Source organism: Kribbella sp. CCNWLW201, assembly GCF_037203805.1.
In the GTDB taxonomy this organism is placed as follows: domain Bacteria; phylum Actinomycetota; class Actinomycetes; order Propionibacteriales; family Kribbellaceae; genus Kribbella.
This window is the reverse complement of sequence record NZ_JBBCBQ010000001.1, coordinates 682,506-1,131,137: the sequence shown is the minus strand read 5'-3', so window position 1 is coordinate 1,131,137 and position 448,632 is coordinate 682,506. Positions and strand designations below refer to the sequence as shown.

447 protein-coding genes, 6 tRNA genes, 1 pseudogene and 2 riboswitches (2 of these 456 running past the window's edge) are annotated in these 448,632 nt (G+C 68.0%); of the genes and pseudogenes, 238 read left to right on the top strand and 216 right to left on the bottom strand.

What is annotated here, in order from left to right; genetic code table 11:
• Positions 1 to 145: the beginning of an NAD-dependent epimerase/dehydratase family protein gene (locus tag V9K99_RS05365; RefSeq protein WP_337000493.1), read on the bottom strand. The gene continues 755 nt to the left of window position 1, outside the view; the window shows 145 of its 900 coding nt (coding positions 1-145); its start codon is at positions 143 to 145; the stop codon falls past the left edge of the window.
• Positions 146 to 490: 345 nt separating this feature from the next.
• Here V9K99_RS05365 and V9K99_RS05360 point away from each other — a divergent pair, with 345 nt between their 5' ends.
• Entirely contained in the window at positions 491 to 4,387 is a 3,897-nt protein-coding gene (locus V9K99_RS05360; RefSeq protein ID WP_337000495.1) for a GH92 family glycosyl hydrolase, read from the top strand.
• Between the two features lie 198 nt (positions 4,388 to 4,585).
• Here the strand turns inward: V9K99_RS05360 and V9K99_RS05355 are convergent, their stop codons facing one another.
• The 4 genes from V9K99_RS05355 to V9K99_RS05340 form a co-directional block, all read right to left on the bottom strand.
• Entirely contained in the window at positions 4,586 to 4,882 is a 297-nt protein-coding gene (locus V9K99_RS05355) for a hypothetical protein (protein ID WP_337000497.1), read from the bottom strand.
• 47 nt (positions 4,883 to 4,929) lie between these two features.
• Positions 4,930 to 6,132 (bottom strand): mannosyltransferase family protein, encoded by a 1,203-nt coding sequence (locus V9K99_RS05350; RefSeq protein ID WP_337000499.1) that lies wholly within the window; start codon positions 6,130 to 6,132, stop codon positions 4,930 to 4,932.
• Between the two features lie 106 nt (positions 6,133 to 6,238).
• The gene (locus V9K99_RS05345; protein ID WP_337000501.1) at positions 6,239 to 8,458 is read right to left on the bottom strand and encodes a transglycosylase domain-containing protein; all 2,220 of its coding nucleotides are present in this window, start codon (positions 8,456 to 8,458) and stop codon (positions 6,239 to 6,241) included.
• A 160-nt stretch (positions 8,459 to 8,618) separates the two neighbouring features.
• The gene (locus V9K99_RS05340; protein ID WP_337000503.1) at positions 8,619 to 10,106 is read right to left on the bottom strand and encodes a short-chain fatty acid transporter; all 1,488 of its coding nucleotides are present in this window, start codon (positions 10,104 to 10,106) and stop codon (positions 8,619 to 8,621) included.
• 334 nt (positions 10,107 to 10,440) lie between these two features.
• On the opposite strand from V9K99_RS05340, the gene V9K99_RS05335 reads away from it, so the two are divergent.
• The 5 genes from V9K99_RS05335 (at position 10,441) to V9K99_RS05315 (ending at position 14,666) form a co-directional block, all read left to right on the top strand.
• Entirely contained in the window at positions 10,441 to 11,025 is a 585-nt protein-coding gene (locus tag V9K99_RS05335; protein ID WP_132211483.1) for a PadR family transcriptional regulator, read from the top strand.
• Positions 11,022 to 12,101, top strand: a complete 1,080-nt coding sequence (locus V9K99_RS05330; protein ID WP_337000505.1) for an inositol-3-phosphate synthase — start codon at positions 11,022 to 11,024, stop codon at positions 12,099 to 12,101. The genes V9K99_RS05335 and V9K99_RS05330 overlap by 4 nt, the downstream gene beginning before the upstream one ends.
• A 65-nt stretch (positions 12,102 to 12,166) precedes the next feature.
• Positions 12,167 to 12,997: a DUF72 domain-containing protein gene (locus V9K99_RS05325; RefSeq protein ID WP_337000507.1), complete on the top strand. Its 831-nt coding sequence runs from the start codon at positions 12,167 to 12,169 to the stop codon at positions 12,995 to 12,997.
• A 488-nt stretch (positions 12,998 to 13,485) separates the two neighbouring features.
• Positions 13,486 to 13,674: a hypothetical protein gene (locus V9K99_RS05320; protein ID WP_337000509.1), complete on the top strand. Its 189-nt coding sequence runs from the start codon at positions 13,486 to 13,488 to the stop codon at positions 13,672 to 13,674.
• On the top strand, positions 13,671 to 14,666 hold the full coding sequence (locus V9K99_RS05315) for a hypothetical protein (protein ID WP_337000511.1): 996 nt from the start codon (positions 13,671 to 13,673) through the stop codon (positions 14,664 to 14,666). The genes V9K99_RS05320 and V9K99_RS05315 overlap by 4 nt, the downstream gene beginning before the upstream one ends.
• A gap of 90 nt (positions 14,667 to 14,756) precedes the next feature.
• Here the strand turns inward: V9K99_RS05315 and V9K99_RS05310 are convergent, their stop codons facing one another.
• The 3 genes from V9K99_RS05310 to V9K99_RS05300 all read right to left on the bottom strand — a co-directional run bounded on the left by V9K99_RS05310 (position 14,757) and on the right by V9K99_RS05300 (position 16,341).
• Positions 14,757 to 15,221 (bottom strand): hypothetical protein, encoded by a 465-nt coding sequence (locus V9K99_RS05310; protein WP_337000513.1) that lies wholly within the window; start codon positions 15,219 to 15,221, stop codon positions 14,757 to 14,759.
• 64 nt (positions 15,222 to 15,285) lie between these two features.
• On the bottom strand, positions 15,286 to 15,846 hold the full coding sequence (locus tag V9K99_RS05305; protein WP_337000515.1) for a hypothetical protein: 561 nt from the start codon (positions 15,844 to 15,846) through the stop codon (positions 15,286 to 15,288).
• Positions 15,847 to 15,984: 138 nt separating this feature from the next.
• Entirely contained in the window at positions 15,985 to 16,341 is a 357-nt protein-coding gene (locus V9K99_RS05300; protein WP_337322881.1) for a hypothetical protein, read from the bottom strand.
• On the opposite strand from V9K99_RS05300, the gene V9K99_RS42710 reads away from it, so the two are divergent.
• Together V9K99_RS42710 and V9K99_RS05295 are read left to right on the top strand one after the other, a co-directional pair.
• On the top strand, positions 16,234 to 16,578 hold the full coding sequence (locus tag V9K99_RS42710) for a sensor histidine kinase (RefSeq protein WP_443137096.1): 345 nt from the start codon (positions 16,234 to 16,236) through the stop codon (positions 16,576 to 16,578). The two genes, V9K99_RS05300 and V9K99_RS42710, sit on opposite strands and share 108 nt — an antisense overlap.
• On the top strand, positions 16,575 to 17,228 hold the full coding sequence (locus V9K99_RS05295) for a response regulator transcription factor (RefSeq protein WP_337000519.1): 654 nt from the start codon (positions 16,575 to 16,577) through the stop codon (positions 17,226 to 17,228). The genes V9K99_RS42710 and V9K99_RS05295 overlap by 4 nt, the downstream gene beginning before the upstream one ends.
• 244 nt (positions 17,229 to 17,472) lie before the next feature.
• Here V9K99_RS05295 and V9K99_RS05290 read toward each other — a convergent pair whose 3' ends face one another.
• Positions 17,473 to 22,863 (bottom strand): AAA domain-containing protein, encoded by a 5,391-nt coding sequence (locus tag V9K99_RS05290; RefSeq protein ID WP_337000521.1) that lies wholly within the window; start codon positions 22,861 to 22,863, stop codon positions 17,473 to 17,475.
• A gap of 99 nt (positions 22,864 to 22,962) precedes the next feature.
• Positions 22,963 to 24,141: a M48 family metalloprotease gene (locus V9K99_RS05285; RefSeq protein ID WP_337000523.1), complete on the bottom strand. Its 1,179-nt coding sequence runs from the start codon at positions 24,139 to 24,141 to the stop codon at positions 22,963 to 22,965.
• Between the two features lie 70 nt (positions 24,142 to 24,211).
• Between V9K99_RS05285 and V9K99_RS05280 the strand changes: the two genes are divergently transcribed.
• Positions 24,212 to 24,631 carry a hypothetical protein gene (locus V9K99_RS05280; protein WP_337000525.1) on the top strand — a complete coding sequence of 140 codons (420 nt, stop codon included), beginning with the start codon at positions 24,212 to 24,214 and terminating at the stop codon, positions 24,629 to 24,631.
• Here V9K99_RS05280 and V9K99_RS05275 read toward each other — a convergent pair.
• On the bottom strand, positions 24,599 to 25,651 hold the full coding sequence (locus V9K99_RS05275) for an Lrp/AsnC family transcriptional regulator (protein WP_337000527.1): 1,053 nt from the start codon (positions 25,649 to 25,651) through the stop codon (positions 24,599 to 24,601). The genes V9K99_RS05280 and V9K99_RS05275 overlap by 33 nt on opposite strands.
• 175 nt (positions 25,652 to 25,826) lie before the next feature.
• Between V9K99_RS05275 and V9K99_RS05270 the strand changes: the two genes are divergently transcribed.
• Genes V9K99_RS05270 through V9K99_RS05245 form a run of 6 tightly spaced genes read left to right on the top strand, consistent with a single transcriptional unit; the run spans position 25,827 to position 32,474 of the window.
• Entirely contained in the window at positions 25,827 to 26,846 is a 1,020-nt protein-coding gene (locus V9K99_RS05270) for an ABC transporter ATP-binding protein (RefSeq protein WP_337000529.1), read from the top strand.
• Positions 26,843 to 27,838, top strand: coding sequence for an ABC transporter ATP-binding protein (locus V9K99_RS05265; RefSeq protein WP_337000531.1), 996 nt, complete (start codon positions 26,843 to 26,845; stop codon positions 27,836 to 27,838). Before V9K99_RS05270 ends, V9K99_RS05265 begins: the two co-directional genes overlap by 4 nt.
• The gene (locus tag V9K99_RS05260) at positions 27,838 to 28,788 is read left to right on the top strand and encodes an ABC transporter permease (protein ID WP_337000533.1); all 951 of its coding nucleotides are present in this window, start codon (positions 27,838 to 27,840) and stop codon (positions 28,786 to 28,788) included. The genes V9K99_RS05265 and V9K99_RS05260 overlap by 1 nt, the downstream gene beginning before the upstream one ends.
• Positions 28,781 to 29,653: an oligopeptide ABC transporter permease gene (opp4C, locus tag V9K99_RS05255; RefSeq protein ID WP_337000535.1), complete on the top strand. Its 873-nt coding sequence runs from the start codon at positions 28,781 to 28,783 to the stop codon at positions 29,651 to 29,653. The genes V9K99_RS05260 and opp4C overlap by 8 nt, the downstream gene beginning before the upstream one ends.
• 20 nt (positions 29,654 to 29,673) lie before the next feature.
• The gene (locus tag V9K99_RS05250; protein WP_337000537.1) at positions 29,674 to 31,290 is read left to right on the top strand and encodes an ABC transporter substrate-binding protein; all 1,617 of its coding nucleotides are present in this window, start codon (positions 29,674 to 29,676) and stop codon (positions 31,288 to 31,290) included.
• A complete protein-coding gene (locus tag V9K99_RS05245) occupies positions 31,290 to 32,474 on the top strand; it encodes a M20 metallopeptidase family protein (RefSeq protein ID WP_337000539.1) in 1,185 nt (394 codons plus the stop codon). Before V9K99_RS05250 ends, V9K99_RS05245 begins: the two co-directional genes overlap by 1 nt.
• 253 nt (positions 32,475 to 32,727) lie before the next feature.
• Here the strand turns inward: V9K99_RS05245 and V9K99_RS05240 are convergent, their stop codons facing one another.
• Entirely contained in the window at positions 32,728 to 34,158 is a 1,431-nt protein-coding gene (locus V9K99_RS05240) for a M12 family metallo-peptidase (RefSeq protein ID WP_337000541.1), read from the bottom strand.
• Between the two features lie 194 nt (positions 34,159 to 34,352).
• Here V9K99_RS05240 and V9K99_RS05235 point away from each other — a divergent pair, with 194 nt between their 5' ends.
• On the top strand, positions 34,353 to 34,799 hold the full coding sequence (locus tag V9K99_RS05235) for a YciI family protein (RefSeq protein WP_337000543.1): 447 nt from the start codon (positions 34,353 to 34,355) through the stop codon (positions 34,797 to 34,799).
• Here V9K99_RS05235 and V9K99_RS05230 read toward each other — a convergent pair.
• Positions 34,781 to 35,887, bottom strand: a complete 1,107-nt coding sequence (locus tag V9K99_RS05230; RefSeq protein WP_337000545.1) for a zinc-dependent alcohol dehydrogenase family protein — start codon at positions 35,885 to 35,887, stop codon at positions 34,781 to 34,783. The genes V9K99_RS05235 and V9K99_RS05230 overlap by 19 nt on opposite strands.
• Entirely contained in the window at positions 35,884 to 36,300 is a 417-nt protein-coding gene (locus tag V9K99_RS05225; protein ID WP_337000547.1) for an acyl-CoA thioesterase, read from the bottom strand. Before V9K99_RS05225 ends, V9K99_RS05230 begins: the two co-directional genes overlap by 4 nt.
• 59 nt (positions 36,301 to 36,359) lie before the next feature.
• Here V9K99_RS05225 and V9K99_RS05220 point away from each other — a divergent pair, with 59 nt between their 5' ends.
• From V9K99_RS05220 to V9K99_RS05210, 3 genes are all read left to right on the top strand, one after another.
• A complete protein-coding gene (locus V9K99_RS05220) occupies positions 36,360 to 36,842 on the top strand; it encodes a DUF4188 domain-containing protein (protein ID WP_337000549.1) in 483 nt (160 codons plus the stop codon).
• 77 nt (positions 36,843 to 36,919) lie between these two features.
• On the top strand, positions 36,920 to 37,852 hold the full coding sequence (locus tag V9K99_RS05215; protein ID WP_337000551.1) for an acyl-ACP desaturase: 933 nt from the start codon (positions 36,920 to 36,922) through the stop codon (positions 37,850 to 37,852).
• 41 nt (positions 37,853 to 37,893) lie between these two features.
• Positions 37,894 to 39,252, top strand: coding sequence for an MFS transporter (locus tag V9K99_RS05210; protein ID WP_337000553.1), 1,359 nt, complete (start codon positions 37,894 to 37,896; stop codon positions 39,250 to 39,252).
• Here the strand turns inward: V9K99_RS05210 and V9K99_RS05205 are convergent.
• From V9K99_RS05205 to V9K99_RS05190, 4 genes are all read right to left on the bottom strand, one after another.
• Complete coding sequence (locus V9K99_RS05205) at positions 39,154 to 40,311, bottom strand: ABC transporter permease (protein WP_337000555.1); 1,158 nt, start codon at positions 40,309 to 40,311, stop codon at positions 39,154 to 39,156. The two genes, V9K99_RS05210 and V9K99_RS05205, sit on opposite strands and share 99 nt — an antisense overlap.
• Before the next feature lie 116 nt (positions 40,312 to 40,427).
• A complete protein-coding gene (locus V9K99_RS05200; protein ID WP_337000557.1) occupies positions 40,428 to 41,120 on the bottom strand; it encodes an ABC transporter ATP-binding protein in 693 nt (230 codons plus the stop codon).
• Complete coding sequence (locus V9K99_RS05195) at positions 41,117 to 42,412, bottom strand: peptidoglycan-binding protein (protein ID WP_337000559.1); 1,296 nt, start codon at positions 42,410 to 42,412, stop codon at positions 41,117 to 41,119. The genes V9K99_RS05200 and V9K99_RS05195 overlap by 4 nt, the downstream gene beginning before the upstream one ends.
• The gene (locus tag V9K99_RS05190) at positions 42,409 to 43,467 is read right to left on the bottom strand and encodes a hypothetical protein (protein ID WP_337000561.1); all 1,059 of its coding nucleotides are present in this window, start codon (positions 43,465 to 43,467) and stop codon (positions 42,409 to 42,411) included. Before V9K99_RS05190 ends, V9K99_RS05195 begins: the two co-directional genes overlap by 4 nt.
• Positions 43,468 to 43,579: 112 nt before the next feature.
• On the opposite strand from V9K99_RS05190, the gene V9K99_RS05185 reads away from it, so the two are divergent.
• From V9K99_RS05185 to V9K99_RS05165, 5 genes are read left to right on the top strand one after another with little or no spacing between them, the layout of a single operon-like run.
• Positions 43,580 to 44,281 carry a response regulator transcription factor gene (locus V9K99_RS05185; RefSeq protein ID WP_337000563.1) on the top strand — a complete coding sequence of 234 codons (702 nt, stop codon included), beginning with the start codon at positions 43,580 to 43,582 and terminating at the stop codon, positions 44,279 to 44,281.
• Entirely contained in the window at positions 44,271 to 46,133 is a 1,863-nt protein-coding gene (locus V9K99_RS05180) for a sensor histidine kinase (protein WP_337000565.1), read from the top strand. The genes V9K99_RS05185 and V9K99_RS05180 overlap by 11 nt, the downstream gene beginning before the upstream one ends.
• Before the next feature lie 9 nt (positions 46,134 to 46,142).
• Positions 46,143 to 46,556: an MmcQ/YjbR family DNA-binding protein gene (locus tag V9K99_RS05175; RefSeq protein WP_337000567.1), complete on the top strand. Its 414-nt coding sequence runs from the start codon at positions 46,143 to 46,145 to the stop codon at positions 46,554 to 46,556.
• Positions 46,557 to 46,576: 20 nt separating this feature from the next.
• Positions 46,577 to 47,071, top strand: coding sequence for a hypothetical protein (locus V9K99_RS05170; protein WP_337000569.1), 495 nt, complete (start codon positions 46,577 to 46,579; stop codon positions 47,069 to 47,071).
• 49 nt (positions 47,072 to 47,120) lie between these two features.
• A complete protein-coding gene (locus tag V9K99_RS05165; protein ID WP_337000571.1) occupies positions 47,121 to 47,747 on the top strand; it encodes a hypothetical protein in 627 nt (208 codons plus the stop codon).
• Here the strand turns inward: V9K99_RS05165 and V9K99_RS05160 are convergent.
• The 6 genes from V9K99_RS05160 to V9K99_RS05135 are packed head-to-tail and all read right to left on the bottom strand — an operon-like array spanning position 47,734 to position 53,158.
• Positions 47,734 to 48,681 (bottom strand): LLM class F420-dependent oxidoreductase, encoded by a 948-nt coding sequence (locus tag V9K99_RS05160; protein ID WP_337000573.1) that lies wholly within the window; start codon positions 48,679 to 48,681, stop codon positions 47,734 to 47,736. The two genes, V9K99_RS05165 and V9K99_RS05160, sit on opposite strands and share 14 nt — an antisense overlap.
• Complete coding sequence (locus V9K99_RS05155) at positions 48,681 to 49,424, bottom strand: SDR family oxidoreductase (RefSeq protein WP_337000575.1); 744 nt, start codon at positions 49,422 to 49,424, stop codon at positions 48,681 to 48,683. The genes V9K99_RS05160 and V9K99_RS05155 overlap by 1 nt, the downstream gene beginning before the upstream one ends.
• Before the next feature lie 8 nt (positions 49,425 to 49,432).
• Positions 49,433 to 50,095 (bottom strand): histidine phosphatase family protein, encoded by a 663-nt coding sequence (locus tag V9K99_RS05150; RefSeq protein ID WP_337000577.1) that lies wholly within the window; start codon positions 50,093 to 50,095, stop codon positions 49,433 to 49,435.
• Positions 50,096 to 51,142 (bottom strand): phosphotransferase family protein, encoded by a 1,047-nt coding sequence (locus tag V9K99_RS05145; protein ID WP_337000579.1) that lies wholly within the window; start codon positions 51,140 to 51,142, stop codon positions 50,096 to 50,098. It lies immediately after the preceding gene.
• Positions 51,135 to 51,920 carry an SDR family NAD(P)-dependent oxidoreductase gene (locus V9K99_RS05140; protein WP_337000581.1) on the bottom strand — a complete coding sequence of 262 codons (786 nt, stop codon included), beginning with the start codon at positions 51,918 to 51,920 and terminating at the stop codon, positions 51,135 to 51,137. The genes V9K99_RS05145 and V9K99_RS05140 overlap by 8 nt, the downstream gene beginning before the upstream one ends.
• Positions 51,917 to 53,158, bottom strand: coding sequence for an acyl-CoA dehydrogenase family protein (locus V9K99_RS05135; RefSeq protein ID WP_337000583.1), 1,242 nt, complete (start codon positions 53,156 to 53,158; stop codon positions 51,917 to 51,919). The genes V9K99_RS05140 and V9K99_RS05135 overlap by 4 nt, the downstream gene beginning before the upstream one ends.
• 56 nt (positions 53,159 to 53,214) lie before the next feature.
• Here V9K99_RS05135 and V9K99_RS05130 point away from each other — a divergent pair, with 56 nt between their 5' ends.
• Positions 53,215 to 53,802: a TetR/AcrR family transcriptional regulator gene (locus tag V9K99_RS05130; RefSeq protein WP_337000585.1), complete on the top strand. Its 588-nt coding sequence runs from the start codon at positions 53,215 to 53,217 to the stop codon at positions 53,800 to 53,802.
• A 218-nt stretch (positions 53,803 to 54,020) separates the two neighbouring features.
• Here V9K99_RS05130 and V9K99_RS05125 read toward each other — a convergent pair whose 3' ends face one another.
• Entirely contained in the window at positions 54,021 to 55,034 is a 1,014-nt protein-coding gene (locus tag V9K99_RS05125) for a LacI family DNA-binding transcriptional regulator (protein WP_337000587.1), read from the bottom strand.
• 133 nt (positions 55,035 to 55,167) lie between these two features.
• Here V9K99_RS05125 and V9K99_RS05120 point away from each other — a divergent pair, with 133 nt between their 5' ends.
• The gene (locus V9K99_RS05120) at positions 55,168 to 57,066 is read left to right on the top strand and encodes a glycoside hydrolase family 30 beta sandwich domain-containing protein (RefSeq protein WP_337000589.1); all 1,899 of its coding nucleotides are present in this window, start codon (positions 55,168 to 55,170) and stop codon (positions 57,064 to 57,066) included.
• 1 nt (position 57,067) lies between these two features.
• On the opposite strand, the gene V9K99_RS05115 is transcribed toward V9K99_RS05120, so the two are convergent.
• Positions 57,068 to 58,633, bottom strand: a complete 1,566-nt coding sequence (locus V9K99_RS05115; RefSeq protein WP_337000591.1) for an alkaline phosphatase D family protein — start codon at positions 58,631 to 58,633, stop codon at positions 57,068 to 57,070.
• Between the two features lie 145 nt (positions 58,634 to 58,778).
• Between V9K99_RS05115 and V9K99_RS05110 the strand changes: the two genes are divergently transcribed.
• Positions 58,779 to 59,240: a GNAT family N-acetyltransferase gene (locus tag V9K99_RS05110; RefSeq protein ID WP_337000593.1), complete on the top strand. Its 462-nt coding sequence runs from the start codon at positions 58,779 to 58,781 to the stop codon at positions 59,238 to 59,240.
• On the opposite strand, the gene V9K99_RS05105 is transcribed toward V9K99_RS05110, so the two are convergent.
• Both V9K99_RS05105 and V9K99_RS05100 read right to left on the bottom strand, forming a co-directional pair.
• Positions 59,237 to 60,673 (bottom strand): AAA family ATPase, encoded by a 1,437-nt coding sequence (locus V9K99_RS05105; RefSeq protein WP_337000595.1) that lies wholly within the window; start codon positions 60,671 to 60,673, stop codon positions 59,237 to 59,239. The two genes, V9K99_RS05110 and V9K99_RS05105, sit on opposite strands and share 4 nt — an antisense overlap.
• 45 nt (positions 60,674 to 60,718) lie before the next feature.
• A complete protein-coding gene (locus V9K99_RS05100) occupies positions 60,719 to 61,339 on the bottom strand; it encodes a hypothetical protein (protein WP_442914700.1) in 621 nt (206 codons plus the stop codon).
• A 53-nt stretch (positions 61,340 to 61,392) separates the two neighbouring features.
• Here V9K99_RS05100 and V9K99_RS05095 point away from each other — a divergent pair, with 53 nt between their 5' ends.
• Positions 61,393 to 62,172 carry an aminotransferase class IV gene (locus V9K99_RS05095; RefSeq protein WP_337000599.1) on the top strand — a complete coding sequence of 260 codons (780 nt, stop codon included), beginning with the start codon at positions 61,393 to 61,395 and terminating at the stop codon, positions 62,170 to 62,172.
• A 78-nt stretch (positions 62,173 to 62,250) separates the two neighbouring features.
• On the opposite strand, the gene V9K99_RS05090 is transcribed toward V9K99_RS05095, so the two are convergent.
• On the bottom strand, positions 62,251 to 63,672 hold the full coding sequence (locus V9K99_RS05090) for a CCA tRNA nucleotidyltransferase (RefSeq protein WP_337001349.1): 1,422 nt from the start codon (positions 63,670 to 63,672) through the stop codon (positions 62,251 to 62,253).
• A gap of 63 nt (positions 63,673 to 63,735) precedes the next feature.
• Here V9K99_RS05090 and V9K99_RS05085 point away from each other — a divergent pair, with 63 nt between their 5' ends.
• The 8 genes from V9K99_RS05085 to V9K99_RS05050 all read left to right on the top strand — a co-directional run bounded on the left by V9K99_RS05085 (position 63,736) and on the right by V9K99_RS05050 (position 73,753).
• Positions 63,736 to 66,060 (top strand): DUF6049 family protein, encoded by a 2,325-nt coding sequence (locus tag V9K99_RS05085; protein ID WP_337000601.1) that lies wholly within the window; start codon positions 63,736 to 63,738, stop codon positions 66,058 to 66,060.
• Entirely contained in the window at positions 66,053 to 67,699 is a 1,647-nt protein-coding gene (murJ, locus tag V9K99_RS05080; protein ID WP_337000603.1) for a murein biosynthesis integral membrane protein MurJ, read from the top strand. The genes V9K99_RS05085 and murJ overlap by 8 nt, the downstream gene beginning before the upstream one ends.
• A 159-nt stretch (positions 67,700 to 67,858) precedes the next feature.
• Positions 67,859 to 69,520: a protein kinase family protein gene (locus V9K99_RS05075; protein ID WP_337000605.1), complete on the top strand. Its 1,662-nt coding sequence runs from the start codon at positions 67,859 to 67,861 to the stop codon at positions 69,518 to 69,520.
• An 80-nt stretch (positions 69,521 to 69,600) separates the two neighbouring features.
• Positions 69,601 to 70,227: an RNA polymerase sigma factor SigM gene (gene sigM, locus V9K99_RS05070; RefSeq protein WP_337000607.1), complete on the top strand. Its 627-nt coding sequence runs from the start codon at positions 69,601 to 69,603 to the stop codon at positions 70,225 to 70,227.
• 123 nt (positions 70,228 to 70,350) lie between these two features.
• On the top strand, positions 70,351 to 71,112 hold the full coding sequence (locus tag V9K99_RS05065; protein ID WP_337000609.1) for an anti-sigma factor family protein: 762 nt from the start codon (positions 70,351 to 70,353) through the stop codon (positions 71,110 to 71,112).
• 110 nt (positions 71,113 to 71,222) lie between these two features.
• Positions 71,223 to 72,209: a thioredoxin-disulfide reductase gene (gene trxB, locus V9K99_RS05060; RefSeq protein WP_337000611.1), complete on the top strand. Its 987-nt coding sequence runs from the start codon at positions 71,223 to 71,225 to the stop codon at positions 72,207 to 72,209.
• Positions 72,210 to 72,250: 41 nt separating this feature from the next.
• Entirely contained in the window at positions 72,251 to 72,568 is a 318-nt protein-coding gene (gene trxA, locus V9K99_RS05055) for a thioredoxin (protein ID WP_442914708.1), read from the top strand.
• Between the two features lie 45 nt (positions 72,569 to 72,613).
• Entirely contained in the window at positions 72,614 to 73,753 is a 1,140-nt protein-coding gene (locus V9K99_RS05050) for an N-acetylmuramoyl-L-alanine amidase (protein ID WP_337000615.1), read from the top strand.
• Between the two features lie 42 nt (positions 73,754 to 73,795).
• Here the strand turns inward: V9K99_RS05050 and V9K99_RS05045 are convergent, their stop codons facing one another.
• On the bottom strand, positions 73,796 to 75,931 hold the full coding sequence (locus tag V9K99_RS05045; RefSeq protein ID WP_337000617.1) for an MMPL family transporter: 2,136 nt from the start codon (positions 75,929 to 75,931) through the stop codon (positions 73,796 to 73,798).
• A 78-nt stretch (positions 75,932 to 76,009) separates the two neighbouring features.
• On the opposite strand from V9K99_RS05045, the gene V9K99_RS05040 reads away from it, so the two are divergent.
• Positions 76,010 to 76,336, top strand: coding sequence for a PadR family transcriptional regulator (locus V9K99_RS05040; RefSeq protein ID WP_337000619.1), 327 nt, complete (start codon positions 76,010 to 76,012; stop codon positions 76,334 to 76,336).
• Here V9K99_RS05040 and V9K99_RS05035 read toward each other — a convergent pair.
• From V9K99_RS05035 to V9K99_RS05020, 4 genes are all read right to left on the bottom strand, one after another.
• A complete protein-coding gene (locus V9K99_RS05035; RefSeq protein WP_337000621.1) occupies positions 76,316 to 76,978 on the bottom strand; it encodes a permease prefix domain 1-containing protein in 663 nt (220 codons plus the stop codon). The two genes, V9K99_RS05040 and V9K99_RS05035, sit on opposite strands and share 21 nt — an antisense overlap.
• A gap of 30 nt (positions 76,979 to 77,008) precedes the next feature.
• The gene (locus V9K99_RS05030) at positions 77,009 to 77,416 is read right to left on the bottom strand and encodes a DUF2784 domain-containing protein (protein WP_337000623.1); all 408 of its coding nucleotides are present in this window, start codon (positions 77,414 to 77,416) and stop codon (positions 77,009 to 77,011) included.
• Between the two features lie 5 nt (positions 77,417 to 77,421).
• On the bottom strand, positions 77,422 to 78,078 hold the full coding sequence (locus V9K99_RS05025) for a GNAT family N-acetyltransferase (protein WP_337000625.1): 657 nt from the start codon (positions 78,076 to 78,078) through the stop codon (positions 77,422 to 77,424).
• Positions 78,079 to 78,151: 73 nt separating this feature from the next.
• The gene (locus V9K99_RS05020; protein WP_337000627.1) at positions 78,152 to 78,340 is read right to left on the bottom strand and encodes a hypothetical protein; all 189 of its coding nucleotides are present in this window, start codon (positions 78,338 to 78,340) and stop codon (positions 78,152 to 78,154) included.
• A 195-nt stretch (positions 78,341 to 78,535) separates the two neighbouring features.
• Between V9K99_RS05020 and V9K99_RS05015 the strand changes: the two genes are divergently transcribed.
• The 6 genes from V9K99_RS05015 to V9K99_RS04990 all read left to right on the top strand — a co-directional run bounded on the left by V9K99_RS05015 (position 78,536) and on the right by V9K99_RS04990 (position 83,840).
• A complete protein-coding gene (locus tag V9K99_RS05015; RefSeq protein ID WP_337000629.1) occupies positions 78,536 to 79,846 on the top strand; it encodes an aminotransferase-like domain-containing protein in 1,311 nt (436 codons plus the stop codon).
• 133 nt (positions 79,847 to 79,979) lie between these two features.
• Complete coding sequence (locus V9K99_RS05010) at positions 79,980 to 80,927, top strand: D-alanine--D-alanine ligase family protein (protein ID WP_337000631.1); 948 nt, start codon at positions 79,980 to 79,982, stop codon at positions 80,925 to 80,927.
• Positions 80,928 to 80,934: 7 nt separating this feature from the next.
• Complete coding sequence (locus V9K99_RS05005; protein WP_337000633.1) at positions 80,935 to 81,885, top strand: SURF1 family protein; 951 nt, start codon at positions 80,935 to 80,937, stop codon at positions 81,883 to 81,885.
• Positions 81,882 to 82,235 carry a DUF3817 domain-containing protein gene (locus V9K99_RS05000; RefSeq protein ID WP_337000635.1) on the top strand — a complete coding sequence of 118 codons (354 nt, stop codon included), beginning with the start codon at positions 81,882 to 81,884 and terminating at the stop codon, positions 82,233 to 82,235. The genes V9K99_RS05005 and V9K99_RS05000 overlap by 4 nt, the downstream gene beginning before the upstream one ends.
• Positions 82,236 to 82,294: 59 nt before the next feature.
• Complete coding sequence (locus V9K99_RS04995) at positions 82,295 to 83,095, top strand: class I SAM-dependent methyltransferase (RefSeq protein WP_337000637.1); 801 nt, start codon at positions 82,295 to 82,297, stop codon at positions 83,093 to 83,095.
• Positions 83,096 to 83,276: 181 nt separating this feature from the next.
• A complete protein-coding gene (locus tag V9K99_RS04990; protein WP_337000639.1) occupies positions 83,277 to 83,840 on the top strand; it encodes a HEAT repeat domain-containing protein in 564 nt (187 codons plus the stop codon).
• Between the two features lie 1,133 nt (positions 83,841 to 84,973).
• On the opposite strand, the gene V9K99_RS04985 is transcribed toward V9K99_RS04990, so the two are convergent.
• From V9K99_RS04985 to rpmH, 8 genes and pseudogenes are all read right to left on the bottom strand, one after another.
• On the bottom strand, positions 84,974 to 85,930 hold the full coding sequence (locus V9K99_RS04985) for a ParB/RepB/Spo0J family partition protein (protein WP_337000641.1): 957 nt from the start codon (positions 85,928 to 85,930) through the stop codon (positions 84,974 to 84,976).
• 306 nt (positions 85,931 to 86,236) lie between these two features.
• Positions 86,237 to 87,172 (bottom strand): ParA family protein, encoded by a 936-nt coding sequence (locus V9K99_RS04980; protein WP_337000643.1) that lies wholly within the window; start codon positions 87,170 to 87,172, stop codon positions 86,237 to 86,239.
• Positions 87,173 to 88,005: 833 nt separating this feature from the next.
• Entirely contained in the window at positions 88,006 to 88,641 is a 636-nt protein-coding gene (gene rsmG / locus V9K99_RS04975) for a 16S rRNA (guanine(527)-N(7))-methyltransferase RsmG (RefSeq protein ID WP_337000645.1), read from the bottom strand.
• Between the two features lie 93 nt (positions 88,642 to 88,734).
• On the bottom strand, positions 88,735 to 89,262 hold the full coding sequence (locus tag V9K99_RS04970) for a Jag family protein (protein ID WP_442914701.1): 528 nt from the start codon (positions 89,260 to 89,262) through the stop codon (positions 88,735 to 88,737).
• 322 nt (positions 89,263 to 89,584) lie between these two features.
• Positions 89,585 to 90,559 (bottom strand): annotated as a pseudogene (yidC, locus tag V9K99_RS04965) (membrane protein insertase YidC); the annotation flags it as partial.
• A gap of 9 nt (positions 90,560 to 90,568) precedes the next feature.
• On the bottom strand, positions 90,569 to 90,865 hold the full coding sequence (gene yidD / locus V9K99_RS04960; RefSeq protein WP_337000647.1) for a membrane protein insertion efficiency factor YidD: 297 nt from the start codon (positions 90,863 to 90,865) through the stop codon (positions 90,569 to 90,571).
• An 11-nt stretch (positions 90,866 to 90,876) separates the two neighbouring features.
• Positions 90,877 to 91,224 (bottom strand): ribonuclease P protein component, encoded by a 348-nt coding sequence (gene rnpA / locus V9K99_RS04955; protein WP_337000649.1) that lies wholly within the window; start codon positions 91,222 to 91,224, stop codon positions 90,877 to 90,879.
• 25 nt (positions 91,225 to 91,249) lie between these two features.
• Positions 91,250 to 91,387 carry a 50S ribosomal protein L34 gene (gene rpmH, locus V9K99_RS04950; RefSeq protein WP_130386492.1) on the bottom strand — a complete coding sequence of 46 codons (138 nt, stop codon included), beginning with the start codon at positions 91,385 to 91,387 and terminating at the stop codon, positions 91,250 to 91,252.
• A 1,431-nt stretch (positions 91,388 to 92,818) separates the two neighbouring features.
• On the opposite strand from rpmH, the gene dnaA reads away from it, so the two are divergent.
• The 6 genes from dnaA to V9K99_RS04920 all read left to right on the top strand — a co-directional run bounded on the left by dnaA (position 92,819) and on the right by V9K99_RS04920 (position 100,105).
• The gene (dnaA, locus tag V9K99_RS04945) at positions 92,819 to 94,414 is read left to right on the top strand and encodes a chromosomal replication initiator protein DnaA (protein WP_337001353.1); all 1,596 of its coding nucleotides are present in this window, start codon (positions 92,819 to 92,821) and stop codon (positions 94,412 to 94,414) included.
• 521 nt (positions 94,415 to 94,935) lie between these two features.
• Positions 94,936 to 96,081 carry a DNA polymerase III subunit beta gene (gene dnaN, locus V9K99_RS04940; RefSeq protein WP_337000662.1) on the top strand — a complete coding sequence of 382 codons (1,146 nt, stop codon included), beginning with the start codon at positions 94,936 to 94,938 and terminating at the stop codon, positions 96,079 to 96,081.
• A gap of 27 nt (positions 96,082 to 96,108) precedes the next feature.
• Positions 96,109 to 97,026 carry a phosphogluconate dehydrogenase (NAD(+)-dependent, decarboxylating) gene (gene gnd, locus V9K99_RS04935; protein ID WP_337000664.1) on the top strand — a complete coding sequence of 306 codons (918 nt, stop codon included), beginning with the start codon at positions 96,109 to 96,111 and terminating at the stop codon, positions 97,024 to 97,026.
• Position 97,027: 1 nt separating this feature from the next.
• Positions 97,028 to 98,167, top strand: coding sequence for a DNA replication/repair protein RecF (gene recF, locus V9K99_RS04930; RefSeq protein WP_337000667.1), 1,140 nt, complete (start codon positions 97,028 to 97,030; stop codon positions 98,165 to 98,167).
• Positions 98,160 to 98,729 carry a DUF721 domain-containing protein gene (locus V9K99_RS04925; RefSeq protein ID WP_337000669.1) on the top strand — a complete coding sequence of 190 codons (570 nt, stop codon included), beginning with the start codon at positions 98,160 to 98,162 and terminating at the stop codon, positions 98,727 to 98,729. The genes recF and V9K99_RS04925 overlap by 8 nt, the downstream gene beginning before the upstream one ends.
• Positions 98,730 to 98,869: 140 nt before the next feature.
• Positions 98,870 to 100,105, top strand: a complete 1,236-nt coding sequence (locus tag V9K99_RS04920; protein WP_337000671.1) for a hypothetical protein — start codon at positions 98,870 to 98,872, stop codon at positions 100,103 to 100,105.
• A gap of 18 nt (positions 100,106 to 100,123) precedes the next feature.
• Here V9K99_RS04920 and V9K99_RS04915 read toward each other — a convergent pair whose 3' ends face one another.
• Genes V9K99_RS04915 through V9K99_RS04905 form a run of 3 tightly spaced genes read right to left on the bottom strand, consistent with a single transcriptional unit; the run spans position 100,124 to position 101,921 of the window.
• Complete coding sequence (locus V9K99_RS04915) at positions 100,124 to 100,690, bottom strand: hypothetical protein (protein WP_337000673.1); 567 nt, start codon at positions 100,688 to 100,690, stop codon at positions 100,124 to 100,126.
• Positions 100,687 to 101,289, bottom strand: coding sequence for a hypothetical protein (locus V9K99_RS04910; RefSeq protein WP_337000675.1), 603 nt, complete (start codon positions 101,287 to 101,289; stop codon positions 100,687 to 100,689). The genes V9K99_RS04915 and V9K99_RS04910 overlap by 4 nt, the downstream gene beginning before the upstream one ends.
• The gene (locus V9K99_RS04905; protein WP_337000677.1) at positions 101,286 to 101,921 is read right to left on the bottom strand and encodes a hypothetical protein; all 636 of its coding nucleotides are present in this window, start codon (positions 101,919 to 101,921) and stop codon (positions 101,286 to 101,288) included. The genes V9K99_RS04910 and V9K99_RS04905 overlap by 4 nt, the downstream gene beginning before the upstream one ends.
• 353 nt (positions 101,922 to 102,274) lie before the next feature.
• Here V9K99_RS04905 and gyrB point away from each other — a divergent pair, with 353 nt between their 5' ends.
• From gyrB to V9K99_RS04870, 7 genes are all read left to right on the top strand, one after another.
• A complete protein-coding gene (gene gyrB / locus V9K99_RS04900; RefSeq protein WP_442914702.1) occupies positions 102,275 to 104,314 on the top strand; it encodes a DNA topoisomerase (ATP-hydrolyzing) subunit B in 2,040 nt (679 codons plus the stop codon).
• Positions 104,315 to 104,399: 85 nt separating this feature from the next.
• Entirely contained in the window at positions 104,400 to 107,066 is a 2,667-nt protein-coding gene (gene gyrA / locus V9K99_RS04895) for a DNA gyrase subunit A (protein WP_337000679.1), read from the top strand.
• Positions 107,066 to 108,052, top strand: a complete 987-nt coding sequence (locus tag V9K99_RS04890; RefSeq protein WP_337000681.1) for a DUF3566 domain-containing protein — start codon at positions 107,066 to 107,068, stop codon at positions 108,050 to 108,052. Before gyrA ends, V9K99_RS04890 begins: the two co-directional genes overlap by 1 nt.
• Before the next feature lie 105 nt (positions 108,053 to 108,157).
• Positions 108,158 to 108,234: transfer RNA gene (locus tag V9K99_RS04885), tRNA-Ile, on the top strand.
• 33 nt (positions 108,235 to 108,267) lie between these two features.
• Entirely contained in the window at positions 108,268 to 108,399 is a 132-nt protein-coding gene (locus V9K99_RS04880; protein WP_442914703.1) for a DLW-39 family protein, read from the top strand.
• 12 nt (positions 108,400 to 108,411) lie between these two features.
• Positions 108,412 to 108,484 (top strand) — tRNA-Ala (locus V9K99_RS04875).
• Positions 108,485 to 108,849: 365 nt separating this feature from the next.
• Entirely contained in the window at positions 108,850 to 109,167 is a 318-nt protein-coding gene (locus V9K99_RS04870) for a hypothetical protein (protein WP_337000683.1), read from the top strand.
• Between the two features lie 76 nt (positions 109,168 to 109,243).
• On the opposite strand, the gene V9K99_RS04865 is transcribed toward V9K99_RS04870, so the two are convergent.
• Positions 109,244 to 109,774 (bottom strand): hypothetical protein, encoded by a 531-nt coding sequence (locus V9K99_RS04865; protein ID WP_337000685.1) that lies wholly within the window; start codon positions 109,772 to 109,774, stop codon positions 109,244 to 109,246.
• 66 nt (positions 109,775 to 109,840) lie between these two features.
• On the opposite strand from V9K99_RS04865, the gene V9K99_RS04860 reads away from it, so the two are divergent.
• Positions 109,841 to 110,170, top strand: coding sequence for a hypothetical protein (locus tag V9K99_RS04860; RefSeq protein ID WP_337000687.1), 330 nt, complete (start codon positions 109,841 to 109,843; stop codon positions 110,168 to 110,170).
• A gap of 351 nt (positions 110,171 to 110,521) precedes the next feature.
• Here V9K99_RS04860 and V9K99_RS04855 read toward each other — a convergent pair whose 3' ends face one another.
• Both V9K99_RS04855 and V9K99_RS04850 read right to left on the bottom strand, forming a co-directional pair.
• Complete coding sequence (locus V9K99_RS04855; protein ID WP_337000689.1) at positions 110,522 to 110,851, bottom strand: hypothetical protein; 330 nt, start codon at positions 110,849 to 110,851, stop codon at positions 110,522 to 110,524.
• 38 nt (positions 110,852 to 110,889) lie between these two features.
• Positions 110,890 to 111,255 (bottom strand): TraR/DksA family transcriptional regulator, encoded by a 366-nt coding sequence (locus V9K99_RS04850; RefSeq protein WP_337000691.1) that lies wholly within the window; start codon positions 111,253 to 111,255, stop codon positions 110,890 to 110,892.
• Positions 111,256 to 111,389: 134 nt separating this feature from the next.
• On the opposite strand from V9K99_RS04850, the gene V9K99_RS04845 reads away from it, so the two are divergent.
• A complete protein-coding gene (locus V9K99_RS04845) occupies positions 111,390 to 112,364 on the top strand; it encodes a helix-turn-helix transcriptional regulator (RefSeq protein WP_337000693.1) in 975 nt (324 codons plus the stop codon).
• Positions 112,365 to 112,393: 29 nt separating this feature from the next.
• Here V9K99_RS04845 and V9K99_RS04840 read toward each other — a convergent pair whose 3' ends face one another.
• Positions 112,394 to 112,939: a DinB family protein gene (locus tag V9K99_RS04840; protein WP_337000695.1), complete on the bottom strand. Its 546-nt coding sequence runs from the start codon at positions 112,937 to 112,939 to the stop codon at positions 112,394 to 112,396.
• Positions 112,940 to 113,044: 105 nt separating this feature from the next.
• Between V9K99_RS04840 and V9K99_RS04835 the strand changes: the two genes are divergently transcribed.
• A complete protein-coding gene (locus V9K99_RS04835) occupies positions 113,045 to 114,004 on the top strand; it encodes an Lrp/AsnC family transcriptional regulator (protein ID WP_337000697.1) in 960 nt (319 codons plus the stop codon).
• Between the two features lie 9 nt (positions 114,005 to 114,013).
• Complete coding sequence (locus tag V9K99_RS04830; protein WP_337000699.1) at positions 114,014 to 114,667, top strand: class I SAM-dependent methyltransferase; 654 nt, start codon at positions 114,014 to 114,016, stop codon at positions 114,665 to 114,667.
• A gap of 42 nt (positions 114,668 to 114,709) precedes the next feature.
• Here the strand turns inward: V9K99_RS04830 and V9K99_RS04825 are convergent, their stop codons facing one another.
• Positions 114,710 to 115,132: a VOC family protein gene (locus tag V9K99_RS04825; RefSeq protein ID WP_337000701.1), complete on the bottom strand. Its 423-nt coding sequence runs from the start codon at positions 115,130 to 115,132 to the stop codon at positions 114,710 to 114,712.
• Positions 115,133 to 115,182: 50 nt separating this feature from the next.
• Here V9K99_RS04825 and V9K99_RS04820 point away from each other — a divergent pair, with 50 nt between their 5' ends.
• Positions 115,183 to 115,656: a hypothetical protein gene (locus V9K99_RS04820; protein WP_337000703.1), complete on the top strand. Its 474-nt coding sequence runs from the start codon at positions 115,183 to 115,185 to the stop codon at positions 115,654 to 115,656.
• Here the strand turns inward: V9K99_RS04820 and V9K99_RS04815 are convergent.
• Together V9K99_RS04815 and V9K99_RS04810 are read right to left on the bottom strand one after the other, a co-directional pair.
• Positions 115,540 to 116,634 carry a winged helix DNA-binding domain-containing protein gene (locus V9K99_RS04815; RefSeq protein WP_337000705.1) on the bottom strand — a complete coding sequence of 365 codons (1,095 nt, stop codon included), beginning with the start codon at positions 116,632 to 116,634 and terminating at the stop codon, positions 115,540 to 115,542. The genes V9K99_RS04820 and V9K99_RS04815 overlap by 117 nt on opposite strands.
• Positions 116,635 to 116,673: 39 nt before the next feature.
• Positions 116,674 to 117,432, bottom strand: a complete 759-nt coding sequence (locus V9K99_RS04810) for an AfsR/SARP family transcriptional regulator (RefSeq protein WP_337000707.1) — start codon at positions 117,430 to 117,432, stop codon at positions 116,674 to 116,676.
• A 47-nt stretch (positions 117,433 to 117,479) separates the two neighbouring features.
• Here V9K99_RS04810 and V9K99_RS04805 point away from each other — a divergent pair, with 47 nt between their 5' ends.
• On the top strand, positions 117,480 to 117,638 hold the full coding sequence (locus V9K99_RS04805; protein WP_337000709.1) for a DUF1059 domain-containing protein: 159 nt from the start codon (positions 117,480 to 117,482) through the stop codon (positions 117,636 to 117,638).
• Positions 117,639 to 117,689: 51 nt separating this feature from the next.
• On the opposite strand, the gene V9K99_RS04800 is transcribed toward V9K99_RS04805, so the two are convergent.
• Positions 117,690 to 117,848 carry a hypothetical protein gene (locus V9K99_RS04800; protein ID WP_337000711.1) on the bottom strand — a complete coding sequence of 53 codons (159 nt, stop codon included), beginning with the start codon at positions 117,846 to 117,848 and terminating at the stop codon, positions 117,690 to 117,692.
• A gap of 157 nt (positions 117,849 to 118,005) precedes the next feature.
• Here V9K99_RS04800 and V9K99_RS04795 point away from each other — a divergent pair, with 157 nt between their 5' ends.
• The 3 genes from V9K99_RS04795 to V9K99_RS04785 all read left to right on the top strand — a co-directional run bounded on the left by V9K99_RS04795 (position 118,006) and on the right by V9K99_RS04785 (position 120,322).
• Positions 118,006 to 118,794 carry an LLM class flavin-dependent oxidoreductase gene (locus V9K99_RS04795; RefSeq protein WP_337000713.1) on the top strand — a complete coding sequence of 263 codons (789 nt, stop codon included), beginning with the start codon at positions 118,006 to 118,008 and terminating at the stop codon, positions 118,792 to 118,794.
• A gap of 68 nt (positions 118,795 to 118,862) precedes the next feature.
• Positions 118,863 to 119,474: an FMN-binding negative transcriptional regulator gene (locus tag V9K99_RS04790; RefSeq protein ID WP_337000715.1), complete on the top strand. Its 612-nt coding sequence runs from the start codon at positions 118,863 to 118,865 to the stop codon at positions 119,472 to 119,474.
• A gap of 62 nt (positions 119,475 to 119,536) precedes the next feature.
• Positions 119,537 to 120,322, top strand: a complete 786-nt coding sequence (locus tag V9K99_RS04785) for a putative hydro-lyase (RefSeq protein WP_337000717.1) — start codon at positions 119,537 to 119,539, stop codon at positions 120,320 to 120,322.
• A 1-nt stretch (position 120,323) separates the two neighbouring features.
• Here V9K99_RS04785 and V9K99_RS04780 read toward each other — a convergent pair whose 3' ends face one another.
• The 3 genes from V9K99_RS04780 to V9K99_RS04770 are packed head-to-tail and all read right to left on the bottom strand — an operon-like array spanning position 120,324 to position 122,603.
• Positions 120,324 to 120,956 carry a response regulator transcription factor gene (locus V9K99_RS04780; protein ID WP_337000719.1) on the bottom strand — a complete coding sequence of 211 codons (633 nt, stop codon included), beginning with the start codon at positions 120,954 to 120,956 and terminating at the stop codon, positions 120,324 to 120,326.
• On the bottom strand, positions 120,953 to 122,170 hold the full coding sequence (locus tag V9K99_RS04775; RefSeq protein ID WP_337000721.1) for a sensor histidine kinase: 1,218 nt from the start codon (positions 122,168 to 122,170) through the stop codon (positions 120,953 to 120,955). Before V9K99_RS04775 ends, V9K99_RS04780 begins: the two co-directional genes overlap by 4 nt.
• A gap of 16 nt (positions 122,171 to 122,186) precedes the next feature.
• Positions 122,187 to 122,603 (bottom strand): hypothetical protein, encoded by a 417-nt coding sequence (locus V9K99_RS04770; RefSeq protein WP_337000723.1) that lies wholly within the window; start codon positions 122,601 to 122,603, stop codon positions 122,187 to 122,189.
• Positions 122,604 to 122,931: 328 nt separating this feature from the next.
• Between V9K99_RS04770 and V9K99_RS04765 the strand changes: the two genes are divergently transcribed.
• Positions 122,932 to 123,567 carry a VanZ family protein gene (locus V9K99_RS04765; RefSeq protein ID WP_337000725.1) on the top strand — a complete coding sequence of 212 codons (636 nt, stop codon included), beginning with the start codon at positions 122,932 to 122,934 and terminating at the stop codon, positions 123,565 to 123,567.
• A 98-nt stretch (positions 123,568 to 123,665) separates the two neighbouring features.
• On the opposite strand, the gene V9K99_RS04760 is transcribed toward V9K99_RS04765, so the two are convergent.
• Positions 123,666 to 124,268, bottom strand: a complete 603-nt coding sequence (locus tag V9K99_RS04760) for a pentapeptide repeat-containing protein (protein WP_337000726.1) — start codon at positions 124,266 to 124,268, stop codon at positions 123,666 to 123,668.
• 134 nt (positions 124,269 to 124,402) lie between these two features.
• On the opposite strand from V9K99_RS04760, the gene V9K99_RS04755 reads away from it, so the two are divergent.
• Entirely contained in the window at positions 124,403 to 125,293 is an 891-nt protein-coding gene (locus V9K99_RS04755) for an NAD-dependent epimerase/dehydratase family protein (RefSeq protein WP_337000728.1), read from the top strand.
• 12 nt (positions 125,294 to 125,305) lie between these two features.
• On the top strand, positions 125,306 to 126,064 hold the full coding sequence (locus V9K99_RS04750; protein WP_337000730.1) for a protein phosphatase 2C domain-containing protein: 759 nt from the start codon (positions 125,306 to 125,308) through the stop codon (positions 126,062 to 126,064).
• On the opposite strand, the gene V9K99_RS04745 is transcribed toward V9K99_RS04750, so the two are convergent.
• The 3 genes from V9K99_RS04745 to V9K99_RS04735 all read right to left on the bottom strand — a co-directional run bounded on the left by V9K99_RS04745 (position 126,055) and on the right by V9K99_RS04735 (position 129,267).
• Positions 126,055 to 127,029, bottom strand: a complete 975-nt coding sequence (locus V9K99_RS04745; protein WP_337000731.1) for a DUF4328 domain-containing protein — start codon at positions 127,027 to 127,029, stop codon at positions 126,055 to 126,057. The two genes, V9K99_RS04750 and V9K99_RS04745, sit on opposite strands and share 10 nt — an antisense overlap.
• A gap of 79 nt (positions 127,030 to 127,108) precedes the next feature.
• Entirely contained in the window at positions 127,109 to 128,650 is a 1,542-nt protein-coding gene (locus tag V9K99_RS04740; RefSeq protein WP_337000733.1) for a glycerol-3-phosphate dehydrogenase/oxidase, read from the bottom strand.
• Entirely contained in the window at positions 128,647 to 129,267 is a 621-nt protein-coding gene (locus tag V9K99_RS04735; RefSeq protein WP_337000735.1) for a TetR/AcrR family transcriptional regulator, read from the bottom strand. The genes V9K99_RS04740 and V9K99_RS04735 overlap by 4 nt, the downstream gene beginning before the upstream one ends.
• A 118-nt stretch (positions 129,268 to 129,385) precedes the next feature.
• On the opposite strand from V9K99_RS04735, the gene V9K99_RS04730 reads away from it, so the two are divergent.
• On the top strand, positions 129,386 to 130,960 hold the full coding sequence (locus tag V9K99_RS04730; RefSeq protein ID WP_337000737.1) for an FAD-binding oxidoreductase: 1,575 nt from the start codon (positions 129,386 to 129,388) through the stop codon (positions 130,958 to 130,960).
• Between the two features lie 147 nt (positions 130,961 to 131,107).
• On the opposite strand, the gene V9K99_RS04725 is transcribed toward V9K99_RS04730, so the two are convergent.
• Complete coding sequence (locus V9K99_RS04725) at positions 131,108 to 132,049, bottom strand: type IV toxin-antitoxin system AbiEi family antitoxin domain-containing protein (protein WP_337000738.1); 942 nt, start codon at positions 132,047 to 132,049, stop codon at positions 131,108 to 131,110.
• Between the two features lie 248 nt (positions 132,050 to 132,297).
• On the opposite strand from V9K99_RS04725, the gene V9K99_RS04720 reads away from it, so the two are divergent.
• From V9K99_RS04720 to V9K99_RS04710, 3 genes are read left to right on the top strand one after another with little or no spacing between them, the layout of a single operon-like run.
• Complete coding sequence (locus V9K99_RS04720) at positions 132,298 to 133,017, top strand: SDR family NAD(P)-dependent oxidoreductase (RefSeq protein WP_337000740.1); 720 nt, start codon at positions 132,298 to 132,300, stop codon at positions 133,015 to 133,017.
• On the top strand, positions 133,014 to 134,045 hold the full coding sequence (locus tag V9K99_RS04715; protein WP_337000742.1) for an S-adenosylmethionine:tRNA ribosyltransferase-isomerase: 1,032 nt from the start codon (positions 133,014 to 133,016) through the stop codon (positions 134,043 to 134,045). The genes V9K99_RS04720 and V9K99_RS04715 overlap by 4 nt, the downstream gene beginning before the upstream one ends.
• 52 nt (positions 134,046 to 134,097) lie before the next feature.
• Positions 134,098 to 134,667, top strand: coding sequence for a TetR family transcriptional regulator (locus V9K99_RS04710; RefSeq protein ID WP_337000744.1), 570 nt, complete (start codon positions 134,098 to 134,100; stop codon positions 134,665 to 134,667).
• A 22-nt stretch (positions 134,668 to 134,689) separates the two neighbouring features.
• Here V9K99_RS04710 and V9K99_RS04705 read toward each other — a convergent pair whose 3' ends face one another.
• The 3 genes from V9K99_RS04705 to V9K99_RS04695 all read right to left on the bottom strand — a co-directional run bounded on the left by V9K99_RS04705 (position 134,690) and on the right by V9K99_RS04695 (position 136,542).
• On the bottom strand, positions 134,690 to 134,845 hold the full coding sequence (locus V9K99_RS04705; protein WP_337000746.1) for a hypothetical protein: 156 nt from the start codon (positions 134,843 to 134,845) through the stop codon (positions 134,690 to 134,692).
• 153 nt (positions 134,846 to 134,998) lie between these two features.
• Positions 134,999 to 135,940, bottom strand: a complete 942-nt coding sequence (locus V9K99_RS04700; RefSeq protein ID WP_337000748.1) for an aldo/keto reductase — start codon at positions 135,938 to 135,940, stop codon at positions 134,999 to 135,001.
• Positions 135,940 to 136,542, bottom strand: a complete 603-nt coding sequence (locus V9K99_RS04695) for a TetR/AcrR family transcriptional regulator (RefSeq protein ID WP_337000750.1) — start codon at positions 136,540 to 136,542, stop codon at positions 135,940 to 135,942. The genes V9K99_RS04700 and V9K99_RS04695 overlap by 1 nt, the downstream gene beginning before the upstream one ends.
• Positions 136,543 to 136,589: 47 nt before the next feature.
• Between V9K99_RS04695 and V9K99_RS04690 the strand changes: the two genes are divergently transcribed.
• A complete protein-coding gene (locus tag V9K99_RS04690) occupies positions 136,590 to 137,003 on the top strand; it encodes a PPOX class F420-dependent oxidoreductase (protein WP_337000752.1) in 414 nt (137 codons plus the stop codon).
• A 1-nt stretch (position 137,004) separates the two neighbouring features.
• Here V9K99_RS04690 and V9K99_RS04685 read toward each other — a convergent pair whose 3' ends face one another.
• Both V9K99_RS04685 and V9K99_RS04680 read right to left on the bottom strand, forming a co-directional pair.
• The gene (locus V9K99_RS04685) at positions 137,005 to 137,745 is read right to left on the bottom strand and encodes a rhomboid family intramembrane serine protease (RefSeq protein ID WP_337000754.1); all 741 of its coding nucleotides are present in this window, start codon (positions 137,743 to 137,745) and stop codon (positions 137,005 to 137,007) included.
• Positions 137,746 to 137,812: 67 nt separating this feature from the next.
• Entirely contained in the window at positions 137,813 to 138,355 is a 543-nt protein-coding gene (locus V9K99_RS04680) for a peptidylprolyl isomerase (protein WP_442914704.1), read from the bottom strand.
• 375 nt (positions 138,356 to 138,730) lie between these two features.
• On the opposite strand from V9K99_RS04680, the gene V9K99_RS04675 reads away from it, so the two are divergent.
• The gene (locus V9K99_RS04675; protein WP_337000756.1) at positions 138,731 to 139,513 is read left to right on the top strand and encodes a hypothetical protein; all 783 of its coding nucleotides are present in this window, start codon (positions 138,731 to 138,733) and stop codon (positions 139,511 to 139,513) included.
• 108 nt (positions 139,514 to 139,621) lie between these two features.
• Here the strand turns inward: V9K99_RS04675 and V9K99_RS04670 are convergent, their stop codons facing one another.
• Positions 139,622 to 139,960 carry a hypothetical protein gene (locus V9K99_RS04670; protein ID WP_337000758.1) on the bottom strand — a complete coding sequence of 113 codons (339 nt, stop codon included), beginning with the start codon at positions 139,958 to 139,960 and terminating at the stop codon, positions 139,622 to 139,624.
• A 228-nt stretch (positions 139,961 to 140,188) separates the two neighbouring features.
• Positions 140,189 to 140,662 (bottom strand): methylated-DNA--[protein]-cysteine S-methyltransferase, encoded by a 474-nt coding sequence (locus V9K99_RS04665; protein ID WP_337000760.1) that lies wholly within the window; start codon positions 140,660 to 140,662, stop codon positions 140,189 to 140,191.
• Positions 140,663 to 140,788: 126 nt separating this feature from the next.
• Here V9K99_RS04665 and V9K99_RS04660 point away from each other — a divergent pair, with 126 nt between their 5' ends.
• The 3 genes from V9K99_RS04660 to V9K99_RS04650 all read left to right on the top strand — a co-directional run bounded on the left by V9K99_RS04660 (position 140,789) and on the right by V9K99_RS04650 (position 144,775).
• Positions 140,789 to 141,505 (top strand): DUF4328 domain-containing protein, encoded by a 717-nt coding sequence (locus V9K99_RS04660; RefSeq protein WP_337000762.1) that lies wholly within the window; start codon positions 140,789 to 140,791, stop codon positions 141,503 to 141,505.
• Positions 141,506 to 141,710: 205 nt separating this feature from the next.
• Positions 141,711 to 143,966 (top strand): DUF4328 domain-containing protein, encoded by a 2,256-nt coding sequence (locus V9K99_RS04655; RefSeq protein ID WP_337000764.1) that lies wholly within the window; start codon positions 141,711 to 141,713, stop codon positions 143,964 to 143,966.
• 29 nt (positions 143,967 to 143,995) lie between these two features.
• Positions 143,996 to 144,775, top strand: coding sequence for a sugar phosphate isomerase/epimerase family protein (locus V9K99_RS04650; RefSeq protein WP_337000766.1), 780 nt, complete (start codon positions 143,996 to 143,998; stop codon positions 144,773 to 144,775).
• Here the strand turns inward: V9K99_RS04650 and V9K99_RS04645 are convergent.
• Positions 144,742 to 145,302 carry a TetR/AcrR family transcriptional regulator gene (locus V9K99_RS04645; RefSeq protein WP_337000768.1) on the bottom strand — a complete coding sequence of 187 codons (561 nt, stop codon included), beginning with the start codon at positions 145,300 to 145,302 and terminating at the stop codon, positions 144,742 to 144,744. The two genes, V9K99_RS04650 and V9K99_RS04645, sit on opposite strands and share 34 nt — an antisense overlap.
• A 94-nt stretch (positions 145,303 to 145,396) precedes the next feature.
• Between V9K99_RS04645 and V9K99_RS04640 the strand changes: the two genes are divergently transcribed.
• Positions 145,397 to 146,530, top strand: coding sequence for an FAD-dependent oxidoreductase (locus V9K99_RS04640; protein WP_337000770.1), 1,134 nt, complete (start codon positions 145,397 to 145,399; stop codon positions 146,528 to 146,530).
• A gap of 118 nt (positions 146,531 to 146,648) precedes the next feature.
• Positions 146,649 to 148,313: a M14 family zinc carboxypeptidase gene (locus tag V9K99_RS04635; RefSeq protein WP_337000772.1), complete on the top strand. Its 1,665-nt coding sequence runs from the start codon at positions 146,649 to 146,651 to the stop codon at positions 148,311 to 148,313.
• Here the strand turns inward: V9K99_RS04635 and V9K99_RS04630 are convergent.
• Positions 148,310 to 149,311 (bottom strand): LacI family DNA-binding transcriptional regulator, encoded by a 1,002-nt coding sequence (locus V9K99_RS04630; RefSeq protein WP_337000774.1) that lies wholly within the window; start codon positions 149,309 to 149,311, stop codon positions 148,310 to 148,312. The genes V9K99_RS04635 and V9K99_RS04630 overlap by 4 nt on opposite strands.
• A 171-nt stretch (positions 149,312 to 149,482) precedes the next feature.
• Positions 149,483 to 149,863 (bottom strand): VOC family protein, encoded by a 381-nt coding sequence (locus V9K99_RS04625; protein ID WP_337000775.1) that lies wholly within the window; start codon positions 149,861 to 149,863, stop codon positions 149,483 to 149,485.
• A gap of 93 nt (positions 149,864 to 149,956) precedes the next feature.
• Between V9K99_RS04625 and arfA the strand changes: the two genes are divergently transcribed.
• The 10 genes from arfA to V9K99_RS04575 all read left to right on the top strand — a co-directional run bounded on the left by arfA (position 149,957) and on the right by V9K99_RS04575 (position 160,753).
• A complete protein-coding gene (arfA, locus tag V9K99_RS04620; RefSeq protein WP_337000778.1) occupies positions 149,957 to 151,459 on the top strand; it encodes an arabinosylfuranosidase ArfA in 1,503 nt (500 codons plus the stop codon).
• Positions 151,456 to 152,784 (top strand): ABC transporter substrate-binding protein, encoded by a 1,329-nt coding sequence (locus V9K99_RS04615; RefSeq protein WP_337000780.1) that lies wholly within the window; start codon positions 151,456 to 151,458, stop codon positions 152,782 to 152,784. Before arfA ends, V9K99_RS04615 begins: the two co-directional genes overlap by 4 nt.
• A gap of 1 nt (position 152,785) precedes the next feature.
• Complete coding sequence (locus V9K99_RS04610; protein WP_337000783.1) at positions 152,786 to 153,724, top strand: carbohydrate ABC transporter permease; 939 nt, start codon at positions 152,786 to 152,788, stop codon at positions 153,722 to 153,724.
• The gene (locus V9K99_RS04605) at positions 153,721 to 154,548 is read left to right on the top strand and encodes a carbohydrate ABC transporter permease (RefSeq protein WP_337000785.1); all 828 of its coding nucleotides are present in this window, start codon (positions 153,721 to 153,723) and stop codon (positions 154,546 to 154,548) included. Before V9K99_RS04610 ends, V9K99_RS04605 begins: the two co-directional genes overlap by 4 nt.
• Positions 154,549 to 154,654: 106 nt before the next feature.
• Positions 154,655 to 156,784: a family 43 glycosylhydrolase gene (locus tag V9K99_RS04600; protein WP_337000787.1), complete on the top strand. Its 2,130-nt coding sequence runs from the start codon at positions 154,655 to 154,657 to the stop codon at positions 156,782 to 156,784.
• An 88-nt stretch (positions 156,785 to 156,872) separates the two neighbouring features.
• On the top strand, positions 156,873 to 157,775 hold the full coding sequence (locus V9K99_RS04595) for a glycoside hydrolase family 43 protein (RefSeq protein ID WP_337000789.1): 903 nt from the start codon (positions 156,873 to 156,875) through the stop codon (positions 157,773 to 157,775).
• A gap of 246 nt (positions 157,776 to 158,021) precedes the next feature.
• Positions 158,022 to 158,426, top strand: a complete 405-nt coding sequence (locus tag V9K99_RS04590; protein WP_337000791.1) for a hypothetical protein — start codon at positions 158,022 to 158,024, stop codon at positions 158,424 to 158,426.
• Complete coding sequence (locus tag V9K99_RS04585; protein ID WP_337000793.1) at positions 158,423 to 158,797, top strand: helix-turn-helix domain-containing protein; 375 nt, start codon at positions 158,423 to 158,425, stop codon at positions 158,795 to 158,797. Before V9K99_RS04590 ends, V9K99_RS04585 begins: the two co-directional genes overlap by 4 nt.
• Before the next feature lie 285 nt (positions 158,798 to 159,082).
• Positions 159,083 to 159,772, top strand: a complete 690-nt coding sequence (locus V9K99_RS04580) for a hypothetical protein (RefSeq protein WP_337000795.1) — start codon at positions 159,083 to 159,085, stop codon at positions 159,770 to 159,772.
• Between the two features lie 69 nt (positions 159,773 to 159,841).
• Entirely contained in the window at positions 159,842 to 160,753 is a 912-nt protein-coding gene (locus V9K99_RS04575; RefSeq protein WP_337000797.1) for a hypothetical protein, read from the top strand.
• Here V9K99_RS04575 and pdxR read toward each other — a convergent pair.
• Positions 160,726 to 162,111: a MocR-like pyridoxine biosynthesis transcription factor PdxR gene (pdxR, locus tag V9K99_RS04570; protein ID WP_337000799.1), complete on the bottom strand. Its 1,386-nt coding sequence runs from the start codon at positions 162,109 to 162,111 to the stop codon at positions 160,726 to 160,728. The two genes, V9K99_RS04575 and pdxR, sit on opposite strands and share 28 nt — an antisense overlap.
• A gap of 68 nt (positions 162,112 to 162,179) precedes the next feature.
• On the opposite strand from pdxR, the gene V9K99_RS04565 reads away from it, so the two are divergent.
• Positions 162,180 to 162,863 (top strand): pyridoxamine 5'-phosphate oxidase family protein, encoded by a 684-nt coding sequence (locus tag V9K99_RS04565; RefSeq protein WP_337322880.1) that lies wholly within the window; start codon positions 162,180 to 162,182, stop codon positions 162,861 to 162,863.
• Here the strand turns inward: V9K99_RS04565 and V9K99_RS04560 are convergent.
• The 5 genes from V9K99_RS04560 to V9K99_RS04540 form a co-directional block, all read right to left on the bottom strand.
• Positions 162,860 to 163,651 carry an ABC transporter permease gene (locus V9K99_RS04560; RefSeq protein ID WP_337000802.1) on the bottom strand — a complete coding sequence of 264 codons (792 nt, stop codon included), beginning with the start codon at positions 163,649 to 163,651 and terminating at the stop codon, positions 162,860 to 162,862. The two genes, V9K99_RS04565 and V9K99_RS04560, sit on opposite strands and share 4 nt — an antisense overlap.
• On the bottom strand, positions 163,648 to 164,601 hold the full coding sequence (locus V9K99_RS04555) for an ATP-binding cassette domain-containing protein (RefSeq protein ID WP_337000803.1): 954 nt from the start codon (positions 164,599 to 164,601) through the stop codon (positions 163,648 to 163,650). Before V9K99_RS04555 ends, V9K99_RS04560 begins: the two co-directional genes overlap by 4 nt.
• 146 nt (positions 164,602 to 164,747) lie before the next feature.
• Entirely contained in the window at positions 164,748 to 165,272 is a 525-nt protein-coding gene (locus V9K99_RS04550; protein WP_337000804.1) for an EXLDI protein, read from the bottom strand.
• A 62-nt stretch (positions 165,273 to 165,334) separates the two neighbouring features.
• Entirely contained in the window at positions 165,335 to 165,949 is a 615-nt protein-coding gene (locus tag V9K99_RS04545) for a hypothetical protein (protein ID WP_337000805.1), read from the bottom strand.
• Between the two features lie 47 nt (positions 165,950 to 165,996).
• Positions 165,997 to 166,602 carry a hypothetical protein gene (locus V9K99_RS04540; RefSeq protein ID WP_337000807.1) on the bottom strand — a complete coding sequence of 202 codons (606 nt, stop codon included), beginning with the start codon at positions 166,600 to 166,602 and terminating at the stop codon, positions 165,997 to 165,999.
• A gap of 81 nt (positions 166,603 to 166,683) precedes the next feature.
• Between V9K99_RS04540 and V9K99_RS04535 the strand changes: the two genes are divergently transcribed.
• On the top strand, positions 166,684 to 167,130 hold the full coding sequence (locus V9K99_RS04535) for an Lrp/AsnC family transcriptional regulator (protein WP_337000809.1): 447 nt from the start codon (positions 166,684 to 166,686) through the stop codon (positions 167,128 to 167,130).
• Between the two features lie 260 nt (positions 167,131 to 167,390).
• Here the strand turns inward: V9K99_RS04535 and V9K99_RS04530 are convergent, their stop codons facing one another.
• A complete protein-coding gene (locus tag V9K99_RS04530; RefSeq protein ID WP_337000811.1) occupies positions 167,391 to 167,651 on the bottom strand; it encodes a cell division protein CrgA in 261 nt (86 codons plus the stop codon).
• A gap of 109 nt (positions 167,652 to 167,760) precedes the next feature.
• Between V9K99_RS04530 and V9K99_RS04525 the strand changes: the two genes are divergently transcribed.
• The gene (locus tag V9K99_RS04525) at positions 167,761 to 168,531 is read left to right on the top strand and encodes a DUF881 domain-containing protein (protein ID WP_337000812.1); all 771 of its coding nucleotides are present in this window, start codon (positions 167,761 to 167,763) and stop codon (positions 168,529 to 168,531) included.
• Positions 168,532 to 168,548: 17 nt separating this feature from the next.
• Positions 168,549 to 169,166, top strand: coding sequence for an aminodeoxychorismate/anthranilate synthase component II (locus V9K99_RS04520; protein ID WP_337000814.1), 618 nt, complete (start codon positions 168,549 to 168,551; stop codon positions 169,164 to 169,166).
• Between the two features lie 47 nt (positions 169,167 to 169,213).
• Here the strand turns inward: V9K99_RS04520 and pknB are convergent, their stop codons facing one another.
• The 6 genes from pknB to V9K99_RS04490 all read right to left on the bottom strand — a co-directional run bounded on the left by pknB (position 169,214) and on the right by V9K99_RS04490 (position 176,693).
• Positions 169,214 to 171,043 (bottom strand): Stk1 family PASTA domain-containing Ser/Thr kinase, encoded by a 1,830-nt coding sequence (gene pknB / locus V9K99_RS04515; RefSeq protein WP_337000816.1) that lies wholly within the window; start codon positions 171,041 to 171,043, stop codon positions 169,214 to 169,216.
• Between the two features lie 112 nt (positions 171,044 to 171,155).
• Positions 171,156 to 172,607: a peptidoglycan D,D-transpeptidase FtsI family protein gene (locus V9K99_RS04510; protein WP_337000818.1), complete on the bottom strand. Its 1,452-nt coding sequence runs from the start codon at positions 172,605 to 172,607 to the stop codon at positions 171,156 to 171,158.
• Entirely contained in the window at positions 172,604 to 174,004 is a 1,401-nt protein-coding gene (locus tag V9K99_RS04505) for an FtsW/RodA/SpoVE family cell cycle protein (RefSeq protein ID WP_337000820.1), read from the bottom strand. Before V9K99_RS04505 ends, V9K99_RS04510 begins: the two co-directional genes overlap by 4 nt.
• Entirely contained in the window at positions 174,001 to 175,365 is a 1,365-nt protein-coding gene (locus V9K99_RS04500) for a PP2C family protein-serine/threonine phosphatase (RefSeq protein ID WP_337000822.1), read from the bottom strand. The genes V9K99_RS04505 and V9K99_RS04500 overlap by 4 nt, the downstream gene beginning before the upstream one ends.
• A gap of 10 nt (positions 175,366 to 175,375) precedes the next feature.
• The gene (locus V9K99_RS04495) at positions 175,376 to 175,858 is read right to left on the bottom strand and encodes an FHA domain-containing protein FhaB/FipA (protein WP_337000824.1); all 483 of its coding nucleotides are present in this window, start codon (positions 175,856 to 175,858) and stop codon (positions 175,376 to 175,378) included.
• 10 nt (positions 175,859 to 175,868) lie between these two features.
• The gene (locus V9K99_RS04490) at positions 175,869 to 176,693 is read right to left on the bottom strand and encodes a DUF3662 and FHA domain-containing protein (protein WP_337000827.1); all 825 of its coding nucleotides are present in this window, start codon (positions 176,691 to 176,693) and stop codon (positions 175,869 to 175,871) included.
• A gap of 227 nt (positions 176,694 to 176,920) precedes the next feature.
• Here V9K99_RS04490 and V9K99_RS04485 point away from each other — a divergent pair.
• The 5 genes from V9K99_RS04485 to V9K99_RS04465 all read left to right on the top strand — a co-directional run bounded on the left by V9K99_RS04485 (position 176,921) and on the right by V9K99_RS04465 (position 183,474).
• Positions 176,921 to 177,004 (top strand) — tRNA-Leu (locus tag V9K99_RS04485).
• 130 nt (positions 177,005 to 177,134) lie between these two features.
• Entirely contained in the window at positions 177,135 to 177,965 is an 831-nt protein-coding gene (locus tag V9K99_RS04480) for a carbon-nitrogen hydrolase family protein (protein ID WP_337000829.1), read from the top strand.
• 104 nt (positions 177,966 to 178,069) lie between these two features.
• Positions 178,070 to 180,808, top strand: a complete 2,739-nt coding sequence (locus V9K99_RS04475; RefSeq protein ID WP_337000831.1) for a heparinase II/III family protein — start codon at positions 178,070 to 178,072, stop codon at positions 180,806 to 180,808.
• 102 nt (positions 180,809 to 180,910) lie between these two features.
• The gene (locus V9K99_RS04470) at positions 180,911 to 181,669 is read left to right on the top strand and encodes an ABC transporter ATP-binding protein (protein ID WP_337000833.1); all 759 of its coding nucleotides are present in this window, start codon (positions 180,911 to 180,913) and stop codon (positions 181,667 to 181,669) included.
• Positions 181,654 to 183,474: a hypothetical protein gene (locus V9K99_RS04465; RefSeq protein ID WP_337000835.1), complete on the top strand. Its 1,821-nt coding sequence runs from the start codon at positions 181,654 to 181,656 to the stop codon at positions 183,472 to 183,474. Before V9K99_RS04470 ends, V9K99_RS04465 begins: the two co-directional genes overlap by 16 nt.
• On the opposite strand, the gene V9K99_RS04460 is transcribed toward V9K99_RS04465, so the two are convergent.
• Complete coding sequence (locus V9K99_RS04460; protein ID WP_337000837.1) at positions 183,464 to 184,249, bottom strand: PrsW family intramembrane metalloprotease; 786 nt, start codon at positions 184,247 to 184,249, stop codon at positions 183,464 to 183,466. The genes V9K99_RS04465 and V9K99_RS04460 overlap by 11 nt on opposite strands.
• A 178-nt stretch (positions 184,250 to 184,427) precedes the next feature.
• Between V9K99_RS04460 and V9K99_RS04455 the strand changes: the two genes are divergently transcribed.
• Positions 184,428 to 188,066 (top strand): S8 family serine peptidase, encoded by a 3,639-nt coding sequence (locus V9K99_RS04455; protein ID WP_337000839.1) that lies wholly within the window; start codon positions 184,428 to 184,430, stop codon positions 188,064 to 188,066.
• Between the two features lie 69 nt (positions 188,067 to 188,135).
• On the opposite strand, the gene V9K99_RS04450 is transcribed toward V9K99_RS04455, so the two are convergent.
• Complete coding sequence (locus tag V9K99_RS04450) at positions 188,136 to 189,113, bottom strand: helix-turn-helix domain-containing protein (protein ID WP_337000841.1); 978 nt, start codon at positions 189,111 to 189,113, stop codon at positions 188,136 to 188,138.
• Positions 189,114 to 189,304: 191 nt separating this feature from the next.
• On the opposite strand from V9K99_RS04450, the gene V9K99_RS04445 reads away from it, so the two are divergent.
• From V9K99_RS04445 to V9K99_RS04425, 5 genes are all read left to right on the top strand, one after another.
• The gene (locus V9K99_RS04445; RefSeq protein ID WP_337000843.1) at positions 189,305 to 189,472 is read left to right on the top strand and encodes a hypothetical protein; all 168 of its coding nucleotides are present in this window, start codon (positions 189,305 to 189,307) and stop codon (positions 189,470 to 189,472) included.
• A 34-nt stretch (positions 189,473 to 189,506) separates the two neighbouring features.
• The gene (locus tag V9K99_RS04440) at positions 189,507 to 190,130 is read left to right on the top strand and encodes a helix-turn-helix transcriptional regulator (RefSeq protein ID WP_337000845.1); all 624 of its coding nucleotides are present in this window, start codon (positions 189,507 to 189,509) and stop codon (positions 190,128 to 190,130) included.
• Positions 190,114 to 191,244, top strand: coding sequence for a pyridoxal phosphate-dependent aminotransferase (locus tag V9K99_RS04435; RefSeq protein ID WP_337000847.1), 1,131 nt, complete (start codon positions 190,114 to 190,116; stop codon positions 191,242 to 191,244). The genes V9K99_RS04440 and V9K99_RS04435 overlap by 17 nt, the downstream gene beginning before the upstream one ends.
• Complete coding sequence (locus tag V9K99_RS04430) at positions 191,241 to 192,143, top strand: ornithine cyclodeaminase family protein (RefSeq protein WP_337000849.1); 903 nt, start codon at positions 191,241 to 191,243, stop codon at positions 192,141 to 192,143. Before V9K99_RS04435 ends, V9K99_RS04430 begins: the two co-directional genes overlap by 4 nt.
• Before the next feature lie 378 nt (positions 192,144 to 192,521).
• A complete protein-coding gene (locus V9K99_RS04425) occupies positions 192,522 to 193,646 on the top strand; it encodes an endonuclease (RefSeq protein ID WP_337000851.1) in 1,125 nt (374 codons plus the stop codon).
• Between the two features lie 6 nt (positions 193,647 to 193,652).
• Here V9K99_RS04425 and V9K99_RS04420 read toward each other — a convergent pair whose 3' ends face one another.
• Complete coding sequence (locus V9K99_RS04420; RefSeq protein ID WP_337000853.1) at positions 193,653 to 196,238, bottom strand: ATP-binding protein; 2,586 nt, start codon at positions 196,236 to 196,238, stop codon at positions 193,653 to 193,655.
• 184 nt (positions 196,239 to 196,422) lie between these two features.
• Here V9K99_RS04420 and V9K99_RS04415 point away from each other — a divergent pair, with 184 nt between their 5' ends.
• The 3 genes from V9K99_RS04415 to V9K99_RS04405 all read left to right on the top strand — a co-directional run bounded on the left by V9K99_RS04415 (position 196,423) and on the right by V9K99_RS04405 (position 199,147).
• Positions 196,423 to 197,478, top strand: coding sequence for a hypothetical protein (locus V9K99_RS04415; RefSeq protein WP_337000855.1), 1,056 nt, complete (start codon positions 196,423 to 196,425; stop codon positions 197,476 to 197,478).
• Between the two features lie 105 nt (positions 197,479 to 197,583).
• On the top strand, positions 197,584 to 198,411 hold the full coding sequence (locus V9K99_RS04410) for a siderophore-interacting protein (RefSeq protein WP_337000857.1): 828 nt from the start codon (positions 197,584 to 197,586) through the stop codon (positions 198,409 to 198,411).
• 118 nt (positions 198,412 to 198,529) lie between these two features.
• Positions 198,530 to 199,147: a class I SAM-dependent methyltransferase gene (locus V9K99_RS04405; RefSeq protein WP_337000859.1), complete on the top strand. Its 618-nt coding sequence runs from the start codon at positions 198,530 to 198,532 to the stop codon at positions 199,145 to 199,147.
• On the opposite strand, the gene V9K99_RS04400 is transcribed toward V9K99_RS04405, so the two are convergent.
• Complete coding sequence (locus V9K99_RS04400; protein WP_337000861.1) at positions 199,122 to 199,853, bottom strand: hypothetical protein; 732 nt, start codon at positions 199,851 to 199,853, stop codon at positions 199,122 to 199,124. The two genes, V9K99_RS04405 and V9K99_RS04400, sit on opposite strands and share 26 nt — an antisense overlap.
• Positions 199,854 to 199,979: 126 nt before the next feature.
• On the opposite strand from V9K99_RS04400, the gene V9K99_RS04395 reads away from it, so the two are divergent.
• From V9K99_RS04395 to V9K99_RS04375, 5 genes are all read left to right on the top strand, one after another.
• Positions 199,980 to 200,870 carry an aminoglycoside phosphotransferase family protein gene (locus V9K99_RS04395; protein WP_337000863.1) on the top strand — a complete coding sequence of 297 codons (891 nt, stop codon included), beginning with the start codon at positions 199,980 to 199,982 and terminating at the stop codon, positions 200,868 to 200,870.
• Positions 200,871 to 200,882: 12 nt separating this feature from the next.
• The gene (locus V9K99_RS04390) at positions 200,883 to 201,341 is read left to right on the top strand and encodes a group II truncated hemoglobin (RefSeq protein WP_337000865.1); all 459 of its coding nucleotides are present in this window, start codon (positions 200,883 to 200,885) and stop codon (positions 201,339 to 201,341) included.
• 111 nt (positions 201,342 to 201,452) lie between these two features.
• Positions 201,453 to 202,508 carry a quaternary amine ABC transporter ATP-binding protein gene (locus V9K99_RS04385; RefSeq protein ID WP_337000867.1) on the top strand — a complete coding sequence of 352 codons (1,056 nt, stop codon included), beginning with the start codon at positions 201,453 to 201,455 and terminating at the stop codon, positions 202,506 to 202,508.
• Positions 202,508 to 204,460 carry an ABC transporter permease gene (locus V9K99_RS04380; RefSeq protein WP_337000869.1) on the top strand — a complete coding sequence of 651 codons (1,953 nt, stop codon included), beginning with the start codon at positions 202,508 to 202,510 and terminating at the stop codon, positions 204,458 to 204,460. The genes V9K99_RS04385 and V9K99_RS04380 overlap by 1 nt, the downstream gene beginning before the upstream one ends.
• The gene (locus V9K99_RS04375; RefSeq protein ID WP_337000872.1) at positions 204,457 to 205,416 is read left to right on the top strand and encodes an ABC transporter substrate-binding protein; all 960 of its coding nucleotides are present in this window, start codon (positions 204,457 to 204,459) and stop codon (positions 205,414 to 205,416) included. Before V9K99_RS04380 ends, V9K99_RS04375 begins: the two co-directional genes overlap by 4 nt.
• On the opposite strand, the gene V9K99_RS04370 is transcribed toward V9K99_RS04375, so the two are convergent.
• Positions 205,373 to 208,234 carry a BTAD domain-containing putative transcriptional regulator gene (locus V9K99_RS04370; RefSeq protein WP_337000874.1) on the bottom strand — a complete coding sequence of 954 codons (2,862 nt, stop codon included), beginning with the start codon at positions 208,232 to 208,234 and terminating at the stop codon, positions 205,373 to 205,375. The two genes, V9K99_RS04375 and V9K99_RS04370, sit on opposite strands and share 44 nt — an antisense overlap.
• Before the next feature lie 41 nt (positions 208,235 to 208,275).
• Between V9K99_RS04370 and V9K99_RS04365 the strand changes: the two genes are divergently transcribed.
• The gene (locus V9K99_RS04365; RefSeq protein ID WP_337000876.1) at positions 208,276 to 209,157 is read left to right on the top strand and encodes an NAD(P)-dependent oxidoreductase; all 882 of its coding nucleotides are present in this window, start codon (positions 208,276 to 208,278) and stop codon (positions 209,155 to 209,157) included.
• Positions 209,158 to 209,162: 5 nt separating this feature from the next.
• On the opposite strand, the gene V9K99_RS04360 is transcribed toward V9K99_RS04365, so the two are convergent.
• Both V9K99_RS04360 and V9K99_RS04355 read right to left on the bottom strand, forming a co-directional pair.
• Complete coding sequence (locus V9K99_RS04360) at positions 209,163 to 209,429, bottom strand: hypothetical protein (protein ID WP_337000878.1); 267 nt, start codon at positions 209,427 to 209,429, stop codon at positions 209,163 to 209,165.
• Entirely contained in the window at positions 209,426 to 209,968 is a 543-nt protein-coding gene (locus tag V9K99_RS04355; protein ID WP_337000879.1) for an RNA polymerase sigma factor, read from the bottom strand. The genes V9K99_RS04360 and V9K99_RS04355 overlap by 4 nt, the downstream gene beginning before the upstream one ends.
• 274 nt (positions 209,969 to 210,242) lie before the next feature.
• Here V9K99_RS04355 and V9K99_RS04350 point away from each other — a divergent pair, with 274 nt between their 5' ends.
• Positions 210,243 to 210,839 carry a ParA family protein gene (locus tag V9K99_RS04350; protein ID WP_337000881.1) on the top strand — a complete coding sequence of 199 codons (597 nt, stop codon included), beginning with the start codon at positions 210,243 to 210,245 and terminating at the stop codon, positions 210,837 to 210,839.
• A gap of 47 nt (positions 210,840 to 210,886) precedes the next feature.
• On the opposite strand, the gene V9K99_RS04345 is transcribed toward V9K99_RS04350, so the two are convergent.
• The 5 genes from V9K99_RS04345 to V9K99_RS04325 all read right to left on the bottom strand — a co-directional run bounded on the left by V9K99_RS04345 (position 210,887) and on the right by V9K99_RS04325 (position 216,586).
• Positions 210,887 to 212,026, bottom strand: a complete 1,140-nt coding sequence (locus V9K99_RS04345) for an ROK family transcriptional regulator (RefSeq protein WP_337322879.1) — start codon at positions 212,024 to 212,026, stop codon at positions 210,887 to 210,889.
• 81 nt (positions 212,027 to 212,107) lie between these two features.
• The gene (locus V9K99_RS04340) at positions 212,108 to 212,992 is read right to left on the bottom strand and encodes an oxygenase MpaB family protein (protein ID WP_337000885.1); all 885 of its coding nucleotides are present in this window, start codon (positions 212,990 to 212,992) and stop codon (positions 212,108 to 212,110) included.
• A 23-nt stretch (positions 212,993 to 213,015) separates the two neighbouring features.
• Complete coding sequence (locus V9K99_RS04335) at positions 213,016 to 214,674, bottom strand: PHP domain-containing protein (RefSeq protein WP_337000887.1); 1,659 nt, start codon at positions 214,672 to 214,674, stop codon at positions 213,016 to 213,018.
• A 70-nt stretch (positions 214,675 to 214,744) separates the two neighbouring features.
• Positions 214,745 to 215,281, bottom strand: coding sequence for a GNAT family N-acetyltransferase (locus V9K99_RS04330; protein WP_337000889.1), 537 nt, complete (start codon positions 215,279 to 215,281; stop codon positions 214,745 to 214,747).
• 9 nt (positions 215,282 to 215,290) lie between these two features.
• Positions 215,291 to 216,586, bottom strand: coding sequence for an XRE family transcriptional regulator (locus tag V9K99_RS04325; protein ID WP_337000891.1), 1,296 nt, complete (start codon positions 216,584 to 216,586; stop codon positions 215,291 to 215,293).
• Between the two features lie 229 nt (positions 216,587 to 216,815).
• Here V9K99_RS04325 and V9K99_RS04320 point away from each other — a divergent pair, with 229 nt between their 5' ends.
• Entirely contained in the window at positions 216,816 to 216,989 is a 174-nt protein-coding gene (locus V9K99_RS04320; RefSeq protein ID WP_337000893.1) for a hypothetical protein, read from the top strand.
• Between the two features lie 352 nt (positions 216,990 to 217,341).
• Here the strand turns inward: V9K99_RS04320 and V9K99_RS04315 are convergent, their stop codons facing one another.
• Positions 217,342 to 217,764, bottom strand: a complete 423-nt coding sequence (locus V9K99_RS04315) for a MarR family winged helix-turn-helix transcriptional regulator (RefSeq protein ID WP_337000895.1) — start codon at positions 217,762 to 217,764, stop codon at positions 217,342 to 217,344.
• A gap of 47 nt (positions 217,765 to 217,811) precedes the next feature.
• Here V9K99_RS04315 and V9K99_RS04310 point away from each other — a divergent pair, with 47 nt between their 5' ends.
• On the top strand, positions 217,812 to 218,243 hold the full coding sequence (locus V9K99_RS04310) for a MarR family winged helix-turn-helix transcriptional regulator (protein ID WP_337000897.1): 432 nt from the start codon (positions 217,812 to 217,814) through the stop codon (positions 218,241 to 218,243).
• A 26-nt stretch (positions 218,244 to 218,269) separates the two neighbouring features.
• On the opposite strand, the gene V9K99_RS04305 is transcribed toward V9K99_RS04310, so the two are convergent.
• The gene (locus V9K99_RS04305) at positions 218,270 to 219,286 is read right to left on the bottom strand and encodes a GNAT family N-acetyltransferase (protein WP_337000899.1); all 1,017 of its coding nucleotides are present in this window, start codon (positions 219,284 to 219,286) and stop codon (positions 218,270 to 218,272) included.
• 40 nt (positions 219,287 to 219,326) lie between these two features.
• Between V9K99_RS04305 and V9K99_RS04300 the strand changes: the two genes are divergently transcribed.
• Together V9K99_RS04300 and V9K99_RS04295 are read left to right on the top strand one after the other, a co-directional pair.
• Entirely contained in the window at positions 219,327 to 219,893 is a 567-nt protein-coding gene (locus tag V9K99_RS04300) for a hypothetical protein (RefSeq protein ID WP_337000901.1), read from the top strand.
• 41 nt (positions 219,894 to 219,934) lie between these two features.
• Entirely contained in the window at positions 219,935 to 220,804 is an 870-nt protein-coding gene (locus tag V9K99_RS04295; RefSeq protein ID WP_337000903.1) for a proline dehydrogenase family protein, read from the top strand.
• A gap of 5 nt (positions 220,805 to 220,809) precedes the next feature.
• Here the strand turns inward: V9K99_RS04295 and V9K99_RS04290 are convergent, their stop codons facing one another.
• A complete protein-coding gene (locus V9K99_RS04290; RefSeq protein WP_337000905.1) occupies positions 220,810 to 222,276 on the bottom strand; it encodes an MDR family MFS transporter in 1,467 nt (488 codons plus the stop codon).
• 129 nt (positions 222,277 to 222,405) lie between these two features.
• Between V9K99_RS04290 and V9K99_RS04285 the strand changes: the two genes are divergently transcribed.
• Positions 222,406 to 224,643: an NACHT domain-containing protein gene (locus V9K99_RS04285; protein ID WP_337001361.1), complete on the top strand. Its 2,238-nt coding sequence runs from the start codon at positions 222,406 to 222,408 to the stop codon at positions 224,641 to 224,643.
• Here the strand turns inward: V9K99_RS04285 and V9K99_RS04280 are convergent.
• Positions 224,624 to 225,754: an MFS transporter gene (locus V9K99_RS04280; RefSeq protein WP_337000907.1), complete on the bottom strand. Its 1,131-nt coding sequence runs from the start codon at positions 225,752 to 225,754 to the stop codon at positions 224,624 to 224,626. The two genes, V9K99_RS04285 and V9K99_RS04280, sit on opposite strands and share 20 nt — an antisense overlap.
• Positions 225,755 to 225,809: 55 nt before the next feature.
• Here V9K99_RS04280 and V9K99_RS04275 point away from each other — a divergent pair, with 55 nt between their 5' ends.
• A complete protein-coding gene (locus V9K99_RS04275) occupies positions 225,810 to 226,577 on the top strand; it encodes an AraC family transcriptional regulator (protein WP_337000909.1) in 768 nt (255 codons plus the stop codon).
• Here V9K99_RS04275 and V9K99_RS04270 read toward each other — a convergent pair.
• The 9 genes from V9K99_RS04270 to V9K99_RS04230 all read right to left on the bottom strand — a co-directional run bounded on the left by V9K99_RS04270 (position 226,550) and on the right by V9K99_RS04230 (position 238,457).
• Positions 226,550 to 227,161, bottom strand: a complete 612-nt coding sequence (locus tag V9K99_RS04270; protein WP_337000911.1) for a TetR/AcrR family transcriptional regulator — start codon at positions 227,159 to 227,161, stop codon at positions 226,550 to 226,552. The genes V9K99_RS04275 and V9K99_RS04270 overlap by 28 nt on opposite strands.
• On the bottom strand, positions 227,154 to 228,710 hold the full coding sequence (locus V9K99_RS04265) for an AMP-binding protein (protein ID WP_337000914.1): 1,557 nt from the start codon (positions 228,708 to 228,710) through the stop codon (positions 227,154 to 227,156). Before V9K99_RS04265 ends, V9K99_RS04270 begins: the two co-directional genes overlap by 8 nt.
• 72 nt (positions 228,711 to 228,782) lie before the next feature.
• Positions 228,783 to 229,940 (bottom strand): acyl-CoA dehydrogenase family protein, encoded by a 1,158-nt coding sequence (locus V9K99_RS04260; RefSeq protein WP_337000916.1) that lies wholly within the window; start codon positions 229,938 to 229,940, stop codon positions 228,783 to 228,785.
• A gap of 76 nt (positions 229,941 to 230,016) precedes the next feature.
• A complete protein-coding gene (locus V9K99_RS04255; protein WP_337000918.1) occupies positions 230,017 to 232,005 on the bottom strand; it encodes an ATP-binding protein in 1,989 nt (662 codons plus the stop codon).
• Positions 232,006 to 232,010: 5 nt separating this feature from the next.
• A complete protein-coding gene (locus tag V9K99_RS04250; RefSeq protein WP_442914705.1) occupies positions 232,011 to 233,636 on the bottom strand; it encodes an acyl-CoA carboxylase subunit beta in 1,626 nt (541 codons plus the stop codon).
• The gene (locus V9K99_RS04245) at positions 233,633 to 234,754 is read right to left on the bottom strand and encodes an acyl-CoA dehydrogenase family protein (RefSeq protein ID WP_337000920.1); all 1,122 of its coding nucleotides are present in this window, start codon (positions 234,752 to 234,754) and stop codon (positions 233,633 to 233,635) included. The genes V9K99_RS04250 and V9K99_RS04245 overlap by 4 nt, the downstream gene beginning before the upstream one ends.
• Entirely contained in the window at positions 234,751 to 236,463 is a 1,713-nt protein-coding gene (locus V9K99_RS04240) for an acyclic terpene utilization AtuA family protein (RefSeq protein WP_337000922.1), read from the bottom strand. The genes V9K99_RS04245 and V9K99_RS04240 overlap by 4 nt, the downstream gene beginning before the upstream one ends.
• Positions 236,460 to 237,248: a TIGR03084 family metal-binding protein gene (locus tag V9K99_RS04235; protein ID WP_337000924.1), complete on the bottom strand. Its 789-nt coding sequence runs from the start codon at positions 237,246 to 237,248 to the stop codon at positions 236,460 to 236,462. The genes V9K99_RS04240 and V9K99_RS04235 overlap by 4 nt, the downstream gene beginning before the upstream one ends.
• A 66-nt stretch (positions 237,249 to 237,314) precedes the next feature.
• Positions 237,315 to 238,457, bottom strand: coding sequence for an FAD-dependent monooxygenase (locus tag V9K99_RS04230; RefSeq protein WP_337000926.1), 1,143 nt, complete (start codon positions 238,455 to 238,457; stop codon positions 237,315 to 237,317).
• A gap of 128 nt (positions 238,458 to 238,585) precedes the next feature.
• Here V9K99_RS04230 and V9K99_RS04225 point away from each other — a divergent pair, with 128 nt between their 5' ends.
• Both V9K99_RS04225 and V9K99_RS04220 read left to right on the top strand, forming a co-directional pair.
• Positions 238,586 to 239,326 (top strand): GntR family transcriptional regulator, encoded by a 741-nt coding sequence (locus V9K99_RS04225; protein ID WP_337000928.1) that lies wholly within the window; start codon positions 238,586 to 238,588, stop codon positions 239,324 to 239,326.
• A gap of 84 nt (positions 239,327 to 239,410) precedes the next feature.
• Positions 239,411 to 240,064, top strand: a complete 654-nt coding sequence (locus V9K99_RS04220) for a hypothetical protein (RefSeq protein ID WP_337000930.1) — start codon at positions 239,411 to 239,413, stop codon at positions 240,062 to 240,064.
• On the opposite strand, the gene V9K99_RS04215 is transcribed toward V9K99_RS04220, so the two are convergent.
• On the bottom strand, positions 240,050 to 241,252 hold the full coding sequence (locus V9K99_RS04215; protein ID WP_337000932.1) for an aminotransferase class I/II-fold pyridoxal phosphate-dependent enzyme: 1,203 nt from the start codon (positions 241,250 to 241,252) through the stop codon (positions 240,050 to 240,052). The genes V9K99_RS04220 and V9K99_RS04215 overlap by 15 nt on opposite strands.
• Before the next feature lie 159 nt (positions 241,253 to 241,411).
• Here V9K99_RS04215 and V9K99_RS04210 point away from each other — a divergent pair, with 159 nt between their 5' ends.
• The 3 genes from V9K99_RS04210 (at position 241,412) to V9K99_RS04200 (ending at position 244,337) form a co-directional block, all read left to right on the top strand.
• Positions 241,412 to 242,302: an N-acetylglucosamine kinase gene (locus tag V9K99_RS04210; protein WP_337000934.1), complete on the top strand. Its 891-nt coding sequence runs from the start codon at positions 241,412 to 241,414 to the stop codon at positions 242,300 to 242,302.
• The gene (locus tag V9K99_RS04205) at positions 242,299 to 242,988 is read left to right on the top strand and encodes an N-acetylmannosamine-6-phosphate 2-epimerase (RefSeq protein ID WP_442914706.1); all 690 of its coding nucleotides are present in this window, start codon (positions 242,299 to 242,301) and stop codon (positions 242,986 to 242,988) included. Before V9K99_RS04210 ends, V9K99_RS04205 begins: the two co-directional genes overlap by 4 nt.
• 104 nt (positions 242,989 to 243,092) lie before the next feature.
• Complete coding sequence (locus V9K99_RS04200) at positions 243,093 to 244,337, top strand: hypothetical protein (RefSeq protein WP_337000936.1); 1,245 nt, start codon at positions 243,093 to 243,095, stop codon at positions 244,335 to 244,337.
• A 296-nt stretch (positions 244,338 to 244,633) separates the two neighbouring features.
• Here the strand turns inward: V9K99_RS04200 and V9K99_RS04195 are convergent, their stop codons facing one another.
• Positions 244,634 to 245,152: an ImmA/IrrE family metallo-endopeptidase gene (locus tag V9K99_RS04195; protein ID WP_337000938.1), complete on the bottom strand. Its 519-nt coding sequence runs from the start codon at positions 245,150 to 245,152 to the stop codon at positions 244,634 to 244,636.
• Positions 245,149 to 245,499 carry a helix-turn-helix transcriptional regulator gene (locus V9K99_RS42705; RefSeq protein WP_442914707.1) on the bottom strand — a complete coding sequence of 117 codons (351 nt, stop codon included), beginning with the start codon at positions 245,497 to 245,499 and terminating at the stop codon, positions 245,149 to 245,151. Before V9K99_RS42705 ends, V9K99_RS04195 begins: the two co-directional genes overlap by 4 nt.
• Before the next feature lie 172 nt (positions 245,500 to 245,671).
• Here V9K99_RS42705 and V9K99_RS04190 point away from each other — a divergent pair, with 172 nt between their 5' ends.
• On the top strand, positions 245,672 to 245,836 hold the full coding sequence (locus V9K99_RS04190) for a hypothetical protein (RefSeq protein WP_337000939.1): 165 nt from the start codon (positions 245,672 to 245,674) through the stop codon (positions 245,834 to 245,836).
• A gap of 2 nt (positions 245,837 to 245,838) precedes the next feature.
• Positions 245,839 to 246,060 carry a DUF2188 domain-containing protein gene (locus V9K99_RS04185; RefSeq protein WP_337000940.1) on the top strand — a complete coding sequence of 74 codons (222 nt, stop codon included), beginning with the start codon at positions 245,839 to 245,841 and terminating at the stop codon, positions 246,058 to 246,060.
• A gap of 113 nt (positions 246,061 to 246,173) precedes the next feature.
• Here V9K99_RS04185 and V9K99_RS04180 read toward each other — a convergent pair whose 3' ends face one another.
• Both V9K99_RS04180 and V9K99_RS04175 read right to left on the bottom strand, forming a co-directional pair.
• Positions 246,174 to 248,237: a YhgE/Pip domain-containing protein gene (locus tag V9K99_RS04180; RefSeq protein ID WP_337000942.1), complete on the bottom strand. Its 2,064-nt coding sequence runs from the start codon at positions 248,235 to 248,237 to the stop codon at positions 246,174 to 246,176.
• Positions 248,234 to 248,926 (bottom strand): hypothetical protein, encoded by a 693-nt coding sequence (locus V9K99_RS04175; RefSeq protein ID WP_337000944.1) that lies wholly within the window; start codon positions 248,924 to 248,926, stop codon positions 248,234 to 248,236. Before V9K99_RS04175 ends, V9K99_RS04180 begins: the two co-directional genes overlap by 4 nt.
• Positions 248,927 to 248,981: 55 nt before the next feature.
• Between V9K99_RS04175 and V9K99_RS04170 the strand changes: the two genes are divergently transcribed.
• The gene (locus V9K99_RS04170) at positions 248,982 to 249,584 is read left to right on the top strand and encodes a TetR/AcrR family transcriptional regulator (RefSeq protein ID WP_337000946.1); all 603 of its coding nucleotides are present in this window, start codon (positions 248,982 to 248,984) and stop codon (positions 249,582 to 249,584) included.
• Here V9K99_RS04170 and V9K99_RS04165 read toward each other — a convergent pair.
• Complete coding sequence (locus tag V9K99_RS04165; protein WP_337000947.1) at positions 249,581 to 251,212, bottom strand: molybdopterin-dependent oxidoreductase; 1,632 nt, start codon at positions 251,210 to 251,212, stop codon at positions 249,581 to 249,583. The two genes, V9K99_RS04170 and V9K99_RS04165, sit on opposite strands and share 4 nt — an antisense overlap.
• Positions 251,213 to 251,304: 92 nt before the next feature.
• Entirely contained in the window at positions 251,305 to 251,856 is a 552-nt protein-coding gene (locus tag V9K99_RS04160; protein ID WP_337000949.1) for a MarR family winged helix-turn-helix transcriptional regulator, read from the bottom strand.
• 205 nt (positions 251,857 to 252,061) lie between these two features.
• Between V9K99_RS04160 and V9K99_RS04155 the strand changes: the two genes are divergently transcribed.
• The 3 genes from V9K99_RS04155 to V9K99_RS04145 all read left to right on the top strand — a co-directional run bounded on the left by V9K99_RS04155 (position 252,062) and on the right by V9K99_RS04145 (position 255,118).
• A complete protein-coding gene (locus V9K99_RS04155; RefSeq protein WP_337000951.1) occupies positions 252,062 to 252,871 on the top strand; it encodes a hypothetical protein in 810 nt (269 codons plus the stop codon).
• 11 nt (positions 252,872 to 252,882) lie between these two features.
• Positions 252,883 to 254,211, top strand: coding sequence for a type IV secretion system protein (locus tag V9K99_RS04150; RefSeq protein ID WP_337000953.1), 1,329 nt, complete (start codon positions 252,883 to 252,885; stop codon positions 254,209 to 254,211).
• Positions 254,212 to 254,320: 109 nt separating this feature from the next.
• The gene (locus V9K99_RS04145) at positions 254,321 to 255,118 is read left to right on the top strand and encodes a metallophosphoesterase family protein (RefSeq protein WP_337000955.1); all 798 of its coding nucleotides are present in this window, start codon (positions 254,321 to 254,323) and stop codon (positions 255,116 to 255,118) included.
• 125 nt (positions 255,119 to 255,243) lie between these two features.
• Here the strand turns inward: V9K99_RS04145 and V9K99_RS04140 are convergent, their stop codons facing one another.
• On the bottom strand, positions 255,244 to 255,900 hold the full coding sequence (locus V9K99_RS04140) for a GNAT family N-acetyltransferase (RefSeq protein WP_337000957.1): 657 nt from the start codon (positions 255,898 to 255,900) through the stop codon (positions 255,244 to 255,246).
• A gap of 61 nt (positions 255,901 to 255,961) precedes the next feature.
• On the opposite strand from V9K99_RS04140, the gene V9K99_RS04135 reads away from it, so the two are divergent.
• Positions 255,962 to 256,888, top strand: coding sequence for a hydroxymethylglutaryl-CoA lyase (locus tag V9K99_RS04135; RefSeq protein ID WP_337000959.1), 927 nt, complete (start codon positions 255,962 to 255,964; stop codon positions 256,886 to 256,888).
• A gap of 4 nt (positions 256,889 to 256,892) precedes the next feature.
• Here the strand turns inward: V9K99_RS04135 and V9K99_RS04130 are convergent, their stop codons facing one another.
• From V9K99_RS04130 to V9K99_RS04115, 4 genes are read right to left on the bottom strand one after another with little or no spacing between them, the layout of a single operon-like run.
• Entirely contained in the window at positions 256,893 to 257,480 is a 588-nt protein-coding gene (locus tag V9K99_RS04130) for a hypothetical protein (RefSeq protein WP_337000960.1), read from the bottom strand.
• A 51-nt stretch (positions 257,481 to 257,531) separates the two neighbouring features.
• Complete coding sequence (locus V9K99_RS04125; protein ID WP_337000962.1) at positions 257,532 to 258,371, bottom strand: helix-turn-helix transcriptional regulator; 840 nt, start codon at positions 258,369 to 258,371, stop codon at positions 257,532 to 257,534.
• Positions 258,372 to 258,406: 35 nt separating this feature from the next.
• Positions 258,407 to 258,793 carry a VOC family protein gene (locus V9K99_RS04120; RefSeq protein ID WP_337000964.1) on the bottom strand — a complete coding sequence of 129 codons (387 nt, stop codon included), beginning with the start codon at positions 258,791 to 258,793 and terminating at the stop codon, positions 258,407 to 258,409.
• Positions 258,794 to 258,848: 55 nt separating this feature from the next.
• On the bottom strand, positions 258,849 to 259,544 hold the full coding sequence (locus tag V9K99_RS04115) for an EcsC family protein (RefSeq protein WP_337000966.1): 696 nt from the start codon (positions 259,542 to 259,544) through the stop codon (positions 258,849 to 258,851).
• 199 nt (positions 259,545 to 259,743) lie between these two features.
• Between V9K99_RS04115 and aat the strand changes: the two genes are divergently transcribed.
• A complete protein-coding gene (gene aat, locus V9K99_RS04110; RefSeq protein WP_337000968.1) occupies positions 259,744 to 260,409 on the top strand; it encodes a leucyl/phenylalanyl-tRNA--protein transferase in 666 nt (221 codons plus the stop codon).
• On the opposite strand, the gene V9K99_RS04105 is transcribed toward aat, so the two are convergent.
• On the bottom strand, positions 260,406 to 261,122 hold the full coding sequence (locus V9K99_RS04105; protein ID WP_337000970.1) for a TetR/AcrR family transcriptional regulator: 717 nt from the start codon (positions 261,120 to 261,122) through the stop codon (positions 260,406 to 260,408). The genes aat and V9K99_RS04105 overlap by 4 nt on opposite strands.
• Before the next feature lie 112 nt (positions 261,123 to 261,234).
• Between V9K99_RS04105 and V9K99_RS04100 the strand changes: the two genes are divergently transcribed.
• Positions 261,235 to 261,708, top strand: a complete 474-nt coding sequence (locus tag V9K99_RS04100; protein ID WP_337000972.1) for a nitroreductase family deazaflavin-dependent oxidoreductase — start codon at positions 261,235 to 261,237, stop codon at positions 261,706 to 261,708.
• A 168-nt stretch (positions 261,709 to 261,876) separates the two neighbouring features.
• Here the strand turns inward: V9K99_RS04100 and V9K99_RS04095 are convergent, their stop codons facing one another.
• On the bottom strand, positions 261,877 to 263,670 hold the full coding sequence (locus V9K99_RS04095; protein ID WP_337000974.1) for an ABC transporter ATP-binding protein: 1,794 nt from the start codon (positions 263,668 to 263,670) through the stop codon (positions 261,877 to 261,879).
• On the bottom strand, positions 263,657 to 265,588 hold the full coding sequence (locus tag V9K99_RS04090) for an ABC transporter ATP-binding protein (protein WP_337000976.1): 1,932 nt from the start codon (positions 265,586 to 265,588) through the stop codon (positions 263,657 to 263,659). Before V9K99_RS04090 ends, V9K99_RS04095 begins: the two co-directional genes overlap by 14 nt.
• A gap of 81 nt (positions 265,589 to 265,669) precedes the next feature.
• Here V9K99_RS04090 and V9K99_RS04085 point away from each other — a divergent pair, with 81 nt between their 5' ends.
• Complete coding sequence (locus tag V9K99_RS04085) at positions 265,670 to 266,743, top strand: adenosine deaminase (protein WP_337000978.1); 1,074 nt, start codon at positions 265,670 to 265,672, stop codon at positions 266,741 to 266,743.
• 80 nt (positions 266,744 to 266,823) lie between these two features.
• On the opposite strand, the gene V9K99_RS04080 is transcribed toward V9K99_RS04085, so the two are convergent.
• The 6 genes from V9K99_RS04080 to V9K99_RS04055 form a co-directional block, all read right to left on the bottom strand.
• The gene (locus V9K99_RS04080; protein WP_337000980.1) at positions 266,824 to 267,627 is read right to left on the bottom strand and encodes an ABC transporter permease; all 804 of its coding nucleotides are present in this window, start codon (positions 267,625 to 267,627) and stop codon (positions 266,824 to 266,826) included.
• Entirely contained in the window at positions 267,627 to 268,610 is a 984-nt protein-coding gene (locus V9K99_RS04075; protein ID WP_337000982.1) for an ATP-binding cassette domain-containing protein, read from the bottom strand. The genes V9K99_RS04080 and V9K99_RS04075 overlap by 1 nt, the downstream gene beginning before the upstream one ends.
• A gap of 148 nt (positions 268,611 to 268,758) precedes the next feature.
• A complete protein-coding gene (locus V9K99_RS04070; protein ID WP_337000984.1) occupies positions 268,759 to 269,454 on the bottom strand; it encodes a PadR family transcriptional regulator in 696 nt (231 codons plus the stop codon).
• A 58-nt stretch (positions 269,455 to 269,512) separates the two neighbouring features.
• On the bottom strand, positions 269,513 to 270,598 hold the full coding sequence (locus V9K99_RS04065; RefSeq protein ID WP_337000986.1) for an acyltransferase family protein: 1,086 nt from the start codon (positions 270,596 to 270,598) through the stop codon (positions 269,513 to 269,515).
• 134 nt (positions 270,599 to 270,732) lie between these two features.
• A complete protein-coding gene (locus V9K99_RS04060) occupies positions 270,733 to 271,149 on the bottom strand; it encodes a GNAT family N-acetyltransferase (protein ID WP_337000988.1) in 417 nt (138 codons plus the stop codon).
• Positions 271,149 to 272,102, bottom strand: a complete 954-nt coding sequence (locus V9K99_RS04055) for a GlxA family transcriptional regulator (protein WP_337000990.1) — start codon at positions 272,100 to 272,102, stop codon at positions 271,149 to 271,151. The genes V9K99_RS04060 and V9K99_RS04055 overlap by 1 nt, the downstream gene beginning before the upstream one ends.
• 83 nt (positions 272,103 to 272,185) lie before the next feature.
• Between V9K99_RS04055 and V9K99_RS04050 the strand changes: the two genes are divergently transcribed.
• On the top strand, positions 272,186 to 272,455 hold the full coding sequence (locus V9K99_RS04050; protein ID WP_337000992.1) for a hypothetical protein: 270 nt from the start codon (positions 272,186 to 272,188) through the stop codon (positions 272,453 to 272,455).
• A gap of 23 nt (positions 272,456 to 272,478) precedes the next feature.
• On the opposite strand, the gene V9K99_RS04045 is transcribed toward V9K99_RS04050, so the two are convergent.
• A complete protein-coding gene (locus V9K99_RS04045; RefSeq protein WP_337000994.1) occupies positions 272,479 to 273,654 on the bottom strand; it encodes a DUF418 domain-containing protein in 1,176 nt (391 codons plus the stop codon).
• Positions 273,655 to 273,839: 185 nt separating this feature from the next.
• Here V9K99_RS04045 and V9K99_RS04040 point away from each other — a divergent pair, with 185 nt between their 5' ends.
• Entirely contained in the window at positions 273,840 to 274,661 is an 822-nt protein-coding gene (locus V9K99_RS04040) for a class I SAM-dependent methyltransferase (protein ID WP_337000996.1), read from the top strand.
• Between the two features lie 125 nt (positions 274,662 to 274,786).
• Here V9K99_RS04040 and V9K99_RS04035 read toward each other — a convergent pair whose 3' ends face one another.
• Positions 274,787 to 274,933: a hypothetical protein gene (locus tag V9K99_RS04035; RefSeq protein WP_337010944.1), complete on the bottom strand. Its 147-nt coding sequence runs from the start codon at positions 274,931 to 274,933 to the stop codon at positions 274,787 to 274,789.
• A gap of 143 nt (positions 274,934 to 275,076) precedes the next feature.
• Between V9K99_RS04035 and V9K99_RS04030 the strand changes: the two genes are divergently transcribed.
• Entirely contained in the window at positions 275,077 to 275,934 is an 858-nt protein-coding gene (locus tag V9K99_RS04030; RefSeq protein WP_337010942.1) for a DNA-formamidopyrimidine glycosylase family protein, read from the top strand.
• Here the strand turns inward: V9K99_RS04030 and V9K99_RS04025 are convergent, their stop codons facing one another.
• Positions 275,935 to 276,396: a hypothetical protein gene (locus tag V9K99_RS04025; protein ID WP_337010940.1), complete on the bottom strand. Its 462-nt coding sequence runs from the start codon at positions 276,394 to 276,396 to the stop codon at positions 275,935 to 275,937.
• Positions 276,397 to 276,876: 480 nt separating this feature from the next.
• Here V9K99_RS04025 and V9K99_RS04020 point away from each other — a divergent pair, with 480 nt between their 5' ends.
• The 3 genes from V9K99_RS04020 (at position 276,877) to V9K99_RS04010 (ending at position 281,652) form a co-directional block, all read left to right on the top strand.
• Positions 276,877 to 277,200 (top strand): rhodanese-like domain-containing protein, encoded by a 324-nt coding sequence (locus tag V9K99_RS04020; protein ID WP_337010938.1) that lies wholly within the window; start codon positions 276,877 to 276,879, stop codon positions 277,198 to 277,200.
• A 170-nt stretch (positions 277,201 to 277,370) separates the two neighbouring features.
• A complete protein-coding gene (locus V9K99_RS04015) occupies positions 277,371 to 280,742 on the top strand; it encodes a phosphodiester glycosidase family protein (protein WP_337010936.1) in 3,372 nt (1,123 codons plus the stop codon).
• A gap of 13 nt (positions 280,743 to 280,755) precedes the next feature.
• Positions 280,756 to 281,652, top strand: coding sequence for a S66 peptidase family protein (locus V9K99_RS04010; protein WP_337010948.1), 897 nt, complete (start codon positions 280,756 to 280,758; stop codon positions 281,650 to 281,652).
• Here the strand turns inward: V9K99_RS04010 and V9K99_RS04005 are convergent.
• The 3 genes from V9K99_RS04005 to V9K99_RS03995 form a co-directional block, all read right to left on the bottom strand.
• The gene (locus tag V9K99_RS04005; protein WP_337010934.1) at positions 281,645 to 283,429 is read right to left on the bottom strand and encodes a S9 family peptidase; all 1,785 of its coding nucleotides are present in this window, start codon (positions 283,427 to 283,429) and stop codon (positions 281,645 to 281,647) included. The two genes, V9K99_RS04010 and V9K99_RS04005, sit on opposite strands and share 8 nt — an antisense overlap.
• A gap of 139 nt (positions 283,430 to 283,568) precedes the next feature.
• Complete coding sequence (locus tag V9K99_RS04000; protein ID WP_337010932.1) at positions 283,569 to 285,347, bottom strand: ABC transporter ATP-binding protein; 1,779 nt, start codon at positions 285,345 to 285,347, stop codon at positions 283,569 to 283,571.
• Entirely contained in the window at positions 285,344 to 287,107 is a 1,764-nt protein-coding gene (locus V9K99_RS03995; protein ID WP_337010930.1) for an ABC transporter ATP-binding protein, read from the bottom strand. Before V9K99_RS03995 ends, V9K99_RS04000 begins: the two co-directional genes overlap by 4 nt.
• A 163-nt stretch (positions 287,108 to 287,270) precedes the next feature.
• Between V9K99_RS03995 and V9K99_RS03990 the strand changes: the two genes are divergently transcribed.
• Positions 287,271 to 288,692: an MFS transporter gene (locus V9K99_RS03990; RefSeq protein WP_337010927.1), complete on the top strand. Its 1,422-nt coding sequence runs from the start codon at positions 287,271 to 287,273 to the stop codon at positions 288,690 to 288,692.
• On the opposite strand, the gene V9K99_RS03985 is transcribed toward V9K99_RS03990, so the two are convergent.
• On the bottom strand, positions 288,679 to 289,695 hold the full coding sequence (locus tag V9K99_RS03985; protein ID WP_337010925.1) for a GTP pyrophosphokinase: 1,017 nt from the start codon (positions 289,693 to 289,695) through the stop codon (positions 288,679 to 288,681). The genes V9K99_RS03990 and V9K99_RS03985 overlap by 14 nt on opposite strands.
• Before the next feature lie 149 nt (positions 289,696 to 289,844).
• On the opposite strand from V9K99_RS03985, the gene V9K99_RS03980 reads away from it, so the two are divergent.
• From V9K99_RS03980 to V9K99_RS03955, 6 genes are all read left to right on the top strand, one after another.
• Positions 289,845 to 291,038, top strand: a complete 1,194-nt coding sequence (locus V9K99_RS03980) for an ATP-binding protein (RefSeq protein WP_337010923.1) — start codon at positions 289,845 to 289,847, stop codon at positions 291,036 to 291,038.
• Positions 291,039 to 291,240: 202 nt separating this feature from the next.
• Positions 291,241 to 292,098 (top strand): DUF3152 domain-containing protein, encoded by an 858-nt coding sequence (locus tag V9K99_RS03975; protein WP_337010921.1) that lies wholly within the window; start codon positions 291,241 to 291,243, stop codon positions 292,096 to 292,098.
• 48 nt (positions 292,099 to 292,146) lie between these two features.
• A complete protein-coding gene (locus tag V9K99_RS03970; protein WP_337010918.1) occupies positions 292,147 to 292,953 on the top strand; it encodes a hypothetical protein in 807 nt (268 codons plus the stop codon).
• Positions 292,950 to 293,612 carry an alpha/beta fold hydrolase gene (locus V9K99_RS03965; RefSeq protein WP_337010916.1) on the top strand — a complete coding sequence of 221 codons (663 nt, stop codon included), beginning with the start codon at positions 292,950 to 292,952 and terminating at the stop codon, positions 293,610 to 293,612. Before V9K99_RS03970 ends, V9K99_RS03965 begins: the two co-directional genes overlap by 4 nt.
• A gap of 20 nt (positions 293,613 to 293,632) precedes the next feature.
• Positions 293,633 to 293,745: riboswitch (TPP riboswitch) on the top strand.
• Positions 293,739 to 295,067, top strand: a complete 1,329-nt coding sequence (locus tag V9K99_RS03960; RefSeq protein WP_337010914.1) for a purine-cytosine permease family protein — start codon at positions 293,739 to 293,741, stop codon at positions 295,065 to 295,067. (Overlaps the previous riboswitch by 7 nt.)
• Before the next feature lie 26 nt (positions 295,068 to 295,093).
• Positions 295,094 to 295,774: a class I SAM-dependent methyltransferase gene (locus V9K99_RS03955; RefSeq protein ID WP_337010912.1), complete on the top strand. Its 681-nt coding sequence runs from the start codon at positions 295,094 to 295,096 to the stop codon at positions 295,772 to 295,774.
• A gap of 157 nt (positions 295,775 to 295,931) precedes the next feature.
• On the opposite strand, the gene V9K99_RS03950 is transcribed toward V9K99_RS03955, so the two are convergent.
• Both V9K99_RS03950 and V9K99_RS03945 read right to left on the bottom strand, forming a co-directional pair.
• Positions 295,932 to 296,498: a methylated-DNA--[protein]-cysteine S-methyltransferase gene (locus V9K99_RS03950; RefSeq protein WP_337010910.1), complete on the bottom strand. Its 567-nt coding sequence runs from the start codon at positions 296,496 to 296,498 to the stop codon at positions 295,932 to 295,934.
• Positions 296,495 to 296,986, bottom strand: a complete 492-nt coding sequence (locus tag V9K99_RS03945; protein ID WP_337010908.1) for an RNA polymerase sigma factor — start codon at positions 296,984 to 296,986, stop codon at positions 296,495 to 296,497. The genes V9K99_RS03950 and V9K99_RS03945 overlap by 4 nt, the downstream gene beginning before the upstream one ends.
• A gap of 353 nt (positions 296,987 to 297,339) precedes the next feature.
• Between V9K99_RS03945 and V9K99_RS03940 the strand changes: the two genes are divergently transcribed.
• From V9K99_RS03940 to V9K99_RS03920, 5 genes are read left to right on the top strand one after another with little or no spacing between them, the layout of a single operon-like run.
• Positions 297,340 to 297,921: a flavin reductase family protein gene (locus tag V9K99_RS03940; protein WP_337010906.1), complete on the top strand. Its 582-nt coding sequence runs from the start codon at positions 297,340 to 297,342 to the stop codon at positions 297,919 to 297,921.
• Positions 297,914 to 298,975: an ABC transporter substrate-binding protein gene (locus tag V9K99_RS03935; RefSeq protein WP_337010904.1), complete on the top strand. Its 1,062-nt coding sequence runs from the start codon at positions 297,914 to 297,916 to the stop codon at positions 298,973 to 298,975. Before V9K99_RS03940 ends, V9K99_RS03935 begins: the two co-directional genes overlap by 8 nt.
• On the top strand, positions 298,972 to 299,811 hold the full coding sequence (locus V9K99_RS03930) for an ABC transporter permease (RefSeq protein ID WP_337010902.1): 840 nt from the start codon (positions 298,972 to 298,974) through the stop codon (positions 299,809 to 299,811). The genes V9K99_RS03935 and V9K99_RS03930 overlap by 4 nt, the downstream gene beginning before the upstream one ends.
• The gene (locus tag V9K99_RS03925) at positions 299,787 to 300,503 is read left to right on the top strand and encodes an ABC transporter ATP-binding protein (protein WP_337010900.1); all 717 of its coding nucleotides are present in this window, start codon (positions 299,787 to 299,789) and stop codon (positions 300,501 to 300,503) included. Before V9K99_RS03930 ends, V9K99_RS03925 begins: the two co-directional genes overlap by 25 nt.
• Entirely contained in the window at positions 300,500 to 301,840 is a 1,341-nt protein-coding gene (locus V9K99_RS03920; protein ID WP_337010898.1) for an LLM class flavin-dependent oxidoreductase, read from the top strand. The genes V9K99_RS03925 and V9K99_RS03920 overlap by 4 nt, the downstream gene beginning before the upstream one ends.
• 49 nt (positions 301,841 to 301,889) lie before the next feature.
• On the opposite strand, the gene V9K99_RS03915 is transcribed toward V9K99_RS03920, so the two are convergent.
• Positions 301,890 to 302,867 (bottom strand): zinc-binding alcohol dehydrogenase family protein, encoded by a 978-nt coding sequence (locus tag V9K99_RS03915; protein WP_337010896.1) that lies wholly within the window; start codon positions 302,865 to 302,867, stop codon positions 301,890 to 301,892.
• 260 nt (positions 302,868 to 303,127) lie between these two features.
• Here V9K99_RS03915 and V9K99_RS03910 point away from each other — a divergent pair, with 260 nt between their 5' ends.
• From V9K99_RS03910 to V9K99_RS03900, 3 genes are all read left to right on the top strand, one after another.
• Positions 303,128 to 303,988 carry a glycerophosphodiester phosphodiesterase gene (locus V9K99_RS03910; protein ID WP_337010894.1) on the top strand — a complete coding sequence of 287 codons (861 nt, stop codon included), beginning with the start codon at positions 303,128 to 303,130 and terminating at the stop codon, positions 303,986 to 303,988.
• Positions 303,989 to 304,263: 275 nt separating this feature from the next.
• Entirely contained in the window at positions 304,264 to 304,653 is a 390-nt protein-coding gene (locus V9K99_RS03905) for an ATP-binding protein (protein ID WP_337010892.1), read from the top strand.
• Positions 304,654 to 304,807: 154 nt separating this feature from the next.
• Entirely contained in the window at positions 304,808 to 305,776 is a 969-nt protein-coding gene (locus V9K99_RS03900) for a DUF5926 family protein (RefSeq protein WP_337010890.1), read from the top strand.
• A 393-nt stretch (positions 305,777 to 306,169) separates the two neighbouring features.
• Here V9K99_RS03900 and V9K99_RS03895 read toward each other — a convergent pair whose 3' ends face one another.
• On the bottom strand, positions 306,170 to 307,387 hold the full coding sequence (locus V9K99_RS03895; protein WP_337010888.1) for an arginine deiminase: 1,218 nt from the start codon (positions 307,385 to 307,387) through the stop codon (positions 306,170 to 306,172).
• Positions 307,388 to 307,681: 294 nt separating this feature from the next.
• Here V9K99_RS03895 and V9K99_RS03890 point away from each other — a divergent pair, with 294 nt between their 5' ends.
• From V9K99_RS03890 to V9K99_RS03875, 4 genes are all read left to right on the top strand, one after another.
• Positions 307,682 to 308,272 carry a dihydrofolate reductase family protein gene (locus V9K99_RS03890; protein ID WP_337010887.1) on the top strand — a complete coding sequence of 197 codons (591 nt, stop codon included), beginning with the start codon at positions 307,682 to 307,684 and terminating at the stop codon, positions 308,270 to 308,272.
• A 214-nt stretch (positions 308,273 to 308,486) separates the two neighbouring features.
• A complete protein-coding gene (locus tag V9K99_RS03885) occupies positions 308,487 to 309,275 on the top strand; it encodes a glycosyltransferase (RefSeq protein WP_337010885.1) in 789 nt (262 codons plus the stop codon).
• Positions 309,272 to 310,846 carry a glycosyltransferase 87 family protein gene (locus tag V9K99_RS03880; RefSeq protein ID WP_337010883.1) on the top strand — a complete coding sequence of 525 codons (1,575 nt, stop codon included), beginning with the start codon at positions 309,272 to 309,274 and terminating at the stop codon, positions 310,844 to 310,846. The genes V9K99_RS03885 and V9K99_RS03880 overlap by 4 nt, the downstream gene beginning before the upstream one ends.
• 9 nt (positions 310,847 to 310,855) lie before the next feature.
• Positions 310,856 to 311,173, top strand: coding sequence for a cupin domain-containing protein (locus V9K99_RS03875; protein WP_337010881.1), 318 nt, complete (start codon positions 310,856 to 310,858; stop codon positions 311,171 to 311,173).
• Here V9K99_RS03875 and larC read toward each other — a convergent pair.
• Together larC and larB are read right to left on the bottom strand one after the other, a co-directional pair.
• Positions 311,170 to 312,435, bottom strand: coding sequence for a nickel pincer cofactor biosynthesis protein LarC (gene larC, locus V9K99_RS03870; protein ID WP_337010879.1), 1,266 nt, complete (start codon positions 312,433 to 312,435; stop codon positions 311,170 to 311,172). The two genes, V9K99_RS03875 and larC, sit on opposite strands and share 4 nt — an antisense overlap.
• Positions 312,432 to 313,151, bottom strand: coding sequence for a nickel pincer cofactor biosynthesis protein LarB (gene larB, locus V9K99_RS03865; RefSeq protein WP_337010877.1), 720 nt, complete (start codon positions 313,149 to 313,151; stop codon positions 312,432 to 312,434). Before larB ends, larC begins: the two co-directional genes overlap by 4 nt.
• A 124-nt stretch (positions 313,152 to 313,275) precedes the next feature.
• Here larB and V9K99_RS03860 point away from each other — a divergent pair, with 124 nt between their 5' ends.
• Positions 313,276 to 313,770, top strand: coding sequence for a DUF4446 family protein (locus tag V9K99_RS03860; protein WP_337010875.1), 495 nt, complete (start codon positions 313,276 to 313,278; stop codon positions 313,768 to 313,770).
• Here V9K99_RS03860 and V9K99_RS03855 read toward each other — a convergent pair.
• Positions 313,767 to 315,359: a diacylglycerol kinase family protein gene (locus V9K99_RS03855; protein ID WP_337010873.1), complete on the bottom strand. Its 1,593-nt coding sequence runs from the start codon at positions 315,357 to 315,359 to the stop codon at positions 313,767 to 313,769. The genes V9K99_RS03860 and V9K99_RS03855 overlap by 4 nt on opposite strands.
• Before the next feature lie 253 nt (positions 315,360 to 315,612).
• Here V9K99_RS03855 and serS point away from each other — a divergent pair, with 253 nt between their 5' ends.
• Both serS and V9K99_RS03845 read left to right on the top strand, forming a co-directional pair.
• On the top strand, positions 315,613 to 316,887 hold the full coding sequence (gene serS / locus V9K99_RS03850) for a serine--tRNA ligase (RefSeq protein ID WP_337010871.1): 1,275 nt from the start codon (positions 315,613 to 315,615) through the stop codon (positions 316,885 to 316,887).
• A complete protein-coding gene (locus tag V9K99_RS03845; RefSeq protein WP_337010869.1) occupies positions 316,884 to 317,669 on the top strand; it encodes an HAD family hydrolase in 786 nt (261 codons plus the stop codon). The genes serS and V9K99_RS03845 overlap by 4 nt, the downstream gene beginning before the upstream one ends.
• 172 nt (positions 317,670 to 317,841) lie before the next feature.
• On the opposite strand, the gene V9K99_RS03840 is transcribed toward V9K99_RS03845, so the two are convergent.
• Positions 317,842 to 318,396 carry a WhiB family transcriptional regulator gene (locus V9K99_RS03840; protein WP_337010867.1) on the bottom strand — a complete coding sequence of 185 codons (555 nt, stop codon included), beginning with the start codon at positions 318,394 to 318,396 and terminating at the stop codon, positions 317,842 to 317,844.
• A 538-nt stretch (positions 318,397 to 318,934) separates the two neighbouring features.
• On the opposite strand from V9K99_RS03840, the gene V9K99_RS03835 reads away from it, so the two are divergent.
• The gene (locus V9K99_RS03835) at positions 318,935 to 319,789 is read left to right on the top strand and encodes an HAD family hydrolase (RefSeq protein WP_337010865.1); all 855 of its coding nucleotides are present in this window, start codon (positions 318,935 to 318,937) and stop codon (positions 319,787 to 319,789) included.
• Positions 319,790 to 319,793: 4 nt separating this feature from the next.
• Here V9K99_RS03835 and V9K99_RS03830 read toward each other — a convergent pair whose 3' ends face one another.
• From V9K99_RS03830 to V9K99_RS03805, 6 genes are all read right to left on the bottom strand, one after another.
• Entirely contained in the window at positions 319,794 to 320,402 is a 609-nt protein-coding gene (locus V9K99_RS03830) for a bacterial proteasome activator family protein (RefSeq protein WP_337010863.1), read from the bottom strand.
• A gap of 52 nt (positions 320,403 to 320,454) precedes the next feature.
• On the bottom strand, positions 320,455 to 320,985 hold the full coding sequence (locus V9K99_RS03825; protein ID WP_337010861.1) for a CGNR zinc finger domain-containing protein: 531 nt from the start codon (positions 320,983 to 320,985) through the stop codon (positions 320,455 to 320,457).
• Between the two features lie 178 nt (positions 320,986 to 321,163).
• Positions 321,164 to 323,800: an FtsX-like permease family protein gene (locus V9K99_RS03820; protein ID WP_337010859.1), complete on the bottom strand. Its 2,637-nt coding sequence runs from the start codon at positions 323,798 to 323,800 to the stop codon at positions 321,164 to 321,166.
• Entirely contained in the window at positions 323,800 to 324,522 is a 723-nt protein-coding gene (locus V9K99_RS03815; protein WP_337010857.1) for an ABC transporter ATP-binding protein, read from the bottom strand. The genes V9K99_RS03820 and V9K99_RS03815 overlap by 1 nt, the downstream gene beginning before the upstream one ends.
• On the bottom strand, positions 324,519 to 325,103 hold the full coding sequence (locus tag V9K99_RS03810; protein WP_337010855.1) for a PadR family transcriptional regulator: 585 nt from the start codon (positions 325,101 to 325,103) through the stop codon (positions 324,519 to 324,521). Before V9K99_RS03810 ends, V9K99_RS03815 begins: the two co-directional genes overlap by 4 nt.
• An 86-nt stretch (positions 325,104 to 325,189) precedes the next feature.
• Positions 325,190 to 325,762, bottom strand: coding sequence for a TetR/AcrR family transcriptional regulator (locus V9K99_RS03805; RefSeq protein WP_337010853.1), 573 nt, complete (start codon positions 325,760 to 325,762; stop codon positions 325,190 to 325,192).
• A 72-nt stretch (positions 325,763 to 325,834) separates the two neighbouring features.
• Here V9K99_RS03805 and V9K99_RS03800 point away from each other — a divergent pair, with 72 nt between their 5' ends.
• Complete coding sequence (locus V9K99_RS03800) at positions 325,835 to 326,251, top strand: VOC family protein (protein WP_337010851.1); 417 nt, start codon at positions 325,835 to 325,837, stop codon at positions 326,249 to 326,251.
• 105 nt (positions 326,252 to 326,356) lie between these two features.
• Here V9K99_RS03800 and V9K99_RS03795 read toward each other — a convergent pair whose 3' ends face one another.
• From V9K99_RS03795 to mobA, 3 genes are read right to left on the bottom strand one after another with little or no spacing between them, the layout of a single operon-like run.
• The gene (locus V9K99_RS03795) at positions 326,357 to 327,334 is read right to left on the bottom strand and encodes an NAD(P)H-quinone oxidoreductase (protein ID WP_337010849.1); all 978 of its coding nucleotides are present in this window, start codon (positions 327,332 to 327,334) and stop codon (positions 326,357 to 326,359) included.
• 17 nt (positions 327,335 to 327,351) lie between these two features.
• Positions 327,352 to 328,221, bottom strand: a complete 870-nt coding sequence (locus tag V9K99_RS03790; RefSeq protein WP_337010847.1) for a phosphotransferase family protein — start codon at positions 328,219 to 328,221, stop codon at positions 327,352 to 327,354.
• Positions 328,214 to 328,759: a molybdenum cofactor guanylyltransferase gene (mobA, locus tag V9K99_RS03785; protein ID WP_337010845.1), complete on the bottom strand. Its 546-nt coding sequence runs from the start codon at positions 328,757 to 328,759 to the stop codon at positions 328,214 to 328,216. The genes V9K99_RS03790 and mobA overlap by 8 nt, the downstream gene beginning before the upstream one ends.
• A gap of 43 nt (positions 328,760 to 328,802) precedes the next feature.
• Between mobA and V9K99_RS03780 the strand changes: the two genes are divergently transcribed.
• The 5 genes from V9K99_RS03780 to V9K99_RS03760 all read left to right on the top strand — a co-directional run bounded on the left by V9K99_RS03780 (position 328,803) and on the right by V9K99_RS03760 (position 334,144).
• On the top strand, positions 328,803 to 329,594 hold the full coding sequence (locus tag V9K99_RS03780; RefSeq protein ID WP_337010843.1) for a carbon-nitrogen hydrolase family protein: 792 nt from the start codon (positions 328,803 to 328,805) through the stop codon (positions 329,592 to 329,594).
• A gap of 37 nt (positions 329,595 to 329,631) precedes the next feature.
• The gene (gene cobC, locus V9K99_RS03775; protein WP_337010841.1) at positions 329,632 to 330,654 is read left to right on the top strand and encodes an Rv2231c family pyridoxal phosphate-dependent protein CobC; all 1,023 of its coding nucleotides are present in this window, start codon (positions 329,632 to 329,634) and stop codon (positions 330,652 to 330,654) included.
• Positions 330,655 to 330,777: 123 nt separating this feature from the next.
• Positions 330,778 to 331,305: a BatC protein gene (locus tag V9K99_RS03770; protein ID WP_337010839.1), complete on the top strand. Its 528-nt coding sequence runs from the start codon at positions 330,778 to 330,780 to the stop codon at positions 331,303 to 331,305.
• A 5-nt stretch (positions 331,306 to 331,310) separates the two neighbouring features.
• Positions 331,311 to 332,549: a cupin domain-containing protein gene (locus tag V9K99_RS03765; protein ID WP_337010837.1), complete on the top strand. Its 1,239-nt coding sequence runs from the start codon at positions 331,311 to 331,313 to the stop codon at positions 332,547 to 332,549.
• A 731-nt stretch (positions 332,550 to 333,280) separates the two neighbouring features.
• Positions 333,281 to 334,144, top strand: a complete 864-nt coding sequence (locus V9K99_RS03760; RefSeq protein WP_337010835.1) for a sucrase ferredoxin — start codon at positions 333,281 to 333,283, stop codon at positions 334,142 to 334,144.
• Between the two features lie 3 nt (positions 334,145 to 334,147).
• Here the strand turns inward: V9K99_RS03760 and V9K99_RS03755 are convergent, their stop codons facing one another.
• Together V9K99_RS03755 and V9K99_RS03750 are read right to left on the bottom strand one after the other, a co-directional pair.
• The gene (locus V9K99_RS03755; protein WP_337336369.1) at positions 334,148 to 334,750 is read right to left on the bottom strand and encodes a gamma carbonic anhydrase family protein; all 603 of its coding nucleotides are present in this window, start codon (positions 334,748 to 334,750) and stop codon (positions 334,148 to 334,150) included.
• A 538-nt stretch (positions 334,751 to 335,288) separates the two neighbouring features.
• A complete protein-coding gene (locus V9K99_RS03750) occupies positions 335,289 to 335,768 on the bottom strand; it encodes a winged helix-turn-helix transcriptional regulator (protein WP_337010831.1) in 480 nt (159 codons plus the stop codon).
• 151 nt (positions 335,769 to 335,919) lie between these two features.
• On the opposite strand from V9K99_RS03750, the gene V9K99_RS03745 reads away from it, so the two are divergent.
• Together V9K99_RS03745 and V9K99_RS03740 are read left to right on the top strand one after the other, a co-directional pair.
• Positions 335,920 to 336,924 (top strand): helix-turn-helix domain-containing protein, encoded by a 1,005-nt coding sequence (locus V9K99_RS03745; protein ID WP_337010828.1) that lies wholly within the window; start codon positions 335,920 to 335,922, stop codon positions 336,922 to 336,924.
• Between the two features lie 258 nt (positions 336,925 to 337,182).
• Positions 337,183 to 338,025, top strand: coding sequence for an alpha/beta fold hydrolase (locus V9K99_RS03740; protein WP_337010826.1), 843 nt, complete (start codon positions 337,183 to 337,185; stop codon positions 338,023 to 338,025).
• Between the two features lie 341 nt (positions 338,026 to 338,366).
• On the opposite strand, the gene V9K99_RS03735 is transcribed toward V9K99_RS03740, so the two are convergent.
• Together V9K99_RS03735 and V9K99_RS03730 are read right to left on the bottom strand one after the other, a co-directional pair.
• Complete coding sequence (locus tag V9K99_RS03735) at positions 338,367 to 339,584, bottom strand: MFS transporter (protein ID WP_337010824.1); 1,218 nt, start codon at positions 339,582 to 339,584, stop codon at positions 338,367 to 338,369.
• A gap of 141 nt (positions 339,585 to 339,725) precedes the next feature.
• Entirely contained in the window at positions 339,726 to 340,961 is a 1,236-nt protein-coding gene (locus tag V9K99_RS03730) for an MFS transporter (protein ID WP_337010822.1), read from the bottom strand.
• Between the two features lie 272 nt (positions 340,962 to 341,233).
• Here V9K99_RS03730 and V9K99_RS03725 point away from each other — a divergent pair.
• Positions 341,234 to 341,322 (top strand) — tRNA-Ser (locus tag V9K99_RS03725).
• Between the two features lie 203 nt (positions 341,323 to 341,525).
• Here V9K99_RS03725 and V9K99_RS03720 read toward each other — a convergent pair.
• Complete coding sequence (locus tag V9K99_RS03720; protein WP_337010820.1) at positions 341,526 to 342,110, bottom strand: hypothetical protein; 585 nt, start codon at positions 342,108 to 342,110, stop codon at positions 341,526 to 341,528.
• 405 nt (positions 342,111 to 342,515) lie between these two features.
• Between V9K99_RS03720 and V9K99_RS03715 the strand changes: the two genes are divergently transcribed.
• A complete protein-coding gene (locus tag V9K99_RS03715) occupies positions 342,516 to 342,758 on the top strand; it encodes a hypothetical protein (RefSeq protein ID WP_337010818.1) in 243 nt (80 codons plus the stop codon).
• Positions 342,759 to 343,147: 389 nt separating this feature from the next.
• A complete protein-coding gene (locus V9K99_RS03710; RefSeq protein WP_337010816.1) occupies positions 343,148 to 343,711 on the top strand; it encodes a dihydrofolate reductase family protein in 564 nt (187 codons plus the stop codon).
• 58 nt (positions 343,712 to 343,769) lie between these two features.
• Here V9K99_RS03710 and V9K99_RS03705 read toward each other — a convergent pair whose 3' ends face one another.
• From V9K99_RS03705 to V9K99_RS03695, 3 genes are read right to left on the bottom strand one after another with little or no spacing between them, the layout of a single operon-like run.
• Positions 343,770 to 344,657, bottom strand: coding sequence for an aminoglycoside phosphotransferase family protein (locus V9K99_RS03705; RefSeq protein WP_337010814.1), 888 nt, complete (start codon positions 344,655 to 344,657; stop codon positions 343,770 to 343,772).
• Positions 344,658 to 344,717: 60 nt separating this feature from the next.
• Entirely contained in the window at positions 344,718 to 345,629 is a 912-nt protein-coding gene (locus tag V9K99_RS03700; protein WP_337010811.1) for a hypothetical protein, read from the bottom strand.
• Positions 345,626 to 346,180, bottom strand: coding sequence for an RNA polymerase sigma factor (locus V9K99_RS03695; RefSeq protein WP_337010809.1), 555 nt, complete (start codon positions 346,178 to 346,180; stop codon positions 345,626 to 345,628). Before V9K99_RS03695 ends, V9K99_RS03700 begins: the two co-directional genes overlap by 4 nt.
• A 164-nt stretch (positions 346,181 to 346,344) precedes the next feature.
• On the opposite strand from V9K99_RS03695, the gene V9K99_RS03690 reads away from it, so the two are divergent.
• A complete protein-coding gene (locus V9K99_RS03690; protein ID WP_337010807.1) occupies positions 346,345 to 346,971 on the top strand; it encodes an alpha/beta fold hydrolase in 627 nt (208 codons plus the stop codon).
• On the opposite strand, the gene V9K99_RS03685 is transcribed toward V9K99_RS03690, so the two are convergent.
• The 4 genes from V9K99_RS03685 to V9K99_RS03670 all read right to left on the bottom strand — a co-directional run bounded on the left by V9K99_RS03685 (position 346,968) and on the right by V9K99_RS03670 (position 350,376).
• Positions 346,968 to 347,363, bottom strand: a complete 396-nt coding sequence (locus V9K99_RS03685) for a YybH family protein (protein WP_337010805.1) — start codon at positions 347,361 to 347,363, stop codon at positions 346,968 to 346,970. The genes V9K99_RS03690 and V9K99_RS03685 overlap by 4 nt on opposite strands.
• A gap of 70 nt (positions 347,364 to 347,433) precedes the next feature.
• On the bottom strand, positions 347,434 to 348,387 hold the full coding sequence (locus V9K99_RS03680; RefSeq protein ID WP_337010803.1) for a sigma-70 family RNA polymerase sigma factor: 954 nt from the start codon (positions 348,385 to 348,387) through the stop codon (positions 347,434 to 347,436).
• Positions 348,387 to 349,433: an anthranilate phosphoribosyltransferase gene (gene trpD, locus V9K99_RS03675; RefSeq protein ID WP_337010801.1), complete on the bottom strand. Its 1,047-nt coding sequence runs from the start codon at positions 349,431 to 349,433 to the stop codon at positions 348,387 to 348,389. The genes V9K99_RS03680 and trpD overlap by 1 nt, the downstream gene beginning before the upstream one ends.
• A 148-nt stretch (positions 349,434 to 349,581) precedes the next feature.
• Complete coding sequence (locus V9K99_RS03670) at positions 349,582 to 350,376, bottom strand: glycoside hydrolase family 16 protein (RefSeq protein WP_337010799.1); 795 nt, start codon at positions 350,374 to 350,376, stop codon at positions 349,582 to 349,584.
• Between the two features lie 92 nt (positions 350,377 to 350,468).
• On the opposite strand from V9K99_RS03670, the gene V9K99_RS03665 reads away from it, so the two are divergent.
• Both V9K99_RS03665 and V9K99_RS03660 read left to right on the top strand, forming a co-directional pair.
• Positions 350,469 to 351,344 (top strand): sigma-70 family RNA polymerase sigma factor, encoded by an 876-nt coding sequence (locus V9K99_RS03665; RefSeq protein ID WP_337010797.1) that lies wholly within the window; start codon positions 350,469 to 350,471, stop codon positions 351,342 to 351,344.
• Positions 351,345 to 351,554: 210 nt separating this feature from the next.
• Positions 351,555 to 352,829, top strand: coding sequence for an FAD-binding oxidoreductase (locus V9K99_RS03660; RefSeq protein WP_337010795.1), 1,275 nt, complete (start codon positions 351,555 to 351,557; stop codon positions 352,827 to 352,829).
• A gap of 59 nt (positions 352,830 to 352,888) precedes the next feature.
• On the opposite strand, the gene V9K99_RS03655 is transcribed toward V9K99_RS03660, so the two are convergent.
• A complete protein-coding gene (locus tag V9K99_RS03655; protein WP_337010793.1) occupies positions 352,889 to 353,839 on the bottom strand; it encodes an SH3 domain-containing protein in 951 nt (316 codons plus the stop codon).
• Between the two features lie 193 nt (positions 353,840 to 354,032).
• The gene (locus tag V9K99_RS03650; RefSeq protein WP_337010791.1) at positions 354,033 to 354,668 is read right to left on the bottom strand and encodes a TetR/AcrR family transcriptional regulator; all 636 of its coding nucleotides are present in this window, start codon (positions 354,666 to 354,668) and stop codon (positions 354,033 to 354,035) included.
• Between the two features lie 55 nt (positions 354,669 to 354,723).
• Between V9K99_RS03650 and V9K99_RS03645 the strand changes: the two genes are divergently transcribed.
• Positions 354,724 to 355,242 carry an ester cyclase gene (locus tag V9K99_RS03645; protein WP_337010789.1) on the top strand — a complete coding sequence of 173 codons (519 nt, stop codon included), beginning with the start codon at positions 354,724 to 354,726 and terminating at the stop codon, positions 355,240 to 355,242.
• 145 nt (positions 355,243 to 355,387) lie between these two features.
• Complete coding sequence (locus tag V9K99_RS03640; RefSeq protein WP_337010787.1) at positions 355,388 to 356,170, top strand: enoyl-CoA hydratase/isomerase family protein; 783 nt, start codon at positions 355,388 to 355,390, stop codon at positions 356,168 to 356,170.
• Here V9K99_RS03640 and V9K99_RS03635 read toward each other — a convergent pair.
• From V9K99_RS03635 to V9K99_RS03620, 4 genes are all read right to left on the bottom strand, one after another.
• Complete coding sequence (locus tag V9K99_RS03635) at positions 356,156 to 356,467, bottom strand: YciI family protein (RefSeq protein ID WP_337010785.1); 312 nt, start codon at positions 356,465 to 356,467, stop codon at positions 356,156 to 356,158. The genes V9K99_RS03640 and V9K99_RS03635 overlap by 15 nt on opposite strands.
• 76 nt (positions 356,468 to 356,543) lie before the next feature.
• A complete protein-coding gene (locus tag V9K99_RS03630; RefSeq protein WP_337010783.1) occupies positions 356,544 to 356,699 on the bottom strand; it encodes a DUF6131 family protein in 156 nt (51 codons plus the stop codon).
• A gap of 92 nt (positions 356,700 to 356,791) precedes the next feature.
• On the bottom strand, positions 356,792 to 358,195 hold the full coding sequence (locus V9K99_RS03625) for an MFS transporter (RefSeq protein WP_337010780.1): 1,404 nt from the start codon (positions 358,193 to 358,195) through the stop codon (positions 356,792 to 356,794).
• Positions 358,185 to 358,328: a hypothetical protein gene (locus V9K99_RS03620; protein WP_337010778.1), complete on the bottom strand. Its 144-nt coding sequence runs from the start codon at positions 358,326 to 358,328 to the stop codon at positions 358,185 to 358,187. The genes V9K99_RS03625 and V9K99_RS03620 overlap by 11 nt, the downstream gene beginning before the upstream one ends.
• A 31-nt stretch (positions 358,329 to 358,359) precedes the next feature.
• Here V9K99_RS03620 and V9K99_RS03615 point away from each other — a divergent pair, with 31 nt between their 5' ends.
• From V9K99_RS03615 to V9K99_RS03605, 3 genes are read left to right on the top strand one after another with little or no spacing between them, the layout of a single operon-like run.
• The gene (locus V9K99_RS03615) at positions 358,360 to 358,722 is read left to right on the top strand and encodes a YciI family protein (protein ID WP_337010776.1); all 363 of its coding nucleotides are present in this window, start codon (positions 358,360 to 358,362) and stop codon (positions 358,720 to 358,722) included.
• A complete protein-coding gene (locus tag V9K99_RS03610) occupies positions 358,719 to 359,951 on the top strand; it encodes an RNA polymerase sigma factor (protein ID WP_337010774.1) in 1,233 nt (410 codons plus the stop codon). Before V9K99_RS03615 ends, V9K99_RS03610 begins: the two co-directional genes overlap by 4 nt.
• Before the next feature lie 36 nt (positions 359,952 to 359,987).
• On the top strand, positions 359,988 to 360,659 hold the full coding sequence (locus tag V9K99_RS03605) for a hypothetical protein (protein WP_337010772.1): 672 nt from the start codon (positions 359,988 to 359,990) through the stop codon (positions 360,657 to 360,659).
• A gap of 9 nt (positions 360,660 to 360,668) precedes the next feature.
• On the opposite strand, the gene V9K99_RS03600 is transcribed toward V9K99_RS03605, so the two are convergent.
• Genes V9K99_RS03600 through V9K99_RS03585 form a run of 4 tightly spaced genes read right to left on the bottom strand, consistent with a single transcriptional unit; the run spans position 360,669 to position 363,600 of the window.
• Complete coding sequence (locus V9K99_RS03600; protein ID WP_337010770.1) at positions 360,669 to 361,220, bottom strand: DUF4240 domain-containing protein; 552 nt, start codon at positions 361,218 to 361,220, stop codon at positions 360,669 to 360,671.
• A gap of 30 nt (positions 361,221 to 361,250) precedes the next feature.
• Positions 361,251 to 362,195 carry an aldo/keto reductase gene (locus V9K99_RS03595; protein ID WP_337010768.1) on the bottom strand — a complete coding sequence of 315 codons (945 nt, stop codon included), beginning with the start codon at positions 362,193 to 362,195 and terminating at the stop codon, positions 361,251 to 361,253.
• A gap of 34 nt (positions 362,196 to 362,229) precedes the next feature.
• Entirely contained in the window at positions 362,230 to 362,790 is a 561-nt protein-coding gene (locus tag V9K99_RS03590) for a dihydrofolate reductase family protein (protein ID WP_337010766.1), read from the bottom strand.
• Positions 362,791 to 362,796: 6 nt separating this feature from the next.
• Complete coding sequence (locus V9K99_RS03585) at positions 362,797 to 363,600, bottom strand: alpha/beta fold hydrolase (protein WP_337010764.1); 804 nt, start codon at positions 363,598 to 363,600, stop codon at positions 362,797 to 362,799.
• A gap of 103 nt (positions 363,601 to 363,703) precedes the next feature.
• Here V9K99_RS03585 and V9K99_RS03580 point away from each other — a divergent pair, with 103 nt between their 5' ends.
• On the top strand, positions 363,704 to 364,402 hold the full coding sequence (locus tag V9K99_RS03580; protein WP_337010762.1) for a TetR/AcrR family transcriptional regulator: 699 nt from the start codon (positions 363,704 to 363,706) through the stop codon (positions 364,400 to 364,402).
• Positions 364,403 to 364,514: 112 nt separating this feature from the next.
• Here the strand turns inward: V9K99_RS03580 and V9K99_RS03575 are convergent, their stop codons facing one another.
• Positions 364,515 to 365,627, bottom strand: a complete 1,113-nt coding sequence (locus V9K99_RS03575; RefSeq protein WP_337010760.1) for a LacI family DNA-binding transcriptional regulator — start codon at positions 365,625 to 365,627, stop codon at positions 364,515 to 364,517.
• Positions 365,628 to 365,841: 214 nt separating this feature from the next.
• Here V9K99_RS03575 and V9K99_RS03570 point away from each other — a divergent pair, with 214 nt between their 5' ends.
• The 9 genes from V9K99_RS03570 to V9K99_RS03530 all read left to right on the top strand — a co-directional run bounded on the left by V9K99_RS03570 (position 365,842) and on the right by V9K99_RS03530 (position 374,197).
• Positions 365,842 to 366,411 (top strand): ATP-binding cassette domain-containing protein, encoded by a 570-nt coding sequence (locus tag V9K99_RS03570; protein WP_337010758.1) that lies wholly within the window; start codon positions 365,842 to 365,844, stop codon positions 366,409 to 366,411.
• Positions 366,412 to 366,418: 7 nt separating this feature from the next.
• Positions 366,419 to 366,760: an L-rhamnose mutarotase gene (locus tag V9K99_RS03565; RefSeq protein ID WP_337010756.1), complete on the top strand. Its 342-nt coding sequence runs from the start codon at positions 366,419 to 366,421 to the stop codon at positions 366,758 to 366,760.
• Positions 366,761 to 366,765: 5 nt separating this feature from the next.
• Positions 366,766 to 367,929, top strand: a complete 1,164-nt coding sequence (gene rhaI, locus V9K99_RS03560) for an L-rhamnose isomerase (protein WP_337010754.1) — start codon at positions 366,766 to 366,768, stop codon at positions 367,927 to 367,929.
• The gene (locus V9K99_RS03555) at positions 367,926 to 369,965 is read left to right on the top strand and encodes a bifunctional aldolase/short-chain dehydrogenase (protein WP_337010752.1); all 2,040 of its coding nucleotides are present in this window, start codon (positions 367,926 to 367,928) and stop codon (positions 369,963 to 369,965) included. Before rhaI ends, V9K99_RS03555 begins: the two co-directional genes overlap by 4 nt.
• A gap of 8 nt (positions 369,966 to 369,973) precedes the next feature.
• Positions 369,974 to 371,416, top strand: a complete 1,443-nt coding sequence (locus V9K99_RS03550) for an L-fucose/L-arabinose isomerase family protein (protein WP_337010750.1) — start codon at positions 369,974 to 369,976, stop codon at positions 371,414 to 371,416.
• Positions 371,413 to 372,846 (top strand): rhamnulokinase, encoded by a 1,434-nt coding sequence (locus V9K99_RS03545; RefSeq protein ID WP_337010748.1) that lies wholly within the window; start codon positions 371,413 to 371,415, stop codon positions 372,844 to 372,846. Before V9K99_RS03550 ends, V9K99_RS03545 begins: the two co-directional genes overlap by 4 nt.
• Positions 372,847 to 372,851: 5 nt before the next feature.
• The gene (locus V9K99_RS03540; RefSeq protein WP_132213325.1) at positions 372,852 to 373,094 is read left to right on the top strand and encodes a LuxR C-terminal-related transcriptional regulator; all 243 of its coding nucleotides are present in this window, start codon (positions 372,852 to 372,854) and stop codon (positions 373,092 to 373,094) included.
• Positions 373,095 to 373,329: 235 nt separating this feature from the next.
• Positions 373,330 to 373,539, top strand: coding sequence for an alpha-L-rhamnosidase C-terminal domain-containing protein (locus tag V9K99_RS03535; RefSeq protein ID WP_337010744.1), 210 nt, complete (start codon positions 373,330 to 373,332; stop codon positions 373,537 to 373,539).
• Between the two features lie 112 nt (positions 373,540 to 373,651).
• The gene (locus V9K99_RS03530) at positions 373,652 to 374,197 is read left to right on the top strand and encodes a hypothetical protein (RefSeq protein WP_337010742.1); all 546 of its coding nucleotides are present in this window, start codon (positions 373,652 to 373,654) and stop codon (positions 374,195 to 374,197) included.
• A gap of 97 nt (positions 374,198 to 374,294) precedes the next feature.
• Here V9K99_RS03530 and ilvA read toward each other — a convergent pair whose 3' ends face one another.
• Positions 374,295 to 375,587, bottom strand: coding sequence for a threonine ammonia-lyase IlvA (gene ilvA / locus V9K99_RS03525; protein WP_337010740.1), 1,293 nt, complete (start codon positions 375,585 to 375,587; stop codon positions 374,295 to 374,297).
• A 231-nt stretch (positions 375,588 to 375,818) separates the two neighbouring features.
• Here ilvA and V9K99_RS03520 point away from each other — a divergent pair, with 231 nt between their 5' ends.
• From V9K99_RS03520 to V9K99_RS03510, 3 genes are all read left to right on the top strand, one after another.
• On the top strand, positions 375,819 to 376,685 hold the full coding sequence (locus V9K99_RS03520) for an HIRAN domain-containing protein (RefSeq protein ID WP_337010738.1): 867 nt from the start codon (positions 375,819 to 375,821) through the stop codon (positions 376,683 to 376,685).
• A gap of 72 nt (positions 376,686 to 376,757) precedes the next feature.
• Positions 376,758 to 377,108, top strand: coding sequence for a hypothetical protein (locus tag V9K99_RS03515; protein ID WP_337010736.1), 351 nt, complete (start codon positions 376,758 to 376,760; stop codon positions 377,106 to 377,108).
• Between the two features lie 72 nt (positions 377,109 to 377,180).
• Complete coding sequence (locus V9K99_RS03510) at positions 377,181 to 377,711, top strand: GNAT family N-acetyltransferase (RefSeq protein WP_337010734.1); 531 nt, start codon at positions 377,181 to 377,183, stop codon at positions 377,709 to 377,711.
• A gap of 104 nt (positions 377,712 to 377,815) precedes the next feature.
• Here V9K99_RS03510 and V9K99_RS03505 read toward each other — a convergent pair whose 3' ends face one another.
• Positions 377,816 to 378,526, bottom strand: a complete 711-nt coding sequence (locus V9K99_RS03505) for a class I SAM-dependent methyltransferase (RefSeq protein ID WP_337010732.1) — start codon at positions 378,524 to 378,526, stop codon at positions 377,816 to 377,818.
• 51 nt (positions 378,527 to 378,577) lie between these two features.
• Positions 378,578 to 379,123: a GNAT family N-acetyltransferase gene (locus V9K99_RS03500; RefSeq protein WP_337010730.1), complete on the bottom strand. Its 546-nt coding sequence runs from the start codon at positions 379,121 to 379,123 to the stop codon at positions 378,578 to 378,580.
• 11 nt (positions 379,124 to 379,134) lie between these two features.
• Positions 379,135 to 379,249, bottom strand: a riboswitch (SAM riboswitch).
• A 168-nt stretch (positions 379,250 to 379,417) separates the two neighbouring features.
• Here V9K99_RS03500 and V9K99_RS03495 point away from each other — a divergent pair.
• Positions 379,418 to 379,792, top strand: a complete 375-nt coding sequence (locus V9K99_RS03495) for a hypothetical protein (RefSeq protein ID WP_337010728.1) — start codon at positions 379,418 to 379,420, stop codon at positions 379,790 to 379,792.
• A gap of 105 nt (positions 379,793 to 379,897) precedes the next feature.
• Here the strand turns inward: V9K99_RS03495 and V9K99_RS03490 are convergent, their stop codons facing one another.
• From V9K99_RS03490 to V9K99_RS03475, 4 genes are all read right to left on the bottom strand, one after another.
• The gene (locus tag V9K99_RS03490; RefSeq protein WP_337010725.1) at positions 379,898 to 380,236 is read right to left on the bottom strand and encodes a hypothetical protein; all 339 of its coding nucleotides are present in this window, start codon (positions 380,234 to 380,236) and stop codon (positions 379,898 to 379,900) included.
• A gap of 17 nt (positions 380,237 to 380,253) precedes the next feature.
• On the bottom strand, positions 380,254 to 380,427 hold the full coding sequence (locus V9K99_RS03485; protein WP_337010723.1) for a hypothetical protein: 174 nt from the start codon (positions 380,425 to 380,427) through the stop codon (positions 380,254 to 380,256).
• Positions 380,428 to 380,494: 67 nt separating this feature from the next.
• Entirely contained in the window at positions 380,495 to 381,241 is a 747-nt protein-coding gene (locus tag V9K99_RS03480) for a cation diffusion facilitator family transporter (RefSeq protein WP_337010721.1), read from the bottom strand.
• Positions 381,238 to 381,615 carry an ArsR/SmtB family transcription factor gene (locus V9K99_RS03475; protein ID WP_442914767.1) on the bottom strand — a complete coding sequence of 126 codons (378 nt, stop codon included), beginning with the start codon at positions 381,613 to 381,615 and terminating at the stop codon, positions 381,238 to 381,240. The genes V9K99_RS03480 and V9K99_RS03475 overlap by 4 nt, the downstream gene beginning before the upstream one ends.
• Before the next feature lie 239 nt (positions 381,616 to 381,854).
• On the opposite strand from V9K99_RS03475, the gene V9K99_RS03470 reads away from it, so the two are divergent.
• Entirely contained in the window at positions 381,855 to 382,526 is a 672-nt protein-coding gene (locus tag V9K99_RS03470; RefSeq protein WP_337010719.1) for a Pr6Pr family membrane protein, read from the top strand.
• Between the two features lie 56 nt (positions 382,527 to 382,582).
• Here V9K99_RS03470 and V9K99_RS03465 read toward each other — a convergent pair whose 3' ends face one another.
• Positions 382,583 to 383,341, bottom strand: a complete 759-nt coding sequence (locus V9K99_RS03465; protein ID WP_337010717.1) for a DinB family protein — start codon at positions 383,339 to 383,341, stop codon at positions 382,583 to 382,585.
• A gap of 104 nt (positions 383,342 to 383,445) precedes the next feature.
• Positions 383,446 to 383,985 (bottom strand): histidine phosphatase family protein, encoded by a 540-nt coding sequence (locus tag V9K99_RS03460; protein ID WP_337010715.1) that lies wholly within the window; start codon positions 383,983 to 383,985, stop codon positions 383,446 to 383,448.
• Between the two features lie 229 nt (positions 383,986 to 384,214).
• Between V9K99_RS03460 and V9K99_RS03455 the strand changes: the two genes are divergently transcribed.
• The 3 genes from V9K99_RS03455 (at position 384,215) to V9K99_RS03445 (ending at position 386,890) form a co-directional block, all read left to right on the top strand.
• Positions 384,215 to 385,741 carry a pentapeptide repeat-containing protein gene (locus tag V9K99_RS03455; RefSeq protein WP_337010713.1) on the top strand — a complete coding sequence of 509 codons (1,527 nt, stop codon included), beginning with the start codon at positions 384,215 to 384,217 and terminating at the stop codon, positions 385,739 to 385,741.
• A 462-nt stretch (positions 385,742 to 386,203) separates the two neighbouring features.
• On the top strand, positions 386,204 to 386,365 hold the full coding sequence (locus V9K99_RS03450) for a hypothetical protein (protein WP_337010711.1): 162 nt from the start codon (positions 386,204 to 386,206) through the stop codon (positions 386,363 to 386,365).
• A 201-nt stretch (positions 386,366 to 386,566) separates the two neighbouring features.
• A complete protein-coding gene (locus tag V9K99_RS03445) occupies positions 386,567 to 386,890 on the top strand; it encodes a hypothetical protein (protein WP_337010709.1) in 324 nt (107 codons plus the stop codon).
• Positions 386,891 to 387,131: 241 nt separating this feature from the next.
• On the opposite strand, the gene V9K99_RS03440 is transcribed toward V9K99_RS03445, so the two are convergent.
• From V9K99_RS03440 to V9K99_RS03425, 4 genes are all read right to left on the bottom strand, one after another.
• Positions 387,132 to 387,623, bottom strand: coding sequence for a hypothetical protein (locus tag V9K99_RS03440; RefSeq protein WP_337010707.1), 492 nt, complete (start codon positions 387,621 to 387,623; stop codon positions 387,132 to 387,134).
• 122 nt (positions 387,624 to 387,745) lie between these two features.
• Entirely contained in the window at positions 387,746 to 388,111 is a 366-nt protein-coding gene (locus V9K99_RS03435) for a hypothetical protein (protein ID WP_337010705.1), read from the bottom strand.
• A 324-nt stretch (positions 388,112 to 388,435) separates the two neighbouring features.
• Positions 388,436 to 388,924 carry a GNAT family N-acetyltransferase gene (locus tag V9K99_RS03430; protein WP_337010703.1) on the bottom strand — a complete coding sequence of 163 codons (489 nt, stop codon included), beginning with the start codon at positions 388,922 to 388,924 and terminating at the stop codon, positions 388,436 to 388,438.
• Between the two features lie 160 nt (positions 388,925 to 389,084).
• Positions 389,085 to 389,450 carry a nuclear transport factor 2 family protein gene (locus V9K99_RS03425; RefSeq protein WP_337010701.1) on the bottom strand — a complete coding sequence of 122 codons (366 nt, stop codon included), beginning with the start codon at positions 389,448 to 389,450 and terminating at the stop codon, positions 389,085 to 389,087.
• Between the two features lie 343 nt (positions 389,451 to 389,793).
• On the opposite strand from V9K99_RS03425, the gene V9K99_RS03420 reads away from it, so the two are divergent.
• Together V9K99_RS03420 and V9K99_RS03415 are read left to right on the top strand one after the other, a co-directional pair.
• Entirely contained in the window at positions 389,794 to 390,168 is a 375-nt protein-coding gene (locus V9K99_RS03420; protein ID WP_337010699.1) for a YciI family protein, read from the top strand.
• A 251-nt stretch (positions 390,169 to 390,419) separates the two neighbouring features.
• Positions 390,420 to 391,010: a DUF1990 family protein gene (locus V9K99_RS03415; RefSeq protein WP_337336368.1), complete on the top strand. Its 591-nt coding sequence runs from the start codon at positions 390,420 to 390,422 to the stop codon at positions 391,008 to 391,010.
• A 76-nt stretch (positions 391,011 to 391,086) separates the two neighbouring features.
• Here the strand turns inward: V9K99_RS03415 and V9K99_RS03410 are convergent, their stop codons facing one another.
• Entirely contained in the window at positions 391,087 to 391,953 is an 867-nt protein-coding gene (locus V9K99_RS03410) for a GNAT family N-acetyltransferase (RefSeq protein WP_337010695.1), read from the bottom strand.
• 362 nt (positions 391,954 to 392,315) lie between these two features.
• The gene (locus V9K99_RS03405) at positions 392,316 to 392,738 is read right to left on the bottom strand and encodes an ankyrin repeat domain-containing protein (RefSeq protein ID WP_337010693.1); all 423 of its coding nucleotides are present in this window, start codon (positions 392,736 to 392,738) and stop codon (positions 392,316 to 392,318) included.
• A 74-nt stretch (positions 392,739 to 392,812) separates the two neighbouring features.
• Here V9K99_RS03405 and V9K99_RS03400 point away from each other — a divergent pair, with 74 nt between their 5' ends.
• Positions 392,813 to 393,160, top strand: a complete 348-nt coding sequence (locus V9K99_RS03400; RefSeq protein WP_337010691.1) for a hypothetical protein — start codon at positions 392,813 to 392,815, stop codon at positions 393,158 to 393,160.
• 129 nt (positions 393,161 to 393,289) lie between these two features.
• On the opposite strand, the gene V9K99_RS03395 is transcribed toward V9K99_RS03400, so the two are convergent.
• On the bottom strand, positions 393,290 to 393,499 hold the full coding sequence (locus tag V9K99_RS03395) for a hypothetical protein (RefSeq protein WP_337010689.1): 210 nt from the start codon (positions 393,497 to 393,499) through the stop codon (positions 393,290 to 393,292).
• A gap of 219 nt (positions 393,500 to 393,718) precedes the next feature.
• Here V9K99_RS03395 and V9K99_RS03390 point away from each other — a divergent pair, with 219 nt between their 5' ends.
• Both V9K99_RS03390 and V9K99_RS03385 read left to right on the top strand, forming a co-directional pair.
• Complete coding sequence (locus tag V9K99_RS03390) at positions 393,719 to 394,120, top strand: NUDIX hydrolase (RefSeq protein ID WP_337010687.1); 402 nt, start codon at positions 393,719 to 393,721, stop codon at positions 394,118 to 394,120.
• Positions 394,121 to 394,656: 536 nt separating this feature from the next.
• Positions 394,657 to 395,286 (top strand): glyoxalase superfamily protein, encoded by a 630-nt coding sequence (locus V9K99_RS03385; protein ID WP_337010685.1) that lies wholly within the window; start codon positions 394,657 to 394,659, stop codon positions 395,284 to 395,286.
• A 479-nt stretch (positions 395,287 to 395,765) separates the two neighbouring features.
• Here the strand turns inward: V9K99_RS03385 and V9K99_RS03380 are convergent.
• Positions 395,766 to 395,841: transfer RNA gene (locus V9K99_RS03380), tRNA-Arg, on the bottom strand.
• Positions 395,842 to 395,949: 108 nt separating this feature from the next.
• Between V9K99_RS03380 and V9K99_RS03375 the strand changes: the two genes are divergently transcribed.
• From V9K99_RS03375 to V9K99_RS03360, 4 genes are all read left to right on the top strand, one after another.
• Positions 395,950 to 396,504: a hypothetical protein gene (locus V9K99_RS03375; protein ID WP_337010684.1), complete on the top strand. Its 555-nt coding sequence runs from the start codon at positions 395,950 to 395,952 to the stop codon at positions 396,502 to 396,504.
• Positions 396,505 to 396,589: 85 nt separating this feature from the next.
• Positions 396,590 to 397,180: a hypothetical protein gene (locus V9K99_RS03370; protein ID WP_337010682.1), complete on the top strand. Its 591-nt coding sequence runs from the start codon at positions 396,590 to 396,592 to the stop codon at positions 397,178 to 397,180.
• The gene (locus tag V9K99_RS03365) at positions 397,177 to 398,343 is read left to right on the top strand and encodes a hypothetical protein (RefSeq protein WP_337010680.1); all 1,167 of its coding nucleotides are present in this window, start codon (positions 397,177 to 397,179) and stop codon (positions 398,341 to 398,343) included. The genes V9K99_RS03370 and V9K99_RS03365 overlap by 4 nt, the downstream gene beginning before the upstream one ends.
• Before the next feature lie 326 nt (positions 398,344 to 398,669).
• Positions 398,670 to 400,556: a phosphoenolpyruvate carboxykinase (GTP) gene (locus V9K99_RS03360; protein ID WP_337010678.1), complete on the top strand. Its 1,887-nt coding sequence runs from the start codon at positions 398,670 to 398,672 to the stop codon at positions 400,554 to 400,556.
• Between the two features lie 86 nt (positions 400,557 to 400,642).
• Here the strand turns inward: V9K99_RS03360 and V9K99_RS03355 are convergent, their stop codons facing one another.
• Positions 400,643 to 401,287: a phosphoribosyltransferase gene (locus V9K99_RS03355; RefSeq protein ID WP_337007707.1), complete on the bottom strand. Its 645-nt coding sequence runs from the start codon at positions 401,285 to 401,287 to the stop codon at positions 400,643 to 400,645.
• 202 nt (positions 401,288 to 401,489) lie between these two features.
• Here V9K99_RS03355 and V9K99_RS03350 point away from each other — a divergent pair, with 202 nt between their 5' ends.
• The gene (locus tag V9K99_RS03350) at positions 401,490 to 401,906 is read left to right on the top strand and encodes a PPOX class F420-dependent oxidoreductase (RefSeq protein WP_337007706.1); all 417 of its coding nucleotides are present in this window, start codon (positions 401,490 to 401,492) and stop codon (positions 401,904 to 401,906) included.
• Here V9K99_RS03350 and V9K99_RS03345 read toward each other — a convergent pair.
• Positions 401,878 to 402,120, bottom strand: a complete 243-nt coding sequence (locus V9K99_RS03345) for a hypothetical protein (protein WP_337007705.1) — start codon at positions 402,118 to 402,120, stop codon at positions 401,878 to 401,880. The two genes, V9K99_RS03350 and V9K99_RS03345, sit on opposite strands and share 29 nt — an antisense overlap.
• A 163-nt stretch (positions 402,121 to 402,283) precedes the next feature.
• Here V9K99_RS03345 and V9K99_RS03340 point away from each other — a divergent pair, with 163 nt between their 5' ends.
• Positions 402,284 to 403,177 (top strand): LLM class flavin-dependent oxidoreductase, encoded by an 894-nt coding sequence (locus V9K99_RS03340; RefSeq protein WP_337007704.1) that lies wholly within the window; start codon positions 402,284 to 402,286, stop codon positions 403,175 to 403,177.
• 37 nt (positions 403,178 to 403,214) lie between these two features.
• On the opposite strand, the gene V9K99_RS03335 is transcribed toward V9K99_RS03340, so the two are convergent.
• Positions 403,215 to 403,304 (bottom strand) — tRNA-Ser (locus V9K99_RS03335).
• A 263-nt stretch (positions 403,305 to 403,567) separates the two neighbouring features.
• On the opposite strand from V9K99_RS03335, the gene V9K99_RS03330 reads away from it, so the two are divergent.
• The 5 genes from V9K99_RS03330 to V9K99_RS03310 all read left to right on the top strand — a co-directional run bounded on the left by V9K99_RS03330 (position 403,568) and on the right by V9K99_RS03310 (position 408,388).
• Positions 403,568 to 405,145 (top strand): LCP family protein, encoded by a 1,578-nt coding sequence (locus V9K99_RS03330; RefSeq protein WP_337007703.1) that lies wholly within the window; start codon positions 403,568 to 403,570, stop codon positions 405,143 to 405,145.
• Positions 405,146 to 405,219: 74 nt separating this feature from the next.
• Positions 405,220 to 406,194, top strand: a complete 975-nt coding sequence (locus V9K99_RS03325; RefSeq protein WP_337007702.1) for a hypothetical protein — start codon at positions 405,220 to 405,222, stop codon at positions 406,192 to 406,194.
• A gap of 19 nt (positions 406,195 to 406,213) precedes the next feature.
• A complete protein-coding gene (locus V9K99_RS03320; protein WP_337007701.1) occupies positions 406,214 to 406,672 on the top strand; it encodes a hypothetical protein in 459 nt (152 codons plus the stop codon).
• Positions 406,673 to 406,697: 25 nt separating this feature from the next.
• Positions 406,698 to 407,657 (top strand): acetylxylan esterase, encoded by a 960-nt coding sequence (locus V9K99_RS03315; RefSeq protein ID WP_337007700.1) that lies wholly within the window; start codon positions 406,698 to 406,700, stop codon positions 407,655 to 407,657.
• Positions 407,654 to 408,388 carry an MBL fold metallo-hydrolase gene (locus V9K99_RS03310; protein WP_337007715.1) on the top strand — a complete coding sequence of 245 codons (735 nt, stop codon included), beginning with the start codon at positions 407,654 to 407,656 and terminating at the stop codon, positions 408,386 to 408,388. Before V9K99_RS03315 ends, V9K99_RS03310 begins: the two co-directional genes overlap by 4 nt.
• Before the next feature lie 39 nt (positions 408,389 to 408,427).
• Here the strand turns inward: V9K99_RS03310 and V9K99_RS03305 are convergent, their stop codons facing one another.
• Positions 408,428 to 409,153, bottom strand: a complete 726-nt coding sequence (locus tag V9K99_RS03305; protein ID WP_337007699.1) for a hypothetical protein — start codon at positions 409,151 to 409,153, stop codon at positions 408,428 to 408,430.
• Between the two features lie 174 nt (positions 409,154 to 409,327).
• On the opposite strand from V9K99_RS03305, the gene V9K99_RS03300 reads away from it, so the two are divergent.
• Both V9K99_RS03300 and V9K99_RS03295 read left to right on the top strand, forming a co-directional pair.
• Positions 409,328 to 410,377 (top strand): hypothetical protein, encoded by a 1,050-nt coding sequence (locus V9K99_RS03300; RefSeq protein WP_337007698.1) that lies wholly within the window; start codon positions 409,328 to 409,330, stop codon positions 410,375 to 410,377.
• Between the two features lie 359 nt (positions 410,378 to 410,736).
• The gene (locus V9K99_RS03295) at positions 410,737 to 411,261 is read left to right on the top strand and encodes a YciI family protein (protein ID WP_337007697.1); all 525 of its coding nucleotides are present in this window, start codon (positions 410,737 to 410,739) and stop codon (positions 411,259 to 411,261) included.
• 84 nt (positions 411,262 to 411,345) lie between these two features.
• Here the strand turns inward: V9K99_RS03295 and V9K99_RS03290 are convergent, their stop codons facing one another.
• The 3 genes from V9K99_RS03290 to V9K99_RS03280 are packed head-to-tail and all read right to left on the bottom strand — an operon-like array spanning position 411,346 to position 413,711.
• Positions 411,346 to 411,909 carry a dihydrofolate reductase family protein gene (locus tag V9K99_RS03290; RefSeq protein ID WP_337007696.1) on the bottom strand — a complete coding sequence of 188 codons (564 nt, stop codon included), beginning with the start codon at positions 411,907 to 411,909 and terminating at the stop codon, positions 411,346 to 411,348.
• Between the two features lie 37 nt (positions 411,910 to 411,946).
• Entirely contained in the window at positions 411,947 to 412,321 is a 375-nt protein-coding gene (locus V9K99_RS03285; RefSeq protein ID WP_337007695.1) for a hypothetical protein, read from the bottom strand.
• Positions 412,322 to 412,358: 37 nt separating this feature from the next.
• Complete coding sequence (locus tag V9K99_RS03280) at positions 412,359 to 413,711, bottom strand: glutamine synthetase family protein (RefSeq protein WP_337007694.1); 1,353 nt, start codon at positions 413,709 to 413,711, stop codon at positions 412,359 to 412,361.
• Between the two features lie 141 nt (positions 413,712 to 413,852).
• On the opposite strand from V9K99_RS03280, the gene V9K99_RS03275 reads away from it, so the two are divergent.
• Positions 413,853 to 414,884, top strand: coding sequence for a hypothetical protein (locus V9K99_RS03275; RefSeq protein ID WP_337007693.1), 1,032 nt, complete (start codon positions 413,853 to 413,855; stop codon positions 414,882 to 414,884).
• A gap of 116 nt (positions 414,885 to 415,000) precedes the next feature.
• Here V9K99_RS03275 and V9K99_RS03270 read toward each other — a convergent pair whose 3' ends face one another.
• Complete coding sequence (locus tag V9K99_RS03270; protein WP_337007692.1) at positions 415,001 to 415,609, bottom strand: TetR/AcrR family transcriptional regulator; 609 nt, start codon at positions 415,607 to 415,609, stop codon at positions 415,001 to 415,003.
• Positions 415,610 to 415,662: 53 nt separating this feature from the next.
• Here V9K99_RS03270 and V9K99_RS03265 point away from each other — a divergent pair, with 53 nt between their 5' ends.
• Complete coding sequence (locus tag V9K99_RS03265; RefSeq protein WP_337007691.1) at positions 415,663 to 416,277, top strand: alpha/beta fold hydrolase; 615 nt, start codon at positions 415,663 to 415,665, stop codon at positions 416,275 to 416,277.
• Here V9K99_RS03265 and V9K99_RS03260 read toward each other — a convergent pair.
• Entirely contained in the window at positions 416,233 to 416,643 is a 411-nt protein-coding gene (locus V9K99_RS03260) for a YkvA family protein (RefSeq protein ID WP_337007690.1), read from the bottom strand. The two genes, V9K99_RS03265 and V9K99_RS03260, sit on opposite strands and share 45 nt — an antisense overlap.
• Positions 416,644 to 416,663: 20 nt before the next feature.
• Here V9K99_RS03260 and V9K99_RS03255 point away from each other — a divergent pair, with 20 nt between their 5' ends.
• Complete coding sequence (locus tag V9K99_RS03255; protein ID WP_337007689.1) at positions 416,664 to 417,494, top strand: DUF72 domain-containing protein; 831 nt, start codon at positions 416,664 to 416,666, stop codon at positions 417,492 to 417,494.
• A gap of 31 nt (positions 417,495 to 417,525) precedes the next feature.
• A complete protein-coding gene (locus tag V9K99_RS03250; protein ID WP_337007688.1) occupies positions 417,526 to 417,990 on the top strand; it encodes a hypothetical protein in 465 nt (154 codons plus the stop codon).
• Here V9K99_RS03250 and V9K99_RS03245 read toward each other — a convergent pair.
• The gene (locus tag V9K99_RS03245) at positions 417,968 to 418,468 is read right to left on the bottom strand and encodes a methylated-DNA--[protein]-cysteine S-methyltransferase (RefSeq protein WP_337007687.1); all 501 of its coding nucleotides are present in this window, start codon (positions 418,466 to 418,468) and stop codon (positions 417,968 to 417,970) included. The genes V9K99_RS03250 and V9K99_RS03245 overlap by 23 nt on opposite strands.
• A gap of 37 nt (positions 418,469 to 418,505) precedes the next feature.
• Positions 418,506 to 419,342 (bottom strand): carbon-nitrogen hydrolase family protein, encoded by an 837-nt coding sequence (locus V9K99_RS03240; protein WP_337007686.1) that lies wholly within the window; start codon positions 419,340 to 419,342, stop codon positions 418,506 to 418,508.
• 490 nt (positions 419,343 to 419,832) lie between these two features.
• On the opposite strand from V9K99_RS03240, the gene fgd reads away from it, so the two are divergent.
• Positions 419,833 to 420,837, top strand: a complete 1,005-nt coding sequence (gene fgd / locus V9K99_RS03235; protein WP_337007685.1) for a glucose-6-phosphate dehydrogenase (coenzyme-F420) — start codon at positions 419,833 to 419,835, stop codon at positions 420,835 to 420,837.
• 3 nt (positions 420,838 to 420,840) lie between these two features.
• On the opposite strand, the gene V9K99_RS03230 is transcribed toward fgd, so the two are convergent.
• Entirely contained in the window at positions 420,841 to 421,605 is a 765-nt protein-coding gene (locus V9K99_RS03230) for an IclR family transcriptional regulator (protein WP_337007684.1), read from the bottom strand.
• A gap of 124 nt (positions 421,606 to 421,729) precedes the next feature.
• Between V9K99_RS03230 and V9K99_RS03225 the strand changes: the two genes are divergently transcribed.
• From V9K99_RS03225 to V9K99_RS03200, 6 genes are all read left to right on the top strand, one after another.
• Positions 421,730 to 422,971 carry a DUF6986 family protein gene (locus tag V9K99_RS03225; protein WP_337007683.1) on the top strand — a complete coding sequence of 414 codons (1,242 nt, stop codon included), beginning with the start codon at positions 421,730 to 421,732 and terminating at the stop codon, positions 422,969 to 422,971.
• Positions 422,972 to 422,994: 23 nt separating this feature from the next.
• Entirely contained in the window at positions 422,995 to 423,462 is a 468-nt protein-coding gene (locus V9K99_RS03220; protein ID WP_337007682.1) for a helix-turn-helix domain-containing protein, read from the top strand.
• Positions 423,463 to 423,551: 89 nt separating this feature from the next.
• Positions 423,552 to 424,043 (top strand): 2-oxo-4-hydroxy-4-carboxy-5-ureidoimidazoline decarboxylase, encoded by a 492-nt coding sequence (uraD, locus tag V9K99_RS03215; RefSeq protein WP_337007681.1) that lies wholly within the window; start codon positions 423,552 to 423,554, stop codon positions 424,041 to 424,043.
• Positions 424,040 to 424,372 (top strand): hydroxyisourate hydrolase, encoded by a 333-nt coding sequence (uraH, locus tag V9K99_RS03210; protein ID WP_337007680.1) that lies wholly within the window; start codon positions 424,040 to 424,042, stop codon positions 424,370 to 424,372. The genes uraD (V9K99_RS03215) and uraH overlap by 4 nt, the downstream gene beginning before the upstream one ends.
• Before the next feature lie 3 nt (positions 424,373 to 424,375).
• Positions 424,376 to 425,281, top strand: coding sequence for a factor-independent urate hydroxylase (gene pucL / locus V9K99_RS03205; protein WP_337007679.1), 906 nt, complete (start codon positions 424,376 to 424,378; stop codon positions 425,279 to 425,281).
• Between the two features lie 88 nt (positions 425,282 to 425,369).
• Positions 425,370 to 426,731 carry an 8-oxoguanine deaminase gene (locus V9K99_RS03200; protein ID WP_337007678.1) on the top strand — a complete coding sequence of 454 codons (1,362 nt, stop codon included), beginning with the start codon at positions 425,370 to 425,372 and terminating at the stop codon, positions 426,729 to 426,731.
• 13 nt (positions 426,732 to 426,744) lie between these two features.
• On the opposite strand, the gene V9K99_RS03195 is transcribed toward V9K99_RS03200, so the two are convergent.
• Positions 426,745 to 426,906 (bottom strand): hypothetical protein, encoded by a 162-nt coding sequence (locus V9K99_RS03195; protein WP_337007677.1) that lies wholly within the window; start codon positions 426,904 to 426,906, stop codon positions 426,745 to 426,747.
• 84 nt (positions 426,907 to 426,990) lie between these two features.
• Positions 426,991 to 427,581, bottom strand: coding sequence for an AAA family ATPase (locus V9K99_RS03190; protein WP_337007676.1), 591 nt, complete (start codon positions 427,579 to 427,581; stop codon positions 426,991 to 426,993).
• A gap of 420 nt (positions 427,582 to 428,001) precedes the next feature.
• Here V9K99_RS03190 and V9K99_RS03185 point away from each other — a divergent pair, with 420 nt between their 5' ends.
• A complete protein-coding gene (locus tag V9K99_RS03185; protein WP_337007675.1) occupies positions 428,002 to 429,120 on the top strand; it encodes a phosphotransferase enzyme family protein in 1,119 nt (372 codons plus the stop codon).
• Between the two features lie 206 nt (positions 429,121 to 429,326).
• Here the strand turns inward: V9K99_RS03185 and V9K99_RS03180 are convergent, their stop codons facing one another.
• Together V9K99_RS03180 and V9K99_RS03175 are read right to left on the bottom strand one after the other, a co-directional pair.
• On the bottom strand, positions 429,327 to 429,662 hold the full coding sequence (locus V9K99_RS03180) for a hypothetical protein (RefSeq protein WP_337007674.1): 336 nt from the start codon (positions 429,660 to 429,662) through the stop codon (positions 429,327 to 429,329).
• Between the two features lie 648 nt (positions 429,663 to 430,310).
• Entirely contained in the window at positions 430,311 to 430,631 is a 321-nt protein-coding gene (locus V9K99_RS03175) for a hypothetical protein (protein WP_337322876.1), read from the bottom strand.
• A 175-nt stretch (positions 430,632 to 430,806) separates the two neighbouring features.
• On the opposite strand from V9K99_RS03175, the gene V9K99_RS03170 reads away from it, so the two are divergent.
• A complete protein-coding gene (locus tag V9K99_RS03170) occupies positions 430,807 to 432,135 on the top strand; it encodes an MFS transporter (protein WP_337007672.1) in 1,329 nt (442 codons plus the stop codon).
• 390 nt (positions 432,136 to 432,525) lie between these two features.
• Here the strand turns inward: V9K99_RS03170 and guaD are convergent, their stop codons facing one another.
• The 6 genes from guaD to V9K99_RS03140 all read right to left on the bottom strand — a co-directional run bounded on the left by guaD (position 432,526) and on the right by V9K99_RS03140 (position 442,044).
• Entirely contained in the window at positions 432,526 to 433,806 is a 1,281-nt protein-coding gene (guaD, locus tag V9K99_RS03165; RefSeq protein WP_337007671.1) for a guanine deaminase, read from the bottom strand.
• Entirely contained in the window at positions 433,803 to 434,645 is an 843-nt protein-coding gene (gene xdhC / locus V9K99_RS03160) for a xanthine dehydrogenase accessory protein XdhC (RefSeq protein WP_337007670.1), read from the bottom strand. The genes guaD and xdhC overlap by 4 nt, the downstream gene beginning before the upstream one ends.
• Positions 434,642 to 436,999: a xanthine dehydrogenase molybdopterin binding subunit gene (xdhB, locus tag V9K99_RS03155; RefSeq protein ID WP_337007669.1), complete on the bottom strand. Its 2,358-nt coding sequence runs from the start codon at positions 436,997 to 436,999 to the stop codon at positions 434,642 to 434,644. Before xdhB ends, xdhC begins: the two co-directional genes overlap by 4 nt.
• Positions 436,996 to 438,438 carry a xanthine dehydrogenase small subunit gene (locus V9K99_RS03150; protein WP_337007668.1) on the bottom strand — a complete coding sequence of 481 codons (1,443 nt, stop codon included), beginning with the start codon at positions 438,436 to 438,438 and terminating at the stop codon, positions 436,996 to 436,998. Before V9K99_RS03150 ends, xdhB begins: the two co-directional genes overlap by 4 nt.
• Complete coding sequence (gene uraD, locus V9K99_RS03145; protein WP_337007667.1) at positions 438,435 to 440,360, bottom strand: 2-oxo-4-hydroxy-4-carboxy-5-ureidoimidazoline decarboxylase; 1,926 nt, start codon at positions 440,358 to 440,360, stop codon at positions 438,435 to 438,437. The genes V9K99_RS03150 and uraD (V9K99_RS03145) overlap by 4 nt, the downstream gene beginning before the upstream one ends.
• A 151-nt stretch (positions 440,361 to 440,511) precedes the next feature.
• Positions 440,512 to 442,044, bottom strand: coding sequence for a PucR family transcriptional regulator (locus tag V9K99_RS03140; protein ID WP_337007666.1), 1,533 nt, complete (start codon positions 442,042 to 442,044; stop codon positions 440,512 to 440,514).
• Positions 442,045 to 442,235: 191 nt separating this feature from the next.
• On the opposite strand from V9K99_RS03140, the gene V9K99_RS03135 reads away from it, so the two are divergent.
• The 6 genes in view from V9K99_RS03135 to V9K99_RS03110 are tightly spaced (at most 23 nt apart) and all read left to right on the top strand, a layout consistent with a single transcriptional unit that may run on beyond the window.
• Entirely contained in the window at positions 442,236 to 443,048 is an 813-nt protein-coding gene (locus V9K99_RS03135) for a hydroxypyruvate isomerase family protein (RefSeq protein ID WP_337007665.1), read from the top strand.
• A gap of 23 nt (positions 443,049 to 443,071) precedes the next feature.
• The gene (locus tag V9K99_RS03130; RefSeq protein ID WP_337007664.1) at positions 443,072 to 443,956 is read left to right on the top strand and encodes a 2-hydroxy-3-oxopropionate reductase; all 885 of its coding nucleotides are present in this window, start codon (positions 443,072 to 443,074) and stop codon (positions 443,954 to 443,956) included.
• A complete protein-coding gene (gene gcl / locus V9K99_RS03125; protein WP_337007663.1) occupies positions 443,956 to 445,731 on the top strand; it encodes a glyoxylate carboligase in 1,776 nt (591 codons plus the stop codon). Before V9K99_RS03130 ends, gcl begins: the two co-directional genes overlap by 1 nt.
• The gene (locus tag V9K99_RS03120) at positions 445,728 to 446,987 is read left to right on the top strand and encodes a glycerate kinase (protein ID WP_337007662.1); all 1,260 of its coding nucleotides are present in this window, start codon (positions 445,728 to 445,730) and stop codon (positions 446,985 to 446,987) included. Before gcl ends, V9K99_RS03120 begins: the two co-directional genes overlap by 4 nt.
• Positions 446,984 to 448,315, top strand: a complete 1,332-nt coding sequence (gene allB, locus V9K99_RS03115; protein ID WP_337007661.1) for an allantoinase AllB — start codon at positions 446,984 to 446,986, stop codon at positions 448,313 to 448,315. The genes V9K99_RS03120 and allB overlap by 4 nt, the downstream gene beginning before the upstream one ends.
• Positions 448,312 to 448,632 carry the 5' portion of a bifunctional allantoicase/(S)-ureidoglycine aminohydrolase gene (locus V9K99_RS03110; protein WP_337007660.1) on the top strand. 504 nt of this gene lie beyond the right edge of the window, so only the first 321 of its 825 coding nucleotides appear in the window; its start codon is at positions 448,312 to 448,314; its stop codon lies beyond the right edge, outside the window. The genes allB and V9K99_RS03110 overlap by 4 nt, the downstream gene beginning before the upstream one ends.

Below are 448,632 nucleotides of genomic sequence, written 5' to 3'. Positions count from 1 at the left end.
TCACTACATGCACGCTCTCGTCCCAGGACGGGTCGGGCGGCTCACGGTCCACCGCGGTCACCGGGACACCCCGCTGCCGCAGGGCGGCCACCAAGGCCCGCCCGATGAATCCGGCCGCCCCGGTCACCAGCACTCGTTCGTCCATGCCCTTCAACCTACCGCCGGCCGGCCAATGTCAGGACACGGGCGAACGGACAGCGACGAACCCTTGACCGCAGGTGATCATGATGGGCAGGATCGCCTCGGACGCGGGCTGACAACCTTGTCATCGGGGCCGCGTAGAACCCACTGGCGGGCGGCTGGTGTCGCAGGGGGCTGTGTGGTTCCCGCGGCGGCGGCTGTCTGCCGGTCCGGCTTGCTAGGAGCGTGGATGAATCTCCGCCGCCCACTGGGGCTCGTCGCGTCTCTCGGACTGGTTATGACAATGTCCTCTGCTATGACGCCAGCGAATGCCGTCCCACCCTCCACCACGGCGCAAGAGCAGCCTGTGGTGACCGGTTCTTCGTTCTTCACCTCGTTCGAGCCGGGCCAGCCGCAGCCCGGGTACACCGATGCCGTCGAGACCGGCCCGGACGGGAAGCCGCGCACCGACGGAGTCCGCGGCCCGACGCCGACCGGGATCGGCGGCAGCGAGATGGACAAGGTCACCAAGGTGACCGCGAACGGCGAGAACACCGGTGGCGGCGAGATCGCCACCAACGCGGCCGACGGTGACAAGTTCACCAAGTGGCTGGTGTTCCAGCCGACCGGCTGGCTGGTCTACGAGACCTCGGCCCCGGTCGTGATCCGCAAGTACGCGCTGACCTCGGCCAACGACGCCGACGGCCGCGACCCGCAGAACTGGACCGTGGCCGGATCGAACGACGGGACCACCTGGACCACGCTGGACACCCGGACCGGCGAGAGCTTCGAGAACCGGTTCCAGACCAAGGAGTACAGCTTCACCAACGAGACGCCGTACAAGTTCTTCAAGCTGGACGTCACGCTGAACCACGGTGAGAACATCGTCCAGCTCGCCGACTGGTACCTGTCCAACGGCGCCCCGCTGCCGCCGCCCGGCCCGACCGTCGAGTCGCGGCTCGACTCCGGCCCGACCAGCGCGTACAACGCCCGCGCCCGGGTCGGCTTCACCGGCGTCAAGTCGTTCCGGTACGCCGGTCATCAGACTGCCGAGGGCCGTGGCTACAGCTGGAACAAGATCGCCGACGTCGATCTGAAGGTCGGCAAGGACACCCGGCTGTCGTACAAGATCTTCCCCGAGCACACCGAGGGCGATCTCAGCTACCCGAGCACGTACGCCGCGCTCGACCTCGCGTTCACCGACGGCACGTACCTGAGCGACCTGAAGGCTCGCGATCATCACGGCTTCGAGCTGAGTCCACGCGGCCAGGGCGACGCCAAGGGTCTGTCCACGAACCAGTGGAACAACATCGAGGCGGACCTCGGCACGGTTGCCGCCGGCAAGACCGTGGCCCGGATCCTGATCGGCTACGACAAACCGTCCGGTCCGGCCGAGTTCCGCGGCTGGGTCGACGACATCCGGATCGCGGCCGCGATCAACCCCGACCGCGCCGCCCAGAAGACCGCGGCCAAGCACCCGTCGGACCTGGCGATCACCACCCGCGGCACGAACTCGACCGGTGGGTTCTCCCGTGGCAACAACTTCCCGGCGACCGCCGTACCGCACGGCTTCAACTTCTGGACCCCGGTGACGAACGCCGGCTCGACGTCCTGGCTCTACGACTACGCCAAGGGCAACAACGAGGCCAACAAGCCGACGATGCAGGCGCTGTCGATCAGTCACGAGCCGAGCCCGTGGATGGGTGACCGGCAGACGTTCCAGGTGATGCCGTCGACCGCGGCGACGCCGACCGCGGATCGGAAGGCCCGCGCCTGGTCGTTCAGCCACGACAACGAGACCGCCCGCCCGTACTACTACGGCGTCACCTTCGACAACGGCAACGCGGCCGAGATCGCACCGACCGACCACGCCGCGATCCTGCGGTTCTCGTTCCCGGCCGGCAACCCGTCGCTGGTGTTCGACAACGTCAACAACAACGGCGGCCTGACGCTGGACCCGGCGACCGGTGTCGTCACCGGCTTCAGCGACGTCAAGAGCGGCCTGTCCACCGGCGCCGGCCGGCTCTTCGTGTACGGCGTGGTCGACCAGAAGGTGGTTGCCTCTGGCAAGCTGTCCAACGGAGGCGGTGCAAACGTCGGCGGCTACTTCTCGTTCGACCCGACGGTGACCCAGGTCGAGCTGCGGATGGCGACCTCGCTGATCGGCACCGCGCAGGCCAAGCAGAACCTCGAGCTCGAGCTGACCGGCAAGAGCTTCGGCAAGGTGAAGACGGCCGCTCAGGACCAGTGGGACGCGAAGCTGCGCACCATCGAGGTCGAGGGCGCGACGGCCGACCAGCTGACCACGCTCTACTCGAACCTCTACCGGCTGTTCCTCTACCCGAACAACGGCTCGGAGAACACCGGGACGGCCAAGGACCCGGTGATCAAGTACGCGTCGCCGACCTCACCGAAGGTCGGGACCGACACCCCGACCACGACCGGCTCGAAGATCGTGGCCGGCCAGACGTACGTGAACAACGGTTTCTGGGACACCTATCGGACCGTGTGGCCGGCGTACTCGCTGTTCGCCCAGGACTCGGCCGCCGACCTGGTGAACGGGTTCGTCCAGCAGTACAAGGACGGCGGCTGGATCTCCCGCTGGTCGTCACCGGGTTACGCGAACCTGATGGTCGGCACCAGCTCCGACGTCGCCTTCGCCGACGCCTACCTGAAGGGCGTCAAGGGGATCGACGTCCAGGCGATGTACGACGCCGCCCTCAAGAACGCGGCCGTCGTACCGCCGTCGCAGAACGTCGGCCGCAAGGGTCTCGACCTGTCCACCTTCAACGGCTACACGGCCAACACCACCGGTGAGGGCTTCAGTTGGTCGATGGACGGCTACATCAACGACTTCGGCATCGCCAACATGTCGAAGCAGTTGTACGACGCCGCGAAGAAGAACGACCCGCGCAAGCAGGAGTACCTGGACAACTACAAGTACTACCTGAACCGGGCCCGCAACTACGTGACCCTGTTCGACCCGGCGATCGGCTTCTTCCAGGGCAAGGGACCGGACGGCGTCTGGGGCAACTCGCCGAGCACGTTCGACCCGCGCGACTGGGGTCACGACTACACCGAGACGAACGCGTGGAACATGGCGTTCTCCACCCCGCAGGACGGCGCCGGCCTGGCCGCCATCTACGGCGGTCGCGACGGCCTGGCCAAGAAGCTCGACGAGTTCTTCAGTACGCCGGAGGACGCGCTGCACACCGGCGGGTACGGCGGCACGATCCACGAGATGCTCGAGGCACGCGACGTACGGATGGGTCAGTACGGCCACAGCAACCAGCCGTCGCACCACATCACGTACATGTACGACTTCGCGGGTCAGCCGTGGAAGACGCAGGCACTCGTGCGTGAGGCGCTGTCGCGGCTCTACCTGGGTTCGGAGATCGGGCAGGGGTACCCGGGTGACGAGGACAACGGTGAGATGTCCGCGTGGTACCTGTTCAGCATGCTCGGGTTCTACCCGCTGCAGATGGGCTCGCCGACGTACGCGATCGGGTCGCCACTGTTCACCAAGGCGACGGTCCGGCTGCCCGGAGGTAAGAAGCTGGTGGTCAGCGCGCCGGGCAACAACGCACAGAACGTCTACGTCAAGGGCGTTCGGGTGAACGGGAAGAAGTGGACCTCGACCGCGTTGCCGCACTCGCTGATCGCCGACGGGGGCAAGATCGAGTTCGAGATGACGGACAAGCCGTCGGCCTGGGGCGGTGGCCGGAACGACGCGCCGCCGTCGATCACCACCCCGGGCGAGGACCCGAAGACGTGGCAGGACTCGACCTCGGACGTCGGCGCGGTGGTCGGTGCCGGCGGTCAGGACGTGACCGCGCTGACCGACGACGACGCGAAGACCCAGGTCACGCTGACCGGCGCCAACCCGACGATCACGGTGGCCCTGCCGCAGGGCCGGCCGGTCGGGATGTACACGCTGACCAGCGGCGCCACCGGTACTGCACCGTCGGCCTGGGTGCTCGAAGGGTCGAACGACGGTACGACGTGGTCGCCGGTGGACCGTCGTACCGGGGAGAAGTGGGCGTGGGCGTCGTACACCAGGTCCTTCAGCATCGCCTCGCCGAAGGCCTACACGCAGTACCGGCTGGTGCTCACCCCAGCGGGCGCGGACGGTGTCACGCTGTCCGAGATCGAGCTGCTCGGGACCCTGAAGGGGGTCGAGCCGGGGACGCACCCGACTGACAAACGGGTGGCCGAGACCAAGCCCAGCCCGACGCCGTCGCAGTCGATCGACCGGAACTACGGGTAGACGCGAGCGGGGGCGGTGGCCTCAGGCCACCGCCCCCGCTGGACGCTTCTCCGGCGGAGCCTGCCCCTGAAAGGTTCCGCCGGACGATTGAGGAGGGGTGGCGGTCCCCGCCCGGACTGCCACCCCTTCACCCTTATCGACGCCCGAATCGGCCGGGACGTTGCCTGGGGTGCCAAAGAGTCCACATGCCGGACACGATCAGCGGGTGACAGCCGCGAACCAGGCGAGATTGAGCGCCACCAGGGTCGCGCCCGCCGCCACGGTGGGGATCCAGCCGAGACCGGCCCGCCGGGCGAACACGGGCAGCGCGAGCGCCATCGCCAGACCGAAGATCTGCACGGTGAACAGCGCGCCCAACAGGTCGACCACGCAATGATTCGCCGACGGCGCGCACAGCGGGGCGCCGGTCCGCACCATCACCTCGAACGCCAGCGCCGCCAGCAGGCCGGTCAACACCGCCTGCAGCAGACTCCTACCGAACAATCGGGTGTCCATACGATCACGCTAAGCGTGCGACTGCCGCCGTACCTGAGCAGAACTACTCAGCCGGTCCAGCGGCCGGTGAAGAATCCTGCCGCCCAGATCGCGGCCAAGGGGATGGCCAAGGCGAGGTAGAGGCGGCCGAGCCAGGGTTTTCGCTGGGCCAGGACCGCGAGACCGATCCAGAGCGGCCACCACAGCAACGTCGCGCGAGTGAGTGAGTAGATCCAGAACGACGTACAGAACGCGCCGATCGTGGCGGCCACCCAGGCCGCCTCACCCCAGGAGCGGCGCCAGAACAGCCAGGCGAGCAGGAGGATGCCGATCACCAGCGTGACCAGCTCGGCCCGGAACATCCAGGTCCAGTCACTGCGGTCGGCGGCGAAATGGCCCTTGGTCGCGGCCTCGATCGTGTGCTGGATCGAGATCCACGGCCAGGTGAACTCGCGCGCCCAGCCCTTCTCCTGCGCCTCCTGCCAGGCGAACCAGGAGCCGTGGATCTTCTTCAGGTAGGCCATGAAGCCGAGCACCGGGACGGCCGGCAACGCCAGCCACGGCAGCGACAGCCAGTCCCGCTTCTTCGAGGTGACGAACTCCACCAGCAGCGCGAACGCGAGGAAGATCCCGGACACCCGCACGGTCGACGCCAGCGCGACCAGCATCGCGGCCCGCGCCCAGCGGCCCTGCCGCGCGGCCAGCCAGGCCGGGAACGCGAACGCGCAGAACAGCGCCTCGGTGTAGCCGGCGGCAAGGAAGACCCCGACCGGCGCGGTGAACCAGACGATCGCGGCATTGGGGCCGAGGTTCTTCAACTGCGGGAATTCGTACTGCGCCAGTCGCGCGAGGTACACGCCTGCAACAGCACTGGCGACCGCCGACACGACGATGCCCGCGGCAACGTATCCGATCCCGGTCCAGCTGACGACTCGGACGAGCGCGGGGAACCCCGGGAAGAACGCGGCCAGCGGTGCCCCGGACGGCTCACCGTTGGCGTAGCCGAACTCCGCGACGGCCTTCAGGTGCCAGACGTCCCACTGCAGCCAGGCCCGCCAGACGTTCGGGTAGTCGCTGCCCCGGTTGAACAGCAACGGCGCCGAGATCGACAACAGGAACAACCCGGCCCGGGTGACCAGCCACCACCCGAGCACCTCGCGCGCCATCGCCGTCGGCATCCAGCGCTGCAGGCGCACCCCGTCGACCCGGGCCCGGCGCGCTCTCTGAGGTCGCTCAGGCTTGGGTTCCTCGGCCGCTGTCCGCTCAAACACAGACGCACCCACCCAGCATCGAACCCACCCGAGGCCAACTCACGCCCCCATGGTGCCCCATCCCAAAAGCAACCGGCGGCACCCGGGTGGGTGCCGCCGGTCGGAGCTAATGCCCGGTGGCGGGTGTCTCCGGCGTCTGACTCGGGTCAGTCGTCGTCGGTGCCCCGGTCGGCAACGGCGGCCAGGCGGGCGTCCTGGTCGGCTTGCCCTTCGTCGGTTCCTTGGTCGGAGTGTTCGTCGGCTTCTGCGTCGGCGTGTTCGTCGGCTGCGTCGGGGTCGGCGTGTTCGTCGGCTTCTGCGTCGGCGTGAACGTCGGAGTCGGGCTGTCCTTGATCGCGTCCTCGTCCGGCTCGGCGAATTCCGCGTCGGGCACACCCTCGAGGGCCGGCTTCATGAACGCCAGCCAGGTCTTCAGCGGCCAGCCGCCACCGAAGAAGGCCGCCTCGTCGGAGTACGGGTCGAGGTCGGACTCACCGGTCTTGCCGGCGCGATAGAGCACCGAGGTCGATAGCTGCGGCGTATAGCCCGTCCACCAGGAGGTCAGCGTGTCGTCGCCCTCCTTGCAGCCGTCGCACTCCGCGTTCTCCTTCCGGTGCTCGACCGCGACGCCACCCGCCGTACCGGTCTTGCCGGCGACCGCACGCTCCAGCTCCTTGGCGTCGGAACCGGTGCCCTTCTTGACCACGTCCTGCAGGACGTAGTTGACCATCTTGGCGAGCTCCGGGTCGAAGGCTTGCTTGGCCTGCTTGTCCAGCAGGTCCTTCTTCTCCGACCAGAGCACCTTGCCATCCGGTCCGGTCACGCTCTTGATCGTGTGCAGCGGTGCGTACTTGCCGTCGGCAGCGAAGGTCGCGTACGCGTTGGCCATGTCGACCGGCGACGCGTACGGGTCCGGACCGAGCACGGTGGACGGGTTGTCCCGGCCGACTTCCAACGCCTTGGTCTTCGGGATGCCGGCCGCCTCGGCCGCATCGACGACCTTGGCCGGGCCGTCCTCCATCTGGTTGTCGACCAGGTCGTAGAACGCGGTGTTGACCGACTGCTCGGTTGCGTACAGCAGGTCGACGTCGCCGTAGTCCCGGTTGAACTCGTTGTTGAGTTTCTTGCCCTGGATCTCGATCGGACTGTCACCCTGGAACGTGTCGTAGATGGTCTTGCCGTCCTGCAGCGCGGCGGCGACCGCGAACGGCTTGAACGACGACCCGGGCCGGGCCTTGAGCGTTGCCCAGTTCAACTGACTCTTCAGGTAATCCGGGCCGCCGTACATCGCGAGGAGCGCACCGGTGCCCGGTTGGACCGTGGCCATCCCGACATGCAGGTTGTCGCGCTTCTTCGGCAGCTCGTTCTGGGCCGCGGCAATGATCTTCTTCTGCTGGCCGTAGTTGAAGGTCGTGACGACCTTGAGACCGCCGCCGCTGATCTGGTCCTCGTCGAAGCCGAGCCGCAGCAGCTCCTTGCGCGCCATGTCGAGCAGGAAGCCGTTCGGTCCCTTGTAGCGGTTGTTCTTCTGCTTCTTCTTGCTGAGGTCGGGCAACTTGTTGGCGTACTTGGCTGCCTGAACATCGTTGATCGTGCCCATCTGGCGCATCCCGTCGATGACGTAGCGGTACCGCTCGACGATCCGCTTCTGGGTCCGCGGATCCTTGTCGTCGATGTCGAACATCGTCGGGTTGTTCAGCACCGTCGCGAGGAACGCGGCCTGCGGAACGCTCAGCTTGCGCGGATCCGAGACACCGAAATAGGCGTCACCCGCGGCGGAGATGCCGTAGGCACCCTCACCGAAGTAGATCGTGTTCAGGTACCCCTCGAGCGTCTTGCTCTTGTCCTGCTGCCGGCTCAGCTTCGTCGCGATGAACAGTTCCTGGAACTTTCGCGAGACCGTCCGCTCCTGGGTCAGGTACATGATCTTGACGTACTGCTGCGTGATCGTCGAACCACCCTGCAGTTGCTCGCCGCGCGCGATGTTCCACGCCGCGCGGGCCATACCCGACGGCGAGATGCCGGGGTTGGTCCAGAACGTGCGGTCCTCGGCCGCGATCACCGAGTCCTGGACGTGCTTCGGAATCTGCGACAGCGGGACCGTGTGCCGGTTCTGCTCGTAGAACGAGCCCAGCGGGTTCGTCTGGTCCGCGAACGTCACCGTGGTGGTGTTCGTGGTGAACTCTTTGTTGATGTCGGGGATCTCCGTCGTCTGGTAGACGATGAAGAACGCGGCGACGCCACCGATGATGCCGAGGAAGAAGAGTGCGGCCAGCCAGCCGAGTACCCGGAGCGCCCAATGTTTCTTGCGGCGGGCCGGAGCGGCCTTTCTACGAGCTTCACTCACAGTGCAATCCTCGACGATCTCGCGGAAGTCATTGCCCCACAGACTACGGTGGGTGTGGTAACGGCCCCGAATCCGCTCCGGAGCCTAACAAGCCGGCCGGTCACTCGCGATCCGCCCGGAACTAGCCTTACCGAGATCTATCCCACCGGTCGGCAAGCGATTACCCCGTGACATGCGGTGCGAGCAAGGTCACGCCGATCAGGGCGGCCGGGAAGCAGGCCAGGAACACGGTGAACGTGTAACCCATGATGTCGCGCGCCTTCAGCCCGAGGATGGCCAGCGTCGGCAGCATCCAGAACGGCTGCAACAGGTTCGCGCTCGCCTCGCCCAGATCGTAGACGACCACCATCCACCCCGCGTCCACTTTGAGCTCGTTCGCGGCCTCCAGCACGTACGGCGCCTCGATCACCCACTTGCTGCCACCACTGGGCACGAAGATGCCGAGAATGCAGGAGTAGATCGCCACCAGCGGCGGGAACAGGAACTGGTTGCTTGCCTGCACCAACCAGCCGGCCAGCCGGGCGGAGATACCGGTGTACGCGATCATCCCGAAGATGCCGCCGTACAACGGGAACTGCAGCAGTACGCCGGCCGCCGCCGGTGCACCGTCGCGCACTGCCCGGGCCATCCGCCACGGTCGCCAGTGCAGCAGCAGAGCGAGCAAGAACAGGATCAGGTTGACCGTGTTCAGGTCGAGTGCGTTGAAGAAGCTCTTCCCGCTGAAGTAGCGGACCAGGTACACCACGCCGAGCAGGACGATCAGCAGGCTGAACAGCGGCGAGTGCTCGAGCCAGTCCCCCGGACGGCGCTTCTGACTCTCGTCACGCTGACCGTTGTACGCCGAGCCGCGGCCGATGAGTGGCCGGAGTTCGATGCCGAGGTGCTCGGCGGTCCGCGAGTTGTCCTCGCCGGGTGCGACGAACCACGCCATCGCTACGCCAACGACGTACACGAAGAGCGTTGCGACGAGTGCCTGCCAAGTGAAGATGGTGTCGCTCAGTGGGATCAGTCCACTGGCGCGACCGCCGGCCTTGATGACCTCCTGCACTGGTGCCGGGCTGCTGCTCGCGCTGGCGACCTGCAACGCGGCAGAGCCCGAAAGACCCTGCGCCCACACAGTGCCGAGGCCGAGGAACGCCATGGCGCCCAGCGCGCGGTAGTCCGCCTTCGGCACGTTGCGGGCCACCTCACGCGCCAGGATCGCGGCGAAGATCAGACTGAAGGCCCAGTTCAGGTACGACGCCAGCATCGCGACCGCGGCCACGAAGGCGACGGCGGACCGCGGCGTCTTGGGGACGCGCGCCAACCGGGCGATCAACCGGGCGACCGGTCCACTCGTGGCGACGGCGTACCCGCCGATGATGATCATCGCCATCTGCAGGGTGAAGGTGATCAGGGACCAGAAACCGATGCCCCAGGCATCGACCATGCCGAAGCCCTTGGTCGCGGCCGGGTCGTCCGGGCGTTTCAGCAACGGTTCACCGGTGACGAGACCGAAGAGCAGCACCACGAAGGTGCCGACCAGGACGAACCCGAAGGCGTCGGGCAACCACTTCTCGGTGAAGGCGGTGAAACGCAGCGCGACCCGGGCCAATGGGCCCTCACCCTCGGCGCCAGTCTTCACATGCTTCCCATGGCTGTCGGTCATGGGGCCTCCCGGCCTGGACTGAGGAGTGTAGGGAGCGCAGCGACCGGAGTGACGAGGGAAGGCCGGGAGCAAAAGCCCCATGACCCGCCGTGCCGGAGGCGCGGCATGAGTACTGCCATGACCCTCCGCTCTTCGACCACGACGCTGTGTGTCGATTGATTAACGGTGATCGACGGCTGACGTAACAGGTTTCTCGGTGCGCGTCCGTGAGCAAGGTGACAAAGGGCGACTTTGTCAGGTCTTGTCCACAGCTCCCTCATCTGCTTACAGTGGCGGCACGATGTATCGAATCGATACATCACGTCATGACAAACTAGACCGAGGGAGGTGGGTCATGGGAAACCGCAGTGGGGTCCTGGAGCTCGCCGTACTCGGTCTGCTGCATGAAGCGCCGATGCACGGCTACGAGCTCCGCAAGCGCGTCAACGCCCAGTTCGGCTGGGGACGCGTGCTGTCGTTCGGTTCGCTCTACCCGTGTTTGAAGGCGATGCTCCGCAACGGCCTGATCACGGCCGACTCCGGTACGCCGGAGTCCGGTCGCAGGCCCAAGATCGTCTACACGATCACCGCCGACGGCAAGGACTTCTTCGCGCACGCGATGCACGACGCAGGTCCGTCGGCGTGGGAGGACGACACGTTCGGCGTCCGGTTCTCGTTCTTCGGCCGGACCGATCCGGCCACCCGGTTGCGCATCCTCGAGGGCCGACGGGCCCGGATGGAGGAGCGGCTGGCCAACTTCCGGGCAGCGATGAGCCGGACCGCGGAGCGGATGGACGCCTACACCCTCGAGCTGCAACGGCACGGCCTGGAGTCGGCCGAGCGCGAGGTCCGCTGGCTGAACGAACTGATCGACGGCGAGCGGCGGCAACAGCGGCCCCCTGACCAGCACCAACCGCCTACCCAAGGAGATCCCAGATGACCTCGATCCGCGTAGCGATCGTCGGCGTCGGCAACTGCGCCAGCTCGCTCGTCCAGGGCGTGCACTACTACCGGGACGCGAAGCCCGACGAGCGCGTACCCGGCCTGATGCACGTCGTGTTCGGCGACTACCACGTCAAGGACGTGCAGTTCGTCGCGGCCTTCGACGTCGACGGCAAGAAGGTCGGCCTGGACCTCGCCGACGCGATCGGCGCCAGCGAGAACAACACGATCAAGATCTGCGACGTGCCGCCGACCGGCATCACGGTGCAGCGCGGTCACACCCTCGACGGCCTCGGCAAGTACTACCGCGAGACCATCACCGAGTCCGACGCCGAGCCGGTCGACGTGGTCGCCACGCTCCGCGAGGCGCAGGTCGACGTACTGGTCTGCTACTTGCCGGTGGGTTCGGAGCAGGCGGCGAAGTTCTACGCCCAGTGCGCGATCGACGCGGGTGTCGCGTTCGTCAACGCGCTGCCGGTGTTCATCGCCGGCACCAAGGAGTGGGCGGACAAGTTCACCGCGGCCGGCGTCCCGATCGTCGGTGACGACATCAAGTCGCAGATCGGCGCGACCATCACGCACCGGGTGCTGACCAAGCTGTTCGAGGACCGCGGCGTCACCGTCGACCGGACCTACCAGCTGAACGTCGGCGGCAACATGGACTTCAAGAACATGCTCGAGCGGGAGCGGCTGGAGTCCAAGAAGATCAGCAAGACCCAGTCCGTCACCTCGCAGCTGCGGGACGAGATCGACGAGCGCAACGTGCACATCGGCCCGTCCGACTACGTGGCCTGGCTGGACGACCGCAAGTGGGCGTTCATCCGGCTCGAGGGCCGCAACTTCGGCGACGTCCCGCTGTCGCTGGAGTACAAGCTCGAGGTCTGGGACTCGCCGAACTCGGCCGGCATCATCATCGACGCCATCCGGGCCGCGAAGATCGCCAAGGACCGCGGGGTCGGCGGCCCGATCCTGTCGGCCTCGTCGTACTTCATGAAGTCGCCGCCGGAGCAGTACGCCGACGACGTCTGCCGCGACCTGGTGGAGAAGTTCATCCGCGGCGAGGTCGAGCGCTGACCTCGTCCTGACGGCCCTGCAGCCGGTTTCGGCCGGCTGCAGGGCTGTTTTGTAGGTTGGTCGTCATGCGGCTGCATGTGGGGTGTGCGCAATGGACGCATCCCGGCTGGCCGCAACCCTCCGGCTCGAAGCTCCAGGCCTACGCGTCCTGGTGCAACGCGGTCGAGAGCAACACCACCTTCTACGCAACTCCGTCGCCCGCGACGGTTCAGAACTGGGCCGCTCAGACTCCGCCGGACTTCCGCTTCGTGGTCAAGCTCCCCCAACTGATCACGCACGAACGCCGGCTGACCAACGTGGAGTCCGAACTCCGCGCCTTTCTCACCGCGATCGAGCCGCTCGGCCCTCGCAATCACACGCTTTGGATCCAGCTCCCGGCCGCGTTCTCCCCCACCGACCTCGGTACCCTCGCCGCTTTCCTCCACCAGGCACCCCACGGTTATAGGTACGCCGTTGAAGTCCGCCACCCAGCGTTCTTCGACGATCCGCGGACTGCCGGTCTGCTGGAGCGGGTCCTTGCCCGCGTCGACGCGGAGTGGATCCCGTTCGACACCGTCACGCTTTTCTCCCAGCAGCCCACCAGCTACGCCGAACGCGACGCTTGGATGAAGAAGCCTCGCGTCTCCCGCCGTACTCGCGCGCTGACGGCTCATCCGATCGTGCGCTACATCGGCCGGGACGACGTGACGCAGACCGTGGACGGGTGGGGTTACCTCGTGGACCTTGTGGTGAGCTGGCTTGGCGAGGGTCGCTCGCCGACCGTCTTCCTGCACACGCCGGACAACGTCGAGGCCCTCGGGTTGGCGCGCCGGTTCCACTCAGACGTCCGGTCGCGGGTGCCTGCGTTGGAGCCGCTCCCCGAGCCCGTCGAGGTCGACCCTCCCACGCTGTTCTAGCGCCGCGTCACACACGGTTGGGCACGTAATCCGGGTCGGCAGATCGTCTGGTGGACGGCACGCGTCGTGTCGCGGGTCGGCCCGAGCGCGTCATCGACTGTGACCACCGTGCTGCCAGCAATCGCTTGCCAGCAGCAATCTCCCCACAGTCGATCCGGCTGCGCTCCACCGGCCGCGACTGAAGCCACCGTGCCGCCAACAGGCCGGCCGGGGTACCGCGCGGTGGGCCTCGAGATTCGCCTGCCATCGGATCTGCGCGCGAACTGAACAGCGTTGGGGTCAGCCCAGCGAGGCCGTGGGGTGGCTGACGGGCCAGAGGGGGCTGTGCCACGGATCCGGCGGCGGGCCGGGATCCACGTGTTTGCGACCCCAACCGTCCTTGGCGCGGCACTAGCCCGTCTGGTTTTCCACAGCTCTGAACTTCGCCGTCTGGATGAGGGCGAATCTCCATATGTTCTCCGCCGAGATCACACCTCGGGAGGACAGACATGGAGCACGAAACCCTGGCACAGCAGGCCGGAGTCCGCGCCACCGCTGCGGAGCGGCAGGCGCGAGCGGAGTGGCTGGTCGCAGAGCTCCGCCGACGGGCGGCCGCCTGCGACGATCCCCGCGAACAAGCGAACCTGCTCCGATCCGCGGACTCACTCATCCGCCTGGCCACGGCGTACCGGCCGTGACCGCCACTCTGGTCGCCTCGCTGGAAGACCTGCTGACCCAGAGCGGACCGGAGGCGGTCGAGCTGTCGGGCGCGGCGCAGTCCGCCTGGAACGGTCAGGTCGTCGAGGTCACCGGCGAGGTGCTCGGCCTCGCCCACTGGGACGGCACGCTGTACCTCGGCGACGCGATTCTCGATCCACTGCGGCAGATGTACGAACGCGCCGGCTCGCGACAACCGGTCGCGGACCTGGTGCGGTACCGCGAGTCCCTGGCCACGATCCTGCACGAGCAAGCACACTTCCTCGGTCCCGCCGGTGCTACTCAGGAGGCGGCCCAGGCTGCCTTCATCCAACCCGGCGGCCGCCAACTCGAGGAGGGCGTCGCCGAAGCATGGGCCCACGACCACCTGAACGATTTCCTGACCCGCCTCGGCGTCGACGAAGTTGCCCCCGGCATCAAAGACGTCAAGGTCAGCGGCTACTACCCGTCCTTCGTCCCCGCTGTCCGCATCCTCACCACCGACCTGGACAACCGCACCGGCCTCCACCGCGGCGAGGTCCTCAACGAGCTCAACCGCCAAACCGCCGAAGGCCAACTCCCACTCCTGGTGACGCTCCTCTACGACTCCTCCCAGCTCCCCGACCTGGACACACCAGCCGAAGCTGTCGAAGTTCGGGGACGCCTCGAACACCTCCTCCGCGAGGGCCTCACCCAACTCGACGCCTACGAATTCCACCCACCCGGCTTCGCCGCCGCCCGCTCCCGATCCACCACCAGCGCCCTACTAGACCGCCTCAACACCCAACTAAAAGCCGCCGAATCCCACCACCACCCCCACCCCACCGCCTGCGCCCTCCCCGCCCCGACCACCACGTCCCGCCTGAACCCAAGCCCCCACGACGCAGCCTTCTCCGGCCTAGCTCCCCCAACCCACCACCCGCCCTCACCCACCCCCACCACCGCCAGATCCCCCAACCGCAGCCCCACACCGCCCAAACCCCTAACCCGCTGACCAGGCCGACCCGGCTGACCGGCTCAAGCCGGACAACCACCGACAGCGATGGACCTCCTCGGTCGCCACGCCAACGAGCCTTCGAGCCGTTCAGTCGTGGAACATGCCGAACCAGTCCGGTTCAGCGGTTGGCAGGTACGGCCAGTCAGACTTACGCGACAGAGCACGTCGCGCGCGTTCGGCCTGGGTGTGGGTCATGAAGATGCCGATCAGGTCGTTGCCGTCGTTGATCGCGTACAACGCGAGCCTATGCCCCGCCAGTTGCCGGTTCACGATGTCGAACAGGGCAAACGTCGCCAGTCCCCAGGAATGCGAGGCGGGGACCGACGGGCCATAGATCCGGTAGTCAGTTCCGGCAGATTGCACGGTGTACGTGCCGGCGTCGGCATCAACGTCCTCGCTGACCGCCGCCGGCGCGATTCCGAGCTCACTGAGCTCCGTCGACAACCCCGCGTAGGCCGCCGCGACCCCCTGCTCTGCCAGTTCCTCGGCATCCAGCATGAACGCGGCGTCATAGTCGATCGCACCGGTGCGTTCGTCCACGGGACCGTTCATGGCGACAAGCTAGTCTGCTGTGCGGGTCGCCGCAGAACCGCGACAAGTCAGGCGTCGCGAGCCGCTACGTGTCGTACCCAAGCCCGTCCCAGGGTTCGTAGTAAGCGATGAAGTCCCCCGGCTCGATGTTGATGGAATACTCGCCGTCGAACTGCTTGACCATCCAGCCAAAGGCCACCCCCTCGACCTCCTTGGCGAACGGCTCAACCTCGATCGGCTCCAGGACGTACTTGCCGAGCTCGGCCAGCCGGGAGGCGACGAGCGCGTCCGCATCGGCCGATCCCGCCTGACCTGGCGGAAGCCCTGCAGGACGAGCAACCTTGTCGACTCTGACCTCGTCGAACGTGCCGTCAGCCTTCCACAGAAACAGCCCGACATAGGCAGACCTTGAATCGAACAGTTCGTCGCTCAGGAAGAACTTCCGTCCGTCCTCGGCGGTTCCGGCGTAGGGAACGTGATAGTCGTCAGGGACGATCGTGAAACGCGCGGGTGCCTGGTTCATTGCGACTCCTTCATCCGGGTCTGCCGGAATCGACGCACACCCGGCCAATGAGGCGAACAGAGGAAGCGCAAGCGCGGCCGCCCACGGCATGAAGCGATGGAATGCCAACCGCGGCGCGAACATCGACTGACTCACCGCACACAACCTATGGCCCACGCCATCCCCTGAACCCTGTATCGGACCACCGTTACCAGACCGTCTCCTTCCCTGACCGGGAATGAACCCAAACAATGTGCGCTCTCTGCAGCCAACGAATGCCCCTCACTCGCCGGCCTCGGACTCACCGCCACCGCGCTTCACCACGTGCTGAGCGGTGACCCGGCCGGCATTGATCTCCCGGCCGTTCGCCGTCTGGCCGAGGAGCTGACGACCGGCATCGCTGACGCGTCCGTTCTGGTACGCCGAGTCGTCTACGGGCTGCAGCCGCTCGGGCTGGAGGGTCATCGACTGCTGCCCGACCTGGTCGACCGGCTCGCTCGCGCAGAGAGCCAGAACGGGTATGGCGGCGGCATGCGGGTCGTGGTCGATGCTGACCTGGGCGCCGAGGAACTGCCGGCAGCCGTCGAGGTCGCGGCGGCACGCATTGTCACCGAAGCCGTCACGAATGCCCGCCGCCACGCCGAGGCCAGTACGTGCAGTGTCACCCTGACCCGGACTGAGGACGCGCTCGCGATTCTCGTCCGCGATGACGGTCGCGGGATCAGGCCGGGCCTTCCGCTCGGCGTCGGATTGAGATCGATCGAGGAACGCGCTGACGAACTCGGAGGCACCAGCGAACTCCTCAGCGATCGCAGCGGGACGACTGTCCGCGTCACCCTTCCCCTGCCCGGCTTCACGGCTTCGGGGCGGTCATGAGAACCGTGCTGATCGTGGATGACCATCCCGTCTTTCGCCGCGGGCTGGCGGCCCTGCTGACCGCCGACGGGATGCAGATCGTCGGGGAAACCGCCTCCGGCGTGGAAGCGGTGCAGCTTGCCACGCAACTGCGACCAGACCTTGTCGTCATGGATCTCGCGCTGCCCGACACCGACGGGCTGGTAGCCACCACCCGCCAACTGCTGCAGCAGACCCCGGAGACCCACGTCATCGTGGTCTCGATGTATCACGACGACACCGCCCTCGCCCGAGCGCTCGAGGCCGGTGCGCAGGGCTACGTTCCCAAGGACGCCCCGCCTGAGCACCTCATCGCCGCGATCCGCCTCGTCGTCGCCGGTGGAGTGGCGGTCAGCCCACAGCTGGCGCCGCAGGTCCCTCGCCTCATCGCGGGCGGCGCCGTGCGCAGGGCCAGCCTGGCCGAGGACCAGTTTCCACAGTTGAGCCCCCGGGAACGGCAAGTGCTGGCCATGCTCTCCGACAACCTCACCAACACCGTGATCGCCGAGCGTCTCGGCGTGTCCCCGAAGACAGTCGCCAACTACGTTTCCCTGATCTGCATGCGCCTGGGCGTACCGGACCGACGAGCCGCGGCCCGCGTCGCAAACGACACCTTGCGAGGCCGACACTGACACCTTCTCCCGCGCGTCCTTCGGACGGGAGCAGATGTGGGTCACCGCGCCATGTGGTGAGGGATGCGCGTGCCGCGGGCGTCGACGCACATACTCGCGGCCATCGCGACGACGCACAGGCGACCCTCGCGGCGTGACAGCACATATCGTCCGGAGCGCATCCGACAGGTGCCGCTCACAGTCATGCTCCGCGCAGACCACTGCCGTTCGTCTCCGTCGTGGGTGCTGAAAGGGGCGGCGGGTGTCAGCTGTCTACCGGGCGGTGGAGGGTTTCTACGAGGTGGTTGATGACGGTGTCTGGAGTGCGGGTCCAGTCGGTGGTGAGGACGTGGTGGACGCGCCAACCGGTGGTGGTGAGGGCGCGAGGATGTGTGGTCAGGCGCTCGAGCAGTGAGTCGGCGGCGAGGCGTTCGGGGGTGTCGACCAGGACGGCGAGCCGATGCCCGGGGTCGCCGGGCAGTTTCAGCGCCAGGTCACACCGGAAAACCGACTCGCCCACACCGATCTCCACCTCGACCCCACGAGCCTCCAGCGCCACCCGCAACTGCTCAACCACAGCAGCGCTCGTCTGGTCGGCCGATCCCGCGTACGTCGTTGGTACGGCGAGCCAACGGCCATCCGGTCGTGCACCGGCGGAGCCAACCTGCCGGCTCACCTCCTGCTGCTCACTCGCCTGCTGTGGCGCGTCGCGGGTGACCTGAGCTTCACCTGGCCTGTCGGCCTCGGACTGCCCAGCACCACTCGGCAATCCGCTCGTGTTGGGGTCGTCAAGGCTGCCGCGGGTGACGTGTGACAGGCCACCGGCCAGGGCTTGTTGCCGTCGGCCGAGTGAGTACGGGGCCAGGGCGGCTTTGGCGGCGGGGGTGTTGCCTTGCGAGATGGCGGTGGCGTAGGTGAGGAAGCGGCGGAGGGTGTTGGCTCCGTCGTTGTAGGTGTTGGTGATGGCGTCGGGTTCGATGCTGCTGACGACGACCATGTGCTGGCGGGCGCGGCTGAAGATGACGTTCAGGCGCTTCTCGCCGCCGGAGGTGTTGATCGGGCCGAAGTTCATCAGCATCCGGCCGTCCGGGCCGGCGGCGTAGCAGACGCTCATCAGCACGATGTCGCGTTCGTCGCCCTGGACGTTCTCGAGGTTCTTCACGAACAGCCCGATGTCCTGCTCGCCCTGCGTGCGGACCTGCTCGGCCTCGTACTGCGCCGCGAACGACGGATCCGCCTCGGCCAGTTCGTCCAGTGCTCGTTCGATCTCGCCCTGCTGGGCTTCGGAGAACGCGACGATGCCGAGGCTCTTCCCGGTGCGCCGGGCGAGCAACTCGCGCACCAGGCCGGCGATCCATCGTGCCTCGGCGGGGTTGGTACGGCGTATGTACGTACCGTCGACCAGCCGTACGGCGGTGATGCTGCCGGCCAGCAGGCTGTCGCAGACCTCGGCCAGGGCTGGCGCATCCGATCGCAAGGTCCACGGTGGCGCGGTGTGCGCGGGAAGCCGGTCCGGCACGGTTGCCAACCGGCCCTGGTAGAACGCCGCGTTGCTGAACGAGATCAACGCCTCGGAGCGGCTCCGGTAGTGCCAGGTCAACATCGTCGAGGCAAGCCGAAGCGCACTGATCGACAGGAAGCTGTCCTCCGTCAGCGCAATCCCCACCTGCTCCGCAGCCCCATCGTCCTCGAACCCATTCCCGAGACTCCCGAAGGCCTCAGCGGAGACCGCAGCAGTTGCACCGGGTGCGGTGGCACGTGGGTTGGGGGTGGGGAGAGTGGTGGGGTCGTGGCGGGGTTGGAAGTATTGGGTTGGGGGGAGTTGCATTTGGTCGCCTACGACGATTACTTGGGGTGCTCGGTGGAGGGCGGGGATGGCCTCCTCGACGGGGATTTGGCTGGCCTCGTCGTAGATGACGACGTCGAAGTTGGAGGTCAGCGGCAGGGTGTCGGAGACCGAGGAGGGGCTCATCAGCCAGACGGGGCGGAGGAGCGAGACGACCGTGCCGGGGGCGCCGGAGGCGAGGTCTCGGATGGAGCGGTAGCGCATCACCTTGCCGAACTCGTGTTCCAGTTCGCGGCGCCCGGTGGCGAAGGTCTTCTTGCGGGCACGGTCGTCGGGCGACATGCCGCTGACGCTCAGCTCCGAGTGAGCCAGTTCAGTCAGGAAGCGGCGCTGGACCCCGGAGACGACGAGGTCGGCGTTGAGTGTGGTGAGCTCGTCGTACGCCAGGCTCAGCTCGCCGACGATCGAGTCCACCCGGGACGACGAGAGTTGCAACGCGGCGGCGGCTCGGGATCGCTCCCATTCGGCCGCGCAGACGGCGTACTCGAGTTGGTCCGGCGTCGCGGCGAGCCGGCGGACCGCGGTCTGGACGGATTCGGGTGTCGTCGCCAGATCCCGCAGCGCTGGACCGACTGCACGGACGACGGGTTCAGCTGACGCCAGCCTGTCGGCAAGTTCACGTACGGCGGCCACGGTCAGGTCCTCGTAGTGCGCGGACAGGAGGTCGACAGTGGATGCTTCGGCTCGCTCGAGGGCGTCGGCGATTCGGACGAGGCCGGCGGGAACTCCGTCGTCTTGCTGGGCGATCCGCCAGTCGTCGAGGTGCGGGTCGTTGCGGAGCGCGGTGAGTCGGGAGCTCAGTTGGCGGGGATCGTCGGTGCCCCACTCGCGGAGGGTTTGTTCGGTGTGCTGCTTCACTGCGGCGGTCGCGTCGTATGCGGCGATCAAGTCGGTGAGGAGCTCCACGACGGACGGTCGTACGGCTCGCGTCGTACTGTCGAAGCGGGTGTTGACCAGAGTCTTCACCCGGCGCCAGTCTCCGCTGAGGAAGGAGAACAGGCCTCCTTCCTTGCTCTGGGCAACCTTGAGTGCGGACCTGGCGTCCGGGGGTGCCAGTGGCTCAGTCCAGCCGGATGCTTCGTTCCAGGCTGAACGTTCTGCGGCGGCGAGTCGGTCTCGCTCGTCGGCCAGTGCCGACAGCCGTTGCGCGGCGGCTGAGCGCGGGTCGATGGCGTCGACGAGGTCGCGATCGGCCAGTGGGGTGAGCACCCGGCCCAGCTCGCCAAGGGCTCTGGCCTGATTGACCGACCAGGCCTGCTGGTGTTCGGGAACGCCTGATGTCGTGAGGGCGGTCGCGACGGCGGTCCAGGTGGTCTGGAGTTCGCGGGCGCGATCGGGTACGTCGAGGTCGTCCCAGCGCGACGGGATGACGAAGGCGAGCGGGCTGTGGGCGAGGACTCCGCCTGAGGCTGGATCGGCGGCGGCCAGTTCCCGGGCGACGGTGCGAACGATCGCCCGGGCCGGCCACCAATCAGCCGGCGAGGGAACCAGTCGCCAAGCGTCGAGGTTCGGGTTGGTCGGGTCGTTGGGAGAGTTGATGGGGTTGGGGGGCCAGGGGTGGGGGTGGAGTTGGGCTAGGCGGTTGATGATGTCGCGTAGTGGGGGGTTGCCGGTTGCCAGGTTGTGTTCGAACTGGGCGACGGTGGCTAGGAGGCGGTCGACTCGGGCGATCAGGTCGTTGCGGCGGGCGGTTAGGGCGTCGAAGTTGTCTTCGGCGGTGAGCCAGGTCTCGTAGGTGTCGCGCAAGCCGTGGACGAAGGCCTTCTTGTCTGCCTGCGAGTCGTGGATCAGCGTGCACAGCCCGTCCAGCCGCCGGCTCGCCAGCCGGGCGTGGACGACGTCGAGCGCTGCTCGCTTCTGGCAGACGAACAGCACCCGCTGACCCCGGGCGACGAAGTCCGCGATCATGTTGGTGATCGTCTGCGACTTGCCGGTGCCGGGCGGGCCCTGGATCACGAAGCTCTCGCCGCGCTGGGCCCGCGCGATCGCCGCGACCTGGGAACCGTCGGCGGGAACCACCAGCTGCCGCTCGGCGACCGGCAACTCCGGCGGCGCGCTGCTGATCGGCCGCGGGCGATCGGAGAACAGCTGGTCGAACGATGGGCAGGTCTGCCCGGTAGCGAGAAGTTCGTCGTAGTCCTGGACCAGGCCGAGCGTCCGGTAGTTGAAGTTCGCCAGCGTTACCGCGCACAGGTCGACGTCCCACGAGTACGGACCGCCGCCCTCGGTGTCGAGGGTGTACGTGTCGGTCTCGATCACGCGCGGTCGCCGCGGTTCGCTGCCGAGGGCGATGCCGAGCGGGAGCTCCGGCACGGCCAGCTGGGCGCGGAAGATCTGCACGCCGAGCGGTTCGTAGTCGGTCCGCCGGTAGGAGTACGCGTACTGCCGGCCGCCGAACTCGTGCGCCGCGTTGCCGTGCTGCCGGCGGCGATAGTTCCGCAGCTTCAGCATCGCGCGCTGCCGGACCAGGTCGATCCGGGGTTTCTCCCGCAGATGCAGTTGCAGCCCCGGCTCGGTCGCGTGGATCTCCCGGACGAGGTGCGCGTGGAGCGTCGCGATCGCGCCCGGCTCGGCGAGGTCGACGTACTCCGGCAGATTGATCCCGTAGAGCTGGTGCAAGTGGTGCCGCAAAGTCGGGTTGACCTCGGCGATCGGATCCGTGATGCGCAGCGTGTGCGAGTCCCGTACGCCGCGCTTCTTCACCAGCTCCACCTTCGCCAGCACGAGCGGGGAGGCGAGCCTGGTCTGCGGGTCGTTCTTCAGGTCGTGCCAGCGCAGGAACGCCGGCACCAGCCGCAACTGGTCCTGACCGTACTCCGCCCGGTCGCGCCGGGCCGTCGCGATCAGCTTATCCAGAGCGTTCGCGGCGTACGGCGCTTCGTCGTACCGGATCCACTTGCCCAGCGGCTGGGGCTTGTCGAGCAGGGGTTTGCCGAGCTCGTCGCGCCAGGTGAACAGCTGGCCGGGACTGATCGTGCGGACGTCGAGCATCAGCGGGACGGACACCTCGGTCAGGTTCAGCGTCTGCGCGGTCGGCCGGAAGTTGACCAGGCGGTTGCGGCGGGACAGGTCGAAGAGCCGGTCCCGCAGCGCCCGGAGTACGGCGGTACGTCGGTCCGCAGCGCCCCGGGTGATTGCCTCGACGTCGAAGTCGAGCGGCTGATCGCGGTAGTTCTCCAACTGCTCGATCAAGGAGTGGAGATCCTGCGCACGGCGGTGCCGGTCCGGCTCGGCCATCTGGGCGGCGACCGAGACGATCACCGGGTGCAGGCCCGGATCGAGGGCATACAGGTTGCCTCTGGCCTCGATCAGCCGGGCGACGTCCTCGGTCCGGGACAGGTCGAGACCGCAGCCGAGTCCGATCAGCAGTTGGCCGAGGCTGAAGATGTCGGTGAGTGGATCGTGGTGACCGACCACGTGCTCCCAGCTCTGCCAGCCGGCCACCAGCACCGGCGCGGTGATCGCCGCCGGAACTGGCTCGACCACTGTGGTCCGGGGCCTGCCACCGCTCTCGCCGAGGTCGATGTCGGACTGCCGGTGTGCGACCACGTCGACCGCGGCCGCACGCGGGATCGAGCGGGCTGCGAGCGCCGACTCGTCGATCACCGGCCGGCCGGCGTCCGAAGGGTCGAAGCCAAGCCGGGTCTGCTCGTCGACGGTGATCCGGTCGAGCCCGCGCAGTGGCGCGATCAACCCTCGCTCGTGCACCGCGGCGGTCGCGTGGAACAGCGGCAGCACCGCGGCCAGCAGCGCGTCATTGCCGAGCCCGCCCTGCGAGACCGCCAGCGCGACCAGATCCTCGGCGCTCATCCGACGACCTCGCTCGGTTCCGGCGCGAACGCCACCGCTGCCCTACCCATTGCCCGCGACTCCACCTCGCCGGCGCCCGGTTCCGGCGCGAACGCTGCCCTACCCATTGCTCGCTCGCTCACTGAGCACCTCGTTGGCGGCGTCGGCCAGTTTTGCTCGGCGTTTGTCGCTCCAGCCGAGTTCGTCGTCGGCCAGATCGTCGTACGCCGTGAGGCCCGCGCGCCGGGCGATCACCATCGACGCGACCAGCCCGGCGTCACCGGTGTCCGGGTCGGCGGTGGCCAGATCCAGCAGCAGGTAGCAGAGGTACCGCTTGGTTGCCTCCACCAACTGTCTCGGTCGCGGCAACGGCGCCCCGTCGACCGGCCGCACCGGCAGTGGCTCATCGAAGCGCGGAACCTTCAAAACGGGTACGACGGGCGCATCCGAGAATCCGGCGGCGAACGTGGCAACCGCATCCGTACGCAGGCCGTCCGTGTGTGCGATCGAGGCGGCGAACTCGCTGCTCAGATCCCGCAGCAGGACCGCGTCGAGGAGATCCGGCGCGTCGATGTCGACCGGACCGGTGATCAGCGACTCCACGTCTTCCCCGGCAAGCCAGTTCTTCAGTGCCCAGGCACGGGCCACGCCCTCGGGGTGAGTGGTCCCCCGACTCCCCGAGCTCAGGTCGAGCTCGTCGGCCTGCCGCAGATAAGCGTCGGGATCCGCCGTGCTCAGGCCAGTCTCGAGCTTGAGCAGCGCGCGAAGAGTGGTGCTGAGGTCGCCGCAGGCCGTCAACGCCCCGCGGTCGGCGTACAGCTCTGTTGCCAGGCCCCACCGCCGATGCGTCTCCAGATACTGCTGTGGTGTCCGGGCATCCCCGGCCGCAGCGTCTAGCAATCGGTCCACCGCGAGGTACGCGCCGTCCTCCGCGTCCCACAGCAGCCGATGCGCCAGCTCATGACCCATCACGGCGGTCAACTCGTCCTGGTCCAGCTTCTCCAGCAGCGATCCCTCGAAGACGACAACCGCCGTACCGGCTTGGTGGACGTAGCAGGCGTTGGCCTGACCGTGCACCTGGTAGAACTCGAGCTCCGCGTCCATCCCCAGAGCCTCGGCGGCTCGGCGCCCCGCTTGATGCACGGCCGGATGCGCTGCTTCCTCCAGCCGGTAGGCGTTCCGGAGCAGTACGTCGCCCACACCGCCGACCGGGCCACCTCGCAACGCCGTCCACGCACGCTCGTCCACCCGGCGTACGTACGCCAGCACAGCGCGGTGGTACCCCAACGGCGACAACATCCAGCCACAGTAACCACGCCCACCGACGAAACCGATGGGTGGCCGACACGCGACAGGGGTACCGAGGGCCATGGACTACGACGGGTTCGATGCGGAGTACGGGCGGGTGCTGGAGGCGGCAGGTTCGCTCGACCTGGTGGCGCTGGCGCTCGAGGTCGAGCGGTTGCGGACGCTGGTGGAGACCGTTCACCCGGTGGCGGACCAGGAAGCCGCCCGGATGCTGATGATCTCGTTGGACAGTGCCCTCAGCTCTGAGCAACCACCACTGTCCGACGCGATGTCGGAAGCCCTCAGAGTCCACCGGCAGGCGCGGACCGCGCAGGGCAGTGCGGACGAGCGGATGGAGGGGCTCCACGCCGCCATCGCCGAGATCGGCCGGATCGCCGACACCGCCGAGCCGGCCGAACACGGTCGCATCCTCGATCTGAACGAATCCCTCTCGATGCTCCTGGAGTCCCTACAGATCACCGCGGACCGCGTCAACCGATGAGCCGACGAAGGCGGCGTGGTGGCCGGTGGGGGTGAGGGTGTGGCCCAGGCGCTTGGGGAAGCGTGGGAGGAGCCAGCGGTCTTCGGTGCGGGCGGTGGGGAAGGCGCGGGCGATCTTGGTTTCGATGGCGTCCAGGTCGCGGAGGTCGCGGAGCCAGAAGACGACGACGAGGTTGGCGCGGTTGACGACCGAGCAGCACATCCGGGTCTCCGGCATCAGGGCCAGCCCGGCGCCGACCATCTCCACCTGGTGATGCGGGACGCTGAACCAGACCATCACCGACGCGTTGTAGCCGACCAGGTTGTGCGCGAGGTCGACGCGGGTGCGGGACCACGGTGCGTGCAGGATCTGGCCGATCGCGCGGGTGACGGTGGCGACGCTCTTGCCGAGTTCGTCGGCGATCGAGGTGGCCGATCGGCGGATGTCGCCCGCGAGGCCGTTGATGACGCGTTCGTGCAGTCGCGTCGGCACGGCGGGGGCGTCGATCCCGGTGACCGGCAACACGTGCAACGCCCGGACCTGCCGCTGGTTGAGTACGCCGGGACGCCAGCTCGTGCCCTCCTTGAAGAAGGTACGGGTGAAGTGGGTCCTGGTGCTCAGTACGCCGGGATCCGCGGCGAGCTCGGTGGCGACGTACGCGTCGACCTCGGCGACGGACGGGCCGGAGACGGTGAGGATCAGTTCGGGCCCGCCGGAGGTGCATTCGATGGTCAGCACCGACGGGGTCCGCGCGACGTGGTCGATGACGCTCTCGCGCAGGCCGGCGACGCAGTACACCTCGACCAGCGCGAGTACGCCGGTCAACGGGTGAGCCGCGGCGTCGAAGCGGCCGTCCTGGCGGTCCGGCTCGGCCGGGCTGACCGCGAAGCACGAGCTCCACACCAGGCCGCTCTCGACCAGCCGGGTCCAGCGGCGCGACAGGGTCGACGCGTCGACGCCGAGAACGGCCTCGAGCTGCGACCAACTTGCCCGCGGGGCGTGCTGTAAAGCGTTAACCAGCGCGAAATCTACTTCGTCCACAACTCAAAATCCCCGCACGCGCCTCAGCCTGCACGCAAGTTCCCTGCGATGTCATGACAAGGATTTGATCGAATCCGCGAACAGCGGACCATCCTCGAAGGACCAGACACCCGGCGGCCGTTTGTTGCCCACCGCCCCCAAGCTGGTCCGGCCTCGACGCCCCATGGAGGATCGGTTGTCCGACAGTTCCCGCGCGAACGTGCCCGGCGATGTGCTGCTCCGGGTCCAGGGTCTGCGAACGGAGTTCAGCACCGACCAGGGGCCGGTCACGTCGGTGGACGGGGTCGGCTTCGAGCTGGCGGCCGGCGAGACGCTGTGTCTGGTCGGCGAGTCCGGGAGCGGGAAGTCGGTCACCGCGCTGTCGATCATGGGGCTGCTGGCCGGCAACGGACGGGTCACCGATGGGTCGGTGGTGTTCGAGGGACAGGATCTCGCCAGGCTGCCGGAGGAGGAGTTGCGCCGGATCCGCGGACACGCGATCGCGATGATCTTCCAGGAGCCGATGACGTCGCTGAACCCGGTGCTGACCATCGGCGACCAGCTGGCCGAGACGATGATCCTGCATCTCGGCCTGACCAAGGCCGAGGCCCGGGCGCGCGCGATCGAGTTGCTGGACAAGGTCGGCATCCCGCGGGCCAAGGAGGTGGTCGACGACCATCCGCACCGGTTGTCGGGTGGGATGCGGCAGCGGGCGATGATCGCGATGGCGTTGAGCTGCGCACCGAAGCTGATCATCGCGGACGAGCCGACGACGGCGCTGGACGTCACGATCCAGGCGCAGATCCTGCGGTTGATGCGGGAGCTCAGCGCCGAGACCGGTACGGCGATGATCTTCATCACCCACGACCTCGGAGTCGTCGCGGAGATGGCCGATCGGGTCGCGGTCATGTACGCCGGCCAGATCGTCGAGGAAACCGACGTCTACACCCTGTTCGACGAGCCGAAGCACCCGTACACGAGCGCGCTGCTCCGATCGATCCCGCACATCACCACACCGGCCGGCGACCGCCTGACCCCGATCTCGGGTTCGGTGCCGAACCTCTCGCAGATGCCTTCCGGCTGCCGCTTCCACGAGCGCTGCCCGCAGGCGATGGACCGCTGCGCCACCGAGCCGCCCGCACTTGTCCCGGTCGCCGGCAAGAGCCCTCACAGGGTCCGCTGCTGGCTGTACGACGAAATCGGGGTGCCGGCATGACGGAGCCACTGCTGCAGGTGCGCAACCTCAAGCGCTACTACCCGATTCGCAAGGGAGTCGTCGCGCGAACGGTCGGACACGTACGGGCCGTCGACGACGTGAGCTTCGACGTGTATCCGGGTGAGACGGTCGGGATCGTCGGCGAGTCCGGCTGTGGCAAGTCGACCACCGGGCGGGCCGTCGTACGACTGGAGGTGCCGACGGCGGGATCGGTGGTGTTCGACGGCACCGACATCGCCACGCTGCAAGGCGCGAAGATGCGCCGGCTGCGGACCGAACTGCAGATGGTGTTCCAGGATCCGTACTCGTCGCTGAACCCGCAGATCCGGATCGGCGATCTGCTGGCCGAGCCACTGATCGCTCACAAACGACTCGATCGCGCCGGCGCACAGGCGAAGGCCGCCGAGATGCTCACGACGGTCGGACTGCCGGCGATCTATCTCGACCGGTATCCGCACGAGCTGTCTGGTGGCCAACGGCAACGAGTGGGTATCGCGCGGGCACTGATGCTCGAGCCGAAGCTGATCGTGTGCGACGAGCCGGTGTCGGCGCTGGACGTCTCGATCCAGGCCCAGGTGCTCAACCTGCTCAAGGATCTGCAGGCCGAGTTCGGCCTGACCTATGTGTTCATCTCCCACGGGCTGGGCGCGATCAAGTACATCAGCGACCGGATCGTGGTGATGTACCTCGGCAAGGTGATGGAGACCGCGAGTACGGCGGACATCTTCGCGCAACCCCGACACCCGTACACGGAGATCCTGCTCGACGCCTATCCCGAGCCGGATCCACGCCTGCGTGATCGGCCGCGGATCATCGTCGAGGGCGACGTCCCCAGCCCGGCGAACCCACCCGCCGGCTGCGTCTTCCACACCCGCTGCCCGTACGCACAAGACGTCTGCCGCACCGACGCTCCACCGCTGAGCACGGCGGGAGGTGGCGGGCGTCAGGTGGCCTGCCACTTCCCGCTGTCCGACGAGACAAGGGCAAGCTGATGGTCAGCTACCTCATCCGCCGGCTATTGATCGGTATCCCGGTCCTGCTCGGTGTCACCGTGATCAACTTCTTCATCATCAACCTGGCCCCGGGCAGTCCGGCCGACCTGTTCCTCTCCCCGACCGCGACCCCCGAGGACGTCGCCCGGACCGAGGCCGAACTCGGGCTCGACCAGCCCGTGTTCACGCAGTACCTGCACTGGCTCGGCCGCCTGTTCCAGGGCGACCTCGGCGTCTCGTTCCAGAACCGCGAGCCGGTCACCCAGCTGATCGGCGACCGGATCGGCCCGACCCTGTTGCTGATGGGTACGTCGCTCGTCGTCGCCTACCTGGTCGCCATCCCGATCGGGATCTACGCGGCCCGGCGGCGCAACACGATCGCCGACTACGGCGTCGTCGGGGCGTCGTTCCTCGGTATCTCGGTGCCGCACTTCTTCCTCGGCCTGGCGATGATCTACGTGTTCGCGCTGACGCTGGGCTGGTTCCCGACCGGCGGCATGCTCACGCTCGGCCGCGGCGGCGGGTTCGCCGACCGGGTGTCACATCTGGTCCTGCCGGTCGTCGTCCTGGCCACCGCGATCGCGGCCAACATGGTCCGGTACGTCCGGTCGAGCATGATCGACGCGTTCGGCCAGGACTACATCCGGACGGCGAAGGCCAAGGGCCTGGGTACGTCGGTGATCACCAACAAGCACGCGCTGCGCAACGCACTGATCCCGGTCGTCACGGTCATCGGCATCGACCTGTCCGCGCTGATCGGCGGTGCGATCGTCACCGAGCAGATCTTCCAGTGGCCCGGCATCGGCCTGCTGACGATCCAGTCGATCGGCTCCCGGGACTACGCCGTACTGATGGGCATCAATCTGATCGCGGCGGTCGCGGTGTTCGCGGCCAACCTGCTCACCGACATCGCCTACGCGGTGGTGGACCCGAGGGTTGCTTATGCATAAGAGGGTTGAGCCGGAGACCGGGCGGTCGGCCGCGCGGCTGATGATCAGGCGGTTCCGCAAGCACCGGATGGCGGTTGCCGGGCTGGTGGTCGTCGTACTGATGGTGCTGATGGCGGCGCTCGCACCTCTGCTGGCGCCACACGATCCGAACCAGATCTTCGGCAAGTTCGAGTCGTCGCCGTCCGGTGAGCATCTGCTCGGCACGGACTCGGTCGGACGGGATGTGCTGAGCCGGCTGATCTACGGCGCCCGGGTGTCGATGAGCGTGGGCGTCGGAGCGGTCGTCGTGTACGTCGTCATCGGTGTACTGCTCGGACTGCTGGCCGGGTACTACGGACGCTGGGTGGACCAGGTGATCATGCGGATCACCGACGTGTTCATGTCGTTCCCGTACTTCATGGTCATCCTGATCCTGGTCAGCGTGCTCGGCCCGAGCCTGTTCACCATCATCTGCGTGATCGGCGTGCTGGCCTGGCCGATGATCTGCCGGCTGGTCCGCGGCAGCGTGCTGTCGATCAAGCAGAGCGACTACGTCCAGGCCGCGGTGGCCCTCGGGTACCGGACGCCGCGGATCCTGTTCCGGCACATCCTGCCGAACGCGCTGTCGCCGATCATCGTGAACGCGACCTTCGGTGTCGCACAGGCGATCATCCTCGAGTCCGGGCTGAGCTTCCTCGGGATGGGCGTCCGGCCGCCGGCCGCCAGCTGGGGAAACATGCTCAGCGAGGCGCAGTCGATCACCGTGCTGTCCAGTCAGCCGTGGATCTGGATCCCGCCCGGCCTGATGATCCTGCTCGCCGTGCTGTCGATCAACTTCGTCGGCGACGGCCTCCGCGACTCGATGGAGTCCCGCTCCCAGACCTGACGCCCACCGAAGGGACCCCGATGAAAACGAGATTGACCAGAGTGGTGATCGCGCCACTCACTGCCGGCGCGTTGCTGATCGCATCCTCGTGTGCGGGTGACACCGGCGGCAGCGCGGCCGGTGACACGCTCTACCTCGGCACGGTCAACCCGCCGGCCAGCTTCAACCCGATCAACCAGTCCGATGTCGCCGGGCAGTTCGCGGTGCGGTTCGTGATGGACACGCTGATGGACCAGCCGGAGCCGCTGAAGTTCGTGCCGAAACTGGCCGAGTCGATCGAGAGCAAGGACAACAAGACCTTCACGGTGAAGCTTCGCACCGGTGCGAAGTGGAGCGACGGTCAGCCGATCACCGCGAAGGACGTCGTCTACACGATCAACCTGATCGCCAACCGGGACTCGCTCACCACCCTCGGCGGCAACATCGCCCCGCTCACCGGGCTCGATGCCACCGGCAAGCTTCCGAAAGGTCAGACCGCCGTACCCGGGCTGAAGGCCGTCGACGACAGCACGGTCGTGTTCACCACCAAGACCGCGACGGATCCGAACTACGTCAAGGAGATGATCGGCACCAAGGTGGTCATCATGCCCGAGCACGTGCTGGCCAAGACCGCGCCGGCGCAGATCGACGACAGCAAGTTCGCCCAGCTGCCCGATGTCACCAGCGGACCGTACAAGTTCACGAAGTACACCCAGAACGCGAGCATCGAGTACGCCGCCGATCCGTCGTACTACGGTGGTGCGCCGAAGATCGCGAAGCTGATCATGAAGATCATGCCGGCCGCGAACCTGGCCGGTGAGCTGCAGACCGGGTCGATCATGATGAACTCCGGCGGCGGGATCGGGAACGTCCCGTTCCAGGACCTGAAGACGGTCGAGAACCTCAAGGACGTGACCACCAAGGTCAACCCGACGATCGGGTTCCAGACGATCCAGTTCAACGTGAAGACGTTCCCGGACCCGCGGATGCGGCAGGGCCTCGCACACGCGATCAACCGGCAGCAGATCGTCGACGAGCTGCTGCTCGGCAACGGCGAGGTGATCGACGGCCCGTACACCAGCCAGAGCCCGTACCTGGACAAGAACCTCAAGACGCTGACCTACGACCCGGCGCTGGCGAAGAAGCTGCTCACCGAGGCGGGCTGGGACTTCAGCAAGAAGATCAACTTCGTGGTGCCGACCGGCAACAAGATCCGGGAGCGGTCGGCCGACATCCTGCTGCAGAACTTCAAGGCGATCGGGCTGAACGTCGTCCAGACGAACTACGACTTCCCGACCACGCTGGCCAAGGCGCGGGCCAAGGACCACGACATGGTGCTGATGGGGCTGACCTTCAACATCGACCCGGACGTGTCGAACATGTACGCCTCGACCGGTTCGTTCAACCTGACCGGCTACAACTCGCCGGAGAGTGACAAGCTGCTGGTCGCGGGCAGGTCTGAGGCGAACACCGCCGCCCGGCACACGATCTACAACAACCTGCAGAAGCTGTGGCAGGCCGACCTGCCAGTGCTGACCCTGTACTCCGACCACGCGGTGGCCGCGACGAACAAGTCGGTGGCGGTCGGCGGTGCGACGCCGTTCTGGCCGGGTACGGTGGCGAACATCGGCCAGTGGGCGTTCGAGGGAGCAAGCTGATGAACCTGATCGAGGAGGGCGCGGCGATCGCGCCTGGCCTGGTCGAGCTGCGACGGGAGCTGCACCAGATCCCCGAGGTCGGGTTGGATCTGCCGAAGACGCAGGCGATGGTGCTGGATGCGCTGGCCGGGCTGCCGCTGGAGATCAGTACCGGTCAGGAGCTGACCTCGGTGGTCGGCGTACTGCGGGGTGGACAGCCGGGGCCGACGGTGTTGCTCCGGGGTGACATGGACGCGCTGCCGGTGGTCGAGGAGACCGAGCTCGAGTACGTGTCCACCAACGGGAACATGCATGCCTGCGGCCACGACCTGCACACGGCTGGACTCGTCGGTGCGGCGCGGCTGCTCAGTGCGCATCGCGAGGAACTGCGGGGCAACGTGCTCTTCATGTTCCAGCCGGGTGAGGAAGGCCTGGGCGGCGCGGGCTACATGATCCGGGAGGGTCTGCTGCAGGCGACCGGCGACAAGCCGATCGCCGCGTACGCGATCCATGTCTGGTCGCATGCCGAAAAGGGACTGTTCCAGACCCGGCCGGGGACGATGATGGCCGGCTCGAACCAGTTGCACATCACTGTGCACGGCCAGGGCGGGCACGGCTCGTCGCCGTACACGACGGTGGACCCGGTGCCGGTGGTCGCCGAGCTGGTGCTGGCGTTGCAGACGTACGCGACCCGCAAGGTGAACGTGTTCGATCCGGTAGTGATCACGGTGACTCAGCTCTCGGCCGGGGTCGCGATCAACGTCATCCCGAACACCGCCCGGCTCGGCGCCACCGTGCGCACGCTGTCGAACGAGACCTTCGACCAACTGTCGCGGGACCTGCCGACGTTGGCTCAGGGGATCGCGGCGGCACACGGCTGCACGGTCGACGTGCAGTTCGACAAGCAGTACCCGGTGACGATCAACCATGCGGAGCGTACGGCGGAGACCTCGGCGCTACTGGGTGAGTTGTTCGGCGCGGAGCGGGTGCCGCCGTTCGACAACCCGCTGATGGGGTCGGAGGACTTCTCGATGGTGCTGGAGGAGGTGCCCGGCACGTTCGTGATGCTGGGCGCGCGCCCGGACGATGTCGGTGAGGACGGACCGTCCAACCACTCGAGCGTGGTGCGTTTCGACGACGCCGTACTCGGTGATCAGGCTGCGGCGCTTGCCCAGCTCGCAGCGACTCACCTGATCCCCGCGTAAGGGCCTGCGGCTGGCCGGCCCGCCAGAGGCCGGCCAGCCGCAGGGATCAGGACGGCGCGACGGCGAGGCCGTAGGCCCCGCGACTGCCGTAGGTGGAGTAGCCGGGTCGACGTGGCCGACGTTGGCGACCCGCAGGTAAGTACCTACCCGGGAGAGCGCTGGTAACACCCGCGCCCAAGCCGATCCGGCCCCCACAAAGGCCCCGGGGCCGTCGGTCTCGGTGGGAACGACGGCCCCGGGCGGCTCAGCTGGGTCAGCTGACGCGGACCGTGTAGGCCCCGCGGCTGCCGTAGGTGGAGTAGCCGGTGTTCAGCGGGTTGCCGTAGCCGGTGTTCTCGACCCGCAGGTAGTACCGCCCGGCTGTCACCTGCCGGCTGATGCTCGCGCTCAGACCGGTCGGAGTGGCCGAGTTCGTCTGGCCTGCGGCCGGGTCGGCGGTGGCCAGCACGGTGCCGGCGGAGTTCAGCAGCTGCAGCTTGATGTCCAGGTCAGCCCCGGACGCTGCCGCGTTCGCCGCGAAGGTGAAGGTGCCGGCCGACAGGTCGATCCGGAACGTGTCGACGTCGGAGTCGCTGGCGTAGACGCCCTTCACGCTGGTACCGAGGGTGAGGGCAGTGGCGTCGGTCGTGCCGTTGCCGTGGTCGTCGGCCCGCAGCGCCAGGCCGTTCTGGCCGGCCACCGCGAAGTCGTCTTCCTTGTTGTTGGCACCGGAGTACTCGCCCTTGCTCCACTGGCTGATCGCCTTGGAGTAGCCGACGCCCATGATCGGGGCCCAGGCGCCGTGACCCTGGTAGTACCCGACGGACGCCGTACCGTCGTGGCTGAGGCCGATGTTGTGGCCGGCCTCGTGCGACGCGGCCTCGGCGATGTTCTTCGCTCCGGTACCGACGCCCTTGGTGAAGACGAGGGCCGGCTGGTAGTAGGCGTGGTTGCTGCTGTTGTCGTACACACCGACGTACGCGACCCCGCCACAACCGCAGCCGGACTGGTACCAGGTGGTCGGGTCGATCAGGACCCGGGTGCCGTACTGCTGGTCGGAGCCACCGGACCGGGTGATCGCCGACTCGGCCGGGGCCTGCGTGGTCACGTCGACGTCGAACGGTGCGTAGTCCTCGGCGACCCGGGCCCAGACATCCCGTACGACGTCCTGTTCGGCCGTGCTCCAAGTCGTGGTGTTGCCGTTCGTGTCGTACGGGGTGACGTTCACGGTGGCGGGCTTGCCGTTGGTGTTCCACGCCGTACCGCTGATGGTGTGGCCGTCGAAGTCCAGGTAGATGACCCGGTTGGAGCCCGGCTTGCTGTGCAGCTCGAACGCCGGTCCGGTGGCGGCGGCGACCGCCTTGGTGGCCCAGCGCGGGGACGGCGCCGCGGCCTGCTTCGTGCCGCTGACCGGCTCCCGGTAGAAGAGCTTGCCGTCCTTGTCCAGCCAGCTGGTCTTGTCGGTGGCCAGGATCTGCTGCAGCTTCGCGGCGGGTATGCCGTTGCGCTCGGACAGCTCGGCGAGCCGGGTCTGGACCTTGCTCAGCGCGGCCTTCCCCTGGAGCTCCTGACCGAGGAGCTGGTCGATCGGGGTGGGGGCGGGCTGCTGTGCGTCGGCCTGGTTGCCGGCCACCACGGCCAGCGCACCGAAGACAACGGCTCCGGCGCCGACGAGCGCACCGGTACGGCGGAAACGGGTGTGCATTAGGGGGTCCTCCTCAGGGACTCCTACGCCTCACTTGTGACATGCCTCACGTGCGGTGGGCGGATCCGCACGGTGCGTAGCCTGCCCGATGGTTGCCCGGGTGGGAATACTTTTCCGCGGAATTAACCTGCGTCTGCGGCGCGTCCACCGGCCCGCTGCTGGGCCATGATGGGGATTCCAGGAGGGGAGATCCGATGCGGTTCATGATGGTGTTCAAGGCCAGCGACGAGTCCGAGGCCGGGCAGAACCCGAGCGAGAAGAGCCTGACCGAGATGGGCCGGGTGATGGCGGAGATGGCCGAGAAGGGCATTCTGCTGGCGGGCGAAGGGCTGCTGCCGAGCTCGAAAGGCTTCCGGCTGGAGCTCAACGCCGGCAAGCAGCGCGTCGTCGACGGCCCGTTCACGGAGACCAAGGAGCTGATCGCGGGCTTCTGCCTGATCGAGGTCGCGTCCCGCGAGGAGGCGATCGAGTGGGGCTGGCGCTGTATGGCTGCCGACGACAGCAACTCGGGCGGCGCGCTGGAGATCAGGCAGGTCGCGACCGCGGACGACTTCGGCGGCGAGTACACCCCGGAGGCGCGCGCCCGCGACGAGGCGACCTGGGACAAGGCCGCCGAGAACTATCAGAGCAGCAACACCTGACGGATCGACGTCCCGGCGGCGAGCCGGTCGAAGGCCGCGTTCAGGTCGTCGAGCCCGACGGTCGAGGTGAGCAGCCGGTCGACCGGGAGTCGGCCGGCCTGGTAGAGCGCGATGTAGCGCGGGATGTCCCGGCTGGGGATGGCTGAGCCCAGGTAGGAGCCCTTCACCGTGCGCTCCTCGGCGACCAGGCTGACCGCGGGGATGCTGAACGACTGCGACGGATGCGGCAGGCCGACGGTCACGGTGGTTCCGCCCCGGCGGGTGGCGGCGTACGCCTGCTCGAGCACCTTCCCGCTCCCGACCGTCTCGAAGGCGTAGTCGGCACCGCCTGACGTCGCCTCCCTGATTGCCGCTAGAGCCTCGTTGTCGCGGGCATCGATGGCGTGGGTGGCACCGAGGGACCGGGCCAGCTCCAGCTTCTCCGGTACGACGTCCACCGCGACCAGCGGATGTGCTCCGACCAGGACCGCGCCGAGGAGCGCCGACAGCCCGACCCCGCCGAGGCCGAAGACGACCGCGCTCCGGCCGGCCCGGACCTGGGCGGTGTTCACCACCGCGCCGACGCCGGTCATCACCGCGCACCCGAACAACGCCGCGATCTCCGGCGGCAGCGACGGGTCGATCTTCACCGCCGACCGCGCCGACACCACCGCATGGTCGGCGAACCCGGACACCCCGAGATGGTGGTGCACCCCGTCAAGACGTCGTACGCCGTTCAGGAGGGTGCCGGCCGTGTTGGCGGCGGCACCCGGCTCGCACAACGCGGCCCGGCCCTCGGCGCAAGGTCCGCACTCGCCGCAGGCGGGGACGAAGGCGAACGCGACCGTGTCACCGGTGGCGAACCCGGGCGCCTCCGAACGGACGATCTCGCCGGTGGCCTCGTGGCCGAGAAGCATCGGCATCACCCGCGGTCGCGAGCCGTCGATGACGGACAGGTCGGAGTGACACAGCCCGGCGGCCCGGATCCGGACCAGCAACTCACCCGGCCCGGGCGGCGCCAGCTCGACGTCCTCGATCCGCAGTGGGCGTGACTCGGCGTACGGGGTCGGCAGGCCCATCTCCCGCAGTACGGCGCCGCGCACGATCATCCCGTGATCCCTTCGAGTGCCTCGCGGATGCGGTCCGGAACGGGAACCGGGCGGCGGTCCTCCCGGCCGACGAACACGTGCACGAACCGGCCAGTCGCGGCCGGCTGGTCAGAGCCCTGGCGGAACAGGCCGATCTCGTAGCGAACGCTCGAGTTCCCCAGCTTGCCGGCTCGCAACCCGGCGTCGACCGTGCCGGGGAACTCCAGCGAATCCTTGAAGGTGCACTGCGAGTCCACGCACAGCCCGATCACCTCACCGCGGTGGATGTCGAGCCCGCCGACCCGGATCAGGAAGTCGTTGATCACGGTGTCGAAGAAGCTGTAGTACTCCACGTTGTTCACGTGCCCGTAGACGTCGTTGTCCTTCCACCGCAACGTGATCCCCAGGAAATGCGGAAAAGAACTCCTGTCCATCGGCCCACCATAAGGTGATCAGCATGAGATTTGCCCTGACCAACTGAGGGGTGAGGCGGATGGGTGTGATCGAGGGGCGGCACACGGCGTCGTACGACGGGGATCTCGTGGTGTTCCTGATCGGGATGCGGGTCAACTCGTTGCGGGCGGTGCGGGCGTGGCGGCCGGTGGCGCGGGCGATGGGGCCGATGCTGCGGGAGCTGTCGAAGGATCCGGACAGCGGGCTGCTCGGGTACCGGCTGCTGCCGACCTGGCGCGGGATCACGCTGATCCAGTACTGGGAGTCGGTCGAGAAACTGCAGGCGTTCGCGAACGACGACGGCCGGACGCACCGGCCCGCCTGGCTCGACTACTTCCGGCAGTCGTTCAAGGGCGGCGGCGCCGGGATCTGGCACGAGACGTACGTCGTACCGGCCGGCAACACCGAAACCATCTACGGCAACATGCCGCTGATCGGCCTGGGCAAGGTCGCCGGCGTCGTCCCGGTCAGCCAACGCGGCGACACCGCGGCAGAGCGGCTGCACCAGCAACCGGAGGATTAGTAGTCGTCCCCCAACCTACGGTGCCGTAACCTACGGTGCCGTAGGGTGGGTTGGAGTCCCCTTGGAAGGAGATTCCGGTGACCGACAAGCTGGTGACGAATCTGCTGCACGAACTCGAACCCGTGGTCGAGCAGAATCTCGAACGACACCTCGCCATCACCAAGGACTGGAACCCGCACGACTACGTGCCGTGGAGCGAGGGCCGCGACTTCGCCTTCCTCGGCGGTGAGGACTGGTCGCCGGAGCAGTCCCGGCTGGACCCGGTCGCCAAGGTCGCGATGATCACCAACCTGCTGACCGAGGACAACCTGCCCTCGTATCACCGGGAGATCGCGACCCAGTTCGGCCTCGACGGCGCCTGGGGTACCTGGGTCGGCCGTTGGACCGCCGAGGAGGGCCGGCACGGGATCGCCCTGCGGGACTACCTGGTGGTCACCCGCGGTGTCGACCCGGTCGAGTTGGAGACCGCCCGGATGGCCCACATGACGGCCGGCCACGAGGTCGACAAGAACATGCTGGAAGCGATCGCCTACGTCAGCTTCCAGGAACTGGCCACCCGGGTCTCCCACCGCAACACCGGGAAGGCCACCGGCTGCGAGATCGCGGACCAGTTGCTCGCGCGGATCGCGACCGACGAGAACCTGCACATGATCTTCTACCGGAACCTGGTCGCCGCGGCCTTCGAGACGGCGCCGAACGAGACCATGCGAGCGGTCACCAACGAGGTGATGAGCTTCTCGATGCCCGGCGCCACGATGGAGGGATTCGCCCGCAACTCGGTGACGATCGCCAAGGCCGGCATCTACGACCTGCGCCTGCACCACGACGAGGTGGTCGCGCCGATCCTGCGGAAGTGGAAGGTCTTCGACCGCGAGGATCTCTCCGGCGACGGCGCCCAGGCACGGGACGAGCTCGCCGACTTCATGACCGGCCTCGACGCCCAGGCCACCCGCTTCGTCGAGCAACGCGACCGCCTCCGGGCCCGCCAAGCCGCCCGTCGGACCGCCTGACGCCGTCAGCCCGGTAGTCAGGCCCGGGCTAGGCTGCGGGCGTGCGGTTCATCCGGGATCTGGCGACGCTGTTACGGCGTGGGGATTTCCGGCGACTGTTCGCGGTGCGGTTGACGTCGCAGTTCGGCGACGGGGTGTTCCAGGTCGCGCTGGCGTCGTACGTGCTGTTCTCGCCGGAGCGGGCGCCGGATGCGGCGGCGATCGCGGGGCTGTTCGCGGTGGCGCTGCTGCCGTACTCGATCCTCGGGCCGTTCACCGGCGTCCTGCTGGACCGGTGGTCGCGGCGGCAGATCCTGTTCGGGGCCAACCTGACCCGGGCCGTCCTCGTCATCGGGGTCGGCGTGATCGTTGCGATCGGCAACGCGGGAGTCCCGTTCTACCTCGCCGTACTGCTGACCCTCGGAGTGAACCGGTTCCTGCTGTCCGGGCTGTCCGCAGGCCTTCCGCACGTGGTCGAGCGGGACGAGCTGGTGATGGCGAACGCGGTCACCCCGACCTCGGGTACGGCGTCCTTCCTCATCGGCGGCGGTGTCGGAGCCGGTGTGAAGCTGCTCGTCGACTCCGACCTCGCAGTACTCGGGCTGACCGTACTTATCTATACAGCGGCCGCCTTGCTCGCCCTCAGGCTCCAGCGCAACCAGCTCGGCCCGGACCTGAACGGGGACGAACCAGGCGTCCTCGAGGCGATCCGGACCATCGCGAAGGGCCTGGTCGACGGCGGCCGGCACCTGCGCGAGCGCAAGCAGCCCGCGCTCGGGCTCGCAGCAATCGGGTCGCTGCGGTTCTTCTTCGGCCTCGTCACCGTCGCGATGATCCTGCTGTACCGCAACCACTTCTACGGACCCGACCGGCTCGACGAGGCCTTCGGCGCCCTCGCCGTCGCGACCGGCGCGGTCGGAGCCGGTCTGTTCCTGGCCGCGCTGGTCACCCCGTGGGCGACCCGGGTGATGACACTGCGGCAGTGGATCACGGTGCTGTTCTTCGCCGCCGCGGTGGTGACTGCGATGCCCGGCGGCCTCTACACGCAGCCCGCGATGATCGCCGCCGGCTTCCTCACCGGCTTCTGCGCGCAGGGCGTGAAGATCAGCGTCGACACCCTCGTCCAGACGGGTGTCGACGACGTCTACCGCGGCCGGGTGTTCTCGCTCTACGACATGATCTTCAACGTCGGGCAGGTCTCCGCGGCCGCACTCGGCGCGGTGATCCTGCCCGACGACGGGAAGTCGTACCTGGTACTCGCCTTCATCGTGCTCGGCTTCGTCGTCACCGCGGTGGTGTACGCACGACTCAGCCGGGACGGTTCAGGTGCCGCGGAGGGCGGTGATGGGCTGGATGGCGGAGGCCTTCCACGCGGGGTACGTGCCGGCGACCAGGCCGATGAACGCACCCAGCAGGGGTGACCCGAACGCGAGCCGGTTGTCCAGGATGGGTGTCCAGTCCCGCACCCACGACACCCCCACGGTGAGCAGTACGCCGACCGCCGTACCGAGCAATCCACCCAGGAACCCGACGATCACGCTCTCCACCAAGAACTGCACGGCCACATGTCTTCGGGCCGCGCCGAGAGCCCGACGGAGGCCGATCTCGGAGACGCGTTCGAGCACCGACAAGAGGGTGACGTTCGCGATGCCGAGACCGCCGACGAGGAGCGCGACCGCGCCGAGCAGCAGGAACAACGCGTTCAGGTCGGACTCGACACCCTTGCGTACGGCGCCCTGCTTCGGCGGAGCGTCGACGGCGAGCGTGCTCGGGTCGTTCGGCTGGATCGCGACCGGTGCCTGACCGGCGATCAACTGGGCCGCGCCGACCTGGGTCCGGATCTCGACCGCGTCCGGGGATTCCAGGTCGTACGCCGTCTTCGCCGTACCGTTCGGCATGATCACCGCGTCGTTGAGCTCGGCCCGGCCGGTGACGGAGTCGAGGATGCCGATCACCGTGTACGGCTCGTCGCCGATGAACACCGCTGGTTGTGAGTCGACCCGGTTGATCCCGAGCCGCTCGGCCGCATGTTTGCCGAGCACAACCACCTTGTCACCGCGCTGGTCGTGACCGGCGTCGAAGAACCGGCCGGTCCGCAGTACCGCGCGCACCGCGTCGAACAGCCCGGCCGAGCCCGCCATCACCTTCAGCGCGTGCCCGTTCTTCTGGCCGTCCAGACCCGCGACGCTGCGGACCAGGTCGTCACCGACGTCCAGCGTGCTCACGGTGCCGGCGGCCTCGACGCCGTTCAGCCGCCGGATCCGGTCGGGGGCGTCCCAGGGAAGCTGGGTCGCCGCCTCGCCTTCCTGCCCACCTTTGTCCTCCGGCTGCACGACAACCCGCGTGGCCGCAGCCAGATCAAACCGCTGAGTGATCTGCCCGGACGCAGTCTGCCCGAGTCCCACAGTCCCCACCAGCGCGGCAATCCCCAGCACAGTGCCAAGGGTTGTGAGGATCAGCCGGGTAGGTCGTGCGGCCACCCCCGCCAGCGCCTCATCCAGTAGGTCCCGTACTGCGGGTCTGGATTTGAGGCGCCGACGGGTGCGGCGCGGGGTGGACGGCCCGCCGGCGGGATCCGGGGGGCCTGATTGGGGGGTTACCACTGGAGGGTCCCGTCGACGATGCGGACCTGGCGTTGGGCCCGGCTGCTGACGTGGTCGTCGTGGGTGATGACGGCCAGCGTCATCCCCTCGTGGTGCAACTCGTCGAACACCTCGAGGATCGCCTCCGCATTGGCGCTGTCCAGGTTGCCGGTCGGTTCGTCCGCGAGCAGCAGGCTGGGCTCCGCGACCAGCGCCCGCGCGATCGCGACCCGCTGCCGCTCACCGCCGGAGAGCGTGGTCGGCGCGAAGTCCATCCGGTGCGCGAGCCCGACCCGCTCGAGTGCCACTCGGGCCCGCGCCAACCGCTCGCGCCTGGGCACCCCGACGTACACCATCGACAGCGCCACGTTCTCCAGCACAGTCCGGTGGTCGAGCAGGTGGAACGACTGGAACACGAACCCGATCCGCTCACCTCGCAGTACGGCGCGACGCCGCTCCCGCAGGCTCATCGTGTCCACGCCGTCCAGCCGGTAGACGCCGCCGGTCGGGTTGTCCAGCAGCCCGAGCAGATGCAGCAGCGTCGACTTCCCCGACCCGGACGGCCCAACGATCGACAGGTACTCCCCCTGCCCGATGGTCAGGTCGACCTCCCGGATCGCCCGTACTTCGGGTGGTCCAGGGAAGAACCGCCGTACGCCGATCATCTCCACGACCGGAGCCGGCAGAGCAACCGCAGTCGCGCTCATCGTCCAACCACCACTTGATCGCCTTCGGACAGCTTGGAATCACCGCTGGGCGTGACCTGTGCATAACCGTCGGCCGACAGCCCGACCGTGACCGGGATCAGTTCGATCTTCCCGTCCCGCAGTACCTCGACCCGCGACCCGCCGTCCGGTCCGGACGACAGCGCGGCCACCGGTACGGCGAGGACCTTGCCGGCCGTGCTCTTGACCGGGATCGTGACCCGGACATTCGCGTCACGGAAGAGCGCCAGTTGCTTCGCCGTCAGCGTGTTCGGTGCGACGACGACGTCGTACTGGTCGCCGTTCTTGGTGATCCGGCGGACCTTGCCGGCCACCGCCGTACCCTCGCCGAGGTCGAGCGTCGCGGCCATCCCGGCCTTCAGGCGCTCGGCGGTCTGTGCGTCGACCTTGACCGTGACGACGAGCGAGGCGCCGCTGGCCGACATGACCACGCCGTTCACCGTGCCGCCACGCTCGACCTTCACGTCGTCGACCCGGCGCGGCAGCGTCTTCACGTAGACGATCTCCGACACCGGCAGCGGGGTACCGGCCTTGAACTCGGCCTCGTTCAGCTTCTCCTGCGCGTCGGCCAGGTTCTCCTCGGCGTCGTCGACCGCGCCCTGCTGGACGGAGGTGTCCTTGGCTTTGGCGTCCTTGGCCTGCTTCAACTGGGCCTTGGCCTGGCGGAGGGCGTTCTTCATCTGGTCGACGGTCTTCTCGGCCGCGTCGACCTCCTGGCTGAGCCGTTCCTCCGGCTCAGGAGCGTCGTACCCTGCCTTCTCGTAGAGCCGCTCGACCGCCTCCGAGGTGTCGGTGTCGTACTCGTCGTCCACGTCGCCCGGATCGAGACCGAGCCGGTCCAGCGTCTGCTCCAGTTGAAGCACGTCGGGACCTTTGCTGCCCGGGCTCAACGTGCGGTACATCGGGAGCACGCCGGCCAGGCCGATCACCGGGCGCCCGGTGATCTCCAGTAGGGCCTTCCCCTCGGTGATGGTCGACCCGACGGCCGGGACCTTGCCGGTCACGATCGCCGGCGTGGTCAGACCGCTGGTCTCGACCCGGATGTTCACCGCACCGTCGAACGAGGCATCGCCCCGGCCGACGACCTTGCTGGACAGCGCCTTCTTCTCCACCGGAACGGTGATCTGGGACGCCTTCGGGGCCGCGGTCTTGGCGGCCGCGTCCTCCGGCGACGTGATCCGGCTGCCGGCGGCGACGCCCACCCCGAGCGAGAGCGTCGCCACCGTGGACACCCCGACCAGCACCCGGCGGCGGGACTTGGGCGAAGCGGTCACCGGTTCGCCATTCCGTCGCGGAACGCCTCGAGCTCGGCCTTGTGCTGCTCGACGAACTCCTTCTCCAGCGCGTACTGGACCGTCTTGTACGGCTCGTCGTACACCTTGGCCCGGCACTTCTGGTCGGCCACCGCGAGGTCGATCTCGAACTTGCGCAGCTCGGCCAGCTTGGCCGCGTCCACCTTGTCGAACGACGGCGGGCCGATCACGGTCTTGCCCGGGTTGCTCCCGCCCGGCTGGCTGCCGGTCAGCTCGTTCAGCTTCTGTTGGACCTTCTCCCGCGGCTCGTCGATCTTCTTGTAGCCGGCCTGACCGGACTCGGCGAGGCAGTCGGCCCAGGCCGTGGTCGCGTCGACCACGCGCTGGTCGTCCTCGATCCGCTTCGCGAGCGCCTGGATGTCCTTGAACAGGCTGTCGTACTTCTTGAACTCGGCCTCGCGGTCCTGGCCCTTGCCGTAGACCTCCTCCGCGGCTTTGCCCCGGCAGCCGAGATCCATCTTGCCGCTGTTGGTCGGGCCCTCGCCCTCCTTCGGGGCGATCACGACGTTGCCGTTGCCGGTCGAGCTCGGCCCGTTCAGCGCCTTGTCGTACGCCTTCTGCGCGTTCGGTGACAGGGCGTTGCGGATCTTGGTGTTCGGGTTGCTGTCGTCGTCGGCGCCGGCCTTGGACCAGTCGATGGTGCTGATGCCGTAGCCGTACTGCTCGGCGAACTTGTCCGCCGGCAGGCTGAACGCGTCGTCGAACTTGCTCTTCGGCTGCGACTCCGGCGGCACCGCGACGTACTCGAACCCGGCCGCCTTCATACAGGCCGCGGTGGCGTCCTCGACCTTGCGCTGCTTGGCCAGCTCCTCCTCGGACGACCCGCCGCCACCCCCGGCCCGGACCGCCATCCGCATCCGGCCGCCGGACGAGCTGAAACCCTCACCCATGTACTCCGCGAGCGGGCTCTTGTCACTTTTCTGATCACCGGTCGCCGCACCCGGGTCATTGGAGTTTCCACACCCGGCCAAGGCCAGGACCGCCACCAGGGCGAGTGCTTTCTGTGAGGTTCTCATGGCTGTGGAGCGTGCCTGCGCGGGCATGAAGAACCTGTGAAGGAGCCGTTTGCACCCGATGCTCTCAGTCGATCTTCATCGGATTCTTATGAACGTCGGTCACATTGAGGACATGCCAGCCCGGATCCTCGTCGCCGAAGACGATCTGAAGCAGGCGGAGCTGATCCGGCGGTACCTCGAGCGGGAGGGGCACCTCACCGTCGTCGTGCACGACGGGCGGGCCGCGATCGACGAGGCCCGCCGGCGCAGCCCCGACCTGCTGGTGCTCGACGTGATGATGCCCAAGGTCGACGGCCTCGATGTCTGCCGGGTACTGCGTGCCGACGGTGAGGTCCCGATCATCATGCTGACCGCCCGCTCCACCGAGGACGACCTGCTGCTCGGCCTCGACCTGGGCGCGGACGACTACCTGACGAAGCCGTACAACCCGCGCGAACTGGTGGCCCGGGTCCGGACCGTACTGCGGCGGACCCGGAGCCGGTCCGAGGGCGAGGTGTACCGGGTCGGCGAGCTGGAGATCGACCCGGGCCGGCACGAGGTCCGGCTGGCCGATCGGCTGGTCGAGGTGACACCCGCGGAGTTCAAGATCCTGGCCTGCCTGGCGGCCTCACCCGGGCGGGCCTTCTCCCGGCAGCAGCTGCTCGAGCACGCGTTCGGCTTCGACCACTACGTGTTCGACCGGACCATCGACGTCCACGTGATGAACCTCCGGAAGAAGATCGAGCCGTCCCCGGGCACTCCGTCGTACCTGAAGACCGTGTACGGCGTGGGCTACAAGCTGGCCGACAAGGTGGTGACGTCCGATGCGTCGTAGCGTGCTGGTCCGGTTCCTCGGGTTGTCCCTCGCGGTCGCGCTGGGTGCGGTGATCGCGACCGCGGTGATCGCGACGTACAGCACCTCGGAACAACTGCAGGGCGAGATCGATGCGAACACGGGCCAACTGCAGGTCGACGGGCAGATCTACGATCGGCTCTCGCGGTACGCCGCCGACCACCCGACCTGGTCCGGCGTGGACAAGCTGGTCCACAATCTGTCCGACCAGCTCGGCCGGCGGATCGCGCTGACCGAGCCGGACGGAACCGTGATCGCGGACTCGGCCCGGATGCTCGGCGCCGGCCCGGAGCTCCCATCGGTGCCGGCGGCAACCGTTGACGTACGCAACCAGGGCACCGCGAAGATCGCCGGAGCCATGAGCGTCTACACCTCCCGCAAGGCCGCCGCAGGCAAGGCCGACACGATGGTCAGCGCTGCCGCTCTGCCTGGGCTCTCTCCGGCCTATCCGGGCTGGGGACTGACCGACGAGGAGCTTGCGGAGCGCAACCGGCTCGCGGAGCAGGCCACCGCGTGCTACCGCGCGCAGGGGAAGAACGCCACCGTGTCAGGCGCGGGCGGCGCCAACGTACCGGTGGTGATGGTGGAGTCCGGTCAGGTGGTGAACGGCACAAGTCTGATGCAGGTCACCAAGCCCGGTGCGCCCGACGACGAGTGCATCCCACCGGGCCTGAACGCGCCCAGCGCAAAGGCCAAGGTGGTGAACGACGACGAGATCCGCCGCGCGATCGACTGTCTCGACGCCGCCGGCCAGGACTACACGATCACCGAGTACGACGGTCTGCGTGCGGTCGAGCCGAAGGAGAAGACCGGCTTCACGGAACAGTTCGTCACCTGTACGACCGAGGCTCGGTCGCAGGCCTTGACGCCGTACGTCGCTCCGTCGGCGAAGCTCTACCTGGGTGCGAAGAGCACGTTCAACGTGTTCTCCGGTGAGGGTCTGCTGCGGACCGCGGCCACCGCGCTCGGGGTGCTGCTGATCGCGGCGCTGGTGATGGTGTTCGCGGGGCGGCGGCTGGTCCGGCCGATCGTGGCGCTGACCGGGGCGGCGCAGCGGATGCGGAACGGCGACCATGCGGCCCGCGTACCGGTGAACGGGCGGGACGAGGTGGCTCGGCTCGGGCATGCGTTCAACGCGATGGCGGAGTCGATCCAGCGGCACGATCACCAGCGGAAGGCGATGGTGAGCGATGTGGCGCATGAGTTGCGTACACCGCTGGCCAACATCAAGGGCTATCTGGTCGCCTCCGAGGATGGCGTCGTACCGCTGGATCGTGAGCTTGTCACCTCCCTGCTGGAGGAGACCGGGCTGCTCGAACACTTGGTGGCCGACCTGCAGGACCTGGCTCTCGCCGACGCCGGCATGCTCCGGCTGCACAAGGCTCCACGTGACCTGTCCGAGCTGGCGCAACAGGTGGTGTCCGCGCATCGACCCGCGGCCGAGACGGCTGGGGTGTCGCTCACGGCCGATGTGCAGGAGACTGCGGTGGCGGCCGTCGACAGCGCCCGGATCCGCCAGGCCCTCGGCAACCTGGTCTCGAACGCGATCCGCTTCACCCCTGCCGGCGGGCACGTCGTGGTCGGCGTACGACGAGTTGCCGACGGCTACAACCTGACCGTCACCGACAACGGCACCGGCATCGCCGACGAGCACGTGCCACACCTCTTCGACCGCTTCTACCGCGCCGAACAGTCCCGCAGTCGTACGACGGGCGGCAGCGGACTGGGCCTGGCCATCACCAAGCACCTGGCCGAAGCCCACGGCGGCCGCATCACCGTGACCAGCCGGCTCGGCGCCGGCTCTACCTTCACGATCTGGATCCCGGCTGGTTAACTCAGGATCGTGGCGAAGGCTCGGGTCGCGGATGTGCACGAGGTGGCGTTGGGGATGCCGCACGTCACCGTCTGGCAGAAGGACGGTAGCGAGCGCCCGGTATACCAGGTCGGCGGGAAGTCGTTCGTGTTCTTCCGGACCGCGCGCCCTGACGCGTTCGACCCCGACACAGGTGAGCGGTACGACGACGTGATCGTGATCTGGGTCGAGTCCGAGGAGGAGAAGCTCGCGCTGGTGTCGGACGAGTCGAACCCGTTCTTCACCACCCCGCATTTCAACGGCCACCCGTCGGTCCTCGTCCGCGGCAGCGAGATCGGCCGCCTGACCAAACAGGAACTCACCGAAGTCATCCAGGACGCCTGGCTCTGCCGCGCCTCCAACCGTCGCGCCAAGACCTGGCTCGAAGACCATCGGCTGAGCTGACCACCTGCCAGACTGAGCCCGTGAGCTACCCACCCGGGCCGGCGGCGCCCAACTACGGCCAGCCACCCCGGAAGAATCACGCCGGCCTGATCATCGTGCTGCTGCTCGTGCTGCTGATCGCGGTTCTAGGCGTCGGCGGTGTCCTCGGCTACCGATTGGTCTCCGGCAAGACGGCGCGACCCGGCGCAGCGCCCGAAACCTCAGCGACCAAGTCGCCTACCGCAGCGGATGCGGGCGACTTGGCCCGCCGCTTCGTGGCCCAACTCAACGCGAACAACCCGACTGCGGCAACCGCCCTGGCGTGTGCGGACTCGAAGAAAGTCCTGACCGTCGTGCTGCGGAACGACATCAAGCCCCCGACGAAGCTCACCACCGGTACCCCGTACGTCCAGGAGACCATCTTCATGGTTCCCGTCGCCGGCACGACCAAGGGCACTCCGGTCACGGGTTACGTGTCACTCCACGCTTACCACGAGCCCCTCTGTGTCAGCATGCTCAACCTCACCCCGCGCTGAGACAGCCTGTTTCACCCCGCCTGGGCTGATCAAGCCTCACACTGGCGCTGTGAGCTACGAACCGCCCGGGTATCTCCCAGGCAACTACAGCCCCGGAGGACCGGCCGCGCCCCCGTACGGCCGGCCTCCCCGGAAGAACCGGGCCGGGCTCATCATCGCGCTGATGCTGGTACTGCTGATCGCGGTGCTGGGCGTCGGTGGTGTCGTCACCTACCGCCTGGTCTCCGACTGGCGGGAGAACTCCTCGTCCCCCGACCCGGGCACCTCAGCGGCGCCACCGGTGAGCTCGCCGGCACCAAAGCGGTCGACCCTCGCACCACAGCCGACCAAGCCACCAGCCACCAAGCCGCCCGTCACCAAGCCACCGACCACCTGGCCGGCGGCAACCGTGAGCGACCTGGCCCGCCGCTTCGTCGCCCAGCTCAACGCGAACAACCCCACCGGCGCAGCCGCCCTAGCCTGCGACAGCTCGAAGCAACTGGTCCGCACCCTCATGGACGTACAACTCGAGCCACCATCCAAGCTCACCACCGGCACCCCGATCGGCCAGCAGCTCACCTTCGTGATCCCCCTGTCAGGCACCACCAAGGGCACGACCGTCTCAGGCGTCCTCGTGATCCACCAACTCCCCACCGAACCCCTCTGCATCCGCGCCTTCCAAATCACCCCACGCTGAGCGAGCGGGCGGTCTCCAGTAGGTCGGTGCCGGTGGGGAGGGTGGCGATGATGGGGGTGTCGAGGCCGTTGGCGACGTACCTGTTGATGTGGTCTCGGCATTCGGCGGGGGTGCCGTGGACGATGAGGTCGTCGATGACCTCGACGGGTACGGCGGCCATCGCGGCGTTCCGGTCACCGGCGGCCCACGCCTCGCGCATCTCCTTCATCGCGGCACCGCGACCCAGCCAGTCGTGGAAGGCCGCGTACCCGGGGACGGTCAGGTAGGTCGCGATCAGGAAGCGACCGATGTTCCGGGCCATCTCCGCGTCCTCGGTGACACAGACGAAGATCCGGGCGGCCAGTTCCTTGTCCGGCCCGAGCTCGGCCCGCACCTGGCGTACGTCGTCCGCAGACAACCAGTTCGTGATCGCGCCATCGGCCTCGCGCGCCGCCAGCTTCAGCATCTGCGGGCGCAACGCGGCCAGCATGATCGACGGCGGCACATCCGGCGCCTTCTCCAGCCGGAACCGCCGGATGGTGAAGCTGTCGAACTCCCCGTCCACCTTCTCCCCGGCGAACGCCTGCCGGAGGAATCTGAGCACGTCGCGGGTCCGGGCCAGCGGCGGGTCGTACGCGATCCCGTTCCAGCCGGTCACGATCGTCTCCGAGGACGCCCCGATCCCGAGCACGAACCGCCCCGGCGCGAGATCCGCCAGCGCCGCCGCACTCATCGCCAGCGCGGCCGGCCCGCGCGTGTGCACCGGTACGACGGCCGTCCCCAACCTCAGCTGGTCGTCCCACTCGGACGCGAGGACCAACGGAGTGAAGGCGTCCGCGCCGGCCACCTCGGCCGACCACAGATCCGTGTACCCCAGTGCCGACAGCTCGGCGATCAGCGGCCGGTGGTCCCGCAGCGGTACCCCGGTCAGTGGAACGGTCAGGCCCCAGCGCATCAGATCATCCTCTTCAGCAACGGAAGTGGTGCGAACCGCAGCACCCGGGCGAGCGGGCTCCACGGCCACGACGGAACATACGCCGTCGCCTTCTCCGCCTCGATCGCGGCCACGATCGCGCGCACGCCCGGAACAGTGTCGGCGATCAGCGGGGTGTTCGCGACGTGCTCGTTCATCTCGGACCGGATGTAGCCGGGGAAGATCGTGCTGACCTTGATCGGCTTGTTCAGCAACTCGATCCGCAGGCCCTCGGCCAAGGACGCCAGCCCGGCCTTGGTCGCGGCGTACGTCGTCACCGTCTTCGGCAGCCCGCGTACCGCGGAGACGGACGAGATGAAGACGAGGTGGCCGGCGTTCCGGGCCCGGAACAGTTCCAGCGCGGCCTCGGCCTGGGCGAGCGCACCGACAAAGTTCGTCATCGCGGTCTGCAGGTTCGCGTCGAACCGCCCGGTCCCGAGCGGCGCACCCTTGCCGAGGCCGGCGTTCACCACGATCCGGTCCAGCGTCAGCTCGGCGTCGGCCTTGCGGAACACATCGAAGACCTGCTCGTGGTCGTTCACGTCGAGCGTGTGGACAACCACCGTCAGCTCGGGATGCCGCTCGGTCAGTTCGGCGCGCAAGGTCTCCAGCCGATCCGCTCGCCGCGCGGTCAGCACCAGGTTGTGGCCCTTCGCGGCGAACTGCCGAGCCATCTCCTCACCCAGCCCGGAACTCGCGCCGGTGATCAGGATGTTGCGTCGCATCACTGTCCCTATCTGTAGGAGAGCAACTCGGTGCCGTCGAGGTGACCGTGCTCGTTGTAACTCACCACGGTCAGCCCGCTGCGGCCGGACACGACCTTGGTGATCGCGGTGTTGATCGTGACCGGGTTCAGACTCGACCACAGGCCGTCGCCACCGGACAGCAGCCGGCTCACCACAGCCGCGATCGGCCCACCGGACGTGAACACCACGGCCGTCTCGCCCTTCCCGAGTCGCTCTGCGGTACGTCGTACCGCTGCCTCGGACCGGTCGCAGAAAGCGGTGAAGCTCTCGGTGTACCCGTCGCCGCCGAGCGTCCACCGTTCGGTGGCGGCCGTGAACATCTGCTGGAAGGCGCGACCGGGATGACCGGTCCGAGCGAGGTCGGCCAGCATCACCGCCCGCCGTCGATAGGCGGGTTTGTGCGCCACGATGATCTCTTCGTGGTCGAACTCGTCGAAGCCCTTGTCGACCTCAGGCGTGAATCCCGCGAGTGCTGCCGTCTGAGCGTGCCGCCGCATCGATCCGGACACCACCAGCTCCGGCGTCACCCCGCGCGCGACCAGCGCCTTGCCCAGCACAGCCGCCTGCTGTTCACCTGTCGGTGAGAGCCGGTCGTAGTCACTCTTGCCGAACGACGCCTGCGCGTGCCGGATCAGGTAGATGGTCGGCATTCAGCCCCTCATGATCCGGCGACAGCGCCGCTCGAGCAGGTTGACCGGGACCCAGAACCCCTTGAACCGCGGATTCCGGGTCTGCTTGTGGTGGTAGCGGTAGTAGATCTGCTGCGCGATCACGGCCAGCCGGAAGAGACCGAACACCTCGTAGAAGGCCCAGCTCTCCGGCTTCAGTCCGGACCGCTCGGCGTAGTACTGCACGATCTCGTCGCGCGTGATCATGCCCGGTGCGTCCGACGGCTGCAGCCGGAAGCGGCGGAACGCCCAGTCGTCGTCGGCCTGCACCCAGTAGGCGAGCGCGCCGCCGAGATCCATCAACGGATCGCCGAGGGTCGCCAGCTCCCAGTCGAGTACGCCGACCACCTTCAGCGGATCATCCGGCGCGAGTACGACGTTGTCGAGGCGGAAGTCGTTGTGGATGACGCAGGTCCGGACGTCCTTGGGCTGGTTGGCGGCTAGCCAGGCCATCACGCGCTCGTAGCTCGGCACGTTCCACGTCTTGGCCTTGCGATAGCGGGCGCTCCAGCCGGTGACCTGGCGTTCGACGTACCCCTCGCCGCGGCCGAGGTCGGTCAGACCGGCCTGCGCCGCATCGACCTGGTGGAGGTCGACGAGAGTGTCGATCAGCGTGAAGCACAGCTGCCGGGTCTGCTCGGGGGTGAGGTCGACACCGAGTTCGGAGTGGCCCGGGATGGTGCCGACGATCCGCTCCATCACGTAGAACTCGGAGCCGATCAGCCCGGTGTCATTGCAGTGGGCAACCATCTCGGGCACGTACGGGAAGACCGGTTTCAGGCTCGCCTGGATCCGGTACTCGCGGGCCATGTCGTGCGCGCCCTTGGCCTTCGTCCCGGCCGGCGGACGACGCAGGATCAGGTCGTGGCCGTCGTACCGCAGGAGATAGGTCAGATTGGACGCGCCGCCGGAGAACTGCCTGACCTCCGGCAGTCCGGGCGGCAGCTCGGTCCGTTGCCTGAGCCAACTGTCCACCACCGGTACGTCGAAGGCGTCCTCCGCGCGGACCGGCCGCGCACCATCACCCATTACCGGACTCGGCCCGCTCCCGGGCCCGGGCCGCGATCTTGCGCATCTGGCGGTCGTACAGCGGCCGGGCGAATCGCTTGGTCCGCCAGGCCATCAGGGCCGGCCGGTCCGGGATGATCAGGAACTGCTTCTTCTTGATCCCGGCGATCACGCCGGCCGCGACCTCCTCGGCCGAACGCGGCGATTTCTCGATCAGCTGCCGTGCGGTCGCACCCATCGACGTGTCGTCGCCCTTGATCGAGTCGCCGAGGTTGGTCCGGAAGAACGACGGGCAGACCACCGAGACCGTCACGTCGTACGGATGAAGCTCGTGCGACAGCGTCTCCGAGAGCGCGACCACCCCGGCCTTGACCGTGTTGTACGAACTCATCATCGGCGGATGCACGAGCCCGGCCGCGGAGGCGGTGTTGACGATGTGGCCGGAGCGCTGCCGTTTGAACACCGGCGTGAACGCGCGACAGCCGCGGACCACACCCATCAGGTTGATGTCGACGACCCGGTCCCACTCGTCCAGCGATTCGACGTCGATCCGGCCGCCGGTCGCGATCCCGGCGTTGTTGATCAGGATGTCGAGCCCGCCCCAGTTCTGCTCACACCACTCGACCGCCTTCGCCCAGTCCTCCGGGCTGCGCACGTCGAGCTTGAGGTACGACGCCGGCGAGTCCGGCGCGTCGACAGACACGTCGGTGCTGAGCACCTGGTGGCCGTCAGCAACGAACTGCGCAACCAGCGCGGCGCCTAGTCCGCTGGCACCGCCGGTGATGAGTACACGGCTCACTTGGCCTCCTGATATTGGGCCAGATAAGGAGCAAGCTCGAGCTTGGCAATCACGTTACGGTGCACCTCGTCGGGCCCGTCCGCCAGCCGCAGCGCCCGCGCACTCGTCCACGCCGCCGCGAGCGGGAAGTCGTCCGACAGTCCACCGCCGCCGTGCAACTGGATCGCCATGTCGATGACGTCCTGCGCCATCCGCGGTACGGCGACCTTGATCTGACTCACCTCACTCAACGCACCCGCGAGTCCCTTGGTGTCCAGCAGGTACGCCGTCTGCAGTACGAGCAACCGGGCCTGGTTGATCGCGATCCGGGCGTCCGCGATTCGCTCGCGGTTGCCGCCGAGGTTCACCAGCGGCTTGCCGAACGCGGTCCGGCTGGTGCCGCGCCGGAGGGCGAGCTCGAGCGCCTTCTCGGCCAGCCCGATCAGTCGCATGCAGTGGTGCACCCGTCCCGGACCCAGCCGGCCTTGGGCGATCTCGAACGCGCGTCCCGGTCCGACCAGGATGTTGGTCGCCGGCACGCGGACGTCGGTGAACGACACCTCACCGTGGCCGTGCGGCTCGTCGTACTGGTGCATCGCGGGGAGCAGCCGCTCCACCTTCACTCCGGGGGTGTTGCGCGGGACGAGGACCATCGTGTGGCGCGCGTACCGATGGGCGTCGGGGTCGGTGAGCCCCATGAAGATCAGCAGCTCGCAGTCCGGATGGCCCACGCCCGTGCTCCACCATTTGCGGCCGTTGATCACGACGTCGTCGCCGTCGAGGATCGCGGTCGCGGCCATGTTGGTCGCATCCGAGGAGGCGACGCCCGGCTCGGTCATGCAGAACGCGGACCGGATCGCGCCGTCGAGCAACGGTTCCAGCCACTGCTTCTTCTGCTCGGGAGTCCCGTAGCGAAGCAGCACTTCCATGTTGCCGGTGTCGGGCGCGTTGCAGTTGAACACGTACGGCGCCAGGAAGGAACGGCCGGTGAGTTCGGCGATCGGGGCGTAGTCCAGGTTCGACAGGCCTTCGCCGTACTGCTCGTTGCCCGGCTCGGCCACCGGGAGGAAGAGATTCCACAGCCCTTGGGCGCGGGCCTTCTCCTGCAACTCCTTCATCACCGGCTGCGGCTGCCACGGATCGGCGGCGGTCCTGGTCGTCGCGTGCAGCTCCCCCTCGACCGGCTCGATCTCCGTCCGGATGAACTCCCCGACCCGGGCGATGAGCTCACTCGCGCGGGCCGAATGTTCGAACTCCATCAGACTCCCCTCGGTTGCCTTGACCGTAGCGCAGCGCCTAAGCAATGCTCAATAGCGTGAGTGAGCGCTGGACCGCGGAAGACCGTCGTAAGCAACTGGTCAAGATCGGCCTGATGATGCTGCGGACGAAGCCGATCCACGAACTGTCGATCGACGCGGTCGCGGGTCAGGCCGGGATCTCGCGCGGCCTGCTGTTCCACTACTTCCCGAGCAAACGGGACTACTACGTCGCGGTCATCTCGGCCGCCGGCCGACGGCTGCTCCGAGTCACCAAGCCGGACGAGTCACTGCCCCCGCCGGACCAGCTGCGGCAGATGCTGCTGTCCTTCGTGGCGTTCATCACCCGCCGTCGAGCTGCCTATATCTCCTTCGTCCGCGGCGCTGCGGGCGGCGACGACTACGTGGTCGAGGTGTACGCCGAAACCCGCGCCGGCCTCACCACCCGCGTGCTGAACCTCATCGGCTCCCCCGACGTCGCCACCCAGCCGGCCTCGCCCGAGCGGATGGTCGTCCACGCCTGGCTCGCGTACGTCGAAGACCTCGCGATCGAATGGTCCGGCCTCCCCGCCGACCAGCGCCCCAGCACCGACGAAGAACTCGTCGACCACGCCATCGCCGCCCTCGAATCCCTCCGCAAGCTCTGACCGCCGGGTGGGTTGCCCCCCGACATGAGGGGTTGCCCACTGACAATCCGAGCGGGCAACCTCCCACCCGAGGGGGCAACCCCCAATAGGAGCGGGCAACCCCCAATAGGGGCGGGCAACCCCAGCCGGCCCGTGACCTGCCCCCCGACATGAGGGGTTGCCCACTGAGAATTTGAGGGGGCAACCTCCAAGCCGAGGGGGCAACCCCGGTCCGCTGCTCAGTGGGGTGGGGCGGTGGAGGCGCGGACGACCAACTCCGTGGCCAGTTCCACGTGGAGGGCTTCCACCTCGTGGCGTTCGAGGAGTCGGATGAGGAGGCTGACTGCCATCCGGCCCATCTCCTGGAGCGGCTGGCGGACTGTGGTGAGTTGAGGCGTGGTGGCACGGCTGAGGTCGATGTCGTCGAAACCAGCAATCGACAAATCGCCAGGGACTGACAGACCGCGTTCGGCTGCGGCTTGGAGCGCACCGATCGCGGTCTTGTCGTTGAAGGCCACCAACGCGGTCGGCCGCGGATCGAGTTCCAGGAGTACGGCGGCCGCCCGGTAGCCCTCCGCGATCGTCGGCTCGACGTGCCGGACCAAGGACGGGTCCGGGAGGATCCCGACGTCCGCGAGAGCTGCCGAGTGACCGCTCAACCGGGCATCGGCCGCCAGCCACTCACGCGGCCCCGCGATCACGCCGATGCGCGTGTGACCGAGCGACGTGAGGTGAGCGGTCACCTGCCGCGCACCGGAGTGATGCGCCGCCGACACCGAGGCGATGTCGCGCGGCAAGGTGGTCCTCGGATCGACCACAACGAACGGGAACCGTCGAGAGCTGAGCCGAACCAGGTCCTCGCTCGGTTCCGGCGGCAGGATCAGGATCGCGCCGCCGACCTCGCGCTGGGCGGGCAACCGCGACAACACCTGCTCGTGCTGAGCCGCCTCGCCCGCGTTGAGGATCACCTGGCGGCCGTGCCGGTCCAGCGTCTCCGCGATCGACGACACGATCAGGCCGAAGTAGTCGGTCAGCACGTACGGGCAGCGGACGTACACGGCTCCGGCGACGGGCTTCGCCGTACCGCCGCGGGGGCTCGGTGCGCGCAATCCCAGCTCCTCGACCGCGCGCTCGACCAACCGCCGCGTCTCCGGCGCGACGCTGCCCTGCTGGTTGAGCACCCGGGAGACGGTCGCGGTCGACACCCCGGTCGCCGCCGCCACCTCGCGGACAGTCGCCTTGCCCCTAGGCATTTGTTACACCGCTTTGTTTCACGCTCAGCACTCTAGATCATCGCTTCCACACCTTGACAGAGGTCAGGCAAGAGCGTTTCCTGAGGCCGTTTGTTGCAGTCGTGTTTCATCGGGGGATGACCTGAGGAGTGCGATGAGAACACAGGCAATCGGAGTCGCCCTGGCGCTGGCCGTGGGTTCGGTGACCGTCCCCGCCGCCCAGGCCCAAGCCCCGAGCCAGGCTCGCGTTTGGGTGACAACACCTGACCGGGCCGAGTTGCAGCACGAGCGAGCGCCGGTCACCTTCCAGCGCGGAGCGAGCGACCGTACGACGATCACGGTCGACCCGCGGACGTCGTACCAGAGCGTCGACGGCTTCGGCGCCTCGATCACCGACTCGTCGGCGAACGTGCTCTACCGGCTCAGCCCGGCGGACCGCGAGACGACGATGCGAAAACTGTTCGATCCGAAGCAGGGCATCGGCGTCAGCTTCCTGCGCCAGCCGGTCGGCTCGTCCGACTTCACCGCCGACGCCGAGCACTACACGTACGACGACGTACCGGCGGGACAGACCGACTTCGGGCTGAAGCACTTCACCATCGCGCACGACCAGCAGCAGATCCTCCCGCTGCTGCGGCGAGCCAAGCAGCTCAACCCGGCGGTCAAGGTGATGGCGACACCGTGGAGCCCGCCGGCCTGGATGAAGACCGGCGACTCACTGGTCGGCGGCCGGCTCAAGGACGATCCGGCCGTGTACGACGCCTACGCGCGCTACCTGGTGAAGTTCGTGCAGGCGTACACCAAGGCCGGCGTACCGATCGACTTCCTCTCCATCCAGAACGAACCGCAGAACCGCAACCCGAGCGCGTACCCAGGCACGGACATGCCGGTCCGCCAGGAGGCCGCGGTGATCGAGCGCCTCGGCCCACTGCTCCGGACGGCGAGCCCGCGGACCAAGATCCTCGGCTACGACCACAACTGGACCACGCACCCCGGCGACATCGCCTCCACCCCGCCCGGCGAGGACCCGGAGACGGACTATCCGTACAAACTGCTCAGCTCCCCGGCCGCGAAGTGGATCGCGGGTACGGCGTACCACTGCTACTCGGGCGATCCGTCCAAGCAGACCGATCTGCACAAGGCGTTCCCGTCGAAGGGCATCTGGTTCACCGAGTGCTCCGGCTCGCACGGGCCGGACGACACCCCGCCGCAGATCTTCCGCGGCACCCTCACCTGGCACGCCCGCAACCTGATGATCGGCACCACCCGCAACTGGGCGAAGTCGGTGGTGAACTGGAACATCGCGCTCGACTCGACCGGCGGCCCGCATCTCGGCGGCTGTGACACCTGCACCGGCCTGGTCACGCTGCAGCCGGACGGAACAGTCAGCACAGACGCCGAGTACTACACGATCGGCCACCTGTCGAAGTTCGTGAAGCCGGGTGCGGTCCGGATCGGGAGTACGTCGTACGGCACGACCGGATGGAACGGACAGCTGATGTCCGTTGCCTTCCGCAACCCCGATGGCTCGACGGCGCTCGTCGTACACAACGAGAACGACGACCCGCGATCGTTCGCGGTCGCGGTCGGCGAGCGGTCCTTCGAGTACGAACTGCCGGGTGGTGCGGTGGCGACCTTCACCTGGGACCAGAGCTTGTCCGCACTGAAGCCGGTCTCGTTGGAGGGTGCGACGGCTACTGCCTCGGTGAACACGGCCGAGGCCGGGTTGGCGATCGATGCTGACGGTTCAACGGTGTGGCAGAGCAAGCAGGCGCAGGCACCTGGTCAGTGGCTGCAGGTCGACCTCGGGTCGTCGCGTGACGTCCGCGAGCTCGCACTGGACAGTGGTGGGCAGATCGGCGACTTCGCCGCGACCTGGCAAGTTGCCACGAGCAACGACGGCGTGCAGTGGTCGGCGCCGGTGACCGGCAGTTCCACGGGGCAGCTCACCACCGTGAAACTCCGGTCGACCGAAGCCAGGTACCTGCGGGTGACTTCGACAGCCACCAGCGGCCACTGGTGGAGTCTCGCCGATCTGCGCCTCTACCAGTGATTCAGCCGATCTCGATCCGGGAGCTGCCGCGGGCCGTCCGGGCCTGGTAGCTGGTCGTCACCGGGGCGTCGGGGCGGAGCTTGTCCACCGCGCGGTAGGACAGCTTCGCCTCGTCGCCGGTCACCTCGAGGACGCCGTACCCGTGCTGCCTCATGTCGATCAGCTTGAGATGCGGGTTGTACTGCAGCCGCTTCTGCTCCTCGGTGCGAGCGCCGGCCGTTCCCTTGAGGTCGCCGGTGTTGGTGGACGAGACCGACGGTACGACGAACTCCACGCCGGACCGTTTGGTGCCGGCCGGGTTGCCCGGGCTGCCCGGAGCGAAGCCCGTGTTCCACAGTTCGCCGGCGAACGTGTCGTGGTCGTCGCCGGTGACGACCACGAGATCCGGGACGCGGTCGGCCGCGAGTGACAGCAGTTCGGTCCGCTCGGCGCCGTACCCGTCCCAGGTGTCCATGAAGGCGCGCTCACCGGCGGCTCCGGTGATCATGCCCATCATCATGTTCGGGTTGGCGAGCACCTTCCAGCGAGCACCGGAGCTGCGCAGGCCGTTCTCCAGCCAGGTCTTCTGCGCCGGGCCGAGCATGCTCCGGCCGGCCGCATCGGCCGCCTCGCAGATGATGCTGCCACCGTCGTCGCATGGCTGGTCGTCCTTGTACTGACGGTTGTCGATGGCAAACAATTCGACGGTCCGGCCGAGCCGCAGTGAACGGTAGGTCCGGGTCAGGTCACCGGCGTACCGCGGTACCGGCATCCGCTCGAACCAGGTGTGCCAGGCGGCACTGCGCTTCTCCTTGAAGAACAGTTCGGGCAGCGACCAGTTGTCCTTGCTGTAGTTGTTGCGGAACTCGTGGTCGTCCCACAGCGGCAGGAACGCGTGCTGCGCGTGCATCGCCCGCAGATCGGCGTCGCTGCGGTAGAAGGTGTACTTCGCCCGCATCGTCGGCAGGATCTGTGGATAGAGGTTCAGGTCGATCCCGCGGACACCGGGCACGGTCGCCTCGTACACGTAGTCGCCGAGGCACACCACCAGGTCGAGATCCTCCTGCGCGAGGTGCCGGTGGGTGGCGTAGTACCCCTCGGTGAAGCCCTGGCAGGTGAAGAACCCGATCCGGACCGGCTCGTTCGAGTCCGCCGGCCGCAGGGTCTGGAAGCGGCCGACCGCTGAGGCGGTGTCCTTGCCGCGGAACTGGTAGAAGTACTCCGCTCCCGGCGCGAGCCCGGCCGCGTCGAAGTGGACGCAGCCGTCCCACTGCTTCGCCGCGATCACCGTCTCGACGATGACCGGACTGCTGAGATCGCGGTTCTTGGAGACGACGACGGCCAGTTCGGCGTCACCCTCGAAGACGCCGCGCGGCACTCGGGTCCACAGCGTGGCGCCGTCGGTCCGGGGGACGCCGGCCATGATCCCTTCCGGGAACGTCCCGCCGGTGACGAGGGTCGGTGATGCGTCGGCGGCTGTGCGCATCGTCGGCGTACCGGACTTCCAGGCGTGGGCGGTGCCCGGCACTGCCGCGGTCGCGCCGACTGCGCCCAGCGTGCCGAGAACGGTTCTGCGAGTCAGGTTCATAGCCGAAAATACTGAGCGGTAATGATGAACAGTGGAAGAGCTCAGCGCGACCGAATGATTGCCCTGAGTCGCCTCACTGCTGTCCGGGTGGCCGGAGAGGAAACGGAAACAGGAGCGTCATGCCGAATTGCTACCGTCTGGAAGCATGACGCTGGAGCTGATCGAGGGACTGGAACTGCGCGCGGTTCCCAGCACAGACCCCGCCGTGGTGGCGCTGACGACCGCGCAACAGGCCGAGCTCGGCGCGCTGTACGGCGAGGACCAGCCGCTGGTCGAACTGCACCCCGACATCGCCTTCACCCTGCTCACCCTCGACGGCACCCCGGTCGGCTGCGTCGGCCTGCAACCCGTCTCACCGGGCGTCGGCGAGATCAAGCGCATGTACGTCGACCCGTCCTCCCGCGGCTGGGGTCTGTCCCGCATCCTCCTCGACGCGGTCGAGTCCCAGGCCCGCGCCACCGGCCTGACCCGCCTCCGCCTCGAAACCGGCACCCGCCAGCTGGAAGCCATAGCCCTCTACACCAACCACGGCTACCTCCCCACCCCGCCGTACCCCCCGTTCGAAAACGAGGTCGCCTCCCTCTGCTACGCGAAGGACCTGACCTAGGGGGTCACGGCGTACAGGTCGTCGAGACCAATCGTCAGGACGGCCGGGTCGAGGTCAGGCTCGAATCCGGCACCGCTGTAACAGGCGATGATCGTCTCCGACGTGTCGTAGTCACGGGACAGCAACTGTCGCGCCCGCTCCAGCCGTTCGACATGCCGGCGTCCCATGACGTCCCCCCACTTCGCCTCACCGAGCGACAGGATCTTTCGGCGCTGTCCGGGAAGAGCAGGCGCCAGCACAACCACGTCCACCTCTATCTGAGTACGCCGGCTGTGATCGGGCACTACTCCTGCACCAATCTCACCGGGGAGCTCTCCATAGAGCTCGGGTGGCGCCCACAACGCGAAATCCCGGCACAACTGCTCGAAGTGGGGACCGATGATCTGTGCCCCAAAGCGCGCCCTGGCCGCCTCCCACACCGACCTGCCACGGCCGCTTTCGACGGGACCCCACTGGGCTCGCATCACTACTTGGTAGAACGTCACGAGCGGCTCGGCAACGTGATAGCTCGGGCGCCCGGACCGGAAAACGTCCTGTCGCCGGTGCAGCAGCCCGCTGTCTTCGAGCACCACAAGGTGGTGGCCGATGTCGGTCGCCTTGCGACCCACATAGTTCGCGATGCCACCCCGTGTGCTGTTGCCTGACGCAACCGCTGCCAGCACCGAGTGATAGAGGGCACTGTCTCGTACGTCCAAATCCTCCTCGAGCAGGTATCGAGCCTCGCGGAGGAGAGGCCTGCCCGGATTTAGCACGGTCCGCAGCACCCAATCGTCGAAGTCGCTGACCGACTGCGGACTGTCGTGGTCGACGAATCGCCGGTACGCCGGAGTGCCGCCGACGACCGAGTGAACGAGAACCGCCAGCCGTGGATCGTCGAGGTCCCAAAACTGTTTTGCCAACCAGTAGTCGAACGGGCGCATCACCAGTTCAAGGCTCGCGCGCCCGCGTAGCGGCGCACTCCCGGAGAGCAACCGACCCATCACCGACATCGCCGAACCACACAGGAGCAGGTTGATCCCCCGGCCTGCGGACGCCGCTCGATCGATCTCCCGCTGAAAGATCGACGGCAGCGCCGGCGACACCTTGGTCAGATAAGGGAACTCATCGATGATGAATGGCCCGCGACTCGGATCGGAGGCGAACAGCGCCCTGACGGCCTGGTCCCAATTGTCGAACCTCACCGCCGCGGGAGCCCCGAAGTGATCGCCGAAGGCTTCCGCGAACAGTGCAAGCGATTCGGTTTCAGTCCCCTCCGTAGCCCCGAAATACAGCCCACCAGTCTGCTCGGCGAGCGCCTCGAGCAGATAGGTCTTACCCAATCGGCGGCGGCCGCTGACAACCCCCAGTCGCGGATAGTCGGTCGCCAACTCCGCGAAGCGAGCCAGATGTTCCCATTCATGGTCGCGAGCGAAGATCTTCTCCGGCTTCCTCATGTTGTAGAACTATACTTCTTATAAATACAGTTATACAAATTCCGCTCAGGTCTTCGGGAGGTCGAGGACCAGGTGGTCGCCGGCTCGGTGGAAGCCCAGTTTGGTGAGGTAGGGCTTGGAGTCGCGCATGCGGGGTGGGGCCAGGACCTGGTGGAAGCCGTGGTCGGTGAAGACGTCGCTGCGGCGGTAGACGAACTCGCCCGGGGTGAAGTCGCGGTACTTGGGGAGTACGTAGTCGAGGTCGATCTGGGCCCGGCCGTCGCCGGCGTCGTGGGCGAGGACAACGCCGACAGTGCGGTCGCCGTGCTGGACCAGGAACGCGTACGGGCTGGCGTCCGCGGTGAAGCCGGGGTTGAAGCGGCTGATGTCCTTGTGATGTGACCTGAGCACGTGGCCGAGGTACGCGTCGTCGCCGTTGACCTCGAGCACCTCGTACTCGGCTTGGTCGTGCCGGTGCCGGAGCAGCCGCCAGAGATGGACCACGTTGATGACGGCCAGGACGGCGTTCATCCCGACCATCGGCCAGACCCCGATCGCCGCGTTGAAGCCGATCAGGATCACGCAACCGACCAGGTTCAGCGCGCGCAGGCGCAGGATGCGCGACTGCAGGAGTGACCAAACGACCAGCGCGGAACCGCCCCACCCGATGATGCTCAAGACGTCCACAGCGCGAGGGTAGACCAGAACCTGCACTGGACTGATCAGGTCAGACTGGTGCTGTGACCGAGTCGCTGCTGCTGAACGGCGTACCCCTGCGGACCGTCGACCCCGGGTTGCTGAGAGCAACGAGCTACGGCCACTTCACCTCGATGCAGGTCCGGGACGGACGGGTGGACGGTCTCGACCTGCATTTCGAACGACTCGACCGCAGTTCCCGCGAGGTCTTCGGCCAACCGGTCTCCGCCGACCGCGTCCGCTCCTACCTCCGTGCGGCCCTCGACCAGGCCGGCTCCGGCGACCTCTCGATCCGCGTCAACGCGTTCGCCTCCGACGACGAGGAACCAAACCTGCTCGTCCGCGTCAGCCCACCGATCGACCCCGCCGTACAGCCCGTGCGGCTCCGAGCGTTCCAGCACGAGCGCGCCGTGCCGCACCTCAAGCACACCGGCACCTTCGACCTCGTGTACTACGGCCGCCTGGCCAAGCGCGAGGGGTACGACGACGCCCTCTTCCACACCGCCACCGGCGAGATCTCCGAAGCCTCCATCTGGAACATCTGCTTCGCCCGCGACACCACCATCATCTTCCCGTCCGCCCCAGTCCTCCCCGGCATCCGCCAGCAAACCCTCCAACGCGGCCTAGCCACCCACACCACAACCCGCATCGACCTGACCGACCTGGAGACCTACGACGCCGCCTACCTAACCAACTCCATCGACCCCGCCCTCCCGATCGCCGCAATCACCACCAGCAACGGCACAACGAAGTACAACCCCCACGCGCCCTCAGCCGACAGCATCGCAGCGGCGTACGCGGCTGTACCCAGCCAGCCGATCTGACCCGGCGGTCAGCTCTCGAGGTCGGCGGCCGAGTAGTCGCCCCACAGAACCGCAGGTTCTTCGAGTGCTGTGGACAACCTAGGTGCGGTCGGACCACCACTGCAGGAGGGCTTCGCGGGCCTGGTCCTCGTCTAGAGGGCCACGGTCCAGGCGGAGGTCCATGAGGAACTTGTACGCCTGGCCTACTTCGCGGCCTGGCGGGATGCCGAGGATCTGCATGATTTGGTTGCCGTCGAGGTCCGGGCGGAGGGCGTCGAGTTCCTCTTGTTCCTTCAGGCGCTCGATCCGGGCTTCGAGGTCGTCGTACGCGGCCCGGAGGGCGTCGGCCTTGCGCTTGTTGCGGGTGGTGCAGTCGGCGCGGGTGAGGACGTGCAGGCGGTCGAGCTGATCGCCGGCGTCGCGGACATAACGTCGTACGGCGGAATCGGTCCACTCACCGGTGCCGTAGCCGTGGAAGCGCAGGTGGAGCTCGACCAGCTTGCCGACCTGGTCGATCTGCTCGTTGCTGAACCGGAGTGCCTTCATCCGCTTCCGGGCGAGCTTCGCGCCGACGACGTCGTGGTGGTGGAACGTCACCTTGCCGCCGTTCTCGAAGCGGCGGGTCTTCGGCTTGCCGATGTCGTGGATCAGCGCGGCGAACCGGGAGATGAAGTCCGGCGCGGGGACGGGCAGCCGGGACTCGAGGTCGATCGCCTGGTCGAGCACGGTGAGCGAGTGCTCGTACACGTCCTTGTGCCGGTGGTGCTCGTCCCGCTCCAGCCGGAGCGCGGGCAGTTCGGGCAGTACGTGATCGGCCAGTCCGGTGGACACCAGCAGGTCCAGGCCGATCCGCGGGTAGTCGGAGCAGACCAGCTTGATCAGTTCGTCGCGGACCCGCTCGGCGGACACGATCGTGATCCGCTCGGCCATCTCCTTCATCGCGGCCACCACGGCGGGATCCGGGGTGAACGCGAGCTGCGCGGCGAACCGGGCCGCCCGCATCATCCGCAGCGGGTCGTCGGAGAACGAGTCCTCCGGTGTGCCCGGCGTACGGATCGTCTTGCGGGCGACGTCCTCGAGGCCGCCGTACGGGTCGACAAAGGTCCGGGACGGCAGCCGGACCGCCATCGCGTTCATCGCGAAGTCGCGCCGGGCCAGGTCACCCTCGAGGCTGTCGCCGTACGAGACCTCCGGCTTGCGTGAGGTGGGATCGTAGGACTCCGACCTGTACGTCGTGATCTCCAGAACCCAGTCGCCCTTGCGACACCCGATCGTGCCGAAGGCCTTGCCGATGTCCCAGACGTGGTCCGCCCAGCCGGACAGCAACCGCTCGATCACCTCGGGGTGCGCGGAGGTGGCGAAGTCCAGATCCTTGCTCCCCCGGCCGAGGAGAATGTCCCTGACGGGTCCCCCGACCAGGGCGATCTCGTGGCGGGCGTCGGCGAACAGGGCACCGAGTTCGTCGACCACCGGTGCGATCTGCAGCAGTGACTGGACCGCCTGCCGCTGGATGGCGGACAGGGATCCGGCGGAGGCTGACTGGTCGGCGAAAGGTGACACGGGAAACTAGGTTACGGTGACGGCGTGTTGAGACGGCGACTGAGGCTCTCCGCTGCGGCGGTTGCGGGCCTGATGATCGCTGCGTCGGCAGCGGTTCTCGGGACCGCGCCGACGTCTGCGGCGCCGGTGGAGGATCCGGTCGTCGACGTCACCATCGACTCGTTCAGCCCGGTCGCGCCGAAACCGGGTGAGGCCGTGCGGATCACCGGCCGGGTCACGAACACCAGTGACACCACGTTCCGGGAGCCGCAGGCGCTGGCCTGTATCGACCGCGACCGCCTGGTCACCAACGCCGACATCGCCGCTGTCTCCACCGAGCAGGACGTGCCGATGAGCAAGCGGGACAGCTGTAAGCGGCTGACCACGTTCGAGTCCGGTTCGTTCCAGCAGTTCGGCGCCCCGCTGGCTCCCAAGGCCTCGGTGCAGTTCACCCTGACGGTGCCCTGGAACGAGTGGCACATCACGCAGCGCACCGGCGCGTACGTGGTCGGCGTCCAGTTCCGCGGGCAGCCGGACGGAGAGAACACAGAGCGGGCGACCGCCGGACGGGCCCGCACCCTGATGCCGGTGATCGGCACCGATCCGCTGACCCGGAAGGTGAACACCGCACTCGTCATCCCGTTGCGCCACCGGCCGACGCAGCTGGGCGGGCAGCGGTTCGCGAACGACTCGCTCGCACAGTCGATGGCGCCGAACGGCCCGCTCGGCCGGCTGCTCGCGCTCGGCAAGACCCGCAAGGTCACCTGGCTCGTCGACCCCGCGATGCTCGACGAGGCGCGCAAGATCGAGGACGGGTACGTCGTCGTCGGCGACGGCGGCCAGACCACGCCGGGCGGCGGACAGAAGGTCGTCGCCGCGTGGCTGAAGGAGTTCGACGCCAGCCGGGCCGGCGGCGCGCAGGTCGTGTTGCTCCCGTACGGCGATCCGGACGTCGCGAGCCTGATCGACGCCAGCGACCCGGTGAGCAAGGACTCGGTGGGCAAGATCGTCGGCGACGCCCGGGCGATGAGCGAGGAGTTCAACCTGGGGCGTGGTTCCACCGTCCCGGCGACCTTCAAGACCAACGGGCTGTGGCTGGAGAACGGCTCGGCCCGCAGCCGCTACCTCGCCGCGGCCTCGTCCGGCTTCCGCGGTTCGGACGACCAGGACCTGAACCTGGTCGGCAGCTCGTCGTGGGTGACCGCCGACCGGCCGGCGCTGACGCCGTCGCCGGTCTACAACGTGCTCACCCCCGAAGGCCCGAAGACCGAGGTCCGCACCGTGATCGCGAACTCGGCCCTGACCACCGGCGGTCCGGACCCGGACACCGCCGAGAACCCGCTGCAGGTCCGCCAGCGGTTCGCCGCCGAGACCGCGTTGCTGGCCACCGGCGGTACGACTCCGGTGTCGGTCGTCGCGCTGCCGCCCCGGGGCTGGGACCCCGACGGGAACGCGACCGCGGCCATCGCCGGCGACTTCGCGCTGCCGTGGATCGCCCCTGTCGACGTCAACCAGATCGTCGCGGCGACACCGAAGCCGCAGACCACCAAGGCACCCAACGCACCCCGGGCGAACCCGTCGCTCACCAGTGCACAGGTCGACGCCGTCAAGCAGCTGAACGACGACACCTTGACCTACCGCAACCTGCTGGACGTGCCGGAGAACATGGACGAGAACATCGAGCGCGCGCTGCTGCGCTCGGCGTCCAATGGCTGGCGCGGGTTCGCCGACGAGGCGCGGGAGTTCACCGCGATCGAGACCGGCTCGGTGAACCAGCAGCTGGGCAAGGTGACCCTGGTCAACTCGAGTGTTCAACAGGGCCAGCACCGGGTGATCAAGGTGAACCTGGCCGGCAGCAAGGGCACCTTCCCGCTGACCATCTCGAACGAGCTGGACCAGTCGATCCGGGTCGGCATCGTGGTGACCCCGGCGAACCGGACCGACCTGCGGATCAAGCCGCTGCAGACGAAGGTGCTGCCGCCGCGGGGCAAGGCGACGTACCTGATCGAGGCGAGTGCGGAGCAGAACGGCCTGATCCGGGCGAACGCCCAGGTGACCACCGCCTCGGAGCGTCCGGTCGGCCGGTCCCAGGAGCTGGTGATCGAGGCCAGGCAGTACGGCAGCGTCGGCTGGATCCTGGTCGGAGCGGCCTGTGCACTGCTGTTCGGTACGTCGTTCGTCCGGATCTACCGCCGGGTCCGGACCGAGCGGCGCAGCCCGGCACCGGCCCGGCCGGCCACCGACCCGTTGCATCCGGCACCGATCGACCCGGAGCCGGGCGCTCCGGTGGACGCGGCACGGACAGATCCACAGCCCGACGCCTCGGTGGACGCGTCACTGAAAGAAGGAGTCGGTTCGAAGGATGGCTGACCGCACCCTGCGCTCCGCGGCGGTGATGGCAGCCGGAACGGTGCTGTCCCGCCTGCTCGGATTCGTCCGGATCGCCCTGCTCGCGGCCGCCATCGGTACGGCGCTGCGCGGCGACATCTTCACCGCCGCGAACACCATCCCGAACAGCCTGTACATCCTGCTGGCCGGCGGCGTGTTCAACACCGTGCTGGTGCCGCAGCTGGTCCGGGCGATCAAGAACCACGACGACGACGGCCAGGACTTCACCAACCGGGTGCTCACCTTCGGCTTCGTCGTACTCGCCGTGGTGACCGTGGCCTGCGTACTGCTGGCACCGGTGATCGCCGAGCTCTACCTGCCGAAGGAGCTGCACGACCCGTCCCGGGCGTCCGAGCGGGAGTCGATGATCATGTTCGTCCGGCTCTGCCTGCCGCAGATCTTCTTCTACGGCGCGTTCGTCCTGGTCGGTCAGGTGCTGAACGCGCGGCGCCGGTTCGGCCCGATGATGTGGGCGCCGATCGCGAACAACATCGTCGCGTGCGCGTCGATCGTGGTGTTCCTGCTGGTCTACCGCACCGGGGACACCCCGCCCACCTACAGCCACGGCGAGGAGCTGCTGCTCGGACTCGGGCACACGGTCGGGATCGCCGTACAGCTGCTGGTGCTGCTGCCCTATCTGAAGGCGAGCGGGCACACGTACAAGCCGAAGTTCGGTCTGCGTGGCACCGGGCTCGGTCACACCGCCAGGCTGGGCATCTGGACCGTGCTGTTCGTGGCGGTCAACCAGGTGACCCTGGTGGTCGTCACGCAGCTCGCGATCGCGGGTAGCGCCTCGGACGATCCGGGGGCGAAGGCCGGTCTGTTCGCGTACAGCACGGCGATGCTGATCATTCTGGTGCCGCACGGCATCGTCACCGTCTCACTGGCGACGGCCGCGCTCCCCCAGATGTCGGCACTCGCGGCCGACGGTGACGTGACCGAGGTGGCCCGACTGTCGGCCCGGTCGATCCGGCAGACGCTGGCGATCGTCGTACCGGCCGCGGCCGCGATGATCGCGTTCGCCTACCCGATCGTCACGGTGATCGCCGGTTACGGCTCCGGTAAGAACAACCTGACGCTGATGTCGTACACGCTGATGACGCTGGCGCTGGGCATCGTGCCGTTCACCGTGCAGTACTTCCAGCTGCGCACGTTCTACGCGTTCGAGGACACCCGTACGCCGTTCTTCCTGCAGTGCGCGATCGCGGCGACCAACATCGCGGCGGCTGTGATCGGGGTGCGGGTGCTGCTGGACGAGGAGCACCTCCGGTTCAGCGGTGTCGTGCTGGGCGGGGCGTACGCGCTGGCGTACCTGGTCGCCGTCCTGCTGTCCCGCCCGGTCCTCCGGCGCAAGGTCCCCCGGGTGCACGGTGCCGGGATCGGACTGCCGCTGCTCGCGATGGTGATCGCCGCCGTGTTCGCCGTCGGCGCCGGCCGGGGAGCGCTCTGGCTGCTGGACCTCGCCGTCGACTGGTCCGGACCGCTGGGTGCGGTCCTCCAGCTGGCGGTCGCGGCGGTCGTGATGCTGCCCGTGTACGCCGGGATCGCACGGGTGCTCCGGATCCACGAAGTGAACGACGTGGTGTCCCTGGTCACATCGAAGATCCCCGGTCGCCGCTGACCAGAGCGCTTGTGCACTCGTGCACCACCTGTCTGGTCAGGAGGGCACTAGCATGGGGGCTGCGATCGGGCCGCCAGCTGATCGCGACCGGATCCCCGCCGACGGGTCCGGAGCGACAGACGCAGGCCGACCAGTGCATCGAGGAGGGCGAGAGACACCGTGTCGAACCAGACCGTCAGTCCTGGTGCCCTGCTTGCCGGCCGCTACCGGATCGCCGAGTTACTCGCGGAGATCGACGGTGCGCGGGTGTGGCGGGCAGTGGACGAGGTACTCAGCCGGGCCGTCGTCGTGGATGTCCTGCCGGTCGGCGACCCGCGGACCAACCTGCTCTTCGACGCCGCCCGGCGGGCCGCGGCGGCGGCCGACCCGCGCTTCCTCCGTGTGCTCGACTGCGACATGCACGACGGCGTCACCTACTGCGTCCGCGAGTGGGCCGGCGGCCGCCCGCTCGAGCGGATGCTCAGTAGCGGCCCGCTCACCGGTCAGCAGGCCGGCTGGCTGGCCCGCGAGGTGTCGGAGGCGCTGGAGAACCTGCACCGCACCGGCCACGCCCACGGCTCCATCAGCCCGGCCACCGTCGTGGTCACCGACGCCGGAGCGATCAAGGTCGTCGGCCTCGCCACCGAGGCGGCCCTGCGCTCGACCGGCCCGGGTTCGCCCGAGCACGACGTCCGTGCGCTCGGTGAGCTCCTCTATGCCTCTCTTACCGGCCGTTGGCCGGGGCCTGCCCCGGCGTGGGGTCTCCAGCCCGCTCCGGTGGAGCACGGCCGGCTGCTGAGCCCGCGCCAGGTGCGCGCCGGCGTACCGCGCTCGCTGGACGACATCAGCGACCGGCTGCTCAGCAACCCGCCGCGGCACCATGCGCCGCCGATCACGAGCGCCGCCGGCCTGTCCGCCGCCCTGTCCGGGGTCGTCGGCAGCTCGCACGAGCCGCCGAGCCAGATGGACGAGACCGTCGCGATCGCCCGGCAGAACGGCAGCATCGACGACGCCACCCAGGTCGTCCCGCCGACTCCACCCGCGCTGGACCCGACGCCCCCGGCGTACCAGTCCAACGGGCAGGAGCAGCACTCGGCGTACTCCGCCCCGGCCGAGACTCGTCCGGTCCGCCGCCAGGCGCCGCCGAACGGCTACGGCAACAACGGCAACGGCCACCGCCGCCGGCCCGACGAGCCGAAGCCGAAGGGTTCGTGGGGCGGCCGGATCCTGATCCTGCTCGCCGTCCTCGCGCTGCTGTCGGTGATCGCGATGGCCCAGTTCCTGCTCAAGGGCGCGATGAACAACGACCAGGGCGGCGACGGCGCCGGCGGCGACAAGACCACGCCGCAGACCAGTACGACGCCGTCGGCCAGCGGCGGACCGGCCAAGATCGTCAGCGCCAAGGATTTCGACCCGAAGCCGGAAGGTAGCGGGAGCGAGCGCCCGGAAGACGTGCCCAACACCTACGACGGCAAGGTGGGTACGACCTGGACGACCCAGTCGTACAGCCGGCCGAACCTCGGCGGCCAGAAGCCCGGCGTCGGCATCATCTATGACCTCGGGACGCCGACGGCCGTCTCCAAGGTGACGGTCACGCTCAAGGGTGATGGCACCAGCCTGCAAATCCTGATCCCGAAGGGCGACACGACCAAGTCGCCAGGCACCGTGAGCGGCTGGACCGCGGTCGCGACGGAGGAGAACCAGCCCGAAGGGGCGGCGACGCTGACACCGTCACAGCCGGCCCGGACGCAGTACGTCCTGGTCTGGCTGACCGAGCTACCGAAGGAAAAGGACAGCAGCAAGTACCGCGGCGAGATCGCGGAGGTCGCGATCCAGAAATGACCTCGTCGGATATCACCCGGATCGGCGCGGCAGAGCCCCCAGTCCAGCCCGTAGCTCAGCATGAGGAGCATGCTGGGCCGGTGAGCTACGACCAGATGGACGACCACGAGCTGCTTCGGCTGCACGTGGCCGGCAACCCGGACACGTTCGGGATCCTGGTCCGGCGGCACCGGGACCGGATGTGGGCGGTCGCGATCCGGACCCTGGGTGAGCCGGAGGAGGCCGCCGACGCGCTGCAGGAGGCGTTCATCTCGGCGTTCCGCCGGGCCGACTCGTTCCGCGGTGACGCCAAGGTGACCACCTGGCTGCACCGGATCGTGGTGAACGCATGTCTGGATCGGATCCGCCGCCGCCAGGTCCGCGCCGCCGACCCGCTGCCGGAGGACGAGGACCGCGCCGCCGAGCTGGCCGGCCCGTCCGAGGACGACCCAGCCGAGGTCCGCGAGCGCCGGCTGGACGTGCTGAACGCGCTCAAGCAGATCAACGAGGACCAGCGCAGCGCACTCGTCCTGGTCGACATGGAGGGCTACTCGATCGAGGAAGCGGCCGCCATCCTGGGCTGCGCACCGGGCACGGTGAAGTCCCGCTGCGCCCGGGGCCGGGCCCGGCTGCTGCCGTTGCTCCGGCACTGGCAGACGACCCGCGGTGGCTCCGAGGAGTCCGACGTACCGGCGAAAACCGCTGCGGAAGCGGTGGGAACCGAATGATCGGGTACCCCGTCGAAGCGAAGTCGCCTACCTGCGACCCGACGTTCATGCCTCGACCCGGAGTACTCCGATGATCACTCTGCGCCCGATTCCGGGCACCTCCCGCGAGGGGGCGAGTTCCCGATGACCGATTCCGGTCTGCCGACCAGCGAGCACCTCGAGCACCTGGACACGGACACGATCGCCGACCTGATCGAGAATCTGCTGCCCGCAACCGAGGCGCATCGCGCTCGTGAACACGTGAAGGCGTGCCCCGAGTGTCAGCAGACGTTCGACGCGCTCACCCAGTTGTCCGAGGATCTCGCCGAGGAGGGCCGGGCGGACATCCCGATGCCGGCCGACATCGCCGAGCACCTCGACCAGGTCATCGTGTCGGAGTCAGTACTGCGTGCGTCGACCGTTGGGGTGCACTCGCTGGTCCAGATCCGCGAGGAGCCGCACCGGCACATCCCGAAGCTGCTCAGCGCCGCCGCGGCGGTCGTGGTGATCGCGGGGATCGGCGTCGGTGTGGTGTTCGCCACCAGGGACCAAGGCCCCAGCACCTCAGCCGGACTCCCCGGTCCCACCACGCTGCCGACCGGCGTACCGTCGATGTCCGCGCGGGACGTCGGCCCGGACGCGCAGCGATGGCTGGAGAGCACCAACGACCCGTTGCTGAACGGCTCGGCCGCGGAGATCTCCTGCGCCCGCACCTTCGCCTCCGGCCGCCCGAATCCGCGCGTCCAGCTGGTCCAGCCGGTCAAGGTCGACGGCAAGCGGGCGACCCTGATCGGGCTGCAGGGCGGTTCGCCCCGGGACATCCAGCTCTTCGTCGTCACCGGATGTAGCGACGGCGGCGTAGCCTCCCCGTTCTACGACACGAACATCACCCTGCGCAATCGCTGAGACGCCGCTGCATAGTCATGGCCCGGCGGTGGGTACCGTGGGAATGGTCGGCCTCTAGGATCCGTTGAGTACGACGTACCACCAGTCTCGACGACACGAGGAACGCCTGCATGAGCGACTCCGCAGTCCGCAACGTCATCATCGTCGGCTCCGGCCCGGCCGGTTACACCGCCGCCGTGTACGCCGCACGTGCCCGGCTCGAGCCGCTCGTGTTCGAGGGCTCGGTCACCGCCGGCGGCGCGCTGATGAACACCACCGAGGTGGAGAACTTCCCTGGTTTCGCCGACGGCATCATGGGGCCGGCGCTGATGGACGAGATGCGGAACCAGGCCGAGCGCTTCGGCGCCGAGCTGGTGCCGGACGACATCGTCGCGGTCGACCTGACCGGCGAGATCAAGACCGTCACCGACTCCGCGGGCACCGAGCACCGGGCCAAGACCGTGATCCTGGCGATGGGCTCCGGCTACCGCAAGCTCGGCTTGCCGGACGAGGACCGGATGTCCGGCCACGGCGTCTCCTGGTGTGCGACCTGTGACGGCTTCTTCTTCCGTGAGCAGGAGATCGCGGTCGTCGGCGGCGGTGACTCGGCCGTCGAGGAGGCCACCTTCCTGACCCGGTTCGCGAAGAAGGTCACCCTGGTGCACCGCCGCGAGGAGCTGCGCGCCTCCAAGATCATGGCCGACCGCGCGTTCGCGAACGACAAGATCGAGTTCGCCTGGAACTCCGAGGTCGCCGAGATCCACGGCCAGGACAAGCTGACCGGCATCACCCTGCGGGACACCGTCACCGGTGAGACCCGGGAGCTGCCGGTGACCGGCCTGTTCATCGCGATCGGGCACGACCCGCGGTCGGAGCTGGTGAAGGGTCAGGTGCGCCTGGACGAGGAGGGCTACGTCCTGGTCCGCGAGGGCAGCACCGAGACCAACCTGCCCGGCGTCTTCGCCGCCGGCGACCTGGTGGACCACACCTACCGGCAGGCGATCACCGCCGCCGGCACCGGCTGTGCGGCCGCCCTGGACGCCGAGCGCTTCCTGGCCACCCTGGAACACGAGGCGACCGCGGCTGCCGCCGCGGCCACCGAGCCCGTCACCGTCTGAACCTGACAATCACTGAAGGAGATACGCCCGTGGGCGAGAAGATGAAGGCCGTCACCGACGCCGAGTTCGACCAGACCGTGCTGAAGAGCGACAAGCCGGTGCTGGTGGACTTCTGGGCCGAGTGGTGCGGGCCGTGCCGCCAGGTCTCCCCGATCCTGGAGGAGCTGAACCAGGACCACGGCGACAAGCTCACCTTCCTCAAGATGAACGTGGACGAGAACCCGGTCACCCCGAGCAACTACCGGGTCACCGGTATCCCTACCATCAACGTCTACGTGAATGGTGAACTGGCCAAGTCCATCGTCGGCGCGAAGCCGAAGGCGGCGCTCCTCAAGGAGTTGGCAGACTTCACCTCCTGACTGAGGCTTGGACCATCCGTCCGCCACACGGCAAGGAGCAGTTTGATGGCTGGCACCCCGTTCAGCGGCCCGCACGGCGTGTACCGGATCGGCGACACCGGTGAGGCAGTCGCCGAGATCATCGGCAAACTCCAACGGCTCGGCCTGCTGGCCGGCGGTCACGACGTCTACGACGAAGCGACCGCGCACGCTGTCCGGGGGTTCCAGCAGCAACGCGGGTTGATGATCGACGGGATCGTCGGCCCGCAGACGTACCGGGCGATCGACGACGCGCGCTGGCGGCTGGGCGACCGGCTGCTGACGTACGTCGTCTCGCACCCGCTCACCGGTGACGACGTCCTCGCGCTGCAGGCGAAGCTGCAGGAGCTCGGCTTCGCGGTGGCCCGGATCGACGGCATCTTCGGTCCGGACACCCAGCGCGCGGTGACCGAGTTCCAGCGGAACATGGGCCTGCCGGCCGACGGCACGTGCGGCCCGTCCACCTTCAAGGCACTGCAGCGGATCAAGCCGATGGCGACCGGCGGACGGCCGGACGCGTTGCGCGCCTCCGAGGCGGTCCGGGCCGCTGGTCCGCGACTGTCCGGCAAGACCGTGGTCATCGACCCGGGCCACGGCGGCTTCGACTACGGCTGGGAAGGCTTCGGGCTGCGCGAGTCCGACATCGCGTACGACCTGGCCGCCCGGATCGAGGGTCGGTTGGGTGCGACCGGCGTACGGGCGTATCTGTCGCGAGGGCGCGATCAGGGGCCGGACGAGCTGGCCCGGGCCGCGTTCGCGAACGAGACGGACGCGAACCTGTGTGTGTCGCTGCACACCGACGGGTCGATGAACCCGGAGGCGCAGGGGGTCGCGACGTACTTCTACGGCAACGATCTGCACGGCGCCTCGTCCAGCGTCGGCGAGCAGTTCGCCGGGTTGGTGCAGCGTGAGATCGTGGCGCGGACCGACCTGCTGAACTGCCGGACGCACGCCAAGACCTGGGATCTGCTGCGGCGGACCAAGATGCCCGCGGTCCGGCTGGAGATCGGCTACGTGACCAACCCGCACGACTCGGCCCGGCTGGCCGACCCGGCGTTCCGCGACGTGGTCGCCGAGGCGATCGTGGTCGCGATCCAGCGTGTCTACCTCCCGCCGGAGCAGGACGCCGCCACCGGCATGCTCCGCTTCGGCCAACTGACGGTCTGACAGACGCGCGGGTCCTGCCTGACAGGACCCGCGCGTCCGCTTTTACTCCTTCTCGAGGGCGATCTTCGGCAGGATCCGGTCGAGTCCGCGTGGCAGCCACCAGGCGCGGTCGCCGAAGAGGCGCATCACGGCCGGCACGATCACGCAGCGGATCAGCACGGCATCCAGCAGTACGGCGGTGGCCAGGCCGAGGCCGAACTGCTTCAACATCCGGTCCGGGCTGAGCAGGAACGCGCCGAACACCACGATCATGATCGCGGCCGCCGCGGTGATCACACTGCCCGTGTTCGCCAGCCCCTCCCGGACGGCTTCCCGAGCATCGTTGGTACGACGCCATTCCTCATGGATCCGGGACACCAGGAACACCTCGTAGTCCATCGACAGTCCGAAGACGATCGCGAAGATCATCACCGGGACGAACGCCTCGATCGGACCGGGCTGCGCGCCGAACCAGCCCTGCTGGAAGACCAGCGTGATGACGCCGAGCGAAGCGCCGATGCTGAGCAGGTTGAGCACCGCCGCCTTCAGCGGGATCAGGATCGACCGGAATACCGCCATCAGCAGCAACGCCGACAACCCGACCACGACCAGGACGAAGATCGGCAGCCGATTGCTGACCGCGGAGGCGAAGTCGTCGGCCGCTGCAGTCGCGCCACCGACGAGATAGTTCGCCTTGGTCCGCGACTCGAGCGCCGGCAGCGCGTCGTCGCGCAGCCGTTCCACGAGCTCGCTGGTCGCCGCGTCTTGTGGCGCCGACTTCGGAAACGCCAGCACCGTGGCGATCTTGCCGTCAGGCGTCAGCTGCGGCGGTGTGACCGCGGCGATGTTCGGATCCGCTTGCAGTGTCTGGCTGAGTGCCTGCGCCGCGGCCGCGTCACCTTCGGACACGACCACCAACGGCCCGTTGAAGCCCGGCCCGAATCCCTGTGCCAGCAGGTCGTACGCCTTCCGGCTGGTCTTCGCCGGGTCGTCCGTCCCCGCATCCGCGAATCCGAGCCGCATGTCCAGCGCCGGCAACGACAGCGCGATCAGCGCGACCGTCCCCAGCACCAGCGGCACCCACGGCCCACGCTGCACCACAGCCGCCAGTTTCCGCCAGCCATCCCCGGGCGTACGGCGCTTCTTCGCGGCGTGCTTGCGGACACTCTTCTCGATCCGCTTGCCGAACAACGTGAGCAGAGCGGGGAGCAGGCTCACCGCAGCCAACATCGTCATGAGCACGGTCAACGTGACGCCAAGCGCGACACCTTGCAGGGCACCAAGTCCGAGTGCGAGCAGACCGAGCAGCGCGATCACCACGGTGCAGCCGGCGAACATGACTGAGCGGCCGGCGGTGTCGAGGGCGACCGTCGACGCGGTCGCTCGGTCGGTGCCGTCCTTCAGCAACTCGTGGCGGTAGCGGGAGAAGATCAGCAACGCATAGTCGATGCCGACACCGAGACCGACCAGCATCATCACCGGCGCCGTGTAGTCGGGAACGGTGAACAAGTGCGAGGCCAGTACCAGCAGGCCGAGCGTGCTGCCCACGGCGAACACCGCGGTCAGCAGCGGAAGAGTTGCCGCGAGCAACGATCCGAACAGGAAAACCAGGATCACCAGCGCGGCCAGGATGCCGGCCCCTTCGGCCGCACCGCCCTCGCTCTCGGCCGCCGACCGGGCCAGATCGCCGCCGACCTCGACCTGCAGTCCGGGCTGGGCGAAGTCCTGTGCCTTGTGGATGATCGTGCGGACATCCTCGACCGGCATGTCGTCGACAGTGGTGTCCAGGCTGACGGTGGAGTACGCCGTACGCCCGTCTTGTGAGAACGAGGGGTCGGCCACCGAGGCGACGTGCGGGAGGTCCCCGACCGCGGCCAGCATCGAGGCGATCCGCTGCTTCTCCGGCGGGAGACCGCCGTCCGCGTGCAGCACGATCTGGACGGATGCGGTGTCACCCTGCGGCTGGTGCTCGCGGAAGACGTCGGTGACCCGCTGGGAGTCGGTGCCGGGGAGCGAGGTGTCGTTGCGGTAGTTGTCGCCGATCAGGGTGGATGCCGCGGTGACGGCGACGAGGGCGACCACCCAGAGCACCAGGGCGAGGGCCGCGTGCCGCATCGACCAGCCGGACACCCGGTGCAGCAGCCCAGGTCGTCCACCCTCCTTCCCGGGCGGTCGTCGTACTGGAGTGTCCACGGTCATGGCTTGCGCCTCCTCTGATAAGTAGATTCGCTACATGTTGCCTCTCGACATTAACACGTATATGAGTAGACTGGCTACATGAAGGCGGATGCGCTGCGAGGACACCTCGACCCGATGATCCTGGCCGTCGTCGAGCAGGAACCGCTGCACGGCTACGCGATCATGGAGGCGTTGCTGGAGCGCAGCGGCGGCGAGTTGGACCTGCCGACCGGGACGCTGTACCCGGCGCTGCGGCGGCTCGAGCGCGCGGGTTATCTGGCCAGCGAATGGAGCACGGTCGGCGGGCGGAAACGCCGTACCTATCAGCTCACCGCGGCCGGTACGAAGATGCTTGCCTCAGGCAAGCAGGAGTGGCTGACCTTCCGGGCTGTGGTGGAAGGGGTGCTACGCCCGGGCCAGGCGTAGGCACCGGCCGGCCTGAAGTCCCACGACGAACAGCGGCAGTACGACGAAGCCGCCGACCACCGCGTAGTCGAGCGGTGCGACCGGATGGGTGCTGGTCGCCGCCATCCCGACGCCGATCGCACTGACGATCGTGGAAGCCGCGATCGCGAACAGTGCGGTGGTGCGGCTCAGGTAGTCCCGGATGATCGGGTAGCGCATCCCGATGCCGGTGGCGATCACTGCCAGCACCGCACCGGCGATCGCGACCATGCCGATGGTGCGGACCAGGGTCTGGAGGAAGTCGTTGAGCGCGCTCTCCCCGACCGGGTCCTGGTTCCAACTCCAGGCGCCTTCCTGCCAGACGATCGGCTGGATGATCAGCACCAGGAAGAGCAGCATCGCCGTACGACGGCTTTGGCTGACCGCGAGCTCGGCGCGATAGCCGGGGACGACCTCGTCGAGTGCACCGAAGTCGGCGACTGCCTCCCGTTCGGCGTTGTCCCGATCCAGACCGTCGGCCTCGAAGGCCTCGGTGGCGTCGACCAGGTGGTCGCGCGCCTCGGCGAGCAGGTCGGCCTTACGCCGGCGCGGGCCGGGCAGTGCGCGACTCAGACCGGTCAGGTAGTCGTCGAGCGGCGTGAGGGTGCTTCCACGGCTGGACACGCCTACCAGTATGGGGACGGACGGCGCAGATCACGTCCGGGGTCCCACTGAGTCTCCCCTGACCTCGCCCTCAGCGGCGGCCTTTCGGCGTCGGTGCCGCAGTACGAAGAAACCGACGTACCCGATGATCACCAGCACGAAGCCGACCTTCTCCGCGGTCGGGGTCGCGCCCTCCGGCCAAAGCCGGCCGTCGAGGTAGTGGTTGATGTATCCGCCCTCGTAGACGCTCTCGCCACCATGTTCCCGGAAGTACTTCTCCGAACCGGTCAGCGGGCAGTCGTAGTCGATGATCACGATGGCCAGATTCCAGACCACGATGCCGAGATGCACCCAGATCAGCTTGGGCCACTTCCAGGCCAGGAACCCGCCGATCACGAAGAACAACAGGAAGGCGCCGTGCAGGATCATCATCACGTCGCCCAGGAAGCGCCAGATCATCGTCGTCAGCCTGTCGGTGTGCGAGTGAGGGCGTCCCGGACGGTGACCGGTGCCGGTGGGGTGTGCTCGGGCCGGATCGCGCCCATCAGGCGCTCGACCGCCGCCTCCATCTCACTGCGCCAGGTGACCGCGGACCGCAGATCCAGCCGTAGCCGCGGGTTCCGCGGATGATCGCGGACGACCCCGAACCCGACCGCCCGGAGGAACTCCGTCGGCCAGACACACCCCGGCCCGTCCCAGCGTGAGTCGCCGAACGCCTCGACCGCCCGGAATCCGCGCTTCAGCACATCCTTGGCGACCGCCTGGACGAGGATCTTGCCCAGCCCGAGCCCCAGGTAGCGCGGCAGGATCCGCCCGGTCGCCAGTACGACGGCATCCGGGCTGACCGGAGCGGTCGGGAACGCCTGGATCCGGGGCAGGTACGCCGCCGGGGCGTACACCGCGAACCCGGCCGGCTCGTCGTCGACGTACAGGACGACACCGGCACTGCCCCAGTCGAGCAGCAGCTGGGACAACCAGGCTTCCTTCTCCAGGCCGGTGTCACCGGTGCGGACGGCCTGCTTGGCGGCGACCGGATCCAGCTCCCAGAACACACAATCACGGCACGGCACCGGGAGCTCGTCGAGGTTGGCGAGCGTGAGCGGTTCCAGCCGTCGAGCCATCAGCGTTCGGTATCTCGGGTACGGATTGTTATCTTCGTCACGGTGAGTGTCGCCCTGCGTATCGTCGGGTCGCTCATCGTGCCGCCGGTGCGGGCGCCGGTGCCGGCTTCCGCGCGTCCGGGGTCTCCGCCGCCTCCGGGGCGACGTACCGCTGCTGCACCTTCGCGGCTGGTTGCCGCCGGAACAGCTCGCCGGCGAACCCGGCCAGCACGCCCAGCAGCAGTCCGCCGAGCGTCCAGCCGGCTGCCTTGCCCACGCTCATCCGATCCGCCTTCCGCATCCACCTCTCAGGTCGCACCCTGCCGCCGGCCGTCTCAGCAGCCAGATCACGGCATGGTCGAACCTGCCCCTATAAGGCATGGTAGTGAGAGGTTGCGCCGATCCACAGCCCAGGCACGCTTGGGTTGGAGGTCGTAACCTGGTGACTTCCCCCTCGATCACCTGTTGGAGTGGCTCCGTGAGTGCTGACCTGCCCGATGTCCGGCAGACCCGTCTCGACAACTATGTCGACCGGTACGCAGCACGGACCAAGGGCATGACCGCATCCGAGATCCGCGCCCTGTTCGCCGTCGCCAGCCGGCCCGAGGTGGTCTCGCTCGCGGGCGGGATGCCGAACATCGGCGGCCTGCCGCTGGACGTGGTCGGCAGCGCGGTCCGGGACCTGGTGATCGACAACGGCCCGACCGCGATGCAGTACGGCTCCGGCCAGGGTGACCCCACGTTGCGGGACCAGATCTGCGACGTGATGCGGCTCGAGGGGATCGACGCCCATCCGGACGACGTGGTCGTCACGGTCGGCAGTCAGCAGGCGGTGGACCTGGTCACCCGGGTGTTCTGCGACCCGGGCGATGTGGTGATCTGCGAGGCGCCGTCGTACGTCGGTGCACTCGGAGTGTTCCGCGCGTACCAGTGCGAGGTCGTCCACGTCGCGATGGACGACGACGGCGTCGTACCAGAGGCGCTGGAGCAGGCGATCGCCTCGGTCCGTGCGGCCGGGAAGCGGATCAAGTTCTTCTACACGATTCCGAACTTCCACAACCCGGCCGGTGTCTCGCTGTCGAACGAGCGGCGGCAGCGGGTGCTGGAGATCTGTCAGCGCGCCGATCTGCTGGTGCTGGAGGACAACCCGTATGGGCTGCTCGGGTTCGACGGCGATCCGTACCGCGCGTTGCGGGCCGACGATCGCGAAGGCGTGATCTACCTCGGCTCGTTCTCGAAGACGTTCGCGCCGGGGTTCCGGGTCGGCTGGGCGGTCGCGCCGCACGCCGTCCGGGAAAAGCTTGTGCTGGCACAGGAATCGGCCACTTTGTGTCCCCCGGTGTTCAGTCAGCTGGCGATCTCGTCGTACCTGAGCCGGCACGACTGGCTCGGGCAGGTGAAGCAGTTCCGGGAGATGTACCGGGAGCGCCGCGACGCGATGCTGGCGGCGCTGACCGAAAAGATGCCTGCGGCAACGACCTGGACCAGGCCGGGCGGCGGGTTCTATGTCTGGCTCACCCTGCCGGACGGGCTGGACGCGAAGGCGATGCTGCCGCGAGCGGTGACCGCCAGGGTGGCCTACGTGCCCGGGACCGCCTTCTTCGCGGACGGTTTCGGCTCTCAGTGCATGCGGCTGTCGTACTGTCATCCGACCCCCTCGCGGATCATCGAGGGAGTGGGCCGGCTGGCCGCGGTGATCAACGAGGAGCTCGAGCTGCGGCAGACGTTCGGGCCGCTGACACCGGGTCCGGGACGCGATTACGACGCTCCTGGGCCGGAGCTGAGCTGAGTCCCCAGCGCAAAGGTTGCGCAATGGATCTGCGGGCGGACGGGGGTCCCTGATTCGGTAGCGGTACCGTTCCTGTGGGCCTCGGGACCGGCGACCGAGCCGGAGTCGCCCACGAGTGATCGGGATATTTGTGATGAGTGATCTGGGTCGAGTGCTGGTACTAGCCGGTGGACTGTCACACGAGCGGGACGTCTCGCTCCGGTCCGGCCGGCGAGTCGCCGACGCCCTGCGCAGTGTCGGCGTGGAAGTCGAGCAGCGCGACGTCGACGCGAACCTGGTCGAACGGCTCCGCGATGATCCGCCCGACGCGGTCTTCCCCGTCCTGCACGGCGTCACCGGTGAGGACGGCGCACTGCGCCAGGTCCTCGACCTGTACGGCGTCCCGTACGTCGGAGCCGACGCGGCAGCCTGCCGGACAGCCTTCGACAAGCCGGTCGCGTCGACGATGGTCGGATCCGCGGGCCTGAACACGCCTGCGTCGGTGGTCCTCGGGCACGACACGTTCCGCGAGCTCGGCGCCACGGCGCTGATGGAGGCGGTGATCCATCAGATCGGCCTGCCGCTGGTGGTGAAGCCTGCTCGCGGCGGTTCGGCTCTGGGCGCCTCGATCGTGCGGTCGGCGGACGAGCTGCCGTCGGCGATGGTGAACTGCTACGCCTACGGGCCGGTCGCGCTGATCGAGCAGTACATCGACGGGACCGAGGTCGCGGTGACCGTTGTGGACACCGGCGACGGACCGCGGGCGTTGCCTGCTGTGGAGATCCGGCCGGACTCCGGGTTCTACGACTACGAGGCGCGGTATACGGCTGGCGCGACGCAGTTCGTCGTACCGGCTCGAGTGGGTGCCGACGTGGCTGAGGCCTGCGCGAAGGCGGCTGTGACGGCGCACGAGGCGCTGGGGCTGCGAGACCTGTCGCGGTCGGACCTGGTCGTGGATGCGTCCGGCGTGCCGTGGTTCCTGGAGGTGAACGTGGCTCCGGGGATGACGGAGACGTCGCTGGTGCCGCTGGCCGCCGAGGCCGCCGGTATCGAGCTGGGTGTGCTGTGCCGCGACTTGCTGGCTGCCGCTGCGGCTCGTTGAGGTCCTGATGTCGGAGCGGCCCTTGTGGCGGATCGTGCTGACGCCTCGGTGGTTGGGGCTGCTGGTGCTGGCGCTGGCGATCGCCGCGGTGATGTCGGTGATGGGCGTGTGGCAGCTGGAGGTGTACCAGTCCAAGACAGCGGCCGCGACGGCCAAGCGGGCTGAGGGCGCTCCGGTCGCGTTGCAGTCGTTGTTCTCGATCGACGAGGGTCTGCCGTCGAAGGCGGTCGGGCGACGGGTGAAGGTCAGCGGTACTTGGGGTCCGGCCGCCGACCAGCTCTTCATCACCGACCGCCGCCAGGGAGACCGGGACGGCTTCTGGGTCGTAACCCCGGTCATGCTGGACACCACGAACTCACCTCGCTCGACCCCGTCCACCCCCGGCTCCACTCCGTCCACGCCCGGCTCCACCCCGTCTCCGTCCAGCGCGACCCCGACCGAGTCCGGCACCGGGTCTCCTAGCCCTGGTGCCGTGATGGTGGTTCGTGGCTGGGTTTCCTCGGTTTCGGATCCGGCTGTCCGTGCGCCATCCGGCCCGGTGCAGCTGAGTGGAGCCGTCGCCGCCTCGGAGGCACAGGACGCGTCCGGCGATGCCGCGAACGGCCGGGTCCTGCAGTCGCTCCGGATCCCGACGATCGTGCACATGGTCGACTACCGGATCTACGACGCCTTCGTCGTACTCGCATCCATCGACTCCGGTACGACGCTCCAGCCGGCGCCGGCCGTCGTACCAGCGCCTGCTCCCCCGACCGATCACGCCGGGCTGCGCAACGTTGCCTATGCCTTCCAGTGGTGGATCTTTGCCGCCTTCACCCTCTGGATGTGGGCCCGCATGGTCCTGGACGCCCGCCGCTCCGACGGCGAACCGCCCTCGGACGCTGACCCGGACTCCGACTCTGGTGCGCTTGCTGACCAGGCCGAGGAGCCTGTGGAGTCAAGCGGTACCGTTTCAGCGTGACTTCACCAGCCGACCCCGCCACGTCCGCCACCCCGCAGCCGATCACCCCGGCCGTCCGCGGCGCCCTCACCCGCTACCGCGTGATCGCGTACATCGTCGGAGTCATGCTGCTGCTCCTGCTCTTCGTGGCGATGCCGCTGAAGTACCTCGCCGAGGACCCGAGCGCCATGGACGTCATCGGCCCGCTGCACGGCTTCCTCTACGTGGTGTACCTCCTCGCCACCTTCGACCTCTTCCGCCGGGTCCGCTGGTCCTTCCCCCGCCTCGTCCTGATGGCTCTGGCCGGCACCATCCCGTTCCTGTCCTTCTACGCCGAGCGCAAGACCACCCACGAACTCACCCGGCGCTGACGTCCTCCGCCTGAATATCCGGTTGGGTCGCCCCCGCTTGGTCACCTAGCTTTCGTCGGGTGACTTCTCTGCGCCGCTACACCCAGGCGAACCGGACGAGCTGGAACCAGATCATGCCCGCCCGCCCTGGCCGGCCCCCGAGCTTCTTCGAATCCGGCGGCACCACCCTGGAGGACTTCGAGGTACGACTTGCCGGAGACGTCACCGGCAAACGCATCCTCCAGTTGGCGTGCTCCGTCGGCGATGAGGCCTTGTCCTGGGCCGCACTCGGCGCCGACGTCACCGGCATCGACATCTCCGAGGTCGCCATCGACCTCGCCCGCGACAAGTCCCTGGGTGCCGGCATCGCGGTGGACTTCCGGCACGCCGACATCTTCGACCTCCCGGCGGACCTCACCGGCTTCGATCTCATCTACTGCAGTTGGGGCGCCATCTGCTGGGTCCCCGACCTGATCGTCTTCGCCGGCATCCTGGCCGACCGCCTCCGCCCCGGCGGCTCCGTCCTTCTCGCCGAACACCACCCCGTCTGGGAAGTCCTCGCCGTACGCGGCAGCGACCATCTCTCCGTCCACGGCAACTACTTCAGCCGTACGACGCCGCGCACCGACATCGACAACGCCAAGCTCCCGACCGGCGCCCGCGACAACCCGGCCGCTCCCGAGTTCTCCAGTTTCGTCTGGCCGGCCAGCGATGTCGTCATGTCGCTCCTCAACGTCGGCCTGCACCTGGACACCTTCTTCGAGGCTCCCGAACCCGACCTCTACCCCGGCCTGAGCTCCGCCGCGCACCTTCCCGCGATCTACGTCATCAAGGCCACCAAGCCCGATGTTTCACATGAAACATCCACCGCAAGTCACTAAGTCGTTTTGTCGACATATTCCGCCGACCGGTCAGCCAGAGGGCCGGCAGACGCGGAGACCTTGGGGCCGCCAAGCTGGCCGGCGTCGGGACCCCGAAATTCCTCTGTGAGCGCGATTCTGAGCGAGGTGGAACCCGGGCCCTGCAACGGTTCCGCGGACCTACGTGAGGAGCGGCCGCCCAGTGACGGAATTCGTCGAACGACTCGTACTCAAGAGCACCTTCACCTCGGACGACGTCGACTTCGTGTCGATGCGGCGTGGCTGGGTTCTGCGCCAGCACCGCCTTCCCGAGGGCGGTGCGTTCGTCGACGGCTGGTTGACCCTCGACGGCGAGACCGAGATCCATCAGGTCGACGACGTCCCGATCGGCATGCGCTACCTCACCGTCCGCGGCCCCGGCAGCACCGAAGTCGCCCACCACATCCGCAAAGACTGCAACCTCTGGTCAACCACCGAGGCCCTGGCCGAACTATCCACCGCCACCACCCGCGACGACCTACTCCCCGCCATCTACGCCGCCGCCCTATCAGCAACCGACCAGGACGCCCAGGTGGTAGCCGACGCGTTCCGGACCGTGGCAAACCACCCCGACGCGGAAGTCCGCCAGTCCGTACTCATCGCCACCGCCTACTTCCCCCATCCCGCGCTCATCGATCTAGTCCGCGAACTCCGCAACTCCGACCCAGCCGCCGACATCCGCCACAACGCCCAACACCTACTCGAAGCCCTACCCACAACCCACTGACCCACAGCGCCGGCCGGTCACGTCTCTTCCGGCCGCCCGCGAAGCCGCGCGACATACTCCGTGACGGAGCCCCTCAACTGAGGGCCGCAATTCCCAGGCCCATTCAACTCCCCGCGCCCGGCACAACTCGCATGTGCCGGCGCAGTTCCCCCCAAACTTCCCCGCTGCGGGCGCTTCCCGCCGCACGCTTCCCCCGGCGTACCCCCGCGCAGCGGGCGCACTCGTCCCCGCCGCGCACTTCCCCGCCCCGTGCACTTCCCCGCCTCGCGCGGCACCATCCCCGCTCGGCTCGGAGCTCGCAATTGCCGCAGCCGCTCGACTCGCCGCGTCCCGCTCAACTCCCACGCCCGGCGCAGTTCCCCCGCACACTTCCCCGCTGCGGGCGCTTCCCGCCGCACGCTTCCCCGCCGCACCCCCGCACAGCGGGGCGCACTCGTCCCCGCCGTCGGCCATCCCCGCTCAGCTGAGGGCCGCATTTGCCGCGCGGCGCCCAGCTCCCACCGAACAACTCGCGCCCCGCACCGCACATGGCCCCGCGCACTTCCCGCAGCGGCGCCGTCCCCAGCGCACAGCTCCCCGCCGCACACACCCCGGGTGCACATCCCGCCTCGCACATCGCGCCGCGCACATCCCGCCTCGCGCAGTTCCCCGCCGAAGGCGCCTGCCCGGCCGCGCCGTCCCCGCCGAACATCCCCAGGCGCGCTTCTGCGCAGCGGGCGCGTTCCCCGCCGCACGCCTCCCTAGCGCTAGTTTCCCCGCGCACTTCCCCCGCCGCGCACTTCCCCGCAGCCCGCCATCCCCGCTCGGCTGAGGGGCCCACGATTGCCGCGCCCGCTAAACCCCCGCGCCCCCGCTCAACTCCCCGTGCCCGGCATAGCTCTCGCGCCCCGTGCAGATCCCCGCACATATCCCCATCGCGCGCCGTTCCCCCGCCTCGCGCACGTCCCCCGCCGGGAGGCGCCTTGCCCGTCGCGCACCTTGCCTCCGCGCGGTTCCCCGCCGGGCCGGTTCCCGCCCGGCCCGTTCCCCGCGGCCCGTTCCCGCGACCCGTTTCCCGGTCCCGTGACTTCCCGCGGCCCGCGCTTTCCCGCCCGTGCGGGTTCCCTCGGGTCGGCGCTCGCCGACGGTGGGGGCTACTGCTGGTCTGTGCGGTTGGGGTCCATGAGGGTGACGATTCGTTCGAGGTCGTCGAGGGAGGCGAACTCGACGGTGATCTTGCCCTTGGTCTTGCCTAGGTCGACCTTGACTCGGGTTTCGAAGCGGTCGGAGAGGCGGTCGGCCAGGTCGACCAGGCGCGGGGCGACCGGCTTGTTGCGGCGGCGCTGTGGGGTCGGGTCGTCGCCGTTCATGTCGCCCAAGGCGACGATCTCTTCGACGGTGCGGACAGAGAGTCCCTCGGCGACGATCCGCTGGGCGAGGCGTTCGATCGCGTCACCACTTGGCAAGCCCAGAAGCGCGCGAGCATGCCCCGCCGACAGAACGCCAGCGGCGACCCGGCGCTGAACCGAGGCCGGCAGCTTCAGCAGCCGGAGCGTGTTCGAGATCTGCGGACGCGACCGGCCGATACGGGTGGCGAGGACTTCCTGGGTGCAGCCGAAGTCGTCGAGCATCTGCTGGTACGCGGCCGCCTCTTCGAGCGGGTTCAGCTGGCTGCGGTGCAAGTTCTCCAGCAGCGCGTCCCGCAGCATCACGTCGTCCGAGGTGTCGCGGACGATCGCCGGGATCGTGGTCAGCCCGGCCTGCTGGGTCGCGCGCCAACGCCGCTCGCCCATCACCAGCTCGTACTTGTCCTGCTCCAGCCGGCGGACGACGATCGGCTGCAGCAAGCCGATCTCCTTCACCGAGTGGATCAGCTCCTCCATCGCCTCCTCGTCGAAGACGGTGCGCGGCTGCTTCGGGTTCGGGGTGATCTTGTCGACGTCGATCTCCGCGAACGACGCCCCCGGTACGGCGGCCAGCTCGGGCTCCAGCTTCGCGACCGGCGGTGCACCGGGAATCGAACTGGACTTGCTGCCGAGCGTCGTAGTGCTACCGGGAGCGGGCGTGCTGGGAATCAGCGCACCAAGTCCACGTCCGAGTCGGGTGTTCATCGCGCTCCCTCGAGTTCGACAACCTGCTGAAGTTCTTCCACGTAGTGCTCGTACCGCCGATCCACCTACCCGCACCGCCGTCCGACCACGCCGCCCGTTTCACGTGAAACGCGACCACGCTGCCTCGACGGCACTAGCTGCCTGAGCAACCGTAACTGGTCCGGCCCAGCACTTCGACGTACGCCCCGTTTCACGTGAAACAAGGTCCACACACATTCGGGTACGACGACCACCGGCACACATCCACGAGCCGGACAGACAACGCGCCGGCCGAGAGGTTCTCGGCCGGCGCGCGGTCGGTTCTGATCAGGCGTTGTTGCGCATGGCAATCTCACGGGAGGCCTCCAAGTAGGAGAGAGCTCCAGCGGATGCCGGGTCGTACGCGAGCACCGTCTGCCCATGGCTCGGAGCCTCGGAGATGCGCACCGAGCGCGGTACGGCGGTCCGCAGTACGGCGTCCCGGAAGTGACCACGGACCTCGGCCGCGACCTCACCGGCGAGCTTGGTGCGGGCGTCGTACATGGTGAGGAGGATCGTGGAGACGTCGAGCCCGGGGTTCAGGTGCGACTTCACCATGTCGATGTGGCGGAGCAACTGAGACAGGCCCTCGAGGGCGTAGTACTCGCTCTGGATCGGGACGAGCACCTCGCGGGCCGCGGTCAGTGCGTTGACGGTGAGGAGGCCCAAAGACGGCGGGCAGTCGATGAAGACGTAGTCGTACTTCTCGCCCGCCGCTTCGGTCTCGGCCAGGTGTGCATCGAGGGATCGCTTCAGCCGGCTCTCCCTGGCCACGATGCTGACCAGTTCGATCTCGGCGCCGGCCAGGTCGATGGTCGCCGGGACAACCTGGATGCCCGGGTGCTCGGCGCACGGCTGGAGCAGCTTGCTCAGCGACTCGCCCTCGATGATCGCCTCGTAGACACCCGGGGTGCCCTCCGAGTGGTCGATGCCGAGGGCGGTCGACGCGTTGCCCTGCGGGTCGAGGTCGATGACCAAGATCCGGGCACCGTACAGCGCGAGGCCGGCGGCGACGTTCACGGTTGTTGTCGTCTTCCCGACGCCACCCTTCTGGTTGGCGACCACGAAGACTCGGGTTTCAGCGGGCAGCGGGAACTCACGGCCCATCGTGCGTCCTTCATTCACCAGCAGGGTCCGTTCGGTGGCGGCGGCGATCGGAGTCTCTAGAAGTCGTCGCTGAAGCTCATCCGAGGTGGCCCGCGCGGCGATCTGTGCGGCAGTCATAGCGCCCATTCCGATAGGTGCGGGACTTGGCCCGAAGAGGATGTCAGTTGGGGTCGGGGCGGGTCTGCCCCCAGCTTCATCCACAGGCCTCTGTGGACGAATTCCCGTGTGCGAGGGCAGTTTCAGGGGGTCGTCATCCACAGGTCGTGGAGACTCGTCGAAGTCGTCATCGGCGTCCACCAGGCTCGCCGATTCGGCTCGGCCACCATCATCTCGCGGCTGCTCCGTTTCACGTGAAACAGGTGCCACGTCGGTGGGCGGGGCAAGGTCCAAACCGCTGGCCGCTGCCGCCCGAAGAGCAGAACTGTCGACCGACAAGGGCTCCGCATCTGAGCCGGTGCTCCCCGGCGAGGACAGTTGGCCGGCATCGGCGTCGGCCGGCTGAACAGGGGTGCTCGGCGCAAGTCCGGCTCGCGCAAGCGAGGATTCGCTCGGGGCAGACGTGGGGTCGGCGAGTGCAGAGGCGCTCGGGGCAGACGCGGGGTCAGCGAGCGGCGGGGCTGCGGCCGTGGAGGCGCCGGCCGGCGCGGGACTCGAAGCGCCGGGCACGGGGGCGGCCGACGCGGGGGCGGCGGGCGCGGGAGCGATGGCAGCGCTGGCTGGTGCGGAGTTGCTGGGCGCGGTCGTCGGGCCTGCGGACGGGTCCGGGGTGATGGCCGGAGCGGCCGGTGGGGTCGGGGTAGTGGACGGGGTGGGGGTTGTGTCTGGGGTGGGGTCGGGGGTGATTAGGCGGATGGCGGTTTGGGGGTCTGATGGCCAGCCGATGCCTTGCGCTGTCTTCGGCTCACCGGTGCTCTTCTCTGGCCATCCGAGGGCACGACTCACCAACCCGCTCACCTCCCGCGTCTTCCGTGCCGGGATCCCCCTGCAGCACGTCCGGCCACAATACTCACGACTGTCGTCGGCTGGGCCAGTTCATCCACACCGAGTTGATGAATGTGCCAGAGCTCGGCCCCCAGAGACTCGAGTTCGCGTTCGGAGGCGTCCAGTTCCTCCTCGGCGGACGATCCCTTCATCGCCAGCATCAGTCCCCCTTCGACGCACAACGGCAGGCACCACCCGGCCAGTTTGCCCAAGGGAGCAACGGCCCGAGAAGTCACCACGTCGTACGACCCCCGCGGAAGATCCTCGGCCCGGGAACGGACGACGGTGGCGTTGCCGAGGTCGAGTTCTTCGACCGCCTGCTCGAGAAAGGTCGTGCGCCGGAGCAACGGCTCCACGAGCGACACCTGGAGATCGGGACGGACCAGGGCGAGCACGATCCCGGGCAGGCCGGCGCCGGTGCCGATGTCGGCGACCGTCGACTCCTCCGGGATCAATCGCTCGAGGACGGCGCAGTTCAGTAGATGCCGATCCCACAGCCGGGGAACCTCGCGCGGCCCGATCAGGCCGCGCAGTGTTCCCTCGGTGGCGAGCAGTTCGGCGTACGCCGCAAGCCGCACCGCCGCCCGTGGATACAGCTTCTCCACGAGCGGCGGCGTTTCACGTGAAACAGGTTCGGTCACAAGTCGTGTCCGGCGGGCTCTCGCGCGGAACGCACTGGGAGTGGCGTCGTCATCGGATCAGGCGGGCTGGACCACGACGCGACGGCGGGGCTCCTCGCCCTCGGACTCACTGGTCAGCCCGGCGGCCGCGACGACGTCGTGGACGACCTTCCGCTCGAACGGCGTCATCGGGTCGAGGCGCACCGGCTCGCCGGTCGCCTTCACGTCCTCGACGGCCTTGCGACCGACCTCTTCGAGCTCGGCCTTGCGGTTCGCCCGGAAGTTCGACACGTCCAGCATCAGCCGGGAGCGCTCGCCGGTCTCCCGGTACACCGCCAGCCGGGTCAGCTCCTGCAGCGCCTCGAGGACCTTGCCGTTCTCACCGACCAGGTTGTTCAGCTCCGCGCCGACGATCGAGACCGCCGCCCGGTCGCCGTCGATGTCCATGTCGATGTCGCCGTCCAGGTCGGCGATGTCCAGCAACTCCTCGAGGTAGTCGGCCGCGATGTCGCTCTCCGCCTCGAGTGCCTTCAGCCGCTCGTCCGCGGTGCTCGTCTTGACGGCGGACTGCTCCGCCGCCTCGGTGTTCTGCATGCCGTCGGTCACGGCCAACTCCTTCACAATCTCGAGATCCGCCCCACGGGGACCCAGGTGTACACAAGCAGGCAGGGTTACCGGCAACGACCGGTCAGCGTGAACCGCCGGACTTCTTCTGCGCCGCCTTCTTCTGCGCGGCCGACTTGGCCGCGGGCTGGCGCTTCGCCGTCGTACCCTTCTTGCCGGCCGGCTGCTTCTTGGCAGCACCGGCCTGAGTCTTCTTGGCCGCTTCGGGCTTGGCGTTCGAGGACGCCTGACCGTTGCTCGCGGCATTCGCATCGCTCGAGCTCGCCGCCGCGCCACCGCTCGCCGCGGGCTGTGCGCCGCCGCCCTTGCGGTTGCTCCGGGACTGCCGCTTCGGCTGCTGCCGCTGCGCCGGACGACGGTCCGTGACGGTCTCCGTCGTACCGTCGGCGCCCGCCAGGCCCTCCTCGGCCGGTCGGCCGGCGCGCAGGTTGTGCTCGCGCTTGCGGGCCTCCATGGCGTCGTACGCCGGAGTGCCGGGAGCCGGGTTGCGGCGGATCACGTAGAACTGCTGGCCCATCGTCCACACGTTCGAGACGAACCAGTAGATGAGGACACCGATCGGGAAGTTGAAGCCACCGATGAGGAAGAAGATCGGGAAGACGTACAGCATGATCTTCTGCATCTGCGCGGCCTGGCCCTCGAGGGCCTCCTTCGGCATGTTCTTGCGCATCAGCTGGAGCTGCGTGATGAACATCGTCGACGTCATCAGGATGATCAGCACGACCGCGACGATCTTGACGTTCGTCGCACCGTCGCCACTGGCCCGCAGGAAGGTCTGCGAGATCTGGGCGCCGAAGATCTCCGCGTGCCGCAGCGACTCGACGTGCGGGGTGATGATGCTGCTGTGGCTCTCGCCCTTCGAGGCGCCGTCGAGCACCCGGAACAGGGCGAGGAAGACCGGCGACTGGAGCAGCAGCGGAAGGCACGAGGAGAACGGGTTGGTGCCCGTCTCCTTGTACAGCTTCATCATTTCCTGACCGAGCTTCTCCCGGTCGTGGCCGTACTTCTTCTGCAGCTCCTTCATCTTCGGCTGCAGCAGCTGCATGTTCCGGCTGGAGCGGATCTGCCGCACGAACAGCGGGATCAGCAGGGTCCGGATGACGATGGTCAGGCCGGCGATCGACAGCGCCCAGGCCCAGCCGCCGTTCGGGTCCAGCACCTGCGACAGCAGCCAGTGCCACCCCACCAGCAACGCCGCCACCGCGTGGTACAGCGGCGTCATGATCGCGTTGAATACGTCTACGATCCCGTCCCACAACGCGAGTCCGGGGATGGCCAGAAGAGTCACTCAAGCACCTCGCTGCACAGGCCCGGCGTCGGCCGACGGTCCGGGCTGGTTGGCGGAGACCGAATCTCCGCAGTGGTGGACATCTTTGGGTGGAACGGGGTCGTAGCCGCCGGGGTTCCACGGGTGGCAGCGGGCGAGTCTCCTCGCCGCCAGCCAGCTACCGCGCACCGCACCGTGGCGTTGGACCGCTTCCAGGGCGTACGCCGAACAACTCGGGTAGAACCTGCACACCTGCCCATACATCGGGCTGACGAAGGTCCGGTAGAGCTTCAGGAAACCGATGATCCCGCTCTTCACGGGATTGAACCTCATCGTGGCCCCAGCACCCGGCTCAGCGCCCCGTCCACGTCCGCGACCAGTTCGTCGTACGACGCCGAGGCGGACGACGGAAGGGCACGGACGACGGTCAGGCTGCCGGCCGGCAGATCAGGGAGTCGCGTAGCCATCACAGCACGCAGACGGCGGTGGACCCGGTTCCGCAGAACCGCGTTGCCCACCGCCTTGTTCACCACGAATCCGACACGAGCGGGCTCGGCCATGGCCTCGTCCCGCCGGAACAGATGGACCACCACCGCGCGCCTGCCCGCCCGCCGTCCGGACCGGACGGCGCGACGGAAGTCGTCGGACCGGCGCAACCGGTTCGACGCAGGTAACACGGGGTGGTCACCGTCGAGAAGTCGCTCAGGCCGCGAGGCGCTGGCGACCCTTGCCACGGCGGGCGGCGATGATCGCGCGGCCCGCACGGGTGCGCATCCGAAGACGGAAGCCGTGCTTCTTGTGCCGGCGACGGTTGTTCGGCTGGAACGTCCGCTTGCTCACTGGAATGACTCCGGTTACTCGAGATCACGATTGTCGACAAATCCACTGATAGATCTGCCGATGGTGCAGGTCCTGCACACCGTCGGAGAACCGATTGTGGTCCCGCAGGGAGCGCAGCACGAAACGGCCGGCTCAACACCGACTGATCCACGGTACGTGGCCGCCTGTGGACAGGTCAAACCAGTCATCCCCAGGGTTTTCCACAGGCTTGTGGACAGAATAGTCGGCACACGATCGGTCAGGTGGTCGTCACCGCCTGCTCCCTCAACACGACTACGCTCCGACGTCTACCCGACACGCCGCAGGTTGCCCCCAATTTTGGGTTCATAGCCTGTGGATGACGGCTTGAAGCAGCGTGGGCGGACTTGTTAGCGTCAGCCCCTCACACCAGAGGTCCCACACCCCGCAATCGGTAACCAACCTGCTCCACCCGTCGTTCACAACTGTGGACAACCGTGTGGACAGTACGGTGGCCGACGGCGGACAAACGCAGTCGCGCCGCGCCGGACAACACCCCGACGTAGCCGCAGCGCGGTGTCGGGTCTAACGGTCGCGCCGCCCGGGTCACCGGAACGCGCCGGCCACCGCAGCGATGGATTCGGGGAGCAACGCGTGGTCGAGGACCATTCCGCCAATGCGGAATACACAGGGGCTGGCTTCACAGCTGACGGCGGAGTGGAGTTCAGGCCGGGGCTCACCCCCGAGGCAGGTCCGGTGTCACCGACCGATCCAGCAGCCGGCTTCACCCCGAACCTCCCCGCTCAGGAGGAGGAGCTCGACTACCAGCCGCGCCTCGATGGCTACCGCTCCGATCTCGAGCGCGCCGCCACCGATCTCCCCGGCCCGACACCCGAGCCCGCCCCGACACCCGAGCCCGCCCCCACACTCGAGCCCGCCCCGGCACCTGACCCCGCCCCTGCGGCCGAGCCCGCGGCACCCGAGTTCGGCCCGTCGCCCGGGACCAGTCCGGCGCCCGAGCCCGCGACGCCGTACTTCGGTGCCGCGCCGGTTGTCGCCGACAACCTGAGGTACGCCGACGTACAGAACGACAAGTACTCGGTGGAAGCCCCCCGGGCCGAGCGTTTCGGTCCGGCGCCCACGACCTTCGGCCAGAGCGCGGCACCCGAGGCGGACACTCCGCGCTTCGGCGACCGCCGGCCTGCCTTCGAGCCACAGGCACCTCAGTACGACGCCCCCGCTGGGTACGGCGGCGAGCAGCAGACAGCTCAGTACGGCGGCGACCAGCCGGCACCGCAGTACAGCAACAACCACCAGCCTCAGCACCCCGATGAGCAGCAAGCATCAGGGTTCGCGGGTGGGGTACCGGCCGGAACGGCGCGGAACGAGGGTGATGGGCGTGCGGACAGCAGCGGCAATGATGCCGACAACGGCAGCAGTGCGGAGACCAGAGCAGAAGCGGCAACCCCGGTGATGGACCTCGGCGACGCCTGGACCCGCGTGCTCGCGGGCCTCCCGCCGAACCAGCGCGCTTGGCTGACCAACTCGCGGCCGGTCACGCTGCACGAGAGCACCGCCATCGTCGCGGTGCCGGACGACTTCACCCGCGGCCAGCTGGAGACCCGGCTCCGCCCGGACCTCGAGCGGATCCTGACCGAGAGCTTCGGCCGGGACATCCGGATCGCGGTGACCGTCGACCCGTCGCTCGACCCCGAGCTGCGCGAGTCGCAGTCCCAACCGCAGCAGCAGCCGCGTCAACAGCCGCCGCAGCAACCCGTCGCCCGCGACTCGTACCAGCCGACGATCCAGTCCGCGCTGTCCGATCCCGACAGGACCGGACAGCAGTACCGTCAGCCCGCCCCGCAGCAACCGCAGCCAAGCCAGCAGTACGACCAGCAGACCGGTCACGCACCTCAGCTCGGCGCACCTCAACACGGGGCACCGCAGCAGCAGTTCGGCCATCCGCTCGGCTCGGTCGCACCGCCGCCGAACGGATCGGCCCCGACCCAGCCGGCCACCGAAGCACAGGGTGAAGCCCGGCTGAATCCGAAGTACACCTTCGAGACGTTCGTCATCGGCAGCTCGAACCGGTTCGCGCACGCCGCCGCGGTCGCAGTCGCCGAGGCGCCGGGCAAGGCGTACAACCCGCAGTTGATCTACGGCGACTCCGGTCTGGGCAAGACCCACCTGCTGCACGCGATCGGCCACTACGTCCGCAGCCTCTACACCGGGGCCCGGGTCCGGTACGTCTCCAGCGAAGAGTTCACCAACGACTTCATCAACGCGATCCGCGACGACAAGGCGTCCCAGTTCCAGCGCCGGTACCGCGATGTCGACGTACTGCTGATCGACGACATCCAGTTCCTCGAGGGGAAGATCCAGACCCAGGAGGAGTTCTTCCACACCTTCAACACGCTGCACAACGCGAACAAGCAGATCGTGATCAGCTCCGACCGGGCGCCGAAACGCCTGGAGGCGCTGGAGGACCGGCTGCGGAACCGGTTCGAGTGGGGTCTGATCACCGACATCCAGCCGCCCGACCTGGAGACCCGGATCGCGATCCTGCGGAAGAAGGCGGCCACCGAGCGGCTGACCGCGCCGCCGGAGGTGCTGGAGTTCATCGCCAGCAAGGTGCAGACGAACATCCGTGAGCTCGAGGGCGCACTGATCCGGGTCACCGCGTTCGCCAGCCTGAACCGGCAGCCGGTCGACCTCAGCCTGGCCGAGATCGTGCTGAAGGACCTGATCCCCGAAGGCAGCAAGCCCGAGGTGACGGCCAGCATGATCATGGGCCAGACGGCGTCGTACTTCGGTCTGTCGATCGACGACCTGTGTGGATCCAGCCGGAGCAGAGTGCTGGTGACGGCGCGGCAGATCGCGATGTACCTGTGCCGTGAGCTGACCGATCTGTCGCTGCCGAAGATCGGCCAGCAGTTCGGCGGCCGCGACCACACCACCGTGATGCACGCCGAGCGGAAGATCCGTCAGCTCATGTCGGAGCGGCGCAGCGTCTTCAACCAGGTGACCGAACTGACCAACCGGATCAAGCACCAGGCCAAGCAGCAATGAGCTCGTGTGATCGCGTCGAAAAGGCTGTACGCCGAGCGCTACGACGCGGTCACACGAACCACACAGGCTGGGGATACGTCTGTGGATAACTGTGGGTATCTCGGTGGACACATCGGTGTGTGTTGTGGATTCGCTGTGGGGACAGAATCCGTCATCACCAGGCGTCCCAAGCCCAAGCGAGATTCGTCCACACGCCGTCCCCAGGGCAAAATGGCACCTGACCTGCGAACTCGTCGCTTTTCCACAGTATCCACCGGTGCTAAGAACCCTATGGAATCTGTAGAGAGTTCCCAGTCCACAAAACGATCGAGCCGCGCTTCCTGGGGAAAACCCCACACTCGCGCCGGCTTGCGGGACCTGTCAGGCTGTCCCCAGAACACGAATCGAAGTACCCGGTACAGACACAGGAACGACGCCGACGCGACCCGCCCGAAGCGCCACGTCACGCCCGGTTGGCGCACATCACACTCGTCCGTGGCAGGATCTGCCTGGCACACAGCCGAATCAGGAGGCACCCAGCGGTGAAGTTTCGCGTCGAGCGCGACGTACTGGCCGAGTCGGTGGCCTGGGCCGCGCGCAGCTTGCCCAGTCGTCCCAGCGTCCCGATCCTTGCCGGCCTTCTGGTCGAGGCCGAGGACGGGCAGATCACCTTGTCCGGCTTCGACTACGAGACCTCGGTCCGGGTCACCGTGCCCGCACAGGTGGCCGACGCCGGCAAGTGCCTGATCTCCGGCCGGCTCGTCGCCGACATCTCGAAGAGTCTTCCGAACCAGCCCGTCGACATCGCTGTGGACGGCGCCAAGGTTCAAGTGACCTGCGGCAGTTCGCGGTTCACGCTCCAAACGCTTCCCACAGAGGAATATCCGGCTCTGCCGGAGCTTCCGGCCGCGAGTGGGACCGTGAAGGCTGACGTTTTCGCCCAGGCCGTCTCCCAGGTGGTGACCGCGGCCGGCCGCGAGGACACGTTGCCGGTGCTGACCGGCGTACGGGTCGAGATCGAGGGATCCACGATCTCGCTGCTCGCCACCGACCGCTACCGGCTCGCGATTCGTGAGCTCGAGTGGAACCCGCAGTCCCCCGATGCGTCGGCTGCCGCGCTGGTGCCGGCCCGGGTGCTGTCCGAGACCGCGAAGGCGATGACCGGGTCGGACGTGATCGTCTCCCTGGCCGCGCCCGGGACCGGTGACGGCATCGTCGGCTTCGAGGGCGAGGTGTCCGGTGGCAACCGGCGCGCCACCACCCGGCTGCTGGACGGCGAGTTCCCGAAGGTGCGCGGCATCATCCCGACCGACTCGGCGATCGCGACCCGGGTCCGGATCGACACCGCGACCCTGGTCGAGGCGGTCAAGCGTGTCGCCCTGGTCGCCGAGCGGAACGCGCCGGTGCGGCTGACCTTCAGCGAGGACAGCGTGACCCTCGACGCCGGCAGCGGTGACGAGGCGCAGGCGTCGGAATCGATCGAGGCCCGGGTCTCCGGTGATCCGGTGACCGTCGGCTTCAACCCGACGTACCTGCTCGACGGCTTGAACGCGATCGGTACGCCGGTCGCCCATCTGGCCTTCACGCAGGCGACGAAGCCGGCCGAGCTGACCGGTGTGCGGGACTTTGACGGCGATCCGATCAGCGAGTTCCGGTACGTGCTGATGCCGGTCCGCCTGAACAGCTGAAAGCCAACAGAACAAGGGGATTTCACGATGGAGCTCGGCCTTGTCGGTCTCGGCAAGATGGGCGGCAACATGCGCCAGCGGATCCGCAACGCAGACCACACCGTGGTCGGGTTCGATCACAACCAGGACATCTCCGACGCCAAGGACCTGGCCGACATGGTCGGCAAGCTCACCGCCACCGACCAGCCGAAGGTGGTCTGGGTGATGGTTCCGGTACAGGCCATCGACCCGGTCATCACCGAGCTGGCCGACCTGCTCTCCCCCGGCGACATCGTGATCGACGGCGGCAACAGCCGCTGGACCGATGACACCCGTCGCGCCGCCCAGCTCGCCGAGAAGGACATCAAGTTCGTCGACTGCGGTGTCTCCGGCGGCGTCTGGGGTCTGGAGAACGGCTACGCGCTGATGTGCGGCGGCGACAACGACGTGGTCGCGACCCTGATGCCGATCTTCGAGGCGCTCAAGCCCGAGGGCGACTTCGGGTTCGTGCACGCCGGCAAGGTCGGCGCCGGCCACTTCAGCAAGATGGTCCACAACGGCATCGAGTACGCGATCATGCAGGCGTACGCCGAGGGCTTCGAACTGCTCGAGGCCGCGGACATCGTGGACAACGTGCCGGAGACGTTCGAGTCCTGGCGCGAGGGCACCGTGATCCGGTCCTGGCTGCTCGACCTGATGGTGAACGCGCTGAAGGAAGACACCCACCTGGACAAGATCCGCGGGTACGCCGAGGACTCCGGCGAGGGCCGGTGGACCGTCGAGGCCGCGATCGACCACGCCGTACCGGTGCCGGCCATCGCCGCGTCGCTGTTCGCCCGGTTCGCGTCCCGGCAGGAGGACTCGCCGGCGATGAAGGCGATCGCGGCGATGCGCAACCAGTTCGGCGGTCACGCGGTGAAGGGTGCCGAGGACCCGTCGTACGCGACGCCACCGATCAAGCACTGAGGTGTATGTCACCGCCCTGGGTCTGGTCGACTTCCGGTCCTACCCACAGGCGGAGGTCGAGCTCACCCCGGGCGTGACGGCCTTCGTCGGACCGAACGGCCACGGCAAGACCAACCTGGTCGAGGCGATCCACTACACCGCGACCCTCGGTTCGCACCGGGTGGCGAACGACGCACCGCTGGTCCGTGCGGGGGCCAGCAGAGCGATCGTCCGCACCGAGATCCGCAGCCAGTACGACCGGGACGTGGTCGTCGAGCTGGAGATCAATCCTGGGAGGGCAAATCGGGCCCGGGTGAACCGTTCGCCGGTGCCGCGGCCGCGGGAAGTGCTCGGACTGCTCCGGACCGTGCTGTTCGCCCCCGAGGACCTGGCGTTGGTGAAGGGCGATCCGTCCGAGCGACGGCGGTTCCTGGACGAGTTGCTGACGCTGCGGTCGCCGCGGATGGCCGGCGTACGGCAGGACTACGACCGGGTGCTGAAGCAGCGGAACTCGTTGCTGCGCAGCGCGTCGATGGCCCGCCGGCAGAACCGTTCGAGTGCCGCCGAGGGACAGTTGCGCACCCTGGAAGTGTGGAACTCGCATCTCGCCCGGGCCGGCTCCGAACTGCTCGCGACCAGGCTCGAGCTGCTGGAATCCCTGCGCCCGTTGGTCTCCAGCGCGTACGACGCTGTTGCCCGAGGCAAGCATGATGCGCGGTTGGAGTACAAGTCGTCGGTCCTGCTCGAGCCCGGCGTGGTGTCGAGGGAGCAACTGGCCGAGGTGCTCCTCAACGCGGTGAACGAGAAGCGTCAGGACGAGCTGGAGCGTGGGGTGTCACTGGTCGGTCCGCACCGTGACGACCTCGTCCTCGGGCTCGGGGACTTGCCTGCGAAGGGGTATGCGAGTCACGGTGAGTCCTGGTCGTTCGCGCTCGCGCTGCGGCTGGCGTCGTACGAACTGCTGAGAGCGGATGGGGGTGAGCCGGTGCTGATCCTGGATGACGTGTTCGCGGAGCTCGACTCGCAGCGCCGCGACCGGCTGGCCGAGTTGGTCGCCCCGGCCGAGCAGGTGCTGGTGACCGCGGCGGTGGGCGCTGACGTGCCCGCTGAACTCAGCGGAGCGCGATTCGACGTTGGCGATGGGGCTGTAACTCGTGCCTGAACCCCGGAATTCCTCTGAGAGCGGCTTCGAGAGCGAGGCGGCTCCGGAGCTGCCGGGCGAACCTGAGCATGACAAACAGGGTTTGGAGCTGGCGAAATCGCTCGCCGGGCGGCTGAAGGGCATGAGTCCGGTCAAGCCGGTCAAGCGGACCCGCCGGCGGCCGCGGATCGACGGTGCCCAGATCAGCAGCGCCCGGCCGGACGACCGGGATCCGCAGAAGCTCACCAACACCCTCGGCCGGCTGATGCGTGACCAGGGCTGGGAGGTCGACGTCGCCGTACACGGTGTGATGGCACGCTGGGCGTCGATCGTCGGCCCGGAGATGGCCGAGCACTGCAAGCCGGAGAGCTACCAGGACACCGAGCTGACCGTCCGCACCGACTCCACCGCCTGGGCCACTCAGCTCAAGATGCTCGCCCCGGACCTGGTACGACGCCTCAACGCGGAACTCGGCGACGGAACGGTCACCCGCGTGAACGTCCAGGGCCCGCACGCCCCCAGCTGGCGCAAGGGCCCGCGCACCATCCGCGGCGGCCGCGGCCCCCGCGACACCTACGGCTGACCGAGCCGTAAGAGCGGATTGCGAGAGCGACCCGACGCTCCCCTAGGATCGGGCGCGATGCGCACGATCGTCGATGGTTTTCGCGAGATGGTCCACCTGATCGGAGACTCCTTCGGCTCTGGTGGCGCAACCTGCTGCCCATGACGACCTGGTTCCTGGCCGGGTACGTCGGGTTCAAGCTGAGTATGAGCAGCGCGATCTGGCTGGCCGAGCACTCGCACTCCAGCATCGGCGTCGGCGTGTTCTCGGCCGGCGTACTGATGCAGATCGCCGCGTACGTCGGCATGATCAGGACCTGTGCGACGTCGCTCTACCGCTGGCGGGACGCGGCCAGCAACACGGCCGAGGAGACCTCGGACCCGACCCAGCAGGGCCTGATGGAGTTGCTGGCCGTCACGCTGCTGCCGCTGGTCGCGGTGTGGTCGGCCTGGGGCTACCTGGAAGGTCAGGTGTCACAGCTCACCGTCAGCAACCTGGTGGAGCGCGGCCTGCAGCCCGGGTCGGGGTTCTTCGACCTGGGTGGCGGCGCCTGGCACAAGTACCTGCCGGCGATCGTCATCCTGCTGATCCTGCGCCGGGTGATCGAGGCGATCGACGACCGCTGGCCGAGCCGGCCGGCCAAGTTCGCCCAGGTCTGGGCCGAGGCGTTCTTCCTGCTGATCACCGTCGTCGTCACGCCGTTCGCGATCGAGGAAGGCAAGGACTGGTTCCGCGAGCGCAGCTTCTGGTACTGGTCGGTCGACTGGTGGAGCGGCCTGAAGGACTTCTTCGCCGGTATCCACATCCCGATCCCGGCCGGTATCGAGTTCCTCTGGGGCTTCTTCTGGGAGACGCTCTGGCCGCTGTTCAAGCTGGGCGTCGCCGAGCCGCTGACCTGGCTGGCGATCACCACCGTGGTGTTCGGTCACCGGGTGCTGTCCGGGGGCGGGGTCGTCCGCGGCACCCGGCTGGAGCGCCGCTTCGGCGGTCAGGTCGAGATCGAGCAGCCGAAGAACCGGATCGTCGCCTTCACCTACCAGGCGCCGAACCTGGTGCTCGGCGGGCTGCGGGAGAAGTTCTACCCGACGCTGAACGCGTTCCGGCTGCTGGTCCGGGTCGGGCCGGTGTTCCTCGGCGTGGTCTGCATGGTCTACACGTTCTGGCTGCTCGGCGACGAGTGGGCGTTCGTCGGGATCCAGCGGATGATCGGCATCCACGGTGAGCGCTGGGGGTTGATGAACCACGAGATCGCGTCGCTGATCCGGGACGTGATCTTCGAGTCGCTGCGGATCGCGCTGCTGGCGGCCGCGTTCGACCTCTGCATCTCGGTCAGCAGTGAGCGCCGGGCCGAGGCGGCCGAGGCCGAGGCCAAGAAGACGGAATCAACCTCCGTCTGAACCCCGACGCCGGTTTGATCAGGGAGTGATGAGGACCCGGCGGAAGCCTTCGCGGGACTGCATGCTGATGCCGATGATGTGCGGCACGGCCGAGGCCGGGATGACATAGATCTGAGCGATCTGACCCGGCTTGTTCAGCTCGAACTTGACGTCGTCGCTACCGAAACAGCTGGTCGGCAGTTCCCAGTCCGAGGTGCTGCTCGCCGGCGACCAGACGTTGCCGCGGTCGTCGAGCAGGTCCGCGCCGCAGCTGAAGCCGCCGTCCTTGAGGTAGAGACCCTCGCGCGGCGTCGCGGTCAGCTTGGCGATCATCAGGATCGACCCGGCCGGCGCGCCGAGCCCGATCTCCTCCTGCTCGTCGTCGACGATCCGCGTGTAGGGCTGCAGCGAGTCCAGCTTCCACTCGACGTGCCCGATCGTCACGGGTCCGCCGTTCTCGACCTTCTCGTTGACGTTGCCCTGGTTCCAGACCTGCTCCTCGTCGCCCAGGTAGACCCGGGTCAGCAGGTACGCGCTGGTGGCGATCAGAGCCAGTAGCAGCGAGATCTGGGCGGCCAGCCGGGCCGCACGGTTCAGGCCCCTCATGACGACGCCACCCGAGACACCGGCCGCTGCAGCAGGTACTGCGCCTCGGCGCCGTCGACGAGCTGCTGAGCGATCTCTTCACTCGGGATGCCGAGGTCGACCTCGACGTACGCGTTCAGCACGTTGTAGAACATGCTCGGCCGGATCTGCAGTTTGAGCCCCTTGAGGTCGGTCGGGTTCACCTCGAAGATGACGGCGCCGGTCTTGGCGAAACCCGCGTCGGGGAAGTCGATGCCGGAGTCGGTCAACCCGCCGATCGGCTCGTACACGGTGCCGCCGTCCGCGAGCAGCTTGAGGCCGGTGTTCCCCGGCTTCTTGATCCCGCGGACGGTGTCCCACTCGAGCGCGACGAACACACCGTTCGTCTCGATCGGCTTCTCGTCGTCAGTGCTGGACTCCTCGAGCACCCCCTTGGCGAACGCCATCCGGGTGATGGTGACCGTCGAGTCGCCGTACTCGAGCGCCTCGCCGATCGTGCCGTGCACGACCTCCAGGTTCTGTTCCTCGTACACCTGCTCCGGTGTGGCCAGCCGGGTGAGGCCGCCGAGCAGGACGAACAGGACGCCGACGAGCACGGTCGCGGGACGATAGAGCTTCACTTGTCCTCCTCCGTGACATCGACGACCGACGGCTTCAGCTGTACGACGGCATCCGGCCGCGGGCTCTGCCAGTACGGATCCTCGTTCGCGCCGAGCAGGCCGTTGTCGGACTCGTACCGGTGACCCTGGACCCCGATCTCGACCAGGTCCGAGGTGAAGTCGGGGGCAACCTCGAAGGTGGTGAAGCAGCTCTCCGGCGGAAGCCCGTAGACGATGACCCAGCCCAGCTCCCCGCGGCAGTTGGCGCCGTTGGAGTCCTCGGGCTCCTTGCCGCCGCCCGGCACGAACAGCAGCAGCCGGCCGTCCAGGTAGTCGCTGGTGTGTTCCTCTTCGTCGATGTTCTTCAGGTCGAAGTAGACCCGCAGCTCGGCCTTGGCGTCGGTGTACTCGCCCTTCTTCCGGACCCGGATCTCGGCCTTGGTGAAGTTGTACTCCCACTTGCCGGACTCGACGGTCACCGGTGCGGTCAGGGTCGGCACCGTCCGGCCCTGCTTCTCCTTCCAGCCGCCGGTGGCCAGCACCACCAGGGCGAGGACCACGACGAGCGCGATCGCGATCAGCCATTTGCGCCGGTGCCGGTGAATCACCCGGTCGGCGATCATGGCGTCGATGACGTCGTCGAGACTTTCCACGGCAGCGATCCTAAAGGGCCGTGGGTGCGCGACGGCCACCCGTCGGCCCGCGGCGTGAGTGGTCTGGACCGGTCGGCCGTTCGCTGCTTCTCCGCCGGTCGTTCGCGAGATCCTCGGAGGCCACTGAGCGCCCGTGAGCGCTTTCTGGCCCCCCACCCGCGAGAGGGGACATGGCGACGAGGGAGAAAAGACGCCCTGGCATGAGTTTCAGGCGCCTGGTGGCCGGTTCTGCTTCGGTCGACAGGTAAGATGGACGGTGTAGGGCGAGCCGCACCTCTAGTAACACAGTAGGGGGCGGCTTCCACTGTGCCGCGATGCCTTGCTGACGCGAGGTCCGAGGAGGACAACAGCCGGTGACCGACGAGCCGACCGAGATCGACGCCAACCAGTCCGCCGACCCCATCGGCACCGTCGTAGACGAGACCGTGATCCCCTCCAACCACGTGGAGCGGGAGTACGACGCGAGCGCGATCCAGGTCCTCGAGGGCCTCGACGCGGTCCGGAAACGGCCGGGTATGTACATCGGGTCGACCGGTGAGCGGGGTCTGCACCACCTGGTCACCGAGGTGGTCGACAACGCGGTGGACGAAGCGATGGCGGGGGTGTGCGACCGGATCGTCGTCACCATGCTGCCCGACGGTGGCATCCGGGTCGAGGACAACGGCCGCGGTATCCCGGTCGGGATCGTCGAGTCCGAGGGCAAGCCGGCGGTCACCGTCGTACTGACCGTCCTGCACGCCGGTGGCAAGTTCGGCGGTGGCGGGTACAAGGTCTCCGGTGGTCTGCACGGTGTCGGTGTGTCCGTGGTGAACGCGCTGTCCACCCGGCTCCAGGTCGACGTCAAGCAGAACGGCAAGGAGTACACCCAGTCCTTCACGATCGGCGTCCCGGACGAGGAGCTGGCCGAGGTCGGTCCGTCCGACGAGCACGGTACGACGATCACCTTCTGGGCCAACCCGGACATCTTCGAGACCACGACGTACTCCTACGAGACGCTGTCGACCCGCTTCCGCGAGATGGCGTTCCTGAACAAGGGCCTGGAGATCGTCATCCGGGACGAGCGGCCGGACCACACCGAGGACGGCAACCCGGTCGAGCAGTCGTTCAAGTACGACAACGGCCTGGTCGACTACGTGAAGTACCTGACCGGTATCCGCGAGACCGTGCACCGCGACGTCATCTCGTTCGAGGCGGCGGCGAACGGTGAGAACAGCATGAGCCTCGAGGTCGCGCTGCAGTGGAGCGGCTCGTTCCAGGAGTCGGTGCACACCTTCGCGAACGCGATCAACACCCACGAGGGTGGCACCCACGAGGAAGGCTTCCGGGCCGCGCTCACCTCACTGGTCAACTCCTTCGGCGAGGACCAGGGGATGATCAAGAAGAAGGAGGACAGGCTCACCGGTGACGACATCCGGGAAGGCCTGACCGCGATCATCTCGGTCAAGCTCAGCGAGCCGCAGTTCGAGGGCCAGACCAAGACCAAACTCGGCAACACCGAGGTCAAGGGTTTCGTCCAGCGGGTCGTGAACGACCGGCTCGGCGCCTGGTTCGAGCAGAACCCGGCCGAGGGTCGCGAGATCATCCGCAAGGCGACCGCCGCGGCGAGCGCCCGGATCGCCGCCCGGAAGGCGCGCGACCTGGCCCGCAACCGCAAGGGCCTGCTGGGTGGCGGCGGCCTGCCGGGCAAGCTGTCCGACTGCCAGTCGACCAACCCGGAGGAGTGCGAGGTCTACATCGTCGAGGGTGACTCGGCGGGCGGCTCCGCGAAGGGCGGCCGGGACCCGAAGTTCCAGGCCATCCTGCCGATCCGGGGCAAGATCCTGAACGTCGAGAAGGCCCGGATCGACAAGGTCCTGCAGAACAACGAGGTCCAGGCGATCATCTCCGCCCTCGGCACCGGGATCCACGAGGACTTCGACGAGGAGAAGCTGCGGTACCACAAGATCGTGCTGATGGCCGACGCCGACGTCGACGGCCAGCACATCCGGACCCTGCTGCTGACGCTGCTGTTCCGGTTCATGCGGCCGCTGATCGAGCGCGGTCACGTGTACGCGGCCCAGCCGCCGCTGTACAAGATCCGGTGGAGCAACTCCGCGCACGAGCTGGCCTACACCGAGCGTGAGAAGGACGGCCTGCTGGCGGCCGGCGCGGAGGCGGGCAAGCGACTGCCGAAGGAGAGCGCGACCCAGCGCTACAAGGGTCTGGGTGAGATGAACGCCCAGGAGTTGTGGGAGACCACGATGGACCCGGCCAACCGGGTGCTGCTGCAGATCACCCTGGACGACGCGGTCCGCGCGGACGAGACGTTCCAGACCCTGATGGGCGACGACATCGAGGCCCGTCGCAACTTCATCCAGCGCAACGCCAAGGACGTCCGCTTCCTGGATATCTGACGGAGACGCCCGGCCACACCCAGGCCGGGACTCCGCCCGCGTGACCACCCCGACGTACGACTGATTTGAACGGGACGAGCTTTTCATGACCGAGACCCCCACCTCGCCGGGCCACGACCGGATCGAGCCCCTCGATCTGCAGACCGAGATGCAGCAGTCGTATCTCGACTATGCGATGGCGGTCATCGTCGGCCGCGCACTGCCGGAGGTCCGTGACGGCCTGAAGCCGGTGCACCGCCGCATCCTCTATGCGATGTACGACGGTGGTTACCGGCCGGACCGGAGTTTCTCGAAGTGTTCCCGCGTCGTCGGTGACGTGATGGGTCAGTACCACCCGCACGGCGACTCGGCGATCTACGACACCTTGGTCCGGCTGGCGCAGCCGTGGGTGATGCGGGCGCCGATGATCCAGGGCCAGGGCAACTTCGGGTCACCGGGTAACGACCCGGCGGCCGCGATGCGGTACACCGAGTGCCGGCTGGCGCCGCTGGCGATGGAGATGGTGCGCGACATCGACCAGGAGACGGTCGACTTCCGCCCCAACTACGACGGTCGCTCGCAGGAGCCGGTGATCCTGCCCAGCCGGTTCCCGAACCTGCTGGTGAACGGCTCCGCCGGTATCGCCGTGGGCATGGCGACCCAGATCCCGCCGCACAACCTGCGTGAGGTCGCCGCGGCCGCGAACTGGTGCCTGGAGAACCCGGACGCCACCCAGGAGGAGGTCCTGGCGGCGTGCATGGAGCACGTCAAGGGCCCGGACTTCCCCAACGGTGCGCTGATCGTCGGCTACAAGGGGATCGACGACGCCTACCGCACCGGTCGCGGCTCGGTCACGATGCGCGCGGTGGTCGACATCGAGGAAGACGCCAAGGGCCGGACCAGCCTGGTCGTCAGCGAACTGCCGTACATGGTCAACCCGGACAACCTGGCGCAGAAGATCGCCGAGCTGGTCAACACCGGCAAGATGAGCGGGATCGCCGACATCCGCGACGACACCTCGTCGCGGACCGGCCAGCGCCTGGTGATCGTGCTGAAGCGGGACGCTCAGCCCCGCGTCGTACTGAACAACCTCTACAAGCACACGCAGCTGCAGGACACCTTCGGCTGCAACATGCTCGCCTTGGTCGACGGCGTACCGCGCACGCTCAGCCTGGACCTGTTCATCACGCACTGGATCGACCACCAGATCGAGGTCATCCAGCGCCGGACCCGGTACCGGCTGCGCGAGGCCGAGAAGAACGCCCACATCTTCCGCGGTTACGTGAAGGCGCTGGACGCGCTGGACGAGGTCATCGCGCTGATCCGGCGGAGCCCGGACGTCGACGAGGCGCGCCAGGGCCTGATCAGCCTGCTGGAGATCGACGAGATCCAGGCGCAGGCGATCCTGGACATGCAGCTGCGCCGGCTGGCAGCCCTCGAGCGGCAGAAGATCGTCGACCGGCTGAACGAGCTCGAGGCGATCATCGCCGACCTCGAGGACATCCTGGCCGACCCGGTCCGGCAGCGGCACATCGTCCGCGACGAACTGGCCGAGATCGTGGAGCGGTACGGCGACGAGCGTCGTACCGAGATCATCGCGGCCGACGGCGACCTGTCGGTCCAGGACCTGGTGCCGGACGAGGACGTCGTCGTCACCATCACCCGCGGCGGCTACGCGAAGCGGACCAAGACCGACCTGTACCGGACGCAGAACCGTGGCGGCAAGGGTGTCCGTGGCGCGCAACTGCGGGCCGAGGACGAGATCAGCCACTTCTTCGCCACCACGAACCACCACTGGATGCTGTTCTTCACCACCAAGGGCCGGGTCTACCGGGCCAAGGTGTGGCAGCTGCCCGAGTCCGCCCGGGACGCGAAGGGTTCGCACGTGGCCGGCCTGCTCTCGTTCCAGCCGGACGAGGACATCGCCCAGGTGCTGACCCTGCGCGACTACGAGCAGGCCGACTATCTGGTGCTGGCGACCAAGAAGGGCCTGGTCAAGAAGACGGCCCTGACCGACTACGACTCCGCCCGGCAGAGCGGCATCATCGCGGTCAACTTCCGCGAGGACGACGACGAGCTGATCGGCGCCGACCTGGCCACCGCCGAGGACGACCTGCTGCTGGTGTCCCGGAAGGGCCAGTCGATCCGGTTCACCGCGAACGACGAGCAGCTCCGCCCGATGGGCCGGGCCACCTCCGGCGTCACCGGGATGAAGTTCCGGGCCGGCGACGAGTTGCTGTCGATGTCGGTGATCCGGGCCGGTTCGGAGGAGGACACGCAGTTCGTCTTCACCGTGACCGACGCCGGGTACGCCAAGCGCAGCCGGGTGTCGGAGTACCGGCAGCAGGGTCGCGGCGGTCTCGGCATCAAGGCGGTCAAGCTGAACGACGAGCGCGGCTCGCTGGTCGGCGCGATCATCGTGGTCGACGAGGACCAGGTGCTGGCGATCAAGGCCAGCGGCCAGGTCGTCCGCAGCCGGGTGGACTCCGTGCCGGTCAAGGGCCGCGACACGATGGGTGTGCGGTTCGCCGGGGTCGGCGAGTCCGACGCGGTGGTCGCGATCGCCCGGAACACCGATCTGAGCCTGAATGGCGACGGCGACGAATCCGAAGGCGCCGAAGAGGGTACCTCCTCGTCAGAGGATGCCCAGGATGTGGACGGAGCGACAACCGAATCCACCCCTGAGAGCGTCAATTCTGATGACCAGCGTTCGACGGACGTCGACGGCGCGGCTACCGTCGAAGACGACGAAGCCGGCCAGGAGGGTAACTGATGACCAACCGCGCGAGGCCGACATGGCCCGATGGTGCGGCGGACAATCCCGAGACCCAGCGGCCAACGCAGGGCGGGAACAAGCAGTCCACCGCACCGGCCACCCCGGCCTCCAACGGTCGTACCACCGCCGCCCCGAGCGGCAACGGCCAGCCGAGATCAGGCGACTACCGTCCGCAACGGCCGTCCGGGGGTGCTCAGCCGGCCGGAGGCTCCGGCGGCGGCCAGCCGCGGCCGGGTCAGTCGGGTGCGTCGCCGTCCGGGCCCTCGTCGGCTCCTTCGTCGTCTGGTTCGGCGCCGGTTCGGCCGCCGCAGCAGCCGCCGGTGCGGCCGGCGTCTCAGCCGTCGCCTCGACCGGCCACTCCCAGTACGCCGCCCCGTCCTGAGCCGTGGACGCCGCCGTCGGGTGCTGGTTCGGCCGCCGCTGGATCCGCTGCCGGCGCGTCGTCGTACGGGCTGACCGGGAAGAGTACGGCGAAGTCGACCACCGAGAGCATCGGCGACAAGGTCACCGCGGCCCGGCAGGCGGTGCTGGACAAGGCCGCTTCGGTGAAGGCGAAGCCGGAGACCGTCGTCACCAAGCCCGAGAAGGCGTCGAAGGCATCGACCCGGCCGCAGACCCGCAAGGCACGGCTGCGGATGTCGCGGATCGACCCGTGGTCGGTGATGAAGACGTCGTTCCTGCTGTCGATCGCGTTCGGCATCGTCACCTGGGTCGCGGTCTTCATCGTCTGGTCCGCGATCGGTGCGGCCGGGGTGTTCGACAACATCAACAACACCGTCACCGAGGTGCTGGGGACGCCGGCGGCCGAGCCGTTCCGGATCGAGAACTACATCAACACCGGCAAAGTGATGGGTTTCACCACCCTGCTGGCCTGCGCGGATGTGCTCATCATCACCGCGCTGGCGACGCTCGGATCGTTCCTCTACAACATCGCCGCCACGCTGCTCGGCGGCTTGGAAGTTACCCTGGCATCGGAGGACTGACGGCTTTGACGGCGTTCGGTCGGGCCCGGTGAGGGCCTGGCCGAAACCGGTTTGGGAGTAGGGCACCGAGTGCGGTAATCTCTCCCGGGTTCGATCCCGCAACGCGGGCCTATAGCTCAGACGGTTAGAGCGCTGCCCTGATAAGGCAGAGGTCACTGGTTCAAGTCCAGTTAGGCCCACCACCACGATCGCGAACCCCGATCCGAGGAGTCCCGGTGCTGAAGAAGATCCTGCTGGTGCTGGTGGCCAGCATCGGTGGATACTTCGCCTACAAGAAGGCCCAGTCGTCCCGCGCCGACAAGGACCTCTGGGCCGAGGCCGTCGACTCGGTCGCCCCGGGTCGCTGACCGATCCCCCACGGGGGCGTAGCTCAACTGGCAGAGCACTGCCTTTGCAAGGCAGGGGTTAGGGGTTCAAGTCCCCTCGTCTCCACGAAGGCGACAGGCGAGGTGTGTCCGCGGAAAGCGCGGACCGCCTCGCCTTCGTCATGTTGTGCGGCTGCGCTTCGCTTGCCGCGAGCGGAGGGCTCCGCCACCCGCACCCCCTGGGCCGTCGCTCCGCTCGGCCGCTGTGGCTGCTCGCCGCGGTGGGGCGGGTTTCGCTGCGCCGGTTGTGCCGCCTGCGCCAAACTGCCCCGCACTGCTCGCGAGCGACCCGTGGCCGAGAGTTGCTTCGCCGGTGTCCGCTGCCTCGTTCACGCAGTACGCTCGGGGTCCATCCGCCCGCGAGCATCGGGCCGTGCTTCCACTGGTCATGTTCGTCTGGCAGGTATTGCGGGACGGGGCAAGAATGGCGAGATGCTGCCCAGTTCACCGCCCAAGCGGCGGCGTGTAGTCGCGATCGCCTATGTGCTGGTCGTCACCGCACTCGCCGTCTTGGTCGCGGTGCCCGAGCATCCGAGCTTCGCGGCCTACGCCGGCCTGATGGTTCTCGATGCTCCACTCAGCCTGCTCCTCTACCTGCCCTACTACGCGATCTCGCTTGGGAACCTGCCAATGGATGGCTCGCGGCTCTGGCTCTTCCACGTCGCCTGGTACACCGCGATCGCCGCTGTGCAAGCCCAGTTGGCGGTCAAGTATCTGGACCGTCGCCAGCGGGACAAGGCAGCAGCCTGACCGACCAACGGCATCCTCGAGCCCTGTCCACACGATCCCAACTGCCAAACGACGTACGTAGCTGGCGTCTGAGCTCTTACGGGCACTCGTCGGTGATGAAGTCGTCCAGCGGGGTCACGCGGTACTTCGGGGGACTGGCGTCGTACGGCGGGGTCGTGCCGATGAGTGGAGAGTCGTGGCGGACCTGGCCGGGCTCGACGGTCTTGAGGTCTCCGAGGGTGAACTCGGTGCCGCGGCCGGACCACCCGTGTCGCTTGCCCCAGGCCTGGATCACGTACTTGCCATCAGCGCGCAGGACCGGCGCTTCTCCCGTGACCTGCCAGCCGTTCCCGCCGGTCTGGATGGGGATCTGGACCACCGACTTGTCCGGGCGCGGGTTCACATACATCGTCACGGGCGTGGGTGCGGTTTCCTGCATTCGCGGCCGAGTCTGGTCGTAGAACTCGAGTTGGGAGATGTCGCCGTTGCAGTTCTGCAGCACGATCACCGGTGCGCCCGCGTCATCGACCGACATGCCGACCACGCCGCGAGACATCCGCGGTCCGCAAGCGGTCAGGAGGCTCGCCGCGCAGACCACCACCGCGGCAAGCAGAATCGATCTGCGCATCCCGTCAGCGTAGGACAGTGGGGTTCGGCGCCTGTGGGTCTACCGCGCGCCGCGCTGGCTGGAGGCATGATGGGCGGCGTGGTCATGGTCCGGTGTCTGGCTTTCTTGCTTGTGGCCTCGGTGATCAGCGCTCAAGTAGTGATGCTGATGGAGCGCGGACGATCGATGCGTAAGCGGTTGCGTGATTTGAGCTGGGGCGGGGATGCGAGCTCGCTGCTGGTGGTCGCTGCGCTCCTGACCAGTGCTGTCGGCGCGGTGGTGGGCAGCCTTCTCGACGGTGCGCTGCTCGGCGCGGGTGTGGGAGCTTTCGTCGCCTTGCTGGTGTGGGCGGTCGCTGTCGCGTGGGCGCATCGAGAGCCACAAACAACGCCACGCCATCGACAGCCAGAGCCGTAGACCCCATAGCACCGTCTTCCGGCCAACAGGCGCCATGGTCCCAACCAGAGCCCTGCGAGCAGTGGACAATCAAGCGTCATGATCAGCAGTGCACTCGCCAACAATGTGCTTGGCCTCACCGCCATGGGTGTAATGCTCGCGTTGGTCTGCCTACTGACCGCCGTCGATCCCATCGCCCGGTCACACAAGGGATTGGCCGGGGCGATCGCGGGCGCTTGGTGTGCGTTCGCCCCACTCGGTCTGCTGAGGAGCGCAATCGTCGAAGACCCGCTCGCGACGAGTGCATGGGCCGGGGCGGGCGTGTATCTCCTTGCGATCATCGGATCGCTAGGCCGACCACTACTGCTCGCGTCAGACCTGGTCGAACGGGAGCACGGATACCAGGTACTCAGCAACGGCGAGTACCGGCGCGCGAGAGCCGGTCAGATCCTCCTGATCGCCGGCATCGCCGGCCTCGCAGCGCTTTCCCTTTGAATCCGCGCGGAGAGATCCAGGGAGGCTCGCGGCGGTGTCCGCCAGCAATCGGATCAGCTCGTGGTAGTCGTCGACGACTTCGCCCGAGTCGAAGCCGAGATCTCGTCGAAGGTACGCAATCGTGCGGATGGAGGCCAGCGCATTGTGGATGAGGACGACGTTCGCCCGCGTGGCCAGTTCCTCGCCTCGACGGTCTCTTCTCCGCATGCAGCAATCTTTCGCTGAGCAGAAGGTCGTCGATAGGACTAGGCGGCGCACGTGATGCAGGTGTGGGTTGCTGGGCGGGCGAGGAGGCGCTCGCGGGAGATGGGGGCGGCGCAGCGTTCGCAGTGGCCGTAGTTGCCGTTGGCAATTTTGTTCAAGGCCTTGTCCACGTCGGTCAGGTGATTGGTGGCTGCTGCGAGCAGCGAGGTTGTCTGTGAGCGCTCGAAGGCGATTGTCGATCCTTCTGGGTCGTGCTCGTCGTCGGTTGCGGTGAGTCGGGTCGCCTCGACGATCGACGTGACGTTCTGGGTCAGTGACGAGATCAGGTCGGTCGTGCGCTCGCGGTCGGCGGTCAGGAGTTCGTGGAGTACGGCGAGGTCGGCTTGAAGGGATGCCGGGGTCCTCATGTCTCACCTCCCTACGGAACAGCGAATCACGTGTCGGGTCGCCGGGCCGACGTACGAGGTGTCCTTGGGCGACGCTGGTAAGGCTTCCAGGCTTTCACGACATCGTGTGTCGTGTATGGCTGTAGGGTCTTCGTATGCGGGCCGACAGGTTGGTCTCGCTGGTCCTGCTGCTGCGCCAGCACGGTCAGCTGTCCGCGGCCACCCTGGCTCGCGAGCTCGAGGTATCCACCCGCACGGTGCTGCGCGACATCGAGGCGCTGTCCGCGGCCGGCGTCCCGGTCTACACCGAGCGCGGCCGGTACGGCGGGTTCGCATTGCTGCCCGGGTTCCGGACCGAGCTCACCGGACTGAACCACGACGAGGCGCTTGCCCTGCTGGTTGCCGGATCGCGGCGCGGCGCGCAGGCGTTCGGCCTCGGCTCGGCGCTCGCTTCGGCCATGCTCAAGGTGGTCGACGCGCTACCCGAAAGCCATCGGGACACTGCGGCCGACGTGGCCGAGCGATTGCTCATCGACCCGGAGACAGACCTCCTCTCGCGCCGGCTGGTCGCCGAGGAGGTACCCGGCCCCATAGCGGCCGAGGTCCGGCGCGCAGTACTCGGCGGACACAAATTGCGCATCCACTACGCGGCGGTGGACCAGGCGGCGAAGTGGCGCACGGTGGACCCGATCGGACTCGTCACCGTACGAGACCAGGGCTACTTGCTGGCCACGAGATCCGGCGCGGACCGCACCTACCGGCTGTCCCGGATCTTGGCGGCCGAGGAACTCGCCGAACCCGCACAGCGACCAGACCGGGTCGATCTGGACCGGGCCTGGCGGGAACGTAGTACGCGGTTTCGAGCCGGTGGCGACCAAGTCACCGCGCTGGTACGAGTGGACCCGGCGCGGCGGGAGGACCTGGTCGGCACCGCAGTGGCCGTCCTCACCGAAGCAACCGACGCAGACGGCTGGCTGCGGCTGGAAGTGACCTTCCAAGACTCGAGACACGCCGAATGGGCGCTGTGGCAGCTCGCCAGGAACGCCGAAGCCCTGGCCCCGCAGTGGCTCCGCATCGCCCTACGCGACCGCGCCGCCGCGCTCGTCACCCACTACGAAACGTCCTCCTGAGCGCCCCGGCGACATCCGAGCCACGCCGTTCACGGCACGCGGTAGTGGTCAGCAGCCTCTTGAACTCTGTTTCTCCGGTCGCGCCAGAACTCTTCGTCCGCCTCGACAGTCGCCTCATCGCCGCCGATCCGGCCGTCGATCAGTTCACGGATGATGTCGGCGTGGCCGGCGTGCTGCGCGGTCTCGCTGACCATCCTGATCAACAGCACCCCTAACGTCGTCTGACCTTCGGCCCAATGCGCCACGTGGCCCGGGCTGTCCAGGTCGAGCTCGGCGACAGTGATGTCGGCGTGCGCACAGGCCTGCCGGTAGACGCCTGTGATGTAGCCAGTCGATTCATCAGGCGTGGCCCACATGTCGATCTCGGCGTACGGGTCGTCTCTGAACCATGACGGCCGTTCGACGGGTGGCCGGCCGAACGACTCACCGAGATAGCCGTACTCCAGGCCGGCCAGATGCTTCACCAAGCCAAGCAGGTTCGTGCCCGTCGGAGTCGCCGGACGACGCCGGTCGTACTCCGACAAACCATCCAACTTGGCAAGCATCACCGCCCGACCGCCCCGCAGACCCCTCAACAACTCACCTTTGAGATCCACCATCACCGCAACGAGCCTACCGAAACCGAGGTTGTGCACAGTTGTGGATAGAGCTGGGGATATCTAGCGCGGTAGGGTCAGGTTGTGGCTGAATATGTCACGCTTGATGAAGTTGATCGTGGGCTGGTGCACTCGCTGAAGGTTGATGGGCGGGTGCCGTTCCGTGCTGTCGCCGAGGTGCTGGGGGTCTCGGAGCACACGGTCGCTCGCCGCTACCGTCGCTTGCGGGCGGGCGGCGTACTGCGTGTTGTCGGGACAGCCGATGGACGCCGGCTCGGCTACCGGTCGTGGATCGTCCGGATCCGGTGCACGCCGGATGTCGCGGCGCCGATCGCGGCCGCGTTGGCGCGTCGCGCGGACACCTACTGGATCCACGTCCTGTCCGGCGGCACCGAGGTCAGTTGCAGCTGTCAGCCGTCGAGTGCGGATCAACCCCTGATCGAGAAGCTCCCGCACGGCGTACTCGGGATGAGTGCCCACGAACTCCTGCCAGCCTCGTTCCAGCCGCCGGACTGGCGCGCGATCGACCATCTCGCCGCGGAGCACCGCTCCCGCCTCCGCCGTACGGCGCCGGACCTGTTGGACGAGAAGGTCGTCCTCGAGCCGCCGGATCACCGGATGCTGGAGGGATTGCGTAGAGACGGGCGGGCGACGTACGCCGAACTCGTACGGGCGACCGGCTGGTCCCAGTCGACGGTCGCGCGACGCCTCGACCATCTGCGCCGTACCGGCGTGCTGACCTTCGACGTCGAGGTGCCGCCGGCGGCGCTCGGCTACCGGGCTGAGGCGCGGCTGTGGATAACGGTTCAGCCGGCCGGGCTCGTTGCCACCGCCGAGGCCCTGGCCGCACATCCCGAGATCTCGTTCGTCGCGGTCACCACCGGCCCGACCAATCTGGTCGCCCAGGCGATCTGCCGCGACTCCATGCACCTCAACCGCTACCTGACCGAACACGTCGCCGACCTGCCCGGTGTCAACACTCTCGAGACCGCTCCGGTCCTCCGCACCGTCAAGGGCCTCCACAGCAGAGGCGCTGATGGGTAAGACTCCGGTATGGCGGATCGGGAGCCCACGTTTGCCAGTGATGCGGCGACGGCTGCCTATTACGAGCAACGCGCCAGGGAGTACGACGAGTGGTACCTGGGGCAGGGGCGGTTCGCGGCGCTCAACCCGCCCGGATGGGAACTCGAGATCTCGCGGCTGGTGGAGCTGATCCACGGGTTGCCAGCCGCGCGAACGCTTGATGTTGCCTGTGGCACCGGCTTTCTGACGCGGCACCTTCGAGGAACGATTGTTGGTCTCGACCAGAGTCTGGCCATGCTCGACGTCGCGCGCGGACGGGTGCCGGGTGGGGTGGTGGTCGTTGGTGATGCGTTGCGGTTGCCGGTGGCGGATGCGGCCTTTGATCGGGTGCTGACCGGGCACTTCTATGGTCATCTGCCGTCTGACGAGCGGGCCGTGTTCTTGGCCGAGGTACGGCGGGTGGCCGGCGAACTGATCGTGGTCGACACCGCGCTCCGACCTGGCGTGGAGCCGGCGCAATGGCTTGATCGGACGCTGAACGACGGGTCCCGTCACCGGATCTACAAGCGCTACTTCACCAGCGCGCAACTGGCCGAGGAACTCGGCGGTGAGGTGCTCTTCGAAGGCCGCAGCTTCGTCGCGGCCCGAGTCAACCTCAGCAGGAGCACGCCGGAGTCAGCCTAAACAGAAGCTGGCCCGGGTCAGCCTAGGCGGAAGCCGGCCGGGTCAGCCCAGGCAGAGGCAGAAGGGGTGGCCTTCGGGGTCGATCATGACGCGGTGCTCGTTGGGGCGCGGTTGGACGGTGGCGAGGGTGGCGCCGCATTCGAGCGCCCAGGCGACCGCGGCATCAAGGTCGTCGACGCCGACATCGAGATGCATGGTCGACGTCTGCTCGCCCGCGACGGCCGGCCACTGCGGTCGGCGGTACTTGGCCTCGTAGTCGAAGTTCAAGGCCGGCTCGGCGACCCCCTCAGGTGGGCAGACCAGCGCGTAGCCGGCCTCGGGCGGCTCCCCTGGGCGCGGTCCCTCCTCCCGCACGTACGGCCAGTTCAGCAGCTTGGCGTAGAACCGGCCCAGCTCCCGCGGCCGAGCAGCCATGATCGTCAGCGCCCCGACCCTGATCCGCGGCGGACTCCCCAACACAGCCATCTATCGTTCACCTCAGGCATCAAGGCTGTCCAGACCACCAGGACGAACGAATGCGCCGTACCCCGTTCCCGCTGCTGAATGAACTGTCGCCGGAACTCAAAGACGTCATCCTCGACTTCCACTGGGATCTCGCTTTGCTGCACAGCCTGGACCTTCCCGTGGTTGAGCTGCAGGTCGCCGAGCTGGCCTGGCACCTGCGACTGCCGTTCTGGTCGCGGGATGGGCGCCCGTTCCAGGTGACTCCGCTGGAAGTGGCCGCCGAGCCTGAGCGCCATGTGGAGCAGCACACCCGGACGATGGCGGCGGATCTGCGCTATCCGCTGGACGTCGTACGACGGCCCAACGGCAGCGTCACGATCCTCGATGGGGTGCATCGCCTGCTCCAGGCACACCTCAGCGGGCTGGAGTCAGTTCGGGGGCGGGTTCTCGAGTGGGAGGAGCTCGATGCGATTGCTGTTCGTGGGCGAGATGAAGGTCAGCAGGCGGGCGGCCTCGGCTTCGACAGCAGCGGGATCGGTCAGTAGGCGGAGGGGTTGCACGGTGAGTACGGCGGCATCGTCGGCGTAATCGACTGTCCAAGTGGCCGCGACCGTGCCGTCCACGAGGACGGTGGCTGCGACGCCGGCGCCGATGCAGACCTGGCGGCGGATCTCGTCGGTCATGATGCGGGTGCGGTCGGCGTGGCCGAGGAGGGTCGCGTCGAACGGTGGGAGGAACCGGACCGGCGCCGGCACGTCCTCGGACGGCAGCGGCTGGTCCGGCAGGTCGAAGAGTTCGCGGCCGGACTCGTCGACGTACACCTGCAATGAAGGTCGCAGCTCCGCGAACACCTCGCGCAGTCCACTCACGCCCGACCACGTGCGGGCGTCGGCCACGGTCGCCGGTCCGAACGCGGCGAGATAGCGCAGGATCATCTGCCGAACATCCCCGACCGACAAGCTCACTTCCGGCAGGGCGAACGGCGTCGCACCATAGACGTTCCAGGTGCCGCTCGGCGCGGGGTGGATGAGCGGTTCCAGGTACTGCGCCGTCCAGCCGAGCGCAGTCGGATCGTCGACCGGCCATCGCTCGGCCAGCAGCCGACCCAGCTCCGGCCGCGTCAGCGTCCTGCCGTCGGCGAGCAATTCCCGCGCCATGATCACGAGTGCATCGAGGTCCACTCCGGCAGTACGACGGCCGAACGCGTTCCGCTGCACCCGCCGCAACAGCGGTGCCAGCACGGGCCGGACGAACTGGAAGTCCGGGACCGACATCAGGTGCTGGGTCGCCCGCATCATCGTCGACCGCACCAACGACCCATCCTCGATCGCAGCGGTCAGACTCGGCAGAGTGAACGACTCAAGCCGACTCCACAGCGCCAGATACGGATCGTTCGGGTTCTGCGCGTTCAGCCCGAACACCTGCTCAACTGCCGGCACCACGTCCAGGTCCGTACGGCGCAACAACAGTTGCCGCTCGAGCAACGCACGACCCAGCACCCGAGGTCTGAGCACAGCTGCCATGACGCCGACCCTAGGAAGAGTAACGGCCAGCACCTGACCTCAAAGGCCTGACCTCCGGCCCAGCAGTTGCTGGTGCAGGGCACGAAGATCAGGGCTGGGATCGACCCCGAGGTCGTCGCGAAGGAGATGGCGCAGCCGATCGAACGCCAGCAGCGCCTCCGCGTTGTTGCCGCTCGCGGCGAGTGCTCGCATCCGCAGCGCGTGCCCGCTTTCCCGGTACGGCGCGAGCTGGACCAGTTCACGCGACGCTCTGTCGGCCGCAGCCAGTTCAGGCCCGCCGATCGCCAGGCAGGCTCGGGTGAACGTCTCCAGCGCGGTGATGTTGACCGTCGCGAGCTGGGTGCGCCACTCCTCGATCCAGGGTGCGTCGAACCCGACCAGGAAGGTCCGCCGGCAGATGTAGCGGGCGATTTCGGCGCAGATGTAGGCCGCGGCGGCGTCTCCGCGATGTTCGGCGGCCTGGGCCAGGTGGGAGTTCTCGATGGCGGCCTCCGCGTCGACGAAGCTGCCCGCGGGGAGCACGAGCCGCAGTTCGCCGCGGCCGGACATGTCCCAGCCGAGTGCTTTCCGGAGGTTCGACAAGAGCGCCGACAGGGCGGTGTCCGCGGCGGGCGGCGGGTGCTCGCCCCACAGCGCGTCGATCACCTCGGCGCGAGTCACCGACCGGGTGCGGTGCAGGACGAGGTAGCCGAGCAGCGGCCGGCACTGGCGGCCGCGGAGGTCATGGATGGCCTGGCCGCCGGCCTGCACGCTGAACCGGCCGCAGAGCTGGATCCGGGCCGGTGGGCATTCGTCCATCGCTCCTCCGGGTCCATTATGAAGCCAAGGCGTCGAAGGAGGCGGCGATGAAAGTGATCGCGTGCGAATGCGGCTACGTGGTCCGCGGGGCGACCGACGAGGAGTTGCTCACGCGCGCCCTGGACCACATGCGGGACGCTCACCCGGACGTCCTGGGATCGGTCACTCCCGATCAACTGCTCGCCATGGCCGAGGTGGTGGACTGACCCAACGCGGTCGAGGACGGCGGAAACCGTCCTCGACGCGGCACGCCCCGGCTACTCCTCGCTGGCCATCGCGAGCAGCTGCTCGTTGCTGAACGAATCGACCAGGTCGGGGTGGACGTCCCGCATGTGCTTCCACGCGTTCGCCAGCAGTTCCTCGTCCGTGCTGCCGCGGACGATCGCGCCGTCCTCGCAGCGAATGATCTTGGCCATGGCTCCTCCTCGGTGTTTGCGGCGCCACCTCCCGGCACCGTCACCCAGAGCGTGACCACCGGTCCTTGCCCGGACCTTGGCATCTCCTTGGCGCGAGCATCCCGGCACCTCGCCGTACGACGGGAATGCGCTTTCGGGACTGTGGGTTGCGGTGGGTATGACGGTTGAGATCGGGGTGATTCTTCCGACGTCGACGCCTGATCCTGGGCAGCCGATCTTGGGAGATGTCCGGGCGAGTGCGCGGTTCGCGGAGGAGGTAGGGCTGGATTCGGTCTGGTCGACGGATCATCTGATCGCGAGTGCGCCGATGCTGGACAGCTCGGTGGTGCTGGCGACCGCGGCGGCGGTGACGGAGCGGATCACGGTGGGGTTCAGCGTGATGCTGCTGGCGTTGCGGCCGGTCGCGTGGGCGGCGAAGCAGGTGAACACCCTGCAGTTCGTGTCCGGCAACCGGCTCGTGCTCGGCGTCGGCACCGGCAACCCGGCGCACGGTGACATCGGCTGGCGCGCCGCGGGTGTGTCCTTCGCCGACCGCGGCCGGCTGACCGACGAGGCACTCGCCGTCCTGCCGGACCTGATCGCCGGCAAGCCGACGATCCTCGCGGACGGTCTGGAGGCGACCCTCGCCCCGGGCTCGCCAGTTCCCCCGATCGTTGTCGCAGGCAACGGCAAGGCAGCCTTCCGACGGGCGGCGAGGTACGGCGACGGCTGGGCGACGATCGCGATGTCACCCGACGAGGTCAAGGCGAGCCTCGAGCACATCAACCAGCTGCACGACCGACCGGCGCTCAAGGCAACGGTCGTCGCTCCACCGCTGGACTCCGACCCAGAGCACGCGGCCGAGCAACTCAAGGCCTACGAAGACGCGGGCACCGCACGGGTGATCCTGCCGCCGTCCGGCGACTGGCGCCGCGACTACGAGTACGCCGCCAAGCTCAAGACCTAGAGTGGACTGGCGAAGCCTGCGCGGATTGGATCTGTTGGACAACGACCGAGTCCGTGAGGCTTGGTGGTGTGTATGTTCCCGCGCACTTCGCCCCCGATGACGAGGCGGTCCACGAACTGCTGGCCCACTACGGGGCCGCCGACCTGGTGACGATGACGCCGGACGGGCTGGTGGCGACCATGCTGCCGTTCGTCTACGACCGCTCCAGGAACGTCCTGCTCGGCCACTTCGCCCGCAACAACGATCACTGGCGGCAGACCGTGATCGGGGACGCGCTGGTGATCATGCGTGGTCCGGACTCGTACATCTCGCCGACCTGGTACGCGTCCAAACGCGAGCACGGCCGGGTCGTCCCGACCTGGAACTACGTCACCGCCCACGTCCACGGAACGATGACCGTGTACGACGACCCGGCCTGGGTCTCGGACGTCGTACGACGCCTGTCGGACCACCACGAAGCCGGCCGGGCGGAGCCGTGGTCGGTGGACGACGCACCGGAGAAGTTCGTGTCCGGCCAACTCCGCGCGATCGTGGGCGTCGAGATCGCGATCACGCGGATCGAGGCGAAGTTCAAACTCAGCCAGAACCGCCCACCGGCCGACATCGACGGCGTGATCGACGGCCTCCGCGCGTACGGCGACGAGCCGGGCGCCGACGCGGTCGCCAAGTATCGACGCTAAGTCTTGTGGAATTGTTCAACAATTTCTAATCTAGAGGGCCCACTGCAGAAGGCAGGAGCCCGATGACCGAGCCGGCCAACTTCAGCCCGATCCAGGCACGTGCGGTGTTCCGCCGCGGCGAGGCGCACCCGACCACCGGCTGGGTCAGCGGCTACGCCCAGACCAACCTGATCGCTGTCCCCAAGGACTGGGCGTACGACGTTCTGCTGTTCTGCACCCGGAATGCACAGGCCTGCCCGCTGCTCGACGTCAGCGATCCCGGCGATCCGACGACTCGCCTCGCGGCCGACGCGGACCTGCGCACCGACCTGCCGCGGTACCGGATCTGGCGGAACGGCGAGCTGGCCGAAGAAGTCTCCGATGCCACCGAGGCGTGGAGCAGCGATTTGGTCGCCTTCTCCATCGGCTGCAGCTTCACGTTCGAGAGCGCGCTAGCCGCTGCGGGGATCCCGCTCAGGCACGTCGAGCAAGGCCGCAACGTCGCGATGTACGCCACGAACCGGCAGTGTGAACCCGCCGGCCGGCTCTTCGGTCCGATGGTCGTGTCGATGCGACAGATCCCGGCCGACCGCGTTGACGACGCCGTCCGGATCACCCGTGCGATGCCCGCTGTGCACGGTGGCCCGGTGCACATCGGGGATCCGCGGTCCCTGGGCATTAAGGATCTCGACCGGCCGGACTTCGGTGATCCGGTCGACGCGGCCGACGGCGACGTACCGGTGTTCTGGGCTTGTGGGGTCACCCCGCAGGCTGCGCTGATGGCGTCGCGGCCGCCGTTCGCGATCACTCATGCGCCCGGCTACATGTTGATCACCGATCGGCGCGACAGCGAGTATCGCGTGGGGTGAATCAGCCGTCCGGCGTGAGCAGGCCGCGTTTGTAGGCTTCGGCGACTGCGGAGGCGCGGTCGGGGGTGTTGAGTTTGGCGTAGATGTTGAGCAGGTGCGTCTTGACCGTGGCCTCGCTGATGAACAGCCGGGCGGCGGTCGCGCGGTTGGTGTTGCCGGCGGCGACGAGCCCGAGTACTTCGAGTTCGCGTTGGCTGAGCACCTCGGGTGCGGGCGGCGTACGTAGCCGGTTCATCAGCAGGCTGGCAACCGACGGAGCCAGGACGGCGTCGCCCTGGGCCGCCGCGCGGACCGCTCGGAGCAACTCGTCCCGCGGTGCGTCCTTGAGCAGGTAACCGGTCGCACCAGCCTCGATCGCCGGTACGACGTACCCGTCGGTGTCGTATGTCGTCAGGACCAGGACGCGAGCCGTCACACCGCGTTCGGCGAGCTCAGTGATCGCGGCCAGGCCGTTCACCCCCGGCATCTGCAGATCCATCAGGATCACGTCAGGCCGCAGAACCTGGGCGAGCCGGATCGCCTCCGCGCCGTCGCCCGCCTCGCCGACCACCTCGAACTCCGGGTCCGCCGCGAACATCCCGCCCAACCCGTCGCGGACCACCGGATGGTCGTCGGCGATCAACAGCCGGATCATGCCGGTACCCCCGCATCGGGGATCGAGGCCGAGATCGCCGTACCGACTCCTGGTTCGGACTCGAGCTGGAGCGTGCCGTTGAGCGCCTCGACGCGTTCCCGCATCGCGACCAGGCCGAAGCCGCCGCTCTTCGACTCGGTACGACGGGACGGGTCGAAGCCGACGCCGTCGTCGCGGACGTCCAAGGCGACCTCCTTCTCCAGGTACGACAGTGTCACCCCGACGCGAGTCGCCCGCGCGTACTTCGCCACGTTCGCCAGCGCCTCCTGCGCCGCCCGCAGCAACGCGGCCTCCGCTTCCGGTGTCATCACCCGCGGTGTGCCCGTCGTCGCCAGTTGTACGTCGAGCCCGTGCAGAGTCGACCATCGTCGTACCACCTCGGCGAGCGCCTCGCTAAGAGTCGCCGTCTGCAAAGGCTGTGGACGAAGAGCGTGCACCGAGCGCCGCGCCTCCGACAGGCTGTCCCTGGCCAGGCCCACCGCGGCTTGCACATGGCGGCGCCAGTTCCCGGAATGCTCGGCGGCCTGCAGTTGGGTGACGATCCCGGTGAGCCCCTGCGCGAGCGTGTCGTGGATCTCCCGCGCCATCCGCTGCCGCTCATCGTTGACACCGGCCTCCCTCGCCTGGGTCAGCAGTTGCTCGTGCAGCGCAGCGTTCTCCGCCACGGTCTCCTCGAGTTTCCGGTTGGCCTCGGTCAGGTCGTCGACGGCCTGCTGGCGTTGCCGGCTCAGCACGTCACGGCTCCAGCCGAGCCAGGCCGCCAGGCACATCGCGACCACGTTCGCCGCGACCACCGCGCCGTACGCGAGCCATCCGAGGAGCTCGTCCTTCGGTACGCCGTACGCCTGCGCGGTCGCGGCCACGATCGCGACCGCGGTCACCCCGGCCAGTCGCGACGGCCAGGGCAGCAGGATGAACGTGTAGAAGAACCCGGCCGGCGTGAGCAAGCCGAACCACGGATCGCGGATCACCAGAACAGCCATCAGTACGACGAAGCCGGTGATGAACACCGCCATGACGCGGGGCCGCTCGCGCCAGTCCGGGCGGAGGGTGAACATCCCCAGCATCCACCCGGCCATGCCCGCACACAGCGCGAGGTCGACTACCAGCGACCGCGGTTCGGACCGCTTGATCAGCACGGTGACGGCGGAGAGGAAGGCGAGCAGGACATACGGCGCCACAGTCAGCCGAACCGGCCACACGCGCTCGCTCATCCACACTCCTCGTCGCCTACGGCCCAGTGAACACCGAGCGAAGGTGCTTCCCGTTCACGAGCAGCGCGACCCCGAGCAGGAGCAGTCCGCAGATGCCCTGCTCGAACTTCATCCACAGCGGGAACGTGCCGGGCAGCGCGACGATCACCACGATCGCGACCAGCATGATCGCCGAGATGATCCGCAGCCGCAGGAACGCCTTTCGCGACCCGCCGGCTGCCCGCCGCGCGAACGCGAACGTCAGCAACGCACTCGCCACCACGATGCTGCCGCGGGTCCACACGGCATCGTTCACCGCGGCGGCGTTGTGCCGCAGAGCGATGATTCCCGCCAGCGTGAGCACGCTGATGCCCAGGTAGGCACCCACCAACACCTTCACACTCCGCAACGCCGCCGCACTCCGCGGCTGCCGGACGTCCACGCTGAGTGACATCCCCTTCTCCTCTCCCGAGCAAGATCGACACTGTCAGCGTCCCGTTCCGGAACCTTGCGCCACATCGACCGCTCAGCCGCACCGCACGCTCATCCGGTGGATCCCCGCTCCACCGATCGGTTGACCCCGCATGCAAATGATCGTTGCCCTGAGCACCTTTCTTCCGTGACAGTTTGTGCACGGATTGTCACGGTGAGTTTGCGGGTGCGTGCAGATGTCCGGACAAGGCTGGCGAGCGTGGGATCGGTCAGCAGATCGTCTTGTCAGGAAGCGAAATCGACGAGGAAGACATCGAGTCAGCCGGTCGACCACGGGAGGCTCCGGACGCGTGCTCGAGACCTATCGCGGCATCCCACATCTGCTGGACACCTGGCTCGTGCTGACCGGAATGGCGCTGCCGATCGCCATCTCGTCACTGCGGCGACCGGGTGACCTCATCCCCCGACTGGCGTCGTTCTGCATGCCCGCCGCCTTCGCGCTGGTGCTGGCGGCGACGCTCAGCCCGACCGCGCACCGGCTCGGCCAGATCGGCCAGTGCGGCACCTACCTGACCACGACCGGCGGCCTGACCTCGATCCAGGGCCTGCTCAACGTCGTGCTGTTCGTACCGGCCGCCGGCATGCTGACGCTGTCCAGCGGTCGCCCGGCCGACGGGATCGCCGCCGGCATCGGGATGTCCGCGGCGGTCGAGGCGATCCAGGCGCTGCTCCCGCAGCTCGGACGCTCCTGCCAGCTGCACGACTTGATCGCCAACACGCTCGGTGCCTTCGCCGGTGTCGGCCTGGCCGCCGGCCTGCAGAGCCTGACCCGCGGACGCCGTCTGGTGGTCACCGGCCCGTACGTCGTCGAGCACGCCGGGATCCTCGTCGTACGCGGTCGGCCCCCGGCCCGGCACCGCCGCGGCGAGCTGGTCCCGGTGACGAAACCGGCGAACGGCCTCCGTCAGATCGCCCGGGCGCGGTGAGATTCTCACGGACCGGTTACAGAGTTATCCGGATAGTTATCCACAGGCTGTGGATGAAACGGGGGATGCCGACACGACTACACGGAGATATCCACAGATCATGGTCTGACGTCCAGGCCTAGTGACGTGGCGATGACCATCGCCTGGGTGATGTCGACCCGGGCGTCCTTCAGCTCGACCGTGAGTGGATCGAGGGTGGAGAGGTCGGAGCCGCGGAGGTCGGCGGCGGTGAAGTCGGCGCGTTGGAGGGACGCGCCGGACAGATCCAGATCGCGCAGCACCGCCTTGGCCGCGCGGATGCCGGTGAGGTCCGCCTCGCGGAGCTTCAGGCCGGTGAGCTCGGTGCCGCGCAGGTCCGCGCCCGGGAGACCGCTGAACGACCAGTCGCCGCCGGAGACCTTCATCAGGTTGTAGGTGCAGTCGTCGAAGAAGCTGCCGACCAGCTTGCACCGGGTGAACGTGGTGTCGAAGAACGAGCATCGGACGAAGGTGCAGTTCACGAACGCGGCGTCGGTGTGCGTCGAGGCGTTGAACCGGACGCCGCGGAAGGTGCACTCCTCGAAGACCCCGCCGCGGTTGTCCACCTCGGTCAGGTCGGAGTCGATGAACAGCACCCTGCGATAGGTCTCGCCGGACGGGTCCGCGTCGTCCCAGTCGCGGATCGTCGACTCGGTCGGCGTCGCCGGTCGCCCCTGTGCCATGGCTCTCCCCTGTCGCTGCGATGTCCTGAGCTGCCCACCCTGCCACGCCGTACCGACACGAGGTTGGTGCATTTGTGATCGGTACGACGGAGAACCTTCGGCGGACCGACAACTACGGGCCGCACGATGGAGGAGTGACCGGAACTGAGCGGGTGATGGTGTTCGGCGCGGGAGGCTTCCTCGGCGCCAGGATCTGCGCACTGCTCGCCGACCGCGGGGTGGAATACCGCGGTCTGAGCCGGAGCCGGGGTGAGCCGTACCGGTTGTGCGACCTGGCCGCGATGCACCCGTATGCCCTGGACACCCAGATCGGCATGTACAAACCGACCGTCATCATCAACGCGGCCGGCGCCACGCTGGGCGACGCCGCGACGTTGGTCCGGGCCAACGTGATCGCCGTCGAGGCGCTGCTCGCCTCGGCCCACGACAACGCCAGCCATGCGCGGTTCGTCCAACTCGGTTCGGCGGCCGAGTACGGCGGTGCGCCGCAGGGAACCAGCCAGGACGAACAGACCGATCCCTGCCCGGCCGGACCCTACGGACTCACCAAGCTGGCCGGCTCCGAACTGGTACTCCGGGCCCAGCGCAACGGCGCCGACGCGGTCGTCCTGCGCGTCTTCGACGTGATCGGACCTGACGCGCCCGAGAGCACCCTGACCGGCCGAGTCATCCGCGACCTCCGGTCCAGGCACACGATCGAGGCGGGATCGCTGGACGTATGGCGGGATTTCGTCGACGTCCGCGATGTCGCCGAGGCGGTCCTGGCGGTGTCGCTCGCGGACGCCAAGCTGCCCGCGGTTCTGAACGTCGGGACCGGTCGCGCGAGTCTGGCCCGGGATGTCGCCGGTCAATTGTTCGAGCTGAGCGGACAGCCGGCCAAAATCGTCGAGGAGGCCCAGCCGGACACCGTGACCGGCGCGACCTGGCAGCAGGCCGACACCGGGCTGATCGGCAAACACCTTGGCTGGTCCCCGAAGATCTCCCTCGAACAGTCCCTCGCCGACAGTTGGGCCGCTCGCGGATAGCAGACTGGGCGCGTGGAGATCCGCTCGATCAGTCAGCCCGCGCCTGACCGGCGACCGCCCGCGGTGAACGAGGATCTCGTCCTCAGCGGCCCCGACTTCGTCGTCGTACTCGACGGAGCCACCGCTGGGAAGGGCATCGACTCCGGCTGCCGGCATACGGTCGCCTGGCTGGTCCAGCGGCTCGGTCGTCAGCTCGCCCTGCCGCTGCTGACCGGCTCGACCGCTCCGCTGACGGATCTGCTGGCCGACGCGATCGCCACCGTCAAAGCCGAGCATGCCGGTACGTGCGACCTCACCAACCCGGACAGCCCGTCGTCGACCGTCGCGATGATCCGGGTCGGATCGGACAGCGTCGAGCACCTGGTCCTGGCCGACTCTCCGATCGTGATGAGATCAAGGGCCGGCAGGGTGTCGGTCCACAGCGACGACCGGATCGACCTGTTGCCCGAGTACACCTTCGAGGCGGTCCGCCGGCTCCGTAACCAGCCGGGCGGCTTCTGGGTCGCGAGCACCGAACCCAAGGCGGCGTACGAGGCAGTCGCGGGTACGACGGATCGCGCGGAGCTCGAGCTGGTCGCCGTACTGTCCGATGGTGCGTCCCGGTACGTCGAGCGCTACGGGCACACCTGGGACGACCTGCTCGACGTGCTCACCACGGACGGCCCGCGCGCACTCGTCGACCGAGTCTGGGCGTACGACGACGCCGCCCACCCGGACAGCTTCCGCGGGAAGCGCTACGACGACGCGACCGCCGTACTCGCCTATCTCTGACCGTACGACGGGAACGTCGGGCCAGGGTTGTTGTACCGGGGCGCGTACTGCGGTGGGGGCGGCGGTGCGGGGGCAGGAGCCGGTGGCATCGTCACCTGGTCCTGTTGCCACCGGGTGATGCGGAGGAGCAGCAGCGAGGCGGCGACCCCGGCCGCGATCAGGAGCAGCGTTGCCACGGTGAAGCCGATGTTGATCGCCAGCGCCACCCGGACCATGAAGTCCTGCAGGTCGTAGATGTCGACGTAGTCGCCGGTCGCGTCCGCGGTGTCGGCCGCGTCGACCAGGCGCACGATCCAGACGATGAAGGCGAGGAACGCGAGCCCGCCACCGCCGACCAGGATCACCCAGAACCCGGTCCAGGTCGCCCACCAGCCATACAGCAGCGTCCGGACCGGACCACGCTTGGAGGCACCCCGCTGCTCCGGTGGCTCGCTCGCGGCGGTGACGTCCTGCATGATCTGCAGCGGGTACCAGAACTGCACCATCGGGCAGAACCACGATCCGACGACCCAGCCGGTCGCATGCCGATGCGGCTGCCCGTCCTCGATCCGCGGCCGCGGTGCCAGCGGTGAGCTGAGGAACTCGGTGTTCTCCCGTGCCTGCCAGAGCCAGATCAGGAACGCGATCCCGGTCCCCATCAGCAGGTAGCTGATCAGGTTGAGCAGCGGCCCGGTGCCCGCGATCGACCCGACCGCCCGGTCGACCTCCTCGTCGGAGAGCAGCCCGTACACGAACCGCTTGACCTCGTCGTACGAGCTCCACATCAGCGCGGACTGGATCACCGCCCCGACCGCGGTCAGCCCCATCAGCACGATGCTGACCACGGCGATCTTCTTCAACGGCCGGTAGCGCGCCGGCGCCGGCATCGGCTGATAGGGCATCGGCCGGTACGGCACCGGATACGGCTGCTGAAACCCCTGCGGGTACGGCGGCGGACCACCGGGCCCCGGATATGGCTGAGTCACCTCTTTCACCCCCTCGCAAGCCAAGTTAACCCAGCCTTGGGAGCGTTCAACCTGTTATCCACAGGTGAGAAGCTGCAACTCACACGCCGGCGAAAGCCTCACGCACAGCCGGCCGCGCCAGCTCCCGGTCCACCGCGGACAAACCGATCCGCGTCCGCCGGTCCAGTACGTCGTCCTCCGTCAGCGCACCCTCGTGCCGCACGGCGAACCGCAGCTCGGCGTGTGTCGTCCGCAGCCCCGGCGCGATCGGCGCCAGCAGCGACGGCGGTCCGGCGATCACGTCCGGCGCCTCCACGCCGTACCGCTGCACGAACCGCGAGGGCGCCCGGACAGCGGCCAACTGGACCCGGTCGGCCGCTCCGACGAGCGGAATCCGGTGCGTCAGGCAGGGCCGCCGTACCGCCACCGCAGACTGCGCCAGCGCCGTGTCGAGCGCGTCCTGCGCCATTCGCCGGTACGTCGTCAGCTTGCCGCCCACGATCGTCACCAGCCCGTCCGCGCTCGTGATCACCGCGTGCCGCCGCGAGATGTCCGCGGTCTTGTCCTCACCCTTCTGGTGACCGGTGTCGAGCAGAGGCCGCAGACCGGCGTACGTCCCGAGCAGGTCGGACCGCGTCAACGGCACCTGCACGGCCGCGCTGATGGTGGAGAGCAGGAAGTCGATCTCGGCGTCGGTCGCATGCGGTACGTCGCTCACCGGCCCGGGCGCCTCCTCGTCGGTCAGCCCGACGTACACCCGGTCGTCCGGGGCCGGGATCGCCATCACCACGCGCCGCAGCTCACCAGGCACCGGCAGAGTCAGTACGGCGGACAGTCCGCCGAAGGCCGACTGTGGAAGGACCAGATGCGTCCCCCGGCTCGGCCGCAGCTTGATCCCCGAGGCAACCTGATCGGCCCAGATGCCGGCCGCGTTGATCACCATCGAAGCGTCCACCTGCAGCCGTTGCCCGGTCAGTTGATCAACCAGTACGGCGCCTCGCCCGGTGACCTCGGTGGCCGCGACCCGGGTCAGCACCCGGGCCCCGTACTGCGCCGCCGTCCGCGCGATCGCGACCACCAACCGCGCGTCGTCGTACAGCTGCCCGTCCCAGGTCAGGAAGCCGCCGCGCATCCCCTCGGGACGCAGCGTCGGCGCATAGCGGAGGATCTCCGCCGAGCTGACCCGGCGGGAGTGCGGCAGGTAGTCGTCGCTGGTCCGCGCGAACGTCCGCAGTACGTCGCCGCCGAAGAACGCGCCCCGCAACAGCGCGGCCTGCGCGAACCTTGCCTGTGGCAACCACGGCGCGATCTGCGGCACCGGGTGGACCAGGTGTGGCGCCGTCGTTTTCATCAGGATGCCGCGCTCGACCGCGCTCTCGTAGGCGATGCCGACGTGACCGGAGGCGAGGTAGCGCAGCCCGCCGTGCACCAGCTTCGAACTCCACCGGCTGGTGCCGAAGGCCAGGTCGTGCTTCTCCACCAGGGCTACGGTCAGACCGCGGGCGGCCGCGTCCAGGGCAACGCCGGCGCCGGTGACCCCGCCGCCGATGACCAGGACGTCGACCTTGCCGGTCGTGTCCAGCCACTCCAGCTCACGGGCCCGGCGGGCCGCGTTCAGGCTGGCGTTGCCCACGCTGATCATGGCGTCAGGTACCTGGTGAGCATCACCCGCAGCTCCTCGTCCAGCTTCGGGTACTCGTCGGCGGAGGCCATCACCGGCCCGGACACCGCCGAGGCCAGTGAGATGAGGATGATCTGCCGGGCCATCCAGACCGGGTCACCGGCCCGGATCGAACCGTCGGCCTGACCGGCCTTGAGGCCCTCTTCGACCAGTGCGAGATGCGCGACCGTGCTGCTCCCGCGGCGCTCGAGCAGGTACGGCGTGAGGAACTCCGGATCGAGCTCGATGATCTTCCGCATCAACGGGTGGATCCGGGTCTGTGCGACCACCTCGACCACACCCTCGACCAGCCGGGACTTGCCGTCCTCCGCGTCCGGCTGGAACGCGGACACGAGTGCGGTGGTCCACTCGCGGGTCATCAACGCGGCGACCACGGCCTGCACGTTCGGCCAGCGCCGGTAGAGGGTCGCCCGGGACACCTCGGCATGCCGGGCGATATCGGCCATCGTCATCCGGCGCATCCCGATCGCGAGCAGCAGCTCGTAGGCCGCGTCCAGGATCCGCTCCTCGCCGATCGCGTTCGCAGGCGTGGGACGCGTGCTGGTCTCGGGTTCGGACTCGCTGCTACGCTGAGACATCACACGTCAGAGTGTATCAGCGACTGTGGCGTCCGGGAACTGTCCTTGGAAGGTGGGAGCCAGGGGGTCTCACCTCCCAAGGACGCTACCTCTCCAGACCAGCGATCGGGAGCCCAGAATGACCGAGTCGGACCTGCCGGTGGTGCATCTCACGCCGGGCCGTTGGGGCGATCCCGCCCACCAGGTCGAGCTGCCCGCCGCGGCCGTCGACGCGCTCAAGCATCTGGGGGTACGGCGCCCCGCGGCGGCGCCCGTGGACCCGCTGGCCAGTCCGGTTCCGGGTGACCGGCCAGAGTTGAGCCCGGAGCAGCTCACCTTCCTGACCGGAGTGGTCGGTGCCGACCACGTGACCACAGACCTTTCAGCACGCTGGGCGCACACACGCGGGTACTCGACACCAGACCTGCTCCGGCATCGCTCGGGTGACACCTCCGACATGCCCGACGCCGTCGTCTACCCGGCGACGCATGACGAGGTGCAGGTGCTGCTGGCCGGCAGCGCTGAGCACGACCTCGCCGTCGTTCCCTACTCCGGCGGTACGTCGGTCGTCGGTGGGCTCGCCGCGGATCGGCGCTTCGTCACGGTCGATCTGCAGCGGCTCGACCAGTTGGTGGAGATCGATGAGGTTTCGCGGACAGCGACTCTGCAGGCCGGCGTACGCGGTCCGGCGGCGGAGGCCCTGCTGGCCGAGCGCGGGTACACGCTCGGGCACTTTCCACAGTCTTATGAGGGCGCTTCGATCGGCGGGTACGCGGCCGCACGGTCGAGCGGGCAGTCGTCGGCGGGCTATGGACGGTTCGATCAGATGGTGGTCGGCCTGACGCTGGCGACACCACGCGGGACGATCGAGGCCGGGCGCGCGCCGATGTCCGCGGCCGGGCCGGACCTGCGGCAGTTGGTGCTCGGGTCGGAGGGCGCGTTCGGGATCATCACGTCGGTCGTCGTACGGATCCGGCCGCGGCCGGCCGAGCGGCACTTCGAGGGCTGGCGGTTCGAGGACTTCGCGGCCGGGTTGACCGCGATCCGGCGACTCGCCCAGGACGGGCCGCTGCCGACGGTGCTGCGGTTGTCCGACGAGGCCGAGACGGCGGTGAACCTGGCCGACCCGGACGTGCTAGGTGGCGGATCGGGCGGCGTACTGGCGATCGTCGGTTTCGACGGGCCGTACAACCCGGCCACGGCCGAGGTGCTCACCGCGGCCGGTGGGCAGAACCTGGGTGAAGGTCCGGGCGAGACGTGGCGGGTCGGGCGGTATCGAGCGCCGTACCTGCGGGATCCCTTGCTGGACGAGGGTGCGCTGGTGGAGACGCTGGAGACAGCCGGCTTCTGGTCGAAACTGCCTGGGCTGAAGGCCGCGGTGACGGAAGCCTTGGTGAAGTCACTCACCGACCAGGGCACACCGCCGCTTGTTCTCTGCCATGTCTCGCATGTCTATGAGACCGGCGCATCCCTGTACTTCACCGTGATCTGCGCGCAGACAGACGATCCGGTGGCCCAGTGGCGTACGGCGAAAGTCGCGGCGAACAAGGCGATCGCGACGGCCGGCGGAACCATCAGCCACCACCACGGTGTCGGCACCGACCACCGGGATGCATATGCGGAGGAGATCGGCCCACTTGCGGTCGAGGCTTTGCAGGCCGTCAAGAAGGCCCTCGACCCCGACGGCGTGATGAATCCAGGGATCCTCCTCTGACCCGGCCCCCACCCCCATTTCAGGGGTCAACCCCTCAAGTGGCGGGTTGGCCCCTCGGAATTTGGCGGCCGAACCCACAGCCTCAGGGGTCAACCCCTCAAATGGTGACGAGACGAGACGGGGCGGGGTCGGTCGGCGCCAGACGAGTCAGGCGGTACGGCGTGAGCGGGTGAAGGCGGACCGGATTCGAGCAGCGGTGTGGGACGGGCGTGCGAAATCGGACCAGGTGCTCCGGACGACCTGCAACCCCAGAGCCCGGAGGCGATCCTCACGTGCCTTCTCCCGGGTCAGCACCTCCGGCGATCCGCCGGTGTACTTCACCTTGCCGTCGAACTCGACAACGGTCTCGTACTCCGGAAAGTCGAAGTCCACCCGGGCAACGAAGCCATCCTCGTCCTCGTAGACGGCCTGTAGTTCCGGCGTCGGCAAGCCGTGGTTGTACATCAACACGCGAAGGCGCGACTCGCCGACAGACTCCGACCGGCCGTCGCCGAACCCGATCGCGGACCTGGCCGTGGGACTCCCCGGCCAGAACTCTGTCATCCCGAGGAGCCTGAGCAGCTCTTCCTCGCCCAGAGCGTGATCACGTAACGCTGCATCAACGATCACAACCGCGGCCTCGAACGAGGCTGTACAGGCTGTTTCCAGCACAGCGCGTGCCAGCGTCGTGACGGGGAGGCCGTCTCGCTCGGTGAGGTCGTCCGGCGACATCCTGCCGCGGTGATACCGGACTCCCGCCACCGGACCGCTGTGCCTTCGCTCGTCCAGCCGGCTCAGTTGCACCTCGGTCAGGTCGAGGCCCCATTGCGGCAACTGGTGCAACACGAGAGCCGACTGGTGGCTCACGGCAACGGATCCTGGCCGCAACGAGTTCATCGCCGCGTGGACGAGGCGTCGATGCCGAGCGAGCTCCCGATCCCACGGCGGCAACCCGCTCAGGTCGACTGCTTCGGCGTACTGACCGTGCCGAATGCGTTCCCACCGGCCGGCTCGGACACGATCACGGAACTCCTGCGGCGTGTACCCGGATGCCAACGCCTGACTCCGGCTGAACACCCCGCCCTGACTGGCCGCAACCAGCTTCAGCATCGGATTCACCCATCCAGGATCACCCAAACACCACCCTCTCGCCTCCCGTCCCGCGAACCCCTGTGGACAACCCTCCCCCCAACCCGATCCCCATTTCAGGGGTTGGCCCCGGAACTTGTGGGTTGCACCGCGAGAATTTGGGTCCGCAACCCCCCAGGTGAGGGGCGACCCCCGAAATGGGGGCAACCCCGAACTCGAGGGGCAAGGGTCTTGACCTCAAGTTGGCTTGAGGTATGACAGTGACGGACATGACTCCTGAATCTTCACCCCGTCCTGTCGCTCTCATCACCGGTGCGTCCGCCGGTCTCGGGCTGGCACTCGCCCACGGGTTGGCCGATCGCGGTTGGGCGCTGGTGATCGACGCGCGTGGCGCCGACGCGATCAAGGACGCGGCCGACGACCTTGCCGACCGCACCGATGTGGTCCCTCTCGCCGGCGACGTCACCGACCCTGAGCACCGCGCCGACCTGGTGGACGCCGTGACCGAGCTCGGCCGGCTCGACCTGCTGGTCAACAACGCGAGCTATCTCGGCCCGAGTCCGCTGCAGCCGCTGGGTGTTGCCGACCTGGACGAGTTGCGACGCGTCTACGAGGTCGATGTGGTCGCGCCGATCGCTCTCACTCAGGCACTGCTCCCCGAGCTCACCGCAACCTCCGGTGTGCTCCTCAACATCAGCTCCGACGCAGCAGTCGAGGCGTACGAAGGCTGGGGTGGCTACGGCTCCGCCAAGGCCGCTCTCGACCAGGCGACCGCAGTACTGGCCGCCGAGCACCCGTCGCTGGCCGTCTATGCCGTCGACCCCGGTGACCTCCGTACGGCGATGCATCAGGCGGCGTTCCCCGGTGAGGACATCTCGGACCGGCCGGAGCCGTCGAGCGTCGTACCGGCGTTCCTGCAACTGCTAGACAGCCGGCCCAAGAGTGGTCGGTACCGAGCAGCCGAGTTCGCGCCGGCGGTGACGTCGTGAGGGTGTACCCCCACACGAGATTCGTCCTGCCCGACTCGCTGAACGCCACCGAACCTCCTGAGGCGAGAGGTCTGTCGCGGGATCAGGTGAAGCTGCTGGTCGCGGAGGGGTCGACCGTCACGCACACCAGGTTCGACCGGATCGGTGAGCACTTGCGACCCGGTGACCTCTTGCTGGTGAACACCTCCGGCACCCTGCCCGCCGCAGTCGACGGCTCGTGGATCACCGGCTCCGGGGTGGCGCCTGTTGTCGTGCACTTCTCCACCGCACTCGACGACGGCACCTGGGTCGTCGAACTGCGCAACGGCGGCTCACCGATGTTCGGCGGTACGGCGGGCGACCAGGTGGAAGTGCCGGAGGGCGTGCTGACGCTGCTGTCGCCGTACCAGTCGGACTCGAACCGACTGTGGCGCGCCAAGCCGCCAGTGCCTGAGGTGCTCGGCTATCTGCACCGCCACGGGCGGCCGATCAGCTACAAGTACGTCGGCCGGCGTTGGCCACTCGCGTCGTATCAGACTGTCTTCGCACGAGAGCCGGGTAGCGCGGAGATGCCCAGTGCGGCGCGACCGTTCAGCTTCGAGTTGGTGAGTCACCTGGCGTCGCAGGGCGTACTGATCGCGCCGATCCTGCTGCACTGCGGTGTGTCCTCGCTGGAGAGCCACGAACCACCCTTGCCCGAGCGGTACGACGTACCAGCGCACACGGCTCGGTTGGTGAACTGGGTGAAGGCCAACGGCGGTCGGGTGGTCGCAGTGGGCACGACCGCCGTACGAGCCATTGAGTCAGCTGTCGCGGCCGACGGCTCAGTCACCGCCTCCAACGGCTGGACTGACCTCGTCCTCGGCCCAGACCACCCGGTCCGCGTCGTCGACGGCCTCATCACCGGCATGCACGCCCCCGAAGCGTCCCACCTGCTCCTGCTCGAAGCCGTCGTCGGTGGAGACACCGTCCAGCGCGCGTACGACGCCGCTCTCGACGAGGGCTACCTCTGGCACGAGTTCGGCGACAGCTGCCTCCTGATGTCTTGACTGGCACTCGGTGTCACCTGTCGCTCTGAGTGCCAATGCCTACACTCGGTGTATGGCGACGGAAGGTCTACGGGCTCGTGCGCGCGGGGCTGTTCGGGTTCAGTTGGCTGAACTGGCGATCGGGTTGTTCATCGAGCATGGGTACGACGCGACGACGGTGGACGACATCGCCGACGCCGCGGGGGTTTCGAGGCGGAGCTTCTTCCGGTACTTCCCGTCCAAGGACGAGGTGCTGTTCCACGGCCTGGACGAGGTCGCCGTGAAGCTCGCGGCTCAGATCAGGTCGGCGGACGGCGACGACGACTGGGAGTGCCTGCGCCAGGTGCTGACGGAGTGGCACGAGCAGTTGTACGTCTCGGGTCGGGTGCTCGAGTTGGTCGAGTCGTCACCGGCGCTGCGGGCGCGGATGGTGGAGAAGCGCGATGAGTTGCGCCGTCAGGTCAGCGAGGCGCTGCGAGAGCGGCCGGGGTCGACACTGGACGAGTTCACCGCCGACCTGCTGACGGCCGCGGCCGCCGCCGTACTGGATGTCGCGGCGCAGGAGTGGCTGCGTGCCGGTGGGGATCGGGCGGAGTTGATCAGGTGGGGATTCGAGGAACTGTCGCCGGGTGGCCGGCGCTAGACGCCGGCCACCGACAGGGAGATCAACCCTCCGCGGGCTCGAGTTGAGTAGACGGCTCCAGATCGGTCGCCAGGTCCGCGGTCGCCTCTTCCAGTGCGGTCAGGTCACCTGGTGGGACGGTCGTCGGGTGGGTCTCGTTTCCGGGGCGGGCTCGTTTGTCGATCGCGCGCGGGCTCACTGTGACCACCGCTCAGGCACGCAGAAGATCATCCTGAATGTCCTTACCACTAAGGTCCCCCGTCGGGACTTCACTCGATTAGACGAGCGTCATGGTCCGGATGTCATGCGTTTGAACAAACCGATCAAAGATTGTGGCCTAGGCCGTTTAGTTTCAGATTGAACGGCCGTCGATGCGGTCCGGGTCGAGCAGGTCCGGCGTGATGAAGTCGTGCGGGAAACCCGGCGTGAACCCGGTCGCCGCGTCCAGCCGCCGTACGGCGTCATCCGGCAACGCGAGCTCGATCGCGGCGAGGTTGTCCGCGAGTTGCTCCGGCGAACTCGCACCGGCCAGCGGATGGACCGTCCGCGAATGCACCCGCGTCCAGGCCAGCGCGACCTGCGCGGGCTTCAGCCCCAGCTCACCGGCGACAGCGTGTACGGCGGTCAGCACGGCACGCTCGCGATCGTCGCCGGCCGCGTCCACCGGTCGCGCGAGCTTGCCGTGGGCCAGGGGTGCCCAGGCGGCCACGGTCATGCCGAACGCCTCGGCCATCGGCAACAGTTCCCGCTCGATATCGCGCTGGAGCAGGCTGTACGGCACCTGCAGGCCGGCGAACCCGGACCAGTCCCGCCACTCGGCCAAGGTGTTGCCGCGAGCAACGAGCCAGGCCGGCGCGTCGGAGATCCCGGTGTACAGGATCTTGCCCGCGCGCACGGCGTCGTCGAGGGCACGCAAGGTCTCCTCGATCGGGGTGTGCCGTTCCCAGTAGTGCACCCAGTAGACGTCGAGGTAATCGGTCCGCAGTCGGCGCAGGCTGGATTCGAGGGCGAGCCGCAGGTTCTTCCGATGGTTGCCGGTGGCATTGATGTCGGTCTTGTCCCGGGGCAGCGTGTACTTCGACGCGAGCACGAACCGGTCCCGGCGGTCGGTCAAAATCTCGCCGAGGACGTCCTCGCTCGCGCCGTACGCGTCGGCGGTGTCGATCATGTTGCCGCCGGCGTCGGCGTACCGGTCGACGATCGGCCCGGCCTGCTCGACGGACCGGAACCGCATCGCGCCGAGGAAGAGTTCGGAGACACGCAGACCGGTGGGGCCGAAGAGTCGGTAGCGCATCAGCCGGCGTATCCGTGCAGGAACGCGTGGACGCCGGTGGTGATGGCGTCGGTGATCTCGTCGGGGGTCATCGATCCTCCTCGGTAGGACGGGTTGGCTCCGGAGATGAGCAGGGAGAAGTGCAGGGCGGCGCGCATCGGGTCGTCGATCCGCAGCAGCCCGTCCGCGGCGAACGCGGCCAGCCGGTCGGCGAGAGCCCGCCGTACGGCGATCGGCCCTACCTCCTGCCAGGCGTCGATCGCGTCTTGCGGGATGTGGCCGGCCTCGGCATTCACCTGCCGCACCAGCGCGGAGTGCTCGGCGTAGTCCGGCATCGGCGTACGCCAGGCGATCCCGAACGCGACCAGGTCGGCCTCGAGGTCGGTGATCTCGGTCAGGTGTGCCTCGATGATCGCGAGCTGGGCGGCCGCGACCTTCGTCGCGCTCTCCTGGATCACCGCGCGGAACAACCCGGCCTTGTCGCCGAAGTGGTTGTACAGCGTCCGCGTCGAGACCCCGGCCTCCGCGGCGATCACGTCGATACTCGCCCGCGCGTAGCCGTCCCGGGCGAACACGGTCAACGCTCCGGCCAGCACCTCCTGCCGCTTCCCCGGTCGTGGCACCCGGACCTCCCTGGCATAGTTACAACGCTCGTTGTACTTTACTGTACATGGCATTCACCGACGAAGAACTCACCTATCTGAAATCACAACCGCTGGCCCGGTTGGCGACGGTCGGCCCGGACGGGCAACCGGATGTCGTACCGGTCGGCTTCGAGTACGACGGCACGTACTTCTACGTCGGCGGGGCGGTCGACCCCGGCAACACGCGTAAGGCCCGCAACGTCCGCGCGGGCCACGACCAGGTCGCACTCGTGATCGACGACCTGGTCACGACCAACCCGTGGTCGCCGCGCTTCCTCCGCGTCTACGGCACCGCCGAGCTCGTCGAGCGCGCCGGCCAGTTCGGGCCGAGCGTCTACCTACGCATCAAGCCCACCGTCAGCTGGAGCTGGCACCTCGACGGCCGCCCCGCCACCCACGAAGAGGAGTTCGGCCCGAACCGGACCGTGCATTCCGCCTAGGTCAGGTGCGGGCTTTGTTGCGGCGGCGCTTGGTGTCCTGGACGAAGAGCCAGGCGACGGCCGCACCAACGACGAAACCGCCGAGGTGGCCCTGCCAGGAAATGTTCGGGATCAGGAACGAGATGACGGCGGTCACCGCGACGTACCCGAGGATCCAGGTGACGTCCATGCCGCGGGCGCGGCTGATCACCAGCAGCGCGCCGACCAGGCCGAGGACGGCACCGGAGGCACCGAGGGTCGCCGACCCTGGCGCGGCCAGGAACCAGACCGCGACGCTGCCGCCGAGCGCGGACAGCAGGTAGAGGATCACGAACCTGAGCCGGCCGAGCATCTGCTCCAGCGGCGGACCGATCTGGTAGAGCATGAACAGGTTCGAGAAGATGTGGAAGATCTGCAGGTGGGTGAAGGCCGACGTGAGCAACCGCCACGGCTCGGAGTCCACCAGCACCGGGACCATCACCAGGTCGTTCACGATCCGGCTGCTGCCGGCGCGGACCGCGATGAACACCAGCACGTTGATCGCCAGCAGGGTCATCGTGACGATCTGCGGGTTACCGCGCTGGATGCCGCCGAGCGATGTCCGCGTCCGGGGCACCGACTTCACGCCCTCGTTGAAGCAGTTCGGGCACTGGAAGCCGACCGCGGCGCTGTTCATGCAGGACGGGCAGATCGGCCGGTCGCAGCGCTGGCAGCGCACCCCGGCGGGCCGATCCGGGTGCCGGTAGCAGACGGTCTCGGTCACGGAGGGCGGGTCCTTCCCCAACGAGAGAGAGTGCGGGCCGGGCAGTTGCCCGGCCCGCGCGAAAGAATCAGGCGTTCTTGCGCTCGATCACGACGTTGTTGATCACGATCGGCTCGATCGGCCGGTCGCCCGGCGCGGTCTTCGCGGTCGCGATCGCGTCGACGACCTTCTTCGACTCGTCGTCGACGACCTCGCCGAAGATGGTGTGCTTGCGGTTCAGGTGCGGGGTCGGCACCACGGTGACGAAGAACTGCGAGCCGTTGGTGCCCTTGCCGAACTGGATGCCGGCGTTCGCCATCGCCAGCAGGTACGGGCGGTCGAACTGCAGCTCGGGGTGGATCTCGTCGTCGAAGGCGAAGCCCGGCGAACCGGTGCCGGTGCCGAGCGGGCAGCCGCCCTGGATCATGAAGCCGTCGATCACCCGGTGGAAGGTCAGGCCGTCGTAGAACTTGGCGTTGCTCGGCTGACCGGTCTGCGGGTCGGTCCACTCCTTGGTGCCCTCGGCGAGACCGACGAAGTTGCTCACCGTCTTCGGCGCGTGGTTGGGGAACAGCCTGATGACGACGTCACCCTTCGTCGTCTGCAGGGTCGCGTACAGCTCTTCGGCCACGGGTGTTCACTCCTCGATCGGTTACGGCTTCTTACCCCTTCGATCCTGTCATGCGACGCCAACCCAACCACCATCGACCGGCCGAAGAGCACCCCGCCCTCCGCTCCGCTCCGGGGCGGGGGAAGTGGAGAGAGCACCCCCAGGGCGGGGGCGGAATGGTTGTGGGGAGGGGAGTTGGGCACTGGGTGGGGGTCGATGGATCGATACAAGGTCCCACGGGTCGTTACTGTGGGTGCCTGGGAGCGGGTTTGTCGGCTGGGTACGTCGTACGATGCAGACGAAGCCGGATTTGTCCAGAGTCGTACCAGTAGCGTCCATACCGCCGATGGGCCAGATGGCTGCCCCGTCGAGGCGGGCGGCACCGAGGAGGGAACCGTGGGTTTGTTGAAGTCCAAGGGCCGGGTCGAGACCGCGAAGGACCGGGTCCGGCCGCTAGCCGAGTCGGCGTCGGAGAAGCTCGGGCCGGCTGTGGGCACCGCACGGGAGAAGGTGTCGCCGTACGCCGAGAAGGCCGTCGAGCGCGGCGCCTACTACGCAAATGTCGCGGTGGAGAAGGCGAGCCCGGTGATCGACGACGCGCTGGCCAAGGTCGGCCCGGCCACCGAGCACGCCGCCGAGAAGGCGCGCGAGCGGTTCAACGACGACGTGCTGCCGAAGGTGACCGCCGCATTGGCGTCGCTGGCGGCCGCCGCCGAGCCGGTCGTCGAGGAGACCCAGCGCCGGGGCAAGGCCACCAAGGCCGCGCTCAAGGGTGAGCTCGACGTACCGACGAAGAAGAGCCACAAGCTCCGCAAGGTCGTCCTGTTCCTGGGCTTCGGTGCCCTGGCCGCGGCGGCCGTGAAGAAGCTGCTGACCCCGCCGGAGCCGGCCTGGCAGTCGACCCCGACCAGCGGCCGCGACTACAGCTCCGCCCCGGCCGGTACGACGTCCCGCCCGGCGGCGACCGAGACCAAGCCGGACACCAAGGACGAGGCGAAGCCCGAGACGAAGCCCGAGCCGGCCTCGTCGAACGGCAAGACCGACGCCCCGAAGGCGGAGTCGCCGAAGACCGACGGCGCCAAGGCGGACGACGCCGACGTGAACGCGGCCGCCAACGGCGCCACGAAGAAGACCACCAGCACCCGGAAGTCGACCAACCCGAAGCCGTCCGACTCCTGACCTGACCACCGCAACGGCGAAGGCCGCGATCCCCAGGTGGGGTTCGCGGCCTTCGTTTTGCCACCGCCAGCTCAGTGACGGCTTCACGTCGCCTTGCGCGTACGACGTTCAGTTCGGTTGCGGCTCGTGGTCGTCTTCGGTCGGATCGCCGTCGTGGTGTGGCTTGGCGATCGTGTAGCGGCCGGCCGAGAGCAACTGGGTGGCGTACCGGTGCGTGATGCACGGGTACGTGCCGCCGCAGTGCTGGCAGACGGCGTCGTTGCGGTGCAGCCAGGGCAGAATGCCGAACCGCTTGATCCAGGTCAGCGGCTCGCGGTCGGGGGCGTGCAGTTTCAAAGCCGAGCGGGCGGCGCCCTGGATCTCGGGTGCGGACCAGTCCTCGGCGCTCTTGTCCATCAGGGCGCTCAGGTCGGGGTGGTGGTGTGCGGTCGAGCGGGTTTTGGTCATCTAGGTGTCTTCCGGGCAGGGAGGAGGGCGCGGGTCCGATCGCCCGACTGAAGCGTCCGCTTCAAACGTGACGATCCGATCGCTGTTAGCGACCTTAGTCCTCCGGTAGCCCACCGCGCGGCTTCGCACGCGTGGCCCGGTGTCAGATCTTCGTCAGGTTTCAGAGCGTGCTGTGTTGGTTGCATTTCCCACCCCACCGCCCCGGTCAGGCGTGGACACCTTTTCGCTTCACGTCCACAGCGTCTCGAGCGTGATCCGGGCCTCGAGCTCGAGCAGGTGCCGCTTGAGCGGGATGCCGCCGCCGAAGCCGACCATCTTGCCGCCGGCGCCGACGACCCGGTGGCAGGGCACCACGACGGCGATCGGGTTCCGGTTGCAGGCGACGCCGACGGCCCGGGCCGCGCCCGCGTCCCCGACGATCTTGGCGACCTCGCCGTACGTCTGCATCTCGCCGTACGGGATCCGGCTCAGCTGGGCCCAGACGGCGCGCTCGAAGTCGGAGCCGCCGCGGACCGACAGCGGCACGGTGAACTCCTTCAGTTCGCCGGCGAAGTAGGCCTTCAACTGCTCCTGGGTCTCGGTCAGCAGCGGGTCCGAGTCCAGGTGTTTGTCGACCCGGCCGAAGTTCAGCCGGCACAGTCCGGCGTCGTCCACAGCCAGGGACAGGTCACCGATGGGTGAGTCGATCACGGACGAGCGCATACCGCCATCCTCGCGCCCGGCACCGACATTTTCTGGCCGTTTCGCGACACCAACCGAGGCCGACACCAACATCCCGACCACCTGTTGTTCTCGCGTCGTCACGCGGTGTTGTGCTATTTGTGACACATGCCGACCCAGCCGCCGCTGGACCGCTGGTTCAGCTCCGAGCGGGGAATGGGCCTGGCCGCCTCGATTCTGATCGGCGTCGTCACCGTCACCGCCTGGGCGACCGCCTGGTCCGATCTGTACTCGTACCAGACCGTGAAGCGGTACGCCGACGATCCGGACCGGCTGGCCGAGGCCGACCTGATCTCCGGCTCGCTCGGAATCGTCGCCGCGCTGGCGTTGCTCGCGGCCGCGGTGGTGTTCATCGTCTGGCTGTGGCGGGTCCGGTGGAACGCGGAGATGTTCTGCCGCGGCGAGCACCGGTTCACCCGCGGCTGGGTGCTGGGCAGCTGGATCTGCCCGGTGGTGAACCTCTGGTACCCCAAGCAGGTCGTCGACGACATCGTCGCCGCCAGCGATCCGCGGACGCCGCCGCAGACGCCGGTACTGCGCGACGTCCCGGGCACCCGGCTGGTCTGGGGCTGGTGGGTCACCTGGGTGGTCGGCCTGGTGTCCGGCAACATCGTGCAACGCGGTGTTCTCGGCGGCGCGACGGAGCTCGCCGACCTGCGGACGAACGTCGTACTGTCCACCATCTCCGCGTTGTTCACGACGGCGGCCGCCGTCCTCGCGGTGATCCTGATCGAGCGGATCGGTGAGCTGCAGACGACCCGGGAATGGGTGCCGTGGTGGGCGGTGGATCAGTCGCAGCCCGGATTCCAACCTCCTGCGAGGTAAACCAAACCGTCACGGACCGTCGAATCGGTCGTTACAAGAGGTGATGGGCGTACGAAAAGAACACGTTAAGTCGACACCCTCCGTGCTGGACCCGACTCCACACGGGTACTTACTTCGTGGTATCAATGTGGCTCGGTCATGCGGGGGCAGGATTTGGCCGAAACGCCGAACAGACGGAGTTCCAGCAACGCGAGGGACGCACGACGTGAGCCACCCGCAGCCAGTACTGACTGCTGTCCAAGACCAAGAAGAAGAGTGGCAGCCACACGCAGCTGAGGAGTTCCAGCAGGTCGGGACGGTCGGAAAGATCGCCATCGGACTCCTCGGAGCGTCGACACTCACCCATCTGCTCTCCACCTGGTCCGACTGGAACACGTATTCCGTCGTCAACAGCTACCTCGGCGGGATGCCGAACGTCGACGACGCGGACTTGAACCGCGCCGACGCCATCGCCAAGGTCACCGCAGTCCCGAACGTCGTCATCTCGGTCGCCGCCGCCGTCGTCTTCGTCATCTGGCTCTGGCGGGCCCGGGTCAACTCCGAGGTGTTCTGCCAGGCCGATCATCGCCGCAGTCATGGCTGGGTGCTGGCCAGCTGGTTCTGCCCCGGCCCCAATCTCTGGTACCCGAAGCAGATCGTCGACGACGTCTGGCTAGCGAGCGATCCGAAGACCCCGGTGTACGCCGACGACCTGCGCCGATTCAGGACTCCCGCCCTCACTTCTGTGTGGTGGGTGACCTGGATCGGCGCTCTGGCGTTCGACGTGGTGGTCCGCCGGTTCCTGATGTGGATGGACGCGACCGTCGGGTCGCTGCGCGGTATCGCCCTCGCCGGTACGGCGTCCTTGCTGCTGACCGCGGCCTCGGCCATCGCCGCGACGCTCGTGATCCGCAAGATCAACGCGATGCAGACCAACCGTGAGTGGATCCCGTGGTGGGACCAGCGGGGGCCGAAGCTCACCGCGGTTCCGTCGTACGAGGTCACCCAGGTTCCGTCGTACGCGAACGACGACACCGACGAGCAGGCCGCGATCAACGAGCCGATCGCTGCGCCCGTGCTGCAGCTGGAGCGGCAGCCGGAGCTGCAGATGGCCGGTGGCGGCCCGGCTCCGAGCCCGTTCGCTCCCGCTCCCGCCCCGGCCGCCGGTTTCCCTGGTGACGGCGCGGCCGCCGGCGGATTCCCCGGCAGTGGCAACCCGTTCGGCGCTCCCCAGGCGCCCGCTGCGCCGGCCGCTTTCGGTGGCAACGGCTTCGGTGGTGACAGCCCCGCCGAGGAGCCGCCGAAGTGGAGCCCGTTTGCACCGGTCGTGGAGAGCTGGCAGGACGACAAGGACAACGGCCCCTCGACCGAGCAGTTCGACGCCGTCACCTCCTGGCAGGAAGAGAAGCAGCCGGTCGAGGAGCCCAGCTACGAGAAGACGAGCTGGAGCGACTACCTCGGCTCCAGCAACGACGACTTGCTGACGACTCAGGCACCGTCGTCGAGCAGCTGGCTGAACGAGACGCCGCCGCTGACCGTCGTCGAGCCGGAGCCGTACTCCTACCAGCCGTCCCAGCCGACCGAGTACCAGGCCCCGGCGGCCGAGTACCAGCCGGCCGAGGCGCCGTCCTGGGCGAGCAGCTACTCCGAGTCCTACTCGTACGAGACCCCCGACTACCTGACCTCGACGTCCTCCCCAGCGGAGGTCGAACCCGCACCCGAGCCTGAGCCCGCGCCCGTTGCGCGCGCTGGCCGCCGGGCCGCTCGGGTCGCGGTGGACAGCCCTTCGGCGATCCAGCCCGCGGTCTCGCCGTCGGAGCACGAGGTCCACGCCCCGTCACAGCACACGGTGTACGCGCCGTCGGAGCACACGGTGTACGCCCAGTCGGAGCACACCCCCTCGTCCGGCTACTACGAGCCGGCGTCTCCCGTGCTCTCCCAGCAGGACGACTTCCTGACGCCGTCGAAGCCGCTGCCGACGGTCCCGTCGTACGGCCCGGAGCCGTCGTACACCGAGACCAACTACTCGTCGGAGCCGTCCTACAGCTCGTACGACGCGTCCTCGGGCTACCAGTCGTCGTACGACGCCACCCCGGAGTACACCTCGTCGTCGTACAGCCAGCCGGACTACTCGTCGAGCAGCAGCTACGAGTCGACGGACTACAGCTACGGCAACTCGACCCAGTCGGAGTACAGCAGCAACTACGACTCGACGTCGTACGACTCCTACAGCCCGACCTCGTACAGCGGGTCCGAGTACAGCAGCGTCGAGCCGTCGTACGAGAGCTACAGCCCGAACTACTCGGCTGAGTCGTACGGCGCCCCGGAGTACAGCAACAACAGCTACTACGCGCCGGAAGAGCCGCAGCAGCCGGAGTACCAGCAGCAGCCGCAGTACGGCTACGAGCAGCAGGCTCCGGAGCAGCAGGGCGACCAGACCAACACCACTCCGCGCACCCACCCACGCCGCCGCTGGGTCTGAGCAGAGCTCGATCTGATCGAATAGGGGCTATGAGACTCGCCTTCTCGACGCTCGGCTGCCCCGGGGCGCCCCTCGACCAGGTCCTGGAACTTGCCAAAGGCAACGACATTTGCGGCCTGGAACTGCGGGCCGCGGACGATGAGTTCACCAACACCGGCCTGACCGCGGCGCGGCGGCGCGAGCTGCGGACCCGGATCGAGGACGCCGGTTTGGAGGTCCTCGCCGTCAGCAGCTACGTCAAGCTGTGCGCCGTCGAGGAGCAGCCGCTCGAGGCCCACCTCGAACTCGCCGCCGACCTCGGCGCTCGCGGCGTCCGCGTCTTCCCCGGCGATGACGACCTCGGTACGACGGACGGACCGACAGCCGGCGAGATTCGCGCCCTCGACCGGGTCACCTCCGCCCCGAGGGATGTCCACATCCTGCTGGAAACGCACGACTCGCACTCGGCCGGCTGGAAGATGGCCGCGTTCTGCACACTGCTCGACACCGACGTGCCCGGCCACAACGCGAAGGTCATCTGGGACAGCGCGCACACCTGGAGCCACGGCGAGACCCCGGCCGAGGCATTCGAGCTGCTGAAGCCCTGGCTCGAGTTCGTCCAGATCAAGGAGTCGGACTCCCGGCAGAAGTACCGCCCGGTCGCCATCGGTGCCGGCGACTTCCCGATCCAGGACCTGCTCGCAACCCTCGACGGCACCGACTACCCGCTCTCCCTCGAGTGGGAGCTCAAGTGGCACCCACACCTGCCCCCGCTCGAAGAAACGCTCCCCGCAACTCAGGCCTGGGTGGGCAACGGCGCGGTGAGATAGCGCGTCAGGGTCGGCCCGAGCCAGGCGACCACCTCGTCGTGCGAGAGCTTGGCGATCGGGCCGATCTCGAGGATGTAGCGGCACAACGCGAGCCCGAGCGCCTGGCTGGCGACCAGGCCGGCCCGAACCGCCGGTGCGTCGACCGCGAGCTCTCGCAGTGTCGGCGCCAGTTGCGACGCGAAGAGCTGCCGCATCCGCTCGGCCGCGACCTCGTTCGTCACTGCGGCCCGCAGCAGCGCGCGCAGAGTGTCGTCGCCCTCCCACCGCGTCAGGAAATGGCGAACCATCGCCTCCCCCACCTCCTCCCGAGGTACGCCGTCGAAGTCGGGCAACCGTAGATCGAACTCGGCGGCCGCGGCGAACAGCTTCTCCTTGTTGCCGTAGTACCGCATCACCATCGCCGGGTCGATCGCCGCGTCCGCCGCGATCGCCCGGATCGTGGCCCGCTCGTACCCGTCCGCGCCGAACCGCTCCCGGGCCGCCGCGAGGATTGCCGCCCGGGTCCGGTCCGACTTCCGTTCCGCCATGCCCAGAGCATATGCCAACACCTGTTGACTTTTCACCTCTACCTCTCTACGGTAAAAGTCAACAAGCGTTGATAAATGCTCGAAGGGGCGAACGATGATGGAGACAGACGTTGTGGTGGTGGGTGCGGGCCCGGTCGGGCTCGCGGTGGCGACCGGGCTGCGGCAGCACGGACACTCCGTGGTCGTGGTCGACAAGCAGGCCGAGGGGTCGAACACCTCGCGGGCCTCGGTCATCCACGCCCGGACGCTGGAGATGCTCGAGCAGATCGGCGTCACCAAGCGCCTGGTCGAGCTCGGCCTGCAGTTGCAGGACTTCGCGATCCGCGACGGCGACCGCCGGCTCGTCCCGGTCAGCTTCCGCGACCTGCCCACGGACTACCCGTTCACGCTGATGATTCCGCAGTGGCAGACCGAGCAGGTCCTGCTGGAACGGCTCGAGGAGCTCGGCGGGACAGTCCTCCGCCCGTACGCCGCCATCGGTCTGACCCAGTCCGCGGAAGGCGCCGAGGTGACGCTGGACAGCGGTGAGGTGATCAAGGCGCAGTACGTCGTCGCCGCCGACGGCATGAACAGCACGATCCGCGAACTCGCCGGGCTGAGGATGCCGGGCAACACCTTGCAGTTGTCGTTCAGCCTGGTGGACGTCCGGGCCGAAGGGCTGCCGACGGAGGAGGTCTCGCTGTCCTTCGCGACAGCGGGGCTGCTGGTGATCGCGCCGCTGCCGGACGGATCGTTCCGGCTGGTCGCTTCCGTGGACGCCGCGCCGGAGCACCCCGACATCGCCTACGCGCAGCAACTGCTGAACGCGCGCGGCCCGCGGAAGACCGAGCCGAAGGTGACCGAGGTGATCTGGGGTTCGCGGTTCCGGATCCACGAGCGGGTGGCGGACCAGTACCGGTCCGGCCGCGTGCTGCTGGCCGGCGACGCCGCGCACACTCACAGCCCGGCCGGCGGTCAAGGGATGAACCTAGGTCTCCGCGATGCGATCACCCTCGCCGACGCGCTGTCGACCGCACTCAACGGCCACGACTCGGAGCTCGATGCCTACGCGACCAACAGTCGCGCTGAAGCGGTCCGCGTGATCGCCCTGGCGCACCGCCTGACGCGGCTGGCGAACCTGCCGCGACCGGTCCGTCCGCTGCGGAACGCCGTACTCGGGCTGGCTGCCAAGCTGCGGCTGACGCAGGTCGGGTTGGCGAAGCAGCTGGCTGGCTTCCCTAATCGCTGAGCCCGGATCGCTGATCCCGAAGGTTGTCCCTCGCTGATCGGCCGAATGCTTCCCCGAACGAGGCGGGAGGCCTACCCTCCAGCTACCGCATGCGACAACCCAACTACTGGAGGTCATCGTGTTCCGCCCCAACCGATGGACTCGCATCATCCCGCTGGCACTCGCGGCCGTCCTTGCCGTCGGTGCCGTCAACCAAGTGCAGGCCTCGGCGCCGCCGGATCGGAAAGCAGTCGCCGCCGAATCCGGCGAGCTGATCCAGCTGCTCCGGGTCAACACCGCGACCCAGGCCGACCGCAAACGGCTGGCCACCCTCGACCTCGACCTGGCCGAGTCGTCCGGGCCGGGCTACACCGATCTGGTTGCCTACGGCAACAGTGATCGAAGGTTCCTGCAACTGGCCGGGTTCAGCTGGTCGGTGCTCGAGGACGACCTGGTCGGCGCCGACCGTGAGCGGGAGAAGGCCGACGCCGAGTACGCCCGGGCCGTCGCGGCCAGGAAAGTCGCAGCCACGTTGCCCAGTGGACGTACGGCGTACCGGCAGCTGGCCGACTACAACAACGACCTGGCCAGTCTCGCGCAGCAGTATCCGACCAAGGCGAAGCTGTTCACGCTGAAGGAGAACTCGCTGGAGAACCGGACGATCCGCGGTCTCGAGATCAGCCGGAACGTGGCCACCAGCGACGGCAAACCGGTGTTCCTGATGGTCGGCCTGCACCACGCCAGGGAATGGCCGTCGGGTGAGCTGACCATCGAGTTCGCCTACGACCTGCTGAAGAACGACGGCGTCGACAGCCGGATCACGAACATCCTGGACAAGGCTCGCGTCATCGTCGTACCGGTGGTGAACCCGGACGGGTTCAACCTGAGCCGGACCCTCGGGTACGAGATGAAGCGGAAGAACTGCCGGATCGTCAACGGCCAGCTGCCGACCAGCGGCCAGTGTGCGCTGTCGTCGAACCAGTCCCGCGGTGTCGATCTGAACCGGAACTACTCCGGCTTCTGGGGTGGCCCCGGTGCATCGACGAGTCTGACCTCGGAGACCTACCGGGGTCCGAGTGCGTTCAGCGAGCCTGAGTCGCGCAACATCCAGGCGCTCGTGTCACAGCATCAGGTCACCACGCTGATCACCAACCACACCTACTCGAATCTCGTCCTCCGCGAGCCCGGGTACGCCGGTGCGCCGAAGACGCCGGACGAGACGATCTACAAGGCACTCGGCGACCAGATGGCCGCGCAGAACGGGTACCGCAGCCAGTACAGCTACCAGCTCTACGACACCACCGGCGTCACCGAGGACTGGTCGTACTACGCCACCGGCGGACTCGGCTTCACCTTCGAACACGGCGCCAGCAGCTTCCACCCGGCGTTCTCGAACGTGGTGAACTACTACTACGGTTCCGGCAGTACGGCGGGTAAGGGCAACCGTGCGGCGTACCTGCTTGCGGCCGAGAGCACGATCAACCCGGCACGGCACTCCGTCATCACCGGGACCGGCCCGGCCGGCGCCGTACTGCGGTTGAAGAAGTCGTTCACCACCAAGACGTGGAACGGGACGCAACTGCCCGATGTCCTCGAGACCACGATGGTCGTGCCGACGGGTGGCACGTACACCTGGCACACGAACCCGTCGACCCGGCCGATCGTCGTCCAGGAAGGCGGGACGGAGTCGTGGATGCTGACGTGTGAGCGTCCGAACGGTCAGGTACTCGAATCCCGGGCGATCACGGTGGCTCGCGGTGCGAGTGTGACCGCGAACCTGGTCGGTTGTACGGCGGCCTTCTAACCGGCCGTCGACTCCCGGATCTCCAACGTGTACGGGACGCTGAGGTCGCGACGAGCGGCCTCGGCGTTACCCGCGATGCGTTCGAGCAACAGGCTGACCGCGTTCTCGGCGAGCCATTCCTTGTCGGGTGAGATCGTGGTCAGCGACGGCGAGTGGTAGCGGCCGTCCTCGATGTCGTCGAACCCCACCACCGCAACGTCGTCCGGCACCGACAACCCGGCTTCGGCCAACGTCCGCAACGCGCCGAGCGCGAGCAGATCGTTGAAGCAGAACACGGCATCCGGCGGCTCGGGCAACGCCAGCAACTCGCGCATCGAGGCCGCGCCGTCCGGTCGGTGATACCCGGTCCCGGCCAGCTCCAACGCGGGATCATGCGGCAGACCGGCCGCTTTCAGGGCCTTCCGATAACCCTTCCGTCGTACGGCGCCCGTGCCCGCGCCACCACCGACACCGATGGCGGCGATCCGGCGCCGGCCGATCGAGATCAGGTGCGTGGTCGCGTCGAAGGATGCCTGTACCGAGTCGACCGCGACGTGGTCGAAGGTGCCGCCGGTCGGCCGTTCACCCAGCAGGACCAGGGGTTTCGCCGTACCGGCGGTGCCGATCTTGGTCGGTGCGGTGGTGATCGGGGAGAAGATGATGCCGTCGATCAGTTGCCCGCGCATGCCGTCCAGGACCAGCTTCTCGGCCGCGGACTCGCCCTCGGTCTGGTCGATCAGCACGGTGATCCCGCGCTTCTTGGCGGCCCGGCTGACCGCCGCGCCGAGCTCGGCGAAGTACGGCGAGGCCATCTCCGGGATGGCCAGCGCGATGAAGTCCGACCGGCCCTTGCGCAGCGAACGGGCGCTCACGTTCGGCCTGTAGTCGAGGTCCGCGATCGCGGCCTCGACCTTCGCTCGGGTCTGCGAGGTGATGTGCGGATAGTCGTTGATGACGTTCGACACCGTCTTCACCGACACGCCGGCCCGCGCCGCCACATCACTCAGCCTGGTCGTCATCCATACCTCCGTCTACCTAGTGCCCCGTGATGGTGCCTGCTTGACGCTGGCGACGCCCAGGCACGCACCTCGCGGCGTTGGAGAAGCATCCACGATGAAACCCGCATCGAGGACGCTTCTCCGCCTTGCGATGCACGCACCTGGACGCCGCCATCGTTCAAGCAGGCACCATCACGGGACACGAGCGTTCCCTGAGTGTGCCACGGCCGGAGCGAAACAGAACTCGTTGCCTTCCGGATCGGACAGGACGGTCCAGTGCGGCATCTCCCGGACGACGGACGCACCGGCCTTGAGCAGCGACCTGAGGTCGTCGTCCTCGCCGGTGACGTCGAGATGGATCCGGCCGGCGGGCTTGAGCTCGTCGGCCGGCGTGATCCAGACGTGGAACCCGTCGCGTGCCCCGAGCAGGACGGACTCGTCCTCCTCCAGGGAGTGCGAGGCCAGCGCCTTGACGTCGTCCGGGTGCACGGGCAGGCCGGTGGCCAGGCTCCAGAACGGCGCGAGCAGGTAGGGGTCGTGACAGTGGATCACGACGGACTGGATTCTCGGCATGCCTCCCAGTGTGCAATCGGCGAGCCCTTTACAGGAGATGTCAATCGTTGTAGAAATCCACTTCAAACGTTGTAAAGATCGCCGGGAGGCTTCGTGGCACGGCTTGTGGTGGATCCAGCGTTCGTCGTCGGGCCGCTCGACCGGCGGCTGTTCGGCTCGTTCGTCGAGCACATGGGACGCTGCGTCTACACCGGCATCTACGAGCCCGGGCACCCGACGGCGGATCCGGACGGTTTCCGGCAGGACGTGCTGGAGCTGGTCCGCGAGCTCGGCGTCACCACGATCCGGTACCCCGGCGGCAACTTCGTCTCCAACTACGACTGGGAGGACGGCGTCGGGCCGAAGGAACAGCGGCCGCGCCGGCTGGACCTGGCCTGGCGGGCGATCGAGCCGAACCAGTTCGGCACCGACGAGTTCGTCGCCTGGTCGCGCAAGGCGGAGGTCGAGCCGATCTGGGCGGTGAACCTCGGCACCCGCGGGATCAAAGAAGCGATTGAGCTACTCGAGTACTGCAACCTCCCGGCCGGCATGGAGTTGCCCGACCGCCGGGTGGCCAACGGCAGCCCCGAGCCGCACGACATCAGGGTGTGGTGCCTCGGCAACGAGATGGACGGCCCTTGGCAGATCGGCCACAAGACCCCCGAGGAGTACGCCCGGCTGGCCGAGGAGACCGCGAACGCGATGCGCCGGGTCGACCCCGGTCTCGAGTTGGTCGCCTGCGGTTCGAGCAACGCCGGGATGCCGACCTTCGGCGAGTGGGAGCGCGTCGTCCTCGAGCGCACCTACGACCTGGTCGACCACATCAGCCTGCACGCGTACTACGAACCACACGACGGTGATCAGGCGAGTTTCCTGGCCGCGTCGGAGCAGATGGACCGGATGATTTCCGAGGTGGTCGCGACCGCCGACCACGTGAAGGCGCTCAAGCGCAGCGACAAGGAGATGACCTTGTCGTTCGACGAGTGGAACGTCTGGTACCAGCAGCACTTCCCCGGTGAGCTCGGCCTCGACATCCGCGAGGTCGGCCCGCTGATCGAGGACACCTACACCGTCGACGACGCGGTGGTGGTCGGCAGCCTGCTGATCACCCTGCTCCGGCACGCCGACCGGGTGAAGATCGCTTGCCTCGCGCAACTGGTCAACGTGATCGGCCCGATCCGCACCGAACCGGACGGCCGCGCCTGGCGGCAGACCATCTTCCACCCGTTCGCCCTGACCGCCCGGTACGCCGGACCGACCGTCCTGCAGACCGCGGTCAGCGGACCCGACATCGACACCACCGCGTTCGGCCGGATCCCGGCGCTGTGGAGCACAGCGACGTACGACGAGAACACCGGTGAGACCGCGATCTTCGTGGTGAACCGGAGTGAGACCGACAAGGTCGACCTCGAGATCCCGGTGGCCGCTGGACTCCGGGTGGTCGAGCACCTCGCCCTGTACGACGACGATCGGGCCGCCGTGAACACGGCGGACGATCCGGACCGGGTGGTGCCCCGGGCCGTCGACGGCACCGAGATCGTCGACGGCAGCTGCACCGCGACGCTGCCCCCCGCCTCATGGCATCTGATTCGTCTGTCCCCTGGAGGAACATCGTGAACACCATCAGCCGACGCCTCGTCCTGGGCGGTATCGGCGCAGCCGGAGCTGCCGGCATCCTCGCCGGTTGCGGCGAAGGCTCGGCCGGCAAGCCCGGCGCCGCGCCGACCAACGGCGACGGCGGCGCGAAGGGATACGACGGCCCCACCGTCGAGCTCGACTTCTGGAACGGATTCACCGGCGGTGACGGCCCGTTCATGCGCAAGCTGGTCGACCAGTTCAACGCCGAGCACGCGAACATCAAGGTCAAGATGACCGTGATGCAGTGGGCGGACTACTACACCAAACTGCCCACCGCGGTGAGCAGCGGCCGGGGTCCCGCGGTCGCGATCATGCACGTCGACTCGCTGGCCACCAACGCGGCCCGGAACGTGATCGAGCCGCTCGACGACGTGGCCAAGGCACTCGAACTCAAGCAAGAGGACTTCGCCGACGTGGTCTGGAAGGCCGGCGAGTACAACGGGAAGCGGTACGGCATCCCGCTCGACGTACACCCGCTCGGCTTCTTCTACAACAAGGCCGTGATGAGCAAGGCCGGGCTGGACCCGGAGAAGCCGCCGACGACGGCCGACGAGTACGCCGCGGCGCTGGATGCGCTGAAGGGCAAGGGTGTTCAGGGCCACTGGGCGACCCCGTTCCAGTTCACCGGGGTGTTGAGTGTCGAAGCGCTGATCTGGCAGTACGGCGGTGACCTGTTCAACGCGGAGGCGAGCAAGGCGGTCTGGCAGGAGGATCCTGGCGTCAAGGCGCTGTCGTGGTTCGTCGACCTGGTGAAGAACGGCCACAGCCCGAAGAACGTCGCCCAGGACGCGGACGCGATCGCGCTGCAGAACGGCAAGACGGCGTTCAACTGGAACGGCATCTGGAACATCAACACGCTGCGGGAGAAGAAGGGCCTCGAGTGGGGCGTCGCCCCGATCCCGAACATCGGCGGCACCAAGGCGGCGTGGGCCGGTTCGCACCAGTTCTGCCTGCCGAAGCTGAAGACCCCGGACCAGAACAAGTCGACCGCGGCGCGGGTGTTCGTGAACTACGTCAGCCAAAAGTCCCTGGAGTGGGCTCGCGGTGGTCAGGTGCCCGCACGGAAGCAAGTCCGTGAATCGGCCGATTTCAAGGCACTGCCGGAGCAGGCGGCGCTGGCCACCCAGATCGACGACCTGCATTTCCCGCCGCCGGTGCCGGGGATCGGTGACGCGCTGGCCGAGCTGAACAAGGCGGTGAACGAGGCCGTGCTGCTCAAGACCGAGCCGGCCAAGGCGCTGTCCGACGCGGCCACCCGGGCGGACAAGATCCTGGAGGCGAATCGCAAGAAGTACGGAGCCTGACGTGGCGGTCGACGCCGTCGCCGCGCCTCGCACCCGCGCGCGACGGGCCGCTGGCGTCGTCCGCGGGTACGGGCGGGCCACGCCGTACCTGTTCCTGGCGCCGTACCTCGTGCTGTTCCTGGTGTTCGTCATCGGGCCGGCGATCTTCGGGCTGTGGATGAGCCTGCACGACTGGGACTTCCAGTTGCCGGGCAAGCCGTTCACCGCACTGCAGAACTACAAGGACCTGTTCGACCCGTTGTCGACCACGGCCGAGCCGTTCTGGCACGGGATGCGGGCGACGGCGATCTTCACCGTCGCGTCGGTGCCGTTCCTGGTCACGTTGCCGTTGGGACTGGCGGTGCTGCTGGACCGCCGGTTCCCGGGCCGGACGTTCTTCCGGGCGGTGTACTTCGCGCCGTACGTGCTGGGTGTCGCGGTGGTCGGGCTGATGTTCCGCTACATCCTGGACACCAGCTTCGGCATTCTGAACGCGTTCCTCGGGCTGTTCGGCGTACCCGAGATCGGGTGGACGAACGACCAGCCGTGGGCGTTCGTGGCGCTGGTCGGGATGACGGTGTGGTGGACGATCGGGTTCAACGCGGTCATCTACCTGGCCGGGCTGCAGGACATCCCGGCCGAGCAGTACGAGGCGGCCGCACTCGACGGTGCCGGGACGTGGCAGCAGTTCGTGCACGTCACGATGCCGGGATTGCGGCCGGTGTTCACGTTCGTGGTGACCATCACGATCCTTGCCTCGGCCAACATGTTCGGCCAGTCCGTACTGGTCACCCAGGGTGGGCCCGGTGATACCACCGCGACCGCGCTGATGGTGATCGCGGACACCGGGTTGGCGCAGTTCCGGATGGGTCAGGCGACGGCGATGAGCTACGTGCTGGCGGCCTGCCTGGCGGTCGTGTCGCTGATCAACTTCGCGTTGCTGAGGGAGAGGAAGTCATGACGCGGCGGCCGTCGATCGGGTTCTGGGTGCTGGTCATCGCGCTGACCGTGGTGTTCGTGGTGCCGCTGTTGTGGATGCTGATCACCTCGTTCAAGACCATCGGCGAATCCCGGCAGGTGCCGCCGACCCTCGTTCCGCAGGATCCGACCGGACGTGCGTACGGCGAAGTCCTGACCACCGGTGGTCAGAACCCGGTACTGCGCTGGTTCATCAACTCGGTCGTCGCGGCGACACTGCACGCGGGGCTCGTCGTACTGGTCGCGTCGATGGCCGGGTACGCGCTGGCGCGGATGGAGTTCCGGTTCAAGAAGCCGATCTTCGCGGTGATCCTGGCGACGCTGTTCGTGCCCGGGTTCGTCTTCCTGATGCCGAACTACCTGCTGATGGACAAGCTGTCGTGGCTGGACACGTTGTGGGCGCTCGTCGTACCGGGTGCCGCCGGTGCCTTCGGGGTGTTCTTCATGCGGCAGTTCTTCCTCGCGCTGCCGCGGGAGCTCGAGGAGGTGGCGATGATCGACGGGGCGAACGCGTGGACCGTGTTCACCCGGATCATCCTGCCGAACGCCAAGCCGGCCCTCGCGACACTGACCGTGCTGTCGTTCCTGGCCAACTGGAACGACTTCATCTGGCCGCTGTACGTGCTCTTCTCGCCCGAGCGGCTGACGCTGCCGGCCGGGCTGAAGCTGCTGCAGGGCGCCTACACGACCGACTACCCGGTGATCATGACCGGCGCGACCGTCGCGTCGGTGCCGGTGCTGATCCTCTATGTGTTCGTCCAGCGGTACGTGATCGAAGGTGTCGCGCGCAGCGGCATCAAAGGTTGACATTCTTCCTAGAAGGGACCCGCCTGTGCCTTCCAGAATCATCGCTTCGGCTCTTGCTGTGGCGGCCATTGCCGCTGGCACATCAGCAGCAACTGCCGCGCCTGTGGTGACGACGACCAACGCCATCTCGTCCAGCTTTGCCGACACGTTCGCCGATCCGTCGATCATCCAGGGCCGCGACGGCTACTGGTACGCGTACGCCACCTCCGACCCATTGGTCGCAAACGGCCCGTTCGGCCTGATGCACATGGCCCGGACCAAGGACTTCAGCTCCTGGGAGTACCTCGGCACGGTCTTCGACGACCAGACCAAGCCCGCCTGGGCCGCGCCCGGCTCGTTCTTCTGGGCGCCTGACATCCGCTACTTCGACGGCAAGTACGTCATGTACTTCACCGTCACCGACACCGCGGCCAACCCCGGTGGCGATCCCGCGATCGGCGTGGCCACCGCCCCGACCCCGTCGGGACCGTGGACCGCCACCGACGGCCCGGTCGTGACCCCCAAGCCGGACGGCAACGGCGGCTACTTCGGCACCATCGACCCGGTCCTGCTCACCGCCGCCGACGGCAAGCGGTACCTGTACTACGGCGGCTTCTACGGCGGCATCTCTGTCACCGAACTGACGCCCGACGGTCTGCACGCGGTCGGCTCGCCGACCCAGGTGACGATCGGCGACCGGTATGAAGGTGCGTACGCCGTCTACCGCGACGGCTGGTACTACCTGATGGGCTCGTCGATGAACTGCTGCGCCGGCCCGACCACCGGCTACTCGGTCTTCGCCGGCCGCTCTCGCTCACCGCGTGGGCCGTTCCTCGATGCCGACGGTGCCTCGTTGAACGAGTCGCGAGTCGGCGGTACGACGGTGATCACGCAGAACGGGAACAAGTGGATCGGCCCCGGTCACCACGCGTTCATGACCGACGCGGCCGGGCAGGACCACATCGTCTACCACGCGATCGACCGCGGTACGCCGTGGCTGACCGACCCGTTCGGGATCAACCGGCGGCCGATGCTGATCGACCGGATCGACTGGATCGACGGCTGGCCGCGGACCCGGGCCGGGCTCGGTGCGTCCGAGGGCCCGGTGCCCGCGCCGACGACCGGCTCGGGGCTGGGGATCTCGTCGACCGACCCGGCCGGCGGACTGATCGGTGCTTCGGCGCAGCCTGGTGACGCGCTGGGTGGACCGACTGCTTCGATTTCCGGAGCAGCCCGGACACGGCAGTCGGCGCCGGGTGGGTCGTTGCGGGTCGAGGCCGACGTACGACTGGGGAACTCGTTCACCACGGTGCTCGGCGGTGGCGCGGTTGTCGCGTCGGTTTCGGGTGACAAGGTGACTGTTGCGGCCGGTCGTCGTACCGCTTCCGCTGCCTTGCCGGCCGACTTCGGCCGGTCGTCGTGGAACAAGTTGATCGTCCAGGTGTCTGGGTCGTCCGTGACCGCGCGGATCAACGACGCGGGTCTGGGTGACGTGTACGCCGAGGCACGTGTCGACGTACCCGGGCTGTCGTTGAAGTCGGCGCCGGTGGCGTGGCTCGGGTCGGCCGAGGTGGACAACCTGACGGTGCGGCCGGTCGCTGCGCCGGTACGACGGTTGGCCGCCGTACCGCAGCCGGGGAAGCTGCTGGCTGGGGACGACTTCTCGTCGGACCTGGGTGCGGCGTGGTCCTGGGTGCGTCCCGACGACAAGGCGGTCGTTGCTGACGGCAAGTTGTCGTGGCCGTTGGAGAACGCGGACCTGGTCGGTGGCGGGAACACCGCCGGCCTGTTGTTCCACCAGACGCCGGACCGGGACAGCTGGATCGCGGAGACCAAGCTGCACCTCGACCTCGGCGAGGGCGACATTCGCAACTACCAGCAGGCCGGGATGATCGCGTACCTGAACGACAGCGACTTCGCCCGGCTCGGGAACGTCGCGATCTGGCGGACCCGGCAGACCGAGTTCGGCCGCGAGTTGGTGGCGCGGCCGTCTGACGGGGCGACGTCGTATGGTGCGGCCGCGATCGGACGGTCGGCGCCGACGTTGTGGATGCGGCTCGCGTACCAGAAGAACGCCGCGGGCGAGCACGTGTACCGCGCGGGTACGTCGGTGGATGGGAAGAACTGGACCTGGGGAGCGTCGTGGGTGCTGCCCGCTGCGGCGCGGCTCGGGTTGTACGCCCACGGTGAGTTCACCGGTGCGGCGGTTCCTCCGGTGGCCACGTTCGACTACCTGCGGTTCTACGAGAGCAACTGAGATGAGACGCCGGCTGGGGTTGTTGCTGTTGCTGGTCTTGAGTGGCTGCAGTGACCTCAGCGGCGCCTCTTCGGAAGGAGCGACAGCGGTGGGCTTCACCAATCCGGTCTACGACCAGAACTTCGCCGACCCGCAGGTGATTGCTGTGGACAACGGCTACTTCGCCTTCGCCACGAACGGTGCGTTGGGCAACGTGCAGACGCTGAAGTCGGCGGACCTGGTGTCGTGGGAACAGGTCGGCGACGCGTTGCCGTCGCTGCCTTCATGGACGACACCGGGAAAGGTGTGGGCACCGGAGGTCGCCGTACATGCTGCTGATCGGTACGTCATGTACTACACGACGTCCGATGACGCGTCCGGGCGTCAGTGCGTCGGCGTTGCGGTGGCGTCCGAGGCTTCGGGTCCATATGTCGACAAATCGCCTAAGCCTCTGATCTGTCAGGAGGACGAGGGTGGTTCGATCGACGCGTCGCCGTTCCAGGACTCGTCCGGGAAGCGCTGGCTGTACTGGAAGAACGACGGCAACGCGATCGGCGTCGACACCTGGATCTACGTCTCCGAACTCTCCCCCGACGGCCTCACCCTCGTCGGCCCCACCCACCGCCTGATCAAGCAGGATCTCGAGTGGGAGGGCAACCTGGTCGAGGCGCCGTACATGGTGGAACGCAACGGCAAGTTCCACCTCTTCTACTCCGCCAACGCCTACGACAAGGAAACCTACGCCGTCGGCCACGCCCTCTGCGCCACCCCCACCGGCCCCTGCACCAAGACCGGCGACCCCCTCCTGGTCAGCTCACCAGACGCCGCCGGCCCAGGCCACAACATGGTCCTCTCAAAGGACAACCGCGACTGGTTCATCTACCACGCCTGGGACCCAGCCGCCGTAGGCACAGACCCACCCGGCCGAACCATGTGGCTCTCCGAACTCACCTGGAACGGTGACGCCCCCGTCGTACAACCCCCACTCCGCAACAACCCCAACCACCCGTAGATCTACCCACGCAGCGACTACGTTCGCTCCTACGCCGCTCCTCGCGCCGCTCCCACCACCCGCCCAACCCTGCGCGTGCTGTCGCCCGCTCCATCGAAAGCCCCGTGGACTCGCCGACCCCGATTGCTCAACCGACTGCGGTGACGGATGTCCTTTGAATGTAACGGTTCTCGCATACCCGTTGTTCGTCCACACCTCGGTGGATATGATTTTGAAGTCATATGTCCTGGGTGTCATAGTCGATTGATGCAGATCGACTGGCCGGCTGACTTCGGTGCTTGGCTCGATGACCTCGAGGCGCGGGTCGAGAAGGGACAGGCACATGCGAAGCAGATCCTCATCCTGGTCACCGCTGCCCTCAAGCATCTCCAGGAACTCAAGGAACCACCGACGCGTGACACGGAGACCGCGACACTTCGGTGGATTCGGCAATCGAAGCGGTATCCGCTCTGGCGGGTCTCGCATCCCTACCGGGCAGGCGTTGCCGTGCGGCTCATCTGCTGGTTTCCGCCGGAGTCCGACACTGTGGTCATCGCCTTGTTCGCCGGCGACAAGGCGCGGATCGGCGACGTCTTCTACAACTCCGTCGGCGCTCGCGCTGACGGTCTCATCGACCAGTGGAAACGAGAAGCGATGAGAGGACGGTCATGACTGGCAAGAAGTCTGAGAAGGCGACCTTTGTTCGCGGGAATGCGCGGCTCGACCAGTTACTGGCTCGGCCGGACATCGCAGCCGGCGTCGCCGAGGTGGAAGCCGAGGCGCGGGAGTTGGATCGGATCTATGCCGAGAACCTCGCCATGATCCGTCGGGCCGGTGATCTCACGCAGGTGGAAGTCGCGGAGAAGCTCGGGGTCGGCCAAGCGGTTGTCTCCCGGCTCGAGCGACGCAGCGACATGCTCCTGTCGACCCTGGCGGACTACCTGCACGCGACCGGGGCCGAACATCCTCGCATCGTGGCAGTCCTCAACGGCATGGAGGTCGAACTCGACCTCGACCAGTTCCGCGAGCCTCGCTCGGCGTAGCCGGCAACTGCCCCTCCGTGGCGGCCGCAACTTTGATGGTTTGCGGCGCATCTAGGTCTACGGGAGCACTCAGGGGTGGGAGGGGTCGTGATGCGTCGGTGGGTTGTGGGGGCGGTTGCTGGGGTGGTGGTGTTGGGCGCGGGGGTGTTTGCGCCGAGTGGGGCGGCTGGGGCTGTTAGTTGTCGGGTTTATGCGGGGGCTGTGACGGCTGAGGGTGGGCATAGTGGGGGGCCGACTTCGAATACGCCTGGGGGGACTACTGCGGGGGTGTTCGAGGCGGGGAAGGTGCGGCTTGGGACTACGTTCACCACTGATCCGAATGTGGCGGGTGCTGATATTGCGGGGTGGGTGCTGCAGGGCGACTCGTTGTACCAGCGGAACTACTCGATCGATACCGAGGGGCGGATCGATCCGGGGTGGCCGAATGAGCTGCAGCGGGTTGGTGGGGGTTGGACGAACTTCACCGCGCTGGAGGTCTCGCAGTACGAGGCTGCTGGTTCGCCTGCCCGGACTACGGCGTACGGGCTGCGGAATGACGGCACGTTGTTCCAGTGGAACGTCGTACTGAGGACGTGGAGTCGCACCGGTTCCGCCGGTGGGTTCGCGTCGGTCAAGTCGATGGCACTGATCAGCAAGACCCGCACCTACGACACCTTCCTCGCGAACACCCGGGGCGGTGCGCTCTACACGATCCGCATCCCGACCACGTCGCCGATGAAGCCGATCGTGAAGCCGGTCCGGACCAGGACCTGGCAGGGGTTCGAGAAGTTGGTTGCCAGCAAGTGCGGTCAGTACGGCACTCTGCTGCTCGGCATCGACAAGGACACCAAGACCGGTTACCTGTACGCCGTCGGGCACGCCAACGGCACGTCCACGGTGATCAACGGTCTCGGCAAGGTCCAGGGCACCTTCGCCGACGCGGTCTACCACCGCTGGGCCGCCGTACCTTCGCTCGATCCCCTCAACGGCGAGTGACGTAACTTTCTCCGCCCGGTGCGCATCTAGGTGTTTGAAAGCCTGAGAACTAGCGCACCGGGAGCGACCGTGAGACGAAGCCTGGCCATCGCAGCGACGGCCGGTCTGGCCCTCGCGGGCTTCAGCGCACCTGCGGACGCGGCCGTGGAGGGATCGGCCGCCGCCTGCAGGTTGAGTGCTGGGTCCGTCACCGCCGTCGGTGGCCACGGCACCGTCAATGTCACCGCTGGTACGCCGCCGACCGCTGAGCCGACCAGAACCACCACCGGAGTGTTCGCGCCGGGCAAGGTCCGGCTGAGCAGCACGACCACTGTCGAGCCCAACATCGCGGGCTGGGACGTCGCCGGGTGGGTGGTTCAGGGCGATGTCCTGTCCCACCTCGCGTACACGACCGATGGCTCCAATCAGCTCAACCCTGCCGATCCGGTCCGCTGGACGCGGATCGGCAGCGGCTGGACGAACTTCACCGCGTTCGAGGTCTCGCAGTACGACGAGGGCGCGGCCGGCATCGCGCGGAAAGCGGCGTACGGGCTGCGGAGCGACGGCACCCTGTTCCGGTGGAGCATCGCGGGCGGCGTCTGGCGCAGTACGGGAGCTGCGACCGGGTTCGCCTCGGTGAAGTCGATGGCGTTGATCAGCAAGACCCGGACGTACGACACGTTCCTGGCGACCACCCGGGGTGGCGCGCTGTACAGCATCCACATCCCGACCACGTCGCCGATGAAGCCGGTGGTCAGGCAGGTGCGGAGCTCCACCTGGCAGGGATTCGAGACGCTGATCGCGAGCCGGTGCGGTCAGCACGGCACCCTGCTGCTCGGCATCGACAAAGACACCAAGAGCGGCTACCTGTACGCCGTCGGCCGGATGAGCGGCACAGCCACCGTCATCAACGCCCTCGGCAAGGTCCAAACGACCTTCCCCGACCCGGTCAACTTCCGCTGGGGTGGCGTTCCTTACCTGGACCCGCTCAACGCGGACTGACGGTCGAGGACCTGGGTCAGGATGGTCAGTGCTTTGTGCAGGTCCGGGGTCGACGGGGTCGCGTAGCCGATGACCAGGCCGGGTGGGCCGGGGGTTGAGCGGCGGTAGTCGGACAGCGGTGCGATCACGACGCCGGCCGCTCGCGCGTCCGCAGCCACCTTCCGGTCGTCGACGTACTCCGGTAGCAGCAAGGTGATGTGGAGGCCCGCGTCCTGGCCGATGATCTGGCCGTACGGCGCCAGCACGGAACAGGTGTGGATACGGCGGTCGGCGTACAGGCGGCGGCCGCGGCGGACGGCCTGGTCGAGGTAGCCGTCACGGAGCATCGCGAGCAGGGCGGCCTGCATCGGCCAGCCCGGCCAGTCGCCCGACTCGGCGCGGAAGGTGGCAAGCCGATCGACCATGGTGTCGGCGGCGACCAGCCAGCCGAGCCGGAGTGACGGACTGAGGGTCTTCGACAGCGTGCCGAGGTGGACGACCCGGTCCAGGTCCAGTTGCGCGAGGGCGGGCAGCGGCGCGACGTCGTACCGGAACTCGCTGTCGTAGTCGTCCTCGATCAGCATCGCCCCGGTCCGGCGCGCCCACCGGATCAGTTCGTTGCGCCGGGCAACCGGCAGTCGGCCGCCGAGTGGGTACTGGTGCGACGGCGTGACGTAGGCGGCCGGTACGTCGGTCAGCTCGGACACCCGCAGGCCGTCCTCGTCCACCGGTACGTCGACGATCTCGAGCCGATGGTCACGGGCGGCCACGACCGCGTTCAGGTACCCCGGGTCCTCGATCGCGATCCGGTCGCCCGGTTGCATCGTGACCGCGAGCAGCAGTCGGAGGCCGTGGACCGTGCCGTTGGTGATGAGGAGGTTCTCCGGTCCGCACGCGATCCCGCGGACCCGGCCGACGTGCTCGGCGAGTGCCTCCCGGAGCGCGGGCAGTCCGGCCGCGTCGTCGTACCCACGTGGTGGCGACTGCGCTGACACCTCACGCCAGGCCCGCCGCCAACCGGGGTCTGGCGTCGGGCCGATGTACGGGATGCCGGGTCTGAGCGTGAGGAGGTCGGCGGCCGGATCCGGCTTAGGTGCGGGACTCCGTCGTACGGCGGGCTGCAGTGGTACGACGTCCGTCACGAAGGTCCCGGCGCCGGTGCGTCCCAGGATCCACCCTTCGGCGTGGAGCTGGTCGTACGCCGCCTGCGCCACGGACCGCGAGACCGCGAGATCCTTGGCCAGATCCCGGGTGGACGGGAGCCGGTGGCCGGCCTGGAGCCGCCCGTCTCGGATCGCGGCCCGGAACTGCTCGGCCAACTGCAGGTGCAGCGGCAGCCCGGCGGCACGATCAAGGATCAGCGGCAGCGAACTCTGCACGAATGGACTACCTGATTCGGTCGGGAATGGACCGTGCCAGCATGCCACTGATCCCGGAACCTGGTGACATGACCATCACCGCGCCGCTCTCGCCGACCGACCGGACATCCCTGCGCCGTTCGAAGGAACGCGCCGCCACCGACCGCCAGGCCCTGTACGACGTACTGCTCGACGGCATGTTCTGCCACCTGGGTGTCGTCGTCGATGGCGATCCGCTCGTGCTGCCCACGGCGTACGGCGTGGACCTCGACCGTGGACCGGACGGCACGCTCTACCTCCACGGCTCGGTTGCCGCCCGCAGCGTGGTCGCGGCACCGGAGCAGACGATCTGCGTGACCATCACCCACACCGACGGCCTGGTGCTGGCCCGGTCGGCCTTCCACCACTCGGTCAACTACCGCTCGGCGGTCATCTTCGGCGTACCCCGGCTGGTGACGGACCTGGACGAGAAGCTCCACGGGCTCAACCGCATCGTCGACCACCTGGTCCCCGGCAGATCCACCGCCGTACGCCCACCGAACCGCAAGGAACTGGCCAAGACATCGGTCCTCGCACTCTCCCTGACCGAAGCCTCGGTCAAGACCCGCTCCGGACCCGCCAACGACGAGGAGCAGGATCTCGACCTGCCCTACTGGACTGGTGTGATCCCGCTCCACGTCATCGCCGGCGAGCCGGAGAACAACCCCGACTGCGACCTACTGGTCCCCGCTCACGTGCGCACCCGTGCGAACCTCCTGGGCGCACCGTCTTAGGCAACCGTGCCCTTGTTGTAGCTCTTCTGGGCCCAGAAGTAGCCGACCACCGCGATGGCGAGGCACCACGCCAGGGCGAGCCAGCCGTCACCGTTGTCCATCGGCGCTCCCAGCAGCAGGTGGCGCAGGGTGTTGATGATCGGGGTGAACGGCTGGTACTCGGCGAACCAGCGGATGCCGCTCGGCATCGACTCCAGCGGGATGAAGGTGTTGCTCAGGAAGGGCAGCAGCAAGCTGATCGGCAGGACGACGTTGCTCGCGCCCTCCGGCGTCTTGCTGGTCAGCCCCAGGGCGATCGCGAACCAGGTCAGGGCGATGGTCAGCGCGACCATCAACCCGGCCGCCAGCAGCCAGTCGCCCAGCGAAGCGTTCGGGCGGAACCCGATCAGGATGGCGAAGCCGATCACCAGGGCCAGGCTGACGACCGTCAGGATCACGTTGCCCAGCACGTGCCCGGTCAGCACGGCCGGCCGGAAGATCGCCATCGTCCGGAACCGGGCCACGATGCCCTCGGTCACGTCCATGCAGGCGGCGACCGCGGGTGACATTGTCCCGGAAGCGATCGACATCAGCAGGATGCCCGGGGTGAGGAAGTCGATGTAGTCGAAGCCGTTGCCGCCACCGAGGCCGGCCGAGAAGGTGTCGCCGAAGACCAGGCCGAACAGCAGGATCATGACGACCGGCATCCCGAGGGCGCCGAGTGACAGGCCGGGGTAGCGCAGGGCGTGCCGCAGGTTGCGGCGCAGCATGGTGGCGGTGTCGGCCATCGGGTAGGAAACGGTACTCATTTGCTCGTCACTTTCTCGTCGTCGTTGGCGGTGGGCTGACCGGTGACGGCGAAGAACACGTCATCCAGGTCTGGGGTGTGGACGGTCAGTTCGTCCACTTCGAGGGAGGCGTCGTCGATCCGGGCCAGCAGAGCGCGCAGCGTGTGCACACTGCCGTCACTCGGCACCTGCAGGACCAGCGCGTCCTCGTCGCGGGACGCGGACGGCAGCACCTGGCCGGCGAGCGCGAACTCCTCCGGTGCGGTGAACCGCAGCCGGATGTGTCCGCCCGGCACCAGCCGCTTCAGCTGCTCAGGGGTGCCCTGGGCAACCAGTTTTCCGTGATCCAGTACGGCGATCTGGTCAGCGAGCTGATCCGCTTCCTCCAGGTACTGCGTGGTGAGGAGGACGGTGACGCCGTCGGCGACCAACTGCCGGATCAGCTGCCACATGTTGTGCCGGCTGCGCGGGTCGAGACCGGTGGTTGGCTCGTCCAGGAAGATGATCCGCGGGCTGCCGACCAGGGTCATGGCCAGGTCGATGCGGCGCTTCATGCCGCCCGAGTACGTCATCGCCAGCTTCTGGCCGGCCTCGACCAGGTCGAACTGCCCGAGCAGCTCGTCCGCCCGGCGCCGGCCCTCCCGGCGGCCGAGGTGGTGCAGATCGGCCATCATGATCAGGTTCTCCCGGCCGGTGAGCAGGCCGTCGACCGCGGAGAACTGGCCGGTGACGCCGATCGCGGCGCGCACCTCCTCCGGGTGCTGGTGCAGGTCGTGGCCGGCCACCCGGATCTCGCCGGCGTCGGCGGCGATCAGGGTGGACAGGATCTGGACCGCGGTGGTCTTGCCGGCGCCGTTCGGGCCGAGCAGGGAAAAGATGGTGCCTTCGGCAACGTTCAGGTCGATACCGTCGAGCACGACCTTGTCGCCGTACGACTTGTGCAGACCGCGCACGTCGATTGCAGATGACATGAGGGTTCCTTGGGTGATTTTGGGCAGGGTGAACCTGGCCCAGGTGGCCTGAAGGGTGTTCGGGGAGAGATGTGGGCGTGCTGATCCGGCCGAGCCGCCAGGCGCGGTCGGTGGATCAGAGCTGTTCGGTTAGCGGTGCTGGCGGATCAGATGTCGAGGTCCTCCACGGCCGGCTGATTGGCGGCTTCCTCGACGAGCTCGTAGAGGTCCTCCGGGATCAGGTCGCGCAGTTCCTGGACCGTGTCCACGACCTGCAGGGTGGCCTCACCCTGCGCCATGCTCCAGGACTGGTCGGAGCTCCAGTTGCCGATCCAGCTGCGCCAGCCGGTGAGGTACTCCTCGTCGCTGGCGCCCTGGATGAACTGGTTGCGGCGGTCCGCGTGCAGAACGAACTTCCCGGTGCGGCTGCGGTAGATCTTGAACGCTTCGTACCCGTTCTTGCTGGATCGGCCGCCTTCGGCGAGCAGCACGCCGGAGAACCGCTGCTTGCGGCCGGCGCCCCGGCCCACCCGCACGGTGATCTCGTCGTACCCCTCGAGCCGGCCTTCCTCCAGTTCGACGTACTTGCGCAGCGCGATGGAGATCGCCGAGGACAGGTTCCCGGCGAGTTCCTGCGCCTTCTTGTACAGCGGCAGGTCGTCGTCCGACACGTAGATCGTCTTGTTGGGCATCTCGTCTCTCCTCCTATGCGTAGAACTATACGTAGGAGGTGCGTAGATGTCTACATATATCTCTACGTAGAACTGGGCGAGTACAGCCAGGGTTGCTTGAGGTCGAAGAAGTCGGGCGGTCCGGAGGCGAGCGAGTTCATCTCGTCCATCTGCGCCTTGAGCTCCGGCGGGGGCTCTTTCTGCTCACCTTCCCGGGCCTCGGCCTCGCTGGTGAAGTACATCGCCATCGTGTAGTCGCCGTCGTCGTACATCGCGGCGACGCTGCCGATGACGTCGGGCCGGAACTCGGCCCACTTGTCGGCGTCCTGCTCCATCAGCTCGCGGGCGCGCTCCGGGTTGCTGCCGCTGCCCTGCATGACCTGGACGAAGCCGGCCGCGTTCGGGTCGCCGTGGGTGTCGACGACCACGTCCTCGGTGTCGTGGAACGTCGCGTCGCCGCTGAGCAGCGACGAGAACTCGTGCCACCACTTGTCCTGGGCCGGCGACTCGCTGTTCCGCCGCGCGGCGTCCGCGGAGTCGAAACGTGCCAGCGCGATGAACCGCCCGTCCTCGGTGACACCGGCGGTCGTCCCCAGCCAGCCGGTCGCCTCGGGTGACAGTTCTTCCACCCACCGGTCGAACGCGGCGTGTGCCTGCTCGGCGTCTGTGACCTGTCCCTGAATGACCTGAACGAACATCGTGAGACCCTCCCCGTCTCTCCAGCCGTAGGTCGGCTCTTTCGACGTTACGCCCGGCTCCCCGCCCCGTCGACGGCCGCAAGCATCCCGGAGGTACGGCGGGTGCGCGCCAGCATCAGCACGCTGGCGAGGACACCGGTCGCGCCCAGCGTGACCAGCCGGCCGTCGGTTTCCCACAGGCCGAAGACGAGCCAGCAGGACAGCTCGCCGAACACGAGCGCCCAGGTGGCCCGCGAGATCCCGGTCGGATGAGCTGTCCGGTACGCCGTCCAGAGTGAAGGCGCGACCTGGACGATCGAGGCGGCGGCGAGCAGGGTGCCCAGCCCGACCCGCCCGCCGACCACACCGGCCAGGACGAGCAGGCCGGCCCAGCCGGCGATCCAGCCGATCGCACGCCGGTTCAGCGCGCCACGTCGTACCAGCATCACCGCGACCGTGCCGGCCAGCACGCTTGCGGCGGTCGACGGCAGACTCGCGGTCCAGTAGCCCGACAGCATGAAGTACGCGAACCAGGCCGCGTTGTTGAGGCTGGTCAGTGTCGCCCAGGACCAGGACACCCCGGCCGTGTCACCGGTCGCGCGCAACTTGAGGATCTGCGGCAGGTACTGCGGGATGCCGAAGACGGCGGCGGCGATGGGCAGAAGATCCAGCATGCCGCAAGATTACGTCCGATCCGGCGACGGTATCGTGCGAATTCATGCTCGACTCGGGAGTGCAGCGATAGGATTCTTTCCATGGATGCGATCGATCGCAAGATCCTTGCGGTGCTGCAGGCTGAGGGGCGGCTGACCGTGACGGAACTGGCCCAGCGGGTCGGGCTGAGTGCGGCGCCGTGTCATCGGCGGATGCGGGAGCTGGAGCGGTCCGGGGTGATCTGTGGATATCGGGCCGTGGTCGATCCGGCGGTGGTCGGGCGCGGGTTCGAGGTGCTGGTCGCCGTGACGATGGACCGGGAGGAGTCCGTTGCCGGATTCGAGGCCGGCCTGGCCGGGATCGAGGACGTGGTGCACGCGGAGCGGCTGTTCGGTGAGCCGGATTACCTGATCCGGGTGGCAACCGCGGACATCGCCGCGTTCCAGAAGGTGCGGGACGAGAAGCTCGCCCGGCTGCCGGGGGTGCAGCGGATGACGTCCACCATCGTGATGATGCGGGTGGTGGACAACCGGCCGATGCCGACGTGAACGCTGTGGAAACTCAGCGGCTCAAACCTGGGTTTTCCACAGATTTCCGGGAATCTTGGCCGGAGATCGTGGAGAAGTCGGGGACAAGCTGGGGACAAGTCCCCGAAAAGCTGTGCACAGCTGGGGATACGGGTGTGGATAACTTCACCCCTGTGATTCCCGGCCGTGCTGCGGCGGTTGACCACGGACCTGTGCCGGGTGCGCCCGTCACCGGCTGAGGCCGTGGCCCCGCTGCGAGTCCAGCGGGGCTCAGTGCCGGATTAGATCCACTGGGTGGAGACGACGAAGCCGACGGCGATCAGGCCCATGCCGATCAGCAGGTTCCAGTTGCCCAGGTCGTTCATCACCGGGATGTCCTGGCCGGCCACGTAGAAGACGACCAGCCAGGCGAGACCGATCAGCCAGCAGGCCAGCATCAGCGGCGCCACCCAGACGCGGCTGGTGGTACGCGGCTTCTTCGGCGTCTTCTCCGCCTTGACCTTGTCGGTCTTCTTCTTGTTGCGACTGCTCGACTCGGGCACGACTGAACTCCTTGTAAGGACGCATAAGCTGAGCGCTGAGAACCGGCTGGGTCTGATTTGGGTCCGGTCCCGGGTTAGCGTAGTGCAGAGAGCAACATGGAGATCACGGGTGCGTAGGTTGAGGCGTATTTCGCTGTGGCGAGCGGGGGCACCGCTGGCGCTGCTGTGCGCCGGTCTGCTGTTCGCGACCAGCGCCACCAACGCCCGGGGCACCGACCTGCGGCCTAGCCGCAACACTACGCTCGCCGGGCTGGTCGAGGAACAGAGCCGCCGCAGCGCCAGCCTGGTCCGCCAGCACGCGGCGCTGACCCAGGACATCGAGAAGCTGCAGGCGCAGCAAGGCTCGATCGACCCGAAGCTGTCCGCCCAGCTGCAGGAGCTGTCCAACCAGGTCGGGACGACGCCCGTCACCGGTCCCGGACTGACCGTCACGCTGAAGGACGCGCCGCGTCAGGTGGTCAAGGACAACCCGGACGTCGACGCCGACTGGCTGGTGATCCACCAGCAGGACATCCAGGCCGTGGTGAACGCGCTCTGGGCCGGCGGCGCGGACGCGATCTCGATCCAGAACCACCGCGTCATCTCCACCACCGGGATCAAGTGCGTCGGCAACTCCGTCGTACTGCACGGGGTGCCGTACCTGCCGCCGTACAAGATCACCGCGATCGGGGACCGGCGGAAGTTGCAGAAGGCGCTGGACGACTCGCAGTACATCGAGAACCTGCAGGACTACGTGGTGAAGTTCCAGCTCGGCTACGAGGTGAAGAACGAGTCGTCGATCGCGATGCCGGCCTACGAGGGCACGCTCGACCTGCAGAGCGCGACCGTGCCCGGCTTCGACCGCACCCCCTCGGCCAGCCCCACAGCCAGCGGTAGATAGCTGACACAATGGACCGCATGCCGCGGATCCTTGTCGTCGACAACTACGACTCCTTCGTCTACAACCTGGTCCAGTACCTGCAGCAGTTGCAGGCCGAGACCACCGTGCTGCGCAACGACGAGGTCACCCCTGACGACGTCACGTCGTACGACGGTGTCCTGCTGTCTCCTGGCCCTGGTACGCCGGAAGAGGCCGGAGCGTGTGTGGACATCGTCCGGGAGAAGGGCGGCCAAGTCCCGATCTTCGGCGTTTGCCTGGGCCTGCAGGCCATCGGTGTCGCGTACGGCGGGGTGGTCGGCCGGGCCGACGAGTTGCTGCACGGCAAGACGAGCCAGGTGTTCCACGAGGGCGCCGGAGTGCTGGCCGGACTGCCGTCGCCGTTCACCGCGACGCGATACCACTCACTGGCGATCGCCGAGGACTCCGTGCCCGCCGAGCTGCAGGTGACGGCCCGGACCGAGGCCGGCGTGATCATGGCGGCCCGGCATCGCGACCTGGCGGTCGAGGGCGTCCAGTTCCACCCGGAGTCGGTGCTCACCGAGGGCGGTCACCGGATGCTCGCCAACTGGCTGGCGATGTGCGGCGACCCCGACGCCGTCGCCCGCTCGGCCGGCCTGGCTCCCGTGGTCAGCTGAACCAACGATCAAGCCCCCGCAGTTTTCACTGCGGGGGCTTCGTCGTATCAGCCGCCGATCGTGATCGGTGGGGTGTCCGTGGGAAGCTCCGGAGTTTCCGACGGCGTGGTGCTTGGCGTCGTCGTCGGCGTTTCCTCCGGCAAGGTGTTGATCGTCAGGGTGATCGTGCTGCCCTTCGCGAGCTTGGTGTTCGCCTTCACGCTCTGTGCGATCACGGTCTGGTCCACCGCGTTCGGGTCGACGCCTTCCTTGTAGCCGACCTGGAAGCCGAGCTCCTTCAGCTGCTTCGCCGCGTCCTCCCTCGGCACCGTGACCACGTTCGGGACCTCGACCAGTTCCTTGCCGGTGGACACGGTCAGGGTGAACTCGGTGCCGGACGGGTACTGCCCGCTCGGATCCGGGGTGACCGCCAGTACCGTGCCGGACTTCTCGCCGCTGTCCTGCTTGACCGTCTCTTCCTTGACCTTGAAGTTCGCCTTCGTACCCTCGATCGCCTTGCGGGCCGCGGATTCGGACTTGCCGATCACATCGGGCACCGGGAACGCGCTCGGACCGGCCGAGAACACCACGGTGACGGTCGAGTCCTTCTCGGCTTCGGTGTCGGCCTGCGGGGTCTGCGAGAGCGCCAGTCCGCGGCCGACCGTGTCACTCGGCTGGGACGGACCCTGGGCGAACTTCAGCCCCTTCTCGGTCAGCAGGGCGGTCGCCTCGGCGACAGTCTTGCCGCTCACATCCGGCACCTGGACCTTGGTCGGCGGGTTCGCCGTACCGCCGTTGTCGTTGCCCATGTTGGTGAACAGGGCGTAGGCGCCGACCGCGATGGCCACGATGGCCAGGCCGAGCAGGAAGTAGGCGAGTCCACGGTTGCGCCGGGACCGGGCCGCCTCGGCCTCGTCGATCCCGTCGTCAGGCGGCAGCAGGTCGTCCGCGCCGGTCTGCCGGTACGCCTGGGTCGCCGCGGTCGCGGCTGCCGTCGCCGGGATCGCGCGGGTCTCGGCGACCGCGGCCATCGGCGCGGTCACCTGCTGTCCGGCCAGCACCCGGTGGATGTCCTGCCGCATCTCGGACGCGCTCTGGTACCGCTCTTCGCGGCTCTTCGCCAGCGCCTTGAGGACGACCGCGTCGACCTCCGGCGGGATGTCGGGGTCGAACGACGACGGCGGCAGCGGCTGCTCCCGGACGTGCTGGTAGGCCACCGACACCGGCGACTCACCGACGAACGGCGGCCGGCCGGTCAGCAGTTCGTACAGCAGGCAGCCGGTCGAGTACAGATCGGAGCGGGCATCGACGGTCTCACCGCGGGCCTGCTCCGGCGACAGGTACTGCGCCGTACCGATGACGGCCGCGGTCTGGGTCATCGTGGACGAGGTGTCCGCGACCGCCCGGGCGATGCCGAAGTCCATCACCTTGACCTGACCCTGCGGGGTCAGCATCACGTTCCCGGGCTTGATGTCGCGGTGCACGATGCCGGCCCGGTGGCTGTAGTCGAGCGCCTCGAGGACGCCGGAGGTGATCTCCAGGGCCCGCTCGGGCATGATCTTTCGGCCCTCGCGGATCAGGTCCCGCAGGGTCTTGCCGGTCACCAGCTCCATCACGATGTACGGAATGGTGATGCCGGAGCCGTTCGGGTCGGGCTCCTCGCCGGTGTCGTAGACCGACACGATGGTCGGGTGGTTCAGTGAGGCGGCCGACTGGGCCTCCCGCCGGAACCGGGCCTGGAAGGTGGCGTCACTGGCCAGGTCGACCCGCAGTCGCTTGATCGCGACCGCCCGGCCGAGCCGGTTGTCGATGCCCCTGCGGACATCGGCCATGCCGCCGCGGCCGAGCGGTTCGCCTTCTTCGTACCGGCCGCCGACGAGACGTGCCTGCGATGTCATGACTCAGCCTTCCAACCTGTCCGGAACACACTCAACTTGCCCACGGTAGCGGCCGCCACACGTGGATCCCCGTTGGAAAGACGCGCTGTCACGGCATCATTCCGTATCGTCATCATTGGCCCAGCACCGCCTCCATCACCCGTTTGGCGATCGGTGCCGCCAGGGTGCCGCCGGCGATGTCGTTGCGGGCGATGTTCGCGTCCTCGATCATCACCGCGACCGCGATCTTCGGGTCGTCGGCCGGGGCGAACGCGGTGAACCAGGCGAACGGTGGCCGGTCCTTCGACGTCTGCGCCGTACCGGTCTTACCGGCCACCTGGACGCCGCTGATCCGGCCCGGACTGCCGGTGCCGTTGTTCACCACGTCGACCATCATCGCGGTCAGCTGCGCCGCGACCTCCGGGGTGACCGCCTGGTGCAGCGACTCGGGCTTGGTCTCCGAGACCGTCTTCAGGTCCTGGGTCTTCACGTTCTGCACCAGGTAGGGCTTCATCACGTCACCCTTGTTCGCGATCCCGGCCGCCACCATCGCCATCTGCAGCGGGGTGGCCCGGACGTCGAACTGGCCGATCGCGGACTGCGCGGTCTGCGGCTGGTTCGGGTCGCCGGGGAACTGGCTGGCGACCGCGCCCAGCTCGGGCAGTTGCCGCTCGCCGAAGCCGAACTTGGCGGCCTGCTCGGCCAGCGCTTCCGGCCCCAGCGCCAGGCCGATGGTGCCGAACGCGGTGTTGCAGGAGTTGCGCAGCGCGACTGTCAGCGTGGCGTTGTCGCTGCCGCCGCAGTTCTGGAGGTTCTCGTTCCGCAACGGTTCGGTGGTCTGCGGCAGCGGCAGCTCGGCCGGCGAGTGCACCTTGGTCTCCGGCGTGTACTTGCCGCTCGACAGCGCCGCAGCCGCGGTCACCAGCTTGAACGTCGAGCCCGGCGGGTAGAGCTCCTTCACCGCCCGGTTGGCCATCGGCTTGCTCTCGGCCTCGTTCAGCTTCTTCCAGGCCGCGCTGACCTTGTCCAGGTCGTGCGAGGCGAGATCGTTCGGGTCGTACGACGGCCGCGTCGCCAGCGCGAGCACCCGGCCGGTCTTCGGCTCGATCGCGACCACCGCACCGGTCTTCCCGGCCAGTCCGGCCCACGCCGCCTGCTGCGCCGCGGCGTTCAGCGTCAGCGTCACGCTGGCACCCTGCTGGCGGCGGTTGGTGATCACGTCGATCACGCGGCGGAACGCCATCGACGGGTCGGTGCCGTTCAGCTCGGCGTTCTGGTTCAGCTCGATCCCGGCCCGGCCGTACAGGTAGGAGTAGTACCCGGTCACCGGTGCGTAGACCGGGCCGGAGGCGTACGTGCGCTGGAACTGGAACCGGTCGTTCGACGGCTTGCTCTGGGCGATCGGCGTACTCCCGATCAGGATCGGGCCGCGGTCGACCGAGAACTGCGAGTCGCGGACCCGCCGGTTGTCGTTGCGCGCGTTCAGGTCGCCGGCCCGGAAGGCCTGCAGGTACGTCGAGTTCGCCATCAGCGCGAGCATCAGGATGATCGCCGCCATCGCCAGTCGCCGGATCGCCGAGTTCACTGCTTCTGCACCGCCATCGCGATCGTTTCGTCGGACACTGGAGCGGCCGGGGTCTGCGGCCGGCGCGCCTGGTCACTGATCCGCAGCAGCAGCGCGATGATCGCCCAGTTCGCGACCAGCGACGTACCGCCCAGCGCCATGAACGGGGTGGCCAGACCGGTCAGCGGGATCAGACCGGTGACACCGCCGACGATGACGAACACCTGCAGCGCGAAGGACATCGCCAGACCGGTCGCGACCAGCTTGCCGAAGATGTCCCGGCAGCCGAGCGCCGTCCGCAGGCCGCGCTCGATGATGAGCGTGTAGATCAGGATGATCGCCATCAGCCCGGTCAGCCCGAGCTCCTCGCCGAACGAGGAGATGATGAAGTCGCTCTGGCCGAAGAAGCTGAGCAGCTCCGGCCGGCCCTGGCCGAGGCCGCGGCCGAGGATGCCGCCCCAGGCCTGGCCCATCAGCGCGGTGGCGACCTGGCCGCCGACCTCGTTGAACGGGTGCAGCCAGTCGTCCACCCGCTTCTGCACGTGGCCGAAGGTCTGCGACGCGAAGAAGGCACCGCCGGCGAACAGCAGGCCACCGATGATCAGCCAGCCGGCCCGCTCGGTGGAGACATACAGCAGGATCAGGAACAGACCGAAGAACAGCAGCGACGAGCCGAGGTCCTTCTCGAAGACCAGCACGCCCAGGCTGACCGCCCAGGCGATCAGGATCGGGCCGAGGTCGCGGGCCCGGGGCAGGTCGAGGCCGAGGAACCGGTGCCCCGCCAGCGTCAGCACGTCCCGCTTCACCACCAGGTAGCCGGCGAAGAAGATCACCAGGCAGAGCTTCGCGAACTCACCGGGCTGGAACGACATCCCGGCGAACCGGACCCAGATCTGTGCGCCGTTGACGTCGGCGCCGAGACCGGGGATCAGCGGCAGGACCAGCAGCACCAGACCGGCCAGGCCCGCGGTGTAGGTCAGCGCCTGCAACCGCCGGTGGTCCCGGATCAGCAGGATGACAGCCAGGAACAAGACGATGCCGACCGCGGTCCAAGTGATCTGCTGCGGCGCGGCCGCCGCCCGCGGCTCCCGTCCGGCAGCCTCGGCCGCCGCGGTCAGGCCGAGGTCCACCCGGTGGATCATCGCGACGCCGAGCCCGTTCAGTACGACGGCACACGGCAACAGCACGGGGTCGGCGTACGGCGCCCGGTAGCGGAGCGCGACGTGGGCGATCAGTGCGAGCAGCCCGATCCCGGCGGCGTAGAACCCGGTGCTGGCCGGGACCTTGTCCTGGACGGTGATGCCGATGTTCACGTACGCGCCGACCGACACGATGATCGCGATGATGAGCAGCAGCAGCTCCACCCCGCGCCGGCTGCGCGGAATGATCTGGATGACGGACGTTGACGCGATGCTCATCGGACGCCGTCACAGTCGTCCGGGTTGACCGTGCCCGTCGTCGGAGTCGACGACGGTGTCGCGCTCGGGGTGGTGGTCGGCGGCTTGACCGTGGCCGGCGGTGTGGTCACCGGCGTACTGGGCTTGGGTGTGGGCGTCGGTTTCGCCTTGGCGGCGCACTCGTCCGCGGTGCGCTGCAACTCGCTGACGATCGTCCGCGCGCCGGGCAGGTCGTCGGCCTGGATGTTGCTCTCCACCTGCTCGCGGCTGTACGTCGGCAGCTTGTCCACCTGCAGCGACTGCCGCTCGTACACCTTCGACAGCGTCAGGCCGGGAATGTCCCCGTCCACACCCTTGAAGATCGCCACGTAGTCACCGTCGGTGCCGACGTAGTACTGCTTCTGTGTCCAGCTCCAGGCGAACCAGCCGCCGCCACCGATCAGGCCCAGGATGACGACCAGTACGGCGATCCGCCGCAACCACAGGAAACGCTTGGGGGCCCGCGGCGCGTACCGCAGCTCCTCCGGATCGAGTACCGCGCCGCCACCATGACCATGGCCATGACCGGGGACGACCATCGTCGGCTCGCCGCGGCCGGTGCTGCCCTGAGCCAGCTCAGCGGCGGCGCCGACGAGCTGTGGACTCGCCCCACTCGACGGCTGGGTCTCTACCACGTCCGCGACGACACACGTCACGTTGTCGTTCGATCCGGCCTCGAGGGCGTGCGTGATCAGCTCCACCACCACGGAGTCCGGCGTACCGTCGGCCATCGAGGCCGCGATCACCTCGTCGCTCACGTAGTCGGGCAGGCCGTCACTGCACAGCATCAGCCGGTCGCCGGCGCGGACGTCGAGGATCTCCAGGTCCGGATCGGAGTCCGGCCGGCCGTCGAGCACGCGCAGGATCAGGTTCCGGTGCGGGTGGGTGAAGGCCTCCTCCTTGGAGATCCGGCCCTCGTCCACCAGCGACTGCACGAAGGTGTGGTCGTGGCTCAGTTGGTAGAGCAGCCCGTCGCGCATCCGGTAGGCCCGGGAGTCGCCCAGATGGGCCATCCCGAGCTGCTGACCGTCGAACATCAGCGCGGTGACGGTAGAACCCATCCCCTCGCGCTCCGGGTCCTCCTCGACCAGCTCGGACAGCCGCTCGTTCGCCCGGTGCACCGCACCGGCCAGCGCCTCGATCATGTCCTCGCCGCTGATCCCCGGCTTGTCCAGCTTCCGGATCACCTGGACCGCTGCCGCGCTGGCCACCTCACCGGCCGCCGCGCCGCCCATCCCGTCGGCGAGCAGCAGCAGGTGCGGACCGGCGTACGCCGAGTCCTCGTTGTTGCGGCGCACCCGTCCGACGTCGGACAGTGCTGCGTAGTCGAGCGACAGGGTCATCGAGGCAGACCTACTTCGCGATGTTCAGCGTCGTCCGGCCGATCCGGATCGAGCCGCCGATCTCAGCCGGCACCGGGCGGGTCACCCGCTGGCCGTCCAGGTACGTGCCGTTGGTGGAGCCGAGGTCTTCGACCCACCACTGTCCCTCGGACAGGAACAGCCGGGAGTGCCGGGTGGAAGAGTAGTCGTCATCCAGCCGGATCTGACAGTCCGAGCCGCGCCCGATGATCACCGGCTCGTCCACCAGGGTGGCGCCGACGCCGGCCTGCGGCCCGTCCGCGATCGTCACCGACCCGGGCAGGCCCTTGCGCTTCTTCACCGGTTTGGCCGGTTTCGGGGTCCGGCTGTTCTGCGGTCCGACCGGCGTCGCCATCCGGGTGTCGACCTTCGCGCCGAACAGGTCGGACCTGATCACGGACAGCACTGCGAGGACGAACATCCACAACAGGGCCAGGAACCCCAGTTTGATCAGGGTCAGGGTCAGTTCCGACATGGAAGGTCAGTCACCACCCGCTGCTCGGCGGCTGGGCGATCGGCTCGTCCGCCAGACGCAGCGTCATCGTCGTGTTTCCGATCCGTACGGTCGAGCCGTCGACCAGCTCGGCCTCGGTGGAACGCCGGCCGTTCACCAGCGTCCCGTTGGTGGAGCCCAGGTCGACCAGCACGACCCGCATGCCGCCGTTGCCCTCCGGCATCAGCCGGATCTCCGCGTGCCGCCGGGACACACCCGGGTCGTTGATCTGGATGTCCGCGTCGGTCCCGCGGCCCAGCACGACACCCGGCGGGTTGACCGGCCGGCGCCGGCCGTTCACCTCGAGCATCACCTGCGGGTGGCCGCGGCGCGGCGGCTGTTGCTGCGGTGGCGGCGGCGCGCTCTGCATCACCGTCTGGCCGTCGTTCGGCGGCACGTAGGGCTCCTGCTGGTAGGGCTGGGGCTGCGGGCGGGGCCGTTGCGGGGTCCCGACCGTGGCACTGACCACACGGAACTTACCCGTCGGCAGGTCGTCCTGGCGGGTCAAGGCGATCTCGATCGGGCCGGAGAACGTGTACCGCTGGATGTCCGCGTGGTCACGCAGCTCGTTCGCGAGCTCGTGGTTGAGGGTCTGGCCGTAGGCGTTCAGCCGGTCGAAGTCGCCCGGGCCGAGCTCGATGGTGAAGTGGTTCGGCACCAGCCGGCGGTCCCGGGACAGGATCCGCGCGGTGTTGTCGATCTCACGCTTGAGGGCCGCCGCCAGTTCGATCGGTTCCACGTCTCCCTTGAATGCGCGCGCGAAGACACCGCTCACGATGCCCTCCAGGCGTCGCTCGAAGCGCTGCAGCGGTCGCACGCCTCCTCCTCCACGGTCCGGTCGCCGGTTGTGCCAACGATCCTGCTTGCCGTCCGGCGCCTTCAGCAGGCACGCCGTACGTCGCGTCCACCGGTCGTGGTGGACACACCGGGTACGACGATCGATCGTATCGGGAGGTTCGACCCAACCCGCAATGTGAACGTTCCGTGGGACCCGTGCTACTGTTCCTTCTCGGTTGCAGATGACCCTGTCAGATGCGATCAAGCGCGCGGGTGGCGGAATAGGCAGACGCGCACGGTTCAGGTCCGTGTGCCCGAAAGGGCGTGGGGGTTCAACTCCCCCCTCGCGCACAAGCAGAGTCCCGGTCAACGACCGGGACTTTTTGCATTGTGCCGCCCAGATTGTGCCTGGAGTCACACGCAGCCGGCCGCTCCCGTGGCGTTGAGGGGATCTGTCGGTGTGGGCTGAGACGGTAGGGCGATGACGGGGATTCGGGTTGCTATTGCTCAGCCGGCCATCTGTGCGGACGCGCGGGAGAACGGGAAGAAAGTCCGGTCGCTGATGCGGAAGGCGGCTGCCGGGCGGGCACGTCTGGTGCAGTACCCGGAAGGGTTGCTGAGCGGGTACGCGAAGGAGCAGATCGCCGACTGGTCGCAGGTCGACTGGGACGTCGTACGGGACGAGCTCGAGCAGATCATGGCGCTGGCCGCGGAGCTTCGCGTGTGGGTCGTGCTCGGGTCGGCACATCCGCTGACGCCGCCGCACCGGCCGCACAACAGCCTGTACGTCATCTCCGACGCCGGCGAGATCGTCGACCGGTACGACAAGCGGTTCCTGTCGAACACCGAGGTCAACCACTTCTACTCGCCCGGTTTCGACCCGGTGGTGTTCGACGTCGACGGCTACCGGTTCGGCTGCGTGATCTGTGTCGAGATCAACTTCCCGCACCTGTTCAGTCAGTGCGAGCGGCTCGGCGTCGAGTGCCTGCTGCTGTCGGCGTACCCGGTCGACGCGGTCTTCGAGGTGAAGGCCCGCGCGTACGCCGCGATCAACTGCTACTGGGTCGCGATGTCCCTCCCCGCGAACACCGTCGACCTGATGCCGTCCGGCCTGATCGCCCCCGACGGCACGTACGCCTCCCAGTTGGCCGGCAAGTCCGAGCTCTCCATCACCACCATCGACCGCGACGACCCGGCCCTGAAAGGCCCCCTCGCCTACGCTCGCCCCTGGCGCGCCACCGCCCTGAAAGGCGACATCTACCGCACCCGAGCCGTCACCGACCCCCGCTCGAGCGACCGCACCAGCATCTGAGCTGCTTTCTGGTTGGTTTCTACGGGCTTTCCGGTCTGCGCGGCTGAACGGGGTGCGCACCTACGCTCGGGGCGTTCATGGAGACGGCCTGGGGAGATCGGTGCATGCGTACGAGCTTGCGGGCGACCGTGGTCGCTGCCGCCACCGCGTTGATGGTGCTCGCCGGGGCACTCGGTGCCCGCGACGGCGCAACCGCCGAGAACCTGTCCGACGCTGAGTTCTTCGGGCTGCTCGACTACCGCGTCGCCGGGTTGAGTCGCGTCCAGGCCGCCGTACAGAAAGAGGACTACGCCGCGGCCAAGCGTGAGCTGCTCGCGTACTACCGCGCCCGTCCGGCCAACGATGCCGGCAAGTTCACGCACAACGACTGGCCCGGAGTACTCGAGCTGACGCCCGACCACATCTGGACGTTGGGCTCCGGTGAGGTCTACCGAACCACCATGCGCTTCGGCACCCAGGGGGCGGCGGTCAGCGCCGACGTCCCCGCCGCCGCGGGCGGGACCGTCGGCTTCCTGCTGATGGCCCGGACCAAGGATCCGGTCACGGTCGCCATCAACAGCCGCGAGAAGGCTTCCGGCAAGCCGGCCTTGCGGCTGACGCTCACTGACGGCTCGGTGCGGACGCTCAACCCCACGGCCGATACCTACATCAAGGCCGGTGCCGACGCTGGTACGGCGTACGGCGCCAAGGACACCCTCCAGGTCCGAGACCAGGGCAGCGGTCCGTTCACGGCCGAGACCCGGAAGGCCTACCTGCAGTTCGACCTGACCGGTATCTCCGGTGTGCGCAGTGCGACCCTGACGCTGACCGGGCGTGCTGACGCTGCCAAGGACGTCATGTTGTTCAGCAACTCCGAGGCGTTCGTTGAGAGCACCCGCACCTGGAACAACACCGTGCAGAACACGTACTCCTGGCAGGGCGACCCCGGCGGCTTCGACTGGCTCCTCCCGGCCGGCGCCGACAAGGAGTACGGCTACCAGCTGGCGCGCTTCTTCTTCGCCGGTCCGCTGGCCAGGGCGTACCAGAGGACAGCCGACGAGAAGTACGCCGACGCCCTGATCGGCACGCTGACCGACTTCATCGCCGACGCCGACGGGTACGGCAGCGCAGGTTCCTACCCACGCAGCCTCGACACCGCAAGGCGGCTGGACAACTGGACGGCGGCGTACGAGATCCTGCGCACCAGCCCCTCGCTGGACGCGGAGGAGAACGTCCAGATCCTGAAGACGATGTACCGCTCGGGCCTCCACCTGCAGGGCAACGTCCACGACAGCCCGAACTGGATGCAGACCCAGAAGATCTCGCTGCTCCACGCCGCGGTCTACCTGCCGGAGTTCACCGCGGCCGCAGGCTGGCGGAGCAACGCGGCCGACTTCCTCGCGGGCCAACTGAACGACTCGACCTACGCCGACGGCGGGTACAAGGAGGCCACCAGCGGCTACGCCCGCGGGTACGTCTCGCAGTACGTCGACATCGTCGAGTTCATGCAGAAGCACGGGATCGCCTTCACAGCGACCGAGAAGCTCCGCAAACTTGGCCACTTCCTGATGGACCAGACCCTCCCGAACGGCTACACCGCGAACTACGGCGACAGCGGCAGCGATGATCAGCGGTCGGTCCTGCGCCGTCTCGGCGAGTTGCTCGACGACCAGGAGCTGATCTACGTCGGTACGTCGGGGAAGGCCGGTACGAAGCCGGCGCACGTCGCGGCGCGGTATCCGGACACCCGGGTGGCGGTCTCCCGGTCAGGCTGGTCGGCGGCCGACTCCTACCTCCGGTACAACATCGACCGCGGTCCGCACAGTCACCCCGACGAGTTGTCCCTCGTGACCTACAAGCACGGCCGCGAGCTTCTGGTCGACCCGGGCACGTACTCCTACAGCTCGGACCCACGATCGAACTGGTTGCGGAAAACCACCGAGGCCCACAACACCGTCGAGGTCGACAACCTGGCGCAGAACTCCAAGGCCGCCGGCGAGATCACCCATTTCGTCAGCAACCCGGCGTTCGACCTGATCAGCGGGAACACCGACGCTTCCGCCGGCGCTTGGCACGCGAGGTCCGTGCTGACGCTGCGTTCGGGGATGTCGCTGGTGTCCGATCAGCTCAAGCCGCGCGACACCGCTTCGCACCGCTACGAGCAGAACTGGCACTTCCTGCCGGACGCGAATCCCGTGCAGACCGCAACGTCCAAGGCGACAGTCACCAAGTTCGCCACCGGCGCGAACCTGACCGTCGTCCCGGCGGATCCCGAGAAGCTCACCGCCTCGGTCCCGAAGGGGTACTACTCGCCCGCGTTCTACCACGTGAGTGACGCGAAGTACGCGTCGTACGTCAAGCAGGGCAAGGGAAAGACCGCCTTCGACACGCTGCTGTTGCCGTCGTCGGCCGCCGCCGATGCCGCCGTACGGATCAACCGGCTCCCGGTGGGGACGCTGACGCCGGATCTCGCGACGGCACTGGACATCCGGTACGGCGACGGCGGCCGTGGCATCTACTACAAATCGTGGGCGTCGAAGGCCACCCGCTCGTTCGGGTCGTACAGCTTCGACGGGAAGATGCTCTACGTCCAGGAGGGAGCCGTCCAGTCCTTGGTCATGTACGACGGCTCGACGGTCAAGCGAGCCGGCAAGGTGCTGCTCACCTCGCCGGTCGTGGTGAACGACGTCGCGGTCACGTACGACGGTTCCACGCTGCGGATCGACGGCCGGGCTCTGAAGGCCTCCACCGATCCGGCGCAGGCGATCGGTATCGCCGCTCCGAATGCGACCGAGGTGCTCCTGAACGGCGTCCGCGTCGACTTCTCGCGCACCGGCGAGCTCGTCTACGCCGCGGCGGGCTGACGCCGTACTCCGACGCTCGGATGATCCCGCGGATCGGTCGCGGGACTGACGACCGGGGTGACCGGTGGGTGCCACAGTGGGCATCGACTGGGAGGAGCGGGCGTGACGGAGCAGGCGTTCGAGTTGGTGGGGCTGACCAAGGTCTTCGGTGCGGAGAAGGCGGTCGACGACCTGAGTCTGGCCGTGCCGAAGGGGTCGTTCTTCGGGATGCTGGGGCCGAACGGGGCCGGGAAGACGACGTCGTTGTCGATGGCGGTCGGGCTGCTGCGGCCGGATGCGGGTACGGCGAAGATCTTCGGGGTGGACGTGTGGACGGATCCCACCCGGGCGAAGGCGTTGGTCGGTGTCCTGCCGGACGGGCTGGGGATGCCGGAGCGGCTGACCGGGCGCGAGGTGCTCACCTATCTCGGGCTGCTGCGCGGTCTGCCGGCCGACGAGGTCGAGCGCCGTACGACGGAACTGCTCGAGGTGCTCGAACTCGATCACGAGGACGACAAGCAGGTGATCGGGTACTCGACCGGGATGCGGAAGAAGCTCGGTCTGGCCGTCGCGTTGCTGCACGCGCCGCGGCTGCTGGTGCTGGACGAGCCGTTCGAGGCGGTCGACCCGGTGTCGGCGGCGACGATCCGGACCATCCTGAACAGGTTCATCGCCGGCGGCGGCTCGGTGGTGATGTCTTCGCATGTGATGGCTTTGGTCGAGCAGTTGTGCGACCGGGTGGCGGTCGTCGCCGCCGGGAAGGTTGTTGCCTCAGGCACCGTCTCCGAAGTGCAGGCGGGCGGCAGCCTGGAGGACGCGTTCGTGTCGCTGGTCGGCGCCTCGACCCGGGGCGCGGAAGGACTGTCATGGCTGTCGGCCTGACCTACGCCACCTCGCAGACGCTGGTCCGGATGCGGGTGGCCGCGTTCCGGCACGCGCTGAAGGACCAGAACCGGGTGAGCTGGATCGGCACCGGCGCGTTCGCCGGCCTGGTGCTCGCTGGCGGGACGATCTGGGTGGCCGGCAAGGGCGATCTGGACCTGCTGGTCGTCGCACTGGCGGTGTGGATGCTCGGCTGGATCGTCGGCCCGCTATTTGCTGGTGGCGGTGACGAGACGCTCAAGCCGGAGTACTTCAGCATGCTCCCGCTCACGCCGCGCACACTCTCCGCCGGCCTCCTGACCGCCGCACTGGCCGGTGTCGCGCCAGTCATCAGCCTGCTGGCGTTGCTGAGCCTGGTCGTCGTTGGCGCTCAGCTGTCCGTCGCCGCAGCCCTGATTGCCTTGCCTGCTGTCGTTCTGCAGCTCCTGTGCTTCGTGTTGGCGTCCAGGCTGGCTGTTGCGGTGTACGGCGTACTCCTGCAGGTGCGGTCCGGCGCCGTACTCGCTGCCATCGTCAACGCGTTCATCCTGGCGTTCACCGCGCAGGGGTGGGCGCTGATCGTCGCCTTCGTGTCCACCGACGTACAGGGCACCATGGCAAGTGCTGCCCGTGTTGCCCCGTCCGGCTGGGGTCTGGTCGCCGTGGAGGCTGCGGGGCGTGGCGACTGGCTGCGGGCGCTCCTGGCTCTCGTAGGTCTCGCAGGACTCGCTGCGGTCATGTTCGTCGGCTGGTCCGCTCTCCTGGTACGACGGACGACGGCCAGCCGCACCGGACGCAAGCCACGGCGACTGCTGACGGCCACAGGGCCACGTGACGCGGCCGCAGCCAAGGAGCTCCGGTCCTGGACGCGTGACCTGCTCTACGGGCACCGGGCCGTGTTCGCGATCAGCTACGGCCTCTTCTTCTGCCTGATGCCGCTAGCCGTGGGCTGGAAGGGCATGCTGCCATGGGCCGGTCCGGCCGCTCTCGTGATGGCGGGCTCGATGTCGTCCAACCTGTACGGCTCGGACGGTACGGCGCTCTGGACGACCCTCATGACTCCTGGCTCGGCCGGACCAGACGTGAGAGCTCGTCAGCGTGCGTTCCTACTCGTGTTCGGGCCGCCGACCCTGCTGATCACTCTCCTCTTCACCTGGTGGTCGGACTCCTCGACCGCCTGGCCGCTCGTGCTGAGCGTGCTGCCGGCGCTTCTGGGCGGTGCGGCCGGCCTGGTCGTCGCCTGCTCGGTGTTCGCGGCTGTGCCGACGACCGACGCCCACAAGCGGTCCGGCAACCCGCTCAACGCGGGTGAGAACGAGGGCGAGACCATGGGCATCGTCTGGGTGATGCTCATCCTGGTGTCACTCACAGCCGGCCCAGCACTCGCGGCAGCCCTCGCCTGGTCGTGGTGGGGCGTCCCTGTTGGCGTCGCATCCGGCGTGCTGGCGTGGTGGCACCTGGGCCGACTAGCAGCCACCCGCCTCGACCAGCGCGGCCCAGAGCTCCTCACCCTCCTAAGGCACGGCCGCTCCACCACCGAGCAAGCCAAGAAAGCCGCCAACCTGGATCACCTCCCCCGCTGGCGCCGTACCCTCGCCAACTTCTGCCTGGGCTTCGGCGCCATCCCCCTCTTCCCCCAAGCCGTCGTCCCCACCATCTTCAAACTAACCAACAACACCGACACCAAGTCCTGGTTCCTGGCCCTCCACCTAGACCCCCAATGGCACTGGCCCGCAATAACCCTCATGGCAGCCCTAGGCCTATCCATGTACACCTACGGAGTCCTCACCTACCTCAGGGCCAAGAAGAAGACCGTTACGCGGTGACCCGGGTGTCGGAGAGTTGGGCTCGTTTCAGGCCGTAGAGGAGGAGGCCGATGGAGATTGCGCCGACGATGCCGTAGGTGACTTTGCCGCCGATGCCGTCCCAGGCGGTGTGGAGGGCGACGGCGAGGGCGTACATGCCGACGAAGCCGGCGAAGTGTTTGCCGGTGGGGGCGGTGACGAAGCGCCAAAGGCCCCAGCAGGACAGGCCGGTCCAGGCGGCGTGGCCGGCGGGTGACAGCAGACCGCGGATGAACAGGGTCTCCTCGGCCGCGCCGACGTTTCCGTTGGACTGGAGTAGAGCAACGAACGCGTAGCCCATGGTCTCGAGTACGGCGAAGCCGGTGCCGACCGCGACGCCGATGATGATCCCGCTGCCGATCGACGTCCGGTAGCGGTGTCCGAAGAACAGCACGAGGATGGCCGGCACCACCAATTTGGCCGCCTCCTCGATCAGCCCGACCCCGACCATCGGCAGCGTGCCGAGCCGGCGCATCGCGTCGTACTCGAGCAGGCCGGCGACCACCACGCCGACGACGCCGCCGAACAGCAGGCAGCCGCCCAGCGTGGGCCCGTCGATCAGCCACCGCCCGGACCGGCCGGCCGCGAACGTCACGAACGTCAGCGGTACGACGAGCGCACCGAGCAGAATCATGGTCGGGAAGAGGTTCGGGTTCCCGGTGTCGGTGAGGACTCCCAGCACCAGCAGGTACAGCGCCCCACCGATCAGAAACGTTCCGATCCAGGCCCATCGACGAACGAGCTGCTGTGCGGTCATGGGCCCTCCCGGCCTGGACTGAGGAGCGTAGGGAGCGCCAAAGGCGCGGGCATAAGTATGGCGTGATTGCGCCATGTCGCAGGGACGGCAGCCGTGGACAGGCCGGATCGGGGCGCCGGGATTGCAGACTCGGTCGGAAGCAGAGGTGCGCCTGCCCCCAGCCTCTCGAAGGAGAACTATGTCCCCCCACCGGATCACCGCCGCCACCCTCGCGGCGTTGCTGACCCTCGGCGCGGTCACGGCGACCCCGGCCGCCGCCGCGCCGCCCCCGACACCCGCCGGGAACGCCGGCGTCACGAGCGCCTCGGTCACCCTGATCACCGGCGACGTCGTCGAGGTCACCGACGCCGGCGCCGGCAAGAAGGCTGCCGTCGTCCGCCCGGCCGCCGGACGCGAGCGGGTCAGCTTCCACACCATCGAGGTCGACGGCGGACTCCGGGTCCTGCCGAGCGACGCCGTACCGTTCCTCTCCACCGGCGTCCTGGACGCCGACCTGTTCGACGTCGAGGAGCTCATCGCCGACGGGTACGGCGACTCCGCCGCGCGGCAGCTCCCGCTGATCGTCAAGTACGCGCCGGGTCTGCGCAGTTCGCAGGAATTGGCCGGTACGACGACCACGCGCGAGCTGAGCTCGATCGGCGGCAAGGCCGTGGACGCGGCCAAGGACCAGCTGCCCGAGCTGTGGAAGTCGATGACCGCCACTCGGGCTCTGAGCGGTGGGATCAGCAAGATCTGGCTCGACGGCAAGGTGCGCGCGGTGCTGGACAAGAGCGTCCCGCAGATCGGTGCACCGGCCGCGTGGCAGGCCGGCTACGAGGGCTCCGGCGTACAGGTCGCCGTACTGGACACCGGTGTGGACGCCCAGCACCCGGACCTCGTGGGCAAGGTCAAGGAGGCCCAGGACTTCTCCGGCAGCGCGACCGGGCCGGCGGACCACTTCGGTCACGGTACGCACGTGGCCGCGACGATCGCGGGCACCGGAGCGGGCGCGGGCGGGACCAGGAAGGGCGTCGCGCCGAAGGCCGAGCTGCTTGTCGGCAAGGTGCTCGCCGACGACGGGTGGGGCTACGACTCCTGGATCATCGCCGGGATGGAGTGGGCCGCGGCCGAGGGTGCTGACGTGGTCAACATGAGCCTCGGCGGCGAGGCGACCGACGGCACCGACCCACTCAGCCAGGCCGTCAACGACATCACCGCGCAGACCGGCACGCTGTTCGTGGTCTCGGCCGGCAACGAGGGCCGGGACGAATCCGTCGGTACGCCGGGCGCCGCGGCGTCGGCGTTGACCGTCGCAGCCGTGGACCGGACCGACGGGCTCGCCGACTTCTCCAGCCGCGGACCGCGACTCGGCGACGCCGGCCTCAAGCCGGAGATCTCGGCGCCCGGCGTCGACATCATCGCCGCGCGCGCAGCCGGCACGACGATGGGCGCGCCTGTGGACAACCTCTACACGGCAGCCTCGGGTACGTCGATGGCCGCGCCGCACGTGGCCGGAGCGGCAGCCCTGCTCGCGCAGCAGCACCCGGACTGGAAGGCCGACCAGTTGAAGAACGCACTGGTCAGCACGGCGAAGACCCAGCCGAACCAGTCCGTCTACGCTCAGGGCGCAGGTCGCGTCGACCTGACCCGGGCGATCTCGCAGAAGGTCTTCGCGACCGGTGTCGCGGACTTCGGACTGCAGACCACGACGGACGCGAGCACCCGGACCATCACCTACCGGAACCTGGGCGCCACCCCGATCACGCTCAGCCTGTCTGTTGCCGTGAACAACCTCGACGCCGGCAAGCCGGAGACCGACGCCTTCGCTCTGCCCGCCAGTGTCACGGTCCCGGCCAACGGCAGCATCGACGTACCGGTGAACCTGGCCGCGGCCAAGCTCGACCGCGGTCTGCACAGCGGCTGGATCGTTGCCGCCGGCACCGACGGTGTCGTCACCCACACCGCGGTCGGCGCGCTCCGGCAAGGCCCGAAGCACAAGATCACGCTCCGCGGCGTCGGCCTGGACGGGCAGCCGACCGCGGTTCCGGTCGTCTCCCTGTTCGGCGACAACTCGCGCTCGGACACGATCGCCTGGATCCCGGACGGCGACACGTTCACCGCCGAGGTCGAGGAGGGCACCTACCTGCTGCACTCGCTGGTCGAGAACAGCAACCCGCAGGACGAGCAGGTCAGCCTGTTCACCGACCCGAACATCGTCGTCACCAAGGACACCGAGGTCGTCATCGACGCCCGCAAGGCGGCTCCGATCACGATCGAGACGCCCAAGCCGTCCGAGCAGCAGGCGATCCTGAGTTACTACGTGCACCGGGTGTACGGAAACGGCCGGTCCATCAGCCACGGCGTGATGCACTTCAGCACGGTCAAGCAGGTCAACGTGACGCCGACGAAGCCGGTGCAGGACGGCTCGTTCGAGTTCTCGTCCCGCTGGCAACTGGTCGCGCCGATGGTCCAGGCCACGGTCCAGGGTGTCACCGGGCCGATCGACATCAACCTGCTGCACCAGTCGCCGTCGTACGACGGTAAGAAGCGGTTCCCGCTCGTGTACGCCGACTCCTCGCTGAAGGGCGTGAAGGGTGCGCTCGCCGTACTCGACTCGAGTGAGGACGGTTGGGGGAACGGCAGCGAGCAGGACCAGATCGCCGCAGCCGCCCAAGCGGGTGCCGCGGCCGTGATCCTGGTCCGGCCCGCGGACTGGTCGGCGTGGACGGTCTGGCGCCCGACCGGCGACCGGGAGCCGATCCCGGCGATGGTCACCACGGCTGCTGACGGCCGCAAGCTGATCGACCGCGCTCGTCAGGGTGGCGCCACCATCGACCTGACGCTGACCACGTCGAGCCCGTACCTGTACGACGTCCAGCAGGTCTCGACCGGGTACATCCCGACGAAGATCAACTACAAGGTGACGTCGGCGAACAGTGCCCGGATCAACACCCATTACGCCGACAACGGTGGCTTCAATTGGGCCAAGGAGCAGCGGTTCGGGTGGCGGCCGTGGCAGGAGTACTCCTGGAACGACTCGCAGCGGTTCGTGGAGACGCCGAAGGTGCGCGAGGAGTGGGTGACCTCGGGTGACTCGCTCTGGCAGCACCGGGTGCACCACCTCTACACCTGGGACACCATGATGCCGCTCAGCGGCGGCATGACCTCGGTGCCGAGCAGTTACAAGAGCGGTCCGTCGTCGGAGACCTGGTTCGGTCCGGTGGTACGTCCGGCGGCCGCACCGGGTGTGGTGTCGACCCGCACCGGCGACCGGTTGTCGCTGCGGATCCCGTCGTTCGTGGACGCGGCCGGGCACTACACGGTCGGTGAGACCACGTCGTCCTCGGCAGTGCTGTCGCGGAACGGTGTGGTCGTGGCCGAGCTGCCGGATGCGTGGGAGGACGTGATCACGTCGAGCGAGGACGCGTCGTACAAGCTGGACCTCTCGACCGAGCGGATCGACTCTGAGGGCGAGTGGAACTGGGGTACGCGGACGCAGACCTCGTGGGAGTTCCGGTCGAAGAAGACGCCGACGGACAAGGCGACTCCGCTGTCGCTGCTGCAGGTCGGCTACACGGTCCCGACCGACCTCACCGGTCGTGTCGCGGCCCGCACTCACGTGGTCGGCTTCACCGCGGCTCGGGCGACCACACTGCAGGCCTGGGCGTCGTACGACGAGGGCAAGAGCTGGAAGAAGCTCGTCGTAGTCGGCGCCCTCGGCCACTACCTGGCTGTGGTCCCGTCCGCGCACGACACTGTCTCACTGAAGGTCCGCGCCGCTGACGCCACCGGTGCCGCGGTCACCCAGACCGTGATCCGTGCGTACGGCGTGAGGTAGCACCCACCTCTCGTTGCGTCCGAAGATCCGAGGGCTATAGCCCACATTTCTTCGGACGCAACGGGGTGGTCAGATCCAGTTGCGGCGGGCTGCTTGGAAGGCGAGGCCGGTGCGGGTGTCGACGCCGGCCAGGGCCATCATCCGGTCGAGTCGGCGCTGGACGGTACGGCGGCTGATGCCCAGCTGGGAAGCGATCGACTTGTCGGGTACGCCGGCCACCAGCAGGGACAAGAGGAAGCGCTCGGAGTCGTCGAGACCCTCGCTGACCTCGGTGTTGTCCGAATGGAGCCTCACCGGGGTCGCCTGCTCCCAGTGACTTTCGAAAAGGGCCAACAGCGCGTCCAGCAACTGACCGCGGCCGATCACCGCGGCGGTCGGCTCTCCGATGCCCAGCTCGTCATCGCGAACCAGTGGGCAGACCGCGGTCGCCCTGTCCACGATCGCCAACCGGACTGGCAGAGTCGGGAGGGAGCGGGCCTCCTCACCCCAGCTGACTCCCTCAGCGATCGTGTCGAGCTCGCCTGGTGTCTCCAGCAGGGCCCGCTCGTAGATCGCGCGATACCGGACGCCTCGACTGAGAGCGCCGTACTCCTCGGTGTTCTCGGCACCCTGCATCGCCAGTGGGTTCGCTCGGCAGAACCAGAGGATCTCCTCGCGGGCCGACTCCTGCAGATCACGCAAGCGCTCGCGAAGCGCCTTGGCCCCGACGATCACCTCGACCAGGTGGTGGGCGTCCCGACGGCTCGCACTGGCGCGGAACTCCTCGCTCAACGCCGCCACGGTCTTGCGGGCCGCCTCCAACGACTCCTGCCGGCGGAGCAGCGTCGTACCGAGTGCCACGTCCGGTGGGAGCGCACGGAACACCGGACCGTCGGCGTTGTGGACCGCGACCAAGCCCTTCGCCTGCAGCCGCTGCAGCACCTCGTCAGCCTCGTGCTGCGGTAACTCGGCCACCTCAGCGAGCTCCGACGGCCGGGCAGCGGACAGCCCGACCAGCAACCTGTACGCCTGCTCCTCGCGTGCATCAAGCAACGAGCCGTCGTGCATCTGGCTCCCCTCCCATGCTCGGTGCTCCACCTAATCAGGCATTCCAACGCTGTAGCGAGCAGATTAGCCCTGGCCGTTCGATGCCACGGCACACCAGTGTCATCACGTCGCCAGTGAGAGAGCGTCACTTCCGGTCAGAAGTTCGCGGAACTCGCCGCCGCCGAGCCAACCGCCCATGAAAGAGAACCGTAATGAGTCTGACCGACTACGCCGGCATCGCCGGCCTGATCGCCGCGGCCCTGCTCGCCCTCTGGATGCTCCGAGCCGCCCGAACCCAACCCCCCACCCCCCGCCACCGCGGCACCCCCACCCTCCGCCTCCCCAAACCCACCCACCCCGAACGCGCCACTCGCCGGTAGACAAACTGTCCATTGTGGACTTACTGTCCACGGTATGACGCCTGAGCAGTTGGGGCCGGTTGGGGATGCGCTGGCGCGGTTGTTGTCGCCGCATGCGGAGGTTGTTCTGCATGATCCGGTGGCTGATCAGGTCGTCGCGATCTGGAATCCGCTGTCGGGGCGCGAGCCTGGTGAGCCCTCGTTGCTCGGGGAGTTGGACGAGTTGTCCGCGACCGGGACGGATGTGTACGGGCCGTACCCGAAGGTGTTGCCGGACGGGCGGCGGCTGTCCAGCGTGAGTGCCGTGATCCGGGACGACGACGGCAAACCGGCGTACGTGTTCTGCGTGAACGTGGACCGGACTGCCTTCGAGGAGGCGAGTCGGCTGCTGGCCGCGTTCGCCGCGCCGCAGGCCGGGCAGCCGCGGGTGCTGTTCGAGCACGACTGGTTCGAGACGCTCAACGAGATCGTCGCCGAGTACGTCCGGGAGCGCGGGCTGACGGTCGAGCGATTGAGCAAGGACGATCGAGTGGAGTTGCTCGGTCGCCTGGATGCGGCGGGCGTGCTGAGCCAGCGGCGGTCCGTGCCGGCGGTCGCGCGGGCACTGCGGATGTCCCGGTCCGCGCTCTATCAGCATCTCGGTCAAGCCCGAAAGGAGTCGCATGCCGACCCTGCCTGACTTCCGGTTGGAGACGTACTTCGCGAAGTGGGAGTTCAGCGCCCGCTACCACCTGACCGCGTCGGATGCGCAGACCCATGGCTTGAGTGAGTTGCTCGCGCTGGCGGACGACGACGGCCGGGAGCGTTGGGAGTCGCTGGCACTCGGCTACACGGAGACCCGTGGACTGCCGGCGTTGCGGGAGGAGATCGCGGCGACGTACACCAATGCCTCCGCGGACGACGTGCTGTGCTTCGCCGGTGCCGAAGAGGCGATCTACCTCGCCATGCGGGCACTTCTCGAGCCCACCGACCATCTCGTCGTACTGACTCCGAACTACCAAGCCGCAGAGACCGTCCCGCTGGCTGTATGCGAGGTGGCCGGGGTCGCGTTGCGGGCCGAGGACAACTGGGCCCTCGACGTCGACGCGGTGGAACGGGCACTGAGGCCGAACACGCGGATGGTGTCCGTCAACTTCCCCAACAACCCGACCGGCGCGCTGCCCGCCGAGGATGACTGGCTCCGGTTGGTCCGGCTGTGCGACGAGCGCGGGATCACCCTCTTCAGCGACGAGGTGTACCGCGGCCTCGAGCTCACTCGTGATCCGTTGCCACAAGCAACAGACCTCTCCGGTACGGCGCTGTCCCTCAACGTGATGTCGAAGGCGTACGGCCTGCCCGGACTGCGGATCGGCTGGATCACCTGCCGGGATCGCAACGTCCTCGACAGGCTCGAACGCGCCAAGCACTACACGACCATCTGCAACTCCGCACCGAGCGAAGTGCTGGCACTGATCGCCCTGCGCGCCCGGGATCACCTGCTCGACCGGAACCGCAGGATCGTCGCCGAGAACCTGCCGGTCTTCACCGACTTCTTCGCGCGCTATCCGGAGCTGTTCGAGTTCACACCGCCCGACGGAGGCTGTGTCTGCTTCCCGCGCTACCTCGGCGCCGACGGGGTCGAGACCATGTGCAGCGAGCTTGTCGAAGAGGCCGGCGTACTCCTGCTGCCGTCGAGCATCTACAGCTCCGCCCTGACCGAGACCCCCACCGACCGCTTCCGCGTCGGCCTCGGCCGCCGCAACCCGTCGGAGGCCCTGGCCGCGTGGTCCGACTGGCTCGAGAAGCGCCGGTGAACCTGCCAGTCATCGGGCTAGCGGAGATCAGCCGGGTCGCCACGCCCGAGCTCGTCTTCGCCGCGGTCCGCGAGGCGCTGATCGCCCATGCCGAGGGTCGTACGTCGGTCCCGGCGCCGATGGTGCTCGACTTCCCGGCCCACTCCGGCGACTGCCATGTGAAGGCCGGGTACGTCGAGGGATCGCCGTACTTCGTGGTGAAGATCGCCAGCACGTTCGCGTCGGTGAACAACGGACTGATGCTCGTCGTCGACGCGACCAACGGAACACCGGCCGCAGTGCTCGCCGACGAAGGCAAACTGACAGCCTGGCGTACGGCGGCCGCCGGAGCGCTGATCACCGACGCGATGACCCCGGCCGACGTGGACGAGGTCGCCGTACTCGGGACTGGTGAGCAGGCCCTGATGCAGGTGCAGTGGCTGCAGCACTTGCGACCGCTACGCCGGGTGAAGGTATGGGGCCGCCGGCCGGAGGCTGTGGCCAAGCTCTGTGCGGCGTATGGCCTGGATGCGCGGCCCGATGGACTGGACGGTGCGGCTTGTGTGATCGCGACGACCGCTGCCCGCTCGGCGTTGCCCGCCGAGGCATTCCGGTCCGCCGTCCACATCACCGGGATCGGGACCGACATGCCGGGCAAGGGTGAGCTGCCGGTCGAGGTGTTCGCGGATGCCGTGATCGCGACCGACGACCACGAGCAGTGCCTCGACCACGGCGACTTCGGCAACGCCGTCCGGGCCGGTGTAGTGGCCGCTGACGTCGACCGTGCGGTGGGCGCCGTACTGCGGGACGGGGTGGATCGCGTACGGCGCTCGGTCGCCGATCTGACCGGGATCGGGGCGGCCGACGCGGCGGTGGCGGCCGCCGTACTGGCGCTCGCGGCGGGTGCTGTCAAGGGGTGACCGCTGCTTGTTCAGTGACCCGTCAGTAGTGTGAGACGGCAGCTCTGATCTGTGGACAACGCGTGCCGGACTGAGTACGGTCCGTTAACGGCGTCCGCACCACGCCACCCTTTCGGAGGGATGATCCCTCCCCTTTGTCGGTGAGGTGCTGCCCGCCAGTAGCGCCTCACTGGTGGATGGGCAGAGCAGCCCGCGGCAGCTCGTCGCGGCCTGATGGGGGCCCATACACCTAGGTGGGGCGGCGAGCGTCACTCACACGCTCCCCGCCCCACCGACTCAATCTTCACCCGCCGTTTCCGGTCCGGATGTTCGGCGGCCGGTTCCCGTGGGCAGACTGACTCGCGACGCTGTGGTTCCCAACCGCCCCTGGGAGATGCCGTGCTCCGTTCCCGTGCTCTACGCCCGGCCGTGATCGTCACCGTCGTCCTCGCCCTGCTCGGCTTCGGCATCACGCCGTCGTCGGCCGCCACCCCGATCTCGGTGAGTACGGCGATCGGCCGGCAGGACGGCTCGACCGCGACGGTCGAGGGTTATGTCGTCGGCCAGCCGACCGCCACCAGCACCGTTGTCCGGAGCAACTTCCCGAACGACTACGCGCTCGCGCTGGCGGACTCGGCGTCGCAGACGAGTACGTCGGCGATGCTGTACGTCCAGATCACGTCGGCGTTCAGGTCGTCGTACGGGCTGCAGAGCAACCCGGGGCTGCTCGGCCAGAAGATCACCGTGACCGGCAAGCTGAGCGCGTACTTCTCGCACGCCGGGTTGACGAGCACGACGGCGTTCAGCGGCGGTGGTTCGTCGGACCCGGGGCCGGATCCGGGTGACTACTACGCCGGCGCCGAGGGCAAGACGGGCGCGGCCCTGAAGTCGGCGCTGCACACGATCATCTCGAACCAGACCAAGCTCAGCTACGACCAGGTCTGGAACGCGCTCAAGGACACCGACCAGGATCCGGCGAACAGCAGCAACGTCATCCTGCTCTACTCCGGCCGGTCCCAGAGCAAGACCACCAACGGCGGCGACCCGAACGACTGGAACCGCGAGCACGTCTGGGCCAAGTCCCACGGCGACTTCGGTACGGCGACCGGCCCGGGCACCGACATCCACCACCTCCGCCCGGAGGACGTCTCGGTGAACGCGGCCCGTGGCAACCTCGACTTCGACAACGGCGGTTCAGCCGTCTCCGAGTGCTCCGGCTGCACTGCGGACTCCGACTCCTTCGCTCCGCGTGCCGCGGTCCGTGGTGACGTCGCCCGGATGATCTTCTACATGGCGGTCCGCTACGAAGGCGACGACGGTTTCGCCAACCTCGAGCTCAACAACTCGGTCGGCAACGGCACCGCGCCGTACATGGGCAAACTCGCCGTCCTCAAGGCCTGGGCCGCCGCAGATCCGCCGGACGCCTTCGAGAAGCGCCGCAACGAGGTCATCTACGCGACCTACCAGCACAACCGGAACCCGTTCATCGACCACCCTGAATGGATCAGCTCCATCTGGCCGTGACCCGGGCTAGCTCTTGACGTGGAACGTCATGCCTTTGTACTCGCGGGTCGTGGTGGGCCGAGTGGGTTCGGTCGCGGCGGATTGGGTGAGTGCCTGGGTGGGGGCGGTCGGTAGCGCTACGCCGAGGTGAGCGACGGACTGGCCGAGCCGGGTCTGCACCCATTCGTGCATACCCGGATCGGCGACCGTGACCCGGTCCCCGTTCTCCCGGAGCATGCCGCGGGCCACCAGGATCTGCCGGGCCCGATCCATTTCCTGCCATCGCCCCGGTGCCGCTGCCTGCGTCTCAGCGCGCATCGTCAAACCCTGCGGACCGCGCGTGCCGACTCTGGCGAACAGGTCCTTCTCCGCGGCGGAGCAGTTGTTCCACTGGGCCTGATACAGCGGCCTGGACTGATCGTTCAGCTGAGCGGTCGCTACCTTGGCAACGTCAGTGGTGATGCCGCCCGGTCCGGCCAGCCGGACCGCGGTCTCGGCCAGGTCGCGCATCCGGCTCGGACTGCCGTTCGCGGATCTCACCAGGTTGTCGACGGCCTCCGGTTGGCAGGCGATGCCGGACGCGCGGAGCGGTTCGGTGAGCGTCGGACGGAGTTCGTCGTCGGTCATCGGGCGGACCTCGCGGATGTCGAACCGGTCCACGACGGTGGTCTCGGCCCCGGACCGGCCGCCGGATGCGTCCAGCAGGCGGGTGGTGGTCATCGGTCCGCCGGCTCCGACCAGGAACACCGGCAGGCGCTTCTGCTGGACGTGTTTGGCCAGTGCGGTCAGCGCGGCCAGGTCACGGTCGGACGCGACGTCGAGGTTGTCGACCATCAGCACGATCGGCTTGCCCTGCTTCAGCGCGACCGTGCCGAGGTGATCGGCGAGCTCGTTCAGGTTCTTTCCGACGTTGTCCTTGGGTGCCTCGTCCCACTGGCGCTTGGCCACGAACTGGAAGGGTTGGACACCCAGCCGGATCTCGAAGCCGTCCTGCGCGTTGCGGGTGCGTTCGACCACTTGCCCGAGCTTCCGCTTCAGCTGGGCCGCGGCGATTCGGCCGTGCCGCTTGCGGTACTTGCTCATGTCCGCGGTGGCCGCGCGGACGAACCTGTTCTCCAGCGGCTCGCTCGGTGAGGCATTGATCCGCAGCGCCGTCCAGCCGTAGCGATCGGCCAGCGCCTGGGTGTTGTCCAGTTCCCGGCTCGTGCCCGAGCCGGGCTGACCGGTGAACAGCACCGCATGGCCTTCCGGCGGCCGCTGGTCGAGCGAGACTTGCCGTCCGAACTGGTCCGTGCGCAGCACTCGGTACGCCGGGTCTCGCGGCGTACCGAAGACCGACAGCTCACTGCTCTGCTGTCCGACCAACTGGGGCCCGGTCGGCCGCACGAGTTCCGGCGCGGCTTCGGCGACTCCGGTGGCGCGTCCGATGCGCCGGCGGACCCAGTCCTGGAATCCGGGGTTGGCGACCACGACGCGTTGACCGTCGTCCCGGAGCAGGCCTCTGGCCACCAACTCCTGGCGAGCGTTGTCGACCCCGACCCAATGCTCGGGACCGGCGGTCCGGGTCTCGGCCGGCATCGACAGTCCGCGCGACCCTTGGGCGGCAGCCTTGTCCAGGAGATCCCGGGCCTCGTCGGAGCACTTGTTCCACTGGGCTTGGTACAGCACCGCGGACCGCCGGTCGACGTGGGCCGCCGCGGCCTCGCCGATGCCGGTGGTGATCGGGCCGCCGGATTGCCGGGCCAGCAGGACCGCGGTGTCGGCCAGGTCCCGGAGCCGGCTCGGGTTGCCGTTGGCCGATCGGACCAGGCCGTCGGCGGCCTCCGGCTGGTAGGCGATGCCGGCCCGGCGGAACCGTTCGCTGAGTGCCGGGCGAAGCTCGTCGTCAGTCAGGAAGCCGACTTCGCGGATGTCGAAGCGGTTGACCTCGGTGGTCGGGAGGTGCGACCTGCCACCGGATGCGGCCATCAGCCGGGCCGTCGCCTGCTCGCCGCCGGCGCCGACCAGGTAGACGTCGCGGCCTTGCTTCTCGAGGTGCGCGGACAATTCGGTCAGCGCCCAGAGGTCGCGATCGCTGGCGACGTCGATGTTGTCGACCATCAGCAGGACCCGTCCGCCCTTGCGGGCGGCGATGTCGCCGAGGTGGTCGGCGAGTTCGTTCAGGGTGGCGCCGAGGTTGTCCTGGGGAGTCGCGTCCCACTGACGCTTCACGATGAACTGCACCGGTGCGACGCCGTACCGGAGCTCCGCGCCGTGGGTCACGTTGCGGATGTTGTTCGTGAGCTTGCGCAGCGTCTTGTTGAGTTTGCGGACGGGGCCGCGGCCGTGCCGCTTGCGGAGTGTGCCGAGATCCGCGTTCAGCGCCCGGACGAACCTGTACTCGAGCGGTTCGCCTTCCGAGGCGTCGAGCCGGACGCCGATCCAGCCCGGTTGTTTCGCCAGCTCCTGCGCTCGGTCCAGTTCCAGGCTCTTGCCGAGGCCGGGCGGACCGGTGAACAGCACCGACCTGGTCCGCTCCGGGAGCCGGTACTCCAGCGAGATCGGCCGGCCGAGCCGGTCCGTGCGCGTGATGGTGTGCGCCGGGTCCCTCGGTGTCCCCAAGACCTGGCTCATGGCTCCAGGGTGCGGAGCGCACCGGTCCCGGACACAGTCTGTAAATGACCGGGTGGTTAACAGTGCCCTCCCGATGGTTGAACCACCGGCTGATCGGGCGAACCGGTCTATCGTCGGCGCCCGATCGCGCAGTGATCGGCCAAGGTGCTTGGATCCGTACTAGACCGCTGTCACGCTTCCTGTCATGCGAATCAGACGAGTGATGGCGGCGCTACTCACAGCGCCACTGGTGGGGCTGTTGCTTGGCGGAGCGCCGACCGCGCACGCGGCACCGGACCCGAACCTGACGATTACCGACGTCGACCTGGACAAGACCGCGGTCGCGGTCTCCGGGCTGAACACCGTGCCGATCAAGGCGACGGTCAAGGGCGGCTACGACTCGACCGAGCCCGGTGACGAGAACCTGGTGCTGAATGTGATCCTCGAGCGCACGGGCGGGACCGGGCCGCTCAAGGCAATCTTCTCGACCGACCTGAAGCGCGTTTCGGGCACCCTGCAGAACGGTGTCTGGTCCGGGACGCTGAATGCGACCTCGACCGCGAACGGCACCTTCAAGGTGACCGGGGTGGCGACCGGCCCCTACGGTGCACCCGTCGGCGGTACGCCGTTCGACGCCACGCCGTACGCCGGTCCCTCCCTCGCCGTCACCGGGACCCACCTGCCGAAGGTGACCGCGTCGGTGTCGCCGAAGGTGGTTCCGTTCGGCTCGCCGTACTCGATCAAGTGGGCGATCACCGACACCGCGACCGGTAAGCCGTACAGCTCGCGGATCAAGGCGCTGCTCGGCGTCGACGTCCCCTGCGCTGAGGGCGGCGGTCAGTGGGTCCTGACCGACACAAACGGCACCGTGACCAAGTCGTACAAGGCGGCGGACGCAGACTTCCTCAACTGCCTGCGCTTGCCGGGAGCGCCGTACGACATCGGTGGGCAGTGGTTGTTCGTGGCCCGGCCGGGCATCGTGTCGGCGGCGCCGTCGAAGGCCAGTGCGCCGGTGGGCACGATCGTCCCGGTCAACGGTTCGGTCGCGGGTGCGCCGTACCGGTGCAAGGTCTCGCTCCAGCGTCTGTACGGCGCCAGTCAGTGGCGCGAGGTCACCTGGGGATTCACCCGGCAGAGCGGGCGGTTCACCGTCAACGCCCAGCCGGCCTACAAGGGCTTGATCCCGTACCGGGTCTACTTCCCGACCTGCAACCGGTTCCAGGCGGGCGTCAGCAAGGTGTTCTATATCCGCGGTCTCTGAGACATCACTGGGGCGGCCTGGGACAGGTGAGCTAGCCTGAGTTAGGTAGACCTAACCTGCAGGCCTGTCCGGGCCGCCCGATGTACTCGAGAGGACCGTGGTCCCGTGGCCAGCCCCGCACCCCGCCGTAACCGCGTCTGCAAGCGCGCGGTCGTTCGTCGTACCGAGCGGATCACCCCGCACATGATCCGGGTCGTGTTCGGCTCCGACGACTTCGTGGACAACGGCACCACCGACCACTACGTGAAGCTGCTGTTCGGCAAGCCCGGTGTCGAGTACCCGGAGCCGCTGGACATGGGCGCGATCCGGGAGACGTACCCGTCCGAGCAGTGGCCGACGATGCGGACCTACACGGTGCGGAGCTGGGACGAGGACAGCCGCGAGCTGACCATCGACTTCGTCTACCACGGCGACGAGGGCGTGGCCGGGCCGTGGGCCGCGGCAGCGCAGCCGGGTGACGTGCTCTGGTTCAACGGGCCGGGTGGTGCGTACGCGCCGGACGAGGCGGCCGACTGGCATCTGCTGGTGGGCGACGAGAGTGCGCTGCCGGCCATCAGCGCCGCGGTCGAGCAGTTGCCGCCGGGCTCACGGGCGACCGTGCTGGTCGAGGTGGAGGACGAGACCGAGGAGCAGAAGTTCGGCGGCTCGGGCGACCTCGACGTCACCTGGTTCCACCGCGCGGTCAGCGCCGGCGGACGCGGCGACGCGCTGGTCGAGGCGGTCGAGGCGCTCGAGTTCCCGGCCGGTGACGTCCAGGCCTTCGTCCACGGCGAGGCTGGTTTCGTGTTCCGCATCCGCAAGAACCTGTTCCAGGACCGCGGCCTGTCCCGCGACCGGGTCTCCCTGTCCGGCTACTGGCGCCTCGGCAAGAACGAGGACGGCTGGCAGGCCGAGAAGGCCGAGACCGCAGCCAAGGAACGCGCAGCCTCCTGAGGTACCGCCATCGTCCTGACAGATCTCGTCAAACCGGATGATCACGACGGGCGTCGTACGGGCCATGGACAACGACCCTGCATCATTCGATCGCTTTGCTGCCGACTACGACCGCTTCGTGAGTTTGCAACCTGGGCAGAACGTGGAGTGGGTACTTGGGCTGGGACTGCGGGGTGAGCGTGCGCTCGATGCGGGTTGTGGGTCGGGGCATGCGGCCGAGCGGCTGGCCGACCGGTTCGAGCAGGTGGTCGGGGTGGATCTGAGTGAGCCGATGATCTCGATTGCCCGGCGGACGCGTTCGCGACCGAACCTCGAGTACCGGGTGGCCGATGTGTTCACGCTGACCGACGGTGGGTTCGACCTGGTGTACAGCCACACGATGATGCACCACCTGCCGGACTACCGGGCCGGGCTCGAGCATCTGAAGTCGTTGGTGCGGCCGGGTGGGACGGTCGCGGTGGTGGACAACGTGTGCGATCGCTACCCGACCCCGCCGCGGGCTCTCTATCTCGTCGGTGCGTGGCTCGGCTTTCCGCGGCACGTGTCCCAGCTCGGGTTGCGGGATGCATGGTTCGAGTTCCGGTTCTGGCACAGCAAGCCGTGGCTGGACCATCTGGCGAGTGATCGGTATCTGTCCCGCGCGCAGTTCCGGGAGTTGTACGACGACGTGTTCCAGGGCGCGCAGTACACGGACCTCGGGTTCGCGTTGGCTATGCGGTGGACCTGCGGCGATTGAGCATCTCGATCAGGGTCGTCGCCTGATTGGTGGGGAGGACCCAGTCGTCGCCCGATGCCTGGACGATCACGGCCGGGCCTTCGGTCACCACCGGCGGGTGCGGGATCGCGATCGGGAACTTGAGCCGCTCGACGCCACTGAGCGCGACCTCGAAGACGCCGGTGACATCGCTCAACGGGTACGTCTTGGCCAGATCATCCGTCGACTGTGAGCGCAGTACCGGCCGGCTCTGGATCGTGACGCTGTCCGCGCCGAGCAAGACCGCCGTCAACTGGAGTCCGCGCAGCCGGAAGATCAGCTCGTACGGCGTATCCGCGAGCTCCGGTACGACGGGCACCAGCAACACGCGATCGGCGTACCGAGCCAACGACGCACCGGCCACGATCCCCACCAGCAGCCCGGGCAACGCCAGGAGCGCAGGCCACCAAACGCCCACCGCCAACGGGTACAGCGTCACGAACAACCCGGTGACAGCACCGAACAGCGCACCGATCCCCGCCCACCATCGCGGCTGGTACCGATGCCGCCGTCGCAGAATCCAGCCGAACACCAGCATCCCGATCGGCACCACACACACCAGCCACAGCGCCGGGGACCCGGCCGTACTGATCCACGCAACGACCACCAGCAGCAGGAGCGGGATCCCCAGATAGATGCCCGCCACAACCCGCTGCACTCGCCGATGCCTGCTCTCTATATCGCTCACGCCTCCACCTCGCTGGCGCTCGCCTCCGGCGTGAGCGATAACGCTGCTGTGCCGTTTGTTCGCTCGCTACGCTCTCTCACGAAGAAAACCCAAGCACATCCGCGCCGAACCACCTACTGTGCCGGGGTGATCGAGATTCCCGCGAAGCTGCTGAAGAACCACGGCGAGAAGTCGGCCGAGTGGTTGGCCGGCCTGCCCGGAGCCGCGGCGGAGTACATCGATCGGTGGGAGCTGACCGTCACCGGCGAGCCTCTGAACGGCGAGGCCTCCCTGATCCTGCCGGTGGTCCGGCGGGACGGCACCGAAGCGATGCTCAAGCTCCAGCCGGCGAACGACGAAAGCGAGAGCGAGGCGCTCGCGCTGCGGACCTGGAACCATGACGATGTCGTCGAGGTGCTCGAGGACGACCCGGCGACCTCGACGATTCTGCTCGAACGGCTCCAGCCGCGGACCCTTGATGACCTGCCCGACCACGTCGAGGCGACCCGGATCCTGGCCGAGATCCTCACCCGCCTGATCGCCGTACCGGCGCCGCCCGGGATCCGTCGGCTGAAGGACATCGCCGAAAAGATGGTCGGCGATGCGCCGATGCTGATCCCGCTGCTGAGCGACCCGGCGGAACGCCGGCTGGTACGGCGCTTTGTCGCGCAGTTGGAGGAAGTGTTGCCGGAGCCCGGCGACCGGTTGCTGCACTGGGACCTGCACTACTACAACGTGATGGCCGGGCAACGGCAGCCGTGGTTGGTGATCGACCCGAAGCCGCTGGCCGGCGACCCGGGCTTCGAGCTGATGCCGGCGTTGTGGAACCGCTGGGACGAGCTGGTCGCGACCGGCGATCTGACCGGCGCGATCCGGGCCCGGTTCGATCTGATGCTCGACATCACCGGGATCGACCGCGACCGCGCACTCGGCTGGACGGCGGGCCGCATCCTGCAGAACGTGCTCTGGGACGCCGAGGACGGCGAGACCGCGATCGAGCCCGTCCTGGTGTCCGTGGCCGATGCCCTGCTCGTGTGATTACATGATTACGTGACAACTCCGACGCTGTACGAGTGGGCCGGCGGGCATGAGGCGCTGCTGCGCCTGACCGAGGTGTTCTACGACAAGGTGCTCGCGGATCCGCTGCTCGCACCGGTGTTCGCGCACATGAGTGACAAGCATCGCGAGCACGTGGCGATCTGGCTCGGCGAGGTCTTCCGCGGCCACAGTCGCTACACCGACGAACTCGGCGGCTACCCCGCGATGCTCAAGCATCACCTGAACCTCGGCCTGACCGAAGAGCAGCGATCCCGTTGGGCCGCACTGATCGCGGCGAGTGCGGATCCGGCCGGCCTGCCGGACGACCCGGAGTTCCGGTCGGCCTTCGTCGCGTACGTCGAGTGGGGTACGCGGATCGCCCTCGCCAACTCGCAGCCCGGCGCCACGCCTCCGCCGAAGGCGCCGGTTCCGCACTGGGGTTGGGGCGAGGCACCGCCGTACCAGCCCTAGACACCGACTGGTTGACGTAGCAGACACCCCCGCGGGCGCGCCGGGGGACTGTGGGTTGGATACAGTCGCGGTTCACGATGATTCCGCTTGCGGGGATGCGAGGGTGAACCTGTGACCGCTCAGCTCGAGTATCCCGAGGTACAGGACAGCAACGCACTGTTGTCGATCCAGGGCCTGTGGAAGGTCTTCGGTCCGAAGGCCCAGCGAGTACCTCACCGCCCCGACCTCGCTTCGCTGGACCGCGCCGCCCTCTATGCCAGAACCGGCTGTACGGCGGCCGTCCGCGACCTCAGCTTCGACGTCGCACCCGGTGAGGTGTTCGTCGTGATGGGCCTGTCCGGATCCGGCAAGTCCACCCTGGTCCGCTGCCTCACACGTTTGATCGAACCGACCGCCGGCAGCCTGATCTTCGAGGGTGAGGACCTCCGCGCCGCCGACGAGAAGCGGCTGCGGGCGCTGCGCCGGAGCAAGTTCTCGATGGTGTTCCAGCACTTCGGCCTGCTGCCGCACCGCAAGGTGATCGACAACGTCTCGTACGGCCTGGAGATCCGTGGCGAGAGCAAGCCCGATCGGCGGCGGCGGGCCCAGGAAGTGATCGACCTGGTCGGCCTGGCCGGCAACGAGCACCTCTACCCCGAGCAGTTGTCCGGCGGCATGCAGCAGCGCGTCGGCCTGGCCCGCGCCCTCGCCAACGACCCCGACGTACTGCTCTTCGACGAGCCGTTCTCCGCTCTCGACCCGCTGATCCGCCGCGAGATGCAGACCGAGGTCGTCCGCCTGCACCGCGAGGTCGGCAAGACGATGGTGTTCATCACCCACGACCTGTCCGAGGCGCTGAAGCTGGGCGACCGGATCCTGCTGATGCGCGACGGCGCCGCCATCCAGCTCGGCACCGGCGACGAGCTGGTCGGTGCACCGGCCGACGAGTACGTCCGCGAGTTCGTCCGCGACGTCCAGCGGGCCGACGTACTGACGCTGCGCTGGATCGTCCGCGAACCACGCCCGGGCGAGCCGCTGGACGGGCCCGAGCTCGGCCCGGACGTCCTGGTCCGGGAGGCCACCCGGCTCGTGCTCGAGGCAGACCGGCCGGTCAAGGTGGTGTCGAACGGCACGCTGCTCGGTGTGATCGGTGACGAGGAGATCCTCGCCGTCGTCGCGGACAACTGATGGCTGCGATCACCAGCGACGTAGAGGTCGAGGTGCGGCGACCCCGGCGCAGTGTTGTCGTCGGCGTCCTGCTCGTCGTCTGGGTCGCCGCGTACTTCGTGCTGCGCGGTATCGACACCCTCCCACTCGGCGGTCAGGAGACGACCGCGTTCCACCGCTGGTTGCTCGACCATCGCGATGACGTCGGCCAGGGCAACGCGGTCTTCGACGCGATCCGGGTGGTGGTCGACCAGTTCGTCGTACTGCTCCAGAACGTCCTCTCGCAGCCGTCGTACGGCCGGCCGGTGCCGGTCATCGGCTGGCTCGGGGTGGTCGCGGTGTCGGCGTACCTGGCCTGGGCGTTCGGCAACTGGAAGGTCGCGCTGCTGACCGCCGGCGGGCTCGGGTTCGTCGGGCTGCAGGGGTTGTGGCAGGAGAGCATGGACACGCTCGCGCTGACGATCGCGGCCGTGCTGCTGTCTTTGCTGGTCGCGATCCCGCTGGGCATCTGGGCCGGCCTGTCGGATCGCGCCTTCAAAGTCGCGACGCTCGTCCTCGATCTGATGCAGACGCTGCCGACCTTCGTCTATCTCGCGCCGCTGACGTTGTTCTTCGCGATCGGCCCGGCCGCGGCCACGATCGCGACCCTGATCTACGCGGCGCCGCCGGCCGTCCGGCTCACCGCGCACGCGATCCGCTCGGTCCCGGCGGAGAGCGTCGAGGCGGCCCGGTCGCTCGGGTCCACCCGGAGTCAGACGCTGACCAAGGTGCTGCTGCCGATGTCCCGCAGTACGGTCGTCGTCGGCATCAACCAGACCATCATGGCCGCGCTGTCGATGGTCACCGTGGCCGCGCTGATCAACGCACCCGGCCTCGGTGACACGGTGCTGAAGGCCCTGCAGACGCTGGACGTCGGTGTCGCGTTCAACGGCGGCCTGGCGATCGTCGTCATCGCGATCGTGCTCGACCGGGTGACCACCGCGGCCGGCGACCGTCCCTGGCGGACCGCGAGCGTACGGCGCAAGGTCCTGCTCGGCGTGGGAGCGGTGGGCACGCTGCCGGTGATCTGGTTGTCCCGGACCTATGTGTGGGCGGCCGAGTTCCCGTCCGACGTGAACATCGGCTCGTGGATCGCCGTGACCGCGACCGACGCGACCAATTGGGTCCAGGACACCTTCGGCGGGTTCACCTACGGCGTCCGGGACGCGGTGACCATCGGGGTGCTGAACCCGTTCGAGGGCCTGCTGACCGGATCGCCCTGGTGGCTCGTCGCCGCGGTCGTCGTCGCGCTGGCCGCGGTGCTCGGGGGGTGGCGCGGAGCCGTCCCGGCCGCGGTGTGCTCGCTGCTGCTGGTCGCGACCGGCGTCTGGCACGACAGCATGGTCACGCTGGCCTCGACCCTGCTCGCGACGATCGTGGTGGTCGCGGTCGGGGTCGCCCTCGGGGTGTGGGCCGGGCGGAACCGCCGGGTCGACACCTGGATCCGGCCGATCCTCGACGCGGGGCAGACGATGCCGCCGTTCGTGTACCTGGTGCCGTTCCTGGCCTTGTTCGGCGTCAGCCGGTTCACCGCGATCGCGGCCGCGGTCGTGTTCGCCGTCCCGGTGACCACCAAGATCGTTGCCGATGGCATCAGGGCGGTGCCGGTGGCGACCGTGGAGGCGGCGAACTCGGTCGGCTCGAGCAGTTGGCAGGTGATCAGCAAGGTGCAGCTGCCGGTCGCCCGCCGGGCCATCACGCTGGCGGCGAACCAGGGCCTGATCTACGTGCTGTCGATGGTGGTCGTCGGCGGCCTGGTCGGCGCCGGCGCGCTCGGGTACGACGTGTACGCCGGGTTCACGCAGAGCGAGCTGTACGGCAAGGGACTGGCCGCCGGACTGGCTATCGTCCTGCTCGGCGTCATGCTCGACCGCATCACGCAGGCGGCGGCTCGCCGTACCCAGAATTTCCGAACAAGAGGAGACAAGCGGTGAAGAAGCTCCGGTACGCCGGTGTGCTGACAGCGGTGGCGCTTGCGCTGGCCGGGTGCGGTGGCGAGAAGGTCGGCTCGCAGCAGCCGCCGGCCGCGACCGGCGGGAAGGAGTGCGGCACCTTCAACCTGACCGTCAGCCCGTGGGTCGGGTACGAAGCGAACGCGGCCGTGGTCGCGTACGTGGCGACCAAGGACCTCGGCTGCAAGGTGGTGAAGAAGAACCTGACCGAAGAGATCGCCTGGCAGGGCTTCAAGACCGGTGAGGTCGACGTGAACCTGGAGAACTGGGGTCACGAGGACCTGAAGAAGACCTACATCACCGAGCAGAAGGTCGCGGTCGAAGCCGGCTCCACCGGGGTCAAAGGCGTGATCGGCTGGTACGTACCGCCGTGGATGGCGCAGCAGTACCCGGACATCACCGACTGGAAGAACCTGAACAAGTACGCCGCCCTGTTCAAGACGTCGGAGTCCGGCGGCAAGGGCCAGCTGCTCGACGGCGACCCGTCGTACGTGACGAACGACGAGGCGCTGGTGAAGAACCTGGCGCTGAACTACAAGGTGGTGCAGAGCGGTAGCGAGACCGCGCTGATCCAGGCGTTCCGGGACGCGGAGAAGAACAAGAAGCCGCTGCTCGCCTACTTCTACGAGCCGCAGTGGTTCTTCAACGAGATCAAGCTGGTCAAGATCGACCTGCCGCCGTACAAGGCTGGTTGCGACGCCGTCCCGGCCAAGATCGCCTGCGACTACCCGCCGTACGACCTGGACAAGATCGTCTCGAAGAAGTTCGCCGACTCGGGCAGCCCGGCCTACGACCTGGTCAAGAACTTCCAGTGGACCAACGAGGACCAGAACGCGGTGGCCCGGTCGATCGCGGTCGACAAGCTCAGCCCGGACGCGGCCGCGGAGAAGTGGGTCAAGGAGAACCAGTCGAAGGTCGACGCCTGGCTCGGGAAGTGATCCTTTCGACGTCGAAGCGTTCTGCCGGTGGAAGTGGTGCACCTACTTTCGCCCGGAGCGCTTCGGCTTCGGCGAGTAGTTGGCGGGCGTGGCCGGGATCCTCGGCCGCGCCGGCCAGGCCCTCCAACGCGAACGCGATCGCCCGCTCGTCGCCGACCTGCTGGGCTGCCTCGTAGGCCTGTTGGTGGAGGGCTTGTGCTTTCGTGAAGTCGCCGCGTTGTTCGGCGATGAAGCCCAGCTGGGTCAGGATGAAGGCGATACCGGGGGTGCCGCCGACCTGACGCAGCCAGTCGAGCCACTTGGTGAAGTGGGCCTCGGCATCGTCGAGGCGCCCCTGTCGGCGGGCGGACAGTCCGAGCCCGACCTCGGCGTACTCCTCGGCCGATTTGTTGGACTGCTCGATCGCCAGCCGGCGGGCCCGCTCGTGCAACGCGTCGGCGCGGTCGTAGTCGCCGGTGAGGTACGCGATCCGGCCCAGCCCCGAGGTGCGGAACGAGACCTCGGTCCACAGCCCGAGTTCCTCCGCCTGTTGGACGGCGTCGGTGAGGTACTGCTCGGCCGTGGGGTAGTCGCCGCTGATCTCGGCGGCCACAATCAGCGAGTACGCCGCCTGCAGCCGACCCCAGTCGTCGCCGAGCTCCTCGAACAGCTCCAGACTGCGACGACCGTCCCTCCGCATCGCGTCGAGATCCGCGTGCACGATGTTGAGCTGCGCCCGGGTGCTGAGCGCCGCGGCCAGTCCCCAGCGATCGCCTTGAGCGGTGAACGCCTCGATCGCCCGATCGATGCGAGCCATCAGTACGGCGGCGTCGCCGTACGCCCACTGCGTGTGGGTCAGGAACCACAGCGCCCGCGGGTCGTTGCCGGCCAGCGCTAGCGCCTCCTCACTTGCTGCAGTGAGGTTGGAGCCCTTGGCATCGGTCGCAGTCATCCCGGCCTGCCAGACCGTTGCGGCCGCGCGGTCTGCCGGGTCTTGACCAGGTACGGCGAGTGCTGCCGCGATGGACCGTCGTGCTTCACCATGGCGACCCCGGAGGTACCAGTACCAGGCCAGGGCGTTGACCAACTTGAGTGGTGGAGCAACTTCGAGGGCAGTGCGGAAGTTGGCGGCCTCCTGATCGAGGCGGTGGAGCCAGGTGCGTTGCTCCGGGCCGCGCAACATCTCCTCGCCTCGCTGGGCCAGGTCGAGGTAGTACTCCGCATGGCGCTGCCGGGTCGCCTGTTCCTCGCCCGCCTCCGCGAGACGCTCGAGGCTGTACGCCGCGACGGACTCGAGCAGCCGGTAGCGGCCGGCCGTGGCGACCACTAGAGATTTGTCGACAAGAGTCAGCAGTGCGTCCTTCTGGCTGACCTGAGTGGCAGCCTCCAGTGAGAACGTGCCGGCGTGCACAGCCAGCCGACGCAGCATCACCCGCTCGTCGTCGTCCAGCAGGTCCCAACTCCAGTCGATCGTGGCGCGAAGGGTCCGCTGCCGCTCCGGTACGCCGCGACCACCAGACAGCAGTCTGAACCGGTCGTCCAGCCTGTCCGCCAACCCCTGCACACCGAGCGCCCGCACTCTCGTTGCCGCAAGCTCCAGTGCAAGCGGAATGCCGTCCAAACGTCGACAGATCGCTCTGACCGCTTCAGAGTCGTCGACCCCGGCTCGTGCGGTGAAGAGGTCGGCCGCTGCCTGTAGCTCGAGTGGCTCTACGTCGAGCAGCCGCTCACCAGGTAGTCCCAGCGGCGCCCGGCTGGTCGCGAGCACGCGCAACCCCGGTGCGGCCGCGAGCAAGCGCCGTACCAGGTCTGCAACGTCCAGGTGCTCGCAGTTGTCCAGGATGAGCAGGAGCTGCCTGGTGCTCACTGACTCGAGCAGACGAGGCAGGAGGTTGGCCGACTCGTCCCGAAGGTCCAGTGCGGCAGCCAGAGCTTCCGGTACGTCGTCCTGCCGCAGCGGAGCCAGCTCGACCAGGCGTACGTCGCCAGCGTGGCTGCGACCGAGCTCCAGGGCCAGACGGGTCTTGCCGACACCGCCGGGGCCTACGAGGGTGAGCAGGCGGTTGTCGGTCAGCACGGTCCGAGCTGTAGCCAAGGCAGTGGTGCGGCCGATCAGGTCGTTCAGCGGAGCAGGGAGCTTCGCGCGCTGTAGCGACGGGTCATGGCGGAGGATCGCCGCGTGCAGCTCGACAAGCTCCGGTCCGGGATCGGCGCCGAGTTCGTCGGCCAGGGTGCGCCGCAGCTCGTCGTACGAGCGCAGGGCCTCATCGTGGCGGCCTGTTCGGTAGAGGGCTCGCATCTGGAGCGCACGAAGTCGTTCGCGCAACGGGTGGCGTCGTACCAGCTCGGTCAGCTCCGGGAGGGCGTCGTCGGTCTGCTCCAGCAGGGCTTCTGTCGCGGTGAGGCGGGCCTCCTCCAGGCGGTCGCGGGTGGCGCGGGCGAACTCGTGGTCGGGTACGTCGGCGTACGCCGGTCCGCGCCAGAGATCGAGAGCCTCACGCAGCCGGCCCGCGCTGACCAACTGCTCGAAGACGTTGCTGTCGACAACGTCTGCGGTGAGGGTGTAGCCGGCCGGACCGTGGGCGACGAGGGCCCGACTGCCCGGTTCGGCTCGGTCGAGCGCCGTACGGAGCTGGGAGATCCGGGCCTGCAGCGTCCCGGTGGCGTTGCGTGGCGGGCGGTCACCCCAGACGTCCTCGATCAGGCGGTCCGCCGAGACCGGGTGACCGCGATTGACCAGCAGATCGAGTAACAGCGTGCGGACCTTGGTGTCGGGCACGGAGACCGGCTCACCGGCGTCCGTCCGAACCACCAGTGGACCCAGCACACCGAAGTACATAGCCGTAGTAAACCCGTAGCGGGGTTTCGCACGATCAGCGCATGAGTTCTCGAGAAGCAGTCACAGTGATCGGCCTCGGCGCGATGGGATCCACCATGGCCGAGGTCTTCCTTGCCGCCGGCCATCCGACCACCGTCTGGAACCGGACCGCGGGCAAGGCTTCCAAGCTCGTCGCCGCCGGTGCGGTCGAGGCGGCGACCGCCGCGGAGGCGGTGGCCGCCAGCAACCTCGTAGTGATCAGCCAGGTCGACTATGCCGCGATGGACGCGTCGCTCGCCGGTGTGGACCTGACCGGGCGGGTGCTGGTCAACCTCAGCTCGGACAGCCCGGACCGCCTTCGTGCGGCGAGCCAGTCGGTCGCCGAACGCGGTGGCACGCTGGTGACCGGCGGCATCATGGTCCCGCCGCCTGGCATCGGCCAGCCGGGTGCGTACGTCTTCTACAGCGGTCCTCTGGAGTCGGTAGAGGCGCATCGGGAGACGCTGGAGGTGCTGGGCCGGGCCGACTACATGGGCGCCGACCCGGGGCTGGCGATGCTCTACTACCAGGCGATGCTGAACATGTTCTGGACCACGCTGGCCAGCTACATGTACTCGTCCGCCTTGATCGGAACCGCCGGAGTCAGCCCCGAGCGGCTCCGCCCGTACGCCGCGACGCTGCTGTCCGACATGGCCGACGAGGGACCGATGGGATACCTGAAGATCCTTGCCGAGGAGATCTCGCGGGGTGAGTACCCCGGTGAGGAGAACAACCTCCACATGCAGGCTGTAGGCAGCGAACACGTGGTTCACGCCTTCCAACAGGTCGGCCTGGACACCGGGATGCCGCAGGCCCTGGCCACGTTGTTCGCCCGCGCTGACGCCGCCGGCCACGGCCTCGCAGGCCTCAGTGCCCTGATCGAGGTGATCCGCAAACCAGGCTGAGTCCGCTACTCGCGAGCGGCGACGGTCAAGGTGCACTGGCCGTCGTCGCAGGCACGCTGCAGCCTGCCGTTCGAGATGGTCTCGAGGAGGCCGATCGTCCAGCACATCGGGCATCCGCGCAGCGCGAGGACGCCGAGCGGCAGGAGCAGCAGGCTGTACAGCCCGACCGCCGGAAGGAGTGCGAACGCGCCGATGATCCCGCCGAATCCGATCCCGCCGCGGACCAGGTGCCGGGTCAGCGACGCGCTCGCGAAGTTGGTGCCTCGCGTCATGGTTGTCCTCCGATGGTGGTCAAGTTCTCGCGGATCGCACTGCGGGCCCGGTGCAGACGTGACTTCATCGCGGCTGTGCTGAGGCCCAGCGCGTCGGCGACCATGCGTCCGCTGTAGCCCTGGACGTCACGCATGATCAGCACGCGCCGCTGGTCCGCGGGCAGGTCGGCGATCGCCGCCGCGACTGCCGCTGCTTCTAGTCGCTGCAGTACCTCGTCCTCAGCCGACAGCGTGGCGGTGTCCCTGGCCACTGGCTGATCCCGCAGCATTGCCCGGGCGCGCCGCAGGCACTCGTTGCGGACGATCCGGAACATCCACGACGCCAGCGCGCCGGTCGCCCGGAGCATCCCGATCTTGCGATACAGGATGATCAAGGCCTCCTGGGCCGCGTCCTCGGCGTCCTCTGGTGTCGCGCACAGGGACCGGGCAAAGCGCCGTACGGTCGGGTGCGAGCCCGCCACCAACGCGGTGAGCGCGTCGACGTCTCCGTCCTGTGCAGCGACGATCAGCTGGTCGTCTGGCCAGGCCGAGTCAGCCACGGGCCCGCCCACGACGACGCAGTACGACGAAGCTGCAAGTGCACAGCAGCACCACGCCAACAGCGATGGCAAGGGCAACGATCACGGTCATGACAGCCTCCTCCGGTCCGGCGGTGCGCCGGTACAGGAGTAAGAGGCGTGTACCGGCGGAAAGGATTCAGCCGTGCTGAAGCGGGCTTGAGCTTGGTCGGCGCCGGGGGCAACTATCACGGGATCGGCGGGGCAACGCCGACGACACGCCGATTTTCGGACGAAACCAGGTAGCGTCGGTCCCATGATCATCGTGACAGCTGCACTGAAGGGCGGGGTAGGCAAGACAACCACGTCGGTGTACTTGGCCGCGCTGGCATCTTCCAACCGTCGCACATCCACCCTGGTCGACGCCGATCCGCAGGGCAGCGCCGCCGACTGGATCGCGGATTCCGAGGACGAGCACCTGGCCCGGGTCGAGATCGAGGAGGCACCGACCGAGCGCCTGCTGAACAAGGCGCTGGACAAGGTGCCACCGGAGGGCATCGGCATCGTGGACATGCCGCCGTCGCACGAGCGGCTGCTGAACAAGGCGCTCGAACGGGCCCGGATCGTCGTCCTGCCGACCCGTATCGGCGGCGTCGAGACACCGCGGGTCAAGGCGGTGCTCGACCTGGTGCCCGACCACGTCCCGGTCGGTCTGGTGATCTGCTCGGCCCGGACGTACACCCGCAGCTACCAGGAGGCGATGCAGCAGTACGCCGAGGAAGGCATCCCCGTCTGGGGCACCATCCCGGAGCGCGTCTCCATCACCGCCGGCCCGACCGGTCCGCTCGCGGCCGACGGGCTGGAGTCGTACAAGAAGGTCTGGCGCAAGATCCTGGCCGCCGCCCGCACCTGACCGCCCGCTGGGGTTGGGCCCGCGAACTCGCTCGCGGGCCCAACTCTTCAGCGCTGCAGGGGCGGTTCGCCGCGGACGTAGGAGCGGATCACGGTCGCGGCGGCGCCGCGGGCCCAGTCGTCGAAGGTGTGGGAGCGGAGCATCAGCCGGCAATGCGCGGCGGCACCGAAGGCGTGGTCCCCGAACGCCCGCCGCATCCGCTCCTCGTACAGGTCGTACTCGGCCACGCCCTCGCCCGCGATCACCACCAGCTCCGGCCCGACCAGGTTCACCATCGCGGCCAGCGCCGAACCGATCACCTCACCGGCCCGGTCGAACGCCTCCCGGGCATGCCGGTCGCCCTCGTGTGCCAGCTTGATCGCACCGGCCAGGTCGAGGTCCGGCCGCCCGGTCGTCTCCCGGGTCCGGGTCAGGATCGCGTCCGACGAGGCGACCGTCTCCACGCAGCCCCGCCGTCCGCAGGTGCAGACCAGCTCCCCGGGCGCCAGCGGCAGATGGCCGAGCTCACCGGATACGCCGTACGCCCCGGACACGACCTCGCCGTTGATGTAGAGCCCGCAGCCGATCCCGGACCCGATCGTGACGACCGCGAACGAGTCCGCGTCCACACCGACCCCGAACCAGTGCTCGGCCACGGTCAGCGCGCGTACGTCGTTCGTCACCACGACCGGCACCTTGAGCCGCTTGGCCATCAGGTCGGCCACCGCGACGTCCCGCCAGCCCATCAACGGCGAGTGCCGGACCACGCCGTGCCACGCGTCGACATCACCGGACACCGCCACGCCGATCCCGATCAGCGGGCCGGTTGCGGCCTCGCTGGTCTTGATCAGCTCCTTGGCCAGGTCGGTGAGCCGCTCGATCACGGTGTCCGGTGTGGTGTCGTCGAGCTGCTGGTGCCGGACGGTCAGGATCCCGGCGGTGAAGTCCGTGATCACGCCGATCAGGGCTGTCGGGGTGACCTTGAGCCCGATCACGGAGACGCTGTTCCGGACCACGGTCAGCGGGCTGACCGGACGGCCGATGCCGAGCTGGTTCTCCGCCTCGGTGTGCGCGGCCGCCTGGTCGGTGACGAAACCGGCCTCGATCAGCGGCGCGACCGCCTTGGTGACCGCCGCCTGGGACAGTCCCGTCCGGCGCGCGATCTCCACTCGCGGGATCGGACCCTGGGTCAGAATCCTGGTCAGCACCTCAACTCCCGCCGGCGTGGCCAGCGGGAGTGATCGATGCGGACGCAGCGGCACGAGAACAACCTACCGGCGCGTCCGCCGCTAAGCCTCGATATCCCCAAGGATTGGCGACGTCAGTGCCCAGCGGATCGTCCTGGTCAGGCCGTCTCCGGCCGCGCGGACGACGGTCGCCTCGGCCAGCGGCAAGTACGGGAGTCGCAGCGGCCACCGGGTCCACCACGGCAGCAGACCGACCGCGGCAGCGGTGAGGACGCCGTACGCCGGTCGCGCGGCCCACGGGACGGGCGGGTGGATGAGCATGAAGCGGGCGGCCTGGCGAGCCTCAGTCGTCCCGCGCAGCTCAGGCCGGTACTCGTCCAGCAGTTGGCGTAGCTCGGCCACTGTGGTCGGCGGGTCGACCACACCGAGCTTGCGGGCCACCAGTGCGGCGTCTTCGACGTACAGGTCCTGCTCTGAGGCGTTGAGCGGCTTCACGCCGTACCTCTGGTGTGCGGCCAGGAAACTGTCCACCTCGGCGACATGGACCCACTTGAGTAGGTGCGGGTCGGAGGCCCTGTACTTCACACCGTCCGGACTGATCCCGCGCACCCGCTCGTGGACGCCCTTGACCCGTGCGATCGCCTCCTCGGCGTCCGGGACAGCGCCGTACGTCGTGATGGCCAGGAAGTAGCTGGTACGACGCAGCCGGCCCCACGGGTCACCGCGGTAGCCGGAGTGTGCCGACACGGCTGCCATCGCCAATGGGTGCAGCGACTGCAGCAGCAGGGCCCGCAGTCCACCGGCGAACATCGCGGCGTCACCGTGCACCCGCCGGATCGGACGGTCCTGGTCGAACCAGCGCGGTCCGGGGGTGTTGTGCACACGGTTGCGTTCAGCGCGCGGGTCCGGGCCCGCCACCTTCGTCATGATCATCCGCGCCAACCCGTCCCTCAACGGGGAGAGCGGTCCTGCGATGGTGGCGGCCATACCACCAGTGTGCCCCTAGGTTCCTAGAGCACGTCGATGAAGATCGGGTTGGTGTAGAGCCAGGTGTCGAGCCACGGGTCGCCGTCGTTGGTCGGGTGCTGAATCGGCCCGGCCGGGTCGATCCGGCTGCCCAGATACCCGGGCCCGTTCCGCCGGCCGTCGCTGCCGCGCACCCGGACGTAGTGTGACCGCTCCGCCTTCCCCAGCGGGATGCGCACTTCGTAGGTCCCGGTCCGCCGTCGTACGTCGACCTGCTCGATCACCCGGGTGTCGGGCGCCTTCCAGCTGTCCCTAGCCGCCGCCGGCCCGGTGACGACGCCTCGGATCACGTCCACGTGCGCCAGCTTCGGCAGCAGCCCGTGTAAGTTCGGCCGGGTCGCACTGGTCACGGTGACCCGCAACTCCAGCGGCTGACCCCTGTGTACGCGCAGCCGCCCGCCGAGAGTCACCCCACGCTGCGGCGAGCCGACCGGAGCGAGTCGTACGTCGATGGCATCCACCAACTGACCGTGGTCGACCCAGACGCGCCCGGCCCGCAGAGCGGCCATCACCTCGAGGTACCCGTACCGGGTCACGCCGACATGGGTCCGGCTGAACTGACCGGGCCAGAAGTCGCTACCGGGCTGCGGCACACCGGAGTCCGTCGGTGACGGCTTCCAGCCGAGGCTGTCGAAGTTCTGGCCGGCCGGGAACTCCCCGTCCTTCCAGGTGTCCCAGATGGTCCGGTGGTTGTCGCTGTTCGAGGTGATCGAGAACAGCCGGCCCTCGGCGAGCATGGAGTCCCACAGCCCGCCGACCGTCGCGGTGGCCCAGTCGAAGCCGCCGTACGTGCGGTAGGCGTCTGCTGGATAGCCCGGGAAGCTGTTGGCGCTCGGTGCGTTCACGTACTCGCCCCGCTGCGCGTTCGTGGACCCGCGGTACGCGACCCAGGCCGGGTCAGCGTCGCCCTGTGAGCCGGGTGCTCCCTCCATGCCGATGCAGACGCCGGTGTCGCGCCAGCCGCGCAGTTCGTACGGTGCGTCGATGCCCAGCCGGAGCGGGTGGTTGGCGAGAACCAGCACGTCGTCGACGTACCCACTCTGCTTCTGCGCCGCGAGCCATTGCAGCGCCTTGATGGCGTGCTGCTCGTTCGCCGGAGTGCCGTCCGCTCGCCCGGTCAGCTTGCCGTCGTACTCGCGCTCGAACTGCTGCAGCAGGGCCACGTTGTTCGGACCGGGTGCGACCAGGACAGTGCCGTGCTCGGCCGCGGGGATGTACCACTCGAGGCCCTGGAAGATGAGCATCCGCGGGTTCTCGGCCCGAGCCTTCAGCACCTCGACGTTCTCGGCTGCCGCGCCCTTGTCGGCGTGGCCGAAGTTGCTGTGCTCGGTGAACGCCATCCAGTCCAGCCCGAACTGCGCACCACGCTGCGCCAACTGACTGAAGTCGTACTTCGCGTCATGGCTGTACCGGCTGTGCACATGGTGATCGCCGACCAGATAGACCAGCTCAGGATCTTCCGTCTGGTACGACGTACTGCTGCCGGCCGCTGTGGCGTCGGAGGCTCCGACCGCGGCTGCGGCGAAGCCTGCCCCCAGTAGCCCGGCGCCACGGATCAGGTTCCGCCGGGACACCCCCTGCGCGTCCAGTGCCTCTTCCGGCACCTCCGGATCCGCCCACTCCGGTACCTGCTGCATCGACATGACGCGCAACCCTCCTTGTGCTGACAAGGCACTGTCAAGGGCTCGGATGACGAGTGGGTGAACGCAGTGGCTACCTCTCGTGGAACTCCGACTCCAGCAACGAGTAGAGCAGCGAGTCCCGCCAGGCTCCGTTGGTGAAGACGTGATGCCTGATCCGGCCCTCGTAGCTGAAGCCGAGTCGCTTGACCACCGCGATCGAGGCTTCGTTCTCCGGACCGATGGCGGCGCTGACCCGGTGCAGGCCCAGTTGGCCGAAGGCGAGCCGCAGCATCACGCGGGACGCGTCGGTGGCGTAGCCATGACCCCAGTGGTCCGCGTGGATCGCGTAGCCGAGGTGAGCGGCCTTCACCCCGGTCGGCCCGAGGCGGGTGAAGCCGACCACCCTGTCGTCGTCCCGGCGGGTGACGGCGAACAGGTAGTCCGGCCTTTCCTCTTGCGCTGACCGCTCGACGATCGCGGTCAGCGCCTTCTCGGCGGCGGCCCGGTCCCGGCTGTCGAACGACAGCCAGGAGGTCACTCGGTCGTCACTGACGATGGCCAGATAGTCCTCGAGATCTGATGTCCGGAACTCGCGCAGCGTGGTCAGGTCGCCGATCAGAGGATCCATCTGGGCAAACTACCGGGGAAAACTCTGCATCGGAGTGCGGGTGAACATCTCGATCTCCTCCTGCAGCTCCCGGGCGTCCTCGGCGCGACCGGACTGCCGCAGCGCCTGGTGGACCCGGCGGGCCGAGTGCACCACGCCGTTGATCCGGCGCTCGGCCGGCAGGCCCAGCACCGGCGCGATCGCGTCCGCGGCGCCGTCGAGCTCGCCGCTCGCGATCCGGGTGATGGCCATCGCGGCCTGGCTGCCGGCGGCGTCGCCGAAGGCCCACTCCGGGTGGTTCGGGTCGGTGTAGGCGTCGACGGCCTGGCGCGAGTACCGCTCGGCCTGCTCGACCTCACCAGGGAGCCAGGCGAGCGCGTCAGCCGCGTAGTACAGCTGCCGGTTGCGGCCGAAGGTGCACAGGCCGCCCATGTCGTCCAGGTCGTCGTTGCGCACCGTGTTCCAGGCCTGCTCGGCCCGCTCGAGTGCGGCGCGGGTGGCTTCCGGGTTGCCCAGCGCCGCCCAGGCGCGGGCCTCGCTGACGGGCAGCCAGACGCTGGTGGTGCTGTTGGCCTGCTCGGCGTACCCGGCGCCGAGCTGTGCGTACCGGACCGAGTCGTGTGGGTTGCCCGCCCAGTAGGAGACCAGCGACTGCAGGCCGCGCACCCAGGCGCGCAGGCCGTGGTGGTCGGCGTTGTCGGCGCAGAGGAACGCGGTCCGCGCCTGGGTCAGGGCGGCGTGGGGGTTGCCGAGGTCGTGGGATGCCTTGGCGAGCAGACCGCCGGTGACACCGCCGAGGAAGTACAGCTGCCGCAGGTGCTCCGGACGTTGCCGGCTCTCCAGCAGGGCGAAGACCAGATCCTGCGTCTCGACCAGCTGGCCGAGGATCTCCGGCAGCGGGCGCTGCGGGTATGCCTTCGCGACGTGGCGCACATCGTCGTACACCTGTTCCATGGCCTCGCTTCCGAGACCAGACTGGGCCGCGAGGGCAAATGCCCTCGCTCGGCTGGCAGCCATGTCGAGAACCTCCATCTCATTACCTGTCGTGATCCGTCCACTCGCGGCAGGTGCCGGCACCACCTGGCCGGCCTGCTCGGGGACGTACGGGGCGAGGAGTTCCTCGACCGGCTTGCCGAACATGCGTTGCAGGGTGCGCCGGGTCTGAGGAGTGGTCCCTGCGCGCTCGCCCGATGCGAGGCGCCGCAGGTGCCGCTCGGTGATGGTTCCACCCAGCTCGACGAACTCGGCGACGATCTCGGAGTAGGTCTGGTTCCGGCGCTGGATCAGGTGCGCCAGGACCGTCTTTGGCGTATACCTACCCGCCATCGTTCCTCCCGTTCACGTCAGTTCAGACGTTGTCTCGACTGATGCCCCACGACAAGGTGCTGTCCCCCAGATGTCCGCGAGAGGTCCGGAAGAGGTCCGGCAAAGGTCCGGTCCAGGTCCTAGAGCGGTCACGTTGGGCTCGTGCACCATTACTGCCATGACAACCAGTAAGTCCAACTGGTTGCAAGGCCTGAGAGTTACGGGGTGAGAGGTAGTGACCATCGCGGAGATGACGTCGAGGCAGCACCGGCGCAGGGTGCGGGTCTGGTTCGGCGAGCATGTGATCGCGCAGTACGTCGCCGAGGCGCCGCTGGCGGCTCGCTACGAGCAGGCGATGCGGAGGCGTTTCGCCGGGCTCCGGGTCACCAACGACGTACTCGGTCCACTCGACACCATCAACTGAAAATCCGAACTTCCGGGTCCTCCTCAGACCCGGCCCGCTGCGCCTGGGGTCTCCTCACGTCCAGGAGCAGCACCTGAAGGTCCGGGGCACTCCTCAGTCCCGGACGCAACCCAGGTGCGGTCCGGAGCACTCCTCAGCTCCGGACCGCACCGCCCACCGACCCGGCTGGGCTTGGCGGTTGAGTCCCTGTATCGCCGCCGCCCAGCCGTTCCAACCACCACCTCCTGGCCGACACCTCGGGCCAGGCGGGCAGTGTCCTGGGCGGTAGGACACCGTGTGGCTCGTGACACCTCACCACGAGCCAACTCCCCGAGGTGGCCGGCTCCGCTGTGTGACCGCCGCGCCTGGGCGGTCACACAGCGGCGCCACTTAGAGGGCATCCGGGACACCCTCTTAGATTGCCGGCCATCTTCCGCAGTACGGCGATCGTCGAGCTGTACTCCTCGCCGGTGATCCCCGCCGTCACCCGCTCCCGGTGCGCCTGGACCTTCGCTTTCAGCGCGTCCAGTGCGGAATGACCAGCGTCCGTCAGGCGCTCGCCTTCGAGCCATCCCCGAGCCGCCAAGGGGTCGACGGTTGCGCTCAGCTCGCCTTCGGTGAGGAACGGTGCGAGGGCCACCGCGATCTCCTCCGGGCCGGCGGCCGCGTTCAGCGCCTGCCACTGCCGGCGGGTCAGTCCGTCCGCGGCGAGGACCTGCTCGAACGACGCCTCGAGCAGGCGATCCAGCTCCTTCAGCCACCACCCGATAGGCTTGTTGTCATCCGACATATACATGTCAATGAGCATATATTTCATCCGGGCTGTGGACAAGGGAGGCGCCTGTGGACAAGTCGGACCCGGTCGCCGTGGTCGAGGCGGCGATGATCGCGATCCGCCGGCGGCAGACCCGTCGTACCCTCGCCGTCGAAGCCGGTGGACCGGACCCGGTCCAACAGGTCCTCGACGCGCTCGAAGCGGCCGGACCGGAGCCGATCGGCGTCAACGGAGTCGCGGCCGCGCTGGGAGTCGACCAGCCCCGGGCCAGCAAGCTGGTCGCCGCGGCGGTGTCAGCGGGCCTGGTACGACGTGAGGCCGACCAGGCGGACGGCCGTCGTACGAATCTGGTCCTGACCGCGGACGGCCGGCGGCAGCTCGAGTGGGTCCACGACTACCGCCGGGACCGCTTCGCGACGGCGATGGACGACTGGACCGATGCCGAGCGGCAGGCGTTCGCGGACCTGCTGACCCGCTTCGTGACCGCCCTGGACCGCTAGATGTCCGCTTCAGGTCCTTGTTCAGGTCACCCCGGCGTCCGGGTCGCGGCGTAGACGGCGAAGGGTGCGTCCGGCTGCACCTCAGCTGAGCCTTCGGCCCAGCCCTCCGCGGTGATCTCGCCGGCGTAGGTCATGCCGAGACGCTCCATCACGGCCCGCGAGGCAGCGTTGATGCGCTCGGTGAATGCGATCACCGCCTCCGCTCCCAGCGTCTCGAACGCGAGCTCCAACCCGGCCCGCCCGATCTCGGTCGCCAACCCGCGCCCACGCGCCGACTCAGTCAGCGCCCAGCCCAGCTCCAGCCGGTCGACCGCCCAGTCCGGCCCGACCAGCTCACCGATCGCCTCTGCCACTGCCGTGCCCGCTGGTATCCGGGACAACCCACCCCGTCCGACCAGAGCCCCGCTGTCGCGCTCGTACGCCATCCACTTGTTGACGCCGTCGGCCTCCCACCGGGCGTGCGCTTCGATCGCCCCACGTACGGCGTCCTGGTCGGACAAGGTCGCGTCGTACCACCGAGCGACCCACGGGTCGGCGAACAGAGTCACCAGGTCCGCCGCATGTCCGGGCAGGACCTCACCTGGACCCGTCAGCGGTTCGAGGCGGAGGCGGTCGGTGAAACGGGTGCGGACCACGTGCGCCACGATGTCCCGCAGCCGCCGGTCACCGTCGGTCCGGTCCACCATGAGCAGGTCGAGGTTGTCCGGTCCGACCCAGTCGCCGGCGTCGTGCTTGCCCTCCTCGAGCCGCGGCCGGGCCAGGTCTCCGTCGACGGTGATGAGGTAGTCGAGCTCACGCCGTACCCGGCCCTCCCACTCCCACTCCCAGTCGGCGACCGTCCAGACGATGTCCCGGACCTTCCAGCCAGTCTCCTCCTCGACCTCCCGCGCCAGCGCCTGCTCCGGCGTCTCGCCCGGCTCCAGATGTCCGCCCACGATGTCCCAGATCCCAGGCAGCAGTCGCCGCTCCGCCGTACGACGCTGCACGTAGACGCGATGGTGTTCGTCCCGGATCAGAGCAGCCACACAGTCAACAGCGCGCATACCGCCAACCTAGACCGGGCGTGTGACAGAGTGCGGAGCCGTGTCCGATGTCGAAGCGAGGCCGGGGCCGCGGTGGGTCGTGCGGTCGGTGGCGCTCTTGCTCGTGGTGACTGTGTTCGCCTGCGGAATCGGTGGCGGCTTTGTGGGTGAGAGCGTCGTCGGTGCGCTCGGCCGGGCTGTGGACCACAGTGAGTCCGCTCTGCGGGTGCTCGGCTGGTGCTGGGGTGGACTGCCGTACGTGGTGATCGCGGCTGCCTTCATCGGTAGAGCAAGGTTGACCCGCAACGTGCGGCTGGCACTCACCTATCTCCTGGCGGTGTGGATCAGCAGTGGCGCGTTCCTGCTCCCCGGCCGGTCCAGCAGCCTTGAACACCGCTTCGGCACCGCCTACCCGGATGCCCGCCCACTCAGCTTCGCCTGGGCTTGCGGGTTCCTCTCGGCAGCAGCCACGGTCTTGCTGGTAGTGGTCGCCGTACTCCTGCTCAAGAAGCTCCGCGGCACCCCCACCAAACAACACCTGCAAAACCTCAACCGAGTCCTCACGACCGCCTGGGCGATCCTCACCGCCGCCGGCCTGGTCGCCGCACTGACCGGACCGATGCCCTGACGGGCAGGCTGTTGACGCTGAGGCCTGGCAGACTCGGCGGCATGCGAGCGGATCGGGCAGTGCTGTTCAAGCTGGCGACTAACGAACGATTCGAGCACCTGGTGAAAGGCCTGCCCAGTGGTGAGGCCGGTGCCTGGCGGGCTGCCTCTCGGTACGTCGCGGGCCGGACTCGCGACGAGGCACTGACCAAGGCGAACGAGGTGCTCGGTCAGGGGCATGCGATCAGCGTCGACCTGTTCGGCGAGCTGTCCAAGGACCCAGCCGATGCACGACGCGTCGCGAACGAGTACCTCGCTCTGGTCGAACTGCTGCCCGACGAGCGGGCCTGGCTCGCCGTCGACCTGTCGCACTTCGCTCTTGACGTCGACCCGTCCGGTGCGGCCGATCTGCTGGCGGAGATCGCCGCCGCGTTGCCGTCGGGCCGCCGGATCCAGGTCGGTGCCGAGGACGCCGCGCGTACCGACCGAGTGCTGCAGTGCGTGCTGGATGTCGCTGGTCGGGGTCTGTCCGATCGCCTCGGCGCAACCGTCCAGGCCAACCTCAAGCGCTCGCCTGACGACCTGACCACCCTCACGGAGGCCGGCGTCCACATTCGCCTGGTCAAAGGCGCATACGTCGAGTCAAGCGGTGTGCACGCCTACGGCGAACCCACCGACATCGCGTATCTCCGGCTGGCTCACCAATTGGCCGCCGCAGGCGCCGACTGGTCTCTGGCCAGCCACGACGGCCGCCTCCGCGAGGCCATCCAGTTGGCAGCAGGCCCAGTCCCCGTCGAGCAACTCCTTGGCGTCCGGCCCGACGTACTGGCCGACCTGAAGTCCCGCGACATCCCCACTCGGGTCTACATCCCCTACGGTCCGGATTGGTTCCGGTACTGGCTGCGGCGCGTGGCCGAGTCCCGCGGCGCCTGAGAACCTCAGTCGGCTGCTGTGCCGGCGAGGGGTTGTTCCGTGATGCGGTTGGGCATGAAGGCGACTGCCACCACTAGCAAGACGGCTGCGGCTGCGGCGCCGTAGTACACGTCGTGGATGGCGGGAGCGAGCACCTCGCCCGGCAGCTTCTCCAAGTCCTCGTGACTGTCGCCGAGCCGTGCGGCGACCACACCGTTGGCTACCGCGCCGAAGGCGGCCACACCGACCGCACTGCCGACAGAGCGGGCGAACATGTTCGCTCCGGTCACCACACCGCGCGTCTGCCAGGCCACCGACGACTGCGCGGCCACCACGGACGGCGAGGCGGAGAAGCCGAGTCCGAGGCCGATCACGAAGCATGCCGCGGCCAGGTGCAGTACGGCGCTACCGGAGTTGACCGTGAGCAGCAACGCGGCCCCGAGTACGACGATCACCGAGCCGAACAGCATCGTCGTGCGGAATCCAACGCGCAGATAGATGCGCCCGGCCAGTGACGCTGCGATCGGCCAGCCCAGGGTCATCGCGACCAACGCGAAGCCGGCGACGAGAGCCGACGTACCCAGGACTCCCTGGGCGAACAGCGGCACGTACGTCGACAGGCCGATCATCAGTACGCCGATCAGCAGGGCGGCCGAGTTCGCCGAGTTCAGCACCCGCTGGCCGAGGACCCACAGCGGCAGGATCGGCTCGGCGGCGCGGCGCTCGACGAAGACGAAAGCGGTCAGCAGTACGACGGCCGCGGCCAGGATCGTGATGCTGGCCGTCGAGTCCCAGTTCCAGATGACGCCGCCCTCGAGCAGACCGAGCAGCAGCAACGAACCGCCGACCGCGAGCAGGATCGCGCCCGCGTAGTCGATCTGGTGACTGACCTGCCTGGCCACGCTCTCCTTGAAGCGGCGGGTCAGCACCCAGGCGGCCGCGAGTCCGAGCGGGATGTTCACGAAGAAGATCCAGCGCCAGGAGATGTAGTCGGAGAACACGCCGCCCAGGGTCGGGCCGACGAACGACGCGATCCCCCACACGCTGGCGATGTAGCCCTGTACCTTGGCCCGCTCGGCCACCGTGTAGATGTCGCCGACGATCGTCATCCCGATCGGCTGGATCGCACCTGCGCCGAGCCCCTGGATCAGCCGGAACGCGATGAGCGCCGGCATGCTCCAGGCGAACCCGCAGAGCACCGAGCCGAGCACGAACAGGCCGACGCCGAGCAGCATGATCGGCTTGCGGCCGCGCAGGTCGGCGAGCTTGCCGTAGATCGGCACCGAGACGGCCTGCGCGAGCAGGTAGATCGAGAACAGCCACGGGAACTGGGTGAAGCCGCCGAGATCGTCGACCACCGAAGGTACGGCGGTCGCCAGGATGGTCGCGTCGATCGCCACCAGCCCGATGCTCAGCATCACCGCGAGCAGGATCGGCCCACGCTCCGACCGAAGCCCGACCCCCGCCGCCCGATCGATCTCCTCAGTAGTCATTTCATCCAGCAACTTACGTCATGAGCAAACGATTCCCGAGCCCCTGACCGCCAGCTGGACCGAGGGCTGTGCGGCGCGCGTGAGGGGGGCGGGGTGGGCTGGGGCACCGCTACGCTCCGTGGGGTGAGGATGCGGGACGGTGTGGTGCGGGCTGTTGTGCTCGTGGTGACCGTCTCGCTGACGCTGGTGCTGCTGCCGATCGCGATCAATGTCGGCACCGGTGGTACCGCCCCCGGCTTCCTCGCCCCGTACGCCGACCTGACCTGGCCACTCATCGGCCTGCTCTGGGTAGTTGCGATCGTCACCGCGCTGTTCGAGGTCCGCAGCCGCCGCCTGCCAACCGTGTCCGGCCGCTCCGCCGACCAGCCCCGCAACCGCCCGAACGCCCTGGCCCGCGTCGACCGCTACCTGTCCCAGCGAGTAGCAGGCTCACTGGCCTCCCGCACCCGCATCGCACTCGCCGTCGACGAGCGCCCCGAGGCCGTCGTACGCCCGTATGACCTGCTGGTCCAGCCGCTCGACAGCACACCTCAGCAGGTCCCCGACGACCAGGACATCGCGACCGTCTTCGACCAGCTCCAGGACTCCATGCTGATCCTGGGCGCACCGGGCGCCGGCAAGACGACACTGCTCCTCGACCTCGCCCGCACGCTCTCCGAGCAGGCCCACACGGACGAGAACAAGCCGATCCCGGTCCTGATCGACCTGGCCGGCTGGTCGGCCCACCCGTCCCGCGGCAACGACGACGACCCACTCGACAGCCCGTACCTCGCTGGCTTCGTCCGCTTCCTGCTGACCGAGCTGAACACCAGGTACGGCATCCCACCCGCGGTAGGCCGCACCTGGTTGCGCCGCGGTCGACTGGCGCTCCTGCTCGACGGCCTGGACGAAATCGCCAAGCCACACCGCGACAAGCTCGCACCCGTGCTGGAAGAGCTCCGCCGCCGCTACCTCATCGGCAAGATCGCAGTGACCTGCCGGACCCAGGACTACGAGCTCCTGCCCAACCAGCTCAGCCTGTACGGCGCAGTGCACATCAGACCGCTCACCCGGCAACAGGTCCTCGACTACTTCGCCGCCGTCGGACCGGAGCTGGACGGCGCCCGTGCCGCCATCGAGCAGGACGACGAGCTCTGGGACCTGGTCAACTCGCCGCTGATGCTGAACGTGATGATCCTGGCCTACCAAGGCCGGGCCCCGGAGGAGGTTGTCGCGCGTGGTGTCGCCGACCTGCGCCGGGAAGTGTTCGACACCTACATCTCGGAGGTCCTGGCTCGCAACCGCTCGTCCGGCCGCCAGTACGACTCCCGCACAGCGGTCCGTTCCCTGTGGTGCCTGGCCTGGTGGACCCGGAAGCGAGCCGGCGACCAGACCGCGGTACCAAGGTGGCTCACACCCAACGGCTGGCACGGCCTCTCGGTGCCAGAGGTGGACTACCTCGCACACGCAGTCTGCCTGCCCGCACTGTTCGCTGGACTCGCTGCCGGCGCGACACTCGCTGCTGTCGCGCAGTACGGCGTACTGGCCGGGCTGGCCGTGGCTGGGTCAGCACTGCTGCTCGTGCACCTGCGCCCGCACTCGTGGCAGGTGCCCAGCACAGACGGCGCCAAGCCGCAGTGGCGCCTGTTGCTGGCACTCACCTTCGTTGCCGGTACGGCGACCACAGTCGTACTCATCGTCGCCGTCATGGGCCTGGTCGAGCTACTACCGGTGTGGCTGGCCCTGACCATCGAGGCGCTGGCGATCGGAGCGTCGTACGCAGTCGAGCTGATCGTCTTCCACGACAACAGGCGTCGGCTGCTGCTCGCGGTCCGGGTGACCGTGGTCGCCGTGGGCGGCTGGCTCACGCTCCGCCTCGGCAATGACCCCGGCAGCTTCGCGACCGGTCTGGCCATCGGCCTGATGGCTGCCCAGGGCATCAGAATGGTCAAGTCGCTGCCGACCGACCACTTGGTGCGCCTGACCCCGGGCCACGGCTGGCGGATGGATCCGTGGGTCATCGGCGGCGGGCTGGCCGGCATCCTGCTGGCGGCCGCACTCGGGGCCAACCTGGCGTCACCCGAGTTGGAAGCGGTCGCCGGCGTACTCGTCGGCGTCGTCGCCGCAAAAGCCTGGCGGCGCCGTCCGCCTGTGTTCGCCGGTCCGTTGTCCCGTCTGATGCACGACTTCCTGCTCCGCTGGACCGGCTACCTCCCCTGGCGCCGCCGAGCCTTCCTCCGGTACGCCGCCGACCGCTATGTGCTGGCGCGGACCGGCCGTGGCGAGTACTCCTTCATCCACCTCCTCGTCCGCGACCACCTCGCCGAGTGCTCGTCCGACGACTTGGCCGCCAAGGTCGACCGGCGCATCAGCGAGCGGGTTCGTTGAGCGCGTACCCGATCAAGGAGCTGGTCAGGGCCAGTGCGATCAGGGTGGACAGGGCGAGGCGGAGTGAGGAGTGCTCGGCGATGGTGCCGAGGACCGGGGTGGCGATGCCGCCGATGCTCACCGCCAGGCCGAGCGTCATCCCGCCGGCGGTGCCGACCCGGCTGGGCAGGAAGTCCTGGCCGAGGGTGACGTGCAGCGAGAACGGGATCGACATCGCGATCGCGGTCACGGCGAGGAACCCGAAGAACGCCGGGCCGGGGACGAACACCAAACAGGCGATCGCCGGGACAGCGATGCCGTACGACGTCCGCATCGTCCGGACCCGCCCGTACCGGGTGGCGAACCGCCCGCCGAGCAGCGTGCCGAACGCTCCGGCGGCGAACAGGATGAACAGCGCCACTCCGCCGGTCGTCGTACCTCCACCGACCCGCTGGCCGGCGTACAGAGCAATGAAGGTGCCAAGTCCGACGAAGACGATCGAGCGGCAGATCATGATCGCCGACAACCGCAGGAACGACGGCCAGTCGTCATTCCCGGCCGACTGCGAACGCCCGGCAACAGCGCCGTCGCGAGCTGACCGGACCGCCAGCGACGTGATGAAAGCTCCGAGCAGTGCGGGTACGACGAGCACCGGTGTCAGCGTCAGTCCGCCGACCGCCATGATCGGCGTGACCAGCACCGGCGCGAGCGCGAAGCCGACGTTCCCACCGACCGAGAACCAGCTCATCCCGACATGGCTGTCACCGCTCACCGCCCGCGCCATCCGCGCCGCCTCCGGGTGGTAGGCCGCGACCCCGAGCCCCGACAACGCGGCCGCCAGCCAACTCAACAGGTACGTGTCACCCACTCCGATCAGCGCGATCCCGAGGCCCGCGGTCGTCATGCTGAGCGGGATCAGCCAGGCCAGCGGCCGCCGATCGGTCAGTACGCCGAACATCGGCTGCACCACCGAGGACAGCAAGGTCGCGGCCAGCGTGATCCCGGACACCGCGACGTAGCCAAGGCCGCGCCCGGCGACCAGGAACGGAACCAGAGCCGGTACGGCGCCCTGGTACACGTCGACGCAGGCGTGCCCGATCGCCATCAGCCCGATCGGTCGAAGTCTCAGCACACCGTCGATCCTCAGCGACCGACCCGATGTCCGGCTTCCGATAAAATGCCGACCTATGCCGGAAATCCGCCAACGGCGTCCAGCGAACAACAGCTTCCTGTCCATCCCGGCGGGCGGCAGTGTCGACGCGCACTGGCATGAGGAACACCAGATCGTGTACGCCGGTCGCGGCGTCCTCTCCGTGACGACCGAGGCCGGCAGCTGGATCGCACCAGCGAACAGGGCGATCTGGGTCCCGGCCGGCACCCTCCACCAGCACCGCGCGTACGGCGAGACCGCGCTGCACACCGTCGGCCTCACAGAGAATCCACTCGGCCTGAACGCTCCGTCGGCGCTGGTAGTCAGTCCGCTGCTGCGAGAGCTGATCCTCGCCTACACCTCCGGCGAAGGTGTAGGCGACGGCGGTGAGGAGGATGGTGGCGAGGGCGACCCGGCCGAGCGGCAGCGCCTGCTCGCCGTACTGCTGGATCAACTCCGGCACTCACCACAGCGGCCGACCTATCTACCCACTCCACGTGATCCGCGGCTGGCGGCCGTGTGCGAGCTGCTGCAGGACGACCCGGCCGACAACAGGACGCTGACCGAGCTTGGCCGGAAGATCGGGGCGAGCGAACGCACGCTGAGTCGGCTGTGCAAGACGGACCTGGGGATGACTTTCCCGCAGTGGCGCACAGAACTCAGGCTGCACAACGCCCTGCGGCTGCTGGCCGGTGGCGAGTCAGTGACCCGCGTAGCTCACCAGTGCGGCTGGGCGTCGACCAGTGCGTTCATCGACACGTTCCGCCGCGCCTTCGGTCACACCCCCGGGTCACGCAGCGCCTGATCCAGGATGTGACTCCACTGCCGCACAATGCCGCGTCGGCGAGCACTGTCATCCGTGAGCAGATCAGCCAGCCCCAACCCGCGTGCCATGTCCAGCACACCCTGCACGGTCTCCCGCACCCCAGGAGTCCGCTCACTCACCTCGAGCACTTCCAGCAGAGCCCTGTGCGCCTGACGCCCCACATGCGACTCCAGCCGGACGATCTGCTTCCGCAACGCCTCCTCTGTCGAGGCAGCCACCCACAGATGCAGTGCGGCCCGGAAGAGCGGTCCGGTGTAGACGTCCGCGAGCATCCCCACGATCGCCTCGGTCCGCCCCGGCCCACTGGGCAGTGCGGCGGCCTGTGCCCTGATCTCCGCCAACCTGACCTCGGTCATGTACTCGACCGCCGCAGCGAACAGGTCCGCCCGCGTCGGGAAGTGGTGCTGAGCAGCACCCCGCGAAACCCCAGCCCGGGCCGCGACGACTGACACCGTCGTCGCGGCGTACCCGACCTCGGCGAGTGACTCCACCGACGCCTCGAGCAGCCGCTGCCGGGTGGCCCGGCTCCGGTCCTGTTGGGGTTCCTTCAGGGCTTCACTCACGCGCGGCCTCGCGGGCCCTGAGCTCACGCCGCAGAATCTTGCCCGAGGCCGCCTTCGGCACCGCCTCGATGAACTCCACCTGCCGGATCTTCTTGTACGGCGCCACCCGCGCGGACACGTACTCGATCACGTCGGCCTCGGTCAGCTCCACCCCGGGCATCGGTACGACGAACGCCTTCGGCACCTCGTTGCCGTCCGCCTGCACCCCGATCACCGCCGCGTCCGCGATCCGCTCGTCGGTGAACAGCACCGCCTCCAGCTCGGCCGGCGGCACCTGGTAGCCGTGATACTTGATCAGCTCCTTCACCCGGTCGATGACGTACAAGTACCCGCGTGCGTCCATCCGCCCGATGTCGCCGGTGTGCAGCCAGCCGTCAGGGTCGATGGTCGCGTCGGTCTCGGCCGGACGGCCCAGATACCCCTTCATCACCTGCGGACCGCGGATCCAGATCTCGCCCTCGTCAGCATCGTTGCCGTCAGCACCGACCAGCCGCATCTCGGTGGACGGGAAGAGCTTGCCCACCGCACCGGGCGGCGGCTCCTCGTCGTCCTGCGGCACCGAATGCGTGCCCGGCGACAACTCGGTCATCCCGTACGCCTGCAGCACCGCGTGCAACCCGAGCCGCTTCGCACACGCCTCCGCCAACTCACCGTCCAGCGGCGCCGCGGCCGACATCACGTACTTCAGCGCCGACAGGTCCACCCCGTCCACAGCCGGGTGCTTCGCCAACGCCAGCACCACCGGCGGCGCCACGAACGCCCGGGTGATCCGCTGCTGATCGAGCGTGGTCAGGAACTGCTCCAGGTCGAACTTCGGCAGTACGACGACCGTCGCGCCGAGCCGCAGCGGCAGGTTCATCAGCACGGTCAGCCCGTAGATGTGGAAGAACGGCAGGATCGCGATGATCCGCTCGTCCTCACCGAGTTTGATCATCACCTCGGCCTGGGCGATGTTGGTCGCGATGTTCCGGTGCGTCAGCATCACGCCCTTGGCCGCGCCCGTCGTACCGCTCGAATACGGGAGTACGGCGACATCCTCGACCGGGTCGATCGTCACCTCCGGCTCGGGCCCGGTCGAGGCGACCAGCTCCATCACCGAGCGGTACCCCTCGGCCGCGTCGCAGACGAAGATCTCGGTGACGTCGGTGCCCTCGACGGCCGCGGTCGCCACCGGCAGGAACAGCGAGATCGTCACCAGCAGCTTGGCCTTGGAGTCCACCAGTTGCTTGTGCAGCTCGTCCGCGGTGTACAGCGCGTTCACCGTCGTCACGGTCGCGCCGGCGCGGGTGGCGCCGTAGAAGACGACCGGGTAGAGGATCGTGTTCGGGCTGTAGAGCGCGATCGTGTCCCCGTGCCTGATCCCCAGCTCGGCGAACCCGGCCGCGACCCGCCGGCTCATCCCGTCCAGCTGGGCGTAGGTGATCTCCCGGCCGCTCACCCCGTCCACCAGGGCCGGCCGGTCGCCGTACTCCTGGGCCCGGCCGAGCACGGCGTCGTGGATCGGTACGTCGAGCACCTCGACGGGTGGGAACTCGCTGGTGATGATCATCTGGCCCGAATCCTTTCGACATGACCGCTGGTGCAGGAACTTTGGCCTACTCGGGGGTAATTACGGAAGAGCTCAGTAGGACTTGGGCAGCCCGAGACTGTGTTGAGCGACGAAGTTGAGGATCATCTCCCGGCTGACCGGCGCGATCCGGGTCGCTCGCGCGGCCGCGACCAGCGAGGCGACGCCGTACTCGGTGGTCATGCCGTTGCCGCCGAGCGACTGGACGGCCTGATCGGTGGCCCGGACCGCGACCTCGCCGGCCGCGTACTTCGCCATGTTCGCCGCCTCACCCGCGGCCAGGTCGTCGCCGGCGTCGTAGAGGGCGGCGGCCTTCTGCAGCATCAGCCGGGCCAGTTCGAGCTCGATCTTGATCTGCGCGAGCGGATGCGCGATCCCCTGGTGCGCGCCGATCGGGGCCTTCCACACCTGGCGCTCCTTGACGTACGCCGTCGCCTTGCCGAGCGCGTGCCGGGCGATCCCGATGGCGAACGCGGACGCCATGATCCGCTCCGGGTTGAGCCCGGCGAACAACTGCAGCAGCGCCGCGTCCTCGGAGCCGACCAGCGCCTCGCGCGGCAGCTGTACGTCGTCGAGGAAGAGCGAGAACTGCTTGTCCGGGCTGACCAGGTCCATCTCGATCTGGGTGAACTCCACGCCGGGCGCGTCCACGGGCACGATGAACAAGGCCGGCTTCAGCTTCCCGGTCCGCGCGTCCTCGGTCCGGCCGACGACCAGGACGGCCTTCGCGACGTCGAGGCCGGAGATGAAGACCTTGCGCCCGGTCAGGGACCAGCCGTCCTCGGTACGACGTGCGGTCGTGGTGATCTCGTGGGAGTTCGAGCCGGCGTCGGGCTCGGTGATTGCGAAGGCCATGACCGTCGTACCGTCGGCGAGGCCGGGCAGCCAGTGTTGCTTCTGCTCCTCGGTCCCGAACCGGGCGATCACGCTGCCGCAGATCGACGGGGAGACGACCATCATCAGCAGCGGGCAGCCCGCGGCGCCGAGTTCCTCGAGCACGATCGACAGGTCGGCCATGCCGCCGCCACCACCGCCGTACTCCTCAGGAAGGTTGACGCCGAGGTACCCGAGCTTGCCGGCCTCCAGCCACAACTCGGTGGTGTGCCCGCCGGTCCGCGCCTGGCGATTGAACCAGTCGTACCCGTACTTCTTCCCCAGCTCACCAACTGCCTTCCGCAACGCCTGACGCTCTTCGGACTCGATGAAACTCATCGACGTCCTCGCTTCGCTCCGGGCGCCGATGAGGCACCAGACGCACTGTGTTGTTTGATGAACTCGCTCCGCTCGTTCATGCTTCCTCCCCTACGACCGCCAGTACGGCGCCGACCTCGACCTGTTGACCTGCCTCGACCTTGAGCTCGCTGACCAGACCATCGGCGGGAGCGGAGATGGTGTGCTCCATCTTCATCGCCTCCAGCCAGAGCAGCGGCTGTCCCTGTTTGACGTTGTCCCCCACCTCTACGCCGACCCTGGTCACGACGCCAGGCATCGGCGCCAGCAATGACCCCGCCGACACCTGGTGCGACGGATCCGTGAGCCGCTCGACCGGCGTCAACGCCACCGACCCCAGCGACGAGTCCACGCACGCCAGCCCGTCGTACGCCGCCACCGCGAAGTTCCGCCGTACGCCGTCAACCTCGAGCACCACCCGATCCGGCGCCGAGCTAACGAGCTCGATGTTGCCCTCGACAACCAGCCCGTCCCGTGTCAGCCGGTAGGCCACCTCATGCGTGACGTCACCTACCCGATAGCTCTTCCGCTGGGGCTGGGACGAGAGGTTGCGCCAGCCACTGGGGACCCGGACCGGCGGCACTCGCCCAGCAGCATCAGCCAACGCGGCCGCCAGCGCCGACACCTGGCCGACCTGCGGGTCCACCGGCACGCCGATCCCGTGCCGCTCGAAGAACCCGGTGTCAGTGTCAGCGGCGAGAAACGCGGGGTGCCGCAGGATCCAACCGAGCAGGCCGCGGTTGGTCCCCACCCCGTGGATCGTGGCCCGATCCAACTCGGCGGCCAACCGCCGCGCCGCCGCGGGCCGGTCCGGCGCCCACACGATCACCTTGGCGAGCATCGCGTCGTAGTACGGCGACACCTCCGAGCCGTCCTCAACCCCGGAGTCCACCCGAACCCTCGGCGCGCCGCCCCACCCGCCGCTTTCCGGAACATCGTGGTCGCTGGGTGCAACTTTTCTTCCGGAAAGCGCCCCGACGCGGAAGCAGTGGAGGCGGCCGGTTTGGGGTTGCCAGTCATTGGCCGGGTCTTCGGCGTACAGCCGGACCTCGATCGCATGACCGACTGTTGGTGGTGGGTCCGCCGGGAGCCGTTCACCAGAGGCGACGGCGAACTGCAACTCCACCAGATCCAGGCCGGTGGTTTCCTCGGTGACGGGGTGCTCGACCTGGAGGCGGGTGTTCATCTCCAGGAAGTAGAACGCGCCCGCCTCGTCGGCGAGGAACTCGACCGTGCCTGCGCCGACGTAGCCGATCGCGGCGGCTGCCTTCCGGGCGGCGTCGAAGAGGTCGGGGCGCATGGACGGGATGCGTTCGACGAGTGGTGACGGGGCTTCCTCGACCACCTTCTGGTGGCGGCGCTGGATGGAGCACTCACGTTCGCCGACCGCCCAGATCGTGCCGTGCTGGTCGGCCATGATCTGCACCTCGATGTGCCGGCCGGACGCCAGATACCGCTCGCAGAACACGGTCCCGTCGCCGAACGCCGACAACGCCTCCGCCGACGCGGCGTCGATCTCGCGCGACAGATCCTCCAGCTGGGAGACGATCCGCATCCCGCGCCCACCGCCGCCCGCCGACGCCTTCACCAGCACCGGAAGGTCAGCCGCCGACACCTCCGCCGGCGTCAACTCGGCGAGCACCGGAACCCCGGCGGCCGCCATCAGCTTCTTCGCCTCGATCTTCGACCCCATCGACGAGATCGCATCCACCGGCGGCCCGATCCAGGTCAACCCGGCGTCGATCACGGCCTGCGCGAACCCGGCGTTCTCCGAGAGGAAGCCGTACCCGGGGTGGATCGCGTCGGCGCCCGCCCGCACAGCTGCCTCGATGATCAGCTCGCCGCGGAGGTAGGTCTCACCCGGCGTGTTTCCGGGCAGGTGTACCGCCGCGTCGGCCTCGGCCACATGGGGCGATCCCGCGTCGGCAGTGGAGTGGACCGCGACGGTCGAGAGCCCGAGGGCGCGGGCGGTGCGGAAGACGCGCCGAGCGATCTCGCCACGGTTGGCAACGAGGACCGAGGTGATCGAGTGAGCCGGGGTGCTCATGGGCATCACATCCTGAAGACGCCGAAGTTGGCGCCGTCGAAGCGGGTGCCCTCTACCGGGGCCGAGTGGATCGCCGACAGGCAGATGCCCAGGACGGTTCGGGTGTCGCGTGGGTCGATGACGCCGTCGTCGTACAGGCGGCCGGACAGGAACATCGGCAGCGACTCCGCTTCGATCTGGCCCTCGACGTACGCGCGCATCTGAGCGTCGGCCTTCTCGTCGTACGGCTGGCCCTTCGCCTCCGCCGCGGCCCGCGCGACGATCGACAGTACGCCGGCCAACTGCTGCGGACCCATCACCGCCGACTTGGCCGACGGCCAGGCGAACAGGAACCGCGGGTCGAACGCGCGACCGCACATCCCGTAGTGGCCGGCGCCGTACGAAGCGCCCATCAGGATGGAGATGTGCGGCACGCGAGAGTTGGAGACCGCGTTGATCATCTGCGCACCGTGCTTGATGATCCCGCCCTGCTCGTACTCCTGCCCGACCATGTAGCCGGTGGTGTTGTGCAGGAAGATCAGCGGCGTGTTCGCCCGGTTCGCGAGCTGGATGAACTGGGCCGCCTTCTGCGACTCCTCGCTGAACAGGACCCCGCGCGCGTTCGCCAGGATGCCGACCGGATACCCGTGCACCGTCGCCCACCCGGTCGCCAGCGACGACCCGTACAGCGGCTTGAACTCGTCGAACACCGACCCGTCCACCACCCGGGCGATCACGTCCCGCGGATCGAACGGGATCTTCAGGTCACCCGGCACGATCCCGAGCAACTCGTCGGCGTCGTAGCGAGGTTCGTCGTACGACGGCAACGGCGGTGGACCGAGTTTGCGCCAGTTCAGCCGGGACACGATCTGCCGGCCGAGCCGGATCGCGTCCTGCTCGTCGACGGCGAAGTAGTCGGCCAGCCCGGAGACCCGGGCGTGCATCGACGCGCCGCCGAGCGACTCGTCGTCGGCGTCCTCGCCGGTCGCCATCTTCACCAGCGGCGGCCCGGCCAGGAACACCTTCGCGCCGCCGTCGACCATCACCACGTAGTCGCTCATGCCGGGGATGTACGCGCCGCCCGCGGTCGAGTTGCCGAACACCAGCGCGATCGTCGGGATCCCCTCGGCCGACAACCGCGTCAGGTTGCGGAACATCGCGCCGCCGGGGATGAAGATCTCCTTCTGGGTCGGCAGATCCGCACCACCGGACTCGACCAGGCTGATCACCGGCAGCCGGTTGGCCCGGGCGATCTCATCCGCTCGCAGGGCCTTCTTCAACGTCCACGGATTGCTGGCGCCGCCCTTGACGGTCGGATCGTTGGCCGTGATCAGGCACTCGACCCCTTCAACCACACCAATCCCGGTGACGAGGCTGGCCCCGACGGTGAAGTCGGAGCCCCAGCCGGCCAGCGGCGACAGCTCGAGGAACGGCGTGTCCGGGTCGAGCAGCAACTCGATCCGCTCGCGAGCCAGCAACTTCCCGCGCTTGTGATGCCGCTCGACGTACTTCTCCCCGCCGCCCGCCAACGCCTTCGCGTGCTCCGCCGCCAACGCCGCGAGCTTCTCCAACATCGCGTCCCGGTTGGCGCTTGCGTCCGAAGAAGTGTGGCCTATAGCCCTCGGATCTTCGGACGCAACAGTGTTGTTCATGCGGTGAACCCCAGTCGTTTCGAGGCGAGGGTGGTGAGGATCTCGGTGGTGCCGCCGCCGATGGCGAGGATCTTCTGGTCGCGGTACTGGCGCTCGACCTCGGCCTCCCGCATGTAGCCGAGTCCGCCATGCAACTGCAGCGCCTGGTCGCACACCCACTGCCCGGCCGCGACCGCGGTGTTCTTGGCGAAGCACACCTCGGCGATCACGTCGTCACCTGCCTCGGCCCGGCGCGCGATCTCGTGAACGTAGACCCGGGCGACGTCGACTCGTCGCGCCATCTCGGTCAGCGTGTGTTGCACGGTCTGCCGCGAGATCAACGGCCGGCCGAAGGTCTCCCGAGCCCGGCACCACTCCACCGTCAGGTCGAGCGCTCGCTGCGCCCCGGCGTACGCCTGGACCGCGAGCGTCAACCGCTCAGCAACGAAGTTCACCGCCAATTGGACGAACCCGGTGCCTTCGGATCCGACCAGGTTGGCCGCCGGCACGCGTACGTCGGTGAACGCGAGCTCAGCCGTGTCCGAACAGCACCAGCCCATCTTCTCCAGCTTCCGCGACACCACGAACCCAGGCGTGTCCCGCTCGATCACCAGCAGGCTGATCCCGTGTGCGCCCGGCCCGCCGGTCCGGACCGCGGTGGTGACGAAGTCCGCGCGGCACCCCGAGGTGATGTAGGTCTTCGCCCCGTTGACGACGAACGAGTCACCATCCCGCCGGGCCGTCGTACGCAAGGAGGCGACATCGGATCCACCATCAGGCTCGGTGATCGCCAGCGCACCGATCATCGACCCTTGCAGTGTCGGCTCCACCCAGCGCGTGATCTGCTTAGCGTTGCCCGCAGCAACAATGTGTGGAAGCGCGATCCCACAGGTCAGCAGAGACGCGACCAGCCCGCCCGACCCACCGGCGTAGTGCATCTCCTCCACGACCGCGATCGCATCCAGCAGCGAGCCGCCGCCACCACCGACGGCCTCCGGAAATCCGACCCCGAGCAGCCCGAGCTTCCCCGCCTTCTCATGCAGCTCCCGCGGCAACTCGCCGGCCAGCTCCCACTCGTCCAGATACGGCAGCACCTCGGCCGCCATGAACCGCCGGACGCTCTCCCGGAAGTCGTTCACAGCAGCACCTCCGGTACGTCGACGTACCGCGACCGCAGCCACTCGCCGACCGCCTTCGCCTGCGGATCGAACCGCGCCTGCGACGCCACGCCTTCACCCAGCAGACCCTCGACGACGAAGTTCACCGCCCACAAGTTCGGCAGCAGGAAGCGAGTGACAGTGAGCGGCTGAGTCTCCGGGAGCAACTCCTGGAACAGCTCGACCGTCAACGTGTGCGCGAGCCATCGCCAGGCCTTCTCCTGCCGCACCCACACGCCGACGTTCGCATCGCCACCCTTGTCCCCGGACCGCGCACCCGCGATGCGGCCGAGCGGGACCTCGCGCGTCCGCGGGCTCCCGCTGGTCGCGAGCTGCGGCAGCGGCATCGGCAACCCGATGTCCTCGACCGGAGTCAGCCGCTGCGTCTCCGCCGCGGGCTCGACGATCTTGCGCGTCCCATCCGGCAGTACGACGACCTGCTCGACCTCACGAATGTCGACGTACCCGGCCTGGAAGATCCCGTACGGCGATCCGTCGCCAGGCGGCGCGGTGACGTGGAATCCGGGGTAACTCGACAACGCCAACTCGACCGCCGCGCTGGAGAACGCGCGACCGACGACCTTCGGGTCCGGATCCTTCACGGCACAGCGCAGGAAGACACTCGCCTCTTCCTCCGAGTCCGCGTTCGGCTTCTCGGTCCACGCGAGGGACCAACGCAGCTCGGCCGGCCGCTTGGGCAGCGCCTGCTCGAGCTGTTGCTGGACGAGCTCCGCCTTGGCTTCGAGTTCGAGGCCGGTCAGGACGAAGACCACCTCGTTGCGGAACCCGCCGACGCTGTTCAGAGAGACCTTGTACGTCGGTGGCGGCGGCTCACCCTGGACGCCGCTGATCCGGACGCGATCGGGTCCGTCGACGGTGAGGTCGATCGTGTCGAGGCGGGTGGTGACGTCCGGACCGGCGTACCGGGCGCCGGTGATCTCGTACAACAGTTGCGCCTTGACCGTGTCGATCGTGACCGCGCCGCCGGTGTTGTCGTGCTTGGTGATGACGCTGCTGCCGTCGGCGTGGATCTCGGCGATCGGGAATCCGGGCCGGCCGAGGTCGCGGATCTCGCCGAAGAACGCGTAGTTGCCGCCGGTCGCCTGGCAACCGCACTCGATCACGTGCCCGGCGACCACGGCACCGGCGAGTTCGTCGTACTGGGTCCGCTTCCAGCCGTGGTGGGCGGCGGCCGGACCGACGATCACCGAGGCGTCGGTGACCCGACCGGTGACGACGACGTCAGCGCCGGCCTGCAGTGCTTCGGCGATGCCCCACGCGCCAAGGTACGCGTTCGCGGTCAGGGGTGTGCCGAGGTCGAGTTCTTCTGCACGCGCGAGGAGATCGTCGCCTTCGACGTACGCGATCTTCGGCTGCAGTCCGAGCTTTTCGGAGAGGCCAGCGATCGCCTGGGCCAGGCCCGCTGGGTTGAGGCCGCCGGCGTTGCTGACGATCTTGACGCCGCGGTCGAGTGCCTCGCCGAGGCCGGTCTCGAGTTGTTTGAGGAACGTCCGCGCGTACCCGAGCGACGGATCCTTCAGCCGGTCCCGGCCGAGGATCAGCATGGTCAACTCGGCCAGGTAGTCGCCGGTCAGTACGTCGAGCGGCCCGCCGGTGAGCATCTCCTGGACCGCGCTGAACCGATCCCCGTAGAACCCGGACGCGTTCCCGATCCTGATCGGCGCGGTCATCCGAACTGCCCCCGCTCCCGGCCCTTGCCGGGCAGCCCGGCGAACGCCTGGATGATGCCGAGCCACTCCTCCGCGTCCACCCCTTCGGCCTGTACGGCGAGGTCGTCGCGATGCCGGCGTTGGGTCGCCAGCAGGCAGAAGTCGAGTGCCGGAGCGGTCACCCGCTGCGCGGCGTCGTCGGGACCCCACGTCCAGGTCTGCCCCTTCGGGCCGGCGAGCTCCACGTGGAACGGTTCGGCCGGCGGGGTGCGGTTGTTCAGGAGGTAGGCGAAGTCGCGGGTGCGGACTGCCAGGTGGGCGATGTGGCGCAGCCGGTTCGATGGGTGGCGGGTGAGATGCAGTGCGTCGACCACGTCCTGACCGTGTGCCCATGTCTCCATCAACCGGGCGGTCGCCATCGAGGTCGGACTCATCGGCGGCCCGTACCACAGCACCTTCTCGCCGGCCGGCACCTGCTTGAGCGCCTCGGCGATCGCCGCGCGGGTGTCGCGCCAGTGGGTCAGCAGCTGTCCCGGTGGCAGTCCGGCCAGCTCGTTGGCGCCGTCGTCGACGTACGTCGTCGGGTTCGCGGCCGCGTGTTCCAGCGAGGCCTTGAAGGCGTCGGGATCGGTGATGGCGAGGTGTGCGGCCTCGTCGGTCCAGGCGAGATGGGCGATCTGGTGCGCGATCGTCCAGCCCTCGGCCGGCGTCGGCCTGGCCCAGGCTTCGGCCGGCAGATCACCGACCAGCCAGTCCAGTTCCTCGCTCTCGGTCCGCAGGTCGGTCAGCACTTCGTCCAGTTGCACGCTGCACTCCCGGGGTAGGGATCGAGCGTTGCACGGTCGAGAAAAAGAATCAAGCGTGCTTGTTTTTCAATTCGGCAGTTCCGGCGGGGACCAGTCGGACCACTGCGCGGTCGCCTTCCGCCAGGCCGCGGGCGGGATCAGCCGGGTGCCGACGGATACCGCGAGGTGGGCGAGCCGGCCGGTGTTCGACGTCCGCCGTACCGACGCGCGGGCCGCCTCCGCCATCGGCCGGATCCGTCCTCGCCGCTGTTCGTCGTACCTCCTCAGCCCGTCGGTCACGTCACCCGATGCGAGGCACGCGGCCAGGACGACGGCATCCTCGATCGCCTGGCAGGCGCCTTGGCCGAGGTCCGGCGGCATCGCATGCGCCGCGTCGCCGAGGAGGACGACGCGATCGTTCACGTACGTCGGCAATGGGTCGATGTCGACGATGTCGTTGTGCAGGACCTGGTCCTCGGGGGTGTTCGCGATCAGCGCCGGAATCGGTTGGTGCCAGTCCCCGACTCGATTCAGGACCTCCCGGCGATCGTCGGCGTACAACTGGTTCGGCCGGTCTGCGTTGACCATGACGAACCAGTACACGCGCTCGTCCGGCAGTGGGAGTACGCCGACCTGCACACCACGACCGAGCGTCAGCGACTCCTGCACCGGCCACACCGATTCGCTCGGTGTCACCCCACGCCAGACCGATCGATGCTGAAAGACCGGATCGCCGGACCAGAGGCTGCGACGGGTGATGCTGTTGACACCGTCGGCGGCGATCACCAAGTCGCCGGTCAGGTCGTGCTCCTCGCCGGCGGTCCGGCAGACCACGGCGCCCTTGGGCGACACGGACACCACCTCGGCGTCGGTGTGCAGAGCCGCGTCGGGCAGTTCCTTCCGCAGTACGTCGTGCAGGTCGGCCCGATGGATCGCGAGTACGCCGACATCATTCGGGTGACTGTGGCGGAGCCAGCGTCCGGTCGGCGTACGCACATTGCCGCGCGATATCGTCGGGATCGTTCGCGGGCCGACGTCCAGGCCGAGGGCGTCGAGGGCTCGCTCCGCGTTCGGCCACAACGTCAGCCCGGCACCGACCTCGGCGATGATCGGGGCTCGCTCCAGCACGGTCACCGACCAGCCGATCCGCCGCAGCCCGACGGCCGCCGCGAGCCCGCCGATTCCGGCGCCGACGATCAGCGCGCTGGAAGTTTCTTCACGCGTGGCCATGGTCGGAGGTTACTTCTTCGCGGGCCTATCGGGTCGAAGTGGTCTAGCAGGTTTGTCGTCGGGATCAAGCGTTTCGATCGGTGTGGAAAGCCTTTCAGACGACCCGGCCCGAGTGCTACCCAAGACCAATGCATGGTTCGCTGCCCGGGAAGGCCGCCGAGATCCGGGCGTTGTTGCTCAGCCTGATCGACACTCTGCCCGAGGGTGCCGCGCTACCGCCCGAGCGGGAGCTGGCCGTTCGCTGGAACGTGGCCCGGATGACGTTGCGCCGTGCCGTCGACGAACTGGTGATCGAGGAACTGCTCGTCCGCCGGCACGGCAGCGGTACCTATACGACCCGCCCGAAGGTGGCGAAGTGGCTCGGCATGATCGGGTTCTCCGAGGACGTCCGCCGGCGGGGGATGCGGCCGGGCAGCACGATGCTCGAGTTCCGCCACCTTCGGGCCGAGCGCTCCGCTGCACGGCGATTGAGGATCCCGGTTGGTGATCCGATCATCACGTTCACCCGGCTCCGGCTGGCCGACGACGTACCGATGGTGGTCGAACGCACCACGCTGCCGGCCGGCTACGTCCCCGGTCTGCTCGCCGACGACCTCAACGGGTCGCTGTACGACCTGCTCAACACCCGGTACGGCATCGACCACGTCAGCGGCACCTCCCGGCTCGAACCGGTGATGCCCGACGCCAAGACCGCGGGCTGGCTCGACATCCCCACCACCCAGCCCTGCCTCGCCGTCCACGGCATCAGCTTCGACCGCCGCGACCGCGTCTTCGAATACACCTCAGCCCTCTACCGAGGCGACCGCTACGCCTTCACCACCGAACTCCGCACCACCCCCACCCCCCGCGCCGACGCCCGCGGCCTGTAGGTCTGGTTGCCCCAGGCAAGGAATAGCTGTCCCGTCACGATGATTACTCTGGGTGGGCATCTGGTAACTATCGTGGGCAGGGACATGGATCTCAGAAGCCCGATCAGCACCGCCATACCGTCCCTGGACGGCCCCGTGTTGCAGGTGCTCGCGCGCAGCGACTGCGGCCTGTCCGGCCGCCAGATCCACAAACTCGCCGGCACCGGAAGCGTCGCCGGCGTCCGCCTGGTCCTGCAGCGGCTCGCGACGACCGGCCTCGTCCACGTCGACGACGTCGGCAACTCGTTGCTCTACCACCTCAACCGCAAGCACCTCGTCGCCCCGGCCGTCGAGTTCCTCGCCGACCTCCGCAGTACCCTCACCAGCCGCCTCGCCGACGAGATCAGCGCCTGGCGCATCCCGCCGGTCCACGCCAGCCTGTACGGTGCGATCGCCCGCGGCGACGGTGATCTCGAGAGCGACGTCGACCTGTTGCTGATCCGGCCGGACCAGGTCGACACCGGCGACGTGCTCTGGGAGGACCAGGCCGCCCGCCTGATGCGGTCCGTCGTCGACCTCACCGGCAACCCCGCTCACGTCTTCGAACTCAGCCGCACCGAACTCACCGACCACCTCACCAAAGAGGACCCGATCCTCAACGACTGGCTCCAACCCAGCCTCCCCTTGTACGGCGTCCCCGTTCAGTCCCTCCTGGACCGGACGACCCCCGTCCACCGCGTCCAGCTAGGCGTCAGCTGATTCGAGGGTCGCCGCGACCGCTCGGACGAGACCGATGATGTCGGCCTCGGTCTGATGGGCGGTCAGCGTGATCCGCAGCCCCGAACGCTTCACCGGAACGGCCGGGTAGCTGGCGGTGTTGACGAAGTACCCGGCTTCCTGAAGGCGGCGGCCGACGGATCCGACCGAGTGGATGTCGCCGCCGGCGGTGACGTACCGGATCGGCGTCTCGTCCTGATGCAAGAGCGGTAGTCGGTGCGCCGCCGCCTCGCGGTTGAACAGCCGGATCCGCTCGGCCACAGCGGCCTGCCGCTCGGCTACCGCGCCGGACAGGTGCAGTTGAGCGGAGGCAAGGATCCCGGCGAGCATCGGCGGCGGCACCGGGCCGGAGAAGATCATCGGCCAGCCGAGGCTGAACACGCGATGCCGCAGTACGTCGTCCGGGAACGTCATCGCGCCGCCGGCGACCCCGAAGGACTTGTTCAGCGAACCCACCATCACGGTCTTCTTGAGGGCGGCTGGTGACAGTTGCTCGAGGACATGACCTCGCCCGTACCGGCCGGTCCACGAGATCGAGTGCGCATCGTCGAAGTACAGCCAGAGCTTCTCGTACCGCTCCGCCAGCGCACCGAGTTTCCGGACCGGTGCGAAGTCGCCGAACATGCTGTAGAGACCGTCGGCGAGGTACCAGATCCGGTCGTGCTGATCGCTCAGCTCACGGACGCGTCGCTCGAGGACGCTCAGCTCGCTATGCGGGATCGTGCGTGCCGGTGCCTCGGCCAGCTGGGTCGCCATCCGCACACTGCGATGCACCTGGGCGTCGAGCAGCATCACGTCGCCGCTGCCGACCAGCGTCGGGATCGCGGCCAGGTTGCCCATGCTGGTGCTGGCCGAGATCGCGGTCGGCCGGCCGAAGAGCGTGCTCAGCGCGGCTTCGGCAGCGGTGTACTGCGGTGACGACAGGAAGACCCGGGTGGTGGCGAACTGGGTGCCGAACCGCTGAACCGCATCGGCGACGGCCGCCGTCAGCGCAGGGTGCGTCTCGAGCCCGGTGTAACCGCAGGAGCCGAAGTTGACCAGCCGCCGCCCGTCGACGGTGACGATGCGGCCGTCCAGCACGTCGTCCTCGGCAACGGCATGAACGACACCGAGCGCTTCGCCGACGGTGAAGATGTCCACGACGGTCTGCGCCGGATCGGCAAGTGTCATCGCGAGCCCCCAGGTTCGGTCCAGACGAGCGTAGGTTCCGTGGGCCGCGCTGGTCGTGCCCGAAGGGGCGGACATTGGTCTAGCCGGTGTGCTTTACCGGGGCAGTCCGGACGGACAGACTGGGCGCGCCGGGTTGTCGACTCACACGGGATGCGTTGGATGACGAGCGTTGCCATCGATGGCGGTCAGTCCGCCCTCAGACTCCGGGTCGTGCCGAGTGGACGGGTCGGTCAAGGGCCTGGGTACGTCCACGGGCCGACCAGCCTGGAGCACCTGCTGGGGTCCATCAGGACCGCTGCCGCAGCGGCTGAGGTCGCCGGGCCGGTGGAGGTGGTCGCACTTGGGCTGACCGGGTTCCCGCCGGTGCGCGAGGTCGCGGAGGGGCTGGCCGCGCAGGTGGCCGAGCTACTCGACGCTGATGAGGTGCGGCTGACCCAGGACATGGTGACGGCGCACGCCGGCGCGTTGGTCGACGGGTACGGCGTTGTGGTTGCTGCTGGCACCGGACTGGTCTGTCTGGCCGTTGACCGCGACGGCTCCTGGCACAAGGTCGACGGGCACGGGTACCTGTTCGGGGACGCCGGCAGCGCGTTCGCGATCGGTCGCGCCGGGCTGGTCGCCGTACAGCGGGCTCGGGACGGTCGTGGTCCGGCGACGAAGCTTGCGGACACCACACTGGAACCGGTGACGCTCTACAGGTCGGCGACGCTGGTGGACGACGTCGCACGATTCGCTCCAGAGGTACTGCGCTGTGCCGCCGAAGGTGACCAGGTTGCGGCGGACCTCGTCGTACAGGCCGCTCAGGACATCGCCGAGACGATCGGTGCGGCCGTGGCAACGCTCGCAGGTCAGAGTGCTGTGCCAGTCGCGTGTGTGGGTGGCCTGTTCGCCGGAGCCGGTGAGCAGCTCCTCGGTCCGGTCCGTGCGGCCCTGTCACCACGGCCCCAGCTCGTGGCACCCGCTGGCACCTCCCTGGACGGCGCTGAACGCCTGGCAACTAGCCCACCCGGCCCGTACGCCGACCTGATCGTCACCCACCGCCGATCGTGACGTTGCTGCCGCCCGGCAGCCTGGTGGTGTCGTGCCAGTCCATCGCCGGCGATCCATTCGACTCCGCTGAGCTGATGGCGTTGATGGCGCGTGCCGCCGAGCTGGGTGGAGCGAGTGCGATCCGGGCGAACGGACCGTCGCATGTCGCTGCGATTCGCGCCGTGACGTCCTTGCCGATCATCGGCATCAACAAGCTCGGCGACCAGTCTGGCGTGTTCATCACCCCGACCTTCGAGTCGGCCGTCGACGTCGTCGCGGCCGGCGCAGACCTCATCGCCCTGGACGCCACGCTCCGGCCACGCCCGGACAGTCAGCCGCTCCGCCGCCAGATCGAACGAATCCGCCAGGAGTTGGGTGTACCAATTGTGGCCGACGTCGACACCCTGGACGCAGGCCTCGCCGCCCGCGATGCCGGTGCCGACTACGTCGCGACCACGCTGTCGGGCTATACCGGTGGTAGGACGCCGACCGGACCGGACGTCGACCTGGTTCGCCGACTTGCCGCCGCAGTGGATTGCCCGGTCGTCGCCGAGGGGAGGATCAAAACACCCGAAGACGTTCGCGCGGTCTACGACGCCGGTGCCCATGCCGTCGTCGTCGGCTCCGCGATCACCAACCCGACGGACATCACCGCCCACCTGGCGAGCGCGTTGCCACCGAAGTGGTCTACTCGATCTCGTCCCTGACTGCCCGATCTGGAGTGCACCCTCTCGATTCCACCGGCACCGGCGAGCTATCTTGACTGGACCGGAAAGATTCCACCGGCACGACCACTGGAGCGTGTAAGTAAGTGAGCAGACTCCTCCTGGCCGCGACCTCTCTGGACGTCACGCCACCGCCCGGCCATCGGCTGGACGGGTACGCCGCCCGCACCGGCCCTGCGACCGGAACCGCAGACCCACTCCGCGCCACCCTGATCTGGCTCAGTACGGCGGACGACCCCGGTGTGCTGTGGCTGACCCTCGATGCGATTGCCGTCGGCAAAGACCTCGTCGCCGAGCTGGCCGCCGCCGCGGGGTCTGCAGCGGGCATCCCGCCCGAGCACGTGGTGGTGTCGGCGTCACACACCCACTCCGGGCCGTCCGGGTGGAGCGGTGAGATCCACCCGGTCATCCCGGCCGAGCGCGAACCCGCTCTGTACGAGACACTGGTCGGAGCAGTCGCCAATGCCTCGCTACCGCGCCGCCCGGTCACGGCGTCCTGGCGTTCGGTCGAGGTGATCGGCGTCGGGACGAACCGGCATCGCAAGAACGGTCCGCACGACAACACGGCCGGAGTCCTGGCAATGCACTCGCCGGACGGATCGCTGGAGGCGGTGCTGTTCGACTTCGCCTGCCACCCGACGACCTACGGCCCGGAGAACCTGCAGTGGTCCGCCGACTGGCCGGGTGCCGCCCGGGCCGCGCTGGCGCCCGCAGTGGTCGGCTATCTCCAGGGCGCAGCGGGTGACGTGAGTCCACGGTTCACCCGCCAGGGCCGTGGTGCCGCGGAGGTTGCCCGGTTGGGCGGTCTGCTCGCGTGCCGGGTCCGCGAGGCGCTGGCCGGCCCAGGACTCGAGCTACCACAGTCAGCACCGGCTATCCGCCGTACGACGATCAACCTCGCTGTCCGGAACATCCCAGAAGTCGAGGAAGCAGCGGTCACTGTCGCGGCGGCGGCGAGCGCTGTCAGTGGCGGCGTCGACGACCCGTCGATGCGGATCGCGCAGACGCGGCTCGACGGGGCGCGAGGCCAGGCATTGATGGCGAAGGCTTTGCTACCGGAGGTACTGGAGTTGCCGGTCAGCGTGGTGACCTTGGGCGACGTGTGCTGGGTCAATCTGCCGGTCGAGCTGTTCGCCCTGCACGGCGCCTGTCTGCAGGCCGACAGCACGCACCCGATCACCCGGGTGGTCGGCTACACGGACGGGTACTACGGCTACATCGTCGACCCGTCCGCCGCCGAGTCCGGCGCCTACGAAGCCCTCATCACCTTCTTCGACCAGCCCACCACCAACCGCCTCCTCACCGAAACCGCCACCTTCATGAACAACTAGAGCGCGAGTCGCCGGGTCGCTAAGCGTCTTTCGCCTAGGTCCACGCGGACAATCTTCGGGAATTAGCTAAATTCATCCTTGGTAAGCATGAAATACTGCAGGCCCAGGACTGAGCACGTCGAGTGTGTTGCGCGGGTATATCGCAAAGTCCTCCCTGCGGTAGTTCGCAGCAGTATCGGTCCAAAGCACATGAGCCCGGGGTCTGCTGGCGACGGTTGTGACTTGCCCGTGCGGTCACTTCAGATCGTTATCGGCATGCACGTATCTACCGACAACGCACGGTTTTCAGACTCCGGTCAATTGGACAGGATGCCGATATTAATAAGGCGCCATCCCATTGCGTCGCTACTCACGTCGAAGTCGCGGGCGAGGGCGGAGATGAGTTCTTCGCGCGAATTGATTCCAGTCTCTAAGTGCTGGCCAACAAATCGGGGTAGGATAGCTCGAGGCATCAGAAGTTCTGCGGCGAACTGGTTAGCTTCGATCTCTTCGAGACTTGTGGCCTGACTTGAAATGTCATCGCGCTTGTTGATCATCACCGACTGATCGATGATCAGCGGTCTCCCTGTGTGCAGGCGCCAATGGCCGAGCTCGTGTGCGATGGTGAATCGCTGTCGCTTCGGCGAGTTGCGGCTGTTTACGCCGATGATCATTCTGGTGGCATCGCGCAAAAGGAAGCCAGATTCGCTCCATTCGGCCGCCGATCGAACAATCTGGATCCCGTTAGCTGAGGCGATATGCTCGACCGGAACTGGAGGTTGATGAATTTCAAAAACCTTCAGAAGTGCGATTGCCGATTCGGTTGCCCTCGTCACGGTCCCACCCCGCCTGCGCGTCGAACAATGCTGTTCACGAAATCCTGCGCCGATTCCGCCTGTCCGTTTAGGTCTAGGTCGTCTGCTTGCGAGACATCGATTCTTTCGACATCCGCCACAGATGGAAGTAAGGCGTCGATCGAACTCTCCAACGATCGCGCGATTAGTGCGACGATATGAATTGGCGCTCGTTGACGACCAGCCTCTATGTTGGCGATCGACGAGCGAGTGAGACCGACTGCGCTTGCGAGGTCGTACTGGTTCCAGCCGTGAAGTTTGCGGGCATGCCGAATTCGGCTGCCGGCCTCCAGGTAGAAGCGTCTAGTCGAGTCCTCAGTCCAGTCCACAGACCCTCCGTTTCTGCTTGCGTTCCCCGACTGTAGTCGGGCATGTTTGTCTTACAAACATCGACACGCCGATCCTGTGCTGTTGGTTGACATCACCGGCGCGCTGACTCATAGTCGTCAATTGACACATCGATCGGCGGTGCGTCAGCGTTACAAACCATCGGAGGTCTGAATGGCCAAGAACACCGGCCGTGGCTACAGGGTCGGAGCTGTGCGCAGCCGCAGCCAGACGCATAACCCCAAGACGAACACGTGGGTGAAGCGTGGGCCCAAGGGTCAGTTCGTCGACTGCAAGAGTGACAGCAAGCCCTTCAAGGGCATCTCCAAGGAGCGATGAGCATGGCACGGAAGCGTTACTGGGTTGTCCCGAACAGTGGAAACTGGGACGTCAAACATCAAGGTCAGGTGCTGTCACATCACTACCTCAAGTCTGCCGCGGTGGAGGCGGGGACCAAGGTTGCGAAGGCCAACCAGCCGAGCCAACTGACTGTGATGAAGATGAACGGTCAGATCGAGTACGAGTACACGTACGGGGCCGATCCGTATCCCCCGCACGGGTGAGACGCCGTATGAGCCGAGACCGCGCCGCTGCAATCGGCGCGGTCTCGCGTTTGCAGGCTAGCTCTGCTGGTCAGCCTGACCTAGACCTGTGTGTATCCGCGCAGGTGTGTCGTCTAAAGAACCAGCTCCGGCTGCAGCTTCTTGGCGGGCCAGACGCGCTGTTTGCGGGCGGCGAGAGTGGATGCGGCGAGGGCGGCGAGGAACCAGGCGGCCAGGACCAGGAGGTCGCGGCCGAGGGATGCGCCGGGGCCGCCGTACATGAGGTGACGTACGCCGTCGATCGCGTAGCTCATCGGGAGCGCGTGGTGGAAGAAGTAGAGCGGCTCGGGGATCGTCTGCCACGGGAACGTGCCGCCGGCGCTGACCAGCTGGATCACCATCAGCACCAGCCCGAGGAACTTGCCGACGGCGCCGAGCCACGCGGACAGTGCGTGCAGGATCGCGACGAAGGTGAACGACGTCAGGATCAGGAAGCCGACTGTCAGCCACGGGTGCGCCGCGTCGATGCCAAGTCCGAGTGTCACCGCGGTGAACACCAGCGTCGCCTGGACAGCACCGAAGAGGGCAGGCGGCAGCCAACCACCGAGGGCGACCCGGAAGGGCGACTGCAGCGCGGCAAGCGCGCGTGGTGACAGTGGCCGGACCAGCAGGAACAGGACGTATGCCCCGATCCAGCAGGCCAGACTGAGGAAGAACGGAGCCAGACCGGCGCCGTAGCTGTCGGCAGTGGCCTGCGAGACGTTCTGGAGCGTCACGGGTGCGCCGAGGGTCTCGGCGACCGCCTTGCGCTGGTCGGCCGACGGGTTGGGGATCTGCTTGACGCCGTTGGCCAGTCCGGTGTGCAGCTGGGTCGCACCGGTCTTCAGCTGGGTGACTCCGGTGGCCATGCTGTTCACACCGGTGAGCAGCTGCCCTTGCCCGACGACAGCCTGCTTCTCACCAGTCGCGAGTTGCTGTGCGCCGGTCTGCAAGCTCGCCAAGCCGGTCTTGAGTTGGCCGGCTCCGGTGTCCAGTTGGTGCGCGCCATTTGCCGCCGTACTGATGCCGCTCGTCAGTGCAGGTGTCGCCTTGGCCAGTGCGGCTGCGCCGTTGGAGACCTTCCGGGCGCCGGTCGAGAGCTGGTCGAGCTGCTTGGAGGTCGACTGGATCTTGGTGTTCGCGCGTACGACGGGTGCGCGCAGCTTGGCCGTCTCGGCGAGCACCTGGTTGATCTGCGTCTGGGTGAATCCCTGGGCCTTGAGTCGCTGGGCCAGGCCGGCGTCGAGGGCGCTCAGGTCCTTCACCAGCGTGCTGGACGCGGTCGCGACCTGACGGCCGGCAGTGGCGACCTTCTCGTTGCCGTCGGCCACTTGGTCGGCTCCGGCAGCCAGAGCCTTGGTCTGCTTCGGCAGCGTCGCTGTCTTCTGCTTGAGGGTGCTCAGGCCGTTGTCCAGCTTGTTCGCGCCGGCAGCCAGCTCAGTGGCGCCTTCAGACGCGGTCGTGGCACCAGTCGCGAGCTTGGTCGCACCGGCGGAGAGCTGCTTCTGCGCGGTGTTGAGCTGAATCGCACCGGTCTGGAGCTTGGTCACACCGGTCGCCGCACTGGTGAGACCACTCTGGAGTTGAGCGGCGCCCGTGGCTGCCTGGCTGACCTGCGTGTGGATCGTGCTGTACCCGGCCAGCAGCTTGCTCGCCGCGGTCTCGCTCACCTGCGACGCGACCGTCTTGGTGACTTGGGCGACGACCTGGTTGGCGATGGTGTGCGCGATGTAGTTGTTGGCGTCGTTGGTGAGCAGCTCGAGGTTCGCCTGCCGGGGCGTGAACTCCGCACTCGACGCGAGGTCCGCGGAGAAGGACTTCGGCAGCACCAGAGCGAACTCGTACTTGCCGTCCGACACACCCGCGGTCGCCGCGGCCCGATCGACCTGATGCCAGTCGAAGCTCTTCGACTTCACCAGCTCCCCGGCCACCTGTGGTCCGACGTCCAGCTTCTCTCCGGTGGAGAGCGTCGTACCCGCGTCCTCCACCACGACCGCGGTGGGGATCTTGTCGAGTCGGCCGTAAGGGTCGTGGTTGGCGTAGAGGTACAGGCCGCCGTACAGGACCGGGACGAGGAGCAACGCCACCACGGCAAGCTTCGGCAACCGTCCTGCGGTCAACCGCCGCAGCTCACTCAGTGCCATCCGAACCGCGGTCACGCCTGCTGCTCCTCTACAAGTTCTTGTACTGCTTCGATCGGGGCGAGTGCTGGGACCTGCACAGGATCGGGCTGGTCGTTCGAGCAGAGCTGGGCGGCCGGTACGCCGAGCAGCCTTGCCGACGCGTCTGCGCAGGTGATGATCACGCCGTACCCACGGGACGCCAGGTCGCGGCCGACCGCGTACCACTCGTGGGGATCCCCACCGTGCCGGTCCGGCATGGTCAGGACGACGACCTTGACGTCAGACCTCGCTGCAGTGAGCTCGGCGAGCACTCTGGTCCGTGCTGCAACCGGTAAGTGCTCGAACCGCTTGCCGGCGTGCTCAGCCCCCTCATGCTCGTCCAGCCACTCCAACACTGCCTTGCGACCAGCCTTGCGTCCCGCAATCGCCAACTCCTCGCCGACGACTGTCTGGACCGGCAGGGCGTCGTCCGGCTCGGTGATACCGGGTGTGTCGACCACAGCGACCTGTCGGCGAAGCAGTGCGGGGTCTGCCTTCCCGTCCAGCCGCACCTGACCGGTGTCAGGGCGAAGACGACCGGACAGGCCGAGTGAGGCCGCGACGTGGCCAGGACCGGGATAGCCCGTAAGCAACACCAGTTGGTGATCAGCGACCCGCACCGATGTGGGGTCCAGCATTTGCGCGTGTGGTCCGCGCACGCTGATCCCGGTGGCCTCGAGCTTCATCCCAGTCCCCGTTCAATACGGTTGTGTATTCAATACAGAACTGTATCCTACTGCTATGGAACCGCCCAAGCGCCGCCGCTCCAACACCCGGGCCCGCCTGCTCGAAGGCGCCCTCGACGTCTTTGCCGAACGCGGGTTCCACGGCGCGTCGGTGGAGGACATCTGCGACCGCGCCGGGTTCACCCGTGGCGCGTTCTACTCCAACTTCGGCTCCAAGGACGAGTTGGTGCTGGCGCTGTTCCAGGCGACCACGGACCGCCTGCTCGAGCAGATCGCCGCGCTACTGCCGGAGTTGGCGAATCAGCCGGTGACACTGCTGGACGCCGTACTCGGGCTTCTCGACGAGGCCGCGCCGGACCAGCGGCGGTGGCATCTGATCTCCACCGAGTTCACCTTGCACGCGCTGCGCAATCCGGAGGCGGCGCGGGCGCTCAACCAGCAGCGGGCCATGTTCCGGTCTCGGCTGACTCATCTGGTCGAGGAGATCGGTCAGACCAGCGGACTGACCTTCAGCGTCCCGCCGGAACAGTTCGTCCGGATGGTGATCGCCCTGCACGAGGGGGCGCGATCACAGAGTCTGCTGGAGCCCAGGAAGGTCCCAGCCGGCTCGCTCGAACACACCTTCCTGCCGATGGTGCTGTCTGCGGTGACGAGCTAGCCGACCTTCACATCGACCGAGTGCAGTCCGGTCGAGCCGTTCGGGGCCGGCGGCGCGGAAGCCTCGATCTGTGGGTTGCCTTTCGCATCAAACGCCCGTACCTGGAGAACGTGATTGCCCCGCGGCGCGTCCCAGGTCCAGTGCCACTGCCGCCAGGTGTCGATCGACGCGTCCGTCGCGAGTGTCGCCTGTTGCCAAGGGCCACCATCGACGCGCACCTCGACCTTCGACACCCCGACGTGCTGATCCCACGCCACCCCGGCCACGGTCACCTTGCCCGGTTCCGCCTTCGACCGCGGTACGTCGATCCGCGACGACAACTTGATCGGCCCGAGCTCCGACCACCCGCGCGGCGTCCAGTACGCCTCGAACCGGTCGAACCGCGTCACCTCGATGTCCGTCAGCCACTTGGTCGCCGACACGTACCCATACAGCCCCGGTACGACGATCCGCACCGGGAAACCGTGTTCGACCGGCAGCGGCTGACCGTTCATCGCGAACGCGAGCATCGCCTGCCGGTCGTCGAGCAGCGTGCTCAGCGGCGTACCGGCGGTGAATCCGTCCTTCGACGTCGACTGGATCGCATCGGCATCCTTGGCCGGCCCGGCCTCGCCGAGGAGGTCCTTGAGGAGCACACCGGACCACAGCGCGTTGCCGATCAGGTCGCCGCCGACCTCGTTGCTGACACAGGTGAGGGTGACCCACTTGTGGATGACCTGACGCTTCAGCAGGTCGTCGAAGGTCAGGTTGATCTCCCGCTCGACCATGCCGTGGATGCGCAGTTTCCAGTCCGAGGGCAGGATCTGCGGCACCGAGAGCGCGGTGTCGATGCGGTAGAAGTCGTCGTTCGACGTGACCCATGACGTCGCACCGTCGGCCTGGACACCGGCCGGCGGATCCAGCGTCGGCGGTTTCGGCAGGTCGAGCGCCGCGCGGGCATCGGCGACGGCGGCGCGATTGCCGCCGACTACCCGTCCGAGTGCGCCGATCGCTGCGGACCCGATCGCGACCCCGGCCGACAGCTGCAGGAATCCCCGTCGGCTGACGCCGTCGTCAGGGAAGTCGATGAGCGGCTCGAGTCGGCGAGCGAACAGTCTGAGGACGAGCAGGGCCGTGATCCCGGCGACTGCTGACGGGACGAAGCCCGTCTGGCCGCTGTCGGGTCTGGTCGCGGCCGCGGCGACTGCGAGTCCGGCCAGCACGACGGTGACGAGTGCGCCGGCCCAATAGCGTCGTACTGCGAGAACTCCGCCGGCTGCGGCGAGCAGGAGCAGGACGGTGAGGATCCCGACGCGCAATGCGTCCTTGTCGTTCGTGCCGAACCAGGCGATCGCCAGATCCTTCAGCCAGGGCGGCACTCGGTCGATGAACGCCGAACCGATCGCAACCACTGGGGTCTGCCGGGTGCCGAGCAGGCCGGCGACCACACTTCCGGCCGCCAACCCGGCCAACGCCGCCAGTGCTCCACCAACAGCACCCCGCCACCAGGTCGGGTCCCGTCGAGCTCGGCTGTCGCCGTGCCCACCGTCGTCCCCACTCGCGTCGTACCCGCTGCCTCCGCCGACGGCGTCGTACCCACGGTCGGGTTTGTCGCGGGTGGTTCCGGGGACCTGATCGGCTTGGTTCACCTCTCAACGATTACGCGGCGGGGCGCTCGACACCAGCCGAGCGCCCCATCCGTTAGTCGCGGGTAATGCAGAGTGTTCAGTTGTCGGTTGATTCAGATCCGGTCGGACGTGATCGGGCCCAGGTTCGGCCGGCCGTTCGGCCAGCGGCGAGCGTTGTCGCGAACCCGGCGAAGCTTGCCGAGTACGACCTCCCGCTCGTCGGCCAGCTGCGACATCCACAGGCTGTCGATCTCCAGGAGGTGATCCGGCAGTGCTTCGCGCAGCCGCCGCTTCCCCTCCTCGGTGAGTACTGCGAACGAACCGCGGGCATCGTCGGGACAGGGTTCCCGGCGAACCAGACCGAGGTTCTCGGCGCGGTCGACCAGCCGGGTGATGCCGCCGGTGGTGACGGTCAACTCCCGGGCGAGGGACGTAAGACGCTGTTTCTCGCCGTGGCTGCGGGCCAGCCGCAGCAACAGCTCGAACATTGCCATTTGCAGACCACTGCGCTTGAGGGAATGACGCATCAGGTGATCGAGTTCGGCCGCTGCTTCACGCAGCAGTCCGTACGCGCTGATCACGTCGCTTTCCCAGGGTTCGGCGGCGCGAGTGGGTTCTGCATCGGCGAGCGCTAGGGGCGAGCAAAGCGAAGGCGCGATGGTCATGCGCGGACTCTATTAGCTGACTAGGTCACTTCGCTACACGGGGTGACCTTTCGGCTACAGATCGACCTCCAACTGCAAGGCTCCTGAGCGTAACGCGACCCTTCCCGAGGGTCATTCGGGGGTCCTGTGGATAACTTCCGCGGCGGTCGGGCGATTTTTGCCAGCCTTGGTCCGTGAGTTTTCCACCGACGGATCGGGGAGCGCGATGAACGAGAACGAGGACCAATCACCCGTCGGCCGCGGCTTCATCGCCGCGTCCATCGTCATCGGCGCAGTCCTGCTCTGCGGCGCCCTCCTCCTGATCACCGGCCTCACCTCGGACCCGGCCGACGCCTCTGCCGGTACGGCGACCAGCGAACCGGCCCAGACCACTACCGGCTCGAGTGCTGCTGCGACTCCGGCCACCGAGTCCGGCCCTGGTCAACCAGCCACCCCGGCCACCGAATCCACCCCAGCCGCGACAGGTCAACTGGCTGGCAGCGGGTGCGCTCTCCCCGCCGGCGACCAGACCATCCCCACCAAGCCCCCGTCCGTCGACACCTGGGACGTCAGCCGCCGAGTCGTCGTACCTCGCTCAACCACGAACGGCCCGGCCAAGACCGACCCCGACGGCTTCCGCCACTGCTTCGCCCAGTCACCCACTGGCGCCGTCTACGCCGCCTACAACGTCATCGCGGCAATCGCCGACCAGCAGAAGGTCATCCCCACCGCCCGAAAGCTCATGCTCCCGGGCTCCGCCACAGACGCCCTGATCCGTGACCTGAGCAACGACGAGCCATCCACCAATTCGTCCACCACCCAGGTAGCCGGCTACCGAGTCCTGGACGCCGACCGATCCCGCGCCACCGTGATGCTCGCGTTCCCCGTCGAGTCGGCGTACATGAGCGCCACCCTGACCCTCGTCTGGTACGACGGCGACTGGCGTCTCCAACCCCCACCCCCCGGCGAACCAGTGGGCGGCCCCTTCGCCCAACACCGAGACCTCTCCGACTTCGTCCCCTGGAGCGGTGTCTGATGTGCGGACCGATGGACATCGAGTGTCACGTCCGGCAAAGCTTCCTGTCGGTCGCGTCGGCGGGTTTCGAGCGACTGCGCACGGAGGCCAACGCCGCGGCGCTGGACGGCCTGCACTCGCTCGCCACGTTCTGGCTCAAGGTCGACAGCCCGACCATCGCCACCAGTAGCGGTGACAACTGGACGAACACCGTGCCGGTCGGATTCATGCAGCAGAATGTGCTCGGCGTCGCCGCGATGATCTTCACCGTCGCGATCCTGATCGCCGGTATCCGGATGGCCTGGGAGCAGCGCGCCAAACCGCTCCAAGAGCTGCTCAAGGCAACCATGTTGTTCGTGCTCGTCTGCGGCGCCGGTACGGCGACCATGCAGCTGCTGACCAGTTGGTCCGACAAGTTCGCGGTCTACATGGTGACCGCCGCGTCCTGTCCCCCCGATACGGCGCCGGAGGATGTGTCCGCGGCGAACTGCTCGGTGCAGAACGCGCTCACCGGCCTGGTGCAGCAGGGCGGCGTCGGTGACTCGCTGACCAAGGACCTGCCGATCTTCCTGGTCCTGAGCATCAGCGGCACCGTGCTCTGCGCCTCGCTCATCCAAGTCGTCCTGATGCTCATCCGGTCGGCGATGCTGGTCCTGCTGGCCGGCACGTTGCCGCTCGCCGTGGCGGCGACGAACACCGAGGTCGGCCGGGCGTGGTTCAAGAAGTACTGCGGCTGGGCGCTCGCATTCATCGCCTACAAACCGGCTGCGGCACTCGTGTATGCGGCCGCGATCAAGATGAACCAGCAGAGCATGCTCTCGTCCGGCAACGACCTCGTCCAGGCCATGACCGGCGTCATGATGCTGATGCTCGCCGTCTTCGCGCTGCCGGCGCTGCTGCGGCTCGCCGTACCGGTCACCGCGGCCGTCGCCGGCGGAAGCTCCGGGATGGGCAGTTCGGTCGCCGACCCCGGCGGTCTGGCCACCGGCGCCATCAGCGTCGGCCGCTCGGCGTTCGGCGGAGGGTCGTCCGGTGGTGGCGGCTCGTCGGGTGGTGGCGGTGGATCCTCGTCCGGTGGTGCATCCGCAACCGGAGCGAAGGCGGTCGGCGCTGCGGCCAGCCTGGGCCTGGGCGCTGCCGGTGTAGCGGTCAACGGTGCCCGAAAGGCCGCAGGTGGAGTAGGCGGCGCCGCAGCTCACTCAGCCGGCGAATCGGGAGGTGGCTCCATCACCCCAACCTCGTCGTCCGGCCCGATGGCCCGCGGCTCCTCGCGTGCACGTTCGCGAGGATCTCAGTCGACCTCCAGCCCTCCCGCACAAGGACGCGTTCCCGAGCCTGCCGGCCCCAGCGGCAGCCGCTAGGCGGCCCTCCACCGCTCGGTCAGGTTGCGGGTGCCGGATGGCAGCTTGTTCGGCCGGTCGAGCGACCAGGGCGAAACGCATTGTCGGTGGGGTGAGGCAGGGTGACAGCATGGTGGGTATGGGGTTGGAGCGGATCGCGTTGATTTCGGATGTGCACGGGAATCTGACCGCGTTGGAGGCGGTGCTGGCGGATATCGAGGGGCGGGGGATCGAGCGGATCTTCAACCTGGGTGACTATGTCGGGAAGGGGCCGCGCGGTGAGGCGGTGGTGGATCGGTGCCAGGAACTGTGTGAGGTGAACATCCTCGGCAACTGGGACGACTTCCTGCCGAACCCGGATCGCTCGTACGACAGCGAAGCTCTGCGCTGGTGGAAGAAGGAACTGCGCGAGGACCAGTGGACCTGGTTGCGTGCGCTCCCGTTCTGCCACGACTTCCTGTTCAGCGGCCGGCAGATCCGCCTGTTCCACGCGTCGTCGACGAGTGTTCACAAGCGAGTGCGGTTCGACCACGACGAGGCCGAGTACGTCGGCATGTTCGCGAACACCGAGGCCACCGGCGACGGCCCGATCCCGACCGTGGTCGGGTACGCCGACACCCACGACCCGTTCTACGAGGTCGACCTCGGACGCACGCTGTTCAACATCGGCTCGGTCGGCAACAGCCTGGACGACCCGACTCCCGTGTACGCGATCCTCGAAGGCGTCCCGGACTCACCCGATCCGGCGCCGTTCTCGATCCAGTTCGTCCGCGTCCCGTACGACGCCCACGCCGAGCTCGAGATCGCCCGCGAACTCGGCATGCCCGAACTCGACGGCTACGAAGCCGAAATCATCCACGGCCTCTACCGCGGCAACCACTACGCAGGAGAACCGCACAGGTACCACCGCCGCGTCCGCACGTCCTGAGCCGGCAGGCAAACCTTGGGTGAACAGACCGCCTCATCCATCGAACTTCGGGGCTACGGGCAACTATCCCCAGGTTATCCACAGCTGTGGATGTTCATGACCGATTTAGGTGCTTGAGGCAACGACTAGCTGCTCGGGCTTCGGACCAACAGGGCTTCGGAGCCGACGGGTTGGTAGCCGGCGGCGAGGAAGGCGCGGAAGGACGCGGCGTTGCCGGGCGTGACCTGTGCCCAGATGTGCGCGTCCGGCGGGATCAGTGCGCGGGCGGCCTGGGCGAGACGGCGGCCGTGGCCCTTGCCGCGGGAGTCGTCGGGTACTTCGATCGCGCACTCGATGCGATCCGCCAACCCTCGCCCGGTCAGCACGAGGCCGCCGTACTGGTCGACGTACACCCGGACCTCGTCGCGGTATCGCCGCGCCCGTTCGACCCGTGGGTGGTCGTGATCGGTCAGTTCGGTGAGGCCGGTGGTCGCCGCGTCGCGTTCGGCCGGGTCGGTCAGGGCTGGGGCGAGCAGCATCGCGTCGATCGCGTTCACCCGTCGGCCGGTGACTTCCTCCAGAGCCGAGAGGAACGGCGGGTTCGTCGGGGCGGACAGATCGCCCGGCGGTATCCGGTCGGCGATCCAGGCCGGGTCGACGTCCGCGGCGATCACGATGTGACCGGTGAACGCGACCACGCACGCCTCGCGTGGCGACGGCGCCGAGAGGGCAGTGAGGCCGAGGTCCGGGGCGGGGAAGACCCCGCGTTCGACCCCACGCAGAATGTCAGCAAGAGTGGTCATCACGAGCCATTGTGAAGGAGACCCCTGTCCGGCTCGTCGACACGCGACGGAGGCGACACACATGCGGAAGCCGCAGCTGGTCAGGACCGACGGGCTGCCCGAGCGGGTGACGATCTACGAGGTCGGCCCGCGCGACGGGTTGCAGAACGAGTCGGCGATCGTCGACGTCGCGGTCAAGGCCGAGTTCATCCACCGGCTGGTCGATGCCGGGTTGACGACGGTCGAGACGACGAGTTTCGTTCACCCGAAATGGGTACCGCAGCTCGCCGACGCCGCCGAACTCCTCGCCGCGCTCGACCTCCCGGACGCCGTCCGGGCGCCCGTCCTGGTGCCGAACGAACGCGGCCTCGACCGCGCCCTGGCCGCGAACGTCGCTGAGATCGCGATCTTCGCCAGCGCGACCGAGACGTTCGCCGCGAAGAACCTGAACTCCACGCTGGACGAGCAGTTCGCGATGTTCACCCCGACGATCCAGCGGGCGCTGGGCGAAGGGCTTGCGGTCCGCGGGTACGTGTCGATGTGTTACGGCGACCCGTGGGAGGGCGACGTACCGATCGACCAAGTCGTCAAGGTCGGCGCGCGCCTGGTCGACCTCGGCTGCCACGAACTCTCCCTCGGCGACACGATCGGCGTCGCGACACCGGGCCAGGTGACGTCGTTGATCGCGGCCTTCGCTACCGCCGGAGTCGGTGTGGACAAACTGGCCGTCCACTTCCACGACACCTACGGCCAGGCCCTCGCCAACACCCTCACCGCGCTGCGTGAGGGCGTCACCACCGTCGACAGCTCAGCCGGCGGCCTCGGCGGTTGCCCGTACGCCGAAAGCGCCACCGGCAACCTCGCCACCGAAGACCTCCTCTGGCAACTCGACGGCCTAGGCATCCAAACCGGCGTAGACCTGGAGAAGCTGGTCGCCACCAGTGTCTGGATGGCAGGCCAACTCAACAAGCCCTCCGCCAGCCGGGTGGTCCAAGCCCTCGCCGGCTGACCCGCTAGCTGTCGTAGTGCTCGAGGATCACGCGGGCGTCTCGGCGGATCGAGGGCTCGGGATCGGCCTCGGCGGTCGTCTCCAGCAGGTCGCGGCTTTTGTCCCAGCGCGAGTACGACGTGGCCCACACGCCGGCCGACCGGACTTCGGCGTCATGACTCCGGATCGCCGTACGCACGACCTTGTAGAACTTCCGGTCGAACGATTGCGGTGCGCCCATGCCGGCACGCAGTACGGCGGCGGCGACCTCAGCCGGACCTCGTGCGTCGTTGACGGCTGCCAGCAGCTCCTTGAGCGTCCAGGGATGCACGCCCTGCTCGATGGACTCGACGATGCCCTTCACGTCGTCGGCCGGCGTCCCGGTCAGCGCGAACACGGAGCATTGTGAGCGGGTGTCGACGGCGTACTGCAGCGCGATCGTCGGCGTGATCCACCAGAGCACGTCCCGCACGATGCCGAGCGGGATGTCTTCCGACTCGTCCCGGATGAGCTCGAATCGGCCTTCGGCGGCGAACTCGAACACCTCCTCCTCCGAGCCCCAGTCCTTCAGGACCAATCGCCGCGACGTGTACGACCCGCCGTGGTCACTCACCGCTCGTTCCTTCCAGCCGACGAAAAGCCGTCAGCCAACCACACCGGGGTGTCAGAGGTCGGCGGGTTCGAGGGTGCGGCGGGTCAAGGGGAGGCGGTCTCGGGTTTCTTGGGTGGCGGGGGTTTCGATGAAGAGGAGGAGGTCGGGGTTGGCCGGGACGGTCAGTTCGGTGAGGGTGAAGTGGAGGTCGCCCGCGATGGGGTGGCGGAGGTGGCGGGGACGTGGGGTGCAGGCGGCGACTTCGTGGCGGGACCAGAGGTGGGTGAACTCGGGGCTGAGCTTGCGTAGTCGCTCGAGGTCCGTCTCCCAATCAGGGTCGCCGACGTGTTCGCCGTACGACGATCGCAGCCTCGCGACCAGGTACGGCACTTCCTCGTCGTAGTTGACGAGTTGCTGCCGGGCGCGTGGCTCGGTGATGAGGCACCAGAGCAGGTTCTTGTGGATACAGGGCAGCGTGTGCCAGTCGTGGAAGAGATCGCTGAAGGCCTGGTTCGGCTGGACGATGTCGAACCTGGTGTTCGTGATCACCGCGGGCAGTGGGTCGAGTGCGGTGAGGATCTCGGCGAAGACCGCTTCGTTCGCGACGGCACTCGCGCGGGGCGGGCGCGCCGGGGTCGCCTCGGCCAGTCGGTAGAGGTGTTCGCGCTCGATCGAGCTGAGGCGCAGCGTGGTCGCGACGGCGTCGAGCACTTGGCCGCTGGCGTTGATCGGCCGGCCCTGCTCGAGCCAGGTGTACCAAGTGACGCCGACGCCCGCGAGCTGGGCGAGCTCCTCGCGGCGCAGTCCCGGCGTACGACGTCGTCCGCCGGCGGGCAGGCCGACGTCCTCGGGGGACACCCGGGCGCGGCGCGCCTTCAGGAATTCCCCGAGCTCAACCCGGCGATCACTCACGAACCCATCCTGAACGGCCCCACCGACAGTTCTTGTCAGCGGGACTCGGGCGGACCGGACGGGGTGCGCCAGGTGGTCAGGCAGAACGGGTGGCCGGCCGGGTCGAGGAAGACGCGGAATACGGATGGTTCCGGCTGTACGGCGGTGGGCGTGGCGCCGGCCGCGACGACGCGATCCTGTTCGGCGTCGAGATCGGCCGCGCTGAAATCGAGGTGACACTGCTGCGGGACGCGGGGATCCGGCCAGGTCGGGGCGCGGTAGTTGAGGTCGCGCTGGAAGCCGAGGCTGAAGGTCTCGAACCGCAGTTCCACGAAGTTCTCGTGGACGACGGCCAGATCCCCACCGGCGATGCGCTGATAGAACTCGGCCAGCTCCAGCGGCTCCGGGCAGTCCAGCGTCGGCCCCCAGAGCGGCGCTACCACGTCGCGCTCGCTGGGCGTCGTACGCCGGCTTCCGGGGTTGAACGTCGTACCGGGGTCACGGCTCGATCGGGCGGCGGATGCGGCGGACGAGACTCTTGTCGGCGTACTGACCGATCCGGTACGTCGACCAACCGTCGACGCCGCCGCCGACGACGCCACCGAGGAGCGGGACGCGGCGGGTGACCGTGATGGCCATCCGCTTGCCGCTGATCCGGGCGATCAGCTCCCCGACCACCTCAGTGGCGACCTGGCGATCCAGCTCCGGGTCGAAGACCGGTGCGGTCGCGATCGCCAGCGGTGACGTCGGCAGGCTCGCTTTCTTGAGCCGGTCGATCACGCCCTCCTCGCCGAGCAGGCACGTGATCACCGCGGTGCGGACGCGTGGATCGCCAAGGTCGTACCCGCGCAGGTGCGCGATCGCGGCGACCATCCGCGCCTGGACGATCGCGATGCCGGTCAGGTTCGCCGGCAATGCGACCGGGAGCGTGACGAGGCCGCCGATGTTCGTGACGAAACCTTGGACGCCGGCCAGCCGGATGTGCTGGTCGATCACCGCGTCGATCGCCAACTGCGCGTCACCGGACGATTTGGCCAGCTTCGAGTCGGCGACCTGCTCGGCGCCGGGGAACCGTTGGTAGCCGTCGATCGCGATCTCGAGAACCTGACGCAGCACACCCGCCGCAGCCTGGGGTGCTAACCGCTGCGCGGCGGGCGCGAGACTGCTCGCGACGAACCTGGCGACTCCGGCCACGGTGCTCCTCCCCGCCCTTCCCCGCGTCGGAGCCTGGGCGTGCTTCAACTCTACGTGCCTCCCGGAACGCCGCCACTCGGGAGAAACCCCGGGTGTCCCCGGACACCGCGGTCGACTCACGGTGGCTGCCGGTCGCCGGTACGGCGGAAGTCGGGTGGGCCGTCGTACCGCCTGAGCGGGCGTGGTCCAGGATGGTGGTGTGCCTGTCGAGCCAGCTGCTTCTGTGTGGGACTTTCCGCCGGTGGCGGTTGCCGGGGCGAGTGACATCGTCGCGGGTGGGGCGGATTTGCAGCCGGGGACCGTGCTGGCGGCGTACCGGCGTGGGCTCTTCCCGATGCCCGACCACCGCGGTTCGCTGCTCTGGTGGTCGCCGGTCGACCGCGGTGTGATCGAGGTCGCCGGGTACCGTCCGTCGCGGTCGATGCGGCGGGCGCGGAACAAGTTCGAGATCCGCGTGAACACGGCGTTCGACCAGGTCATCCGCGCCTGCGCCGATCCGCGCCGGCCCGGCTCGTGGATCGACCGGGGCATCATCGCGTCGTACACCGAACTCCACCGGCTCGGCTGGGTGCACTCCGTCGAGGCCTGGGACGGCGACGAACTCGCGGGCGGCCTGTACGGCGTTGCGATCGGCGGACTGTTCGCCGGGGAGTCGATGTTCCACCACAAGACCGACGGCTCGAAGGCGGCCGTCGCCGGGCTGATCGAGCTACTCGACGACGAGTACGCCGCCGAACGCGTCCTCGACATCCAATGGGTCACCGATCACCTGGCCACCCTCGGCGCCATCTCCATCCCCCGCGAGACCTACGTCCATCGCGTCGAACACGCCGTGACCCTTCCTCTTCCCAAAGCCTTCAGCTAGAACCCGACAGTCGCGTTCGAGCGCAGGCCGATGAAGGTGGCCATTTGCTTGCAGGCTTCGGCGAAGAAGTCGTCGGCGGGGTCCATCGTGCCGACCAGTTGGCCGAAGAGCTCGAAGCTGATCATCCCGAACAGCTGGGTCCACACGATCGCGACCCGTAGCAGCACCCTCCGCGGTACGCCGATCGCGAGCGCCGCAAGCACGTCCACCTGTTCGGCCAGCCGGCCGGTGGGCTCAGGAGCGTTGTCCAGCCGTGCGAGCCAGCCATGGGTGTTGGCCCGGGTGACGATCCCCAGCATGAGGATCGGCACCCGGCTTGCTGGCTCCACGGTCGTCTGGGGCGCCTTGTACCCGGTGACCGGCGAGCCGTAGATCAGCGCGTACTCCTGGGGGTTTGCCCGGGCCCAGTCCCGTACGGCGGCACATACGGCCAGCCAGATGTCGGACGGGTGCGCGTCGTCCTTGGCGGCGGCTGCCGACTCCGCGGCCGCGCCGAGAGCGTCGTACGCGTCGATGATCAGCGCGGTGAGGAGATCGTCGCGGCTGGGGAAGTAGCGGTAGAGGGCTGACGAGACCATGCCCATCTCCCGGGAGATCGCTCGCAGCGACAGCCGCTCGGCGCCTTCGGTCGCGAGTTGCCGCCGGGCGGCCGCCTTGATCTGGTCGGTCAGCTCGGCCCGGGCTCTCTCTCGTGCGGTGCGTCCGGCGTTCATGGAAGCAGTCTGCCACAAAACCGAGAGCAGTGCTCTTGACAGTGAGCAGTGCTCCCGTGTTCACTGATCACAACAGAGAGCACCGCTCTCGATTACGACGAAGGGTACGACGATGCCGGAGTACAAGCAGACCTACGACAACAAGCGCGTGATCACCGCCGGCGACGGCAGCATGCGGGTCTTCAACCGGATCGTCGCCCGCCTGACCAAGCTCGGCATCAGCATGATGGGCAGCCGCGTCCTCTCGGTCCGCGGCCGCAAGTCCGGCGACTGGCGCAGCACGCCGGTCAACCTCCTGGTCCTCGACGGCCAGCGGTACCTGGTCGCCCCGCGCGGCCACACCCAGTGGGTCCGCAACCTCCGCGTGAACCCCGAAGGCCGCCTCCAGTTGGGCCGCTCCATCGAGACCTTCCGCGCCGAAGAAGTCGCCGACGCCGACAAGGCCGACGTCCTCCGCCTCTACCTGAAGAAGTGGGCCTGGGAAGTAGGCACCTTCTTCAGCGGCGACGTCACCAAGGACTCCCCCACCGAAACCCTCGACCACATAGCCCCCGGCGTCCCCGTCTTCAAAATCCACACCGCCTAACCACCCAGGAGCCGTCCTACGACGCCATACGACGTGGCAGCCCGGCCGTCGCGACGGCAGTACCGCTCAGAACATGCAGGCCGGCCAAGCCCGGAGCATGCAGGCTGGCCGAGCCGGGAGGATGCAGGTCGGCGGTCCGGTGTGCAGGTCGGGCGGGCGTGGATTGGCTTAGTGGTAGGCGGCGGCTTGGATTCGGTATAGGTCGGCGTATTGGCCGTTGCGGGTCAGGAGGTCGTCATGTGTTCCTGTCTCGACTACGCGGGCGCCGTCCAGGACTACGATCAGGTCGGCCATTCGCACTGTCGAGAAGCGGTGTGAGACCAGGATTGTGATTCGGCCGTCTGCGCTGTCTCTGGCCGCGGCCGCGTAGCGCTCGAATAAGGCGTGCTCGGTTTCCGCGTCCAGCGCGGCGGTCGGCTCGTCGAGTACCAGGAGCAGTGGACGGTCGCGCATGAAGCCACGGGCGAGGGCCAGCTTCTGCCACTGCCCGAAGCTGATCTCGGCTCCACCCGGCCAGGTGGAACCGAGCTGGGTGTCCAGTCCAGTCTCGAGCCGCTCGACTACATCCTCCGCACCGGCGCGGCCGACGGCGGTGGCAACGGCCGGCTCGTCGTCCAGCCTTGGCAGGTCGCCGAGCCCGACGCTGTGGCTGGCCCGGAACTCGAACCGGAAGAAGTCCTGGAACGCCCCGGCGATCTTGCCCCGCCAGGCTTCGGCGGGTATCCGGCTCAGCGGCTGGCCATCAACCAGGACTCGGCCCTCGGTCGGCTCGTACAACGCGCAGATCAGCTTCACCAGGGTGGACTTGCCGGCGCCGTTCTCCCCGACGATGGCGATCACCCGGCCGGCCGGCAGGTGCAGATCGACGTTGTCGAGGGCCAGCCGATCGGATCCGGCATAGGCGAAGGAGACCTGCTCCAGCCGGATGCCGTCGGTGAGCCGTTCGGGTGCTGGGAGATCGGCGGTCGCCTCGAACGAGGCCGCGTAGTTCTCCAGCCAGACCAGTCGCCGCGATCCGTCGAGCCAGATCCCCCGCAAGAACCCGATCTCGCCGACCGTCGCCCCGATGTACGACGACAGCCGGGAGCCGGCGGCCAAGATCAGCAACACGTCACCCACCGAACCCTGCAGACCCGAAGCGACGAACAGCACGGCACCGACATACGCCGCGCCGAACACGGCCCATGCGGCGGAATGCCAAGCAGCGCTGGCCCATCGGACAGCGGCGATCGGGGCATACCAGCGCTCCCACTCGCGTCGACGCGACACCAGCAGATCCTGACCGATGCCGAGGACACGGACCTCCTTGCCAGGAGCAGGTGTCGTGGCGGTCTTGAACAGGTGGTCGGCCAGCCGGCTGTGGGGCGCGTACCGCTCTTCCGTCGCACGCTCGATGCCTGGCCGCCAGGTCGAGCTGAGAACGGTGGGCAACGCGAACACGACCAGCAGCGCGAGGGCCGGATGGATCGACATCAACAGGCCGACAGTCACCGCGAGCCGCAGGATCCAGCCGCAGGTGGAGAACAGCGACATGTACATGTGGTCGAGCACGAACACCTGTTTGCGCAGTACGGACAGGCGGTCCAGGTAGTCGCGGCGTTCGTGGTGTTCGACGGTGGCGACGGAAGCCTGCAGTCTGGCGACGTGTGCCTCGAGCATGATGGTCACGCGGTCCCGGAATCGCCGGGTGACCCGGGTGGAGAGTGTTCGCAGGACCCAGGTCGCCGTCACGGACAGCGCCAACCCGGCCGCGGCCAGCAGAGCGGCTCGCCGGTCACCGTTCAGGACAGCGTCGGCCAGCACTTTCAGCAACAACGCGAGCAACGCGTCCGGCAACGCGGCCAGCAGGGTCAACAAGAAGGCGACGGCCAGGAGTCCGGGCTCGTGCTGGTACCCCAGTCTGCAGAGCCGCCACATCGCCGGCAGTGCTCTGGGTAGGTCCTCGACGTCAGAGCGTGTCATAGCTCATCCCCTCTTCGTCGACCTCCGCGGTGAAGCGGCTGGCCTGCAGCTCGAACATCGTCCTGTATCGCCCGCCGAGCTCCATCAGTTCACCGTGGCTGCCGAGCTCTACCACCCGGCCGTTCTCCAGGACGCAGATCCGATCGGCGTGCCGGACCGTGGAGAAGCGATGCGAGATGAGGATCGTGGTGACGTCGCGGGTGGCGGTCAGGATCTTGTCGAAGATCGCCGCCTCACCTCGGACGTCCAGTTGGGCGGTCGGCTCGTCGAGCAGCACCAGTCCGGCGCCCTGGCGGACGGCGCACAAGGCCCGCGCCAGTGCCACGCGTTGCCACTGACCGCCGGACAGGTCGGTGCCGCCGTCATGTCCCGTGGCCAGGCGGGTATCCAGGCTCGCCAGGTCCGCGGCACCGGCGTCTGCGAGTGCGGCGACGATGTCCGCGTCCGGGGCGCCGGCCGGTGCGACGTTGTCTCGGAGTGGGAGTTCGAGCCGGAGGAAGTCCTGGAACACCGCCGCGACCCGGGTTCGCCATTCATCGACCTCGAGGTCGCGGAGGTCGTTCCCGTCGATCTCGATCGATCCGGCATCCGGGTCGTACAGCCGGCACAGCAGTTTGGCCAGGGTGGTCTTGCCGGCACCGTTCTGACCGACGACGGCCAAGGACGAGCCAGCCGGCACGGTCAGATCGAGGCCGTCGAACACCGGGTGCCCGGCGTGCGGATACCGGAAGCTCAGATCGCGGATCGTGATCCCAACCGCTCCCCGGCGCATCGCCGTACCACCGTCAGTTCTCCCGCCCTCCGGCGTTCCAACGTGAGCTCTCCGGTGCTCCGGCGTACCGGCGTGAGCTTCCCCGCCCGTCGGCGTACCAGGGTCAGCTTCCCGGGGATCCGGTGTACCGACTTCTACGTGTCGGGCGGGGGTGAGGGCGCCGGCTGGGGCCATAGCGGGTTGTAGTCGTTGGACGGCGACTACTGGTGCGGCGGCGCCGTCGAGGGCCCAGTTCAGGCCGCCGAAGGCGATCATGCTGACTCCGATCGCCACCTGGGCGAAGACCACCAGTCGATCGACCTCCAGGCGGCCGTCGATCGCCGCCGATCCGAGGGCCCAGAAGACGAGCCCGTTGGCTACGGCGACGATCAGCAGGCTCCAGATCATCGGCCGCTCGCGCAACCGCGTCGCCTGGTACTGCAGCTCGAACAGCCTGCGGCGCCGATCGGTGAACCGTGCCACGGTCCAGCCCGCGAGGCCGAACAACCGCAGCTCCTTCGCGGAGTCGGGCTCGACCGCCAGTTGGTAGGCATAGTCGGCGTGCCGTTGCGCCGACCGCACCTCGGCCGTGTTCCGGTCCTTCCAGACGCCACTCTCCCGCAGCAGCCAGTGCGTCGCGGTCCAGGCGCCGACGAGGAGCAACGGCGCCCACCAGTTGAACCCGAACAGCACGACCGCCGACGCGATACCGCCGAACAGCTCGACCAGGCCACCGGCGACGAAGTCGACGTTCATGTACATCGGTGGACCGGTCTGGCCGCGGTCGAACTCCCGGGCCACGGTCAGGTCCTCGCTGAGGTCCGGATCCTCCAGATGACCGATGCCCGGCGGTCCGACACAGGCTTCGGTGAGCTTGTCGTTGAGCCAGGCGGCGACCCGGCTGCCCAGGTTCGCGCTGACCGCCTGATGCAGCGGGGTGAGCACCTGGAGCAGAACGAAGGTCACTCCCATCAGGCTCAGCGGCCCGGCCAGCGCGGACCCGTGCTGCACCGCGCCGACCAGCCAGCCCATGGCGATCGCGAACACCGCAGGCAGGGCTCCGCGCGCCAGCAGGAGCAACCACCAGATCGTGGCCAGCACCGGATCAGCCCGGGGCAGAACCGCGAAGAACTGCCATTCCGGGCGACTGCGCAAGCGGGTCACCATCTCCACACCATGGCACTGTCCACCGACATTGATCTTGAACTTTTGCCGGATTCACGCACAGCCGACTGGCAGGATGGCGGCATGATCAGTCCCGAGCAGTTGAGTGCGGCACCCAAGGTCTTGTTGCATGACCATCTGGACGGCGGGTTGCGGCCGGGGACAGTGGTGGAACTGGCTCGGGAGATCGGGCACACGCTGCCGCGGACCGATGCCGGTGAGTTGGGCGCGTGGTTCGTGGAGTCGGCGGACTCGGGGTCGCTGGAGCGGTACCTGGAGACGTTCGATCACACGGTTGCGGTGATGCAGAACGCCGAGGCGATCAAGCGGGTGGCCAGTGAGTGCGTGCAGGATCTGGCCGCGGACGGGGTGGTGTACGCGGAGGTGCGGTACGCGCCCGAGCAGCACCTGACCGCCGGTCTGACGCTGGAGCAGGTCGTGGACGCGGTGCGGGAAGGGTTCGAGCACGGGATGGCGACCGCGGAGCGGCCGATCGTCGCCCGGCAGTTGCTGACCGCGATGCGGCACAAGGCCCGGTCGATGGAGATCGCGGAGCTCGCGGTGGCGTACCGCGATGCCGGGGTGGTCGGGTTCGACATCGCCGGCGCGGAGGCGGGGTACCCGCCCACCCGGCACCTGGACGCGTTCGAGTACCTGCAGCGCGAGAACGCTCACTTCACCATCCACGCCGGCGAGGCGTTCGGTCTGCCGTCGATCTGGCAGGCGATCCAGTGGTGCGGGGCGGATCGGCTCGGTCATGGGGTACGGATCATCGACGACATCACGTACGACGAAGCCGGCGAGAAGGCCGAGCTCGGCCGGCTGGCGGCGTACGTGCGGGACGCGCGGATCCCGCTGGAGATGTGCCCGAGCTCCAACCTGCAAACGGGCGCGGCGACGTCGATCGCCGAGCATCCGATCGGGCTGCTCGCCAAGCTGCGCTTCCGGGTCACGGTCAACACCGACAACCGCTTGATGAGTGGTACGTCGATGAGTCGTGAACTGGCCCTGCTCGCGGAGGCGTTCGGCTACACCCTGGCCGACTTCCGCTGGTTCGCCATCAACGCGATGAAGTCCGCGTTCCTCCCCTTCGACGAACGCCTGGCGATCATCGACAACACCATCAAGCCCTGGTACGCCGAAGCCCTCGCTGAATGAAAGCGGAATGGTGGGCTGCCTTGGTACGCCGAGGCCCTGGCTGACTGAACCAAGGGCTCAGCCGGCCAGGGCTCGGCGGGTCAGACAGAGCGTTGGTAGGTGCGGAAGGCTCGGGTGGAGAGCCAGGCGACCAGGAGGGTGAACGCCACGAGGTAGGCACCGTGGCGGGCGACCGATGACCAGTCCGGGTTGGCCGACAGGGCTTGGCGAGCGGTGATCGCGGCCCAGTCGACCGGGTTGAAGCGAGCCGCGACGTTGACCCAGTGCGGTGCCACCTTCGGGTCGATCATGATCGAGGACATGAAGGTCAGCGGCAGCGAGACGAACTGAGAGATCCCGATCAGGGCTTCCTGTTGGCGAGTCAGCAGCGCGACCGCGTTGGACAGCGACCCGAAAGCCGTGCCGACGAGCATGGACGCCGCGACCGTGATCGCGTAACCCGCCACGCCGCCGTCGTACCGCGCTCCCGCGGCCATCCCGATCGCGAACACGAGAAGCGTCTGGATCAGCGTGGTCGTCGCGTTGCTGATCAGTTGCCCGGCCATCAGCCCGCCGCGGCTGACCGGCGACGCGAGTAGGCGGTCCATCACGCCGCGCTCCATATCCGCGATGAACGTCGTACCGCTCCAGCCGCTGGTCATCAGCGCGGTCATCATCACGATGCCGGGCGTGAGGAAGGCGATGTACGACGAGTCGCCGAAGCCCGGGATGTTCACTACACCCTGGAACAGTTGCCCGAACAACAGTAGCCAGATCGCCGGCTGGATCAGCGTGAACGCGATCAACGCCGGTTGCCGGTACTGCGCTCGCAGCCAACGGCCCGTGATGAACAGAGTGTGCCCAGCAAATCCGGTACGACGCTGAGCAACGGCCAGTGTGGTCATCACGCAGCCTCCCCTTCAACCGAGCGGAACGACCGGCCCGTGTACCGCAGGTACACATCGTCCAGCGAGGGCCGCGAGACCGTCACCGCAGTGACCGGAATCGCCTTGTCCTCAAGGGTTCCCAGTACGGCGGGAACCGCGGTCGCACCGTGGTCGACCCGGGCCCGCAATGTGTTGCCTTCGACAACGATCTCGCCGACACCCGGCAACCCGCTCAGCAACACCCGCACGTTTCCGTCAGTGTCCGGCGACACCAGTTCGACGTGGACCGAGTCGCCGCGCAGCTCGGCCTTCAGCGCCTCCGGGGTGCCCTCGGCAACGATCTTGCCGTGGTCGACGATCGCCAACTGATCGGCCAGCCGGTCGGCCTCTTCCAGGTAATGCGTAGTGAGCAGCACGGTCAGGCCTTCCTGACCGGACAACCGGCCGACCTCGTTCCACAGATCGGCTCGTGCTTCCGGATCCAGACCGGTGGTCGGCTCGTCGAGGAACAGGACCTGCGGGCGGTGGACGAGGCCGAGGGCGACGTCGAGTTTGCGTTGCATCCCGCCGGAGTACGTCTTGACCTGGCGGCCGCCCGCATCGGTCAGGCCGAATCGCTCGAGTAGCTCGACGGCCCGTCGTACTGCTTCCACGCGGGTCAGGCCGTAGATGCGGCCGCTCAGGACGAGGTTCTCGACGCCGGTGGCCTGCGGGTCGGAGCTGGACTTCTGCGGCACGTAGCCGATGGAGCGTCGTACCTGGTCCTGTGAGCGGTTGACGTCGTACCCGGCCACTTGTGCCGTCCCGGAGTCGGCGCGGGAGAGGGTGGTGAGGATCTTGACGGTGGTGGACTTGCCGGCGCCGTTGGGGCCGAGCAGACCGAGTACGACGCCCTCCGGGACGCTGAAGGTCAGCCCGTCGAGGGCGCGGAGGGGTGGTTTCTTGCGGCCGGCCGGGTACGTCTTGACCAGGTCGACCGCTTCGAGGGCATGCGTAGCCATCAGGTGAACTCCCTTGTGGTGATGGGAGCCGGTCCGCTGCTGGCTATCCTGATGGTTGGGCCTTGGGTGCCAGGTCTTCGGACCGACTCGAGGAACTGCGGCCCTCGACCTCTGGTGTTGCCGCACCTGGGTCGGGGGCCGTTTCTGTCTAGGTCGCCTCCGGAGGGATCGCCTGCATCCAGGCGAAGTCCGTGCCGAAGTACTTGACCGGGTCTTTGAGTTGGTCGGCCGGGGTGATGCCCTCCTCCTCGTACAGCTTCCAGGCCTTGCGCCAGAACGCGGAGCCGTCCAGGGCGTCGGTGCGGATCTCCTCGGCCAGGTGGTGGATGTACGTCGACTCGGCCTTGAGCAACGCGAGCCGGAACTCCGACTCGACCCAGAAGAGGCGCGGGAACTCCATCGACGCCATCTGGTCGTGCGCGGCCGTGATCTCCTCGATCTCCGCGTCGACCGCCTTGAGTCGCTGCTCCAAGAGCTCGGCGACGCGGTCGGGCGGGAGGCCGGGGAGGTAGGCGAGGCCTGCCTCCAGCGGGTGGAATTCGCGGGTCGGCGTACCGATGAGCTCGGTGAGCCAGTCGGCGAACTCCTGCTGGCCGGTGTCGGTGATCTGGTAGATCGTGCGCTCGGGGCGGTTGCCTTCGCGAATGGTCTCCCGCGCCTCGATGAAGCCGTTCTTCTCCAGGGCGGTGACGACGGAGTAGAGCGAGCCGTAGTTGAGCTTGATGCTCTGGTCCTTGCCGCGGGATCTGAGCAGGGTCGAGATCTCGTACGGGTGCATCGGGCGCTCGCTCAGGCTCCCGAGTACGGCGAACGCGAGCGGATTGCTCACCTTGCGTCGCGCCATGACACCCTCCTCGATCTCTAATACTCGAAATCGAGTATTAGACGACGGGTATCCGATGTCAAGTATTCAGCCAGGCGAAGGCGCGGAACCCCAGCCGCTGCACCGGCCGAACACGTCTGGCTGTCAGCACGCGGTACACCGGCTGTTCGACGTACGTCGTCAACAGCCAGGCCAGCACGATCACCCCAGCCACCGCTCCGGCGATCTGCACGATCCGCCCCGCCCCCAGCGTCATCAGGTGGTGCGAGATCAAGTACCCGACCTCCTGGTTGAGGAGGTAGATACCGAAGGAGATCCGGGCCAGGAACTGGATCGGCCGACGGATCGGGGCGAACAGGTTCCAGTCCGGCCCCCGGGCGGCCAGCGCGACGAACACCACCAGAACCCCGATGCCCAGCGATGACGGCAGGTCGGCGGTGTGCGCGTGCTGGGCGAAGACCGTCGCGGCGAGCAGGGAGCCTAGGTGCAGGACCCCGATCCGGTGTTGTGACCAGAGCCAGATCGCGATACCGATCGCGAACAGTTGCAGTCGATGCAGCCCGAGACCGTTCCACGCCTGCTGGGCCCAGAACGGGCTGTGCAGGATCCGGTCATGCCACTGCACCACCACCGGTGCCACGGTCATGATCCACAGCAGTGCTGTGATCCGCCGGCCGGAGCCCATGCCACGCGGCCAGAGCAGGGCCGCTGCCGCAAAGGCCATCAGCTGCAGCGGCAGTGTCCAGTAGGAACCGTCGATGAGGCGCACGGTCGGGTCGAAGGTGCTGGCCAGCGTCAGGTTGCCCCAGAGGTCGTGCTGGGTGGGCAGATTCCAGTTGTCCGGTCCGAAGGCGATCAGGAGCGTGTAGGTGACCAGTACGGCGGCCAGGTACGGCGGGAGCACCCGGCAGACCCGGCGCCACAACCACTGTGACGTGGACGCCTTCCGGATCGTCACGCAGATGAAGTACGCACTGATCACCAGCAGGACGCTGGCGCCGACCTGGAACGGATACCTGCCCAGTGGAGCGCCGAGCTCGGGGTGGAGCACTGGACCCTGGTACGTCGTGTGGCAGAAGACCACTGCGAGGACGGCGAGGACACGGACGACGTCCCAGCTCAGACGGCGTGAGGTGCTGGCCCGGATCGGGACAGGCGTTGCCACAGTCGCTCCAACATCTCTCGGCTCGCCGATCTTCTTCGGCCGTTACCCCCCTGTGACACCCCGGAGGATCCTAGGGGGACCCGACGGGGGTACCGCAAATCGTGTGGAGTGCGTCACGCGGCAGATCGGTGGGCTCAGAGCGGCTTGACCCAGCGAGACCACTCCGGCTGGGGCGCGTATCCGGCGGTGCTCCAGACGCGGTGCGCCTGCTCGTTGTCGTCCAAGACCATCGCGTCGGCACGAGTCCCGCCGTACGACGCGAACCGCTCCTCAGCCAGCGCGACGAGACGACGTCCGATGCCTTGGCGGCGGTGGGAGGGGGCGACGGCCAGGCGGTAGAGGTGGCAGCGCCAGCCGTCCCAGCCGACGATGATCGAGCCGACGACGATCTCGTTGTCGAGGGCAAGGATCAGTGCGGCCGGGTCGCGTTCGATCAGGCGCAGTACGGCGTCGGCCGAGTCCGGTGGGCGGTGCGAGTCCTCAGCGGCGGTGGCCCAGAACTTCATCACGTCGTCGGCATCGGCTGCGACGGCGTTGCGGTATTCGACCATCAACTGGCTGGCTGGAACGTACGGCGATAGTCCTGAGGTGGCACGCCCACCACCCTACGGAAGTGGTGCCGCAGCAATGCCGCCGTCCCGAATCCTGACTCGGCCGCGATCTGCTCGATCCCCATCCGGGTCTGCTCGAGCAGCGTCCGCGCTCGCAGTACGCGCTGCGTCGTCACCCATTTCAGCGGTGTCGTCCCGGTCTCCGCGACGAAGCGTCGCGCGAACGTCCGCTCCGACATCTGCGCCCGTCGGGCCAGCGCCGGGACAGTGTGGTCGATCGTCAGATTGTCGACCATCCAGTCGAGCACCGGCTGCAGGCTCTCGCCCGACGATTCCGGCACCGGCACCTCGACGTACTGCCGCTGACCGCCGTCGCGCTGCGGCGGGACCACCATTCGGCGCGCGATCCGGGTCGCGACCGCACTGCCGAGCTCACGTCGGACCAGGTGCAGGGCCGCATCGATGCCGGCCGCGGTGCCGGCACTGGTGATGATGTTGCCGTCGTCAACGAACAGCACGTCCGCGTCCAGCTTCGCGGTCGGGAACTGCTCGTTGAACAGCTTCACGTAGCGCCAGTGCGTCGTACACGCCCGGCCGTCGAGCAGCCCGGCCTTGCCGAGGACGAACGCACCCGAGCAGACCGTAAGCAGGATCGCGCCGCGCGCCTCGGCCCGGCGCAGCGCGTCGAGGATGCGCTCGTCGTACTCGTCCCGCCAGGTGGTCGCCGGGATCCCGATCAGGTCGGCGTCCTCGAGCTCTTCCAGTCCGTACGGCGCGATGACCTGGGAGTGACTGCTGGTCTGCAGCGGCTCACCCGGCCGGGTCGAACACACTTTGAAGTCGAACGCTGGCACACCGTCGTCGGTGCGGTCGATGCCGAACACCTCGGCCAGTACGCCGAACTCGAACAGGGCGACGTCCTCCATCAGGACGACAGCGATCTTCTGGAGCATGCCGACCAGTATGGCAGTAATTTGTGGAAGTATGTCAATAGTGCCAATGGTGGCTGGATCTAGCCGGTAGCACAATTGGTGCCATGACCGGAATCATTGTTCTCGCAGTACTCGCGCTGGCCGTGATCGCGGCTCTGGAACTCAGCAACAGGCGTCACTCGACCGGTCTGACCGCCGGTCCGAAGGGTGCCTGGGTTGCCGACGACCGTGACCTGGCCCGGACCAAGCTCGACCTGATCGCCCTTGGCGGCGCGGCCGAGCCCTTCACCCACAAACCCGCCTCGACCGCAGGCACCGTGCACACCATCCAGCGGACCCGCATCCTGACCCACCACGGCCGCCACGCGGCCTGAACCTCTAGCAGACCGCCGGGACCTCACCCGGCGGTCTTGCGCTGCCAGGTGGGAGCGGACGCGTTGGTGATGGCCCGCAAGACACCTTCCACCGGCCCGTAGCCGTACCGGCTCATCCAGAGCTGACTGAGGACGACCTGTACGGCGAAGATCGCGACAGCGATCCCCATCGTCTCCAGCGGCGACACCTGGCCGACCAGACCCAGTCCGACGCCGGTGAAGATCAGCATCGTCGCCACCGACTGGCCCAGGTAGTTGGACAACGCCATCTGCCCGGCCGGCGCCAGCACTCGGCGCAGGTCCTGCCCCTTGTCTGAGTGCATGACCCTCAGCATCGTCGCGACGTACGCCGCGGTCAGGAACGGCGCGGTCAGCACGCTGGCCAGTACGGCGCCCGTGTCGCCGTTGCCGCCGCTCGACGCGTAGATCATCCCGCCGGTGATGCCGACGACGAACCCGACCAGCTGGATCAGCCGCAGCATGGCTTCCTTGCCGCTGACGTTCGCGAGCAGCCGGTTTCGGCCGGCGACCAGGCCGAGCAGGAAGGCGGCGAGCGTGGTCGGGCCTTGCACCGTCAGCAGGGACAAACCGTAGAGCGGCAGAGCCTTCACGTGCTCGCCGATGATGTCGCCGAACGAGCCGCCGAGGTTCGCAGTGGTCTCGTGAGCCGCGGCGACCGCACCGGCCGGGTCGAGAATCGTCGAGGCGTCCATGAACAGCGCGCTCGAGCCGATCGAGACGAACAGATAGGCGTAGATCGCGCCGACGACGATCAGTGCGGTCCGGTCCTTCACTCGCCGCATCGCCAGCAGGATCAATCCGATCAGCGCGTAGACACTGAGGATGTCGCCGGTGATCAGGAAGATCGCGTGCAGTCCGCCGATCGCGAACAGGCCACCCAGCCGGCGCAGCATCCGCGGCTTGAACCCGGCGCCCGCCCGCTGCGCCGCCTCGATCTGCAACTGGAAGCTGTACCCGAAGAGGAACGAGAACAGCAGGTAGAACTTCATGTCGACGAAGGTCGCCGACACCCAGTGCACCGCCTGGTCGAGCGTCGACTGGTACGCCGGATCGTCCGCCAGGTGGATCGGGAAGCCCGAGGCGACGAAGGTGATGTTCACGACCAAGATGCCCAGCAGGGCGAATCCGCGCAGCGCATCGATGTCCTGGATGCGGGTCCGGCTCAGTACCTGGCTCATGATGTCCAGCACACCAGCGGGCTGTACCGGGCACAGTCGGTCTGACTCTCCCGCTCGGGGTGGACTTTTCCCTACCTCGGCGGAACCTCCGCGCTTTCGGCGTCGTCGTACCCCACGCTGTCTGGACGCCGGCCTTCCAGTAAATCGAGCGGCGCGGCTCCGGCTCTTGTGACAGGGTCGGAGCCGTGACCGACTACCGAGAAGTGAATCGGGCCAACTGGGACGAGCGGGTGCCGGCGCATGTCGCGTCGCCGGGCTACAACGTGGCCCGGTTCGAGGAGGACCCGGAGCACCTCAGCGAAGTGGTCCGGTTCGACCTGCCGCGGCTGGGCGACATCTCCGGGCTGCGCGCGCTGCACCTGCAATGCCACATCGGCACGGACACGGTCTCCCTCGCGCGGCTCGGCGCCCGGATGAGCGGGCTCGACTTCTCCGCACCGGCGATCGAGCAGGCGCGGTCGCTCGCGGAGCGGCTCGGGTTGCCGGTGGACTTCCATGTGGCCGATGCCTATGACGCGGTCGACGTTCTCGGCGCGGCGTCGTACGACTTGGTCTACACCGGGATCGGCGCGATCTGCTGGTTGCCGGATATCGAGCGGTGGGCGCAGACCGTCGCGGGGCTGCTCAAGCCCGGCGGGCGGCTGTTCATCCGCGAGGGGCACCCGATGCTGTGGGCACTGGACTCGGCACCGGAGTACCCGGTCCTGAAGTACCCGTACTTCGAGACGCCGGAGCCGATCATCTGGGACGAGGGCGGCACGTACGTCGAGACCGACGTCGAGTTCACCACCACCGTCACGCACGAGTGGAACCACGGCCTGGCCGAGATCATCACCGCGGTCCAGAACGCCGGGCTGACCTTCGACTCACTCGCCGAGCACGACAGCGCGCCCTGGAACGCTCTGCCCGGGCTGATGACCGCGGACGAGGCCGGCGAATGGCGCCTGGCCCATCACCCCCGGCGGCTGCCGGCGACATACACACTGCAGGCGCACAAGCCCGCCTGAACGCACACTTCAAGCCCGGCTGTGCGACCAGCCGGGCTGAAGTCCAGCGATGCTCTTAGGTCGTGTCTGCCAATCCCCCGCCTACTGCGCGGCACTCGGCACGGCGCGGGATTGGCAGACACGACCTAGTGCGCCCCGCCGCGGCGCTGCTGCACCTTCTGGAACGCTTCCTTGAGCTTGCGCTGGTTCTCAGGCTTGCTGAGCTCCCGCTGCGCGACCTGCGCCAGCTTGGCGACGACCGCACCCTTGACCAACGTCTTCACAAACCCCATCAGGGCCTCCCTACTCTCTTGCTCTCAGACGCTACCGCCCCAGGCCAACAAACACCTGCGGGTTCACCCCACCAATCCCCTGTTCCCACCCTTACCCGTCTTTGCGACAGGAAAGTGTCGGTGGGGTAAGGCACACTGGGACGGTGCCTGAGTTGCCGGAGGTCGAGTCGCTGGCGGGGTTTCTGCGGGAGCGCGCCGTCGGGCGGGCGTTCGTGCGTGCCGACATCACGGCCATCAGTGCCCTGAAGACGTACGATCCGCCGATCTCGGCGCTGGTCGGTTTGCTGATCGACGACGTGCAACGGTACGGGAAGTTCCTCGACATCAGCGCCCAGGGCGTGCACCTGGTGATCCACCTCGCCCGGGCGGGCTGGCTGCGCTGGCGGGACGAGCAGTCGACCGCATTGGTGCGGCCCGGCAAGGGGCCGATCGCGTTGCGCACGGTGCTGGACGACGGCTCCGGATTCGACCTGACCGAGGCCGGTACGCAGAAGAAACTCGCGGTGTACGTCGTTCGGGACCCGGCCGAGGTGCCGGGGATCACGCGGCTCGGGCCGGACCCGTTCACGCTGTCGCTCGAGGACTTCAGCGACATCCTGAAACGTGAGGGCCGGGTCCAACTCAAGGGCGTCCTGCGGAACCAGTCGGTCATCGCCGGCATCGGCAACGCCTACTCCGACGAGATCCTGCACGTGGCGAAGATGAGCCCGTTCAAACCGGCGTCGAACCTGTCCGACGACGAGCTGAAGACCCTGTACGACGCCATGCGCGAAACGCTCAAGGACGCGGTCGACCGATCCGCCGGCCTCGCCGTACAGGACCTGAAATCGGAGAAGAAGTCCGGCCTCCGCGTGCACGGCCGCAAGGGCCAGAAGTGCCCGGTCTGCGGCGACGTCGTCCGCGAGGTCAGCTTCCACGACTCCTCGCTGCAGTACTGCGCCACCTGCCAAACCGGCGGCAAGCCCTTGGCCGACCGCCGCCTGTCCAAGTTGCTCAAGTAGTCACAGGCGGACGGCGTACGGCGATGAGGCTGAGCGTCGGCCCGCGTCGAGGCAGACCCGCAGTTCGTGCCGGCCGGCAGGCCCGCCGAGTGTGACCGGCCAACTGGTCGAAGTGCCTGGGGCCAGGGCCTCGAAGGTCCAGCGGCAACGGGATCCGTCGGGCAACGTCAGGCGGGCCTCGCCCTGAGCGGTGGTGCGGCCGAAGTTGGTGACCGCGACGGCCAGTTCGCCGTCGCCAGTCGGGTGGATCGACGCCAGCACCGTCCCCATCGGTGCGACCAGGATGCGTCGTACGCCGGTCGCCTCGAGCCGCAGCGGGACCACGCGGCCGGCCGGGATCGGGAATGGACCGATCGCCCGGCTGGCGTCCGCGGCGACCGCCGACTGGTTCGCCAGGGAGATGCGCGACGTGTTGTCGGCGAAGACGCGGACCGCGACGTCCGCGGATCGGCGGGCGACCAAGTGGGACGTCGTACCGGGTCGGAGTGAGGTCCCAGACGCCGTCGGCGTTGGCCGTGACGGTGTCCGGCGGGACGATGCGCAGCTTGCCTTGCAGCGCGACGCGGACGACCGGTGCTTCGTCGGAGTCGGGCAGGCGTACGAGCAGGTCGTCGCCGTCGCGTCGCCAGGTGAGCGCCCGTCCGGTGTGGTCCTCGACGACGTGGCGTGGTGTCGTCGCGAGGCCGGGCAGGCGGACCTCGTGATCGGGCGGCCGGCGGGTGATCCGGAGCAGGAGGAGTTCGCAGTTCCGCAGGATCGCCTCACCCCACGGTTGCGGCCCGAACTCCCCGGGGATGCCCTGAATCAGTGCCACACCGCCTCCTTCGAAGCAGGTTCCGCAATCGGCGGGCCGGGTGTCAACGCGCGATCCACGCTTCGGGCAACCGCATTCCCACGATCCTGCGGGCGCCGAGGTACCGGCCGCCTGAGATGATTGGGTGCATGTTCCAGAACCAGGAGATTCCCTCGGTCGTGGTGGCCGAGTTGGACGACGCCCTGCTCGCAGAGGCGTTCGTATTGGATGTGCGCGAGCCGGACGAGTGGGACCGCGGCCACATCGAGGGGGCGAACCACATCCCGCTCGGTGAACTACAGGAGCGGGTCGGCGAGGTGCCGCTGGACCAGAAGGTGCTGTGCGTCTGCGCGGTCGGCGGCCGGTCCGGGATGGCGACGCAGTTCCTGAACCAGCTCGGCCGCGAGGCGATCAACCTCGACGGCGGCATGCACGCCTGGCAGACCTCCGGGCGCCCGGTCAGCACCGTCTGACCCACACCTCGGTCCACCGATCGAGGGTCAGTAGAGAAGAAAACCTTCCGGTCAGCCTCCGGAGACGTTACTTTGTCACCGGTCGGTTGACCGGCGTACACCTGTGCCTCATGTGGCGGTAGAGCGCACCGCGTCGGATGGCCGCGTCCGTCCACGTTGGGGAGGCTCCTGTGTCGCTCTTCCGTCCCTTGACCGCAGCGATCGGTGTGGGCGGCCTGTTGGCCGGTGCCGTCGTCAGCCCGGCCGTTGCGCAGACCCCGAACGGGCCGATCCCGGATGCCGCCATTGCCGGCGACGGTGTGCTCACCACCCGCGACGACAGCCCGGTGGCGCCGGGGGTGAACTACACGTCGTTCGAGCGCCTCGACCCGAAGGGCTGGCTCCGCGGCGACATCCTCGCGGCCGACCTGGACAAGCACGGTGTGACGGTCGACTACGTCAACACCGGCAAGGTCTCCGGCGGTACGCCGCTCAGCCAGCAGTTGGCCCGGAAGGGTGCGATCGCCGGGGTCAACGGCGACTTCTTCGACATCAACGACACCACCGCACCGCTGGGCGTCGGCATCGAGCAGAGCGGCCGGCTGGTCAACGCGCCGGCCGCCGGGCACAACGACACCGCGGTGATCGGCAAGGACGGCCTCGGCCGGATCGCCGAGCTGTTCCTCCAGGGCAGTGCGACCGACGACGACGCGACCAAGCTCGAGCTGACCAACCTCAACTCGCCGACCGTCAACGCCGGCGGTATCGGCCTCTACACGCCGGAGTGGGGCGACGCGGCCCGCACCAGGACCGTCGACGGCCTGCCGACCGTCCGCGAAGTGATCCTTCGCGACGGGGTGGTCGTCTCGTCGGCCGCCACTCCGGGCACCACCCCGCTGGCCGCGAACGAGCAGGCGCTGATCGGCCGCGAGGCCGGTGCCACCGCGCTCGCCGCGTTCGAGGCCGGCGACAAGGTCGAGGTGCAGTACGGCGTCCGCCCCGACGCGGCCGATGTCGCCGTCGGCATCAGCGGCAACTACCAGCTGGCCAAGGACGGCAAGGTCCCCGACAACGTCCCGGACGCCGACCTGGCGCCGCGGACCGCGATCGGCTTCGACGCCGACGGCAGCCGGATGCTGCTGCTCACCGTCGACGGTCGCGCGACCGGGTCCCGCGGGCTGTCGCTGAAGGAGATGGGCCAGCTGATGATCGGCCTCGGCACCGACGACGCACTGAACCTGGACGGAGGCGGCTCGTCGACAATGCTGGCCCGCTCGCCCGGCGAGGCGGCTCCGCAGGTCGTGAACGACCCGTCCGACGGTGGTGAGCGAGTGATCCCGAACGGGCTCGGCCTGTTGCCGGTCAAGGGTTCCGGCAAGCTCGCCGGCTTCCGCGTCGAAGCGCTGGGTACGGCGGCCGAGGACGCGGATGCGGACGTGTCCCGCAGCTCCCGCGTCCTGACCGGCCTCAGCCGTGTCCTCACCGCGACCGGTCACGACGAGACCTACGCTCCGGCGACAGGTACACCGTTCTGGTTCGCCGGAAGCAACGTCCGGGTCGACCAGCAGGGTGTGGTGACCGGACGGAAAGCGGGCGACGCGATCGTCACGGCAGTGCGCGGTACGGCGAACGGCCGCTTCCCGTTGACGGTCCTCGGTACGCCGATCCGCCTGGCACCGTCGACCCGGCAGGTGTCCCTGTCCGACTCGTCGGCCAAGGGCTTCTTCGAGATCAACGGGTACGACGCCGACGGCTTCTCCACCTGGATCGAGCCCCGCGACCTCACTCTGGAGTACGACAAGACCCTGGTTAACGTGGTTGCGCGTGGCAACGGATTCGAGGTGAATGCCCTCAGCAACGACGCGGTGTCGACCGTGATCACCGCGAAGGTCGGCACTCTGACCACTCAGCTCAGCATCACGTCAGGCTTGAGCAGCACAGTGATTGACGAGGTCGACGATCTGACTCGCTGGGCGGCGAACGCCGTACCGGCAGGAGCGGCGACGGCGTCTCGGTCTGCCGCCGAAGGTCACGACGGCGGGCAGGCGATCGCGCTCGACTACTCGCTGACCGGCTCGACGGCGACGCGAGCGGCGTACCTGTCGGTGACTCCGCAGCTCACGTTGCCCGGTCAGCCGCAGAAGTTGGGTGCGTGGGTCTACGGCGACGGTAAGGGCGCGTGGTTGCGGGCGAACGCGTACACCGCGGCCGGTGGGTCGCCGCAGACGCTGAACATCGCGGCGTCGGTGGACTGGACCGGGTGGAAGTACGTCGAGGCGGACATCCCGCCGGGGCTGGCGATGCCGCTGCGGTTCTGGCGGATCTACGTCGTCGAGACCGTGCCGACCCGTCAGTACTCGGGCCGGATCATCATCGACGACCTGACCCTGCGCGGTGCGCCGCCGGTCGACATGGCGCCTGCGGCGAAGGTCGTCGACCCTCTCGTGGTCACGGACGGGACCGTGGCGACGGGCGGCCGGTGGCGGTTCGCGGTGATGTCGGACGCGCAGTTCACCGCGGATGACCCGAACTCCGACTTCGTCAAGCAGGCCCGGCGGACGATCCGCGAGGCACTCGCGCAGAACCCGGACTTCCTGGTGATCAACGGCGACTTCGTCGACCGCGGCTTCGCGAACGACATCGCGCTGGCCAAGCAGATCATCGACGAGGAGGTCGCGGGCAAGGTGCCGGTGCACTATGTGCCTGGCAACCACGAGAGCTACGGACCGGGCGACCTGTCCGAGTGGAGCAAGGTGTTCGGGCCGCCGACCAGCACGTTCGACCACAAGGGGACGCGGTTCATCCTGCGCGACTCGTCGCTCGGGTCGCTGCGTGCCGGCGGGTTCGCGCAGATCCTCGACCTGCGCGCGCAACTCGACGACGCCGCGGCGAACAAGGCGATCCGCAACGTGGTGGTGATGGCGCACCACCCGATCGACGACCCGTCACCGACGGCCAACTCGCAGCTCGGCGACCGCAAGGAGGCCCGCACGGTCGTCGACTGGCTGGCCGACTTCCGGGCGTCGACCGGCAAGGGGGCCGCGTACATGGCGGCGCACGCGGGGACGTTCGCGGCGTCGCGGGCTGACGGCGTACTGCTGCCGCTGACCGGCAACTCGGGCAAGGGCCCGTCGTCCGCGCCGGACGACGGTGGGTTCACCGGTTGGGCGCTGGTCGGCGTCGACCCCGACGTACGTGAGGCCGCGGCCGCTGAGCGGACGTGGTCGGCGCCAGAGCGGTCCTGGCTGAAGGTGGAGTTCCGGCCGCACGTGGACTCGCTCGAGCTCACCGCGCCGGCGGCACTGCACCCGGGTCAGACGGGTACGGCGGGTGCGACCGTCGTACAGCAGAGTCGACGGGTGCCTGTCGCGTTCCCGGTGTCGGCTGACTGGTGGGGGTCGCGGCTGCTGCACATCGGTCCGGCGCGGACCGCTCCGTTCTGGGCGGTGGCGTCGTACGACCCATCGACCGGTCAGATGACCGGACTGCGCTCGGGTACGGCGCAGCTGGGCGTCACCGTGAACGGCATCTCCAAGAGCAGCACAATCACGGTCGGTTGGTAGCGTGCTTGGCGTGATGGTGCCAGAGCGGTTGGTGGCGGGGGATCGGGTGGCTGTGGTGGCGCCGTCCGGTCCGGTGCGGGCGGCGCGGCTTGCGGTTGGAACGGAGTACCTCAAGGAGTGGGGCCTCGAGGTCGAGGTGCTGCCGTCGGTGCTGGCCGGTCACGACCGGCTGACCTACCTGGCTGCGGACGACAAGGCTCGGGCTGAGGACCTGCGGAACGCATGGCTCGACCCCAGCTTTGCGGCCGTGTTCTGCGCACGCGGTGGGTACGGCGTGCAGCGGATGCTCGAGTACGTCGACTTCGACGAGCTGGCGGCTGTGCCGAAGTGGTTCATCGGGTTCAGCGACATCACTGCGCTGCACGAGCCGTTGAACGCACGCGGACTGGTCACGATCCACGGACCGATGGTTGCCGCTGTTGAGCAGATGGGTGCGTCAGTTGGCCGGCACCGCCTGCACGACCTGCTGTTCGAGCCCTCCGCAGTCACAGACCTACTTGCTCCGGCGGGAGCCCGCACGGTGGTGGGAGGGGTCGCGGAAGGACCACTCCGGGGTGGCAACTTGGCCTTGCTCGCGGCAAGCATCGGTACACCGACCTACGCGCCGCCGACCGGGGTCGTTGTGGTGGAGGACGTCAGCGAGGACGCGTATCGGGTGGACCGGCTGCTGACCCAGCTGCTGCGGTCCGGTTGGTTCGCCGGAGTCACGGGACTGGTGATCGGCGACTTCAGCGGTGCGGACGACTCCGGGTTGGTGAGCGCGGTGGTGCACGATCGACTAGAGCCACTCGGTCTGCCGATGGTGGAGGGTGCAGCGATCGGACATGAGGACGTGAACCTCGCCGTACCGCTTGGGCTGCCTGTCCGGTTGGACGCGACTGCGGGAACCCTCACGCCGCTGTTCAGCTGAGGTGCTCGCGGAGAAAGGCCAGGGCCTGTGGGTATGCGTCGAGCTTGTTCGTCAGCTTCGCGAGGCCGTGACCCTCGTCCGGGTAGACCAGGAGCTGGCACGGCACGCCGCGCTTGGCCAGGGCGTCGGTGATCTGCTCGGCCTCCGACAGCGGCACGCGTGGGTCGTTGGCGCCGTGGATGACCAGCAGTGGTGCCCGCATGTCGTCGACGCGGCTCAACGGGCTCGCCGACTCCAGGAACACCCGGTCGGTCGCGAGGTACCCGTACTCCCGCTCCCGCGTTGCCCGCCGGTAGTCCGAGGTGTTCTCCAGGAACGTCACCAGCGACGCGATGCCCACGATGTCCACACCGGCTGCCCACAGCGACGGCTGGAAGGCCAACCCGGCCAGCACCATGTAACCGCCGTACGAGCCACCCCACAGCACAGCTCGCGAGGGATCGCACCCGATCGACGGCAGCCACGCGTGGATCGCGGCCAGGTCCTTCACCGAGTCCAGCCGCAGCTCCCGGTCGTCCAGCGAGTACCAGCGTTTCCCGTACGCCGCTGAGCCCCGAACATTCGGTACGACGACGGTGTGGCCGGCCGCCGCGAGTCCGGAGATCACTGGGTGCCAGCCGCGCATGGCCGCACCTTCAGGACCGCCGTGGATGTGGATCACCGTGGACCCGAGGTCGGTCCCGGTCGGCCGGAAGACAAAGACCGGCACCTGCTCACCGTCGAACGACGGCACTCGGTGGCTCTCCGGGTGACTCACCTCGGCGGGCACCTCAGGCATCTCCGGCGGTCGCATCGCGACGACTTCACCAGTCGCCAGCGTGTAGCGGTAGACGGTTGGAGGCTCAACCGGAGATTGGTACGTGAGCAGGGCGAACGCGCCGTCCGACGACCAGATCGGGTCCGGCATCATCACGGCCCGTGCCGCGCAGCCGAGCGGGGGCAGGTCGAGCTGTGCGACCAGTGCGCCGTCCTCCAGCTTGTGCAAGGACAGTGGAACCAGGCCGTCGTCGATCACCGCGACCAGCAGGTGCTCGGCGTCCGGGCAGACCCAGCCGGCCAGGTCGTGCTCGTCGTCCACCAGCAGGTCTGACCAGGCCCCCTCGGCCACGTCGTACTGCCGTAGCGCCATCCGATCCCGGTCCGCGTTGGTCGCCACGACGAACCCGGAGGAACCCGGCAGCCAGGACACCGCAGTCTGGTCGTTGTGAGCGTCGTACGGCGTGAGTTCGGTGACGGACCGGGTTGTCGTGTCGACGAGCACCAGCTGGATCGAGTTGGCCGGGGCGCTGGCGAGTGACAGTACGACCCACTTGCCGTCCGGCGACGGGTTGACCGCCATTGGCCAGCCGCCACCGTCGTACAGGACGGACTCGACGCCGGTGGAGAGGTCGTGGGCGACCAGGTCGAAGTCGACGCCGTTGCGCCGGTTGGTGGTGAACAGGACGCGATCGGCCTTGGCCTCGACCAGGTTGTGCTTGAACGCGAGGTCGTGGACCAGCGGGGTGAGGGTGAGTGGTTCGTCCAGGTCGAGGATGGACAGCTGGCCGCGTTCGTTGCCGCCGCTGTCGTGTTCGACGACGACCTTCCGGCTGCCGGGGACGAAGAGTGCGTTGCGGCAGCGCTCGTCCAGCTCGGTGAGTGCTCGCCAGGTGCCGTCGGGTGCCACCTCGTTGACCTGGCGGGTGCCGGTCCCGTCGTACAGGACCAGCAGGCGGCCCTCGTCATTCACATCGAGGGCCATGGTGGTGGGCAACGAGAGCAACGTCGTCAGCAGCACATTTGCATCCTCACATGACGAGGCCGTGTCTGATGGTCCCCCGCCTACTGCGCGGCACTCGGCACCTGCTCGCGACGGCGCGGGACCATCAGACACGACCTAGTGGTGGGGCAGACCCGTCGGTCTGCCCCACCAGGTGTCAGCGGTCGCCGTGCCAGGAGTTCCAGAGCGCTGCGTAGGCGCCCTGGGCGTCGACCAGCTCGTCGTGGCCGCCCAGCTCGACGATCTTGCCGTCCTCCACTACCGCGATCACGTCCGCGTCGTGTGCGGTGTGCAGGCGGTGGGCGATCGCCACTACGGTCCTGCCCTTCAGCACGCCGGCCAGCGACCTCTCCAGGTGCCGCGCGGCACGCGGGTCCATCAACGAGGTCGCCTCGTCCAGGACCAGGGTGTGCGGGTCCGCCAGCACCAGCCGGGCCAGTGCGACTTGCTGTGCCTGGGCAGGAGTCAGTGAGATCCCACCGGAGCCCACCTCGGCGTCCAGCCCGTTGTCGAAGCCGGCCACCCACGCGTGGGCGTCGACAGCACGCAGTGCGGTCCACAGCTCGGCGTCGGAGGCTTCCGGCCTTGCCAACCGCAGATTGTCCCGCACGCTGCCCACGAACACGTGGTGCTCCTGGTTGACCAGGGCAACGTGGCTCCGGACCTGCTCGGCCGACATCTTGTCGAGGGCGGCACCACCCAAGGTGATGTCACCGACCCGCGGTGAGTAGATGCCTGCCAGCAACCGGCCCAGCGTCGATTTCCCTGCTCCAGAAGGGCCAACGAGCGCAACCCGAGCACCCGGCTGGACAGTCAGTGTGACGCCGTGCAGCACGTCGCGGCCTTCCAGATAGCCGAACCGCACCTCGTCAGCCAGCACAGTCCGGCCTTCGGGCTCGGCCTGCTCGGCTGCCGCATCCGCCTCGACCTCACGGACTCCAACCAGTCGGGCCAGCGAGACCTGGGCGATCTGGAGCTCGTCGTACCAGCGGATCATCATGTTGACCGGCTCGACCAGCATCTGGATGTACAGCGCACCCGTGGTGAGTGCACCGACCGTGAGCCAGCCCTGGATGGCGAAACCGCCACCGATCATCAGCACCGCGGCCAGTGCGACCGTGTGGGTCATGTTGATCACCGGGAACAGGACCATCCGCAGGTAGAGCGTGTACCGCTCCCACGCGACCCACTGGCCGATCCGGGTGTCGCCCAGCTTGATCCGGCGACCACCGAGCCGGTGCGACTCCACGGTCCGGCCGGCGTCGACGGTCTCGGCCAGCCCCGAGGCCACCGCCGCGTACCCGGCCGCTTCCGACCGGTACGCCGATGGCGCGCGGCGGAAGTACCAGCGGCCGCCGATGATCAGGATCGGTGCCGCGATCACCACGGCCACCGCCAGCTCCGGCGCGGTGACGATGAGCGCGCCGATCAGCAGCGACGCCCAGATGATCGCGATGGTCAGCTGCGGTACGGCGTCTCGCATGGCGTGCGAGAGCCGGTCGACATCGGTGGTGATCCGGGACAGCAGGTCACCCGTGCCGGCCCGCTCCAGCACACCCGGAGGCAGTCCGACCGCGCGGACCAGGAAGTCCTCCCGCAGGTCGGCCAGCATCTCCTCACCCAGCACAGCACCGCGCAGGCGGGTGAGCCGGACGAACACGGTCTGGACGAGCAGCGCGCAGACGAACCCGATGACGACGTACGGCAGGTCGACATCGCGCTCTCCCTGCGAGAGCTTCTCCACCACGTTGCCGAGCAGCCAGGGCCCGACCATGCCGCTCAGCGCCGCCACCGCGTTCACCAAGGTCAGCCAGGCGAACGCGCGGCGATGTCGGCGGAACAGTGTTTTCAGATAGGCGCGCACTGTGGCGCTGCCCGCTACCGGCAGCCGCGCCGCTTCCTGCGGCGCTGCCGGGTCGTACTGAGGGCGCTTCACGCCGACTCCTCGAAAGTTGGCTCGTCTTCACGGGTGACCACCGCGCGGTAGCGCGGGTTGGTGTGCACCAGCTCGTGGTGGGTGCCGACGGCATCGACCCGGCCGTCCGGCACGAACACGACTCGCTCCGCCCGGTCCAGCATCAGCGGGCTGGACGTGAACACCACAGTGGTCCGGCCGGACCGCAGCAGCCGTAGACCGTCCGCGATCCGCGCCTCGGTGTGTGCGTCGACCGCACTGGTCGGCTCGTCCAGGACCAGCACCGGCGGGTCGACGTACAGCGAACGGGCCAGTGCCACCCGCTGCCGCTGCCCACCGGACAGGGACCGCCCGCGCTCGGTCAGCACGGCCCGCATCGGGTCCGACTCACCAGCCGGCAGCGACTGACGCAGTACGTCGAGAATGTCCGCGCACTGCGCCGCCTCGAGTGCTATCTCCGGAGACACCGCACCACTCGCCGGCACGTCGAACAGCTCCCGCACCGTCCCGGACAGCAGCACCGGGTCCTTGTCCTGCACCAGTACGACGGTCCGCGCGGACTCCAACGGGATGTCGTCCAGTGCGACCCCGTCGAGGAGCACTGAGGCCTGGTCGTCCTCGGCAGCCGGGCTGTGCCCGCCCAACCGGTCGGCGAGCAGACCACCCGCGTCCGGGTCGCCGCTGACGACCGCGGTGAAACTCCCGGCCGGCACGTGCAGCCCGGAGATCGGGTCGAGCAGGTCACCGTCCGGCAGCTGTGCCTCAGCGGTGCCCTTGTTCTCGTCGGTCCGCTGGAGCGACAGCACCCGAGCGGCCCGGCGCGCCGACACCTTGGAGAAGATGAACGCGCTCGCCGTCTCCTCGAACGTGTGCAGCGGCACCAGCATGAAGGTGATGAACCCGTACGTCGTGACGAGCTCACCGACCGTGATCCGGTTCGACATCACCAGCCCGACACCGAGCCACACGATGACGACCAGGAACAGACCGAACAGCAGCACCTGGAGGGCCGCGATCAGCGACCACATCCGGGCACTGCGGACCGCGCTGGCCCGGTACTCCTGCGAGGCCGAGCGATAGCGGTCCAGGAACAGCTGCTCACCGCCGATGCCACGCAGCACCCGCAGACCGGCGACGGTGTCCGCGGCCAGCTCGGTGGCCCGGCCGCCCTTGGCCCGCTGTGCGTCGGCGCGACGCTCCGCGGGACCCATCAGCGGCACGATCGAGAACGCCAGCACCGGTACGGCGACAGCGACCACCAGACCGAGTTGCGGCTCGTAGAAGAGCAGCCCGATCACCACGGCGAAACAGGTCAGCAGGGCAGCCGCGAACCGGCCGAGCACCTCGACGAACCAGCCGATCTTCTCCACGTCGCCGCTGCTCACGGCGACGACCTCACCGGCGGCGATCCGCCGGGTCAGCAGCGAACCCAGCTCCGCGGCCTTGCGGAACAGCAGTTGCTGCAGGCGCGACGCCGTACTGATCCAGTTGGTCACCACGGCGCGGTGGAAGTACGAGTCGGCGCCGGCTTTCGCCGCGCCGAAGGCGAGCAGCAGACCGCCCGCCAGGAAGAGCTTGGGCCAGGACAGGTCGATCACGGCCTGGACGGCCAGACCGACCGCGATCGGAGCGGCGGCGATACCGCCGAAGTAGAGGAGACCCCAGAAGAGTGCGATCGCTTGACCGCGGAGCTGCTGGTGCTCCAGCCAGATAATGAGTCGGAGACCGGACCGAGTGTCCGGCACACCCGGGTCGGCGAACGGAATGAGGCGCAGCGACATGACGTCTCACAAGAGGCATAGAAGGGTTTGAACACCTGACCAGGCGAATGGATCAAGCCTAGGTGGGGCCACCGACAGTCCTCAAAGGGTTTTCGGTCTGTGGTCCAGGCCGCATTTCCATCGGTTGTACAGTCTTCAAGTACGACGATTCGAGGGGAGCCGGGTGGAGGAGCTGACGCGCAGGCGGCGGTTGCTGATCCTCGGCATCTGCTGTTTCAGCCTGTTCATCGTCGGGCTCGACTCCACCATCGTGAACCTCGCGCTGCCGGCCATCCGGGCCGACCTGGACGCGGACGTCTCCAAACTGCAGTGGACCATCGACGCCTACACGCTGGTGCTGGCCAGCCTGCTGATGGTGTCCGGCTCGACCGCGGACCGGGTCGGGCGGCGGCGGACGTTCCAGGCCGGGCTCGTGCTGTTCGGGATCGGGTCGCTGCTGTGCGGGTTCGCGCCGACCGTCGACATGCTGATCGTGTTCCGGATGCTGCAGGCGGTCGGCGGGTCGATGCTCAACCCGGTCGCGATGTCGATCATCACCAACACCTTCACCGATCCGCGCGAGCGCGCTCAGGCGATCGGGGTCTGGGGTGGTGTGGTCGGGCTCAGCCTGGCCGTCGGCCCAGTGGTCGGCGGGGCGCTGGTCGACACGGTGGGATGGCAGTTCATCTTCTGGATCAACGTGCCGGTCGCGTTGGCCGCCGTACTGCTGACTGTCTTCTTCGTGCCCGAGTCACGAGCGGCGGTGCCGCGCCGGATCGATCTGGTCGGGCAGGTGCTGGTCGTGCTGCTGCTCGGTGGGCTGACGTACGGGATCATCGAGGGCGAGCGGGCCGGGTGGACGTCGCCGCTGATCATCGGGTGTTTCGTACTGGCCGTGGGCTCGCTGGTGAGTCTGGTGGCGTACGAGCGGCGGCGGGAGGAGCCGTTGCTGGAGCCGCGGTTCTTCCGGAGTGCGCCGTTCTCGGGGGCGACGCTGATCGCGGTCGCGGGCTTCTCGGCGTTGTCTGGGTTCCTGTTCCTCAATTCCCTGTATTTGCAGTCGGTTCGCGGGTTCTCGGCGTTGCATGCCGGATTGCTGACGTTGCCGATGGCCGCGATGACGGTGGTGTTCGCGCCGTTGTCCGGGTGGCTGGTCGGGCATCGCGGACCGCGGCTGCCGCTGGTGGTTGCCGGGGGCATGCTCACCGTGTCCGGGCTGGTCCTGTCGCAGCTCTCACTGGACACTCCGACGCTCGTGTTGCTCGCTGGTTATCTGGTCTTCGGGCTCGGTTTCGGGATGCTGAACGCGCCGATCACGAACGCGGCGGTGTCCGGGATGCCGCGGTCCCAGGCCGGTGTCGCGGCTGCGATCGCGTCGACGAGTCGGCAGGTCGGCGCATCGCTCGGCGTCGCGATCGCCGGGACCGTGTTGACGGCACGGTTGGTCGGTCCGCTGGAGACCGGGTTCGTCGACGCGGCTCAGCTGTGCTGGTACATCATCGCGGGCTGTGGATTGCTGGTGTTGATCCTCGGCCTGATCACGACCGGCGCGTGGGCACGCCGTACCGCTGCCGCTGTCGCCGAGGATCTCGTCAAGACTCGGTGATCCCGGCGCGGGCGAGGGCTTTCAGGCGACCGCGGAGGATCTTCTGGCGACGCTCCTCGTCGGGGAACAGGTCGATGTACGCCGTACCTTTCGCGGCGAGCAGGTCGTCGTCGAGCCGTCGTACCGTGCCGGCCGGGAAGCGATGGGTCATCGCGGCCTGGACCGCGGAGCTGTCGATGCCGGCCAGCAGATCGGTGAGTTGCTCCTCGGTGGTCACGCCGAGACGGGCGAGAACACTGAGGATCCAGGCGTAGTGGTTCGTCTTCGCGTGCGGGGCGTCCGGGTAGCGCCGGGTCAGGTACGACGTCAGCGTCGCGGTCGTGAGGTCACGCGGAGTCTTGTCCGGCTCGGTCGCGGCGAGCTCGCGGTACAGCCGGTCGATCTCGGTGAACTCGTTGTCCGCCAGCTCCATCAACGCCGCCGCGAGCAGGAACCGCCGGTCGAACTCCGGCTTGCGTTCCGGCGGGATGTCCAGCTTGTACCGGATGTCGTGCTCGAACTCGGCCCACGCGTGCTGGACCGCCGTACGCACCTGGATCTCCATGGTGAGGTTCTTCAGTACGGCGTACTCCGGCAGCTCCCGGCGATGCGCGTTCAGCCGGACCAGGTAGTGCTTGCTCGCGTACCCGAACACACCCTGCGCCCGGGTGTGCGCACCCATGTCGGTGTGCTCGACGATCTCGAACTCGGCCTCGATCACCTCGCAGACCCGGTCCACCGCCTCGACCAGGAAGGTGATCACCCGGGCCGCGACCAGGTCGGTGATCTGGTTCAGCGGATCGTCGTACTTCGGTCGGCTCGGATCGTCCGGATGCGGTTTCGAGGCTTTGGACAGGAACGACTCCGGATCCTTGGCCCGGGCCGTCGCGGTCAGATAGTTGATGCCCTCTTCCTCGCCGATCAACTCATTGATCAACGCTTCCAGCTTCCGGGCACCCCCGACGTACTGCTGATGCACCCGTTCATACAGCGCCCCCGCCTGCACAGCCCACTGCCCAACCATGGCCTGACGATAGTGCTTGTGCTGGCTAGACGCGTCTAGAGGAATCTAGCGCTGATGCTAGAAAGCTGTAGAGAATGCTGACGCGACACGCTCTCCCGATGGATAGCGAAATCTAAGGAAAACGCTAGACGGGCTCATACAGTGACAGCATGGATCCGATCCGGAATCCCTATGCGCCCGGCGCCGGTCAGCGGCCGCCTGAGCTGGCCGGACGCGACACCGAGGTGCGGCAGTTCGAGGTGGTGCTCGAGCGAGTCGCGGCAGGCAGGCCGGAGCGGAGTCTGGTGCTGAGCGGGCTCCGGGGTGTGGGTAAGACGGTGTTGCTGAACACCTTGCGGAGCCAGGCGATCAAGCGCGCCTGGGGTACCGGGAAGATCGAGGCCCGACCGGACCAGAGCATCCGGCTGCCGATCGCGCAGGCGATGCACACCGCGATGCGCGAGCTCGGCCACCGACACCGCGACGACGAGCGGGTCGACCAATTCAGCGCCGTACTGAAGGCGTTCGCGCTGCGGACCGCGGCGAACGACCGCAAGGGCATCCGCTGGCACCCGCCGGTCGACGTGGCCGCGGCGAAGGGCCGGGCCGACTCCGGTGACCTGGAGATGGACCTGATCGAGCTGTTCACCGACGCGGCCGATCTCGCCGGGGACCTGTCTGTCGGGGTCGGGCTCTTCATCGACGAGATGCAGGACATCAGTCCCGATGACCTCTCCGCTTTGTGCGCCGCCTGCCATGAGATCTCGCAGCAAAGCGCACCGCTCGTCGTTGTCGGTGCCGGCCTGCCGCATCTACCAGCCGTACTGTCCGCCAGCAAGTCCTACTCCGAGCGACTCTTCCGCTACATCCGCGTCGACCGCCTCGCCCGCGACGCCTGCGACCGCGCGCTGATGATCCCGGCCGAGAGCGAGGGCGTCCGGTACGACGACGAGGCGCTCGACGAACTGTACGCACAGACCGACGGCTACCCGTACTTCGTCCAGGCCTTCGCGCACGCCACCTGGGACCACGCCCCGACCTCCCCGATCACCATCAAGGACGTCGCCGTCGCAGCCCCGGAAGCCTCCGCTGAACTCACCGTCGGCTTCTTCGGCTCCCGCTACGAGCGCGCCACCCCGGCCGAACGCGAATACATGCGCGCAATGGCCGAACTCGGCATCGGCGTCGACGACGGATCCGTCCCCACCGCCGAAGTCGCCAGCACCCTCAACCGCAAACCCCAGTCCCTCTCCCCAGCCCGCGACGGCCTGATCAAAAAAGGCCTCGTCTTCTCCGCCGAACGCGGCACTGTCGCCTTCACCGTCCCCCACTTCGGCAAATTCCTCCGCACCCGCACAGCCTGACCAACCCACGCGTGATTGGTGCAGTTCAACAGGAGGTGTCCGGCGATCGAGCCGGATACCCGGTGGACTCAGGCGCGCACTGACCGGCAGTGGGCGTATACGTCCTGTCGGTTTGCACGGAGTGCCCTGAACGACCCGTTGTGAGGGATGGCATGTAGGTGGCCTTTCGGGAGGGGTGGCTGGGTGGGTAGGGTGAATCGTCATGACCACCCGGCGGACTGGCGAGCGGGCGGATGTGCCTGCCCAGAAGCGGCGGGGTGGGCGGCATAGCCGGAAGAAGTCGCACAAAGTTCAGTGGTTCTCGGTGACGGCGTTGGCCGTGCTGGGGACGGTGATGGTGATGCATCCGGATGCGACGAACCGGCGGAGTCTGGCGGCTGAGGTGGTGGCGGGAGTGGCCGCGTCGGCGACTGAGGTGCCGTTCGTCACGCCGAGTCCGACGCCGGTGGCGACGCCGACGCAGAAGTTCACCACGCCGTTGCGTCCGGCACCGACTCTGACCCGCGCGCCGAAGGGCTCGAAGCCGAACTATTCGGTCTCCAGCGGCAAGCTCGCCGTCGTACCGGGGTTCAACAAGGCGACCGGCGTACGCGACAAGCTGACGTATCGGGTCGAGATCGAGCAGGGGCTCTCGGTCAACGGGGATGCGGTGGCGGCGGCCATCCACAAGACGCTGACCGACGGGCGTGGTTGGCAGGCGATCCACCCGGTGAACTTCGAGCGGACTGACAAGGTCGACGCCGATCTGCGCATCATCCTGGCCACGCCGACCCTGACCGACAAGCTGTGTCTGCCGCTCGACACCGGTGGTGAGGTCTCCTGCCGGGTCGAGGACCGTGTCGTACTGAACGCGAAGCGCTGGATGTTCGCGGTCCCGGCGTACTCGGGGAACGTCACGCTCTACCGCAGCTACCTGGTCAACCACGAGGTCGGGCACGCGCTCGGCCACGGTCACTCCACCTGCTCCCAGGCAAAGACCCCCGCGCCGGTCATGATGCAGCAGACCAAGGGGCTCGGCGGCTGCCTTCCGAACGCCTGGCCGACGATCAAGGCGACCTGAGCAAAACCCTCGTTCGTGAGAAGCTGAAGACGAGGGGAGGGAGCAGCGATGTCGTCACAGGATTTCCCGACGTACGGCCGGGACGAGCAGCCGGAGCAGCCGGCCGAGGAGCAGCACTACGCCCCGCCTGCTCCGTACGGCGGCGGCACCTACGGCTCCGGGCCGCATGCGCAGCCCCAGCCGGGCCCGTACGCACAACCCCAGCCCTACGGCACCCCACCACCTCAAGCACCACCTGGCGCGTACACCCAGCCGCCCAACTACCGCCCCGGCAGCCCCTACGGCACCCCCGCGCATCCACAGCAGCACGAGCTCCCGCAGTACGGGCGGGAACAACCCGTCGCACCCCGTGACCCCCGTGCGGCCCGCGTCGTACTGCTCGCCGCGATCATCGCCGCCGTCTACGGCCTCCTCGTGCTCTCGATCCAGCGGGTCGCCCTGCGCGAGATCTCCCAGGCACCCGGTTCGGCGCTGAACCACCCGCTCCGCACGGACGTGATCGACACGATCGGCCAGTTGCTGATGCTCCTGGTCGGTGCGGCCGCGATCGCGATGTGGGCGCGCGACGTCCTGGCCCGGCGCAGGGTCGGCCGTGAACTCGATCCGGTCGAGGTCGGCGGTCTGCTCCTGGTCGGGGTGGCGCTGATCCCGATCGTGATCTGGGCCGTGATGGTCCTGTCGACCGGCATGGGTGCCATCGACGACTCGCTCGATCGGCTGCCCACGGCGTACGGCTGGGGCGGTCTCGGCCTGCTGATCCTCGCGCTGGGCTTCTTCCTCGGGTACCGCGAACTCAAGCCGCCCGTCGGCAACCCGGTCGTCCAGGCCCCGCCGGCCCGCGCGCCCTGGGAGTGAGCATCCCGATCGTCCTGGTTCCGGGCCTCGGCCTCGGGCCGAAGTCGTACGCACCCACGGTCGAGCACCTCACCACGCCGTACCGGATCATCACTCTCCCCGGGTACGGCGAGCCGGCCGAGCCCGGCGACGACCTGCGACCCCAAGCCCTGGGTACGGCGGTAGCCGACCAGATCCGGGAGAGATCGGTACTCGTCGGGCACTCGGCCGGCTGCCAGATCGTCGTGGAGACCGCGGTCGCCTACCCCGAACTCGTCCACGCGCTGGTCCTCATCGGTCCGACCGGAGACGTCAAAGCCTCGAGTTGGCTGGATCTCGCGGGCCGCTGGCTCGCATCGGCTGTGCCGGAATCACCGCGGCTGATCCCGGCCCTAGCCCCGCAATACGCGCGTACGACGTTCGCCTCGATCGCCCGTGCGGCGGAAGCGGCCAGGCGCCACGACCTGGCCCGGATCATCACCCGGGTCAAGGCGCCGGTGGTGATCGTGCGGTGCAGGCATGACAAGTTGTCGCCGGCCGAGTGGACAGACCGGCTCGCAGAGCTCACTCACGGTGAGGCACGGACCCTGGCGACCGGCTCGCACATGCCGGTGCTGACCAACGGCCCAGAGCTCGCCTCGCTCATCCAGCGGGCAGCGGCTGCGCCGGGCCGGCCGTGAAGCGCTATCGTTGACGCGGTAACAACCTCTGCGGGAGCTCGCACCACGCGCGGGCTGAGAGGGCGACGCCGGGTCGCCGACCGCCTGAACCTGACCGGGTAATGCCGGCGTAGGGAGCGGGTCACCATGACCAGTACTGCTGTTCGTCCTGCACACAACGAAGCGCCGCTCGTCCTCACCACGGACGCGCCACGGACTCTCGGCTTCTTCGACCAGTTCACCCTCTGGGGGAACCTCGGCATCTCACTGTTCGGCCCGGTCACCGGTGCGCTGGTCGCGGCGTACACGGGCTCACTGGCACAAGGCCTGCTCGCGGTCGTGGTCGGCTGCGGGATCGGTGCGCTGGTGCTCGGCGGCGCGGCCGTGTTCGGCTCGCACACCGGAGCACCGGCGATGGCGTGTCTGCGCGGACTGTTCGGCCGGCGCGGCTCGATGGCGCCGACCGTACTGAACATCGCGCAGAACGTCGGCTGGGCGACGATGGAGATCATCGTCATCTCCCAGGCCGCGGTCGCGGTGACGAGTGAGCGGTGGCGCTGGCTGTTCGTCGTACTGGCCGGGGTGATCGCGACGGTGATGGCGGTCCGGCCGCTCGGCAGTGTGAGACTGCTGCGGAAGTTCATGGTCTGGCTGGTGCTGATCGCGTCGGTGTACCTGTTCGTCCAGGTGCTCAGCAAGCCGGTGCAGGATCTGCCGCAGGACGGCGTCTTCGGCTTCTGGCCGGCGGTCGACCTGGCCGCCGCGGGCGTGGTGTCGTTCGCGCCGCTGGCCGCCGACTACACCCGGCACTCTCGTACCAACAAGGCCGCGTTCGCCGGATCGGCCCTCGGCTACGGGATCGCGGCGATCGTGTACTACGCCCTGGGTGTGTTCGCGGTCGCGACCTTGCAGACCAACAGCACGGATGTGATCACCGCACTCGTCACGTTGCCGGCCGGTGCGATCGCGTTGTTCGTGCTGCTGGTGGACGAGGTCGACGAGGCGTACGCGAACGTCTACTCGACCACGATGGCCGCGCACAACCTGATCGGGCACATCGACCGGCGCTGGATCTCGGTCGCCATCGGGGTCATCGCCACCGGTCTCGCGCTGATGGTTGACCTGGGCAACTACACGCAGTTCCTCTACCTGATCGGTTCGGTCTTCATCCCGCTGTTCGCGGTCGCGATCGCCGACTTCTTCGTGGTCAGCAAGATGAACTGGGACGTCTCCGGTACGGCGCGCTTCCGCTGGCAACCGGCCGTCGCCTGGCTGATCGGCTTCGTCGCCTACCAGCTCGTCAACCCCGGTACGGTGTCCGGCTGGTCGCCGTTCTGGGTCGACCTCCAGCAGCGGATCTTCGACGGCCGGCCCGTCCCCGGCTGGCTCGGCGCGACGTATACGTCGATCGTCGTCTCGATGCTGGCCGCCGTAGTACTCGGCCGAATCGGTCACCGCCAACCGCTGGACAACTGACCCGGAGTAACCGGGATACTTGCGCAATGCTGAACTCCGCACTGCGCAGCCGGGCCGAGTACGCGGAACTCGGGGCCGACGGGCTGGCCGCGCGTACCACGCCCGAGCGGGACGCGGCGATCGTGAAGGCCGTCGAAGAGCTCATCGGCGACCGTGAGTCGGTGCTCGACCTGTGCTGCGGGTACGGGCGGGTGGCGCTGCCGCTGCGCCGGGCCGGCAAGGTCGTGCGCGCGCTCGACATCTCGCCGAACCTGATCGAGGCGGGGAAGGCGAAGGCGGCCGAGGAAGAGCTGTCCATCGACTGGGCGATCGGGTCGATGACGGACCTGCCGTACAAATGGGACGCGTTCGACGCGGTCATCTGCCTGTGGACCGCGTTCCACGAACTGTTCGCCGAGGACGAGCAGATCTCCACCATCTGCGAGATCTCCCGGGTGCTGAAGCCGGGCGGCGTGGCGATCATCGAGGGCCCGGTCTGGGGTCCGGCGACGGCCGCCGAGATCGCCAACGGCATGCGCCAGGGACCGGAGCACCGGATCGTCACCACCGAGCACTTCGGCGCCAGCAGCGTGCACTTCATCCACGACGAGATCAGCTACGGCCGCCTCTGCACGGCCGCCGGTATCGAGGACTACAAGGTCTACAAACGCGACTGGGGCGGTCGCCGCCGCCTCATCCTGGAGATCCACCAACCCGCGAATAGCTGACACATCAGATTCTTGACCTGAAAGCATTTCCGGAAAATTGTCACCGGCCCGGATCCCTTGCAGGTAAGGCGAAAGAAGGAGCAGATCCCCACTCCACACTGGGGATCTGCTCCTTTGTCTGTTCAGTGTAAAACCATTCTCGGGACGGCGGGAAAACTCAGCTTTTCGATTCCAGATTGAGCAGGAATCGCTTCGCTTCGAGCCCGCCGGCGTATCCGGTGAGCGCTCCGCTGGAGCCGATCACCCGGTGGCACGGCAGGACGACGCACACCGGGTTCGCGCCGAGCGCCGTACCGACGGCACGGGCCGCCTTGGGCTTGTGGATCTCACCGGCGAGTTGCCCGTACGTCGTCGTACGCCCGTAACTCGTGTGACTCGGCAGGTCGGTCAGCACGAGTCGCTGGAACGGCGTCGCCAGTGCGAGGTCCACCTCAAGCTCGAACGCGTGCCGTCGACCGGCCAGATACTCGTCCAGTTGCCGTCGTACGTCGTCCAGCGCTTGAGGCAGCCGTAGTACGCGAGGGGAGACGGCCTTGGCGAGGCGGTTGGTCATGGTCTCCTCGTCGCCGAAGGAGCTGGCCACGACGCGGCCGTTCGCGACCGCGAGCAGCAGGGTGCCGATCGGGGTCTCGTGCAGGGTGTAGGCGACGTCGGCGGTCGGGAAGACCGGTGGTTTGAGGTCTGGTGCGGTGAGCCGGGCCAGCCGGCTCTCGAGGTCAGTCATGGTTGTACTCCGAGTTTGGTGCGCAAGGTCGCAAGCGCGTCGCTGACGAGTCGCCGCGACGCGGCAGGCGTTGTGTCCAGGGCGGCGGCCACGCCGTGGTGGTCCAGGTCGCCGACGTATTTGAGCGTGATGGCGAAGCGTTGGCGTTCGGGTAGCTCGTTGACGGCTTGCCAGAGGTCTGGATCCGGCCAAGCGTTGGCGTCCGGGCCGTCGACGGCCACCGGCGGAGCTTCGTCGAGCGGGCTCTGTGGTCTGCGCGCCCGGTGCAGGTCGGTGGCGCATCGGGCGGTGATGGTCAGGAGCCAGCTACGGAGGTTCTTCGCCGAGGTGAGCTCGGGGTAGGCGGCGAAGGCCTTCTCCCAGGCGCGCTGGGCCACGTCGTCGCCGTCCACCGGTCCGGCCAGCGCCCGCGCCAACCGCGCCACGTCCCGCCAGTGCGCGTCGACCAGCGCCTGGAACGGCGGCAACGAGACCTTCTCCAAAGCCATCACGTCAGTAGAACGCACGCACGCTCGGTCGTGTGAGGGCAACCCGGCCGCGTGTCGTTCCAGCCAGCGGTCATTTTCGGACGGCTGTCCCAGATCCCGAGATTGTCTAGTTATTGAGTCGACATTGATGAGAGAGTCGTTGACATGACGACGACCTTGCTGACCCGCCGTCGCGTCATCGATCTCCTGCGGACGGCGAGCGCCACCTGTCGGTGACGGCTGCGCCGATCCGCGTTGCTTCGGCGGGCATCCGCCGTACGAGGCCTTTCTGAGCCGCCTCCCACACCCGCCCGGTCGTGGTGCTTCCTGCTGCCCACTACCGGTCGTCCCTGCCCCGATTCCGAGGGAGAGACATGTCTGTTCCTGCCCTGAACCGTCCCGCCTTGTCCGTCGTACCCGACCGGCTGGAGGTCGTTCCCGACCACCTGGAGGAGCGAGCCGTCGACGCCGACGTCTACCGGTCCGTCTTCCGTCGCCACGCCGCCGGTGTCGTGGTGATCACCGCGGACGCCGGCCACGGCCCGGCCGGGTTCACCGCCACCTCACTGGTCTCGGTCAGCCTGCTGCCGCCGCTGGTCTCGTTCGCGATCGCCACCAGCGCGTCCAGCTGGCCGACCGTCAGCACGGTCGACAGCCTGGTGATCAACTTCCTGTCCGCCGACCAGCAGGCCATCGCCGGCCGGTTCGCCACCAGTGGCATCGACCGGTTCGCCGAGCCGACCCGCTGGTCGAGGCTCCGCACCGGTGAGCCGGTTCTCGACGAGGCGCCGAGCTTCCTGCGCGCCCAGGTCGAGCACCGCTTCGCCGTCGGCGACCACTACCTGGTCGTCGCCCGCCTCACCACCCACTCCGAACGACGTGAGCACGAGCCGTTGCTCTACCACGACGGCCGCTACGCCACCGCCACTCCTCACCCGAAAGCACATCATGTTTAGGACTCGCACGTACGCCGTACTCGCCGCAGCAGTCGCCACCGCCGCACTGGTGGCCGGCTGTGGCGGTGACGCCCAAGCCGGCGGCAGTGGCGCCGCGAAGCTCGCCCTCGACGCCCCGCTGCCGACCACCGTGCCGGACGGCGCCAAGATCGTCGTCGGCGATCCCACCACGCAGAAGGCGCTGGAGCTGTCCGGACAGATCGACAAGGTGTCGAAGTTCGTCCAGTTCGCCAACCTGAGCGGCGGACCGCAGACCACCGAGGCGTTCCGGGCCAAGGCGCTCGACGTCGGCTCGGTCGCGGAGATCCCACCGATCCACGCCACCTGGACCGGGTTGCACGTGAAGATCGTCGCCTCCAAGTTCCGGCAGGACGCGCTGAACCATCCGATCTACGAGCTCGGTATCGCACCGGGGACGACGGTCAAGACGCTCGGCGACCTGCGCGGCAAGAAGATCGCCTACAGCCCGGGGCAGGCGCAGGGCGCACTCGTCCTCAAGGTGCTGAAGAAGGCCGGCCTGACCAAGGAGGACGTCAAACTGGTCGAGCTGCCCAGCACCGGTGACGTGTACGCGCAGGCCCTGGCCGGCAAGCAGGTCGAGGTCGCGCCGATCGGCGGCGTCCAGATCAAGCGATACCTGGGCAAGTACGGGAAGGACGGCGCCACCACGATCGACCACGGTCTGCGCGACGACGCCGGCCACCTCTACGTGGCGACCGAGTCACTCGAGGACCCGGGCAAGGCCGCCGCGATCCGGGCGTACGTCGCCGCCTGGGGTGTCGCCCAGGACTGGATCGACAAGCACCCCAAGGAATGGATCGCCGGGTACTACGTGAAGGACCAGGGCCTCACCGAGGCGGACGGTCAATGGCTGGTCGAGAACGCCGGTCACCCGGACATCAGCGCCGACTGGAGTGCCGCGATCCAGCGTCAGCAGGAGACGATCGAGCTGCTCGCCAAGGAGACCGGCAACCCGGTGATCCAGGCGAAGGACCTCTACGACCTGCGCTTCCAGACCGTCGCCGCCGACGCGATCAAGGGAGCCGCGAAATGAGTGCCACCACCCTGCCCGGGCTACGCACCCAGCAGGTCGCCGGGCGGCCCGTCGTACGACGACGTCGGCTCGGACCGGGTAAGCCGATCAGGTTCGGCGCATTCATCGGACCGGTCCTGCTGCTGGTGATCTGGAGCATCGGGTCGGCCACCGGCTGGCTCGACCCACGGGTGCTCTCGGCGCCCTGGACCGTGGTCACCACGGCCGGTGACCTGATCGCCGACGGCAGGCTGCAGTCGAACCTGTGGACCTCCACCCAGCGGGCGTTCATCGGACTCGGCCTCGGCATCGTGCTGGGCGTCGTACTCGCGCTGATCTCGGGACTGTCCCGGCTCGGCGAGGCGGTCCTGGACGGGCCGATCCAGATCAAGCGGGCGATCCCGTCGCTGGCGTTGCTGCCGCTGCTGATCCTGTGGCTCGGCATCGGGGAGTCGATGAAGATCGTCACCATCCTGCTCGGGGTGTTCGTACCGATCTACATCCACACCCACAACGGCCTGCGCACCATCGACGCGCGGTACGTCGAGCTCGCCCAGACCGTCGGGTTGTCCCGGTGGGACTTCATCCGCCGGGTGGTCCTGCCGGGTGCGCTGCCCGGCTTCCTGCTCGGCCTGCGGTTCGCCGTCACCGGCGCCTGGCTGTCGCTGGTCGTCGTCGAGCAGATCAACTCCACCAGCGGTATCGGCTACATGATGGAACTGGCCCGCACTTACGGACAGACCGACATCATCATCGTCGGCCTCGTCCTGTACGGCGTCCTGGGCCTCCTCTCCGACGGTGCCGTCCGCCTGATCCAAAGGAAGGCCCTGTCATGGCGCCGCACTCTGGACTCTTAACCGCCGCCGTCCAGGTCCGGGACCTGGTACGGCGGTACGACGACCGCGCCGTTCTGGACGGGGTCGACCTGGATATCGCGCCCGGGGAGTTCGTTGCGCTGCTCGGGAAGAGTGGTTCCGGCAAGAGCACGTTGCTGCGGGCGCTGGCCGGGCTGGACTCGGGTGTCGACGGGTCGGGCGAGCTCGTCGTACCGGCGAATGTGTCCGTCGTCTTCCAGGACTCGCGGTTGTTGCCGTGGGCAAGGGTGTTGGACAACGTCGTCCTTGGACTGGGCGGCGCTTACGAGCGCGGCCGGCAGAGTCTCGAGGAAGTCGGTCTGGCAGGTCGTGAGAACGCCTGGCCGAACGAGTTGTCCGGTGGTGAGCAGCAGCGGGTCGCCCTGGCGCGGTCCCTGGTGCGTGAGCCGGAACTGCTGCTCGCGGACGAGCCGTTCGGCGCGCTGGATGCGCTCACCCGGTTGAAGATGCATGTGTTGCTGCGGAAGCTGTGCGCTGCGCATCAACCCGCCGTACTGCTGGTGACACATGACGTGGACGAGGCGATCGTGCTGGCCGACCGGGTGATCGTGCTCGACGAGGGCCGCCTGGTCGCCGAAGAGCTGATCTCGTTGAGCACACCGCGCAGCCCGGCCGACCCGGGGTTCGCCTTGATCCGTACTCGGTTGCTGGATGCGTTGGGAGTCTCGTTGTGAGTAGGCAGTTGCATCTGAATGCGTTCCTGATGAGCACCGGGCACCACGAGGCGTCGTGGCGGTTGCCGGAGAGCAATCCGTTCGCCAACACCGATGTTGAGCACTACCGGTCGCTGGCGCAGATCGCGGAACGCGGGAAGTTCGACTCGGTGTTCTTCGCCGACTCGCCGGTGCTGTTCGGCGACGTCGGCCGGCGTCCGGCGGGCTCGCTGGAACCGACCGTGTTGTTGACCGCTCTGGCGGCTGCGACGTCCCGGATCGGGCTGATCGCCACCGCGTCGACGACGTACAACGAGCCGTTCAACCTGGCGCGACGGTTCGCCAGCGTCGACCACGTCAGCGGCGGGCGCGCGGGCTGGAACGTGGTCACCACCGCCGGTCCGGAAGCGGCGAAGAACTTCAACCTGGCCGACCAGCCGGCCCATGCCGAGCGGTACGACCGTGCCGCGGAGTTCCTCGAGGTCGCCTACAAACTGTGGGACTCGTGGCAGGACGACGCTCCGATCGCCGACAAGGCGTCAGGGGTGTGGGCGGTGAACGACCGAGTGGTCCCGATCGACCACGTCGGCCGTCACTTCCAGGTCCGTGGACCGCTCAACCTGCCGCGGTCGCCACAGGGACACCCCTTGATCGTCCAGGCCGGCTCGTCGGAGGACGGCAAGGGTCTGGCCGCTCGGTACGCCGAAGCCGTCTTCACCGCGCAGCAGACGCTGGAGGACGCGCAGGCGTTCTATCGCGACCTGAAGTCGCGGGCCGCGGCGCTCGGTCGTGATCCGTCGACCGTGCTGATCCTGCCAGGGATCGTGCCGGTGATCGGCGGGACGGTCGAGGAGGCGTTGCGGCTCGAGCAGGAGCTGGACTCGTTGATCCGGCCCGAGTACGCGCGGTTGCAGTTGGCGCGGACGCTGCGGGTCGCGCCGGAGGACCTGCCGTTCGACCAGCAGTTGCCGGCCGACCTGCCGGACGAGGACGAGATCGAGGGTGCGAAGAGCCGCTACACCCTGATCGTGACGCTGGCACGCCGGGAGAAGTTGACCGTACGCGAGCTGATCGGCCGGCTGGGCGGTGGCCGCGGGCACCGAACCTTCAGCGGTACGCCGGAACAGGTCGCGGATGCGATCCAGGAGTGGTTCGACGCCGACGCGGCCGACGGGTTCAACATCATGCCCGCCGTACTGCCGTCGGGGCTGAGCGCGTTCGTCGACCAAGTGGTGCCGATCCTGCAGAAGCGTGGGCTGTTCCGGACCGAGTACACCGGGACGACGCTGCGGGACCACTACGGGCTGGCTCGCCCGGCTGGTCGTCGTACCCCTGCTGTGGCTTCGGCCACGGCCTGAGTTACTGTGCGCCGGGCGCCTGTCAGGTGGCGGGGCCCGGCGCTCAGTCTCAGTTGACTCTGACCACCAGCTTTCCAACCGCGGCGCCGTCCTGCATGATCCGGTGCGCCTCGCCGATCTGCTCCATCGCGAAGACGCGATCGATCCGGATCGGGAGCTTGCCATTGGCAACCAGATCGACGTACCGCTGGAACGCGTCCGCGGGCAGGTCGCTGCTCTCCCCGCCGTACGCCGTCAACCGCACTCCGTTGGGCAGGTAGCCGATCGGGTAGAAGTCCGGGATCGTCCAGTTGTCGCTGAGCATGCCGGTGAAACAGACCGTGCCGTGGATCGCGGTCGCCTTGAGGGTGTCCGGCAGGACATTCGTCCCGATGAGTTCGAGGGCGGCATTCACACCGGCCGGCAGGATTTCCCGGACCTTTGCCGCGACGTTGCCGTCGTCAACGATCGGGTAATCGACGCCGAGATCCTCGAGCACCTTTGTTCGTTGGGGATTCCGGGTGGTCGAGAACACGGTCAGGCCGTGTTCCTTCGCGATGGCCGCGGCGGCCACCCCGACGGACGACGTACCGCCGCGGACAAGCAACGTCTGCCCGGGCTCGATCGCCAGGCCGGTGTGCAGCGACCCGTGTGCCGTCTGCAGCATCTCCGGCAACGCACCGAGCGTGGCCCAGTCGAGGTCGGTCCGGACCGGGATCACCGATGACGCCGGTACGACGGTGTACTCGGCGTACCCGCCGTCGTACTCCCGGCCCATCCCGCCCATCATCGCCACCACCTGCTGCCCGGGCTCGAACTCGCCACCCGGTGCGAGGTCGATCGTGCCGGTCGCCTCGATCCCCGGAATGACCGGGAACCGCGCCTTCGTGGCCAGCCCGGCCCGCAGGTGATACTCCGACCGATTGAGCCCGAATGCCTCGACCTTCACCCGCACCCACCCGGGCCGCGGCTCCGGCACAGCCACCCGCCGCACCCGCATCTCCTCCGGCTCCCCCGGCCCCTCCAACACAACCGCCCGCATCTGCATCCCCCCATCCTCACCCCCAGCCCAACCACCCAGCCCCCAGCGAGGCACTCTCGAACCCGTACCGAAGGACGGGTAGTAGTCCTCGCTCGATGGGTTCGCGGCGCAACGCCAGGCGTTCTCCGAGGTGCCGAGCGGGACTACTACCCGTCCTTCGGTCCGCTGTGGATAACTCCAGCCGCACGGCGGTGGGAGTAATCGTTTTCCGGTGGTCGGCGTGGCTGGGTGACTGGGTGACTTGAGCACGTGACAGAGTTGTCCTCATGGGGAAACGCCCACATGTGGTGGCCCATCGCGGCGCTAGCGACGTCAGTCCCGAGCACACGCTGGCGGCCTACCGCCGGGCGGTCGACGCGGGAGCAGACGGTCTCGAATGCGACGTACGGCTCACCTCCGACGGACATCTGGTCTGTGTGCACGATCGCAGGATCGAACGCACCTCCAACGGTCGTGGCGTGCTGTCCACGATGAGCCTGGAGGAGCTCGAGGCCTTCGACTGGGGTTCCTGGAAGAACCCGTGGGCAGACCTCGACGACGAGGCCGAGCTGCCGAGTCCGGACATGCGGAAGGTCCTCACCCTCGACGAACTCCTCGCCACCGTCCGCGACGCCGGCCGACCGCTCGAGCTCGCGATCGAGACGAAGCACCCGACCCGGTACGCCGGTCTGGTCGAACGCCGCCTGATCGAGGCTCTCGACCGCTACGGCTGGGCGCACCCGAAGATCGGCACCGAGTCCCCGGCCCGGGTGATGAGCTTCTCCTGGCTGTCACTGCGCCGCCTGCGCGTGCTGGCGCCCGGCCTGCGCACCGTCCTGCTGATGGACCGCGTACCGCTCCGGTTCCGCGACGGCTCACTCCCCACCGGAGTCTCGTACGCCGGCCCGAGCCTGGAGATCGTCACCGCCCACCCCGAGTACGTCGACCGCGCCCACAAACACGGCCACCAGGTCCACGTCTGGACCGTCAACGCCGACGCGGACGTCCGCCACTGCCGTGACATCGGGGTCGACGCCATCATCAGCGACCGCCCCGAAGCCGCCCTCCGAACCCTCTCCGAACCCCCGTCCCCACCGCTGCCCTCGTTCACCTTCCCCCCGAAACGCCAGCCCCGCCGCCACCAGTAACCCGCACCGCGAGCGGCCGGCAGCGACTGGGCCGGCCCTGGGGGAGGTCACGGAGGGTGGTGTGGATACGTAGTGATGTGAATGCGGGCCGTTATTGCAACGTTCAATTCTGTCGTTTTCGTCTCGGTTTCTTGGCTAAACGTGTGATCTTCAGCGGCGGTATGTAACGGAATGCACGCTGGTGTTTTCCGGGGCTGGATCGTGGGCAGATGTGCATATGGCTGTTCCGATGAATGAGGAGACCCTGCTTGTCCTCTGCGACCTTGCCTGCCGACGTGAGCGTTGTGGACGTCGTACTGCCGCATGAAGTGTCCGCGGTAGCGGATGCCCGTCGCCGTCTAGCCGCCTACCTCAAGCGTTTCAGGGCCGCGGAAAACGCCTCTGACGACGCACAGCTCGTCCTGTCCGAGTTGCTCTCCAACGCCATCCGTTACGCACCGCCACTACCCGCCGGCGAGGTCCGCGCGGCCTGGTGGATCGACAAGGCCGGTATCCACGTCGAGGTCACCGACGGTTGCGGCGACACCGAGCCGCGCCGCATCAACGACGCCCACCCCGAGTCCATCGGCGGCCGCGGTCTGGCCATCGTGGACGTCCTCACCTCCACCTGGGACGTTCGCACCGCCCCCACCCACCGCACCGTCCACGCCATCATCCCCAGCTGACCACCCCCGCCCCCTTTGGTGGGCTGACCCACGGGCGTGTGGGTTGGCCCCCCGGATTCTCGGTCGCCAACCCGTTCTCTGGTGGGTCAGCCCACCAAAGGCAGGGCGGGGAGGGGGTTGGCTGTTGGGGGTGGGGGGCTGCAAGACTGCGGGTATGGGAAAGAAGTCGCGGCAGCGCGCGAAGAACACGACGACCGTCACGCTGGATCCGGCCGACCTGGTTGATGTCGGACCGCGGGAGCCTTGCCCGTGCGGGTCAGGCAAGCGGTTCAAGCAGTGCCACGGGCGGGAGCGGGCCCAGGCGGCGGACGCGTTCGTGGTGCGGCCGTTCGAGGGCTTGCCGTCCGAGTGCGACCTGATCGCCTTCCGGGAGATCGTCCCGTCGGGTACGGCGGAGGTCGTGCTGACCGGCGAGAACGCGGGCAAGGTGGTCAACCTGGTCACCCTGCTGCCGATGGCGATGCCGGGCCTGGTGCGCGACGACGAGACGATCTGGATCGGCCTGCAGACGCACGCGTCGTCGGGTGACCCGAGTCGCGATCTCGGGCACGCGATCACCGCGGCGCTGAAGACCGAGCCGGGCAACCCGATCCAGCTGGGCGACCTGCTGACCGACGGCCCGCGGCTGCAGGACCTGATCGACACCTCGAAGCCGATCGAGGTGAAGGTGCACGAGGGCTTCGACTTCTGGGTCAGCGAGAACGTCGAGGACCCGACCGGTGAGGTCGCCGCGGGCCTGGAGCGAGCGAACGCCGCCGCGGCCCCGACCGTGCGGTTGGAGTCGGTGGACGCGGCGTACTGGACGCAGATCGGCGACCGCCGGTACCTGCGCTGGGTGCTGCCGCACAGCGAGGACACCCTGCTGGACGCGCTGGCGCGTCTGCACGCGGCCGGCTCGTCGGCGCTGACGGAGGGCAGCCGGCTGATCGGCTCGTTCCGTGCGCTCGGCGTACTCGCGCCGGTCTGGGAGCTCCCCGCTGACGCCGAAGCGGCCGACGTGGAGAAGCCGGCCGCCGACTTCGCGGTGGCCCTCGAGAAGGCGCTCGCGACCGAAGCACCCCTGACCACCGAAGAACGCGCCGCGCGCGCCGGCCTGGCCAGCCGGCAGCTCACAATCCGCTAGCCGAGAATCCAAGGAACAAGAACCGAGCAACACCCGGTCGCGCCTGCCGCGGCCGGGTGTTTGCGTTTCCCGTTGAACGGCGCCGAAAGCAACAGTCCCGACGACAAATCCGAAATGGGCCCCGGGTGCTGCCGCCGAGGGTGGTTAGGGGCGGTGGGCAACCGTTGTGGTCTAGGCCGACCGGTGGCCTAGGGCAAGGGTTCTGTTCGGGAGGCGGATGACGCCTGCGACCGGGTGAAGAAACGTGGACGGCCCAAGTCCTGCTGACGGGGGAGCAACAGGGCCTGGGCCTAGGCATGAAGAGTACTCAGATTGGTGGTCCGCCACAAGCCCCGATTTCACTGCGCGTGTCGTAGGGCTTACTAGACCAGTCCCGCGACCGTCCGGGCATGCTCAGACCGCCCCCAGTGGGGCCCGGAGAACCGGGCAGGACATGCAGCGAGGGCCACCGCGACCGGAGCCCAGCTCGGAACCGGAGATGCGGATGACCTCGATTCCGGACTCCTCCAGGCGCGCGTTCGTCTCCACCGTGCGCTCGTAGGCGATGCACACCCGTGGCGCCAGCGCGAGGGTGTTGTTGCCGTCGTCCCACTGTTCGCGTTCGGCCGTGACCGGGTCTAGACCGGTGTCGATTCGCCGGAGCGTGTCGATACCGAGCGCTTTCGCCGCTGCCACCAGGAACGGCTCCGGCTCGGCGACATGCAACTGGTCGCCATCCGTGGTGACCGCGTGCGCACGCATCTCCTCGGCCATGTTCGGATACATCAGTACGGCGTCGGCGTCGACCATCGTGCAGACGGTGTCGAGGTGCATCGTCGCGCGCTGCTGCGCAATGGGCACTGCCAGCACCGTGTGCGCCAGATCCTTGGCGAACACCCGCCGGGCCAGCCGCTCGACGCCCGCAGGCGTCGTCCGCTCGCCGACCCCGACAGCCAGTACGCCGGGGCCGAGCGCGAGCACGTCTCCGCCTTCGACGTGCTCGAGCTGGTGGTCGTACGCCTTGTCCACGCCGGCGAACCGCGGATGGAAGGTGTAGATCAGCTCGGTCAACTGGGTCTCGCGGACCCGGGCCGGCATCGCGAGCGAGGTGACGGCGACCGAGTCCCGGATCCAGACGCTCGAGTCCCGGGTGAACAGCAGGTTCGGCAGTGGGTCGATCAGGAAGTCCTCGTGGGCCAGCAGCGACGTGACCAGGCCACCGGCGCGGACTTCGTCGTTCCGGACGCCGGCCATCAACGCCTCGGCCAGCCCTGCCGGATCGAGGGCGCTCAAGGATGCGCGGAGGTAGTCGCGCAGCGTGTCGCCGAGCCGGAGGTCCTCGGTGGCGCCGGTGACGGCGACCGAACGGGCCTGCGGGTCGGTCAGCGCCTCGGTGAGCAGCTCGCCGAGATACAGCACCTCGACATCGCGGTCGCGCAGCGCCTGGGCGAAGGCGTCGTGCTCCTCCTGTGCCCGGCCGACCCACGGGATGCCGTCGAACAGCAACTTGTCGTTGTTCCGCGGGGTGAGCCGGCGGAGCTCGTTGCCCGGCCGGTGCAGCATCACCGTCCGCAGCGGTCCGACCTCACTGTCGACGCCGTACCCCTTGTCGACTCCCTGAGTCTCGGTCATCCGCCTGTCCCTTCTCCGGTCGTCCCAACCACGCTACGGCAGCCGCGTCCGTCGCGCTGGATGCCGCTCCAATCTGTCTGATTGTCCGACAATATCCCTCAACGTCCAACTCCCGGGGCGTGAGAGACGGCACACGTTCCGCGCCGCCTGTCGGCAGCGGTCGGCCCGGCTTGTCGGTGGGTCGGCCAGGGCATCCTGGATATCGGCCAGGTGGCAGATGTTCGGGTGGGCGGATGGCGACAGGATTTCTGGTGTGAGGACGCCGAGAGGGTGTCCCGGACCGGAGGTACTGAGATGACACGCAAGGTGACCGCCAACATCACGCTCTCGCTGGACGGACGGGTGAACGGGGTCGGTGGCGACTACGACATGAGCTGGATCGTGCCGCACGCGATCACGGAGGCGTCCCGCGATCACATGATCCGGGTCACCGAGCCGGCCACCACGATTCTGCTCGGTCGGAAGAACTACGAAGGATTCGGCGGATTCTGGCCGGCGGTGGCCGACGACGAGAACGCGGCGCCGCAGGACCGGGCGGCGGCGAAGTGGATGAACGAGACGGAGAAGGTCGTCTTCTCGTCGACGCTGACCGAGCCGAGCTGGCAGAACAGCAGGATCGTGGACGCCGAGGCCGCCGATGTGGTCAAGCAGTTGCGGGGCGAGACCGGCGGCGACATCGTCGTGCTGGCCAGCGTCAGTGTGATCAAGGCGCTGCTGGCCGCGGACGAGATCGACCGGCTGAGCATCACGCTCGCGCCGGAGCTGGTCGGCGGCGGCGCCCGGCTTTTCGAGGACGGCCTGCCGGCGACCTCGTGGACGCTGGCCGACTCGACGCCGACGGAGTCCGGCGCCATCTGCCTGCTGTACGACCGGGTCCGCTCCTGACCGCGCCGCACCCGTGCCCGGGATGACTGTGTGTGCTTGTGAAGTGCTCATCGGATCCTCCGCTCGGCTGGTTGATCGCTCTCGGCAGAGAAGATGCCGTGATCCGGGCGGAGGCCCCCGAGGTTTTCCACAGGTCGTTCGAAAGAACGAGATATCCACAGCGGCCGGGAACTGACGAGGTCGATCGGCTGCGGAGGAACTAGGCTGCGGTGCTGTGTCCGGTCATGACCTGCCTTCCGAGCCGTTCGAGCGAGCCGTCGCCTGTGTGATCCCGGCGAAGGACGAAGCGGAGCGGATCGCGGCCACGGTGGACGCGGTGCACAAGATCATCGGGGTGGATCTGGTCGTGGTCGTCGACGACGGCTCGGCGGACGGTACGGCGGAAGCCGCCGAGCGTGCCGGGGCGGTCGTCGTCCGGCACGAGCGGAACCGGGGGAAGGCAGCGGCGATGGAGACCGGAGCGGCGGCGGTCGCGGAGCGCGACGGCGCCCGCGCGCGGCACCTGCTCTTCCTCGACGCCGACCTGACCGACTCCGCGACCGCGGCGGCGCCGCTGATCGAGCCGGTTCAGAGCGGCAAGGCGGACATGACCATCGGCACGCTGCCGGCGCAGGTGCGTGCGGACGGCTCCAAGGCGGGCGGTCACGGGTTCGTCGTCCGGCTCGCGCGGGACGGGATCCAGGAGGCGACGGGCTGGGCGCCGGAGCAGCCGCTGTCCGGTCAGCGCTGCCTGACCCGGGTCGCGTTCGACGCCGCCGTACCGCTCGCTCCCGGTTTCGGGGTCGAGACCGCGCTGAGCATCGATCTCGGCCGCAAGGGGTTCCGCATCCTCGAGGTGCCGATCGACGTCAAGCACCGGGCCACCGGCACGGACTGGCGCGGCCAACTGCACCGCGGCCGTCAGTACCTGCACGTCCGTCGCGCCCTCGCCGCACGGAGCGCGCTGCCCGCGGGCAGCGGTCTGCCGCTGCCCAGCCTGTTCCCGCGGAAGCCGTCGCAATGAGTACCAGTCCGCCCGGCGACACCACCGAAACGACAGACCCGCGGTTGGCGGAGCGCTACGGCCGCCGCGCGGTCGCGCTGTACCTCGCCTGTACGACGCTCGTCGTGGCGGCCGGTCTGCTCGGCCCGTCCGTGGTCGTGCTGACGCTGACGAACCGGCACGCCTGGCTCCCGTCGTACTGGTTCGACACCAAGCCGAACGACTGGCTCGTCACGGTGATGATCTACGTCGCCATCCTGCTCGGCGGGTACGGCGTCTTCCTGGCGACCAAGGCACTCAAACACGGCTGGGCGCCGCGAATCCAGCGATTGGTTGCCCTAGGCATCGGTACGACGGCGGCCATCACCCTGGTCCCGCCGATGGCCTCCGGCGACGTGCTGATCTACGCGGCGTACGGCCGGATCATGTCGCTCGGCGGCGACCCGTACACGACCGCGCCGGCGGACACCATCCGGCTCGGGTACGACCCGGTGATCGCGGCGACCGAGCGACCGTGGCAGGGCGCGAAGAGCGTGTACGGACCGATCGCGACCTGGGTCCAGTGGATCTCGTCGCTGATCGGCGGCGACTCGATGCAGCTGACCGTTTGGATGCTGCAGCTGTCCGTCGCGATCAGCCTGGTCGTCACCGGACTGGTGCTGCTCAAGCTCGTCGGGCCGAACCTGCCGAACCGCCGCCGCGTGGCGATGCTCGGCCTGGCCAACCCGCTGATCCTGTGGACCGTCCTCGCCGGTGCGCACAACGACGCGATCGCGGTCATGTTCGCGGTGATCGCGCTGGTGTTGTTCCGGCGGCACGTGTTCTGGGCGGGTGTGCTGATCGGCGTGGCGGGTTGCACCAAGCTGTCGATCGGCCTGGTCGGTGTGGCGATGCTGTGGGCGCTGCACACGGATCGGCGGAAGGCTGCGATCTTCTGCGGTGGCGGCGCGCTGGCGATGGGCGGTCTGTATGCGTTCGTCGGCCTGCAGGCGTTCCAGCAGGCGCGCTCGCAGACCTCGTTCATCTCCACCGGCACACCGCACAAGGTCCTGCTGAGCTTCTTCACCCTGTTCCTGCCGAACGGGCTGGTGCGGACGGTCCTGGCGATCCTCGCGTGGGTCGGGCTCGTGGTCGTCGCGATCCTGCTGTCCCAGGTGTTCCCGAAGTCGCTGGTGCCGCAGACGCATCCGGACGACCCGACGCCGGCCGCGATCCGGTACACCGCGATCTACGCGATCGCCTGGATCCTGACCGCGATGTACTCGCTGCCCTGGTACGACCTGATCGCCTGGGTCGCGCTGGCGGCCGTGGCGGCGTCGAAGGTGGACGGACTGATGGTGGTCCGGACGACGATGCTCGCGATCGCCTACGTGCCCGGACGAGATCCGAACGCGCGCCAAGTGGCGGCGAGCCTGTCCGACTCGCTCGAGTGGTTCAGCGCGCGGCTGCGCGACACGATCTGCCCGGCGATCGAGCTGGCGGTGCTGATCGGGCTCATCGTCTGGGCCCGGCGCGGCGGCGCGCAGTGGTGGCCGTACGACTGGCCGCGCCGCAAGCAGAAAACCGTGCCGCAGAAGGCCGAAGCCCACTAGGGTCGCCGGGTGGAGAAACTGGTGGGGGCAGGCGTCTTCGTGCGCCGCGAGCCGAACGACTACGTGGAACAGCTACGCAACGAGTCGATGTCCGTCGGGACCTACTCGATCCCGGCCGGTGGCGTGGACGATCAGGCCCTGCATCACGAGGACGAGATCTACGTCGTCACAACCGGCCGCGCCACTGTGGTCACCCCGAGTGGTTCCGAGCAGGTAGGCCCCGGTGACGTCCTGTTCGTCCCGGCCGAGGAGGAACACCGCTTCACCGACGTCACCGAGGATCTCGCGCTGCTGGTGTTCTTCGCCCCGCCCTACAGCGGTCGCTAGTGCCAGAGCGGTTCGGCGGCGGCGATTGCTCGGGCTAGGACTGCCTTGACCGGTTGTTTGAGTTCGGCGGCGGCTGCTACGACGTCGTCGTACTCGGGCTGGACGTTGACGACCTGGCCGTCGTACCGGGCGATCTTGATGCTGATGCGCTGGCCGTCGACCTCGACGCTGGTGAACTCGCGGTCGGCGGCGTGCTTGCTGATCGGGAACTCGCGCAGGCCGATCGCGGTGGTCTCGGTGAGGATCACCCGGCGGACCGCGTCGGCGTTCGCGCTGCTGACCAGCACCGAGAGGGTGTGGGCGGGCCGGCCCTTCTTCATCAGGATCGGGGTCAGCCAGGCGTCGGCCGCACCGGCCTCGAGCAGGCGGGCGAGCGTCTGCGGCCAGAGGCGTGGGTCGAGGTCGTCGACGTTGGTCTCGTAGACGAGCTCGGTCGCCGGCCGGTCGGCAGTCTCTCCGACGACGACGCGGACCACATTCGGCACCTCGACTGGGTCGCGGCCGCCGGCGCCGACGCCGGTCCGGGTGATCCGCATCGGCGGCATCATGCCGAACTCGTCGGCCAGCGTGGCGAGCAGCGCGGCACCGGTCGGCGTCGTCATCTCGTACGGCGCTGTGCCGCCGACGACCGGGGCTTCGGCCTCGGAGAGCAGATGGAGTACGGCGGGACCGGGCACCGGGATGCCGCCGTGCTGACCGCGCACCTGGCGACCGCCGCCGAGCGCGATCGTCGACACCACGACCCGGTCCAGCCCGAGCGAGACCGACGCCGCCGCAACGCCGACGATGTCCGCGATCGCATCCAGTGCCCCGACCTCGTGAAAGTGCACCGCATCCGGCTCGACCCCATGCGCCGAAGCCTCGGCCCGAGCCAGTCGCGCAAAAGTGTCCAGAGCCCGGCTGCGAACCGCCTCGGACAGGTCAGCCCGCTCGAGCAACTCCCGAACGTCAGCCCAGGCTCGAGTCGGCCCGTGCTCGTGCCCGGAAGACGGCTCCTCGCCGTGCCCGTGCCCATGCCCGTGACCGTGCCCATGTCCGGCGTCCAAGACACTTTCCGGGTGAGGTGTGCCGGAGACCCGGACCGTGGCCTTGGTGGCGGCGATCTGGTGGCGGGCGGTGCGTTCGACGGTGACCGACAACGACGGGTCCACAGCGGCGACGGCTGTGTTGATCGCGGCGACGTCGGCACCCGCGTCCAGGAAGGCGCCCAGGAGCATGTCACCGGAGGCGCCGGCCGAGCAGTCGATCCAGGCGATCCTCACCGGTTCTCCTTCGTTTCGCGAGGAGCCGAGCGTCGCGCCACCCGGGCCGCGAACACGCCGGCCCCGAAGCCGTTGTCGATGTTCACCACGGTCACACCCGGCGCACAGGAGTTGAGCATCCCCAGCAAAGCCGCGACGCCACCGAACGAAGCGCCGTACCCGACCGACGTCGGTACGGCGACCAGCGGTACGCCGACCAGTCCGCCGATGACGCTCGGGAGCGCACCCTCCATGCCGGCGACGACGATCAGGCAGTCCGCTGCGTCCAGGCGCTCACGTACCCCCATCACCCGGTGTAGACCAGCCACGCCCACATCGGTGATCACATCGACCTCTGCGCCGAACACTCGCGCAGTGGTCGCAGCCTCGGCTGCCACCGGGGCGTCCGACGTACCGGCGGCCACGACGGCGACTGTCCCCCGCAGTACGGGCGGCTCACCAAGGACCGCCGTACGGCCGACTGGATCGACCACTGCGGCCGGCAGAGCGGCGGCGACGGCCTCCTGCGCCTCCACTGTCAGGCGAGTGGCCAGTACGGCGTGAGACGGGTGGGTGGCGTGCAGGGTCCGCAGCAGCTCGACGACCTGGTCGGGTGTCTTGCCGGCGCCGTAGACGACCTCGGCGTCGCCGGTACGCTCCAGCCGATCGGTGTCGAGCCGGGCGTATCCGAGGTCGTGGACCCCCGGCTGGGGACCTGGGTCAGGCAAATGTGTCACGTCGTGAATCTACGTTGCGCCTGACATCGGTACCTCGTGTGGTCCACCCAAAGCCAACCCCTGTGTACTCTGCGCGATCGCCTGAATACTCAGGTATGACGAGAGATGCTTTAGGCTTCCTGGCGTGTCTTCGACGTTAGCCGGTGCATTCGGGATCGCCGCTCTGTTCGTGGCGGTCCTCGCCCTGGTCTTCGCCATTCAGGCGCTGCGGGCGCAGTCCGGCGCCGCCAAGTCGGCCAAGCTGCCCGCGACGCCCACGCCTGAACCCGAGCCGCAACCGCAACAGCCGGAGGCCAAGCAGGGCACGGTCCGGTCCGAACTGCGGAAGCTGGGCCACGAGATCGAGGCGACCCGCGGGGAGTTGCGCGCGACACTGCAGCACCTGGCAGTGGTCCGGTACGACGCATTCGGCGACACCGGCGGGAAGTTGTCCTGGTCGATGGCGCTGCTGGACGACAAGGGCGACGGGGTCGTGCTGACGTCGATCAACAGCCGGGCCGATGCGCGCACGTACGCCAAGGAGATCCGGGCGTTCGCCAGCGAGGCCAAGCTGTCGCCCGAGGAGGAAGAGGCGATCGAGACCCTCCGCAAAGAGGCCGGCCCGAGCGTCGAAAGCTAACGGCGCTTCGGCACCCGCGCGACCAGTGCTCCGGCCTCGATCTCGGCCGTGAGCGACCGCCCCGGCCCGATCGGATCCCCGTCGAGCTGCCGCTGGACGTCGACCGCGGCCGTGATCTCCACCTTCCGCCCGGTGAACCGCTCCAGGTACATGTCCGTCCGGTTCGTCCGCGTCATCAGCCGCCAGACCACGATCGGCCACTGGGTCACCCGCCGCGGCGCGATCACGACCACGTCGAGCAGGCCGTCGTCCGGCCGGGCATCCGGGAGCAGCGGGATGTTCGCCTGCAGCATGCCCACGTTGCCGACCACGACGGTCCGCACCCGGCGGTCCATCGGTTCGCCGTCGTCGAGCGTGATCCGGACCCGGACCGACGGGTGGTTGATGTTCTTCGCCGCCGACACCAGGTACGCCGTCCAGCCGATCTGACGCTTCAGGTGCGGCGGGGCGTCCGAGATGATCGCCGCGTCCAGCCCGAGCCCGGCCATCACCGCGAACCGGTCGGTGTCCAGCTCGTCGCCGTGCACCTTGACCAGGTCGATCCGCCGGTCCCGGCCTTCCAGGATCCGCTCCAGCGCGTCGTCCAGGTCGAGCGGGATGTGCAGGTTCCGGGCCAGCAGGTTGCCGGTACCGGCCGGGATGACCCCGACCGGGATCCCGGTGTAGGCCAGCGCCGCGCAAACCACCCGGACCGTACCGTCGCCGCCCGCCACCAGCACCAGGTCCGACTCGTTCTCGATCGCCCGCTTGGCCATCGCGTTCCCGGCGTCGTCCTCGCGCGTCTCCAGCCAGAGCGGGTCGTCGAATCCCCGGACGGCCAGCGCCCGGGTCACCTTCCGCCGGAACGCTACCCCGTCGCCGACCTTGATCGGGTTCACGATCACGGCGGCCCGCGGCGGGACCGTCGTACCGTCGTCCTCCGAAGGGGTACGACGACGCCGTCGACGGAGCCCGGGTCGCAGGCCGAACCCGATCGACGTGGCGGTGAGGATGGCCAGGCCGAGCGCCCAGCCGCCGAGTACGTCGGACACGTAGTGCACGTTCAGCGCGATCCGGTCGGCCGACGCGATCCACACCACCGCGATGGTCGGCAGCAGGACCAGCAGCCGGAACCGGCGTCGCCAGCCCCGGACGGACGGGAGTACGACGCCCAGCGCGCCGGCCATCACGAACGCGGCGGTCGCGTGACCGGAGACGTACGACCAGCCGTCGTTCTCGACCAGCATCTGGGCCGGCCGGGGCCGGTCGAAGATGTACTTGACCGCCTGGACCAGGCCGAGCTCCGCGCCGGCGGACACCAGCAGCCAGAAGGTCAGCAGCCGGGCCCGGCGGTGCCAGAGGTACGCAGCGACGAGCACGAGGACCGCCCGCATGGCCCAGGGCAGGAAGACGGCGCCGATCACCTGCCAGAAATCCACCACGTTCGGGTGCGTGCTGCCGTACGACGCGGCGCGGGCGGCCACGGACTGGTCCCAGCGCTCCAGCGGCGGCCAGTTCAGGGACACGAGCAGGGTCATCACGGTGAACGGCAGCACACCCAGGACGACCGTGAGCACACGGCCGACCGAACTGGGTGGATGGTGGTTCATGACCCGCTCGATTCCCCCTCATGATCGCGTGCGTTCGGTGCCTCATCGAGTGACGTTCGGCACGTCTAGCGGCGCCCCAGACGCCCGCTGGCGGCGTTGTCGTCGTCGCGCAATGCTCCGCGTTGCTCTCCTCCTCCGCCTTGCCAGCGAACGACTGGACCACCGCTAGCCGCACCAACGCCACACGATGAGACACAGCCCATCATCCCGAATAGACTTCGCCCCTTCTGACACGCCCCGATACCCTCATCGTGTGATTGACGCGAAACTGCTCCGTGAGAACCCCGATGTCGTGCGTGCGGCCCTGACCAAGCGCGGCGAGAGTGCGGACCTGGTCGACCGGGTCCTGGTGGCTGACAGTGAGCGTCGATCGTCCATCTCCGCGTTCGAGGCGCTGCGGGCCGAGCAGAAGGGCCTCGGCAAGCAGGTGGCCCAGGCCAAGGGCGACGAGCGGGCCGCGCTGCTGGAGCGGACCAAGACGCTGGCCGCCGAGGTGAAGGCCACCGAGGCGGCCGCGAACGAGGCCGAGCGCCGCTTCGACGACCTGGCCCGCGCGCTGCCGAACCTGGTGTCCGACGAGGCTCCGGTCGGCGGCGAGGACGACTACGTCGTGGTGGAGGAGGTCGGCAAGCCCCGCGACTTCGCCGCCGAGGGCTTCGAGCCGCGCGACCACCTCGAGCTGGGCGAGCTGCTCGGCGCGATCGACATGGAACGCGGCGCGAAGATCTCGGGCTCGCGGTTCTACTTCCTCAAGGGCGCCGGCATGCTGCTCCAGCTCGGCATGCTCCAGTTGGCCATCCAGCAGGCGGTCGAGGCCGGCTTCACCCCGATGATCACGCCGACCCTGGTCAAGCCCGAGGTGATGGGCGGCACCGGCTACCTGTCCGCACACGACGACGTCTACCGGCTGGCCGACCCGGACCTCTACCTGGTCGGTACGTCGGAGGTGTCGCTGGCCGGCTACCACATGGACGAGATCCTCGACCTGTCGGCGGGCCCGATCCGGTACGCCGGCTGGTCGTCCTGCTACCGCAAAGAGGCCGGGTCGCACGGGAAGGACACCCGCGGGATCATCCGTGTCCACCAGTTCGACAAGGTCGAGATGTTCTCCTACTGCAGCCTGGACGACGCCGCCGCGGAGCACCTGCGGCTGCTCAACTGGGAGAAGGAGATGCTCGACAAGATGGAGCTGAGCTACCGGGTGATCGACACCGCGACGGGTGACCTCGGCATCTCGGCGTACCGGAAGTTCGACTGCGAGGCCTGGGTGCCGACGCAGGGCCGGTACCGCGAGCTGACCTCGACGTCGAACTGCACCGACTTCCAGGCCCGCCGGCTGAACATCCGGCACCGCGACGCCGACGGCAAGACCCAGCCGGTCGCGACGCTGAACGGAACGCTGGCCACCACCCGCTGGATCGTCGCCATCCTGGAGACGCACCAGCTGGCGGACGGTTCGGTCCGGGTACCGACCGCGCTGCGCCCGTACGTCGGCGGTCGTGAGGTCCTCGAACCGGTTGGCAAATGACGAGGCCGACAGCCGTTGCCCTGGACATCGACGGGACGCTGCTCGACCACGACGAGCTGCTCTCGCCGGCCGTCATCGATGCGGTACGACGTACTGCCGCACAGGTGCCGTTGATCCTCGCGACCGGCCGGGCCTGGCAGACCACGCACCCGGTGGCGGCCAAGCTCGGTCTGCCCGCGGGTGGATTCGTTGTCTGTAGCAACGGTGCACGGACGCTCCGTTACCCCGACGGTGACGTGATCGACGAGCGGACCTTCGACCCGTCGACGGTGATCGCCTCGGTGCGCAAGCACGCGCCGAACGCCCGGATGGCGGTCGAGGAGCACGACAGCAGCTATCTGGTCACCGCGCCGTTCCCGGACGGCGACCTCGGTGCCGACGCGCGGATCCGGGTGGTCAGCGACGAGGAGCTGGCGCCGGAACCCGTGACCCGGTTGATCATCCGGGACCCGGAGCAGTCGGAGGCGGACTTCGTCCACCTGGCGGAACGCCTCGGCCTGCACGGGGTCAGCTACTTCGTCGGCTGGACCGCGTGGCTGGACATTGCCCCGGAGGGCGTGGACAAGTCGACCGGGCTGAAGGTCGCGCTGGCGCAGTACGACCTGGACCCGTCCGGTCTGCTCGCGATCGGGGACGGACGCAACGACATCGAGATGCTGACGTACGCCGGTCTCGGCATCGCGATGGGGTCGGCGCCGGACGAGGTGAAGGCCGCGGCCGACGAGGTGACCAAGTCGGTCCAGGACGACGGCGTCGCCGCTGTCCTCAACCGCTGGTTCTGAGTCACCCTCTCAGTCGAACCCACGGCGGCCGCGCTGCCAACCCTTTCGAGCAGCGTCGAAAGCCTTGACAGCTTGCTGTAGGCAACCGAAAGGCCCGGAACCCCCGCTCTCGCAGGGGTTCCGGGCCTTCGCTGTCAGTGTCCGATAGTCCGCTGGCGGGCCGAATATCGGATCAGGCGACCCGGCTGCTGCCGGTCCGGCGCGGGCGGCGCTGCTGGTCGACGACCGTGTCGAAGGCGTCGAGCACGGCGCTGACCTCCGGCCGCGGCCGCGGGGTCTTGACGGCCGGGCTCTGGCCGCGGCGCGCCCGGCGCAGGTGACGCTTCACCGTCGACAGCGAGCACCCGAGCCGCATGGCCAGGGATTCCAGGCTGTCGTTCGGGTACTGCGTCCTCAGTCGCAGCACCTCTTCGTGGCTGACCGGCCGGCGGGTCCCACGGGCCCCGGCGAGCTGGTCGAAGTCGTCGGCCTGCACCTCGACGTCGAGCAGGTTGCGCATCGAACGCCGTTGTGCGGCAGTGGTTCCGGCGACGAAACCGCTGACATCGTGTTCGGCCACTGCGCTGTACAGGCAGTCGGTGAACAGCGGACACGAAGCACACAAGGCCTTCGCCTCCCGGACAAGCTGTTCGTACCGCTCGCGGGTCCGCCGGGTGGCGGAGGCGGGCGGCGGTTCTTCCATCAGCCGGTGCTGGAAAATGTCTGACCGGGCGATGCAGCCGGTCATTGCCCCTTCCGTGATGGAAGACGTGTCGACAGCGGCTCGGGAACTGCTGCCCCCTGATCCCGCTAGATTGGCGCTGTTGACGGTCATGTGGCTCCCCAAGTATTAGGACCCGTATGAACGAACGGTGAACAACGTTCGGCCACGCGGATCCACTAGCTGATGGATCGACGTACCGTTGCCGACCCACCGTTGTCGTCCCGTCGTGGGACGCACCGATCCATAACTGTTGACGCCGCTGCTGTGGCTTTGGTTGCAGCCAATTCCGCAACAGTTCTTCGACGTTTGTATGTGCTTCGAGGGTGGGGCTGCATCAGTCGCGCTGATCCAGAACAGGCTTACGACGCGGCCGAATCGCCCCCGGTTCCCCGCCAGACCTCCGCATGAAATCATGCGTAAACCGTGCTGCGCAGGGGAACTTGCTGCCTTTGCAGCATCCTGCCGTAACGGTCTGGTGACGTTGTTGCATGCTCAATCAGATAGGTCAGAAACGTCTGAAACAGGCCGCCGATTGCTTGCGCTGCACGCGGTCGGAGGGGTAATGAGCAATCCTCAGCACGCCGGATACGGTGGTGCCGTGACGGCACCTGAAGACTTCCGCCCACCGCGTCTGATCGCCACCGATCTTGACGGAACCTTAGTACGACACGACGGAACCATTTCGCCTCGTACCCGATCAGCCGTGCTCGCGGCCCAGCATGCCGGAAGTGTTTTCGTGATGGTCACCGCCCGGCCACCTCGCTGGCTGCACGACCTGGCCGACCTGGTCGGCGAGCACGGTGTCGCGATTGTTGCCAACGGCGCCATTCTGTACGACGTTGTAAGGCGGCAGGCGATCCGGACCCGGCTGATCGATCCGGCGGTCGCACTCGAGGTGGCGCAGGCGATCCGGGCCGAGATTCCCGAAGTGGAGTTCGCGATCGAGCGATCCGACCGCTACGGGCAGGAGCCGCACTACGTCAACCGCTGGCCGAAGCCCGACGACGCCTTGGTTGCCGGGATCGAGGTGCTGCTGTCCGAGCCGGCCGCGAAACTGCTGGTCCGCCATCCGAGCTGGCACTCCGACGAGTTGCTGGCCCGCATCAACCCGGTGGTCGCCGGTCGCGTCACCGCCAGCCACAGTGGTGGGACCAGCCTGGTGGAGATCTCCGCGAGCGGGGTGTCGAAGGCCGCGATGCTGGCCGATTTCGCTGCTACCCAAGGGATTTCGGCCGCCGAGTCGATCGCGTTCGGTGACTCGATCAACGATCTGCCGATGCTCGCCTGGGCCGGTACGTCGTACGGCGTGGCGAACGCGCACGCCGAGGTGCTGGCGATCGTCGACGAGGTGTGCCCGTCAAACGACGAGGACGGCGTCGCCGCCGTCCTCGAAGAGTTGTTTCAGCCTTTGAATTAAGGGGTTACAGGTACATCCCGCCGCTGCCCGGGCCGTCGGTGTTGTTGGCCTGCGGCGTGCCCGGGAAGCCGGCGCCGTCCTCGCCGTGCAGCTGCTGGCCGCCGGGGAGCGCGCGGCGCATTCCCTCCAGTTGCTGGCGGGCCGCCATCTGCTGGGCGAACAACGCCGTCTGGATGCCGTGGAACAGGCCTTCCAGCCAGCCCACCAGCTGGGCCTGCGCGATCCGCAGCTCGGCCTCGGTCGGCACGCTGTCGTCGGTGAAGTCGAGGCTGAGCCGTTCCAGCTCTTCGACCAGCTCCGGTGCGAGGCCGGTCTCGAGCTCCTTGATGGAGGCCTCGTGGATCGACTTCAGCCGCTGCCGCGACGCTTCGTCGAGCGGGGCCGACTTCACCTCCTCGAGCAGGTTGCGGATCATGTTCGCGACCCGCATCACCTTGGCCGGCTGCTCGACGAGCTCGGTCACCGACCGCGGCTCGTCCTGCTCTTCGTCGGTGTCGGAGCGCGGCGGCCCCTCGACGGCCATGCCGTCCGGCCCGACGATCAGCACCTTGCCGTCTTCGGTCCGCGCCCCGGCCATCGGAATCTCCTGGCCCTCGCTGCTGCTCTCGCTCATCTGCCCATCCTAGGCCGCCTCCTGGCTACCGCGGTTTGCGGCCTGTGGATGACTACGACGAGCGAGCACGATGGCGTCGTACGGCGTCGCGGTTGGCGCAGGCGGGGCTGCAGTACCGCTGCCGGCCGGTCCGGGAGAGGTCGGCGTACACGTTGTCGCAACCGTCCGTGGCGCACCGGCCGAGTCGGGTGATGCCACGGCCCGCGAGGTGCAGCGCCGTACCCGTGCTGATCAGTGTCGCGACCAGCCGGCCGACTGGGACCTTGTCCGGCCGGTAGTGCATGTGCCACCCGTCGCCGGCGTGATTCGTCAGCCGCGGGTGCTCGGTGTACTTCGCGAGCATCGCGTTGACCAGGTCGACGCGCGTCTGCTCGTCCTTCGCGTCGACCACTGCGAGCCATTCGTCCAGCGCGACCCGTACGGCGGCCAGGTCCGCGGCTGTGACGCGGCGCTCACGGACCAGCCGGCTCTCGACGCCACTCTCCTCACACCGCTCGGCCAATTCCTCAGGGGTCGCGGCCGGTCGCGTGACGAGGTTCACGGCCAGCAGGACCGCGTCGGTGCCGTAAGGGTTGAGATGCATAATGGCATTACATCACGATGGATCCATGACAGCCAGACTCGAAGCCCACCGGCACCGTTGGACGGTGGCGTCCTCCCATCAGGTCAGTGAAGGCCTGGTCGTCTACCAGCGGTGTGCCTGCGGCCGGTGGAGAGTCACAAGCACACCGCCGTACCCGGTTGCCTACCCGGAAAGAGCCCTAGTCGATGCGGCTGACCATCGGTAGGCGTGACCGCGTCATCAGCCAGGCCAGCAACCCGGCGAACAGCGGTACGACGATCACAATGCCGCCGATCTCCAACCACGGCACCACGAAATGCGGTGATCCGAAGGCCGCGTGCGCTGTATAGCCGTAGAGCGCACCGACACCAACGCCCAGCACACAACCGAGTTGTCCCAAGACCCACGCCTGTGCGGCTGCCAGGTTCCGTCGTCGGCGTGGTTGCGCACCGATCGCTGCCAGTGTCGCCAGGTCGGCCCGGCCTTCCGCGGCGGACAACGAGACCGAGATCGCCACACCGAGCAGCGTGACCACGGTCGCCGCCGTGAGGATCCCGATCAGGAACATCCGCGCCGGGCTCTGGTACCCGTTCTCGATGGTCAGCAGGTCGTCGCGCCCGAGCAGTCGGTCGGCAGCGGCCAGCGCGTCTTTGGTCGGCGTACTGCTGAACTCGTACTCGACCTGGATCGTGTTCACGCTGCCGAACTTCGCGGCCTCCTGCGGGCTGATGAGCGCGCTGTCCCGCAGCAGAACGATCTTGGGTACGCCGCCTGCGTAGACCGCTGGGTGGCTGTCGATCCGCTTGCTGCTGGTCGGGGTGTCACTGATCAGTTCGACGGTGTCCTTGGTGGTCAGGTCGGCACTGGGCAGCACGATCTTGCCGGCCCGCAGTTCCGCGGCCGCGCGCTCGAGGCCGGCGAACTTCCCGACGTACGCCGGATCGACGACGATCAGATTGATCCCGGAATTGCCGAGGACGGTCTCTGGCGCGCGGGCGAAGATCGTCGGCAGGTAGTCGTTGATCGGCTTCACCCCGGGCGCTGTGATGGTGCCGACGCGGTAGGTGTCCCGGACCGGCAGCAGCGCGGCGAGTCGCTGTTCCGTCGCGGCCGAGTACGGCACCGAGCCGGATCCACCGGTGCCGAACTCGACGATCGCGTTCCCTGATCGCCCTTGAGGGACGTACTCCTTCGCGTCCGCGGCGATCGCGTTCGAGGCCGCGAAGGCGACCGCGGCCGTACTGGCGACGGCCATCATGATCGCCGCGGTAGCCGGGCCGGTGCGATGCCGGTGCCGGGCGGCGTCGCGCAACGCCAGCCGGCCACTCAGCGGCAACCGTCCGGCCAGGCCCGAGAGCTTTCCGACCAGGCTGGGCAGCAGCCACACGAGACCGGCGATCACTGCGGTGATTCCCAACAGAACAAGGGTGATCGGTCCGGTTGGTGTCACGGTCGCCTGAGAGCCGGACCCGTCCGGCACTGCCCGCTTCGCCTCCGCAAGCGCCGCCGCAAGCATCGTGCTGCCGGCCAGCACCAGGGCGACTCCCGCGATCACCATCAACACAGCGGGTTTGCGGACCTTCGCCTTACCGATGGTCGCTGCGAACCGTCCGGCCAGCGCGGCCAGTGGAGCCTGCCGACCGGCGCTCACCGCGGGAACGACCGCCGCCGCCAGACCGGCGAGCACACCGAGCACGGCGATCACGATCACGGGGACCCACGGGACCTGCCAGGACAGGAACAGCGTCGAGCTGATCCGCTCCCACAGTGGCCTTCCGACGATCAGTACGACGGCCGCCAGCAGCAGACCGCCCGTCACCCCGACTACACCGGCGAACAACCCTTGCAGCAAGACGATCCGCCGTACGTCGCGCGCCGTACCGCCGGTGGCCATCACCAGCCCGAGCTCACGCGTCTGCCGGCGCGCACCGACTGCGAACGCCGTACCAGCGAGCAACACGATCTCCAGTACGCCGAAACTGATCGCCAATGCCATCGCGGCGTACGGGCCGATGTCGCTCGACCGCATGCCGTACTCGTCGGGTGGCGGGTCCACGATGTTTGCTCGCGGCAACAAGAACAGTCCGTTGTTGCGCAGCGGTCCGGCCAGCGTTGTCGCATCGACCGCATCAGGCAGGTCGGCCAGATACTGGACGGATGTGGTCGGGTCGACGGCCACCAGCGGCGTACCGGGCGTCGCGAGGACGGTCCTCGCCTGCGGACTGTCCGTCGGACGGAAGATACCGACGACCTGGTACGACGTTCCGTCCGCGGCGCGCACTGTCGCACCGGTGAAGTCCTTCAGGCCGAGGTACTTCGCCAGCGACGGTGAGATCGCCACCTCCGACCGCGACGCCGGGAAGCGTCCCTCGTCGAGCCGGATCGTGTCCTTGGCGAGCGGGCTCTGCGCATCGCCCGTCATCACGTTGACCGTGCTGGTGGTCGACGGTCCCTGGATGTCCGCCGTACCGACCTCGACGACCTTCCTCGCCAGCACGGTCCCCACCGGCAGCAACGGCCGCGGGTCGAACGTGGCCGGCTCGCGCACCGGCTTCTCGGATCCTTGGGCAGGTGGCGGCTCGGACGACCCGAGCACCGGCGGCATGTCCATCGGCTGCAGCTTCCCGAACTGCGAAACGTCCACGCGTGCGTCCGCCTGGCCGATGTTCAACCTGGCCAGCGCCTCGCCGGTCGGATTGCCCGTCTTCAGCACGACACCCATCCAGGTCGCGGCCAGAACCGGCAGACCGATCAGTGCGGCGACCAGGAAGGTGCGGCCGAGTGATCTCCTGGTGGTGCGTCGTGCGATCCGGAGGGGCGGTCCCCAGTCGCCCATCAGTGGCTTCCCTGCAGCAGAGCGTCGGCGTCGGGGAGCGGGCCGGACTGGCCTACCAGCACACCATCGCGCAGGTAGACGACGCGGTCGGCCCAGGCGGCGTGCCTGGCGTCGTGGGTGACGAGGACGCCGGCGATGCCGTGCTGGTCGCAGCGGTCGCGCAGGAGCTGGAGGACCGCTTCGCCGCTGTCGGAGTCGAGTGCACCGGTGGGTTCGTCGGCGAGGAGCAGCCGGCGTTCGCCGACGATCGCGCGGGCGATCGCCACTCGTTGCCGTTGGCCACCGGACATGTCTTCGGGAAATCGGTCGGCGAGTTCACCGATGGCCACCTCCGTCAGCGCTGTTTCGGCGTACTTGCGGGCTTTCCGGGTCCGGACGCCGTCGAGCTCGAGCGGCAGGGCGACGTTCTCGGCCGCGGTCAGGGCCGGGATCAGGTTGAAGTCCTGGAAGACGTAGCCGATCCGGCGCCGGCGCAACGCGGCGACCGCGGCGCGGCCGAGCTTGGTGAGATCGTTGCCGTCGACAAATACTTCGCCGGCGGTGGGCTGGTCGAGACCGCCGGCGCAGGTGAGCAGGGTGGACTTGCCGGAGCCCGACGGGCCCATCACGGCGACGAGTTCGCCCGCCTCGACGGACAGATCGACATTGCGCAGGGCGTGGACCGCCTGCTCGCCCTGACCGTGGGTCCTGGTCAGGTTGCGGATGTCGAGAATCGTGCTCATCGCTGGGCCCCCAGATTGTCTTCGTGCTGCTCCGGTACGTCGATCGGCGCCGTACTGGCCGATGCTTTGCCGCGGTGGCGTAACAGCATCGCCTCGCAGTGGTCGAGCCAGCGGATCTCGGCCTCGGCAGCGAAGATCATCGACTCGAGGACGAGCTGCCAGGAGATGTCTCCGTCCCGGCTGCCGCGCTTGAGTTTGGTCAACTCCTGCAGGGATTGCATGGTCGCCATCCGCTGGCGCTGGACGACGGCACTCACGTCCACGCCTGGTACGGCGAGGGCCAGTGCGAGCTTGATCGCCAGCTCGTCGCGGGGTCGCGACTCGCGAGTGACCGGGGTGTCGAACCAGCTGGCCAGCTCGGCCCGGCCGGCCTCGGTGATCTCGTACATCGACCGCCCGTCGGCCTCGGTGGACGCGGCCCGGACCAGTCCGTCGCGCTCGAGGCGGGTGAGCGTGGTGTAGACCTGCCCGATGTTCAGTGGCCAGGTCGCACCGGTCGCCGCTTCGAATTCACCGCGCAGCTGGTAGCCGTATTTCGGGTCCTTGCGGAGCAGCGCCAGCAATCCATGCTTGATCGACATGAATACTGAGTATGCATACCGAGTATGCTCCGGTCAACGTTGGCCCCTGAGGTCGGGGGTTGCCCGCTCGGATTCTCAGTGGGCAATTACTCCTCGCGCACCAGGCGGCGGACGAGGCGGTCGGTGGTCTTGTCGACGTCGTACGGGCGGCCGGTGCCGGGGGTGAGTTGGTCGAGGATCAGGCCGTCGATGGCGAAATGGAGGAGGCGGATCTCTTCGGCGCCGCCCGGCAGGCCGGCGTTGGAGTTGAATGCGACGTCGGCGTCGAATCCCTGCCTGATCGTGCGGGAGAGGATCTCGTGCAGCTCGGGTCGGCGCGCTGCCTCGAGGCGAAGTTCGAGCAGGGCAAGCGAAAGCTCGGGCCGGCCGAGTAGTCGCTCGACGATGTATCGGACGTAGTCGACCATCAGGTCGACGCTCGGCTCGCGCTTGGACAGCGGCTCGATAACGGCTTCGTCGGGAGCGAGTCGCTCGAAGATCCGCTCGCCGAGCGCGCCGAGCAGTGCGTCGCGGGTGCGGAAGTAGTTGGACGCCGTACCGGCGGGGAGACCGGCCGCGGCATCGACGGCTCGGTGGGTCAGGCCGCGGGCGCCCGCCTCTGCGAGGACGGCAAGGCCGGCGTCTGCGAGTTGGGTACGGCGTTCCGGATTCCGGGGCATGTTGACAAGACTAGCAGATTCCACTACAACTGTCGTACACAACAACGACAGATGTAGTAGTCAGGAGAACGTATGCAACCCGCAGCCTTCGGCGCCACCGTCGTCACCGACCGACCCGCGGAGGTCGCCGCCTTCTACCAACAGCACCTCGATCTGCAGCTCACGCTCGACCTCGGCTGGTTCCTCACGTTGCGTCGCGGCGAGGCGGACTGGGAGATCGCCATCTGCCAGCGCGGCCACGAGACGATCCCGGCCGCGGTGAGTCAGCTGACCGAGAGCACGAACGTGTTCGGCTTCGTCGTCGAGGACGCAGACAAGGTCGCGCAGTCGTTGACCGACGCGGGTGTGAAGCTCGAGACCGAGGTCGTCACCGAAGTCTTCGGCCAGCGCCACTTCTTCGTCCGCGACCCCGAGGGCACCTGGCTGGACGTCATCCAGCTCGTCGCGCCCGACCCGGACTGGCTGGCCGCCAACCTGCCGGCGACGTGAACCGGTACCGAACGACGGGTAGTGGTCGGATGCGGCGGGACGTGTCCGGCGTGAAACGCCTCGAGCTGAGGCCGTCCGGCCCGACACTACCCGTCCTTAGGTACCTCAGACGGTGAGAAGGACCTTGCCGGTTTGGGCGGACTGCTCGAGGGTCTCGTGGGCTCGGGCGACCTGGTCGAGGGGGAAGGTGGTGTGGATGATCGGCCGCACCTTCTTCTCCGCGACCAGCGGCCAGACGTGGCCGACCACCTCAGCGAGGATGCGGCCCTTGTCCTCGACCGACCGGTACCGCAGGCCGGTGCCGGTGATAGAGCCCCGGCGGCTCATCAGCCGGCCCAGGTCCAGCTCGCCCTTGACCCCGCCCTGCAACCCGATCACCACCAGGCGGCCGTCGTACGCGAGGGACTTCACATTGTCGGTCAGGTACTTCGCGCCGATGATGTCCAGGATGACGTCGGCGCCCGCCTTGCCGGTGGCTTCCTTCACCACCGAGGCCCACTCGGCTTCCTTGTAGTTGATCGCGACATCCGCGCCGAGCCTGGTGCAGAACTCCATCTTGTCCGTGCTGCCGACCGTGCACAGCACCCGCGCGCCGTGCGCGACGGCGAGCTGAATCGCCATCGTCCCGATCCCCGACGCGCCGCCGTGGACGAGCAGCGTCTCGCCCTCCTTGAGGTGCGCGGTCATGAACACGTTCGACCACACGGTCGCGACCACCTCGGGTAGCGCCGCCGCGCTGACCAGGTCGAGCCCGTCCGGCACCGGCATCACCTGCGGCGCCGGTACGACGACCTTCTCGGCGTACCCGCCACCGGCTAGCAGCGCGCAGCACTCGTCACCGACGGACCAGTCCTCGACCTCGGCGCCGACCGCGGAGATCGTGCCGGACACCTCGAGCCCGATCGTCCCCGGTGCGCCGGGCGGCGGTGGATAGTGCCCCTGTCGCTGCAGCAGGTCAGCCCGGTTCACGCCCGCGGCGACCACGTCGATGACGACCTCGTCGACGGCCGGTTTCGGATCCTCGACCTCACCGATCGTCAGAACGTCGATCCCGCCGGCACCCTCACACACGACAGCTCGCATGCAGCACACGGTACCCGCTAGCAATCGAGGGTCTCTGCCATGTCTCGGGCGATGCCGTCGAGGTGAATGGTGGTGCCTATCGACGCGAACCAGTCCCATAGTTCAAGCGAGTGGTAGAGCCGGTAAAGAGTGGTCCGTTCACGCCAGTCCGCCGGCAGCTCGCCGTACCCGTCTGCGAGGCCTTGCAGCTTCTCGTCGTTCCCGCGGATGGAGTAGGACTGCGTTTTGGCGAGGTCCATCAGTGGGTCGGCGGCGATCGCGTTCTCGACATCGATGAACCCGGTCACGCGCCAGGTCGCCGGATCCACCAGCACGTTGCCCTCGTGGAAATCGTTGTGACACAGGGTCGGCGTCTTGTTGGATTCCAGGAGTGCTGCGTGTTTCTCGACGTACCTCTGGATGCCTTCGTGCAGTACGGGATCGCCTTGCAGGTCCTCGAATTCCCTTAGTTTGTTGGCGAATTGGCGCCGCATGTACTGCGTGTTGTCCGGCAACGGATCGAGGATCTCGTCGGTGAGATAGCCGTAAGCTGGTTGCTCGATGCGATGGATCGCCTTCAGGAGTTGCCCGAGTTGCTCGTACGTCGCTCGCCAGTCGGGCGGATCGGTCTCGGACAGTGGTACGCCGTCCAGCTTCGTCAGAACGGTGAAGGTGCCGCCGACGTGGATGACTCTTGGGACGGCATCGGCCAGTTGTGCCTCGAGCAGACCGTAGACGTGGACTTCCTTGGCTTGTTTCCAGGCCGACTCCGGTGTGTAGACCTTCACGATCAGGGTCTCGGCGGTACGGCGTATTTCGAAGACGGTGTTCAGTTGGCCGCCGGTCCGCGGGACGATCTCGCTGTCCGGGAACTCGCGCTCGAGGGTCGCCCGGATGGCATCAGTCATCCAGGTCTGCCCAGGTGTCGACGTCGTGGCCGGCTCGGGTTGGTGCGGACCAGGTGAGGTCGAGGCCGGCGAGGGAGCGTCGTACCGGCTTGTCCCGGGGGTCGCCGAGTTGCTGGACGGCTTTCGCGAGCGCCGTACGGCGGTAGGCCGTGGCGAGGTGTTGCTCATGGCCGTCCGTGTCGCGAAGGCCGTGGCCGTCGTGGTCGCCGAGGCCGTTGAGCAGGGTGGTGATGTTGTCCTTCGTCAACCAGGGGAGGTCGCAGCTGAGTACGACGACCACGGGGGCATTGCCGTGGGCGAGTCCGGCCGCGATTCCTGCCATCGGGCCGCCGGAGGGTGGATCCTCGACAGTCCATTCGACCGGGCGGATCGTGGTGCGGACCGGGCCGACCACGACGGTGGCCGTCGCGTCTTCCGTTGCTGTCAGCACCCGGTCGAGCATGGTGACGCCCTCGAGCACCAGCATGGCCTTGTCCACCCCGCCGAACCGGGTCGACCCACCCCCGGCCAGCACCAGCGCGTCGTACTCCACTGTCATAGTGTCCCAGGTGTCGTGCGGCCTGATGCGGCACCATGGAATCGTGAAGATCGCCGTAGTGCAGACCGCCAGCAGCTACGACAAGGCCGCCAACCGCGACCTGGTGACGCGGGTCGTCGCCGACGCGGCGCGGGAGCGGCCGGACCTCGTCGTACTGCCGGAAGCGATCAGGTCCGACTTCGCGGTCGAGGGCGGGTCGGTCGCAGAGGCCGCGGAGGCGCTGGACGGGGACTTCGTCGCCACGCTGCGCAAGAGTGCAGTCGAGCACCGCGTCGCGATCGTGGCGGGGATGTTCGAACGCAGCTGCGACCAGCACCGTCCGTACAACACGTTGCTGGCAGTCGGTGCGGACGGCTCGCTGCTGGGTGCCTACCGGAAGATCCATCTGTACGACGCCTTTGGCTACAAGGAGTCCGATCAGCTGACGTCGGGTGACGTCGCGCCGGTCGTCGTCAAGGTCGGCGGGCTCTCGTTCGGGCTGATGACCTGCTACGACCTGCGCTTTCCGGAGCTGTCCCGTGCTCTCGTCGACGCCGGCGCCGAGGTTCTCGTCGTACCGGCTGCCTGGGTGCGAGGACCGCTGAAAGAACACCACTGGACCACGCTGTTGACCGCGCGGGCCGTCGAGAACACCTGCTACGTCGCGGCCGCCGCCCAGAATGGCAAGAAGTACTGCGGTCTGAGCCAGATCATCGACCCCCAAGGCATCGCGATCGCGTCCGCCGGCGAATCCGACGGGCAGGCCTTCGCGGAATTGTCCGCGGATCGGTTGGCCGACGTACGTCATCGGAACCCGTCCCTGAAGAATCGCCGGTACAAGGTCACACCGCTGTAGTGGGCGAGTTGAGGTCCGGAGCGGTTACTGTCCTGGGGTGCGCGATGGGTTTGATCTGGAGCATCACGGTGACCTCGAGGTCGGAGGTGGGCTGGTCGATCTGGCGGTCAACGTCAGGGCCGAGACTCCGCCGGCCTGGTTGGTCGACGAGATCACGGGCAGTCTGAGCGACCTCGCGTCGTACCCGCGGCAGGACGCGGCGCTCGCGGCGGTCGCCGCGCGGCACCGGGTGGCGCCGGACAGGGTGCTGCTGACGGCTGGGGCGGCGGAGGCGTTCGTGCTGATCGCGCGGGCGTTCCGGCCGCGGCATGCGGTGGTGGTGCATCCGCAGTTCACCGAGCCCGAGGCGGCGCTGCGGTCGGCCGGGCATGTGGTGGACCGGGTGATCCTGCGGCCGGAGGACGGGTTCGTGCTCGATCCGGGCGCCGTACCGGCCGACGCGGACCTCGTCGTCATCGGCAACCCGACCAACCCGACGTCGGTGCTGCACCGTGCCGACGACCTGCGCGAACTGGCGCGACCCGACCGGATCCTGGTCGTCGACGAGGCGTTCATGGACGCAGTACCAGGCGAACCGGAGTCCCTCGCCGGCGCGTCGATCCCGGGGCTGGTTGTGATCCGCAGCCTGACCAAGACGTGGGGCCTGGCCGGCCTGCGGGTTGGGTACGTGCTCGCCGCGCCGGGACTCATCGAGCAACTGGCAGCAGTTCAGCCACACTGGCCGGTGTCCACTCCTGCGCTGGCCGCGGCAATTGCCTGCAGCAACGAGCACGCCGTCGCCGAGGCGGCCCGGGCTGCGCTCGACATCGACCGGCAACGTGCCTATCTGGTGGACGCGTTGCGAGGTTCTGTCTCGACGTTCGGGGTGCCGCGCGGTCCGTTCGTGCTGGTGCACGTCGAGGGTGCCGCCGTACTGCGGGAATCCCTGCGGGAGCGTGGATACGCCGTTCGCCGGGGTGACACCTTCCCCGGTCTCGGGCCGGATTGGCTGCGGATCGCCGTACGGCCGGAAGAGATCACCGAGTCCTTCGTGAAGGTGTGGCGCGATCTTCGCGGTTGAACCGAGTCGTCGCTGTAACCCTGGCGGGGTTTAGTCCGTCCTCACTTTGCGCACAGGATGGTTCGCAGGGTGCCCGCTCCAAGTCCCGGCACTCTCGCGGCCAGGTGCGAAGGGAGCAACACGATGAGTCTGAACAACGACGACATGTCGACCTCGTCCGAAGGTGACGAGGGTCTGGCGGACGGCGGCGCGACCGCGGGTGCGACGGATGGCGGTGCCGACGGCGGCGCCGGCGAGTACGGAGGCTCAGCCGGCGGTTCCTCGAGCGAGGGCAACGACACGACGGCCGGCGAGTACGGCTCGGGTGACGAGGGACCTGCTGACGGGGGTGCCAGTCTGGGCGCGACCGACGGTGGTGCGGACGGCAGCGCGGGCCAGCCTGGCGCCGGCGAAGGGCCCGCGGACGGTGGCGCGTCCGAAGGTGTGAGTGACGGCGGCGCTGACGGAGGTGCCGACGGTGGTGCTGCGTCCGAGGGACTTGCTGACGGCGGCGCGTCGGGAGGTGTGAGTGATGGCGGCGCTGACGGAGGTGCCGATGGCGGTGCTGCGTCCGAGGGACCTGCTGACGGCGGCGCCGACCAGAACGCGACCGACGGCGGGGCAGATGGTGGCGCCGACAGTGGGGCCAGCGGGAGCTCCGGAAGCTGGTGAGGACGGTGCCGGGGGCTGGGCCTCTGTCGGACGAGCGCCCGGCTCTCCGGCGCTGTGTAGCGGGTGACCTGGACGAGTTCGCGCGCTCCTACTGGGGTGCGAGGGCTCTGCTGTCGCACGGCCCGGACCTGCCGGCGCCGTACGACGATCTGTTCAGCCTGGAGGCCGCGGACGAGCTCTTGTCCCGTCGCGGTCTCCGTACGCCGTTCCTGCGCATCGCGAAGAACGGAACGGTTGTCGGCGACGGGCAGTTCACCGGGTCGGGCGGGGTCGGTGCGGAGATCGCGGACCAGGTGCGCGACGACAAGGTGGCTGCACTCTTTGCTAGCGGGCACACCGTCGTACTGCAGGCGCTGCACCGCAATTGGCCGGCTCTGGTCGACTTTGCCACGCAGTTGTCGGTAGACGCGGGTCAGCCGGTGCAGATCAACGCGTACATCACGCCGGCCGAGTCACAGGGGTTCTCGGCGCACTACGACGTACACGACGTGTTCGTACTCCAGGTGGCAGGCGAGAAGCACTGGACCGTGCACGAGCCGGTGCACGTGGATCCGCTGCGCAACCAGCCGTGGACCGACCACTCTGCTGCGGTCGCGGCTGCGGCGCGGGACAGGGCTCCGGTGATCGACGACGTACTGCGGCCGGGGGACGCGCTGTACGTGCCGCGGGGCTTCCTGCACTCGGCGAAGGCGCTGGGAGGGGTCAGTGCGCACCTGACAGTCGGACTGCACACGATGACGCGCTATCTGTTCGTGCAGGAGCTCGCCGCGCTCGCTGCGGACCAGGCCGCGTTGCGTGCTGCCCTGCCGCTCGGCTTCGATGCTGGTGACCCTGCGCAGGTCAGTGAGGTGCTGCCGAAGGTGGCTGACCTCTTCATCAAGCAGATCCAGTCCGCAACACCTGACGAGCTGGCTGCGCGCCTGCGTCGTCGTACCTGGTCCAGCACGCGTCCGGCGCCGTTGGCGCCCTTGGCTCACGCCGCGTCAATCGAGTCCTTGGCAGTTGGTACGACGGTGCGCCTCAGGACCGGCCTTCGTTGCCGTGTCGTCCCGGGTGACCCTGTGGTCCTTCAGCTCCCCGATCGTCGGATCACGTTGCCTGCGATGACCGCTGACGCTGTCGCTGCGGTCTGTTCCGGCGGCGATCACAAGGTCGGCGACCTTCCGGGTCTCGACGAACAAGATCAACTGGTCCTGATTCGCCGCCTCCTCACCGAGGCCGTCCTCGTCACGACCACTTCCTAGCCATGGATTGGTTGCGGCAGGCAACAGTAGGCTGACGTACGTGAACGAGATGCCGCTGGTTGCTGCGCGCTTCCGGTGTGCTGTCGTAGTGCGCAGGAGCGCGGCTCTGGTGTTGCGATGTGAGGCAGGCGGGCGTTGTGGCTGAGAGGTACCTGGCGGAGACGGGCTGTGCGGCGCTGGCCGACCGGCGCGGAGACTCGCTGGTCGCCACCGCCCCACCCGCCGAACGCTGGCTCCTGATCGAATCCCGAACCCCCTGGCCCCGCAACGCCCTAACCACCCTCCGCCACTCCACCACCCCAAACCCAGCCTCAAGCACCGACGCCCGCAGCACGCCCACAGCACCGGGTCCCCCGGGCCAACCCGTCAGCTCCGGCTCCGGCAGCACGCGCGCGGCATCGGGTGCCCAGGGCCCGTCCGTCAGCTCCGGCTCGGGCGACACGCGCGCGGCACCGGGTGCCCTGGGCGCGCCCGTCAGCTCCGGCTCAAGCGGCGCACCGGCCACACGCGACCTGGCGGAGGCGGTGGGCGCCGGTGGGCCGCCTGGGACGGTGGAGGCGGCTTCCCCCGGCAGGGTGTCGGCTGCGGCTCAGGTTGTGCTGGGGGCTGAGGTTGCGCGGTTGTGCGCCCAGTTGGGGTATCGGCCTGTGTTGATTCGGCGGTATGGGCGGATCGATCGGTCGGCGCCGCGGCGATGGGGCCTGGTGGATTGCCGGCCGGGGCGTGAGTCCGTGCGATGGGGTGTGCTGCCGTCGGACGAGCATCTGCTTGAGGTGCTCAGCGGGTCGGATCCGGGCGAGATCAGCCATGAGCCGGTGTACCTGGTGTGCACGCACGGACGGCACGACGCGTGTTGCGCCGTACGTGGGCGACCGGTGGCGGCCGCGTTGGCGGCTGCTTATCCCGAGCGAACGTGGGAGTGCAGTCACGTCGGCGGTGACCGGTTCGCGGCGAACGTCGTCGTACTGCCGCATGGCCTGTTCTACGGGCACGTCCCAGCGTCCCGCGCCGTCGAGCTCGCCAAGCACTACGACGAAGGCCTTGTCGTGCCTGACCTCCTCCGCGGATCAGGCGCGTTCATCCCACCAGTCCAAGCAGCCCAGCACTACGCCCGAGCCGCTGGCCACTCCCTGGCCCTAGACAACCTCCTTCCAACGTCCGTCCATCAACTCCCCAACAACCACTGGCAAATCGACCTAGCCACCAACACCACCCCGACCAACACCATCGCCCCGACCGACGCCTCGCCGCCACCCGGCGAAGCACCAACGCCTGGCGAAGCGCCCACGCCTGGCGAAGCGCCCACGCCCGGACCAGCGCCAACCACCGGGGTAGCGCCCACGCCTAGCGAAGCGCCCATGCTCGGGGCAGCGCCAACCACCGGCGAAGCGCCCACGCCTAGCGAGGCGCCCACGGCCGGGGCAGCACCAACCACCAGGGCAGCGTCAGCGACCGGCGCCGCTCTCGCGGGTAGCGTGCGCGTCAGCGTTGAGCTGTCGGTGCATCTCGACACCGTCGACGCGCGGCTGACCTGTGCGGGGACTGCGCCGGCTCAGGTTCGCCGGTTTCGGTTGGAGGGGCTGACGACCGACTGAGGGCTACTCGGGGTCGGGTAGTTGGCGGTCGTTCAGGTGGGCGCCGTAGAAGGTGGATTGGCGGGACATGATGTCGCGCATGGGGGTGCCGCGCGGGACGCCGTACACGGTGCCGGGGAAGTCCAGGTCGCGCTGGATCTGCCAGAGCTCCTCGTGCCGGTCGGGCGAGAAGAGCTGAGCCGGATCGCCGACCGCGATCCACCCGATCGGGAGGATCGCGCCGGGTTCCAGGCGCGAGTTCACGTGCAGCACGCTGTTGATCCGGAGTTCCGCGCCCGCGCCGGCGACCGAACCGGGGAACAACGCGGCGCCCGTGGCGATGAAGACCTCGTCCTCGACCGTGGCGCCGTTCACGTGTGCATGGGGACCTACCAGGACCGCGTCGCCGAGCAGAGCGGGATGGTCGGCCCGGCCGCGCACCAGGGCGTTCTCCATCACCACACTGTTCGTACCGAGACGGATCTCGCCGTTCTCCGCGGTCAGCACAGCACCGTGCAGGACCCGGCTGCCTTCAGCCAGTACGACGGCGCCGCAGAGCACTGCCGATGGTGCGACATAAGCGGATTCAGGCACGACCGGTCGTCGGCCGCGGTGTTCGAGCAGCATTCAGCGCTGTCCCTTCGTTGAGCATCACCTCGTCCTCGTCAGCTCTACCTGTTCTGCCTGCGGATCTCCACTGCCCGGGCCCTCACCTGCCCGGGCGGCGGTGCCCGGCGGCCGTCCACATCGGAGGTGGGAGGTTCGGTCGCCCGGGCGATCCGGGTGTTGGAGAACCGCGAACGAGGAAAACATTAGAACAGATGTTCGATCAAGCGCAACGAATCCTGACCCGTCAATTGTCATGACGCAGGACATCGGTGACAGTTCTGCATCAGGACATCGGTGACACTTTCGGGGATCTTGGTGGTGACACTTCGGTGAGTCGGCGGCGCGGGTGAGGGCCTGGCTCGGTCGACCGCGCCGGTGCCGAAGAACGAGTCTGTTGATCCCCGTGTCCGTATCGCGACACCAGGAAACTCAGACGCGCAATGATGCGCGCGACCGGGCGTGCCGCCGGCCCGCTTCGCACATGGTCGCAGCGCGAATCTGAGGATCGGCGCTCGTCACGTCCTGCAGTTGTCCACAGGCGCCCTGGGATGCGAAGTCAGGAAACTGTGATCAGGCCCGGGCCTGGCTCGATTGCGACGTCACCCGGATCCACATCGTGGCCCGCGTCGCAACGGATGCGGACTCCGACGGCTGCGCCGCAGGCGCGGTGGGTCGCACGCAGGGGCGGGCCCGCCTCGTCGGTCTCCCACTTCGAACCCCATTGAAGCAGGGCATAGACAACGGGCTGGAAGTCCATTCCCTTGGCGGTCAATTGGTATTCGTGCCGGGTCCGCTGACCGGGCTCCTGGTAGGGCACCCGCTCCAGCAGCCCGGCGGCGGTCAGTTCCTTGAGCCGGGCTGCCGCCGCGGGCTCGCCGATCCCGACTCGGTGGACGAAGTCCTCGAATCGGCGGGTGCCGAAGATCGCCTCCCGCAGGACCAGGATCGCCGAACGAGTGCCGACGACGTCGATCGAGGCGGCGACCGAGCAGTTGGCCATCGACCAGGTCTCCCGGTGGCTGAGCAGATCTGTCATGTCTCGAGTGTAGGGCTGACTTGCGTGGACAATAGTCTGGACCGTACTCTGACTTAGGTAAACAGAAGTCAGCCAGACTGCCGCGGCGTCGCAGCGACGGCCGCCTGGGCGGATGGTCGTGAGCTGGTGCCGCGGATCGAAGGTGGGCGGGATGACAGACATTCTTGATACGCGAAGCGTGCCTGTCGCCGATCGGGCTGAGGTGGTGCGGGAGACGATCGGGAGCGCGAAGGTCCGGGTCGAGATCGATTTCCCGGCCGAGGCCGGGCCGGCGGCTGCCTACGGCGCCATCAGTCAGCTCGGACAGCTGACGGTGTGTTCGGTCCGCTCGAACGCGCTCAGTGTGGAGCGGACCCCTGCCCTGGCCCGGGACGAGCTTGCGCCGAGCATCTTCCTCGGTCTTCAACTGGCCGGTTCAAGCCTGGTCGTCCAGGGTGGCCGGGAAGCGGTCCTCAAACCACGCGATCTGGTCATCTACGACTCGACCGCGCCGTACACGCTCGTCGATTCCGACGGCATCCGCCAGCACTTCTTCCGGATCCCCATCGCTGCCCTGGGTCTGCCGCACGACGCGATCAGGCAGATCTGCGCCACGACTCTCAGCCCCGGGCATCCGATCGCCGACCTGGTCGCCACCTATCTGTATCGGCTGGCGAGCCGCCCGGACATTTACACCCATCCGGCGGCCGACGCGGTGAGTCAGCCGAGTGTCGAACTGGTCCGTGCGCTCATCACCACCCACGTGGATGCCACCGCACAGGGGAAGGAACCACTGCACGCGACATTGCGGTTGCGGATCCTCGAGTACGTCCGCGCCCGTCTGGGCGACCCCGGGCTGCACCCCGGCGAGATCGCGGCCGAGCACCACATCTCGGTCCGGCACCTCTACAACGTCCTCGCCGCGGGCGGGATCTCGCTCGGTGACTGGATCCGCAGTCAGCGGCTGGAGCGATGCCGCGAAGACCTCGCCCGGCCCGGGTTGCGATCGTTGACGATAGCAACGATCGCCCGGCGTTGGGGATTCACCGATCCGTCCAGCTTCGGCCGCGTCTTCCGTGCGGCGTACGGGCTCTCGCCGCGCGAGTGGCGAACCCTGGCGGACCGTGATCCGGTAGGCGCCACGGGCCTCTCGACCCTGATCGCGCCGACGGAGTAGTCCGTCTCGGTGGATCATCCGTGCACAGGTATCTGCACGGTGTGCAGGATGACCCGCACAGCGGCGCGAGCGGCTGCGTCGGACCCTAGCGTCGACTTCGACACCACCGACGGTGTCCTCGACGGGCGGCCCAGACGCCACCTTCTGGACGTACGCCGAGCCGTTCACGCGGCGCTGCTCAAGCTTCTCTCCAAGCTCGGCGCCGACCCCCGCCCGGCGAGGCTGCTGAGCGGATCACGACCCTGCAAAGGAAATGCCATGCGTACACCGAAGAAGTCACTGCCCGTCGCCGTCGCGGCTCTCACCGCCGGCGTGCTCGCGCTGGGCATCGGCGCCGCGACCAGCAGCAGCGCGCAAACCCTGCAGAACGACAAGCCGCTCAAACCGACGATCGTGCTCGTGCACGGCGCGTGGGCTGACGGCTCGAGCTGGTCCGCCGTCACATCAAAACTGCAGAGCGCCGGATACACCGTCGATGTCGTGGCCAACCCGCTGCGCGGCCTCGCCTCCGATGCGCTGTACCTGCGTGATCTGCTGGCCACCATCCCTGGCCCGGTCGTGCTCGTCGGGCACTCCTACGGCGGCATGGTGACCACCAGCGCTGCCACCGGCAACCCCAACGTCAAGGCCCTCGTCTACGTGGATGCCTTCATCCCCGACCAAGGCGACAGCGTCGGCGCGCTCGCCGCCGCACAGCCCGGCTCCGACCTGGACCCGAACAGCTCGATCACCGCGGTGCCGATCCACGACGCCGGCGGAAACGTCATCAACGCCGACGTCTACATCAAGCCAGATCAGTTCGCGGGCCTGTTCGCCGGTGGCATCCCGGCCAAGCAGGCCGCCGTCCTGGCCGCCACCCAGCGGCCACTGACCGCCAGCACGCTGGAAGAGACCCTCGCCGGTGTTCCGGCGTGGAAGACCATCCCGTCCTGGGACCTCATCGGTACGGCGGACAAGGTGCTGCCACCGGCGGGGCAGGAAATCATGGCGCACCGCGCCGGCGCGCACATCACCGAGGTCGACGCGCCGCACCTGTCGATGATCTCCGACCCGGACGCGGTGACTGACGTGATCGTCGACGCCGCCCGTGCCACCAGCTGACCGACCAACCGCCAAGAAGTGCACGAATCGACGACCGATGTCGCGCTCATCGCCACTGCGATCGACAACGGATCCGACGGCCTGCTGGACCTCGTCGACGGGCGACGAGGCTTCCAGCAGGTCCTCGTCATCACCGCCGGCGACAAGATCACCGTCGCCGGCCTGGAAGGCGAGATCCTCATCGAGCACCCCCAGGCCCGCGCCCGGAGTGACTTACGTCGGCAACGGCCGCCCCCGCGGCCCACGCCAAGACCCCTGAATCGTCACCGATGTCCTGAGATATCACATCCTGACTCGTCAATCGCCCGGGTCACCGAGCTGCGTCACGCCGGATCAGGAGCTCAGCGGCGTTGGGTGGTGGAGTGCGGGAGAACGCGGTCGAGCGTGAGGATCGTGGCGGCTGCGAGGAGGGCCAAGGCCGACAGGGCCAGCCAGGGGAACTCGTGGCGCGCCTCGAAGAGCTGAGCGAAGAACGCCGGTGCCAGCACGCTCGCGAAGGTGAACGAGTACTGCCAGTAGGACAGGTACTTCCCGTGCCCGACCACTGGTGCGACAGCAGCAGCGAGCGCGTTGGAGGTCGCCGCATGCAGTACGTCGGCAAACGCGAAGACCATCGTCGCCAGGATCAGGCCGGGCACCACGAGTGCGGTCGGGACGTGCAGCAGCGACGCCATCAGCACTCCCCACACGGCCCACGTGACGCCGGCGACGATCAGCACATTGGTACGACGCCGCTTCTCGGTGTGCCGCACTACCAGGGTCTGCCCGGTCGCCAGTACGACGGACACCGCGGCCAGCAAGACCCCGACCAACCACTCGGGTGCCGGGAGCGCGTCTGCGACGTACACGGGGACTCCGACACCGAAGAGCATCGTGCAGAGCGCCAGGATGGTGTTGGCGCCGATGAGGATCAGGAACGGCTTGTCTTTGCGCAGGAGTGGTGCCGGGCCGGTGTCCTGCACCTCACGCTTGTGGTGGGAGGGGTGCAGCCGCAGTAGCAGCAGTCCGGCCAGGAAGAACGTCACTGCGTTGAGTGCCATCGCGACCAGGAACGGAGTCTCACCACCTGCCGCCAGCAGCGCACCAGCGGCCAGTGCGCCAAGCCCGAAGCCACCGGCTTGCATCATGCCGCCCAGACCGAACCACCTGTCGCGGTCGCCTTCGTCGGCCACGTCCGACAGCAGACTGAAGATCGACGACCAGAACACCCGCTGACCGAACGTCGTCACGAGTGCACACAGGAACAGCAGCCACAGTGACCGGCCGAAGAAGAACCCGGTGAACGCCAAGCCCTGTGCGAACTGAGAACCAACCACCAGAGTGCGCGGCCCGAGCCGGTCGATCACCACACCGACTGCGGCCGGTGCGGCGATCGAGAACAAGGTCGCCACGGTCAGCAGCGTGCCCGCCGTACCGAGGGGAATCTCAGCGACCCGGACGAAGTAGAGCAGCAGCAGCGGTCCGGCACAGCCGCCACCGAACGAGTCGATCGCGAGGCCGGCGAGCAGTGGGAAGCGGCCGCGGATGTTCGGCAGGCCGAGGGACGTGGCTGTAGGCATGACAGAGTGCTCCGATCGCATCGACTCGGCCCACTCGCAGCGCTGCTACGAGACCACTCCACCAGGGGTGTTCCCCTGACTACAGTTGGGGCTCTCGGCCAAAGACACTAGCAAGCCACGGCCGAGAGCCTCTAGTCCTTTTCAGTCCGCCGCGACGACCGGTCGTACCGACACGTGCCGCAGCGGCCGCCACGCCACCGCAGTCATCAGCACCATGGCCACAAAGGCAATGGCGAACGGGGCCGCCAGTCCGTAGCGCTGAGCCAGAACGCCGCCCAGCCCTGCACCGATCGCAGCACCGCCCACTGAGGCGAGCAGGTACACACTGTTGACCCGCCCCATCAGTGGCTCCGGAGTGGCGAGCTGCCGGGCAGTCGTCGACACAATGCCCCACACCACCGCGTGGACTCCGAACACGGCCATCGTCGCGCCGGCGACCCATGGACTCCGGGTCAGCGCGAGGATCAGGTGCACAGTCGTCTCGATCACCAGTCCGGCCCGCAGCAGGGTCAGCGACCCGACCCGCGGCTCCAGCACGTGGTACACCGGCATGCCCAGCACCCCACCGACCGCGCCGACCGACACCAGCAGCCCGAACTGCGTCTCACTCAGGCCGAGCCGCTCCCGCGCGAACAGCACCCAAGTCGCGAAGGCAGCACAGAAGGTGATGTTCATGACGAGGATCGAGCACGCCAGCGTCCGCACACCCGCGTGCGCCCACAGCCAGCGAACTCCCTCGCGAACTTCGCTCCAGAGCGCCGTACGCTCCGAATCCGGAAGCGGCGGACGTACGGCGACCCGCGCGATGAGCGCGGCCGCGGCAGCGAACGTGACGGCGTCGAACACCAGCGGGACACCGGCACCGACCGCGAACAGCAACGCACCGATCGGTGGACCACCGAGCTGCTGCAGCACCGTGCCGCTGGCAAACAACCGCGCATTCGCCTTCCCCAGGTGCTCCTTGGGTACGGCGCTCACCAGCAGCGCACCGGATGCGTTGTCGGCCAGCGTCTCCGCCGTACCGAGCAGGAAGAGGGCGGCGTAGACCGCCCACAGCGGCGAAGTGTCCAGCAGTACGGCGATTCCGAGCGCACCGAGGACGATCGCGCGAAAGGTGTCAGCGGCAACGATCATCAGGCGGCGGTCGAGCCGGTCGACGAGCGCACCGCTGAACAGGGCGAACAGCAGCCACGGCAGCTGCTGGACGAACGCGGCCGCGCCGACCGCGGCCGGTTCACGGGTGATCGAGGCGACCAGCAACGGGCCGGCGGCAAGCATCGCGCCGTCGCCGAGGTTCGAGATGATCGACGCCGGCCAGATCTTGCCGAAGTCGGAGCCGAGTTCGGGCGGCAGCAGCAACGTACGGAGGGATCGCATACGAGACTCCAGAGGGCATGACGGAACAACCTGACAACCGGCGCCGCTCCGACGCCGGCGGGTGGTCCGGTCAGCTCCTGCCGATCAGCAGGAGGACCGGACGGTGCGTGCCATGTCCTCGAACGACCGAGACATTGCGCTCACCTCCGTCCGCAACCCAGGCGGCCCGTCCGCCTCTCCGCAGACCATACAGTTCGGCCCCCTCCCCCGCACTCCCGTTCGCTCCGCGCAGACCGCCGCGCTATCCTCGACGATCGGCGACCACATCGCCTGGAGGGTTCGCATAGCGGCCGAGTGCGCTGGTCTTGAAAACCGGTATGGCGGGTGACCGTCATCGTGGGTTCGAATCCCACACCCTCCGCTCAACCTCGCCCCAAACGGCTCGCTGACCTGCGGAAACGTCGTCCGTGCCGGGACCGGGGCCGGTCCGGCCGTGAGTGACTGAGTCCGGCCAGCACCGGGCATGTGCGGCTGTTTGTGCCCGTATCGTGCCCGCGTCAGCGAACGTCCTGCCCTGGTGTTTCAGCCGTCTCAAGAAGCTGAAACACCAGAGGGTGGGGTGGTCTACCGTGCGGGAACGACTGCCTGTGCCTGCCGACAGTCCGGCTCGATCTCCGGATTCACGTCCTTGCAGAATTCCCGCAAGAAGGCGCGATAACCTCGATCGAACCTGTTGTAGTCCGCATCGGCCTCCACCTTGACTTTCCCATAGGCCGGTAGGAGTGATGCGGCTATGTCTGTCTGCGCGGCCCAGGCTCGTTCGCTGCCGTACATCGCAAGGAGGGTTCGCTGGTCTTGGTACGCCCGGCGAGCTTCTTCGAACGTCTTCAGCGTGGGCGAGAGGGTGGCATATGGTGCCCCCGTCTGCTTTCGAAGCTCGACTGCGAGCCACGTGCTGTGCATCGCATCGCGGTAGGCCGTAGCCGCATGCAGATAGGCCGGATAGATCTGAGACCGCCTGTCACGAGCCTCTGCAGAATGATCTTCCGCCACTGCCAGGGTTTGCTGCTGCTCACCGTCAATATGGGTGACGAGAATCCCCACCAGGACAACCACCGCACCGATCACCGCCCCACCGAGCGCAACCTTGGCCTCAAACCACTTGCCGTGCTCACGCTTGCGCCTCTCCTGGCGCTCGAACAGACCCATCCTTCTCCCTCAAGCCCCGGCGACTGTCGACCTGCTCAGGGGACCGTATCGCTAACACCGACATGAGGCGACAACTCGACATTCGCCAGAGGCCACGAGAGGCCGGAGATGGGACAGGTGGGACACGCGACGCTCGCAGTTGGTCCTTCCGGCGAACGGCTGGGGAGAGATCCTTCTCGAACAGTCCAGCCCGTACGCCGGTGCGGTCTGGACCGACGACGGGGAAGACCGGGATCACCGTCAGCTCAAGCACCGGGCCGTTGGTGAGGTCAGGCCGGTGCCGTGTCCGCCCACGCTGACAGCCCTCCTCCATCAGCACCTGAAGGAGTACGGCACTGATGCAGAGGGACGGTTGTTCTGGGCAACGCGCGGCGGCGACCTCCCGGCCGTGACGTACCAAACGATGTGGAAAAGGTGCGGGAACGGGCATTCGGCAAGAAAGACGCGGCGGCTTCGAAGCTCGCCAAGCGCCCCTACGACCTGCGGCATGCTGCCGTGTCCACCTGGCTCGCGGGCGGCGTGGAAGCGCCCCGAGTAGCGGCCTGGGCAGGGCACAGCGTTGATGTGCTGCTGAGGGTCTACGCCAAGTTCCTAGATGGGCAAGAGGAGGTGGCACGCAAGCGAGTTGAAGCCGCCCTGAGCGCCTGAAACCCGCCGATCCGACCGGCTCGCCTCATCCACCCGAGGCGAGCCGGTCGCTGCTTTCTGCCGCCAAATCAGTGCCCTGTGCCCGCATAGTGCCCGCGCGACTCTGCTCACGTGCTCTGCGCCGGAGTTTGCGCAGGTCAGAGGGCTCTTCTAGTCTGCAAGCCATCCGGCCTTGAAACCGGTATGGCGGGTGACCGTCATCGTGGGTTCGAATCCCACACCCTCCGCTCGAACCGCCAGAACGTCAGCCTGACCTGCGGATACAGGCGTCGACGGAGAAGGCCCGTGAGAATTTCTGGCGAGGACCTGTCGGATCCGGAGTGAGGCGTTCGTAGTAGGGGTGACGGGCGGCCGGAGAGGCTGCCGGGCTGACAGAAAGGCATCGCGCCATGCGGAAACTGATCTACGGCATGAACCTGTCCCTGGACGGCTACATCGCCGCGCCCGGCGGCGACATCGGCTGGGGCAGGTCGAGCGACGAGCTGTTTCAGTGGTGGCTCGACCAGGAGTTGGCGATCGGGCTGTTGCTGTACGGGCGCAAGCTGTGGGAGGAGATGAGTTCCCACTGGCCGACCGGCGACCAGCAGCCCGACGCCACCCCGGCGCAGATCCAGTTCGCGCGGAACTGGCGGGACACGCCGAAGGTGGTGTTCTCCTCGACGATCGACAAGGTCGACTGGAACACCCGCCTGGTCACCGGCGACGCTGCTGCGGAGATCACCCGACTGAAGGCCGACGACGGCGAGCCGATGAGGGTCGGTGGCGCCACGCTCGCCGGGGCGGCCATGCGGGCCGGGCTGGTCGACGAGTACGAGATCGTCACCCATCCGGTGCTGGTGGGCGCCGGCACACCGTTCTTCACCGCGCTGGACAGCTGGGTGAACCTGAACCTGGTGGAGACGCGGACGTTTCCCGGCGGCGTGGTCATGACCAGGTACGAGAAGACGCGTTGACCGCGATTCCTTTGCTGCTTGCCTGAGGGAGTGGCAGCCTGCCCACACGATCCGGTGACTACGCCGTGAGGCGATCCGCTTCGGCCAGGAGCAGATCGCCGAAGGGTTGAAAGCCGATACTGCAGGCGTAGACGCCGCTGACGACTCGGTGGATGGTTCCCCATTCCCAGATGGCGGTGGCATCCACGCCCGTGTGAGAAGCCAGCTGCTCAGCCCGCGCCCAGAGGTCATCGCCGAGGTCCGGGTTGCAACGCACGATGGTGCCGAGATCGCACGCCGGTTCGGCCCGCAGCCCGGCTGGATCGATGAGCTTGTAGCTGCCGTCACTCGCCTGCAGGGCGTTCATCTCGTGGATGTCACCGTGGACGAGAACCGCGGACCGATCGTCGTGGGCACGGCGACGACGATTCATGCAATTCAGCGCGTCCGCCACGGTGGCCGGCGAACACGGCCGCCCCGCCTGCTCCCATAGTTTTGGCAGCCGATCGGCGTACTGCTCAGCCAACGTCGCGCCGGTTGGAAGGTCAATGTCGGGACCGATCGGCCGCCACAGGCGAACCGCCACTTCGCACAGCAAGTTGTGGCGGCTTGCAGGGTCGGCCACGATGTCGTACATCGGAGCCCCAAGGCGCTCCATCAGAAGGGCCCGTCGACTCAAGTCTTCGCCCAACAGCTTGGCGCATCCTCCTCCGTTCGCCAGGCGCAGCACCATGGCCTCCTGCCCGACGTCCCGACCTGGCACACCGATCTTGAGGACGGCCGGAGTTCCGTCAACCAGCGTCACCTCGACGACCAGGGCGGCGTGACCGCCCGCGAAGCTGGGCCCGATCATCAGAGACCACTCCTGGGCCAGCGAGTCGACCACGCCCGGCAGTTCGTCCAGCCAGGATTCGTTCCCGTCGGCCATGACCGTCTTGCGGACCTGCTCAGGAATGTCGAGGCTCACACCGCCAACCTAAGCCGAGCGAACACGTTGCCGTGATCGGCGCCCGTACACCCTCCGCGGTTACTCCGGCCAGTTGTAGGTTGGGTGGCAGGTTTTGGGGCCGGGGGTTTTGACGCCGTTGTTCATGTGGACGCGCTTGCCCGACGGATCCATGTAGCAGGATCCCCAGGGCGGGGGCTGGTTGGCCGAGTTGTAGACGAGTTTGCCGTTGGCGTCGTACCCGCGGACCGTTTCGCCCGGTAGGAGCGGGGTCAACGGGTCGTATGGGGGCCCACCGGGGAGGAGGGTGCCCCGGCCGGGTGTCGGGGTGAACCAGTAGCCGTGCAGCAGGTAGGCGTCGATCTCCGGGCCGTTGCCTGCCTGGTGCGTGACCCGGGTCACGCGATTGAGCGCCTGACCGGCGTTGCGTGTCAACGGCTCGACCGGCGCTCTCAGTGGGATCGGCTTCGTCCCGTCGTCGTAGTTGGCCGGCGCCGCATCGCTGACCACTCCGGCTCCGTTGCGTCCGCAGAGCAGGCCCTCGGGGCCGGAATGCGTGACCAGCCAGGCCTTGGTCTGGCCGGGATCGGTCACCTTGGTGAACTCGAACCCGTCGACCGCCTGGTAGCCCGTGAACCAGTTCGGGTTACCGTTCGGGCTACCGCTGGCGCGCTTGCTGAAGACGGTCGCGCACTGCCGGAGGAAGGCGGCCTTCTCTGTCGCTGACAAGGTCCGGATGGGCGGTGGGTGACCGAGGCTGTTCTCGGGGGTGCCGGTGGCTGGAGGGCGGGCGTTGTTGCGTAGGGCCGGGATTCCGAAGGCGAGGCCGGCGATCACTGCCAGCACTGCCGCGGCTGCCAGTAGCGGGGTGGCGAAGCGGCGCCGGCGACGTTCGGTCTCTTCCTCGATCGCGGCGAGCAACTCCTGGCGGCGCTGCTCGTGGTGCCCTGGTGGCATCGGGCGTTCGGGGCGACGGGTGAGTAGTTCGTTCATGACAGGTACTCCAGGGAATCGCCCGTCTCAGCATCGGCTGCGAGGCTGCGGAGGTGTTTGCGGGCCCGGGCCAGCCGCGATTTCACGGTGCCGAGCGGGATGTCGAGCGCGACGGCGGCGGCCTGCTGGTCGAGTCCCGCCCAGATGCAGACCTCGACGATCTCGCGTTCGTGCCGGGGGAGCTTGCGCAGCAGCCGGCGCAGTTTCCGGGCCTCGCGTTCGTCGTCGACCCGTGACGCGACGCCGTCGGCGAGATCCGGCTCGTCGGCGGTTGCAGGATGCTTCAGCACGGTGGCCCAGCGGAAATGCTGTCTGCGCCGCTCGTTGCGGACCACGTAGTCCGCCGTTCGAAGGAGCCAGGGCAGAGCCGAATCGTGCACGAGCACGACCTCGTCCCGGCGGCGCCAGGCATGCAGGAACACCAAGGACGTCAGGTCCTCTGCGTCGCTCCAGGACGTCGTACGGCGGAACAGGAAGTTGTAGACCGCTTCGCGTGCCGGTCGAACAACCTTCCGAATGCCTGCGTCTCCCCTTCGCTCGCACGGCTCCACAACTCACGGTCACTCAGGCCAGCCAAGGCCGCCCCCTCGACGTCCGCCTGACCCGGCGATGACCGTGACGCCACACTCATCCACCCCTCCCGACCGGCCCTGACCACCTTCACCCTCTCTGTGTCGCGAGCGCCAGACCTGGGTCCGCCTGGCAGGGTGGGGAGATGGAGTTGCGGATTGCGGTAGGTGGGGGCGAGGTTTGGGCTGAGCATGTGGCGGGGCCTGGGGTGCCGGTGGTGTTGTTGCATCCGGGGGTGGGGGATTCGCGGGTGTGGGATCCGGTGATGCCGAGGTTGGTGGAGCGGCATCGGGTGGTTCGGTACGACGCTCGCGGGTACGGGCGCTCCGCGTTGCCGACAAGTGAGTTCTCGTTGGTCGAGGACCTGTTGAGCGTGCTGGATCAGCTGGGGCTCGAGCAGGTGGTGCTGGTCGGGTGCAGCATGGGCGGGGACACGGCGCTCAGTCTTGCGCTGAACGATCCGGCACGCGTACGGGCGCTCGTCCTGCTCTGTCCCGGAGTGAGTGGGTTCCCGATGCCGGACGAGCCTGAGCTTGACCAAGCCGACTACCTGCGGAAAGACCCGCCGGTGTATGACCGGCTGCAGGAGATTCAGGTGCCGTCTGTGGTGATGGTGGGCGACAAGGACCGGCCGATCATGGCTGCTGTTGCGGGTGCTGCGGCTGCGCGCATCCCCGGGTGCGAATTCATCTGGTTGCCCGGTGCCGACCACCTGCCGAGCCTTCGGAGCCCGGATCAGGTGGCCGAGACCATCCTGCGGTACGCGGTCTAGGTGCTCAGCGGGAACGAGTGGTGTTCGTGGGTGACGGTCCAGCGGTTGTCGACGCGGCGGAGGCCGATGGTCAGGCGGAGACGCAGCGCCGGGTTGGCCTTGTGCTCTTCCGGCGTGCCACACAGCAGGAGGGCATGGGCGAAGGCGACGTCCTCGCCTGCCGTGATCTCCAGCGACTCCAGTTCGAAGGACGCACCCGAGCGCTGCCACTCGAAGAAGCCGGGCCAGGTGTCGCGGTAGGCGTCCAGCCCGCGCACTCCGTCGTACGGCGGGGGCACGTCGAACATCACGATGTCCGGGGAGTGGTCGGCCAGGACCGTGTCCAAGTCGCCGGCGTGGACCGCGGTGACCCAGTTCTCGATCAGTGTGCGGACTTCCTGCTCGTTCGTCATCCTCAAGTCCTTCCAAAGGGAGTCGTCACAGGGAGAACCCCGGCACCCCAAGGAAACTCATCGCGAGGAGTCAGAAAACTTCCGCGGGCAGCCCGAAGGCCTCGAAATCCGCGTCCAGGAACGAGACGACCTCGACGATCTCCGACCCGCGGACGCCGATCACGTCGAGTCCGCCCGGGACGTACCGGTCGCGATCCCACAGGTACGTCCCGAACGCGAGTTGTCCGTTCGCCCGCGCCGGCAGGAACCGCCACTTCTCCCGCAGTGGCCCGTCCAGCAGGAAGCGCCGGATCCCGGCCCGCCCCGAGAACCACTGCAGCAGCGGCGGCATGGAGTACTTCGCGTCATCCGCCAGCATCGCCACGATCGCGTCGACGTCACCGGCCTCCCACGCGGCCATGTACCGCCGTACCAGGTCACGCTCGGCAGACACCCCGAGCTTGCGCAGTGTCGCCTGCTGAGTGGGCTGCAGGGTGCTCAACACCGTCCGAGCCCGCTGCTGCGCACTGTTCACCGCGGCAACCGACGTCTCCAGCACTTCGGCCACCTCACGAGAGGCAAAGGCCAGTACGTCGCGCAACAGGAGTACTGCACGCTGTAGTGCGGTCAGGTGCTGCAGCGACGCCACAAACGCGAGCTCCACGGACTCCAGCGCCACAACCCGCGCCTCGGGGCTCAGCCGCGCAGTCCACTCCAGCCGGCTCGACGGATAGGGCTCCAGCCACACAGCCTCGAAGGACGCGTTCAGGTCGGTGGGCAGCTCCCGCTTCCCGCGCTTCTCGATCAGCGTGAGGCACCGGTTCGTGGCGATCTTGAAGAGCCACGCCCGGAGCGAACCACGCTCCTCATACCTGTCGAGACTGCTCCAGGCGCGTACGAGCGTCTCCTGGACCGCGTCGTCCGCGTCCGCCTCGGACCCGAGCATTCGGTAGCAATGAGCATGCAGCTCTCCACGCCACGGCCCCACCAGCTGTCCGAAGGCGTTCTCATCACCGCCTCTTGCGGCGTCGAGCACGTCACGCATTACCTGCACGCTAGCGAGTGAGTGGTCCAGCGTTCCAGCGTTAGCGTGGCCTTTCCGCTGTCCACAGCCTCCCGGCACCGCTCCAGACACTCCGCGAGCTGCTCGAGCAGTAGCCCTTTTCCAAGCTCCAGCGTCACCAAAGAAGCCGCAGCATTCAGCAGTACGACGTCTCGCACCGGACCGGGCTCACCGTCGACCAGACCGCGCAGTACTCGTGCATTGAACGCAGCATCGCCGCCACGCAGCTCAGCCAACGACACCGGCGCCAACCCGAGCGACCGCGGGTCGAACACGATCTCCGACGCAGAGCCGTCGTACACGACCCACACGCGCGACAGCTCGGTAGTGGTGAGCTTGTCGAGCCCGTCGTCGCCACGGGCAACCAGTGCGGATCGGCCTTGCACAGCCAGCGCGCCGGCGATCACTGGCAGCATCCGTGGGTTGGCGACCCCCACTAGCTGGTGCTGAGGGTCTGCCGGGTTCAGCAACGGTGCGAGCACGTTGAACGCGGTAGGCACGGCCAACTCACGTCGTACGACGGCCACGTGGCGCAGCGCCGGATTGAAGCGTGGAGCGAACAGATAGGTGAGTCCGACCTCGGCAGCGACCTGCACGGCCTCCTCAGCCGACAGGTCGAGTGGTACTCCCAAGTGCTCCACCAGATCGGCGGAGCCACCTGCGGACGACGATGCCGCGCGTCCACCGTGCTTGACCACAGTCACGCCAGTGGACGCCGCCACCACGGCCGCCATCGTCGAGATGTTCACAGCTCCGGTCCGGTCGCCACCCGTCCCGACGATGTCCACGAACGGTCCGCGGATCCGCACTGGCGTTGCGTGCGAACGCAGTACCGAAGCAAGTCCCGCGATCTCGTCGGCCGTCTCGCCCTTGGCCCGCAAGGCGATCAGGAAACCGGAGATCTGGGCCGGCGACGCGTCGCCCAGCACCAGCTGGTCCATCGCCCACGCGGTGTCCGCGGACGTCAGGTCGGAGCCGGCCAGGAGCGCGGAGATGAGCCCGGACCAGGTCCGGAATGTTGTTGCCATTGGCAATCCTCAGGGTGCTGGGCCGCCCACGAGGAGACATCACAACGGCCGCCTCGCAGGAGACGGCCGGGGTGGTGACGCGGAAGCAGGGCCGTCTACTCGACGGCCCACCAGTTGCTCACGCGCGAGAACATGTCGACGACCTTAGTCAGGCGACGAGCTCCTCGGCAACATTCCAGCCGCGGATGTGGTCGACGGTGAAGGTCGGGACAAGGTGGTCGTCATCGCCGACGCTGTCGTCCGGGAAGTCGAACACGGCCAGCATCAGTTGCAGCGGGTACGACGGGGCGCCCTGGCAACTGCGGATCGGGGTGCCGTCGACGAAGAACGTCGCCTCGCCGGAGACCCACCGGACGGCGTACGTGTGGAAGTCCTCCAGGTCGATCGGAAGGCGGACCGCCTCGAAGTCCTGCGGTACGGCCGGGTCGCGGATGGTCTTCAGGCCCATGCCGACCGCGGTGGACTCGCCGGGGACGATCGCGTTGCCGAAAACCTCCATCACGCAGATCTCGCCGCACCGCTCCGGCTGGTCCTCCAGGCCGACCATCCACAGCGACACCATCGACCGCGGACTGATCTCGGCCCGGGCGTGCAGCTCGACGTACCCGCCGTTCGGCGTCCAGCCCCAGAACGGCTCCTGCTCCTCGCGGACGACCAGTCCCTCGCGGTACGGCTGTTGACCGACCGTGCTCCCCACCGGCCCCGAGTAGTTGCCGGACTGGATCCCAGACACCCGCAGGTCCGGCTTGTGGTCGCCGTCGCACCACAGGCCCTGGTCTGGCGGGATGCTGAGCGTCAGGCAGGAGTCATCCAGCGCGTACGTCGCTGCTGACGCCTTCCGCGAACTCCAGTGCGGCAGGTAGTACGGCGACCACACGGACAGGTCCAGCGTGGAACCGTCGAAGTGGTCCTCGAACACCAGGTCACCACGAGTCTCAGGCATGCCCCCATCATGGCCCTGGCCTGGCCGCTGTCACATCATGGTGCCGCGATCCGTCAGGTGAGTTGACGGAGCACGACGGGAGACAGTGACCAGTGGACGAGCACGACCAGCTTGCGCGGCAGTTCGAGCAGCACCGGGGACACCTGCGGGCGGTGGCGTACCGGATGCTCGGTTCGCTGGCGGAGGCCGAGGACGCGGTGCAGGAGGCCTGGCTGCGGCTGAGCCGCTCGGACGTGAGTGACGTCGGCAATCTGGCCGGCTGGCTGACCACGGTCGTGTCGCGGGTCTGCTTGGACACCCTGCGTAGTCGCAAGTCGCGTCGCGAGGACTTCGTGCCGGACCCGATCGTGACCCGGGACAGTGGGCCCGGGCCGGAGGAGCTGGCGGTCGAGGCGGACGCGATCGGTCTTGCGCTGCTCGTCGTACTGGAGACCCTCGCGCCTGCGGAGCGGCTGGCGTTCGTGCTGCACGACATGTTCGGGGTCAGCTTCGACGAGATCGCGACGATTGTGGACAAGTCGCCGGCGGCGACACGGCAGTTGGCCAGCCGGGCCCGGAGGCGGGTGCAGGGCAAGCCAGTGGGTGACGGGGATCCGGGGCGTCAGCGGGAGATCGTCGAGGCGTTCCTGGCGGCGTCGCGGGGTGGGGACTTCGAGGCACTGCTCGCGCTGCTCGATCCGGACGTCGTACTGCGGGCCGACGCCGGCGACGCGACCGCGGAGTTCGCGGGCCCGGCGGTGTCGAAGCTGGTCACCGGTGCGCGCGCGGTGGTCGAGCAGGCGCTGATGTTCAGCCGGATGGCGCCGTACAACGAGGTGGCCCTGATCAACGGCATGCCGGGCACCATGACGGTCATCAACGGCCGCTTGATGGGCGTGATGGACCTCGTGGTCGTCAGCGGCAAGATCACCGAGATCAACATCCTCGCCGACCTCGACCGCCTCGAGCAGCTCCCGATCCCCGCCTGACCAGCGCCAAGTGCTTCGAGCTGAGCGCCATTCACGGACCCGGTGAGCGGGCTAGTCGCGTGGCCAGGTGACGTACTGCTTTGTCAGGACCGGTCCGTCGACGGAGACCGCGTGGGTGGGGGTCATCCAGAAAAGTTTGGGCGACGTGTCAATAACGGCGCTGTTCCTTCGACGTCTGGGTAGGAGCGGATAGCCGAAGGAGTGGTTGGGATGACGACGCAGACGGTGGCGCCGGTTGCGAGCGACGTGGTGGCGGGGCTGTTGGGTGCCGGGTTCAACGGTGCGATCAGGCTGCCGGGCGACGCGGAGTACGACGTACAGCGGAAGTCCGTGATCCCGACGGTCGACTCGCGGCCGCTCGTGGTCGTCGAGGCGTACGGCCGGACCGACGTCCAGGCCGCGGTCCGGACGGCGCGTGACTACGGCCTGCCGATCGCCGTGCAGGCGACCGGCCACGGCACCCGGGTCCCGGCCGACGGCGGCATCCTGCTGAAGACCACCCCGATGACCACAGTCCTGATCGACCCCGAGCGCCGAATCGCCAAGGTCGCGCCGGGTGCGCGCTGGGGCGCGGTCCTCGACGCCGCCGGCCAGTTCGGCCTCGCGCCGCTGTCAGGTTCGTCCCGCGATGTCGGCGTCACCGGGTACACCCTCGGAGGCGGGGTCGGTTGGCTGGCCCGGAAGTACGGGTTCGCGGCCGACAGCGTGATCCGCGCCGAGATCGTCACCGCCGACGGCCGCTTCGTCACCGCGAGCGCCGAACACCACCCGGACCTGTTCTGGGCGATCCGCGGCGGCACCGGCAACTTCGGCATCGTCACGTCCCTGGAGTTCCGGCTGTACCCGGTCCGCCAGGTGCACGCAGGCATCGTGTACTACGGCATCGACCGCGCGGCCGACATCCTGCGCCGCTACCGCGACTGGACCACCACGATCCCGAACGAGCTCAGCACGGCCGTCGTACTCACCCGCGTCCCCGGCACCGAGCAGCGCGCCGTCGCGATCAAGGTCATGTACGCCGGTGCCGCCGACCTGGCCGAACACCTGCTGAAGCCGCTGTTCGAGGTCGCCGGACCGCGCCTGGCCGGCGAGCTGAAGACGATCGAGTACGGCGATGCCGCGATGGGCGGAACACCGGCGCGGCACCTCGACTTCCTCGACGAACTCACCGACGGCCTGATCGACACGCTAACCACAGTGGATGGCGAGCCAACGGTCGAGATCCGGCACTGGGGTGGCGCGATGGCCCACCCGGGTCCCGGCGCGGGTCCGGTCGGTCACCGCGATGCGTCGTACTCGCTGATCGTCGACCGTGAGATGCACGGCCTGCTGCCGGACTCCGGCCGCACCTTCGTGAACTTCCTCGGCGACCCGGGTCGCGCGGACACGGCGTACACACCGGAGGACCTGCGCCGGCTGCGCGAGGTGAAGCGGGCCTACGACCCGGCGAACTTCTTCCACCTCAACGCCAACATCCGCCCCTGAGACAGAAAGCGACCCCGGTCCCCAGGAGGGCAGGGGACCGGGGTCGCTCGGGGCGTCCGTCAGACCGTGCCGGCGTTGCCGTACACGGAGACGTGGACGTGGTCCATGTGGTTCGCGGTCGCACCGCCGCGATCCTCCATGCCTCGCCAACCTTCACTCATGCGCTGGACGGTCCAGATCTGCTGCTGGTAGATCAGCTCGCTGATGCCCAGCATCTTGTAGTTCGCCTTCAGCCACTCGGCGACCTCCTTGCCCTCCGAGCCGCTGACCATGATGTCGAGCGCGCGGCCGGTGGAGTGCTCCGAGCCACTGTCGCCGGCCCGGAGTCCGCCGTACGACGTGATGCTCGGGAACTTCGCGCAGACGGCCCGGTGGACCCGGATCGCGTCCTGGGTCAGTCCGCTCTCGACCGACGAACCGGACTTGCAGGCTGCCTGCGAGATGGTGCCCGCGGTGCTCGCGACCGGCTTGGTGGCGGACAGGTACTGCGCCTTGACCCAACGGGACTTGCCGTCGCGGACGATCTCGGCCCAGATGCCGTCGACCTTGCCGGTGACGGAGACCTTGGTGCCCTTCGGGATGACGTCCAGCAGGGTGCCGACCAAGGGAATCGACCAGACGTTCAGGTCGGTGGTGGTGTACTTCGAGCCGGTCACCTTCGGCGGTGTCGCGGCCGCCGCCGCCCGCGTCTTGGTCGCGGCGGGCTTCGGGATCGGCGCCTGCTTCTTCAGGTGCTTCGCCGTGGGGGCGGCCTTCGGCTTCGGCGTCGCCGTGGTGAGGTTCAGCGGCGGACGGAGAGCGTCGCGGCTGATGGCCGATTCGCGCGCCAGCTGCAGGGACGAGCTGGCGAACGGGGTGGTGAGTTTGACCTCGCGGTCGGGAAGTGCGGCTGCCGAACCGGTGGCCACCAATGCCACCGCCGCGCCGGGGATCGCCACCTTCGCGATACCGGGCTGGATCACCTTCGGGCGCGGTTGACGGTGCCGCGCCTGTCTATGCCGACCTGCCACTGACTCACCCAATCTGCCGAGACCAAAACGTTATCGACCGGAGGAGTCAAGCACAGATCCCCGAAAGGTTCGCAATCGGCCCGCTGTTTTAACGCATTACGAACATTCGAATGGGGAACCGGACGTAATCCGCCCGCTATCCGGAAGTTACCGGCTCGAGATCAAACGCTTGGGCAGTTTTCGTGCTGTCGTTTCAGCACAGAGCGTGAGTGATCGCGGCCGCGATCCACGTGGCGTAACGGTCGAGCGGCCACGCGCGGTGCAGCACCAGCAACTCGTAGAGCTCGACCGAGATGTAGGTCCACAGCACATCGGCGACCTCGTCGACCGTGATGCCGTCGCGCAGCTGGCCACTGTCGAGCAGGTGGCGACCGAACATCGTCATCCCGGTCAGCCGCTCGTTGAGCAGGGTCTGCCAGGTCTCGGCCAGCGTCTCGTCGTGGTGCCGGCCGTCCCGGATCAGGATCTGCACCCGGGCCGACCGCTCCTGCCGTTGCGCGAGACCGTCGACGTACAGCTGGATCTTCCGCCGTACGTCGGGTTCGGCCTGAATGGCCTGTGCTTCGGGGCGCTCGGCGATCGGCACGGGTTCGTCGTCACCGGCGATGACGAAGTCGAACACCGCCTTGGCCAGTGCGGCCTTGGTGCCGAAGCCCTTGTAGATGCTCTCGGCCGAGACGCCGGCGCGCTTGGCCACGGCGGTGATGGTGGTCGCCTGGTAACCGTCGGTCTCGAACAGATCCCTGGCCGCGACCACGACGCCGTACCTCCGTTGCCGGGCCTGCTCGCGCCGGCCGGACGCGTCGTACTGCCTCTTGACTTCTGTCATCACCGGTTCCATGGTTTTAGATACAGGTTCACTGTACCGAATTCTAGGGGGAGACATGAGTACCACGGCAGGGGTGTCGGCGAGCGATCTCGCGGTTCGCTGCATCCGGATCATGGCCGACGGCGAGCGGGCCGACTTCGACGCGGTCGTCCATCCGGACGCGGTCAACCGGGAGGACGACGCCGAGCCGCCGGAGTGCCGGATCGGCGGGCCTGCGGGCTTCTACGCGACCGCGCTCTGGCTGCGGACCGCGTTCGAGGGCCTGGCCTACGAGATCCACCATGTCGTTGCCGACGGCGACCTGGTGGCGATCAACTCGACCATGAGCGGCCGGCACGTCGCGCCGTTCGCCGTCTACAACAGCGCGGGCGTGGACACGGTGTTCCCGCCGACCGGGAAGACCTTCGCCGTCACGCAGTCGCACTGGCTGCGGATCCAGGACGGCAAGCTGATCGAGCACTGGGCCAACCGCGACGACCTCGGCCAGGCCAAGCAACTCGGCTGGGTCCCGCCGACCCCGGCGTACCTCTTCCGCATGGCCCGAGCCAAGTCCCGCATCAAGCGCGCAGCGTGAGCCGGACCGCCAGGCCATCACAACCGGCGCCGGCCGCACGACCGCACGCTCCCGCGGCCGCCGAGTCGGCAATTGTGAGGGGCTGGCGGTCCGCGGTGTGATCCAGCTGGCGGCGGTGGGGGCCGTCGACTGGTTGAGTGTGGGGGTGGATGAGCTGGGGTTCCGGGTCGAGGGTGGAGCGGTGGCCCGGCTGGTGATCGATCGGGTCGAGAAGCGGAACGCGCTGACGCGGGCGATGTGGGAGGTCCTGCCCGGGTTGCTGGCCGAGCTCGCCGCGGACGACGCGGTGAAGGTGTTGCTGGTCACCGGAGCCGGGCCGAGCTTCTCGGCCGGCGCGGATATCGGCGAACTGATCTCCGGCACCGATCCGGCCGACCCGATGGCGGAGCTGCGGGCGTTCAACCTGCGCGCGCAGGCGGCGTTGCGCGAGTTCCCGAAGCCGACGATCGCGGTCGTCCGCGGGCACTGCATCGGCGGCGGGCTAGAGATCGCCGTGAACTGCGACTTCCGATTCGCCGCGTACGACGCCACGTTCGGTGTCACGCCGGCCCGGATCGGCGTCGTCTATCCACCGGATGCGATCAAGGTGCTGCTGGATCTGGTCGGTCCCGCGACGACGAAGTACCTGCTCTTCAGCGGTGAACTCCTCACCGCTCCACAGGCCGAGCTCAAGGGACTCGTGGATCGTGTGGTCGAGCCGGCTGAGCTGGATGCCGTGGTCGAGGCGTTCGCGGCGACGCTGGTGTCGCGCTCGCAGCTGACGATCCGGTCGGCCAAGGAATCGGTCAACGCGCTGCTCGCCGGTACGGACGCCGACGCGCTCGCCTTCAAGCGCTATCAGGAGACGATCGCGGCCGGCGAGTTGGCCGAAGGCATCGCGGCGTTCACCGAGAGGCGGCCGCCGAGGTTTCCGTCAGGCGCTGATTAGGGTCCCGCGCAGCTCGACCCGGTCGCCGACGATGGCGGAGATGCGGGCGGCAACGGCTTCCGCATGGGCATCGTCGACCACGTCGATCAGGACGATGCCGGACACCTGGTGATCGGTCGGGACGAACGGACCGGCGGTGACCGTCTGCTCGTCGTCGCGGATCCGCACGATCCGGGCTTCGCTCGGGAGCACGAGCTCCTCGGCGCTGACGAGCTCGCCGGTGGCGGCCAGGTCGGCCTTGACTGCGGGCATCCGACGGGCGGCATCCGCGCCGTAGATCATCACGACGTACTTCATGGCCTCACCGTAGCGACGGGGACGGACAGAACCCCACGGATATGGGCACCCGTGGGGTTCTGACGTGGCCGGCGGATCAGTACCAGTGCCGGCGTCCGCCGACGGCGCGGCCGGTGGACCCGAGCAGGAACAACACGGCCCCGACGATCAGCACGATGATGCCGATCGTCCAGAGGATCGAGATGTCCAGCACGAGACCCAGGACCAACAGGATCAGTCCGAGGATGAGCATGAAACCTCCTTCTGGATGGCCACCGGGCGGACGGTGGCGCACGCATCCGGTGCCCACTCCGGCGGCTGCAAACCTCCAACGACCGTTTGATCTCAGGACGAGGCAACTGCCTGCAACTGTGGTTTCACCGGACGCTTGCGGCTGAGGAGCAGACCACAGCCCGCAATGCCGAGGGCGATGGCGATCCACACCGCCCAGAACGCGACCCGGTAGCCCTGCGTCAGTGCGGTCGGGGCGGAGCCCGTCGTACTGGTTGCTGCGACAGCGGAGAGCGCTGCGATGCCCACTGCGCCACCGATCTGGAAGCTGGCGCTCTGCAGCCCGGAAGCAACACCGGAGTCCTCACCGGCCACATCACTGAGTGAGGCAATGGAGCCGGCCACGGTCCCGGCACCCAGTCCGGCGCCGAAGATCGTCAGACCCCAGAAGGCCAGCTCGAAGTACCCCGAGTGCACGGTCAGTTGGGTCATGAGCGTCGTACCGACACCCGCCACCAGGAGCGAAGCGAACGCGACCCGGCGCGGTCCGACCCGCGTGACGAGGTGCTGGCCGATGATCGATGCCACAACCGCCGCAGCCGCGAGTACGGCGGACATGAGGCCGTAGCGGACTGCGGAAATGCCTAGCGCCAGTTGGGCGTACTGCGTGTAGATGTAGTTCAGCCCGAACGCGGACAGACCCCAGCTGACCGTGATGAGGTTGCCGCCGACCAATGCACGCGACCGGAAGATCCGCAGCGGTACGAGCGGTGCCGACGACCTCTGCTCCACCAACACGAACAACCCGAACAGCAAGGCCGACAGGGCCAACAGCGCGACCGTCTTCCCCACTGACGAGTCGGGCGCCTCGATGACGGCGTACACGAGCACGATGAGCGCAGTAGTCACGGTGACTGCGCCGGCGACGTCGAACCCACGCCGGCCCCGCTCACGGCTGTCCAGCAGCAGTGCAGGCGCCAGTACGACGACCAGCACGCACACCGGCACGTTGATGAAGAAGATCCACTGCCAACCCAGTCCGTCGGTCACAGGGCCGCCGATGAGGGACCCCGCCGTACCGCCGACTCCACTGGTCGCTCCCCAGATCCCCAGCGCCTTGTTGCGATCCGCGCCATCCGGGAACGTCGTCATCACGATCGACAACGCACTGGGCAGCAGTACGGCGGCCGACGCGCCCTGCAGGCCACGGGCGAGCACCAGCGCGTCACCACTCCAGGCGAACCCGCACAGCAGCGAGGACCCGGCGAACAGCAGCAGTCCGGTGATGAACACCCGCCGCCGGCCGAGCAGGTCCGAGATGCGCCCGCCCAGCAGGAGCAGGCCGCCGAACATCAGTGCGTACCCGCTCGGCACCCACTGCACGCCACCGGACGAGAAGGTCAGCTCACGTTCGATCGACGGGACCGCGACCAGCACGATCGACGCGTCCAGAATGATCATGAACCCGGTCAGGCACAGCAACGCCAGTGCCCACCAGCGCTTCGACTCAGTCACCATGTGACATCTCCAGTACGGCGGAACGCCCCGGCTGGGCGTCACTCAGCGGGTACGTCGGGGCCGCCCGGACCACCTCGACATTTCTGTCGAAAGTCGTCCACTGGGTACGACGTACCGGGTGAGAGGGGGTCACAGCGGCCTCCGCGAGCGACAGGATGGTGCCTGTGAAGTACGTGCTGCTGATCTACAGCAACCCCGAGAGCTGGGCGAGCCTGTCTGCCGAGCAACGCGAGGGCCTGGGGCGTGCCCACGAGGACCTGACGCGCGAACTGACCGAGCAGGGCCTCCTGGTCAGTGCCGCCGGTCTGGCCGACCCCATCACCAGCCGGACCGTGTCGGTCCGCGACGACACCACCACGACCACCGACGGACCGTACGCTGAGGCCAAGGAGCACCTGGCCGGGTTCTACCTGGTCGAGTGCGATGACATCGACCAGGCGATCGCCTACGCGGCCCGGATGCCGGACGCGAAGTACGTCGCCGTGGAGGTGCGGCCGGTAATGGATACGTCCGGGCTGGAGATGTGAAGGACTTCGAGCTGCTGCTGCGGGAGCAGGCGCCGCAGGTGCTCAGTGCGCTGGTCCGGCACTACGGGCACTTCGACCTGGCCGAGGAAGCGGTCCAGGAGGCGCTGCTCGCGGCCGCCCAGCAGTGGCCGGCCGAAGGGGTGCCGGACAACCCGCGTGGCTGGCTGATCCGGGTCGGGTCGCGCCGGCTGACCGACCTGCTGCGCAGCGAGTCGGCCCGGCGACGGCGTGAGGAGAACGCGGCCCAGCTCGCCGCACCAGAGGAGTTCGTTGCTGCTGGCCCCGACCTCGACGATCCGGGCGGCCGGGACGACACGCTGACGCTGTTGTTCCTCTGCTGCCATCCAGCGCTGTCGCCGGCCTCGCAGATCGCGCTGACACTGCGTGCGGTCGGCGGTCTCACCACCGCACAGATCGCGGCCGCGTTCCTGGTGCCGGAGGCAACCATGGCGCAGCGGATCAGCCGGGCGAAGCGCAGTATCAAGCAGGCAGGCAGCACGTTCGAGCTGCCGCCGGAGGCCGAGCGGGACGAGCGCATGGGCGCCGTACTGCATGTCCTCTACCTGATCTTCAACGAGGGCTACACAGCGTCGTCCGGTACGTCGTTGCACAGTGCCGAGCTCACCACCGAGGCGATCCGGCTGGTGCGTGGTGTGCGGCGGCTGCTGCCTGACGACGGCGAGGTGGCGGGGTTGCTGGCGCTCATGCTGCTGACGGATGCGCGGCGGCCTGCTCGTACTGGTGCGGACGGCGCACTGGTCCCACTGGCGGAGCAGGACCGGTCGAAGTGGAACAAGGACGCCATCGTCGAGGGTGAGGCGCTCGTCACCGATGCGCTGTCTCGCACGCAGCTCGGGCCGTACCAGGTGCAGGCCGCGATCGCTGCGGTCCATGACACGGCTGAGCAGGCCGAGGACACGGACTGGCGGCAGATCGTCGCCCTGTACGAGGTGCTCGAGCAGATGGTGGACAACCCGATGGTGAAGCTCAACCACGCCGTGGCGGTCGCTATGTCGACCGGTCCGAAGGACGGCCTCGCGGTACTCGAGCCGCTCGAGTCCGACGACCGCATGGCCGGCCACCACCGGTTGGACGCCGTACGGGCACACCTGCTGGAGATGTCGGGTGATGTGGTCGGGGCACGAGAGAGTTACCTCCTCGCGGCCCGTCGTACGACGAGTGTGCCGGAGCGCAACTACCTGCAGTCCAAGGCGGACCGGCTGGTCTGACTCGCGGTGCACCCCGGGTTGTGTCAGGTTTGAGGGGTGGATCTCACCAGAGCCTCACTCCTCCGAGAGATGCTGACCGGTACCGAGCTCGGCAGCCGGACCACGGACTTCGCCCACTCACTCCGCCGGTTCACCACCCGGACTGGCGGTCTGATGCTGTTCGGGCCGGTCGACGACGAGCCGTGGCACCTGACCGCGCACCTCGACGACGAGCTGCACCGGGCCGGTATCGAGGACATCCGCCCGTCACTGGTCCGCTGGTCGCCGCCACCCGGCGCACCGCCCCACCTGTCGATCGGACTGGACAGGTTGCGCGACACGGGCCGTGGCGAGTCGCTGCTGGTCGTGGCCGAGGAGGACCCGGCTGACACGCTGCTGGAACGCATCAGCGACGTACGGCGCCGGGGTACGACGATCTTCAGCATCGGCAACGGTGACAAGGAGCTGGCGTCACTCAGTCACGAGTCCCTGGTGCCGGAGCTGCTCGTGCCGGACGGGTTCGGCTGGACCACCCGGCGGATCGAACTCGACCACGACGAGCCGCAGGTCGCCGTACCGGTGACCGACCTCGAGCCGCGCACGTCAGAGGGCTTCGAGATGGCCCAGCACCTGGTCAGCCTGGCCGCGGCCGACGAGGACGCCGGGCAGCCCGCCTGGCGCCGCCGGCTGCGCGCCGCCATCGAACGCCTCGGCGGCGAACCGGGCTAGCCGTCGCGGTCAGCTGTCCAGATACAGCGCGGCCAGTCGGGGCAGGTGAGTATGCAGGTCGTCCTCGTCGTCGAAGTCGATCTCCTCTCCGGCCGGCAGGTCCGGCGTATCCGGCGCCTGGGCGTCGACCGCCTTCCAGTACGCCGATTCGTCGCCGGTGACGTTCTTGTACGCGTGACTGCCGACGTGCAGCAGCCCCTCGCCGTCGAACCCCTCGAAGCCTTCCGGCCGGTCCTCGTCGACCACATCGGCGAGTGAGTCCGGCACGGCCAGCGCCGCCTCCCAGACCTCCCGCCCCTGCGCGATCAACCAGCCCCGGAACGAGTCGAACCCGTCCTCCGAGGCCCCCGAGTTGATCAGGTACGCCGCCGCCCACAGGTCCCACCGGTACGACTCGACCTGCAACCGCGCGAGTTCGGCCCCGAACCCGGCGATCTCCTCGGCCTCCAGCCCACCCAGCAGCTTGGTCAGCGCGTCCGCTACCCCGTCCGGATCCGCGACGGTGTCATCCACCCCACCACGCGCATCCTCGACCAATCCCCAGAACCCATCCCTGTCCACCCCCACAGCGTCTCCCCGATGCCAGGTGATTTACCAGACCCTGTCCAACTGTGTGCGCTGCTCGGTGGACAGTTCGAGGTTGGCGCCTTGGAGGGCGGTGGTCAGGTAGGTGGGGTTGCTGATGCCGATGATGGGGGTGATGGCGGGGGTGCCGGAGGTTAGCCAGGCGACTACTACCTCGGAGTGGGTGACGTTGAGGGAGTCTGCGACCTCTGTCAGGGCTTGGAGACGGCGGGTGGTGCCGGGGTGGTCGAAGGCTTCGGGGATGGGGCGGTCGGGGCGGTTTTCGTAGCCGCCGGACATCAGGGGGCTGTAGGCGAAGAGTTGCTGGGTGGGGTCGTTCTCGGCGTAGTCGAGGACCTCATCGGTGATCCAGCCGAAGCGGTGGTCGTGGGCGTGGTCGCGGACGAACGGGCGCGGCTGCAGGTAGGAGTACCGCAGTTGCAGGGCGGTCGGGCCTTCAACACCCTGTTCCAGCGCCAGACCGCGCATCCGTTCGGCCCGCCAGAGGGCGTAGTTCGAGAGGCCGATCCGGCCGATGGTGCCGGCCGCTGCGTGCTTGCCGAACGCGGCGACCGTCTCCTCGAGTGGGGTCGAGCGGTCGTCGCGGTGGGCCCAGTAGAGGTCGATGTGATCGACCCCGAGTCGCCGCAGTGAGGTCTCCAGCGCGGCGTCGATCGTCGCCGCGCTGAGCCCTTCCGAGTGCTCCGGGTAGCTGCCCGGCCAGAGCGGTTCGCAGCCGACCTTGGTCGCCAGCTTCACCCGGTCCCGGATGCCCGGCCGGCGCGCGAACCACCGGCCGAGCAACTCCTCACTCTGTCCCCCGTGTCCACTGGGGTCCTGCCAGAACGCGTAGCAGTTCGCCGTGTCGATCCACTCCCCACCGGCATCGACGTACGCGTCCAGCAGCGCGAACGACTCCTTCTCCCCGATCCGTGTCCCGTACTCCATGGCACCCAGCGCGATGTTCAGCATGCCGAGAAGCCAACCTGCTAGAGCGCTGTCTAGGTCAAGCCCGTTGAAAGACGGTGATCAGCACGCCCTCGCCGACGGTCAGCGACTTGGTCAACTTCCACCGCGTCTTGTCCGGAGTCTCGCCGAACAGCTTCCGCCCGGTGCCGAGGATGACCGGGAACGTCATCAGGTGGATCTCGTCGACCAGGTCGGCGGCGATCAGCTCCTGCGCGAGCTGGATGCTGCCCGGAACCTGAATCTCGCCGGACACCTCCTCCTTCAGCTTCGCGACCTCGGAGCGTACGTCGCCGGACAGCACTCGGGTGTTGTTCCACGAAGGGTCCGTCAAAGTGCTCGAGACGACGTACTTCGGCATCCCGTTGTACTTGTCCGCCAGCTCACCCTCGTACGACGGCCAGGCCGCCGCGAACCCCTCGTACGTCTTGCGGCCGATCAGCAACGCGTCCGCACCGAACGCCTCGTCCTCCTTGAACTTCTCCCCGTCCTCACCGCGGTCGAAGTCGAAGGTCCAGTTGGCGTACTTGAAATCCTCCCCGCCAGGCGCCTGTACGACGCCGTCGAGCGAGCTGAACGTGGTCACCACAATATTCCCCATAGCGAATCAGAGCTCCTCAGCGAATGAGCGCAGGACCGGGGCGAGGACGGGCGGCTCGACGTTGTGGTTCTCGCCCGGCACGGGCAGCAACCGAGCCGTCGGCAACAGTTCGGCCACCGCGGCGGGACCGGTCTTCAGGTACGGCGGGGTGTTGTCACCGTGCATCACCAGGACCGGGACGTTCACCGCGGCCCAGCGCTCGGCCGGCAGCGGGTTGCCCGACATCGTCGTCCCCATGATCCTCCCGTCGTACGCGATCGTCCCCGCGATCTCCTCGACACCGGACCAGATCGGCGTTCCGCGCATCATATCGACGAACTCGGCCGGCATATTCGCTCCCGCGGTCATGAACAGCTCCACCGCGTCGCCCGGCCGGCCGGCCTCGACACTCGCCTCGAGCCGCTCCACGTAATCGGTCGGCAGCGGCGGCCGGCCGTCGTCGACCACCACCGGCGGCTCGAACAGCGCCAGCGCCGCGATCGGCAGCCCGGCGGCCGCGGCATCCAGCGCCAGCAGCCCACCGGACGACCAGCCGAACACGAGGGCCGGCTGGCCGGCGTCCTCGATCAGCGCGGCCAGATCCTCGATCTCCCGCTGGATCGCGTACGGCTTGGTGTCGGTGCTCTCGCCCCGGCCGCGCCGGTCGTAGACGTAGACGCGGAACTCGTCGCTCAGCAGTTTCGCGACCTCGGCGTTCGACGGGTTCACGGCCCGGTGCGCGGTGGCGCCGTCGACCATGATCAGCGGCCGGCCCTCCCCGATGGCGTCGAAGGCGATCGTCGTGCCGTCTGCGGATTTCACGGTGCTCATCTGGAGCCCCTCCTCTGTCGTCGTTCGGAACTAGACCGTACAGTACTCAGAGGAGAACTGGACTGTCTAGTATGATTTTCGAGAACCATCGAGGAGGCCGTCAGTGGACAACCGTGTGGAACACCGTCAACGTGCCGCCGTCTGGCAGCCAGGACAGGACGTCGCGATCGAGGGAGAGGGCCGGACGCCGCGCAAGCGCCGGGCGATCCTGGCCGCGGCGACCGAGGTCTTCCTCCAGCACGGGTACCTGGGCGCGAGCATGGACGAGGTCGCCGCGAAGGCCGGCGTCTCCAAACAGACCGTCTACAAGCAGTTCGAGAACAAGGAGCGTCTGTTCGCCGAGATCGTCCTCGGCACCAGCGATCAGCTTCTCGACGGCCTGGCTCAGGCGTACGCCGAGACCCTCGACGAGGCGACCGATGCGCGTGAAGCCCTTCGGGCGCTGGCCCGGCGGTTCCTCGACAGCCTCACCACCGCCAGCGTGCTGCAGTTGCGCCGGCTGGTTATCGCCGAGGCCGATCGCTTCCCTGACGTCTGCGGCCGCTGGTTCACCGTCGGCTTCGAGCGGTCGCTCGAGTCCCTGGGCGAAGCGCTGACTCGGCTGACCGATCGCGGTCTCCTCCGCGAACTACCGGACCCGACGCTGGCGGCCTACCAGTTCGCCGGCCTGGTCATGTACAAGCCGATGAACCGAGCCATGTTCGCCGGTACGGCGGCCGCCCCGATCCCCGGCGAACTAGACAAACTCGCCGACCAAGCCACCGAAGTCTTCCTCGCCGCCTATGGCCGGGATCTGGCGTGAGCTCAGAGATTGCTGCAGTTCGACAGGAGGTGTCCGTCGATCGAGCCGGATACCCGGTGCGCTCAGGCGGGGAGTGGCCGGCAGTGGGCATATACGTCCTGTCGATCTGCACCTAGAGGGTTCCGCGGGTTGACGTTCGGACTACCAGTTCTGGTGTGAATGTCACCCGCTGGTGTTCGTGGTCGGGGTTCGACGACTCGTCGAGGAGGAGTTCGGCGGCGGTTCGGCCGAGGAGTTGGCGGGGCTGGCGGACAGATGTCAGTGGTACGGCGGCCGCGGCGGCGAACTCGATGTCGTCGTACCCGACGATGGCGAGGTCCTCGGGGACTCGCAGGCCGAGGCTCACGCACTGCTGCAGGAGGCCCAGGGCGAGCAGGTCGTTGGCGCAGAACGCGGCGGTCGGCCGACGGGTCGCCGGGAGGCCGGCAAGTCGTTGCCCAGCGCCCCTACCTTCGGCGACGGTGAGGGCGCCGGTGGTCAGTTCGATCAAGTTTTCCGGGGGTTTCCCTGCCTTCCGCAACGCCCGGCGGGCGCCGTCGCGACGGTCGATGACCTGACCGATCGTGTTCGGGCCGCCGACGTACGCGATCCGGTCGTGGCCGAGTTCGAGCAGGTGTGCGATGGCGAGCTCGCCGCCGAGGATGTCGTTCACCGCGACGGAGCAGTGCTCGCCGTCGTCGATGGCCCGGTCCACCACGACGACCGGTGTACCGCGGGCGGGGAGTTTGCGCAGGCGGGACGAGTTCTGGTCGATCGGCGTGATCAGGATCCCCTGCACCCGCTGCTGCTCGAGCAGGTCGAGGTAGTCGGCCTCGCGGTCGGCGTCCTCGTTGCTGTTGCACAGGAAGACCGAGAGGCCGGCCGCGCGGGCCGCTTCCTCGACACCCTTCGCGACGTCGGTGAAGAACGGGTTGCCGGCGTCGAGCATCAGGTACGCGAGGATCCGGCTGCTGCCGGCCCGGAGCTGGCGGGCCGACTCGTTCCGGACGAAGCCGAGTGATGCCATCGCCGCCTCGACCTTCGCCCGGGTCACCGGGCTGACCACCTCTGGCCGGTTCAGCACGTTCGACACGGTCCCGAGCGAGACTCCTGCTGCCGCCGCGACCGCCTTCACGCCGGCCGCGTGCTGCTTCGCCTTCCGCCGCCGCCCACCGGTTGCCCCCGTCTTGCGACTGCTCCGGGACGAGGTTGCGGAGGCAGATTCCGGCGCGCTGTCCGCTGCCATGCACGACCTCCCGGCGTCATGGCCCTGATGGGCCGGGTTTGAAACGTCTTAGCGGCCAGAGCGTACCTGTTTTCCGTCGGTTTCCCGCAGCATCCGTCCGGGATCGGCCTCGAAACGCGAACCACCTCTTGACGATCCCAACCGCTCGCCCTTACGTTCGTGCAATCTTCTTGAAACCTTTCAGCAACTCAGCCGCCCCGAGTTGGAGGTGACCATGGCCGACGGCATGCCGCTTTTGCGCGTCCGCGCGGTGTCGAAATCGTTCGGCGCCGTGGCCGCCGTCCGGGAGGTCTCCTTCGACCTGTACGGCGGTGAGGCGCACGCCCTGGTCGGCGAGAACGGGGCCGGGAAGTCCACCATCGTGAAGATGCTGGCCGGTGTGCACCGCCCGGACAGTGGCACCATCGAGCTGAACGGCGTACCGACGGAGCTGCACACGCCGGCCGATGCGAAGGCGGCCGGGATCGCCGTGATCTACCAGGAGCCGACCCTCTTCCCGGACCTGACCGTGGCCGAGAACATCGCGATGGGGCGCCAGCCTCTGGGTCGTTTCAAAACCATCGACCGGGCCGCGATGGTCCGGCAGGCCGCCCAGCTGTTCACCCGGCTCGGCGTGTCGATCGACCCGAACCGGCCGGCCCGCGGCCTGTCGATCACCGGTGCGCAGGGGGAGAAGTTCAAGGCCGGGAAGCTCGGCGAGTACACCGTCGGCGCCGACGGCGAGATCGTGCTCGGCCCGCCGACCGAGTTCACCGCGACCAACATCGACCAGTTCAACTTCTGAGGGCACCGTGAATCGCTACTGCTTCTGTCTCCAGGTCAAACCCGACCGCTTGGAGGAGTACGTCGAGCGCCACCGCAATGTCTGGCCGGAGATGCAGGCCGCGTTGCGTGAGACCGGGTGGCACAACTACTCGCTCTTCCTCCGCGACGACGGCCTGCTGATCGGGTACGTCGAGGCCGAGGACCTGGAGGCGGCGCAGAAAGCGATGGCGGCAACCGAGGTGAACGCCCGCTGGCAGGCCGAGATGACCGAGTTCTTTACCGGGATCGATGGGAGGCCGCCGGACGAGTCGTTCCTGCTGCTGCCCGAGATCTTCCACCTGTCTGCGTTGAATTCTGAAGGGGACTGACAACCATGACGACCGACGCTGTGAAGACCGCCCTGAGCCGCCAGGAGATCGAGTTGCCCTCGTGGGCGTTCGGGAACTCGGGCACCCGGTTCAAGGTGTTCAGCCAGCCTGGTGTGCCGCGCTCGCCGGAGGAGAAGATCGCGGACGCCGCCGTGGTGCACAAGTACACCGGCGTCGCCCCGAGCGTCGCGCTGCACATCCCCTGGGACAAGGTGGACGACTACGCGGCCCTGTCGGCGTACGCGAAGGAACAGGGCGTCCGGCTCGGCGCGATCAACAGCAACGTGTTCCAGGACGACGACTACAAGCTGGGCAGTGTCACCAACCCCGACCCGCGGGTACGGCGGAAGGCGACGGACCACCTGCTCGAGTGTGTCGACATCATGGACGCGACCGGGTCCCGGGACCTGAAGCTGTGGTTCTCCGACGGCACGAACTACCCGGGCCAGGATGACATCCAGGATCGGCAGGACCGGCTGGCCGAAGCGTTGAAGGAGGTGTACGACCGGCTCGGCGACGACCAGCGGATGCTGCTGGAGTACAAGCTGTTCGAGCCGGCCTTCTACACCACCGACGTGCCGGACTGGGGTACGTCGTACGCGCACTGCCTGGAGCTGGGGCCGAAGGCAACGGTCTGCATCGACACCGGGCACCACGCGCCGGGCACCAACATCGAGTTCATCGTCGCGTTCCTGCTCCGGGCCGAGAAGCTCGGTGCGTTCGACTTCAACAGCCGGTTCTACGCCGACGACGACCTGATGGTCGGGGCGGCGGACCCGTTCCAGCTGTTCCGGATCATGAACGAGATCGTCCGCGGCGACGCCCTCGACCCGGACCGCGGAATCGCGTTCATGCTCGACCAGTGCCACAACATCGAGGTGAAGATCCCGGCCATCATCCGCTCGGTGATGAACGTCCAGGAGGCGACCGCGAAGGCGCTGCTGGTCGACCGCGACGAACTCCGGAAGGCCCAGGCCTCCGGTGACGTGCTGGCTGCCAACGCCGCGCTGATGGACGCCTACAACACCGACGTCCGCCCGCTGCTCGCCGAACTGCGCGAGTCGCAGGGCCTGGACCCGAACCCGGTCGCCGCCTACCAGCGCAGCGGCTACTTCGAGCAGATCGTCAAGGACCGAGCCGACGGCCAGCAGGCCGGATGGGGAGCATGACAGTGACCGACACCGCAGCCGAACTTGTTGCGCGGAGCAACAGACTGGGTGCCGACCCGCGCAACACGAACTACGCCGGCGGGAACACGTCGGCGAAGGGGACGACGACCGACCCGGTCACCCAGCAGCCGGTCGATCTGGTCTGGGTGAAGGGCTCCGGCGGCGACCTCGGCACGCTGACGTCGTCCGGTCTCGCCGTACTGCGGTTGGACCGGCTGAACTCGCTGGTCGACGTGTACCCGGGCGTCGACCGTGAGGACGAGATGGTCGCCGCGTTCGACTACTGCCTGCACGGTAAGGGCGGCGCCGCCCCCTCGATCGACACCGCGATGCACGGTCTTGTCGACGCTCCACATGTCGACCATCTGCACCCGGACTCGGGGATCGCGCTGGCGACCGCTGCCGACGGCGAGAAGCTCACCGCCGAGTGCTTCGGCGACCGGGTGGTCTGGGTGCCGTGGCGGCGGCCCGGTTTCCAGCTCGGTCTGGACATCGCCCAGGTGAAGCGCGAGAACCCGGAGGCGATCGGCTGCATTCTCGGTGGCCACGGCATCACCGCGTGGGGCGAGACCTCGGCCGAGTGCGAGGCGAACTCCCTCGACATCATCCGTACGGCGGAACGCTTCCTGGCCGAGCGTGGTGTCGCCGAACCCTTCGGTGCGGTGGTGCCTGGGTTCGAGGCTCTCCCCGCCGAGGAACGACGGTTGCGGGCGGCCGCGCTGGCGCCGGTCATCCGCGGCCTCGCGTCGACGGACAAGCCGCAGGTGGGTCATTTCAACGACTCGGACGTCGTACTGGAGTTCACCGCGCGGGAGAGGCTGGCTGAGCTTGCTGCGCTGGGCACCTCGTGCCCGGACCACTTCCTGCGGACCAAGGTGCGGCCGCTCGTGCTGGACCTGCCCGCGACCGCGCCGCTCGACGAGGCCGTGACCCGGCTGCGGGAGCTGCATCTGCAGTACCGCGAGGACTACGAGGCGTACTACGACCGGCACGCGCAGCCGGACAGCCCGCCGATGCGTGGTGCGGACCCGGCCATCGTGCTGGTTCCCGGTGTCGGCATGTTCAGCTTCGGCAAGGACAAGCAGACCGCTCGGGTGGCCGGCGAGTTCTACGTGAACGCGATCAACGTGATGCGCGGCGCCGAGGCAGTGTCGACGTACGCGCCGATCGACGAGAGCGAGAAGTTCCGGATCGAGTACTGGGCGCTGGAAGAGGCCAAGCTGCAGCGGATGCCCAAGCCGAAGCCGCTCGCGACTCGAGTGGCCTTTGTCACCGGTGGTGGTTCGGGGATCGGGAAGGCGATCGCGCAACGGCTGGCCGCTGAGGGCGCTTGTGTGGTCGTGGCCGACCTGGATCTGGCCGCGGCCGAGGCAGTGGCCAAGGAGATCGGGTCCTCTGACGTTGCTGTTGCCGTGGGCGCCGATGTGTCCTCGGCGGAGGCGGTCGAGGCGGCGCTGCGGGAGGCCGTGCTCGCCTTCGGTGGCGTCGATCTGATTGTCAACAATGCCGGATTGTCCATCTCCAAGTCGTTGCTGGAGACCACGGACAAGGACTGGGACCTGCAGCACAACGTGATGGCCAAGGGTTCGTTCCTGGTGTCGCGGGCGGCTGCGAAGGTGCTGATCGACCAGGCCATCGGCGGCGACATCATCTACATCTCCAGCAAGAACTCCGTCTTCGCCGGCCCGAACAACGTCGCCTACGGCTCGGCCAAGGCCGACCAGGCCCACCAGGTCCGGCTGCTCGCCGCAGAACTGGGCGAGTACGGCATCCGCGTCAACGGGGTGAACCCGGATGGCGTCGTACGGGGATCCGGGATCTTCGCCAAGGGCTGGGGCGCACAGCGTGCGGCGGTGTACGGCGTACCCGAGTCGGAGCTGGGTGCGTACTACGCACAGCGCACGTTGCTGAAGCGGGAGGTGCTGCCGGAGCACGTCGCGGCGGCCGTCTTCGCTCTGACCGGTGGGGAGCTGACCCACACGACCGGTCTGCACGTACCCGTCGATGCCGGCGTAGCCGCCGCGTTCCTGCGTTAGGAGTCGCAATGACGGAGCTGGATGTCCGCCCCGGGTTGGAGCGGATCACCACACGCAAGACCAGGATCGGGCTGGTCGCGGGCGGTCTGGGTGCCTACTGGCCGCAGTTCCCCGAGCTGCTGCCGCAGTTGCAGGCGTCCGCTCGGCGCGTGTCCGAGCGGTTCTCGGCCCTCGACTGTGAAGTCGTCGACGTCGGGTTCATCTCGGACGCACAGGAAGGTGTGGTCGCGGCCGAGAAGCTGCGGCTCGCCGACTGCGACCTGATCGTCGGCTTCCTGACCACCTACATGACCGCGTCGATGCTGGTGCCGGTTGCGCAGCGCAGTGGTGCGCCGGTGTTGCTGCTCAACCTGCAGCCGACCGAGTCGATGGATCACGCGACCTTCGACACCGGCGCTTGGCTCGCGTACTGCGGTGCCTGTCCGCTGCCGGAGATGGCGAACGCGTTCGAGCGCTGCGGGATCGACTTCCGTTCGGTGTCGGGCTATCTCGAGGACGAGCGGGCGTGGGCCCGGATCGACCGGTGGATCCGGGCGGCCGGCGTACGGGCGGCTTTCCGGCACGGGCGGCACGGTCTGCTCGGGCACTTGTACCCGGGCATGATGGACGTCATCACCGACCCGACGCTGGTGTCGTCCCAGCTCGGTGGGCATGTCGAGATCCTGGAGATCGACGACCTCCGCGTCCGGGTCGAGAGGGTGACCGAGGCGGAGACCGCGGCCCGGATGGACCTGGCCCGGGAGATCTTCACGCTGGACGACTCCGTGGTCGAGGAAGACTTCCGCTGGGGTGCGACGGTGTCGGTCGCGCTCGACCGGCTGGTCGAGGACTTTTCCCTTGATTCCTTGGCCTATTACCACCGCGGTCTCGACGGCGAGCTGCACGAGCGGGTCGCGGCCGGGATGATCCTCGGCGCTTCGTTGCTGACGGCAAGGGGGATTCCGGCGGCGGGTGAGTACGAGCTGCGGACGTCGCTGGCGATGCTGGTGATGGACCGGCTCGGCGCGGGTGGGTCGTTCACCGAGCTGCAGGCGCTGAACTTCCACGACAACGTGGTCGAGATGGGTCACGACGGGCCGGCGCACCTGGCGATCAGCTCGGCCAAGCCGTTGCTGCGCGGGCTCGGCGTGTACCACGGCAAGCGTGGCTGGGGTGTGTCCGTCGAGTTCGACGTGAAGCATGGGCCGGTGACGGCGTGCGGTCTCGGTCAGCGCCGGGACGGCTCGTTCAACCTGATCGCGTCCGAGGGCACCGTCGTACCCGGGCCGCTGCTGCAGATCGGGAACACCACGTCGCGGGTCGATTTCGGGTGCGACCCGGGTGAGTGGACCGACGCGTGGTCCGGGTCGGGCGTGGCGCACCACTGGGCGCTCGGTACCGGTCACCGCGCCAAGGACCTGCAGGCGGTCGCGGACCTGCTCCACCTCGACCTGACCGTCGTCTCGCCATGAAGCGTGTCGCGGCGGTGGATCTGGGGGCGTCCAGCGGGCGGGTGATGCTGGGCTCTGTTGGTGATGGTGTGCTGACCCTGTCCGAGATCCACCGCTTCTGGAACGGTCCGGTGCAGCTGCGGGACACCCTCCACTGGGACATCCTCCACCTCTACCGCTCCATCCTCGAAGGCCTCGCCCAGGCGGGTGCCGTCGACACCATCGGCATCGACTCCTGGGCCGTCGACTACGGCCTCCTGGACTCGGATGGCCGCCTCCTGGGCAACCCCGTCCACTACCGCGACGCCCGCACCAACAGCGTCATGGAGAAGGTTCTCGAGCGGGTCTCCGCTGAGGAGCTCTACGCGATCACCGGTCTCCAGCAGCTCCCCTTCAACACCATCTACCAGCTAGCCGCCGAAGGACTGCTGGAGCAAGCGGACAAGCTGCTGATGATCCCCGACCTGCTTGGCTATTGGCTGACCGGTGAGATCGGTGCTGAGCGGACCAATGCCTCCACCACGCAGTTGTACGACGTGCGTGCGCGGAGTTGGAGCGAGAGCCTGGCGACGCGGGTTGGTGTGCCGCTCGAGCTACTGCCGCGACTGCGGGAGCCGGGTGACGTGGTGGGGACTCTGCTGCCTGCCGTGGCCGAGGAGACCGGGCTGGCGGCAATCACGCCGGTGATCGCGGTTGGGTCGCATGACACTGCGTCTTCGGTGGTCGCCGTACCTGCTGCTGACGAGCGGTTTGCGTACATCTCGTCCGGCACCTGGTCGTTGGTCGGGCTCGAGCTGGAGTCACCGGTCGTGTCGGCCGAGGCGCGGGATGCCAACTTCACGAATGAAGGTGGGGTCGACGGGCGGACCCGGTTCCTGAAGAACGTGATGGGGCTCTGGATCCTGCAGGAGTGCCAGCGGATCTGGGGCGCCGACGATCTGCCGACCTTGCTCCGTGACGCCGCCGACGCCCCGCCGTTCGCCGTACTGATCGATCCGGACGCCCCCGAATTCCTTGCGCCCGGCAACATGCCGCGCCGGATCGAGGAGCACTGCCGAGCGACCGGTCAAGAGCCGCCGCGGTCGCAGGCGGCCACGGTTCGCTGTGTGCTGGAGAGTCTCGCGCTGGCCTATCGCCGTACGTTGCGGCAGGCGCAGTCGATCGCGGACCGGCCGGTCGACGTACTGCACGTCATCGGTGGCGGGTCGCAGAACGAGCTGCTCTGTCAGTTGACCGCCGACGCCTGTGGACTGCCCGTGCTGGCCGGGCCGGTCGAGGCGTCCGCGCTGGGCAACGTCCTCGTCCAGGCGCGTGCGCTGGGCGAACCACTGCCGGACCTGGGTGCGATGCGCGCCCTGGTTCGTGCCACTCATCAACTGCGGCGCTACGAGCCGCAGGGAAAACCGGCCGACTGGGACGCCGCCGAGTCCCGGGTGTTCGGAACAAGGTGATCCGTATGACCGTCCTCCCCCAGGAACTCCGCCCGCTTGCTCGCCGGGTGCCGCCGCGCGAGATCAGCCACGACGACCTGCAACTGCTCCGGCTCCTCGCCACCGGGTTGCCGGTGGATTCCGTGGCCCGCCGGCTCGACCTGTCCGAGCGGACCGTCCGCCGCCGTACCCGGATGGTGTGCGACCGGCTCGGTTTCGGCACCGCCATCGAAGCGATCGTCTGGGCTGCCCGCCGCGGCCTGGTCTGACGTCCCACCTCCCCTGCAGGAAACCACCCCTTCTTTCGCAGGAGTTCGCCCATGTCCGTCCGCTCCAGGCTGGGCTGCTTGCTCAGCGTGGTACTGCTCCGGCGGACCTGGTCGACTCGGCCGGCGAACACTTCGCGCAGACGGTGATCCGGCGCGACGTTCACCTCTCGACCCGGTTCCTCGGGGTGGACGGGCTGCTGCCGGTGCTGACCAAGATCGGCCGCGCCGTGCCCCGGTGCCGGGCACCGGCATCACGTCCGCCTCACTCCGGCTCCAAACGCCGTACGGCGAAGTCGCAAGCAGTTGGCGCTCCACCCCCGACGGCCTGACCCTCGACGTGACCATCCCCCCAAATACGACCGCAAGCATCCGCATCCCAGCCCGCGACGGCACCACCACCGTCAAGGAAGTTGCCTCAGGCACCTATCACTTCACGGCCGGTTAGCGCACGTCACGCCGCGTCAGGCTGCATCACCGCGTGTCAGCCGCCATCACGGCACGTTAGGCGCCGGAGCGAGGGGGTACCGGGGGTCCGAGCATCGAGCCGAGGAGGAACGATGGACGGAATGACCGTCTTGTGGATCGTCATCGCCCTGGCGGCACTGGTCATCCTGGTGGCACTGATCGCCGGGGCGACACGGAAGTCGTCGCAGCGCCGGGCCGAACGGGACCGGCAGGAGGCGTACGAGCAGGAGCAGCAGGCCAGGGCGTCGGAGGTACGGGCGGAGAAGCAGCACGCCGCGGCCGACGAGGTCGAGGCACGGTCACGCAAGGCGCAGGCCGTCGCCGACGAGAAGGCGGCCGAGGCACGCCGGCTCGCGGCCGGTGCGACCGAGCGGCGCGAGGCCGCCACGGAAGCCCAGTCTGAGGCCGACGAGCACCGCACCCGGGCGGAAGACCTGCACCCGGATGAGTCGACACCTCAAGCAGCCACCTGGGGCAAGGGCCGTGACGAGTCCGACTGGGGCCGGGACGGGCAGCCGACCGACGAGCACTGGGCCGACGGGCGGCATCCGGACGACCCGCGCCGCCAGCCGTACCCCGAGCCCGAGGCGTCCAAGCCGGACCATCCGGAGGAACACCCGAAGCATTCGAGGCACTGACTCGCGGACGCGCTGATCCCGCCGGAGCGCAACGGGGCCGTTGACGGCATCTGACCGGAAGCAGGTGTGCCAGGCTCCTCCGGCGGGATCAGTGCGTTCAGATCAGGTAGCGGAACTCCGGTGAGTTCGGGCTGATCCGCTCGATGTCGAGAGGGGCCGCCTCCATCCGGTTCAGCAGTCCGTCCAGATCGTCGGGCCGGCTGATCTCGATGCCGACCAGCGCGACACCGGTCTCCCGGTTGTTCCGCTTCACGTACTCGAACAGCGTGATGTCGTCGTCCGGTCCGAGCGTCTCGTCCAGGAACGTTCGCAGTGCACCGGGCTCCTGCGGGAACGTCACCAGGAAGTAGTGCTTCAGCCCTTCGTGCACCAGCGATCGCTCGAGGATCTCGCCGTACCGGCTGACATCGTTGTTCCCGCCGGAGAGCAGGCAGACCACGCTCTCACCGGGACGAACGTCCAGACCGTTGCCCAAGGCACCTGTTGCCAGCGCGCCCGCGGGCTCGGCGATCAATCCATCGGTCTGGTACAGCTCGAGCATCTCGCTGCACACCAAGCCTTCTGGCACCGAGAGCATTTCGATGCCTGCCTTTGCGACCAACGGCAACGTCACGTCGCCAACGCGTCGCACCGCAGCTCCATCCACGAAACTGTCGAGATGCGGCAACGTCACCGGCTCGCCGGCCTCCAGCGCCGCCGCCATGCTCGCCGCCCCGGCGGGCTCGACACCGACGATGCGTACGCCGGGATGACGCTCGGCCAGCCAGCTCGCGACGCCGGCGATCAGGCCGCCGCCACCGACAGGCACCACCAGTACGTCGGGCGCGTGACCGAGCTGGTCGACCAGCTCGACCGCCACAGTCCCTTGTCCCGCAACGGTTCTCGGGTCGTCGAACGCGGGAACCATCGTCGCCCCGGTGGCGTCGACCTCGGCCAGGGCCGCGGCGGCCGCGTCGTCGTACGTGTCACCGGTGACGATCACCTGGATCTGCTTGCCGCCGAGTGCCGCGATCCGGTCGCGCTTCTGGCGGGGCGTCGTCCGCGGAACGAAGACCTTGCCCTGGACACCGAGGATGTGACACGAGTAGGCGAGGCCCTGGCCGTGGTTGCCCGCGCTGGCGCAGACCACGCCGGCCGCCTTCTGATCGTCGTCCAGCTGGGCGATCAGGTTGTAGGCGCCGCGGAGCTTGTAGGAGCGGCCGATCTGCAGGTCTTCGCGCTTGAGCCAGACCTGGGCGCCGGTGCGCTCGGACAGCCGGAGATTCCGTTGCAACGGTGTACGCACCGCGACCTCGTCGAGCCGCTTGACCGCGTCTTCGACGGCTGCTGCGTCAACCAGATTCTGGCCTGTTCCGGTCGTCGAACGAGCGGTTGAACTACTGCCCTGCATGACGTTCCTTCCCGTGCATATGCACGATCTTCGCCGATTCGCTCGCAACACAAGACGATCCGCGTCCACAGTACGGACGGGCGGATACCTTTGCGCAACAGACCCTTGTGTTAGGCGTGAAACGGCCCTTCACTGGGCAGTCTAGTTTTCATACGCTCACTCGGTGTAACGGCCAGGGTCCTGGACGGGATGAGCCGAGTAAAGCCGGTCACAGTGGACTGGAGGGCACGAATGGAACTGATTCCGTTCAGTCTGTGGGGAGACGCCCTGTGGTGTGGTCAGGAAGTCGTGCGGGAGGCCCCGCACGAGCAGGCGATCCGAAGCCTGTTCCCCGACCCCATCCCAGCGCGAGGAGCAGACCTGGACACCGACGCGGATCTGGTCCCGGAACCGCACAACCGATTCGATCCCCGATCCATCGCCGTACGGGTGCAGGGGAAGGTTGTCGGCTACCTGCCGAGGGACGATGCGCACCGGTACCACCCGGTGTTGTCAGAGCTGGTGGCCCAAGGCCTGCAACCGCAGGTGCCGTGCCACCTGTGGGTCAGTGAGTGGGAGCCGGCCGACTGGGAGGGCAAAGGCGATCAGGAGACGGAGTTTCACGCGAGTGTCGCGGTGGCCCTCGGGCAGCCGCACATGCTGGTCCCGGTGAACCTGCCCCCGCCAGGCAGCTATCACCTGTTGCCGCCCGGCAGCGGCATCGTCGTCCCGGGCAGCGAGGTGCATCCCGACGTACTGGCACCGTTCTTCCGGGCGGAGGGCGAGTGCTGGGCGTACGCCACCATGCACGCGGTCGAGGAGGAGGACGGCATCCAGGACCGGCACCGGATCGTGGTCGAGGTCAGACTCGACGACGAACCGGTCGGGCGGCTCAGTCCGCGCCTGAGTGCCGAGTTCCTGCCGGCCATCCACTACCTGTCCGACATGCGCGCCGAGACCGCCGCCCGTGTCGCCGTCCGCGGCGACCGCATCGCATCGGAGGTGATCCTGTACGCGGCGCGGAGTCACGACCTGCCGGCCACCTGGCCGGACGGCCTGACCCGTTCCCCAGTCGCGTCCCCGCAATGGCACTACTGGGCGACGAAAGAAGCCAACTAGGCGGCTGCGCAGTACTCACCACGCCCCTTGGCGGGTACTGCGGAGCTACTTGACCGCAACTAGGCTCCGGCCATGGAACTCATGCCGGAGCCCGACGCGGACCTGGCCGCGCGAACCCTGCGGCACCTGTCGTCGGACGAGCTGGCCCTACTGGTTCACCGTACGGCGGTCTCCCTGCCTGCCGACCCGACCGACGAGCAGCGCCGGGAGACCGTGGCCACGCTGGACCACGCCCTCCCACCCGACCAGGCCCTGCTCGCCGTCTTCGCCGTACCGGACGAAATCCTGCGCGACATCCTGCACGCCGAACTAACCTCCCTCGGCACCACCCTGACCGGCCAACACCCCGATCCACCCCTCCAAACAACCGCCCTCGTAGAAGCCCGCCTGACGCAACTCACCACCGCCGCCCAGCGCACCTGATCAACACGAAGGCCGTCGGGCTGGCGCGGAAATGGATTTGCTGGGTGGGGGTGGTTCGCGTTGGGTTGCGGTATGGATGAACTGCGCACCGAGCGCTTGCTGCTTCGCCGCTGGCGGGAGTCCGATCTCGAACCGTGGGCCGCGATGAACGCCGACCCGGAGGTGCGTGAGTATCTGGGTTCAGTGCTGAGCCGGGAGCAGAGTGATGCTTCGGTCGCTTCGTTTCAGGCTGAGTTCGACGAACGTGGGTACGGCTGGTGGGCGGTCGAGGTGCAGGCGACCGGCGAGTTCGTCGGCTTCGCCGGCCTGGACGACGTCGAGCCCGGCATGCCTGTCAGCGGCGTCGAGATCGGCTGGCGCCTGGCCCGCTCGTCCTGGGGCCACGGCTACGCCACCGAAGCCGCCCGGGCGACACTGGATTTCGGCTTCGACAAGCTGGAGCTCCAGGAGATCCTCGCGATCACGACCTCCACCAACCTCCGCTCCCAAGCGGTCATGCAACGCCTCGGCATGACCCGCAACCCCGCCGACGACTTCGAAGACTCCTCAGTCCCCGAAAACGACTCCCTCCGCCACCACGTCATCTACCGAATCACCCGATAACCGGCAACACCGCCGTACCGGAATCGGCCGCGCGTCCTGGGGCTCAGGCGTCGTCGTGGAGGAGTTTTTCGAGGAGGGATCCGTCGCTTGACTCGCCGTTTGAGTCAGGCTGTCGTTCGGCAGGCTGCGACGAGGAAGACCGGGAATCTTGTCATGGCTTCTCGGGGGGATGACGGCTCGATCCTTGGCTGGGGTTCGGCTGTTCGGGTCAGGGTGAAGCCGTGGTGGTGGAGGGTGTTGAGGTAGGTCGACAGGGTGCGGTGGTTGGCGCCGACTTGCTGGCGGAGTGTTGAGAGCGAGGCGTCGGCCTGCCAGTAGCGCTCGTCGTAGTACGTCCCGTCGGACGGCCAGGCGGCGGATACGCCTTCTATCCCAGGAAAACAGGGATGCAGCATCGTGAAGGCGAAGACGCCGCCGGGGCGCAGTAGCCGACGGATGTTGGTCAGTGCACCGTCCAGGTCGTCGATGTCGGACAAACCCATGCTGCAGACGGCGGCGTCGTACTCATCGCCTTGCAGCAGTCCCGGGTCGGCCGCATCCGCGTGCAGATAGCGGATGCCCTGCGGTTCGTTCCGCTCGAGCTCTTCCGCCTTGCTGAGCATCGCGGCCGAGACGTCTACGCCGACCACGGAAGCGCCCTTGCGCGCGAGCCCGCGACTGATGCGTCCGTGGCCGCAGGCAACATCCAGCACTCGTTGTCCGGCAACGTCGCCCAGGAGCTCGAAGAGGGAGACACTGACCGGATCCGTGAGATCGTCCGTCCAGCCGGAGGCGTAGTACTCCGCGACCTCGTCGTACCGAGCAATAGCCGTCATACCTCGAACCTACCGACGCACTTCGGCGCAATCAGTCTGCCGTCAGCTAACTCAGCGGGTAAGTTGTGAGGCGTCTGGCCAGGACATGCGGAGGCAGGCCGGAGTGCCGTTCAGGCGGGTGGGATCTCCGCCGGGCGGTGGTACCTCTGCCGTTTCCACGCAGCTGGCTCCGGAGGCGAGGTAGAAGTGCTGCGCATCGGTGTTCTGCTGCAGCACCCACAGGTACATCGCGTTGCCGACCGCCTGGTCGGTGATGGCGCCCGCAGCGCGGGCCAGGAGTTGGGTACCGATGCCGGTACGGCGCTGTCTATGGTCGACATGCAGATTGTCGACAAGGCTGCCCCACCTGGCGTCCTTGTCGAACTCGACGTGAATGAAGCCGACCAGTTGACCGTCGTACTCAGCCAAGACGGTGGCGGTGTCGGTCGGTGCGGCCAGCCGTTTCGACCACACCTCACGACGATCGGCCTCGACGTCGCCGTCGAGGAACGAGTCCGCGTATGCACCCCGATAATGCCGACGCCAACTGTCCGCGTGCAGCGACGCAACCCGCTCAGCGTCGTTTGCGGTGGCCGAACGGAACCCCAGCGCTGCCATGACGATCCTCCATCTCGCGGCTTGCCCGGCACCCGACGTGCCGAACCTGGTCCTCACCCGGGGCACCCCACCCACGAGGAGGGTTGCCGGCCAGCAAGCCGGGGCTACGCGCTGACACTCATGACCAACCCCCAAACCGTAACAGCGAGACGGTCAAACCTCGACGGATATCCACGAGCGAGCTGCTCGAACCCGCGCCTCGCTCTCTCCTCTGCTGGTTCGTCTGAACCTGTCGAGGGATACGGTGCTCAGCAACGCGTTAGCCAGAAGCCGTTCCGCCACTGTGGAGTTCTCATGAGCTACGGCCCGCCGCCCGAACCGAACGCGTACCCCGCACCGCCGAACCAACCTCAGCAACAACCCTGGACCGACCCCCACGGCCGCGGGTGGCCCGGCGGACCAGCTCCGGTGGACCCTCCGAAGGGTCCCTCGCTGGCTGTGGCCGCGGTGATCCTCGGTCTGATCGGGTGCGGAGTGTGGATGCTCCCCTACAACCTGGACAACCTGCGGGCCTACTCCCCTCTCCCCTTCGGCCTGCTCGGGATCGTCCTCGCGGTCATCGGCTGCATCGGCCCCCGCCGCGGCAAGCCGCTGGCCGTGATCGGCTGGATCCTGTCCTTCATCGCCCTGATCCTCGCCGCAATCATGATCGTTCCCCAGTTCATCTGAGGACCGAGGCATCTCGACGGACCCGGGCCAGATGAGTGCTCTCCTGCAGTTCCCGTGCGGGAGGCGTCGCGTCAATGCCGCGTCGTACCTGTGGAAGCACGAGGGTCAGCTGATCAGCCCATTGGCGCGTGCCCTCCAAAGCTCTTCGCGCGCCGGCTTGCTATCGAGCAGTTGCAGACCCCTGACCGCCCAGTCCCGGAGAGACTCATCGTCGCCATGGAGTTGCTCGACGAGCAGCGACAAAGCATTCGGCGACCGAGCCTCACCGATGAGCTCGAGCAGCCAGCACCGCAACCCGTGATCCTCACGCTCCTCGACGAACGCCGCCATGAGCTCACCAACATGATCGCTTGCGTGAGGCAATAGCAGCCGAAACCCATCCTCCCGACCCTGCGGGTCCCGCCGACGCATCAGCCCCATCGCCCGCTCAAACCGCTTGCTCACCCATCGACAATAAGCGCTCAACCCGCCAGCCGGCCGATGTGGGGGAGGAAGCGGCCGGTGGTGGCGGCGTACTGGGGGTAGGTGTCGGCGTGGGTGGTGAGGAGGTAGGGCTCCTCGACTACGCGGACCTGTAGGTGCAGGGCGGTGATCAGTACGACGGCGCCGGCAAGGGCGACCACGTTGGGGACCATCAGGGCCAGGCCGATGCCGGCAGGATGTAGACAGCGAACAAGATCAGGGTGAGCGTGGCCATCGGGGTCAGTTCTCGCAGCAACCGTCAGCGCAGGCACCTTGGGAGCATCCGCACCCCGAGGCTCCGGTGGCGCCCGCGATCGGTGAGCAGCACCCCTCGCCCTTCCACGCCTCCACGCCTTCGCGGACCGCGACTGCCGCGATGATGAGTCCAGCGATTGGGTCCGCCCAGCCCCAGCCGAGTGTGGCGTTCAGCACCAGTCCGACGAGCAGCACAGCGGACAGATAGGTGCAAAGCAGCGTTTGGGTGCCGTCGGCAACGACCGCGTTCGAGCCAAGAGCCTTACCGGTACGGCGCTGTGCCCACGACAGGAACGGCATCACGATCAAGGAGGCGATCGCCAGTCCGATCCCGACCGGCGATACGTCGGGATCGCTGCCGCCGACGAGAGATCGCACCGACTCGAACGTCACATAGGCGGCCAGCGCGAAGAACGAGAACGCGAGCATCCGCAGCGCCTGACGTTCCCGAGACTCGGGCAGGCGGTGGCGGAACTGCCACAAGATGATCAGCCCGCTGGACACCTCGACGACCGAGTCCAGCCCGAACCCGACCAGCGCCACCGATCCGGCGACGAGGCCAGCCGTGATGGCGATGATCGCCTCGATCACGTTGTAGGTCACCGAAGCACCTGCGAGCAGCTGTGCGCGGCGGCCCAGCTTGCGTCGCTGTTCGGGGTCGGTCGTCCAGGTGCTCGGCGAAGTGGTCGAGAGCTGCAGCGGCTGGATCTGCAGGGGCTGGTGGTCGCTCACGAATTCACGCCGTACACAGGGCAAAGCGCGACGGCGTCACCGGTCAGGCCGAGCAAGCGCTCGGCCGCCGACAGGAGTTCGAGCGTCGCCTCGGGGTGAGTCAGGCTGAACAGCGACGCGCGTCCCTGTGGGCGGGACTCGACGAGACCGCAGTCCCGCAGGCAGGCCAGGTGCTTGGAGACAGTCGACTGCGCCAGCCCAAGATGCTCGGTGAGGTCCACGACCCGGTGATCCCCCAACGCCAGGTGCCGAACGATCGCCAGCCGCGACGGATCACTGAATCCATGAAACAAACACGCAGCCACCGACAGCGCCCCAGCCTCGTCGATCAGGTCGAGCCCGGCTTCCATCGTGACGTCAGATCGTGCTTTCATCGCCATTTGGCGATGTTATCGCCTATCGCCCCATTGTGAAAGCTGGCGCTAGCACGGGGTGCCGGACAGATCGGCGAAGTCATACGCCCAGACCGATGGCACGGGCGGAGGGCCGATGCCGAGGTCGGTGCAATCGGGATGCAGACCATCGCCGCCCGGATGGGACAGGTACGTAGGCCGACCTCACCCGGCGTGGCGCCTTTGGTTGAGCCGGTACGTCGCCGGGAGAATGGCGAACCGTGGCCGGTCAAGCTCGCTCGCGCGCGGTGGGCGTCTCGCGGTGGTCGCATGGTCTCATCGCGGCGGTCATCATCGCGGCGCTGACCATCCAGCTGGTGCTGATCTTCACCGGTGGGGCCGATGCGAACTCCGGCGAGGTCGGCGAGTCGATCGGTGTCGGTACGCGGCTGTGGAGGCTGTTCAGCTTCTTCACGATCGAGAGCAATCTGATCGTGCTGGTGGTCGCGCTTGCGTTGGTACGGCGGCCTCACCGCGACGGTCCGGTGTGGCGCGTCGCACGCCTCGACTCGTTACTCGGGATCGTCATCACCGGCCTGGTGTTCGCGATCGTCCTGGCGCCGAAGATGGACCTGACCGGGGCTGCGCTGCTGGCGACCATCGGGTTTCACTACATCTCGCCGTGGGCGACGCTGGCCGCCTGGCTGGTGTTCGGCCCACGGCCCCGCATCAGCTGGCGCACCATCGCGTTCGCGTTCGTGTGGCCGGTGGCCTGGCTCGTCTACATCTTCACCCAAGGCGCCTTCACCGACTGGTATCCGTACCCGTTCCTCGACGTCACCGACATCGGTGCCGGCGCAGCCCTCCGCAACGCAGTCGTTGTCGTCGCGGTCGGCGTACTGCTGGCGCTCGGGCTGAAGACCCTCGACGCGAAACTGCCGGGCCGGGAGTAGCGGCCGCACCTCGGATGCAGAGGTGTGTCGCTGTCGGATCACACGCGCCAGGCCGCTCAGGCGTCGTACCCGGCCTGGATTGCGTCGAGGTCGCGTACGGCGTACCGGTTGTGCTCCCACTCCTCCTCGAGGATCACGTGCAGGCAGGAGAGGACGGTCTCGGAGTGTTCGGGGGAGTGGGGATTCCGGCGCGTCTCGGCCAGCACCTCCGGTGTGACTGTGGCGAGGAAGTCGCGCACCATGGCGACGCGACCCGCGCGGACGTCGAGGACTTCGGCGTACGACGGTTTGGTCGTCGTGAAAACCGACATGTCCATGCCGTCGTCCTCGGTGCCCGTGTCCGTTTGACCGATCGGGTGGAACGGCTGCTCGATTTCCAGAATCGCCCGGCCCAGCCACATGTCCGTCGCAAGGACTAGGTGCCGCAGAGTCTGTGCGAACGACCACTCGCCCGCGACCGACACGTCGACCGTGCCGTCCGGCATCGTCGCGACGCGCTCGAGGGTCGCCGACCAGGTGTGCTCGAGCGCAGCCCACGCCGTACGTAGACCGTCCGGATCTTCGGCGCGCCGGTCGGCGCGGCCGGGGAAGCGGCGGTTGAGTTCGGCGTCGACGAGTGGGATCACGTCGACGCCGTTGACGCGCAAGAAGTTCTCGCCGTCGAAGAGCCAGGGTGCGTCGATCTCTGTCTCCCGCACCTCGACGCCGCGCATCACCACACCGGACAGGTCAGCCCCGACAAACCGGGCCTCACGCAGATCCGCATCGACGAACTTCGCTCCCCGCAGGTCGTCAGACCGGGTGAACGTTGCCATGACGCCTCCTTTGTCTGCTGCCCTACTGCTGCGACCACAGTCTGCCTGACCCCTCCGACAATCAATCGCGCATCGCCCAGCGCCGTACCTGGCTCGCCTGTTTGTCAGGACACGCCTTCGAGGACTCGGATGCCGCAATGTTCGGTGTTTGCGTCGCCGGTCAAGGCTCGGATCACGCCCGCGTGGCAGACGGCGATGAAGGGCTCAGAGTGGCCGGCGGCCTGTCTCCGCAGTGCGTTGAGTGCTCGGCGCCGTACGGAGGAAAGAGGTTCCCAGCGGCGGGTCTCACCGTCCGGCCACTCGCCGTGGCATTGCTCGAAGTCGCTGCTGAGGGCTTGTACGTCGCTGAGTCCCCGCCAGGACAGCGTGGAGTCCGGCAACCACTCACGCAGGTCGATCTCGACGGCCGTGAGCGGCAGATGGGTCTCGGCAGCGATGAGACTCGCTGTCTGCAGTGCCCGAGTCATCGGAGAGGCCACGATGCGGTGCGCCCCCACCTGCCGGAGCTCTCGGCCGGCCGCCTTGGCCTGCTCGACGCCCTGAGCTGTCAGCGGCGCCCAGTCACGGGCCGGGCCCCACCACCCTTCCGCATCGATCTGCGGGGACCCTGGCTCGCCGTGACGAATGAGAAAGACGCTGGGCATGCCCGCATTGATATCGCACGCACCGGGTCGAGTGCCGCCCGTCCGGCGCGTGCACCTCGAGTTGGGGGTCTGCCAGACTGCGACTGTGGACCCGAACGGTCGAGTGCCGTGGGAGGACGAGCGGTGTAAGCACCGTGTCGATGGCGTCCGCTGCCGCGGTGTGGCGATCGCCGATGCCGAGTGTTTTGTCCACGCTCCTCCGACCGAACGCGAGCGCGTCTTGAATGGCGTGTCGGACGGACAGGACGTCGCGTTCACTCGGGGACTCATCATCGACCGCGCGCTCCTCGACGAGCTGATCGCGCATGCGGCATCGATCGGCACGGAGCGTCCCGCCCTGGTTCGCGCAGACTTCTCAGGAGCCACCTTCGTCAACGTCTCCAGCTTCGACGGGATCACCTTCGCCGGTGGGGCGGCCTTCGAAGGAACACTGTTCGAGCAGCCGCTGTTCATGAGCAACTGTTCGTTCGAGGACGACGCGTATTTCTCCCGCGCACGATTCCGCAGTAACGCCACCTTCCACGGTGTGCACTTCACCCACGGGACGTTCGAACGCGTCTTGTTCGAACTCGGAGCTGACTTCAGTGAGTGCGAATTCGAGTCGCTCTCCCTGTACGGAACCCGCTCGCGCGAAACGCTCGCCCTTCCAGGTGTCGTCGTCCACGGCGAGGCCGCAATCGGCCCCGTGTTCTCGACCAAGTCCATCCGCCTCGACGGGTCACAATTTGAGGGCGTGGCAACGATCGACGTCGTGGCACGGGAACTGACCTGCATGGCGACGACTTTCAACCGGGCCACGCTGATGCGGGTCCGCCGCGCGTTGGTCGTCCTGGATCACGCGGTGTTTCGGCAACCGTCGACCTTGGCCGCGACCATCGGCGTCTTCGAGCGTGCGCTGGCTGATTACGACGAGGGCGATCTCTTCGACGAGGCCCCGCTCGAGCGGCTGGGACTCCCGCAGCAACCCTCGCTCATCTCACTCAACCTGGTCGACGCCGGCTTCTTGTCATTGTCGGGCGTGAACCTGTCCGCCTGCCTGTTCCGCGGCGCCCGCAACCTCGACGGGCTGCGGATCGAAGGAAGCCGGACGTTCGGCCGAACGCCGCGCGGGGTGCGCTGGGTCCGGGCCTGGCCACCGGTCCGCTGGTGGACGAGGCGGCGCGTAGTGGCGGACGAGGTCGTGTGGCGAGCAGCCTTCGAACCCGTCGACGAAAAGCGGGCCACGCGTGCGAGTGACGAGGCAAGGTGGCAGGCGCCGGCCCTCCTCAAGCTGCTCTCGCATCGGTCCTTCGACTTCGTCAGCAACACCGTGGCGCCAGACCCTGCCTCGATCGCCGAGATCTACCGTTCCCTGCGCAAGGCAGACGAGAAGGCCGGGAACGAGCCGGCTGCCGCCGACTTCTACTACGGCGAGATGGAAATGCGGCGCGCCGCCGAATGCCCACGCTCCGAGCGCGTCCTGCTCTTCCTGTACTGGCTCGTCGCGGGCTACGGCCTCCGAGCCAGCCGTGCACTCACCGCCCTCCTCGTCACGGTGCTCGTCTTCGCGCTCGGTCTATACGCGTGGGGTTTCACCGAGCCCACGACGCTCACCACTTCCGTGCTCTACAGCGCCTACAGCACCGTCAGCCTCCTGCGCGCACCAGAGCGCGACCTGACCACAGCCGGACAATTCATGGACATAGCCCTACGCCTACTCGGCCCCTTGTTCTTCGGCCTAATCCTCCTAGCCCTCCGAGGCCGCGTAAAACGCTAGAACACCCGCCTCTGCTAGCTGCGTGGCCGACCTCGACCTGGCCTGCACTGCATACGGAGACCCACTCGAAGCCAGCCAGCACTACTTCGTGCACTACCGGTACGACGCGATCCGCCCGTCAATCCTCGACCAGCAAGCAAGCCTCTTGCCGCCAACGAACTCGCGACCTTCACCTCGCTCGAAGGCCTGGCCAGCATCGACCAAGGCGACAACTACACATTCGCCCGACCAACCAATAGGCGCTCAAGGCTGAGGCCCTATCGCCGTCTAGATGGTTCCACTCGGCTGGGTGCTCATCGGCGTGAGCGCGCGAGTCGCGGCGGATGTGTACGTTGAGCCCATGGGTGAAGAGGCTGGCGCCAGGGGTTGGCTGTGAAGCTGGGTGTGGGGTCGCGCGTTCGTGCTATCCAGGACCCGGAGTTCGGCCCGGGACCCTGGCCTGCGGAGCCGACCGGATTGATCATGGCATCCCCGTTCGGTGAACCGTTCGAAGAGGTCGCTACCCGGCGAGGGCTGGAACGTACCTGGTGGGTCGAGTTCGACGAACCGCAACACGATGCCGACGGCGACGGCCCCTACTACAAGTCACAGGTCCTTGAACGCTATCTCCAGCCGATCCCCTAGGCCGTGTTGCTAAAGGGAGTTGGTGAGCCGGGCGCGCCGCCCCAGATTTCGGCGTCGAGCGCCGTCTCACGCATGGGCCACGCCTCTCGCCTGCGACAGCGCGGCCGTGTCCATCTCGCTGCGTAAACTGTTGGCTCGTGTTCCTGTCCGTGACGTCAACGCGCGCACTGACGGTTACCCGTTCGATCCAAGGACTGAGCTGTGCCTGACCGACCTGAGATTGTGTGCATCTGCGGCTCTGCCCGGTTCGTGGACGAGATGCACGCGGCGAACCGCGACTTGACCTTTGCAGGCGCCATCGTCGTCGCGCCAGGCGTCTTCCCGCGCGCCGAGGATCACGAAGCAAACGAGTTCATCACCACCGAGCAGGAGACCGCGTTAGGCGCCCTGCACCTGCGCAAGATCGACCTGGCTGACCGCGTTCTGGTCGTCAACCCCGGCGGGTATATCGGCGAGTCCACGAGCAGGGAGATCGCCTACGCCCGCGCCACCGGCAAGCCGATCTCGTTCACCGACCCCGTCTGACCAGTCGACACTTCGTGGTGCGCGCGGGCAAGCGGCCCGGGAGGCCGATCGGCTTCGGTGACGAGCAGGGTGAGCGCTACCGGGGCCGCGACGTCGTAGAGCGGTGCTTCAACAGGCTGAAACCGTGGCGTGGGCTGGCAATGCGATCAGACAAGACTGCCCGAAACCACCACTCCGGTCAGTGCCTCGCAGCCACACTCCACTGGGTCCAGACCTTTAGCAACACGGCCTAAGCATCCCGTCATTGCTGCACCTGGTCGATGCATGCCTGGCGCACGATTCCGGCTAGCTCGTCATCCGTCCGGCTCCACGGTTCGCCCCGCTCGTCGTCGATTCCCCACAGATCGCCGAGGGGCTGTTCGAAGGCCTCGGTGACGTACTCGTTGCCAATCACAAGTACGACGACTTGGTTGACGACCCAGGTCCAGCGGACCCGGCCAGCCAGATGCATGGTGGCGATGTGGTTGTATGCCACCTTGAGGGCGGCCTGCCGTGACGACAAAGGGGCAACGCCCGCGTCCGCGAGAGCAGCCGGGAGCAGGTCGCGAACCTCACGGGTATCCCGCCGACTGAGGCCGGCCAGTTCCGCCAGCGACGTACCGTCATATCCCTGAATGAGCCAATTGGCCGCCCACATCGGCACGGACTCCGCCCGCAGGGTGTCCAGAGCCAGCCACGCAGCGACCAGGGCAGGCGTAGGCGTCTCTCCGCCCGGCACGATCTCCTCCAACATGGCGCCATTGTGCGCGGCTCGCGCGCCAGTGTCCTGGGCTTTGTTGTACTGCCCTACCGAACGAACTGAGCGGACCTGCGGTTAGGAGTCCACCACCTGCCAGTCACCCGGCACTCGGTCCATCAATCGACTCCGACCTTCCTCGACAGTCCGCGAGTGTCACGGGTTTTCGGGCTCCAACGCCGTCCGTATGGCGGCTGCTTGGTGGTCCAATGCGCGTCGCATCTGGTACGCCGTGTGGGCCGTTGTCGGACCGGCCTCAAAATGTGACCGGTGGTCGTACGCAGCGTCGAACTGACGTCCTCTTCGCCCATGTAGGCCAAGACGAGACTGACGTCGACTCGTGCATCTGCCCGCACATAGGTCAGGGTCAGAACGACAGGGTGGCCGCCGGGGCCGTCGAGCGTCGGCTCGCTGAATCCCGCATCAAGCAGAAAGCCGAAGCGCTCGCGCGCCTCGCCGACAAAGGTCTTCACCCGGGCATCCACGGCACCAAGTATCGGCGCGTCGACGGACGGCCGCCGGCTGCGGAGTGCTGTCCGGGACCGCAAGTGTGTGTCAAGTACGCCGATGTCCTCGGTGACGCATTCGATGTAGCGGCAAGCCGCCTCGTGCTTGGCCGCGAGTAACTAACCGGCCGCCAGTAACCCCATCCTTCTGATCCGCAGTCGAGTTCAAGGCATCCCTGACTACAGCACGCCTGAGTGCACCCGCCGGTCCGGCGGACTGTCCAGGGTTGTCCGGTGCGATCTGTGGCCGCCGTTGGCAAGGTTGTTGGCAAACAGCAGGCGACGGGCTCTCCGTTGGTTGCCCTAGCTCAGGTCCTTGCGCATCTGAGCGCACATCGTCTCGTGTCGCGTGATCGAGCCGTCAGGGTTTTGCTGGTCCCAAGACTCGAGCGTCTCGTCGTACGCGACGTAGCCCAGCCGCTCGTAGAGGGCACGGGCTCGAGGGTTACTCAGCTCGACACCGATCTCGGCCCGATCAAGACCTCGGGCCAAGATCCGCTGCTCAGCGGCTCCAATGAGCACTGTCCCGATCCCGCAGGACTGCAACGCTGGGTGCACCGACAACTGCCACAGCGAACCTGCGCCCGGATGCGGCAGGTAGTCGACCCCGCCGATAGCTACGGGTAGGTCGGTCTTCGTGCAGACGGCAAGGTAGTCGACCTCCCCGGAACGCGCTCGGTCGAGTTGCTTGGCAACCTGCGTCAGGTGCAGTTCGGTGCCGGCAAAGCCACACGCGGCCAGATCGGCGTCAGCCAGATCTCTCACTGTCAGATCGAGTACGACTGCGGTCATCCTCACCACCTCCTCGTGCGGTTTTGTGTACGACGCCGAAGGTGACAACGGCTTTCTACCGGCCAAGCTCACCCCGACCTAGCCTGCCCACCGTCGGGGTGATGTGCTCCCCCAGTCGATGTGGAAGCCGGCAGCCGCCTCGGGCTCAGATCAATCGCGGTTACGGCGTACACCAGAGCGCATTCGCGATCTTCCAGCCGTCGCGAGTGCGGACCAGGTGAAGGTACTCGTGGTACGGCTCAGAGCGGACAAGCACTGAAGCGATGTCGTGCTTGACGTCGAGTACGTCGACCTCGATCTCGCGGTCAGCGAGACCACTGGCGACCTGGACACCCTCGCCCTCGCCAGTCCAGGTGATCATCTGCTCGGCCGTCACGAACGGGAGCGTGGACGCCTGATCCTGCCCAGGCGACCGCTTGACGAGATCGCGGTGAAGCGCTCGCTCCATGCGCGAAACGTCACCGTCGAACCACCCGTCGAAGTAGTCGTGGACCGTCGCGACGATGAGTGCTGTGTCGTTGTCCATCACGGTTCCCCTTCAGCGCTCAAAGCGGCCAAGCTGGCTGCCTCAACTTTATTCATTGCTGCGGAATGAACGCAGGTCACGGAGCCCGCTCGTCGGTTCGCCGAGCAGGTGCATCCCGTGCGTCCACCGTTGCCCTGAGCACCCAGCACACGACGACCCCCGACCTTGAGCAGTGATCATGCTGCGGCGGCGATGGTCCCCGGCGAGCAGACGGACATGACGAGTGCCGAGCGGCGGAGATCCCGTGAGAATTTCTTCGGGCATAGCGTCGGATTCGGGACGAGTCGTTCGTAGAACAGGCGAGAGGCGGTCTGAGGGGCCGCCGGGACAAGGGAGTCGTGGGATGCCGGAGTACTTGATCTCGTTCAATGAAGGCGCGATGGACCACATCCCCGCCGAGGACATGCCCGACGTGGGCAAGGCCTCGCACGAGGTGGTCCAGGAGGCCGTGAACGCCGGCGTGTGGGTGTACGGCGGCGGGCTCGAGAGGCAGCGGGCGAGCGTCGTATCCACGGACGGGGTGGTCACCGACGGGCCTTACCCGGAGACCAAGGAGGTCGTTGGCGGGTTCTCGGTCATCGATGTGGCCACACGCGAGGAGGCGCTGGCGTGGGCTGCCAAGATCGCCGCCGCTTGTCGCTGCGCGCAAGAGGTGCGGGAGCTCATGCCCGATCCCGAAAAAGACGCGATGCTCCGCCCGGCTGACAGGCGGGCGTGACATCGCGACGACGTCTGATCGGGGGAGACTGGCGACGTTCAAGCAGGACTTGCGCGCCCGCGGTTGACGACGCGGGTCTGTGAACCGGGGCGCAGAGGCGGTGACCACGGGGATCGGGCTGGGGCGAGGTCCGGTCCCCGAGCGTGGTGGGATCACAGGGGCGCCGAGCCGACGTCCTCCGTCGACTGTCAGGAACGCATCTCCGGACGTTGGTTCCGGGCGATGTGCGTGACTCGTCGCATCATGTCCACATGGTGTTGAGGTCCGGACCGGTGTTGTCGGAGCGGAAGTTGACCTACGGCGGGGCAGGCGTCACCTTGACCGGCGGCGAGCTGCGGGCGGGTTCGGCCGGGTTCCGCGGCTACGAGCGCACCTTCCTTCTCGGGCACGGGTCGTCGCTGTGGGCCTTCGCGTCTACCGAGATCCTCCGCTGGGGAGTCAAGACCCGCAGCGGCTTCTCCGTCGAGAGCGCCGGCCCGTCGACCAGTGTTACGGGCCTCGGTCATCCGGTGATCGCGGGAAACAAGTACTGGTTGATCGCAAACCTGGGTCCACTACGGATCCACGAGCCGGTTCAAGTGGTCGCGGTGGTCGACAAGCCGGATCGAAAGGGATTCGCCTACGGCACGCTCGCGGGTCATCCGGTGAGAGGGGAGGAGGCCTTCATCGTCGATCGGCGAACGGACGGCTCCGTATGGCTGACGATCCGCTCCCTGACCCGACCCGCGAGCGGACTCTGGGGAGCCGCCTATCCGGTGGCGCTCCTCGCCCAGCGCCTGTACAGGAGGCGCTATTTCCGTTCCCTCCGCGGGCCCGTTCACGATCCAGGGGATGGTGGTTAAGCGGGCCGACTGCGAGGGTTCCCAAAGCCCAAAGCCCAGGTCAGTGACCTGGGCTTTGGGCGCTCGGAGGGATTCGTCAGACTTTCCGGATTCGGTCGGCGATCTCCGGCCTCGCCGTGAGCCCGGCCGCCTTGTACGTCGCGACGCCGCCGACGTTGGAGCTCGGCGTGCACACGCGCACGCTCGACGAGCCCATCTCTCGCAGTGCGGCCGCGCCGGCGACGGTGATCGCCCGGCCATAGCCGCGGCCGCGATGGTCCACATGGACGCCCATCGGCTCGATCAGTCCCGGCTTTCCCGGGCCGGCCGACCAGACCGTCACCACCGCCGCAGGGTTGCCCTGGTCGTCGTATGCACCCAGGCATCGGGCGTCGGCGTAGAACGGTGCCGCGGACATCTCGTGCAGGTACTCGCGCGTGGGCTTCGTGGTGTTGAACGCGGACCGCAGGACGTCGGCGAAGTCCTGTGCCTGCTCCAGGACGATCGCCTTGATCCGCACGTCGGGGACGTCCACCGGTTCGGCGAGGTCGCGGAAGAGCGGCGTCCACGGCTCGTCGACACCCCAGCCCTCCTTGGTCAACAGGTCGTGGAGCAGCAGGCCCTGCGGCGCCTCGATGGACACCGCTCCTTCCGGCAGAACCCCGCGCTCAGGCAGCGAGAAGTCCTCGACGAGCCGCCGCGCCAAGTCCTCGTCCTGGAAAGCGTCGGGAGCGACCGTCATCCGCACCAGCGTCGGCGAATCCAGCATCCCGACAGCGAGGATCCGTCCGTCCCGGCTCCAGGTCCGGATCGCCGCGGCCGTCTCGGCCGTACCGAACCGGTAGTTCCAGCCGATGTCCCCGGGATGCAGCTGCATCGGCGCGTCGTCGTACTGCCACTCCCGCAACGCCGCAACAGCCTCGTGCACCCCGTCGGCCGACGGCGTACTCAGCGAAATCGTCATAGCCGGGATCTGACACCTCCTCTCGGTGGCGTGCAACCGATTAACACATCTGCTCTGAGCCGCTGGTGGAGATGTCCAGATGACGAGCCCACACCTGCCGCGACCAGGCGGACGCGGCCAAACCGCGGCCTCAGTAGGCGCGGTGAGCGATGGAACGCTGACGGGGATGGCTCTTGGAGATCGGTACGACGGAGCTGGTACGCGCGGGTCGAGTGCGTCGGCCAGAGGTCGTAAGCCCGGCCCGCGCCTGATTCTTAAGACGTCAAGTCGGCAGCTAGAAGCTGTCCTCCGTCGAGTGACGCGCGACACTTGTCCGCCTGTGATCTGCGACAGTCGAAAGCGTGGATCGCCGCCGCCGCATGTCAGTGCGTTTCGGGGAACAGTGCAGCGATCTCGTCGGCGCCCATTCTCGTGGCCAGGTCACGCGGAGTTGCTCCGGCTTGGTTGGAGATGTCCGGATCAGCGCCAGCCTGGAGGAGCGCTTCTACTGTCGCTTCCTGCCCACGCGAGTTGAACACCGCACGCCACAGCGGTGTGTTCCCGAACCGGTCTCGCGGGTCCACTGGCGCTCCGGCTTCCAGAAGCACCCTGACCGCCTCGGTCTGCGACTGCTGCGCAGCGAAGTGCAGAGCCGTGAAGCTCTGCCTGTCGGCCAGGCCGATCTCGTCCCCTGCGACCAGGCGATCTCGGGTGCCTGGGATGTCGCCTTCAAGTGCCCGGTAGTGGAGTTCTTGACGCCCTTCGCGATCCATGCCGACAGTCTGACCCATCACTCGATCGCTCATCGGCATGACCGTGCCTTCCTGTCTGCGACATGTGCGGACGTTGACCGTGTGGCTGGGCATGCACAATGTCAGCCATGCTGCTCTCTGCTTCACGACGGCGCGAGCGTCTTGCCGTCGAAGCCGTAACGGTGCTCTGTTACGAAGCGTTTCTGGCCATTCGCGGCAGTGCCTACACGGGTCAAGTGCAGTCAGTGGTCGATGTTGGCCAGGTGGATGTCGACGTCATGGAGTGGATGCGATTGCTGGCGGACGCCTGTCACAACTTGCCGAAGTCCTTACAGCCGTCCGTAGCTGGAGGTCGGAAACATCGGGCAACTGACGCCATCCACTATCTGCTTGCCACAGCGAGCCCGCGGCAGCGGCAATGGCTTGTCGCCACGCTTGCTAACAACGACATCGCTGTCGAGGAGCTGACTGGCTAGCCTCCGCCGACGTCCGGTCGTCGGCAGATCCGTGCGTTCCTCGGGTCCGTCAGGTGGTCGCCAGGCTTCTAGACTGTTGCGGATCAGTTGGCGGACAGGTGTCGCGGATCTGCTGGCGGATCACCGAAGCTAGCTAGCTGGGAACGGCTCGTCTGCCCAACGCCACCAGGCCTCGTCCCCGGCGATGTGAAGCAGGTACTCCGGGACCAGGTTGCCGGCCGGATCCGTCAAGGATGTCTCGCTGCGGATTCGCTCATAGGCCTGAGTCCACGCGTCAGTCTCCTCGTCCAGCGACGAGTTGAGCTGCCTGAGCTCGTCTTCGAAGAGCGGCTCGACCAACTCGAAACCCTGACAGCGCACGACCCTGTGCGTTGAGCCACGGGGAGTCAGTGGACGTCACGTGAAGCTCTGCGACGACCTCGCCCCCCGTGCAACAACCGCCAGACCTGGTTTACTCTCGCAACGTACAGCTCGTCACCGAGTTCTGCTCGCAGATCAGTGTCAGCGCGCTCCACTCTCTGCGACATGAGAGTGCGTTTGCGCCTAGTGTGTGTCGTCATGGTCGCCCCGATTCCGATCTCAGTGGCTGCACTTGTGCGCGACGGTCTCGTGCTCCTGGTGCATCGCCATCCATCGCGTCGGTGGTATCCCGACTGCTGGGACCTCGTCGGCGGACATGTCGAGTCAGGCGAGTTGCCTCACCAGGCCGTCAGTCGGGAATGCCTCGAAGAACTCGGTGTCCACGTCCACGACCCCCGACCCATCCCGATGACGGTCAGCGACCCCACCCTTGAGGTGCACGCATTCCTCGTCACGCGCTGGGAAGGGGAGCCTGTCAACGCCGCACCCGAGGAGCACGACGATCTTCGCTGGTTCCGGCCCAGCGATCTCGCAGACTTGAAGATGGGCCCGGCCAGCCTGTCGAGCATCCTGAGCGCCGTCCAGGTCGCAACCGATTAGCCGCTATGAGCCGTCCGCTCATCGGGAGACGACACCACGGGGTGGGTGAGAGTGGGCGACAGCACGTGCGATGGAGGGGGAACGGCCGGCGGGTGGTGGTCAGCGGCGGTAAGCCGCGCGAAAAGGGTGGGGCTGCCGGGCGAGCTCGCGACGCAGGAGCGGGCGTAGCTGGCTGCGGAGGTTTCCAGGAAGCCAAAAGCCGAGGTCAGAGAGTGTCTGCCTGGGCTTTCACGAAGCGCGCTCGGAGGGATTCGAACCCTCAAACCTTCTGATCCGTAGGAGCCTGCACATGGCCTTCGGGAGCTTTGTCGAGAGTCGGTGGCCGATACACCAGTTGCCTAGAAATGCTGCTCGTTAGGAACCGTTGGGGTCAGACTGGGGTCACGGCCGAGCGTGTCAGTTGCGCCGCCGGGCGTCCAATTCGCTGTGGTAATCTCAACGTCGCAGGCGCGGGTTCAAACCCGGTCGTAGGGCGCAGCGGCACAGCAAGCCGAAAGGGCAAGGCCCACCTACTTCAAGACCGAAGAGGGAGCGCCATGCCCAAGCTCGAAACCTACAAGAAGCAGGCGAAACTGCTCGTTCGCTGGCACCGCGACGGTAACTTCTCGATCGGCGGTCGCATCCGACAGCTCGCGCGCTATCGCACGTTGTCCGACCGCGAAGCACTCGCGCTGAAGTTTCCCCTCACCGAAGCCCAAGAGATCATCGCCCTCGAAGCGGGCTGCGCCAGCTGGGCCGAACTCAAGGCGAGCACGGAAGCGGCCCCGCCCACCGGCGTGCAGCCGGAGACCCAGGACACGGCAGTCGCGAGCTCCAGACCGGTGCTGTACGTCGCCGACGTCGATGCCGCGGCCACGTTCTATCGGGACCAGCTCGGCTTCCGGATCGACTTCTTGCACGGCAACCCGCCGTTCTACGGATCGGTGTCGCGCGACGGCGCGACCTTGCACCTGAAGTTCGTACACGAGCCGGTGTTCGCGGCCGGTGCCGCGGAACGAGAAGGGCTCATCATGGCGTTCATCGATACGCCGAACGTCCGCGAACTTTACACGGAATATCTGGCCGCTGACGCCGAGATCGTGCAGAAGCTGACCAAACAAGCGTGGGGCGGCACCGACTTCATCGTGCGCGACCCGGACGGCAACGCGATCACGTTCGTCGGCTGAGGCCCGACGGGGGTCAAGAGTCGGCCTGCCGATCCCGTAGGGACGCCATCGGCGCTCTTGATGCGTGTCGTGGTGGCCGTACGCCGGGCCGCGCCTTGATCCATAAGAGGTCGATCCGGCAGAGGTGCGCCGACCCGATGTGTGTGCGTCGCCAGGGGATGTGCGATAGCCGACTGGTCTCCTGGGTGTGTGCCGCTGCGTCATCGATCAACTGCCCTGCGAGCCTGCCCCAGTCCACGGTGAGGCCAGCGCTCGCCATTTCGCGGGCGAGCTTCGTCCTCCAGGAGCCTGGAGGGGGTGGAGTGGCTGGCGAGTGGCCGACGGTGGTGGGTTGCCGGCGTCAGCATGTGATCAGCGGCGATGAGCCGCGCGAAAGGGGCGGGTGGGGCTGCCGGGCGAGCTCGCGACGCAGGAGCGCGCGTAGCCGGCTGCGAGGGCTCTCAGAAACCAAAAACCCAGGCCTGAGACCTGGGTTTGGGTGGCGCGCTCGGAGGGATTCGAACCCCCAACCTTCTGATCCGTAGTCAGATGCTCTATCCGTTGAGCTACGAGCGCTGGACAACGTCGAGTAACGATACATGGGGGAGGTGGGTGGAGGCCAATCGGCTCCTGGGGCGGTGTGGTGGAGGGGTTGGCGGGGGCGCCAGTCCTACGATCCGGGGCATGGGAATCGAGGATTTGCTGGGTGGGCGGGATCTGGGGGATGTGAAGAAGGCGGTCGGGTTCGTGATGGAGAACTCGGACGACTTCGAGAAGGTGCTGAGCCTGGTTCGGGGGCTGCCGGATGACGCGGTGGGGTTCATCGGGAAGCTGCCGGAGTTGCTGAAGACGATCGGGTCGGGGCTGGCCGAGGCCGGGGAGCAGGCGGGGAAGGCGGCGGGGGCGCTGGTCGGGGATGACGGTGAGGGCGGTGCGCGGAAGGCGCTCGCCGGGAGTGCGAACACCATGCACGCGGCCAAGGACAAGCTGACGGACGCGGCCGGGATGCTGGCCGGGCTGGCGGGTGAGCTGGACAAGATTCCGGGGATCGGTGACGCGGCGGCGAAGAAGCTGAACGACGGTAGTGGGCAGATCGGCGGGGTCGCGACCGAGATCGAGAGCCTGGCCGGGAACCTGCAGGATCTGTCCGGGATCCTGGCCACCGTCGGCGACGCGTTGAAGGGCCTCGGCACGAAGCTGTCCGAGTCCGGTGGCTCGGTGAAAACTCTCCTGGACTAGCGCGGAACCGTTGGGTCCGGAGGTCCGTCTAAGCCCGCGTCGTTGACGCGTAAGGGAGGACCTCCGCGTGACTAAGGTCGCGGGCATGGCGAGTCGGTTGGTACGGGGTACGGCGATCGCGTGCGGAGTGGCCGCGGTCGCCGGCGGCGGGATCGGGTTCGCACTCGGCGATCCGGTGCAGCCGGAGGACATCCTGCCGGCCCGGAGGCTGTCGGACGGGGTGTGTGCCCGGCTCGGCGACGTGTCCAGTCTGTTGCCCCCAGCATCGAAATCGTCGGAGGTCACGCTGTCCCAGAACGGGACGGGGCCGGTCACCTGCTCGGTGTCGGCCGATCGCTATGCGCAGCGAACCTTCTCCCAGGCCGCGGTGAAGCTGACCATCACGCCGTACGGCGGAAGGGACGCCGGTGCCGGCAAGGCGCCGCTCACCCCGGCGCAGAACGCGAAGTGGACGTGGGATCGGAGCCCGCTGGAGACCGTTGCCGATCGCCCCTACCCGACCAAGCTCGGCCGGACCTCCAGTGGTGTCGGCGGTCAGTCGTGGGCGATCAACGCGCTGGTACGGCGCGGGGACATCGTCGTACACGTGGCGTACACGGCCAGTCCGATCGAGCGGAAGGCGGCTGAGCAGGCGGCGCTGGTGCTGGCGGACCGCGCGATCTGGGAGACGAAGTGAACAGCACGCCGCAGATCCCCGGGTACCAGTTCGACCAGCAGTTGCTGCGGCATCCGCTCGCGGAGCTCTGGCGTGGCCGCAGCTTCACCGGTATGGAGGTCGTCGCGCTGGTGCTGAGCGATGCCGGATCGCGCGACGCGGTGGTGCGTGACCGCCTCGTCCAGGCTGGTCGTGGGGCCGCACTCCAGCCCGGGCAGCAGGAGACGCCGCTGTGGGCGGCGAACTTCAGCTCTGACCGCCCGTACGCGATCACTCAACTAGTGCCCGGCCAGTCCGGCGCAGAGCGCCTGATCGACCCGCTCGACGGCATCCTCGGGAACGACGAGGCCGCCCTCCAGACAGTCCGGTCCGAGCTCAGCCAGTACGGCGCTGTGCCGCCGCCAGCCGGGGACGTCGGCCAACCCCAGGCCGACCAAGCACAACCGCAAGCAGGTCCACGGTCCAAGCTGGAGGTCGCCAGGGAGTACCGGCACAAGATCGGCAGCTGGATCTACGTCGCGGCTGTCCTCGGTGTGCTGTTCGTCTTCTCCGTCACGTACTCCATCGGCTCCGCGATCGGCAGCACGATCAAGGATGAGCCGGTCGAAGCAGTGCCCGCCGCGGTCAGCCCGAGCCCGTTCCCGTCGCCGGCCATTCTGCCCGGTGTCGCGCGGATCACGACCGCGAAGTACAAGCGGCCGACCGGCGCCCCGGGCGTGTTCGGCGCGAGCTATCCGGCCGGTGCCGATGTCCAGCCGGTTGAGTACGCCGGACTCCCGTTCCCGTTCGGCTGGCCGCGGCCGCCGGCGGTCAGTTCGCTCGGCGAGTCCAGTACGACGATCTACCGCCAGGTGCTGACCGCGGCCGATCCGCGCCAGCCCAGAGGAACGCTGGAGGCGCGCATCGCGCTTCACCCGTGCCGGGACCTGGCCGGCTGCCTGGCCGACCGTGCTGCGTTCGACGCGGACTGGGCGAAGGTGTTCAAGGCACCCGTACCGACGGCCGCCAAGAGCGCGCGGACCTGGGTCGCCGAAGAGAAGTCGCAGAAGTACACCCTGGCGATGTCGCACGCGTTCATCAGCGGCGGCCAGTGGTGGCTGGTCGGAGTCGCGGGCACCGGGGTCGCCGGCGAAGAGGAAGACGTCCAGCGCATCGTGAACGACATCTGGTGGCAAACCAGCTGATCCACCGAAAATCCTTCACCAACGGCCCGCGCGACCAGCGCGGGCCGTTCTCATTTTCACAAGGTTCACCGGAAAGCGATTGTCGCCAAAACTTTGTGATCGGGCTCACGTGCTCGCGGTTCTCACCACGCGTTCGAGTCGCGTACCGTTAGTACCACTTGCACACTGGTATACGTCCACTGGACGCACTGGTATGCGACAGATCACACCGCCAGCCAGCTGGATCGAACCGCCGGAGACCCCGGCGGCCGGAGCCGTACCTCCCCTCAGCGTCGAGGGGCCGGGGCGGTCGCCGGGCCCGACAGCCGAGAGGGAATGAGCCGCCGATGACGACCACCGCCAGCCCGACCCATACCGAAGCCGACGAAACTGCCGACTCAACGGACCCCCTCAATGTCGAGGTATCGACGTACGACCTGAGCGACGCTCCGACGACGCACGCCGGCCTGCTGGCCTGGGTCGCCGAGGTGGCCGCGCTGACCCAGCCCGACCGGATCCACTGGATGGACGGCTCGGACGAGGAGTACGCGAAGCTGACCGAGGAGCTGGTCGCGGCCGGCACCATGGTCCGGCTGAACCAGGAGAAGAAGCCCAACTCGTTCTGGGTCCGCACCGACCCGTCGGACGTGGCCCGGGTCGAGCAGCGCACGTTCATCTGCTCGGTCGACGAGGCCGACGCCGGTCCGACCAACAACTGGATGGACCCGGGCCAGATGAAGGCCCTGATGACCGAGCTGTACCGCGGCTCGATGCGCGGCCGGACGATGTACGTCGTCCCGTTCTGCATGGGCCCGTTGACCGCGGAGAAGCCGATGTTCGGGGTCGAGATCACCGACTCGGCCTACGTGGTCGCGTCGATGCGGATCATGGCCCGCACCGGCGCCGAGGTGCTCGAGAAGATGGGCACCGACGCGCCCTACGTCCCCTGCCTGCACTCGGTCGGGGCGCCGCCGGAGCCCGGTCAGAAGGACGTGCCGTGGCCGTGCAACGACGAGAAGTACATCGTCCAGTTCCCGGAGGAGCGGACGATCTGGTCGTACGGCTCCGGGTACGGCGGCAACTCGCTGCTCGGCAAGAAGTGCTACTCACTGCGGATCGCGAGTGCGATGGCCCGGGACGAGGGCTGGCTCGCCGAGCACATGCTGATCCTCAAGCTGATCTCGCCGGAGAAGAAGGTCCACTACATCGCGGCCGCGTTCCCGAGCGCGTGCGGCAAGACCAACCTGGCGATGCTCGACCCGACCCTGGAGGGCTGGGAGGTCGAGACGCTCGGCGACGACATCGCCTGGATGCGGTTCGGTCCGGACGGGCGGCTGTACGCCGTCAACCCGGAGTTCGGCCTGTTCGGGGTCGCCCCGGGGACCGGCTGGAAGACCAACCCGAACGCGATGCGCACGATCGAGAAGGGCAACTCGGTCTTCACCAACGTGGCGCTGACCGATGACGGGGACGTCTGGTGGGAGGGCTACTCGCCGACCCCGCCGAACCACTTGACCGACTGGAAGGGCCGGGAGTGGACGCCGGAGTCCGGTGAGCTGTCCAGCCACCCGAACAGCCGGTTCTGCACCCCGATCAAGCAGTGCCCGATCATCGCCGACGAGTACGAGGACCCGAACGGCGTCCCGATCTCGGCGATCATCTTCGGCGGCCGGCGCGCCACCACGGTGCCGCTGGTGACCGAGTCGCGGGACTGGGGCCACGGTGTGTTCATGGGCGCGACGCTGTCGTCGGAGACCACCGCGGCCGCGGTCGGCGAGGTCGGCGTCGTACGGCGGGACCCGATGGCGATGCTGCCGTTCCTCGGGTACAACGCCGGTGACTACTTCGACCACTGGCTGAGTGTCGGCAAGGAGCACGACGCGTCGAAGCTGCCGCGGATCTTCTACGTGAACTGGTTCCGCAAGGACGACGCCGGCAAGTTCGTCTGGCCGGGCTTCAGCGAGAACAGCCGGGTGCTGAAGTGGGTGATCGAGCGGATCGAGGGCCAGGCCGACGCGGTCGAGACCCCGATCGGCCGGGTGCCAACGGCGGACGCGCTCGACGTGTCCGGGCTGGACCTGACCGCCGACGAGCTCGAGATCGCGCTCAAGGTCGACGCGGACGAGTGGAAGGCCGAGATCCCGCTGATCGAGGAGTGGTTCGCCAAGCTCGGCGACAAGGTGCCGGCCACGCTGAAGGTCGAGCTCGACCACCTGAAGGCACGGCTCGGCTGAACAGACACCGGTTGCTGAGTCGGAAGCCAGCACACCGGAGGAAGCGCGGCGCCCCGGCCCACAAGCCGGGGCGCCGCGCTGTGTGATCACGATCGCTCGGCGAGGATGCGCCGTACCTCCTCGTCCTCTACCGGCGAGAAGTCGCGGTAGGCCTGGCCGACGGCTGTGTAATACAGCGGCTTCCAGACGCACACGACCTCGTCGGCGACCAAGGCCAGCCGTCGGCAGCCTTCCGATCCACCCACCGGTACGGCGACGATCACGCGCGCTGGGTCCTGGCGCCGTACCGCCGCCACTGCCGCTCGCATCGTCGAACCGGTGGCCAGGCCGTCGTCGACGAGGATCACCACTTTCCCGCGTACGTCGATCGCCGGCCGGTCGCCCCGGTACGCCTGCTCGCGCCGCCGCAGCTCGCGGGTCTCTTCCTCGAGTACGTCGGCCAGCGCATGCTCACCCGCTTCGGCGAGAACCGGCTCGTTGCGGACCGTGTGCGTATAGCCGCCGACTCCCGCGATCGCGCCCATCGCGAGCTCGGGCTGTTGCGGCAGGCCGAGCTTGCGGACGATCAGGACGTCCAGCTTCGCCCCGAGGGCGTCCGCGACCGGAGCCGCGACGGGCACTCCACCACGTGCCAGCCCCAGCACCAGAACCGATCCGGCGACCTCCCCGAGCTCTTCGGCCAGAACCCGGCCCGCAGCCGCCCGATCCGGGTACGGCCTCATAGTCAGCATGATCCCTCGCCGGGGTACGTCTCTCAATTCCCTGCAGTAGCGAGCAGGTGCTCGGCGGAGTGCAGCGCAAGGCGGAGGGCGGGGCTCGGAGTGGGGTTCTCCGTGCCTCGTCCTCCAACGCGGCGATGTGCCCGCCGAGTGCCGCGCAGCACGCAGGGAATTGAGAGACGTGCCCAGGGCCGTCAGGCGTACGTTTGATGGCATGCGAATTCCCGAGCATGCGCGGACGGTCCTCGACTCGGACGCCCTCGGGCATCTGGTCACGATCAATCCGGACGGCAGCCCGCAGGTGTCGGTGATCTGGGTCGGGCTGGACGGCGACGAGATCATCGCGGCGCACGTGCCGAACAACCAGAAGGTGAAGAACATCCGGCGCGACGGCCGGGTGGTCCTGTCGATCGAGACCGACCGGATGAACGAGATGGGCCTGACCGAATACCTGGTGATCACCGGCACCGCCCGGATCACCGAGGGAGGTGCGGTCGACGTACTGCGGAAGCTGGCCAAGACCTACATCGGGCCGGACGCCGACTTCCTACCCGGCGACAACCTGCCGCCCGGCTACGTCACCCACATCACCGTCGACCGGATCAGCGGCGTCGGACCGTGGACGAGCTGACCGCGACCCGGTCGGCGGCGAGGCGGAAGGTGTGCTCACAGCCGCTGGCGTCCACATACTGAACCAGCGCGACCCATCCGTCCGCGCAGTGCAGCCGGCCGATCAGCCAGGCCGGCGCCCAGCCGTCACCGAGTTCGACCTCCACGTGCGCGGGCAGGCCGAGTCCGAGGATCATCCGTGGATCGAACACCGGTGCCTGTGCAGGAGCCGTCATCGTCATCACCTCTCGAGATCCGGTTCGCCCGCGCCTCACCGTGACCTCGCACTCCGGGCTGTTCCTGCGTACCCCGCGAATGTCTCGAACACGCCACCGGGACGTCACAGCACTGACCCTGTTTGATCAAGCAGCGCGGCGGACCGGCGGGTAGGTTGAGTGGATGAAAATCGGTGTGATGCTTCCGTTCGGTGGTGAGGACGGGCCCGGCGGTTCGATGCCGGGGTGGAAGGACATCCGGGCGGTCGCCGAGGCCGCTGATCAGAACGGGCTGGACGCGGTCTGGCTGGCCGACCATTTCTTCTACAAGGCGCCGGACGGCAAGGTGCTCGGGATGCACGAGGCGTGGACGCTGCTGAGTGCGGTCGCGGCGATCACCACCCGGGTCGAGCTCGGGAACCTGGTGCTGTGCGCGTCGTTCCGGGACCCGGGGCTGACGGCGAAGATGGCGGCCACGCTCGACGAGGTGTCCGGTGGGCGGCTGGTGCTCGGGGTGGGCGCGGGCTGGCACGATCCGGAGTACGAGGCGTTCGGGCTGCCGACCGACCATCGGGTCGGGCGCTTCGAGGAGTGGCTGGAGATCGTGGCCCGGCTGATCCGCGGTGAGACCGTCACCTACGACGGGACCTACCACGGGGTGCGCGAGGCCGTGCTCGACCCGGCGCCGCCGCACCGGATCCCGATCCTCGTCGCCGGCCACCGGCCGCGGATGATGCGGCTGACCGCCGAGTGGGCCGACGTGTGGAACACCGCCTGGTACGGCGCCGCGAGTGAGAAGGTCGAGGATCGGCTGGGCACGCTGCGCGACGCGGTGAAGGCGGCGGGGAAGCCGGATGGCGCGGTGGCCGCGACCGTCGGCGTCGTCGTCCGCGATCCCGACCAGGCCGCCGTACCCGATCCCCACCCGGGCGCGATCGACGGGACCATCCCGGAGTTGGCCGAAGCGATGACGGCGTACCAGAAGCTCGGCATCGATCAACTGATCGTTTCACCCGAGCCGATGACCCCGCGCTCGGTCGAGCGCCTGGCCGAAGCCAGGCAACTGATGAGCAATTGAGAAGAGGGCCGCCACCTGGCGGCCCTCTTTTGTACTGCGGAGGCGGCGGGATTTGAACCCGCGAGAGGGGATTACCCTCAACCCGCTTAGCAGGCGGGCGCCATCGACCGGACTAGGCGACGCCTCCTCCGACGGTCCCCATGCCGGGGACGCGACGACGGCCAAGACTATCCGCTCGACCCTGTTCGCAGCAAAGCGGGGCGACACCACCCTGCGTGCCCGGGGCGCCACCTTGGGAGACTAGCCCCGTGCCCCTGTAATCTGGCGTGCGTCGACGGGGGTCGCCAGCATCACGTCAACCGAGTTGGTTCCGTGGGCGTCTGAAGTACCGTGGGCCGCTGCACGCGGCCGACGGAGGGTCGCCCACGTCGTCGATCAGGGAACGGAGCTATGTCGCGGAGTACTCGCGCTGCCGGACGGAGGTCCGCGCCTCGAGCCAGCCGGTCCCGGCACCGCACGCCGCGCGCCCGTACGGCGTCGAAGGCGATCGGCCTGACGCTGCTCAGTGCGCTGGTTCCCGGCTCCGGCCTGCTGATGGGCGGCCGCAAGAAGCTCGGTGCGTTCGTGCTCACGCTCAGCATCGGCCTGCTGCTGGTCGGCGCGTACGTCGGCCTGACCCGGCGTGACTCGATCCTCGCCTTCGCGGTGTCGCCGCGTCAGTTGCTGATCGCAACCGCGGCCGTGGTGGTGCTCGGCATCTGCTGGATCTGGATCGTGGTTGCCTCGCACAAGCTGTTGCGCCCGGTGAGCATGACGTACACCGGCCGGCTGGCGGGGTCGCTGTTCGTCGGGTTGCTCTGCTTCGGCATCGCCGTACCGACGACCGTGGCCGCACAGACGGTGATGGCCCAGCGCGACCTGGTCGGCAGTGTGTTCCAGTCCGAGGGCGACTCGAAGAGCGCGACCCGGCCGAAGGTGGACAAGAAGGACCCGTGGGCGAACACCCCGCGGCTGAACCTGCTGCTGCTCGGCGCCGACGACGGCGTCGGCCGGGAAGGTACCCGGACCGACACGGTGATCGTGGCCAGTATCGACACCAAGACCGGTGACACCTCGCTGATCTCGCTCAGCCGGAACTGGATGCGGATGCGGTTCCCGGCGGACTCGCCGCTGCACAAGGTGTACCCGGACGGCTTCTGGGACCCGAAGCTCGGCAACGTCGAGCAGCCGGAGTACTACCTGGACGCGATGTACGAGAACATCCCGAAGCAGCACCCGGGGATCCTCGGCCAGACCGACAACGAGGGCGCCGACGCCCTGAAGCTCGCCGTCGGTGAGACGCTCGGGCTGGACATCGACTACTACATGCAGGTCAACCTGGCCGGCTTCCGGCAGATCATCGACGCGGTCGGCGGGATCACCGTCAACGTCAACTACCGGGTGCCGATCGGCGGCGACTACGGCGCCGGCCCGGGATCGAACAGCGAGCGGAAGCCGTCCGGCTACATCGAGCCGGGGCCGGACCAGAAGCTCGACGGGTACCACGCACTCTGGTTCGCCCGCGGCCGCTACGGCCTGAGCGACCCGTCCCGGCAGGAGCGGCAGCGCTGCACCATCCACGCGCTGGTGAACAGCGTGAACCCGGCCACCCTGGTGACGAAGTACCAGCAGATCGCCTCGGCCGGCAAGCAACTGCTCCGCACCGACATCCCGCAGGAGATCCTGGGGGCCTTCATCGAGCTCGGCCTCAAGGTGAAGAACGCGAACGTCACCAACGTCGACCTGGACAAGAGCAAGAACTTCCCGACCGGCAAGAACCCGGACTACGACGCGATGCAGGCGCTGATCCAGAAGGCGCTCAGCCCGAAGACGAAGCCGGTCGCGTCCACCCCGTCGACCACCACGACGAAGAAACCGTCCAGCGGTACGACGACCAGGAAGCCGTCGACCAAGCCGACCGTGACGCCGGGCGCCACCGAGAACCTGAACGACGCCTGCGCCTACAACCCGGGAGCGTCCGGCAACTGACATCAACCGGCCAAACAGGTCTAGAAGACTTGTTCGCCGGGAAGTATGGACCGCACTGGAACGAGTCACTGGGGGTGACTGTGCGGCGATGGACGGCAGCGGCGATCGGGATCGCGCTCTTGATGGTTGCGGGTTGCAGCGGTGAGCCGGAGGCCGGCGATGCCGCGGCACCTTCGGTCGCAGCTCCTCCGGCCGGCAGTAGTACTTCTCCCGGCACTACGACTTCCAAGCCGACACCCACTCCGGTGCGGCTGTCCGTGCCGATGTACCAGCGGGCGCTGACCAACGTCGAGAAGGTCCTGCGGACGTACGTCGTCCGGGTGATGAACGCCCAGACCCTGCCGGCCTTCGACGCGACCCGGGCCCAGCTCGCGGCGGCCGTCGTACTCCAGCGGCAGGCGCTCGCGAAGGTGAACCCGCCGGTGGCGCTGAACGCGGCACACGGCAGTGTCCTCGACGCGTTCGACAGCTACCCGGAGAGCGTGACCTCCGGTCTCGAGGCGGCCGGGTCCACGAAGACGAGTTGCGGTCTGCCGAAGGCGCCTGTGGTTCGGCTGTACGAGGCGAAGACCGGTATCCGCGGCGCGGTGGCGGAGCTGACGCAGGACGTGTCGAGGTCGGTCGGCAAGGGGCTCAAGTTCGGTGCGATCGTCGTACCGCCGAAGCCGGCAGCGCCGCCGGTCGTGAACGGGCGCGGGACGAACGGGAAGGTCATCCAGCGATCCGGGTCGCGTGGGCCGGGGCGGCTGGAGATCGACAACGGCAGCTCCTCCGACGTGGTGATCGTGGTCACCAACAGCAGTCCGCGCAAGCCGCAGGCGTCGATCTACGTGCGCGCCAGCAGCAAGGCGACGCTGAACGGGATCCGCGGCAGCTACTACGTCTTCTTCAAGTCGGGGACGAGCTGGGACGCGGCGAACCGGCGGTTCACCGAGGACTGCGCCTACGAGCGGTACGACGATCGCTTCGACGGATCCTTCGACTGGTCGATCAGCCTGGCCCGGACCCCGCTCGGCAACGCGCCGACCTCCGAGGTGGACGCCTTCTGAGGGATGGGATCATGGCCCGATGCGTACGACGTACCGGATGCGGGCGGGCCGATTCCTCGGGATCCCGGCCGCTGGGCTGATGCTCCTCGGGGTGGCCGCGATCCTGTGGGCGATCGGGCTGCCGGGAGCGGTGATCGCCGTGTTTCTGGTTCTGGGCGGGCTGGTGGTGCTCGGCGGTCTGTACATCCTGGCCCGGCCCCCCGTCGTACTGAAGCTGCGGGACGACGAGATCGACGTACGCGGCGTACGGACGCCGTGGACCGACGTCACCGAGGTCGGTCGGGTGGAGACGACGCACGGTGAGGCGATCGTGCTGCGGACCAAGCAGAAGGAGCACTCGATCCTGGTGCCGATCAACTGGCTGGCGCCCGGTCACCCGGAGTCGCTGGAGACCGCGCTGCGGGACCGGCTGAACGCGGCGCACGGTTACACGATCTGGGACGGCACTGCCTCGGAGAACGGCGATCGCGCAGAATAGGTCACCCGATCTTTTTGGAGTCCCCGTGCTTTCGTTCGAGCTGTCGTCCGAGGAACTGACCGCCTACCAGGGCACCAACCCTCGTCCGGACGACTTCGATCAGTACTGGGACAAGGCACTGCTCGAGCTCGACGCGATCGACCCCGAGACCGAGTTCGCCGATGCGACGGACTTCCCGCTGACCACAGCGACCGCGCAGCACCTGTACTTCAACGGCACCGGCGGCTACCGCGTCCATGCGAAGGTGGTGCGGCCCGCGGAACCGACAGGACCGGCCGTGCTGATCTTCCACGGGTACGGCGGTGAGCAGCCGAAGTGGGTCGACCTACTGCCATACGCGGCTCGTGGGTACACCGTGGCCGCCCTGGACGTGCGGGAGCAGGTGGGCTTCCGGACCGAGTCGCAGGCGCCGAACAGCTTCTCCCTGCACAACCACCTCGTGCACGGTCTGGACGACGGGCCGGATGGGCTGCTGTATCGGCACGTGTTCCTGGACACCCGGCGGCTCGCGGACATCATCGGCGGGCTGCCTGAGGTGGACGCGGCGCGGATCGCCACCACGGGCTGGAGTCAGGGTGGTGGGCTCTCGCTGGTCGCGGCTGCGCTGACGCCGGCGATCAAGTACACGGCCACCGTCTATCCGTTCCTGACCGACTACCAGCGGGCGTGGGAGCTCAACCTCGAGACGGCGCCGTACGACGAGATCGTCACCTGGTTCAAGAAGCGGGACCCGCGGCATCTGCGGGAGGACGAGGTGTTCACGACCCTCGGCTACATCGACGTACAGCACCTGGCGCCGCGGATCCGGGCCGAGGTGACGCTGTTCGTCGGTCTCGAGGACCAGATCTGCCCACCGTCGACGCAGTACGCGGCCTACAACAAGATCACGTCGTCGAAGTCCTTGCGGCTGTACCCGGACTTCGGTCATGACGATCTGCCGGGTGCGGCGGATGACATCTACCAGCTGATCGGCGCGAAGCTCTGATCACGCTGACGGTTCTCGGCAACGCGGCGCCCTATCCACAGCCGGATCGCCCCTGCTCGGGGTATCTGTTGCAGGGCGAACGCGCGTCGGTGTGGGTGGATGCCGGCCCTGGTTCGCTGGCCGAACTGCTTCGTCATACCTCGTTGTCTTCGGTGGATGCTGTTTGGCTGTCGCACTTGCATTTGGACCACATCGGCGACTTGCTCAACGCGTACTACGCCTTGGCGTACGGCGAACTGCCTCCGCGGGCTCCGCTTCCCGTCTACGCTCCAGCTGGTCTGGCCGACCGGCTGACCGGCTTCTTCGGTCCGGGCTTCGAGACCGACGTACTCGACCTTCGTCCTCTGTCCGACGGTCACCAGGTCGAACTCGATGACCTCACCTTGGAGAGTCGTGCGGTGGACCACGGCGGCCCCGAGGCCTATGCCTTGCGAGCCTCTTGCTCGGGCCGGGTTCTCGCCTACTCTGGCGACTGCACTCCTTGCCCCGCCCTGGACTTGGTTGCCTCCGGCGCCGACCTGTTGTTGTGCGAGGCAAACGATCCGACCCCCAACCCGTTCCACCACACCCCATCCCAGGCAGGCGAGTTGGCGCGCCGCAGTGACGCCAAGCGTCTCGTCGTCACTCATGTCGGCCCTCTGCTCACCCCGGCGGCCGCGGTCGAGGAAGCAACTCGAGCCTTCAGTGGCCCCGCCACCCATGCCGAGGTAGGCATCACCTTCGGCTTCTGAGGTCGTACCGAGCCGGGCTGATGGCGGGTGACGAGTTCCTTATCCGCCATTGCGACGCTTTTGATACGCCGGGTGCCATTCCACTCCGCCCTGCCTGATGGCCTGCCACCAACGCTGCACGAAGCTGACCACCGCGATGAAGAACGCCGCGATCATCGCGGTCGAGAAGCGTTCCACGCTGCCGCGAGCAAGAGAGTCCGGTGTGAGGTGGGCGAACGCAAGAAGGGCCACGGTGACGAGCGATGCGACACCGGTGACCGCCGCGCAGACGAGATCAGCGGGACTGTTGCGAACCGCCTCCCGGAGTGGACTGTCAATCGCTCGGCCGATCAGGATGACGTGGTCGCGGCCATGCTCGTAGACCTCGACACGATTCGACTCGATCTGGAGGCCCTCGATCGCACCGACCTTCTTCGTCAACTCCCCGACAATGTGTTCGGCATTCTTCTCCAGCTCTCCCAGGTTGTCGTGAATCAACCGGAAGGTCGCATAACCCTGAAGCGAGCGAGTCACGATCAGACGGCAATGATCTGGCAGCCGTGCAAAGAAGATCACGTGGTCGCGCTCGCCTACAGCAACCTCTGGCAGATGATCCCACTCCCGCTCCGCTTCCCGGAGATATGCCTTTCGCCTGTCCTCGTACGGGCCGGAGTCTTTGCTTGTCCGCCCGAGTCCGAGGGTCAATAGCCGATCGACCAAGGCCTCGTCCGTGGGATACGCGCTGATGGAGACTGCATTGATGAGTACGACGAACTTTGCCCGCATCGTTCGCTCCCTAGACTGTCCGGCCGGCTCGTGGCTCGGCGCCCGATCTCAATTGCTGCCGATCGCCCTCGGCATTCCTGATCACGACGGTCTGTTAGGGGTAGAGTGCAGGAATCCATGGGGATGGGCGCAACGTGGAAGAACGTGCCAGCAATGTGGGCGACGTTGGGGGTGATGGCAATCGACGACTTGCGTCGCGCGATACAGCAGTTGGGCGAGCGAGAGGGTATGACCGCTGCGCGGCTGGAAGACTCCCCGCTGTACGAGCTGATGTCCAATACGCCACCAGGTTGGAGCTCCGCCGACCGTGCTGCCGCCTTGGGGCGGCTGATCGTCGAAGTCGTCAACGGACTGTCCAGTATCAACCTGCGCAGTGCTGCCCGGGTAGCCCTCAATACGCATGACAGCGGGTCCGCGGGCCGCTCGGCAAGAATTCGTTGGAGTGCGCTCGCCGACGCGGAGAACGCTAACGAGCGGACGGTAAGAAACTGGTGGTACGAGGCGGCGGTGACCCTGTCGCGAATTGTTCCGGAGCGGATCGATGAGGTGAACGCCGCCGGAGACTGGCCGAAGTACCGTGTCCATGGGGTCTCAGGGCAAGCGAGCCAGAGTCTGCCTCCGTATCGCTTTGCGCGAATCGACAGTTGCTTCTGGTTCGATGGCACAGTCGGAGTGCGCTCGATGACGAATCGCCGGGTTGTTGCGTTGGAGGACGGGGTCGACCGCATCCTTGCGGTCGGGCGGTACTACGCCGATCACCGCCCTGGGGCGGCGGAGATCGTGCCAATGATGAACTGCGAACTCGGCGAGATTCGTCCGGTCCGCGGTATGACGGCAGTCGACATTCGGCTGCCCAGGCCGCTCGACCGCGGCGAAGAAGAGTTCATCTCGTATCAGATCAACTTCCACAGCGACCGGGAATCCGAGCCAGTCGTCAATCATGAAGTCACCGCGGCTTCCGTAGGGCTGTATGTGGCTCGAATTCAGTTCGATCCTGATCAAACTCCGGAGTCGATCTGGTATTTTTCGGCACGCACCGAGGTCGAGGCTCGCCTCGAGCCCGCGGCTGCCGAGAGCCATCGCTTCGTCGACGTGTCGGAGCTCGGGTACGTCTCTCACAGGTTCCATGATTGTGAGTACGGCGTAAGCTACGGTCTGGCTTGGGCATGGCCCGGGAGTCGGGCGAATGTCGCTCAAGCCCTATCGAACGGAGGACGCGAATGAACGACGGTTAGCAAGCCAGACGTCTCATCAGTGAGGCGTGGGGCTGCACGAGCCGTCATCGCCGTGTCCACAACGAACACCAGCGAGCAGCTCAGGGCTCCAAGGGGCCGTCCTGCAAACGTACGTTCACGCCTACGTCGGTGCCGCGGTGGCGTCGGGCCGAGTAGCTGTGTCCGTGCGAAGGTCGCTCCACACGTCGCCGGGTTGGCGCAATGCGGTTGCGCCAACCCGGCGGGCAAGCCTTCGGACGACCGCCCACCAGCGGTCGCCTATCACCGGTCTGTCTTGGAGTATTGCGGCCGAACCCGCATGCTCGGAACGGAGAGTTTCACGTACCCCTGGCTCGTCTAGGGTGAGGTGTGGAGTTCTTTGTGTGGGGGCGGGATCGGGTCGGCGGGTATGACATCAAGGTCCGGTTGAACGAAGAGCACTGGGCTTTCATGGATGGGTACGGCGAGCAGCTGATCGCGCGTGGCCCGACATTGACCGGTCACGAGGACGACGCCGAGACGACGGGCAGTCTGCACATCGTGGATCTGCCCGACGAGGACGCCGTACTACGGTTCGCCTTTGAGGAGCCGTACTACCGGGCCGGCGCTTTCGAGTCCGTCGAGTTGTACCGCTTCCACAACCGCGCAGGCCGCACCATGTGGGACTTCACCAACGCGGTCGCCGAATTCAACCGCTACCTGGTCATCACCACGGACGCGTCTGCCGCCACCCCGTCAGAACACTTCATCGTGTACGGCGACCTCCTCACCCTCGACGGCCAAACCCCCGTCGGCCAAGCCGCCCTCCTGGAAGCCCCAACCCTGGAAGCCGCCGCAACCCTCCTACCAGGCTCCCCCCAAGCTCACCCCTGGGAATACGGCGGCCGCCGCTGACCATGTCCGTGAGAGCCCGAGCAGCCGCGCGACTCCACACCGCCCACAAACTTGCTCCGCGACGCTGACCTCCTGGATGCCGGGTCAGGGTTTTATGACGCGGTAGCGGAGGTGGGTGGCGTCTCGGCCTTCTAGGGAGCGGACTAGTTCGAGTTCTGCGGGTTGGGAGTCGAAGAGGCGGCGGCCGGTGCCGAGGAGGACGGGGACTAGGTGGATTTCCAGTTCGTCGAGGTGGCCGGCGGCTAGGAGGGACTGGGCTGTGGCGGCGCCGTGGACGAGGATGGGGCGGTCGCCGGTGGCGGCTCGGGCGTCGGCGACGCAGGCGTCGACGTCGGTGTAGAACTTCGCGGTGCCGGGTGGTTCGTCGTTCTCGTCGATGTGGTGGGTGAGGATGTGGATCGGTACGCCGTCGTGGTGGTCGCCGTTCCAGCGCCCGGCGAGCTCGAACGTACGGCGTCCCGCGATGACGGCCCCGGTCGCCAGCGCCTCACCGTAGATCTGCCCGTTCACCCCCGGCCCCAGGCGGTCGTCGAGCCAGTTGAACAACCGGCCGCCCCCTCGCCCCAGCTCCTGCCCGGGTTCGTCGTCCGGTCCGGCGATGAAGCCGTCCAGAGACATCGACATGTACAACCGCGTTGGTCCGCTCATGACCTCCACCTAACGGCAGACAACTTTCAAAGGACTTTCACGTGGGGATCCAGGCCGGCCACCAGGGTGGGACGTTGCCGGGGCAGATGCCGGGGGATGCGGCCGGGGTGCCCTGCCAGGAATACAGGGCCAGGTCGGCGATCGCGATGGCGATGGCCGCGGCGACCAGCGAGAACAGGAAGGTCTTACCGGCGTACCGGAAGACCAGGTTGAACAGGACGAGGTTCACGATCAGCGCGAGCGGCAGGCCGAGGAACAGCAGGGTCAGCCCGTTCGGGACGCTGCCCGCGACGTCGACCTGACACGCCTTCCAGGACCGCGAGGTGATCACGATCAGCCCGAAGGCCGTTCCGCCGCCGACGACCACGGTCAGGAACTTCTCGCCCTTGCTCCCCTTCGCAGCTAACGCCATGAGGATCACCGTAAGTGATCCGGGCGATCAGTTCAGCTCAGTACCGCCAGCGGAGTGCCGCGACCCGGTCCTCCAGCGACAATGACCCGAGCGATTCGGCGTCATGGCGTCGTACGGCGAGGAACGGGTCGACGATCGCCTCACCGAGCGCACCGCGGATGACCGTGGACTGCTCCAACGCCGCCAGTGCGTCCTCGAGAGTGAGCGGCAGGCGTCGTACGCCCATGCTCAAAAGCTCTGTGTCCGAGTACGACGCCGGGTCGCGATCCAATCCGGCCGGGAGCTCCGCCCGCTGCTCGAGCCCCTTCAGCGCGCTCGCGAGGACGGCCGCGGCCGACAGGTACGCGTTGCCCGATGGGTCGCCGATCTTGATCTCACAGTTGGCCGAGTCCGGGCGGCTGGTGATGCTGCCCGGCACGTACCGCAGCGCCGCCTCGCGGTTCTCCGGACCCCAGCACGCGTACGCGCCCGCCCAGTTGCCCGGCACTCGGCGATCGGCACTGACCACACTCGGCGCGAGTACGCCGGTGAGCCCGTCCAGCTCAGCCAGCACTCCCGCGATCAGGTGCCGCGCGTGCTCCGACGGACCGCCGTCGTCCCCGAACGGTACGCCGTTCAACGCCGCCGAAAAGTGGATATGCGCCCCGTTGCCGACGAACCCGGCGACCGTGATCGGCGCGAACGACACGAGCAAGTCGTGTTGCCGAGCAACGCGGTGCACGATCAGCCGGGCGAGCTGCGACTGATCAGCAGCCGCCAACGGCGAGGCCGGCGGCAGCGCGACCTCGACCTGACCCTGCGCGTACTCCGGATGCAACTGCTCGGCCGGAACCCCGGCCGCGTCGAGTGCTTCGAGCAGGTCGACCGCGAAGTCCTCCAGCTTCAGCGTCGCAAGTACGCCGTACGCCGGACCAAGCGTGGCGACCCGAGGATCGCCGGGATCGCCCGTGAACACGGTGAATTCCAGCTCGAACCCGAGCTGCACGTCGAGCCCGGCCGCGATCGCGCGCTCCTCCTGCCGGCGCAGTGCCGCTCGCTGGCAGATGTCGACCGGCTGATGGTCCTGCGAGAGTTGGTCGGCGGGTGCCCAGTACACCGTGTTGTCCGGCCCGAGCGGGGCCGCCGCGGTCAGATCGGGCATCAGCCGGTTGTCGCCGACCGGCCCGTTCACCGCCGGCGACGAGGTGATCCCGTCGTCGGTGCACATCACCGCGAACACCGGTGACAGGCCGATGCCGTCGCGCATCGCCGTACGCAACCGATGGGCCGGCACCGACTTGGCCCGGGTGATGCCGGCATTGTCGACAATCGACGTGATGAACATCCGCAGGCCGCCGTCGAGTAGCGCGTTGACGCGGTCCGCGGGCGGCAGGCTGTCGGTGATGGACACGCTGACCTTCGTACCACACGCCAAGGGGCCCAGCCGGTGCCCGCGCGGCCGGGGACGGGGCCCGCTAGCTGTTCGGCCGGTCTGCCCCCGGGACACGAGATCATCATCCGGCGCCGACATCGACGAAAGCGAGAGAGACGAATGCGCTGGACCCCGCCGACCGTCCTGGTCAGTGTTCTCATCCTTGCGACGGCAGGTTGCGGTGGCGATCAGGAGGGCACCGAAGACCGGGCCGGCGCCGTCGCATCGACGCCGGCTCCGGCGCCCCGGCCGAAGCCGGCCCCCGCGATCAGCACGCGCGGAGCGGAGGACGTGCTGAAGCGGTACCTGCCGGCGATCAGCCAGGCGAACGCGAAACTGGACCCGGCACGGGCCGCGAAGGTGGAGACGGGATCGGCTCTGCAGCTCCACAGCGCGCAGTACCGCGTGTATCGCAAGAACGGCTTGCGCTACACGTCGGTCAAGTACGTCGGAGCTCTGGGCGCGGCACCGATGGTCACGGGGTACCCCAGGTGGTTCTTCACGGCCGCGACGGACAAAGGCTCGAAGCCCGCGACGCGGGACTTCCTGCTGTTCGTCCAGGAGCGTAGCGGTGCGCCGTGGCGCGTGACCTATGCGCCGTTCTCGAAGACGGCGACCGGTCCGCTCGCGTCCGGAGTGGACGTGGCGGACTTTCCGGCGGTCGTGGCCGCGGACGACAAACTCTCGGCGATCGCACCGGGCCGGGTGCCCGCCGTCCTGGCAGATGCGGTGACCCAGGGCAGCAAGAGTCGATACGCGAAGTTGGTCGCGCAGGATGACATCTTCGGCAGTGCGCGCGCCAAGATTGTCGACAACCGGAGGATCTACACGAGCAACGACTGGGCCGGAACCAGCCGGGCAGCGGCGGCCCCGACCCCGGTCTATGCGCTGCGGACGAAATCCGGCGGTGCGCTCGTCTGGTTCGGGCTCGACCTGCTGCACTCCTATCGCAACGAGGGCGACACCAACATGGTGTGGCAGACCTCGACCGTCGGCGACCTGCAGCGCGGATTCGGGCTGCCGTCGGAGGTCACGAAGTCGATCACTCGGCAGGAGCGCTACGAACTGGTCGCCTACGTTCCCCCGAAGGGCAAGGGGACGATGCGCCTCCTCGCGAGCCGCTGGTTCCCGCTGTCCGTCCGGGGCAGCTGAAGCGCCCACCGCCCGGCGGGAGAACTGAAGCGGCCCGCCACCGGCGGAAGCTCAAGCGCCCCACCGCCGGCGGGAGACTGAAGCGGCCCGCCACCGGCGAGAACTGAAATGGTCCCTCAGCGGATGAGGAGACCGGTGGCGACGATTTCGGTGGCTGTCGCGAGCAAGGCCCGGAGCTCGGCGTCGGAGCGCCGGAGCGTGTCCGGGCGCCAGCCCAGGCTGATCACGCCGTTCCACGCGGCCCACAGGATGGTCGCGACCTCCTCGGCATCCACCTCACGGAGCTCACCGGCAGCCATTCCCTGCCGCAACGCCTCGACCAGCCGTCGGTTCTGCTCGTCCACCGCCCGCACCAGACGCTCCGACAGCTCCTGACCTGCCTGGTACTGACCCGGCTGGCCGGGGAACGCGAGCATCCGGAAGTAGTCCGGGTGGTCGAGATAGAAGTCGAGGTACTGCTCGGCCGCCGCGTAGATCTGCTCGACCGGCGAGCGGTCCGCGGTGTACGCCCGATCCATGTAGTGCCGGTCGGCGTCGAGGGCATGCTCGACCACGGCCGCCTGCAGGCCCGCCTTCGAGCCGAAGTGGTTGTAGATCGACCCCACTGCCACGCCGGCCCGCTCGGCGATCTCCTCGACCGTCACGTCCTCGACGGATCGCTCGCTGAAGATCTCCTGGCCGGCCCGGACCAGCGCCTCCATCGTCCGTTGCTTCCGGGGATCCACAGGCCCATGCTACGGTCTTGCAATCATTACAAGAACTCCCCGGGGAGGCCGTGATGCGCGATCCCAGGCTGGGTGCGCCACACGAGGTCGACCTGCCGGCCGGTCCGCTGCGGTACTACGAGACCGGCGACGGACCGCCGATCGTCTTCGTCCACGGCTACCTGGTGAACGCGAACCTCTGGCGCAAACTCGTCCCTCTGCTCGCGGACCGCTTCCGCTGCATCACCGCCGACTGGCCGCTCACCGCCGTACATCCGGTCACCTATCGCGCGCTCTATCAGGCGCTCCGCTGGTCGAGGACCTGGCGCTGGCGCAACACCTACGGCTGGTTGGCGAAGGAACCGATCGACGCCGAGATCATGCGCAGCTACATCACCCCGGTCGTCACCGACGCGGCGATCCGCCACGACGGCCGCAAAGCCATCGGCGCGGTCGACGCCCGCTACACCCGAGCCGTGGCGGGCCACCTAGCGAAATCGTTCGGTAAACCCATCGACCTCCTCTGGGCCGCCGACGACCGCGTCTTCCCCGTCGCCGAAGCCCAGCGGTACGCCGACCTCCTGGGCGCAACCCTCCACACCGTCCCCGACTCCTACACCTACCTCACCGAGGACCAACCCGACCTAACTGCCCAACTCGTGACCAGCTTGCTTGCCCAGGAGGCGTAGGAGGAGCTGGGGATCGGTGGGCCAGGCGGCGAGGAGAGTGTCGCGAGGGATGGAACGGGCCGCATAGCGGAGCAGAAGGATGACGGCGACCACGTCGTCGAGTGGCCCGATGACAGGGAGGAACTCGGGGAGCAGGTCGATGGGCGACAGCACCCAGAGGACCGCGATCAACAGCGCGATCTTGGCTCGGCGAGGTACGTCGGGATGCTTCCGCAACGTCCGAGCAGCCATGACACACGACGGCAGGAACTCGGCCACCTGGCGCATCAAACCGTTCGGCAGCCGATGCGCGAACAGGACCATCAGTCCGCAACTGATCGCCCACAGCCCAGCCAGCACCCCGGCGATCACCAGCGCCTTGACCACGGCTCAACCATAATCGAGACGTGAAGCGTTGGCCGGACAGCTCGTACCGGGTAGGGATCTCGGGGTGGCGGTATCCGCCCTGGCGGAAGGTCTACTACCCCGAGGGCCTGCCGCAGCGGGCTGAGCTGGAGTACGTCTCCCGCCGGCTGAACTCGATCGAGCTGAACGGCTCCTTCTACTCGCTCCAACGCCCATCGTCGTACCAGCGCTGGTACGACGAGACGCCCGACGGCTTCGTGTTCTCGGTCAAGGGTCCCCGCTTCGTCACCCACATGAAGAAGCTGGCCGACGTGGACGCGCCGCTGGCGAACTTCTTCGCCTCCGGAGTGCTTGCGCTAGGCAACAAACTCGGGCCGGTGCTGTGGCAGCTCCCGCCGACACTCGGGTACGACGCCGATCGACTCGCCTCGTTCTTCGATTTGTTGCCGAGGACGACCGCTGAGGCCGCGGACGTCGCCAAGGGCCACGACGAGCGGATGGAGGGCCGGGCGCTCCTCGAGTGCTCGGTCGACATTCCGCTCAAGCATGCTCTGGAAGTTCGCCATTCCAGCTTCGAGAACAAGGAGTTCGTCGAGCTGATGCGCGAGCACGACATCGCGCTGGTCTGTGCCGACACGGCCGGCAAGTGGCCGATGTTCGGAGACGTCACCTCCGACTTCGCCTACGCCCGTCTCCATGGCGCCGAGGAGCTCTACGTCAGCGGGTACGACGACAAGGCACTCGACGGCTGGGCCCGAAAGATCAAGGCCTGGAAGCGGGACACCTTCGTCTACTTCGACAACGACGTCAAAGTTCGTGCTCCCTTCGACGCCGAAGGGCTCGCGCGGCGCCTGAAGATCACTTCGGCCTAGGCCGAAGCATTGCGGCTCTAGCGTGAGCCGCATGACTGAGAACCCTGGAGAACTGGTGGAGCAGGCGGTCGAGCGCTCGCTCCTGCTGGTCGAGACCTGGCCGGCCTGGGACGGGCAGCCGCTCACGGCCGACGACGGGCGGATATACACCCCGCACAAGGCGGTCCGCCGGATCGCTGATCACATCGTCGACCATCTCGCCGAGGTTGAGGCGCTGCTGGCCGCCGTACCGACCCAGCCGGATGAGTGGCATGCGAGTGCGATCACCTCGCAGGCGGACCTCGCACCTTTCACGGTCGACGACGCGAAGGAGGCCGAGCAGCGGCTGCGGCGGCTCGGCCGGACCTTCGCGCTGCGGTACGCGGCGCTCGATCCGGCCGAGTGGGACAAGGACCGCAGTCCCAACTGGACCCTCCGCCAGATCGCCGAACACCTGACGGAGTCCGAGTGGTACGCCGATCAAGTCGGCAACCTCAGAAGAGCCGGGCGGCCTTGATCTCGGCGGGTTCCTCCAGGTCCAGCAGGAACTGCTTCCGCTTGAGCCCGCCCGCGTAGCCGGTCAACGATCCGTTCTTCCCGACCACCCGGTGACACGGGATGACGATCGACAGTGGGTTCTGCCCGACCGCCTTCCCGACGGCCTGTGCCGTGTCCCCGAGTCGCTCCGCGAGTTCGCCGTACGACGTCGTCGCGCCGTACGGGATCTCCTCGAGCAGTGACCAGACGCGGCGCTGGAACGCGTCGCCGCGCCGGACGGTCGGGAGGTCGAAGGAGGTGCGCTTGCCGGTCAGGTACTCGTCCAGTTGGCGGCTTGCCTCGGCGATGACCGGGTCGCTGGCTGCGACCCGGTCACCGAGGGTGTCCGGCGTCGGCTTCACCCAGTGGTGCGGGAAGTAGACGCCGGCCAGTGCATCGGCTGAGGCGACCAGGGTGAGGTCCCCGATCCGGGTGCTGACGATCGCGTGCCTGTTCATACCTATGGAACGGATCCGCACCCGGAGGTGTGAGGCCTCAGGAGCTGATGCGTTCCCGGGTCCGGCTCCGGAACTCCCGGCCGATCGTGGTCACATCCGCATGATGCAGATCGGCCACCGCGATCCCCGGCTTGCCATCCGCCGGGCCCTCGGCCACCAGGTTGCCGCGGGGATCGATCACGCTCGACTCCAGACCGCCGTCCGGATTGGCCGCCGCGGCCAGGCTGATCCAGTAGGTGTTCGTCACGGCGATCCCGCGGCTCTGGACCCCGATGTGCTCGTTCTGCGGGGTGTGGCTGCAGTAGGACACCAGTACGCCGTCGACATCGAGCCGGTCGTACTCGGTGAACAACTCCGCGAAGAGCACGTCCAGCCCCAGGGCGAGGCCGAACCGGTATCCGTCGACCTCGAAGGTCACCGGCTCCTTGCCAGGGGTGTACATCCAGGTGACCTTGGTGGTCGACAGCGTGCGTTCGTCGTACCGCGTGACCACTTTGCCCTGGTCGGAGACGACGTACATGCTGTTGTGCGGTCGGGTCGGCTCCGGCAGTTGGTACACCGAGGGAATCACTGTCCAGATCCCCAGCTCACGCGAGAGTGCGGTGATCTTGTCGAGCTCCTCCTCGAGCACCGTCCAGTCGGCCTTGCTCCAATCGGAGGGACCGATCTCGTCCGGGCCGAGCTCGGACATCACGCGCTTGCTGGGGAAGCAGATCGCGCCCTCGGTGAAGTGCACCAGGCGGGCACCCGCGTCGGCGGCCTGCTGCATCAGTCTGCGGACCTCGGCCCCGCTGTCACGCAGCGCGGCTGAATCCGTCGGGTCTTCGCGAACGGTCGACTGGGCGACGGCGATTCGCAGGGTGTTTTCCGGCATGTCTTCTCCTGTCAGAGTCTGACTCTGGGTCGGACGGAAGTGCCGGAGGGCAGCCGTATAGGACTCGCCCGTTTTGGCGGCGCGGGCTCGAACCCGTCGCTTGAAGTTCCTGTGCGCTGTCATCTGGCCTTCCACGCACTCGAACGCGATCCCCCAGCGATCCCGTCGAGGCAGGAGACCAGGACGAGCGGCCCGAGACAGGAAGTCCCTTTGCCTTCTCAGCGAGACCGGGCTGGGGCCGATCAACGAAGGTGCGGCGCGGGCCGCGCCGGACCCACATCTTTCCCGACCCCGATCGCCATCGTCAAACCCCCACGCCGAGGTCCGAACGACAGGAGGTAGTCGGTCCCGAGGGTGGTTTCGGGGCGACCGCACGCCTGTGACGCGCCGCCGACGCGGGATACCTCCTGTCGTTCGGGCCCCCGGAGGCATATCCGCTGGGACGATGAGGTTGTCTTGGGGGACGGGTAGACGAGGTTGGGAGCAGAGGGTGAGCATTCGCGTCGGGTACAAGGCGTCGGCGGAGCAGTTCGGGCCGCGGGAGCTGGTGGAGTACTCCGTCCGGGCCGAGGAGCTCGGGCTCGACAGTGTGACCGTGTCGGACCATTTCCTGCCGTGGCGGCACGAGGGCGGCCACGCGCCGTTCGCGCTTGCCTGGCTGGCGGCGGTCGGTGAGCGGACCAACCGGGTGCTGCTGGGGACGTCGGTGCTGACACCGACCTTCCGGTACAACCCGGCGGTGATCGCCCAGGCGTTCGCGACCATGGGCGTGCTGTACCCGGACCGTGTGATGCTCGGCGTCGGCACCGGTGAGGCGCTGAACGAGATCGCCGTCTCCGGGCGGGAGTGGCCCGAGTTCAAGGAGCGGTTCGCCCGGCTGCGGGAGTCGGTGCAGCTGATCCGCGACCTGTGGACGAAAGAGGGCGTCAGCTCCGAGGGCCCGTTCTACCCGACTGTCGACGCGTTCATCTACGACCGGCCGGAGACCCCGATCAAGGTGTACGTCGCCGCCGGCGGACCGCTCGTGGCCAAGTACGCCGGTCGCGCGGGTGACGGCTTCATCGCGACGTCCGGCAAGGGCATGGACCTCTACACCGAGAAGCTGATCCCCGCGGTCAAGGAAGGTGCGGAGAAGGCCGGCAAGAAGTTCGAGGATCTGGACCGGATGCTCGAGGTCAAGGTCTCCTACGACCGGGATCCTTCGCAGGCTTTGGAGAACACCAGGTTCTGGGCGCCGCTGTCCTTGACGCCGGAGCAGAAGCACAGCGTGACGAGCGCGACCGAGATGGAGCGGCTGGCCGACGAGCTGCCGATCGAGCAGGTCGCCAAGCGCTGGATCGTCGCCTCCGACCCCGAAGAGGTCGTCAAGGAGTTCCAGCCGTACCTGGACGCCGGCTTCAACCACTTCGTCGTCCACGGACCGGGTCACGACCAGGAGCGGTTCCTGACCCAGTTCACCACCGACGTTCTGCCCTTGCTGCGGAAGCTGGGCTAACTGTTAGCGCAGATCCTCCGAGAAGGCCTTGCCGGCCTGGGTGAGCAGCGGGACCGCACGTTCGAGCAAGTCCTCTGACATCCGGCCGGCAGGTCCGGAGACCGAGATCGCCAGCCGGGACGGTGCGTCGGGCACCGCCACAGCGACGCAACGTACGCCGAGCTCCTGCTCGCCCTCGTCGGTCGCGTAACCGTGCTCCTCGACGGCGCGCAACTGGGCCGCGAACGCGTCCGGGTCGGTGATGGTGTTGTCGGTGTGCTTGGGCATGCCGGTGCGGTGCAGGAGTTCGCGCACCTCGGCCTCTGGCAGTTGCGCGAGGATCGCCTTGCCGACGGCGGTGCAGTGCGGCAGCACTCGACGGCCGACCTCGGTGAACATCCGCATCGAGTGCCGGGACTGGACCTGTGCGAGGTACACGATCTGATCGCCGTCGAGCATCGCCATGTTGGCCGATTCGCCGAGCTCGTCGACCAGCCGGGTCAGATGCGGGCGGGCCCAGACGCTCAACATGTGCGAGGAGCTCTCGCCGAGCCGGATCAGCCGCGGGCCGAGAACGTACTGCCGGGACGGCTCCTGGCGCAGGTAGCCGAGGTCGACGAGGGTGCGCACCAGCCGGTGGATCGTCGGCAGCGGCAGACCCGAAGCCGTGGCGAGCTGGGACAGGCCCATCATTCCGCCCGCATCAGCCATCGTCTCGAGCAACCCGAACGCCCGCTCGATCGACTGCACGCTCCCCGAGCGACCCTTGCCCTCATTCTTCTCCGCCACCGCACACCACCCTTTCCGGATCACGGAAGTTTAGCGTCAGATACCGGACATTGCGGCTTCCGCAGAGTAGATATTAGTATCCGCGATACGGAAACTGCCGTCAAGACGAACGAGGTGTGCTCTGATGACTCACGTGGACGATCTCGCCGGTGAGCTGGATCGGCTGCTCGCGGCGGCCGACGCGGACCTGGCCACGCGGTACCCGGGTGATCGCGGCGTCCGGCAACCCGTGCACACCGTCTACGTCCCCGCCGACCGGTTCGCTGCCGGCACTGTCCGCGAGTGGGCCTCGCAGGCGAAGGATGTACTCGGTGAGGCGCCGACAGGGCTGACCGAGGCGCTGGACCTGCCGGCCGAGCTGGGGGCCGAGCTGCACCGACGGGTCCGCGCGAAACTCGAGCGCGAGCCGATCGAGGACCTGCGGATCGACTTCGAGGACGGCTACGGGACCAGGCCCGACGAGCAGGAGGATGCCGCCGCGGTCGACGCGGCCCGAGCCCTGGCCAAGACCGTCGGCGATGGCACGGCGACGCCGTACCACGGTCTTCGGATCAAGTCTCTCGAGGCGCCGAGTCGCCGGCGCGGGCTGCGCACGCTCGATCTCTTCATTCGCGAGTTCGCCGGTGCACTGACCGACGGCTTCGTGATCACGCTTCCCAAGGTGACCTCGGTCGAGCAGGTCGAGGCGATGCTGGTCGTATTGTCGACAATCGAACAGGCAAACAATCTGCCCGCCGAATCGCTGAAGTTCGAGATCCAGATCGAGACGCCGCAGGCGATCCTCGGCCCCGACGGCAGTGCGCTGGTCGCGCGGATGATCCACGCCGGCAGCGGCCGGGTCACCGGTCTGCACTACGGCACCTATGACTACTCGGCTTCGCTCGGCGTCGCAGCGGCGTACCAAAGCATGGATCACCCAGTCGCCGATCACGCCAAGGACGTCATGCAGTTGGCCGCTGCGGGGACCGGAGTGTTCGTCTCCGACGGCTCGACGAACGTTCTTCCCGTCGGTGATCGCGAGGCCGTGCATGCCGCCTGGCGACTGCACTTCGGTCTGGTCCGTCGATCGCTTGCCCGCGGCATCTATCAGGGCTGGGACATGCATCCGGCCCAGCTGCCGACCCGGTATGCGGCGACGTACCTCTTCTACCGCGAGGGCCTGAACACCGCGGGCGCTCGGCTGCGCGCGTACGTCGGCGGCGGAAACTCCGGCTACCTCGACGAGCCCGCGACAGCGGCAGCGCTGGCGGGCTACGTGCTGCGTGGGCTCGAGTGTGGTGCCGTCGCCCCGGCTGAGGTCGACGAGCTGATCGGTGTGGACACGGCGGGGCTGGCGAAGTTGGCTCGGCGACCAGTGCGGTCGTGACCACACCGGGCTAGCCTCGCGACATGCGACTGGTAGCGGAGTTCACCACCGAGCCCTTCGATGTCGAGGGTCAGCCGCCCACCCACGCCACCGAGGCTTTCCAGGCTGCTCAGGAGGCCGGGCTGGACTGCGAGTTCGGGCCGTTGGGTACGTCGGTCCGTGGCGAGGAAGAACAGTTGCTGCCGGCGCTGAGCGGCGTACTGCAGGCTGCGTTCGCGGGCGGCGCCAGCCAGGTGACCCTGCAGGTACGGCGTGATGGCGTCAAGCTGCCGCGCGCCGGTGGCAGCGGGGTGAGTGCGCTGCTGGCGGAGGTTGCCGCGGAGCTCGGCGGGCCGTTGAGTGAGTTGTCCCGGGGTGAGAAGCAGCGGGCCGTGCTGCTGCTCGAGGCCAAGGGAGCGTTCGAGTACCGCAAGTCGGCGGAGATCGTGGCGGAGGCCCTCGGAGTCACCCGCTTCACCGTCTACAACTACCTGAACCGGGCCCGCGACTGAGAAATTCAACAAACTGTTGACGGAGCGCGTGAGTGCGTGCCACTCTCGTCATACGGAAATTCGATTTCGTGATTCGAGAAGGTGTGACCGTGGATCTGCAGGAGTTCAACGCCGCTCCGGACGACCGGCTGCGCCCGCTGCTGGCGGCCTGCTGCGACGTCCCGCGCTGGGTCGACGGCATCCTGGTCGGCCGACCGTACGGCGACATCGAGCAGCTGACCCGCACTGCGGACAAGGCATTGCGAGAGCTCGACGCCGATGACGTCGACCGGGCTCTGGCTGCCCACCCGCGCATCGGAGACCGGGCGGCCGGTGCCAGTACCGAGGCTTCCTGGTCGCGCAACGAGCAGTCCGGCGTCGGTGATGACCCCGATGTTCGTGCGGCGCTCGCGGCGGGCAATCGCGAGTACGAGGAGCGGTTCGGTCGCGTCTTCCTGATCTGCGCGACCGGCTTGTCGGCCGAGGAGATGCTGGCCAGCCTGCGCGAACGCCTCACGCATGACGAGGTCGCCGAGGCGGCCGTCGTACAGGAAGAACTCCGGAAGATCGCACTCCTTCGGCTCGCAAAGGTTGTCGCATGAGCTCTGTAAGCACCCACGTTCTCGACACCGGACTCGGGCAGCCCGCGGCCGGCGTACCGGTCCGCCTGTTCCGGATCACCGACGGTCGGGCCGACGTACTCATCGGATCCGGTACGACGGATGCCGACGGGCGGATCACCGACTTCGAACCCGGGCTCCAGCCCGGCAGGTACCAGCTGTGGTTCGACGTCACCGCGTACGCGGAAGCCTCCGGCCAGAGCATCTTCTTTCCCGAGGTCACCGTGACCTTCACGATCTCCGACGAGCGGCACCACCACGTCCCGCTGCTGCTCAGCCCGTTCGCCTATTCCACCTATCGAGGGAGCTGACCCATGGCCATCCACCTGGGCGCGAACCAGTACGGCAAGGCCGAGAGCCGGGTCGTCCGCATCTACCGTGACTCGCCGCGCCACCAGATCCGCGACCTGAACGTCTCGTCCGCCCTCCGCGGCACCTTCGAGGACGCGCACACCACCGGCGACCAGGCCGACGTCCTGCCGACCGACACCCAGAAGAACACCGCGTTCGCCTTCGCCAAGGAGAAGGGTGTCGGTGCGATCGAGGACTATGCGCTGACGCTCGGCGGCCACTTCATCGACTCCGCGCCTGCCGCCGAGGGCGCCCGGATCGAGGTCGAGGAGTACACCTGGGAACGGATCCCGGTCGATGGCGAAGGTCACGCCCACTCCTTCGTCCGGGCCGGCAGCGGCGTCCGTACGACGGTCGTCAACGTCGAGGGCCGTGGTTCCTCGCGGAAGTCGTATGTTGTGTCCGGCATTCGCGATCTCGTCGTACTGAAGTCGACCGGGTCGGAGTTCCACGGGTTCCTGAAGGACAAGTACACGACGCTGCCGGAGACGAATGACCGGATCCTCGCGACGTCGCTGGTGGCTCGGTGGCGTTACGACCACACGGATGTCGACTGGGACAAGTCGTACGAGGAGATCAAGGCGCTGCTGTTGGAGCAGTTCGCCAAGATCCACAGCCTGGCGCTGCAGCAGACCCTGTACGGGATGGGCGAGGCGGTGCTCGAGCGGCACCCCGAGGTCGCGGAGATCAAGTTCTCGGCGCCGAACAAGCACCACTTCCTGGTCGACCTCAGCCCTTTCGGCCTGGAGAACCCTAACGAGGTGTTCATCGCCGCGGACCGCCCGTACGGCCTGATCGAGGCGACCGTGGTCCGCGACGACGCCTCCGACGCCGGCTCTGCGTGGCACGCCGTACCAGGGTTCGTGTAGGAACCTCCAACCGCGCGCTGGCTGGCGGGCGGAAGTTCGTGTTCGCTGCCGGTGACGGGCCCTCGGGCAGCCGAGTTGACTGACCCGCATGAACACAACGCCGATCGTCATCGACGGGGCGGTCGTGGTCACCCTCGACCGCACCCGCCGCGAGTTCACCGGCCACGTTGTTGCTGAAGGCAACCGCATCGTCGCGGTCGGGCCCGGGCCTGCACCGGCGGTCTATGACGGAGCGAGGGTGGTCGACGGGCGCGGGTGTCTGCTGACGCCCGGGTTCGTCAACACCCACCAGCACCTCTATCAGTGGGTGACTCGCGGCCTCGCCGCCGACGCGACGCTGTTCGGGTGGCTGACCACGCTCTACCCGGTGTGGGCCGGCATCGACGACGAGTCCGTCCACGTGGCCGCACAGGCCGCGCTGGCCCAGCTCGCGCGCACCGGCTGCACCACGGCGGCCGACCATCACTACGTCTTCCCCCGGGACAGCAAGGACCTGCTCGAGGCGGAGATCCTGGCCGCCGCGCAGGTCGGCCTGCGGTTCCACCCGGCGCGCGGATCGATGGACCTCAGCCAGAAGGACGGCGGCCTGCCACCGGACTCGGTGGTCGAGGACCGCGACGAGATCCTGGCCGCGACCGAGGCCGCGATCAACCGCTGGCACGACCCGAGCCCGGACTCGATGCTGCAGATCGTGGTCGCGCCTTGTTCGCCGTTCAGCGTCACCGGTGAGCTCATGCGAGAGGCCGCCGTACTGGCCCGCCGCAAGGGCGTCCGGCTCCACACACATTTGGCCGAAACCACCGACGAGTCTGACTGGTGCTTGGGGAATCACGGCTGCACGCCGTTGGAGTACGCCGCTGAGCTCGGCTGGACCGGGTCGGACGTTTGGTTCGCTCATGGGATCCATTTCGATGGTGTTGAGATCGCGCGGTTGGGCTCGTCGGGCACCGGGATCGCGCACTGCCCGAGCTCCAACGCCCGCCTGGGCGCCGGGATCGCACGTGCCGCCGACCTACGGGCTGCGGGGAGCCCGGTCGGGCTCGGCGTGGATGGTGCCGCAAGCAACGAAGCAGGAAGTTTGGTGGAGGAGATGCGTCACGCCCTGCTCTTCGCCCGCGCACGCGGCGGCCCCGAGGCCCTGGACGTTCGCGTGGCCCTGGAGATGGCAACTCTCGACGGCGCCCGAATCCTCGGCCGCGAAAACGAGATCGGCTCGCTGGAAGTAGGCAAACTAGCCGACCTAGCCCTCTGGCGCCTCGACACCTTCGAACACGCCGGCATCGCTGACCCCGTAGCCGCCCTGGTCCTTGGCACACCCCCACCGCTCGACCTTCTCCTGGTCAACGGTCGCCCAGTGGTCGAACACGACAGGGTCCTCACAGTCGACGAATCGACCCTCGCCGTACAGGTAGCAAAGACCCAGAAACACCTGCTATCCAAGGCCGGCTGACCCTCGCAGCCGGCTACGCCCGCTCGTTCGTCGCGTGCTCGCCCGGCAGCCCCACCCACCCTTTGGCGCGGCTGTCGCCGCTGAGTTGCGTGCTGTCGCACGCCTGTGGTGGCCCGATCCCGTGGTCAGTGAGACCACCGTGTCCCACGAACTCGTTGTTCTCGGGGGCGGTCACGTTTGGATGGTTGAGGACCGCGGCGCATCTGCCGCAAGCCGCGCAGCCGATGTGCGCACGGTGATTCGAAGCATCCTATGGGGGTCACGGTTCGTGTGAGTTGCAGGAATCAGCGGCTGTCGGTGTGTACTGATCGGGCAAGGATGGCCAGCGCTGCGAGGCCCACGCCGACCAGGTCGCGTGCTCTGGTGGGACGGGTGGGATCTGAGAACCTCGCAGTTCTTCGTCGTCCGGCGCTTGAAACTGAGCCCGCCATTGCTCGAGTTCAACGTCGGTCATGTGGAAGGTTTGATCGGGCGTGGTCGCGAACCGATTGGTGACACGCCTGCGTTGCTCCTCGTGGTCTATTGGCAGGTACACGACTTGGCTACGCGCGCCGACGGCCCCGGCGATCCAGCGGAGCGCTGATCGTTCGTCCTTTCCCCAGAACCCGAAGTCGAAGACGACATTGGTGCCCAGCTCCGCGGCCCGCATGCCGAGCTGGACCAGCTTGCCTTCGACGAGGTCACGCTTGTCTGGTGGGTTTTGATCGCCGAACAGCATGATCTGCCACTCGTCTGGTGTCAGCCGTAGGGCCGACGCGCTGATCTCCAGTCCCTTCGCGTGAGTTGTCTTCCCTGCGCCGGGAAGGCCAACGATCAGGTACACGGTTGCAGGTCCGACGCGCGGATCCATCGGCTCGGGGTGCTTGGGTGCGTACATGTGGCGGCTCCTGGGAGATGGCAGGGGCCAGGCAACGCGAAACGGCCGCCCGGCAAGGAAGCCGGCGGCGCGGAACCGAGGAACTTACCTACAGACTGTCCCAGCGCCGTCAGCGAAACGGCAGGGACGAGTCACGGACGCACCAGCACACATGCCCGCAACTCTACCGATGAATGGGCGGGTCGCTCGCCGTTGCACCTCGGTTGCCGTTGACACGGCCGTCCAGGCCCGGCACGATCGGTGCACGGCGTTGCCGACGCCCAGCCTCCTGAGGATCTGCCCCAGCCAGGCCCTTGAGAAGGCGAAGGGGATCCTGCCCTCAAGGCTGCTGCCATCCAAGCCTGTTTCGAGTGCCGCTTCGCTGGGGGAATGGGCACGTCGAGGAGGCTTGTCATGACCAAAGAGGGCAGTTTCAAGCGCGCAGTGCGTCAGCGGGCACAAGCGACCGGATTGCGGTACACCGAGGCCCGCGCCGCGCTGGAGAAGGGCCGTACGTCGCCGTTTGCTCGCACTCGCCCCGTCGAGTTCGCGGAACTGAGAGCGCACCTCGAGACTCGATACGGCATCAGCATCACCTCGATCGCGCCCATCGACGACGACCCCGAGACGCGCCCTCGCGGGTCCTGGATCGGCCACTACCCCTGGACGCTGGTTGTCAAGCGAGAGGACGGCTCGCCCTGGATCGCTCGAGTCTTCTCCTCGGCAGCGGACACGGTCGGCCGCGTCGAGGGCGATGCGGAGATCCTGCGGTTCCTGGCCCTACACGACTTCCCCGCTGAACGGCCCGCGCACGACAGTCCCGTGTCAGTGCTCGAGGGAAGCGGCGTGATCGTGACCGAGTACGTCGAGGGCGGACGCCCGACCCAGTCGCCGGCGGTGCTCCACGAGCTGGCGAGCCTGCTCGGCCGCCTGCACAAACTGCCCGCGGCCGGTGGTGCGGTCGCGCGGGACGGTGGGTCGGAGGAGCACGACGGCGCCTTCTTCGCGGGACGACCGAAGCAGGATCTCGCGGCGGCGATGAGCTTCCTGGTAAGCGTCGAGGACGCCGTCGCTCCCGAGGGTCGCGAGATGTTCGAGTGGCTCCGCGACAAGGTCGAGCACGCCGACGACGCGGAAGGCCTGCCCGAGGCGTTCACCCACGGGAACTACCACGCATGGGCGGCCGTCGGCAGACCGGGCAACCTCGCTATCGTCGGCTGGGCAGGGTCCGGGCGCGGACCCCGCCTGCCCGCCCTCGCCTGGCTGCTGACGACCGCTGGGGAGGGCGATGGGGAGGGTATCGACGCTGCCGCGCGCGGGTATCGCGAGCACGTTCAGCTCACCGGTGAGGAGCTCGAGCGGCTGCCCGGCGTACTGGCCATGCGACCGCTGTGGCTCGCGTGCCTCGACTACCGGGAGTCGGCGCGCAGCGGGTCCACCCCGTCGATGGACGAGGGGTGGATCGGCTGGCTCGCGCGCCCCGAGCACGCCGAACGACTAGCTGCCCGGGCGATCGCGTCGTTGCGAGGCTGAGCCGCGCGCTGCTTCACAGGGCTCGCCGCGTGGGGGCAACACTGCCGCGAGCTCGATCGATGGCGGACCAGAGCGGTCGTGGCGAGCTCCTATGCGGTCGAATCGGCTGGCCATCTCGGGGGTGCGTCTTGCCGCCTGCACTCAGCCCAGTCAGGACCTATCAGGAGACGCCGGACGGGGAGACCATAGCGCTAGCGCGGGGAGCTCTACTCCTCCCAACCATCCAGCTCGGTGATGCGCCATGGGTCGCCTGGTCCGGATCGCTGGGCAATGTGTCCCGGCGCCATAGTCGCTAGCTGAGCGATAGAGCTGTTGATCTCGATCGCGTGAGTGATGTGTGTGGCAACCGAGGCACCAGGCGGGTTGGGATCGTTGACACCATCGCCGACGAGCCAGGAGCCGTCGGGCGCGTGAATCACCTGGCGGGCGGGCTGTTCACCCGAGAGCACCGTCCTTTGAACGACGGCGCCCAAATTGCTCGGGAAGCGCTGGTTCTCGAAAGGAAACGTGAGGTGCTGGAACATCTCGCGCTCATCGGTCATCGTCTGGCGCCTTCGGCTTTGGTCGAGTCGTCTGCACGGGCAGTCTGTCAGCGCGGCAGGTGCGCCTCGCTAGCGGGTTTGCTAACAACGATCTCGGACAAGGCCGCGAGACCACCTGGCGATGCCGCCGTCGGGCACGACTGTCGCAGATCACCGGCAGACGATTTGCCTGCGCATCAGCTGACGAAGGAGAACGCCCGTACTTACGCATCTGCCGGGTTGACCTCTTAAGACCTCCGATGGCAGGGAGCCGCGGTCCGCGCTCGTGCCGCGTTCGGTTCAGTCGCCCACGAAAGCCAGAGCGAGGTCGTCGTGCCGACACCGCTCGGCAAGGACCTGAAGTCGAGTAGGCCACGCCTCTCCGGACCGTCCTTCGCCACGGGCAGAGCCGCCTCGATGTCAGCAAGTAGGGCAGGCATGGAGGACGAGTGCCAGATCCTCTCCGCATACAGATCGATGGCGCTGAGCGCCGGGTACGTACTGTCTTCGATGAGCCGGTCGAAGTCTCCCGCGGCGTCGAAGGTTCCTCCGGCTGGATCGGGCAACCGACGCAGTGGCTTTCCGTCCCGTCCTAGCAGCTGCACAACAATCGGCAGGACGTCCACTGTGCCCCAGATGCTCGTGGAAGCCCTGTCATGCCGTTGAGCGTCAGCGCTTTCTGGTGCGCGGCGACATCATCCGGTGGCGCTCGTGGAGAGCGCGGTCGACGGCAGCCTGGACGCCCTCACTACCCACCCACTGGAGGATGTCAGGCAGGGTCTCGCGCCAACTCACACCCTCGGGCAACTTGTCGGGGAGAGGGTCTCCGACCGACCTGGAGCCTGTTTCGGGAAAGACCTCTTCGTAGGGCTGACCGGTCCGCGCTGCGATCAGTACGTCGTACTGCCACGCCTTGGCTCCGGGTCTTGGCGCAACGTCGAGGAGCCACTGTGAGCGGTCCACGGTGATGCGTACCTCTGCATCTCCCACGTTGACGAACTCGGCGCCGAACGTGCCTTCCCCGCGGTGGAACTCAGGGTGTATCCGTTGGCGGTCAACCACGCAATCGTCTCCCGCACGTCGTCGGGAGCGAACCGTTGCAGGAACTCCCTGACCTCAAGATCCTCCACGTGGCCAGGGTAGGGAATCGCAGTCTCATACCGCGATGCGTATTTTTCGGCGTCCCTCCGCCCCGGCAGTGGTTGGCGCAGGTTTACTGGGGTCGGTGAAAGCGCAGTGGCGGGTCTTGGTCGACCATCGGGACTTTCGTCTTTTGTTCGGTGGTAACTCGATCTCCCTCCTGGGGTCGAGTGTGACGACCGTTGCGTTGCCCTTGACCGCAGTCTTGGTCCTCGGCGCATCGCCAGTACAGATGGGTTTGTTGGGAGCAGTCTCGTTCCTGCCGCACCTTGTCTTGGGCCTGCCGGCCGGGGTGTGGGTCGACCGGCTGTCATACCGCCGAGTCATTGTCGGTGCTGACCTGTTCGCCGCCGCCGCGCTGACTGCAGTGCCGGTCCTGGCCGCGACGGGACTGTTGCAGATGTGGCAGTTGTACGTCGTTGTCGTGATCACCGGGACCTGCAGCCTGTTCTCCACGATCGCGGCCCAGTCGTTCGCGCCCATACTGGTCCCCCGCGGCGAACTGCTGGCAGCCAACAGTGCGTTTTCGCTCAGCAACTCCGTCGTCGCCACCAGCGGCAGTGCCCTCGGCGGCGTCCTGGTTCAACTCCTCACCGCACCAGTCGCGATCGCTGTCGATGCTGCCTCGTTCCTGCTGTCGGCCATCTCGAAGGCGCGGATCACCGTCACGGGCCGATCGACTGCCGCCGACCCGGCCAAAGAGTCGATATTCAAGGGCATCTGGGGTGGCATCCGGGCAGCGCTCGAGCACCCCGCGCTGCGGGCGACCACGATCGCCGCCACTGTCGGCGCTTTGGCCGGTCAGATGCAGGTGGTGATCGTGGTGCTGTTCCTGGTCCGTGATCTCGGCTTGTCGGCTGGACTGGTCGGCCTGGTTATCGCAGTGTCCGGTGTCGCCGGAATCGTCGGCGCCACCATCGGGGTGCAGATCACCGGCCGGCTCGGTAATGGGCCGACCTTCATCGTCGGCATGACACTGTCAAGTCTGGCCGGGCTGGTGATGGCCGCCGCAGGAGGACCGACGGCACTGGCGTTAGCGGTGGTGATCATCGCGCAACTCCTCCGCGGCTGGGGCCCAACGCTGTACGGGATCAACCAGCAGACCATTCGCCAGATCCTGATCCCACCGGAACTCCTCGCCCGAACTCAGGCCACCTGGCGATTCCTGGTCTACGGAATGCAGCCGATCGGAGCCCTCCTCGGCGGCACCCTCGGCGCCCTGGTCGGATTCCGCGCCACCCTGGTGATCAGCAGCCTGGTCATGCTGACCGGCACCACCCTCGCACTGCTCAGCCCACTACGAACCCTGCGCCAACTCCCGGACACCGAGCCCTCAACACACAGTCGTCAATGACCGCAGAGCCCATCTGCCCGCTGCGGCCGGGTCTCGGGAGATCACCTCGCGGACGAGTGTCGTGCATCAGTCGACGCGGTTGCCTACCGAGGTTGGGGGTTGCCCACCGAGATTCTGAGTGGGCAACCCTTCATCTGGGGGGCGGACCCATCAGTTTGGGGGTTGCCCGCTGTGATGGGGGGTTGGCCAGCGAGGTAGGGGGTTGCCCGCCGCCGGACGTCGTTCGCCCCGCGGCCGCGGGTGGTCTTACTGACCACGAGGCGCACGGGGCGATCGACGAAGGGCGGCAGCCCGCGAGGTCAGCGGCGATGCGCCGCGCGAAAGGGGCTGCCGGGCGAGCACACGATGTGGGAGCGCGTGTAGCCGGCTGCGAGGGGCCTTTTACATGAGTTAGCGGTGGAGGAGTTCTCCGTTTATCCAGACGGCGTGGACGTCGGCGGGGGTGCCTAGGGTGAAGAGGCGGGCGAGAGCCTCCTCGGCGTCGTCGGCGTGTTCGACGCCGACGGCCAGCGGTGAACCGTCGGCTGGGCGCAGCAGTTGGGCGTCGAAGCGTTTGCCGATGCTGAGGTCGCCGACTTCGGGTAGGCCCAGGGCGTCCGCGCCGGCCGCGGTGGCCAGATACAGGAGGTGCGCGGCGCTCAGTGGGTGGCCGTGGTCGCCGATCAACTGCTGGCAGAAGTACGCCTGCAGGCCCTCCTTCAGCAGGGAGAAGCCGGTGCCGGCGCCGACGTCGGACCCGAGGGCGACGCGTACGCCGTACTGGAGGTGCCGTGATAGCGGGAACAACCCGCTGCCCAAGGCCGCGTTGCTCGTCGGACAGTGGGCGACAGCGGCACCACCCGTGGCGAGCATCTTCAGCTCCACGTCGGTTGGGTGGACGTTGTGCGCGAGAACGGCACGCCGGTCGATCAGGCCGTGCTTGTCGTAGGTGCTCACGTAGTCGCAGCCGCCGAAAAGCTCAGACACAGTGGCGATCTCCGCCTCGTTCTCGTTGACGTGCGACGTGAAGAGCGAGCCCGGAAGCTCGTCCAGCAGCGTCCGGCAGACCGCGAGGAGCTCGTCAGTGCACGAGAGCGAGAAGCGTGGTGTCACGGCGTACCGGTTGCGGCCGACGCCGTGCCAGCGCTCTGCAAGGGCCAACGACTCGGTGTACGCACGATCCACCGTCGTGAGCAGGTCCTCCCGCAGCAGCCGGTCGCTGAGGACCAGCCCGCTGGTGATCCGCAGGCCGACCTTCGAGGCCTCGGCGAACAGTACGTCGACCGCGTCGGCGTAGTGCGCTCCGAAGACCAGTGCGCTCGTCGTACCCGCCGCCGCGAGGCCGCGGACGAACTCGGCTGCGACCCCCGCCGCGTAGCCGGTGTCAGCCATGCGAGCCTCTTCAGGCAGCGCGTAGCGGTCGAGCCATTCCAGCAGTGGTAGGCCGAGACCGCCGACCGCGCGGATCTGTGGGAAGTGGACGTGGGTGTCGACGAACCCGGGTAGCACCAGGCCGCCGGACAGATCGACGATCTCCTCGGCCGGGTGGGCCCGCCGTACGTCGCTGAAGGGGCCACGGGCAACGATCACGCCGTCCCGGACCAGTAGCGCTGCGTCGGTGTCGACCCGCAGGCCGCCGCCGGTGAACGGATTGTCCGGGGTGTCGAGGAACGTGCCTCGGTAGATGGTCATGCTTTCGCCTCACGGTGGGCCGACGCGGGGCGACGCTCGGCGGTGAACAGTTGGAGCAGCCGGGCCGCCACGCTGACCGCGATGGTGGCCGGCTCCTTGCCAGTCAAGTCGGGGAGTCCGATGGGTGTGGTGATCCTGGCGATGGCCTCCTCGGAGTTGCCGTCCTCGGCGAGCTTGCGGCGGAACCGCGTCCATTTGGCGCTCGACCCGATCAGCCCGATCGTGGCCAGATCGTCCCGGCGGATCGCGGCGTCACACAACGCGGCGTCTTCCGCGTGGTCGTGCGTCATCACCAGCACATGAGTTCCGGATGGCAGCTCACCGACGACGAGCTCGGGCAGGACCGGCACGTGGTGCACGTGGACGTTGGCCACGGCGTCGTCCAACACATCCAACCGATCCAGCTGGTTGGGTCGCGAATCGATCAGGTGCAGCTCGATGTCGTGCCGAGACAGGATCCGCGCCAGCTCCAGGCCGACATGCCCGACCCCGAAGATCGCCACCGCCGGCACCACCGGCAGCGGTTCGAGCAGCAGCTTCACCTCGCCGCCACAACACTGAACTCCATGCTGGTACGGCGCTTTGTCCGACAACGCGACCTCGAGCACCTCGGGCTCAGCGGAGCCGGCCGCGATCAATGAACGGGACCGCTCGATCGCAAGCGCCTCCAGATTGCCGCCGCCGACCGTCGACCACGAACCGTCCGACGAAACCACCATCTTCGCCCCGGCCTCACGCGGCGCATGCCCGCGGACGGACATCACCGTCACGAGAACCCCGGGCCGCCGCTGCGAGCGGAGACGCTCGACTGCCTTCATCCATTCCATCTCGGTCGTCACACCCCACTCGCCTCGAGCCGCTCGACCGGGACCGACGACCGGGCCCGGTCGAGCGCCCAGTAGACAGCCTCAGGTGTCGCGGGCGAAGCCAGATCCACGCTCGTCCCAGCCGGTCCGAACGCCGCCGCGGCCTGCCGCAACGCCTCGCGGACGGAGAACGCCAGCATCAGCGGCGGCTCACCGACAGCCTTGGAGCCGTACACAGCGCCTTCCTCGTGAGCCTTCTCCAACAGCGTGACGTTGAACTCCGGAGGCATCTCCGAGAAGCTCGGCAGCTTGTACGTACTGGCGGCCTGGGTCGCGAGCCGGCCGCGCTGCGGTCCGTCGCTCTCGTCCCAGCGCAGGTCCTCGAGCGTCAGCCAGCCGGCGCCCTGGACGAAGCCGCCCTCGATCTGGCCGATGTCGATCAGCGGGCTGAGGCTGTCGCCGACGTCGTGGACGATGTCGACCCGGCGCAACGTGTAGGCGCCGGTGAACCCGTCCACCTCGACTTCGGCGGCGGCAACGCCGTACGCGAAGTACTTGAACGGCTCGCCGTGCATCGCGGTGGCGTCCCAGTGCAGGCCCTCGGTGCGGTAGAAACCGGCCGCCCACAGCTGCACGCGCTGGTGGTACGCGATGTTGATGAGTTCCTCCCAGCGCAGGCTGTCGCCGGACAGGCCGCTGACCTGGCCGTCGACGTACCGCACGTCGTGCGGGCTGATCCCGAGCCGGCCACCCGCGACCTGCGAGAGGCGTTCGCGGATCTGCTCGCAGGCGTTCTTGATCGCGGCGCCGTTCAGATCCGCCCCGGACGAAGCCGCGGTGGCCGAGGTGTTCGGCACCTTGTCGGTGCGGGTCGGGGCCAACCGGACGCGAGACAGCGGGAGGCCGAGCGTGGTGGCCGCGACCTGCAGCATCTTCGTGTGCAGGCCCTGACCCATCTCGGTGCCGCCGTGGTTGATCAGGACCGAGCCGTCCTTGTAGACGTGCACGAGCGCGCCGGCCTGGTTGAACGCGGTCAGGTTGAACGAGATGCCGAACTTCACCGGCGTCATCGCCAACGCGCGCTTCCGGTGCGGGTGCTCCGCGTTGTACGCCGCGATCTCCGCTTGCCGTCGTACGACGTCGCCGTTGTGCGACACCTGGCTCCAGCAGGACTCCAGCCGATCAGCGTGCCGGACTGGTTGCCCGTACGGCGTGGTGTCGTTCAACCGGTAGAGATTGCGGTGACGCAGCTCGATCGCGTCGTACCCGAGCAAAGGCGCGCAGCGGCCCAGGATGTCCTCGACGACGAGCATGCCCTGCGGACCGCCGAAACCACGGAAGGCCGTCTGCGAGGTCTTGTTCGTCTTGGCGATCCGGCCGTCCACCTGGACGTTGGGGATCCAGTACGCGTTGTCGATGTGGCACATCGCCCTGGCGAGCACCGGCTCGGACAGGTCGAGGCTCCAGCCGCCGTCGGCGGTGAGGGTGGCGGCGAGTGCGACCAGATGGCCGTCGTCGTCGAAGCCGGCCCGCCACTTGCTGTGGAACCCGTGCCGCTTGCCGGACATCGTGATGTCCTGCGTGCGGTTGAGCCGCAACCGCACGGGCCGGCCGGTCAGCGTCGCCCCGAGCGCGGCGATGGCGGCCAACCCGTGCGGCTGCATCTCCTTGCCCCCGAACCCTCCGCCCATCCGGAGGCACTGCACGGTCACCTCGTGGCTGGGTACGCCGAGAACGTGGGCGACGATCTCCTGCGTCTCGGACGGGTGCTGCGTGCTGCTCTGGACGAAGATCTGACCGCCCTCGTCGACCAGCGCCAGCGAGCAATGGGTCTCGAGGTAGAAGTGCTCCTGTCCGGCGAACTCGAACTCGCCCTCGAACACATGCGCCGCCTTGCGCAGCGCATCCTTGACGTCACCCCGTGCCAGGTGCCGCCCGGTCCCCTGGAAGCTGTCGGCCGCGATGGCCTCGCGAACCGTCACCAGCGATTCGAGCGGCTCGTAATCGACCTCCACCGCCGCCGCACCGAGTCGCGCGGCCTCCAACGTCTCACCGAGCACCCAGCAGATCGCGTGCCCGTGGAACATCACCTCGGTCGGGAACAACGGCTCGTCATGCTTCACCCCGGCGTCGTTCACCCCAGGTACGTCGTCGCCGGTGAGAACCCGGACCACACCAGGAACGTCGTACGCCGGCTTCACCCGAAGATCCGTGATCCGGGCGTGGGTGTGCGGCGACTGAACAGGCCAGGCGTGCAGGACGTCACGAGTCCGTACGACGAGGTCGTCGGTGTAGAGCGCGTTGCCGGTGACATGCAGCGCGGCACTCTCATGCGGCAACGGCAGACCAACAAGCGCCTGCTGCGGGCGTTCGGACAGGGAGCTCATGCGCTGACCCCTTCCGCAGTAAGGCTTTCGGAGTAGAACCGGAGCAGCGACTGGCCGAGCATCGCCGAGCGGTACGACGCACTCGCACGGTGATCGTCCATCGGCGTACCCTCGCCGGCCATCACCGCAGCCGCCTCACGGACGGTCCGCTCGGTCCACGGTCGGCCGACCAGCGCCTGCTCGGTGGCCAACGCACGCAACGGAGTGGCGGCGACCCCGCCGAGTCCGATCCTGGCCCGCCGTACGACGCCGTCCTCGACGTCGACGGCGTACCCGACGGCGACGCTGGAGATGTCGTCGAAGCGCCGCTTGGCGATCTTGTGGAAAGCGGTCAGCGGCTCGAGCGGCAGCGGTACGACGATGGTCCGGATCAGCTCATCCGGAGCCTTCAACGTCTCCCGGTAACCGGTGAAGTAGTCCGCAAGCGATACGACGCGCTCGCCGCGACGGGACGCGAGCACGAGCGACGCGTCCAGGGCCAGCAGCGCGGGCGGGGTGTCGCCGATCGGCGAGGCGGTACCGAGGTTGCCGCCGATGGTGGCGCCGTTGCGGATCAGGCGGGAGGCGAACTGCGGGAACATCTGGGCCAGCAGCGGCACCCGTCCCGCGAGCAGCCGCTCGATCTCGCTCAGCGTCAGCGCGGCGCCGATCCGCACCTCGTCCGGCCCGAAGGAGAACTCACGCAGCTCGGTCAGCCGGTCCACCGCGACGATCAGCGGGTTCCGGACGCCGCGGATGTTCACCTCGACGCCGATATCGGTCGACCCGGCAACGATCTGCGCTTCGGGGCTCTCGGCAAGCAGTTCGAGTACCCCGGCCAGCGTGGCCGGCCGGTGGAACTCCGCTCCGTCGACCGCGATCGCGGTGGCTGCGGGCGGCGGTGGCGGCGCCGACCTGCGGGCCGCCAACGCGTCGTCCACCTCTGGTTCGCCCAGCGCATACGCCGCATCCTTGATCGGGCGATACCCGGTACACCGGCACAGGTTTCCGCTCAGTGCATGAAGGTCGAAGCCGTTCGGGCCGTGTTCGTGATCGCAGTGCCCGTTGGCCGTCGTACGCGTAGAGCGATAGAACTCGGCGGCCATGCTGCACACGAAGCCTGGAGTGCAGTAGCCGCACTGCGATCCACCCCGTACGGCGATCTCCCGCTGAACCGGGTGCAGTTCGGCAGGCGAGCCGAGGCCCTCGGAGGTGATGACCTCCTGACCGTCGAGGGACGCGATCGGCAGCAGGCAAGCGTTCACCGCGGTCCACTCGGTCGGGGCGTCGACGCCCGGCCGGGCGACGAGCACGGAACAAGCTCCGCACTCGCCCTCGGCACAGCCCTCCTTGGCCCCCGTGAGGCCACGGTCACGGAGCCAGTCCAGCGCGCTCGTGTGGACGGTGACGTCACCCAGCGTGGTCTGCTCACCGTTGACCGTGATTGTCGTAGTGCTCATCGGCTACTGCTCCAGCGTGTTCTTGCAGTGTGGATCGGATTGGCATCCGAGAGGAAGTCATCGAACCGGTACCCAGCGATCTTGGCGATCTCCAGCAGGGCGGCGGCGTGTTCCTGGTTCTCGCAGTTGTCCAGCCGCTCGCGGCCCTGCTCGACGATCCGGTCGAAGGAATCCGCGTCCCGGACCGAGATCACCAGTGGGAAGCCGAACCGGTCCCGGTACGCCTCGGTGATCGCGGCCAGCTCGTCGCGGTCCGGCTCGGCCAGGAAGGTCAGGCCGCGGGCGGACTGGTCCCGCAGCGACGCCTCGCCGCTGAGGCCGTCGGCAACGAACTGCGAGCCGAGTTGCGGGTAGGACTCGATCAGCTGGCGCTGCTCCTCGTGCGATCCGGAGAACAGGGCCTCCTGGAACGAGCGGCGCAGGGCGTGGGTATCGGTGAAGGGCCGCATCTCCCAGGCCCGCTCGACCATCCAGTGCGGCCCCTGGAACAGGCCGGCGAAGGTCTCGACGAACTCGTCGCGGCTCATCTTGTTCACCTGGTCCAGCCGGATCGAGTCGCCCGGCTGCCCGGCCACCGCGGGGCCGAAGTCCTTGCCCACGTGGTGGAAGACGATGTTCAGCAGGATCGCGGTCAGACTGCCCAGCGTGATGCCGCTGCCGAAGATGATCTCGGCCCATCCCGGGACTGCCTGGGCGACCTGCGGCTGCGCCGTCACGTACATGGCCAGACCGACGCTGGTGGCCACGATGACCACGTTGCGGTGGTCGTGGAAGTCGACCTTGGCCAGGGTCTGGAAGCCGACCACGGCCACGGTGGCGAACATCGCCAGCGCCGCGCCGCCCAGGACCGGGTGCGGGATGCCGGCCACGATGGCGCCGGCCTTGGGGATCAGGCCGAGCAGGATCATGATCGCGCCCGCCGCGGCGACCACCCAGCGGCTCTTCACCCGGGTCAGCCGGACCAGGCCGACGTTCTCGGCGAAACACGTGTAGGGGAAGGAGTTGAAGACACCGCCGATGGTGGTGGCCAGACCGTCGGCGCGCAGGGCCCGGGCGACGTCGTCGCGGCCGATCCGCTTCTCCACGATCTCGCCGGTCGCGAAGACGTCACCAGTCGTCTCGACCGCGGTGATCAGCATGACCACGACCATCGAGATGATCGCCGCGATCGAGAACTGCGGCCAGCCGAAGTGGAACGGCGTCGTGACACCGACCCAGTCCGAACCGCCGACCGCGTCGAAGTGGGCGTCCCCGAAGGCCCACGCGACCAGGGTGCCGGCGACCAGGCCGACCAGGACGGCGATGGTTGCCATGAACCCCTTGAAGACCCGCTGGATCAGCACGATCAGCGCCAGCGTCCCGAGCGCGTAGGCCAGATTCTTGCCGCTGGTCGGGTCGGACGTCGGGCCGGCGCCCCCGGTCGCGTCCGCGGCCGCCACCGGCAGCAGCGCCAAACCGATGATCGTGATCACCGAGCCGGTGACGACCGGTGGGAAGAACCGGATCAGCTTGCTGAAGAACGGCGCCAGGAAGAAGGTGGCCAGGCCGGCCACGATCACCGCGCCGTAGATCACCAGCAGGCCGTCGGTCCCGCCGCCCGCGGCCAGGCCGATCGCGATCATCGGCGACACCGCGGTGAACGTCACGCCCTGCAGCAGCGGCAGCCGGACCCCGACCTTCCAGAACCCGATGGACTGGATCATCGAGGCGATACCGCAGGTGAACAGGTCGGCGTTGATCAGATGGACGAGTTGCTCGGTGCTCAGCCCGATCGAGTTCGCCAGCAGGATCGGTACGATCACCGCGCCGGCGTAGAACGCCAGGACGTGCTGGAAGCCGTACACGGCGAGCTTGCCGGGGGGCAGCATCTCGTCGACGGGGTGACGGCTGGCGCGGCGGCCGGGTCGCAGGATTGCCTTCATCGGGCACCTTCCTCAGATGGGGCTGGGGGCGCGGCGTTAAGTGATCTGCACGACAGCATCGGCTCACGCCGACCCGGTTTGCACCCCGTGATCCTCCGAAGATCACGCCTTCGGGCAGGCCTTCCTTTGTGCGATCACCCAATCGGGCGGTTCAGAGCGACTTGAGAGCGAGAAACACGTCCACCCGGTCCTCGAGCCGGGACAGATCGCGACCGGTCAGTTGCTCTACGCGTTCGATCCGGTACCGAACCGTGTTCACATGCAGGTGCAATGCCTCAGCTGCCCGTGACCACGACCCGTCGCAGGCCAGGAACGCCTGCAACGTGGTGAGCAGATCCGACTGGGTACGACGATCGTGCTCGAGCACCGCCCCGAGCACCCGGTGCGTGTAAGTACGTCGTACGTCGTCTGGCAACGTGGCGAGCAGGAGCACATGCGAGGCGACTTCCTCCGAGGTGACCACCGATACCGGCGTACTGGAGGATCGAGCCACTCGATGAGCGAACCGCGCTTCCTCGAGCGCGCCCGCCAACGCGTCGACGGCGGTCTCACCGCTGACGCCCACCCCTAGACGCGCGCGCACGAGCCCCGGTGAGAGCCGGCCGAATGCCCTCCGCAGCTGGTCCGGCAGCCCGGGGACGAACGGCAGCAAGGCAACCAGGACACCGTCACGCCCGGGCGCAACTACAGCAGGCCCGACGGTGAGTGCGACATCTTCGAGCAGCGTGATCGCGACCTCGCTCGGCCCGTCGTCCCGAAGCTCGGCCACCGCGACCACCATCGGCAGATCCGAACGCGCGCCGGCCTGCCGGAGCCGCGTGGCCACCTCGGCATGCGGAGCGCCGGACTCGATCAGGGCGAGCGCGTCAGCCACCAGAGGCCGCAGCGCCATCCGCCCTTCGTCCCGGCGGGCCCGGTCCAACGCGGCGATCGCGCACAGCTCTTGCACCGCCTCGACATGGTCGCGTGACCAGTCGGTGTGGTCGCCCTCGATCACCAGGACCCACGCCGTCAGCCGATTCCCCAGCCCCGATCCGATCGGGAAGATGCTGTACGGCGTACCTCCGGCATCCGCGACCGCGGGAGTCCGATCCGCGGTCAGGAACCGCCGCGAGATCACGTCGAGGATCTCCTCGTCCAACTCACCAGGCCCTGGTACGACGTGCCGTCCGGTCGGTGTGATCACCCGGCAGTCGTGCCCGATCTCGGCCGAGATGCGGTCCGCGAGTTCGTCGAGACTCCGGCCGGATGCGATCGACGACAAGAGTTGGCGCTGACGGACCAGGCTCGCGGACAGTCGGGCTCCGGTTTCCACGGTGCCCGCGGCAGCGACGTACTCGGTGATATCGGCGAACGCGACCTCCGTGGGCACCTCGACGAGGGTGACCTGATGACGGCGGCAGGCCTCGAGCAGGTCGACGGGGACGTCCCCGAGTAGTGCCTTCCCGGCCAGGATCGTGGTGGCGCCGCGCTTGGCCATCGACGTCACGAAGGTCTCGCTGTCCGCGTCGCTGCGACGCCACACGAGACCGGTGAGTACGAGCTCGCCGCCGTTGAGGTAGCGGCCGGGTTCCAGCAGGTCGGTGGTGACCAGCCGGCCGATCGGACGCTCGAGTGCCTCGTCGGCCAGGTGCAGCAGGCGCAGCCCCAGCTCCGGCGCGTCGAGCAGCTCGGACAGCAGCACGGCGCACCTCCTCCGAGTCCGCGCTTCTCAGAGGAACGTACAACGCCCGACGGCACGGCAGGAACCACGACCCACCCGAGGCCGATTCTGCTGATCCCGCAGGCACGGCCCTTGACGCGGTCACTGGCGACTGCCTATCGTCTTTCGCAGAACAGAAACTAACTTCCGCGATACGGAAAGTTGAGAGTGCCATGAGTAACCCGCTGCGCTACACGGTGAACTGCTCACTGCTGTTCGCCGAGCTGCCGCTGCTGGAGCGCCCGGCAGCCGCCCGGCGGGCCGGCTTCGGTGCCGTCGAGTTCTGGTGGCCGTTCGTCGAGGCGGTGCCGACGGACCGGCACGTCGACGCGTTCGTGACCGCGATCGAGGACGCCGGCGTCCAGCTGACCGGCCTGAACTTCTTCGCCGGCGACATGCCCGGCGGCGACCGCGGCCTGGTGTCCTGGCCGAAGCGGTCCGGCGAGTTCCGCGACAACATCGACATCACCGTCGGCATCGGCGAGCGGCTCGGCTGCAAGGCCTTCAACGCCCTCTACGGCAACCGCGAGGACGGCCACTCCGCGAGCGAGCAGGACGACCTCGCGGTCGAGAACCTCAGGCTCGCCGCCAGTGCCGCCGCCCGCATCGACGCCACCGTCCTGCTGGAGCCGGTCAGCGGTGCGGACCGCTACCCACTGCTCACCGCGGCCGATGCGCTGGCCGTGATCGACCGGGTGCAGGCCCCGAATATCGGGCTGCTCGCGGACCTTTACCACCTCGCGGTCAACGGCGACGACGTCGACCGGGTGATCGCCGAGCACACCGACCGCATCACGCACGTACAGATCGCCGACGCCCCCGGCCGCAACGAGCCCGGCACCGGCACGCTCTCGCTGGACCGGCAACTGACCGCCCTCGCGACCAACGGCTACTCCGGCTGGATCGGCCTCGAGTACAAGCCGTCCACCACCACCGTCGACAGCTTCGGCTGGCTGCCGCGCGAACGTCGCGCCGTCGCCGGCTGACCCACCTTTTGGAGATTCCGACAATGACGAACATCGCCTTCATCGGCCTCGGCATCATGGGCAGCCCGATGGCTGTGCACCTGACCGACGCCGGACATACTGTCGCCGGCCTCGACCGCACCCCAGAGCGCGGCGCTCCGCTGGTCGAGGCCGGCGGCCGCTACGCGACGTCGGTCGCCGACGCGGTCAAGGGCGCGGACGTGATCTGCGTGATGGTGCCGGACTCGCCCGACGTCGAGCAGGTGCTCGCCGGCGAGGACGGCGTCTTCCAGCACGCCGAGACCGGTTCGCTGATCATCGACTTCTCCAGCATCCGCCCCGACGTCACCCAGCAGCTGGCCGAGCAGGCGCGGGCGCTGGGCTTCCGGATCCTGGACGCCCCGGTCTCCGGCGGCGAGGCCGGCGCGAAGAACGCCGCGCTCTCGATCATGGTCGGCGGCGAGGGCGACGACTTCGACGCCGCCAAGCCGTTGTTCGACGCGGTCGGCAAGACCGTCGTCCACGTCGGCCCCAGCGGCGCGGGTCAGACCGTCAAGGCGGCCAACCAACTGATCGTCGCCGCCAACATCCAGGCGCTGTCCGAGGCCGTCATCTTCTTGGAGGCGTACGGCGTCGACACCAAGGCGGCCCTGGAGGTCCTCGGCGGTGGCCTGGCCGGCTCGACCGTGCTGAACCAGAAGAAGGAGAACATGCTCTCGCGCTCCTTCCAGCCCGGCTTCCGGATCGACCTGCACCACAAGGACATGGGCATCGTCACCTCGGCGGCTCGCGAGGCCGGGGTCGCCGTACCGCTGGGATCGCTGGTCGCGCAACTGGTGGCCTCCGCCCGGGCCAACGGTGACGGCGGTCTCGACCACTCCGCGTTGCTGCGCGGCGTGGAGCGCCTGTCCGGGAAGGCTTCAGACTGATGGCACGCATGCGCGCGGTCGACGCCGCGGTCCTGATCCTGGAGAAGGAAGGGTCCACCCAGACGTTCGGTCTGCCTGGTGCCGCGATCAACCCCTTCTACAGCGCGATGAAGAAGCACGGCGGGATCAAGCACGTGCTGGCCCGCCACGTCGAGGGCGCCTCGCACATGGCTGAGGGTTACACCCGGGCGAAGGCCGGCAACATCGGTGTCTGCATCGGTACGTCGGGACCGGCCGGAACCGACATGATCACCGGACTGTACTCGGCGTCGGCCGACTCGATCCCGATCCTGTGCATCACCGGTCAGGCGCCGGTCGCCAAGCTGCACAAGGAGGACTTCCAGGCCGTCGACATCGCGTCGATCGCCAAGCCGGTCGCGAAGTGGGCGGTCACGGTGATGGAGCCGGCACAGGTGCCGGGGACGTTCCAGAAGGCCTTCCAGTTGATGCGCGAGGGCCGTCCGGGTCCCGTACTCGTCGACCTGCCGCTGGACGTTCAGCTGGCCGAGATCGACTTCGACATCGAGACGTACGAACCGCTGCCGGTGGCCAAGCCGGCCGCCACCCGGGCCCAGGCGGAGAAGGCGCTGGCGCTGCTCAACGATGCCGAACGGCCGCTGATCGTGGCTGGTGGCGGTGTGGTCAACGCCGACGCGGCCGACCTCCTGGTCGAGTTCGCCGAGATCGTCGGCGTACCGGTTGTGCCGACCCTGATGGGCTGGGGCGCGATCCCGGACGACCACCCGTTGACCGCCGGGATGGTCGGACTGCAGACCTCACACCGCTACGGCAACGAGGCGCTGCTGGCGTCGGACCTGGTGTTCGGCATCGGCAACCGCTGGGCCAACCGGCACACGGGTGGTCTCGATGTGTACCGGGGCGACCGGACCTTCATCCACGTCGACATCGAGCCGACCCAGATCGGCCGGGTCTTCGCACCGGACTACGGCATCGTCTCCGATGCTCGGCTGGCCCTCGAGGCATTCGTCGAGGTGGCGCGCGAGTGGGCTGCTGCTGGCCGGTTGGTGGACCGTTCGGCGTGGGTGGAGGAGTGTCGCGAGCGCCGTACGACGCTGCAGCGCAAGACGCACTTCGACAACGTGCCGATCAAGCCGCAGCGGGTCTACGAAGAGATGAACCGCGCGTTCGGACCCGAGACCCGGTACGTGTCGACAATCGGATTGTCGCAAATCCAGGCCGCTCAGATGCTGCACGTGTACCGGCCGCGGCACTGGATCAACGCCGGCCAGGCCGGACCGCTCGGCTGGACCGTGCCCGCCACGCTGGGGGTCGCGGTGGCGGATCCGGAGAGCACCGTGGTTGCGCTGTCCGGTGACTACGACTTCCAGTTCCTGATCGAGGAGCTGGCGGTGGGTGCGCAGTTCAACATCCCCTATATCCACGTCGTCGTGAACAACTCGTACCTGGGCCTGATCCGTCAGGCGCAGCGCGGGTTCGACATGGACTTCTGCGTCCAACTCTCCTTCGAAAACATCAACAGCCCCGAGCTCAACGGCTACGGCGTAGACCACGTCAAGGTCGCCGAAGGCCTGGGCTGCAAAGCAATCCGCGTCTCCGACCCCGCCGAGATCCTCCCGGCCCTGGAACAAGCCAAGAAACTCATGGTCGAACACCAGGTCCCCATCGTCGTAGAGGTCATCCTCGAACGAGTAACCAACGTCTCCATGGGCCAAGAAATCGACAACATCGTCGAATTCGAAGACCTGGCCGAGCACCCCGAAGACGCCCCGACAGCAATCGCACTGATGCGATGACCCGGGTGGTTGTTGCTTCGGACAAGTTCAAGGGCTCGCTCACCAGCAACCAGGTTGCGGTTGCGTTGGGGGAGGGGGTACGACGAATTTGCCCCGACGTGACCGTGGACGCCGTACCGGTGGCTGACGGCGGCGACGGCACCCTCGCCGCCGCCGTCGCCGCGGGATTCGAGTTTGTCCCGGTGACGGCGTCCGGGCCGACGGGGGAGCCGGTTCGCACCGGCTTCGCGCGGCGGCGGGGATCCGACGGTCGAGGCGGCGTCGCCGTCGTGGAGCTGGCCGACGTCTCGGGTCTGGTGCGCCTCCCCGGTGGTCGTCCGGCTCCGATGACCGCAACCTCACGCGGGACCGGCGAGCTGATCGCCGCCGCGATCCAGAGCGGATGCACGCAGGTCATCCTCGGTATCGGCGGCAGCGCCTCCACCGACGGAGGAGCCGGCCTGGTCCGTGCGCTGGGCGCCAGGCTGCTGGACGCCAACGGCACGGAGGTCGCCGAGGGTGGTGCGGCCTTGGCCGAAGTGGCTGCCCTGGACGTTTCTGCCTTTCGTGAGCGGTTGGCTGGCGTCGAGGTGATCGTCGCCTGCGACGTGGACAACCCGTTGACCGGCCCGACCGGCGCAGCAGCCACCTACGGCCCACAAAAGGGCGCCAGCCCCACCCAAGTCGAGCAACTCGACACCGCCCTCGCCCACTGGGCCGACCTCGTCGCCCACGAGACCCCAGCTCGTGGAGCGGCCAGAGCAGCTGGAACGGCGGGTGCGGCGAGAGCCGGTCTGCGGCACGTCGTCGGCGACGCGGCGGCGGGAGCGGATCTGCGTCACGCCGCTGGGGCTGGGGCTGCGGGTGGGGTGGGGTTTGCCGTGTTGGCGTTGCTTGGTGCGCGGGTTCGGCCTGGGATTGAGTTGATGCTGGAGTTGGTGCGATTTCATGAGCAGCTTGCTGGGGCGGATCTTGTGGTTACCGGGGAGGGGGCGCTCGATGAGCAGACGTTGCACGGTAAGGCGGTTGCTGGTGTGGCTGCGGCGGCTGGAGCGGCCGGTGTCCCGGTGGTGGCTGTTTGCGGGACGAACCGGCTTGACGCTGACCGGCTGCGTTCGGCGGGGATCACGGCGGCTTACGCGCTGACCGACCTCGAGCCCGACGTACGGCGTTGTATCGCGGAGCCCATCCCCCTGCTGCGGCGACTCGGTGAACGGATCGCGGTTGATCACCTGCCGAGATCTACGATGTCAGCAACCGAGAGGGGCGCCGTATGACCGCATTGGATCTCGTCGTCCGGGCTCGCCGCGCCCTCACCACGGCGGGCGAGGTCGCGTGTGCTGTCGGGGTGCGTGACGGGCGGATCGTCGCCATCGCGCCGTACGACGCTGAGCTCGACAGCACCCGCGAGCTGACGCTGGCTGACGACGAGGTGCTGATGCCCGGGCTCGTCGACTCGCATGTCCACGTGAACGATCCCGGCCGCACCGAGTGGGAAGGCTTCACCAGCGCGACCCGAGCGGCCGCTGCCGGTGGTGTCACCACGATCATCGACATGCCGCTCAACAGCATCCCGCCGACCTGCGACGTACCGGCCCTGGACCTCAAGCGGAAAACGGCTGCAAGCCAGGCGTACGTCGACGTCGGCTTCTGGGGCGGCGCGATCCCGGGCAACCTCGCCCAACTGCGCCCGCTGCACGAAGCCGGCGTCTTCGGCTTCAAGTGCTTCCTGCTGCACTCAGGCGTCGACGAGTTCCCGCCGCTGGAGCCGGCCGAGCTCGAGCCGGTCATGCGTGAAATCGCGAGCTTCGACGGCCTGCTGATCGTCCACGCCGAGGACGCGCACGGAATCGACAGCGCTCCGGCACCAAACGGGGCGAGCTACCGAGACTTCCTGCACTCCCGCCCCCGCGAGGCGGAAAACAAGGCCGTTGCCGACGTCATCGAGCTCGCCAAGAACACCGGATGCCGCGTCCACATCCTGCATGTGTCGAGTTCCGACGTACTGCCGATCCTTGCCAAGGCTCGCCACGACGGCGTGCGGATCACCGCGGAGACCTGCCCGCATTACCTGACGTTCAGCGCGGAGGAGATCCCGGACGGTGCGACGCAGTACAAGTGCTGCCCGCCCATCCGCGAAGCCGAGAACCGCGAGCTGCTGTGGAACGGACTCCGCGACAAAACGATCGACCTGGTCGTCTCCGATCACTCGCCCTCGACCGCCGACCTCAAGCGTCTGGACACCGGCGACTTCGGCGAGGCCTGGGGCGGCATCGCCTCGCTGCAGCTTGGCCTGCCCGCGGTCTGGACCGAAGCACGCCGACGCGGCTTCACCTTGTCCGACGTCGCTCGGTGGATGTGTCAGGCACCCGGTGTGCCAGGCAAAGGCAGCATCGAGGTCGGGTACGACGCGGACTTCAGCGTCTTCGCACCGGACGAGACGTTCGTGGTGGACGTCAACACCCTGCACCACAAGAACGCCATCACCCCGTACGACGGCCGGCCGCTCGACGGCGTCGTCCGCAGCACCTGGCTGCGCGGCGAACCCGTCGACCTCAACGCCGGCCCACGAGGACGGCTCCTGACCCGAGGAGGATCAGCATGACCGCGCCCCGCTACTACTCTCCGAGCGGCGGGCTGCCCCCGCAGACCGACCTGACCACCGACCGGGCCGTTTTCACCGAGGCGTACGCCGTTCTGCCGCGTGGAACCATGCGCGACATCGTCACCAGCAGGCTGCCGTTCTGGGACGACACGCGGCTGTGGGTGATCGCCCGGCCGCTGTCCGGGTTCGCCGAGACGTTCTCGCAGTACATCGTCGAGGTCGCGCCAGGTGGCGGGAGCGACAAGCCGGAGACCGACCCCAGCGCCGAGGTGGTCGTGTTCGTTGTCGAAGGCAACGTGACGCTGACGGTCTCCGGT

What these genes read in the sequence shown, in the direction of transcription:
- V9K99_RS05355 (WP_337000497.1), bottom strand. Translation starts at nt 4,882, where the DNA reads ATGGACACCCGATTGTTCGGTAGGAGTCTGCTGCAGGCGGTGTTGACC.
- V9K99_RS05340 (WP_337000503.1), bottom strand. Translation starts at nt 10,106, where the DNA reads ATGACCGACAGCCATGGGAAGCATGTGAAGACTGGCGCCGAGGGTGAG.
- V9K99_RS05335 (WP_132211483.1), top strand. Translation starts at nt 10,441, where the DNA reads ATGGGAAACCGCAGTGGGGTCCTGGAGCTCGCCGTACTCGGTCTGCTG.
- V9K99_RS05330 (WP_337000505.1), top strand. Translation starts at nt 11,022, where the DNA reads ATGACCTCGATCCGCGTAGCGATCGTCGGCGTCGGCAACTGCGCCAGC.
- V9K99_RS05325 (WP_337000507.1), top strand. Translation starts at nt 12,167, where the DNA reads ATGCGGCTGCATGTGGGGTGTGCGCAATGGACGCATCCCGGCTGGCCG.
- V9K99_RS05320 (WP_337000509.1), top strand. Translation starts at nt 13,486, where the DNA reads ATGGAGCACGAAACCCTGGCACAGCAGGCCGGAGTCCGCGCCACCGCT.
- V9K99_RS05310 (WP_337000513.1), bottom strand. Translation starts at nt 15,221, where the DNA reads ATGAACGGTCCCGTGGACGAACGCACCGGTGCGATCGACTATGACGCC.
- V9K99_RS05305 (WP_337000515.1), bottom strand. Translation starts at nt 15,846, where the DNA reads ATGTTCGCGCCGCGGTTGGCATTCCATCGCTTCATGCCGTGGGCGGCC.
- V9K99_RS42710 (WP_443137096.1), top strand. Translation starts at nt 16,234, where the DNA reads ATGCGGGTCGTGGTCGATGCTGACCTGGGCGCCGAGGAACTGCCGGCA.
- V9K99_RS05295 (WP_337000519.1), top strand. Translation starts at nt 16,575, where the DNA reads ATGAGAACCGTGCTGATCGTGGATGACCATCCCGTCTTTCGCCGCGGG.
- V9K99_RS05290 (WP_337000521.1), bottom strand. Translation starts at nt 22,863, where the DNA reads ATGAGCGCCGAGGATCTGGTCGCGCTGGCGGTCTCGCAGGGCGGGCTC.
- V9K99_RS05285 (WP_337000523.1), bottom strand. Translation starts at nt 24,141, where the DNA reads ATGTTGTCGCCGTTGGGGTACCACCGCGCTGTGCTGGCGTACGTACGC.
- V9K99_RS05280 (WP_337000525.1), top strand. Translation starts at nt 24,212, where the DNA reads ATGGACTACGACGGGTTCGATGCGGAGTACGGGCGGGTGCTGGAGGCG.
- V9K99_RS05265 (WP_337000531.1), top strand. Translation starts at nt 26,843, where the DNA reads ATGACGGAGCCACTGCTGCAGGTGCGCAACCTCAAGCGCTACTACCCG.
- V9K99_RS05260 (WP_337000533.1), top strand. Translation starts at nt 27,838, where the DNA reads ATGGTCAGCTACCTCATCCGCCGGCTATTGATCGGTATCCCGGTCCTG.
- opp4C (WP_337000535.1), top strand. Translation starts at nt 28,781, where the DNA reads ATGCATAAGAGGGTTGAGCCGGAGACCGGGCGGTCGGCCGCGCGGCTG.
- V9K99_RS05250 (WP_337000537.1), top strand. Translation starts at nt 29,674, where the DNA reads ATGAAAACGAGATTGACCAGAGTGGTGATCGCGCCACTCACTGCCGGC.
- V9K99_RS05245 (WP_337000539.1), top strand. Translation starts at nt 31,290, where the DNA reads ATGAACCTGATCGAGGAGGGCGCGGCGATCGCGCCTGGCCTGGTCGAG.
- V9K99_RS05240 (WP_337000541.1), bottom strand. Translation starts at nt 34,158, where the DNA reads ATGCACACCCGTTTCCGCCGTACCGGTGCGCTCGTCGGCGCCGGAGCC.
- V9K99_RS05235 (WP_337000543.1), top strand. Translation starts at nt 34,353, where the DNA reads ATGCGGTTCATGATGGTGTTCAAGGCCAGCGACGAGTCCGAGGCCGGG.
- V9K99_RS05230 (WP_337000545.1), bottom strand. Translation starts at nt 35,887, where the DNA reads ATGATCGTGCGCGGCGCCGTACTGCGGGAGATGGGCCTGCCGACCCCG.
- V9K99_RS05225 (WP_337000547.1), bottom strand. Translation starts at nt 36,300, where the DNA reads ATGGACAGGAGTTCTTTTCCGCATTTCCTGGGGATCACGTTGCGGTGG.
- V9K99_RS05220 (WP_337000549.1), top strand. Translation starts at nt 36,360, where the DNA reads ATGGGTGTGATCGAGGGGCGGCACACGGCGTCGTACGACGGGGATCTC.
- V9K99_RS05200 (WP_337000557.1), bottom strand. Translation starts at nt 41,120, where the DNA reads ATGAGCGCGACTGCGGTTGCTCTGCCGGCTCCGGTCGTGGAGATGATC.
- V9K99_RS05190 (WP_337000561.1), bottom strand. Translation starts at nt 43,467, where the DNA reads ATGAGAACCTCACAGAAAGCACTCGCCCTGGTGGCGGTCCTGGCCTTG.
- V9K99_RS05185 (WP_337000563.1), top strand. Translation starts at nt 43,580, where the DNA reads ATGCCAGCCCGGATCCTCGTCGCCGAAGACGATCTGAAGCAGGCGGAG.
- V9K99_RS05180 (WP_337000565.1), top strand. Translation starts at nt 44,271, where the DNA reads ATGCGTCGTAGCGTGCTGGTCCGGTTCCTCGGGTTGTCCCTCGCGGTC.
- V9K99_RS05160 (WP_337000573.1), bottom strand. Translation starts at nt 48,681, where the DNA reads ATGCGCTGGGGCCTGACCGTTCCACTGACCGGGGTACCGCTGCGGGAC.
- V9K99_RS05155 (WP_337000575.1), bottom strand. Translation starts at nt 49,424, where the DNA reads ATGCGACGCAACATCCTGATCACCGGCGCGAGTTCCGGGCTGGGTGAG.
- V9K99_RS05150 (WP_337000577.1), bottom strand. Translation starts at nt 50,095, where the DNA reads ATGCCGACCATCTACCTGATCCGGCACGCGCAGGCGTCGTTCGGCAAG.
- V9K99_RS05145 (WP_337000579.1), bottom strand. Translation starts at nt 51,142, where the DNA reads ATGGGTGATGGTGCGCGGCCGGTCCGCGCGGAGGACGCCTTCGACGTA.
- V9K99_RS05135 (WP_337000583.1), bottom strand. Translation starts at nt 53,158, where the DNA reads ATGGAGTTCGAACATTCGGCCCGCGCGAGTGAGCTCATCGCCCGGGTC.
- V9K99_RS05125 (WP_337000587.1), bottom strand. Translation starts at nt 55,034, where the DNA reads ATGCCTAGGGGCAAGGCGACTGTCCGCGAGGTGGCGGCGGCGACCGGG.
- V9K99_RS05120 (WP_337000589.1), top strand. Translation starts at nt 55,168, where the DNA reads ATGAGAACACAGGCAATCGGAGTCGCCCTGGCGCTGGCCGTGGGTTCG.
- V9K99_RS05115 (WP_337000591.1), bottom strand. Translation starts at nt 58,633, where the DNA reads ATGAACCTGACTCGCAGAACCGTTCTCGGCACGCTGGGCGCAGTCGGC.
- V9K99_RS05110 (WP_337000593.1), top strand. Translation starts at nt 58,779, where the DNA reads ATGACGCTGGAGCTGATCGAGGGACTGGAACTGCGCGCGGTTCCCAGC.
- V9K99_RS05105 (WP_337000595.1), bottom strand. Translation starts at nt 60,673, where the DNA reads ATGAGGAAGCCGGAGAAGATCTTCGCTCGCGACCATGAATGGGAACAT.
- murJ (WP_337000603.1), top strand. Translation starts at nt 66,053, where the DNA reads ATGGCTGACCGCACCCTGCGCTCCGCGGCGGTGATGGCAGCCGGAACG.
- V9K99_RS05065 (WP_337000609.1), top strand. Translation starts at nt 70,351, where the DNA reads ATGACCGATTCCGGTCTGCCGACCAGCGAGCACCTCGAGCACCTGGAC.
- trxB (WP_337000611.1), top strand. Translation starts at nt 71,223, where the DNA reads ATGAGCGACTCCGCAGTCCGCAACGTCATCATCGTCGGCTCCGGCCCG.
- trxA (WP_442914708.1), top strand. Translation starts at nt 72,251, where the DNA reads ATGAAGGCCGTCACCGACGCCGAGTTCGACCAGACCGTGCTGAAGAGC.
- V9K99_RS05050 (WP_337000615.1), top strand. Translation starts at nt 72,614, where the DNA reads ATGGCTGGCACCCCGTTCAGCGGCCCGCACGGCGTGTACCGGATCGGC.
- V9K99_RS05045 (WP_337000617.1), bottom strand. Translation starts at nt 75,931, where the DNA reads ATGACCGTGGACACTCCAGTACGACGACCGCCCGGGAAGGAGGGTGGA.
- V9K99_RS05040 (WP_337000619.1), top strand. Translation starts at nt 76,010, where the DNA reads ATGAAGGCGGATGCGCTGCGAGGACACCTCGACCCGATGATCCTGGCC.
- V9K99_RS05030 (WP_337000623.1), bottom strand. Translation starts at nt 77,416, where the DNA reads ATGATCTGGCGCTTCCTGGGCGACGTGATGATGATCCTGCACGGCGCC.
- V9K99_RS05025 (WP_337000625.1), bottom strand. Translation starts at nt 78,078, where the DNA reads ATGGCTCGACGGCTGGAACCGCTCACGCTCGCCAACCTCGACGAGCTC.
- V9K99_RS05020 (WP_337000627.1), bottom strand. Translation starts at nt 78,340, where the DNA reads ATGAGCGTGGGCAAGGCAGCCGGCTGGACGCTCGGCGGACTGCTGCTG.
- V9K99_RS05010 (WP_337000631.1), top strand. Translation starts at nt 79,980, where the DNA reads ATGAGTGATCTGGGTCGAGTGCTGGTACTAGCCGGTGGACTGTCACAC.
- V9K99_RS05005 (WP_337000633.1), top strand. Translation starts at nt 80,935, where the DNA reads ATGTCGGAGCGGCCCTTGTGGCGGATCGTGCTGACGCCTCGGTGGTTG.
- V9K99_RS04985 (WP_337000641.1), bottom strand. Translation starts at nt 85,930, where the DNA reads ATGAACACCCGACTCGGACGTGGACTTGGTGCGCTGATTCCCAGCACG.
- V9K99_RS04980 (WP_337000643.1), bottom strand. Translation starts at nt 87,172, where the DNA reads ATGACTGCCGCACAGATCGCCGCGCGGGCCACCTCGGATGAGCTTCAG.
- dnaA (WP_337001353.1), top strand. Translation starts at nt 92,819, where the DNA reads ATGGACCTCGGCGACGCCTGGACCCGCGTGCTCGCGGGCCTCCCGCCG.
- gnd (WP_337000664.1), top strand. Translation starts at nt 96,109, where the DNA reads ATGGAGCTCGGCCTTGTCGGTCTCGGCAAGATGGGCGGCAACATGCGC.
- V9K99_RS04920 (WP_337000671.1), top strand. Translation starts at nt 98,870, where the DNA reads ATGACGACCTGGTTCCTGGCCGGGTACGTCGGGTTCAAGCTGAGTATG.
- V9K99_RS04915 (WP_337000673.1), bottom strand. Translation starts at nt 100,690, where the DNA reads ATGAGGGGCCTGAACCGTGCGGCCCGGCTGGCCGCCCAGATCTCGCTG.
- gyrA (WP_337000679.1), top strand. Translation starts at nt 104,400, where the DNA reads ATGACCGAGACCCCCACCTCGCCGGGCCACGACCGGATCGAGCCCCTC.
- V9K99_RS04890 (WP_337000681.1), top strand. Translation starts at nt 107,066, where the DNA reads ATGACCAACCGCGCGAGGCCGACATGGCCCGATGGTGCGGCGGACAAT.
- V9K99_RS04870 (WP_337000683.1), top strand. Translation starts at nt 108,850, where the DNA reads ATGCTGCCCAGTTCACCGCCCAAGCGGCGGCGTGTAGTCGCGATCGCC.
- V9K99_RS04865 (WP_337000685.1), bottom strand. Translation starts at nt 109,774, where the DNA reads ATGCGCAGATCGATTCTGCTTGCCGCGGTGGTGGTCTGCGCGGCGAGC.
- V9K99_RS04860 (WP_337000687.1), top strand. Translation starts at nt 109,841, where the DNA reads ATGATGGGCGGCGTGGTCATGGTCCGGTGTCTGGCTTTCTTGCTTGTG.
- V9K99_RS04855 (WP_337000689.1), bottom strand. Translation starts at nt 110,851, where the DNA reads ATGCGGAGAAGAGACCGTCGAGGCGAGGAACTGGCCACGCGGGCGAAC.
- V9K99_RS04850 (WP_337000691.1), bottom strand. Translation starts at nt 111,255, where the DNA reads ATGAGGACCCCGGCATCCCTTCAAGCCGACCTCGCCGTACTCCACGAA.
- V9K99_RS04845 (WP_337000693.1), top strand. Translation starts at nt 111,390, where the DNA reads ATGCGGGCCGACAGGTTGGTCTCGCTGGTCCTGCTGCTGCGCCAGCAC.
- V9K99_RS04830 (WP_337000699.1), top strand. Translation starts at nt 114,014, where the DNA reads ATGGCGGATCGGGAGCCCACGTTTGCCAGTGATGCGGCGACGGCTGCC.
- V9K99_RS04825 (WP_337000701.1), bottom strand. Translation starts at nt 115,132, where the DNA reads ATGGCTGTGTTGGGGAGTCCGCCGCGGATCAGGGTCGGGGCGCTGACG.
- V9K99_RS04820 (WP_337000703.1), top strand. Translation starts at nt 115,183, where the DNA reads ATGCGCCGTACCCCGTTCCCGCTGCTGAATGAACTGTCGCCGGAACTC.
- V9K99_RS04815 (WP_337000705.1), bottom strand. Translation starts at nt 116,634, where the DNA reads ATGGCAGCTGTGCTCAGACCTCGGGTGCTGGGTCGTGCGTTGCTCGAG.
- V9K99_RS04810 (WP_337000707.1), bottom strand. Translation starts at nt 117,432, where the DNA reads ATGGACGAATGCCCACCGGCCCGGATCCAGCTCTGCGGCCGGTTCAGC.
- V9K99_RS04805 (WP_337000709.1), top strand. Translation starts at nt 117,480, where the DNA reads ATGAAAGTGATCGCGTGCGAATGCGGCTACGTGGTCCGCGGGGCGACC.
- V9K99_RS04800 (WP_337000711.1), bottom strand. Translation starts at nt 117,848, where the DNA reads ATGGCCAAGATCATTCGCTGCGAGGACGGCGCGATCGTCCGCGGCAGC.
- V9K99_RS04795 (WP_337000713.1), top strand. Translation starts at nt 118,006, where the DNA reads ATGACGGTTGAGATCGGGGTGATTCTTCCGACGTCGACGCCTGATCCT.
- V9K99_RS04785 (WP_337000717.1), top strand. Translation starts at nt 119,537, where the DNA reads ATGACCGAGCCGGCCAACTTCAGCCCGATCCAGGCACGTGCGGTGTTC.
- V9K99_RS04780 (WP_337000719.1), bottom strand. Translation starts at nt 120,956, where the DNA reads ATGATCCGGCTGTTGATCGCCGACGACCATCCGGTGGTCCGCGACGGG.
- V9K99_RS04775 (WP_337000721.1), bottom strand. Translation starts at nt 122,170, where the DNA reads ATGAGCGAGCGCGTGTGGCCGGTTCGGCTGACTGTGGCGCCGTATGTC.
- V9K99_RS04770 (WP_337000723.1), bottom strand. Translation starts at nt 122,603, where the DNA reads ATGTCACTCAGCGTGGACGTCCGGCAGCCGCGGAGTGCGGCGGCGTTG.
- V9K99_RS04760 (WP_337000726.1), bottom strand. Translation starts at nt 124,268, where the DNA reads ATGGCACAGGGGCGACCGGCGACGCCGACCGAGTCGACGATCCGCGAC.
- V9K99_RS04740 (WP_337000733.1), bottom strand. Translation starts at nt 128,650, where the DNA reads ATGATCAGCGTGGGCAACGCCAGCCTGAACGCGGCCCGCCGGGCCCGT.
- V9K99_RS04735 (WP_337000735.1), bottom strand. Translation starts at nt 129,267, where the DNA reads ATGTCTCAGCGTAGCAGCGAGTCCGAACCCGAGACCAGCACGCGTCCC.
- V9K99_RS04730 (WP_337000737.1), top strand. Translation starts at nt 129,386, where the DNA reads ATGACCGAGTCGGACCTGCCGGTGGTGCATCTCACGCCGGGCCGTTGG.
- V9K99_RS04725 (WP_337000738.1), bottom strand. Translation starts at nt 132,049, where the DNA reads ATGCTGAAGCTGGTTGCGGCCAGTCAGGGCGGGGTGTTCAGCCGGAGT.
- V9K99_RS04720 (WP_337000740.1), top strand. Translation starts at nt 132,298, where the DNA reads ATGACTCCTGAATCTTCACCCCGTCCTGTCGCTCTCATCACCGGTGCG.
- V9K99_RS04710 (WP_337000744.1), top strand. Translation starts at nt 134,098, where the DNA reads ATGGCGACGGAAGGTCTACGGGCTCGTGCGCGCGGGGCTGTTCGGGTT.
- V9K99_RS04700 (WP_337000748.1), bottom strand. Translation starts at nt 135,940, where the DNA reads ATGCGCTACCGACTCTTCGGCCCCACCGGTCTGCGTGTCTCCGAACTC.
- V9K99_RS04690 (WP_337000752.1), top strand. Translation starts at nt 136,590, where the DNA reads ATGGCATTCACCGACGAAGAACTCACCTATCTGAAATCACAACCGCTG.
- V9K99_RS04670 (WP_337000758.1), bottom strand. Translation starts at nt 139,960, where the DNA reads ATGACCAAAACCCGCTCGACCGCACACCACCACCCCGACCTGAGCGCC.
- V9K99_RS04665 (WP_337000760.1), bottom strand. Translation starts at nt 140,662, where the DNA reads ATGCGCTCGTCCGTGATCGACTCACCCATCGGTGACCTGTCCCTGGCT.
- V9K99_RS04660 (WP_337000762.1), top strand. Translation starts at nt 140,789, where the DNA reads ATGCCGACCCAGCCGCCGCTGGACCGCTGGTTCAGCTCCGAGCGGGGA.
- V9K99_RS04650 (WP_337000766.1), top strand. Translation starts at nt 143,996, where the DNA reads ATGAGACTCGCCTTCTCGACGCTCGGCTGCCCCGGGGCGCCCCTCGAC.
- V9K99_RS04645 (WP_337000768.1), bottom strand. Translation starts at nt 145,302, where the DNA reads ATGGCGGAACGGAAGTCGGACCGGACCCGGGCGGCAATCCTCGCGGCG.
- V9K99_RS04640 (WP_337000770.1), top strand. Translation starts at nt 145,397, where the DNA reads ATGATGGAGACAGACGTTGTGGTGGTGGGTGCGGGCCCGGTCGGGCTC.
- V9K99_RS04630 (WP_337000774.1), bottom strand. Translation starts at nt 149,311, where the DNA reads ATGACGACCAGGCTGAGTGATGTGGCGGCGCGGGCCGGCGTGTCGGTG.
- V9K99_RS04625 (WP_337000775.1), bottom strand. Translation starts at nt 149,863, where the DNA reads ATGCCGAGAATCCAGTCCGTCGTGATCCACTGTCACGACCCCTACCTG.
- V9K99_RS04605 (WP_337000785.1), top strand. Translation starts at nt 153,721, where the DNA reads ATGACGCGGCGGCCGTCGATCGGGTTCTGGGTGCTGGTCATCGCGCTG.
- V9K99_RS04590 (WP_337000791.1), top strand. Translation starts at nt 158,022, where the DNA reads ATGCAGATCGACTGGCCGGCTGACTTCGGTGCTTGGCTCGATGACCTC.
- V9K99_RS04585 (WP_337000793.1), top strand. Translation starts at nt 158,423, where the DNA reads ATGACTGGCAAGAAGTCTGAGAAGGCGACCTTTGTTCGCGGGAATGCG.
- V9K99_RS04565 (WP_337322880.1), top strand. Translation starts at nt 162,180, where the DNA reads ATGACCATCACCGCGCCGCTCTCGCCGACCGACCGGACATCCCTGCGC.
- V9K99_RS04560 (WP_337000802.1), bottom strand. Translation starts at nt 163,651, where the DNA reads ATGAGTACCGTTTCCTACCCGATGGCCGACACCGCCACCATGCTGCGC.
- V9K99_RS04555 (WP_337000803.1), bottom strand. Translation starts at nt 164,601, where the DNA reads ATGTCATCTGCAATCGACGTGCGCGGTCTGCACAAGTCGTACGGCGAC.
- V9K99_RS04550 (WP_337000804.1), bottom strand. Translation starts at nt 165,272, where the DNA reads ATGCCCAACAAGACGATCTACGTGTCGGACGACGACCTGCCGCTGTAC.
- V9K99_RS04545 (WP_337000805.1), bottom strand. Translation starts at nt 165,949, where the DNA reads ATGTTCGTTCAGGTCATTCAGGGACAGGTCACAGACGCCGAGCAGGCA.
- V9K99_RS04540 (WP_337000807.1), bottom strand. Translation starts at nt 166,602, where the DNA reads ATGCTGGATCTTCTGCCCATCGCCGCCGCCGTCTTCGGCATCCCGCAG.
- V9K99_RS04535 (WP_337000809.1), top strand. Translation starts at nt 166,684, where the DNA reads ATGGATGCGATCGATCGCAAGATCCTTGCGGTGCTGCAGGCTGAGGGG.
- V9K99_RS04520 (WP_337000814.1), top strand. Translation starts at nt 168,549, where the DNA reads ATGCCGCGGATCCTTGTCGTCGACAACTACGACTCCTTCGTCTACAAC.
- pknB (WP_337000816.1), bottom strand. Translation starts at nt 171,043, where the DNA reads ATGACATCGCAGGCACGTCTCGTCGGCGGCCGGTACGAAGAAGGCGAA.
- V9K99_RS04505 (WP_337000820.1), bottom strand. Translation starts at nt 174,004, where the DNA reads ATGAGCATCGCGTCAACGTCCGTCATCCAGATCATTCCGCGCAGCCGG.
- V9K99_RS04500 (WP_337000822.1), bottom strand. Translation starts at nt 175,365, where the DNA reads ATGACCCTGTCGCTCGACTACGCAGCACTGTCCGACGTCGGACGGGTG.
- V9K99_RS04495 (WP_337000824.1), bottom strand. Translation starts at nt 175,858, where the DNA reads ATGTCGGAACTGACCCTGACCCTGATCAAACTGGGGTTCCTGGCCCTG.
- V9K99_RS04480 (WP_337000829.1), top strand. Translation starts at nt 177,135, where the DNA reads ATGACGGGGATTCGGGTTGCTATTGCTCAGCCGGCCATCTGTGCGGAC.
- V9K99_RS04475 (WP_337000831.1), top strand. Translation starts at nt 178,070, where the DNA reads ATGCGTACGAGCTTGCGGGCGACCGTGGTCGCTGCCGCCACCGCGTTG.
- V9K99_RS04465 (WP_337000835.1), top strand. Translation starts at nt 181,654, where the DNA reads ATGGCTGTCGGCCTGACCTACGCCACCTCGCAGACGCTGGTCCGGATG.
- V9K99_RS04460 (WP_337000837.1), bottom strand. Translation starts at nt 184,249, where the DNA reads ATGACCGCACAGCAGCTCGTTCGTCGATGGGCCTGGATCGGAACGTTT.
- V9K99_RS04455 (WP_337000839.1), top strand. Translation starts at nt 184,428, where the DNA reads ATGTCCCCCCACCGGATCACCGCCGCCACCCTCGCGGCGTTGCTGACC.
- V9K99_RS04450 (WP_337000841.1), bottom strand. Translation starts at nt 189,113, where the DNA reads ATGCACGACGGCTCGTTGCTTGATGCACGCGAGGAGCAGGCGTACAGG.
- V9K99_RS04445 (WP_337000843.1), top strand. Translation starts at nt 189,305, where the DNA reads ATGAGTCTGACCGACTACGCCGGCATCGCCGGCCTGATCGCCGCGGCC.
- V9K99_RS04440 (WP_337000845.1), top strand. Translation starts at nt 189,507, where the DNA reads ATGACGCCTGAGCAGTTGGGGCCGGTTGGGGATGCGCTGGCGCGGTTG.
- V9K99_RS04435 (WP_337000847.1), top strand. Translation starts at nt 190,114, where the DNA reads ATGCCGACCCTGCCTGACTTCCGGTTGGAGACGTACTTCGCGAAGTGG.
- V9K99_RS04420 (WP_337000853.1), bottom strand. Translation starts at nt 196,238, where the DNA reads ATGAGCCAGGTCTTGGGGACACCGAGGGACCCGGCGCACACCATCACG.
- V9K99_RS04415 (WP_337000855.1), top strand. Translation starts at nt 196,423, where the DNA reads ATGCGAATCAGACGAGTGATGGCGGCGCTACTCACAGCGCCACTGGTG.
- V9K99_RS04380 (WP_337000869.1), top strand. Translation starts at nt 202,508, where the DNA reads ATGGCTGCGATCACCAGCGACGTAGAGGTCGAGGTGCGGCGACCCCGG.
- V9K99_RS04370 (WP_337000874.1), bottom strand. Translation starts at nt 208,234, where the DNA reads ATGTACTTCGGTGTGCTGGGTCCACTGGTGGTTCGGACGGACGCCGGT.
- V9K99_RS04365 (WP_337000876.1), top strand. Translation starts at nt 208,276, where the DNA reads ATGAGTTCTCGAGAAGCAGTCACAGTGATCGGCCTCGGCGCGATGGGA.
- V9K99_RS04360 (WP_337000878.1), bottom strand. Translation starts at nt 209,429, where the DNA reads ATGACGCGAGGCACCAACTTCGCGAGCGCGTCGCTGACCCGGCACCTG.
- V9K99_RS04350 (WP_337000881.1), top strand. Translation starts at nt 210,243, where the DNA reads ATGATCATCGTGACAGCTGCACTGAAGGGCGGGGTAGGCAAGACAACC.
- V9K99_RS04340 (WP_337000885.1), bottom strand. Translation starts at nt 212,992, where the DNA reads ATGGCCGCCACCATCGCAGGACCGCTCTCCCCGTTGAGGGACGGGTTG.
- V9K99_RS04335 (WP_337000887.1), bottom strand. Translation starts at nt 214,674, where the DNA reads ATGTCGATGCAGCAGGTACCGGAGTGGGCGGATCCGGAGGTGCCGGAA.
- V9K99_RS04330 (WP_337000889.1), bottom strand. Translation starts at nt 215,281, where the DNA reads ATGGATCCTCTGATCGGCGACCTGACCACGCTGCGCGAGTTCCGGACA.
- V9K99_RS04325 (WP_337000891.1), bottom strand. Translation starts at nt 216,586, where the DNA reads ATGGCGGGTAGGTATACGCCAAAGACGGTCCTGGCGCACCTGATCCAG.
- V9K99_RS04320 (WP_337000893.1), top strand. Translation starts at nt 216,816, where the DNA reads ATGACGTCGAGGCAGCACCGGCGCAGGGTGCGGGTCTGGTTCGGCGAG.
- V9K99_RS04315 (WP_337000895.1), bottom strand. Translation starts at nt 217,764, where the DNA reads ATGTATATGTCGGATGACAACAAGCCTATCGGGTGGTGGCTGAAGGAG.
- V9K99_RS04305 (WP_337000899.1), bottom strand. Translation starts at nt 219,286, where the DNA reads ATGCGCGCTGTTGACTGTGTGGCTGCTCTGATCCGGGACGAACACCAT.
- V9K99_RS04295 (WP_337000903.1), top strand. Translation starts at nt 219,935, where the DNA reads ATGCGAGCGGATCGGGCAGTGCTGTTCAAGCTGGCGACTAACGAACGA.
- V9K99_RS04290 (WP_337000905.1), bottom strand. Translation starts at nt 222,276, where the DNA reads ATGACTACTGAGGAGATCGATCGGGCGGCGGGGGTCGGGCTTCGGTCG.
- V9K99_RS04285 (WP_337001361.1), top strand. Translation starts at nt 222,406, where the DNA reads ATGCGGGACGGTGTGGTGCGGGCTGTTGTGCTCGTGGTGACCGTCTCG.
- V9K99_RS04275 (WP_337000909.1), top strand. Translation starts at nt 225,810, where the DNA reads ATGCCGGAAATCCGCCAACGGCGTCCAGCGAACAACAGCTTCCTGTCC.
- V9K99_RS04265 (WP_337000914.1), bottom strand. Translation starts at nt 228,710, where the DNA reads ATGATCATCACCAGCGAGTTCCCACCCGTCGAGGTGCTCGACGTACCG.
- V9K99_RS04260 (WP_337000916.1), bottom strand. Translation starts at nt 229,940, where the DNA reads ATGAGTTTCATCGAGTCCGAAGAGCGTCAGGCGTTGCGGAAGGCAGTT.
- V9K99_RS04255 (WP_337000918.1), bottom strand. Translation starts at nt 232,005, where the DNA reads ATGAGCACCCCGGCTCACTCGATCACCTCGGTCCTCGTTGCCAACCGT.
- V9K99_RS04250 (WP_442914705.1), bottom strand. Translation starts at nt 233,636, where the DNA reads ATGAACAACACTGTTGCGTCCGAAGATCCGAGGGCTATAGGCCACACT.
- V9K99_RS04240 (WP_337000922.1), bottom strand. Translation starts at nt 236,463, where the DNA reads ATGACCGCGCCGATCAGGATCGGGAACGCGTCCGGGTTCTACGGGGAT.
- V9K99_RS04230 (WP_337000926.1), bottom strand. Translation starts at nt 238,457, where the DNA reads ATGGCCACGCGTGAAGAAACTTCCAGCGCGCTGATCGTCGGCGCCGGA.
- V9K99_RS04225 (WP_337000928.1), top strand. Translation starts at nt 238,586, where the DNA reads ATGCATGGTTCGCTGCCCGGGAAGGCCGCCGAGATCCGGGCGTTGTTG.
- V9K99_RS04220 (WP_337000930.1), top strand. Translation starts at nt 239,411, where the DNA reads ATGGATCTCAGAAGCCCGATCAGCACCGCCATACCGTCCCTGGACGGC.
- V9K99_RS04215 (WP_337000932.1), bottom strand. Translation starts at nt 241,252, where the DNA reads ATGACACTTGCCGATCCGGCGCAGACCGTCGTGGACATCTTCACCGTC.
- V9K99_RS04210 (WP_337000934.1), top strand. Translation starts at nt 241,412, where the DNA reads ATGACGAGCGTTGCCATCGATGGCGGTCAGTCCGCCCTCAGACTCCGG.
- V9K99_RS04190 (WP_337000939.1), top strand. Translation starts at nt 245,672, where the DNA reads ATGGCCAAGAACACCGGCCGTGGCTACAGGGTCGGAGCTGTGCGCAGC.
- V9K99_RS04185 (WP_337000940.1), top strand. Translation starts at nt 245,839, where the DNA reads ATGGCACGGAAGCGTTACTGGGTTGTCCCGAACAGTGGAAACTGGGAC.
- V9K99_RS04175 (WP_337000944.1), bottom strand. Translation starts at nt 248,926, where the DNA reads ATGAAGCTCGAGGCCACCGGGATCAGCGTGCGCGGACCACACGCGCAA.
- V9K99_RS04170 (WP_337000946.1), top strand. Translation starts at nt 248,982, where the DNA reads ATGGAACCGCCCAAGCGCCGCCGCTCCAACACCCGGGCCCGCCTGCTC.
- V9K99_RS04160 (WP_337000949.1), bottom strand. Translation starts at nt 251,856, where the DNA reads ATGACCATCGCGCCTTCGCTTTGCTCGCCCCTAGCGCTCGCCGATGCA.
- V9K99_RS04155 (WP_337000951.1), top strand. Translation starts at nt 252,062, where the DNA reads ATGAACGAGAACGAGGACCAATCACCCGTCGGCCGCGGCTTCATCGCC.
- V9K99_RS04150 (WP_337000953.1), top strand. Translation starts at nt 252,883, where the DNA reads ATGGACATCGAGTGTCACGTCCGGCAAAGCTTCCTGTCGGTCGCGTCG.
- V9K99_RS04145 (WP_337000955.1), top strand. Translation starts at nt 254,321, where the DNA reads ATGGTGGGTATGGGGTTGGAGCGGATCGCGTTGATTTCGGATGTGCAC.
- V9K99_RS04140 (WP_337000957.1), bottom strand. Translation starts at nt 255,900, where the DNA reads ATGACCACTCTTGCTGACATTCTGCGTGGGGTCGAACGCGGGGTCTTC.
- V9K99_RS04135 (WP_337000959.1), top strand. Translation starts at nt 255,962, where the DNA reads ATGCGGAAGCCGCAGCTGGTCAGGACCGACGGGCTGCCCGAGCGGGTG.
- V9K99_RS04105 (WP_337000970.1), bottom strand. Translation starts at nt 261,122, where the DNA reads ATGAACGCCGGACGCACCGCACGAGAGAGAGCCCGGGCCGAGCTGACC.
- V9K99_RS04100 (WP_337000972.1), top strand. Translation starts at nt 261,235, where the DNA reads ATGCCGGAGTACAAGCAGACCTACGACAACAAGCGCGTGATCACCGCC.
- V9K99_RS04095 (WP_337000974.1), bottom strand. Translation starts at nt 263,670, where the DNA reads ATGACACGCTCTGACGTCGAGGACCTACCCAGAGCACTGCCGGCGATG.
- V9K99_RS04090 (WP_337000976.1), bottom strand. Translation starts at nt 265,588, where the DNA reads ATGGTGACCCGCTTGCGCAGTCGCCCGGAATGGCAGTTCTTCGCGGTT.
- V9K99_RS04085 (WP_337000978.1), top strand. Translation starts at nt 265,670, where the DNA reads ATGATCAGTCCCGAGCAGTTGAGTGCGGCACCCAAGGTCTTGTTGCAT.
- V9K99_RS04080 (WP_337000980.1), bottom strand. Translation starts at nt 267,627, where the DNA reads ATGACCACACTGGCCGTTGCTCAGCGTCGTACCGGATTTGCTGGGCAC.
- V9K99_RS04075 (WP_337000982.1), bottom strand. Translation starts at nt 268,610, where the DNA reads ATGGCTACGCATGCCCTCGAAGCGGTCGACCTGGTCAAGACGTACCCG.
- V9K99_RS04070 (WP_337000984.1), bottom strand. Translation starts at nt 269,454, where the DNA reads ATGGCGCGACGCAAGGTGAGCAATCCGCTCGCGTTCGCCGTACTCGGG.
- V9K99_RS04060 (WP_337000988.1), bottom strand. Translation starts at nt 271,149, where the DNA reads ATGGTCGAATACCGCAACGCCGTCGCAGCCGATGCCGACGACGTGATG.
- V9K99_RS04055 (WP_337000990.1), bottom strand. Translation starts at nt 272,102, where the DNA reads ATGCTCCAGAAGATCGCTGTCGTCCTGATGGAGGACGTCGCCCTGTTC.
- V9K99_RS04050 (WP_337000992.1), top strand. Translation starts at nt 272,186, where the DNA reads ATGACCGGAATCATTGTTCTCGCAGTACTCGCGCTGGCCGTGATCGCG.
- V9K99_RS04045 (WP_337000994.1), bottom strand. Translation starts at nt 273,654, where the DNA reads ATGAGCCAGGTACTGAGCCGGACCCGCATCCAGGACATCGATGCGCTG.
- V9K99_RS04035 (WP_337010944.1), bottom strand. Translation starts at nt 274,933, where the DNA reads ATGGGGTTTGTGAAGACGTTGGTCAAGGGTGCGGTCGTCGCCAAGCTG.
- V9K99_RS04020 (WP_337010938.1), top strand. Translation starts at nt 276,877, where the DNA reads ATGTTCCAGAACCAGGAGATTCCCTCGGTCGTGGTGGCCGAGTTGGAC.
- V9K99_RS04010 (WP_337010948.1), top strand. Translation starts at nt 280,756, where the DNA reads ATGGTGCCAGAGCGGTTGGTGGCGGGGGATCGGGTGGCTGTGGTGGCG.
- V9K99_RS03995 (WP_337010930.1), bottom strand. Translation starts at nt 287,107, where the DNA reads ATGTCGCTGCGCCTCATTCCGTTCGCCGACCCGGGTGTGCCGGACACT.
- V9K99_RS03985 (WP_337010925.1), bottom strand. Translation starts at nt 289,695, where the DNA reads ATGGTTGGGCAGTGGGCTGTGCAGGCGGGGGCGCTGTATGAACGGGTG.
- V9K99_RS03980 (WP_337010923.1), top strand. Translation starts at nt 289,845, where the DNA reads ATGGATCCGATCCGGAATCCCTATGCGCCCGGCGCCGGTCAGCGGCCG.
- V9K99_RS03975 (WP_337010921.1), top strand. Translation starts at nt 291,241, where the DNA reads ATGACCACCCGGCGGACTGGCGAGCGGGCGGATGTGCCTGCCCAGAAG.
- V9K99_RS03970 (WP_337010918.1), top strand. Translation starts at nt 292,147, where the DNA reads ATGTCGTCACAGGATTTCCCGACGTACGGCCGGGACGAGCAGCCGGAG.
- V9K99_RS03960 (WP_337010914.1), top strand. Translation starts at nt 293,739, where the DNA reads ATGACCAGTACTGCTGTTCGTCCTGCACACAACGAAGCGCCGCTCGTC.
- V9K99_RS03955 (WP_337010912.1), top strand. Translation starts at nt 295,094, where the DNA reads ATGCTGAACTCCGCACTGCGCAGCCGGGCCGAGTACGCGGAACTCGGG.
- V9K99_RS03950 (WP_337010910.1), bottom strand. Translation starts at nt 296,498, where the DNA reads ATGACTGACCTCGAGAGCCGGCTGGCCCGGCTCACCGCACCAGACCTC.
- V9K99_RS03945 (WP_337010908.1), bottom strand. Translation starts at nt 296,986, where the DNA reads ATGGCTTTGGAGAAGGTCTCGTTGCCGCCGTTCCAGGCGCTGGTCGAC.
- V9K99_RS03940 (WP_337010906.1), top strand. Translation starts at nt 297,340, where the DNA reads ATGTCTGTTCCTGCCCTGAACCGTCCCGCCTTGTCCGTCGTACCCGAC.
- V9K99_RS03935 (WP_337010904.1), top strand. Translation starts at nt 297,914, where the DNA reads ATGTTTAGGACTCGCACGTACGCCGTACTCGCCGCAGCAGTCGCCACC.
- V9K99_RS03930 (WP_337010902.1), top strand. Translation starts at nt 298,972, where the DNA reads ATGAGTGCCACCACCCTGCCCGGGCTACGCACCCAGCAGGTCGCCGGG.
- V9K99_RS03925 (WP_337010900.1), top strand. Translation starts at nt 299,787, where the DNA reads ATGGCGCCGCACTCTGGACTCTTAACCGCCGCCGTCCAGGTCCGGGAC.
- V9K99_RS03915 (WP_337010896.1), bottom strand. Translation starts at nt 302,867, where the DNA reads ATGCAGATGCGGGCGGTTGTGTTGGAGGGGCCGGGGGAGCCGGAGGAG.
- V9K99_RS03910 (WP_337010894.1), top strand. Translation starts at nt 303,128, where the DNA reads ATGGGGAAACGCCCACATGTGGTGGCCCATCGCGGCGCTAGCGACGTC.
- V9K99_RS03900 (WP_337010890.1), top strand. Translation starts at nt 304,808, where the DNA reads ATGGGAAAGAAGTCGCGGCAGCGCGCGAAGAACACGACGACCGTCACG.
- V9K99_RS03895 (WP_337010888.1), bottom strand. Translation starts at nt 307,387, where the DNA reads ATGACCGAGACTCAGGGAGTCGACAAGGGGTACGGCGTCGACAGTGAG.
- V9K99_RS03890 (WP_337010887.1), top strand. Translation starts at nt 307,682, where the DNA reads ATGACACGCAAGGTGACCGCCAACATCACGCTCTCGCTGGACGGACGG.
- V9K99_RS03880 (WP_337010883.1), top strand. Translation starts at nt 309,272, where the DNA reads ATGAGTACCAGTCCGCCCGGCGACACCACCGAAACGACAGACCCGCGG.
- V9K99_RS03855 (WP_337010873.1), bottom strand. Translation starts at nt 315,359, where the DNA reads ATGAACCACCATCCACCCAGTTCGGTCGGCCGTGTGCTCACGGTCGTC.
- V9K99_RS03845 (WP_337010869.1), top strand. Translation starts at nt 316,884, where the DNA reads ATGACGAGGCCGACAGCCGTTGCCCTGGACATCGACGGGACGCTGCTC.
- V9K99_RS03840 (WP_337010867.1), bottom strand. Translation starts at nt 318,396, where the DNA reads ATGACCGGCTGCATCGCCCGGTCAGACATTTTCCAGCACCGGCTGATG.
- V9K99_RS03835 (WP_337010865.1), top strand. Translation starts at nt 318,935, where the DNA reads ATGAGCAATCCTCAGCACGCCGGATACGGTGGTGCCGTGACGGCACCT.
- V9K99_RS03830 (WP_337010863.1), bottom strand. Translation starts at nt 320,402, where the DNA reads ATGAGCGAGAGCAGCAGCGAGGGCCAGGAGATTCCGATGGCCGGGGCG.
- V9K99_RS03825 (WP_337010861.1), bottom strand. Translation starts at nt 320,985, where the DNA reads ATGCATCTCAACCCTTACGGCACCGACGCGGTCCTGCTGGCCGTGAAC.
- V9K99_RS03820 (WP_337010859.1), bottom strand. Translation starts at nt 323,800, where the DNA reads ATGGGCGACTGGGGACCGCCCCTCCGGATCGCACGACGCACCACCAGG.
- V9K99_RS03815 (WP_337010857.1), bottom strand. Translation starts at nt 324,522, where the DNA reads ATGAGCACGATTCTCGACATCCGCAACCTGACCAGGACCCACGGTCAG.
- V9K99_RS03810 (WP_337010855.1), bottom strand. Translation starts at nt 325,103, where the DNA reads ATGTCGATCAAGCATGGATTGCTGGCGCTGCTCCGCAAGGACCCGAAA.
- V9K99_RS03805 (WP_337010853.1), bottom strand. Translation starts at nt 325,762, where the DNA reads ATGCCCCGGAATCCGGAACGCCGTACCCAACTCGCAGACGCCGGCCTT.
- V9K99_RS03800 (WP_337010851.1), top strand. Translation starts at nt 325,835, where the DNA reads ATGCAACCCGCAGCCTTCGGCGCCACCGTCGTCACCGACCGACCCGCG.
- V9K99_RS03795 (WP_337010849.1), bottom strand. Translation starts at nt 327,334, where the DNA reads ATGCGAGCTGTCGTGTGTGAGGGTGCCGGCGGGATCGACGTTCTGACG.
- V9K99_RS03790 (WP_337010847.1), bottom strand. Translation starts at nt 328,221, where the DNA reads ATGACTGATGCCATCCGGGCGACCCTCGAGCGCGAGTTCCCGGACAGC.
- mobA (WP_337010845.1), bottom strand. Translation starts at nt 328,759, where the DNA reads ATGACAGTGGAGTACGACGCGCTGGTGCTGGCCGGGGGTGGGTCGACC.
- V9K99_RS03770 (WP_337010839.1), top strand. Translation starts at nt 330,778, where the DNA reads ATGAGTCTGAACAACGACGACATGTCGACCTCGTCCGAAGGTGACGAG.
- V9K99_RS03755 (WP_337336369.1), bottom strand. Translation starts at nt 334,750, where the DNA reads ATGCTGCTCGAACACCGCGGCCGACGACCGGTCGTGCCTGAATCCGCT.
- V9K99_RS03750 (WP_337010831.1), bottom strand. Translation starts at nt 335,768, where the DNA reads ATGACAGATCTGCTCAGCCACCGGGAGACCTGGTCGATGGCCAACTGC.
- V9K99_RS03745 (WP_337010828.1), top strand. Translation starts at nt 335,920, where the DNA reads ATGACAGACATTCTTGATACGCGAAGCGTGCCTGTCGCCGATCGGGCT.
- V9K99_RS03740 (WP_337010826.1), top strand. Translation starts at nt 337,183, where the DNA reads ATGCGTACACCGAAGAAGTCACTGCCCGTCGCCGTCGCGGCTCTCACC.
- V9K99_RS03735 (WP_337010824.1), bottom strand. Translation starts at nt 339,584, where the DNA reads ATGCCTACAGCCACGTCCCTCGGCCTGCCGAACATCCGCGGCCGCTTC.
- V9K99_RS03730 (WP_337010822.1), bottom strand. Translation starts at nt 340,961, where the DNA reads ATGCGATCCCTCCGTACGTTGCTGCTGCCGCCCGAACTCGGCTCCGAC.
- V9K99_RS03720 (WP_337010820.1), bottom strand. Translation starts at nt 342,110, where the DNA reads ATGGGTCTGTTCGAGCGCCAGGAGAGGCGCAAGCGTGAGCACGGCAAG.
- V9K99_RS03710 (WP_337010816.1), top strand. Translation starts at nt 343,148, where the DNA reads ATGCGGAAACTGATCTACGGCATGAACCTGTCCCTGGACGGCTACATC.
- V9K99_RS03700 (WP_337010811.1), bottom strand. Translation starts at nt 345,629, where the DNA reads ATGAACGAACTACTCACCCGTCGCCCCGAACGCCCGATGCCACCAGGG.
- V9K99_RS03690 (WP_337010807.1), top strand. Translation starts at nt 346,345, where the DNA reads ATGGAGTTGCGGATTGCGGTAGGTGGGGGCGAGGTTTGGGCTGAGCAT.
- V9K99_RS03685 (WP_337010805.1), bottom strand. Translation starts at nt 347,363, where the DNA reads ATGACGAACGAGCAGGAAGTCCGCACACTGATCGAGAACTGGGTCACC.
- V9K99_RS03680 (WP_337010803.1), bottom strand. Translation starts at nt 348,387, where the DNA reads ATGCGTGACGTGCTCGACGCCGCAAGAGGCGGTGATGAGAACGCCTTC.
- trpD (WP_337010801.1), bottom strand. Translation starts at nt 349,433, where the DNA reads ATGGCAACAACATTCCGGACCTGGTCCGGGCTCATCTCCGCGCTCCTG.
- V9K99_RS03670 (WP_337010799.1), bottom strand. Translation starts at nt 350,376, where the DNA reads ATGCCTGAGACTCGTGGTGACCTGGTGTTCGAGGACCACTTCGACGGT.
- V9K99_RS03660 (WP_337010795.1), top strand. Translation starts at nt 351,555, where the DNA reads ATGACGACGCAGACGGTGGCGCCGGTTGCGAGCGACGTGGTGGCGGGG.
- V9K99_RS03650 (WP_337010791.1), bottom strand. Translation starts at nt 354,668, where the DNA reads ATGACAGAAGTCAAGAGGCAGTACGACGCGTCCGGCCGGCGCGAGCAG.
- V9K99_RS03645 (WP_337010789.1), top strand. Translation starts at nt 354,724, where the DNA reads ATGAGTACCACGGCAGGGGTGTCGGCGAGCGATCTCGCGGTTCGCTGC.
- V9K99_RS03635 (WP_337010785.1), bottom strand. Translation starts at nt 356,467, where the DNA reads ATGAAGTACGTCGTGATGATCTACGGCGCGGATGCCGCCCGTCGGATG.
- V9K99_RS03630 (WP_337010783.1), bottom strand. Translation starts at nt 356,699, where the DNA reads ATGCTCATCCTCGGACTGATCCTGTTGGTCCTGGGTCTCGTGCTGGAC.
- V9K99_RS03625 (WP_337010780.1), bottom strand. Translation starts at nt 358,195, where the DNA reads ATGGTGACTGAGTCGAAGCGCTGGTGGGCACTGGCGTTGCTGTGCCTG.
- V9K99_RS03595 (WP_337010768.1), bottom strand. Translation starts at nt 362,195, where the DNA reads ATGCTGAACATCGCGCTGGGTGCCATGGAGTACGGGACACGGATCGGG.
- V9K99_RS03590 (WP_337010766.1), bottom strand. Translation starts at nt 362,790, where the DNA reads ATGGGGAATATTGTGGTGACCACGTTCAGCTCGCTCGACGGCGTCGTA.
- V9K99_RS03585 (WP_337010764.1), bottom strand. Translation starts at nt 363,600, where the DNA reads ATGAGCACCGTGAAATCCGCAGACGGCACGACGATCGCCTTCGACGCC.
- V9K99_RS03575 (WP_337010760.1), bottom strand. Translation starts at nt 365,627, where the DNA reads ATGGCAGCGGACAGCGCGCCGGAATCTGCCTCCGCAACCTCGTCCCGG.
- V9K99_RS03570 (WP_337010758.1), top strand. Translation starts at nt 365,842, where the DNA reads ATGGCCGACGGCATGCCGCTTTTGCGCGTCCGCGCGGTGTCGAAATCG.
- rhaI (WP_337010754.1), top strand. Translation starts at nt 366,766, where the DNA reads ATGACGACCGACGCTGTGAAGACCGCCCTGAGCCGCCAGGAGATCGAG.
- V9K99_RS03555 (WP_337010752.1), top strand. Translation starts at nt 367,926, where the DNA reads ATGACAGTGACCGACACCGCAGCCGAACTTGTTGCGCGGAGCAACAGA.
- V9K99_RS03550 (WP_337010750.1), top strand. Translation starts at nt 369,974, where the DNA reads ATGACGGAGCTGGATGTCCGCCCCGGGTTGGAGCGGATCACCACACGC.
- V9K99_RS03545 (WP_337010748.1), top strand. Translation starts at nt 371,413, where the DNA reads ATGAAGCGTGTCGCGGCGGTGGATCTGGGGGCGTCCAGCGGGCGGGTG.
- V9K99_RS03540 (WP_132213325.1), top strand. Translation starts at nt 372,852, where the DNA reads ATGACCGTCCTCCCCCAGGAACTCCGCCCGCTTGCTCGCCGGGTGCCG.
- V9K99_RS03530 (WP_337010742.1), top strand. Translation starts at nt 373,652, where the DNA reads ATGGACGGAATGACCGTCTTGTGGATCGTCATCGCCCTGGCGGCACTG.
- ilvA (WP_337010740.1), bottom strand. Translation starts at nt 375,587, where the DNA reads ATGCAGGGCAGTAGTTCAACCGCTCGTTCGACGACCGGAACAGGCCAG.
- V9K99_RS03520 (WP_337010738.1), top strand. Translation starts at nt 375,819, where the DNA reads ATGGAACTGATTCCGTTCAGTCTGTGGGGAGACGCCCTGTGGTGTGGT.
- V9K99_RS03515 (WP_337010736.1), top strand. Translation starts at nt 376,758, where the DNA reads ATGGAACTCATGCCGGAGCCCGACGCGGACCTGGCCGCGCGAACCCTG.
- V9K99_RS03510 (WP_337010734.1), top strand. Translation starts at nt 377,181, where the DNA reads ATGGATGAACTGCGCACCGAGCGCTTGCTGCTTCGCCGCTGGCGGGAG.
- V9K99_RS03505 (WP_337010732.1), bottom strand. Translation starts at nt 378,526, where the DNA reads ATGACGGCTATTGCTCGGTACGACGAGGTCGCGGAGTACTACGCCTCC.
- V9K99_RS03500 (WP_337010730.1), bottom strand. Translation starts at nt 379,123, where the DNA reads ATGGCAGCGCTGGGGTTCCGTTCGGCCACCGCAAACGACGCTGAGCGG.
- V9K99_RS03495 (WP_337010728.1), top strand. Translation starts at nt 379,418, where the DNA reads ATGAGCTACGGCCCGCCGCCCGAACCGAACGCGTACCCCGCACCGCCG.
- V9K99_RS03485 (WP_337010723.1), bottom strand. Translation starts at nt 380,427, where the DNA reads ATGGTCCCCAACGTGGTCGCCCTTGCCGGCGCCGTCGTACTGATCACC.
- V9K99_RS03475 (WP_442914767.1), bottom strand. Translation starts at nt 381,615, where the DNA reads ATGAAAGCACGATCTGACGTCACGATGGAAGCCGGGCTCGACCTGATC.
- V9K99_RS03465 (WP_337010717.1), bottom strand. Translation starts at nt 383,341, where the DNA reads ATGGCAACGTTCACCCGGTCTGACGACCTGCGGGGAGCGAAGTTCGTC.
- V9K99_RS03460 (WP_337010715.1), bottom strand. Translation starts at nt 383,985, where the DNA reads ATGCCCAGCGTCTTTCTCATTCGTCACGGCGAGCCAGGGTCCCCGCAG.
- V9K99_RS03450 (WP_337010711.1), top strand. Translation starts at nt 386,204, where the DNA reads ATGGCATCCCCGTTCGGTGAACCGTTCGAAGAGGTCGCTACCCGGCGA.
- V9K99_RS03440 (WP_337010707.1), bottom strand. Translation starts at nt 387,623, where the DNA reads ATGTTGGAGGAGATCGTGCCGGGCGGAGAGACGCCTACGCCTGCCCTG.
- V9K99_RS03430 (WP_337010703.1), bottom strand. Translation starts at nt 388,924, where the DNA reads ATGACCGCAGTCGTACTCGATCTGACAGTGAGAGATCTGGCTGACGCC.
- V9K99_RS03425 (WP_337010701.1), bottom strand. Translation starts at nt 389,450, where the DNA reads ATGGACAACGACACAGCACTCATCGTCGCGACGGTCCACGACTACTTC.
- V9K99_RS03420 (WP_337010699.1), top strand. Translation starts at nt 389,794, where the DNA reads ATGCCGGAGTACTTGATCTCGTTCAATGAAGGCGCGATGGACCACATC.
- V9K99_RS03415 (WP_337336368.1), top strand. Translation starts at nt 390,420, where the DNA reads ATGGTGTTGAGGTCCGGACCGGTGTTGTCGGAGCGGAAGTTGACCTAC.
- V9K99_RS03410 (WP_337010695.1), bottom strand. Translation starts at nt 391,953, where the DNA reads ATGACGATTTCGCTGAGTACGCCGTCGGCCGACGGGGTGCACGAGGCT.
- V9K99_RS03405 (WP_337010693.1), bottom strand. Translation starts at nt 392,738, where the DNA reads ATGAGCGATCGAGTGATGGGTCAGACTGTCGGCATGGATCGCGAAGGG.
- V9K99_RS03400 (WP_337010691.1), top strand. Translation starts at nt 392,813, where the DNA reads ATGCTGCTCTCTGCTTCACGACGGCGCGAGCGTCTTGCCGTCGAAGCC.
- V9K99_RS03390 (WP_337010687.1), top strand. Translation starts at nt 393,719, where the DNA reads ATGGTCGCCCCGATTCCGATCTCAGTGGCTGCACTTGTGCGCGACGGT.
- V9K99_RS03385 (WP_337010685.1), top strand. Translation starts at nt 394,657, where the DNA reads ATGCCCAAGCTCGAAACCTACAAGAAGCAGGCGAAACTGCTCGTTCGC.
- V9K99_RS03375 (WP_337010684.1), top strand. Translation starts at nt 395,950, where the DNA reads ATGGGAATCGAGGATTTGCTGGGTGGGCGGGATCTGGGGGATGTGAAG.
- V9K99_RS03370 (WP_337010682.1), top strand. Translation starts at nt 396,590, where the DNA reads ATGGCGAGTCGGTTGGTACGGGGTACGGCGATCGCGTGCGGAGTGGCC.
- V9K99_RS03360 (WP_337010678.1), top strand. Translation starts at nt 398,670, where the DNA reads ATGACGACCACCGCCAGCCCGACCCATACCGAAGCCGACGAAACTGCC.
- V9K99_RS03355 (WP_337007707.1), bottom strand. Translation starts at nt 401,287, where the DNA reads ATGCTGACTATGAGGCCGTACCCGGATCGGGCGGCTGCGGGCCGGGTT.
- V9K99_RS03350 (WP_337007706.1), top strand. Translation starts at nt 401,490, where the DNA reads ATGCGAATTCCCGAGCATGCGCGGACGGTCCTCGACTCGGACGCCCTC.
- V9K99_RS03345 (WP_337007705.1), bottom strand. Translation starts at nt 402,120, where the DNA reads ATGACGGCTCCTGCACAGGCACCGGTGTTCGATCCACGGATGATCCTC.
- V9K99_RS03340 (WP_337007704.1), top strand. Translation starts at nt 402,284, where the DNA reads ATGAAAATCGGTGTGATGCTTCCGTTCGGTGGTGAGGACGGGCCCGGC.
- V9K99_RS03330 (WP_337007703.1), top strand. Translation starts at nt 403,568, where the DNA reads ATGTCGCGGAGTACTCGCGCTGCCGGACGGAGGTCCGCGCCTCGAGCC.
- V9K99_RS03320 (WP_337007701.1), top strand. Translation starts at nt 406,214, where the DNA reads ATGCGTACGACGTACCGGATGCGGGCGGGCCGATTCCTCGGGATCCCG.
- V9K99_RS03305 (WP_337007699.1), bottom strand. Translation starts at nt 409,153, where the DNA reads ATGCGGGCAAAGTTCGTCGTACTCATCAATGCAGTCTCCATCAGCGCG.
- V9K99_RS03300 (WP_337007698.1), top strand. Translation starts at nt 409,328, where the DNA reads ATGGCAATCGACGACTTGCGTCGCGCGATACAGCAGTTGGGCGAGCGA.
- V9K99_RS03290 (WP_337007696.1), bottom strand. Translation starts at nt 411,909, where the DNA reads ATGAGCGGACCAACGCGGTTGTACATGTCGATGTCTCTGGACGGCTTC.
- V9K99_RS03285 (WP_337007695.1), bottom strand. Translation starts at nt 412,321, where the DNA reads ATGGCGTTAGCTGCGAAGGGGAGCAAGGGCGAGAAGTTCCTGACCGTG.
- V9K99_RS03275 (WP_337007693.1), top strand. Translation starts at nt 413,853, where the DNA reads ATGCGCTGGACCCCGCCGACCGTCCTGGTCAGTGTTCTCATCCTTGCG.
- V9K99_RS03265 (WP_337007691.1), top strand. Translation starts at nt 415,663, where the DNA reads ATGCGCGATCCCAGGCTGGGTGCGCCACACGAGGTCGACCTGCCGGCC.
- V9K99_RS03250 (WP_337007688.1), top strand. Translation starts at nt 417,526, where the DNA reads ATGACTGAGAACCCTGGAGAACTGGTGGAGCAGGCGGTCGAGCGCTCG.
- V9K99_RS03245 (WP_337007687.1), bottom strand. Translation starts at nt 418,468, where the DNA reads ATGAACAGGCACGCGATCGTCAGCACCCGGATCGGGGACCTCACCCTG.
- V9K99_RS03240 (WP_337007686.1), bottom strand. Translation starts at nt 419,342, where the DNA reads ATGCCGGAAAACACCCTGCGAATCGCCGTCGCCCAGTCGACCGTTCGC.
- V9K99_RS03225 (WP_337007683.1), top strand. Translation starts at nt 421,730, where the DNA reads ATGACTCACGTGGACGATCTCGCCGGTGAGCTGGATCGGCTGCTCGCG.
- V9K99_RS03220 (WP_337007682.1), top strand. Translation starts at nt 422,995, where the DNA reads ATGCGACTGGTAGCGGAGTTCACCACCGAGCCCTTCGATGTCGAGGGT.
- uraH (WP_337007680.1), top strand. Translation starts at nt 424,040, where the DNA reads ATGAGCTCTGTAAGCACCCACGTTCTCGACACCGGACTCGGGCAGCCC.
- pucL (WP_337007679.1), top strand. Translation starts at nt 424,376, where the DNA reads ATGGCCATCCACCTGGGCGCGAACCAGTACGGCAAGGCCGAGAGCCGG.
- V9K99_RS03200 (WP_337007678.1), top strand. Translation starts at nt 425,370, where the DNA reads ATGAACACAACGCCGATCGTCATCGACGGGGCGGTCGTGGTCACCCTC.
- V9K99_RS03190 (WP_337007676.1), bottom strand. Translation starts at nt 427,581, where the DNA reads ATGGATCCGCGCGTCGGACCTGCAACCGTGTACCTGATCGTTGGCCTT.
- V9K99_RS03185 (WP_337007675.1), top strand. Translation starts at nt 428,002, where the DNA reads ATGACCAAAGAGGGCAGTTTCAAGCGCGCAGTGCGTCAGCGGGCACAA.
- V9K99_RS03180 (WP_337007674.1), bottom strand. Translation starts at nt 429,662, where the DNA reads ATGACCGATGAGCGCGAGATGTTCCAGCACCTCACGTTTCCTTTCGAG.
- V9K99_RS03170 (WP_337007672.1), top strand. Translation starts at nt 430,807, where the DNA reads ATGCGTATTTTTCGGCGTCCCTCCGCCCCGGCAGTGGTTGGCGCAGGT.
- guaD (WP_337007671.1), bottom strand. Translation starts at nt 433,806, where the DNA reads ATGACCATCTACCGAGGCACGTTCCTCGACACCCCGGACAATCCGTTC.
- xdhB (WP_337007669.1), bottom strand. Translation starts at nt 436,999, where the DNA reads ATGAGCTCCCTGTCCGAACGCCCGCAGCAGGCGCTTGTTGGTCTGCCG.
- V9K99_RS03150 (WP_337007668.1), bottom strand. Translation starts at nt 438,438, where the DNA reads ATGAGCACTACGACAATCACGGTCAACGGTGAGCAGACCACGCTGGGT.
- uraD (WP_337007667.1), bottom strand. Translation starts at nt 440,360, where the DNA reads ATGAAGGCAATCCTGCGACCCGGCCGCCGCGCCAGCCGTCACCCCGTC.
- V9K99_RS03135 (WP_337007665.1), top strand. Translation starts at nt 442,236, where the DNA reads ATGAGTAACCCGCTGCGCTACACGGTGAACTGCTCACTGCTGTTCGCC.
- V9K99_RS03130 (WP_337007664.1), top strand. Translation starts at nt 443,072, where the DNA reads ATGACGAACATCGCCTTCATCGGCCTCGGCATCATGGGCAGCCCGATG.
- gcl (WP_337007663.1), top strand. Translation starts at nt 443,956, where the DNA reads ATGGCACGCATGCGCGCGGTCGACGCCGCGGTCCTGATCCTGGAGAAG.
- V9K99_RS03120 (WP_337007662.1), top strand. Translation starts at nt 445,728, where the DNA reads ATGACCCGGGTGGTTGTTGCTTCGGACAAGTTCAAGGGCTCGCTCACC.
- allB (WP_337007661.1), top strand. Translation starts at nt 446,984, where the DNA reads ATGACCGCATTGGATCTCGTCGTCCGGGCTCGCCGCGCCCTCACCACG.